Here is a 454011-nt window from a genome sequence, read left to right on the forward strand (position 1 = left end):
AGCGCAGGGGCCGTATGTGGGAGCGAGCCCTTTTTTGGTTACTTTTTTGGGGCGTTTGCCAAAAAAGTGACTCGCCGTAAGGGCGAAAGGGGCCCTAACAGCCACCACAGAAAACGGCCATTAGCTGTTCTCCACGAAAGGCTAACTAGTAATCATCATCTAAAAAACAAAACCTGATAAAAATCAGTATATTAGAGCATAAACCTAAGCCAGCATCTAAAGTCGAAAGATCACGACCCAAGCAACTCCGGAGTATTGAAATTCGACAACCTGGGATCCCCCACAGCACAGTCCAACCCACAGCACCCCCCAACCCCCACCAGAGCCCGCTGCAAACTCCGTTCCCCCTCCAGCCAAGCCCGCCGCAACAACGGCAACACCCGCCGAGGCAAAACCGCAAACATCGGCTGCCAATACCCCCCCTGACGCACCATCGCCGGCAAATCCTGCCCAACCGCAAGCTCAAGCAAATCCTCGATCAGGCGACGGTCAATCAACGGCGCATCACACCCCAACACCACCACCCAGTCATGCCGAGCCACCGCCAACCCCGCAATTACCCCAGCCAAGGGCCCCGGATAATCCGCCTCGGCATCAGCCACCAACTGATCAGCATACCCACGGTACAGCTGTTGATTTCGGTTACAGGAAATCACCACATCATCGGTCAACGGCCGCACCACCCGCTGCACATGCGCCACCAACGGCTCCCCACGCCACTCCAGCAACCCTTTATCGCGCCCGCCCATACGCGCCCCCCGGCCACCGGCAAGGATCAATACAGAACAGGCAGGCAATCGCGCAGACATAAAAAAGGGCTCCTGGCAGTCAAGCCAGAAACCCTCCCATGTCACACCCAGCTTGTCCAGTCAGCCGCGCTCGCTTGCCTCAACGCCAGCCTTGCGTCGCCCAGCCAAGCGCATCACTACCACGAAGAACACCGGCACAAACACCACCGCCAGCGTCGCGCTGAGCATGCCGCCAATCACCCCGGTACCGATCGCCTGCTGGCTCGCCGAACTCGCACCGCTGGCAATCGCCAACGGCACCACGCCGAGAATGAACGCCAGCGACGTCATCACGATCGGCCGCAGCCGCAGCCTTGCCGCCTGTACCGCGGCATCAACCGGATCATGGCCCTGATCGACCAGGCTCTTGGCGAACTCGATGATCAGAATGGCGTTCTTCGCCGACAAGCCAATCAAGGTGATCAAACCAACCTTGAAGAACACGTCATTGGGCATGCCGCGCAGCGTTACTGCCAGCACTGCACCGAGCACGCCTAGCGGTACCACCAGCAGCACCGCAGTCGGGATCGACCAGCTCTCGTACAGCGCCGCCAGGCACAGGAACACGATCAGCAGCGACAAGGCCAGCAACAGCGGTGCCTGGCTGCCGGACAAGCGCTCCTGCAGCGACAGCCCCGTCCACTCCAGCGCAGTGCCGGCGGGCAATTGATCGACCAGGCGCTGCATTTCGTCCATGGCGTCACCTGAGCTGTAACCAGGCGCTGGCTCGCCGCTGATGGAAACCGCCGGATAACCGTTATAGCGGGTCAATTGCACCGGCCCGGTGACCCACTTGGCCTGTACGAACGCTGCCAGTGGCACCATCTTGCCGCTGTCATTGCGCACGTGGATCTTCAGCAAGTCCTCGACCTGGCTGCGCTGATCGCCTTCGGCCTGGACCACTACCCGTTGCATGCGGCCCTGGTTGGGGAAGTCGTTGACGTAGCTTGAGCCCACCGCGGTATCCAGCACTGAACCGATATCAGCGAACGAGATGCCCAGCGCGTTGGCCTGACGCCGGTCGATTTCAAGCTGAATCTGCGGGCTTTCTGCCAGCGACGACTCACGCACGTTGACCAGCAGCTTGCTCTTGCCGGCCTCGGCCAGGAGTTGGTCACGGGCGGCCATCAGTTGCGCATGGCCAAGGCCGCCGCGGTCCTGCAGGCGCAGCTCGAAGCCGGTCGACTCGCCGAGGCCGTCGATGGGCGGCGGCAGCACCGAGAACGCCACGGCGTCCTTGATCTGGCTGAACGCCTGATTGGCCCGGTCCGCGATGGCTTGCGCGCTGTCGGCAGCACCGCGCTCGGACCAGTCCTTGAGCGTGGTGAACGCCAACGCGGCATTCTGCCCGCTGCCTGAGAAGCTGAAGCCAAGAATCAACGTGGTATTGCCAACTCCAGCCTCGCCGCTGTTATGCGCCTCGATCTGCGCCGCCACCTGTTCGGTGCGGGCGCGGCTGGCGCCCGGCGGCAGTTGGATGTCGGTGATGGTGTAGCCCTGGTCTTCGGTCGGCAGAAACGCCGTCGGCAACTGGCTGAAGCCATATCCCAGCACCGCCAGCAACACGCCATACAGCAGCAGATAGCGACCGCTGCGCTTGAGCGCGTGCACCACCCAGCGCTGGTAACCGTCGCTCATGCGCTCGAAACGGCGATTGAACCAGCCAAAGAAGCCCTTGCTGGCGTGCTCGCCACCTTTGGCTACCGGCTTGAGCAGGGTCGCGCACAGGGCAGGGGTCAAGCTCAGGGCAAGGAAGGCCGAGAACAGGATCGACACCGCCATCGACACCGAGAACTGCTGGTAGATCACCCCCACCGAGCCTTGCATGAAGGCCATCGGCAGAAACACCGCGACCAGCACCAGGGTGATGCCGACAATGGCGCCGCTGATCTGGCCCATCGCCTTGCGTGTTGCCTGCTTGGGCGGCAGGCCTTCCTCGGCCATGATCCGCTCGACGTTTTCCACCACCACGATGGCGTCGTCGACTAGGATGCCAATGGCCAGAACCATGCCGAACAAAGTCAGCACGTTGATCGAGAACCCCATCGCCATCATCACGGCAAAGGTCCCCATCAGCGCCACCGGCACCACCAGGGTCGGGATCAGCGTGTAGCGGATGTTCTGCAGGAACAGGAACATCACCGCAAACACCAGCAGCATCGCCTCGAACAGGGTCGTGATGACCTGCTGGATCGAGACCTTGACGAATGGCGAGGTGTCATACGGGATGTCGTACTTGACCCCGGCCGGGAACAGCGGCGCCAGTTGCTCCATCTTTTCGCGAACCAGGGTCGCGGTCTGCATGGCGTTGGCGCCGGGCGACAGCTGCACGGCAAAGGCCGTGGACGGTTTGCCGTTAAGGCGCGTGCCGAACTGGTAGTCCTGCGCGCCGATCTCGACCCGGGCGACATCGCCGACGGTCACGCTGGAACCGTCCGGGTTGGCCCGCAGGACGATGTCGGCGAATTCCTGCGGCGTGCTCAGTTGGCCCTTGACCACCACGTTGGCAGTGATTTCCTGGGTTGGCCTGCTCGGCAGATCGCCAATGCTGCCGGGTGCCACCTGAGCATTCTGCGCGGCGATGGCCACCGAGACGTCGTTGGGCGTGAGGTTGAAGCCGATCAGCTTGGCCGGGTCGATCCAGATCCGCATGGCCCGTTCCGAGCCGTACAGCTGCGCCTTGCCAACACCCTTGAGGCGGCGGATCTCGTTCATCACGTTGCGCGCAAGGATGTCGCTGAGGGCAGTTTCATCGAGGCTGCCGTCCTCGGAGGTGAGGGTGGCCAGCAACAGGAAACCGGTCGAGACTTTTTCGACTTGCAAACCTTGCTGGGTGACCGGCCGCGGCAAGCGCGACTCGACCACCTTGAGGCGGTTCTGCACATCGACTTGAGCCAGGTCCGGCTGAGTCCCCGGCTCGAAGGTGGCGGTGATGGTGGCGCTGCCCAGGCTGCTTTGCGAGTTGAAATAGAGCAGGTTGTCGGCGCCGTTGAGCTCCTGCTCGATCAGGCTGACCACGCTCTCGTCCATGGTTGCAGCGGAAGCACCCGGGTAGACGGCATAGATCTCGATCTGTGGCGGCGCCACGTTGGGATACTGCGCCACCGGCAGCTTGGGAATGCTCAGCGCCCCCGCAAGCAGGATGAACAGCGCTACGACCCAGGCGAAAATCGGCCGGTCAATGAAAAACTGCGGCATGAATCAGGCCCTCACTGGCCGTTGTGCTGGACGATGGGGTTGGCGTCAGCTTTTGGGTCAACCCGCACCTGATCGCCGGCCTTGATGTGTTGCAGGCCTTCGATTACCACGCGGTCGCCAGGCTGCAGGCCTTCATTGACGATCCAGCGATCGCCCTGGGCATTGCCCAGGACCACTTCGCGGGCAACGACCTGGTCCTGCTGATCGACCAGCATGACTTTGGCCACGCCTGCGCTGTCACGCAGGATGGCCCGCTGCGGCACGCTGATGCCCTTGGGTTGTACCGCCTGCTCCAGGCGCACGCGCACGTAGCTGCCGGGCAGCAGGTCGAGGTCCGGGTTGGGGAATTCGCTGCGCAGGGTGATCTGGTTGGTGCTCGGGTCGACACTGATGTCCGAGAACAGCAGCTTGCCCGGCAGCGGATAGGCACTGCTGTCATCCTGAATCAGGGTGGCCTTGGCTTGATCCTCGCCGACCTGGCTTAGCTCACCGGCCCGCAGCGCCCGGCGCAGGGCGGTCAGCTCGCGGGTCGACTGGGTGACGTCGGCGTGGATCGGGTTCAATTGCTGGATCGTCGCCAGCGGCGTGCTTTCGTTCTGGCCGACCAGCGCGCCCTCGGTGACCAGCGCGCGGCCAATGCGCCCGGCAATCGGCGCGGTGACGGTAGCATAACCCAGGCTCAGCCGGGCGCGATCGAGCGCGGCTTTGGCCTGGGCAACTTCGGCGTCGGCTTGCAGCAAGGCGGCGTGGGCGTTGTCGTATTCCTGGCGGCTGACGGCCTTGTCGGCCACCAGCTCGCCGTAGCGTTGATCCTGCAGGCGCGCTTGATAGCGGGTCGCCTCGGCGCGGGCCAGGGTGGCGCGGGCGCTGTCGAGGTCTGCCTTGAACGGCGCCGGGTCGATCAGGAACAACACATCACCCTGTTTGACGTCGCTGCCCTCGCGATAAACCCGCTTGAGCACCACGCCAGCCACCCGTGCACGCACTTCGGCGGTGCGCGGGGCAAGGATGCGACCGCTCAGTTCGCTGGTGATCGCCAGCGGCTGGACCTGCACGGTCTCAACCCGCACCTGCGCCGGAGGCGCTTTGTCGTCTGGCTTGGCAGCGCTGTCGCAGCCGGCGAGCAGTACACCGAGCAGCGCCAAAGGCGCCAGATGGCGCAGGGGGAGTGTTGGATAGTTAGACATACGCAGCTTTCCGATAATGACCGGCGCTATGCTAAAGCACCTGGCCACTAATAAGCTGTGAAGCACTGTAGGGCGTATGTGAAAAAGTGTAAGGAAAACGGCTGCGGCTGCGTAGGATCTATATCCTCATTGCTTACTTCCCTCAGCCAAGTTACTTATGCCGAACATTCTTCTGGTTGAAGACGACAGCGCGTTGTCCGAACTGATTGCCAGCTACCTGCAGCGCAACGATTTCCACGTCACCGTCATTGCTCGCGGCGATCAGGTGCTGGACGAATGCCGGCGGCAGCGGCCTGATCTGGTCATCCTCGACCTGATGCTGCCCGGCCTGGATGGTTTGCAGGTATGCCGTTTGCTGCGCCAGGAATCACAGTGCCTGCCGATTCTCATGCTGACTGCCCGCGACGATAGCCACGACCAGGTGCTGGGCCTGGAAATGGGCGCTGACGATTATGTCAGCAAGCCCTGCGAGCCGCGGGTGCTGCTGGCCCGAGTACGCACCTTGCTGCGTCGCAGCAGCGTCAATGAACCGCACCTGGAAAGCGATGTGATCCAGGTCGGCGGGTTGCTTATCAATCTGGCCGAGCGCACGGTGAATTGGCGCGGCGAGGCAGTCGAGCTGTCCAGCGGTGAGTACAACCTGCTGGTGGTGCTGGCGCGCAACGCCGGTGAAGTGCTCAGCCGCGACCGCATCCTGCAACAGTTGCGGGGCATCGAGTTCAACGGCACCGATCGCTCGGTGGACGTGGCGATCTCCAAGCTGCGGCGCAGGTTCGACGACAACGCCGGCGAAGCGCGCAAAATCAAGACCGTGTGGGGCAAGGGTTACCTGTTCAGCCGCGGCGAATGGGAGTACTGAAGGCACCATGCTGAAGATTCTGGTACGCCTTTACCTGCTGATCATCGTTGCCTACGCCGGCGCGTTGTTGTTGATCCCCGATGCCATCGTCGGTGCTTTCCATGAACGTTTCATGGCCTTCAATCAAGACCAGGCCAGGGGCGTGCAAACCCTGATCGTGCGCCAGTTCCAGCAGGCACCGGCTGAGCAATGGCCGGCTGTCGAGCGTGAAGTGGCGGATATTTTCCGCCCTTTGCAGGTGCAACTGCTGCGCTGGGATCAGGCTGCGCTAACGGCGCCCGAACGCGAGCGCCTGCAGGCAGGCTTGCATGTTGTGCGCCTGGGCGACTGGGGTTACTACCGAACGGCAATGGCGGCGCTGAACAGCGAGTGGCTGGTAAGCCTGCACAGCCCGCCCGATCCGGTGGACATCAACCTGCTGTCCTGGGGCGTGACCGTGCTGATCGGTGCCGCCTTGCTCGGCTGCCTGTTGGGCTGGGTGTGGCCACACTGGCGGGATCTGCAGCGGCTCAAGAAAACCGCGCGGCGTCTCGGCGAAGGGCAACTAACCGCGCGCACGCAGATATCTGCGCGCTCCAACATCGGTGAACTGGCCGGTGTGTTCGACACCATGGCCAGCGACCTGGAGCGGCACGTCAACGAACAACGTGAACTGCTCAATGCCGTCTCGCACGAACTGCGCACGCCGCTGACCCGGCTGGATTTTGGTCTGGTGTTGCTGTTTGACGAAGTGCCGCCAGCCAACCGCAAGCGCTTGCTGGAGCTGGTCGGCCACGTTCGCGAGCTGGATGAGCTGGTCCTTGAGTTGTTGTCCTACAGCCGGCTGCAAACCGCCGGGCAGGCCAACGAACGGGTGGAAGTGTCGCTGCTGGAGCTGGTCGACAGCGTCCTTGGCGGTTTTGCCGAGGAGCTTGATAGCCGTGGTGTTCAGTGGGAAGTCAAAGCTGACGCCAACCTGCCGCGCTTTGTCCTCGACCCGCGCCTGACCGCCCGCGCCGTGCAAAACCTAGTACGCAATGCCATGCGTTATTGCGACGAAAAGCTGCTGCTGCGCCTGCGCCTGGAGGACGGCGCTTGTCTGCTTACGGTTGAGGACGACGGCATCGGCATCCCGCAGGAGGAGCGCGAGCGGATCTTCCAGCCGTTCTATCGGCTGGACCGCAGCCGCGATCGCAATAGCGGCGGCTTTGGCCTGGGCCTGGCGATCAGCCGGCGGGCAATCGAGGGGCAGGGCGGCACACTTACGGTTGCCCAGTCGGCGCTCGGCGGGGCGCAGTTCCGCATACGCTTGCCGGCGGCTTGAACATCGCCGGCAAGCGGCGTACCGTTTGCGGGCCGTTTCTCCCAGGAGTCGTACATGCAAGGCAAGGCCCGCAAGATCGTTCAGGCCATCTGCTACGAAGTCATCGCCGTGGCCTGTGTAGCCCCCGCCCTGGCGCTGATGTTCGATGCCGGCATGGCCCACTCGACGGCGCTGTCGGTGCTTATGTCCGGGGTTGCGATGAGCTGGAACATGGCCTTCAACTGGGCGTTCGAGCGCTGGGAGGCGCGCCAGGCCAAACGCAAGCGCACTGTCCTGCGGCGCATCCTCCACGCACTGGGCTTTGAAGGCGGGCTGGTTGTGTTGTTGCTGCCACTGGTGGCGTACTGGCTGGATATCAGCCTGTGGGCGGCATTGCTCACCAACCTGGCGCTGTTCGCGTTTTTCTTCGTCTATGCGTTCGTGTTCCAGTGGGGCTTCGACAAGGTCTTCGATGTGCCGCTCTCGGCGCAGCAAGCCAAGTGTTGACGGCTTGTAGCGCAACAGGATAAGTTCCTTACCCATGAATACCTTCCCGCAGCGTCGCGCCCTGAACATTATTATTACCGCCATTATCGGATTGGCGGGCTAGCGCGTACGTGCACCTAACCCGCCCTGGAGGCGGGTTTGTTTTCTCTGACTCCTGGGCAATACCGCAACCACCAGGAGTCATCGATGACCAATCTCAACGTCAACCCGCGTCTCACGCCCGCGCAACTGCTAACCGAGCAAGTGCGGCGTATTCTTGCTGCGCCGGTGTATGACCTGGCCATTGAAACTCCACTGCAAGGCGCTGCGGCGCTGTCGGCCAGCCTTGGCAACCAAGTCCTGCTCAAGCGCGAAGACCTGCAACCGACGTTCTCCTTCAAGATCCGCGGCGCTTACACCCGCCTGTCGCGCCTGACCGCAGCCCAGCGCGAGCGCGGCGTGATCACCGCTTCTGCCGGCAACCATGCTCAGGGCGTCGCCCTGGCCGCTGCCCATCTGGGTTTGCAGGCAACTATCGTCATGCCCACCACCACGCCAACCCTGAAGATCGAGGGTGTGCGTTCGCGCGGCGGTAATGTGGTGTTGCATGGCGAAAGCTTCCCCCATGCGCTGGCCCACGCGCTGCGCTTGGCCGACGAGCATGGCGCGACCTTCGTGCCGCCGTTCGACGACCCTGATGTAATCGCCGGGCAAGGCACCGTAGCCATGGAAATCCTCCGCCAGCAGCCGGGCGCGCTGGATGCGATCTTCGTGCCGGTGGGTGGCGGTGGCCTGATCGCCGGCATTGCTGCCTACGTCAAATACCTGCGCCCCGAGATCAAGGTGATCGGCGTCGAACCGCACGATTCCAACTGCCTGCAAGCGGCACTGGCGGCGGGCGAACGGGTGATCCTGCCCCAGGTCGGCACCTTTGCCGATGGTGTGGCGGTGGCGCAGATCGGCGCGCACTGCTTTGAGCTATGCCGGCACTTTGTCGATGAAGTGATCACCGTCAGCAGCGACGAGCTGTGTGCGGCAATCAAGGACATCTATGACGACACCCGCTCGATCACCGAGCCATCCGGCGCGCTGGCCGTGGCCGGGATCAAGAAATACGTCGCCCGCGAGGGCGCAAAAGGGCAAACGCTGGTGGCGATCGACTCCGGCGCCAACGTCAACTTCGACCGCCTGCGCCATGTTGCCGAGCGGGCCGAGCTGGGTGAGCAGCGCGAGGCGATCATTGCCGTGACCATTCCCGAGCAGCCCGGCAGCTTCCGCGCCTTCTGCCAAGCGCTGGGCAAGCGCCAGATCACTGAGTTCAACTACCGCTTTTACCCAGGCAAGGAAGCCCGCCTGTTCGTGGGCGTGCAGACCCACCCGCTGACTGACCCTCGCGAGCAGTTGTTGGCCAGCTTGAGCGGGCAGGGCTATCAGGTGCTCGACCTGACCGACAACGAACTGGCCAAGCTGCATGTGCGCCATACCGTCGGCGGGCACGCTGCCCCAGGCAGCAATGAGCGGGTGCTGCGCTTCGAGTTCCCGGAGCGGCCAGGGGCGTTGATGGGCTTCCTCGAGCGCCTGGGCAAACGCTGGAACATCAGTCTGTTCCACTACCGCAACCATGGTGCCGCCGAAGCGCGGGTGTTCGCCGCGCTGGAAGTCCCCGACGAGGAGCTGGCAGGCCTGCCGGCTGCGCTGGATGAGATGGGTTACCGCTACTGGGACGAGACCGATAACCCTGCCTATCGGTTATTCCTCGGCTAGACCGATAGTCGGTCTGCCTGGCGGATTGATCGTTGCTATGGATCAACACTGTGGGCCGCGATTGGGCAGATTCTCAAGGTAGACAGACCTTGAGGATCCGCCCCCATGAGCAGCACCTTTTTCATCCCCGCCGTGAATATCATGGGCATTGATTGCCTGGACGAAGCGATGACTGCCATCGCTGGCTACGGCCTGCGCAAGGCATTGATCGTCACCGACCAGGGCCTGGCCCGGGCTGGCGTTGCCGAGCGCATTGCCGGCCTGCTCGCCATGCGTGATATCGATGCCGTGGTGTTTGACGGCGCGCGGCCCAACCCAACCATTGCCAACGTCGAAGCAGGCCTGGCCGTGTTGCAACGTGAACACTGCGACTGCATCGTCTCGCTGGGCGGCGGGTCGCCCCACGACTGCGCCAAGGGCATCGCCCTGTGCGCTACCAATGGTGGGCGGATCAGTGACTACGAAGGGGTTGACCGCTCGACCAAGCCGCAACTGCCGCTGATTGCGATCAACACCACCGCCGGCACCGCCAGCGAAATGACCCGTTTCTGCATCATCACCGACGAAGCCCGTCATGTGAAAATGGCCATTGTCGACCGCAATGTGACGCCGATCCTCTCGGTCAACGACCCGGCGCTGATGGTTGCCATGCCCAAGGGCCTGACTGCAGCCACCGGCATGGATGCCCTGACTCACGCCATCGAAGCCTACGTTTCCACCGCTGCCACGCCGATTACCGACGCCTGCGCGCTAAAAGCCATCAGCCTGATCAGCGACAACCTGCGCCAGGCCGTCGCCGATGGCAGCGACCTGCAGGCGCGGGAGAACATGGCCTACGCGCAGTTCCTGGCAGGCATGGCCTTCAACAATGCGTCGTTGGGGTTCGTGCATGCCATGGCGCACCAACTCGGCGGCTTGTATGACTTGCCCCATGGCGTGTGCAATGCGGTGCTGCTGCCGCACGTGCAGCGCTTCAACGCCAAGGTCAGCTCGCCGCGTTTGCGCGACGTCGCCAAGGCGATGGGGATCAAGGTGTGTGGGCTGGATGCAGAGCAAGGCGCTGGCGCAGCGATTTCGGCGATCGAGCACCTGGCCGTGGCGGTTGGCATTCCTGCAGGCCTGGCAGAACTCGGCGCGCGTATGCAGGACGTGCCGCTGCTGGCTGAAAATGCGTTGAAGGACGCCTGTGGCGTGACCAACCCGCGCACCGCCAGCCAGGCGGAAATCGAAGCAATCTTCCGCGCGGCGTTCTGAGCTGTTCCAGCGCGGCCTGGCCCCACGCGGGGCCAGGCCGTTTCAGCGCTCGCGCATGAAAAACCCGGCGACAAACTTGCGGAAGGTCTCCAGGCTTTTGAAGTCGGCGTAACGCTTGAAGTGCTCGGTGTCGGGCTCCGGCCCGACCGGCTGTTCCAGCAGTGACACTGACAACACCCGGTCCTGATCCGAGGTCAGCACCAGCTCATCCATCACCTGGCCTCCAATCACCGGGCGGCGCATCAGCACCTTGACCCCTTTGCTGGCCATCCAGTCGATCAGCGACACCAACGCCTTGAGCGGTTCACGTTCTTCGTCGCGGTACACCGGGAACAGATGCGCGCGTGACAGCACCGGCACGCTGGCAACGTGGATCAACTCATAGAAGTTGCTCCCGGCAGTGGCCGGCGAGTACAGCGCCAGGGCCAGCAGCGGACCGCTGGTGCGGTTGCCACCCCAGTACAGATGATGGCCCTGGAAGTCGAAGCCATCCTCACTGCGGGGATTGAACAGCTTGCGCCCCTTGATCTGGTCGACGCAGTCGAGCAGCAAGCCATGCCGACGGTGATTGCCGAACACCGTCGCCTCACGCAGGCGTGCTTTGAGCATCATCATGTGCTTCATGTCCAGCCGCGTTTCCAAATAGTTGCTGGCCGGCACGCGCTCGAGCAATGGGTAACGGCTGGCCACGCTGCGCAGCTCGGCGAACTGCGCGGTGAGGTCCTTTTTCAGGTGGCTGGCATAGACGTTGAGGCCGCTGATTTCGATCCAGGTCAGCAGCAGCGACAGTAGGTGCTGTTGTGCCCGGCGTTCGGCAGCCTCGTTGACCGGGCCGGCGGGGCCTTGCTCGCTGGCCTTGCGGAAGTCGCCAATCAGGCCCAGCGGCGTGTCCGGCGCTAGCCACGCGGGCGGCGGTGTGCTCTCGTGGCGGCTCTGTTCAGCCTCGCGCTCATCCTTGCTGAACGGGCAGCCAGGGGTATGTTCGGGGGTGTCCGGATTATTGCGCAGGACCAGCCTGCCAGTATCGCCATTGAGGGCAATGTTAAGCACTGGCAAGGCGTCCTTGCGACAGTCACAGGCCAGCCACTGGTTGGCGCTGCGCACCTTCATCAGCATCTGATTGGCCTGCAGCACCGCCGGCCCGGTCAGGCTGCCGGCAGCAAAGCCTGCCAGCAGTTCTTCCTCGGCCAGGGTCAGGCTTCGCACCAGGCTGGCGTTTTTTTCGATGATTCGCATGTGGAGCAGCTCCCAGCTACAAGCCCCAAGCTTCAAGCAAAGCGCGGCTGCTTTCAACTTGAAGCTGGAGGCCGACCCCTTGCAGGCGGCTAGAAGATGTAATCGGTGGTCAGGAAGCTCGACTGGCGATTACGGATGATCTCGCTGATCAGCTCCTTGTTGGCCTCCTGGAACTTGGTGGCTACCAAGGTACGGATCGAGAATACCCGCAGTGCGTCGTGCACCGACAAGGTGCCTTCAGCGCTGTTCTTGCGCCCGTTGAAAGGGTAGGTGTCCGGCCCGCGTTGGCACTGCGCATTGAGGTTGATCCGGCCAACCTGATTGGCGAAGGTATCGACCAGGCTGCCAATGGTGGCCGGGTCATTGCCGAACAGGCTGAGCTGTTGACCGTAGTCGGAGTCGAGCACGTACTCGATCACCGTCTCCAGGTCGCGGTACGGCACCACCGGTACAACCGGGCCAAACTGCTCTTCTTGATAGACGCGCATGTCGGCGCTGACCGGGTAGAGCAGGGCAGGGAAGAAGAACGAACCGCGGCTCTGGCCACCACCTTCATTGAGCACCCGTGCACCTTTGCCAGTGGCATCGGCAACTAGGGCGTTGAGGTAGTCGACCTTGCCGTGCTCGGGCAGCGGCGTCAGCGCCACACCCGGGGCCCACGGCATGCCAGGCTTGAGGGCAGCCAGTTTACGCTGGAACTTGTCGAGGAACGCGTCGACCACATCCTCGTGCACGAACAGGATCTTCAACGCGGTGCAACGCTGGCCGTTGAACGACAACGCGCCGGTGACGGCTTCGTCGACTGCATTGTCGAGGTCGACCTGGGGCAGCACGATGCCTGGGTTCTTGGCATCCAGGCCCAACGCTGCGCGCAGGCGGTGCGGGCGCGGGTGGAGTTTTTTCAGGTCGCTGGCGGCCTTGTGCGTACCGATAAAGGCGAACACATCGACCTTGCCGCTGGCCATCAACGCGCTGACGGTTTCTCGCCCGCGGCCGTAGATCACGTTGATCACCCCCGGCGGGAAGCTGTCGCGGAACGCTTCCAGCAGCGGCCTGATCAGAAGCACGCCGAACTTGGCCGGTTTGAACACCACGGTATTGCCCATGATCAACGCCGGGATCAGCGTGGTGAAGGTCTCGTTCAACGGGTAGTTGTAGGGCCCCATGCACAACGCTACGCCCAGCGGCGCGCGCCGGATCTGGCCGAGCGTGCCTTGCTCGAGCTCGAAGCGGCTGGAGCGTCGGTCGAGGTCTTTCAGGGCATTGATGGTATCGACGATGTAATCGCAGGTGCGGTCGAACTCCTTCTCGGAATCCTTGAGGTTCTTGCCGATTTCCCACATCAGCAGCTTGACCACCGCCGTGCGTTGCTCGCGCATCCGGTCAAGGAACGCCTGCACATGCTCGATCCGCTCGGCCACACGCATGGTCGGCCAGGCACCGCGGCCTTTGTCGTAAGCGTGGACTGCAGCGTCCAGCGCCGTCAGTGCAGTGTCGGCGTCCAGCAACGGTGCGCTGCCGAGGATGACTTGCTGCTCTTCATCGCCATGCTTGAGCCAGATCGGGCTGCGCACGGTGGCCAGCGGGCCAGGCCACTGGCGCAGTTCGCCATTGACCAGATAATCGCGTTGCTCCAGCGGCGGCCCGAGGCGCCAGGCCTCGGGGATGTCATCGGCGGTTGGAAACAACGAATCGAGCAGACTGTCCATGAATACTGCACCTCACGATTAGTGTATGGGTGAAACGCTTCAGCTGTCCGAGCATGCGCCCGCACGAGGAAAAACACCAGTCTGGCTCAACATTGCCCAACCTGCGCCGATACACAATCAATCGACCTGCGACCGCGCATTCATGATCAGTGCTTTCCTCGACCAAGATCCCTCAGTGCCCGCCGCCAACCCGGTGCGGCGCGGTATCAACCGCCTGTTGCCGGTAGGCTTTGCCTTGATCGGTATTGGTCTGTCAGTTTTGCTGGGCCGCATAGACATGCAGCGCCAGGAGCTCGAGCAGGTGGCGCATGTGGCTACACAATTATCGGGGGTGAGGGTCGCTCTTGAGGCGCAGTTGCGCGCTGCGTTTGGCGAGACCGAGGGCATCGCCCAGCTGATCACGGCCGATGGCGTGATCAGCGCCGAGCACTTTCGAGGCATGGCGCGTGAGGCGCTGGCCTCGGTGCCGTACATGCGCCATGTGGCCCTGGCCCCAGGCGATGTGATCAATGACGTGCACCCACGTGGGGGCAATCTGTCCGTCATTGGCCTGGACTACCATACCCTGCCTGACCAATACGCCATGCTCGAGCTCGCCCGGCAACGGCAACAGCCTGTACTGGCCGGCCCGGTCAAGCTCCACCAGGGCGGTGAAGCGCTGATTTACCGGCGCCCGGTGTTCGTCAACGGCAAGCGTGGGGTCAAATTCTACTGGGGCAATGTCTCTACCGTTGCCGATATCGACCGTTTGCTGCAGGCCGCCGGTATCGGCCCGGAACTGCCGATTGACCTGGCCGTGCGCGGCAGCGACGGTAAAGGTGCCGAAGGCGGCATGATCTGGGGCAATGCCGGGCTGTTCAAGGAGCCGCTGCTGACGCAGACCGTCGAGGTGCCGGGTGGCCGTTGGCAATTGGTCGCCGAACCTCGCGAAGGTTGGCCTGCGCTGGCCTTGTTCACTTCGCCGCTGTTCCTGTTCGCCCTGAGTTTTACCGGCTTGTTCAGCTTGTTCGTTGCTCAGCTCAACCGTAGCCGGCGTCTGCTGCAACGGCGTAACCGCGAGCTGCGCGAGTCGCAGGCGCAGCTTGTGCGGCTGGCCCACTACGACACCATTACCGGGCTGCCCAACCGAGTGTTGTTCCAGCAGCAGTTGGCCGCTGCCATCAATCAAGGCCATGGCCTGGCTGTATTGATGCTGGACATCGACGGCTTCAAGCAGGTCAACGACAGCCTCGGCCACGCGATGGGCGACCTGTTGTTGCAACAGGCTACGGCGCGGTTTCTGCAAGAGCTGAACAAAGGCGATCGGGTTTGCCGCATGGGCGGTGATGAGTTCGTGTTCATGCTGCAGGGCAGCCAGAGCCAGGTCAGCCAGCAGGTGCAGGGGATCCTGCGGGCGTTGCAGCGGCCCTTCGATCTCAACGGCAACGCGGCGCTGGTCACCGGTAGCATCGGCCTGGCCTGGTGCCCGCAGCAGGGCAATGATGTCGACAGCCTGCTGCGTCATGCCGACACCGCGATGTACGTCGCCAAGGAAAACGGCCGCAATGCCTGGCGCCCTTACCATCCGGACATGACTGCACGCCTGCAGCAGCGTCTGGAGATGGAGCGCAACCTGCGCCGCGCCTTGCAGGACAATGAATTCGAGTTGTGGTATCAGCCCAAGATCGATCTGTTCAGCGGCCGGGTAGAAGGCGTCGAAGCGCTGCTGCGCTGGCGTGATCCGGTGCATGGTCTGGTGGCGCCGGGCGAGTTCGTGCCTTTGGCCGAGCAGACCGGTTTGATCATCCCGCTGGGCGAGCGCGTGTTGGAACTGGCCTGCGCGCAGTTGGCCAGCTGGCGCAACACAGACTGCTTGCCAGGACCGCTGGCCATCAACGTTGCGGCGCTGCAGATCGAGCGCAGTGATTACGTCAGCAGCCTGGCCGGCGCTTTGGCCAGTCATGGGCTGCCAGCGCAGTTGCTGGAAGTGGAAATTACCGAAAGCCTGTTGATGGAGAGCCAACAACAGGCCTGCGCCGTGCTCGCGCAACTGCAGGCAATGGGCGTGGCGACTGCAGTCGATGACTTCGGTACCGGCTACTCATCCTTGGCCTATCTGCGCTCGCTGCCCATCGATCACCTGAAGATCGATCGTGCGTTCATCAAGGACCTGCCTGACGATGATGACGCGGTAGCCGTTGCCCGGGCAATTATCGACCTGGGCCATGCCTTGGGTTTCCGGATCACCGGTGAGGGGATCGAAACCCAGGCGCAGTACGACTTCCTGCGCAACGCAGGTTGCGATCAGGGGCAAGGGTATCTGATGGCGCGGCCGATGCCCGCAGCCGCCCTGCAGGCGTGGCTGGCAGCGCGTCAACGCAGCCCAGTCAGTACAACCTGAAAGATAAAATTTGACGCCATAAAAGCATGCGCCATGCTGTCAAAATGCCGCTTGCAAAGGGGCTACCTTGCATCTTTAATTGTTACCAATTATGAGTGCGAAGTCATACAGCTATTGCATTAACTTTCAATAAGTTAGGCGCGTTTTCCTGCGCGTTGATGATGACCCTGCGTTTTGCCTGGATGGCTTTTGCCAAGGACATTGAAGAAGACATGAAAGAGAACCTGCAGGCAGTTGCTCGAAAATTCATCTCTCCCTCAATGCGCTACGAGATGCGGCATGTCTCGAATCGGTTACGTGATGTGCTCAGCCGTGCCTGTGTCTGGCGCTGGGAAGTCAGCCGCTTTCGGCTCAAGCAAGAGAGCCCTTATCAGATCCTCTACATCGGCAGAAAGCAGCAGCGCGAAATGGCCAAGCTGTTGATTGCCGGCAAGGGCCAGGCCGCTGTCGCCGAAACGTACGCGGTGGCGCGGTCAGGTGGCGCCGATCAAACCGTGGTGATCAGCGAAATGCCCACCAGCGGCGCGTTGTCGGTGCCGCATTATCTGAGCGCCGTGGTGCCGCTGGGTCGTCCCCTGGAAGACATCACCGCCCGCTATGACAGCGAACTACGCCGCAGCATTCGCAAGCACCGGCCGCTGTACCAGATGCGCCAGACTCTCGACGATGCTGAGATCGCCATGGCTGACCGTGAGCTGTTGCGTCCGTACGCCACTGCTCGCCAGGGTATTCATGCTGCCCAGTTTGCCACTGAAGAGGTGTTTCGCATTGCCAAGGGTGTTGGCCGCCTGGACCTGATCACGCTGGGCGACGACGTGGTCGCCTGCCATCTTGGCTGCGAAATCACTCGCGGCGGCAAGCGCTACTGGAGCACCCTGCGCTTTGGTTACTGCGAAGCGATATTCAGCGATGCCAAGAAGCTGCGTGAGGTCAATTCCATCACCACCTACATGGCCCTCGAATGGGCGTTGGCCAATGGTTATGACTATTACGACATTGGCCTGTGCCTGGCGCGTCCAGATGATGGTCTGCTCAAGTGGAAGCGGCGGCGGGGCGGGGATGTCGATTCGCTGGGTAATCATGCCTATATGTTTGTGCGCTTGCCCAAGACGGGAGCCGCACAGTTTCTCTGGGATACGCCCCTGTTCGCGGTCGAGGGCAACAAATTGACGTTGCACCTGGGGCTGCCCGAAGGGCCCAGTGATGACGAGGTCGCCAGCCGCTACCACGAGATGGTGTTCGGCGGGCTGCACAAGATCTACCTGTACGGCGGCCACGGCCATGGCGAAGGGTTTTTGCAGACCCTGCGCAGCCGCTATGCCAGCTTGCAATCGCCCCCCACGATGGAGCGGGTTGTGTCCACCTAACGGCCGCTAGTCAGGACGAATTGGCGCACCAACCTGTGTTGAACCCGTCCTGTGGGAGGAGGCTTCATGCCAAGCAATATCTCGAATTTCAGTGGCCAGCCAGCCTCGCGCCAGCACACCTGGACGCTTGCCGCATATCGGAACATTGCCCGGCAAAAGTTGGCGCGGTCAGCTGCCAGATCCCTGCAGAGCCTTGCGCTAAAGAGCTGGGACATCGCCCCGGGTGAGCGCACCATCACGCCACCGGCAATTTGCCTGCCTGATCAAATGCAGCGGGTAACCGGCTGGGAGTCGCGTTTTTTCCCCTATGTGCATCCCGGCCCGACCATGGCCGGCGGCATCCAGGTCGAACATGGCCCCACCCGGGGCTATTTGCTCAAGGATGTCTGGCTTATCGATGGCGTTCTGTACAAGGACAACGCCAGCCTGTGGCTGTCGGCCAAGCCGCGCACCCTTCCCGGGATCACGGTGGAGCACGAGATCGAGCGCGCAGCGATCTACTGCACGCAGAATGGTAATTCGTGGTTTGGCACCTGGCTGATGGAAGACTGCGTGACCTATGCGCTGGCATGCGATGAGGGAGTGCCGGTAACGACTGCGCCCTCGGCACGCTTGCCGCTGTTCACTCAGGCGCCGCCCTATGAAGCCTGGTTGGGGATGAACCCGCTGCGCCTGCACACGGCCTTCTTCCGCGAGCTGGTCCTGTTCGATGACCAGAGCCACAACCGCAGCCGGCATGCACGCTATCGCGCCATGGGCGACAAGTTGCTATCCCATGTCAGCCATGCGCCGCATCCGGGTGTGTTCTTGCTGCGCGGCGGCGCTGGCGAGCTGCGCCTGCTGCGCAACGAACTGGCGATTGCCGAGCACCTGCGCACTCAGTATGGCTTTCGCGTCATTGACCCGCTGCGCAACGATGTGCCCACCATTGTGGCGGCGTGCGCGGGTGCCAGGATTGTTGCGGGTGTCGAAGGCAGCCAGCTCGTCCACGGCGTCAACGTATTGCGAGAGGGCGGAACCATCCTGACCCTGCAACCACCCAACCGTTTTGTCAGTTATTACAAATACTTGGCAGATCGCGATGGGCAACATTTCGCGTTTGTCGTCGGTCAGCCAGAAGGTGACGGCTTTATTATCGATAGGGATGAACTTGACCGAACTCTCGATCTGCTGCCAGCAGGCTAATACCCCGTTGCCTGGCAATTGTGCAAGTGGATGTCTATTTGGCACGTGTTAGATGCAATTGATTACATTGCCTTCTCGTTTATGAAACACCTGCAGAAAATATATATCGCCAAGCGGAATAACCGCGCCGCGTTTGCTAACCAGTTAAACTCTGAATTGCGCCTGCGCAATGGTCCATTGACGCGAAATGTTCGCGTTACAGCGGGCATCACGCCCCGCTTTTACCGCGGAGATTAGCGAACATAGGCGCTTTTGACCGTTGTTAGCTGATTAGGCAAAACAGCATATTTCAGTTGTCGTGTTTTTGACGAAAACAGTGCCCCCCGATTGAGTTTTATTATGGTGTCGGATCATTGACGTAATATCATTGTGCCCATAAGCTCATTTCAACACCCCATGCGATCTGCACCCAACTCATCTGTTCTTCCTCTTTCTGGAGGGGATTATGCGTTCGACCCTGTTTATCAAATCGATTTTCCTGCTGGTGCTGTTAAGCGGTGCTGCTCGTGCCGCTGATTCATATGTAAGCCAGAACAGCGTCATCCCGCTGACGACAGCGGCATGGTTGTTTGCGTTTGCAGTTGTGGGTTTTGTCGCCGTCGCCAATAGAAGAAAAATCTGATCGGCTTCAAGCGTTTGGCTGGTTTTCAATTGTGTGGGTGGGCGCCAGGTCTGATCGATCAAGATAGAGCAGCAGGGTTGGCTAGGAGCGGCTTGTCAATTCTCAAAGCCTAGCTATATTCCAGATGCCAGTGGCGCTAACGCCGGGTGATTGACAGGGCATTGCGGCAACGGCCGTAAAGCAGCGCAGAGCCGCTGCAGCGGTGGCAATGCAGCTTTGCAGTAGAGCGAGAGGTTGTGCGTAGTTCTCATTCAGTGCTCTTTTGACGGCCGCCTGGCCGGAGGGACCCCCATGGTGCGTTTGTTAGGTTCACTGGTCTGCGTACTTGCGGTCTGGTCCGGTACGGTCAGTGCCGATGAAAAGAGTTCGCCTTATCTGCTGAGTCCGGGCGACAAGGTCACTGTTTCGGTGTGGGGCGATAACAGCCTGCGCCAGGAAACCAAAGTGCTGCCCGACGGCAGCATCACTTTCCCGCTGGCAGGCCGAGTTGATGTCGCTGGGTTGGATGTCACCACGGCGGCAAGCCGTGTCGCCCGCCAACTCGAAAAGTACATGCCAGACCCCAACGTCAGCGTCGTGGTAACTGAGGTCAACGGCAACCTGGTCTATGTGCAAGGCAAGGTGATGAAGCCCGGCCCGGTACAGATGTCTGGGCCGACAGCGGTGCTGCAGGCCTTGAGCATGTCCGGCGGCCTGGACAAGTTCGCCGATGAAAGCGCGATCAAGGTGATCCGCCGTGTCGGCAATACCGAGCGGGTCTTGCCGGTGCGTTACAAGGATTTGGTTTCGGGGCGTGATCTGTCCACCAATATCCAACTTCAGGCTGGCGATACGCTGGTCGTCCCTTGAGCGGGCTGGTTAGCGCAAAATCGACCGTGCCGCTGCTTCGCGCAACAGGTGTTGTAACGGCAATCTGCATGTTGCCGTACTCGGCCTCGGTCCACGCTGCCGTCTGGCAGTCTTCGGCAACATTGCCCAGCACTGTCGAATACGACAGCAACCCGCTATTGCTCAGCTCCCAGGAGCAAAGCGTGGTGCGCACCATCATTGCGCCCAATTACAGCCTGGTTGGCAAATACGATCGCGATGAGCTGCGCTTCGGCCTGGGCCTGACGGTGCTGCGCTCATCCGACAAGTCGGTGGTCGATGACCGCGAAGACCCTAATCTGAGTATTGGCTGGCAGCGTGAGACCGAAACCGGTGGTTTTGGCTTGCATGGCCTGCACAGCGAAAGCTCGACACTTTCCGGCACAGTGCTTGAAACCGGTGTGGTCACCACTGACGGCACCCAGAAGCTGTATTCGCTGATCGGCAACTGGAACCGCGCGCTGACCGAGCGGACCACCCTGGAAAACGAAACCACCTACAACCGGGCCCGCTACGACATCAACACGCTTACCGGCTACGACGAACTGGCCAGCGAACTGACCCTGACCTACGCCTGGAGTGCGCAGACCCAGTTCTTCACCGGCATCACCGCCAGGCGCTACGAGCCTGACGATGACACCACCGCCAGCGCTTCCAACAGCTACGCGCCGGTGGTCGGGGTCAAGTACCAGTTCTCCGAGCGGCTCGAGGGCACCCTGCGCGTAGGCGTCAACCAGGTCTCTGGTGATGGCGGCGGGCGCCGCGGGGAAGGCGGTGCATCGCTGCGCTACAACGGCGAACGGCATGACGCCACGTTGACTGCCGAACGCAGCACGGTGGCCAGTGCCGAGGGCGGCTTTGCCGAAGTCGACGCCGTGCGCGGAAGCTGGAGTTATGCAGTCGATGAGCTGACCCGGGTCGGCGTCGACGCGGCCTGGCAAGACAGCAAGGGCCAGACCCCGAATACCTTGCAGACCTACGGCGTGTGGGCCAGCCGGGAGCTTTCGCAGTTCTGGGACGTGCGCTTGTCCTTGATGCACCGCGAGCGCAAGCAGAACGACCTGGGTGACGCCGTTGGCACCATTGTCGGCCTGACTCTCACTTACCGAATCCCCGACCTCTGACGTTCAGCCTGGTGGCCACTATGAAGTCTGAATACGAGCTTTCCCTCAAGGATTACATCGCCATCATCAAGGACCGTGCGCTGCTGCTCGGGGTGACCATCGTGGTCATTCTGGCCATCAGCGTGGCGATCGCGCTGAGCGTGCCACCGTTGTATCAGTCCACCGGCACCATTCTGGTCGAGTCGCAGCAGATCTCGCCCGAACTGGTCTCGGCCAACAACAGCAGCTTCGCCGATGAGCGCATCGAGGTGATTCGCCAGCGAGTGATGACCCGCGACAATCTGCTGCGGATCATCGACAAGTACCAATTGTTTGCCGACAAGGGCCGCCAGTTCAGCGAGTCGGACAAGATCGATCAGATGCGCAACACGATCGTGGTCAACACCCTCAGCACCTTCGTCAAAGGCCGCGGTGAAACCACTGTAGCCTTCAACGTCTCTTTCGAGCACAAGCGTCCCGAGGTGGCTCAGGAAGTCGCCAACGAGCTGGTCACGCTGTTCCTCAATGAAAACGTCAAGCAGCGCACCGAGCGCGCCACTGAAACCACCGAATTCCTTACCCAGGAGGCAAACAAGCTGGGCGCTGAACTGGCCACCCTGGAAAATCAGCTGGCTGACTTCAAACAGGCGCACGCCAACACCTTGCCTGAGAACCAGGCGTTGCGTATGAGCATGTTGTCCCGCGCCGAGCTTGAATTCCGCGAGATCGATCGTGACTACAAGGCAGCTCAGGAAGAGCTGCGCTACCTTGAAGTCGAGCTGTCTGCCGCCAACGCCGGTGTCACCAGCAAAGCCGATGGCAGCCGCGGCGGTGCAGCTGACTTGCCGCAGGATCTGCCCAGCCTCAAGGCTGAATACGCTCGCCTGCTGACCACGTACACCGAAGCCCACCCCGATGTGATTGCCGTCAAACGTAAGATCGATGCGCTGCAGGCGGCAGGTGGCGGTCCTAAAGCGTCTTCGGGCGTCAGCCTCGAGGTTGCCCGCGCCCGTACCAAAATCGGCGCCGCGCAGCAGCGCATCGCCTCGCTGGTTGAGCAAAAGCGTCAGCTCTCGGCCAAGATCGAAGGCTACGAGGCTGAGATTCTCGAGGCGCCGCAGGTCGAACGCGGCCTGGTCACGTTGATGCGCGACCACGACAACGCCCGCAAGAAGTACGAGGAAATCCGCGCCAAGGAAATGGGCGCAAAAATCACCGAAAGCCTGGAGCAGGAAAACAAGGCCGAGCGCTTCGTTCTGCTCGAGCCGCCGCTGTTGCCGGAAAAACCAGTCAAGCCCAATCGCAAGAAGATCGTCGCCCTCGGCGCGGTACTGGCACCGGCTGGCGGCGCGGCACTGGTGATGCTGATGGAAATGCTCAACCAGCGCGTGCGCGGTGTTGGCGCACTGGAAAGTGTGGTCGGCAAGCGGGTATTGGTTGCGGTGCCGTTCATCGCCACCCAGGCTGAACTGGCCAAACGCAGGCGCTGGCGAGTACTGGCGGTGCTTGCTGCACTGGCACTGGTGGCTATCATGTTACTCATGGTCCACCTGTTCTACATGCCATTGGACCTTCTGCTTTATAAAGCTATGGCTCGGTTTGAATAGGGAAAGCAGCGATGGACAGACGTACGCCGGCTACTGGAAGCAACCTTCATCCTGTAACAGCGAGTGCCGCGCAACCAGCACCGGTGCTGCAGCAGCCCGAGGCTTTGGGCCAGTTCGATTACGTCAACACCACAGTGGTGCCGCTGCGCGCGGAGCACCTGGAGCGGCATCGAATCGTCGCCTACAACAAGAACTCGAACATGAGTTGGGCCTTCGACCTGTTGCGCACGCAAGTGCTGCAAACCATGGAAGAGAACGGCTGGCGGACCTTGGCGATCACTTCGCCAACGCCTGAGGCCGGCAAGACCGTCCTGGCCATCAACCTGGCCATGAGCATCGCCCACCACACCACCAAGACTGCGCTGCTGGTTGATTTCGACCTGCGCCGGCCGCGGGTCGGCAGCAGCCTGGGCTTGCCGATGGGCAAGGCGCTCAACGAATACCTGAACAATCAGGCTGGGCTGGAGGAGGTGCTGGTCAACCCGACCCTGCCGCGCTTTGTCGTGCTGCCGACCCGTGAGCCGGTGCCATTGTCCACCGAGGTGCTGTCCTCGCCCAAGGTGAACAACCTGATCCATGACCTGCGCGAGCGTTACGAGTCACGCATCTGCATCTTCGACCTGCCGCCGTTGCTCAGCTCCGACGATGCAATCACCGTGCTGCCCAAGTTCGACTGCGTGCTGCTGGTGGTCGCCAACGGCAACAACAGCAAAAAGGAAATCGAAGACTGCCTGTACCACCTGGCCACCGCCAACCTTATTGGTGCCGTGCTGAACAAGGCCGAAGCGCAGACCCGCTCTTACTACTGAGTAGTGTTCAACCCTGACCAACCCTTGGTGTTTAGCGCCAGGGGTATTGCTGCTCCCAGTTCCAGGCATGGCCAAGGATGTCATCAAGCAGTGGGTACTGGGTGTGCCAGCCGAGGATCTGTCGTGCTTTACTCGCGTCGGCCACCAGGCTCGGCGGGTCGCCGGCGCGGCGTCCTGCCTCGATGACATTGATTGACCGCCCCGTGACACCGCGAGCGGCAGCTATCACCTGCTCCACGGAAAAGCCCTCGCCATTGCCCAGGTTGAACGCCGTACTGGCGCCACCGGCCTGCAGGTAGTCGATCGCCAAGGCGTGCGCCGAGGCGAGGTCGTTGACATGGATATAGTCGCGGATGCAGGTGCCATCCGAGGTACTGTAGTCGCGGCCAAACACGGTCACTGCCGGGCGCCGACCTGAGGCCGCCTGCAGGATCAATGGGATCAGATGAGTTTCCGGCTCATGACACTCGCCCAGCATGCCATCGGGGTCAGCCCCAGCCGCATTGAAGTAGCGCAGGCACACCGAGCGCAGCCCGTAGGCGCGATCGAAGTCTTCGAGCATCTGCTCGACCATCCATTTGCTGCGTCCATAGGGGTTGATCGGCGCCTTTGGATGGGCCTCGTCGATCGGCACATACTGGGGATCGCCGTACACTGCGGCGGTCGACGAGAACACCAGCTGCCTGACGTCTGCCTGCATCATCGCCTGGAGCAGGCAGAGCGTCGCGGCGACGTTGTTCTGATAATACTTGCCGGGGTCACTGACCGATTCGCCCACCTGGATGAACGAGGCGAAGTGAAACACCGCATCGAAGCGATGAGAGGTAAACAGCGCATCCAGTGCTAGCCGGTCGGCGATGTCCAGATTGACCCAGACGACCCCACTGTGGGCCGGCATGACGTCGGCGACCACAACTTGATGCCCCGCCAGCAGCAAGTGCTTGACCATATGTGAACCGATGTAGCCTGCGCCGCCGACAACCAGAAACTTCATCCAATTCTCCTGGAATCTGTAGTTGTTCCGTCCACTCCTGGGTGGGTCAAACAGGTGCATCTAAGGCGGGTCGAGCAAACGCGGACTAAAGCTGACTTCTGAGAGGGTAGGTGGCAAAAATGGCTATTTCAAGAACAGCCAATTACTCATGTGCTGGCCATCGAAAGTGATCACATAGCGCCCGTCCTCGTAGCTGACGGGTAACTGCTGCTGTTTGCCGGTATACAGCTTCAAACCAGGCCCAGCCTTGATGCTGACGCGACCTTGCAGCGGCTCGACGTGAAACGGCGTCATGTCATCCGGGCGCGGCACCGCGCGGGTGCCCAGCGAGATCAGCAGCTCGCGTGACTGGCTGAACGGTTTGCCATCCAGGCTTTGCACGGCCACGCTCGCGTATGGCGTTTGCAGGTCGAGACCCAGTTGCGCAAGGCTCATCGAACGCCCGCCCAACCAGCCGGTCGCCGCTTGGGTCAGCGGGGTGTCGATGGTATACACGCCTTGCTGCCAGTTGCGTTTGAGCTCGCCAGTGTCAGAGCTGGACTCGCTGGCATCGGCTGCCAGCAACGATTGGTCCGGGTCCTGCAGCACCTGCGCGCCCGCAGCGATGGGGCTGGGCCGCAGCCAGGGCAGCTCGGGGGAGGCCGGTAGGGCGATCTGCAACTGGCCTTTTTCCATTGCGCTGCGCAGCAGGACCGAGTTGGCCGGGGTGATCAGGCGGTTGAACAGGGTGGCGGGTGAGGGCGCAAAGACGTAGCGGGTCTGCGCGGGCTGCACATCACCGCGCCGGTAGAGCAGGGCGGCGGCGGGCATGGTCGCCATCAGGCCAGGGTCGTTGTAGGCGTTCCAGTTGTCGGCGCGGATCCACTGGGCAATGAAAGCCTGCTGGCTGTAGGCGTACTGCATCATCGCGTCCCAGCCCTGATGGCTGGCGGTGCCGGCAATGTACAACGGCAGCGAGTGACGATCGGGGCTGGGGAACGGCTGGGCGTTCCACTCGGTCACGCTCATCGGCAGGCCGGCAACCTGCGCCGCAGCCAGCCAGTTAACAAGGTTGTCGCTGGTCAGCGGGTTTTTTTCCAGCTGGCCGCTGGCACCGTAGCTGTGGGCATCGATCATATCGCCAGAGGTCAGCGCCGGTAGCGTACTCAGGCCATTGCCGCCCCAACTGCTGGTGGTGACGATTGGCACTTTCACGCCGAGCCCGCGCAGGTGCTCGATCAGGCTGACGTTGAACTGGTGCTCGAGGTCGTTGAGAAACAGCTTCGACGGGCCAGGTTCCCAGGCACGCCAGGTGCGGTCTGCCGGCAAGTCGTGGCGCTGGGCAAAGGCTTTGGCCAGCTCCATGTAGCGCTGACTGTGGCGCGGTACGCCCTTGTCCGGCAGCAGCGCGTTGCCATAGTGCTGGACGATGTCGTTTTCATTGGTCAGCAACAGCGCAGCAATCGCCGGATCATCCTTGTAGGCCATGCCGGTGTAGGCGTTGACATGGGTGACGTACTGCTCGGCAAAGCGCTTCATCGCTTGCTGGATCGAGGCGTTGACGTAGGCATAGCCTTTGAGGTCGATGTAGTTCTTGCCCTTGGCCAGCTCGGCGAAATCGCTGATCTGGTCGTTGATGGTCAGTACCCGTTCGACGTGCATGTCCAGCCAGATGTAGATGCCTTCGTCCTTCAGGCACTTGATCCACCAGTCGAGCTTGCGCAGCGATTCGGCATTGAGCTGTTGGGTATCGCGCAGTTTGCTGACATCGCCAAAGATATTCGGGCTGACCCAGGGCGAATCGTGATGGTGCAGGCGGATCAGGTTGAAGCCCAACGCTGACAGGCGCTTGGCCTGTTGCTTGATCTCGTCGTCGGGGGTGTTGTACAGCGCATAGGCAGACAGATTGGTCCCCCAGAAGCGCACAGGGGTGTTGTCGGCAAAGGCCAACTGCTCGCCGTCCGCCTTGACGAAGCCGCGCTTGCCGGCCGGTTTCTCACCGGCATTGAGAAATGACAGATCGACCGGAGCGGTGCGCCAGTCGAGCTGGTCATCCGGCCAACTGTTCGGGTCGGCCAGGCCAAAACGTTCTTCCGTGGTCTGGCCAATGTCGATATCGCCGCTGACCGTGAGCGTCGCCTTGATCTGCTGGCGACCGGGTACAATCGGGTCCTCATAGAAAAACGCACGTATTTCACTGGGGTCGCCGCGTTCCATGAACACTCTGGCCAAGGCGGGCTGGAAGCGCATCTCGATGCGTCGGCCATGGGCATCGTTGCCCCACGACCAGCCACTGTTGCCCGGCAGCAACACCGGCTTGCCCATCTCGCCGGCAATCAGCGCCGGGTCGAAGTTGAACACGATGCCGCCGCCCATGATGTCGGTTTTCCTGCTGTGGGCGTCAAGGGTGATGTCCCAGCTCAGGGTCTGTGCCTGCGGCTTGGCGATGCTCGCGGTCAGATCAAAGTCGAGGTCCTTGCTCTTGCCCATCAGGCTGTAGGCATAGGGCGCATTGACCTTGAGCGCGGTGTAGAAGCCTGTCCAGCTCCAGTCCGCGCCCCAGAAGTCGAAGCGTGACGCCATGACCGGGCCGCCGCCACGGGTCAGGCTCGGCAGGCCATTGCTTTGGTCGACGCTGACTGACCACTCTGCCGTCCACGCCGGCAGCGGCAGCAGCACCAGAGCGAGCAGGGCCGAGGCCCGCATGAGGGGGCGCATACGCAGTGAGGTCATTGTCATTACCTGGATTGAAGGCTGGCGAATGCGCTACCGGCTTCGGCCTGGCGGGCACGGCGCACCATCTGTATGTAAGCCACGCTTACCCCGGCAATCGACCAGTACACGACAGGGATCACGGTAATACTGCTGACGGTGAAGATGATCACCAAAATGCCCAGCAACGTCGCCAACAGGGCGCGGCCGAGCAGGCGACCTTCTTCGTTGCGGTCGGGGAAGGCGCGCAGCGCCTTGCGCAGGCCGAACAGGATGCTGACGAAGAAGCCGACAAACAACGTCAGCCCGACCAGCCCGACCCGCAGGGCCAGGTTGATATAGGTATTGACGATGTCGATGATGCCTTCGCCCTGGATCATCGACTGCATTTCCGGGGTATTGCGGAAGTCGAACGAGCCAAACAGCGGATTGCGCTGGATCACGACCCATGAATTGTCCAGCAGGCGCTCGCGGTAGGTGATGTTCTCTTTTTCCAGGTTGCCAATGAACGGCAGCAGGTCGAGCACCTTTTCCCCGCCAGGCATCACGCTCAGCAGCGGCAGCGCCAGCACGCTGGCCATGGCCAGCAGGCTCAGGCGCTTGACCGCGTTGCGCCCGGTGGCGATGAATACGCCGACAATGACCACCGCACCGATCCACGGCCCGCGTGACAGCGGCACGATCAGCCCGGCCGCCAGCAGCAATGCGCCGAGCAGGCACTGCAAACGGCTGCGTACATAGCTACTGAGGAACAGGAACAGGCCTATCGCCACGCTGATCACGTAGCCCAGCGCAATCGCCTGGCCGGTGGTAGCACTGGCCCGCAGCGAGCCGCCGCGGCTGAGGTAGCCGGACATGCCCCACTGGGTGCCCATGGCATCGGTCAGCGCGTTGTATAGCAGCCAGTGGCGGGAAAACTCGGCCACGGCAATCAACGACAGCAGAAACGCCGCCAGCACGAACGCCAGCAGCGCATCCTTGAAGTCGCTGATCTGCTTCAGGCCGCGGCTGGCAACGTAGTAGGGCAGAAACACATCCGTGTACAAATAGAAGCTCTGGCGCAAGGTATCGGTCAGGGTGGTTTCGCGCAGGTACAGCAGGCCCATCAGAATCAGGCTGGCCGCCAGCAGCTTGTCCGGCAGGGTGCGGCCGAAGGCCAGGGTGTCGCCTTGCCTGCTCAGGGCAAGTGCGGTGGGCAGCAGCAGGCACAGCGACAGCAGGCGGATGTGGTTCATCTCGAACAGGTAATTGACCACGCCGAAGCCGGGTATTTCCACCGACGCCGGCGGGATCAGGAACAGCAGGATGAAAAACAGTGCCAGCACATTGTGTTCACGGCGCCGCACCACATACAGGATCACTGCGGTGGCGGCGGCATATAGCCAGAAGCTGTAGGAAAAAAACGCCAGTAGGGTCAGGCCAAACCAGAGGTTGCGGCGGCGCTTGAAGTCCGCCGGCGGAATGATATCCAGTGCCGGTTTGCGCGCCATCACAAACACCACGCTGGCCACGAACAAAATAACGATCAGTGCACGAAAATGTTCTGGCATTGGCTAGGGCACCTATCCCTGGATTATTGAGACTCGCATCATGGCTAATTGAAACTATAGTGACTTCTAGCCATTCAGTCAGAGATTGAAGTCATGCCGTCGATTGAAGCGTCCGCTGCCGTGAGCCTGCGCTCCAGGGCAATCTGGGCCGGAGCCTGGAACCTGGTGTCACTGCTGGCTTCACAGGGCATGCGGCTGGGCGGCAACCTGATCATGGCGCGGCTGCTGTTGCCGGAAATGTTCGGTGTTATGGTCATTGCCGGCACGGTTTCGATGCTCCTGCATTTGCTGTCCGACGTCGGTCTGCGGCAAAACATCATCCAGAGCACGCGCGGCGACGATCCGCTGTTTCTCAATACCGCCTGGACCGTGCAGATCGTGCGCGGTTTCGTGCTGTTTGGTCTGACCCTGCTGTTGGCACTGGCCGCCTGGTATGCCCAGCGGGCTGACCTGTGGCCTGCCGAGTCGGCCTACGCTGCCCCCGAGCTGCCGATGGTGCTGGCTGCCACTGGCCTGTCGGCGATCATCTGGGGCTTTCAGTCGACCAAGATAGATGTGGCGGTGCGAACTTTCCAACAGAAGCGCGTGGTTTTGATCGAACTGGCGTCGCAGTTCATCGGATTGCTGGCGATGTTGCTGATTGGTTACTTCACCCGTTCGATCTGGTCGTTGGTGCTGGCCGGGTTGATTTCGGCGCTGGCAGGCACCTTGCTTGGCCACCTGGCGATGCATGGCCATGGCAACCGCCTGCAGTGGGACCGCGACGCACTGCAGGAGCTGATCGTGTTCGGCCGCTGGATCCTGTTGTCGTCGATGGTCGGTGTGCTGGCGATGTACGGCGACCGCATGTGGTTCGGCGCGAGCATGACGGTGGCGCAACTGGGGGTGTACTCGATTGCAGTGTTGATTCTGGGCGCGATCCAGACCGGGCTGTTGCGCCTGGGCGGCTCGGTGGCCTTGCCCGCGTTCAGCGAGGCAGTCCGGGAAGGCGACATGGAGCGGCTCAAGCGCCTGTATTACCGGTTCAAGCTGCTGGTCGACCTGGCCATGCTGTTTACCTGCGGCGTACTGCTGACTGCCAGCCCGTTGCTGATCGGCTGGATGTATGACGAGCGCTATGCCGAAGCCGGCCCGATGCTGGCGATTCTGTCGTTGTCGTTCTTCACCCTGCGTTACACCATGTCGCATCAGCTCTGGGTGGCCCTCGGCCTGACCAAGTATCAGGCCATGGACAACATCATCCGGCTGGTTTCGCTGTGGGCCTTGTTACCGCTGTTGCTGGCCCTGGGCGGCGTCGAATACGCGATCTGGGGGGTCGCGCTGCACACCTTGCCGACTTTGATCCTGGTGGTCTGCGTCAACTGCAAGCTGGGCATGTTCAGCCTCAAGCGCGAGCTGGTGGTGCTGCCCATGCTGGCGGTCGGGGCGTTGTTCGGCGTTGCGGTCACGCATTTTTTCGCCTGGCTCTGACGCTTGTCGGGCCAGCTACTAAGATGTCAATAATCCACGGGCACAGGTCTTGGAATTATGGGGAAGCTTGAATTTTGCAGTCGGCTGTCCGGTCGTAGAGGCTTTCTTCGGGGTTTTGTGGTGTTGGGGATCGGCGGGGCGATGTTTGGCGTGAGTGCCAGCGCGGTGGCAAAGCCTGCCGAGAAAAAGGCCGGGTTCGTGGTGATAAACGGCTGGGTATTGCCTGCTGACTATTTTCGGGACGGGCCGGCATGATCAAGGACTATCAGGCAGACAAAACGCTGCGCGATGATTACGACGTGTGCATCGTCGGTGCCGGCCCAGCCGGCATCACCCTGGCCCTGCGCCTGGCCGCCGGCGGTTGGCGGGTGGTGCTGCTCGAAGCGGGCGGTCATGAATACACCCCGCAGTCGCAGGCATTCTACAAATGCACCTCGACCGGCCTTGAGCTGTACGCTGAAGAAACCCGTCTGCGCTATCTGGGCGGCACCTCAAACCATTGGGCAGGGCGCTGCCGCCCCTTCACCGCATCGGACTTCTCTGTGGCACCACCCGGCGAAATGCCCGGCTGGCCAATCGCCTATGCGGAAATCGAGCAGTACCTTGCTGCTGCCATGGACATCGTCGATCTGCCCGCAGGCGCCGAATTTCACACCATGAATGCCGGGCTGAAGGGCGGCGAGTTCGAAGCAGACCGGTTTCTGCTCAGCCCGCCCACGCGCTTTGCGCAAAAATACGCAGCAGCGCTCAACGACACCCCTGGCCTGGACGTGTTCATCAACTGCAACTGCGTCGATATCGAATTCGCTCAGGATACTGGCCGCGTCGGGGCTGTACTGGTGTCCGACTACAACGGCCAGCGCGCGCGGTTGCAGGCCAGGCACTTCATCCTCGCCACTGGCGCGATCGAGAACGCCCGGCAGTTGCTCAACAGCGAGTCGCTGCGCGCCGCTGGCGTGGTCAGCAAGGACGGCCCGGTCGGACGCTGCTTCATGGAGCACCTGAATGTCGATATGGGCACCTTTATCCTCAAGGACGGCGAGGATACTGAGTCGCGCCAGTACTACACCACCGACGCCTTCGTTGCCGAGTACCAGGCAGGCAAGGGCAATGTTTCCACGGCGGTGCTGGCCGATGTACAGACCTACGGCAGAACTGCCGAGGTGAAGCACTTTCTGGAAAACCTCGCCTGTGAAATGGGCGTGGCCAGCAAGGTCGAGTTCATCGCCAAGTTCAGTTGTCCTGGCGACGGCATCATCGGCACCATGATCGAGCAGTTTCCCAACCGGCAAAGCCGTATTTCCTTGCTCGACGAGAAGGATGAGCTGGGCGTGGCCAAGGTCAATGTCAATTGGGTGGTGAGTGCAGACGACCGGCATACCATCAAGTGCATCGGCGCCGAGATGGCCAAGCAGTTCGCCGAAATGGGCCTGGGCTTCGTCAAGCTCAACGATTTTGTCTACGAGAGCAGCGTGCCACTGAAGATGGCCCCGCATGCGCATCACATGGGCACCACGCGCATGGCCGCTTCGCCTGAATTTGGCGTGGTGGATGCTGACTGCAAGGTGTTCGCGACCGACAATCTGTATGTCGCCGGCAGCAGTATTTTTGCCAAGGGCGGCGCCTCCAACCCGACCATGCCGCTGATCCAGTTTGCCCTGCGCCTGGCCGATCACCTCAACGCCAGGCTCCGGGCAGCAAGCGGTGCGGTTGTTTGAACGAGTAGTTGCTTCACTGCGGTTGATAACGGGTTGGGTGCGCAAACGGTCGCAAGGACAAAACGAGACCGCAGACGCCTCAGCAACAGTCCAGGGATTGCTTTATTGGCGAGGCAAGCAGCATGTATGGATGGATACGCAACACAATCACGTCGTTTGTGTACTCGACCGGGCGCGGTGGCGCAGCCTATAAAAAAATCTGCAACCCCAATGCCCGTGACTGGGGCGCGTACATGGCGCGCTGGGGCAAGTTTTATTCGGTCGGTACCAATATCCACATCAACCCAGGCTGCAACATCACCGACCCGGCGCTGTTGCGCCTGGGCAGCAATGTCGGCCTGTCCGACTGCACCCTGATCGGCCACGATGCCGTGGTGGCATTGATCGAGGTGTGCTATGGCAAACAGCTCGATTCGGTGGGCTTCATCGATATCAAGGACAACTGCTTTGTCGGTCACGGTGCCATCGTCATGCCGCGGGTGACCATCGGCCCCGACTCGGTAGTGGCGGCAGGCTCGGTGGTGACCAAAGACGTGCCACCCGGCACGGTGGTGGGTGGTAACCCGGCCAGGTTCATCTGCACCACTGCCGAGATGATCCAGCGCGTCGAGGAACGCTGTAATGCCTACCCCTGGATCGACCTGATCAAGAAGCGCGAGGGCGCCTACGACCCGGCACTGGAACCGATGCTGGCCGAGGTCAGGCGCCAGTACTTCTTTGGAGACAACAACAATGGCTAGCAAGCCGGTCGACGTCATGGTCGTCAACTTCAACACCGGCGCCTTGTTGCAGCCGATGTTCGATGCCCTGCGCCGCGCCGACAGCGAAACCCTGGCCAGCTATCTGGTGGTGGACAACGCCTCGGTCGACAACTCGCTGGAACGCCTGGCCGAGGTCTGTCCCGAGGCGCTGCTGGTCAGCAATCGCGACAACGTGGGTTTTGGCCGCGCCAACAATCAATTGCTCGAGCACCTGCAGGGCCGCTATGCGTTGCTGCTCAATACCGACGCCTTCGTCGCCAGCGACACCCTTGAAAAAACCATCGCCTACATGGACCAGCACCCGGACTGCGGCGTGCTCGGCGTGCGCCTGGAAGGACGCGAGGGCGACCTGCAGCCGTGCTGCCGCTACTTTCCCACGCCCTTGAACGTGTTCATTGCGCGTACCGGCCTCAAACGCCTGTTCCCGGGCGTGAAGATGGTCGATGAAATGAACTGGGACCATGATTCGGTCCGCGAATGTGACTGGCTGCCGGGCTGTTACTACCTGGTACGGCGGGAAGTGCTTGATCAGGTCGGCTTGTTCGATCCGCGTTACTTCCTCTATTACGAGGAAGTCGACCACTGCAAGCGGGTCAAGCAGGCTGGCTGGAAGGTGGTGTTCTATCCGCACACGACGGTGGTGCACATCGGCGGCGAGAGCTCCAAGTCAGTGGCCAAGCTCGAGGCTGCCAGCCGGCAGATCTCGGCTTATCAGATCGAAAGCGAACTGCTCTATTTTCGCAAGCACCACGGCGTCTTGGGGCTGATCCTGCATATGCTGCTGGTGTGCGTGGGCGATCTGGTCCTGGCCCTCAAGGCCTTGCTCAAAGGCCGCGGCTGGCCAGCGATCAAGGCGTGCTGGCAGCACAACGTGGCAACCTGGAAGCTGCTGCTTGCCACGCGCCTGGCCAGCCAACCGACACGCTAGGAGAGCCCATGTTCGACAATATTCGCGCTGACTTGCAGGCCTACGGCGGCGACTGGGGCGCCCAGGGCTTCTGGGTGATGCTGGTCTACCGTTTTGGCCGCTGGCGTTACGGCGTGCGCCCGGCGCTGCTACGCAAGTTGTTTTCGCTGATTTACAAAGTGCTGTTCAAGTTTGTCCAGATCATTACCGGCATCGAGCTGCCTTGCGAAGTCGTGGTCGGGCGCAATTTCGTCATCGATCACTTCGGCGGCATCGTCATCAGTGGCTATGCTCGATTTGGTGACGACTGCCGAATTCGCAACGGCGTGGTGGTTGGCCTGAAGAACGTCAGCGAGCCGATTGCGCCGATCATCGGTAACAACGTCGATATCGGTGCGGGTGCAAAAGTGCTGGGCAACATCCGCATTGGCAACAACGTGGTGATCGGTTGCAACGCTGTGGTGTTGATCGATGTGCCGGATGACGCCCTGGCGGTCGGAGTGCCAGCAACCGTCAAACTGAAAAAACCTGCATTGTTGGCGCAGGATTGATGACAGCAGAGTGAGCAGGTGCGCGCGGTTGCGCTCCGGTTTGGCGAGTGAGGCTCATGGTGACAGGTATCGGCGTAGTGGTGATTGGTCGGAACGAGGGCTTGCGACTGGAGCGTTGCCTGGCCTCGCTTGCAGGGTCAGCGGAGCAGGTGGTGTATGTCGATTCAGGCTCCAGCGACGGTTCGCTGCAACGCGCTGCTGATCATGGTGTGGCAGTGCTGGCGCTGGATCTATCCATACCGTTCACCGCGGCGCGAGCGCGCAACGAAGGTTTCGCCTGCTTGCAGCGGCTGATGCCCGGGATGCGCTACGTGCAGTTCGTTGACGGGGACTGTGAAGTGGCCCGTGGCTGGTTGCCCGCCGCGCAGGCTTTTCTCGATGCCCAGGGCGATGTCGCGGTGGTCTGCGGCCGGCGCCGTGAGCGCTTCCCTGAGCACTCGGTGTACAACCTGCTGTGTGACCTTGAGTGGGACACGCCGATCGGCCAGGCCAAGGCCTGCGGCGGCGATGCGTTGATGCGCGTCGAGGCATTTTTGTCGGTGTCGGGCTTTCGCCCGGAGCTGATTGCCGGCGAAGAGCCGGAGCTGTGCGTACGCCTGCGCAAGCGGGGCTGGAAGATATGGCGGCTGGACGCGGAAATGACCTTGCATGACGCGGCCATGACCCGTTTCAGCCAGTGGTGGCAGCGCACCTTGCGCGGCGGCTATGCCTTTGCCGAGGGCGCCTGGTTGCATGGCGCGGCGCCCGAGCGGCACTGGCGGCGCGAGTCTCGCCGAGCCTGGCTGTGGGGCCTGCTGATTCCGCTGTTGATCATCCTGCTCAGCCTGGTGCTTGGGCCAGTGTGGTTGCTGCTGCTGTTGATCTATCCACTACAAGCGCTGCGGCTGGCCCGTCGCGGCGCTCGCTCACCGCGCGAGAACTGGCTGCAGGCGGTGTTTCTGGTGCTGGCGAAATTCCCCGAGATGCTCGGCCAGGTCAAGTTTTTGCTGAACAGGTTTGCCGCCGGCAAGTCGGGTTTGATCGAGTACAAGTGAGATGCCGATGATGGTTAGATCGTTAGCGAAAAGCGTGCTCGTGTTGCAACCGGGCTACTCGCTGCGGGCACTGAACAACAAATTCAAGCTGGTACTGGCGATGGCCAGGCAGTGGCCTGAGCTGAGCGCCTTCATGCAGCGCACCTCGTCGGTGCTTGGCAAGCAGCGCATGGCCCGTCTCGGAGTGGACTGCATCGGTGTGGTGCAATGGCCCTACATCAGCAAGTCCTGGAAGGCGCCGCTGCGCTTGAGTGTGCTGGCCTCGCACTATGAGGTGGTCAGCCGCTACCTGCCCACCTTGTTGTTGCTGGGGCGCGACGAGTCGCTGCAACTGTGCGACCTGTCGGCCTATTCGCCGGGCTGCAGCTTGGTGCTGGACCGGCCGATCTGGTTCAAACGCGAAGGCGAACTGGTGCTCAACCTGTTCCAGGGGGATCTACGGGTCGCGTCGCTGGCATTCACTCTGTGCCATATGGACGGCCAGTTGAACCTGGTAATCGGCGCGGTGCAGGGCATCCACAAAGGCATCGACAGCGAACGCTCGCTGGCAATCTATCGCGACCTGACCAAGGACTTCGAAGGCATGCGCCCCAGAAGCTTCCTGATCGAAGCGCTCAAGAGCCTGGCACGCACCATTGGCGTGACGCGGATCTATGCCGTGGCCGACGCCTACCGGCATCACCGGCATGCCTATTTCGGGGCAGACAAAGGTGAAGACCTGGCCGCCAACTACGACGTCATCTGGCTCGAGCATGGCGCGGTAGCCTCCGCGCATCAGGACTTCTACAGCCTGCCTGTGGCCGCGGCGCGACGCTCGGCCGACGACATCGCTGCGAAGAAACGGGCCATGTATCGCCGCCGCCACGCGCTGCTGGATCAGGTCTTTGCCAGCATCGAGGCGGCCATTCCCGGCGGGGTTGGCCAGCGTCAGTTGCACAGCCACCGGCAGCGGCTTGGCTCTGCACTGAGGCTGCCTGAAGATGAGCCGGCGATCGGTTCTCGAACCTTCAGCACCAAGGTCGCCAAGTTGATCCGCCTGCTGACCACCGAGCCGCGCGCAGATCAGCGCTTGCGAGCTTACCTGCGCAAGGCGGGTGTCTACCCGACCTTGCGCAAGATCGTTCGCGAGCTGCTCAAGCAAGGGCCGCGGCTGCTCTGGAAGAGCCCGGCGGCGACCCGCACCAAAGTGCCGCTGGCCGCGCCGGCGGTGGCTGCCAGCGAGCTGTTCCCACGGGATGTTCTGCTGCTTAGCGAATTCAGCGCCGACCAGCAGCCGAAAAGCCGCCCGGCGCAGTTGCAACGCATGTTTCAAGACCTGGGTTATCACTGTGTTTCGCTTGACTGGCGCGATGCTGGCGCCTGTCAGATTGCTTTGCAAACCTGCTCGGTGGTGATCTTCCACCAGCTACCGGCCGCAGCCGAACTGGCCCCGCTGTTTGCCGAGGCCAAGCGGCTCCAGGCCAACTGTTGGTGGGACAGCGACGAGCTGATCTTCGACCCGGTGGCTTATGGCCAACGCGACGATGTTGTCGGGCATAGCGAAGACACCATCAACCGCCTGCTGGCCGCCGTAAACCAGCATCGCCAGGCCCTGTTGGCCTGTGACCAGGCGCTGGCGGCAAGCCCGCCGCTGGCCACGGCCATGCGCGAGGCAGGGGCGAGCCAGGTGTGTCTGGTAGAGACCGCAGAGCAGCTGGGGCAAGTGTTTGCCGCGCCGCCCAGCAAGAGTGTGCGCCGTCTGCTCTCGGCCAATATCTTTTTTGCGCCACGCAGCTTTGGTGGCGCCACGGTCATCGCCGAACAGATGTCGCGGCTGACTGGCGCTACCGGCCGTTGGCAGCAGTTCGTGTTCACGGCCATCCCCGATACCGACGTGCCACGCTATAGCCTGTATCGCTATGAGGCGCAGGGCGCGGCAGTGCTGGGTATGGGCTTGTCGGAACAGATATCCGACCGGGACATGTTCGAGAACCATTCCACCGTGCCGATCTTCGAGGCCGTACTCAAAAGCGTCGCCCCGGACCTGGTGCACCTGCATTCGATCCAGGGCCTCGGCGCGCAGCTGGCCGATTGCTGCGCACGCGCCGGCATCCCATTTGTGGTGACCTTGCATGACGCCTGGTGGATCTGCGGGCGCCAGTTCATGATCAACGATCAAGGCCGTTACTGCGGGCAGACCAGCATTGACCTGGCGGTGTGCGCCACTTGCGTCGACGACGCGGCGCTCAACCAACATCGGCAAAAGCTCCTGGCGGACACGCTCAAGCAAGCCAACCTGTTGCTTGCACCGAGCCGCTTCTGCAAGGACCTGTACGCTGCCAACGGCTTCGATCCGGAGCACATCCAGGTCAACCGCAACGGCATCATGGCGCCGGCGGCCGGCTACCAGAAGCAGCCGGGGCAGACCATTCGCTTTGGCTTTGTCGGCGGTGATTCGACGGTCAAGGGCATCGACGTGATCATCCGCGCCTTCAGCGGCCTGGACCGGTCCGACTACGAGTTGAAGGTGGTCGACAACCTGCTGAACATGGGCTTTCGCTCGTTCAACCGGCACAGCATCAAGATCCCCGGCACGGTGAGCATCATCCCTGGTTACACTCAGGCCACCATGGATGCGTTCTTCTCGGGCATCGATGTGCTGCTGTTCCCCACTCAATGCAAAGAAACCTTCGGCCTGGCAGTACGCGAGGCGCTGGTTCGCGACGTCTGGGTGATCAGTACTCACTCCGGCGGCACGGTCGAGGACATCATCGAGGGGGTCAACGGCACGATCATTCCCTTGAGCGGCGATGAGACCTACCTGCGCCAGGCAATCGTGGCGATTCTCGATGATCAGCCACGCTTCGATCGGCACCGCAATCCATTCAAGGACAACATCATTGTCTTCAGCGACCAGGCTAGCGAGTTGCTGGGCTTCTATGACGAGGTGCTCAGCGAGGCCGATGCGGCTGCCCGCGAGCCCTCGGCGTTAGGTAGCTGCCAGTAGCAGGCGCGGTTCATTTAATTATTCAGGGATTGATCGATTGCCTATGCGCATAGCTTATTTCATCAATCAGTACCCGAAGGTCAGCCACAGCTTCATTCGCCGCGAAATCCTCGCGCTGGAGCTCCAGGGCATTGAAGTACAGCGGATCGCCCTGCGTGGTTGGGACGGCGAGTTGCAGGACAACGACGATATCGCTGAACGGAGCAAGACCCGCTACGTCCTTGAGGACGGCGTCAAAGGGCTGCTCAAGCCATTGCTTGAAGTTCTGCGCGCTCAGCCGCGGCGGTTTTTCAGTGCGCTGTGGCTGGCCCTGGGCATGGGCCGACGGGCTGACCGCAGCTGGCCTTATCACCTGATCTACCTGGCCGAGGCGTGCCGCGTGGTGCAGTGGTTGCAGGCTTTCGGCGCCGAGCATGTGCACGCTCACTTCGGCACCAATTCGACCGAGGTGGTGATGCTCGCAAATGCCTTGGGCGGGCCGCACTACAGCTTCACCGTGCACGGCCCGGAGGAATTCGACAAACCGCAGTTTCTGCATATCGGTGAGAAGGTCCGCCGTGCGGCATTTGTCGCCGCCGTCAGCTCTTACGGCCGCAGCCAGCTGTATCGCTGGGTGGCGCACGCCCATTGGGACAAGGTCAAGGTCGTGCACTGCGGGCTGGAAGCGGCCTTCCATGCAGGCCCGCCGGTGCCGGTTCCGGCAGTGCCGCGGCTGGTGTGTGTCGGCCGCTTGTGCGAGCAGAAGGGCCAGTTGCTATTGCTTGAGGCGGCGCAAAAGTTGGCCGCGCAAGGCACGACGTTCGAGTTGGTGCTGGCCGGCGATGGCGAGATGCGCGCAGAGCTCGAGACCCTGATTGCCCGCCATGGGCTGCAGGGGCAGGTGCGTATTACTGGCTGGATCAGCAGCGGCCAGGTTCGCGAGGAGCTACTCGCCGCTCGCGCCCTGGTCTTGCCCAGCTTTGCCGAAGGCCTGCCAGTGGTGATCATGGAAGCCATGGCCTTGCGCCGCCCGGTGCTGACCACCTATGTGGCGGGCATCCCTGAACTGGTGCGTCCTGGCGAGAATGGCTGGCTGTTCCCAGCAGGGGCAGTACAGGAGCTGGCAGCGGCGATGGCCGACTGCCTTGGGCAACCGGACGAGGTGCTGCAACGTATGGGCGATGCGGCCCATCAGCGGGTGCTGGAGCGCCACGACATCGATACCGAAGCGGCCAAATTGGCCAGCTATTTCAGGGCGGGCGCATGATCACACTGACAAGTTGGTTGCTGGCGCTGTTGGCGCTGTTGATTCTGCTGCCGGTCCTGGTGCTGTTTGCCCAGGTCGTGCTGGCGTGCCTGCCGGCGCGGCCGGTGCCTTTGGCTGCCGGCCCCAGGCCGCGGGTGGCAGTGCTGGTGCCGGCGCACAATGAGTCAGGGGGTATCAGCGCCACCTTGGCCAGCATCCGTCAGCAATTGCTCGACAGTGATCGCCTGCTGGTAGTCGCCGACAATTGTACTGACAGCACCGCAGCACTCGCCCGCGCGGCCGGCGCCGAGGTGGTCGAGCGCGAGCATCAGCACCTGCGGGGGAAGGGCTATGCCCTGGACTACGGCGTGCGTCAGCTGGCCGCGGCGCCGCCGGAGGTGGTGATCATCATCGACGCCGACTGCCTGTTGAGTGCTGGCTCGATTGAAACTCTGGCGCGTTGCAGCCTCGCCACCGGCCGCCCGGTGCAGGCCCTTGACCTGATGTGCGCGCCTGCCGGGGCCGGGCTCAAGGTGCAAGTCGCCGAGTTCGCCTGGCGAGTAAAGAATCTGGTGCGGCCACGCGGCTGGGCCCGGATCGGGCTGCCATGCCAGTTGATGGGCACCGGCATGGCCTTCGCCTGGGCTGATCTGGCGAAGGTCAATCTGGCCACCGGTCACCTGGTCGAAGACCTGAAGCTGGGCCTGGATTTTTGCCGTGACGGCAAGCCGCCGTTGTTTTGCCCGCAGGCCCAGGTCACCAGCCTGTTCCCCACCAGCGACGACGGCCTCAGCAACCAGCGCACCCGCTGGGAACACGGCCATCTAGGCGTGTTGCTGGCAGAAGGGCCGAAGCTGCTGGGCGCCGCTTTGCTGCAACGCAACGGGCCGTTGTTGGCCATGGCGCTGGACCTGCTGGTGCCACCATTGGCCTTGTTGGTATTGGCCCTGATGGCCATCTTCGTCGTCAGTTGGCTGGCCTTCGCACTGCTCGGCGTGGCGTTTGCCGCAGCCATCGGCAGCCTTGCGCTGGTGCTGATGGGCGCAGCAGTGGTGCTGGCCTGGGCGCGCTTCTCACGCGAGCTGATACCGTTCTCGGTGTTGCTCTATGCGCCATTCTACGCAGCGAAAAAAATCCCCCTGTACGTGGGTTTTTTGCTCAAGCGTCAGGTGGAATGGGTGCGTTCGAAGCGGGATGACAGTCAATGAATGAGCGGCCATGGCAACAACGCTGGGACGCTATCCTCGGCAAGCTGCTGGTGGTTGTCGATGGGGCTGCCGAGCAACAGCTGATTGCGACCCTTGCGGCGCCCGACCAGGCAACGGTGCTGGGCTTCGTCAATGCTCATGCGCTGAATCTGGTGGCTGCCAGCGAGGGCTATTGTGCGTCGCTGAGCGCGGCTGACCTGCTGCTGCGCGATGGCGCCGGCATGGGCCTGCTGTATCGCCAATTGGCACTCGAGCCAGGCCTGAACATGAACGGGACCGACCTGATTCCCAAACTGATCGCGGCGTACCGGGGCAAACGGGTTGCGCTGTGGGGCACCGAGGAGCCATTCGTGAGCCAGACCGGTGCTCGCTGTCAGGCGCAGTTTGCAATCGAGCTGGTCTCGGTCGAGCACGGGTTTGCCAACGCTGAACATTACCTTGAGCTCGCCAGGCAGTATCAGCCGCAGTTGATTGTGCTGGGCATGGGCATGCCCAAACAGGAGGCTATCGCCGCGCAACTGGCTACGGTCACTGGACCATGTCTGATCATCTGCGGCGGCGCCATCCTGGATTTTCTCGGAGGCAAAGTCACCCGCGCGCCGCACTGGGTGCGCCGCTTGAAAGGGGAGTGGGCCTACCGCTTGCTGCGTGAGCCCAGGCGTCTGTTCAAGCGGTACGTGATCGGCAATCCGCTGTTCATGCTGCGTGCGTGGCGCTACCGAAAAGCTGCCGCGAGCGCGCTGCGCAGCGCGCCGAAGCGCATCTGAAACGACCTGCTGAGGGTGGTGCCGGATACTGCGAATCTGCCAAAAACCGTCGCCACGATGAATCGCCCCGTCGCCTCTCCGTGGTACTGCTACAGTGATATCAAATGCCCCATAACCCCCCCGGAACTACGCCGAATTCAATCGTCGGCGTGCGTGCAGCATTGGCTTGGCAGTGTGTTCAGTCAGTTGGTTTTAATACCAAAGTTGTAGGCAGTGATGTATCGCTGCGCTCACATCTGATGAGGTCTGATGATGGTTTTCGAGCCCCGAAGCAGTCGTTCCTTGCTCCAGCGCAGAAGTGGCGTGAGTAACGCCATTCAGGCTGGGCTTGACGGTATCGCGGTGACTGGCATCGCCTGGTACCTGATCGTTGATCAGTTCGGCTACATCACTTCCGACTACGTGATCATGCTGCTGTTGCTGATCGGTGCGCTGGCAGTGATCTATGACCACTACGGTATCTACCGCAGCAACGTCGGCCTGTCGATCAAGGCGTTTCGCTTGTTCAAGGCGTGGTCGGCGACGTTCTGTTTCTTGATGGTGATGGCGTTTCTGACCAAGCAGAGCGAAACCTACTCACGCTTGCTGGTGGGCAAACTGTTCGTCAGCGGCTATTTCCTGCAGCTGTTCCTGCACTACACAGTGCGCGAAGTGCAGAAGCGCTTCATGGCCAATGCGCTGCGTACCGACAATGCGCTGATCATCGGCACGGGCGATCTTGCCAACTTTCTTTACCTGAAGATCAGCAACAACCCCTGGTTTGGCGAGCGTGTGGTGGGCTGCGTGTGGATCGACAAGCCCGACGAGCAAAGCCGCGTCGCCGGTGACGGCAAACCGCCCGTGTTGGGGCACATCTCCGAGCTCGATGGGCTGGTAGCCAAGCATGCGATCCGCACGGTGTATCTGGTGACGCCGCTGGGCGGCTCGGAGGTCATCAACGACGTCTATCTGAAGCTGCTCGACAAGTGCATTGCGGTCAACTGGGTGCCCGATATCTTCTCGCTGCGGCTGATCAACCACAGCGTGCGGGAAATCGCCGGGATCCCGGTGCTGACTCTGTCGGAAACCCCGCTGACCGGCATGAGCCTGTTCCTCAAGAACCTGGAAGACCGCGTGCTGGCCGCGTTGATCTTGCTCTGTGCTTCGCCGGTGCTGCTGCTGATCGCCCTGGCGATCAAGATCGACAGCCCGGGGCCGGTGTTCTTCCGCCAGGAACGCATGGGCTGGACCGGCGAATCGTTCCGCATCTGGAAATTTCGCAGCATGCACATTCACCCGCTGGAAAACGGCGTGGTCAAGCAGGCGCAGAAAAACGACCCGCGGATTACCAAGGTCGGCGCCTTTATCCGGCGTACCAGCCTGGATGAGTTGCCACAGCTGTTCAATGTGCTGACTGGTGAAATGTCGCTGGTTGGCCCACGGCCGCATGCGCTGCATCACGACACGCTGTATTCGCAAGACATCGTCGATTACTTCGCCCGCCACAACATCAAGCCGGGGATGACCGGGCTGGCCCAGGTCCGTGGCTTCAGGGGCGAAACCAAGGACATCGGCCAGATGATCCAGCGGGTCGACTCGGACATCGAGTACATCAACAACTGGTCGTTGTGGCTGGACTTCGTGATTCTGGTGCGCACGCTCAATGCGTTCACCGGCAAACAGGCGTACTGAGCCGGCTCACACATCCAATGCCAGCGGGTGGAGCGCGCGAAACGCCTGCGCTTCTTCCACCAGCCAGTCATGCACGGCACGCGCGCCCGGCTGGTTCAAGCCGCCGGGCGGGTAATGCAGCACGTAGCGCTTGTGGTTGGCCAGCGCTACGCCGAACGGCACGATCAGCGCGCCGCGCTCGAGCTCATCATTGAGCAAGGTGCGCCGCGCTATCGCCACGCCAACCCCGGCAATGGCGGCTTCGATGGTCAGGTGATTGCGGTTGAAGGTGTGCCCGCGGCGCACATTCAACTCACCGGCACCAATGCCCTGCAGATAGAACTCCCACTCAGCGTACTCCGAGCTGCCGCGCCAGGCGGTCATGTCGTGCAGCAATGGGTAATGCACCAGGTCAGCCGGCCCGTGCAGCGGCGGCCGGCCACGGAGCAGGGCAGGTGAGCACACCGGGAATATCTGCTCGTCGAGCAGCGGCGTCGACAGCATGCCCGGATAGCTGCCGTCATTGAGGTCGATTGCCAGGTCGAAATCATCCGGGTGCAGGGCCTGGTTGCTGTCTTCGGCCACCAGCCGCAGCTCAAGGTCCGGGTAGCGCTGTTGAAAGCGCGGCAGGCGCGGGGTCAGCCACTTGGCCAGAAATGACGGGATAGAGCGCAGGCGCAAGGTGCCACGAATATCGCCGGCGTCCAGCCGCAGCAACTCCGCTTCGATGCTGCCGTAGGCTTCGGCGACCGTCAGCGCCAGGCGCTGGCCTTCGGCGCAAAGCTCGACACCACGGGCCTTGCGCAGGAACAAACGGTAGCCCAGATGCTCTTCGAGCTGGCGCATCTGTTGGCTGACCGCGCCGGGCGTGATGTGTAGTTCCTCGGCGCAGCGGGTGAACGACAAGTGCCGCGCCGCACAGGAAAACACATGCAGCCAGACATAGAACTGGCCAGTAATTTGCCTTCTCATCGTTTAGTCCTGCTAAAGGCTAGCTTAGAAACTTTCGTTGGTCATTGCCGTGGTGGCGCGGCAGTATCGCCCAACTTGGCAACACCGTTCAATTTTTCCAGAGAGCCGTGCGCAGGTGTTCAAGGCCGCCACGGTCAGGCATTAGCATGGCTATCAGTGTTTTCGACCTTTTCAAGATTGGCATCGGCCCCTCCAGCTCCCACACCGTAGGGCCGATGCGCGCCGCCGCAACCTTCGCCCAGGCGCTGCGCGAGCGCGGGCTACTGGCTCAGGTACAGCGGGTCGAGGTGCGCCTGTATGGTTCGCTGTCCGCCACCGGCGTCGGCCATGCCACTGATCGCGCCTGCCTGTTGGGGTTGATGGGGCAGTGGCCCGACCAGATCGATCCGCACAGCATCGAGCCGCGTATCGCCCAGCTGCTGCAGGAGCGCTGCCTGATGCTCGACGGCCGCCAGCCGGTCGACTTCGATTATGGCCGCGACATGCTCCTGCTGGACGAAAGCCTGGCCTACCACCCCAATGCCATGACGCTGAATGCCGAGGGCGAGCAGGGCTGCCTGTTCAGCCAGACCTATTACTCGGTCGGTGGCGGCTTCATCGTCGAGCAAGCCGAGATCGATGCGCCACAGAGCAGCGCCGAGCAGGTCAAGCTGCCTTACGAGTTTTCCAGTGCTGCCGAACTGCTCAGCCTGTGCAAACAGCACGGCCTCAGCGTCAGCCAACTGATGATGGCCAACGAGCGCGCCTGGCGCAGTGAAGATGACATCCGCGCTGGGCTGCTGAAAATCTGGGCCGCGATGCGCGAGTGCGTGGCCAACGGCATGCGCAATGACGGCATCCTGCCCGGTGGGCTCAACGTCAAGCGCCGTGCCGCGCGGCTGCACCGCAGCCTGCAGGAAGTCGGCAAGCCCAACGTGATCGGCTCGACCTTGAGCGCGATGGAGTGGGTCAATCTGTTTGCCCTGGCGGTCAATGAAGAAAACGCCGCTGGCGGGCGCATGGTCACCGCGCCTACCAACGGCGCCGCCGGCATCATCCCCGCCGTGTTGCACTACTACATGAAGTTCAACCCCAGCGCCTGCGACGACGATGTCGTGGCGTTTCTGCTGGCGGCGGCGGCAGTGGGCATTCTGTGCAAGAAAAACGCGTCTATTTCCGGCGCCGAAGTGGGCTGCCAGGGGGAGGTCGGTTCGGCCTGTTCAATGGCCGCCGCGGGCCTGGCCGAGGTGCTCGGCGCGACCGCACCGCAGCTGGAAAACGCCGCCGAAATTGCCCTTGAGCACAACCTCGGACTGACCTGCGACCCGGTCGGCGGGCTGGTGCAGATCCCCTGCATCGAGCGCAACGCGATTGCCGCCGTCAAGGCCATCAACGCTGTGCAGATGGCCCTGCGCGGCGACGGCGAGCACTTCATCTCCCTCGACCGGGTGATTCGCACCATGCGCGACACCGGCGCCGACATGCACGCCAACTACAAGGAAACCTCACGCGGCGGCCTCGCCGTTGCGTACGTCGAGTGCTGACCCGTACTCGACGGGGCTGAATGCGCATCTGCCAAGGCAGCGGGCATTCAGCTCCAAGGCACTACCCGCTGTATCAGCGACAAAAATAACTACAAGGCGATATCTGATGACCGATGTACATAGCACCACGACTGTTCGTGCGGATTCGGCCGTTGCGGCTGCGGCGGTGGATGCAACCCGCTGGAACCGCCATGACACCACCTGGGCCCTGGGCCTGTATGGCACGGCGATTGGCGCCGGGACGTTGTTCCTGCCAATCAACGCCGGGGTCGGCGGCTTCTGGCCGTTGATGATCCTCGCGCTGCTGGCGTTGCCGATGACCTTCTATGCACATCGGGCCTTGACCCGCTTTGTCCTGTCCGGTCGCAAGAGCGGCAACGAGGACATCACCGAGGTGGTCGAGGAGCACTTCGGCACCGGCGCCGGCAAGCTGATCACCTTGCTGTACTTTCTGGCGATTTTCCCGATCCTGCTGGTGTACAGCGTTGCCCTGACCAATACCCTGAGCAGTTTTCTCGAGCATCAGTTGCACGTGACGGCGCCGCCGCGGGTGCTGCTGTCGCTGCTGCTGATCTGCGGTCTGATGGTGATCGTGCGCTGCGGCCAACAGATGATCGTTAAGGCCATGAGCATCCTGGTCTATCCCTTCGTCGCCTCGCTGTTGCTGCTGGCCCTGAGCCTGATCCCGAACTGGAACGGCGCCTTCCTCGCCCAGGCCAGTGAAGGCATCAGCGTCAACAAATTGCTGCTGACGTTGTGGCTGGCGATCCCGGTCATGGTCTTCTCGTTCAACCACTCGCCGATCATCTCGGCCTTCGCCGTCGACCAAAAGCACCGTTATGGCGCCGACGCTGACCGCAAGAGCGGCCGCACGCTGGCAACCGCGCACGTGATGATGGTGCTGACGGTGATGTTCTTCTGCTTCAGTTGCGTGCTGGCGTTGAGCCCGGCCGACCTGGCGGCCGCCAAGGAGCAGAACATCTCGGTGTTGTCGTACCTGGCCAACCACTTCCAGACCCCGGTGATCGCGTTCGTGGCACCGCTGATTGCCCTGGTGGCAATCACCAAGTCGTTCCTCGGCCACTACATCGGCGCCAGCGAGGGCTTCCAGGGCATGATCGTCAAGAGCCTGCGCGGGCGCGGCAAAGCCTGGCCGGCCAAGCGTCTGGAGCGGGTTACCGCGCTGTTCATGGTGCTGACGTGCTGGGCGGTCGCCACCCTCAACCCGAGCATCCTGCGCCTGATCGAAAGCATGGGCGGCCCGGTGATTGCCTGCCTGCTGTTTCTGATGCCGATGTACGCCGTACGCAAGGTGCCGGCGCTGCGCAAGTACTCGGGCAAGCTGTCCAATGTGTTCGTTACCTTGATCGGTTTGATCACCTTGTCGGCGATCTTCTACAGCTTCTTCGCCTGACCCAGCTCAACCCCGCGCCGATTCGGCGCGGGCCTGCATCCGTGGGCTCAGCCCAGTACTTCGCGCAGCCGATGCCAGAGCATGCCCGCTGCCAGCAGCGGCGAGCGCAGGGCCTTGCCGCCCGGGAAGGTCAGGTGCGGCACCGCACTGAAAACATCCAGGCCCTGGCTGTGGCCGACGGCGATGCCTTCGGCCAGCAGCTTGGCCGTCCAGTGCGTCACGTTCAGGCCATGCCCCGAATAGCCCTGGGCATAGTAGACGTTGGGGTATTGGCTCAAGCGGCCCACCTGCGGGAAGCGGTTGGCGGTGATGCCGATCATGCCGCCCCATTGATAGTCGATGCGCACATCGGCCAGTTGCGGGAACACCTTGCGCACCTTGGGCAGCATGTAGGCGGCGATGTCTTTCGGATCGCGGCCCGAATAATGGCAGGCACCGCCAAACAGCAGGCGGTGGTCGGCGGTCAGGCGGTAGTAATCAAGGCCGACCTTCTGGTCACACAAAGCCATGTTCTGCGGAATCAACGCCTGTGCCACCTGTTCAGGCAGTCGCTCGGTCGCCACCACGTAGCTGCCAGCGGGCAGCACCTTGCCGCTCAGGCGCGGCTCGAGTTCGTCCAGGTGCGCATTGCAGCCAAGCACAAGGCTCTGCGCGCGCACCTTGCCGTGGGCGCAGTGCAGGGTCACGCTCGGGCCATGCTCGATGCGCAGCACCGGGCTTTGTTCAAAGATACGCACGCCCAACTTTGCCGCAGCGCGCGCTTCACCCTGGACCAGGTCGAGCGGGTGCAGATGGCCTGAACCCATGTCGATCAGCCCGCCTGCGTACTGCTCGCTGGCGACCACTTCACCGATGTGTGCCGCATCAACCAAGCGCGTGGCATGGCGGTAACCGAGCTCGGCCAGTTGCGCTTGCTCGTCCTTGAACGCGGCAAACTGGCCGCGCGTGTTGGCCAGCTCGCAGAAGCCCCAGCGCAGGTCACAGTCGATGGTGTACTGGGTAATGCGCTGGCGCACCAGCTCGACCGAGTCGATCCCGGCCTGTTGCAGATATCGCACGCCGTCCTGGCCGACATAGCGGGCAAAACCGCTGACATCATGGCCGATGCCGCGAATCAGCTGGCCACCGTTGCGCCCGCTCGCGCCCCAGCCGATGCGCCGGGCTTCGAGGAGGATCACCGACAAACCGCGCTCGGCCAGTTCCAGCGCAGTATTGACCCCGGTCAGGCCGCCACCGACCACGCAGACGTCGGCGCTCAGTTGTTCTTGCAGCGCAGGGTAGGGCGCGCTGCTGCGCGCCGTGGCGGCGTAGTACGAGGCAGCGTGTTGGCTCTCTAATGACATGGCACAGGCTCGGCTCAGCGGTTGGATTTGATCTTGCTCCAGGAACGGGTCATGACCCGCATGATTTTCGGGCTCGGTGTGCTCGATACATAGAGCTTGTCGAGCACCTCTTGCGGCGGGTAGATCTCGGGATTGTTGACCAGCGCCGGATCCATGTGCGCCTTGGCCGCGAGGTTGGCGTTGGCATAACCGACGGTGGTGCTGACTTTGGCGATTACCTCAGGGTCGAGCAGGTAATTGATGAAGGCCAGGGCCTGTTCAGGGTTGCTGGCGTCCTTGGGAATGGCCAGCAGGTCGAACCACAGATTGCTGCCTTCCTTGGGAATGCTGTAGGCGATTTTTACGTCGTTTTTCGCTTCAACAGCACGATTGGCCGCCTGGAACACGTCGCCCGAGTAACCGAAAGCGATGCAGACATCGCCATTGGCCAGGTCGGAAACGTACTTGGAAGAGTGGAAGTAGGTAATGTACGGCCGTATTTCCACCAGCTTGGCTTCGGCCTTCTTGTAATCGGCTTCGTTTTCGCTGCGCGGGTTCATGCCCAGGTAGTTGAGCATGGCCGGGAACAGTTCATCCGGCGAGTCCATGAAGGCTACGCCGCATTTTTGCAGTTTCTTCAGGTTTTCTGGCTCGAACAGCACTGCCCACGAATCGATCTTGTCGATGCCCAGCGCCGCCTTGACCTTGTCGACGTTGTAGCCGATGCCGTTGGTGCCCCACAGGTACGGCACTGCGTATTTATTGCCGGGGTCGTTCTGCTCCAGCTGCTTGAGCAGCTTGGGGTCGAGGTTGCTGAAGTTCGGCAGCTTGCTGCGGTCCAGCGGCAGGAAGGCGCCGGCCTTGGCCTGGCGGGCCAGGAAGTGGTTGGACGGCACCACCACGTCGTAGCCAGTGCGCCCGGCGAGCAACTTGCCCTCCAGGGTTTCGTTGGAGTCGAACACGTCATAGATCACTTTGATGCCGCTGCTGGCCTGGAAGTCGGCCAGGGTGGTTTCACCTATATAGTCGGTCCAGTTGTACACGCTGACGCTCGGCTGGGCCTGAGCGGCGGCGCCGAACATCAGGGCGAATGCTGCGGGGATCACGGACTGCAAATGACGCATGTCGACACCTCTCTGGTTTTATTCTGGGTCGTGATGTTGCGTAAGGCGGGGCGCTCGGCGCCCCGCAGATGATCAGACACTCATCATCAGGAACTCGCGCTCCCACGAACTGATCACCCGTTTGAAGTTCTCGTGCTCGGCGCGCTTCACCGCGACATAACCCTGGACGAACTGCTTGCCCAGGTAGTCCTGGATGATTTCGCATTCCTCCATGTGCTGCAGCGCGTCTTCGATGGTGATCGGCAGGCGCAGGCTGCGTCGCTCATAGGCGCGGCCTTGCACTGCAGCGCTCGGCTCGATCTTGCCAACCATGCCCAGGTAGCCGCAGAGCAAACTCGCAGCAATGGCCAGGTAAGGGTTGGCATCGGCGCCCGGCAGGCGGTTCTCGACGCGCATGGCCTCGGGGCTTGAGGTCGGTACGCGCAGTCCGGCGGTGCGGTTTTCTTCACCCCACTCGACGTTGACCGGGGCCGAGGTGTCCGGCAGGAAGCGGCGGAACGAGTTGACGTTCGGCGCGAACATCGGCAACACCTTGGGGATGTACTTCTGCAGGCCACCGATGTGGTGCAGGAACAGCTCGCTCATGCTGCCGTCGTCATTGGCGAAGATCGGCTTGCCGGTGGCGATATCGACCACGCTCTGGTGCAGGTGCATGGCGCTGCCGGGCTCATCGGTGATCGGCTTGGCCATGAACGTTGCGGCGACGTTGTGCTTGAGCGCGGCCTCGCGCATGGTCCGTTTGAACACGGTGATCTGGTCGGCCAGGTCCAGCGCGTCGCCGTGGCGGAAGTTGATCTCCATCTGCGCCGGGCCGTCTTCGTGGATCAGCGTGTCGAGGTCCAGGCACTGGATCTCGCACCAGTCGTAGACGTCCTCGAACAGCGGGTCGAATTCGTTGGCGGCATCGATCGAGAACGACTGACGGCCACTTTCAGCGCGCCCGGAGCGGCCCATCGGCACTTGCAGAGGCAAGTCCGGGTCTTCGCAGCGCTTGGTCAGGTAGAACTCCATCTCCGGCGCGACGATTGGCTGCCAGCCCTTGTCGGCGTAGAGCTTGAGGACTTTTTTGAGAACGTTGCGCGGCGACAGCTCGATCGGGTTGCCTTGTTTGTCGAAGGTGTCGTGGATGACGATGGCGGTGGGTTCGATGGCCCACGGGATCTGGTACACCGCCGACGGGTCGGGGCGGCAGATCATGTCGATGTCGGCCGGGTCGAGCAGGTCGTAGTAGATGTCGTCGTCGACATAGTCGCCGGTGACGGTCTGCAGCAGCACGCTTTCAGGCAGGCGCATGCCGCGCTCATGGAGGAACTTGGCCGTGGGTGCAATCTTGCCGCGGGCGATGCCGGTCAGGTCACTGATCACGCATTCGACTTCGGTGATGCGGTGTTCTTTCAGCCAGGTGGAAAGCTGATCGAAGGGGGCGTTCATACAGACCTCTTGGTTGGGTTTTGATCGCGCCACGCGAAGGGATCTTCCCAGTCGCTGCGCTGGAGGCTATCTTGGGCGCAGCCCGCAGGGTTGATCTATCCACTTCTTTCGCCAGCAAATGCACCAAAATAGTGCATACAGGATGCCGCGTGACCAGCGCCAACGGCTTGCAAGTTCAGGCTTTCCAGACCAGTGATGTCAGTGAACAGGTGCGCACAACGCCCGGCTGGCAGCAGCAATACCGGCAAATGTCGCCGGGGTTGTTCAATGGCCAACTGCGCAGCCTGGAGCTTGAGGGCGTCGAAGTCTACGAAGAACGCCTGAACACCCGCGTTGAGCAGTTTTTCAGCGCGCCCAGTGGGTCGTTGACGTTCTGTTTTGACCGCAGTGAGAACAGCCTGTACCTGCTCAATGAAGACAGCCGCAATATCTGGATCACGCCCGAGAACTATCAGGAAGTGGCGGTGGTGTTCAGCCGCGACTTTCTCCAGCGCCATGGGCTGGATGTCGCCCGCCTGGAAGGCTTGTTCATGACCCCGCTGGACTCGGTGCAGAACAACCTGTTCGGCAGCTGGCTGAGCGCGACCCTGACCCGGCTGGGCGAGGCTGATAGCCCATTGCAGGGCAGGGCGTTGGGCGAACAGCTGCTCGAGGATTGCCTGTTCATTCTCGACAATGCCAGCCAACGCCTGCAGGGCGATGCCCATGGCCGGCGTAGCGAGGCGCGCGCGGTCATGCGCCGGGTCAGCGACTGGGCCGCCGATTGCCCCGACGAAACACTCAACCTCGTCGAGCTGGCCGAAGTTGCCGGGGTGTCTGTGCGCCAGTTGCAGCAGATCTTCAAGGCCTTCACCGCCATGCCGCCGGCGCACTGGCTGCGCCTGCGCCGCTTGAACGGCGCCCGCCGTGACTTGTTGCGTGGCGCTGGGGCGACCGTGGCCGAGGTGGCCATGCAGTGGTCGTTCTGGCACCTGGGGCGCTTCTCGGAAAGTTACCGGCAACTGTTTGCCGAGCTGCCCAGCGAGACGCTGAAGCGGGCCAGGTAGCCCGGTACAGTTCTGCAGATCAGAGCCATTGCTGGTATCGTGCGCGGCAGTAATGTACCGAGGTCCTGATGTTTTATCTGCCCCTGACCAGCGAACAGGCCGACGGCCTGGCCAGTCAACACGCCAGCGAGTTCTTTGTGCAGGCCAGCCTGCTGGAAAGCGCTGCGGTGCTGTTTATCCAGAATGTGCCGCGCCAGCAGGGTGCGCCTTCGGTCGAAGCGCAGCAGCGGCGCTTTGCCGAGATCGTGCGGATTGCCGATGAGGTCGAAGCGGCGGCGCCTTCGCGCTTCCAGCAGCAGGTCGCCAGCCGTTTTGACCCAGAAGTGTTCGCCATGGGCCTGGGCATGCTCGGCGAGAACGGCATCGGCCTGCTGGCGGCCGAGCAGCCGGTCGATGTTGCCGACCTGCGCGACAGCGAAGGTGGCTGGAGCTTTACCTTTGCCGATGCCTATCGCGAGCAGGTAACGCCGTTGCGACCGGTCAGCTTGCCGTCGTTGCCGAGCAATCTGCGCCTGAGTGACCAGCAGAACCGCTTGCTGCGCGAGTTTCTCTCGGGGGTTGACGAGTCGGTGGCGGTGCAGGGGTTTGCCGGCACCGGCAAGACCTTCCTGATCAACCAGTTCGCCCGTTTGCTCGACCCGCAGCGGACCTTGCTGCTGGCCATGACCGAAGGCCAGCTACGCGCCCTGCAGGCGCGGATCAAGGACGCCTCGGCGTTTACCGCGCGCACTTTTGGCCAGTTGGCCGACGAGATTCTTGACCGCGATCTGACCAGCAACGGCTGGCGCCTGCGCGACGTCTACCGCAGCAAACTGTCGTGGCGCCCGCAGGAGGCGCAAGTCGTACAGTGGCTGGCAGTGCCGGACATCGGCCCGTTGGCGGCGCGCGAAGTGGTCGCCCTGTGCATCAAGGCGGTACGCAGCTTCTGCCGCAGCGCAGACACCGCCATCGAACTGCATCATTTGCCGTGGATGGGCCACGGCTTTTCGCCGTTGGATCAGGAGGTGCTGCTGGAAAAGGCGCGCCTGTACTGGCAACAGCTGATCCGCCCCTCGGCGCGCGAGATTCAGCTGCCGGTGCGCGATTATCACCGGGTCAAGCTGCTGTCGCTGACGCTGGAAGTGATCGACAGCCAGTTCAGCCATGTCATCGTCGATGAAGCCCACGAGCTGTCGGCGCCCATGCTCGCCGTGCTCGACCGCAGCCCGCAGGCAATCATTACCCTGGGCGACGACCTGCAGAACCTCAACGGCCTCAGCCCGCACCACGGCAAGTTCATCCGCCAGCGCTGCATCGATCACTCGCTGCGTGCCGGGCCAGCCATGGAGGGCGTGCTGAACCCGCTGATCCTGGCCCACCCGGCCGCAGTGCAGGCGGCCTTTACCGGCAGCGCCGAGCACTATACCCGGGTCAGTTTCTTCGACACGGTGACGGTGCCCGAGCAACCTACGGCGCTGCTGGTGGATGACGAATGGGGTCTGTTCGGCTGGTTCCAGCGCCTGACCCATCAGGGCGTACCGTTTGTTTTGCTCAAAGGTGCGCGCAAGGAGTTCGAGCTGTTTGTCGAAGACTGCATCGAGTTGTACCGCTACGGCACGCGCCCGCGGCACAATATGCTGTTCCGCTATGCCAGCTGGCAGGCGCTGGAACAGGACAAGGGCGACGACAAGGCCTTTGCTGCTGTGGCCAACCTGCTGCGCAGGGGCTACACGCCGGAAGATTTCGCCAAGGCCAAGAGCCGTTATCGCTGGGACAAGGCGCCCAAGTTGTTCCTGGCCAGGGTGCGCGACGTGAAGAACATGGAGTTCGCCCGGGTCATGGTCTCGCCAGAGCTGATGGTTGCGCCTGCCGCCGCCGGTAACCGCAATGAGCGAGCGCGCATGCTCGCGGGGCTGTACACCGCCTGTTCGCGGGCCAGGCATGAGCTGATTGTGCCGGGTGGCATGCTCGACTGGGTGCAGGACCAAGTGCGCGACAACTAACTGGCAAAAAAAGGGGCAAGCCGCACAAGCGACTTGCCCCTTTTGCTTACGCTGCTGTCAGTTGCGATCCAGCCACACCGTCTGCACGTTGCAGAACTCGCGCACACCGAAGTGCGACAGCTCACGGCCAAAGCCGCTCTTCTTCACGCCGCCGAACGCTACCCGCGGGTCAGAAGCGCAGTAGCCGTTGATGAACACCGCACCGGTATCCAACGCCGAGGTCATCCGCTCAGCCAGCTCGAGGTTGGCGGTGTAGATGGTCGAGGCCAGACCAAACTCGCTGTCGTTGGCCAGTTCTACGGCGTGGTCGGCGTCACGGGCGCTGATGATCGCTGCCACCGGGCCAAACAACTCCTGCTTGAACGCGGTCATTTGCGGGGTAACGCCGGCAAATACGGTCGGCTCGTAGAAGTTGCCGACGCCCTCAGCCTTCTTGCCACCCAGCAGCAGCACCGCGCCTTCAGCCAAGGTTGCCTGCACCTGGCCGTCAAGCTCGTCGCGCAGGTCATAGCGGGCCATCGGGCCGATGTAGGTGTCAGCCTCAAGCGGGTTGCCGACCTTGAGCTGACGCGTGGCTTCGACGAACTTCGCGGTAAACGCCTCGGCGATGCTTTCTTCGACGATCAGGCGCTTGGCTGCTGCACAGACCTGGCCGGTGTTCTGATAGCGGCCGATCACCGCTGCCTTGACCGCTGCATCGAGGTCGGCGTCCGCCAGTACGATGAACGGATCGGAACCGCCCAGTTCCAGTACGCATTTCTTCAGCGCAGCACCGGCTTGAGCACCAATCGCCATGCCGGCGCGGACACTGCCGGTCAGGGTCACGGCGGCAATACGCGGGTCATTGATCGCCCGGGTCACGCCGTCCGGGGTGACGTTGAGCACTTCGAAGATGCCTGCTGGCAGGCCAGCCTGGTTGATCACGTCGAGCAGCAGATAGGCGCTGCCCATGACGTTCGGGGCATGCTTGAGCACATAGGTATTGCCCGCCAGCAGTGCCGGGACCGCGCCGCGCAGCACTTGCCAGAGCGGGAAGTTCCACGGCATCACGGCCAGAATCGGCCCCAGTGGGCGGTATTCGATACGTGCCGTCGCAATTTGCGTAGGCTCGGCAGCCAGCATCGCCGGGCCGTGCTCGGCGTACCATTGGCACAGGCCAACGCACTTGGTCACTTCGCCACGTGCCTGGCTGATCGGCTTGCCAATTTCGCGGCTGATCATCACCGCCAATGCTTCGTGATTGGCCTGCAGAGCATCGGCCAGGGCGTTCAGATACTCGCTGCGCTGCCCCAGTGACACCTGGCGCCATTGGTTGAAGCCAACCTTGGCACGTTGCAGCGCCGCTTCCTGTGCGGCGTCGGTGTCGAACGGATAGTGGCCGATCTGCTCACCGCTGAACGGGTCGACAGAAATGGCGTGGGTCAGGCTGCTGATCTCGCTCATGGCGGAGGTCCTCGTTGTTATAAGTTGACGAAGCTCAGACTAGTGGCGTGCAACCGTATTGAAAACTGAATAATAATGAGCGCAACGTTCACGTTTGGAGAATGACTGTGGATCTGGTGCAACTGGAAATTTTCAAGGCAGTGGCAGAGCACGGCAGCATTAGCGCCGCTGCCCAGCAGATTCACCGCGTGCCGTCGAACCTCACCACGCGGATCAAGCAGCTTGAGGAAGACCTCGGTGTCGAGCTGTTCATCCGCGAGAAAAGCCGCCTGCGCCTGTCACCGGCGGGCTGGAATTTTCTCGAGTACACCCGGCGCATTCTCGACCTGGTCCACGAAGCGCGGCTGACCGTGGCCGGCGAAGATCCGCAGGGCACGTTCGCCCTGGGTTCGCTGGAAAGCACCGCCGCCGTGCGCATCCCGGCCTTGCTGGCCAGTTATAACCAGCGCTTTCCCAAGGTCGATCTGGACCTGTCGACCGGGCCCTCGGGGACCATGCTCGAAGGTGTGCTGTCCGGCCGACTGGTCGCAGCCTTCGTCGACGGCCCGGTCTTGCACCCAACCCTGGAAGGCATGGCCGTGTTCGATGAAGAGATGGTAGTGATTGCGCCACTCAACCATGCCGCAATCAGCCGCGCCCGCGACGTCAACGGCGAGAGCATCTACGCCTTTCGCGCCAACTGCTCGTACCGCCATCATTTCGAGAACTGGTTTGTCCAGGATCAGGCCGTGCCCGGCAAAATCCATGAGATGGAGTCCTATCACGGCATGCTTGCGTGCGTCAGTGCTGGTGCCGGCCTGGCGTTGATGCCGCGCAGCATGCTCGACAGCATGCCGGGCTTGAGCACGGTCAGCGTTTGGCCGTTGTCGGAAGACTTTCGGTACTTGCAGACCTGGCTGGTGTGGCGGCGCGGTACTGTGTCGCGCAGCTTGAGTATGTTTATCAAGCTGCTGGAGGAGCGGCGGGCTGCCTAGGGTCGCTTTCAGCCTTGAGATAGCCGGGGCCGCTGCGCGGCCCTTTCGCGACACAAGGCCGCTCCTACACCGACCGTGCCACGTAAGGACGACGCAGTGCCTGTAGGAGCGGCCTAGTGTCGAGAAAGGGCTGCAAAGCAGCCCCGACGTACTCGAACCACCCGCAGTCGCTCGGCAGCCTACTATTCATCCAGATCCGGCACATCACCCGGCCGGTCGATATCCAGCAACACTCCAGGATCGCCCAATTCAATATTGCGCACCGCCTGCGGATTGCCCAGCAGCACGCTGCGGGCGCCTTCATCGCCGGTCAGGGTGCACAACTGCGGCCACCAGGCGCGACCGAACAGCACCGGGTGGCCGGGCTTGCCTTGATACGTCGGGCGGATGATCAGGCGACGGTCCGCCTTGGCCAGCAGCGCGGCGAGGGTGGCGGGCTGGATGAACGGCATGTCACCCAGCATCACCAGCAAGCCCTGAGCATTGGACGCGGTACTGATCTGCGCGACGCTGCTAGCGATGCTGTGGCCAAGGCCAAGCCGGCTGCTGCTCGATTGCAGGATGCGCACGTTATCAGCCAGGCCGACCGGGGCAGGGTCGTCGTCACGCAGCGCCAGCCAGACTTCGCCCAACTGCGCGCACGGCAGTTGCAGGCTGGCCTGCAGCAGGGTCCGGCCGCTGCTCAGCAGGTGCTGGCGTTTGTCACTGCCAAACCGGCGGCTATGGCCGGCGGCGAGTACCAGAGCGGTTACGGTACATGGCATCCTGAGGGTGTCCCGTGGCAAATGAGGAATCGGTCTGGCCGCTAGACTACCTTAACCCCAGCATCACTGGCGCACGCAAGGCGGTACGCCATCACCCGGCAGGCTCGGGTATGATGCCAACCCCTATCGTTGCCAGAGGCCCGCCACCATGACCTTGAACGCTGAACAGATCGGCGAATACCGTGCATTTGCCGAGCAGTTGGCGCAGGCCGCTGCGGCTGCGATCCAGCCGTATTTTCGCGCCAACCTGGCGGTCGAGGACAAGGGCGGGCGCCTGTACGACCCGGTGACCGTGGCCGACAAGGCCGCCGAAGACGCCATGCGCTCGCTGATTCAGGAACGCTACCCAAGCCACGGCATCCTTGGTGAAGAGCAGGGCGTGGCGGTGGGCAGCAGCCCGCTGACCTGGGTGCTAGACCCGATCGATGGCACTCGCGCCTTCATCACCGGGCTGCCGCTGTGGGGCACGTTGATCGCGCTCAACGACGGCACCAAGCCGGTGGTCGGGGTGATGAACCAGCCGTTTACCGGCGAGCGCTTCATCGGTACCCCAGAGGGAGCCTGGCTCGGCAGCACGCCGCTGAAGACCCGTGCCTGCAGCGATTTGGCCTCAGCCACCCTGATGTGCACCACGCCGGACATGTTCGATAGCGAGGCGCGCAAGGCCGCCTTTGAAGCCGTTGCCGGCCAGGCGCGGCTGATGCGCTACGGCGGCGACTGCTACGCCTATTGCATGCTCGCCAGTGGCTTTGTCGATGTGATCGTCGAGGCCAGCCTGCAGCCGTATGACGTGCAGGCGTTGATGCCGATCATCGAAGGGGCGGGCGGGGTGATCACCGCCTGGGATGGCAGCTCGGCGCAGAACGGCGGCTGTGTGGTGGCCTGCGGTGACCCTGCGTTGCATGCGCAAATGATCGAGTTGCTGCGTCACGCCATGTGACCGGCTGAGCCCCTGCAATACCGTTGCGCAGGCCTGGCTGGCCTGCGCAACTGCACTTTTTCGCCATTTCGCGCTCTATGTCTGGTCAGGCAGAGCCGATCCCCGGCCCCGTCGTTGATCAAGACCCCGGTGCCGATGCTTGTCCCCGTACTGCGAACCTGCCCCCGCCTGCTGCTGGCCGGCGCCCTGACCCTGCTGTGCGCGTGCACCGAGCAACGGGGCCGCGATATTGTCAGCCAGTTCAGTGATGGCAAACCCAGCGAGCTGTTCCAGACCAGCGTCGACCGCATGGCCACCCTGGCGATGCGCGACAACCTGCAAAGCCTGTACCTGCTGATGAACAAGCTGTACGCACGCAATCCCAACCAGTGGAAGCAGTCCGGCTACCTTGACGCCGCTACCGCCGAGCGGCAGATCCGCCTGGCCATCGAGCAACGCCAGCCGCTGCCGCAGCTTGGTCAGCGGCGCGATCTGGCAGCCCTCAGCTACGCCTTGAGCCCGGAATTCCGCGGCGATCGGGTCGGCGCCTTCATCTATGCCATCGGCAGTATGCTGATCACCGCCCACGGCGGACGCAGCGAGTTCTACATGACCGATGCGATCGACCCGCTGTTCGTCAACAACGCCGCGCGCAACATCGAAAAAGCCACCTGGATGCTCAGCCAGCGTCAGGACGCCAATGGCGTGCTGTTGCTGTTCTCCAACGAGATTTCCGAAGAGGGCAGCAACCTCAGCTTCGCGGTCGAGTTCGGCAAGATCGTCGCCCGGCTCGACCTGTTGGCGCAGATGCTCGATGAACGCTACCGGCGGATTGGCTTGAACTACGCGCAGAGCTTGTTGCTGATGAACTTCCTGCCGGTGCAATAGGCCGCGCTAGAGCAGTGCCTTGATCGCCTGGCGATAACGCGGACCGGCCAGGCTCATGCTGTTGTTATGGCTGGCACCAGGCACCAGCAGCAGGGTCTTGGGCTGCTGCGCGGCCTCGTACAATTGCTGGCTGAAGCGTGGCGGCACGTAGCGGTCGTTCTGGCCGTGCACCAGCAGTACTGGCATGCCGACCTGGTCGATCTTGTCGATCGAATCGAATTTTTGCGACAGCAGCCAGCGCACTGGCAGGGCGGTATCGGCTACCACTGCCGCAACATCGCCGAGCGAAGTGAAGGTCGATTCCAGGATCAAGCCGCGCGCGACGCTCGGGCTGCCGTCTTTTTGCGCCTGGCGGCTCAGCTCGGCCGCAAGCTCCACAGCCACCGCGCCGCCGAGCGAGTGACCGAAGATCAGCCGCTTGTTGCGGTCCGGTTGCAGCTGGGCAAAGCGCTCCCAGGCCACCTGCGCATCTTCATAGACGGTCGCCTCGGACGGCAGGTCGCCGCGGCTCTGGCCGAAACCGCGGTAGTCCACGGCCAGCACCGAATAACCCATGGCATGCAGTTGCTCGATGCGAAACAGCTGGCCGGTGAGGTTCCAGCGCACGCCGTGCAGGTAGAGGATGGCCGGTGCGTCGGCGCGCTGGGCTGGCCACCACCAGGCATGCAGGCTCTGGTTGGCGGTGAAGCTGCGCGGGCGCAGGTCGAGTTCCTGCACACCTGCGGGCAAGCCACGGAACCAGCTGGCCTGGCCGGGCTCGATGCGAAACACCAGCTCGCGCTCCTTGTGTTGCAGTACGCTGCAGCCGGCCGGCAGGCCGATCAGGAGCACGGCCATGCACAGCCAGCTGAGCCAGCGACGTTTGAGGTGAAGCAAAAGAGAAGAGGGCATGCAGGCGTTTTTAGCAGAAGCGCCGATTGCGGTGTAAGGAAAGTAACCGAGCGGTGTAGTCGGATGATTGCAAGCTGTGTCAGTAAAAAGGGCTATCAACCCTAGGCGAAGACTGATCTAGAGCCTGCGCCTATCCCCTGCGTTCGATAATCGGACAAATGTTGGCCGCAAGAGCGCGCTGTTCGCCCGGCCGTTACTGAGGTCGCATTGCCTGGCAGCCCTTGCATTGCGTAGTGTGTAGCCAAGCCACCGGTTGTCGCTTGCCTGCTGTACCCGGCGACCGGCCCGATAGACTGAGCGTGTACGACCGCGACCACTCGCCGTTGAGGCAGTAGGAAGCGGCGACGATAACAAGAATGAGCCGAGTGCCTTGCCTATGGAAAACCGCCTGTTGAGCGAGCGTAGCAGTGTGTTTCACCACGCTGATCCGTATGCCGTCTCCGATTACGTCAACCGGCATGTAGGCCAGCACTGCATCGGCCTGTCGCGCACCACCCATCCGCAAGCCAGCCTCAGCCACCGCAAACTGGCCGAGCTGGACCTGTGCCGCATCAGTTATGGCGGCAGCGTGCGGGTTACTTCGCCAGCGCTTGAAACGATCTACCACCTGCAGGTGTTGCTGCACGGCAATTGCCTGTGGCGCGGGCCACAGCGCGAGCACCACCTGGTGCCGGGCGAATTGCTGTTGATCAACCCGGATGATCCGGTCGACCTGACCTACTCGGAAGACTGCGAAAAATTCATCCTCAAAGTGCCGACCCGGTTGCTCGAATCGATCTGCGACGAGCAGCGTTGGCAGCGGCCCAGCGGTGGCGTGCGGTTTTTGCGCAATCATTACCGGCTGGATGAGCTGGACGGCTTCGTCAACCTGCTGGGTATGGTCTGCCATGAGGCGGAGGTCAGTGACTCGTTGCCGCGGGTGCAGGGCCACTACAGCCAGATCGTCGCCAGCAAGCTGCTGACCTTGATGAGCACCAATGTCCAGCGGGAGAACCTCGGCGCGCCGGGCGCCAGCCTGGAGCGCATCCTCGATTACATCGAACGCAACCTCAAGCTTGAGCTGCCGGCGGAGGCGTTGGCCGAGCAGGCCTGCATGAGCCTGCGCTCGTTGTATGCGCTGTTCGATCGGCATCTGGGCACCACGCCCAAGCAGTATGTACGCCAGCGCAAGCTGCAGCGCCTGCACGAGTGTCTGGCTGACCCGAGCTGCTCGGTGCGCAGCGTAACCGAGCTGGCGATGGATTACGGCTTCATGCACCTGGGCCGCTTTGCCGAGAGCTACCGCCAGCAATTCGCCGAATTGCCTTCGGAAACCTTCAAGCGCCGCACCTGAACCTCCGCTGGCGCCGCCCTGGCGCCACATCCTCAGCCCCCTCCAGCAAGCCTGCAGAAAACGGATAGCACTCTGCACAATCCGGATATTGCCCCCGCCGCGCTCGTCCTAACCTGACCTGGCCTGAACAATAACAATGGAGACCCTGGCCATGTTCCTGGGATTCGACTACCTCAATGCCATGCTCGAGGACGACCGGGAATCGGGCGTCTACCGCTGTAAGCGGGAGATGTTCACCGACCCGCGCCTGTTTGACCTGGAGATGAAACACATCTTCGAAGGTAACTGGATCTACCTGGCCCACGAAAGCCAGATCCCTGAAAAGAACGACTTCCTGTCGCTGACCATGGGCCGCCAGCCGGTGTTCATCGCGCGCAACAAGGACGGCCAGTTGAACGCCTTCCTCAATGCCTGCAGCCACCGCGGGGCGATGCTCTGCCGGCACAAACGCGGTAACCGTGCCAGCTACACCTGCCCATTCCACGGCTGGACCTTCAATAACAGCGGCAAGCTGCTCAAAGTCAAAGACCCGAGTAATGCCGGTTACCCAGCCAGCTTCAATTGCGACGGCTCGCACGACCTGACCAAGGTGGCGCGCTTCGAGTCGTACCGCGGCTTCCTCTTCGGCAGCCTCAATGCCGATGTGAAACCGCTGCTCGAGCACTTGGGCGAATCGGCCAAGATCATCGACATGATCGTCGACCAGTCGCCCGAGGGCCTGGAAGTGCTGCGTGGCTCCAGCTCCTACATCTACGAAGGCAACTGGAAGCTCACCGCTGAAAACGGCGCCGACGGCTACCACGTGAGCTCGGTGCACTGGAACTACGCCGCTACCCAGAACCAGCGCAAGCAACGCGAAAGCGCTGCCGAGATCAAGACCATGAGCGCCGGTGCCTGGGCCAAACAGGGCGGCGGCTTCTACTCGTTCGACCATGGCCACCTGCTGCTGTGGACGCGCTGGGCCAACCCGGAAGACCGCCCAGCCTACGAGCGCCGCGAGCAAATGGCGGCAGATTTCGGCCAGGCCCGTGCCGACTGGATGATCGAGAACTCGCGCAACCTGTGCCTGTACCCGAACGTGTACCTGATGGACCAGTTCAGCTCGCAGATCCGCATCGCCCGGCCAATTTCGGTGAACAAGACCGAGATCACCATCTACTGCATCGCACCCAAGGGCGAGAGCAGCGAGGCCCGCGCCAAGCGCATCCGCCAGTACGAAGACTTCTTCAACGTCAGTGGCATGGCCACCCCGGATGACCTCGAAGAGTTCCGCTCGTGCCAGACCGGCTACGGCGGTGGCACTGGCTGGAACGATATGTCGCGCGGCGCCGAGCATTGGGTCGAAGGGGCCGACGAGGCCGCCCGCGAGATCGAGCTCAAGCCATTGCTGTCAGGCGTGCGCACCGAAGATGAAGGCCTGTTCGTGCTGCAGCACAAGTATTGGCAGGAAACCATGCTCAAGGCACTCGAGCAGGAGCCGCAGCTGATCCCAGTGGAGGCCGTGCGATGAGCGCTTTGTACGACACCGTGCGCGACTTCCTCTACCGCGAAGCGCGCTACCTCGACGATGGCCAGTGGGAGCAGTGGCTGGAGCTGTATGCCAGCGATGCGACCTTCTGGATGCCATCCTGGGATGACAACGACCAGCTCACCGAAGACCCGCAAAGCGAGATTTCCCTGATCTGGTACGGCAACCGAGGAGGGCTGGAGGACCGCGTGTTCCGCATCCAGACCGAGCGCTCAAGTGCCACAGTTCCGGATACCCGCACCTCGCACAACCTGAGCAATATCGAGATTGTCGAGCACAGTGGCGAGCAGTGTCAGGTGCGCTTCAACTGGCACACCCTGAGCTTTCGCTACAAGACCACCGACAGTTACTTCGGCAGCAGCTTCTACACCCTTGACCTGCGCGGCGCGCAGCCGCTGATCAAGGCCAAGAAAGTGGTGCTGAAGAACGACTACGTTCGCCAGGTCATCGACATCTACCACATCTGACTTCTGGTCAAGACGAGTACTGACCAGCGTGCCGCAGAGCGCGCTGCGGGCAGGCTCGTCCGCGAGGTGCAACATGAGCTTCCAGATCGCACTCAATTTCGAAGACGGAATCACCCGCTTCATCAATGCCGAAGGCCACGAAACCGTTGCCGATGCAGCCTATCGGCAAGGCATCAACATCCCCCTGGACTGCCGTGACGGCGCCTGCGGCACCTGCAAGTGCAAGGCCGAGGCGGGCAGCTATGCGCTGGGTGAGGACTTCATCGAAGACGCCCTTAGCGCAGAAGAAATCAGCCAGGGTTACGTGCTGACCTGCCAGATGCGCGCCGAATCCGACTGCGTGCTGCGCATCCCGGCATCCTCGCAGCTGTGCAAAGCCGAGCAGGGCAGTTTCCAGGCCGAGATCAGCGATGTGCGCCAGCTGTCGGCCAGCACCATTGCCCTGTCGATCAAGGGTGAAGCGCTGAGCAGCCTGGCCTTCTTGCCAGGCCAGTACGTCAACCTGCAGGTGCCGGGCAGCGGTCAGAGCCGCGCGTATTCGTTCAGTTCGTTGCCCAAGGATGGCGAGGTCAGCTTCCTCATCCGCAACGTTCCCGGCGGCCTGATGAGCAGCTTCCTTACCAGTCTGGCCAAGGCCGGCGACAGCATGAGCCTGGCCGGCCCGCTGGGTAGCTTCTACCTGCGCCCGATCCAGCGGCCGTTGTTGCTGCTGGCCGGCGGCACCGGCCTGGCACCGTTCACGGCGATGCTGGAAAAGATCGCCGAAGTCGGCAGCGCGCATCCGCTGCACCTGATCTACGGCGTGACCAACGATTTCGACCTGGTCGAGCTCGACCGCCTGCAGGCGCTGGCTGCGCGCATCAGCAACTTCACCTACAGCGCCTGCGTTGCCAACCCTGACAGTGAGTACCCGCAAAAGGGCTACGTCACCCAGCACATCGAACCGGCGCACCTGAACAACGGCGATGTCGACGTTTACCTGTGCGGCCCGCCGCCGATGGTCGAGGCGGTCAGCCAGTACATCCGCGAACAAGGCATCACCCCGGCCAACTTCTATTACGAGAAGTTCGCCGCCGCGGCCTGAGTTTCCTTGGGGGCTGGCCGCATCGTGCGGGTGCGGCTGGCCTCTTTTTTATTGCCAATGGCAGCAGCGTCGCCGCGTGCAGACGAAGGCGCCGCTGGGGAGAGCAGAGATGAGCAACAGATTCCAAGGCAAGGTCGCGCTGGTCACCGGCGCGGCCCAAGGCATTGGCCGCGGCGTGTGCTGGCGGCTCAAGGCCGAAGGCGCTCAAGTGGTAGCCGTAGACCGTTCCGAGCTGGTTCATGAACTGGCCGGCGAGGGCACGCTGACGCTGATTGCCGACCTCGAGCAGCACGCCGAGTGCGCCCGGGTCATGGCCAGCGCGGTCGAGCGCTTTGGCCGGATCGACATCCTCGTCAACAACGTCGGCGGGACCATTTGGGCCAAGCCGTTCGAGCACTATGAGCCGGAACAGATCGAGGCCGAAGTGCGCCGTTCGCTGTTTCCGACCCTGTGGTGCTGCCACGCAGCGCTGCCGTACATGCTCGAGCGTGGCGCCGGCGCCATCGTCAACGTGTCGTCGATTGCCACCCGCAGCATCAACCGCGTGCCCTATGGCGCAGCCAAGGGCGGCGTTAACGCACTCACCGCCTGCCTGGCCTTCGAGACCGCCGAGCGCGGCATTCGGGTCAACGCCACTGCGCCCGGCGGCACCGAAGCGCCACCCCGGCGGGTGCCGCGCAACAGCGATGCGCAGAGCGAGCAGGACAAGGCCTGGTACCAGCAGATCGTTGCCCAGACCTTGGACAGCAGCCTGATGAAGCGCTACGCGAGCATTGACGAACAGGTCAACGCGATCCTCTTTCTCGCCTCCGACGAGGCCTCTTACATCACCGGCGTGACCCTGCCGGTCGGCGGCGGCGACCTCGGCTGACAGTCGCCCAGCCTGCGTTTACCTCTCACAACAAAAACAACAGAGACCGATGCCATGCGAACCCTGGATGTTCACCCGATCATTGATAACGCGCGCTTTTCACCGTTCCACTGGATGGTCATGGCCTGGTGCGGCCTGCTGCTGGTATTCGACGGCTACGACCTGTTCATCTATGGCGTAGTGCTGCCGGTGATCATGAAGGAGTGGGGCCTGACCCCGCTGCAAGCCGGCGCGCTGGGCAGCTACGCGCTGTTCGGCATGATGTTCGGTGCGCTGCTGTTCGGTAGCCTGGCGGACCGGATCGGGCGCAAGAAGGGCATCGCCATCTGTTTCGCGTTGTTCTCCGGCGCGACCATCCTCAATGGCTTTGCCAGCAGCCCCAGCGAGTTCGGCATCTACCGCTTCATCGCCGGGCTCGGCTGCGGCGGCTTGATGCCCAATGCCGTGGCGTTGATGAACGAGTACGCACCCAAACGCCTGCGCAGCACGCTGGTGGCGATCATGTTCAGCGGTTACTCGCTGGGCGGCATGCTTTCGGCAGGTGTCGGCATCTTCTTGCTGCCGCGCTTTGGTTGGGAGTCGATGTTCTTTGCCGCAGCGCTGCCGTTGCTGCTGTTGCCGGTGATCCTCTACTACCTGCCCGAGTCGATTGGTTTTCTGGTGCGCCAGGGCCGTAGCGACGAAGCCCGTGCCCTGCTCAAACGGCTTGATCCGGACTGCGACGTGCAGGCCGACGATGTGTTGCAGACGAGCGAGCGCAAAGGCAAGGGCGCTTCGGTGCTGGAGCTGTTTCGTGACGGCCTGGCAGTGCGCACCCTGGCCCTGTGGCTGGCGTTTTTCTGCTGCCTGCTGATGGTCTACGCGCTCAGCTCGTGGCTGCCGAAACTGATGGCCAACGCCGGCTATAGCCTGGGTTCAAGCCTGTCGTTCCTGCTGGCACTGAACTTCGGCGGCATGGCCGGGGCAATTCTCGGCGGCTGGCTGGGTGATCGCTACAACCTGGTCAAGGTCAAGATCGCTTTCTTTGTCGCCGCGGCGCTGTCGATCAGCCTGCTTGGGGTGAACAGCCCGATGCCCGTGCTGTACCTGCTGATCTTCATTGCCGGCGCCACCACCATCGGCACACAAATCCTGCTGTATGCCGGCGCGGCCCAGCTCTATGGCCTGTCGATGCGCTCGACCGGCCTTGGTTGGGCCTCCGGTATCGGCCGCAACGGCGCCATCGTCGGCCCGCTGCTGGGCGGCGCGCTGATGGGCATCAACCTGCCGCTGCAACTCAACTTCATCGCCTTTGCCATCCCCGGCGCGGTTGCCGCGCTGGCCATGGCCGTGCACCTGGCCAGCAGCCGGCGCCACGGCCTGGCCGCGCTGGCGCAGGCGTAACCCTTTGACTGACGCAACTGGAGGCCTTGCATGACAAGCCCGACTATCGACCGGCTGGAGGCGATCATCGTCGACCTGCCGACCATTCGCCCGCACAAGCTGGCGATGCACACCATGCAGCAGCAGACCTTGGTGGTGCTGCGCCTGCGCTGCAGCGACGGCGTCGAAGGCATTGGCGAAGCGACCACCATCGGTGGCCTGGCCTACGGCTACGAGAGCCCGGAAGGGATCAAGGCCAACATCGACGCGCACCTGGCCCCGGCGCTGGTCGGCCTGCCAGCCGACAACATCAATGCCGCCATGCTCAAGCTGGACAAGCTGGCCAAGGGCAACACCTTCGCCAAGTCGGGCATCGAAAGTGCCTTGCTCGACGCGCAGGGCAAACGCCTGGGCCTGGCGGTCAGCGAGCTGCTCGGTGGCCGGGTGCGCGACAGCCTCGAAGTGGCCTGGACCCTCGCCAGTGGCGACACCGCCCGCGACATCGCTGAAGCCGAGCACATGCTGGAGATCCGCCGCCATCGGCTGTTCAAGCTGAAGATCGGCGCCAACCCGCTGGAGCAGGACCTGCGCCATGTGGTGGCAATCAAGCGTGAGCTGGGCGAGCGCGCCAGCGTGCGCGTCGACGTCAATCAGTACTGGGATGAGTCGCAAGCCTTGCGTGCCTGCCAGGTGCTTGGCGACAACGGCATCGACCTGATCGAGCAGCCAATAGCGCGGATCAACCGCAGCGGGCAAGTCCGTCTTAACCAGCGCAGCCCGGCGCCGATCATGGCCGACGAGTCGATCGAAAGCGTGGAAGACGCCTTCAGCCTCGCCGCCGACGGCGCTGCCAGCGTGTTCGCTTTGAAGATCGCCAAAAACGGCGGCCCCCGCGCCGTGCTGCGTACCGCGCAGATCGCCGAAGCCGCCGGTATCGCCCTGTACGGCGGCACCATGCTCGAAGGCGCGGTCGGCACCCTGGCCTCGGCCCACGCCTTTTTGACCCTGCGCCAGCTGACCTGGGGCACCGAGTTGTTCGGGCCGCTGCTGCTGACCGAAGACATCGTCGAGCAGCCGCTGCGCTACAGCGACTTCCAACTGCATGTACCACGCACGCCCGGATTGGGCCTGAACCTGGATGAAACCCGCCTGGCGCGTTTCGCCCGGCGCTGATTGCGACCTTACCCAAGGAGAAACCCATGCTGTTCCACGTGAAGATGACCGTGAACCTGCCCGTTGACATGGACCCGGCCCGGGCCGCCCAGCTCAAAACTGACGAAAAGCAGCTGGCCCAACGCCTGCAACGCGACGGCACTTGGCGTCACCTGTGGCGCATTGCCGGGCACTACGCCAACTACAGCGTGTTCGACGTGCCCAGTGTCGAGGCGCTGCACGACACCCTGATGCAGTTGCCGCTGTTCCCGTATATGGCCATCGAAGTGACCGGCCTGTGCCGGCATCCCTCGTCAGTCCACAGCGACGACCGTTGATCGAGCCTGACTCACCCAAGAACAATTATTAGAGGTAAGCAAACATGACCGTGAAAATTTCCCACACTGACGAACTGACCAAGTTCTTCGAACAAGCCGCAGGGTTTGGTAACGATGAAGGCAGCCCTCGGCTCAAGCAGATCATCCTGCGCGTCCTGCAGGACAGCGCGCGCCTGATCGAGGACCTTGAGATCAGCGAGAACGAGTTCTGGCACGCCGTTGACTACCTCAATCGCCTGGGCGGTCGTGGTGAGGCCGGGTTGCTGGTCGCGGGCCTGGGTATCGAGCACTTCCTCGACCTGTTGCAGGACGCCAAGGACACCGCCGTCGGCCTTGCCGGTGGCACTCCGCGCACCATCGAAGGGCCGTTGTATGTCGCCGGCGCGCCGATTGCCGCGGGCCAGGTGCGCATGGACGATGGCAGCGAGGAGGGCGTAGCCACGGTGATGTTCCTCGAAGGCCAGGTCCTCGATCCGGCTGGCCAGCCTGTGCCCGGCGCCACGGTTGACCTGTGGCATGCCAACACCCGTGGCACTTACTCGTTCTTCGACCAAAGCCAGTCCGAATACAACCTGCGTCGGCGCATCGTCACCGATGCCGAGGGCTATTACCGCGCGCGCTCGATCGTGCCATCGGGTTACGGCTGTGACCCGCAAGGCCCAACCCAGGAGTGCCTGGACCTGCTCGGCCGGCATGGCCAACGCCCGGCGCACATCCACTTCTTCATCTCGGCGCCGGGCTATCGGCACCTGACCACGCAGATCAACCTGGCTGGCGACAAGTACCTGTGGGACGACTTCGCCTACGCCACCCGTGACGGCCTGGTCGGCGAAGTGCAGATGCGCGAAGACGGCACGCGGGACGTGAGCGGGCGCTATGCCGAGCTGCGCTTCGACTTCCAGTTGCAGCGCGCGCCGGACAGCGAGGCCGAGCAACGCAGCGGTCGGCCGCGGGCATTGCAGCAGGCGTAATCGCCCTCACTTGATGTTGCTTGAACAACCCATGCCGGACATCCCGTCCGGCCCCGGTCTGGCCAGAGGTCCCATGAAAGACCTGATCAAGGATTGTTCGTTGTCTGCCATTGTCGCCGGCCTGCTGGCGACGATGATTTCCTACGCCGGCCCGCTGGTGATCATCTTCCATGCTGCCGAGGCTGCGGGCCTGTCCCACGGCCAGTTGTCGTCGTGGGTGTGGGCCGTGTCGATGGGCAGCGCCGTGCTTGGCGCGGTATTGACCCTGCGTTATCGGGTGCCGGTAGTTATCGCCTGGTCGATTCCAGGCTCGGCACTGCTGGTGACTGCGCTGCCGCAGATTGGTCTCGAGCAAGCGGTCGGCGCCTATCTGGTGGCCAATCTGATCTTGCTGTTGATTGGCCTGAGTGGTGCGTTCGACGGCTTGATCGCACGCCTGCCGGGCTCGATTGCGGCAGGCATGCAGGCCGGCATTCTGTTCAGCTTTGGCGTTGAAGTGTTTCGCGCCTTGCCGGTGCAACCGACGCTGGTCGTGGCGATGTTCATCACTTATGTGCTGATGCGGCGCTTGCAGCCCCGCTATGCGGTGGCGGCGGTGTTGGCCGTTGGCGCGTTGATCACAGTGCTCAGCGGCCAGCTGCGCAGTGAGGCGTTGGTCCTGGAGTTTGCTACCGCGCAGTTGATCACCCCGCAATTCAGCCTGTCGGCAGTGTTCAGCCTGGCCTTGCCGCTGGTGCTGGTGGCCCTGACCGGGCAGTTCATGCCGGGTATGGCCGTGCTGCGCAATGCGGGTTACCAGACGCCGGCAAGCCCGTTGATCAGTGCCAGTGCCCTGGGCGGCATGCTGTTGGCGCCGTTCGGCTGCCACGGACTCAACCTCGCCGCAGTGACGGCCAGCCTGTGCACCGGCCGCGAAGCTCACGAAGACCCGCGTCGACGCTACATCGCGGCATTGGCCGGCAGTGGCTTGTATCTGCTGCTGGGCATCGCCGGCGCGACCCTGATGTCGTTGTTTGCCGCTTTTCCTGCTGCATTGATTGCCGCCCTGGCGGGACTCGCCTTGTATGGCGCGATCAGCGAGGCACTGGCCCGCAGCCTGGCCGAACCGAGCGAGCGTGATGCCGGGTTGTTCACCTTTCTGGTGACGGCCTCCGGTGTTGCCTTTCTGGGCTTGTCGGCAGCGTTCTGGGGCTTGCTGTTCGGCCTCTGTGCGCATGCCTTGCTGCGTTTGCGGCGGCCGCAGGCGGGGGATGCCCTGCGCCGTAACCCCTGAAAATCCGTAGTGCAAAACCGTAGTAGCGATCCATTCATAAAAACAAGATCAAGAGAGCTTCGCGATGAAACCTAACGCCTGTGTCGCCCTGGGCATAACCTTGCTCAGCCAACCCCTGCTGGCTGCTGAAAGCAGCTTTTTCGAAGACGCCAAAGCCAGCCTCAGTGCTCGCAACTACTATTTCAGCCGGGATTTCTCTGACATCGTCGGCGCCAACCAGCAGTCCAAGGCCGAGGAGTGGGCCCAGGGCTTCATCCTCGATTTCAAGTCCGGCTACACCCCTGGCCCGATCGGTTTCGGCGTCGATGCACTGGGCTTGCTCGGGATTCGCCTCGATAGCAGTCCGGACCGGGTCAACAGCGGACTGTTGCCAGTGCATGGCGACGGGCGTGCGGCAAGCGATTACAGTCGCCTGGCTGGCACCTTCAAAGCACGCGTATCGCAAACCGAGCTGCGCGTGGGCGAGCTGCAGCCGAATCTGCCGGTGCTGACCTTCAGCGACATTCGCCTGCTGCCACCCACCTATCAGGGCGTCAGCCTCAACTCCGCCGAGATCAACGGGCTGACCGTGCAGGCTGGGCATTTGTCTTCGACGCACCTGCGCAACGAAGGCGGGGATGACAAGCTCAACGCCATGCTTGGCCATGTGCCGATGCGCCAGGTCGCGAGTGACGCGTTCAATTACCTGGGCGGTGACTATGCCTTCAACGACAAGCAGACCAGCGCCAGCCTGTGGTATGGCCAGCTCGAAGACATCTACCAGCAGGGCTTTGTCGGCCTCAAGCACAGCAAGCCGTTCGGCGACTGGGTGCTCAGCGCCAACCTGGGTTATTTCACTGCCCGCGAGGACGGCGATGCCTTGCTTGGCCAGATCGACAATCAGGCGTTCTTCTCGTTGCTGACAGCCCGGCATGGCGGACATAGCTTTCACGTCGGCTATCAGGGCATCTATGGCGAAAGCCCGTTTCCACGGGTATTCGCCAATATCACCCCGCTGGGCAACGAGGTGCCCACCTATGAGTTTGCCTACACCGATGAGCGCTCCTATCAAGCGCGCTATGACTACAACTTCGCCGCCATGGGCATCCCTGGCCTGACCGCGACGGTGCGCTACATAACCGGCAACAATGTCGATACCGGCCGCGGCTTCGAGGGCAAGGACCGCGAGCGCGATCTGGATATTGGTTATGCGGTGCAGAGCGGGGTGTTCAAGGGTTTGGGGATTCGTGTCAGAAACGCGGTGGCGCGCTCGAATTATCGCAGCGATATCGACGAAAACCGGGTGATTCTGGCCTACACCTGGCAGTTGCTGTGAGCCCCGCGCCGCTCACAGATGGCTGAGTTGCCAGCCCGCTGCAAACGCTGCGCTGCGGCGATAGCGTTTGCACAATAACCGGCGATGCAGGTAGGTTGCCAACAGACTTTTTTGTGGAAACCTGACCCTTGGACTCACTCACTCAAGCGGTGCTCGGCGCAGCGCTGCAAGGCACGGTGCTAGGCCGTATTCAAGGCCGCCGGGCATTGCTCTACGGCGCCGCCCTGGGCACCTTGCCAGACCTCGACGTGATCATCCGCTATGCCGATCCGGTGTCGCAGATGACCTTTCACCGTGGTTTCTCGCATTCACTGTTCGTGCTCACCGGCCTGGCCCTGTTGTTGGCCTGGTTGGTGACCTGGCTTGGCCATAAATACTGGCCGGAGCGCGGCTATCGCTGGCCAAGGCTGTTCGCCGCGTTCTGGCTGGTGCTGATCACGCATCCGGTACTCGATGCCTTCACCGTGTACGGCACCCAGTTGTTCTGGCCGTTGCAACTGATCCCGGAAAGTTGGGCGGCGGTGTTCATCATTGATCCGGTGTACACCTTGCCGCTGCTGTTTACTGTGCTGTTCGCGGCGATTCGCGGCATGCAGGGCAGGGCGATTGCGCTGATGACCGGCGCATTGCTGTTCAGTACGGCCTACCTCGGCTTTGGCCTGGGCGCGCGTATGCATGCCGAGCAGCGCTTTGCGGCTGCTCTGGATCAGCAAGGCGTAGCAGTGACCGAAGTGCGTGCCGTGCCTATCGCCTTTAACAGTCTGGTCTGGCGGGTGATGGCGAAAACCGCGGACGGCCATTACTTCGAGGGCGTCAGCAGCGTGTTCGATCGCGAGCCGCCGGAAATGCTGCGCCATTCGCGCAACCTCGAGGCAGCCAAGCGCCTTGGTGATGACCCACTGCACGCGCGTCTGCGCTGGTTCACGGGAGACTGGCTGCGTTACGACGAGGTCGGTGATGCGTTGGTGGTGACCGACCTGCGCATGGGCATTCCTGGCAACTACACGTTCCGCTTCCAGATGGCCAGCCGCGACAGCACTGGCCAGTGGAGCGTCGGCACGCCAACAGCCTGGTCGGGCACATCGGCCAACTCGATGTTCAACCTGGAAGACCTTGGTCTGATCTGGCGCCGCATCATTCATCAACAACCGCCGCTGCCGTTGGCGGCATGGACCGCCAAGTACCTGCAGCCAATGGTGAGCAGCGAGTCCGGGCAATAACCGTGCGCTCGGCCGGGCTGGATTTGGTCAAGTGGACGGCGATCGTGACCATGGTCGCCGACCACCTGCGTTACCTATGGCCAGCTGCCGACGGCTTGTTCGTCATCGGCCGGCTGGCATTTCCGTTGTTCTGCCTGGCGTTGGCAATCAACGTCGGGCGCAGCGACCCGGCTATGTGGCCCAGCCGCTGCGCGGCGCGCTATCTCGGTTGGCTGCTGGTATTTGGCGTGCTGTCCGAAGGCCCGTACCGCTGGCTGGACACCGGTTCGCAGACGCTAAACGTGATCCCGACCCTGACGCTCGGGTTGTTGCTGGCTTGGGCAATACACCATCGACAGGCGCTGGCCTGCCTGCTCGGCTTGAGCGCTGCGCTGACTGCAGCGCTGTTCAGTGATCACCTGATGTACGGCTTGCCTGGCGTCCTGCTCCCCGCCGCGATACTGATCGCCAGGCGCTACGGCGGCGCCGGCTGGCTGCTGCCGTGTGCGTTGGCGGTGGCGGGCAACGTGACCAACAGTTGGTTACGTGCGCATCCGTTGCAACCCATCGCTCTGGTCATCCTGAGTACAGCAGCAATGTCGTTGCCAATAGGCCTGTGGCTGGCGCGTCAGGAACGCTGGCAGGTACCGCGGGTCGGGCGCTGGGGTTATGCGTTCTATCCGCTGCATCTGGCGCTTATCGCCGGCCTGCAACGTCTGGCCGCAGCCCTTGGTATTTAGCGCGAGGGCCGCGTACAACCAATGCCACCCCGACCCCCTACCCAAGTAGCATTCGGCTGAGCCGCAGGCTTGCCTATCCTGCGGCCATGGCTGTATCTCTCTCGGAATTCGACTTATGAGCGAAGGCGTCTTCAGCGCACTGTCGCGGGCTACCTGTGCTACTCAGGCAGCCGGTGAGCTGGCTGATCAACTGCGGCATGCCGAGCTAGGCTTTGTGCTGTTTTTCTGCTCTGCCGAATACGATCTGCCGGCATTGGCGGCTGCGCTACAGGGGCAATTTCCGGCGGTGGGGCTGGCCGGCTGCACCAGCGCCGGCGAACTGACCCCGGAGGGCTATGCGCGCGGTTGTATCACCGCGGTCGGTTTCGACCGGCGCTACTTCTCCATCGCCGCTGGCCTGGTGGAAGCGGTACCCGGTTTCAGCCTGCTCGACGCGCAGGCGCTGGTTGCCCAGCTGGTCGAAGACTGCCGACGCAACAGCCTGGCACCGATCAAGGCGCACAGCTTTGCCTTGACCCTGTTCGACGGCCTGTCCAGCCGGGAAGAGGTGGTGCTGGCTGCCTTGGCAGCGGCGCTGGGCGATATCCCGCAGTTCGGCGGCTCGGCAGGTGATGACAATCACCTCAGCCGCACACATGTGTATTACAACGGTGCCTTCCACAGCGGTGCGGCGGTTTTGTTGCTGGTCAATACCTGGCTGGAGTTCGAGGTGTTCAGCGCCGATCACATTCAGCCGCGCAGCGAGAAACTGGTGGTGACCCGCGCCGACCGTCAGTTACGCCGGGTCTATGAGCTAAACGCCGAGCCCGCAGCCGCTGAATACGCCCAGTTGATCGGTGTACCCGTGGGTGCGCTCGATCATCGGCTGTTTGCGGCGCACCCACTGGCGCTGCGGATCAACCAGAACCACTACGTGCGGGCCATTCAGCAGGTACATGAGGATGGCAGCCTGAGCTTCTACTGCGCGGTGGAGAACGGCATCGTCCTCACCGCAATGCGCCCCGGTCCGCTGCTGGCCAACCTGCAATCGTTGTTCGAGGGCCTGCGCCAGCGCCTCGGGCCGTTGCTGCTGACCATCGGCTGCGACTGCGTACTGCGCCGCCTCGAGCTGGAGAGCGAGGGCGCTGCTGTGGCCGAGGTCAGCGCGTTGTTGCGCAGCCAGCAGGTGCTGGGCTTCAACACCTATGGGGAGCAGTTCAATGGCATGCATATCAACCAAACCTTCACCGGCGTTGCCATCGGACAGCCGCGCGAGCGCATCGCCGGCTGAGCAGATCAGCCAGCTGCAACGCGACAACCACAAGCTCAAGCGCATCAATGCAGCGTTGATCGAGCGGCTGGAGTCCGGTGCGGCGCGACCGGACGATGCCTTTGCCGCGTTCCAGCATTCGGTGGTGTTGGCCGAGCAGGTGCGCGAGCGCACTGATGCCTTGAACCAGGTATTGGTCGAACTCAAGGCCAGCCACCTGTTGCTCAGCGACGCGCATCAGCGCGCCGAAACTGCCCACCAGCGGCTGGTGGATGCCATCGAGAGTATTTCCGATGCGTTCGTGCTGTTCGATGCCGACCTGCGCGTGGTGCTGTTCAACCGGCGCTTCAAGGCGCTCTGGGCCAACAGCCGATTGCGCGGGGCCAGCGGTATGCAGCTGGTCGAGGTGAAACGGCTGATGCACAACCTGCTGCGCGAAGAACCCCGTGCCAGCAGCGACGAGCAACCGTTGTATCGGCTGCGCAACGAGCGCTGGTTACAGGTCAGCGAACGGCCGACCCGCGATGGTGGCCGGGTGATGCTTTTCACCGACGTCACCCGGGTCAAGCTGCGTGAGAACCACCGCCGCGAGCAGGCCCTGGCGCATAAGTCGTTCCTGCTGCAGCGGGCGGTCGACAACCTGTCGCAGGGCCTGGCCATGGTCAACGCCGAGGGCGTGCTGGAGCTGTGGAACCGACGCTTTCTCGAGGTCAGTGGCCTGGCACCGATTGCCAGCCATCGGCAGTTTGCCGACGTGATTGCCGACAGCGAGCTGGCCTTGCTGACGCCCGCCAGCCGCGACGACCACGACCAGCCGCTGCCGGAGTTGGAGCAGCGTCTGTTCGACGGGCGCATGCTGGAAATTCGTACGCATCCATTGCCCACAGGCGGTTTCGTCAACACCTTCACCGATATCACCGAGCGCTACGCCCATGCCGAAGCGCTGCATCAGGCCTATCAGCACCTGGAACTGCGCGTGCACGAGCGCACCGCCGAACTGACCAGCCTCAATCGCCAACTGCTGCGCGAGATTGACCAGCGCCGCCGTATGGAAGCCAGCCTGCGCGATGCCAAGGCCGATGCCGAGCAGGCCACGCTGTCGAAAACCAAATTTCTCGCCGCAGTCAGCCATGACCTGTTGCAGCCGCTGAATGCCGCCCGGCTGTTTACCAGTGCCTTGCTCGAACAGCCTGGCGCAGGCCCGTTGATCCACAACGTCAGCAACGCCCTGGATGGCGTCGAGAGCCTGCTCGGCACGCTGGTGGATATCTCCAAGCTCGACGCCGGGGTGATCCGCGCCGATGTCGCGAGTTTTGCCCTGAGCGACCTGCTCGACAACCTCGCGGCCGAGCACGCTACCGTAGCCGCCAGCGAAGGCCTGCGTCTTGACTACGTGCCGAGCCGCTTGCGCGTGCGCAGTGATATGCAGCTATTGGCGCGGATCCTGCGCAACCTGCTCAGCAACGCCGTGCGCTACACCCCCAGCGGGCGGATCGTGCTCGGTTGCAGGCGGCGCGGCGACAAGGTGTTGATCGAGGTGTGGGATACCGGCATCGGCATCGCAGCGGACAAGTGCCGCGAAGTGTTCCAGGAGTTCAAGCGCGGCGAGGCGCAGCGGCCGGACCAGGATCGCGGCCTGGGGCTGGGCCTGGCGATTGTCGACAAGATCGCCGGCATCCTCGGGCATCCCATCCAGCTGCGCTCGGTGCCCGGCAAAGGTTCGGTATTCTCGGTCGAAGTCCCGTGCTGCCAGCGTCCTGTGAGCAAAGGCTCAGCGTTGCAGCAGGACATGCCTCACCTGCAATCGCTGCAGGGCGCGCGGATCTGGGTGCTGGATAACGACGGGGCGATCTGCGCCGGCATGCGCAGCTTGCTCGAACAGTGGGGCTGCAAGGTCACCACGGCGGCCAGTGAAGCGGACCTGCAGCGTCAGGTCGCCCTGCCACGGGCGCGGGTCGACCTGTTGATCGCCGATTATCACCTGGACCATGACCGCACCGGCATCGAGGCGGTAGCGGCGATCAACGCCTGCCGCGACCGGGCCATACCGGTGCTGATGATCACCGCCAATTACAGCAACGAGCTCAAGCAGCAGGTGCGCCTGCTTGGCCACACCCTGATGCACAAACCGGTGCGGCCGATGAAGCTCAAGACCGCGATCAGCCACCTGCTTGGGTCGTCAAGCGGCATGTAGGAGCGGCCTTGTGTCGCGAAAGGCGCGCGCAGCGGGCCCGGCTATTTGCGGTGCTGCATAATCATGGGGCCGCTACGCAGCCCTTTCGCGACACAAGGCCGCTCCTACGGGGGACAGCGGCCAGTTAGCGGCTTTGTTAGCGTGCCAGGCGGCCGCTGACAAAGTGGGCTACATCGTTGAAGCCTGGAGTCGAGGCGTGGCCTGGGGTCACCAGCGCATCGATGAAGGCTTCATCTTCGGCGGTGATCTTCACCTGCAGTGCCCCGGCATAGGTGTCCCACTGCGCTTCGGTGCGCGGCCCGACGATGGCCGAGCTGACCAGCCGATTGTTCAGCACCCAGGCAATCGCGAACTCGACGATACCGACGCCTTTGCCCTCGCAGTAGGCCTGGATCTTGCGCGCGATGGTCAGTGACTCCTGACGCCACTCCACTTCCATGATGCGCTTGTCCTGGCGCCCGGCGCGGCTACCGGCGTCAGGCTCGGAACCCGGTGCGTACTTGCCGCTGAGCACGCCCCGCGCCAATGGGCTGAACGGCACCACGCCGAGCCCGTGATAACCCGCAGCAGTCAACTGCTCAGGTTCGGCCTGGCGGTTGACGATGTTGTACAGCGGTTGGCTCACAACCGGCTTGGCCACACCCAGGCGCTCGGCCACGTTGCAGATCTCGGCGATGCGCCAGCCGCGGAAATTGGACACGCCCCAGTAACGGATCTTGCCCTGTTGCAGCAGATCACCGATGGCCCGCACGGTTTCTTCCAGCGGCGCGCTATGGTCTTCGCGGTGCAGGTAGTAGACGTCCAGGTAATCGGTGCCCATGCGCGTCAGGCTGGCTTCGATGGCATTGAACAGATGTTTGCGCGACAGCCCGCTGCGGTTGGGCAAGCCGTCCACTGCACCGAATCCCGCTTTGGAGGCAACCACCCAGTCCTGCCGGTTGCGCGCCACCGCCTCGCCAACGATCTGCTCCGAGCGCCCGCCGTTGTAGACGTCGGCGGTATCGACAAAGTTGACGCCCTGATCCCAGGCCTTGTCGATGATCCGCAGCGAATCCTCGGCGCTGGTCTGCTCGCCGAACATCATGCTGCCCAGGGTCAGGGCTGAAACCTGCAGGCCGCTTTGGCCAAGAGGGCGATAGAGCATGGGGAAGGTCCTTGAGTGGGGAGGGGAATGACCTTTTTTACAGGCAAGCGGTGGGGTTTGAAAGGGCAAAACAGCGGGGTTGTTGCCTGATCCTGCCTGTAAATGTGCGCGGCATTGTGTCGCGCAGCGCCAACAGCATTTTCAAATACTCAACATGATGTTTATACGCAGCTGATAGTTAGCGAAATCCCTCACAACGCAATGGGATTTTTTTCCTGCCTGTGCTTATTGCCACGCGCCTAACGAGACTGTCCGCAATGGCATTTGCCTGCCACTTCTCTTTCATTGTCACGTCACCCTTGCTGTTCATGGATCTGCTGGGGATGACCGACTACGCCTTTTCACTGATATTCATTGCTTACGGTGCGGCTTATATCATTGGCGGCGTGGTCGCCAGTGCCTTGAACAAACGCATCGAGGTGAGTGCACAGATCAGACTGGGGCTGCTTTTGATCGGCGTCGCCGGGTTGTCGCTGTTTCTCTGGCTGTACGTGCTGAATCCGACCGTCACCGCAATCATGCTGTCGATGGTGGTCTGCAGTGCCGGTACAACGATTGTGCGCCCGGCCGCGACTACCTGGGCGTTGAGCCTACACCCTGAGATTGCAGGGACGGCAGCCGCTCTGAATAACACGCTGGTATTTACCGTTGGCGGCTTGTGCAGCGCAGGGGTCGCGTTGGCAGAAGGGGACTTGCTGCGCGCATTAGCGATGGCATTCGTCCTTGCAGCGCTGATCGGGAGTCTGTTGCTGAGACGTCTTCGCAGCCTACCATCGAAGCTTCTCTCGGGCTGAAACACCTGTTCCATTCCTGCGCCACGTGTGCCGAAACTGCGGCGACTCTTAAGCTCGCCGGCTTACGATCGACAGTGGATAAAGCTCTCTACGACGGGGCTTTCAGTGGTATCTCTGGCGCTGGCACAGCCGTTGCTCCTGTTCTTCACGACACATTCCCTGGGTGTCGCCAATAACAAGAACGGAGATTCCCCGATGACCCAATCAGGTCCGCACCGCCGGCCCATGCCGGGTGCCTTGATGAGAACCGCACGTTGCGCCGTCCTGGCGTTGGCTTGCCTGGCCCCGGCGTTTGCCGCCGAGGTCGATGGCAAGCGCATCATCGACGCCGACAAAGAGCCCGGCAACTGGATGAGCCATGGCCGTACCTACGATGAACAGCGCTACAGCCCGCTGAACACCATCAATGACCGCAACGTCAATCAACTGGGCCTGGCCTGGAGCTACAAGCTCGATCTGGACCGCGGCGTCGAGGCCACGCCTATCGTGGTCGACGGCGTGATGTACACCACCGGGCCATTTTCGGTTGTGTATGCCCTGGACGCACGCAACGGCAAGCTGCTGTGGAAGTACGATCCGCAGTCCGATCGCCATCGGGCCGGTGAAGCCTGCTGCGATGCGGTCAACCGTGGCGTAGCCGTGTGGCAGGGCAAGGTCTATGTCGGCGTGCTCGATGGCCGCCTGGAGGCCATCGATGCCAAGACCGGCAAGCGCGTATGGTCGGTCGACACCCGCAGCGACGACAAACGCAGCTACACCATTACCGGCGCGCCGCGTGTGGTCAATGGCAAGGTGGTGATCGGCAACGGCGGCGCCGAGTTTGGCGTGCGTGGCTACGTCACCGCCTATGATGCCGAAACCGGCAAGCAGGCCTGGCGCTTCTTCACCGTGCCTGGCGACCCCAAGCTGCCGCCTGAAGACAAGGCGATGGAAATCGCCAGCAAGACCTGGCATGGCGATGCCTTTGTCGAGCAGGGCGGCGGTGGCACGGCGTGGGATTCGTTCGCCTATGACCCAGAACTGAACCTGCTCTATATCGGCGTCGGCAACGGCTCGCTGTGGGATCCGAAATGGCGCAGCCAGGCCAAGGGCGACAACCTGTTCCTGTCGTCTATCGTGGCGGTCAATGCCGATACCGGCGAGTACGCCTGGCACTACCAGACCACGCCGGGCGATGCCTGGGACTTCACGGCCACCCAGCACATGATCCTCGCCGAACTGCCGATCAACGGCAAACAGCGCAAGGTATTGATGCAGGCGCCGAAAAATGGCTTCTTCTATGTACTCGACCGCGCCACCGGCGAGTTGCTCTCGGCGAAGAACATTGTGCCGGTCAACTGGGCCAAGGGCATCGACATGAAGACTGGCCGGCCAATCGTCGATGATGAGGCAGCTGCCTACTGGAAGGACGGCAAGCGCAAGCTGGTGACCCCGGCATTTTGGGGCGCACATGACTGGCACCCGATGTCCTACAACCCCAACACCGGGCTGGTGTACATCCCGGCGCACATCATGTCGGCCTACTACGAGCACATCCCGGAAGCGCCCAAGCGTCACCCGTTCAAGAGCGTGTACCAGCTCGGCCTGCGCACCGGGATGATGCCCGAAGGCCCGGAAGGCCTGCTGGAAATGGCCAAAACCTGGTCAGGCAAGTTGATCGCCTGGGACCCGGTCAAGCAGGCACCTGCCTGGGAAGTGCCGTATATCACCATCTTCAACGGCGGCACCCTGAGCACGGCGGGCAACCTGGTGTTCGAGGGCAGTGCCGATGGCCGGGTGATCGCCTACGCCGCCGACGATGGCAAAAAGCTCTGGGAATCACCGGCTGCCAGCGGCGTGATGGCTGCGCCGATCACGTATTCGGTAGATGGCGAGCAATACGTGACCTTCATGGCCGGCTGGGGCGGGGCGTTCTCGACCTTTGCCGGGGCCTTGTCGCTGCGCGCCGGCGTGCAGCCGTTCGCCCAGGTGCTGACTTACAAGATCGGCGGCAACGCCACCCTGCGTGAGCCCCCACCGCCGGCCGACACGCCGAAACCGCCAGCGCTCACTGCTGACGAAAAAACCGTAGCCGCCGGTGCTGCGCTTTACGACGGCAACTGCTCGCAGTGCCATGGCATCCATGCGGTCAGCGGCGGCGTGCTGCCGGACCTGCGCAAGCTCACCGCGGAAAAACACCAGATGTTCCTCGGCATTCTCTATGGCGGGCGCATCCCGGACGGTATGCCTTCGTTCGCCGAAGCGCTCAAGCCTGAGCAGGTCGAACAGGTGCACCAATACCTGATCAAGCGCGCCCACGACCTGCAAAGCGAAGGCAGTGTCTGGCAGCGTTTCAGCGCCAAGCCCGCAGCCGCCACGCCGCTTGCCGACAATACCTCCAAGGAGTGACATGACGATGCCCGATAATCTGTACCAGAACTATATCGACAACGCTTTTGTAGCCAGCGAACAACTGATCGAGGTGTTCAACCCGGCCAACGGCGAGCTGTTGGGGGCGGTGCCGGAGTCACCCGTTGAGCAGGTCGAACGCGCGATTGACGCAGCGCGCCGTGCGCAGAAAGGCTGGGCGGCAAAACCTGCCATCGAGCGCGCCGGTTACTTGCGCCAGATTGCCAGCAAGGTGCGGGCCAATGCCGAGCGCCTGGCGCGCATCGTCACCCAGGAGCAGGGCAAGGTGCCGGCGTTGGCCCTGGTGGAGGTCAACTTCACTGCCGACTACCTCGACTACATGGCCGAATGGGCGCGCCGCCTGGAGGGCGAGGTGCTGAGCAGTGATCGCGCCAACGAGCACATCTTCCTGCTGCGCAAACCCCTGGGCGTGGTGGCGGGGGTGCTGCCGTGGAATTTCCCGTTCTTCCTGATTGCGCGCAAGATGGCGCCGGCGCTGCTGACCGGCAACACCATCGTGATCAAACCCAGCGAAGAGACACCGATCAACTGCTACGAGTTTGCCCGGCTGGTGGCCGAAACCGATCTACCGCCAGGGGTGTTCAACGTGGTCGGCGGCAAAGGTGCGAGTGTCGGCCACAGCCTCACCAGTCATGCCGGCATTGACCTGGTCAGCTTCACTGGCAGTGTCGCCACCGGGGCGCGGATCATGGCTGCGGCAGCGCCAAACATCACCAAGCTCAACCTCGAACTGGGCGGCAAGGCGCCCGCTATCGTGCTGGCCGACGCCGACTTGGACCTGGCCGTGCGCGCGATCGTTGCCTCGCGGGTGATCAACACCGGGCAGGTGTGCAACTGCGCCGAGCGAGTGTATGTGCAGCGCGCGGTGGCGGATGCCTTCATCGACAAGGTCGCGCAGACGATGGCCGCCACGCGCTATGGCGACCCGTCGCTGCAGGCTGACCTGGACATGGGCCCATTGATCAATCAGGCCGGGCTGGACAAGGTCGCGCAGATGGTGCGCACGGCAGTCGGGCAAGGCGCTCAGGTAATTACCGGCGGGCAGGTGGCTGATCTTGGTGCGGGCTTCCACTATCAACCGACGGTGCTGGCCGGCTGTTCGGCGGACATGGAGATCATGCGCAAGGAGATCTTCGGCCCGGTCCTGCCGATCCAGATCATTGACGACCTGGATGAAGCGATTGTCTTGGCCAACGACAGCGAATACGGCCTGACCTCGTCGCTATATACCCGCGACCTGAACGCCGCACTTAAAGCCAGCCGCGAAATCGATTTTGGCGAAACCTACATCAACCGCGAGAACTTCGAGGCCATGCAGGGTTTCCACGCCGGAGCACGCAAGTCTGGGGTGGGCGGGGCGGATGGCAAGCATGGGCTGTATGAGTACACGCGCACACAAGTGGTGTATATCCAGGGCTGAGTAACATGGGGGGGCAGCACTGGCCGGCACGCTCGTGCAGCGGCCAGTGCTGCGCTCAGTCAGCCTGATTCGGCGGCACGATTGCGTGTCGTTTCATCTTGCGGTACAGAGTCGATCGGGAGATTCCCGCCGCGTCTGCTGCCGCGCTGATATTCCACCGCTCGCGCCGCAGTACATCGAGCAAATGCCGGGCTTCGGCATCCTCGACCTGAGCCTCCAGGCGCAGTGGCTGTGCAAGGACCGGCGTCCGCGGCGCACTCGCCAGCAGCTCCTCCGGCAGACAATTCAGGCTTATCACCCCATTCTCCGCCAGCGCGGCTGCGTAGCGCAGCGCGTTCAGCAATTGGCGCACGTTGCCAGGCCAAGGGTGGCCCAGCAGGCAGCGGTGAGCCTCGGCGTCCAGCTGCAGCCCTTGCGCTTCGGGCAGCCGTCGCAGCAGGTGCTCGATCAACTCGGCGCGATCGCTGCGCTGGCGTAGCGCCGGCAGGCTCATGCGCATGCCGCACAAACGGTAAAAGAGGTCTTCACGGAAGCGTTTGTCAGCAATCATGCTGGCCAGATCCTGGTGAGTCGCCGACACCACCTGAATATCCAACGCCACTGGCGCTTCGGCCCCCAGGGGTTGCAGCTCACGCTCGGCCAGCACCCGCAGCAAGCGGGTTTGCAGGTGTGCAGGCATGTCGCCGATCTCATCGAGGAACAGCGTGCCGCCATTGGCCAGTTCCAGCTTGCCCTTCATGCCTTTGCGATTGGCGCCGGTGAAGCTGCCGCTGCGGTAGCCAAACAGCTCGCTTTCAATCAACGACTCGGGGATCGCCGCGCAATTGAGTGCAACGAACGGCCCGGCCTGACGGCGACTGGCCTGGTGCACGGCGCGGGCAAAGGCCTCTTTGCCGGTGCCGGTTTCACCGGTGATGAGGATACAGATGTCCTTGTCCAGCACCTTGCGCAGACGCTGCACGCTTTGCTGCAACTGGCTGTCGCCGCCGGCAAGTTGCTCAAGTGTCGGGTGGCGGGCTGTAGTTGGGGCCGGCGCCACAGGCTTGGCGCGCAGCCCGTAACCGGCCGGCACACGCAAACCGACTTCGATGATCAGCTCGCTGCCAGGCTCGCGCAGTTGGGTGCCGCAAGCGCCGCCACGGGTGAGCATCAGCAGCTCATCGATAGTCGCGGGCAGCAACTGCTCGATGCGCAAGCCCAGCAGGCCGCCAGGCTGGGCCATGAATGCAGCCCGGTTGGCGCCGATCACCCGGCCGCCTTCATCCAGCGCCAATAGCTGCTCATTGGCCAGATCGGTGATGTCGTCGCGAGGCTTGAGGGCCAGGGTCAGACGGTCGCGGTAACGTTGGCGGAAATGGGTGTTCTCGATCAGCCGCGCGTACAGCGTAACCAGGTGCAGGGTCAGGTGCTGCGCCTGTTTTGGCCCATCGTTGAACAGGCAGGTTGCGTTGAGGCAGCCAAGCAACTGATTCTGCGCATCGAAGATCGGTGACACCGAGCAGCTCAGGCGGGCGTTGGCGGCAAGAAAATGCTCCTGGCGGTGGATGGTCAGCGCCTGCCCCGACGCCAGCGCGGTGCCGATGCCATTGGTGCCAGCGATCGATTCGTCCCAGCGCGCGCCGACAATCAGCCCAGCGCGTGAATAACGGTCGTGATCGGCTGGCAGGCGCGCATCCAGAGTAATGCCGTCGGCATCGCTGAGCAGCACGGCAAAGCCCGCATCGACCACCCTTCGGGCCAGGCCGTTGACGCCTTGCCCGGCGATGCTCAGGTAGGCCTCGTGCTGAGCCTGATGCTGGCGAATCTCGGCGGCGCTGAGGATATTGTCGACATGGCGCAGGCCTGGGTCGAGGTGGTGCTGGTTGATGCTGCGAAACCACGATTCGGCGATCACCGCTTCCGGCGCGAGGCCGCGCTCGGCGAAGTGGCAGTCGATAAACGCAGCCAGTTCCCTGGCGCGGGTGTCGGTGGCAGGCGCGGTCATGGGCGCTCCCCGTGCTGTTATTGTCGTGGGCCGGTTCGAAGTGCCGGTCAGACTGCAACCATAGCGCAAAAGCCTGAGGCAGTGAGCGCCTGCTTGAAATGGAACGCCTGACGGCATTCAAGCTTCTCAACAGAATACAAGCCTGTGAGGGGCAGATCATGGACCAGCAGCAATCTATCGCGCCGCGGCCGGTTGAGCCGCGCCAGCTACGTTTCGCCGACGACGGCTCGACGCCAAACAGCGTGTTGCCAGTGTTGCTTTATGCGATGCAGTGGCCGCACGGCACGGACCGAGCGGCGGCCTTTGAGGCGCTGTTCGAGGTGCACGGGTGGCCTGCGTTATGGCGAGATGGGGTGTTTCCCTATCACCACTTCCATCCCAACGCCCACGAGGTGCTTGGCGTAGCGCAGGGTGAAGCGCGGCTGACCCTGGGTGGTACCGCCGGGCAGACCATCAGCGTCAAAGCGGGAGACGTGCTGGTGCTGCCGGCGGGCACCGGCCATCGCTGCATGACCTGCAGTGAGGACTTTGTCGTGGTTGGTGGTTACCCGCGGGGGCAGGAAGACTACGAGGTCGAGCGGCCCAACGCCCGTGGCCACGCGCAGGCGGTAGCGCGGATTGCCAAGGTGGCGTTGCCGAAGCTGGACCCGGTGCTGGGCAAGGAGGGCGGGGTAGTAAAGTTGTGGCGGTGAGGTGTTGCCGGGCGCCAGGCCCGGCAACTGTCAGCCGTTTCAATCGGCGCGGGCGCTGCTCAAGGCGCCTGCACGGGTGACGCGCAGGGCCACCAGGCTGCCGATCACGATCAGCCCGGCCAGCGAGTACAGTGCAGCATCGGTGGAACCAGTCTGATCCTTGATGAAGCCCACCAGATACGGGCTGAGGAAGCCCGCCATCTGCCCGACCGAGTTGATGATCGCCAGGCCAGCCACCGCAGTGGCAGCACTGAGCAAGGCAGTCGGCATCGGCCAGAACATCGGCAAACCAGTGAGGGCGCCCATGGTCGCGATCGACAGACCAAGAATGGCAATCGGCGGATGGCCGGCAAAGTTGACCGCGATCAGCAGGCCGATCGCGCCCATCAGCATCGGCACCACAAGGTGCCAGCGGCGCTCGTTGCGCAGGTCAGCCGAACGGCCTACCAGAATCATGAACACGCCGGCCAACAGGTACGGGATCGCGCTCAACCAGCCAATCAGCAGTGGGTTGTCAAAGCCCATGCTCTTGATGATCGACGGCAGCCAGAAGTTGATCGCGTACACGCCGCTCTGGATGCAGAAGTAGATGAAGCCAAAGGTCCAGATCAGCGGATTGGTCAGCACCGACAGCACGCTGTCACCGCTGGTGACCGGCTTGCGTGCTGCATCGGCGGTAAGGTCGGTTTCGATGATCTGCCGCTCGGCCGGGCTGAGCCACGGCGCTTTCTGGTAACCGTCGCTGAGCAGTTTGATCGCCAGCATGCCCAGCACCACCGTCGGCAGGCCCTGGATCAGGAACATCCACTGCCAGCCGGCCAAACCGTGCTGGCCAGCGGCAAAGTGCTGCAGAATCCAGCCCGAAAATGGTCCGCCAAGCAGCCCCGAGACCGGAATCGCCGACATGAACAGGGCCATGATCCGCCCGCGTCGATCCGCGGGGAACCAGCGCGAGAGGTACAGCACCACGCCCGGGAAGAAGCCGGCTTCGGCGGCGCCGGTGAGCAGGCGCAGAGCGTAGAACTCGGTCGGCGTGGTGACGAACATCAAGCAGGTCGACAGGCTGCCCCAGGCGATCATCATCAAGGCGATCCAGCGCCGTGGCCCGAAGCGGTTCAGCGCCAGGTTGCTGGGCAGGCCGCAGAGCACGTAGCCGATGAAGAAAATCCCGGCGCCGAGGCCATAGACGGTTTCGCTGAACTTCAGTGCATCGAGCATCTGCAGCTTGGCAAAACCAACGTTGACGCGGTCGAGGTAGTTGAACAGGTAGCAGATGAAAATGAATGGAATCAGCCGCAGTGTGATGCGCCGGTACAGCGCATTGCGGGTGCTATCGTGGCCTTGGTCAGGGGCAGAGCTGTGTGCCATGATCGGGATCTCTGTTGTTATGATTGTTACCGCGTCGCCTGTTTCGGCGCTCGCCTGACGAGTCTCGGCGAGCGCAGCGCGGCTGTCTTTGTGCTTATGCACTGGTGTCAGCGCTGGCCGCTGTGCTGCGGCCCAAATCCTATCACTGCAAGGACCGTTGAATGTTCGAACTGGACCATGACCTGGCGCAGGATATCGTCGACCGGGCGATGGCCATCCTGCCGTGCAACGTCAACGTCATGGACAGCCAGGGCCTGATCCTCGGCAGCGGTGAAGCAGAGCGCATCAACACCCGCCATGAAGGTGCCCAGTTGGTATTGGCCAATGGCCGGATCGTCGAGCTCGATAATGACGCGGCCAAGTGCCTCAAGGGCGTGCAGCCCGGCGTCAACCTGCCGCTGATGCTCGATGGCCGCTTGATCGGCGTGCTCGGCCTGACCGGTGATCCGCAGCAATTGCGCACCTACGGCGAGCTGGTGCGGATGACCGCCGAAATGCTCCTGGCCCAGCGTCACCTGCAAGTCGAGCAACAATGGCGACGCCAGCGCTGTGATGACTTGCTGGCATTGTTGCTGGGCAGTAGTGGTGATTCGACGCGTTTGCTCGACGAGGCCCAGCAACTTGGCCTCAAGCCTCAATTGGCACGGGTGCCGTACCTGTTCGAGCTGGAGTCCGGACCGCCCGCAGAAGCCTTGGCCACCTGGCTGATGAGCCGTTACCCGGATGGCTGGTGCGTCAGCCCGGCCCGTCAGTCGCTGTTGTGGTGTCGGCCGGCAGCGGTCGCGCTGGATGAACAGCGTCTGCTCGAACGGTTGCAGCGCCATGGCTGGCACGTCCAGCGCCTGGCCGTGGGCCCGGCAGCGCAAAGCCTTGAGCAATTGCGACGCGGCTACCGGCGGGTGCGTGATTTGCTTGCCTACGGGCGCGAAGTGCTGCCTGCCGAGCGCTTGCTGAACCTGACCCGCTACCGCTTGCCAGCACTGCTGTGGCGTCACCGCAACGACGACGCGCTGGATGAATTGCTCGAGCCCTTGCTGCGCATTCGTAGCAAGGACGCCAGCGGCCAGTTGCTGAATACCTTGCGCGCCTGGTGCGCCCATGATGGCCAGAGCCAGGCCTGTGCCGATGCCTTGGGCATCCACCGCAACAGCCTGCGCTATCGCCTGGAACGTATCGCCGAGCTGGGCGAAGTCGACCCACAGCGGCTGGACGGCATGTTGACCCTGTATCTGGGCTTGCAGCTGTTGCCCGCCGACTGAGCTGAGTGGCAAAGGCGTTTGCCCAAACAACGGCGCCGGGCTTTTGTGCATCTGACCGAGGCCTGCGGATGACGCAACTGTCAGCATCGCTGCAACAGGATCAGGAGAATCCCCATGAAAATTGTCATCGCCCCCGATTCGTTCAAGGACAGCCTCGACGCTGCTGCCGTCGCCCAGGCCATTGCGCGCGGGGTGGCCGAGGTGTGGACGGAGGCCGAACTGGTTGAGTGTCCGATGGCCGATGGCGGCGAAGGCACGCTGCAGGCGATTGTCGCGGCCAGCCACGGTGAGCTGCGCCGGCAAGCGGTGCGCGGGCCGCTGGGGCAGACGGTCGAGGCCCGTTGGGGCTGGCTCGCCGAGAGCCACACGGCAATCATCGAAATGGCCGAAGCCAGCGGCTTGCAGTTGGTCGCCGGCGAGCAGCGCGACGCCTGTCGCAGCAGCACCTGGGGCACCGGCGAATTGATCGGCGCGGCATTGACCGCGGGGGCCCAACGCATCGTCCTGGCGATTGGCGGCAGTGCCACCAACGACGGCGGCAGCGGCATGCTCCGCGCCCTTGGCTTGCGTTTGCTCGACGCCGATGGCCAGGCGCTGGCCGAAGGCGGCCTGGCCTTGGCGCAACTGGCCCGGATCGACGCCAGTGAGCTTGATCCGCGCCTGGCGCAGGTGCAGGTCGAAGTCGCTGCAGACGTCGACAACCCACTGTGTGGTCCGAATGGCGCCTCGGCGATTTTTGGTCCGCAAAAAGGCGCCAGCCCTGAGCAGGTGACAGCGCTGGATCTCGCCCTTGGCCATTTTGCCGACCACTGCGCGCAACTGCTGGGTAATGACCTCAGGGAGTCGCCCGGTAGCGGCGCTGCCGGCGGCATGGGCTTTGCGGCCAAGGCATTCATGGACGCGCGTTTCCGCGCGGGAGTGGAGGTGGTCGCCGAGCTGGCCGGGCTGGATGCACTGGTGCAGGGCGCCGATCTGGTCATCACTGGCGAAGGCCGCTTTGACGCGCAGACCTTGCGCGGCAAAACGCCCATGGGCGTGGCCAGGGTTGCCAAACGTCATGGTGTGCCGGTGGTGGTGCTGGCCGGCACCCTGGGCGAGGGTTACCAGCAACTGTACGCCCATGGCATCGATGCCGCGTTTGCGCTGGCCAGTGGGCCGATGACCTTGGCTCAGGCGTGCAGCGAGGCGCCGGCACTGCTGCAGGCGCGCGCCAGCGATGTTGCCCGGCTGTGGCAGTGCGCCAAGGCTCAGCGCTGAGTTTCAGCTTCATAGGGCACATCGGCAGGCGTCTGGCTGAGTAGCACAGCAATTGCCAACAGCCCGGCGCCAACGCCTGCCAGCGGCAACCACGCCAGGCCGAGCTGACCGATCAAAAGGCCACCGAGCCCGCCGCCGAGCGCTGTGCCGAGGTTGAACGCAGCAATGTTCAACCCCGAGGCCACGCCGCTGGCGTGCGGCGCCACGCTTTTGGCCAGGTTGAGCAGGCGCAACGTGGACAGTGTGACGATGGCGAAGAACACTGCCCCCAGCACCCCGACCAGGCCGAGCACGGCCCATGGCGACTGCCTGAACACATACAGCAGCATCAGTGTGACCACCAGCATGAGCAGGGCCAGCAACAGGCTGCGGTTTATCGCAAAGCGGTCGCCGGCATATCCGCCAACCAGATTGCCAGCAATCGTGCACGCGCCAAACAGCAGCATGCCCGCACTCAACAAGCGTGGCCCGGCCTGGCTCACCTCCAGCAGGTACGGCGACACGTAACTGAAAAAGCTGAACACCGCGACGCTGACCAGCATGGACACCGCGGCAACGGACAACAACGGCCGCAGTAGCACGGCCCGCAGGCCGCTCAGCCCCGCGCCAGGCTGAGCATCCGCCGCACCGGCCTGAACCGGCATCCAACGCAGCAAGCCGATCAAGCTCAAACAACCGAGCAGCGCCAGCGCGACAAATATCACCCGCCACGACCAGAAGCTGCCCAGCAGCGTGCCCAGCGGTACCCCGAGTGCCAACGACACCGTCAAGCCCATCCATACCACCGACAATGCCCGCCCAGCCTGTGCGGGTGCTACCAGCTTGACTGCGACACTGGCCGCTAGCGCCATGAACACGCCGTGGGCGAGGCCAATCCCAAAGCGCACCAGGTGCAAGGTCAACACCTGCTCAACGCTTGCCAGCAGCAGGCTGCCCACCCCCAGCACTGCTACCGTCAGCAGCATCAGCGAGCGGTCACGCCAGCTCGCCAGCGCCGCAGTCAGCAACGGTGCGCCGATGGCGGCACCCAACGCATACGCCGCAATCGCCGCGCCCACCGCAGCGACTGAACTGCTCAGATCGCCCGCCATTGCCGAAACCAGACCGGCGACCACGAACTCAGACAAGCCGAAGGCAAAGGTGCACAGCGAAAACACGTATATGGCTAACGGCATGGCGGCATCCGGCTCAAGTGCTGGGCCAAGGCCAACGCCTGTTCGCCATTCAGGCGTGGATCCACCTTGCTCAGATAGCAGCGGTGCAGATCCGCCGGCTGCAGGTGGCCTGGGCCGCCGAGGCACTCGGTCACGGGTTCAGCGGTCAGTTCCAGGTGCAGCCCGCCGAGGACCGAGCCATGCCAGGCATGCACGGCGAAGGCCGTCTCTATTTCCGCCAGGATGTCATCGAAGGCGCGGGTCTTGGTGCCGCAGGGCAGGGTGCGGGTATTGCCGTGCATGGGGTCGCACAGCCACAACACCCGTGCGCCAGCGTGCTCTACTGCGTCGATCAGCGGCCCGAGGTGCTGTTCCAGCAGCGCCGCCCCCATGCGGTGGATCAGCGTCAGCCGGCCCGGCTGGTTGTGCGGGTTAAGCTGTTCGATCAGCTGCAGCAGTGCGCTGGCCGAGGTTTCGGCGCCGACCTTGACCGCCACCGGGTTGCTCACCCCACGCAGGTATTCGACATGGGCGCCGTCGGGCTGGGCGGTGCGCAGGCCAATCCACGGCAGGTGGGTGGACTGGTTGAACCAGCAGCCATCGTCCTGTTGCCGGGTCAACGCCTGCTCGTATTCCAGCAGCAAGGCTTCGTGGGAGATGAACAGCGCCTGATCGCAAAGGCCATCGCTGTCCATGAAACCCTGCAGGGTGCGGATGTCGCGCAAGGTCGCGGCCGAGTGAGCATAGGCTGCAAGCAAGCGCTGCGGATCTGCCCGCCGCGCTGCTGCGCGGAACTCGGCCTGGTTGACGATATCGCCGCGATACACTGGCAGACTCAGGCCATCACGGGTTTCGATATCACTGGAACGTGGCTTGGCGTATTGCCCGGCCAGGCGGCCGATCTTGATCACTGGCCGCTGTACACCCCGCGTCAGCAGCTGGCTCATCTGCTGCATCAGCTGCAGAAAGCGATTCAGCGCGGCCTGATCGGTCTGGGTGAAGTCTTCGGCGCAATCACCGCCTTGCAAGACAAACGCACGGCCCTGCTGGGCCTGGGCCAGCAAGCCCGTAAGCAGGCTGATCGACTGCCGACTGACCAGCACGGGGGCCTGGCGCAAGCTCGCCAGCGCCTGCTCAAGGGCAGGTTGGTCGTGATACAGCGGTTGCTGCGCAGCGCTGCGGTCGCGCCAGGAATTGAGGCTCCAGGCCAGTGGGCCGTCGAGCACGTTGGCGGCTTGGGTCAGCATGATCGGTGTCGCTCCCTGAGTGTCGTCGTTCGCCCTGCACCTGCTGCAAGGAGCGGCGATAGTGCGCAGCGACGACAGCTCGGGGGAAATACAATAAAGGTCTCAATCTGATATGCGCAGTTGCCCCAGAGCGTACGGGGACGGGGAGCAGGCGGTAGCCCTTGATATGGGCTAAATCGTTGTATTTCCAAGGCTATTAATACTTGCGACCTATCACCGCCGGTTCGCCAAAAGTATTTTACTCAAGGTCTGCACTCGCCAATTCTCGGCGCAACTTATTCGAGAGGGGCGGGGCGATGTTGGTTCACAAGGAAAACGACCATTCAGTCGTAGCGGCAGCCGAGGGCGAGCTTCGCCAGTTCGGCAGAAATATGCCTTGTCAGAATTTTTACACCGGCAAATTGCAGGCCGCCTGGGAACGAGCTCGCAACAGCCGCTATTACGCGGATATCGGCCCGTTCAGCAGCGCAGCCTTCGCCCTGTTGCCGGTCACGCCCAAGGCCAGCCTCAAGGCCACTCCGCTGGATTTTTGCACGGTCGGCCTGAGTGATGCAGCGCGCTATTACGCTACCACCGGCACCACCGGCGAACCGACGCCAACCCCGCGCCTGAAGCAAGACATCATCTGGAATGCCATCAGCGTCGCCAGCCAATGGCGCGCGGTGCTCAGACCAGGCTCCAGGGTCGCCAACCTTATGCCGTCGGATATCGTCCCGGTCGGCGATCTGATTGCCAACGTCTGCGACTACCTGGACGTCTCCCACGTGCGCCTGTACCCGTTTACCACCGGTATCACCGACTGGGAGCGGGTGTGCAAGACCTTCGCCACCTACCAGCCGAGCGTGCTGTTCATTGCCCCTGGCGTGCTGGTCCAGCTGACTCGCTACCTTAAACAGCGGGAGATGCTCGACGGCTTCGCCCTGTCGGTGCAGACGATCATGCTGCTGGGCGAGGTCAACACCCAGCCATTCCGCCAGCGCCTGGCGCGCTGGTGGCAGTGCGAGGTATTCGATGCCAGTTACGGCAGTACCGAGACCGGCACCCTGGCGACAGTTGGCGAAGATCAACAGATGCGTCTGGCCTGCACCACCAACTACTTCGAACTGCTGCTGGAGGACGGCCAACTGGTGCCGCTGGCGCAAGGTCTCAGCGGGCGTCTGGTGGTAACGCCGCTGAACCTGTATGCGCGGCCCTTGCTGCGCCTGGATACCGGTGACAGCGTGACCATCAGCGGCGCCTGCGAGGCCGGCCAGCTCAGCCCGAGCCTGCTGATCAATGGCCGCGACAACGATGCCGTGGTAGTCGGCGGCGTGGCGTTGGATATTCGCGCCGTCGAGGAAGTCGTTTACGGCAACTGCGACGCCACGGGCTACATGATCGAAGTCGACCGCGACAAGGACAGCGCCGCGCTGATCCTGGAGCGCGATGTGCTCTGGGACACTGGTCAGGAGGCGGCGATCGAGGCGCGCTTGCAGGCCCATTCGCAAGCTCACATGCGCCTGCGCTGGAGCCGCATCCTGTTCATCAACAACCTGTCGGTGTTGAGCAAGAGCGGCGCTTCGCAAAAGAGCTGGAAAAAGACCAATCTGCGCTTTGTTGGCGGTGCGCAATGAGCGCGGTGTTGCCGAAATTTCCGCAAGGGCAGGGCCTGGCCAATCATCAGGCTGACCTCTGGTGCACCTACGCTGCGATCCGCAGCCTGGCCTGGGTCGAGCGCCTGGGCAGTGCCGATGTGCCGCAGCTGCAGGCGTATATCCAGTCACGGCGCAACCGTGATGGCGGCTATGCCTGGAGCAAGGGTATGCCGTCCGATGCCTGGGCCACGTTCTATTGCACCGAAACCCTCAAGGATCTGGCGGCGCCAGTCAGCGACACAGACGCCACTGCCGCATGGCTGCACACCTTGTTCGATGGCGACGCCTACGCCATGTGCCCGGGCCAGACGGCAGATGCCTGGGCCACGCATTACACATTGCGCACCTTGCTCGAAGTCTGCCACGGCGAGGTCCAGCAGCGTGAACCGCTGTACCGCTGGCTTGAGGGTCTGCAATGCGCCAATGGTGGCCTGAGCTGGTCGGCTGAGTTTGCCGAGCGCGATGTCGCCGATACCCGCGCCTGCTTTTATGGCGTGATGGCCGCCCGCGCACTGCAACGAGCCGGGCTGCCGGCGCCTGCGTGGGACCGCACGCGTTTGATCGCCTGGTTGCAGGCGCAGCAGCTGGCTGACGGCGGCTTTCGCTTCAGCGAGTCGGCCGAGTCGGCGTGCCTGTGGGCAACCTACCGGGCCACTGCAAGCCTGGCAGAGTTGCACGCACTACCTTTGGACGCACAGCGTTGCAGCGACTGGATCGTTGCCCGGCGCAGCAGCGCAGGCGGTTTTGTCCGCTGGCAGGGATATGACGGCGAGGATGTCTGGGCGGTGTTCTGCGCAGTGGGCTCACTCAAGGCACTCGGGCAGCCAGTCGCCTGGCTGGCCGATGAAGTCGCTGACTATATCGCCAGCCTGGCCACACCGGGTGGCGGCTATACCTACCGCGAAGCGAGCACGGCGGCGGATGTTCTGACCAGCGCCGCCGGGATCCTCGGCGGCAGCCTCGACAGCGGCCAGCGTGATGCAGCGTTGCGCTGGATCGAAGGCTGCCAGATGCCCAACGAGGCCGGGATCATGTACATGCCCGGGCGCGGTGCCGAGGTGCGCTGCACGGCCTGGGGACTGGCAGCCGGGGCGTTTGCCGGACAGCCGCAGGCCCGTCAGGCAATCGGCCAATGGCTGGCCTCGTTGCAAAATCCGGACGGCGGCTTTGGCTTCTGGGAAGGCCGCGGCTCGGATATGGTCTCGACCGCAGCTGCGGTGGCCATCCTGCAGTCGCTGGGAGACAACAGCGGTGTGGCGCTGGATGGCCTGCAGCGGTTTGTCGGCACCTGTCAGCATGAAGACAGCGGGCGGCTGACCTACAGCGCCTATCCGCGGGGCGCGTCATCGCTGCGCGCCGGTTTGCAGGCGCTCAGTTGCCTTGCCTATCTCGGCCACCCCGTGCAGCAGGCTGCGGCAGTGCTGCTGGCGGCGCACAAGGTTCGTCAGGGTGGCTTCGCCAATCACGGTCAACGTATCCCCGACCTGCTCAGCACCTATCAGGCGGTGGCCATGGCGTTGGCATTCGAGCTGCCGGTGGACATCGCTCACCTGCGCTTCTTCCTCGACAAGGTGAGCACCGCGCAAGGCTTTGCCTGGTCGCCGCTGTATCTGGAGGGTAGTGATGCGCTGTCGACCTGCCTGGGCCGTCTGCTGCAGGCATTCGTCGACGGCAGCCGCCGCCATTTGCCCAACCTGCAACTGTCATAAGGACACCAAGCATGCCGACCATTACCGTCGCCTGCGCGCCGCTGCCGCTGATCGAGCGCAAGCGCATTGCACTGGGTTTTACCCGCGTTCTCAAGAGCCTGGGCGCCGACCCCGCGCACTGCATGGTGTTCTTCGCGCCGCTGCCGCTGGACTGCGTGTTCAGCGCCGGCATGCCTTTGCCCAGCCAGGACCGTGACGGCCAGCCCGCGCAGTTTCATGTGCGCATCACACTCTCCAGCGAGCGCGACATGCTCGCGCAGCAGACCCTGGCCGACGGCCTGTATGCGGGGCTGCGCAGCCGCTACAGCACAGCTTTCATCTATCTGCAATTCGACCCGATCGCGCCTGAACAGGTGTTCTACAGCGCGGGCGCGGCATTGATCAACGCAAGCACTCAACAAGGAAGCACCGGCTCGTGAATACCCCCTCCATCGAACTCCAGATCCGCCAGACTCTTGCCCAACTGCTCGGCCCCGAGGTCCTCGGCATCGACAGCCAGGCCAGCTTTCGCGACTTTCTCGGTGAGCGCTTCGACAGCCTGATGGCAGTTGAGGTGATTACTGCCGTCGAGGACCGCTTCAGCATCGAGGTGGACTACCTCAGCGACGATGTGCGCTTCTGGTTCGAGACTCTGGACAAGATGCAGCGCTTCGTTGCGCAGAAGGTCGAAGACCAGCTCACCCTGCAGGCCGCCGAGTGAGCGCCGAGCAGGTGTTCCAAACTTCTGGTTCCAGCGGCGCGCCGCGCCAATGGCTGCGCAGCCGCGCGCAAATGGAGCAAGAGGCGCGGCTGATCTATCAGCGCTGGGCGCCGCAGGTCAGCGAGATCATCAGCTTTGCGCCGGTCAGCCACAGCTACGGGCAGATCCTCGGCGAAACCGGTGCGCGCGTACATGGGGCGGCGCTACAGCTGTGCTCGTTCGAACAACAACAACTGCCAACGCTGGCTGGCCACGGCCAGTGCGTGATCCTGGCCATTGCCAGTACCTGGAAACTGCTGCCAGCGCTGCTCAAGCGCCTGGCTGGCCAGCGCCCGCTGTTGATCGTGCACAGTGCATCGATGTTGCCACCCGGCGCACTGGCTGTGGCCCAGCAGTTTGCCGGTGCGCAGGTGCGTTTCATCGAGGTGCTCGGCTCGACCGAAACCGGCGCGATTGCCGTCCGCGAACTGGATGCCAGTAGCACGCCGGAGCAGCCGTGGACCTTGCTTGACGACGTTCAGCTACTGACGCCCGCTGGCCAGCCCGCGCCCCTGGAAATCGCCAGCCCACGCATTGCCCGTGAGCAGGGCCAGGCCTGCGCAGCGCCAAGCCACCGTTGTGACGACCTGGTGCAGGTCCTCGACCCGCGCCGGGTGCAGTGGTTGGGCCGGGTCAGCAGCCTGATCAAGGTCAATGGCGTTCGCCTCGACCTGGCCCGGCTAGGCGCCGAACTGGGCACGCTGCTGGGCTGCGCAAGCCTGGCCTGTGTGCCGCTACGCGACGGTTTGCGTGGCGAGGCCTACACCATAGTGCTGGGCGATTCGTCAGTCAGCAGCGGGGCTGTGCTGGCTGCGTTTTCTCAGCTCACGCCCGGCACGCCGCGGCCGCTGCATATCCATCACGTCGATCACTTACCGCTGTCTGCCACAGGCAAGCCACAAGCCTGGGCGGCGGCATCAACTGTCAAGGAATACACCGATGTCATACGTTAAAACCGACAATGCTATCGACGCCTACCTGGCCAACTGCGGTCCCGCAGCAGTTGGCCAACAGGTGCCCAATTACCTGGCCCTGACCCTGCGTGAGCGCTATGCGCAACTGCAGGCCAATCCAGCACTGGCCGCCGATTGGGCAGCGCAGTATGAGCAATGGGCGGTGCATGCCGACGGCCACTACCGTTGCCTGGTCAGCACCCGCCCGGCCGAGTCGCCGTGGTTCCGCCTGGGCGTCAAGGACACCGTTGACGTTGCGGGTTTGCCGACCCGACTGGGCCTGCGCAGCTACCGTCACTATCCAGCGCGCAGCGCCGAAGCACTGACCTGGCTGGACCCACGGGTGGCCTTGACCTGCAAGGTGACCACCACCGAACTGAACATCGCCTTTGGTGGCGGTTGCCGCAACCCGCTTTACCCGAGCATCGACCCTTCGGGCTCGAGCACAGGTTCCGCGGTGTCGGTGGCGGCTGGGCTGTGTGATATCTCGCTGGGCACCGATGTGCTCGGCTCGGTCCGCTGGCCTGCGTCGCACTGCGGCATGGTCGGCTTGCGCATGACGCACAAGGCCGGGAATCTGGCCGGCGTATTCCCCCTGTCTCCGCGCATGGACGCCCTTGGCTGGGTCGCCCGCAGCGCCGATGACCTCGACCTGCTGCTACCGATGCTTGGCATCGATGGTCTGCTCGGCGAGCAACTGCCGCTCAAGCAGCAGTACCGGGTCGGTTTCCTCAGCCATGTGCATGAGCCGGGCCTGACCAGCGCGCAGATGCTCGCCATGCTGGCTCAGGCGCGCAGCGCCGTGGTGCAGCTTGAAATGGCCGACAGTGATGTCGACATGCCTGAACTGTGGGCGTGCCGCGGCGACGCCTGGCAACTCTGTGCCCGTGATGCGTGGCTGGCCTCTGCGGCGTGGCAGCAGGTGTTCGACTGCGAGCTGCACTGGTCGACGCAGAGCGCGCTGGCCGTCGGTGCCGGTGTCAGCGAGGAAGAGTACAACGCCATCCAGCAACGTATGGACAGCGTTCGCGCAGGCATCGACAGCTGGTTCGATAACGCCCAGGTGGACTTCGTGGTATTCCCGATGGACCCCAATCGGCCGTTCGACCGGCGTGATCCGCAGCCCGGCGACTCGACCATCCCATCACCTGCTGACACCGACTACTCACAGAAGATCAGCTTCACCCCGCTGGCCAGCTTTAGCGGCCTGCCGGCTATCACCGTGCCGATCTGCCTGAGCCCGGATGGCAAAGCAGCGCTGTCGGTGCAGATCATGGGCCGACGCGACAGCGAGCGGCAGTTGCTGGACATCGCCAAGCGCCTACAAGCGCTGGTCGGGCGGGTGCCGGCCGCTGAGGCTGGTCAATAAGGAGCGGCAACCATGTGTGGAATTACAGGCTGGGTCGACTTCAGTCGCGACCTGGAGCAACACGCGCCGCTGCTGGCGGCCATGACCGACACCCTGGCCCTGCGCGGCCCGGACGCCAGCGGCAGCTGGCGCCACCGGCATGCCTTGCTCGGCCACCGGCGGTTGGCGATCATCGACCTTGCTGGCGGCGTACAACCGATGACTTACCGCTTCGGCAATGGCCAGCAAGTGGCGCTGGTGTATACCGGCGAGGTCTACAACCACAACGAATTGCGCGAGCGGCTGCGTCTGGCCGGGCATCAGTTCCAGACCCGCAGCGACACCGAAGTGGTGCTGCATGCGTACCTGGAATGGGGCGAGCATTGCAGCGAGCAGCTGTCGGGAATGTTCGCCTTTGCCGTGTTCGACGAGCGGGACGGGCACTTCCTGCTGGTACGCGATCGCCTCGGGGTCAAGCCGCTGTACTACGCCGAACATGGCCAGGGCCTGCTGTTCGGCTCGGAGATCAAGGCGATTCTGGCCCATCCGGATTTCAGCAAACAGCTCGACGTGGTGGGGCTGGTCGATGCCCTGAGCTTGTCGCGGGGCACCTCGCGCACGGCGCTGCGCGGCATTCGCGAGCTGCCACCGGGGCATCGGCTATCGTGGCGGCCGAACGGCCAGGTCAAGCTCAAGCGCTATTGGCAGTTACAACGACGTGAGCATCAGGACGACCTGCAAAGCACCATTGAGCGCACCCGCGAACTGTTGGGTAAAGCGCTGGGCGAGCAGCTGTATGCCGACGTACCGGTATGCTCGTTGCTGTCCGGCGGGCTTGACTCGACCATTCTCACAGCGATGGCCCAGCGCAAGTTGCAGGCCGAACAGGGCGGTACGGTCAATTCGTTCTCGGTGGATTTTGTCGGCCAGGCCGAGCAGTTCCAGGCCGATGCCTTCCGCCCGGAGCGCGACGAGCCGTATGCCTTGGCCGCCGCCGCGCATATCGGCAGCCAGCACCAGACCATCCTTATCGATAACCGCGAGCTGGTTGCCGATCAGGCCAGGCAGGCGGTGTACCTGGCCAATGATTCAGCGGCGACCTTTGGCGATGTCGATACCTCTCTGTATCTGCTGTTCAAAGCCATCCGTGGCCACTCGACGGTGGCGATCTCAGGCGAGGCCGCGGACGAGGTGTTTGGCGGTTATGCCTGGTGTCGCGATCCGCAGGCCATCGCTGCGGCGCGGATGCCGTGGCTGTCACGGATGCAACTGCTGCAGGCAGAACTGATCAACCCGGACTTCAACCGCCACTGCGATTTTGCCGGCTATCAGGACAGCGCCTATCGCCAGGCACTGGATCAAGTGCAGCATCTGCCGGGCGACGACGCTGTCGAGCGGCGCATGCGCGAGATCAGCCACCTGCACCTGCACCACTGGCTGCCGATCCTGCTCGACCGCAAGGACCGCCTGAGCATGGCCGCCAGCCTTGAGGTGCGTGTGCCGTATACCGATCATGAGCTGGTCGAGTACGTGCACAACGTGCCGTGGTCGATAAAAGGTAGAGGAGGCGAGGAAAAGTGGCTGCTCAAACAGGCGACGGCTGATCTACTGCCACCGGCAGTGCTGGCGCGCAAGAAAAGCCCTTATCCGACCTCGGCAAACCTCGCCTACGAGCGCTTCCTGCGCGAGCGCACCCGGCAGCTGCTGGCAACGGCTGACAGTCCGGCGTTCGCGGTCATCGATCGAGCTCAGCTAATCACGCAACTGGATCACGCCGAGGGCTATTTCAACTCGCAGCTGCGCCGTAACAACCTGGAAACAGCACTGGCACTGGATGCCTGGCTGCGCCATAACCAGCTATCGGTGTAGATCGCGCTTGAGGATGCTCTCCTGGGCCGCGAGGTCGAGGAGGGTGTCGCTGAAACACTTCGGTGCGCCAAGGTCCAGCATCGAGATGAAACTGCCCAGCGCCGGCGAAGCGTTCTGGTTGTTCCAGTTCATGTACAGGCCCATGCTGGCGTTGGGCTGATCACCAACAGGCTTGATCGGGCGGAACAGGACCCGATCGCGCAGCGTCGAGTTGGCGATCGATTCCGGCACCAGGGCTACACCGAAGCCACAGGCGACCAAACCGATCAAGGTGTGAATCTGCGACGCTTCCTGCACCACCTTGGGATAGAAGCCTGCCGACTCGCACAGCGCCATCAGCTGGCTGTAGTAGCCATTACCCAATGCCTGCGGAGTGAACACGAAGTCTTCTTCGGCGAATTCGCGCAGGTCGACGTTGGCGTGGCGGGCCTTTTCGTGATGGGCCGGCAAGGCCATCACGATCTGTTCATTGAGAATCAGGCGTGATTCGATGATATCCGGCGGCAGTGGCAGCTTGCGCATGAAGGCGATGTCGGCTTCGCCGGCCAACAAGGCGGCGGCCTGGGCCGCCGACGGCATTTCACGGATGGTCAGGCGCACGTTCGGGTAGCTTTCGCGAAAGCGCCGCAGCGAGTTCAGCAGCGACTCGTAGTAGGCAATCGAAATGGCCGTGATGGTCAGCTTGCCGCACACGCCCTCGGAGACATTGCGGGCGTACTCGATGCCTTGCTCGAGTTCCTTGAGGGTGCGATAAGCGGTTTCCAGAAATGCCATGCCAGCGGCGGTCAGCTTGACCCCGCGCTTGTTGCGCAGAAACAGGCTGAAGCCGAGTTTGTCCTCGAGGCGGTTGATCGCTTGGCTCAAAGGCGGCTGCGCCATGTGCAGACGAATAGCTGCCTTGTGAAAGTGCAACTCCTCGGCCACGGCGATGAACTGCCTGAGCAAACGGGTCTCGATCATTCTACTTTCCTTCATCGAGGCGAACTGGTGCAGGGGCGTGTGCTCACAGGACTTCTGCAGGCGCGCCATCATAATGTGTGCTTGGGCGGCGCAGAAGCCTGCTCGCCCGGGCTGTTGCTATCTATATGAGTAACCCGGTGGGGCTCGGTCATCCGCTTGCGGGGTTTCGGTGATATCTATTAGATATCAAGTTTGCATGCTTTTAGTATTAAGTCATTGATTTTTTTATTGTTATTGTCTGTGAATGAGAATCGGGGGGATTCGTCGATGCCATTCACAAATAAAGTCGCGATTATTACCGGTGCAGGCCAGGGGCTTGGCCTGGATTACGCCAAGGCACTGCTGGCTCAGGGCGCACGGGTAGTGATCAGTGACCTGGGCACCGATCGCGCTGGCGAAGGCGAAGATCAGGCACTGGTAACTGAAGCGTTGCAGGCTCTCAAGGCCCAGGGTGGCGAGGTGGTTGCCCACATTGGTCGGCTGGACGATGAGGCGGGTTGCCAGCAATTGATCGAGCTTGCCATCGAGCAGTTCGGCCAGCTCGACATCCTCATTCACAATGCCGGCTGGGTCGGCTATCAGGACATCGAAGACCAGCAGGAGGCATTTCTCGAACGCGCTCTGGGCATCAGCGTGCATGCGCCGGTGTGGTTGGCCAAGCATGCCTGGAAGCACCTCAAGCGCTCGGCGGCGCCGCGAGTCGTACTGACCACCTCTGACCGCGCCATGTACCAGCGCTATGCCCAGCCAGGGCTGGTAGCTTATGCCGCAGGCAAGATGGCCCAGGTCGGGATCATGAATGCACTGAGCATGGAAGGCCTGGCCCACGGCATCCTGGTCAATGCGATTTCGCCTGTGGCCAAGACCCGCATGTGGGGGGTGAGCCAGCCCAGTGAGGACCTCAAGCCTGAATGGGTGACCCCAGGCCTGCTCTACCTGGCCAGTGAACTGTGCCGCGACACCGGCTACATCCTGCGCGCCAGCAACGGCCAGTTCACCGCTACACGTTTCTGCGAGAACAGCGGCGTCAGCTATCCTCGCGATCTGGCCCGGGTAGAAGCCGCCAGCCTCAGCGAAGTCGCCGAGCGCTGGAGTAGCATCAAGGAATGCCATTACGCGCCAGTCAAAGTCGCCCGTACCCGTGCCGATCTTGGTGAAAGCCCGGTCTGGGATGCGCACAGCGGCGTCCTCTATTTCGTCGATATTTCCGGCGGACGCATCAACCGCCTGACGCCGCAGGGCGATGTCGAACGGGTTTACGAATCCGCTGCGAAAATTGGCGCTCTGGCCCTGACCGACCAAGGCAATCTGATCTTCACCGAGGATGCCAGTGCTGCGCTGCTGGACCTTGGCGAAGGCAAGGTGCGTCAGTATTCGGCGCCCGTGCATCACCGCTCCAGTTACCGCTTCAACGACGGCGCCTGTGATCCACAGGGCCACTTTGTCACCGGCCTGATGGATGAAGGCCCCAGCGGCAAGACCGGCGCACTGTACCGCTTCGATCACGAAATGCATGCCGAAGTGATCCATCGCGAGATGTCCTTGCCCAACGGTTTGGCGTGGTCGCAAGACGGCCAGACGCTATTCTTCGTCGATTCGGTGGCGCGCTCGATCTACCGTGCTGATTATCTCGCCGGTGGCGTGCTGGGCGAGATCAGCCTGTTTGCCGAAACCCCGGCCGAGCTGGGTCGCCCGGATGGCATTGCGCTAGATAAGGAAGGCGGCATCTGGGTGTGCCAGTTCAACGGCAGTTGCCTGCTGCGCTACGACCGCCACGGTCACCTCAGCGACCAGGTGGTAATGCCGGTGCCGCGGCCGACCAGCTGCTGCTTTGGCGGCCCGGAGCTGGACACGCTGTACATCACCACCGCCCGCTTTGGCATGACCCCGGCGCAGCTGCTCGACTATCCGGATGCAGGTGACCTGTACATGATCCGCCCGGAAGTGGCGGGGATTGCCCGCCACCCGTTCAAGGAATGAGCAAGCGCTCCTGCGCCGCGGGCAACACCGCCAGATCGCCAAAGCGCTGCGCTGCATCGATGTAGCGCAGCGCGGATTTGGCGTCCTTCCAGCCGATATAGCTCATCAACGACTTCAACTCCCAGCCATTGGCTGTGGCCCAGGTGGCGAAACCGCGTCGCAGTGAGTGGCCGCTATACAGTGAGGCGGGCACCCCGGCGCGTTCGAGCATGCCACGCAGCACGGCAATCAGGCTGTTGCTGTTGAGTGGCGCCTGGCCCAGGTTGCCCCAGCGATCGAGCTTGCGAAACACCGGGCCATGGGCAATGCCCGCCACTTCCAGCCATTGCAGGTAAGCCGTCACCGGGCACAACGCTTTCAGCGCCGGGGTGCGGTGCTGTACGCCAAGTGCCTCGCGGTCGCCTTTGCTGCGCGGCAGGTACAGGGTAAGGCCGACACCGGCCTGGGCCTGAATATGCTCGACGCGCAGGCGTGCCAGCTCATCGCCGCGCAAGCCACGCCAAAAACCGAGCAGTAGCAAGGCCGCATCCCGGCGCGCACGTAACAAGCCGGGCATGTCATTTCGTTCACGCGCCAGCTGCGCTTCTTGTTCAAAGCGTGCGACGGCGGTCTGCAGATGTTGCAGCAACAGCGGCGCGGCCTGTTTGGCCGGCGCCGGGTGCAAGGAGCGTATGCCGCGCAGGACCTGCCGCACCAAGGGTGCCTTGGTCGGATCGGGAAAGCCCTGGCTGATATGCCATTGGCTCAGGGCCGCCAGGCGTTGGCGCAGCGTACTGACCGCGTGCTGTTCAGCGTGCTCGACCAGGTAGCGGGCGATACTGTCGGCGGTGGCCGGCAGAAAACCGCCCCAACGCACCTCGAAATGCTCGACGGCGGCCTGGTAACTGCGCCGGGTATTGTCACGCGTGGCGGCGCGGACGTAGCGCTCGATGTCGGTCATGGGGGGCAGGATTGTGGTGAACTGAAGCCCACACAATAAACCAGCCGCAGGCTGCTGACCAACGTGGGGGCTGGTCAAGCGGCAGTACAGCCTCAGTGCTCCAGGCAGAGCTGCTCTTCGATGGCCTTGAAGGGCGCATACTCGTGAAGTTGCGTAGGCGATAACGGCCGACTGAAGTGGTAGCCCTGGGCGATGTCGCAGCCGGCGAGCTTCAGGCAGACCACCTGTTCGCGGGTTTCGACACCCTCGGCAACCACCTCCAGGCCCAGGCGTTTGGCCAGGATGATGGTCGAGGATACGATCGGACTGTCATCGTAGCTGTTGCACAGCGGCGCGATCAGTGCCCGGTCAATCTTCAACTTGCTCAGGGGCAGCGCGTGCAGATGGGCGAAGCCGGCGTAACCACTGCCAAAGTCGTCCAGGCTGATGCCGATACCCGCAGCGCGCAGGCGCTGCAAGTGATCAACCGCAGTGCCTTCCGGATCGAGCACGGTGGTCTCGGTAATCTCCAGTTCCAGGCGCTGCGCGGCGACGCCGAGCTGGTCCAGCTCATTCAACAATCGCTCGCTGAAATCGGCCTGGCGCAGCTGCAGCGCCGAGACGTTGACGGCGATCCGTGTGTGCGGATCGCGTGCGGTCCAGCTGGCCAGTTCCTCACAGGCCATGCGCAGCACCTCCCAACCCAGCGCGACGATGAAGCCGCTGCGCTCGGCGAGGCCAATGAAGCGGTCAGGGTAGAGCAGGCCGAATTCTGGGTGATCCCAGCGCACCAGGGCCTCGTAACCCACCACCTGCAGGTTGTCGAGCCGGATCTGCGGCTGGAAATGCAAAACGAACTGACGCTCGGCCAGGGCACTGCCAAACGCCTGCTCAAGGTTGAACGCATGAAGGTCGCTGACATTCAGCGACGGGTCGAAAAAGCGATATTGCGCGCGCCCGGCCTGCTTGGCCGAGTACATGGCGGCGTCGGCGTTGCGGATCAGCGCGTCGATGTCCTGGCCGTCGCGCGGGCAGATGCTGACGCCGACGCTGGGGCTGGTGTTGACCTCCTGGCCATCCAGCGCGTAGGTGGCCGAGAGCTTTTCGACCAGAGCGCGCACCCAGTTGTCGAGCTGGTCTTCACTGCGCTCGCCAGCGAGCAGCACGACGAACTCGTCACCGCCGAAGCGCGAAGCCTCATCGCCGTCTTCCAGCATGCGCTGAATGCGCCCGGCGACGGCCTGCAACAGCAGGTCGCCGATGCGGTGGCCGAGCGAGTCGTTGATCGACTTGAAGCGGTCCATGTCAATGAACAGGATCGCCATCAAGCGGCGCTTGCCGCGCTGGCGGGTCAGCGTCTTGCTGGCGACTTCGACGAACTGGCGACGGTTATGCAGGCCGCTGAGGTGATCGGTTGCTGCTGCGTGGCTGCTGCGCCGATGAGCCTCTTCGAGGCGCTCGATCAGTTCCTGGTTGACCTGCTGCGCCTGCTCCAGGGCGCTGAACGCCTCCTGGCGCTTGCTCAGTAAACGCAGGCTCCAGGCCAGGCTGGCGAGGATCATGATGGTCATGCACAGGTTCAGCCAGAACTGGCGGGCGAAGTTGGCTGTGCTCGGTTTGAGGATTTCTTCGTGGCGTTGACTGACGACAACGCTGAAACCACGATCTGCGGCTCGTCGATACAGGCTCTGATAGGTGCCATCCGCGGCGAATTGAGTGAGGCTGCCGGCGTCTGCGCCACTGGCTGGCGGCACCGGTAGCAGCGCCTCACCGGTCACCACCACGCCGCTGCCGTCGATACGCAGGCGCTCCTGGCCGTCATCCTGAAGCAAGCGCATGAAGCCACTGGCGCCAAGATCGATGTGCTGGAACAGCAGGGCGAGGTAGCCGATGTCCAGTTGCACCAACAGTACGCTGTCGATCTGGCGGCCAGGCAGGTTGGACAGGGGCACTAGAAACGGCACGCGTCGCTCCGACGTGTCGCTGGCATTGGGCAGCGCATGCGCCAGAAAGGGTTTGAAGCCGTAGCGCGCGACATGGGTTTTCAGTTGGTCCAGCCACTCACTGGGCAGGCGTTGCGGTTCGTCAGCATCACTGGAAAAGACCCGTGCGCCGTTGCTGTCGTAAAGGCTCATGCGTTTGAGCAGCGGGTCTGAGGCCAGGATCTTCACCAGGCTGAGGCGATCCTGAGCCGGCTTCGTCACGTCTTGCAGCGTGCTGCGACCCACAGCCTGAGCACGATCAACCACCTGGCGCAGGCTCTGTGCGACGACGCTGGCCAGGTTCAGATGTTCGGCGGCCTTGGCCGCAAGCGCCTGTTGGCGCGCAGCATTCTTCTGGGTTGCATGCAGCCCCCAGAGAAAGGCGAGAGTGACTGCGCACAGCATCAGTAGAAGCAGCGGCAGGAGCTTTGCGGAGGAGGGGGTTAGGCGGATCACTGCTGTTCGTTTCCCGGCCTTGAGTAGTCCCCTGAAAATACGACAGTTGAATGACAGCCTTATGACTAGTGGCGATTTGCTATTCACGGCTGTACGCCCTGCAAAACTGCGATTTCGACTATTTGTACAGCTCGGCTGCGTCCGCTCACGGAGCAGCGCAGGTTAAAGGTCCTCACATGCGATAAGCCGTGATTATTGAATGTTAGCAACGGCTTGTTAAAGCCCGTCGCTAGGCAGATAATCGGTACGTAATTACATAGTACGTACCACATTACGAAATCGTAGGAGCAGACATGGCCCGGGGCGGAATAAACAAGGCGGTAGTGCAGCAGGCGCGGCAGGCCTTGATTGCCCGAGGCGAGCGCCCGAGCATTGATGCGGTACGTATCGAAATGGGTAATACCGGCTCCAAGACCACCATTCACCGTTATTTGAAGGAACTTGAGAGCCAGCATCCTGCGGCCACCCAATTGGCGGCCGGTAACCTGAGTGAGCCTTTGGCGCGGCTGGTCGAACAACTGGCGGATCAGTTGCGAGAGGAGGGCGATGCTCGCATCGAAGCAGCTGAAAGCGAGTTCACCGAGCAGCGTGATCAGCTCCAGGCTCAGCTGAGCATCGCCCAGCAGGCACTCGCTGCGGCGCAGCAGCAAATCCAGATTCAGGCCAATGCCCTGCAGGCCGAGTCGGAAAAGCTCGCGTCCACCCAGAGCACGTTGCAAACCGAACAGTTGCGCAGCGCCAGCCTCAATCAGGCGCTCGGCGAGCAGCAGTTACGCCTGGCCGACAAGGATGAACAGATCACTTCGCTCGAGGACAAGCATCGTCACGCCCGCGACGCACTTGAGCACTACCGCACCGCCAGCCGCGAGCAGCGTGAGCAGGAGCAGCGCCGGCACGAGGGGCAGGTACAGCAGTTGCAGGTAGAGCTGCGCCAGTTGCAGCAGAGCTTGATCGTCAGGCAGGAAGAGGCCACTCGCCTGCATCGCGACAACGAGCGGCTGCAGGCCGAGGCTCGCCAGGCCGCCGCTGAACTCAAGGTCATCAATGATCAGTTGGAGCAGCGCGACGCCCAGGTGCAGGGTTTGCGCACGATTCTGGCACAGGCGCAGGGGGCCAGTGACGAAGTGCGTCGCCAGCTGGAAGGGCAGACGCAGCAACTGGAGCAGAAGCGCGAACTTTGCGCCGAGCAGGCCCGCCAGCTCGATTTCCTAAAGGCAGAGCTGGTCAGCCGCAGCGATGCTCTGGCCAGTTTGCAGCGCGGTGATGTGGGCGCGGATTAAAGTAATAAATCAAACTTTACCGCTGTGCAGGGTTCTTCCATAGACATTCATGGGAGATCTGCGCATGTCCAACGAGAAAAGCCACGAGCACGAGCAACCGAATAAGGGCCCGCACTCTTCAGATGAGGCCACTGAAAATAACGACCTGGGTTTTGATCCGGACTCGCCGGACCTGGACGATCCGCAGGTAGACCCACAGGGCCCAGCAGTTCCGCCGCGCGATATCGAGAAGAAGCACTAAGGCAGGAATTCGAGAAGGGAAGCTCGCGCCTTGGCGGCGCGAGCTGCTCCTGCACCAAGTGCAGGAGCAGACGAGTCGATTAGGCTTCGACCCGTTTGGCGGCTTCGACGCCGGCGCTGGACAGTTTGATCGGATACTGCACGCTGATCTGATGCTCGGCATCAACCTCAACGCTACCATCATGGATCAAGCCGTCGTCCTGCAGCGTCTTGAGCATGCCGGCCACGACTTTTTCGCCGCGATAGTTATCCAGCACTTCCTTGCCCAGGCCTTGCGGGTGCGCGTGCAAAAGACGGGTCAGAACTTCGTCACGAAGTGGGTCGTTACTCATAAATACTTAGCCTCGCCAATTCGGGTTACTTGTCGTATTTAGCCTGCAGCTGCTTGGCATGCTCCAGGTGCTTCTCCAGTGCCGGCAGGGTCTCGCCAGCGAAGGCTTTCAGGTCTGGCTTGTCGCCTGAAGCAGCCTCTTTCTTGAACAGCTCGACGGCTTTTTCGTGCGCAGCGACCTGGTTGTTCACATACGACTTGTCGAACGACTCGTCACGCCATTCAAGGATGACTTTCTTGACCTTGTCGGTCATCGCGGCCTCGTCAGGCACGCTGATGTCATGCTTTTTGGCGATGTCGCCGAGCTTCTGATTAGCCTTGGTATGGTCTGCGACCATCTGCTGGGCAAAGGTCTTGATGTCGGCGCTCTGGGTTTTTTCCAAGGCCAGATTGCTGGTCACGACTTCAGCGATGCCAGACTCGGCAGCTGCGTCAACGAAGTCGTCGGAGCTTGCCGCCATTGCATGCAAAGAGGCCATGCCCAGGGCGACGGACAGTCCGATTCGTTTCAGGAACAGATTGTTCATTTCTCACACCTTTGCGTTGGCGCGACGTCAATGTCGCCTAAGGTTGAGCATTGGCATGCAGCAAAGGTTTAATTTTTTTGTTGTCGTTGTGCCGCTGGCGCACTAATGGGAACGATGCGCGGCGAGCAGGGTTCAGACATTCAAAGGTTCAGGCAGGAGTAAACGAATGAGCATTGAACGCAGCATTCCCGAACTGGCGGCCTGGTACGCGCAATATGATGACGTCAGCTACCGGCGCGAGTCGCCCGACGCCTATCACCACGAGTTGATCCGCACGGCTGAAGCCTTGCGCGATGACGGCGGGCTGGACTGGGACGACTGGTTGGCGCTGAAACAACTGGCCGACGAAGCCCATGTCAACGCCCTGCAGGAAGCTGTGCAGGCCCACGTCAACGACCCTGACACATGAAAGCGCTGAAGATCGCCACCTTCAATATCAACGGCATCCGCAGCCGTTTGCCGGCATTGCTCGCCTGGCTTGAGCGGGAGCAGCCGGACATTGCCTGCTTGCAAGAGCTGAAGGCGCCAGATCAGACGTTTCCGTTGCAGGCCATTGAAGCTGCAGGTTACAGCTGCCTGTTTCAGGGCCAGCCGTCGTGGAACGGCGTGGCGATTCTGGCCCGCGGCGCCGAGCCGCTGGAGGTGCGCCGCGGCTTGCCAGGCATGGAGCATGATCCGCAGAGCCGATACCTCGAGGCCGCTGTTCACGGCGTGCTGGTGGCGTGCCTGTATCTGCCCAATGGCAATCCGCAGCCGGGGCCGAAGTTCGATTACAAACTGGAGTGGTTCGAGCGTCTGATCGAACATGCCCAGGGGCTGTTCGACAGCGGCCACCCGACTGTGCTCGCCGGCGACTTCAACGTGGTGCCAACTGACCAGGACATTTACGACCCGCGCTCATGGCGCAAGGATGCCTTGCTCCAGCCCGAATCGCGGGACTGCTACCAACACCTGCTGAACCAAGGCTGGACAGATGCGCTGCGGCATCTATACCCCGATGAGCAGGTGTTTACCTTCTGGGATTACTTTCGCAAGCATTGGGAACGCAATGCCGGGCTGCGCATCGACCACCTGTTGCTCAATGCCGAGCTGGCGCCGTACCTTAAAAACGCGGGCGTCGATGCCTGGGTCCGTAATGAGCCCAAGGCCAGTGACCATGCGCCGACCTGGATCGAACTGAGTACGCGCAAACATCGCTGATCTATAGTCAAAGGCCAAGCGAGCGAAAGGGATTTGCATGCCTTTTACCCATAAGCCTGATGAGCACGGCCTTTTCGCGGCCAACGGTGAAGGCCGCGCCGCGGCGATGTTTCGCCTGGTGCTGGCGTTCATGGCCGTGGTCATGCTGGTATTCGTCGCGACCGAGGCCTGGCGGTTCTGGCGGGACTATCGCGCAGCCTTCACCGTTGCTGAAAACTCGGTGGTCAACCTCGCCAGAGCCAGTGCCCAGCACGCCGAGGACTCGATCCGGCAGGTCGATGCGATTACCGCGGCATTGGCTGAACGCCTCGAGGGTGATGGCTTCGCCAACCTCGATCGGCCGCGGCTGCACGCGCTCTTGCGCCAACAAGTACAGATAATGCCGCAGTTGCATGGCCTGTTCGTGTACGGCGCGGATGGCACCTGGCTGGCAACCGATCACACCGTCACAGCGCCGAAGGCCAACAATGCCGACCGCGACTACTTCATCTATCACCGTGAGCATACGGGCCGGCAGATCAGGATCGGCTCGGTGGTCAAGAGCCGCTCTACCGAAGAGTTGATCATCCCCATTTCGCGCCGACTGAATTTTCCCGATGGCAGCTTTGCCGGCGTGCTGTTGGGCACGATCAAGGTCGACTGGTTCGTACGTTACTACGGCGACTTCCAAATCGACCAGAGCGGCGCGCTGGTGCTGGCCAAGCGCGACGGTACGATCCTGGTGCGCAGGCCGTTTGTCGAGCAGGTGCTGGGCAGCAGCCTGGCGGACAGCGAAGTGTTTCGCGACTACCTGCCGTATGCCAACGAGGGCGTGGTCGAGACTGTAGCGGTGGTTGACGGCACACCCAGGCTGTATGCCTACCGTGCGCTGACCAGTTACCCGTTGGTGGTGCAGGCCGGCCTGTCGCGCGATGCGATCCTGGCGGCATGGCGCCAGGATGTGATCAAGTCGATCGGCGTCTTGTTGGTGTTGCTGCTCGGGCTTTCGCTGTTCGGTTGGGTGGTGCTGCGTCAGCTACGTGAGCGTATTGTCATCGAGCGCGCCTTGCACCAGGCGCACCAGACGCTCAAGGACCTGGCGCTGACCGACAGCCTGACCGGGCTGGGCAACCGGCGCCGGCTCGATGCCGTATTGGATGTCGAGATCGCCAGGGCGCGGCGGCAAGGCTATCCGGTGGCGCTGGTGATGATGGATCTGGACTTCTTCAAGGCTTATAACGACCGATATGGCCACCTGGCAGGTGACCAATGTTTGCGGCGGGTCGCGGAAGTACTGGGGCAGGCGCTGAAGCGTCCGGCTGATCTCGCTGTGCGTTATGGCGGTGAAGAGTTCACCCTGCTGCTGCCTGACACCGATGGCCAAGGGGCCGGCCTGATCGTACAGGAGACATTGCAGCAGTTGCGCCGGTTGGCTATCGAGCACGCCGGCAGCCCGTTTGGCGTAGTGTCGGCCAGCGCCGGTATCGCGGTGGCTCATCCGGCGCAGCAACCGATCAGTTCACAAGCGCTTGTAGCTGAAGCCGACGCCGCGCTTTACGAAGCCAAGCGCCAGGGCCGGGACCGCTATTGCATGGCCCAGGCACAGGGCTGATCAGCGTTCAGTCAGCTGCCGACTCGCGAACTTGCCAGCGCACCGCGCTCACGCCTTTTTCCAGACTCACCCGGCTGACCAGACGTTCCAGCTGGGCAGCGGCCTGAGCGTTGCCCAGTAACTGCGCGCGTACTTCCAGGCGTACCGAGTCGGGCAGGTCTTCACTGTGCAGCGACTGCAGGCGCAGCCCTGGGTCGCTCAGGCTGTGCAGCATCAGGCTGCGCACTTGTATCTCATCTTCTCCGCGGCAGACGATGCGCACCTCGAAGCGTTGCTCTACCTCACTGGCCGGCAGTACTTCCTGATGGTCCAGGCGCTGGGCGATATCGCGCAGAAGGATGTTGGCGCACAGCACCACCAGGCTGCCCAGCGTCGCCTCGAGCAACAGCCCAACGCTGCACAGCACGCCGATTGCTGCCGTGCACCATAGCGTTGCTGCGGTATTGAGCCCGCGCACGTTGAAGCCGTCGCGCATGATCACACCGCCGCCGAGAAAGCCGATCCCGGACACCACATAGGCCGCAATCCGCGAGGCATCGGTGGCGGCCATACCGGGTACTGCCTGGGTCATAAGGACAAACAGACAGGCGCCAGTACTGACCAGCGCGTTGGTGCGCAGGCCGGTTAGACGTTGGCGCAGTTGGCGTTCTGCACCGATCAGTGCACCGAGTACCAGTGCCACGCTGACGCGCAGCAAGAATATTTTCCAATCCATAGCAAACCTCTTTCTACGGGCAGCATGCCCGTATCAGCGTCGTACCTTGACGACGCGAACGAAAAACAGAATGCGCAGGGCCACCGGACCTTCGCCGTGGGCGAGGGCGGAAAAAGCAAAAGGGAGAACATCGTCCCGAGCGGGACCGATGAACCACCGTCTGGCGTTAACGGCGAGACAGTGGCAAAAGCACTGCCGGACTAGCTCGCCGTGTGGACCTGTCGCAATCGACTGGGGCTACTGTCCAATGCAGGACTCCTGTAAGGGTGCGAAATTGCGCTGCGGACCTTACGCCACACCTCGGCGAGGGTCAATGGCAGAAACATGACAATGGCTTCATAACGACGTTTCTCTGCGTCTGGCGGGCTGAAGCCTACAGCGGGCAATGGTAACCTTGCTGCTTTGCCCACTCACTGCGGATTCTCCCATGCTGTTCAATCTGGCCGTCCTGCTCGGCACCCTGGTGACCATGGAGGGCGTCGGCACGCTCGCGCATAAATACATCATGCATGGCTGGGGCTGGTGGTTGCACCGCTCGCACCATCAGCCGCAGTTGGGCGTGCTGGAAACCAATGATGTCTACCTTGCGGCCCTTGCGTTGATTGCCGCAGCACTGGTAGCGCTGGGCAAGGCCGGGCATGCGCCGCTGCAGTGGGTTGGCGCGGGTGTGGCAGGTTACGGCCTGCTGTATGTAGTGGCCCATGACGGGCTGTTTCACCGGCACTGGCCGCGCCGGCTGCGGCCGGTCAACCGCTACCTGAAACGGCTGCACCGCGCGCATCGGTTGCATCACGCAGTCAAGGGGCGCGAGGGCTGCGTGTCGTTTGGCTTCTTTTATGCGCCGCCCCTGCGCGTGCTCAGGCGTCAATTGCGTGAGCGCAGCAAAACTGCGCTCAAATAACCGTCTCAATCACCGACCGTTTCGCGCCGTCCTTCGCTAATCCCTTCAGCCTGGTGACCACGGCTGACCCACCAGCCAAAGCCCGCGGCGGTAAAGAACATGATCAGGCTGTAGATTGCCGCCGGCACCGCCATGGTGGGGTTGTTCAGCAGTGACGGGCTCAGCGCCAAGGCAATCGCCAGGGTGCCGTTGTGGATGCCGATTTCCATGCCGATCGCTATCGCCTGGCGCTTGGGGATGTTCAGCAAGCGCGGCAGGTAGTAGCCGACACCCAGGCTCAGCAGGTTGAACAGCAACGCCGCCGCACCCACTACCGGCGCGTACTCGAGCACCGTCTGCCAATCCTTGGTCAGCGCGAGAACGATGGTGAAGGCCAGGAACAACGCCGCCACCAATTTCATCGGCTTCTCCATGCGCCCGGCAAAGGTTGGCGCCCAGCGCCGGATCATCATCCCCAGCGCTACCGGCAGCAGGACGATGGCAAACACCTGCATGACCTTGGCAAATTGCAGCGGAATGACCTGATCGGAGGCCATGAACCAGCTCAGCGACAAGTTGACCAGCAGCGGCATGGTCAGGATTGCGATGAGTGAGTTGACCGCGGTGAGGGTGATATTCAGCGCGACATCACCGTGTGCCAGGTGGCTGAACAGGTTGGCGGTAGTACCGCCCGGCGAGGCTGCCAGCAGCATCAAGCCCACCGCCAGTGCCGACTCCAGGCCAAAGCCATTGGCAATCATGAAGCACACCAATGGCAGCAGCAGGATCTGGCACGCCAGGCCGATGACCACCGGTTTGGGGTACTTGGCTACCCGAGCAAAGTCAGCGAGGGTCAGCGACAGGCCAAGGCCGAGCATGATGATCCCCAAGGCGATCGGCAGCATGGCGGTGAGCAAGGGTGAGGCGGTCATGGCGGCAGTCTCGAACAATGGATTGCGAGCAGTGTAGGTGGGCTTTCGATGAGAGGTAATCGCAATACGCCATGCCTTGGTAAAGTTTTGTTAACGGATCCATGGCAATCAGCCTGCGCTGTGCGATCTGGCCGCGTTGCGGTCGAGCCATCAGCGCAGTAGGATTCGCGCTTTTGCCGAGGATTCGCCCGTCATGCCGTTCCAGCAAGGTCTGCTTGCCACCCCGGTGCCGGTTCATGCCCGTCACCTGTTTTTTACCCTGCACAGCGCACAAGCCCTGCCTGGCGTACTGGATGCGCTGCTCGCCGAAGTCGACGGGCGCAGCCTGATTGCTGGCGTCGGCCTGCCAATGGCGACTGCGCTGGGCCGGGCAATTCCGGGTTTGCAGGCGTTCCCTGAGCTCGATGCGGTGGTACACAACCCAAGCACCCAGCACGCGCTGTGGCTGTGGCTGCGTGGCGAAGAACGTGGTGACCTGTATCTGCGCAGCCAGGCACTGATCGCGCAGCTGGCGCCGGCGCTGCAACTGGTCGACAGCATCGACGGCTTCCTGCACCAGGGCGGTCGAGACCTTACCGGTTACGAAGACGGCACTGAAAATCCAAGTGACGACGCTGCGGTCGAAGCTGCCATCGTCGCCGACGCTGAGCCCGGCCTGGCGGGTTCGAGCTACGCAGCGTTCCAGTTGTGGAAGCATGACCTGAGCTACTTCAAGTCGCTGCCTCAGACCGAACAGGACGACATAATTGGCCGCCGTCTAGAAGACAACGAAGAGCTCGACGATGCGCCGGAATCGGCTCACGTCAAACGTACCGCCCAGGAAAGCTACGCGCCGGAAGCGTTCATGGTGCGTCGTTCGGTGTCGTGGGCTGACGACCGCGGCGCAGGCCTGGCGTTTGTAGCGCTTGACCGTTCGTTCGACGCTTTCGATGTCCAGCTGCGGCGCATGAGCGGCCTGGAAGACGGCGTGGTGGATGCCCTCTATCGCTTCAGCCGGCCGTTGACTGGTGGTTATTACTGGTGCCCGCCGATGACTGAACAGGGGCTGGACGTGCGTCTGCTGCTCGGCTGACCCTGGCCAAGCGGCCAAACATCCAGATACAGAATGCACCGACAGCTCGCGCCATCACGGCTAGCCTTGAAAGTTTCCGGCTTATGACAGGGGCTTTTCCATGTATGCGCGTCGTGATGTCCTACGCACTGGTGCAGCATTGGGCTTGCTGGCCAGCAGCCCCTGGTTGCTGGCTGCTCCCGCCGACAGCTTGCTGACCCGCAAGGTGCCCGGTACTGGCGAGGCGCTGCCGGTGATTGGCGCCGGCACCTCTGGCAGCTTCGAAGTGGAAACAGGGAGTGCCGAGTATCAGCGGCTCCAGCAGGTTCTGCAGGCGTTCTTTGCTGGCGGCGGGCGCATCATCGATACCTCGCCTAATTACGGCGGTGCCGATGCCATTCTTGGCCAGTTACTGGAGGAGGGCGGCTGGCATCGCCAGTGCTTCCTTGCCACCAAAATTGCCGCTGACAGCAAGGCCGCTGCCGAGGCGCAGTGGGCGGGCACCTTGCGCAGCCTGCGCACCGATCGGGTCGACCTGCTGCAGATCCACAACCTGCGCGACTGGCAGCGGCAGCTGCCTTATGCCCGTGAACTGAAGGCGCAGGGCAAGACCCGCTATGTCGGCATCACCCATTACCTGTCCAGCAGCCATGAACAGGTCGCGCAGATCGTGCGCAAGGAGCCACTGGATTTTGTCCAGATCAATTACTCGGTAAATGCGCCCGAGGCCGCTCGCGCATTGTTGCCGTTGTGCCAGGACAAGGGCGTTGCGGTGCTGATCAATCGTGCCTTTGACGATGGCCGCCTGTTTGCCCGGGTCAAGGACATGGCCTTGCCAGACTGGGCGGCACAGGTAGGCGCAAGCAGTTGGGCGCAGCTGTTTCTGAAGTTCGCCATCAGCCACCCGGCCGTGACGGCGGTGATCCCCGCCACCGGCCGCCCCGATCGCCAGATCGACCAGCTCAAAGCCGGTCATGGTCAGTTGCTGAGCGAGGCGCAACAGCGCGCGCTGATAGAACTGTTTGGCTAGGCTCATGAGCCGTTGGCGTGAGCGGCTGGGCAACAGCCTGAACCTGCAACCTGGCGAAGGGCCGGCAGTGGCCGCCGGCCTGGTGATGTTCTTTCTGCTGTTTACCGGCTATTTCATGCTGCGCCCGGTGCGCGAAACCATGGGCATCGCCGGCGGCATCGACAATCTGCAGTGGCTGTTCACCGGCACCTTCATCGCCACGCTGGTCTGCCTGCCGCTGTTCGGCTGGCTGGCATCGCGAGTCAAACGCAAGCGCATTCTGCCGTGGACCTACGGCTTCTTTGTCAGCAATCTGGTGTTGTTTGCGGGGCTGTTTGCCGTTGACCAACAGGCGCTGTGGACGGCCCGTGCGTTCTACATCTGGTTGTCTGTGTTCAATCTGCTGGCGATTTCCCTGGCCTGGAGCGTGCTGGCGGACCTGTTTTCCACAGAGCAGGGCAAGCGCCTGTTCGGTTTGCTTGCTGCCGGAGCCAGCGCAGGGGGTCTGGCTGGGCCAGTGCTGGGAACCTTGCTGGTCGCACCCTTGGGCCACAGCGGATTGCTGTTATTGGCCAGCCTGCTGCTGCTTGGCAGCATTGCCGCGAGCGCTTACCTGCAGCACTGGCGTTCGCAGCATCCTCTGGAGCTGACTGCTGAACTGCCGCCGAACAAGCCGCTGGGTGGCAATCCGTTTGCCGGGGCGACGGCAGTATTGCGTTCGCCTTATCTACTGGGCATTGCCCTGTTCGTGGTGCTGCTTGCCAGTGTCAGCACCTTTTTGTACTTCGAACAGGCCCGCATTGTTAGTGAAACCTTCACTGATCGGACTCAGCAGACGCAGGTGTTCGGTCTGATCGACAGCGTGGTGCAGGCGCTGGCGATTCTCACCCAGCTGTTTATCACTGGCAGGCTCGCCCGGCGGTTGGGTGTCGGCGTGCTGCTGGTTGGCGTACCGCTGCTGATGGCCCTGGGCTTTGTCTGGCTGGCCCTGGCGCCGACCTTTGCCGTGTTTGTAGGGGGGATGGTCGTACGCCGTGCTGGCGAGTACGCACTGGTGCGGCCCGGTCGCGAGATGCTTTTTACGGTGCTACCGGCCGAAGCCAAGTACAAGGCCAAGAGCTTTATCGACACGGTGGTCTATCGCGGAGGAGACGCCTTGAGTGGTTGGCTCAAGCGCGGCCTGGACCTCCTCGGCGAGCATCCGCAGCTGGCGATGCTGATCGGCGCAGCTCTTGCCTTGAGCTGGGCCGGGGTCGGCGGCTGGCTAGGGCGTCGGCAACGCCAGCTCGAGCAACCTGCTCAAGCGTTGCGCGCTAAATAACGCCTCATCGGGCTTTTAATGCCATTGGTCCGAACCTTTCGGAAATAAAGCGAATCCGCTGTTATCGCTGTACTCCCAGCTATGTGCGGCTCATCACCGTGCATCCCAGTAGCTACGAGAGGTTACGCACCATGGACAAGAAAGACACCAACAAGACCGGCAGCCAGGGTGGAACGAAAAACCCGGGCAACTTCGCTAATGATCGCGAAAAGGCTTCTGAAGCCGGCCGTAAGGGCGGACAGAAGTCAGGTGGTGGTGAGTCCAGTGATTCCGGCCGCAAGGGCGGACGTTCGTAAGTGAAATGACGCAGCGCCGGTCCCGCCGGCGCTGCGTTGCTGAAGGAGACAGATCATGCGCCCACGGTCTATAGCACCTACCGTTTGCCTGCTCGGCAGCCTGGCGGTACTGACCGGCTGTTTCGACCGCGACGACAGCCACCCAGCCAAAGATGCCGATGAAAGCAAGCCCTCACTGCAGATGCAGCAGCACCAGACACCCGCTCCACAACCCGCGCCGGGGCCAGAGCCCATGCCGCAAGGCAACAAAAACCAATAAGTGCACGAGGAATGAGTCATGACGGTGATGACCCGCAAGGCCGCCCCCATGGTTCCGGCCTTGACCACAGAAGACAGCTTCGAACAGCGCTACCAGGCACTCCTGCACGGCCACAGCGTCGACAGCGCGCAATGGCTTGCCCGGCAGCTCAAGCGCGCCGAGCAACTGGAGGATGATCTGCCAGCTTCGCCGGCTCAGCTCAGCGACTGGGCGGTGCGCCACAGTGCTCAGGTGGCTGCGGAGTTCGCGACTTACCTGACCCAGCGCCGCGAAGGCGGGTCACGCCGTTATTTTGCCAACCGCGCCCAGGCACTGTGGTACATCCAGCAAGTGGCTCCGACCAAAGCGGTCGATGGTGCCTGGCTGCATGGCTTTTTGCAGCACTGGCAGGACCCACGCTATCACGGCCTTATCCGCACCTTTTTAGAAGAGTTGGGTGATGGTGATCCGCGTTGCAACCACGTCCTGATCTATCAGCGCCTGCTCAGCCGCCTTGGCTGCCTGGAGCTGCTGCCACTTGTCGATGAGCGTTACCTGCAGGGTACCGTTCAACTGGCCCTGGGCGCGCACGGCGATGCCTTCGAGGCGGAGGCTATTGGCTACAACCTGGGCTATGAGCAACCACCGCTGCACCTGTTGATCACCACCTATGAACTGGCAGAGCTGGGCATCGACGGTCACTACTTCCAGCTGCACGTCACCATCGACAATGCTGCAACCGGCCACGCGCACAAATCGATTCAGGCACTGCTGCAGTTGTTGCCGGAAAGCGACGCCGGGGCCTACTACCAACGGGTTCGTCAGGGTTATCGGCTGAACGAGCTCGGTGAATCTGCCACCGCGCTTATCGCCAGTTTCGATCTTGAACAGGAACTGATCAGCTCGCTGGAACGCAAGCGCCTGTTCGGCCAGTTCATGCATTCCGACCATTGCCGCCTGCAGGGCCGCACCATCAATCAGTGGCTGGCTGAACCAGACGGCATGGCCGGCTTCCTCGATGCGCTGCAAGCGCAAAAATGGGTTGTGCGCGGACAGGACCCGGCCGAGAGCCGCTTCTGGCGCGTCATGGAGGGCCCCACTGCACCTATGTTCGGCGTGTTCAGTGCCTATGAAAAGCAGCTGTGGTACGACTGGATCAGCGCGGACTGGCAAGGCCCGAGGATCCGCCGCGTTGCCCCCGGAAGCTGGGAGACTGGGCTGCAGCTCGACGCGCCAAGCAGTATGCGGAAGCCTTCGACCGCACCGTTGGAAACGCTCATCGCCCGTATGGCAGGTAACCGGCATGCCTTGCCGGCGGGGTTGGAAGCTACCCGCGCGTACATTCGCGCTACCGGTCTTATCCAGGAGAACGCTCATTGATTGCAGCCAGCGAAGAACAGACTCAGGCTGACGAGGCCTTGTTGCAATTAGGCAAGCACCTGCGTGCTGACGGCTATCGGTTTACCTGCGTCAGCCCAGCGACTCATGCGCGTAACAATGCGCGACCTGAGGCCCAGCGCGCTTGCACACTGCGCGACGTTTTTGGCTGGAGCAGGCCATTTGCTGCGGGGCTTTTTTCGGCGGACCAACTGCAGCAGCTGGCCGAAGCCCAGGTATTGGACGAGCACGGCGAGTCGCTGCGCAGCAAGGTGCGCTGGTCGACTCTGGAAGATCTGCTCCTGGTGCATTCTGCCTATCCGACCGAGGCCAGCGATGCAGTATTCTTTGGCCCGGACAGTTACCGATTTGCCCTGGTCATCCACGAGCATCTGCAGCGCTGCACAACGCCCGTGCAGCATGCAGTAGATATTGGCTGCGGCAGCGGAATTGGCGCGCTGTTGATCGCCAGGGCTGCCCAGCACGCTCAGGTCAGTGCGGTGGACATCAACCCGCTGGCGCTGCGTTACACCACCGTTAATGCCGCCCTGGCAGGTTTGACCAATGTTTCAGTCCAGCGCAGCAATATTCTCGACGGTGTCACTGGCACGTTCGACCTGATCGTCGCCAATCCCCCTTACATGCTCGACACCCAGCAGCGCCAGTATCGCCACGGCGGCGGCTCACTCGGCGCGCAGTTGTCGTTACAGATCATCGAACAAGGCTGTGAGCGCCTCAGCCCCGGGGGCACGCTGCTGCTGTATACCGGAGTGGCCATGATCGCGGGCCGTGACCCATTGCTTGAAGCGGCACGCGCACTTTTGGCCGGGCCACGCTGGAGTTGGGTCTACCGCGAGCTTGATCCGGATGTGTTCGGCGAACAGTTGAGTGAGCCAGGTTATGAGCAGGTCGAGCGGATTGCAGCAGTTGCGTTAAGCGTTACCCGAATCGGATGAGCGTATGTTCAAGCCTTGTACCTTCGGCATCGAAGAAGAGTACCTGCTGGTAGAAACAGCCACCGGCAAGGTGCTGGCTACACCTTCCCCAGTGGTGGGTAATCTCTGCCGCGAAGTCATGGGGCAGTATTTCGCCGAAGAAATGTTCCGCTGCCAGATCGAAGTCGCCTCGCCGGTATTCGATCACGTGCGCCAGGCCCAGCAGTTTTTCGGTGATAGCCGCCAGCGCCTGAACGAGGCGTTGGGCGAGGAGGGCGCTGCCCTCTATTGTGCCGGCAGTCACCCCAGCGCGCAGTGGCAACGCCAGCGTCCGAGGACCACCCCGCGATACTGGCAACTATTCGATGATTACCAGCACGTGGCGCGGCGTAGTCTGCTCTCGGGACTGCATGTGCATGTCGGCGTGCCACCTGGCTGCGATCGCATTCAGCTGATCAACCAAGTGGTGTACTGGTTGCCGATGTTCCTGCTGCTGAGCAGTTCTTCACCACTGTGGAGCGGGGAGAACACCGGTTACATGAGCTACCGCCGGGCGATTTGCGGCGAGTGGCCACATATGGGCCTGCCAGAGCCGCTGGCAGACTGGACTGCGTATCAACGCTATCGCGGGTTGCTGCAGCGGACAGGCTCGCTGGCTGTCGATGGCGCATTCTGGTGGGCGCTGCGGCCATCCCAGCGCTTTGCCACTGTAGAACTGCGTATCAGTGATGGTTGCCCCGGGCTGGAAGATGCGCTGTGCATTGCGGGTTTGTTTCGCCATCTGGTGGAGTGTTGCGTCATGCCTCATTACCCTCCGGCGCCGGCCAGTCGCGAAACTCACTGGATTGCCCAAGAGAACTACTGGCGGGCCATGCGTTATGGTCGCCATGGGCAGTTCATCGGGCTTGAACAGCAACAGGCGGTATCCGCCTTGGTTTGGCTGGCGCAGCTACGCGGGCAGCACCCGCCTGACTCGGTCGATGCCGAACGGGCATTCATGCAGGCGCAGCGCATTTTGACTGAAGGCACCAGTGCTGATCGGCAGCTGGAATGCCTCGAACATGCGAGATTGGCCGGGCGAGATAAACGCCAGGGGCTGCGCGAGGTGGTTGAAATGGTCGTTGCAGAAGGTCAAGGCGCCTGGCCGGTCAGCAAGCTCAACCTCACTCAGCCCTGAGCCGATCTGGATCAAGCCCGTTCGCCGCGCAACCAGCGTTGGTGGTAATGGCTCAAGCGTGTCAATCCATACAGCGCACCCTGTTGCAGTACCTCGGTGCGAATTCCGAAAAAGCGCTGGGTTCGGGTGAAAACCGCCAGCGGCTCGCCGGCGAAGGCCCAGGCAAAACACAATGTTCCCGGCGCTATACCGTCGGCACTTTCTGGCCCGGCAACTCCGGTGGTGGCGATTGCAACGGTAGCGGTGCTGTCGCGCAGGGCGCCCATCGCCATTTCCCAAGCTACCGCCTCACTGGTCAATCCATAGCGCTCGATGGTGATATCGCTCACCCCCAGCAGGCGTTTTTTCGCTTCAGGCGAGTACACCACATAGCCGCTCTCGAGCACCTCGCCGGTGCCTGGGCTTTCGGCCAGTAGTGCAACCATGCGCCCTGCGGTGCACGACTCGGCAGTGGTCAGCAGCAGGTGTTGCTGCTTCAGATAATCGAGTACAGCCTGGACTTGAGCTTGCGGCATGACGGGGCACCTTGAGTGTCTTTTGCGATTGACGCTTGGTCCTGATGATTGGTTCAGAGCGCTTGGGCCAGGCCGTGCGGCATCTCGATCAAACCTTCATCTCGCCATGCAGTCATTCATATTAAGGGCCTGAAGTGGTTCAGGCTGTGGAGGTGGCTGATGAAGTTTTACTGCCTGCTGCGGGGCTGCCAATGGCGGACCCTGATCAATCACCGACAAGCCGGGTTGGAATGTCAATGTTGCGAGCGCTGCGGTGCGCTGCGCTCATTCCAGCCTGGGCAACCCTAGCAATTTCAGGAGCTGACCATGGCCCGGGCAATCTGGAAAGGCGCGATCAGTTTTGGCCTCGTGCACATCCCCGTTTCACTCAATACCGCCGTGCGTACCGAGCGGGTCGATTTCGACTGGCTCGACAAACGCAGCATGGAGCCGGTGGGCTACAAGCGCATCAACAAGGTCACCGGCAAGGAAATCGACAAGGACAACATCGTCAAAGGCGTGGAGTACCAGAAAGGCCAATATGTAGTGATCAGTGAAGACGAGATCCGCAAGGCGCGCCCTGAGGCCACCCAAACGATCGATATCTTCTCGTTTGTCGAGGCCGGCGATATTCCCCTGCAGCACTTTGATACGCCGTACTACCTGAGCCCGGACAAGCGCGGTGGCAAGGTTTATGCGCTGCTGCGCGAAACCCTGGAAAGCACCGGCAAGGTGGCGTTGGCCACGGTGGTCTTGCATACCCGCCAGCACCTGGCGCTGTTGCGCCCGCTGGATGATGCACTGGTGATGATCACCCTGCGCTGGCCAGAAGAAGTGCGCGGCCTTGATACGCTGGAGCTGGACAAGAGCGTAACCGATATCAAGGTCGACAAGCGTGAACTGGACATGGCCAAGCGCCTGGTCGAAGACATGAGCGGGCCGTGGACGCCGGACCAATATCATGATGCGTTCCGGCAGACGATCATGGATCTGGTCGAAGAGAAGGCGAGCAAGGGCAAGATCGCCGTGGTGGAGAAGGCCGAGGGCGGCAAGGGCGAGAAAAGCGCAGATATCATCGACCTTACCGAGTTGCTCAAACGCAGCCTCGGGGGCAAGCCCGGTGCAGCCAAGAAGAAAGCGCCCGAACCTGCCAAGACTACGGAAAAGAAACCCACCAAGCGCACACGCAAAGCCTCCTGAGGGGCATGGGCGAGGGGTACGGTCAGTGACTCATTTCGGCCTGCAGGTTTTTCTTCCAGCCGCGCAGGTTCATCGCGCCCAGGCAGAACTGCAGTGCAATCAACGCCCAGGCCTCGATCGACCAGCCCCAGATCACCCACAACAGATTACTGCTGATAAAGCAGCAGAAACCCATCCGCCGCCGATGGGGTCGGCGTGAACCGATGCACCAGGCGGCAATTACGGTAAGCAGCATGGCCGGCCACTGCAGAAGGTCGATCCAGTCCACCATCACTTGAGCCCCATCTTTTTGCGCATGCCAGCGGTAATTGACTGGCGCGTCTTGGCCATATCGGCCCATGGATCTTCAACCTCAGCCAAACGCTCGTGCAGGTTATTGATCGTCCATTGGTTGGCACCTTTGAGCTCGGTCAGCTCCTCACGCCAGATCGGTACCGACACCGGCAGGCCTTCGCGTGCGCGCAGGCTGTAGGCGCAGGCAGTGGTGGCGCCTTTGCCATTGCGCAGGTAGTCGATAAAGATCCGCCCGACGCGGTTCTTTGGCCCGGACACGGCGCTCAGGCGCTCGGGGAACAGCTTGGCCAGGTAATTGACCAGGGCATGGCTGAAGTCTTTGACCTCGTCCCATCCGGCGCGGCGGGTCAGCGGCACCACCACGTGGATGCCCTTGCCGCCGCTGGTCTTGAGAAATACTTTGAGACCCAGCTCATCAAGCAGGGTCAAGGTCAGCTGGGTGGCTTCCAACATGGCTTTCCAAGGCAGCGCAGGATCAGGATCGAGGTCGAGCACGAAGCGGTCTGGCTTGTCGAAATCCTTGTCGGTGGCGTTCCAGGTGTGCAGCTCGAGCGTGTTCATCTGTACCGCGCCAAGCAAGGTCTCAGGCCTGTTGATGACCATGGCCGCCTGACCAGCCTCGGCCTTGTCGTAGCCAAGCACGCCGGGTAGGTGCAGCTGGCCGGCGTTTTTCTGGAAGAACAGTTCGCCTTCCAGCCCATCCGGTGCGCGTACCAGTGCCACTGGGCGGTCCTTGAGTTGCGGCATGAGCCAGTCGGCGACCGCGGCATAGTACTCGGCGACCTGCCGCTTGGTGGCGCCGCTGCTGGCGTCGATCACCCGGTCGGGGTGAGTCAGGCGCAGTTCACCGAGGTTTTCTTCATCGCTGGATTTGTTAGGGGATTTCTCAGCAACGGCGGCTTTTGGCATTGCACGCTCCAGGTCGATGGCCTTGGCCGGTTTGTCGTCACGCAGACCGTGGAAAACCGCATGGCGCACACTGCCGTCGCGGGTGATCTGTGCGTAGGCGATTTCGGCCAGCAGTTTCGGTTTGAGCCAATGCACGCCACGCGCATCTGCGCCCGTTGGAGGTTTGGCGAGCGCCGGCTTGGCGACTTCGAGAGGTTTCAGGCGTGCATGGATGCTGGCCAACGTCGTTGCAGTAAAGCCGGTGCCCACCTTGCCGGCATAGCGCAGCTCACCGCTGGGCTTGTCGTGCAGGGCCAGCAGCAAGGCGCCAAACCCGCTGCGGCTGCCTTTGGGATCGGTATAGCCGACGATCACGAACTCCTGGCGCAGCTGGCATTTGAGCTTGATCCAGTCATTGCTGCGTCGGCCCGAGTAGACGCTGTCGGCTCGCTTGCCGATCAGCCCTTCAAGTTCCAGCTTGCAGGCACTCTGCAGCAGCGATTCGACCGGCTCGTCGAAGTCGGCCGAGTACTTGAGACAGTCCCGCTTATTGTGCTCAAGCAGCTGGCGCAACGCCTCACGGCGATCTTGCAGCGGCACCTGACGCAGGTCTTCGCCACCCAGGAACAGCAGGTCGAACAGGTAATAGGTAATCTGCTCGTCGTTCTGCGTATCGAAGGCATTCTGCAATGCCTGAAAGTCTGCAGCGCCCTGTTCGTTGGCCACCACCATTTCACCATCGAGCCAGGCTTGCTTCAGCTTGAGCGTGCGCAGCGCCTCGACCTGGTGGGGCATCTTCGCGCTCCAGTCGTGGCCATTGCGAGTAAACAGGCGGACATCATCGCCGTCGATCCGGGCGAGGATCCGGTAGCCGTCGAACTTGACCTCGTAGCGCCAATCGCCGGCAGGCGCGGCATCGACAAGAGTGGCCAGCTGAGGCTGCAGTTTTTCAGGTAGCTCGGCTTTGGTTTTACTGGCGCCGCGCTTGGCAGCAGGCGGTGCTTTCCTGGCCGTTTTGGCGGGAGACTTTGCTGCTTTGCGCGGCACCAGTGTGCGGTCACTGATCACGCTGTCAGGCAGAGCCTCGACGATGCTGTATTCGTCTTCACTACGGGCATCGCCGTCATGCGATTTGACCAGCATCCATTGTTCTTTCTTGCCTACCAGACGAGTACGAAACAGATTCCACACGCCTGAGAGTTTTTCGCCCTGCAGGCGGAAGCGCAGCTTGCCCTTGGCGTAGGCAGCGTGTGCGTCACCTTCGGGCTCCCACACACCACGGTCCCAGACAATCACGTCGCCGGCGCCATAGTGGCCGTCGGGGATATTGCCTTCGAACTCGGCGTAATCCAGCGGATGGTCTTCGACATGCACAGCGAGCCGGCGCACTTTTGGGTCCAGTGAAGGGCCTTTGGGAATTGCCCAGCTCTTCAGGGTGCCGTCCAGTTCCAGGCGGAAATCGTAGTGCAGGTGGCTGGCATCGTGTTTCTGGATGCAGTACTGCAATGCCTGTGGCTTTTTGCTGCGCCGTGACTTTCCGGCGGGTTCGGGGGTAGCGTTGAAATCACGTTTGCGTTGATATTCCTGCAGGGGTTGGCTCATCTCGGGCTCCTGTTCAAATCCCAGGCTCTCTGAAGTTGGGAGGCGAGGGCGGCGCAGGGAGTTCCATCTGTGACGGGCGGGGGGATATCAACGGCTGCGAGGATTTGGTCTGCACCTCATAAACAAATTTGAGTCATCTGCGAACCGGGGTGGTCGACTTTATGAACCCACCTGATGGAGAGCGCACATGGCTCAGCCTAACGACCCGAAAACCCGCACGCCTGCCGAGATCGACGATATTCAGGATCGGATGGGCAGTGTGCACGAGCTGGACTTCAGCGACCGCGACGATGAGCGCCAGGGCAGGGCCGGCGACGAGCGCTCACTGGCTGAAGTAGAACATGACTTCCCGCCAGAGCGTGTGGCCGAAAGCGGCATGACCGGTGGCGAGGCTCTGACCGAGAGCCTGCACGAAGACAACGTGACCTTGGACGACCTGAGCCCAGACACCTTGTTCGATCAGACCGGCGCTCGCGACCCGCACGAGCCAGGTGATGGTGGAGACCCGGCCGACCAAGTCTTGCGTGAAGTAGACGCCGAGGAAATCGGCGGCGGCTTTGGCCTCGACGAAGCAGAGCTGGCGCGCTCAGCGCCGCTGGATGGCGAGCCATGGACCGATGAGGTCTCACCTGTAGACGATGAAGCATCCAACCGGAGCCGCAAATCATGACCGAACTACGCTGTGCATGCCTTGACTGCGCTTGCACGATCAACGCCAATACCCTGCTGCAAGACGGCAAGGGCTACTGCTGCGAAGCCTGCGCCAGCGGTCACCGCAATGGCGAGCCTTGTCGCATGGGCGATTGCAAATGCGGCGAGACTGCGCAACCGAATGAGAGCAATGTCGACAACGCCCTTGATGAGACTTTCCCGGCCAGCGATCCCATCTCGCCCTGAGCCGTACTGAAATCGGCCCCGGTGTGGCTCGAGGCTGCTGCAGGTTGAGCAGCTTCGAGCCAGGCTGGGGCCGACCTGTGTCCGGCAGCCTCTAGTGGGTCTGCCAGATGCCGTTGCTGCGTTCGCAATCCGTGCGCGCCTGGCCCAGGCTTGGCGTGTCGTAGTAGTAAGTGATCACCCGGGCCTCCTTGCCGATCGCTGGCCGCGTGGCGGGTTCATCGCGGCCCATCGACTTGGGATTGGCCAGGGTTTCCTGGGTCAACTGGGCAATACAGCTACCGACACTGCCTTCGGCGCATTTGGCGACTTTGCGCTTGTCGGTGCTGAGCATCTCCTTGCTCTCGTTGCTGCACGACCAGTCGATGGCCTCGGCGGGCATGTTGCTGTAGCTGTAGCAGGTGTGGCCTTCGACAGGCTTGACTGCCTCGCTGGAGGAGCGGGTCACGACGTCGCAGGCCTCAGCCAGCACATGACTGCTGGCCAGGCATGCACCGAGTAAAAGCAAGGCACGGATACACATGGTTTGTCTCCCGGGCCTTGGCCTTTACGGTCGGCCGCTTTTGTTGACGCTCAGGTTTTGTGCAATTGCGCCTTGTCCTGCTGGCGCAGGGCCTTGGCGCGTTTCTCCAGAATCAGATAAGCGATCACCGCCAGCACCAGCGGTATCAGGTAGTACAGGGTGCGATAGCCGAGTAGTCCGGCGACCAGGCTGCCCTGGCTGAGCTGGCCTTGCAGCAGGGCCAGGAACACCGTTTCCAGCACTCCGAGCCCGGCCGGGATGTGCGCCACCACGCCCGCCACACAGCTGATCAGCAATACACCGAGAATGGACGGATAGAACTGATCACCCGGCAGCAGCCAGTAGATCAGCACCGCCATCAGCGCCCAGTTGCTGGCGCCCAAGGCAACCTGACACAGCGCCAGGCGCAGCGAGGGCAGGGTGATCTCGTGCTTGCGGATATGCCAGGTGCGGCGTTTGGCGTAACCGCAGGCCAGCACGTAGCCGACCGATACGGCGATCATCAGCACACCGATGAGCTGCAGCCCGGTGGCGCCCACCGACCAGCTCTCAGGCAGCTTGACCAGGCGCATGGCAAACACGCTGCCGGCCAGCAGCATGTAGCCCATCCAGTTGGTCAGCAAACCCAAGGTGAGGATGCGCGTGATGGTGGCGTTATCCAGCCCCAGCCGCCCGTACAGGCGGTAGCGCAGAGCAACGCCGCCGACCCAGGTGGTGAAGTTGAGGTTGAACGCATAGCAGACGAAGGCCACCGGCAGCACCTGCCGAGCAGGCAGCTTGTGGCCGGTGTAGGCGCGCCCGAGCAGATCGTAGCTGGCGAACACCAGATAACTGCACAGGGCCAGGCCCAAACCGACGATCAACGTGCCAGGCTTGTAGGCCAGCAGCGACTGACGGACTTCATTCCAGTCGAGGTTGCGCGCCAGGTAGTACAGCAATACCGGGATCATCAGCATGAACAGCAGGGTAAACAGGCGCTTGCCCCAAGTGAGCCAGGTTTTCCGTTCCATCAGGTATTGCCCTCACGCAGTTCACCTTGGGTACTGACTTCAGGTTGCAGCGATTTCAGGCGTTGCCGATGGGCTGGCAGCACCCCGGCAATCCGCGGGAAGTATCGGGTCAGGTGGAAGCCGGCAAAAATCAATGGGGCTCGCCACCAGTAGCCACGAATCATCCGCTCAAGGGTGACGGCCTTGCAGTGATTGCCGGCCAGCTGGCTGAGGTGCTCGTACAGTTGCTGGTTAAACGCACGATCCTTGATCAGCAGGTTGGCTTCCAGATTGAACGCAAGGCTCAGCGGGTCCAGGTTGCTGGAACCGACTGTCGACCATTCGTCATCGACCAGGGCAACCTTGCCGTGCAATGGGCGCTGGCAGTATTCGTGAATCCGCACGTTGTCGCGCAGCAGGTAGTTGTAGAGCAGTCGCGACAGCGCGCGCACCCAGCGCATGTCTGGTTGCCCTTGCAGAATGAGCGTTACCTCGATGCCACGGCGAGACGCATTGCGTAGCTCGCGCAACAGCCTGTAGCCGGGGAAGAAATACGCATTGGCGATGAGGATGCGCTTGCGCGCACCGCGTATGGCCTGCAGATACTGCTCTTCGATATCGTTGCGGTGCTTGCGGTTGTCACGCTCGACCAGCACCGCGCGCACCGACCCCGCCGGCTCGGTCACCGGCTTGACCCGCTTGGGTTCGGCCAGCACCGGCTTCATCAGCCTGATACTCGAGGCGTGCACCTGGGCGACCACGGGACCGGTGACTTCAACCGCGTAATCCTGCTTGGCCATCGGCCCGAAGTCGCCCAGGTGATCGGCGCTGTAATTGATCCCGCCAATGAACGCCCGCTCAGCGTCGATCACCACGATCTTGCGGTGTAGGCGATGGAACAGGTTGGTGCGCATGCCAGCCACTTTCGGCTGCGGATCGAAGGCGTGGAAGCGCACACCCGCTTCGGTCATCGCTGCGATGAACGCATCGGGCAGCTCGCCGGTGCCGTAGCCGTCAGCCACCAGTTCGACACGCACACCGCGCTGGGCAGCCTCGATCAGCACCCGCTGCAGCTGCTGGCCAACCTTGTCATCGAAGATGATGAACGTCTCGAGCAGGATTTCCTCCTGCGCTTGGCCCATTGCCTCGAAGACACGGGGGTAAAACTCCTCGCCATTGATCAGCAACTGCACAGTGTTGCCTTCAGTCCAGGATAACGTCATAGGCTGATCTCCGCGGCCAGGGGGGCATGGTCGGACAGATGCGACCATGGGTATTTGGATAGCACCTGCGCCGAGCGTGGCAGGGCATTGCGTAGGTAGATGCGGTCCAGCCGCAGCAGCGGCAGGCGTGCCGGGAAGCTGCGTGCCGGTATGCCGAAGCGGTCGCCAAAGGCCTCGACCAGGTGCTCGCTGAGCACGCTGTCGGCCTTGAGGCGCCAGTCGTTGAAGTCGCCGGCGACGATCACCGGCGCTTTGGCCGGCAAGCTGTCGAGCAATTCCAGCAACAGCTGCACCTGGCGTTGGCGGTGAGCCTCACGCAGGCCCAGATGAACACACACCGCATGCACCTGATCATGGCCAGGCACCTGCAGGCGGCAGTGGAGCAGGCCGCGCTCTTCATTACCGTCAATCGAGACGTCCAGATTTCGGTGCTCGACGATGGGGAATTTGGACAGCAACGCGTTGCCGTGGTCGCCATGGGGATACACCGCATTGCGCCCGTAGGCGAACTGCGACCACATGCTGTCGGCAAGAAACTCGTATTGTGGCGTGGTTGGCCAGGTCGGATGGCGCTCGGCATGTTGCAGATGAGTGCCATGTACTTCTTGCAGAAACACCAGATCGGCGCCGGTGCTGCGCACCGCTTCGCGCAGCTCGGGCAAGATGAAGCGCCGATTGAAGAAGGTAAAACCTTTGTGCACGTTGATCGTCAGCACGTTAAGGCCATGTACGGCAGTAACGCTGCCGACGCTGCAGCGCGCTTCGTGTAGCGGTTGGTTCATAGATCCACCTGCGGTTCGACGCCCGGCTCGGTGACCAGTTCGCCATCGAGCTTGAGCTTGGATAACAGACGCCGTGCGTCATAAGGGGCATGGACTTTCTGGTCGTTGTCGAAGTAGCAGTAGACGTCGCGCTGGGCGCGCTTGCGCGGTGCGCCGGGCACCACCAGACGAGCGTCTTGCGCCTGGCCACCTTGGCTCCAGGCTTCGATGCGCTGGCGCCAACGGCGCAGGGCGCGTGCGGTATAGCCGCTGCTGTACAGCTCGACATCGCCATGCAGGCGCATATAGACAAAATCTGCGGTCACGTCTTCGACATAGGGCCATTTGCCGGCGCTGTCGGCGACAACCAGGGCAATGTTGTGTTTGCGCAGCAGTTTGATGAAGGCGGCGCAGAGGAAGCTCTCGTGACGGATCTCGATGGCGTAACGCAAGGGGACATTACCGGTGATGGCGGTCGCGCCATTGCCGCGCAGGCGTTCGGCGCACTGCTCGGCACAGCGGCAGGCGGCCCGGCGATCGCGCGGGAGCTGCTCGAAGAAAGCCTTGAAGCGTTCTTCATCGAACTTCATCGTGGCCGGGAACTGCCACAGCATCGGACCAAGCTTGTCACCAAGCATCAGTGGACCGGAGGCGAAGAAATTCGCCAGCGGCTCTTCGATATCCTTGAGCCGGCGGGTATGGGTGATATAGCGCGGGGCCTTGACCGAGAAGATGAAGTCGTCTGGTGTTTCATCGCGCCATTGCGCATATCGTGCTGGGGTTTGCAGCGCGTAGAAAGAGCCGTTGATTTCAATGCTGTTGACTGCTCGTGACGCAAACGCGAGTTCATCCTTCTGGCGCAGGCCTTCCGGGTAGAAGTCCTTGCGCCAGGGGCCATAACGCCATCCGGATATGCCGATGCGAATGTCGCTCACGGTGGAGTCCTTGTGCAGAATCGGTCTTTTACTGCGACCTCTGCGTGAGCGTCAGGGTTCAGCGTGGGTTGACCAGTGGGCGCCTTGGTACGCAGCGCCACCAGCAATTTTGAACTTTGCCGCGCTTGACGATTCCACCTTGATATATGCACCGGCATCCAATGCCCGCCACCTCCGGAGGCACGCATGGCCCGTCACATCATTCACTTCACCGGCCCGATCACATCTTCGACCTGCGGTAACCTGATCAATACCTGTTCGCGAGCCCTCAACCAAGGCGCGCAAACACTTCAGTTGAACATCGCCACCATGGGCGGTGACTGCAGTTACGGTTTCACGCTGTACAACTTTCTACGCTCGTTGCCGGTACTGGTGCATACGCACAACCTCGGCACGGTCGAATCGATGGGCAATATTCTGTTTCTGGCGGGTGAACAGCGCACGGCCTGTCGCATGAGCAAGTTTCTGTTTCACCCATTCCACTGGACGCTGCACGGCTCAGTCGACCACGCACGTATGTCCGAGTACGCCATGAGCCTTGATTACGACTTGCAGTTCTACGCGCAAATAGTTGCGGAGCGCACGGCTGGCGCTGAGCAACCATTGGATATAGAGCACTATTTGCTGGCCAAACCACGCATCTTGAGTGCTGAGGAGGCAATAGCGGGCGGCCTGATCCACACTATCGATGAGCTGCCGATCAGTATCGACTCGGTTCAATGGAGCGTTCACGCCTGAAATCTTGCAGGGCGGTATTTGGCGCCGCTGGTCAGTCGCAGCGAATGTTGATGGAGCCGATCCCATTTGGGCCGGCTCGTAACTACTAAGCAGCTGCACTTGGAGGCGACAAATATGCGCGCATTGACCTTTCACGGCGCTGGAGATGTCCGGGTTGATACTGTGGCTGACCCTGGCATTCAAGAGAAGGACGACATTCTGCTGCGAGTAACCGCCACTGCCATCTGTGGCTCCGATCTGCACCTGTATCACGGCAGGATACCTGCGCTCGAAGAGGGCGATATTCTCGGCCATGAGTTCATGGGGATTGTTGAAGACGTTGGCAGCGAAGTCACCGCGGTTCAGCGTGGAGATCGTGTTGTCATCCCGTTCGTGATTGCCTGCGGCAGCTGCTTCTTTTGCCAAAATGACCTGTTTGCCGCTTGTGAGACGACCAATACCGGACGCGGGGCGATCCTCAACAAGAAGTTGATCCCCTCCGGTGCGGCGTTGTTTGGCTATAGCCACCTGTATGGCGGCATTCCCGGCGGCCAGGCCGAGTATGTACGGGTGCCGAAGGCCAATGTCGGTCCTTTCAAGGTGCCAGGCACGCTGAGCGATGACAAAGTACTGTTCCTGTCAGACATTCTGCCCACCGCCTGGCAGGCAGTGACCAATGCGGGAGTTGGCCAGGGTTCTTCCCTGGCTATTTATGGGGCAGGTCCGGTAGGACTGCTGAGTGCTGCGTGCGCACGCATGCTTGGGGTCGAGCAGATTTTCATGGTCGACAAACATGCCTATCGACTTGACTACGCCAAGCGCGCCTACGGCGTGATTCCGATCGATTTTGATCATGACGACGATCCTGCTGACACCATCATTCGCCAGACCGCAGGCATGCGCGGCGTTGACGCGGCCATTGATGCAGTGGGTTTTGAGGCCAAGGGCAGTACTGCTGAATCGGTACTGACGGCGCTGAAGCTTGAAGGGAGCAACGGCAAGGCGCTGCGCCAGTGCATGGCAGCAGTGCGCCGTGGTGGCGTAGTCAGTGTGCCCGGCGTATATGCCGGCTTCATCCATGGCTTCTTGTTCGGTGATGCATTCGACAAAGGCCTGACCTTCAAGATGGGCCAAACCCACGTACAACGTTTCCTGCCTGAACTGCTCGAACATATCGAAGCAGGACGGCTCAATCCCGAAGCAATCATCACCCATCGCCTCAGCCTGGAAGATGCAGTGCGCGGCTATGAGATGTTCGACGAACAGCAAGAACGCTGCCGCAAGGTCGTATTGACCCCAGGTGTTGCCACAGACCCGGTAACCAATGGGCGGCTTGGACCCGCTGCGAGCAGCTGAGAGGAGTAGTAATGACGGAACGCATCATCACATCGGTCACCAGCGAGGATCTTGTTCCGCCGCCGCAGGGGGTAACATTCGAAACCCCCCGCGAGCGGTTGGAGTTCTACCGCCGAGAAATCCAGTTCGAGACCACGATTCTTGCCAACCGCACAGATGCTTATCTGTCGGCCCAGTCTTTTCTGGTAATTGCCTATGCGTCCTGCATGGCCAACGGCAATCCCAGCTGGGGCAGGCTTTTTACTCTGGTTGTGCCCGCGTTTTTGGCATTGCTGGGCATCATCAGCTCACTCAACGCCTGGCCTGGAATTCGCGCCTCGTACGGCATCATCGACCACTGGCATTTCAAGCAAAGTCACCTGTTGCACAACGAGCCAAGCATGGGCTTTGCATACGATGATTGGCCGTTGTTCAGCGAGTCTGAGTCAACCCATCGTGGTTACCGCAAATCGCTGATGTTTTCGATCCGTACGCCGTGGTTGTTCCTGATTTTCTGGGTCTTGCTGGGTGGATTCGGCCTGCTGCTGCAGCTCGACCCTGCTGGTGCCTGAACGCATGCGGGGTCGCCGCAAACCGTTTATGTGCTTTGTTCGACAAAATTTTGAATCTTCGTGATCCCACCGGTTCCACTAGTTGTCATCCATGGAGAAGAGGAGGCCCCCTGCGATGCCTACCCCAGAGCTTTATATCGTCGATTACAAGCTGCACGGTAAAACGCGCAGCTTCATCATCCGGCTGGATCGGATGGATAACGCCGAGGCTTGGCACTGGGCTAGTTGTGACGCCGGTATTGGCATTATTCCCAAGTTTGGTCGTGAAAAGATTCGCAAGGTCAGCAGGCCCATGGCCGAACGATACGGGATCAGTGAAGTGAGCTGGAGGCCATCGGGTGGCAAACCTGCCTCCAGTGCCGGTGCCAACCAGTCGATGCTGCCTACTGCCTGAACAAGCGGTAGCCAGCAGTTACTGTCGGGCTGTCTGAGCAAAGCCGCTCCTGATTGGGAGCGGCTTTGTTTTGTCTGCTGGAAGTCTACGGCCAGGTCAGGCGCCTGATTCAGGATCACTGGCGGGGACGCCAGGGCGCTCGTCCGGGTCAGTCAGGTTAGGGTCAGCATCTGGGTCGTCTGCTTGCCCATCGGGGCGGTCCGGGACCAATTCTGGCCAATCGTCTTCAACACTGCCGCCACCCATTATCATTTGCTCGCGCATGATCATTCCCTCGGCTGAATAAAAAAGGCCTGCCAGCAGGCAGGCCAAGCACAGGAGTGAGGGGTGACGCCGTTGCACCACCCTCAGTAGTTATGAGCGCTGTGGGCGGGTAGCAGTCGTTTGCAAAGGGCGGTTCCCCGACCAATGGCGGTTACTGCTCCTGACCCTGGCGCAGGCGCATGCTGAGCAGCGCAGCCAGAACCAGCATCGAAGCAATGATCCACAAGCCATTGCGGGTGCTGCCGGTTGCTTGCTCGATCAAGCCCATCACCGATGGCCCAACAAAGCCCCCGAGCAAACCGCAGGTCGTGACAAATGCCAGCCCGGCAGCCAGCGCATTGCCGCTCAAGCGACTGGAGGGGAAGACGAAGATGACCGACTGCACCACGAACAGCATCAATGCCGTCAGCGAGAACCCGATCAGGCCAATGAACGAGTTGGCTACCGAAGCCAGCAGCAGCCCGGCGGCCATGGTCAGCAGGCCGAAGAACAGCAGCGTGCGGCAACGGTTTGGTGAAGTGGCAAGGCGTGGCAGGGTTGCCGCGCCAATTGCAGCAGCGATCCACGGCACTGACGTGAGCAGGCCAATCTGCAAGGGCGACAGTGCGCCGTAAGTGCCGATGATCCCGGGCAGGAAGAAGATCACGGTGTAGATAGTGATCTGATGCACAAAGTACACGGCGATCGCCAGCCAGATCTGCTTGTCGCGAAACATCTGCGACAGCTTGCTCTGCTGCGGTGCAGCGGCACGTTCAGCCGTCAGCCGGCGCTCGATGTCCTGCGCATCAGCGGCCGATAACCACGGCGCCGAACTCGGCCCATCGGGCAGCTTTTTCCAGACGACATACGCCAGCGCTACGGCGGGCAAGCCTTCAAGCACGAACAACCACTGCCAACCATGCCAGCCGAGCACGCCGTCCATTTCCAGCAAGGCACCGCCCAGCGGCCCGCTGAGGATGTTGGCCAGGCACACGCCGAGCAGGAAATAGCCCGTGGCGCGGGCGCGTTGCTCGCGGTCGAACCAGTAGGTCAGGTAGAGCATGACGCCGGGAAACAGCCCCGCCTCGGCGACGCCCAGCAGCAGGCGCATGACGTAGAACGAAGTCTCACCCTCGACGAAAGCCATGCCGGCAGACAGCAGGCCCCAGGTGATCATGATGCGTGTAATCCAGAAGCGCGCGCCGACCCGTTGCATGATCAGGTTGCTCGGCACCTCGGCCAAGGCGTAGGTCAGGAAGAACAGACCCGCGCCCAGCCCATACGCAGCAGCCGACAAGCCGAGGTCAACGCCCATGCTGGCCTTGGCCAAGGCGATGTTGGTACGGTCGAGAAAACTCATTACATAGACGATGACCAGCAGTGGCATCAGTTTGCGCAAAAGCAGGCTGTTCAGGCGCTGATCAGCCGCAACAGCAGGCGCGGCAGCCGCTGTCGGTTGTGTGAGGATTGTCATTGTTTTTTCCCCGAAAGCTATAAGTAACAGCGCGCCGCGGTGGTGCGTCGCGCTGCGGTAGGTCAATCAACCACGCTGGATGTCCAGCCAGACTGCGCCGTCGGGATATTGGTAACGTTCCAGGGTCTCGGCGTGCATTTCAATGCTGTAGCCCGGGCGCTGCGGCGGCATGTAGCGGCCGCGGCGGATCACCACGGGGTCGATGAAGTGTTCATGCAGATGGTCGACGTACTCCAGCACCCGGTTGTGCAGCGAGGCGGAAACGGCGATGTAGTCGAACAGCGCGATGTTCTGCACATACTCGCACAGGCCAACACCGCCGCCGTGCGGGCACACCGGCACGTCGTACTTGGCAGCCATCAGCAGCACGATCAGCACCTCGTTGAGGCCGCCCAGGCGTGCTGCATCGAGCTGACAGAAGTCCAGCGCGCCGGCCTGGAACATCTGCTTGAACATCACCCGGTTGTGGCAATGCTCGCCGGTGGCGACACCAATCGGCGCGATGCGCTGGCGGATCGTGGCATGGCCAAGAATGTCATCGGGGCTGGTTGGTTCTTCGATCCACAGCGGGGCAAAGGCTGCCAGCCGGCGCATGTTGCTGACAGACTCCTCGACGCCCCAGACCTGGTTGGCGTCCATCATCAAGGTCCGCTCCCAGCCGATCTCGTCACGCAGGATGCTGGCGCGGCGAATGTCTTCTTCCAGGTCGGCGCCGATCTTCTGCTTGATATGGGTCCAGCCGTCCTCGACCGCTTCACGTGCCAGGCGGCGCATCTTCTCTTCGCTGTAGCCGAGCCAGCCGGGCGCGGTGGTGTAGCCGGGGTAACCTTCGCGAAGCATCTGCGCCTCGCGTTGGGCCTTGCCCGGCACCTGGCGGCGGAGCAGGGCGATGGCTTCTTCCGGGGTGAGCACGTCGGTGACGTAGCTGAAGTCCAGGCACGCGACCAGTTGCTCGGGGCTCATGTCGGCCAGCAGCTTCCACACTGGCTTGCCTTCATGTTTGGCCCACAAGTCCCACACGGCGTTGACGATGGCGGCAGTGGCCAGGTGGATGACGCCTTTTTCCGGCCCCAGCCAGCGCAGTTGGCTGTCACCCACGGTGAAGCGGTGCCAGAAACCACCCATGTCTGCGGTGATCTCTTCCAGGGTCTGGCCGACGATCAGCGGCGCCAACGACTGCACGGCAGCGGCGCAGATCTCGTTGCCGCGGCCAATGGTGAAGGTCAAGCCGTGGCCTTCGAGCTCGCCGGCATCGGTGTGCAGCACGACGTAGGCGGCCGAGTAGTCAGGCGCGCTATTCATGGCATCGGAGCCGTCCAGTGACAGCGAAGTCGGGAAGCGAATGTCGCGAACGCTCAGGTGGGTAATGCGTATGCTCATGGCGGTCTCTTGTTCTGGGTTACCTCTGGAGACCTGACTGTAGGTTGCCGAGCGATACAGGCATAATCGCCAATTCCTAACTATGGATATCAGAATTGATATGCCTCAGACCCCAGCAGACACCTCGCAGGCGCCGCGCAGTCTTGGCCCGCTGAAGATCTCCAGCCGTCAGATAACCCTGCTCAACGCTTTGGGCGAGTTCGGTAACCTGCGCCGCGCTGCTGCGGCCATGCACACCACCCAGCCTGCTGCGAGCCTGCTGCTGCAACAGCTCGAGGAGCGCCTTGAAGTGCGCCTGTTCGAGCGCCTGCCGCGTGGCATGCAGCCAACCCTGTACGGCGAGGTGATGATTCGCTACGCGCAAAGTGCGCTGCACGAGTTCGAGCACGCCCAGGCGCAGATCGCCGAGCTTGCGCGTGGCGCCGCCGGGCTGGTGCGGGTCGGCAGCGTAATGGGGCCGGTGCCGGGCTTGCTGACCAAGGCCGTGCTGGCCTACAAGCGCGACCACCCCAAGGTGCGCATCTCGCTTGAAGTGGGTACCAGCGATACCTTGCTGCCGGCGTTGCTGCGTGGTGACTTCGACCTGGTGGTGGGGCGCTTGCCGGATCAGAGCGACAGCCAGGACCTCAATATCGAGTTGTTCGAGGGCGGTGAGCAGATGCGCGTGATCGCCCGCGCTGGCCACCCGATGGCGGCAGCGAGCACATTGCAGCTGGCTGATCTGGTCGCGTTGACGTGGATCCTGCACCCGATCGGCAGCCCGATGCGGCGGCGGGTCGAAAGTGCGCTGCAGGCCGGGGGGATGGTGCAATCGCTGGACATCGTCGAGACTGCGTCGATTCTGGCGACCACCGCCATGCTGGAGGCGTCCGACATGATCGCCGTGGTGCCCAACGATGTCGCCGCGCATTACGCCCAGTACGGGATGGTCGCGATCCTGCCGGTGGAGCTGCCGATCAGCCTGGCCAACCTGGGCCTGCTGACGCTGCGTTCACGGCCGCGCTCGGTGGCACTGGAAACGTTGCTGCAGTACCTGCGAGCCCCACAATAGCCATGTTTGTCTACCTGCCTGAGGCCGTTTTCTGATGCCGTCCGACATCATCCACTCCAGCTTTTGCAACTGGCTGCGCTTCAAGCACCTGGTGCTGATCGACAGCCTGGCCCGTACCCGCAACATGCACGCTACCGCCAACCTGATGAATCTGAGCCAGCCGGCGTTGAGCAAGATGCTGCGCGATCTCGAGGAGCAGTTTGGCTTTGCTCTGTTCGAGCGCCTGCCGCGCAGCATGCCGCCGACCGAGCTTGGCGAATACGTGGTCAAGTACGCCCAGGGCGCATTGGCCGAGTCGCAGCAGTTTGTCGACCAGCTCAACCGCCTGCGCAAGGGCGGCCATGGGTTTATCCGGGTGGGCGGGATTTTTGCCTCGACGCCGCGGGTGCTGCCGCAGGCCATTGCTGCGATCAAAGCACGTAGCCCGTTGCTGTCGATCGAGGTGGTGGAGCATTCCAGTGACCACCTGCTGACGATGCTCGAGCAGAACAAGCTCGACATCATGATCGGCCGTTTCACCGAGGAGCGCTTCAGCCAGGTGTTCGACTTTCAGCCGTTGGAACCTGAACCGTTTGCCTTGGTGGTCAACAGCAGTCACCCGCTCAATCAGCTGGCCAGCACGCCGCTCGAGGCGCTCGCGGACTGGCCGTGGGTGCTGTACCCGCTGGGTACGCCGCTGCGCGGGCGGCTTGAGCAGGCCTTCAAGGTGGCCGGCATTGCCACACCCGCCGATAGCGTTGAGACCATTTCAATGCCGATGTTCCTGCAATTGCTGCAGTCGGCACCGATGATCGCCATGCTGCCGCGCTCGATGGTTGCCGCGCAGCTGAGCAGCGGCCTGTTCAAGGAACTGCAGAGCCCGCTGCATCTATCGCCGCTGGAGTACGGCGTGATCACCCGTAAGGATCAGCCGCCAACCGGCTCTGCGCGGGAATTCATCGATATCCTGCTGGAGTTTGCCCAGCAGCGGCGCATGGAGGTGGGCAGCGGTCGCGATTTCTAAACGAGGGTCGATTTGACGCATTGATAACCCCCGGTTATCGGCTGATCGGTTCATCTCATTGGGAATTATCGGTAAGGCTTCATACAGTGGTGGCAGATTCGCCCGGCAGCAAACGGGCGACGCCATAACAAGAAGTCAGCCGTACCCTGAGAGGTCCCATGGAACTGATTGCCCGCTGCGCCGACCCTGCGGTCATCCGCCTCAACCCGCTGGACAACGTCCTGATTGCACGCCAGGCGCTGCCTGAAGGCCTTGAGCTGGACGGCGAAGCGATCACCGTGCGCCAACCCATCCCGTCGGGGCACAAAGTCGCTACCGAGCGTTTGGAGCAGGGCCAGCCACTGCGCCGTTACGGCCAGATCATCGGTTTCGCCTCGCAAACCATCGAACCTGGCGATCACGTCCATGTGCACAACGTGCAGATGGGCGACTTCTCCCGCGACTATGCCTTTGGCGTCGATGCACGCAGCCTGGCTGCCACTGAAGCAGTGTTTCAGGGGATTGTGCGCGGCGACGGCCGCGTCGCCACACGCAACTACATTGGCATCCTTACCTCGGTGAATTGCTCGGCAACCGTCGCCCGGGCAGTGGCTGATCATTTCCGCCGCGATATCCACCCCGAGGCGCTGGCCGAGTACCCGAATATCGACGGTGTGGTCGCCCTGACCCACGGTGCCGGTTGCGCAGTGGACCCCAGTGGCGAAGCGCTGGGTCTGTTGCGCCGTACCTTGGCAGGCTATGCGATACACCCCAATTTCGCCGCTGTGCTGATCATTGGTCTGGGCTGTGAAACCAACCAGATCGAGAGTCTGCTGGAAACCCAGGGCCTGAAAGCCAGCGAGCAACTGCGCACCTTCACTATCCAGGGCATCGGCGGCACCTCCAAGACCATCGCCGCCGGCATCGAGCAGGTCAAGACGCTGCTGGCCGACGCCAATCGGGTCAAACGTGAGCCAGTCAGTGCGCGGCACCTGGTCGTTGGCCTGCAATGCGGCGGTTCCGATGGTTACTCCGGGATCACCGCCAACCCGGCACTGGGTAATGCCGTTGACCGCCTGGTCGCGGCCGGCGGCACCGCGATCCTGTCGGAAACACCGGAGATCTATGGCGCCGAGCACCTGCTGACGCGCCGGGCGGTGAGCCGTGAGGTCGGCGAGAAGCTGATCGCACGCATTCATTGGTGGGAAGACTACTGCCAGCGCATGAACGCCGAGCTCAACAACAACCCTTCGGCGGGTAACAAAGCAGGAGGGCTGACCACCATTCTGGAGAAATCCCTCGGCGCGGTGGCCAAGGCCGGCTCGAGCAATCTGGTCGACGTCTATCAATACGCCGAGGCGGTGCGCGCTCAAGGCCTGGTGTTCATGGACACCCCAGGTTATGACCCGGTCTCCGCCACCGGCCAGGTCGCCGGCGGCGCCAACCTGATTGCCTTCACCACCGGCCGGGGCTCGGCCTACGGCTGCGCGCCTGCGCCGTCGATCAAGCTGGCCACCAACAACCGGGTGTTCGAGCACCAGGAAGAGGACATGGACGTTAACTGCGGCGGCATCGCCGACGGCTCCACCAGCATCGAAGAACGCGGTGCCTACATCTTTCAACAGATGCTGCGCATCGCCTCGGGTGAGCGCAGCAAGAGCGAACAGCACGGCTACGGGCAGAACGAGTTCGTGCCCTGGCAGATCGGTGCCGTGACCTGACTGCCAGCCCCCTTCATCTTTCGAGGCGACTTTTTATGCACGTTAACGGATTCAACTTCATCGGCGGCCAGCGCAGCGCACTTGGCGACACCCTGGTCTACAGCATCGACGCCCATACCGGCGAGCAGCTAGCGGGCGGCTTTCATCAAGCGACCTTGACCGAGGTCGACAACGCCGTGGCAGCGGCCAGTGCCGCGTTCCCACCGTTTCGCAATTTACCGGCAGTACGCCGCGCAGAGTTTCTTGAGGCGATCGCCGACGAACTCGATGCCCTCGGTGAAGACTTCGTCAATCTGACCTGCCAGGAAACCGCACTGCCCAGCGCGCGAATCCAAGGCGAACGGGGTCGCACCAGCGGCCAGATGCGTCTGTTTGCCAAGGTCCTGCGCCGTGGCGATTTCTATGGCGCTCGTATTGATCAAGCGCTGCCAGCGCGCACGCCGCTGCCACGCCCCGACCTGCGTCAATACCGCATCGGCGTTGGCCCGGTGGCGGTGTTCGGTGCCAGCAACTTCCCGCTGGCGTTCTCCACCGCGGGAGGCGATACCGCTGCGGCATTGGCCGCCGGCTGCCCGGTCGTGTTCAAAGCCCACAGCGGCCATATGGCAACCGCCGAGCGCGTTGCCGAAGCGTTGATCCGCGCTGCCGAGCGCACTGGCATGCCGGCGGGCGTGTTCAACATGATCTTCGGCAGCGGCGTGGGTGAGGCACTGGTCAAACACCCGGGTATCCAGGCGGTGGGCTTTACCGGTTCGCTCAAAGGCGGCCGGGCGTTGTGCGATATGGCGGCAGCGCGACCGCAGCCGATCCCGGTATTTGCCGAGATGTCGAGCATAAACCCGGTGCTGGCACTGCCGAAGGCACTGGCAAATCGCGGTGCCCAGCTAGCCAAGGACCTGACCGCATCGGTGGTACAGGGCTGTGGGCAATTCTGCACCAATCCGGGCTTGGTACTAGGCATTCGCTCGCCGGCCTTCACCGCTTTTATCGAGCAGTTGCGCGGGCACATGGCTGATCAGCCGGCGCAGACCATGCTCAACCCCGGCACCCTGCGCAGCTACGACAAAGGCCTGCAGAGGTTGCTCGCGCACCCTGGTATCGAGCACCTGAGCGGTGCCCGGCAACAGGGCAATCAGGCCCAGCCGCAGCTGTTCGAGGCAGATGTCAGCCTGCTGCTGGAGCAGGACGAGCTGCTGCAGGAAGAGGTGTTTGGTCCGTGCACTGTGGTGGTTCGGGTCGATGATGCCGAGCAACTGCTGCAAGCCGTGAACGCTCTGCGCGGTCAGCTGACAGCAACCTTGCTGGCGGATGAGCAAGACCTGGCTGACCACGGCTCGCTGCTTGGCGCACTGGAAGTGAAAGTGGGCCGAGTGTTGCTCAACGGCTACCCGACCGGCGTCGAAGTCTGCGATGCGATGGTGCATGGCGGCCCGTATCCGGCGACCTCCGATGCCCGTGGCACCTCGGTTGGCACCCTGGCCATCGACCGCTTCCTGCGCCCGGTGTGCTACCAGAACATCCCTGACGCCATGCTGCCGCCGGCCTTGCAGAACGCCAACCCGCTGGGCATTCAGCGCCTTGTGGATGGTCAGCCGAGCACGGCAGCGCTCAACCAAACCGGGAACTGAGCGTATGAGCGAAGCCATCCGCTATGAAGTGAACGCGCTCAGCACCTTTGTCGAGCGCCTGTTTGAAAACGCCGGCGCCGACGCGGAGGTCGCCCAAGTGGTAACCCGAGTGCTGCTCGAAGGCGAGTTGCTCGGCCATCGCACCCATGGCCTGAATCTGGTCAGTCGCTACATTGGCGGCATGTTGAGTGGCCAGGTCAAGGCTCAGGCGGCAGCGCTGGAGCAGATCTCCGACAGCGGTGTTGCCAGCCTGTTCGACGGCAACTATGTACTCGGCCCGTACTGCGTCAGCCGTGCGTTGGACTGTGCGGCCAGCGGGGCCAGCGCGCAGGGCATCGGCATCGCCGTGGTCCGCCGCGCTGCGCATATTGGCTGCCTGGCGGCCTACTTGAAGCCATACACCGACCGTGGCTTGGTCGCGATGGTGTATTCCTCCGATCCGTCGGTAGGGTTGGTCTGTGCCCATGGCGGAGTTGACCCGATCTACACACCGAACCCAATTGCGGCCGGTATCCCCGCCGGCGGCGAACCGATCCTGCTGGATGTGAGCATGTCCACCGTGACCATGGCCATGGTCAGCCAATGCCGGGATAACGGCAGCAAACTGGCGCACCCGGTGCTGATGAGCAACGAAGGCAAGGCGAGTGATGACCCTGCGGACTTCTTCACCCGCCCGCAGGGCAGCATCTTGCCGCTGGGTGGCCAGGCCTTCGGCCACAAGGGCTTCGCTCTGGCGATTCTGGTCGAAGCACTGACCTCGGGCCTGGCCGGCCATGGCCGCAAGGACTGCCCTGATCAATGGGGCGCGTCGGCCACTGCGGTAGTTATTGATCCGCGCTTCTTTGGCGGCCTACAGGCGTTTACTGACGAAACCAGCTTCCTCGGCCAACTGATCCTCGCCAGCCGCCCAGTAGATCCGGAGCGCCCGGTGCGCCTGCCTGGGCAAGCCGGCCTGGCCCTGCGCAGCAAGGCTCTGGCCCAGGGCGTAAGCCTGGCGCCGACTCTGGTCGCAGACCTCAACCAGCTCGCCGCCCAATTGCAAGTGGCCGCGCTTGGTCACTAATAGACAACTACAAAAAAGGTAGAGACATGACAGATCAATCGAACAGCAAGCCTTCGTTGCCGTTGAGCCACAATGCCGCCGTCTGTAACAGTGGCAGCTGGATAGGGCGGGTATGGCTGCCCGAGCAAGGCCCGGCAGTAGTATTGGTGAAGGAGGGCGCAGTGCATGACATCAGCGCCCACGTCGCCACGGTTTCGGCGCTGCTCGAAGTGGCTGACCCGGTGGCTTACCTGCGTTCGCTGCCGTTGGCCGATGCGCTGACCGAGCTGCCGGCGCTGCTTGCCAACAGCGATCCACGCCAACGTGACATCAGCAAACCCTGGCTGCTGGCACCGATCGATCTGCAGGCCGTCAAGGCTGCCGGCGTGACCTTTGCCGCCAGCCTGCTGGAACGCGTGGTCGAGGAGCAAGCCAAGGGCGACCCGGCCAAGGCTGATGCGATCCGCGACACGCTGGCCAGCCGGATCGGTGCCGACCTGTCACAGATCGTCCCAGGTTCGGCCCAGGCCGAGGCGTTGCGCGCCGTGCTGGTGGAGCAGGGCTTGTGGTCGCAGTATCTGGAGGTCGGCATCGGCCCGGATGCCGAAGTCTTCACCAAGGCCCAGCCGCTGTCGGCAGTGGGCCACGGCGCCGACATCGGCATCCATCCCAAATCAAGCTGGAACAACCCGGAACCGGAAGTGGTACTGGCAGTGTCCAGCGACGGCAGCATCAAGGGCGCCATGCTTGGTAACGACGTCAACCTGCGTGACTTCGAAGGGCGCAGTGCCTTGCTGCTGTCCAAAGCCAAGGACAACAACGCCTCGACCTCGCTGGGCCCGCTGCTGCGTCTGTTCGACGAAGGTTTCAGCCTCGATGACGTGCGTAACGCCGAAGTCGACCTGCGGGTTGAAGGGGAGGAGGGCTTCATCCTCTCGGGCCGCAGCTCGATGCAGCAGATCAGCCGCGACCCGCTCGACCTGGTGCAGCAGACCCTCAACGAAAATCACCAGTACCCGGACGGCCTGGTGCTGTTTCTCGGTACCCTGTTCGCCCCCAAGCAAGACCGCGACCAACCGGGCAATGGCTTCACTCACAAGCCTGGCGACGTAGTCACCATCAGCAGCGCGCAGCTGGGCGCCTTGAGCAACCGGGTGACCACCAGCGACCAGGCGCCGCAGTGGAACTTCGGCCTGCGCTCGCTGATTGACAGCCTCAGCCGCCGCGGCCTGCTCGACGCGGCAGTGACCGCGCGGCAACCCTGATCCAACCGTAACCGACCATGGATGAACGCGACAGCAATGACGGATCGCCTAGGCGCTGAACGCGCTGCAACAATAATAATAAAGGCCACGCAATGAACAAACTGAAGAAGTACCAGAGCATCACGGTGGTGTTCCTGCTGTTGATCGGTGTCGTCAACTACCTGGACCGCAGTGCGCTGTCGATCGCCAACACCTCGATCCAGAAAGACATGATGATCAGCCCCTCGCAGATGGGCATCCTGCTGTCGGCGTTCTCCATTGCCTATGCCTTCGCCCAGTTACCGATGGGCATGATCATCGACCGCCTGGGCAGCAAGATCGCCCTCGGCGCATCGTTGCTGGCCTGGTCGGTCGCCCAGACCACCTTCGGCCTGGTCAACAGCTTCGCCGGCTTCATGGGCCTGCGCGTGCTGCTGGGGATCGGCGAGGCGCCGATGTTCCCGTCTGCAGCCAAGGCGCTGTCGGAATGGTTCGATGCCAACGAACGCGGCACACCTACCGGCATCGTCTGGTCGTCGACCTGCCTCGGGCCTTGCCTGGCACCTCCACTGTTGACGCTGTTGATGGTCAACTACGGCTGGCGCGGCATGTTCATCATCACTGGGTTGCTGGGCGTAGTGCTGGCGGTGTGCTGGCTGACCTTCTACAAAAGCAAGGCGCAGTACCTGGCCGAGCTGGCGGCCGAAGGCAAACCGCTGCCCACCGAGCACGTGGCACCTGCCGCCGCCCCGCAAGCACCCAAGGTGTCGTACTTTGCCGGCTGGCTCGACCTGTTCAAGCATCGCAGCACCTGGGGCGCAGTGCTGGGTTTCATGGGCGTGATCTACATGCTCTGGCTGCACCTGACCTGGCTACCCGGTTACTTTGAGCGCGAGCATGGCCTGGACTTGTACAAGACTGCCTGGGTGGTGTCGTTGGCCTATGGCTTTGGTGCGGTAGGGACCATCGTCGCCGGCCGCTTCTGTGATCGGCTGGTGAAGCGGGGCATGAGCATTCTCGGCAGCCGCAAGTTCAGCGTGATCACCGGCCTGGTGCTGGCAGCGCTGTTTACCTTGCCGCTGTCGTACGTCACCGGGCTTACCGGGTGTGTGATTCTACTGTGCCTGGCGTTGTTCAGCATCAACATGGCCAGTGCCACGGCGTGGATGATCGTCAACACCATCGTCGACAGCCCGCGGGTGGCCTCGTTTGGTTCGATCCAGAACTTTGGTGGGTATATTGCCGGGTCGGTCGCGCCGATCGTTACGGGCTTTAGCATTCAGTACTCGGGGTCGTTCAATACGGCGTTCATGATCAGCGCGGTGGTGGCGTTGTGTTCGGCGGTGGCGTACTTCCTGCTGCTGAAGGCGCCGATTGGTGGGGCGGTGGTCAAGGACGAGGTGTTGCGGGAGGTGACGCAGTGAAAGGCGTGCAGGCCTGGTGAAAGCAACGGACTATTTGGCGCTCATCTGCGAAGGACTTGCCGACAAGGAGTTAGCAGTTACCTTGGTGTCAGAGGTTGAAAACTGTACCTCGAATGCTGAGCGCCTAATGGCGGGATGTGCCGGCCATGGCTGTGTCAAATCGTTCCGAGCGTTCCGACTGATGTATCAGATCAAAAATGCAAGCCATACCGTGCCAAGAATGATGAACTGAGCCGGAATGAGGTGGCGAGCGAACAAAGAACCGCCGCTGCTCCAAGCCAGTACGCATTTGGTTATGGTATTCCCTGTGAGCGCCATCATTGCCGGTAGCGTCAGGTCGGCACTGTTCAGCTGGCCTGCAGCAACGAGCGAAGCGATCGAAGCAGTTGCGGCATGCGCATCGCCCAAGCCACTGATAAAGGCAGCAATGCTGAGCCCCTTGTGACCAAGGTGCTCGAGCAGAAACGCCGAGAACAATGCAATGCAGGTAATCGCTAGCGTGATGAGCAGTGCTGTGAGCAGGCTGAAAGCACCGCTGCCGGGCTTGGTCGTGGGGCAGACTGGCACAGGGCGCCAAGGCGCCAGCAACAGCACGCCGTAAATGAGCGTGACCAGCATACCGAGACCTATAGATGGCCAGAAAGGGCGCAGCAAGCGCACGTCGACAACGCCAATCACCAAACCAAACTGGACAAGGGTGGCGAGGTTGGACAGCACCGCTGCAGCGGCGAACGCGCGCATGAACGTGTCCTGCCTTCGTGCTTGATGGCCAAGCATGGCAATGGTCGCTGAGCCAGAGGCAAACCCGGATGCGATCGCACTCAGGGCCAGGCCATAGCGTGGCCCCAGCAGGCGCATGGCGATATGCCCTAGCGCACCGACGGCCATCAGTAACACGACCAGTGTGCAGATCACCCGCGGGTTCAGTACCCCGTAGGGGCCAATGAACCGGTCCGGCGTCAACGGCAGCACAACCAGCGCTACTGTAAGGAGCAACAAGCCATCGCGCAGTTCGCCCTCGCTCAGTTGCTGCAGCACGAAACGATGAAGCTCACGCCTCAGGGCCAGCAGTATGGTGAGTACGATACCGATGGCGGTTGCCAGCTCGGGGTGTTCGACTGTCAGGCCTCCCAATACCAACACCAGCAGCAAGGCAATTGCGCTGGTAATGTCCGAATCTTCGTCGGGTTTTGTGCGGTGGTAAATGGCCAACAGCAGCGCTATGCCCACCAATGCAACGCCGACCAGAGCCGGGCCAGCCAGTACATGGCAGACATACCCCATCAGGGCGGTGATTGCGAAGGTTCTCAAACCCGCTGCGGCGGGAGCCTCACTGTTGACCTTCTTGCGCTCCCGTTCAAGGCCAACCAGCATGCCGATGCCCAATGCCACGGCCCCGTGAGCCAAGTTCACTAGGTCGAGCATCAGGCCTTTACCGGGGCGATGGCAAAGCTGGCCGGGGAGCCCAGTTCGATCGCGATCAGCGCTGGCATGTCGAGGATCTCCACCTGCCGGCCGTGCAGGTTGACGATACCCAGACCGCGTAAGTGAGCGACTGAGCGGCATATGGTTTCCAGGCGCAGCCCGAGGTAGGAGCCGATGTCTTCGCGAGACATGCGCAACATGAAACCGTGGGGTGAATAGCCGCGGCTGACGAAGCGGCGGGAAAGGCTCAGTAAAAAACTGGCAAGCCGCTGCTCGGCAGAGAGGTTGCAGAGCATCAGCACGCGCTCATGCTCGCGGATAATCTCCCTGCTCATCAGGCGGTTCAAGCTCTGTTGCAGCATGGGGAAATTACGCGCCAGGGCTTGCAGGCGATGATAGGGCAGAGGGCACACTTCGCTGTCTTCCAGGGCGATGGCATCACAGACATGAAGCTCGGTCGCTACGGCATCGAGCCCCAGTACGTCCCCTGTCATCCAGAAGTTGATGATCACACCCTGGCCTTCGGCGTTGTTCAGGTTCGTCTTGAAGCTGCCTGAGTGCACCGCATACAGGCTACTCAAGGGTACATTTGCGCTGAACAGCGCAGCCCCCTTGCTGACCCGGATACGAGGGCCGATCAGTGTGCCGAAATAACTGTTGCAGTGCATGGGCAAACCCGCGGGCAAACACAAGCCGTTGACCCGGCACTCACTGCACCGGCATGTCAGTGGTTTGAAATGAATGGGCGGTGGTTTGCACTTTGGCGCAGGCTGCCCGAGCAGCTGAAAGTCGGTCAGCCCCGACATTTCATGCCTCCTTCGCAGGTCTGAGAGCGACGGTGGCGATCTTGTTCAGTGAATGAGGCGCGTTGAGGCGGGCGGTCAGCACGCCTACGAACTGCTCGGCTTCTATGGATGTGCTGAAACTCACCCGCCACTCGTCCATGTGTACCCAACAGCGATTGCCGTTGGCGCTTTTCTCAACGTAGACGTTCATTGGAACCTCCAGTGCATGCATGAGCAAGGGACTGCCTATCGATAGGGGGCAATGGCGTCCTTGCCGACGGCGTGGCGAGGTTCAGGGCGTGATCGCCACCTTCATTACGCCGTCGCGCTGGTTGGCGAACAATTCGTAGGCGGCTTCGATATCATCGAGCCGGAAACGGTGGGTGACCAAGGGGGAAACGTCTACGCGGCCACTGGCAACCACCGCCATCAACCGGCGCATCCGCTCTTTGCCGCCAGGGCACAGTGTGGTCACGATGCGGTAATCGCCAAGGCCGGCAGCGTATGCATCCAAAGGGATGCGCAGGTCGGCGCTGTACACGCCCAGGCTGGACAGTGTGCCGCCGGGGCGCAGCACCCGCAGTGCCCATTCGAAGGTGGCCTGGGTGCCCAGCGCTTCGATGGCTACATCTACGCCACGGCCATCGGTCAGCGCCATGATCTGCGCCACCACGTTGCCTTGCTTGAAGTCGACCACGTGTGAAGCACCCATTTCGCGTGCCACGCTGATGCGCGCCGCCACGGTGTCCACGCCGATGATGGTGGTGGCGCCTAGCATTTTGGCGCCGGCGACGGCGCACAGGCCGATCGGGCCCAGGGCGAACACGGCGACGGTATCGCCGATTGTCACGCCCCCGCGTTCTGCACCAGAAAAACCGGTGGACATGATATCGGGGCACATCAGCACGTGTTCGTCGCAGAGACTGTCGGGAATGGGCGAAAGGTTGGACATTGCGTCCGGCACTCGAACGTATTCCGCTTGGCAACCGTCGATGACATTGCCGAACTTCCAGCCACCCATGGCCTTGAAACCATGCGCCGTACCGGCGCCGTCTTGGGCGCCACAACCACACAGACAGGCATTGCTGTGGCCGCTTGGGGTGATGGCGCCAGCGATGACGCGTTGCCCTTCGTGGAACCCGCGAACCTCTGAGCCCAGTTTTTCGATGACACCCACTGGCTCGTGGCCGACGGTCAGCCCTTTGGCCACTGGATACTCGCCACGCAGGATATGCACATCGGTGCCACAGATCGTCGTTGTGCTGATGCGCATCAGCGCATCTAGCGGGCCGATCTCAGGGATGGGCTTGTCTTCCAGCACGATGCGGTTCTTTTCGACATAAATGGCCGCTTTCATGAGTGCCATGGCATGCCTCCGGGGCATCGCTGATTTTTGTTGGCAACTACAGCGTGCGCTAAAAAAGCCGGTAAGTCTTGATCCGAGTCAATTTTGCGTCGAGCGGTGGCAGGGGTTGGTGAGTGGCGCCTGACTCTTGATAAACATCAAACCGCACAGGTGCTGCTGGCAGATCATCGAGGTACTCATCGAGCCCGTAGAGGTGTGCCATGACCAATCCGCAAAGACTTCTTCTGATCGCATCGCCCTTGATGCGCCGCACGCCGGTCTATGACCGTGCGGCGGCGCTGGCCAAAGCCAAGGGCATGCCATTGCACATCGTCGCCTTTGACTACCTTGAGGGCCTGGTCACTGCCGGCCTGGTCAACGACCAGGCGTTGGCGGTCATGCGGGAGGGCTATGTGCAGCAACACCGTGAATGGCTGGAAACCCAGACATTGTCGATGCGCCGCAGCGGCGTGACGGTGACCACCGAGGTGGTGTGGGTGCAGCATCCGCTGGACGAGATCCAGGCGCATCTGCGTGAGCAGCCGTTCGCCATGCTGATCAAGGGGCTCGAGCATGAACCGTGGTGGATGCACGCCATGTTCACCTCGCTCGACGTCCAGTTGTTACGCGACACTCGTATCCCGTTGCACCTGGTTCACAACGCCAGCAATGCTTTGCCGCGCCGGATACTTGCAGCAGTTGATCTGTCGCGCCCAGAGGATCAGTTCGAAGGGTTCAACGACCAGATCATCAGCGAAGCGCTCAAGCTGGCCTTGCAATGCAACGCCCAGATCGAACTGCTGTACGCCTACGATATGGGTTCCATGTACCTGGACGCCGACGACGCCCGGGCACATTCGTTCCTGTTCGATTCGAACCTGTCACGAACACTTCACGAGGCCCAGGCCGATGCCTTCCAGGCATTGGCCGAACGCAACGGGATCCCCGCCGAGCACCGCCACCTGCGGGTGGGGGACCCGACCAAGGTGCTGACGCTGTTCATGGACAACAATGACATCGATGTGCTGGTGATGGGGAGCTACCACCATCATGGAATCGGCTGGTTCATCGGCAGTACGGCCGAGCGGATTCTGCATCGGCTCAGCTGCAGTGTTCTGGTGATCTCGCCCGAGCATTCGCAAGGTTGAAGTGCAAGGCCCGCAAGGGCCTTTTTTTTCAGGCGTGGAGGTCAAGCTCATGGAGAATTTCGCTGACATCGCCGCCCAGGTAGCGTACCGAGAGGCGTCGGTACGGTTCTGACATTGATCAAGTTGGTGCGCAGGTGATGACTTTCTGATCCGCATCAAGCGCTGATGGGTAGGGCGCTCGAAGATCGATGCTACTTGCCATCGCCGCGTGCGGCCGGAGGTTTCCCATGGGTCGGTATCGACAACTGCTGGTGCTGCTCACAGACATAGACCCGCACTCGGCAGTGCACGTGATTCGGGAGCAGGTGGCGGCCCTAGATATCGACGTGGTGGTCCTGGGGGTAGTGCAGCCCAAGGGTTTGAGCAAGCTTCTGGGCGACACCACAGAACGTATGGTGAGCGATCCACCGTGCAGCGTACTGTCCGTTCATCCCTGCGTGATCGACACCTGGGAGCCAACGCCATGCAACTGACCTTTTTCGGCGGTACGGGCACGGTGACGGGCAGCAAGTTCCTGCTGACGCGTGATTCGACACGGGTGCTGATCGACTGCGGGCTTTTCCAGGGCTACAAGCAACTGCGCTTGCGTAACTGGGAGCCACTGCCGGCAGTACTGCGGGCGGTGGATGCGGTGGTGCTCACGCATGCGCACCTGGACCACAGCGGGTACCTGCCGGTGCTGGCGCGCGAGGGCTTCAGCGGCCCCGTATATGCCACCCCGGCGACCTGTGCCTTGGCTGAAATTCTGTTGCTCGACAGCGCCCGATTGCAGGAGGAACAAGCCGAGCATGCGAACCGTCATGGCTATTCCAGGCATTCGCCGGCTCGCCCTTTGTACACCGAACTGGATGCCAAACGGGCACTGCGCCTGTTCAGGCCTGTCGCGCTGCACCACCGCACCCAGGTCGCGCCCGGTATCGAACTGTTGCTGCGCAGTGCCGGGCACATTCTCGGCGCGGCGACCGTACAACTGACGGTGGATGGCCAGACGATGGTGTCATCAGGCGATCTGGGACGGCCCCACGACCCCGTGATGCGTGCGCCCGAGCTGATCGGTGCGGCCGATGCGCTGCTGGTGGAATCGACCTATGGCGACCGATCGCACCCTGCTCAGGCTCCGGAGCGTTACCTCGCGGATGTGATCAACCAGACCCTGCTGCGCCATGGCATCACGCTGGTACCGTCATTTGCCATTGGCCGTGCGCAACTGTTGATGTACTACCTGTACACGCTCAAGCGCGACGGACTGATACCCGACATACCTGTGTATCTCAACAGCCCGATGGCGATGGATGCCACGGCCCTGTACCAGCAGTTCAAAGGTGAGCACCGCTTGACGGCGCTTGAATGTGCGCAGATGTGCAAAGGCACGCACATCATCCGCACGGTCGATGAATCCAGGCGCCTGGATCAGTTGCACGAACCTGCAGTCATCATCGCCGCCAGCGGTATGGCGACGGGGGGGCGGGTGTTGCACCACCTCAAGGCGCTGGCGCCCAATCCGTACAACAGCATCCTGTTCTCTGGCTTTCAGGCGGGCGGTACCCGGGGTGCCGATATTGTGGCCGGGGCGCGCAGCGTGCGCCTGCATGGCGAAGACGTGCCGATTCGGGCGCAGGTGTTTGCCATGGACAACCTCTCGGCGCATGCGGATGCGGACGAAATCATGGAGTGGTTACGCGGTTTCACCCGGCCACCGCGGCAAACCTACGTCATTCATGGCGAACCGCATGCTGCGGACACCTTGCGCCGACGGATAAGCCTTGAGCTCGGCTGGCCGGTGTGCGTGCCCGATTACCTGGAAACGGTTGCCATAGGCCCTGTGCGCTAGCACGGCACTGGAGGTTTTCATGAACATGCAAGCGAGGGCAAGGCTCAGGGGCTGGGCAAAAAGGCCCGGGGGAGGGGTGACCGCAGCCGATCGGCGGCAGTGCCAGAGGCACCTCGACCTGGTGCCGGAGGCCACCGCCGCGGTATTGCCTCAGGCCAGCGAAAGCCGGTGAATCAGCTGGCTTGGGTCATCCGGGTCTCTGACGCTGGTAAACCCTGCTGCCTGAGCCAGGTCGCGCATCGCTGCATTGGCCGCAGCGTCCATGGAATACATGTGCCGCAGGCCCTGGGCACGTGCGTGGTCGATCAGGTGCTGGAGCAGCAATGTGCCTAAACCGTGACGCTGCCAGCTATCGAGGACGGTGACGGCGCACTCGCATTCTTCACTACCCGATTGGGTCGCGTAACGGGAAATACCGACCTCCTGCAGTTCACCGTCGACATGGGCGAGGGCCAAATAGGCCATGTGCTGGTCGTGATCAACGACCATCAGTTGATCCAGCATGGCTTCACCAGGCTCCTTGAGCTGGCACAGGAAGCGGAAGTGGCGCGACTGTGGCGACAGGCGTTCGATAAAGCTCTTCTCGCGCTGGCGGTCTTTGGGCTGCAAAGGCCTGATCAGCACATGGGTGCCGTTGTCGAGCGCTTCGATCCAGTGTTCGCCGGCGGTGGCAGGAAATGACGCTGCGGCGTGAGTGCGGGGTGTTTCGGCGGATTCCATGGCAAGCCTCCTTACTTTGTGGGGTGTACAAAGGAGGTTTAGTTTCAACGCGTTATCTTGTGCGCGCTTGACAGTTGTCAATTACCGGGCTGGTAAGGTCACGCTTCGCTACTTGGTCTTCCAGTACTTCTGCATTTCCAGAAACAGAAAGGAGGCCGTCCAGGTGATCATCACCAGGCCCGTCAGCGCCTGCAGGCCTGTCAGGTATTTGAGGTCGCCACTTGGCACGATATCGCCAAAGCCGATGGTGGTGTAAGTGGTGAATGAAAAGTACACGCAGTCCATGAACGTGCCGTCGAAGTTGCCGCTCAGCGTGCCCCAGCCTTTGGCATTGGCCATCAGGTAATAGGCCAGGGCAAAGCACCAGACTTCCAGTGCGTGGGCCGCCAACGCGCCGAACACCCCGATGACGATGCGAAACCGGCTCCAGAGCTTGAGCCGCGGTAGCCAGTCGTTCAGGCGTAACAGGCATTCGTAATGAATCACCACCACCAACATCACGACCAGCGCGTTGATCAGCGTGACAGTAAACATTGACGGTTCCCCTGTGGCCCTGGCATCAGTCTGGCCGGTAATGGCCATCGTGTCGGTTCTACGCTTGAACAGCACTGGGTGATTGATAAAGGTCAGTCAGCGGCCGCCGTTATCGCGTTGGCTTCGACCTCCACCGGTCAGTACCCGGACTGCGACCAAGGTCGAATCCGTGACTTCAGATTCCCTTCAGATTGAGCACTGATACTCACCCCATCAAGCCCAAACCGGGGGAGTTTCATGACTCAGTCTCAGTGGAGCAGCCTGCTCCCATTGCCTATCGGCAGCCACGTCGATCATCACGCCCACTTGTCGCTTCATTTGCACAAGGACCCTGGCCGCGATGAGCTTGAGCACTTCATTCATCAGTGTTTTGCCAACGTGCATCATGCTGATGTGCACCATTACCTGCCAGAACTCCTGGCGCTGCACGACAGCCATGGCCGGCTGATTGCTGCCGCAGGCTTGCGCCTTGCCGACAGCGGGCCGCTGTTTCTCGAACACTATCTGGATGAGCCGCTGGAAGCTGCAGTTTCACGCGTGGCGGGCTCCCCCCTTGGGCGTGAGTGCATGGTCGAAGTGGGCAACCTGGCCTCGCTCAGTGCCGGCAGCGCGCGAATCATGATCATAGCGGTGACCTGGTTTCTGGCCACACGCGGCCTGAAGTGGGTGGCGTTCACCGGTGCAACGACACTGATAAACAGTTTCCAGCGCCTGGGGTTGGTACCGTCGGTACTGGCGTCGGCTGACCCGGCTCGGCTGAATGGGCAGTTGGACCAATGGGGTACCTACTACGCTCAGCATCCGCAAGTCTTTGCCGGCAGCATCGGTCATGGCTTCGATGCCTTGAGCAAGGCCGGGGTGTTCCAGCGCCTGGGGTTGCCTACGGCCTTTCGGGAGACTGGCCATGCCGCATGAACTGGAGCGTTTGCATCAACTGCTGGTGACGTTCGCCCGCGATCACGCTGACGCAATTGCCGTGCAAGGGGCGACCGAGTGCTTCACCTTCAGGCAATTGCTGGCCGAAGTGGGGTTGCGCACCCATAGCTTGCGCGGGCGCTCGTCCGGCCCGCTGGTACTGGCCCTGGATAATGGCCCGCAGCTACTGCTCTGGGACCTGGCGGCGCTGTTTGCCGAGCGTCCTTGTGTAATCGTGCCGTCGTTCTTCAGTGTTGCCCAATTCAGCCATTGCATCGAGCAGAGTGGTGCCTGCCATGTGCTGTGCGACCCGCAATGGCACGGTACGCTCGCCGAGCTGGGGTTCGCTCAGCAGGACGTGTTCTGGGTTCGCGAGGCACAGCCCGCTGCCGCGCTGCCAGCCGGTACCGCCAAGATCACCTACACCTCCGGCAGCACGGGCAAGCCCAAAGGCGTGTGCCTGTCTGTAGAGGCTCTGTTGCGAGTCGCCCAGGAGTTGGAGGTGGCCAGCCGACCCAGTGAACCTCAGCGTTACCTGGCGGTGCTGCCGCTGGGTGTGCTGCTGGAAAACCTGGGTGTCTACGCCGCCTTGATGGCCGGAGCGAGTGTGCTGCTATACCCCCAGGCGCAACTGGGCATGGGCGGTGCCAGCCAGGTCGATTTCAAGCGTTTGCTGGGGGCCATCGCCCTGAGCGGCGCGCAGAGCCTGATTCTGGTGCCGCAGCTGTTGATGGGGTTGATCACCGCCATCGAGCGCGGGCTGATGCGGGTGGGGGCGCTACGGTTCGTTGCGGTCGGCGGTGCCCGGGTGGCGCCCAGCTTGCTGGCCCGCGCCGAAGTGATTGGTCTACCGGTGTTCGAGGGCTATGGCTTGTCCGAGTGCGCTTCGGTGGTGGCGTTGAACCGCCCGGGCGCAACCCGCCGCGGCAGTGTCGGCAAACCGCTGCCCCATGTGCAGGTGCGTATCGCCGAGGACGGGGAGGTACTGGTGGCGGGCTCGGTGCTGCTCGGCTATCTGGAGGAACCACCCGTCTGCGATAGCTGGTGGGCCACCGGCGACCTTGGTCATTTCGACGAGGAGGGCTACCTGTACCTCGATGGCCGCAAGAAACACCAGTTCATCACTAGCTTCGGGCGCAACGTCAACCCGGAGTGGGTGGAGGCCGAACTGACCCAGAGCGGCGTGATTGCCCAGGCGTTCGTGCATGGCGAGGCCCTGCCAAAGAACCTGGCATTGCTCTGGCCGCTGGACCCCGCTACCCCTGACACACTCATCGACCAGGCCGTGCAACAGTGCAATGCCTTGCTGCCGGGCTACGCCAGGGTCCATGCCTGGCGTCGCCTGCCGTGCCCCTTGTCGAGTACCGACGACACACTGACCGCCAATGGCCGCCCGCGCCGCGAGGCCATCCTGCGGCGTTACCACTCCCTGTTATCCGACATCCCGTTGTGAGGTCTGCCATGTCCTTTTTTGATACCCTGCAAATGCAAACCACCCAGGAGCGTCAGGCCCTGTTTGCCGTACCGGTCATACGCGATGCGCTGGCAGGGCACGTCAGCCTCGACAGCTACGTGGCCTTCCTGACCCAGGCATATCACCATGTACGCCACACCGTGCCACTGATGATGGCGTGCGGGGCGCGGCTGCCTTCACGTTTGGAATGGCTGCGTGGCGCCGTGTGCGAATACATCGACGAGGAGTATGGCCACGAGCAGTGGGTCCTCAATGACATCAATGCCTGCGGTGGCGACTGGGAGGCGGTGCGTGACGGTCGCCCGGCACTGCCGATCGAGCTGATGGTCGCCTACCTATACGACTTGATTGCCCGTGGCAACCCGGTCGGGCTGTTTGGCATGGTCAATGTGCTCGAAGGCACCAGCATTGCCCTGGCCACCCAGGCGGCCGGCACGATCCAGAGCACGCTGGCGTTGCCTGACAGGGCCTTCAGCTACCTCAGCTCCCATGGTGCGCTGGACCAGGACCACATGGTCACCTACCGGCAGTTGATGGACCGCCTTGATGATGCTGACGACCAGCGTGCTGTAATTCATGCGGCCAAAGTGGTTTACCGCCTGTACACCGACATGTTCCACGCGCTGCCGCGTGCGGGCCGGCAAGAGGTGCGTCATGCGCTTGCCTGAGTGTGTAGTGATACTCACCGGCGCCAGCGGAGGCATCGGCCTGGAGCTGGCCGAGCAGCTGTGTGCAGCCGGTGCCCGGGTACTGGCGGTGAGCCGGCAGATGGGCAAACTCGCCAGTTTGATGAACCGTTATCACGACAGGCTGCTCTGGCAATCGGCCGACCTGCGCAGCCATGGCGGGCGTGAGCAGGTGCTCGCCCGTGCCCGGGAGATGGGCGGGGTCAATGTCCTGATCAATGCCGCAGGCGTGAACCGTTTTGCCCTGTTCGACCAGATCGACGAACAGGCGCTGGACGAGTTGCTGGACATCAACCTCAAAGCCGCCTTGCAACTGACGCGTGTGTGCCTGCCGCTGCTGCGCGCACAACCCAGGGCACTGGTGGTCAACGTCGGATCCACCTACGGCTCGATCGGCTACCCCGGTTATGCCACCTACTGCGCCAGCAAGTTTGCCCTGCGCGGCTTCTCAGAGGCGCTGCGCCGCGAGCTGGCGGATACCCAGGTGAATGTCATGTACGCCGCCCCCCGGGCAACCCGTACTGCGATGAACAGCACCGCCGCCACGGCGCTCAACCAGGCGCTGAAGGTCGGCATGGACGACCCGGCAGATGTGGCCCGTGCTGTGCTCAAGGCCGTGCAGTCAGAACGCAGCGAGCTTTACCTGGGTTGGCCAGAAAAGCTCTTTGTACGCATCAACGGCATGTTGCCCGGGGTGGTCGACCGCGCACTGCGCAAGCAATTGCCGGTGATCCGCCGCTACCTTGCTAGCCATTCCAAGGAGTCGATCAAATGAAATGTCTGTTCATCGCTGGCCTGTTGGCGTTTGCACCGCTCACCTGGGCGCTGGACCAGGCCGGCAGTCAACAATTGGCTAACTTGCAGCAGCGCTGGGCGCAGATCCAGTACCAGACGCCTAAAGACAAACGCGCCGAGGCGTTCGAGAAACTGGCAGCCGACGCTTCTACGCTGGTCCACCAGCACCCAGGCTCGGCCGAACCCTTGATCTGGGAGGGCATCATCAACAGCAGTTGGGCGGGTGCCACCGGCGGCCTGGGGGCGCTGGGCAAGGTCAAGTCGGCCAAGGCCAGCCTCGAAGAGGCGATGAAACTCGACCCCAATGCCCTACAGGGCTCGGCGTATACCAGCCTGGGCACCTTGTACGACCAGGTGCCGGGCTGGCCCATCGGGTTCGGTGACAGCGACAAGGCAGATACCTTGTTGCGCAAGGCGCTGCAAGTAAACCCCAACGGTATCGACAGCAACTACTTCTGGGCCGATCATCTGTTCCGGCAAAAACGCTACGCTGAAGCCACCGCTGCCCTGGAAAAAGCACGCCAGGCGCCGCCACGGCCAGGCCGCGAACTGGCCGATCAGGGCCGGCGTGGCGATATCGATGCTTTACTCAAGGCCATCAAGGACAAACAGGACTGAACATGCGGCTGCTGCTGGTTGAGGATGATACCGCCCTGGGCGAGGGGATCTGCGACGGGTTACGCCAAGAGGGCTACACCCTCGACTGGCTGCGCGATGGCCTGAGCGGGCTGCATGCCCTGCAACATGAAGTGTTCGACCTGGTGATCCTCGACCTCGGGCTGCCGCGGTTGGGAGGCATCGAGCTGCTGCGACGGGTGAGGGCAGGGGGCAACAGCTTGCCGGTACTGATTCTCACCGCGCGCGATGCGACCGAGGACCGTATCTCTGGCCTGGATGCCGGTGCCGACGACTACCTGGTCAAACCTTTCGACCTCAATGAGCTCAAGGCCCGCCTGCGCGCCTTGCTCAGGCGCAGCGCCGGGCGGGCAAAGGTGCTGATCGAGCACGCTGGTGTAAGCCTGGACCCTGCCACCCAGCAGGTGCACTACAACGGCGTGCCTGTGATACTGACGCCCAAGGAGTATCGCCTGCTGCACGAGTTGCTGGCACAACCGGGCAAGGTGTTCACCCGTGAGCGGTTGACCCAGCTGCTGTATGGCTGGGACGAGGAGCCTGAGAGCAACACGCTGGAGGTGAACATCTATCAGCTGCGCAGGAAACTGTTCAACGGCCTGATCCGCACGGTGCGCGGTATCGGTTATCTGGTCGAGGCCAAGCTGTGAGCTCGTTGCGCCAGCGTACATTGTGGCGGGTGATGGCGCTGATGCTGCTCGGCACCAGCTTGTTGGCGTTGTACAACTATCACGACAGCCGACGCGAGATCAATGAAGTCTACGATGCTCACATGGCTCAGAATGCCCGGCTGTTGCAGGGGGTAATGAACCTGCCGGTGCAGGATGGCAACCGCGAAAAACTGTATCAGGCATTTAACGAGGCGCTGGGCAAGGCCGGGCGCCACCGTGTGGGCCACCCCTATGAGAGCAAGCTGGCGTTTCAGGTGTGGGGGGAGGGAGCACGGTTGCTGGTGCACACACCCAGTGCGCCGACACTCGACGCACCGCCTGCGGCGGCGGGCTTCTACGACTTTGCCAGTGGGGGCGAACAGTGGCGCGGCTTTGTATTACCGGTGCCCGAAAAACAATGGGTAATCTGGGTGGGCGAGCGCGACGATGTGCGTTACGACCTGATCGACCGCATCGTACGCCATACCCTGTTCCCGTTCCTGCTTGGCAGCCTGGGCCTGGCACTGTTGGTCTGGGCGGCCATCGGCTGGGGCTTGCGCCCTTTGCAGAACATGGCCGATGTAATTCGTGGGCGCCATGCCGACTCCCTCGAACCCCTGCAACTGGTGCCGTTGCCGACCGAGCTTGAGCCTATGCAAGCCGCCATCAACCGCCTGCTGGCGCAGATCGATGACCTGCTGCGGCGTGAGCATCGCTTCATTGCCGACGCCGCCCATGAGATGCGCACGCCGCTGGCGATCCTGCGCCTGCATGCGCAGAACGCACAGGCCGCCAGTACCGATGCCGAGCGCCAGAAAGCCCTGGGTTTTCTGATTGGCGGCGTGGACCGGCTGACCCGGGTGGTCAACCAGTTGCTGACCCTCGCCCGGGTCGAGCCGCGCCTTGGTCGGCGCGCCACCACCCGTGTCGACCTGGGCGACGTGGTCACCGATGTGCTGGCGGATCTCACCCCCTGGATACTGGATCGCGGCCTGGAGCCCTCGCTGGATCTCAGCGAAGGTGACCATGGCCTGATGATCGATGCCGGAGCGTTGGGCATCGCCTTGCAGAACCTGGTTTCCAATGCGGTGGAGCATTCACCGCCTGGCGGGCGTATCACGGTATCACTGAAGCGCCTGGCCAATCGCATCGAACTGGTTGTCGAAGATGAAGGCCCAGGTATAGACGAGGCGAATCTTGTGCGGGTATTCGAGCGCTTCTATAGCCGCAATAGTCCCAATGGCGCAGGGCTGGGGTTATCCATCGTGGCCACTATTGTCGAGCGGCTGGGTGGGGAGGTGCGCCTGGAGAACAGGGCCACTGGTGGGCTGGCTGCCATCGTGTCGCTTCCCTTGCAGTGAGCTGGCCGATACTGTCTCAAGGGTCTCTAGAAGGTGCTGCTCAGCAGCCAACCGAACACGCCGCAGCCCAAGACAACCAACCATGCAGGCCACTTCCAGAACATCAGGGCCATCAAGGCGATCAGCGCCCACGCCAAGTCTACTGGCTTGGCTATGGCGCTCGTCCACACCGGTTGGTACAAGGCAGCCAGCAGAAGCCCGACCACGCCGGCGTTTACCCCGGCAAGCGCTGACTGGCTGCGGGCGCTGCGCCGCAGTGCTTCCCAGAAGGGAACTACCCCGATCACCAACAGGAAGGAGGGGGTGAAAATGGCGAGAATGCAAACGCTCGCGCCCACCCAGCCGGACGGCTGCACGCTCATGGATGCACCCAGGAAGGCTGCAAACGTGAAGAGTGGGCCCGGTATGGCCTGCGCCAGGCCATAACCTGCGAGAAAAGTGTCATTTGCGACCCAGCCATTGGCCACTGTGGCCGACTCAAGCAACGGTAGAACCACATGCCCGCCGCCGAATACCAGCGAGCCTGCGCTATAAAAGGCGTTGACCATTGCCAATGCTTGCGAGGGCCAGATGCGGGTCAATAGCGGCAAGCCCACCAACAAGGCAAAGAACAATACCAGCGCAGCCAGCCCGGCCTTTTGGCTGACTGAAAACGGCAGCTCTTCTCCTGCCGGGGAATCCGGAGGCTTTAGCAGGATCAAGCCTGTGATGGCCGACCCTGTGATCACGGCTATCTGCCCGATCGCGTTGGGCCACAGTAGCGCGGTACAGGCAGCGAACAGGGCGATGGTTACCCGCGTAACATCGGTGCAAAGGCTACGTGCCATGCCCCACACCGCCTGGGCCACCACGGCGACTGCGACGATTTTCAGGCCGTGCAACAGGCCACTTGGGGCGCCACCTCCCCATGCCCCCAGGCCCTGAGCACACAGCGTCAGCAGGAGGGCCGATGGCAATGTGAACCCTGCCCACGCGGCGACGGCGCCCGCGAACCCCGCCCGTGACAGGCCCAGAGTGATGCCGACCTGGCTGCTGGCGGGGCCGGGAAGCAGTTGGCACACGGCGACCAGCTCGGCATAACTGCGTTCACTAAGCCATTGGCGGCGCGCTACAAATGCTTCACGAAAGTAACCCAGGTGCGCAGTGGGGCCACCGAAAGACGTCAGCCCCAGGCGCAAGAACACCAGAAACACCGACCAGGCAGAGTCGCTGGGCTTCACGCCGCAGTGAGTGCGTTCTGACAAGGCAGGCTCCTTGGGTGAGTGATGCTGCAGTTTTTGGCGGGTAACAGCTAGCCTCGAGGATTGTTGTGGCGAGTAGGCCCAGCGCCGCGCGCGCGCCGCTCGGTTTCACAGGCACTGAAAATCCTCCGAAAAGCCCCCAAAACCCATACTCATCGTGCAAAGTTTGCTGTTCGCCGCCTACGCTGTCCAGAGTCTTGGTCAGCAGGAGGCACCATGAGCAATTTCCCTATCGTTGCTACCGTCCTATCCATGGTTTTGGGCCTTTCTGTGACACGCCTGCTTCTAGGGGCGCTGACCGTCTTCCGAATCCGTCGCAACGCTGCTCCAGATTGGGTGGCTCTGGTCTGGGCGGTCATGCTCTTCACCACCCAGATGGATTTCTGGTGGGCGGTCAATTCGCTGCCGCAAGTCAGGGCGACCTTCTCGTTCCAGGAGTTTTTGCTGTTGGTGCTGCTGGCACTTGCGCTGTTCGTTTCCTCGGCGCTGATCTTGCCCAGCCGCAGCGAGGACGAGCGCGAAGGGCTTCGCGTGTACTTCGAGCAGGATGGCCGCTACGCGCTGTTATTCTTGTCGGGCTATTACCTGCTTGGGTTCATCGTCAACATTCTGTTGTTCGGCGTTTCGCCCATGGCGCTTTGGGGCGCGTTTGACGTGGTCATGATCATGTTTCCGCTGTGTGTGTTTGCCGCCAGATCGCGCAAGGCCTATGCGCTGCTGACCGTGGCATTCGCGCCTCTCAATATTGCAGACCTGGTGATATCGCTAGTGACGTGACCGAGGTCTGGCGCTGCGCGGGATTGAAGAGGCATTGGTTAATTCAGCCGCGAAATCGCCGACCCGGTCTTTGCCAGGATGATTGATGGGCCGGCACTGGAGGGGATCCGTCAGTTGCTCACACTCTGCGGCACTGGTGATAAAAGATCGCGTGCCCGCTGGCCTTGGTAGGCGAGGGGAAGGCCGACGGGATCAGTTGGGCGCTTTGAACGTGGGGTTCATGGAGCGCTTACGGTCGTTCAATTTGGATGCAGAGCTGAACGCCATGAGCAGGCGGGTAGGGGATGTGTAATCTCCAACCCACACGTGTTCACAACTGACCGGCATCAGGCGAAGATTATCAAAGGCTTCCAGGTTCAGTATCAGCAATATTATTCGAAGGCAATGAACGGAGTGCCGCCGATCAATACCACGTCGCTTACGTCTCGCGTGCTTTCGGGGTTCGGCAGGAATGTTGCTTTGGGAGGTGTATATTCGGACACCGATAGCACTGTGGTTCGCAACGTGCCGTTTTTGGACAGATTCCGGGGCTGAAATGGTTGTTCAACAGCACGTCGACTGTGAAGTCTGAAACCGAGCTAGTTTTGTTGCTTACGCCGCGATTGGTAGATACCCCAATATAACTACACTAAATGACTATTTAGCATAGTTATATTATTTAGCTATTAGAGTGGAGTAGGGCAGACCTAAACTTAAGAGGATTTTCCGGCCTTTAAGAGAGCCTGGAAAGCTTCTGCAGTGGGTTGTTCCGCCTCTTTGATTTGGTTGAGAACCGCCATAAGGTGCTGGGAAATTTCTTCTTCTAACGCCGAGCCTGGTAGATCAGCTAGCAGGCTGGACATCTTTTTAGACGGTTCACTTGTGAGAATGCATTCGCAAGCCTGTTGTTGACTGTCTCGCTGAAGATGTCAGCTTTATCTAAGAATTGAGATGGTAGACCGATGGTGATTTTCGACGCTTGAGCAGCCAAATCTTTTCGGGCGCTTTCATCATTTAGCACGTCCAGTAAGTATGTTTGGTCGCTATCAGAAGGCACCACATAGCATCTGAATTTTGCGATTTCTATCTGGGTAGCTCCAACCGGTGTTGTCATGATCTGAGCTAGGAGCTTCGCGCTTGCGGCCCGTTCACGTTATCTTTAAGCCTTGTTAAAGCTCCAGATAATAAGTGCGATGATTGCAGCAGCAGCCGTTGCGACAGCAGCCACAGCGTCCCAGTCGATTTTCCATTCTGTGCAAAGCCACATGCAATTTCTCCGTCAATTGGTGAGGCAACGTTTGTCGGGCGGCATTCAAGCACGCAGTGATCAGCATCGCCAAGCTGAAAGCTGGAGGCGCCGTCAGGCTTCAAATCTGACCACCAGAGCCCCCCAACTCCGTATAGGAAGGTTCGCATAATGTATATTATGTTAAATAGAGTATTGTTTTCCGCGCTGCGGGTATTGTGTCCACTTCCACTAATCCCCGGTCGGTTTTGCACAAAACCCCGGACGATGAAAAATCAGCCTCTTCCGTTACCATCCTCACATCCTTCCTTAGGTTTATCTGTCACGAATATCCGTTTCTACACCTGGCGCGCTGAAAACTGGCTAGCACCAGGTACGTCTGCTAAACGTAGATACACCACTCAGAGATCTTAGCGCGCGGGTTCACCAATATTGAAAGTGGGTACCGACCACAGGCTACCTGACCGGGCAGCAAGCTCAACGAGACATTAGCCAGTACCTGATGGGCCACTACAACTGGATCCGGCCCCATCAATTCAACCATGGACTGGCTCCGGGCAAAGCTGAAGAAAATATCAAAACTGTGTCCGGGATGAGTTGACCACTACAGATGACTGCTTTGGGTTTTTGCCACTCAGGGCGCCGCCCCAATCTCACGAGCACTCATGGTTACGTAACGGCTCTCTTAAAATCACTGAGCGCCTGGTTGACCTTGTATTGAAGCATCAGCGATGCAGAAAGCTTAACCATAGCTTCGAACGATACATGCCCTGATTCGATCTCACACTGACCAACGCAATGCGCCGCGTATTCGCCAGGTTCGTATGCGTAAACTGTGTAGTAAACCCTACCAGCCTTTCGGTTCAATCCCGCAGTGATATGTGTGACCGCCCCTTCCCTCACACCTGATTCCGGATCTGAAAACTCCAAGACGTCTTCAAACGGAATGAACATCGCCGATGCGGACATCACAAAGAGACTCGCGATATCCAACGCTTCTTCAACGCTTCCAATCTCAGGAGTTATGTACTCATGCTCAAGAACATTTCGCATATCTACGACTTTTCGCAACAGACTCGGCGCGAGTAGTCCCAAAGCCCTAAGACGTTCAATCTTCTTCGGCACGTTCCATCTGAATGACGGATAGCCAAAAGAGGTCAATAATTGATCTAGCTGGCTGACAATGGCACGCTTTGCGTTGGCTGTAGCGTTGATTAGTGCCGCCAGTCCGCCCCGCTCAAAATCGTCCTCCGCCAGCGATAAAAACTCGACCGGTGAGGTCACAAGGTCAGCCAATCCAAAACTACCACCGCCTGGCATGACCGAACACTTTCTCATATCAAATTTGTGAGCGAGGCAAAATTCTCTGATATCCATTTCACTCCAACCGATTGGCAATTGTCAGAACAAAAGCAGTGTATCAGCGAGAACGCTCTATGAATTCCACCGACGCACAAGAGCAGTGCCAAACCACGTGGTTTTCGAAACGCACAAGACTGAGAGCCTGCCTGCCACTCGCAGCTCTCTCAACTTAATGCCGCCTCGGTGTGCCTAGCCATTGCAAATGTACTACGTGTTGGATAGCCATCACGGTATTCGCCACGACCATCACCCTCGAAATACCCTCCTCCAAAGCTGCGAAAGACCGAGTTTGCTGTTGAGGGTTCACACCGCCCCCTGTGAGCCCTTCCCTATCGCCAATTCCCGCGTCAGCCACTCAAGATACCCGGCAATCATCACCTCATTACGCTTGCAGTAAGACCACTTGTGCCTCTTCGCCACCGTTACAAACCCGGCCTGCACAAGAATCTCCAAATGCCGGCTTGCAGTCGGCTGAGCGACACCCAGCGCCTTGGCAATAAGCGTCATGCAAACGCCGAGTTCAGCAGGATCTGCCGACCACTGATCTGCAAAATGTTCATGAGGCTTCGCAAGCAATCGAAGTATCGTTACCCGAACCTCGCTGCTCATCGCTTTCATCTGTATTGATCTGTCCATGCCGGCATCATATAGTCATTTAGCTAAATGACAATATGAGGTGAGCCATGCTGGATCTACCCTACACGTCAATCATCGAAGGCAACGCCGTCAGATGGGGAAAGATGGGATCAGGCGCCCCCTTGGTAGCCATCCACGGAACGCCTTTTTCCTCCCAGGTATGGAGGCGCATCGTTCCCCTGCTAGCTGGCCATCGCACCGTGTACTACTTCGATCTGGTCGGGTACGGCCAGTCTGAGATGAGGGCGGGTCAGGACGTTTCGCTGGCCGTCCAGAACAATGTGCTCACTGCGCTCTTCAAAGAATGGGGCTTGAACCGGCCAGACGTGCTCGCACATGACTTCGGCGGTGCTACTGCGCTGCGAGCTTACTACCTGAACGGCCTGCGCTACGCGTCTCTTACCCTGTTCGACGCAGTCGCTTTGGCTCCGTGGGGCTCGCCGTTCGTCCAGCATGTCCGCCAACACGAGGCAGCATTTGCTGGAATGCCGGATTACATGCACCGCGCGCTGCTGGCTGCTTACCTGCAAACCTCAGCAGCGACCCCGTTGAGTGAAGAAGCCATGCGCATCTACAGTGCCCCTTGGGTGGGTGAAGTTGGTCAGCCTGCGTTCTATCGGCAGATCGCGCAGATGGATCAAGCGTTCACTGACGAGATTCAGCCGCTGTACACAAGACTTGATTGCCCGGTGTCGGTTTTGTGGGGCGCTGAAGACGCCTGGATTCCGTATGCGCAGGGCGAACGTCTTGCCGAGCTGATCGCCCAGCAGCCCTGTATTCGAGTCGAGCATTGCGGTCATCTCATGCAAGAAGACCGGCCCGAGGCCATTGTGGCGGCGCTGATGAAACAAATCGGCGCAGGCTGAAAAGTCGCTCCCACTGGATGCCGGCATGCCTGGAAGGCCGCCGAATACGATAAGCATTGTTAGTCCTTTACAGTGTTTCAGTGCGACATTGAGCGTGGTCAGCCCTGTGGCAGTAGCTGCCACTGCTCACCCGGTGCGCTTCCTAAAGCGGCATGACACGGCTATCCGGACGATGCTGAGTACGGTGACAATTCAGGCACCAGACAACACCTGTAACCAGCAGCGCCATTGCTGCAATTTCGTATGGATCAGGAAGCCGATGCGCCCATAGAAAGCCAATAAGCAGCGCCGCCAATGTCTCTATCACGAGCACTTGCCCACTCAGTGCCAAGGGCAGGAGCCGGCTCGCCTGGTTCCAGCACGCGCCGCCCACCACGGAAGACAGAAAAGCTACCCCGCCAGCTACCAGAAGAAAATCAAGCCATTCAGTGTTGCCGTACGTTCCGGCCTGCCACCCCAGCACAGGTAGCGCCAAGAGCAATGATTGAGCGCCCGTCATGACTCCTGTCAGCAGTGCCCAGTCATTGGAGGAAACGCTGGCGACCTGAACCAGACGCCGAGCGTTACTCACCGCGAACCAGCTCCAGGTCACTAACGCGCCCGCCGCGCACAGAATCCCTGCGATGTTGGTGAGGATATCGGTCCGGTCGCCGTTGGTAATTGCATGCCAACTGATGAGCGTTACCCCGCCCACTGCACAGCACAGCGAAGGAACGAGCTTGCGCAGCGGAACGGCATTTTCGTCATGCCGACCTGCCAGTGTGATGAGCACCGGAATCAGCCCGACAATCAGCGATGTTGTAGCTATGCCAACCAACTGCACGCCGGTGCCCACCAGCGTGTAGTAGATGAGATTTCCTATCAGGCTGAGCCAGAACAGCGACTTCCAGTCGGCCTTGCTGAGCTTGGCGCACACGCGCTTCCAGCGAGGTGCGAGCAGCGCCCCGGAAATCACGCCATAGCAAAGAAACCTCAGCACGGCGAATTGCAGGCCGCTCAGTTCGGGGGTCAGTTGCGGGCCGAGGAAGATCACCCCCCAGCACACACCCGCACACACCCCGTAGAAGATACCTTTCAGCAATAATCGATCTGCACCCATTTCACCCGCGCTCCAAAACCTGATGAGCGAAGTCTGGAGCAGCTGTTTCGGTGCGTATTGTCGGTAACTACGGAATGCTTTACCCAGGCTGTTGCTGCGCACGACGGTAGGCCGCCGGGGTCGTGGCTTTCAGGCGCTGCATGGTGCGTGTCAGCGATGCCTGGTCGCTGAAGCCCGCACGCAAGGCTATGTCAGCAATGGGCAAGGCAGTTCCACGTAACCATCGCTGCGCTTCCTGCACACGCAACTCGGTCAACCAGGCCTGCGGGCTCATGTTGAACACTTGCCGGAATCGCTGATGCAACTGGCTCACGCTCATGTTGGCAAACCGAGCCATGGCTTCATTGTTCCAATGGGCTCCAGGGTTGCTCCGAAGACGACCAATCAACCGCTCCATAGGGTCGGTAAAACAGGTCGCGTCCGGGCTCAGGGAGGACAACAGCAAGGGCCCCAGCTGGCACGTCGCGATGGAGAGTTGTGCATGACCTATCAACTCGGCGAACTCGATGAGCCGACGCGTTGCGGGGGGGATTGGCACATAGATGTTTCGAGCCAGGCGCTCGATGTGGAGCGTTTCCAGCGTGGAAGGCGCGCAGTCCAGGACCAGAAAGCGGCTATCGATGTCGCAGTGTTGCGAGTGCTCTGAGCCAGGTTCCACAAGTGCCGCCAATGACTGATCAATACATCCGCCGCGACCGTTTACGTCTATGTCCATTCGGCCGCGAATCGGCAGGACCAATTGAGCGTGATCGTGGTGATGGTGAGGGGTGTCCCGCTCATAGCTGCGCACTTCGAGGCTTAAAAACATTACTGCACCTTCCGCTCCGGCAGGTTATCCGACGTGTGTGTTACTGCCCTACTCCACAGCCGTTAACACTGTCAGCGCGAGCGGCCTTGGAACTCACCGGATCATATCCCTTTTGCTCATGGCCTGCTTTCCAGGAGGACAGAAGATTCCTCGCGGTGTGCTAACGGATAGTCCAGGGAGATGCGGAAACAATTGAGCCTCCAGCTAATCAGACGGAGGCCCAACAGTAGTAAAGTTTGTGTTTAATGCTGGAGCTCGCAGAAGCTCAAGCAATGCCTCTCGCGTTCAACGGCTAACCGGGACAATTACTAGAGGTTCCTGCCTGGACTCAGCGGCGCAGAACGCGATCCAGCACCAACAGGGCAATCGCGCCAATAGCCATCGCAGTCACTGGCTTTTCTTTGACGAAGGTGGACACGCTGTTCATTGCATCGCCGTAGGCCTGGGTCACTTGACCGCATGCCTGGCGGCCCGCACCTTCTGCCTCGAGGCTGGAATCACCAAACAGTTTCCCGACAGCGCTCTGGGCTTTACCGGCAACTTGTTCTACTACGCCTTCAACCTGTTCACTCTTCATGTTCGTCAAACCTTCGTGTGTCAGTGGGGAGGCTCAGGGTCTGCCTGAGCCGGTAGATAGCTGCACAAGGTTAGGGTGACAGGCGTCATGAATAGTTCAACGTCGATGCGCACCGGTCATATCGCCAAACGACTAGCTACGTCGACACCTGCTCAAGGAAGATCAGCTGCAATGGCTCAGCCAGCAGATCATCAGCGATGCCAGCAAAGTGCTGGAAATACGGCATGGCGAAATGCGCATCGAGCGCGGCCTGATCTGCGAAGGCCTCGCGCATGTAGAACGTGCCACGCTCATCACGCAGCTCGAACAATACGTAGTCCAGGTTGCCCGGCTCCGCACGGGTCGGTTCGACCAACGACAGCAGTGCATCCTTCAAGGCTTTTCGTTGACCAGGCTTGGCCTTGAGTACGGCAATTGATACCAACGCTTTGGCGGACGCATCCATCCTAAGTTCTCCAGAACAATGAGTTTGAGGACCACCGTGGTCCGTGGCGATGATATTCACCTGGCAAGCTCTGCAGAAAAACCCTCGCATTCCGGCAACACTTTCGCTTTAACGGTGAAAATGAAGCCGTAAGGTATCCGGGTTATCGCGTTCCTCAACGGGAAGGCGTCAAGTTCGGCACGCACGTGCCGATATCCCTCAGAGCGACTGTCCAAGCGCCATCCTGGCCCCTATCAGCGCCCTGCTCTATCTACCAGCTCTGAGGCTGTAGTGAGTATTCACGGCAAGACACGGGCGTTATCCGTTTCGCCAGCTACCAATAACTGCTTGATAAAAGCCTAAGCACCGGGTGATGAATGCGCCGTATATCGTTGGGCCAGTGGCTGCGCGCTGGGGTGGCCGTGGCCGCATTGACCGTATTCAACACCGCTCCAGCGTTCGCGCTATCAAATGGCTGTACGGCCATCAACAGCTTGTCCGGCTCAGTTTCACTGGCATTTGGTACGAACAAATATCCCGCCTCGGACTTTCTCCCGGGAGATGCGCTGACGCTGACGTTCAGTGACAGCGGGGCGGCGTACCAGGGCAATCCCACCGCTGCTGACAGCCTTAGTCTCGCTCGCTACAGCCTTGCCGGTTTTCAGACCTACAACGCAGCGAACAGCACCACCAATACGCCGCACACGGTCAGCATGACCGTCCCCGCAGGCAGCCTGGAGGCCAATGGTGCAGCCATTCGGGCTACGACCTCCAATGGCCAGATCAGCAACCTGGTGTTCAGCTGCACCAGCCTCAGTGCAGTATCCACGGATGCCACCCTATCCAGCCTAACGCTCTCGACAGGCAGCCTGACGCCAGCTTTCAGCACGGCCACTACCAGCTACAGCGCTTCGGTCGGCAACGCTACGACCACCCTCTCCCTTACACCGACCACCACAGACAACAACAGCACGGTCACCGTAAATGGCACACCGGTAAACTCAGGCAGCGCTTCCCCACCCATCGGCCTCGCCGTGGGTTCGAACGTCTTCACGCTGCTGATCACAGCTGCGGATGGAGTCACTACCAAGTCTTACACCATCACCGTCGACAGGGCCCAAGCCGCGCCGCAGGCCAGTGCGGTTACGGCCAACGTGAGTGCCAACAGCACGAACAACCCGATCAGCCTGGCCATTACCGGCACCGCCAGCTCGGTCGCCGTCGCTACTGCAGCCAGCCATGGCACAGCCACGGCGAGCGGAACCAGCATCAGTTACACGCCTGTCGCGGGCTATTCAGGCAGCGACACCTTCACCTATACCGCGACTAACAGTTCAGGCACTTCTGCGCCGGCGACGGCCACTGTGACCGTCTCGCAACCAACACTGATCATCACTCCGTCTGCCGGTGCATTGCCCGCAGGCCAGCTCGGCAGCAGTTACAGCCAGACCTTCAGCAGTGCTGGGGGCACAGCGCCCTATGGCTACGCAACCAGCGGACTGCCAGCTGGACTGTCGCTGAATGCCACTTCCGGCGTGCTCAGCGGGACGCCCACCACCGCCGGCAGCTACACGCCATCGGTCATCGTCACCGATGCCTATGGCGCGACCGCCACCACCAACTACACCCTCTCGATCGTGGCGCAGGCGCCGGTGGCGAGCGCCGTATCGGCAAGCGTTGCCGCCAACAGCACAGGCAACGCGCTCACCCTCAACCTGTCCGGCGGCCCTGCCGACAGCGCGGCGATCGCCAGCCAGCCCCAGCATGGCACCGCCACGGCCTCTGGCCTTGCCCTGCGCTACACGCCTGCAACGGGCTTCGCCGGGGTCGACAGCTTCAGTTATACCGTCACCAACGAGGCCGGCACTTCTGCGCCGGCGACTGTAACCATTACCGTCACGGCGGTGACGCTTGCACTCAGCCCGGCCAGCGGCCCGCTCCCCGGCGGCACGGTCGCGTCCAGTTACAGCACCTCGCTGCTGGCATCCGGCGGCACTGCGCCTTATCACTATGCCGCGACCGGCTTGCCGAGCGGCTTGACCCTCGACACCAGCAGCGGAGTGATCAGCGGCACACCTACCCTGGCCGGCGCCTATAGCGTTGCAGTCACGGCCACGGATAATGTTGGCAATGCCGGCACTACCAACTACACGCTGGCCATTGGCACTGCCTTGCCCACGGTCGCGGCAGTATCCGCAGTGGTCGCCGCCAACTCGTCGAACAACCTCATTGCCTTGGGGCTCTCGGGTGGCGCTGCTACCACCGTGACCGTCACATCGTTGCCGTTGCATGGCACGGCGGTCGCCAGTGGCACCAGCATTCGCTACACGCCCCAAGCAGGTTTCTCGGGCAGTGACAGCTTCAGCTACAGTGCCAGCAATGCCAGTGGCACATCGGCTGCTGCCAGCGCTTCCATCACGGTCAGCCCTGCTACCCTGGTGCTGGCTCCGGCAGCCGGCGCGTTGCCCGCTGCCACCGTGGGCAGCGTCTACCGACAGAATGTGAGTGCCAGCGGCGGCGTCAGCCCCTATCGCTTCAGTGCGGCCGGGCTGCCGGCCGGGCTGACGCTGGACCCGGTATCCGGCAGCCTGTTCGGCACGCCGACTGCTACCGGCAGTGGCTCATTTTCGATCAGCGTGACCGATGCCAACGGCACCCAGATGACGGCCAATTACTCGCTGCTCAGCAACGGCGTCACGCCCGAGGCAGCCGATGTCAGTGCGTCGGTTGCGGCCGGCCAGAGTGTCGCCCTGAACCTGACTGCGGGCGCGACCGGTGGCCCGTTCACCTCTGCAACCCTGCTCGACACACCGTCGCAGGCGTTGGGCAGCGTACGCCTGAAGCAGACCGCCCTTGAATTCACGGCAGCGGCCAGGGCCAGTGGCACCGTCACTTTGCGCTTCACCTTGGCAAACGCCTGGGGTGTCTCGCAGGTTGCAACACTGACCCTGCAGATCAATGCACGGCCCGATCCGGGCAAGGACACCGAAGTGATCGGCGTGCTCAATGCGCAGACCCAAAGTGCTCAGCAGTTCGCCCGGGCGCAGGTCACCAACTTCACTGACCGTCTTGAGCAACTGCATAGCCCGGACGGGCACCGCAACGCCTTCAATCTGCGCTTCAACCCCACGCAGGCACACCCACGGAACAAGCCAGGCCAGGCGGCCGACTGCGAGCAGACCGATCTCGATCTGCTCGCAGCCACACAGATGCTGGCCAGCGACCAGCCGCAACTGATGCATGCAGATCCAGCCGACCATGACCCCACTGCGCCTGCCAGCGGCAATGTATCGGTATGGACAGGGGGCTATGTTGATTTCGGCAATACCGAGCGCGGCGGCAGCAAGGTCAGCAGCACCCTGATTGGCGTCAGCAGCGGGATCGACTTTCGCTTGAGCCGTGCGCTGACAGCCGGAGTGGGGGTTGGCTATGGTAGCGACAAGAGTGATATCGGCTCTGCCGGCAGCACTAACCGCGGCAAGTCCTACAGCGTGGCTGCCTATGCCAGTTATCACCCGAGCGCGGTATTTGTCGATGCACTGCTCGGCTACAGCCGTCTGCAATTCGACAGTGAGCGCTTCGTGACTGATTCCGGCGGCTACGCCAATGGCAGCCGTGAAGGCGATCAGCTGTTCGCCTCGCTAAGCTCTGGCTACGAGCTGAAAAGCCGGAACTGGCTGGTATCGCCCTATGGCCGCTTGGATACCTCTACGACCTGGCTGCACGGCTATCAGGAGTCGAATGCAGATGCCAACAACCTCGATTATGCCCAGCAGCGTTTTTCACTGGTGTCGGGCGTGGCTGGCCTGCGTGGGCAGTACGGGATTGCGCTGAGTTGGGCCTATCTGACGTTGCGCTCGCGCCTGGAGTTCAGCCACACCTTCAACTCCGAATCCAGCGCCCGCCTTGGCTATGCCGATGTTGGCAATTCAACCTACACGATCACCACCGAAGGCTTCGGTGACGACACCCTTGCTGCGTCGCTCGGGATGGATCTGCTGTGGGCATCGGGGCTGAGCACCGGGATTGGCTATCAAGGCACGCGGGCACTGGGGCAGCAGTCGCGCTCGGATGCGCTGTCGCTGCGTGCCGCCTATCGCTTTTAACATCCCCCGCGGCCTGGTTGCCCGTCAGCCCTCGGGCAAGCTGACGCCGCAGATGAAATCGCTTGAGCCGATGCGGTGCGAGCCGAACTCCACGACGTAACTGTCGCCGCGGCGTTCGGCTTCTATTCTGGCGGTAGTCTGGTCGGCATATACATCGACCAGATGCCACGGATGGCGGTCGCGCAGCACGCCCCAGCCCAGCACCCAGCCTGGTCTGGCAGGGTCCGCCGGCAAGTTTTTCACGAGGCTGCGTATGCTCATCGGCTGCTCCCAGGACGCTTTGTCTCCTTACCCCCGCAGCCGCTCTAGGCGAGCGCGACCGGCTTCGGTAATGGCGTTCTCCCCTTCATCACTGATGCGATAACGACCGGAAGCCATCCTGGCAATCGAAAACCTCACCAGGTCAGTTTTGGCCAACGCTTCGCCAACTTCGTAACTCATGGCGCGCTCCAGGTCGAAAATCCTGATCGCTCCCATCTTATAACGAGCAAAGACGATCAGCGCCTCATCAATCGCCGCTTGGTTTACCGCTTGAACACGTTCCATGCTGACATCCTAGTTCGTGAGTGGCCCGATCCGTGGGCAGACAGGCAACGGACCGTGGCAGTTCGTCGAATGCGCAACGCTACTATGTACACGCCAGGTGGGGTACTGGCTTTGCATCCATGCTGGATGATTGGACAGGCCAAGGATTCGCAATCATTGACTCTAATCGGGGCCAGCCCGCGGGTATTACCGCTCCAGCAACTCTTCCCGGAGCCACGCGAGCAGCGCCTGCACTTCAGCCCGATCAGCCGCGCCTTGTGCTGTGTAAACAGAAAGGGCATCGGGCAGAGGAATGGATTCAGCGCACACTTGAATTAAAGCGCCCTCCTCGATCAGTTTTCCCGCACTGTGGCGCCATCCAAGAGCCACGCCGTGCCCCGCTACTGCTGCCTGCAGCATCAGCGGGTAGCTATCAAACACCTTACCAGGCGTATCTTGCGCTATCGCCCTGCCAAAAGCGCTTAACCAGTCTGACCAGTCAATGAAGTCCTGTGGTGTAGAGCGATAGTGCAAGAGCGTATGCAGGCGGAGCTCTTCAAGGCTCAACAACGTGTCAGCCGCCAGGTAACTGGTGCTGCACACCGGGAACACTTCATCGGCTGCCGTAAAGCACACTGCGTGCGGCCCGCTCGCGCGTCCGGTAGTTTGCAAGGCTACATCGAAGTGGTCAGTGAATTCGCCAAGAGGTCGCGTCGAGGTGATCACCTGAACCTCAAGGTGCGGGTATTGCTCGTGGAACCTGGCAAGACGGGGCATCAACCAGTAAAAGGCTTCGCATAGCTGGCACAGGAAGACCACCCGGTCGTTGCCATGGGTTTGCCGTAGTGCCACGGCCTGATTACTGATGCTTCGCAATGCTGTGCTTACCGCCTCTGCCAGCGCTCGCCCCGCATCCGTCAAGAACACTGCTCGATTGCGGCGGACAAAGAGCTTCACACCCAGGTCTTGTTCCAGCGCCCTTATCTGCCGGCTGATGGCCGCCTGAGTGATGTGCAACTCGTCAGCAGCCTTGGAGAAGCTCTCCAACCGTGCGGCCGCCTCGAACGGCAACAAACTGGTCAGCGGAGGTAATGTGTTCCTGAGCATATTCATAATCAGCTGTTATGAATCCAAGCCTGAAAAGTCGTTTTTAACATACTTGCCGCGCGCGCAACATTGGCTGAACCCTTGATGGATTTCAGTTGATGACAACCTCACCTTCAACGCTTATCGCTGGAGTACTGTTCGCCGTCATGGCGACCCTGGCCTGGGCCCTCAACTTCATAGCGCCTTATGTCACTGGCCCCTACAGCATCTACGACCTGATGGTCATACGCTATTTGATAGCGGGTGCTCTGGGCGTGCTGGGCGTCATGCTGTGCCGCGCCCAAATGCGGTCGTTGCGGTTCTCTCAGCAGGTGCTCGCTGCAGGCCTGGGCGTAATAGGTTATCTAGGCTACGGCAGCTGTATTGCCGCAGGCGTAATTTTCGCCGGCCCGGTACTGGCGGCGGCGTTTGTGGGCCTCGTGCCGGTCTTGCTTGCCTTGCTCGGCAATGCCAAAGAAAAGACAGTGCAGTGGCGTCGCCTTGGATTTCCACTGCTGTTCATTGTGCTTGGGCTCGTCCTTTCCAATATCAGCAGCGTGGCGCTGCCGCACGCGGATAGCGCCAGTTGGCTGGCGGGCGTTTTCTTCTCCGTCCTGGCAGTGGCACTGTGGTTGACCTTCAGCCTGCTCAATCAACGCGCTATGGGAAAGATCGCCCCTGCCGCCACACGCGCTTGGACGGGTTTGATGATGGCCGGCGCCGGCATAGCTACACTGTGCGTCCTGCCGTTACTTCATTCGCTGGGCCTGCTTGAACTGACGAGTGCGAGTTTCGGTTTCACCACTGCGGCACGCTTTTATGCCTGGGGCTTGGTCCTCGCTGTTGTGTCTTCGGTGATTGGCGCCTGGGCCTGGAACGCTGCGACACGGCGGCTACCGATGGTGCTCTCAGGTCAACTGATCTCACTGGAGTCTTTGTTTGCCGCCCTGCTCGGCTTACTCTTCAACGCCAGGCTGCCAACGTTCATAGAGACGTCAGGGCTTATCGCCGTGATCACAGGCGCCGGGTTGGCGGTGCACAGCATTCTCACGCAGAAGCACAGCAATGGATGCACTTACCCGAACGCTCAAAGCGACAATTGAGGCCGCTGATCACGCGATCACCGCCGAAGATTTCGACGAGTTAATGAAGTTTTATGCCGACGACGCAACGCTGGTGGTCAAACCGGGTTTGACGGTCACCGGCAAAGACAGCATCCGCCGCGCATTTGTCGCCATCGCGGAGCATTTCAATCACAGCATTGTTGTCACGCAAGGCGAGATGCAGGTTATTCCGGGGGCTGATGTCGCGCTCGTCGTCATGGAAACCCTGTTGCAGGCTACTGACAAGGCAGGTGACAAAATCGAGATTTCGCGCAAAGCAACTTACGTATTTCGATTCATCGCGAACCAATGGCTATGCGCCGTCGACAACTCCTACGGAACGACACTGCTGGACAACATCGTCGAGCCGTAGGACTCAAGTCAGGACTGCCGGCAAACTATGTATCAGCCTGCTGCCGGCGCTTCTCCATGCGAATATCGCCTTCAGGCAACTGCTCCACGCAGCGCCAGCCGAGCTTGCGATAAAAACCGCTGGCGCGACTGGCCTCTGCGGTTTCCAGCCATATCGTCTCATGCTGCTGAAAAAGGAAGCACTCTGCGCGTTCCATAAGGCAGCGACCCAGGCCCAGCCCCTCGAACTGGGGCAGTACGAATGCCGCGAACACACAAGCATCACCGCTATCAGCCATTGAAAAGCCTGCCGGGACACCGTCGACCTCAGCAATCCAGATACACGGTGCCTCGATAAGTGCTTGTTCAATGGCTTCGGGGGTGATGCCCATGTCCGTCAGTTGCTCACGCGACAGGTGGTTTTCCTTAACGCTTGTGCGGATATGGAAAATTGCATCGATATCAGCGGCGTTGGCCAGCCTGATTGTTTTCTGCATGACGAGTCCCTTCAGCTACTTTCAGACGCCGGTGCTTCATGGCGCCAGCGGAAGGTCCTTTTACCAGCTGTGGCGGATCAAAGCACTACGCTGACTTCAGATATGCCGAGTAAAGCCGCCTGCTCGAGAACTTCGGCAGGAGTGGCATCGGCGTCAGGCATGACCAGGCTGTTCTCACCATCACCATGGTGCAACATGATCAAGTGCAGCGCGGCCTCATGGGTAGCAAGGTGATCCTGCTTGAGCTCGAACTGGTGAGTGCGGCGCTCGCCGTTGAAGAGGTATTCCAAGGTAAAGGTATGCATGGTCAGACTCTTATGTGGTGGACTAGACCCTTATCCTGACCAGCGAGACAGCTTTTTGGTTCGATTGGCTTCCAACAACTCTGCGCAAAACCAGACCGGCGCGGTCGCTGGTCTGGTTTCACAGCGCGAGTTAACGTCTCAGAAATGCCCGCTGCTGTTGACGATCCGCAGCGACAGCGCTTCATAGGGTTCCAGGTTGATCATCAAGCGCCCGTCCTCGCTGAGGTCGCCCTCGACCGTTTCATTGATCATGTCGACCACGGTGCCCGGAGTGAACCCGGCCAGTGTCAATTCCTCGCTGATGACTTCAGCACTGAAGTTGAGCGCGCTGATCTGAATACCCTTGCCGGCAGGCAGTTCATGCACCATGACCAGCAAGCCGGGGCTGCTGACTTCTGGCACCAGAATTTGCTTGCTGCTGGCAATGCCATAGGCCTGGCGCACAGCGAGGATCTTTTTCACCATGCTGGCAAACGAATCGCTGCGTTGCAGCTGGCTGTCCAGGCTGCCGTACAAGTCGCGGGCCTTGGGGATGCCACGTACGGATGCTTGCTCTTCAGGCGCCAGCCCAGCCAGATCATAGCCACCGCGGTGAATCCAGCGCGTGTCGCCATCGAGCATGCGCTCGGCGACAGCCTCGGCCGGCAGTGGCAGTGCGCCGACCATGTCCCAGCCCGACAGCGCGAACACGCCGGGTTGCATGGCGTTGTACATCACCAGCAGCAGGTGGATCTTCTGGATCTGGGCGATATCGTCCTCGGTGATCAGCTCCAGGTCACGAATCCCCAGCGTGGCAGTGATCAGGCTCGCGGTGGTGCAGGAGATGCCGTTGGTGACGAAACGCAGGTTGTACGGCGCATGCTCGCCAGACAAGCGCTCATGCATCTCTTCACGGATATGCTCGCGCAGGATGCTGCCGGGGATGGTCTGGCCCTTGTACATGAACATGTCATGGGCATGCAGGGTCCAGAAATGCACCAGCTCAGTGGTTAACTCGTCATGGTTCTGCAGGGCATGGATCAGCGAGGCAGGGTCAATCTTGAACGCATGCATCTGCTGCAGCATCAAGCGCAGGAACTCGGTATCGCCGGTCAGCAGTGCGTGCTGGTAGGCCGGCCGAGTAACGAAGTCGTAGGATAGGTCGGCACCGCCCTTGGACATCTGGGCGATGTCATCCAGGGTCAGGTTCAGTTCCTGGAAGCTGAAGCCGCCGGCCTTGCGGATCATCCCGCCGAGGATCTGGTTGCCGGTGATCGATAACGGATGGCTCTCGGACCAGGCCGGGCCTTCGGCGCGGGCTTCGACGCCGAGGAAGCCGTTGGCGTCCAGGCGGATACCGCGTGCGCCATGGCAGTCGAGGGCATACAGCGCATCACCGAGGATCATCTGCTGGGCGGTAAACGATGGGTCGAGCCAGTTCAGCGACGGCTGTCCTTCCTTGAAATAATGCAGATAGACCCAGCGCCGTTCGATGCCGTCGACGCCGGTAATCGCGGGTGTTGCACTCCAGTCGGTGTCCTTGACGCCCGGCTCGAAGAAGATCACCCGTTGCAACTGGCCGACAATGTAATGCCGCGCCTTCAACTCGTCGCATACCGCTGGTGACAGGTTGACGGCGTCGCGGCCCGCGGGCACGTCTGGCAGCAGATGCCAGTCTTCCTGACGAATCTCGACCATGTGATACAAGCCCGGATACAAGCCATAGGCCCGCTCGGCCAGCCTGAAGTCCGCGCCCTTGCCGGTATGTGCGGGGATCAGGTCATCGATGGTCACCGCGTTGTGCGCGGCGGCGATCCTGCTCATGCGCACCAATTCTTCTTCGGTACCGAACAGCGGGTCGACGTCAAAACTGATGCGGTCGAAGTTACCGTCCACGCTTGGCGTGAACTGATCACCACTGATCCCACCGGCCTGCTTGATCGGACCGGTGTGAATGCCTTGGATGCCAATCTCGGACAACTGCTTCCACAGCGCTTCATGGCCCAGCGCCTGGAGCACCGAAGACCCTTCAGGCGAGACGATCGCGTCGGGGTACACCGTCAACCACACCGAGGATATTTCAATTGCCCGGCGCGGTTGCGACTCGGCATAGGCGTTCATCCACAGCCGCGACTGGCCGCCGTAGAGCTTGGCCCGGTCCTGGGAAATCTTGAGCATGGAACGCGCTTCGAGCCATTTAATGTAGTCGTCCTGATCTGTCATAAGCTCCCCACAAGGCAAAAGTGAATGTACGCAGGCTTTAGGGTATGACGCATGGCAGCAATGAACGTTCGCCTGGAGCGCTTTGCGCGGCGCTGGCGCAATGACACAATGCCGCACCCGTATCCAGAGCTGCGGCCTCACGCCATGAACGCCCCCGACCTTCGCCCCGAGATCACCCAGCACGTCAGGACCGATCGGCTCAAGCAGCTGTTCGTGCAATCGGCGCCGGCGGTGCTGGGCAGCTACCTGGCTGCAGCGATGCTGTGCTGGATGGGCTGGGAGCGCTTTGATCACAAAGCGGTGCTCATCTGGATGAGCGTGCTGACCGCGACCACGCTGCTGCGTACCGAGATGTTCATCACCTACCGCCGCGCCGCGCCCAACCAGCGCTCGCCGCAACAGTGGGAGCGCCGCTACTGGCTGACCTTGGCATTGTCGGCAGGCACCTGGGGCCTCGGCGCGCTTGCGGTGATGCCGATCGGTGATCTGGTCGGGCAGACGCTGATCATGCTGTTTGCAGTAGGCATGTCGGTCAGCGCGGTGTCGTGTTACTCGTCCTTTCGCAATATGACCCTGGTGTCCGTTGCTCTGGTGCTGCTGCCTTGCACGATCTGGTTGTTACTGCAGCCTTCTGCCTTGCAACAAGGCATAGCCCTGGCGGTGCTGGTGTTTGCCTCGTTTGTTGTCAATGCCACCCGCAGTCTGTCGTCCGCACTGGAGACTGCTTGGCGCCTGAAGCATGAAATGGAACATGCCCACCGGCTGGCCATGATTGCCTCCTGCACAGACGGGCTGACCGGTTTGAACAATCGCCGGGCGTTCTTCGATCATGCCTCGGCCCAGCATGCGTTGTGCGAGCAGCAGAGCGGGCTGGTCGCTGTGCTGATGCTGGACGTCGACTTTTTCAAACAGATCAATGACACCTTCGGCCATGCGGCGGGGGATCGGGTCCTGCAACGCATTGGCACGGTCATCAGTGCCTGCCTGCGCGACGATGACATCGCCGGCAGGCTCGGCGGTGAAGAGTTCGCACTGTTGCTGCCCAACACGCCCCAGGCCGAGGCCGTCGAGATTGCCGAGCGCCTGCGGGCATTGATCGCCCAACTCAACGTGAGCAGCGAGCACGGCGTGACGGCAAGCATCGGCCTGGTCTATGCCACAACTGCCGAAAGTGATCTGGACGCATTGCTGGTCTGCGCCGACAAGGCCATGTACCGCGCCAAGGCCGCCGGCCGCAACCGGGTTGAACTGGTCGAGCACGCCCGCCCCACCGCCTGAGCGCCCCCGTTTGGGGCAACTTCGGCAAAGCCTGGCAACATGCACCTGTTTGACGCACGACGCCTTCCCGCCGTTGACGGGGATTGAGCGTAAAAGCCGTTGGCGCGTCGTTTTTCTGATGTTAAACAGCGCGCATTCGCAAGTTCTGCATCAGTTAGAGACTTCACTACACTGCCCTGCCCGTTTCGGCACCTTCATTGCAACGCTGATCAGGTATGCGACAACGCTGCTGACGATGCGTAGCAAGGAGTGGGTATGTCCCGGGCTTTTTTCGATGAAATGTATGAGGCAAACGGAAGTTGCCGCTCCCACTACCAGGCTTTTTCGCGCTGGTTGGCCAATACACCGCTGGAATTGCTGGAACAACGTCGACGCGAGGCCGACCTGCTGTTCCACCGCGCTGGCATCACCTTTACCCTCTATGGTGACGCGCAGGACACCGAGCGCCTGATCCCCTTCGACATCATCCCACGCAGCATCCGCGCCAGCGAATGGCGTATTGTCGAGCGCGGCTGTATTCAGCGGGTGCAGGCGCTGAACCTGTTTCTGCACGACATCTACCACGACCAACGCATTCTCAAGGCCGGCATCATTCCGCCAGAACAGGTATTGGCCAACGAGGGCTATCAGGTCGCAATGCAGGGCTTGAACCTGCACCGTGGGCTGTACGCGCACATCGCCGGGGTCGACCTGGTGCGCGACAGCGATGGCACTTATTACGTGCTCGAAGACAACCTGCGCACCCCAAGCGGCGTCAGCTACATGCTTGAAGACCGCAAGATGATGATGCGCCTGTTCCCCGAGCTGTTCGCCGCGCAGCGCATCGCCCCGATCGACCACTACCCGAACATGCTGCTGGACACACTCAAGAGCGCCAGCCCGCTGGACAACCCGACCGCCGTAGTGCTCACCCCCGGGCGCTTCAACAGTGCCTATTTCGAGCATGCGTTTCTCGCCCGCGAGATGGGCATCGAACTGGTCGAAGGCGCCGACCTGTTCGTGCGTGACGAGCATCTTTATATGCGCACCACCGCCGGGCCGCAGCGGGTCGACGTGATCTACCGACGCCTGGATGACGACTACCTCGACCCGTTGTCTTTCAACCCGGACTCGACCCTTGGCGTGCCCGGCCTGATCTCGGTGTACCGCGCCGGCAATGTGGTGCTGGCCAATGCCGTCGGCACCGGCGTGGCCGACGACAAGTCGATCTACCCCTATGTGGGCGACATGATCCGCTTTTACCTCAGCGAAGAGCCCATCCTCAAGAACGTCCCCACCTGGCAATGCCGCAAGCCTGCCGACTTGTCCCACGTGCTGGCCAACCTGCCCGAGCTGGTGGTCAAGGAGACCCAAGGCTCCGGCGGTTACGGCATGTTGGTCGGGCCGGCGGCAACGGCAGCGCAGATCGAGGACTTCCGCGCGCGCATCAAAGCCCGCCCGCATGCCTATATCGCCCAGCCGACCCTGTGCCTGTCGACCTGCCCGACCTTTGTCGAACAAGGCATCGCCCCGCGCCACATCGACCTGCGCCCGTTCGTTTTGTCCGGCAGCGAGACCCGCCTGGTGCCTGGCGGCCTGACCCGCGTGGCGTTGCAGGAAGGCTCGCTGGTGGTGAACTCGTCGCAGGGCGGCGGTACCAAGGACACCTGGGTGGTGGAGGACTGACCGATGCTCTCAAGAACCGCTTCCGATCTGTACTGGATGTCGCGTTACCTGGAGCGCGCCGAAAACCTCGCGCGCATGCTTGAAGTCAGCTACTCGCTGTCGTTGATGCCCCAGGCCGGCCGCTCCGATGGCCACGCTGAACTGGCCATGTCGCTGCTGGCCTCGGGCACCCTTGACGACTACCTGCGCAAGCACACCGAGCTCGACTCCGAGCGCATGCTGCACTTTTTCGCCCTCGATGCGGAAAACCCCAGCAGCATCTATTGCTGCCTGCAGGCAGCGCGGACCAATGCCCACGCCGTGCGCGGGCGTATCACCGCCGACATGTGGGAGAACATCAACGCCACCTGGATCGAGATGCGCAATATCGCCAGCAACGGTCTCGGCCGCTATGGCATCAGCCAGTTCTGCGACTGGGTCAAGGAGCGCTCGCATCTGTTCCGCGGCGCCACCTCCGGGACCATCATGCGAAACGATGCTTACAGCTTCATCCGCCTGGGAACCTTTCTCGAGCGTGCCGACAACACCCTGCGCCTGCTCGATGCGCGCTATGAAATGTTCGGCGAAACCTCCGAAGAAGTCAGCGACGACTCGGCCCGCGGCTATTACCAGTGGAGCGCCCTGCTGCGCGCCCTGACCTCTTATGAGGCGTTCAACGAGATCTACCGTAACGCGCCCAGCGCGCGGCCGGTGTCGGAGCTGTTGTTGTTGCGGGTCGACGTACCGCGCTCGCTGCATTCCTGCATCGACGAGCTGGACCAGATCCTCGCCGGCTTGCCGGGCAACACCGGTCGCGCCGCCCAGCGCATGGCCGCCGAACTCAATGCGCGCCTGCGCTACACCGGCATCGACGAAATTCTCGACGCCGGCCTGCACCTGTGGCTGACCGACTTCATCGGCCGTATCCACCAGCTGGGCCAGAGCGTGCACAATTCCTACCTGGAGGTCGTATGAAACTGTCTATCCGTCACGACACCACCTACAGCTACGCCAGCGATGTCAGCAACAGCATCCAGCTGCTGCGCCTGACCCCGCGCAGCAGCGATCGCCAGCGTATCCTCGACTGGCAGCTGGAGCTGCCGCGCAAGGTCAACAGCCAGATCGATCCCTACGGCAACATCCTGCATGTGCTGACGTTGGACAAACCCCACGGGCACCTGGCCCTGACCGCCAGCGGCCAGGTCGAAATCGACTCCGAATGCGAGCAGGAAGCCGGCGAGCAGTCGCCCCTGCCGTTTCTGCGTTCCAGCCACCTGACCCAGGCCGATGACACGCTCAAGGCCTTTGCCATTCAGCATTGCGGCGCGCACCGTGACCGCGCAGCGCTGACCGCATTGATGCAGGGCCTCGCCGACCAGATGCCGTACAGCCCGGGAACCACCTCGGTAGTCACTACCGCCATCGAAGCCTTCAACGGCGGTGCCGGTGTATGCCAGGACCACACCCACGCCTTTCTCGCCTGCGCCCGCAGTTTGGGCGTTCCGGCGCGCTATGTGTCCGGCTATCTGTGCACCGAGGATGAAACCCACCTGGCCAGCCACGCCTGGGCCGAAGCCTGGATCGATGACGCCTGGTACAGCTTCGATGTGACCAACCGCATCACCCGCCCCGAGCGCCACCTGAAACTGGCAGTCGGCCTCGACTACCTGGATGCCTGCCCGGTCCGCGGTGTACGCCGCGGTGGCGGCACCGAGTCGATGCAGGCCAGCGTTCACGTCCATCGCCAGTAGCAACAAAGCCCCGTCAGGTTCGCCAGGACGGGGCCTCTATTCCCACAGCACAAGGTAACCAGCATGACCTATTGCGTCGCCATGCACGTGGCAGACGGACTGGTGTTCATCTGCGACTCACGCACCAACGCAGGCATCGACCAGATCTCCACTTTTCGCAAGTTGTTCGTCTTCAGCGCGCCAGGTGAACGCCTGATCGTGTTGCAGACCGCAGGCAACCTGGCCACTTCGCAATCGGTGGTCAGCCTGCTCGAACAGCGCAGCCGCGGCAGCGGCACCCACTTGCTGAATGTCACCTCGCTGTACGACGCCACGGTGCTGGTTGCCGATACGCTGCGCGAAGTCATTAGCCGCGACCGCAGCAAGCTGACCGCACAGATCGACCTGAGCTGCACGATCATAGTCGGCGGCCAGATCGCCGGCGCTGAGATGGGCATCTATAACGTCTACGCCCAGGGCAACTTCTTCCAGGCCACCCAGGACACGCCGTTTCTGCAGCTTGGCGAGAGCAAGTACGGCCGGCCGATTCTCGATCGCAACCTGACCTACCACACCCCTTTGGACGAGGCGCTGCGCTGCGGCCTGATTTCGTTCGACTCGACCATCCGCAGCAATCTGTCAGTGGGCATGCCGCTGGATCTGCTGGTGTATGCCAAGGACAGCTTTGCCGCCAAGGCGCCGGTGCGCATCCATCAGGATGACCCGTACTACAGCCATATTCGCCGGCAATGGAGCGATGGTTTGAAGAATCTGCTGGCTGATCTGCAGCCGCCGCCGCGTGAGTTCATGGCCGATTGATCCGGCTCAGGGTTCGACGATGCGCAATAGCCTGGCGTCAGGCCCGTCGGTGAGGACGTAGATTGAACCGTCCGGCGCAACCTTCACATCGCGCATCCGCTCCTTCAGGTCTGCCAGCAGCAGTTGCTGCCCGACCACTTGGCGGCCGTTGCGCAATACTCGACGCACCGCCCGTTCCTTGAGCGCAGGTACCAGCAAATTGCCGCGCCAGTCCGGGAACATCGTGCCGCGATAGACGGCAAGGCCGGCCGGTGCGATCGAGGGTGTCCACTGCACGACTGGATCTTCATAGCCCGCCAGCTGACGTAGTGGTGTTACCTGCGCAAACGGATAGTCAACTCCGCCGGTAACGATGGGCCAGCCATAGTTGCCGCCCGGCACTATCTGATTGATCTCGTCACCACCGCGGGGGCCGTGTTCGCTGAGCAGCAAATCGCCGGTTGCAGGATCGACCGCGATGCCCTGCGGGTTGCGATGGCCCAGGCTGTAGAGCTCGGCAGCGGTGCCTGCCTGATCGATGAAAGGATTGTCCGCCGGTGGCCGGCCATCGCGGTCGAGCCTGACCACGCTGCCCAGCGAATTGGCCCGGTTTTGCGCCTCTTCGCGGCGCGTGCTGCCATCGCCTACGGTCAGCACCAGGGTCTCATCGGCGAGAAATGCCAGGCGCCCGCCGTTGTTGCCGGCGCTGGGCTTGAGTGTCGATTTGAACAGCACGCGGACGTCAGTCAACGCATTGCCAACCAGTCTGCCCCGCACCAGCTGCGTGCCATTGGCGCCTGCCTTGCCATAACCCATGGTTAGATAAAGCAGGCCGTTGTGCTCGAACTGCGGGTCCAGCACGACATCCATCAAACCAGTGACAGCACCTTGCTGGAACAGCGCCGGAAGCCCATCGAGGTTTATCTGTGCAGTTGAGCCGTCGCTGCTGATAGCCAGCAGGCGCCCTGCCATCTCGGTCACCAATGCGCGTCCATCCGGCAGTAGTGCAACCGACCATGGCTGTCTCAAGCCAGTGGCCACTGTCTGGACTTTGTATCTACTCGCGTCAACGACGGCAGGCCGCTCGACGCCAGCCGGTGCGCAAATAAAGAACAGGATGGCCGGGATACCAGCCAGCGCGACCGCCAATAGCGCCTTGGCCCGGTCCTGACTGCTTACAACTGCGAGGGTTGGTGAGGTCAGCTGTGCATACAGCAAACCCGCGACAATCCCCGTCGAAGCCATCAACACCTGGCCGAGCAAGTCTCTGGTGCCGGGGATCGCCGGCATGGGAATGACCGAGCGCATCAGCCAGAACACCGTCCAAAGCCCACACATGCCAGCACCCGCACATAATGCCATGCGTGGCACTGAAACCTTGTTGGCCAGCCAATGCGCCAGCAGCAACGCCGGGGCGAGCGTCGCAACTGCAATAGCCATCATGATCGGCGCGAAGGTCATCAGATCCGTCACGGTCGAGTGCATGCGGATCGATGCCGTGATCGGCGCCCCCAGCCCGATCAACTCACTGAGTATCAGTTGCGTCTGGATGATGCTGGCGAGCAGCGCCGTGACCAAGCTGGCTGCGAGTACACCGAGGATGTGGCGCATGGGTGCCTGCATCGGGTTATTTCCTGCACTAGGGTGGCTGACATCACTTCATATTGGCAAACCAACAACCAGGCTTTGAACTTCAGCCACAATCTGCTTCGTCGCGTCTTCAACGCTACCCTCATTGCGACACAATACCCAGCCATGCTCGGCAACCGCACGTTCAAACGTTTCGCTCGAAGCGACATGCTCTTGCAGCGTGTGCATCACGGTACTGTTCAAACCACGCGAGCGTGCCGCTGCCCTGGCCCATGAAATGTGCGGGGCGGTGACGACGCCAACGTGCAGGTCGGGCACCTGCACGTCACATTCAAGGTTCAGCTGAAGGATCTGCGCAAACGGCACCAGACGGCGAAAGGCTGCATCGGAGGGATACCAGCGGTCGATCAGGATGATGCTGTCGGCGGGCTGTTTGGGCAGTACCTGCTGTGAGATCCAGGCGCGACTGTCTGCCAGGCGTTGGCAGATTTGCAACTCCAGGTCTGCACAAGGGGTTCGCGCTACCTGGTTGACCAGGGCCATGGTCTCGCCACGAAACGGATCGCTCTTTTTCTCGCAAAGGCGGACAACCTTGTTGCCCTCGGCGCGCAGAGCCTGAGTCACGGCTTCCAGAAGCGTGGTTTTACCGGTGCCTTTAGGGCCGTCGAAGGCGACGAACAACGGACGATTCACAGGGCCTGCAGTCAGCAAAATCACTACCTTCAATGCGCTCATGGCGAGCCGCATTCTACCCTGCTTAACGGGTGACGGTGGGGGCGCTCTGCGCCCCTTTCGCGACACAAGGCCGCTCCTGCAGATGTACGCGCTGGCCTGCCGGATGCGGTCAATCTGTAGGAGCGGCCTTGCCGGGGCGCCGGGCCGGTCGGAAAGGATTGCGATGCAGCCCCGACGTTCTCGACCCAAACACAAGTTTCAGAAGTGCTGACCGTACACTCAGCCAAGCCGGCTGGCTATCGCCCGCAACGCCAGCAGGTACCCTTCAACCCCAAGGCCAGCAATCACACCATTGGCCACTGTCGAGGTAATCGAATGGCGATGCAGTTCATCGCGTGCATGGATGTTGGAAATGTGCACCTCCAGCAACGGCGCCTTGATCAACTTCATCGCATCCAGCACCGGGATGGAATGGAACGAAAAGCCGGCGGGGTTGATGATCACTGCCGCCTCGCGCTCGAAGGCTTCCTGCAACCAGTCAACCATGACCCCTTCATGATTGGTCTGGCGAAACTCACACACCAGGTCCAGTTCGGCGGCCAACTGCTGGCAATCGTGTTTCACCTCGGCCAGTGTCGTCGTGCCATAGATTTCGGGTTCGCGGCGGCCCAGCATGTTCAGGTTGGGGCCGTTGAGGATAAAGACTGAACGATTCATGGTCGGACTCTGCATTTATTTGAGGTACTGGGGTGACGCGCTGGCCTGCACAGTGGCGTCGCCGTCGGCTTGGTCGAGATCGATGCCGCGGGTTTCCGGGCCGATCAGAATCATCGCCAGCGAGACCAGATTGATCGCGGCGCAAATAGCCACCAGCAGCCAGGGTGAATTGCCGGTCTGGCTCATCAGCCACACGGCGAGGATAGGCATCGGCCCGCCGATCAGCAGGTTGGCACCGGTGTAGGCCAGGGCCGAGCCGCTGTAACGCACGTTGGTCGGGAACGCTTCGGCAAAGGCGACGGGCTGGATGCCGCTCTGGAACTGGGTGAAACCGAGGAACAGCCCCATCGCCGCCATGATCATTGCCGGTTGCTGGGTATTGAGCATCGGGAAGTAGACCATCAGGATCGCCAGGGTCATGCAGGAGCCAAACGCCAAGGCCTTCTTGCGCCCCCAACGGTCGCTCAGGTAGCCGCCGGCCAGCGCACCGAAGATGGCGCAGACGTTGGCCACCATCAGTGACATGAAGCCCATGGACTGGCCCATGCCTAGGTTTTTGACCAGATAGCTCAAGCTGAAGATGACGATTAGGTAGAACAGCGCGGCCGGCGAGCAGAAGAACAGCATCAAACGCAGAATGGTCCGCGAGTGCGTCTTCAGCACATCTTTCAACGGGCTGCCTGCATGGGGCGCCTGGGTCTTCTGCAAGGCAACGAAGGCAGGCGTTTCACTGACCTTGAGGCGAATAAAGATCGCCACCACCACCAGCACGAAACTCATCAGGAAGGGTATGCGCCAGCCAAACGACTCGAACTGCTCGGCACTGAGCAACGCGGCCAGGCCAAGCAATGCGCCGTTGGCAAGTATCTGACTGAGTGGCGAGCACAGGCCGAGAAGCCCTGAATAGAACCCGCGCCGATCCGAGCGTGCATGTTCCAGGGCCATCAGCTGCGCGCCAGTCGACTCGCCGCCCAGCGCGAAGCCCTGAATGATCCGCAGGATCACCAACATGATCGGCGCCCAGATCCCCACCTGCGCGTAGGTCGGCAGCAGCCCCATCAGCACCGAGGCCAGGCCCATCAAGCTGACTGTCGCGAGCATCAGGTTGCGCCGGCCGAGTTTGTCACCCAGATAGCCGCAGGTGATCGCGCCCAGTGGCCGCGCCGCCAGTCCTACGCCAAAGGTCGCCAGTGACGCGAGCAAGCCGGAGGTGGGCTCCATGGCCGGGAAGAACAGCTTGGGCAGGACCGTTGCAGCTACCGCGCCGTAAAGGGTGAAGTCGAACCACTCCAGCGCGGTACCGATGGTGGCGGCGGTGACCGCCTTTCTGGACATCTGACTGTCTGCAGCAGAGGCATCTGTCGTATTCATGAGTGTCTCAATCATTATTGTTATCGAGCGCCCGTAGCGGACGGTTGTGCATCTGAGTCGACTCTAGGCGCTTTCACCTGCAAGATAATTATCGAAAACCGGATAAATTCATAAGCTAGCCTTATACAGGTCGAATCATGGAGCTACGTCATCTGCGCGCGTTCGTCTGCGCCGCCGAGTTTCAGCACTTCAGCAAGGCTGCCGAGCATTTGCAGGTTGCCCAACCTGCGTTGAGTCAGCTGATCAAGACTCTGGAGAGCGAGCTGGCCGTCACGCTGTTTCGCCGGGCCAATCGCGGCGTCGAACTGACCGCCGCTGGCGCGGCGTTTCTACCGCATGCGCGGGACGCCCTGCATTCCAGTGAGCTGGCCGTGGCCGCCGCCAAGCGCGCTCGGCGCGGAGAGATCGGTGAAATTACCATCGGCTACCACTCGGCACTGCTCGAGGCCAATCTGCCACAGTTGATTCGGCACTATTTCAGCAGCTATCCGGAAGTCAAGGTGACCCTGCTCGATGCGCGCATTCAGGCTCAGTTCGACAAACTGCTGGAAGGCACGCTCGACATCGGCTTTGCCCGGATCTTCAAGGACCATTTGCCCGCCCGCCTGCGCACCCACTGCTTCAGTACCTCCAGGCTGGTCCTGCTGATGCCTGACAACCATCCCCTGGCAGATACCTTCAACGGCGATCTGGCGAGCCTGCGCCAGGAGAAGTTCATCTTCCTCGAGGACCCGCTCGGCATCGGCCTGACCTCACACATACTGCAGCTGTGCCGGCAGTATCAGTTGCACCCTGCCAACGTCATGCAAGTGCCTTCGTTGATGAGCATTCCTGGCCTGATTGCAGCAGGTATCGGCATCAGCATTCTCCCGCAAACCCTCACTCAACTGAGCATGCCGGGCATCCGTACGCTTGAACTCGAGCAGGCCGACATGCACAGCGAGCTGTCGTTGATCACCCGCGTGGATGAGCGCTCACGGGCAGTCATGCATTTTCTGGAAGAGGCGCAAGGCTGGTTGAGCTGAGCTTTTTCGACGCGGAGTACATCTGTACTCCGCATGCATCTACAGCATTAGCTGGCCAAGTGATGAACCGCCTCGACGGAGCGTGTTCACATCCATAAACTGCTCAGTTAAACGTTTCAGCGTATTTCAACAAGGATCCCGATGTCAGTTCACCAAGCCCCTCCCCCAACCGCCTCCAAAGCCACAGTGGCGAAAATGGAGGCCGCCATGGCCCTGGGCAGCTTCGCCATCGGCACTGGCGAGTTCGCGATCATGGGCCTGATGCCCGACATTGCCAGCAACCTGCACCTGAGCGAGCCTCAAGTCGGCCACGCGATCAGTGCCTACGCCCTGGGCGTGGTGGTCGGTGCACCGGCGCTGGCGATTCTCGGCGCCAAGCTGCTGCGCAAGCACATGCTGCTGTTGCTGATGGCGCTGTATGCCGCGGGCAACCTGGCGACCGCTTTTGCCCCATCATTCGGCGGCCTGGTGGCGTTCCGCTTTATCAGCGGCCTGCCCCATGGCGCCTATTTTGGTATCGCGGCGGTGGTGGCCTCGAGCATGGTCGCGAGTAACCAGCGGGCCGGGGCGGTGGCGCGAGTGATGCTCGGGCTGACCCTGGCCATGCTGCTGGGCAATCCCGTGGCAACCCTGCTGGGGCAGTACTTTGGCTGGCGGTCGGCATTCTTGCTGGTGGGCGTGATCGCGCTATGCACCATTGCCCTGGTCTGGCGTTACGTGCCGCAGCGTGACGATGAAGCACGCAGCGATCCGCGCAAGGAGTTGCAGGCGTTCCGCTTGCCGCAAGTGTGGATGGCGCTGGGCATTGCCGCCGTGGGCTTTGCCGGGATGTTCTGCGTGTTCAGCTATCTGGCGCCCACCATGCTCGAGGTGACCGGCACTTCGGCACAGATGATCCCCTTTGCCCTGGCGGCATTTGGCGCCGGCGGCATCATCGGCAACATTGCCGGCGGCAAGCTGTTTGATCGGCTGCAGTTCCGTGCGGTAGGCCTGGTGTTGCTCTGGTCGATCGGCGTGCTGCTGTTCTTCACCTACGCCGCTCATGCACTGTGGTCAGTCATGCTCGGCATCGCTTTGGTCGGCAGCATGATCGCCCTGGCAGCGCCGCTGCAGATTCGCTTGATGGACATCGCCCACGAGGCGCCGAGCCTGGCGGCGGCATCCAACCACGCAGCGTTCAACCTGGCCAATGCGCTGGGGCCGTGGCTGGGCGGCATGGCGATTACTGCTGGACTGGGCTGGACCAGCACCGGTTACATCGGCGCGGCGACCGCGTTGGTCGGCCTGGGCCTGTATCTGCTGGCGCGCCGCATGAAGGGCGGCCACTAAGCAAACACGTGGGCGCAACAGTCCTGACTGTTGCGCCCTGCTTCAATCAGGCATACGGCCTTGGCGCGGGCGTGCGGACATTGAGTAGTGGCCGCGCCAGGCTTATCAGGCCCAGTCCGGCCAGCGCCGCGCCAACCCACAGCGGCGCACGCAGGCCAAAGCCCGCATCGATCGCCTCGCCCCCCGCCCAACTGCCAAAGGCCAAACCAGCGGTGATGACCGAGGTGTGCAGGGTATTGACCAACGCGCCCGGCTCGGCGGCCTTCATCACCCGCGCGACCATCGCTGGGTTGAGCGCCACGCCGGTAAAACCGATCAGGATAAAGCACAGCAAATTCAACCAGCGATGCTCGCCGCCCAGCGCAAAGCCGGCCATGGCCAGCACCAGCAGCGCCAGACCCCAACCCAAGGCGCGGAAGGTGTGCCGCTCGGCGATACGTCCGATGAACAGGTTGCCAAGCACGTTGGCGACGCCGTACAGCGCCAGCAGCGGTGCGACGTAAGCGGGCAATACGCCGACTTCGTTGATCAAGATCGGTGTGATGTAGCTGAATGCGGCAAAGGTCGCTCCGATGATCAGCCCGCTGGTGACATAGGCACCCCACAGGCTGCGGCTTTTCAGGTCGTCCAGTTGCCGACGCAGGCTGGGCTGCTGGCCGGTGACGTCCTGCGGCAGCTGGCGTGCGACCAGCAAGGTGCACAGCAGCGCCAGGGCAACGATCATCCAGGCACTGGCGCGCCAGCCGGCGACCTGCTCGATCACCGTGGTCAGCGGCACGCCGGCCACCGGCGACAGCATCAGCCCCGCCAGCACCACCGCGATCGCCCTGCCCCGCGCGGCCAACGGCACCAGCCCGGCACACAGAGTCATGCACAGGCCGATGCAGGCTGCACTGGCCACACCCATGATCACCCGCGCCGTCAGCAGGATGGTGTAGCTCGGCGCCACGGCGGACACCCCGGCGGCCAGTAAATAGACGAACAACAAGGCGATCAACGCCCGTTTGTTACCGATGCCGCGAGAAATCAACAGCACTGTGAGCGGCGGCCCACCGAGGGCCATGCCCAATGCATAGAAGGCAATCAGGTTGCCGACCTGGGCCAGGCTGACGGAGAAGGCATCAGCCAATGCCGGCATCATCCCGGCGACCATGAACTCGGCGGTGACCAGGGTGAAGATGGTCAAACCCAGCAGGTAGACGGTTGCTGGCAGCTTGTACGGGGTAGTCATAACACGCTCAGACAGAAAAACAGAGCGGGCTACCCTAGGCAGATTTGACTCATCGGTCAAACTTTCATGAGCGCAATCGATAGTCGGCAGGCACCCTCCAGACGCCCTCGAGACGCCCTCAAGACCCTGCGAATGCGCGCAGATAAGGCTCGATATCGACGTCGTCAAGCTGGTCACTGCGCAGAAAACGCTCGCCGTACTCGCGGTACACACCGCTGCTTAAAAACAGGCGGAACAGCCCTGGGTCGATGTGCTGGTCGCGGGCCATGAAGCCGAGAATCTTGACTGACTCCGACAACGTCTTGGCTGCCTTATAGGGCCGGTCAGCGGCACTCAGAGCCTCGAAGATATCGGCAATCGCCATCACTCGTTCGGCGATGCTCATGTCGTCTTTCTTCAAACCACGCGGGTAGCCGCTGCCGTCCATCTTTTCGTGATGGTTGCCGGCAATCTGCGGTACGCGCTTGAGGTGGCTGGGCAACGGCAAGGTGTTGAGCATGATGATGGTCTGCACGATGTGCTCATTGATCTTGAAGCGCTCTTCGTCAGTCAGGGTGCCGCGACGGATACTCAGGTTGTGCAGTTCACCATAGTTGTAGGCATGGGTCGGCAGGCGCATGTCGAAGCCCCAGGTATTGCGTGGGTCGTGCTTGTCGACTGGCGGCTTGCGCTCACCCCATGGCACCAGGTGGTCGACACGGTCAGCCAATAATTGCTCAGGCGCCGGCAGCAATGCCGAGGCCACCGGCGCCAGGCGTTCTGCCTCGTCACGGGACAAGCCCAGGCGGTTATCGAAATTGCGCAGCCACGGCCGCGAACCAATGGTACGCAAGCGCTCGATATCGGCATCGGACATGAACTCGCCGCCGATGTTGGCATTGGCGATAAAGGCGAACTCTTCCTGCAACTGCGCCCGGGTATTCTCCAGCGCTACTTGCAGCGCCTGCTGCTCGCCACCCTCAGCCAGGCGCTGCCAATAGAGCAACTCGGCATCGCGCCAGAGCACTTCGAAGCGGGTGCGGATCTCGTGGATGCGGTTGTTCAAGGTCTCCAGCTTGGTCGCCTTGTCGACTACGTACTCTGGGCTGGTGACCTTGCCGCAGTCATGCAGCCACGCCGCGATCCTGAACTCATAGCGCTCCAGCGCGCTCATGTGAAACTGCGCGTAAGGCCCACTGTTTGCGGCAATGACACTGTCCATGAGCATTTGCGCCAGCACCGGCACACGCTGGCAGTGACCTCCGGTATAGGGGCTTTTGGCATCGGTGGCATCCGCGAGCAGCTGGATGATGCCGTCGAGCAGGCGTCGCTGGGCCTCGATCAACTGGCGTGTCTCTATGGCCACTGCGGCCGCCCCGGACAGCTCCTCGACAAACTGGCGAAATGCCGGTGCAATGCCGCCCGAGTGCAGCTGCGCCGGGCCCAGTTGCAACACCAACAGCCCAAGGCGCTGCCCGCTGCGGTCATTCAGCGCCACGGCCATGGTCGGTGTCTGGCCAGGCATCGCCTGCTCCACTGCGCTATTGAGTTGATGCGGCTCGTGCACGCCAAGCTGCAGGTCAGCGGGATAGCGCTCATCGCGATAGTGTGCAGCCAGGCGTAATACCTCGCTGTCTTCGCCGGCCAGATAGACAGCACCGCTGGTTACGGCAGTCGCCTCCACCAGTTCACCCAGCACCTGGCGAAGCATATCTTCCAGATTGGTTTCCCGGCTCAGGCTGAGGGTGATCGCCTGGAAGTTGTGAATGGTGCGCGACATGCCGCCGAGCACCTCGCTCAGCGCGCTGACCTCGCTGATCCGCGACTCGACCCCGACGCGCCGGCTGAAGTCGAAACTGGCCAGAGCCTGTACTTGCTCGGTCAGCGCCTGCAGCGGCTGGCCAATGCGCCGCGCCAGGGCCCAGCCGACCAGCAGCAGGACCCCGATCAGAACAATCGCCCAGCGCGCTTCGGCCATCAGCATCTGCCGCGCGCCGCCCAGTAGCTCAGCCGCGGGTACTGCGATCAGCAGGCGGATGTCGTGCTGGGTGAATGACGAAAGCGGAACCTGCACGCCGTACCAGTCCTGGCCGGCCGCCTGATAGTGGACCGGGTCTGCGCTCTGGTAATTGTTGACGAACAGCCAGCTGAGGCTGTCGACCGCCAGCTCGTCCAGGCGCGACAAACGCAGCGCCGCACCGTCCTGGACCACTACCCGCTGCAGGTCTGGGTAAAACACTACCTCGCCGTCACTGCCCACCACCGCCATCTGCGTGCCGGGGGTCGTGCGCAGGTCAGCAACTTCGCCGCCCAGGTCGTTGACCGAGGCGTCCATGCCCAGCACTGCGTGCCCAGTGATGCTGCGTTGGGCAACCGTCAGGCCGATCTCCTTGGTGGTGAAAAAGACATAGGGCTTGGTCAACTGGGTAGTCGCGCTGGCCAGGCCCTCGACAAACCACGGCCGCGTACGCGGGTCAAAGTGGTAGTCCGGTTTGGCCAGCGTTTGCAGCAGCGTCAGCCCTCTGTCGTAAAAGCGCCACTCACCGAGCATCTGCCCACTGCCGTCCAGGCTGATGCTTTGCAACAGGTACGCGGCACCTGCGGGCGCATGCACGCTCTGGCTATCGGCCTTGTCGCGCAGCGCCCGTAACAGCACGAACTCGCCATTGGCATAGCCCACATACACCGCGCTGAGCATGCTGTTGGCGTCCAGGCTGGCCGCGAGCAAGGGCAAACGATCAAGCCGTTGCTGCAGCGTGACGGCCTCGGCAAGCGAGTCATGGGCAAGCAGACGGATCGAGCTGAGCACCGGGTTGATCAAGCGCTGCGCCCGCTCGTTGATGGTGCGCGCCAGCTGGCGACTGGTGTCGGCCGACGCAGCCAGCAAGGTGTGCTCGATGCTGCGGTAGCCCTGGTAGGCCAGCACTGCCCCAAGCGTCAGCGTACTGAACATGATTGCCAGGCCAATCAGCACTTGCAGGGAGAAGCCGCGGCGTGAGGTGTTCAAGGGTCTGGACCTTCTTTGGCATTCGTTGTAATCCGCAGCTCGAATGCCCGCCGCGCCTGTTCCAGCTAATCCTAGCCCAACTCTTTACTTACGCATGGCTGGACTATGCTGATTGACGGTTGCCCAGGTGTGCCAAGTAACAGCGCTGTCATGTACTGGACTCGGCTGCGCTCATTACATGAGCAAAGCGGGCCACAGGGCAACTCGCGTCACCCTGTTTGACACCAATCGCAACGCTGCAGCTGGATAGTGTGAAAGGCCGCGCGACGTGGCGATTCCCCCTCGGCAGTGTGATCTCGTCCGAGATCGGTCCACAAGGAGCAACAACATGAAGTCAAAGTTACTGCTGACCGCGTTGTGCGTGGCAACACTTGCAGTGTCTGGCTGTGCCAGCAAGTACGTCGAGTCCAACCAGTATTCTGGATTCCTCAAGGATTACAGTTTGCTCAAGCAGGAGACTTCACCTTCCGGTGCGCCGGTGATGCGCTGGGTCGATCCGAAGCTCGATGCACGCCGCTACACCAAGGTCTATATCGAACCGAGCCAGCTGTATCCAAAGCCGCAGCCCACGGCCAAGATCCCCGCCAGCACCCTGCAAGGCATCACCCAGTATTACGATCAGGCCCTGCAGCGGGAAATGGCCAAGGTCATGCCGTTGGCCAAGGGACCAGGCCCGGGGGTGTTGATCGTGCGGCCGGCGATTACTGGGGTGAGTGCGAGCACCAAGAGCCTGCAAGCCTATGAAGTGATCCCGATTGCCTTGATCGCAGCCGGCGTGAGCACCGCGACCGGCATCCGTGATCAGGACACCAGCCTCGCCACTGAAGCGGCCTTCATCGACGCGGCCGACAACAAAGTGGTGGCGCAGGTGGTGCGCAAAGGTGCGGGCGCCGAACTGGATAACGCCGACCAGGTCATGCAGACCAAGGATGTGAAAGCGGTACTCGATGGCTGGGCCAGAGACATGGCCAAGTCGTTCGAGCAGGTCAAAGACAAATAGTCCAAGGTTACAACCGCAACAGGGCTGCTCTGGCCTGCAACGTCAGCTAGAGCAGCCCAGTGTGGACTCAAACTACCTGTCGGCGTCCATGCGCTTCAGCCTTGGGGACCTTGCGCTCATGCCCTTGACGCAGGCGCAGGGCAGCCAGCGCGGCGAGCACCAGGATCACCGCGATGATTTTCATCCCGTCCATGGCGTTACCTGTCGTCTGCTCGATCAGGCCCATCACCGACGGGCCGACAAAGCCGCCCAACAGCCCACACGAGTTGACGAAGCCCAGCCCACCGGCCAGTGCAGCGCCTTTGAGGCGTGACGCCGGGTACAGGAAGATGATCGACTGCACCACAAAGAACATCAGCGCCGACAGGCAGAAGCCCAGCAGGCTCAGCACCGGCCCTGCCAGCGAGGCGATACCCAGCCCGGCGGCCATGGTCAGCAACCCGCACACCAGCATCATCCGCGCCCGCTGCGGGGTCGTGGCAAAACGCGGCAGCGCCATGGCACCCACGGCTGCGGCGATCCACGGCAGCGAGGTCAGCAAGCCGATCTGCAGCGTGGTCAACTCGCCGTATTTGCCGATGATCCCCGGCAGGAAGAAGATCACCGTATACACCGTGATCTGATGGCAGAAGTACACCAGGATCGCCAGGAAGATCTGCGGCGTCAGGCACTGCTTGAGCGAATGGCCGCCCTGCCCTGCACCTTCCTCCTGCTCAGCCGCCAGGCCGCGTTCGATCTGCTCGGCTTCAGCCGGGCTCAGCCACGGCGCCTTGCTCGGCCGGTCCGGCAGCTTCGTCCACACGACATAGGCGAAGAACACCGCCGGCAGGCCTTCGAGCATGAACATCCACTGCCAACCACGCCAGCCCCAGACACCGTCCAGCTGCATCAGCAGCGCGCCCAGCGGGCCGCCGATGATATTGGCGAAGCACACACCCAGGAGGAAGTAGCCAATCGCCCGCGCACGTTGCTCGCGGCCGAACCAATAGGTCAGATAGAGCATCACGCCGGGGAACAGCCCCGCCTCGGCGACGCCCAGCAGCAGACGCAGGATGTAAAACGAGGTTTCGCCCTGAACAAACGCCATCGCTGCCGAAATCAGGCCCCAGGTCACCATGATGCGGGCGATCCAGAAGCGCGCGCCGACCTTGTGCATGATCAGGTTGCTGGGTACTTCCGACAGCGCATAGGTCAGAAAGAACAAGCCGGCGCCCAGCCCATAGGCCGCCGCCGAAATGCCCAGATCCACATCCAGCTGATGCTTGGCCAAAGCGATGTTGGTGCGGTCGAGAAAGCTCAGGATGTACGCCGCAATCAGCAACGGCATCAGCTTGATGAAGATGACCTTGTTCAGCGTGGCTGAATCACGGGGTGTGGCAGCGCTATCGATGTTTCTTGTAATTGTCATCGCACAAACCTCATGGCTTGAGTAGCCGGTGAATGCTGAAGGTGCCGGCAGCCGGGCCCAACGCCCCGCTGCACAGAATCCGCGAGGTGACGCCGGGGCTAGAAGTCGACCTTGTCCTGGCCTTTGAGGTCGAGCATTTCCCGGGCTTCATCCGGCGTTGCTACTCGCGCGCCGAGCGCTTCGATCACTGTCCGGATGCGTTTGACCTGGTCGGCATTGGATGCGGCCAGTTGGCCCGGGCCGTCCCACAACGAATCCTCCAGGCCAACCCGTACGTGGCTGCCCATTGCCAGGCCCATGGTACCCAGCGGGATCTGATTGCGCCCGGCGCCCAGGATCGACCACTGATAAGCGTCGCCAAACAGCCGATCAGCCGTACGGCGCATGTGCGCAAGGTCTTCCGGGTGGCCACCGATACCGCCGCGCAGGCCAAACACCGACTGGATGAATATCGGTGCCTTGAGCAGGCCGCGCTGGAGGAAATGCGCGGCGGTATACAGGTGGCCGATGTCGTAGCACTCGATTTCGAAGCGGGTGCGGTTCTCGGCACAGGCGTTGAGTATGTGCGCGATGTCGCGGAAGGTATTGCGGAAGATCCGGTCGTCACTTTCTGCCAGATATGGCCGCTCCCAGTCATGCTTGAACTCGGTGAAGCGCTCGAGCATTTCGTACAGGCCAAAGTTCATCGAGCCCATGTTCAGTGAAGCCAGCTCCGGCTTGAGCTGAGCCACCGGCTGCAGGCGCTCTTCAACGCCCATGGTTGGCGCACCGCCGGTGGTGATGTTGATGACGACGTCGCTCTTGGCCTTGATCTGCGGCAAGAACTGGCGGAACAGGTCGACGTCCTGGCTGGGCCGGCCATCGATCGGGTCACGTGCATGCAGGTGGACGATGGCAGCGCCGGCTTCGGCGGCACCAATGGCGGCATCGGCAATTTGCTGCGGGGTGATCGGCAGATGCGGCGACATCGACGGCGTGTGAATAGCGCCAGTGACCGCGCAGGTAATGATGATCGGGCGTTTTCTGGACATGCGAATTTCTCCATTCTTGTTCTTGGTGAGAAAGTGAATACGTCAGCAGCAGGGCTGCAGCCCCGCCGTTACTGCATGAGGGGTCGAGCCGTTACAGGTACTCGACGTTGCCATCCACGCTGATGGCCTGGCCGGTCACGTTGCGTGCCGCCGGTGAACACAGGAACAGCGCCATGGCAGCGACGTCTTCGGCGGTGACCATGCGCTTGAGCGAGATCTTCTGCAGGTATTCGTCACGCATCGCCGCTTCAGGCACGTTCAACTGCTCGGCCCGGGCGCGAATCACGCCGTCCATGCGTGGCCCTTCGACGATGCCCGGGAGCAAGGCGTTGACGCGGATATCGCTCTCGCCCAGCTCGCTGGCCAGGGACTTCATCAGCCCAACGATCGCCCATTTGGTTGCGGCATAAGGCGTACGCCAGGCATAGCCAAGGCGCCCCGCCACCGAGGCGATGTGAATCAGGTGGGCATTCGGCGAGGCTTTGAGCAGCGGCACCGCATGGTGGGCGAAGCGGTATTGCCCGGTCAGGTTGATATCGACGGTGCGCTGCCATTCTTCGTCGGTGACGGCGTCTATGCCCGCCGTCGGCCCGGCGATCCCGGCGTTGTTGATCAGCACATCGAGGCCGCCGAACTGCTCGCGCTGAACCTTGAACACGGCTTCGATCTGCGCTGGGTCGCCGACATCGGCCTTGGTTGCCAGGCTATTCGGGTAGCGATCACGAAACGCCGCCAGGGCCGCTTCGCTGACATCGCAGACATGCACCTTGGCGCCGGCCTCCATGTACGCCGCAGCCAGCACCTCGCCGATGCCGGCGGCGCCGCCAGAGATCAATACGCGCAGGCCGCTGTAGGGAATCAGTCGGTTGAGAACGCTCATGCTTTTTTAACTCCTGAAGCAGGCGACCTGGAACGGTCGCTCTTGACGATCAGGCGTGCCAGCGAGTCGGCCGCCTGCATGATGTCGTCGGTGACCGCCGCCCGCGCAGCGGCGCCATCACCGGCCTGCAAGGCTTCGACGATGCGGTTGTGCGCCTCCATCGAGCGTTGCAGGTGGGCCTTGTCCGGCGCGACCAGGGCAAAGCATGGGCCCATGTGCAGCCAGAAGTTCTCCACCGCGGCGACGGTCAACTCGGCGTTGGCCACAGCGTAGATGCGCCGGTGAAAGGCAAAGTTGGTCCACAGATAACGCGCCACATCGACGTTGTCGGCGGCGTGCTGCATCTGTTCGCAGAGTTGGGTGATCTCGCTCAGGTCGCGCTGGGTCAGCAGCACCACGGCTTTCTCGGCCAGCAAGCCTTCCAGCGCTACCCGCGCGTCGCGGATTTCGCGCAGACGCTCAGGCGTCATCATGCGCACCCGCAGGCGGGCTGTTTCGGTGACTTCAAAGGCGTTTTCGGCACTCAGGCGGTTAAGCGCCTCTCGTACGGGCATCGGGCTTGAACCCAAGGCTTCGGCCAGGCCGCGGATGGTCAGCTTCTGGCCGGGCTGAAAGCGGCCGCTCATCAGCGCTTCACGGATCTGGCGGTAGACCTGGTCCTGCAGTGTGTCGCGCGACACCGGGCGCATTACCGGCAGGAGGGTTGGGCGATCAGTCATGGGCAGACTCACATATTGGCGTTGTTATGGCTTCAATATGTGATCACAAATAACATATGTCAATTGGTTTCAGCACGACAGTGGGTTTGGCCCTAGAACGTCGGGGCGCTTTGCGCCCCCAGCAATGCCGGCTAGCGCATTGCCCAAACCTGCGGATTGACCAGATTCTGTGGGCGCTGGTCAGCCAACGCACAGAGCAAATTGTCTACCGCGCAGCGGGCCATGGCCTGGCGAGTTTCGTGGGTCGCCGAGCCGATGTGCGGCGTCGCCACCACGTTGTCCAGTTGCAGCAAGGGCGAATCCGCCGCCAACGGCTCTTTGACGAACACATCCAGCCCGGCCCCGCGAATGCGCTGCTCACGTAGCGCTTCGATCAGCGCGGTTTCATCCACCACCCGGCCACGGGAAATGTTGATGAGGATGGCCTCGGGTTTCATCAGGCTGAGTTCCCGCGCGCCGATCAAACCCTCGGTCGCGGCACTCAACGGCACCGTCAGGCAGACAAAATCCGATTCCTGCAGCAGCCCGTCGAGGCTGCGACAAGCGGCGCCATAAAGGGCCTCGACGGCAGGCTTGGGCTGACGGCTGTGATACACCACGCGCATGCCAAACCCCGCAGCCGCACGCTTGGCCAGTGCTTCACCGATGCGGCCCATACCAACGATGCCCAAGGTCTTGCCGTGCACATCGGTGCCGAAGTGAGCCGGCCCCAGGTTGGCCTGCCAGTGCCCTGCCCGCACCCAACTGGCAAGTTCGACCACCCTGCGCGCCGTCGCCAGGATCAAGGCAAAGCCAGTATCGGCGGTGGTTTCGGTAAGCACATCGGGGGTATTGGTGAGGACGATGCCGCGCTGGGTCAGGTCAGCAATGTCGTAGTTGTCGACCCCCACCGAGACGCTGGCCACCGCTTCCAGCTGCGGCGCCAGGTCCAGCAGGCTGCTGTCCAGGCGCAGGCTGGCCCCGAGCAGGCCATGGGCGTGGGGCAAAGCATCGCGCAGACGGGCCAGGCCATCCGCCTGCGCGGTGTCGACGAAGATCACTTCGGCCTGCTCGCGCAGACGGCCGAGCAAATCATCGGACAAGCGCTTGTAGAGGACTATGGTCTTTTTCATGGCAATTCCTTAATGATTCAGTGCCAGGCCGCCAGCGCGACGCTTGGGCTGAGCCTGGGGTGTACGCAGTGCGACCGTGAGGGCAACCGCCGTCAGCAGCGCACCGCACATGAACAGGTAAGAGGCGCCTGGCCCGCCGGTGGCGCCATTCAGGTAGCCCACCAGCCACGAGCCACCGAACGAGCCCAGTGCGCCCATGCTGTTGATCAAGGCCATGGCCCCGCCTGCGACGTTGCTCGGCAGAATCTCCGGCACGATCGCGAAAAACGGCCCGTATGGCGCATACATGCAGGCTCCGGCCAGGACCAGCAGAGCGTACGACCACCAGAAGTGCTCGCTGCCCAGCGCATACGAGCCGTAGAACGACAGCGCGGCGATCAGCAGCGGTGGCCAGACAAAACGCTTGCGCTTCTGCAGCCGGTCCGAGGCCCACGACACGCCGACCATGGCCAGCACTGCCGCCAGATACGGCACCGATGACAACCAGCCCGCCGTGACGATATCGACATTGGCGGCCTGCTTGAGGATCGACGGCAGCCACAGCACAAAGCCGTACACGCCGATGCTCCAGCAGAAGTACTGCAACGACAGCACGATGACCTGCGGCGAGCGGAACGCCTCGCGATAATTCTTCACCGGTTTGATGCCCTGCTGCTCAGTCGCCAGCGCCGCTTGCAACTGGTCCTTCTCGTGCTGGCTGAGCCAGCTCACCTGGGCCGGTTTGTCCGCCGCCAGGCGCCACCAGATAAACGCCCAGAGCACCGCCGGCAGGCCTTCGATGATGAACATCCAGCGCCAGTCGTAATGCTTGATCAGGTAGCCCGACACCACCGACATCCACAGGATCGTCACCGGGTTGCCGAGCATCAGGAAGGTGTTGGCCCGCGAGCGTTCGGCGCGGGTAAACCAATGGCACAGGTAGATCAGCATCGCCGGCATCACTGCCGCCTCGACCACCCCGAGGAGGAAGCGGATGGCGATCAGAAAGTACACATTGCTGATCATCCCAGTCAGCGTCGCCAGCCCACCCCAGAGGATCAGGCTGACGAAGATCAGCTTCTTGACGCTGCGTTTTTCCGCATAGATCGCCCCGGGCACCTGAAAGAAGAAGTAGCCGAGAAAGAACAACGCACCGAGCAAGGACGACAAGGCCGGGGTGATCTTGAGGTCGTCGGCCATGCCGGAGGCTGCGGCAAAGCCGTAATTGGCGCGGTCCAGATAGGCCAGGCTGTAGGTAATGAACACGATCGGGATGATGTACCACCACCGGCGACGCGCGAGGCTGGTCGTTTGCATGAGGTGTGCTCCTGAGCTTGGTTGTTTTTGTTGCACCAGGTGCCGGCTAACCGGCGATCAGCGTTTCAGGCGCAGCTGCGCCGGTTGTACAGTTCCAGTTCACTGCGCAGCGGCAGGCCTTCCATATCCCCGCGCGACTGCACCGCGCGGCTGCCGCACCAATTGCCGCGGGCAACCGCTTCACCCAGTGGGTAGCCTTCGAGCAGGCCACTGAGCACGCCCACTGCAAAGGCATCGCCCGCGCCGACGGTGTCGACTACCTGCGCAACAGCGAATGCCGGCACCCAGCCCTCAGCCTCTGCGCTGCAGAAATAAGCGCCCTCGCCGCCCAGCTTGATCACCACAAGCTCGACGCCTTGCTGCAGATAAAACGCGGCGATGTCAGCAGGGCTTTGTCGACCGGTGAGCAAACGGCCCTCTTCAAGGCCTGGCAGCACCCAGTTGGCTTTGACTGCCAGCGCGTTGACCTCGCGGATCATGCTGGCCTGGTCAGGCCATAACGATGGGCGCAGATTGGGGTCGAACGAGATGCTCCGGCCAGCGCTGCGCATGGCGTCCACCAGGCCATGCGACAACGCCCGGCAGCCGGCCGACAGCGCCAGCGGAATGCCGGTGGCATGCAGATGCTCGGCGCTGGTCAACTGTGCGTTCAGCAGCTGCGGCGACATATGACTGGCAGCCGAGTTGCGGCGGAAATATTCGACGGCGGGGTCGCTGCCATCATCGCAGCGGGCCTTGAGCTGAAAGCCGGTGGCATGCTCAGGGTCGACTTGCACCGCCGAGCAATCCAGGCCCTCCTTGAGCAGGCTGTCCAGCACGAAGCGGCCCAACGAGTCATTGCCGACCCGGCTCAGCCAACGCACCTTGAAGCCCAGCCGCGACAAACCGATCGCAACATTGCTGTCGGCACCGGCAATGCGTTTGCCGAACTGGCCGACCTGCGCCAGTTCACCGGTTTGTTCGGCGACGAACATGGCCATGGTCTCGCCAAAGCACAACACGTCATGGTCAGGCATGGCTCACCTCCGCCGTCAGCGCAAGCCGAGCCAGGTTGTTGACCTGGGCACGAGTTACCGCCAGCAGGTCGTCACCGACCAGAGGAAACTCGACCGCGCGCACCACTGCCGGGCTGAACTCGCTGAACATCTGCTCCCAGGCCAGCAGATCGGCTGCGCGTGGCGGCACTGCGACCAGGCGGCCATTGGCCTGGCGCTCGACCGCCTTGCAGTGCACATAGCGCACCCAGCGGCCCAGCTCGTGAGCGGCTTGAACCGCCGACTCACCCTGCCAGCGCCAGTTGCCAATATCGAAAGTCATGCCCAGCGCCAGTGCGATGGATTCACAGCGCAGAAGAAACTGCAGCATCGGTTCGATCCGCCCGCCGTGCGCAGTCTGGTCGTTTTCAACCAGCAGCATTGGGCCATCCGCCGAGAGTTGCGCAGCCAGCGCCGTCAGGTCACAGCCCGGCTGATAGTGACCAAGGGAAACCTTGAGTGCCACCGCGCCCACGGCCCTGGCGGTCTGTAGCTTGGCAGGCAACGCCGGGTTCAATTGGCCGTCCTCCAGCCACAGCTCCAGCGGCGAGGAATACAGGCATTCCATGCCTGAGGTGCGGATTGCGGCAGACAGCTGTGGGCAGTCCGGCGGGCTGGCGAACAGTTCTTCGCGCAGCTCCACTCGACTGACGCCGGCCGCAGCCAGCAACGGCACGAAACTGGCCTGGCCACGCTGGCGGACCAAATCGGCGCCGTAGCTGGAAAGGCTGATGGAAACGGGGTTCGAGCGCATTGTTATTGTCCTTATGAAACCGGTTTCATTTCGATGCAACGCAAACGGACGTTAGTCCGTTGTTCAAATACGAGGGTTGGTCGATCCGCGAATGATCAATTCGGCCTTGAGGTCGATGCGCTGCGCAGCAGCGTTACCGCCACGCAACCGCTCAAGCAGGCAGTTGAAAGCCAACGCGCCGATGCGTTCGGTAGGTTGCGCCAGCGCGGTAATGCCGCTGCCAACCAATGGGTGCCAGTCGAGTTCGTCGAGGGCGATCAGGCCGACATCCTCGAACAATCTGCAGCCGCGCTCGTGCAAGGCGCGAGTGACGGCCAGGGTGGCCACGCCGTTGAAGGTGAAAATCGCTTGCGGGCCATGCCCGCTGGCACCGAGGAAATTGCCCAGACATGCGGGCAAATCAGCCGCACACTCGAGGATCTGCTGGCGCATGCCGGGGCGGCGATTGATCGATGCGGTAAAGGCCTGCACCCGTTCCAGTCGCGAGCTGGTGCCATCCAGCGGCTCGCTGACTGCCAGAATGTCGCGGTAGCCGCGAGCCTGCAGGTGGTCCAGCGCCTGCTCGACTGCGTCGGCGTTATCCAGCCCGACCATGTCGGCATTGAGCTGCGGCACCTGACGGTCGACCAGCACCATGGGGATATCCCGGTGCAACGCCAGCAGCTCGCCCTGGTGGTGGCCGAGGGTGTTCACGATCAGCCCTTCGACGTTGTAGGACTGCAGCACGCGCAGGTGATGGCTCTCTTGCTCGTCATCGCGGTTGGTGTTGCACAGCACCAGGCTGTAGCCGTGCTCGCGACAGGCAGTTTCAACGCCGCGCATCACGGCCACTGAATAGGGGTTGAGAATGTCGGCGACCAGCATGCCGATCAGGCGCGTCTGGCCGCGCTTGAGGCCCCTGGCCATCTGGTTTGGCCGGTAGCCAAGACGCTCGATGACCTCGGCCAGATGCTGCGCAGTGGCATCGGCGAGCAACTGACGGTCGCCACCGATATAACGCGACACGGTCGCCTTGGATACGCCGGCGACCCGTGCAACCTGGCTGATGGTGACCCGCTCACGCGGGCTGGACGGTGTATCGGTCATCTGAGGTCTCTTGTGATTATTGTTTGAGACGGGTTATGAAACCGGTTTCAATACATCAAAAGTCGAGATCTAAGTCACCTACCGTTCGTCGGATCTGCTCTGCACATCACGCTACCCTGTCGCCAAACCAGCGCAGGGCAGCGCGCTGCGGTTAGCCCAGATCGTTGATGCACACCACTTTCGGCTGGGTCATATCTTCATAAGCGAAGCGCACCCCTTCCCGACCGAGGCTGCCGTACTTGAAGCCGCCAAAGGGCATGGCATCGAAGCGATAGTCCGACGAATCATTGATCATCACCCCACCCGCTTCGATCTGCCTGGCAAGCTTCAACGCCTTGGCCAGGTCACGGGTGAACACTCCGGCGTGCAGGCTGTATTCCGGAGCGTTGGCCAGCGCCACTGCTTCATCCAGCTGGTCGAACGGCTCAAGAATCACCACCGGCGCAAACACCTCTTGCTGCCAGATCTGGCTGGCATGACTGACCTGCTCCAGCACCGTTGGCGCGTAACTGGCGCCCTTGCGCTGGTGACCGCAGAGCAGCTGCGCACCCTCGCTGAGCGCCTCGTTGACCAACTGTTCAGTGCGGCGCGCAGCCTGTTCGGTCACCATCGGCCCGACATCGGTTTCACGCAGGGCCGGGTCTCCCAGCACCAAGGCCCGTGCCTGGGCGACAAAGCGTGCGCGGAACACTTCATAGATCGGCCGTTGCACCAAGATCCGCTGGGTGCCGATGCAGTTCTGCCCCGCCGCCCAGAACGCCCCGGAGACACACGACTCGACCGTGGGTTCCAGGTCGCAATCTTCCAACACCAGCACCGGCGCGTTGCCGCCCAGGTCCATCGCCAGCTTTTTCAGGCCAGCACTGCGGGCAATTGACTCGCCGGTAACAAAGCCGCCGGTGAACGACACCATGCGCACCTCGCGCAGTTCGACCAGCGCCTTGCCCAACTCGACACCACCGGTCACGGCAGTGACCACCGAGTCCGGTAAACCCGCCTGCAGCAGGCATTCGACCAGTTTCAGGGCCGACAGCGGCGCCAGTTCGGACGGTTTCAGGATCAACCCATTGCCACCGGCAATCGCTGGCCCGAGCTTGTGTGCGACCAGATTGAGCGGGTCGTTGTACGGCGTGATCGCGACGATTAACCCCAACGGCTCTCGGCTGAACCAGCCCTGGCGCGATTCAGAGCCCTCATAGGCCTCGAACGGCACCACCTCACCGGCATTGCGCCGCGCCTCTTCAGCCGACAGTTTGAGGGTGTTGATGCAGCGTTTGACCTCTTTCTCGGCCTGGCGCAAGGTCTTGCCGGCCTCGGCGACGATCAATTCGGCAAACGCCTGGGCTTGCTCCTGCACCCGCCGCGCCGCCTCCTCCAACACACGTGCGCGCTGATGGCGCGGCATTGCCGCGGCCTGGCGCACACCTTGGCGGGCACGCTCGAGGATGGCCGGCACCGCACTGGCATCCTGGCACGGCACGCTGCCGATCAGGCGGCCGTCGTAAGGGCTGAACACATCGATCTGCTGCGCTTCGACCAGTTGCACATTGACCTTGCTGGCTACGCTCATGGCTGCTCTCCGCTTACTGCTGCTGGCTGGTGTGGATGGCGACGATGTCCGAGAGCAAGGCAAAGGCGGTTTCGATCTTGCCTGCACCCGGGCCGGACACCGTGACTGCACCGACCAGCTCAGTGGTGAACGAGACCGCATTGGTTGCCCCGCTGATACCGGCCAGTGGGTGGCTGAGCGGCAACAAACGTGCAGCGACGCTGGCTTGCACCGAGCCATCGGCCTGGCACTGGGCCGCACCGATCAGCTTCCAGCACTGGCCATTGCGGCTGGCGGTGGCGATGTCTTCAGCGCTGATGTTGCTGATACCCGAGCAGGCGACGTCGCTGATCTGCAGCTTGGCGTTGAGCAGTTCGTTGGCGAGGATCACCACTTTCAAGCGCACGTCATAGCCTTCGACGTCGGCGCTTGGGTCAGCTTCGGCGTAGCCCAGTTGCTGCGCCTGTGCGACCGCCGCAGCAAAGCTCAGGCCTTCCTGCATGCGCGTCAGAACATAGTTGGAGGTGCCGTTGAGGATGCCTTCGAAACCTTGCACTTCAGCGCCGGCCAGCGCTTGCCTGGCCAGGCGAATCACCGGCGTACCGCTCATGACCGAGCCTTCGTACTCGAAAGCGACGTTGTTGCGCTGCGCCAGCGCCTTGAGCTCACTGCCGTGCAGGGCAATCGGGCCCTTGTTGGTGGTGACCACATGAATGCCGCTTTCCAACGCCCAGCGGCAGAAGGTGGTGGCGGGCTCGCCGTCGACAGGATTGGTGAAAGTCGCCTCCGCGATGATGTCAGCGCCGGATTGCTTGATCACTGTCTCGGTGAAAGCTTCGGCGGTGCCACCGTGCAGCTTGGCAAAGGCGCCTTTCTCGGCTGGCAGGGCCACCAGCTGGGCGGCATCGAGACCGTCGCGGTTGACGATCGAGCCAAGGAAGATATCGCTGACGCCAACGATCTTCAGGGTGAACCCCAAACTTGCCTGCCAGCAGGCATTACGTTCGGCAACCAGTTGCGCCAGACCACGGTTGACCCCACCAAAACCCACCAATGCAATTTTATATTCAGTCATGTCTGCGTTGCTCTCAGGCGTTGTTTGATGGAGTCAGCCTAAGGCTTCACCGCAGTCAGTTGAATTGGTCAGAATGCTGCATTTGTTGGTCGTTTTGCTCGCCTCAGTGCTCGGCCGAGAGCACGAACGAGGTCACTGTGTTTTCCACCCCGGACATGCCGGCGATCTCTTTCCAGACCATGTGCACACGCTCGGGCGAGGCGGCATTGACCCGCAGCATCAGGTCGAACTCACCGCTGAGCACTTCGCATTGGACCACCTCGGGAATGCCGCGCAAGCCGGCCAGCACATCGGCGCCGCGCATGCGGTCATAGCGGTAGACAAAGATCACCGCGCTGATCAATGACGAGGCCCGCCGCGAGTCGCCGTGGCGGATGGTATAGCCCTGGATCGCGCCATCGCGCTCCAGCCGCTCGATCCGCTGGCGCACCGCGTTACGCGACAGATTGACCTTGGCGCCCAGCTCGGCGTGGCCGATACGCGCATTGGCGGTCAGCTCGGCCAGGATATGTTCGTCCAGTGGATCAAGAATGCGCTTCATGGCCGCGCCTGCGTTGCTTGGCGCAACGCCTGGATCAAGCTGGCCAGATCGCCCGTTTGCAGGCCTGTGCGCACCTCGTCCGGTTCGGCCAGGGCGGCAACCGGGCCAGGCCACACCCCAAGCTCGGCCAGCAGGCCAGCCGATTTGCTCGGCGCGATTTGCCCGAGGGTGACCATCGGCGCGCCCAGGCTGCGTCGCTGAATCCGCCCAGAAAACGCGCCCACGGCAGTATGTGGATCAACCGCCGCGCCGGTCTCGGCAAACAAGCGCAGGACCTCTTCGCGAATCTGCAGCTCCTCAACCGCATGTGAGTCGAACAGCACCCGCGCCCGTAACCATTGCTGATTGCCGATGCTCAGCTCACCGCACGCCTCGAAGTGCTCCATCAACGCCCTCACCGCATGGCCATCATGGTCGTACAGCTCCCAGATAAACCGCTCGAGGTTTGAGTACAGCGAGAAGTCCATCGCCGGCGACGAGGTGCGGCTGCTTTGCCGGGTCGAGTAGCGGTTGCGCTGGATGAAGTGATGCAGGGCGTCGTTGCTGTTGGTCGAAACGATCACCTGGTTGATCGGCAAGCCCATCTTCTGCGCGATGTAGCCTGCGTAGATTTCGGCAAAGCTCGCCGCGGGTACGCTGAAGGCCACCGGCCGCGTGCCGCCGCCAAGCTGCAGCGCGGCGTGAAAGTAATAGACGATCTGCGCCAGCACCCCGACCCAGTTGGTCGAGTTGAAGCAGATCGGCGTCACCTCAGGCAACGGCCACTGGCGCAGCAGGCGCGACACCAGGGTCTGACAGTCGTCAAAACTGCCCGCTACCGGGATCAGCGCGACCTGTTGCGGGTTTGCCTGGTGCAAGGCCGCCAACTGCGCCGGCGGCACACCCTGCTCGGGGTACAACACGGCCAGTTGAGCGTTGGCGCAGCCAGCAAAGGCCTCGATCGCGGCCAGCCCGGTCTCGCCGTTGGTGGCACCGATCACCAGCGCCCTGCCCTGTTGTTGCGGCAGAAAGTGCGCAACCAGGCGCGCCTGCAACTGCGCAGCAAAGTCCTTGGACGACTGCGTCGGGCCATGGAACAGCTCCAGAATCCATTCGTTATGGCCGATCTGCCTTAACGGCGTGATCGCCCGATGATCGAAGTCGCGGTAGCTGTCACTGAGCAGCGCGCGCAACGCAGCTTCGTCCATTGCTCCGCCCACGTAGGGCGAGACCACCCGCCAGACCAGCTCGTCGAACGGCAGCCACGACCAGCTGCCGATCTGCTCTGGAGTGTATTGCGGCACGGCCTGGGGCACGAACAAGCCGCCATCGTCGGCAAGCCCGGAGAGCACTACCCGGCGAAAATCGGCCAGCCCAGCTGCGCCGCGGGTGCTTACGTAATGCATGGTGACTCCTGATAAGAGCTACGCGATAAGGTCTACAAATGGCGATGGGCCTGTGCCACCAGCCAGGTGGAAAATGCGGCGGCCTCGGCGCTCAGGGTTTCGCCCTGGGCGCGGACCAGATAGAACGATTCGCTGGCTTCGATACGCTGGCTGAACGGCGCGACCAGCGCGCCAGACGCGAGCAGATCCTCGACGATGGATGAGCGCGCCAAGGCCACGCCCTGGCCCAGCTCGGCCATGCGCAAGGTCGAAACCATGGTGTCGAACTGCAAACCGCGCGAGTAATCCACGGCATCGGCACCGACTCGCTTGAGCCAATAGCCCCAGCCCTCTTCATAACCCAGCACATGCAGCAGTGCATGCCGGGCCAGGTCGCGCGGGTGTTGCAGGGGAGCGGCGGCGAGCAGCGCCGGCGAACAGACCGGTTGCAGCACATCCCAGGTCAAGCGCTGCGACACCAGCCCCGGCCAGCTGCCGGCACCCCAGCGGATCTCCAGGTCATCTTCACCGTCAGGCTCTTTCACCCACAGGTTGCTGATGAACCGGATGTCGATCAGCGGGTGCTCTCGGCAGAAATCCGCCAGCCGCGGTGCCAGCCAGTACTGCAGAAAACTCAAGCTGCCACGCACCTTCACCGGGCGGCGCTGGTTGTGGCCGAAGATCTCGTTGGTGCCTACCGCCAACCGGCTGATGGCGTCCTGCACCACCGGCAGGTAGGACTGGCCTTCTTCGGTCAGGCCCAGCCCGCGTGGCAGGCGCTTGAACAACGCGACCCCAAGGTGGCTCTCCAGCTGGCGGATCTGCTGGCTGACCGCGCCTTGGGTCAGGCACAGCTCCTCGGCCGCGTGGGTGAAGTTGAGGTAACGCGCCGACACTTCGAACGCCCGCAGCCAATTCAGCGGCGGTAGGGTTTTTTGATTCATCGGCGCAACCTCTTCGGCAATTGACTGCGTGCACTATCGCTTGTGCGGCTCAGGCGGCGCTAGCCGGACGCTGCACGCCAGCCTCGGCGCGCAGGCGTTGCGCACGTTTGTTGCGGGTCACCCAGTAGACGAAGTAGCACCAGGCTATGAACGGCAGACCGAAGTACAGCGCTACCCGTTGCGCCGGGTCAAAGGCGATGCCGATACAGGCCAGCAGGCAGCAAGCGATCGCGCCCAGGGGCACCCAAGGATAGCCACGCACGCGAAAGTGCAGATCTTCGACCCTGCCGCCGTTGGCTACGTAGTGGCGGCGGAAGGCAATCTGGCTGGCGGCAATGCTCATCCACACCACCACCACGGCCAGCCCCGAAATCGACACCAGTGCCAGGTACACGGTATCCGGCGCCAACACACTGCTGAGCAACGAGGCCACGGCGCCGGCCATGCTCAGGACGATTGCGTTGACCGGCGTGCCGCGGCGCGACAGGCGTGCATAGCACTTGGGCATATGGCCCTGATCGCTGAGGGTCCAGAGCATCCGCGAGGCGGCATACAGGCCGGAGTTGGCCGCCGACAGCAGCGCGGTGAGAATCACGAAGTTCATGATATCGGCCGAGTACGGAATGCCGATCAGCTCGAACACCAGCACGAACGGGCTTTCGACCAGGCCGGCCTGTTCGCGCGGCAGCAAGGTGGCGAGCACGAAGATGGTGCCGACGAAGAACAGCGCCAGACGCACGATGGTGGTGCGGATCGCCTTCGGCACACTGGTCTGCGGGTCGGCCGCTTCACCTGCGGCAATGCCGATCAGCTCGGTCCCGGAGAACGCGAACGACACCGCCAGCAAGGTCATGGCGATCGGCAGGAAGCCGGTCGGGAACAACCCTTCACGGGTAAAGTTGCTCAGCCCCGCGCCCTGCGCATGCTGCACATCGAACAGCCCGCAGATCGCGCCACCGCCGATGGCGATGAACACCACCACGGTCAGGACCTTGATCAGCGACAGCCAGAATTCGGTTTCGGCAAACAGCCGCACCGACACCACATTGCTGATGAACACCGCCAACGCAAACAGCGCGCTCCAGATCCACACCGGCGTTTCCGGGAACCAGCGCACCATCAGGATGCCGGCTGCGGTGAACTCCGAGCCGATGGCCACCGCCCAGGTCAGCCAGTACAGCCAGGCTACGGTGTAGCCGGTGCCGGGGCCCAGGTAGCGGGTGGCGTAGCTGCTGAACGAGCCGGTTTCCGGCATCTGCACGGCAAGCTCGCCCAGGCAGACCATGACCAGATAGACCATCACCGCGCCAATCATGTAGGCGATCACTGCGCCCAGCGGGCCGGCCTGGTTGACGGTGTAGCCGGAAGTGAGGAACAGGCCGGTGCCGATCACACCGCCCAACGCCAGCATGACGATGTGGCGGGTTTGCATGTCTTTGTTGAACGCAGGGCCGCTGCCGGCCTGTGCGTCATTGTGCTCAGAGTGCATGGTTTTAATCTCATGAAAGTGATGGCGAACACGTCCCGCCGCGATGACGCCACGGTGAGTTCGGCAGCCAGCAGTTGTTGTTATTGTCGGTTTTCATGAAGCGACCTGGCGACGTTTTTTATCGCCAGGCCTTGAGTTCACGCTAGGCGTGCATTGCAGTGCACTGAGGTTGCGTACGCTGTCGCTCGCGCAAAACGGCGCAGGCATCACGCAGGTCCGCGAGCAGGTCGGCGGTGTCTTCGATACCGACCGAGATGCGCACCAGGCCTTCGGAAATGCCCAGTGCCTGACGCTCTTCCAGGGTGTTTTCAACATGGCTGGTGGTGCGCGCCGGGCCATAGATGGTTTCGACCGCCCCCAGGTTGCCGGCACGGTGGGCGTATTTGAGCAGCGGCAGCAACTGCGCTACATCGCGCATGCCACCTTTGAGCACGAAGCTGACGATCGCGCCAAAGCCACGCATCTGCGCGCGGGCAATGGCATGCCCAGGGTGCTGGGCCAGGCCCGGGTAGTTGACTGCTTCGACCAAAGGCTCGGTGCACAGGTACTCCGCCAGCGCCTGGGCACTCGCTTGCTGCTGACGCAGGCGCAGGGCCAGCGTCTTGATCCCGCGAATGATCAGGTAGGCCGAGAACGGGTCCAGCGCGGCGCCATTGATTTCGCGGTAGTGGCGCACCTTGCTCATCAGTGCTTCAGCGCCGCAGGCAATACCGCCCAGCACATCGCCGTGGCCGGAGAGGAACTTGGTTGCGCTGTGCACCACCACGTCGACGCCAAGCGCCAGCGGGTTCTGGTTCAACGGCGTGGCGAAGGTATTGTCCGCCACCACCAGCGCCCCTACCCGCTTGGCGGCTGCGACCAGGCGGCGGATGTCCAGCACCTTCAGGGTCGGATTGGTGGGGGTTTCCAGGTACACCACGTTGCAGCCACGGGCGATCTCTCGCTCGATGGCCTCGGTGTCGTAGGTGTCGCACAGGGTTACCTCAACGCCCATTCGCGGCAGGAACTCTTCGAAGATCTTGTTGGTGCCGCCATAGCTGTCGCGGGTCGACACCACCCGTTGGCCACAGGCCAGCAGGCTGTGCAGCACGCCACTGATGGCGGCCATGCCAGAGCTGAAGGCGACTGCGGACTCGGCGGCCTCCAGCGCGCACAGCTTGTCTTCAAGCACGGCAACGGTGGGGTTGCTCATGCGGCTGTAGATAAACCCAGGCTGATTGCCCAGCGCCACGTCATACCAGGTATCGATATCGTCGTAGCCATAGGCGGCGCTGGCCACGATCGGTGTCTGGGTAGCGTTGTAAGGGTGGCTGACCTGCTCGCCGCCCCACACTACGCGGGTGCCGGCGCCGACCTTGGCGTCGAGGGTTTTCTTGTTGTTCATAGCCAGTCTCGCATCAAGGGAGCACGTCGGTGCTCCGTTTGGGTATGCGAGGACTATAGGGAAGGCCAGCAGCGCTGAAAAACGATGTAATGCTGGCCTGAGGGCGGTTTATTTTAATGGCTGAGGTGTTTCACAGCTGAAAGCGTTTCATCATCCCGTTCAAACCAATCGACAGGTTGGCCAGTTCCTGGCTGGCTGTGCTGATCTGGTCGGCGCCTTCCGAGGTCTGCAGGGCCAGATCGCGGATGTTCAGCAGGTTGCGATCAACCTCGCGCGCGACTTGCGCCTGCTCTTCGGTGGCGCTGGCCACTACCAGGTTGCGCTCGTGGATGCTCGAGGCGCCGCTGGTGATCTCATCCAGCGCCTCGCCGGCCAACTCCGCCACCTCGAGGGTATGCGCAACCTGCTGACTGTTGCTGAGCATCGAGTCGACTACCCGCGCGGTGCCGGTGCGGATGGCATTGACCATTTCCTCGATTTCCAGCGTCGAGCTTTGGGTACGCGCCGCGAGCGCTCTAACTTCATCGGCCACGACCGCAAAGCCTCGGCCAGCCTCACCGGCCCGTGCGGCTTCGATGGCCGCATTGAGCGCCAGCAGGTTGGTTTGCCCGGCAATCGCACCGATCACATCCAGCACCTTGCCCACCTCCTGCGACTGCACCGACAACGCCTCGATCTGCGCCGAGGCCTCCTGCACGTCATGGCGCATCTTGCCAATCGAGCGAATGGCTTCGGCTACACGCTCGCGCCCGCGCTGGGCCGCTTCTTCGGACTCGCGTGAAATGCTCGAGGTGCTGACGGTGTTGCGCGCCACCTCTTCCACCGCCACGCTCATCTCGGTGACTGCCGTAGCGGCTTGCTGGATCTCGTCGGTTTGCCGGCTGAGGTCATTGGAGGTCTGCCGAGTGATCGCCGACATCTGTTCACTGGCTGCTGCCAGTTGCTGGGACGAGTCACCGATCAGGCGCAGCGCATCCTTGAGGCTGGCCTGCATGGCCGCCAATGCACGCATCAACTGGCTGGCTTCATCGTTGCCGCTAGCCACCACCGCCTGCGACAGGTCACCGGCGGCGATGTCCTGGGCCACGGCAATCGCCGCACGTAGCGGGCTGACAATGCTGCGGGTGAGCAGCCAGGCCAGGCTGATTGTCAGGAGCAGCACCAGGCCGACCACGCTCGCAGTCAGCCACAAGGCGCGCTGATAGTCCTCGCGGGCCTCGGCGGTATGTGCGGCGGCCGCCTCGCTGCTGAGCTTGACCAGGCTGTCATACAGCTCTCCGGTGCGGGTGGAGATATCCTGCATGGTGCCGCTGAGCATGCCCTGCATCGGCTCCAGCCGATTCTGATCGGACAAGCCCTTGTACTGGTCGAGCAGTACCCGATATTGGCTGATCAATTGCTGCATCTCGGCAAACACCGGCTTGGCCTGCGCCGGCATCACCGCGCTGTAGCCCTGCAGGCCCTTGTCCAACAGGCCTTTGAGCTCCTCCAGGCGCGCCAGGGTGGGCGCCAGTTGTGCAGGCTGACGGGCGATGGCCATGCGCATGGTGATGATACGCAGCCCCAGCATGTGGCTGCGCACTTCGCCAAGGTAGCGCGTGCCGACGTTGGTCACCTGTTCGGTGTACACCACCGCTTCGCGCATGGTGGAGATCTTGTTGATGGAAAACACGCCGAGGATCACCACCAGTGCGGCGATCAGGCTGAAACTCAAGTAAGAGCGAGTGGCAATATTCAAGTGGCGCAAGGACATGGCTAGACTTCCGAATGCGAAGGGTGAGCTGCACTACCCATTACGTTCGGCGCCTTTTGGCCAAAATTGAGCGCGCAAAAGCGGATCATGCTCGATAATCGAACAGTTCCAGCGTGGCGCTCAGCAATCCGCCTGAGTGTCCTCGCCCGGAGCGCTGCGCCGCGCTCGGCGGCAGCGCTCAGAGCAATATCTCACCTCATCCCAGCACCGCTCCCAGCGCTTGCGCCAGCTGAACGGCAAGCCGCAGACCGGGCAGACCTTTTGCGGCAGATGGTTTTTTTTCAAAGCGTTTCTCCTGCGTCGAGCCTGGCCAGCAGCGTCTCACCACGCTGCCACAGCGCTTCTCGGCGTTGCGGGTCCATCCCGGCCAGGCCGCGATAGACCTGCGCCAGCCGCGGGTTGAGCGCCAGTTGCTGTTCATGGCGCATGAGGAAGTGCCAATACAGCGCGTTGAACGGACAAGCCTGCTCGCCCAGCGAATGCTCGACCTGATAAACGCAGTTGCCACAGTGGTCGGACATCCGCTGGATATAGCGGCCGCTGGCGCAATAGGGTTTGGAGCCCAGGTAGCCGCCGTCGGCATGCATGACCATGCCCAGCGTGTTGGGCAACTCGACCCACTCGAAGGCATCCAGATATACCGCCAGGTACCACTCGCAGATCTGCGCCGGGGCGATGCCGGCGAGCAAGGCAAAGTTGCCGGTGATCATCAGCCGTTGAATATGGTGTGCGTAGCCCAGCTCGAGAGTCTGCCCGATCGCCTGAGCCATGCAGCGCATGCCGGTGTTACCGGTCCAATAGAACTCGGGCAGCGGACGCTGGTTGCCAAAGGTATTGAGCTCGGCGTACTCCGGCATGCGCAGCCAATAGATGCCATGCACGTACTCGCGCCAGCCGATCAGTTGGCGGATGTAGCCTTCGGCCGCGTTCAGCGGCACGCGGCCCTGGCGGTAAGCGGTTTCGACATCGCTGCACAGCTGGCGCAAATCCAGCAGGCCGATGTTCAGCGCCGCGCTGATGCGTGAATGGAACAGAAACGGCTCACCTTCAGCCATGGCGTCCTGATAATCACCGAAGGCGGCCAGGCCGAAGTCGAGAAAGTGCTGCCAGAGCCCCTGCGCCTGGGCATGATCGACTGGGTAGTCGAAGCCGTCGACCTTGCCGTAGTGGCTGGCAAAGCGCTCGCGCACCAGCGCCACCACCGCTTGGGTGATCGCGTCCTGGCTGAACCGCGCCGGGAACGCCCCGCGCAGAGTGCGTGGCAGGCTCTTGCGGTTGTCGCGGTCAAAGTTCCAGGCGCCGCCCAGCGGGCTGCCATCGTCTTCGAGCAGCAGCCGGCAGCGCTTGCGCATCGACCGATAGAATTGCTCCATTCGCAGCTGCTCGCGGCCTGCCGCCCAGCGGGCGAAGGCCTGGCGCGAGCAGAGAAAGCGCCGGTCAGGGTGCCACACCTGAGCTACCGGGCAACTACGTAACGCTTGCTCGAGGCGCCACTCGCCGCATTCGGTGAAGTGCACTTCGCTTGCACCAAGCTCGGCCTGCCAGCGTTGGACTTCGCCGGTCAGGCTATGGGTATTGCCGGATGCATCGAGTTCAACATAAATCACTTGCCAACCATGCTCACGTAAAGCTTTAGCAAAGTGGCGCATCGCACTGAAAACCATGATTATTTTTTGCGGATGATGCGGCACGTAGCGCGCCTCGTCCTGCACTTCAGCCAGCAGCAGGATGTCACGCTGCGGGTCCAGTGCCTGGATCGAACTCAGGTCGAATGACAGCTGGTCACCGAGTATCAGGCCCAGTCGCGGAGTACTTGCGGCTACCACGTCTGCTCCAGTGACAATGGCAGGCGCAATGGCTCGATCTGGCCTTCGCGCTGGCCGCACATCTCATCGTGGACCACATGCTGGACGAGCACGCAGCGCATTGCCGGGAAGCCCGCGAGCAAACTGCGCAAGTGCGTCGACGAGCGCAGATGCATCGGCCTGCCGCCCTCACCGGCCAAAGTCTGCAGGCCTGTTGCGGTACGCACCCTGAGCAGGTAAATGCCGCCCTCCAGGGACAGCAGCTCAAGCTCGTCGACTGAATCCGCATCAGCAAGACTGCGCAACTGCTGCAAGGTGATCGAGGTAGTACGGGTAGCGTCGGTCATGTGGGAGCTCCCTGTGACAAAATGGCGATTCTTGTACAATTCGCAATGCGTGTATAAGTCTATAGCCTAGACGCAAAGATATCAGCAGCCACCGCGCACGGAGCTCTCATGAACAGGTTCAACCCCCGCAAACTGGCGCTGTCGAAATGGACAGCACGCGCGCCGCAAAACCGCGAGAAGCACTTCATCGTCACCCAATTGCTGTGTGATGACGAAGGCACGCCGCTGCAAGTCGAGCTGCAGGCGGTGCTGACCGGGCGCAGTGAAGTGTTCGACTGGCAGGAACTGCGCGACTCCACCCGGTGGCTGCTGGGCTGGAAGTGAGCCTGACCGCGAACGGGACACTTAAGTTCTCATACTTGTACAACAATAAATATTTGTACAATTATTGGCGGTAGTGGCTTAATGGCACCTCCTGTGTGGGCACCGTGCCAACACGCAGATTTTGTCCCCGAGGCCCGCCGCCATGTTTATCCGCGCCAGCACCCACCAGCAGTTGTTGCATGCGGAACACACCCGTCAAGCCGCGCTCGAGGCCGAAGTGGCTGCGCTGCGCAAGACGGTCGCCACGCTTCAGTACGAGCATGGTGTAGCCCAGCAGCACGCCCAGGGACAGGCCAGCTTCATCAACGCCATTGAACGTTCGATGGCCGTCATCGAGTTTGCTCTCGACGGGCGCGTGATCAATGCCAACGCCAACTTCCTCAAGGTCATGGGCTATCGCCTGGATCAGATACGCGGTCAGCATCACCAGATGTTCTGCTCTGTCAGCGAAGCGAAAAGTGACGCCTATCGCGAGTTCTGGGCAGCGCTGAATCGTGGCACGTTCAAGGCAGGCCAGTTCCCGCGCCTGGACAGTCGCGGCGCCACGGTCTGGCTGCAGGCTACCTACAACCCGCTGTATGACGAGCACGGCAAGCTCTATGGCGTCGTCAAGTTTGCCAGTGATATCACCTCTGAGATCGAGCAGCGCGAGGCCGAATCGCAAGCTGCACTGGTGGCCTTCGAGACGTCGCAGCACACCGATGAGTGTACCCAGCAGGGTTCTGCAGTGGTGCAACAGACCGTAAACATGGTGCAGAGCATTGCCGACGAGCTCACGCAGATGGGCCAGGCGATCAGTGCGCTGAGTGAGCAGTCCGAGCAGATCGGCACCATTGTCGATGCTATCCGCAGCATCGCCGAGCAGACCAACCTGCTGGCCCTCAACGCGGCAATCGAAGCCGCCCGCGCCGGCGACCAAGGCCGCGGCTTTGCCGTGGTCGCCGATGAGGTGCGCAACCTGGCGCAACGCACCAGCAAGGCCACCGTGGCGATCAGTGAAGTGGTCGGCAAGAACCGCGAACTGGCCCGCCAGGCTGTGGCGAGCATGCAGGCGAGTACGCTGAAGACCGAGCAAGGTGTTGAGCTGGCGCACAAGGCTGGCGCGGTGATCGAGGATATTCAGCACGGTGCGCAGCGGGTGGTTGAAGTGATTGGCCAGTTCGCCCAGCGTCTGGAGCAACGCCAGCAACGCTGATCTTGGGGCCGCCAAGTGATCTCTCATTGCCAAACGAGCGAAACCAGCGGCCTGAATCGTCATGCCTCTTATAGGCAGCGCCTAGCCCTATCTGCTCACTCCAGCGCTCGATCAGAACGCTGTTCATCGTCAGACCATCCCTGTAGTTTGCCCGACAGTTCTCCAGTGAAGTGCCCTCCATGGACCCCAAGACTTTGCGCGATGCGTTCTCCGGCCTGAGTGTGTTCTTTGCCGTCGCGCACGCGCGCAGTTTCACCAAAGCGGCAGCGCGGCTGGGTGTGTCACAGACAGCCGTCAGCCACGCCGTACGCGCCCTGGAAGCCCGCCTGGGCGTCAGCCTGCTGTCACGCAACTCGCGCAACGTGACGGTGACAGAGGCCGGCGAGCAACTGCTGGCGAACGTCGCACCGCAATTCGAGGCCATCGATATGCAGTTGCAGGCGCTGACCGAGTTGAGCAACAGCCCTACCGGCACGATCCGCATCACCGCCTCCGATCACGCCGTGCGGGCGGTGCTGATGAGCAAGCTCAAGCTGTTTTTGCCGGCACATCCGGGGATCAAGGTCGAGCTGTCGACCAACAGCGGCTTTGTCGACATTGTTGCCGAACGTTTCGATGCCGGGGTCAGGCTCGGCGAGGCAGTGGCGCAGGATATGATCGCCGTGCGCATCGCTGCGGATGCGCCCTATGCAGTTGTCGCTACCCCGGCTTACCTGCAGCATCACGGTATGGCGCAGACGCCAAGCGACCTGTTGCAGCACAACTGCATCAACCTGCGCCTGCCGACGCGGGGCAATTTATGGGCGTGGGAGTTTGCAGTCGATGGCCGCGAAGTCAATCTGCGTGTGGACGGGCAACTGGTCTTCAACAACACCTCCGACGCCGTGGAAGCCGTACTGGCCGGGCTTGGCGTCGCCTATCTGCCTGCGGAACTGGTCGAGCAGCATGTGCAGTCCGGGCAGCTGCTGCAGATGCTCGAAGACTTCAGCCCGGTGTGGCCCGGTTTGCACCTTTATTACCCGAGCCGACGGCAACCGTCAGGGGCGATGGCCCTGCTGATCGCGGCACTGCGCGTCTAGTCAATTACCCCGCCCGGCTCGCCAAACATGCTACAGCCACGCACGCTGCACCAGTATTTATCAACCAAGCTCATAGCTGCATGCAGTTTATGCAGGTTTCTAGTGCCGCCCATCCCGCCTACAGTGTCGTCTCTGCGCCAATTATTAGCGCACGCCACTGGATTTCAGGACTGCTGCAATGGCCAGAGAGCACTACAGCCAACTTCAGGCGTTGATCGTTGTTGCCCGCGAGCGCAGCTTCACCCGCGCCGCAGCACAGCTGGCCATGTCGCAATCGATGATCAGCCACACCATCCGCGACCTGGAAACGCGCCTCGGTGTGCGCCTGCTGACGCGCACAACGCGCAGCGTCTCGGTTACCGAGGCAGGCGAACGCTTGATCGCCGAGGTGGCACCGCGCCTTGAGCTGATCGAAGCACAACTGCACGCGGTCGTCGAACTCGGCGACATGCCCAGCGGCACCGTGCGCATCACCGCCAGCGACCATGCCATCGACAGCTTGCTCTGGCCAAAATTGCAAAGCCTGCTGGCGCGCTACCCGCGCTTGAACCTGGAGCTGCACAGCGATTACGCCTTCTCCGATATCGTCCAGGGCCGGTTTGACTTTGGCGTACGCCTGGGGGACAGCCTGGGCAAGGACATCCGCTCGGTGTGCATCACCGGACATGCGCCTGGCAATCATCGCTGCGCCCGCTTATTTCGCCGAACGGCATATGCCAGAAACCCCGGAGCAACTCAGCCAACACGCCTGCATCAACCTGCGCCTGCCAACCCAGGGCAACCTGTATGCCTGGGAGCTCAAGCACGGCGAGCGCGAAATCAGCGTGCGGGTCGAGGGCCGGCTGGTGTTCAACGGCATCTACCAAGTGCTCAATGCCGCCCTCGACGGCCATGGCCTGGCCTATGTCCCACACGATCTGGCTGCCGCCCATCTGGCGGCTGGCCGGGCTGTGCCCGTGCTTGAAACGTGGTGGCGCAGCTTTCCTGGCTACCACTTGTATTACTCGGCGCAGCGCGAGACCTCACGCGCCATGCAGGTCGTGATCGAAACACTGCGTCTGAACTGAATCAAATGAGCAACACCGCCGACCGCTTGAGCAGCCGCGGGCTGCGCCTTGACCACCTTGTGCTAGTTTTTCCGCATGGGGTGCGCAGGGCCTGGGGCATTGGCGGCCTGATAAAAACTAAAGATCCATCCAACCGACTGATTACGGGTGAGCCATGCAGCTTCGAATCAACCAAAAGACCTACGAGGTCGATGCCGACGCGGATACTCCACTGCTGTGGGTAATCCGTGATGACCTGGGCATGACCGGCACCAAATACGGCTGCGGCCTGGCCCAATGCGGCGCCTGTTCAGTGCTGGTCGACGGCAATGTGGTGCGCGCCTGCGTGACGCCGATTGCCGGCGTGGTCGGGCGTGAGGTCACCACCATCGAAGCCATCGAGGCCGACGCTGTCGGCAAGCGCGTGGTCGCTGCCTGGGTCGACAAACAGGTCGCACAGTGCGGCTACTGCCAGTCCGGCCAGGTCATGGCCGCCACTGCCCTGCTCAAGCACACCCCCAAGCCCAGCGATGAGCAGATTTCTGCGGCGATGATCAACCTCTGCCGCTGCGGTACCTACAACGCGATCCATGACGCCGTGCATGCACTGGCCAAGCAGGAGGACGTGGTATGACCAAGCCTGTCGTCTACCCCGCCGATCTGCTCGCGCTCGATCAACCGGTCAACCTGTCGCGCCGGCGCTTTCTCGCCGGCAGCGCCATTGGCGCTCTGGTGCTGGGTTTTGGCCTGCCGCTAGGCACTTCGCGGGTACAAGCCTCTGCTGCGGCAACCCCAGCGCTGGGCACTCAGGTGCCGGCGTTCCTGGAAATCCGCCCGGACAACAGCATCCGCCTGCTCAGCCCGTTCATGGAAGGCGGCCAAGGCACCTTCACGGCGATGGCGCAGATTGTCGGCGAGGAGCTGGATGCCGATCCTGCCACCTTCCTGGTCGAAGCCGCGCCGCCCGGTGAAGCTTACGTGGTGCTGGAAAACGGCATGCGCATTACCGGCGGGAGCATGTCGGTGCGCCTGAGCTACCCGGTCATGCGGCGCCTGGGCGCCCTCGGCCGGGCCATGCTGGTACAGGCCGCCAGCACCAAGCTGGGCGTACCGGTCAGTGAGCTGAGCACCGAGCCGGGTCGGGTCATTCACGCCAGCTCCGGCCGTTCGCTGAGCTACGGTGAGCTGGCCAGCGCGGCCATGGACCTGCCGGTGCCCGATCCGGACAGCATTACCTTGCGCGACCCGAGCCAGTTCCGCTGGATCGGCAAGCCGGTCAAGCGTGTCGACGCCTACGACAAATCCACCGGCAAGGCGGTCTACGCCATCGACCTGAAAGTCGACGGCATGCTCCACGCCGCCGTGCAGCACGCGCCACGCCTGGGCATGACCGTAGCTGGTGTGCGCAACGAGGCGCAGGTCAAGGCCATGAAGGGCGTGCACTCGGTGCATCAGCTGCCGGGCGCAGTGGCAGTGGTTGCCGAGCGCTGGTGGCACGCCAAGCGCGCTGCCGAAGCGCTGCAGGTGCAATGGCAGGAGCCGACTGCGGACTCCAAGGTGCGGCCGATGCCGGCAGACTTCTCCAGCGACGGCTTCCGCGAGCACCTGGCGGCGCAGACCGGGCCGCAGCGCGAAGAAGAGCTTGAAGGCGATTTCAGTAAAGCCCTGGACGGCGCCAAGACCAAGGTCGAGGCCACTTACCACAATCAGTTCGTCAACCACGCGCAGCTGGAGCCACCTTCTGCACTGGCTCGCTACAACGACGATGGCTCGCTCGAAGTCTGGCTGCCGAACCAGGCACCCGACATGTTCCGCGCCGACATCGCCAAGCGCACCGGCCTCGATCTTGCGCAGATCACCCTGCACTCGCCGCTGCTCGGAGGGTTCTTTGGCCGGCATTTCCTTTACGACAGCGCCAACCCCTATCCGCAAGCGATCGCCCTGGCCAAGGCCGTCGGCCGCCCGATCAAATTGATCTGGAGCCGCGAAGAAGAATTTGTCCGCGACGTGCTACGGCCGATGGCGGTGGTCAAGTTCCGTGCCGGGCTGGACGCCAACGGCATGCCGGTGGCAATCGAAGCTGTCAGCGCTACCGAAGGCCCGACCGAAGCAATCGCCGGCAGCCCAGCGGAAAAAGGCGACCCGACGGCACTCGAAGGTTTGTCCGGCAAGTCGTACGCGATCGCCAACCGTCGCGTCGCGCAGATCTACGTCAAGGGCCCGGCAATGCTCGGCTACTGGCGTTCGGTGGGCAACTCGATGAACGACTTCTTCTATGAAGCGTTCCTCGACGAACTGGCCGACAAAGGCGGCCAGGACCCCTATGCCCTGCGCATGCACCTGCTGCAGGGTAACCAGCGCCTGAGCACCCTGCTCAAGGCGGTGGCCGATCTGTCTGGTGGCTGGAAACGGGGCCCGTTCACCGCCGAAGACGGCAGCAAGCGTGCCCGCGGCGTAGCCATGGCCTCACCGTTTGGCTCGCATGCAGCAGTAATCGCTGAAGTCTCGATCGAGAACGGCCAGGTCAAAGTGCATGACATCTGGCAGGCCATCGACCCTGGCAGCATCGTCAACCCAGCCATCGTCGAGGCTCAGGTCAACGGCGCGGTCTCGCTGGGGCTGTCGCAAGCCTTGCTCGAAGAAGCGGTGTATGTCGATGGCAAGCCCCGCGCGCGCAATTACGACCTGTATCCGATTCTGCCAGCGGCGCGCATGGCCAGAGTGCATGTACGCATCGTCGAAAGTGGCGAGAAGATGGGCGGCATCGGCGAACCACCCTTGCCTGCGGTCGCCCCGGCAGTCGCCAATGCGGTAGCGCAGCTGACCGGCCAGCGCATCCGCAGCATGCCACTGTCACGCTATACCTTCAGCTAAGCTGGCCCAGGACGACCTGCACATGACTCGAAAAAGCCTTGCAAGACCCTTGGCCCTGTTCGCCGTGCCGTGCCTGATAGCGGCCGGCCTGCTGGTCTGGTACGTCACCCGTGAACCGGCCTCGCCGTTTACCGCTACAACCCAGAGCAACACCGATCCGGCCTTGGTCCAGCGCGGGGAGTACGTCGCCCGCCTCAGCGACTGCGTGGCCTGCCACAGCCTGCCGGACGCCGCGCCGTTTGCCGGCGGGCTGAAGATGGCGACGCCGCTAGGGGCGATTTACGCCACCAACATCACTCCCGATCCTGATCATGGCATTGGCAAATACAGTCTGGCCGAGTTTGACCAGGCCGTGCGCCACGGCGTTGCGCCCGGCGGGCGCCGGTTGTACCCAGCCATGCCATACCCGTCCTATTCCAAGCTCAGCGACGAAGACGTGCAGGCGCTGTACGCCTTCTTCATGCAGGGCGTGCAAGCAGCCAACCAGCCCAACAAGCCCGGGGAAATCCCCTGGCCGTTGAGCCTGCGCTGGCCAATTGCACTGTGGAACGGCCTGTTCACCGAGGCCGAACCCTACGCCGCCAAGCCTGAGCAGAATGCCCAGTGGAACCGTGGCGCCTACCTGGTGCAGGGCCCCGGCCATTGCGGCAGTTGCCATACCCCACGCGGCATCGCCTTTGATGAAAAAGCCCTGAGCGAGCGCGGCGCTACCTTCGTCTCCGGGGCCTTGCTCGACGGCTGGTACGCGCCGAGCCTGCGCAATGACCACAACACCGGCCTGGGCCGCTGGAGCGAAGCCGACATTGCCCGCTTCCTCAAGACCGGGCGCAACCAGCATGCGGTGGTCTACGGCTCGATGACCGAGGCCTTCAACAACTCGACGCAGTTCATGAGCGATGAAGACCTGGCAGCGATCGCCCACTACCTCAAGTCGTTGCCGGGCGACCCGAAACGCGATGGCCCGCCTTGGCAATACCAAGCCGTATCGGCAGCGCAGCAGCTGGACAAACCTGGTGCGCACACCTACGTCACCGCCTGCGCCAGTTGCCACGGGCTGGATGGCCGCGGCCAGGCTGAATGGATGCCGCCACTGGCCGGAGCGACCTCTGCGCTGGCCGAGCACAACGCCTCGGCCATCAACATCACCCTCAACGGTGCCCAACGGGTGGTTGCCGCCGGCGTACCGGATGCCTACCGCATGCCGTCATTCCGCGAGCAGCTGAGCGATCAGCAAATTGCCGAGGTACTGAGCTTTGTCCGCAGCAGTTGGGGCAACACCGGCACTGCAGTGCCCGCCAAGGACGTGGCCAAGCTGCGCGAGCACACCGACCCGGCCAGCAGCAGCCCGATCATCCTGCAGATGCGTTGAAAGGAACCTCAAGCATGCTGCGATGCTCAGTAAGACAGGAGTGCTCGCGGGGCGATTACCGTCAGCGAGCATGACTGCATAGTGCACAAACAGATCAAGGAACACCGATGGAAAGCATTGACCTGATGGTCCTGCGCACCGCCCGCGACTGGTTGGCGGCTGGCGAGCAGGTGCTGCTGGCGACCGTTGCCCGCACCTGGGGCTCGTCGCCACGCCCGGTCGGCTCGATGATGGCCCTGCGCGAGGACGGCCGGGTGATCGGCAGTGTTTCCGGCGGCTGCATCGAAGATGACCTGGTCCACCGCTACACCCGCGCCTACGGTGGCAGCGGTGTGAGCGACGGTTTGCCGCAGGTGGTGTGCTACGGCGTCAGCGCCGATGAAGCCCACCGCTTTGGCCTGCCCTGCGGCGGCACCCTGGAGTTGGTGCTCGAATTCAACCCCTGTCATCAAGCCCTTGGCCTGCTGCTGGAGCGGCTGGATGCAGGCGGCCTGGCCCGACGCAGCCTGGATCTGGCCAGCGGCACGGCGACTCTGGAACACACGTCGACCCCAGAGCAATTCAGCTTCGACGGCGCGCGCATGGTCAGCACCCTTGGCCCTGGCTACCGGATGTTGCTGATCGGCGCCGGCGCTTTGGCCGAGTATGTGGCTACCATGGCCCAGTTCAATGGTTTCAAGGTCACCGTGTGCGATCCGCGACCGGAACACATGGCGGGCTGGAGTGTTGCCGGTGTCGAGCAGGTGGTGGGCATGCCGGATGACGTGGTGCGGGCGTTCGTGCCGGACCTGCGCACCTGCATTCTGGCCCTGAGCCACGACCCCAAGCTGGATGACCTGGCCCTGCTCGAAGCCCTGCACGGCCCGGCATTCTATATCGGCGCGATCGGCTCGCGGCGCAATAGCCAGCAACGACGTGAGCGGTTGATCGAGCACTTTGGCGAAACCGAGGCGTCACTCAAGCGGTTACACGGCCCCATCGGCATCTATATTGGCAGCAAGACCCCAGCCGAGATCGCCGTGAGCGTAATGGCCGAGATTCTCGCGTGCAAAAACAATGTCGAACTGCCGGGCGAGCTGTCGGTCACCGAAGCCAAACGCGCGCAAGAGCTTGAGTTGCTGGCCAGTTGAGCAGCACTAAAATTGCAGCAGCAGCTTCACCCGCTTGACCGATCTGACGTACAGTTTCGCAAGTAGACCAAGGCCAAGCCCTTCCGATGGACAAGTACGCCCCACGCCAGTGGCTCCCCCACGAAAAGCCGACGATTCCCGGCTCGCCGTCGACCCCGCTGCATCCACCTCTGACTCGCCTCGCCTACGGCGCGGTGGGCCTGCTGGTGGCTATCACCGGCGGCCTGGGCAATGCTCTGGTGACCGCCAACCTGACCTTTTTGCAAGGCGCGCTCGGTGCCACCAGCGCCGAAATGGCCTGGCTGCCGGCGGCGTTCGTGATGACCAACGTGTCGATGAACCTGCTGCTGGTGAAGTTTCGCCAGCAGTTTGGCCTGCGCGCGTTCACCGAAGTGTTCCTGGTGCTGTATGCACTGGTCACCTTCGCCCACTTGTTCGTCAACGACATCAACTCAGCCATCGCCGTGCGCGCAGCCCACGGTATGGTCGGCGCAGCGCTGAGCTCACTGGGCCTGTACTACATGATTCAGGCCTTCCCCGAGCGTTGGCGACTCAAAGCCATGGTGCTCGGCCTGGGTGCGTCGCAGCTGGCGATACCGCTGGCGCGGATCTTCTCCGAAGACCTGCTGCAGATTGCCGAATGGCGCGGTTTGTACATGTTCGAATTGGGCCTGGCGCTGACCGCGCTGGGCTGCGTATTACTGCTGAAGTTGCCGCCCGGCGACCGTTTCAAGACCTTCGAGCCGCTGGATTTTCTCACTTTCGGCCTGATGGCCAGCGGCACCGCGCTGCTCTGCGCCGCGCTGTCGCTGGGGCGCATCGAATGGTGGCTGGACACGCCGTGGATCGGCATGGCGCTGGCGGCCTCGATCGGTTTGATCTGCGCCGGGCTGGCGATCGAGCACAACCGCAGCAACCCGTTGTTGATGACCCGCTGGCTGAGCAGCGCCGCGGTGATCCGCCTGGCCCTGTGTGTGATCCTGATCCGCATGGTCGCCTCCGAGCAATCGACCGGCGCGGTGGGCTTTCTGCAAACGCTCAACCTGGGCACCGAGCAGCTGCGCAGCCTGTATGGGGTGATGCTGCTGGGCGCCGTGGCCGGGCTGGTCACCAGTGCCCTGACCATCAACCCCAAGCACCTGGTGCTGCCGCTGTTCGGCTCGCTGGCGCTGATGGCTGTCGGCGCCTACATGGACAGCAGCTCGAGCAACCTGACCCGGCCAGCGCAGATGTACCTGAGCCAGTTCATGCTGGCGTTTGGCAGCACCTTCTTCCTCGGCCCATCGATGGCGTTGGGCATCGGCCACGTGCGCGCCAACCCGCGCAACCTGGTCAGCTTTTCGGTGCTGTTCGGGATCTGCAACAACCTCGGCGGCTTGCTTGGCGCGGCCTTGCTCGGCACCTTCCAGACCGTGCGCGAGAAATTCCACTCGAGCAACCTCAGCGAACAGCTGAGCCGCCTCGAACCCCTGGTCAACGCTCGGGTCCAAAGCGGTGGCGGCAGCTATGCTGGAGTCATTGCCGACCCGGCCCTGCGCACTGAAGTCGGCACCCGCTTGTTGGCCAATGCCGCCACCCGCGAAGCCAACGTGCTGGCTTACAACGATGTATTCCTGCTGATCGCCGGGATTGCCATACTGACCATGCTCTGGATTTCGCTGCGCAGCCTGTGGGTCTGGCACACGACCCGCCAGGCGGCCCTTTCCGACTCAACCCGCGGCGCTTCGAATCAATGAATGAAGAAACACCGATCACCTCTACCAACGCCATTGCCGAAACTCCGGAAGGTCAGACCCCGCCCACGCAGCCGAGCAACCCCGGCGGCTCGCGACGAGTGCGGGTATTGTCTGTGCTGACCTTTGCCGGCGTGGCCCTGGCCGGCATCCTGCTGGTGCTGTATGCCTGGCAACTGCCGCCATTTGGCAGCGATATCGAGAGCACCGAAAACGCGCTGGTGCGTGGCCAGGTCACGCTGATCGGCCCGCAGCTGTCCGGCTATGTCGTCGAAGTGCCGGTGCAGGACTTCCAGTACGTCAAGGCCGGCGACCTGCTGGTGCGCCTTGATGACCGCATCTACACCCAGCGCCTGGCCCAGGCCATTGCGCAATTACAGCAACAGCAGGCCGCGCTGGCCAACAACCTGCAGCAGCGCAAGAGCGCCGAGGCGACCATCGTCCAGCGCCAGGCGGCGATCACCGATGCTGCCGCCCAGGCCGACAAGAGCCAGGCTGACCTGCGCCGCAATCAGGCGCTGGTCAGCGACGGTTCGGTATCGCGCCGGGAGCTGGATGTCAGCCGCGCCAATCATGCAGCATCAGTGGCGAGCCTGGCCCAGGCCAAGGCCGCGCTGGAGATCGCGCGCCAGGACGTACAGACAGTGATCGTCAACCGCGCCTCGCTGGAAGCCTCGGTAGAAAACGCCAAGGCCGCGGTCGAGCTGGCCCGCATCGACCTGGACAACACCCGGGTCACCGCACCGCGCGATGGCCAGCTCGGCCAGATCGGCACGCGCCTGGGGGCTTATGTCAATTCAGGTGCGCAGTTGATGCCGCTGGTCCCGGACAACCACTGGATCATCGCCAACATGAAGGAAACCCAGATGGCCAAGGTACGCATTGGCCAGCCGGTGACCTTCAGCGTCGATGCGCTCGATCACTTGAAACTGCGCGGCCACGTGCAGCAGATCTCACCCGCGACCGGCTCGGAGTTCGCCTTGCTGCAAGCCGACAACGCCACCGGCAACTTCGTCAAGATCGCGCAACGGATCCCGGTGCGGATCACCGTCGACCCGGACCAGCCCGACGCCAAGCGTCTGCGCCCGGGGATGTCGGTGGTGGTCGGCATCGATACCCGCGCCGAGCATTCAAGCGACTAGGCTGCGGGTTACAGCCACCAGGCCAGCACCAGCGGCAACCAGACGAACGACAGAATCGTCGAGCACATCACCAGGTTGGCGACCTCTTCAGGTGAGCGCTTGGCGCGCACGGCCAGCAGGTAGTTGAACACTGCCACCGGCATCGACGATTGCAACACCAGGATGGCCTTGGCCATGGTTTCCAGGTCAAGCAGCTCACCCACTGCCCAGCCAACCGCGCCACCCAGGACGATCCGCAGGCCGCCCAGCAGCATGCCCTTGCCGACCTGCTGCAGGCGGATGCTGGCCAGCGACACACCGAGGGTCAGCAGCATCAACGGGATGGTCATGCCGCCCAGCAGATTGACAGTATTGGCCAGCCACTTGGGCAATTCCCATTGCAGAAAGATGATCGGCATGGCCCCCGCCAGGCTGATCACGATCGGGTTGCGCAGCAGCGCCTTGAACGAGCTGGCGCCGCCAGCCACGGCAATGCCCACGGTAAACTGGAAGATCGACAAGGTCAGAAAGAACGCCACCGCCAGCGCCAGGCCATGCTCGCCAAAGGCGTACAGGCTGATTGGCAGGCCCATGTTGCCGGTGTTGGGATACATGAACGCCGGCAACAAGACGCGCCAGTGCAGGCCAGACAAGCGACTGACCAGCAGCCCGACCAAGGCCATGCCAGCCATGCACAGCACGCAGGCCAACGCCATATTGGTAAAGGCCGACTGGTCCAGTTTGGTCCGACTCAAGGTCGACAGCACCAAGGCTGGGGTGCCGATGTTCATCACCAGCCGGGCGATGAATTCGGTGGGGTAGTCGATACCGCTGCGGGCCCAGCCGTAGCCAATGCCCGCGACGATAAACACCGGTGCCAGAACAGCGAACAACGAAGCCAGCATGCCTTGCCCTCAACGGCGATCAGTGCCGATCGCCTGGAAAAGATCCCAGTATGCCCCAGCTGCCCCGCGCCCGGCGTTCTGGCGTTGATAAAAGCGCTAGCAGGTCAGCGTCAATCAGAGCATGCCCATCGCCGCACGCAGGGCCAGCAGATAGGTGTCTACACCAAATCCACAGATCTGCCCGCGCACCACTTCGGCGAATACCGAGTGATGCCGGAACGCCTCGCGGGCATGGATGTTCGACATGTGCACTTCCACCACCGGCACTTCCAGAATCGCCAGCGCATCGCGAATGCCGTAGCTGTAGTGGGTCCAGGCCCCGGCATTGATCAGCACCGCATCGACCCGCTCTTCGTAGGCCTGGTGAATACGCTCGCACATCGCCCCTTCGTAGTTGCTCTGGAAGCTCTCGATGCGCGCGCCGAGTTCCTCACCCAGCGCCTGCAAGGCCTGATCGATGTCTGCCAGCGTGGCCGTGCCGTACTGGCGTGGGTCACGTTTGCCGAACATGTTGTGGTTGATGCCGTGCAGCATCAGGATATTGACGCTCATGGCGCTACTCGAGGGGGATGGTCAGTTGGTTGATCACAGCGCGCGTCTCAGGCCGCACCCCGCGCCACCAGGCAAACGCCTCTGCCGCCTGCTCGACCAGCATACCGACGCCGTCCGCCAGGTTCGGCACGCCCTGCTCGCGGGCCAGCCGCAGGAATGGCGTGAGGCCTTTGCCGTAGGCCAGCTCGTAGGCCAGCTGGGCACCGTTCAATACGTCAGCAGGCACCGGCGGCAGCTCGCCGCTGAGGCTGGCCGAGGTGGCATTGATTACGATATCGAAGGTCTCGCCCTGCAGCTCTTCGTAACGGCTGATGCGCAGCAGCGGGTGGTCGACTTCGTTGCGCAGCGCCACGGCCTTGGACATATCGCGGTTGACGATGACCAGCTCCAACGGCGTTGCCTGCAGAAACGGCAGCAGCGCACCACGCACCGCACCACCGGCGCCGAGCAACAGCACGCGGCGGTTGCGCAGCGGCTGGCCAAGGTTGCTTTCGATGTCGCGCAGCAAGCCGATGCCATCGAAGTTTTCCGCAACGATGCGCCCGTCTTCGAACTTCAGCGCGTTGGCGGCACCGGCCAACTGGGCGCGCTCGCTGCGCCGGTCGGCCAGCTCGAACGCGCGCAGCTTGAACGGCGCGGTGATGTTCATGCCCAACCCGCCCGACTCGCGAAAGCCCAGTACCTGCGCTTCGAAGCCGTCGAGTTCGCCTTCGATGGCGCCGTATTCAAGTACCTGCTCGCTGACCTGGGCAAACAGGCCGTGAATCAGCGGCGACTTGGTGTGATTGATCGGCCGCCCGATCACTGCATAGCGGTCAGTCATGCTGCATCTCCGTGGCTGAACAAGACCCCATCTGCCTGCATCGCAGCGATCTGTTCAGGGCTGAAACCAAGCCCGGCGGCGATTTCGGCGTTGTGCTGGCCGAGGTCCGGGGCGACCTGGTGAATGGTGGTATCGCAGTCCGAAAAGCGGAACGGCAGGTTGGGCAGGCGCAAGGTGCCGTAGCGCGGGTGCTCCTGCTCGATGACCATGTTGCGGGCTTTGATCTGCGGGTCGGCGAGCACCTCGTCGATGCGCTGGACCTTGGCGCTGGGGATGTCGATGCTGTCGAGCAAGGCGAGGATATCCGCCACCTGCCGCGCGCCGACCCACTCGCGCACCACCGCCAGAATGTCCTCGCGATTAGCGTTGCGCCCGTTCAGGCTGTGGAAGCGGCTGTCACTGCCAAAGCCGCTCGGGCCGCCGTTGGCTTCGAGCATGGCGGCGAAGCGCTGCCAGGCGTCGTCCACCTGCGCGGCGATCACCAGGTCACCATCGGCGGCACGGAACACCCCGTACAGGGTCGACGTCGGCATGTCATGCCCGGTCTGCTCGGGCAGCACGGTGCCGTCGGACAGCGTGTAGCACTGCACGGCGTATTCGTGCATCGACACCAGCGTGTCGTAGAGGGCCATGTCGATATGCTGGCCGCGGCCACTGCTGACCCGGCCCAACAACGCCGCGTTGATTGCAGCTACGGCATGAATGCCGGTGTACATGTCACCCAGCGAAATACGCAGCAACGGCGGCGCCTCGCCGGGTACGCCGACCATCTGCATGATGCCGCTCTTGGCTTCGGCAATCAGGCCGAAGCCTGCGCGGTGCGCATCAGGCCCGGTGTGGCCATAGGCCGAGATCGAGCAATAGACCAGCCGCGGGTTGCGCGCCGACAGCTCGCTGTAGCCCAGACCGAGCTTTTCCAGTGCACCGGGCCGGTAGTTTTCGATGAAGACGTCGGCCGAGTCGGTCAGGCGCTGCATGAAGGCCTTGCTGCGCGGGTCGCGCATGTTGACGCTGACGCCCTGCTTGCCCATGTTCAGCTGCAGAAAGTAACCGCTCTGCTGCTCGTCCAGGGTGAAGGCATGCTGGCGGCCCGCGTCACCTGTGCCTGGGCGCTCGACCTTGATCACTTCGGCGCCCAGCGCAGCCAGGCAGCGGCCAACGTAAGGGCCGGCGAGAAAGTGGCTGTAATCGATGACGCGAATGCCCGCGAGTGGTAATGCCTGACTCATGCCTGCGCCCTCCTTGGGACCATCAACCGGTGCTCGCCACGCTGCACCACTTCGCCGTGCTGGTTGATCAGCTCCGACGGCAAGACCACGATGCCCCAGCCTGGGCGGCTCTTGCTTGCGCGCATCGAGCCGACGCGCATGCGCACGTGGAGCACGTCGTTGACCTTGATCGGCAGGAGGAAGTCCCAGGTCCAGCCCAGCGACATGCCGGGCACGAAGCGGTATTCGCATTGGGTCTTGAGGCCGTCGGCAATCGACAGGCCGAACAAGCCATGGGCAACCAGGCAGCCAAAGTGGCTGGCGTTGGCGTAAGCCTCGTCGACATGGACCGGGGTGTGATCACCGGTAAGGTCGGCATAGGCCAGAATGCGCTCGCGGGTCACGGTATAGCTTGGGCTGATGCACTCGTCGCCTTCACGGGCATCGTCCCAGAATTTTTCCACTATGTTCATGCTTGCTCCTGTGCACGTGGGTCAATCGCCAATGCCTGGGCTACGCAGCTGACCGGCCGGGCCTGAATCAGCTCGATCGCCAGGCCATCCGGCAGGCGGAACCAGTTGAAGCCTTGCGGCAATGGCGTGACGCCGAAGCGCTGCGCAGCAGCCAGGCTGGCCTCGAGGTCTTCGCACATGATGCCCAGGTGGGCCATGCGCCCTTCCGGGCCGGCAAAATCCGGCTGATGGATGAACTGCAAACCGCCCAGGGTCCAGTACTGCGCAGGCTGCTCGAGGCTGCCCTGGACTTCACGCATGGTCATGCCGCACACCTCGCTGAAAAAGCCGATGTGCCAGTGGATGTCCTTGACGAAGAATGCAACGTGTTCGAGGTAGGCTTTGGCAGTCACTTGAAGTCCCTCTTTTGATAGTCGGCCATGGCGCGTTCGATGCCTTTGATGCAGGCCACCAGGGTCGCGTTGACCGGCGTGGGCACGCCATGGCGCTGGCCCCAGCGCACGACGGAGCCGTTGATGAAGTCGATTTCGGTGATCGAGCCTTTTTCCAGGCTCTGCAGCATCGAGGTGCGAAAACTCGCCGGCAGGCCTTCGGCAGCCAGTTGCCAGGCAGCTTCTGGGCTGGTCAGGCTGAGGCGGATACCGGCCCGCTCGGCGACCGTGATGGCTTCGGCCACCGCTGCCTTGGCCGTGCTCTCGAGCAGCGGTTCGCTGTACAGCTGGCCATAGCTCAGCATGGTGATGCCGCTGAGCGCGCCGGTGGCGACGTTGACCAACAGCTTGTCCCACATGGTGCCGAGGATGTTGTCGCTGACACTGGTGGCCAGCCCGGCGCCGTTGAAGGCGTCGGCAATGGCTTGCACCCGTGGCGTCAACTGGCCATCGAGCTCGCCGATAAAGGTCTGCTTGCCGGCTACCCCGGCGCGGATCGAGCCGGGCGCCAGCAGCACGCCACCGACGTAGGTCTTGCCGGCCAATACCCGCTCGCGACCGACCGCCTCGGCCAGAATGTCCTCGTGACCCAGGCCGTTCTGCAGTGACAGCACCAGCGTCTGCGGGCCGATCAAGGCAGTGGCGCCGGCAATCGCTTCAGCGGTATGGAACGACTTGACCAGCACCACCACCAGATCGGCCGCGCCGATCTCTTCGGCATCGACGCTGGCGTTGACCCGCACGTGGCGCTCGCCACGCTCATCGTTGACGTGCAGGCCGTGCTGGTTGATCGCAGCGACATGCGCCTGGCCGCGGTTCAACAACCAGGTTTCATGCCCCGCCTCGCTCAAGGCAGCGCCAATGGCGCAACCGAGGGCGCCGGCTCCAAGAATGCAGATTTTCACGTCGCAAGCCTCCTGTGCTTTGCGACTACATTAGGCAGGCGGGCTTATTTGGGCTATACAATGGCCTCAATAGCACTATTGAGAATTACAATAATGACCCCGTTGGATGCCCTGCCAGATCCCAAGCTGCTGCGCCTGTTCGATGTCCTCTACAACTGCCGCAGCGTGACCCGCGCCGCCGAGCAACTGGGCCAGAGCCAGCCGACCATCAGCATCTGGCTGGCACGCCTGCGCGAGCAACTGAACGACCCCTTATTTGTACGCACCCCCGGCGGCATGGCGCCCACGCCGCGGGCCGACCAGTTGATCGGGCCGTGCCGCGAGGTGCTCGAATCGCTGCGCCGACTGACTGCCTCGGAGCCACAATTCATCGCCGCGACCGCGCAGCGGCGTTTTCGCTTATGCGTCAGCGATGCCAGCCACATCACCTTGCTGCCGCGCATCCTCAATCATCTGCGCTCGCACGCGCCGGGCATCCGCCTGGAAGCGGCACGCATCGACGGCAATACCGAAAGCGCGCTGGAATCAGGCGAGGCCGACCTGGCCATTGGTTTTGTGCCCTGGCTGGGCGGCGGCATGTACCAGCAGGTGTTGTTCGAGCAGGACTGGGTGTGCCTGAGCAACCCCAAACATGCCACTGACGGCGAGCCCATGAGCATCACCCGCTACCGGACCGAGGGACACGTGCAAGTCAGTGCCGGCACCGGCCAGAAACTGCTCGAGGCGGCTCTGACCCGGGCCGGCATCGAGCGCCGGGTGATGCTTGAGCTGCCCGGTTTTCTCGGGCTGGGCATGGTGGTCGGCTCGACCGACCTGATCGCGACGCTCCCTCGGCATATCGGCCAGACACTGGCCGCCATGCATGGCCTGCAGATGACCGATTGCCCGCTTGCGGTCGACGGCTTCACGGTCAAGCAGCACTGGCACGCACGCTACCACCAGGATAGCGGCAATCGCTGGTTGCGCGAGTTGATTCGGCAGTTGTTTCAGCCGCCACGGCTGGCGGATGGCCACGCCTGATAGCGCGGGCTGCTGCATCAACACGCCGACCGTTGATCCTGCGGCGGATGGTCGCAGGGCCAGCCCCCTTGGCAAATCCAGGATAACGCTTAAAATCGCGCCTCCTTTTCGCCAGTCACCCTGCTACAGGCACCCTCGCTACCGGTCCGCAATGGCCCGGCCCAGCCTGCGCGGCAAAAAGGCACACATCTGCTGATTTCTTCTTGAGGTATGTATGTCTCCGCGTTTGCTGGCCATGGCGCTGGCGCCCCTGCTTGGGCTGTTCATCATGGCCCTGGGCAATGGTTTCATGTCTTCGTTGACCACACTGCAACTGGGTACGGCGGGCGAATCGGCGACGATGATCGGTATCGTCTCTTCGGCCTACTTCATCGGCCTGACCCTGGGCGCCCTGTTCAATGACCGGCTGATCCTGCGCATCGGCCACATCCGTGCCTACAGCAGCTTCGCCGCGCTGATCGCCGCCACCAGCCTGATGCAGGGTCTGTTCTACGACACCACCTGGTGGATGGCCATGCGCCTGATCAACGGCTGGGCTGCCGTCGGCGTGTTTCTGGTGATTGAAAGCTGGTTGCTGATGGCCGGCGACGCGAAGATCCGCGGGCGCCTGCTGGCCCTTTACATGATCGCCTTCTACGGTGCTGGCGTGCTGGCCCAGGCTGCGTTGGGCGAGATCACTGGCCTGGGCGCCAGCGCGCCATACATGGTCGCCGGCATGCTGGCAGCGCTGTCGGTGCTGCCGATCGTGATCCTGCCGCAGGTATCGCCGGTGCTCGATCAGGTCGAGCCGCTCAAACCCCGGCAACTGCTGGGCGTGGCCCCCACCGGGCTGGTCGGCTGCTTTGGTTCGGGCGTGGCAATCGCTGCGGTGTATACCTTGCTGCCGCTGTACTTGCAGCGCATCGGTCTGGCGGTGGGTGAAGTCGGCACCATGATGGCCTGGGTGATTCTCGGCGCCATGCTGCTGCAGTATCCGGTGGGGCGCTGGTCGGACCGCAAGGACCGCCAGGATGTGCTGATCACGCTGGCCGCGCTGTGCACCGTGCTGTCGCTGGTGATCGGCCTGCTGCCGGCCAACTCGGTGCTGTTGCCGGCAATGCTGTTCCTGCTCGGCGGCTGTGTGTTCGCGGTGTACCCGGTGTCGGTCAGCAGCGCTGCCGACCGCGCCCCGGCGGATGCGCTGGTGCCGATGATCCAGGGCCTGCTGCTGATCAACTCGCTGGGCTCGGCAATGGCGCCGCTGGCGATTTCGCCGGTGATGACCTCGTACGGTGAAGTCGGCCTGTTCTGGGCCTTTGCCGTGATCAACCTGGCCATGGTCAGCTTCTTCCTCTGGCGCCGTGGCAAGCGCCCGGCACCGGAGCATCCCGCGCCGTTTGCTGCGAGCACCACGTTCTCGCCGAGTGGTGCCGAACTGCGGGTGACCGAAGAACTGCGCCATGCCGTGCAGGAGCACCCGTCGATGGCTGAAACCCAGGCGCCGGCGCCTGCTGCAGAACACGCCTGACCCGCGCCGGGGGCATGACCGCTCGTCGCCCGACGGGCACCCTGCCCCCGCTGGCGTGGCCGAACACATGACGATCATCCTTACAGGAGATTCACCATGGTTCGCTTCCGCCCGCTTCCGTTAGTTCTTGCCCTGTCGTTGGGCCTTGCTTCTACCGTCAGCATTGCTGCCACAGACATGAACAGCGGCAAGTCCACCACTGAACAGTCCTCTGGCGACCAACCGCGTGGCAGCACCGCCGGTGATGGCAGCAGCGTCAACAGCCCAGGCGGCAGCCCGGATAACGACAGCAGCGATACCGGAACCGACTCCGATGGCGCAGATGGCAAGACCCCTGGGCCAAGCGACTCGAGCAGTGCCGAACAAGACGATCATTGATTGCAGGGGCGCTGTGGGGAAACCTGCAGCGCCGCGCTTCAGTTCAATCAGCGCCAGTGGCGCTGTTCTTCGACTACCTGTTCATGCGCCTGGAACATCAGCGGCAGTTGCTCCTTGAGCATGTCCAGCCAGGTCCGCACCTTGGCATCCAGATAGTGCCGGGACGGATAGATCGCATAAATCTCCCGCTGCCGCAGACGATGTGGCGCCAATACCCGGCATAGCCGTCCCTGCTCGATGGCCCTGGTCGCGGAAAAATACGGAATCAAGCCAATCCCCATACCCAGCTCGGTAGCCTGCAACATGGCATCCGCGACGTTGGTCAGGAAGGTCTGCTGCGGTTGAATCACGCAGCTCTCGGCCGCTTGTTCAAATACCCAGTCCTCTTCGAACAATGGGTCGCCCATGCGCATGCACACATGCTGCTGCAGGTCCTCTGGTCGCTCGGGCACGCCGTGACGCGCCAGATAGTCAGGTGAGGCACAAAGGATGCTGTAGATGCCGCCCAGGGGGATGGCAATCAGCTGCGAATCCGGCAAGCCGCGGCCGATGGTGATGACCACGTCGTGGCCCTCATCGAGCGGATCGGGGTTGCGCTGCGACAGGGTCAGCTCCATCACCACTTCCGGGCAGGCCGCCTGATAGGCCGCCACCAGCGGCATCATCAGCAGGCCCAAGCCATGGGTGGAGTGCACCCGCAGCCGCCCGCGCGGGGTAAGGTGCGCGCCGCGCGCTTCGTCCATGGCCTCTTCACTGAGCAACAGGATCTGCCGCGCCCGCTCAAGGAAACGCTCGCCCGCCTCGCTCATGCGCAGGCGCCGGGTGGTGCGGTGCAGCAGGCGGGTCTGCAACTGGTTTTCAAGCTCGGCGACGATGCGTGAGACCTGGGCGGCAGAGATATCGAGGGCATTGGCGGCGCCCGCGAAACTGCCGCAATCGACTACCCGGGTGAAAGTCCGCATGGCATGCAGCATGTCCATGGAAGCGCGCTCCTGAAATTTAATTCGTACATCAAGAGCAGCAATCTATCACGTAGCAGGCCATTTATTGTGAATCGCCAAGCAATGCATCATGGCTCATACGTAAGAGGAGCTCATCATGAAAGCCGTTATCACAATTTTTGCCCTTCTCAGCTCAGTGGCTACCACCGTTGCCTACGCCGACCAGGGCAATCAACAACCAGTACCCGCAGCGGTTGAGCAATACCACTACGGCATGCCGTTGGACGTTGCCAAGGTGATTTCCATTACCCCGGCAAGCGACATCGAAGACTGCAAGGTGGGCACCGCGCGGATGGCCTATCTGGACCAGCAAGGCCAGCGCCACGACATCAGCTTCCGCGAGATGGGTAACTGCTCGCAGATGTAATCGATCAGGCCCCGGCCAGCAGTTGAGTAATCCACTCGACCTGCTTGCTGAACAGCCGGGCCTTGGCCTGCGGCACCTCTTGCGCATGCTCGAAGTGCGCCAGGGTCTGCTGGCGCTGACGCAGCACGCGGCGCCACTTGCCCAGAAACGCCTCGCTGCGCTGCTCCATCAAGCGCGGGCCAAACAATAGCTGCTGCGGCGTGTAGGCCACGTCAGCAGCCGGCACGGCAACGATGATCTCGTAGTCGAAGCGGTTCTCGCGCAGGACCTCTTCATGCTCGATGCGGTAACCGTTGTTCATCAGCCAGGTGCGCAGCTCCTGCTCGCCACCGTTGGGCTGCATGATCAACCGCTCGCTGCCAGCCAGGTGATTCTTGCCGCGCTCGAATATCTCGCACATGGTCTCGCCGCCCATACCGCACAAGCTGACCACATCGATCCGGTCACCCGCTTCGATCGCTGCCAGGCCATCCGCCAGGCGCACGGCGATACGCTGCTCCAGGCCATTTTTACGCACCTTGCGCTGCGCCGAGTGAAACGGCGTCTGCGCCACTTCGCCAGCCACGGCAAACTCGATCGCCCCGCGCAGCATCAACGCCACCGGCAGGTAACCGTGGTCCGAGCCAATATCCGCCAGCCGCGCTGATGCCGGCACGTTCGCCGCGACCCGTTCCAGGCGTTGCGACAGTGTGTGTTCGTTCAAGCCCTGTTCCTTCTGCATAACCGAGGCTGTGCGCTCGGCCAAATGGCCGCGATTCTGACCGGCAATGCCTACTATTTCAATTTCAATGGCCCAGCGGCGGCTCGACCGGCCCGGCTCGCTCACGTAGGCTTGCGCCTTTCCTCCCGTGCTAGGCATCTATTCCCATGGCAAATGCAGACATTACCTTCATTCCAGACCCAGACCCGGAGTCGATCTCGTCCGACGTGACCGGCTTCGGCAATTTGCTGGTGAGCACGCAGATCCCGACCCGGGCAGACGGCAGCCTGGAGCTGGGCGGGATTGTCGAGCAAAGCGAATGCACTCTGCAGGCGCTGAAAACTGCCCTGGAGCGCGCTGGCAGTTCCATGGACCGTGTGCTGCACTTGACCATCTACCTCACCGACATGGCTGACCGGCCTGCATTCAACGAGGTCTACCAGCGCTTCTTCAGCCAGCCATGGCCGGTCCGGGCCGCCGTTGGCGTGGCCGCACTGGCAGTTGAAGGCAAGCGCGTAGAAGTAACCGCAATGGCCGCCAAAGCCTGACGCGATCCCCCTGTAGGAGCGGCCTTGTGTCGCGAAAGGGGCGCGTAGCGGCCCCGGCGATTTTGCGGCGTGGCGCAGATCCTGGGGCCGCTACGCAGCCCTTTCGCGACACAAGGCCGCTCCTACGGAGACCGCGTAAGCCGCACTTTTATCACCGTTTCAAGCTGCAGGAAGCCCCATGCGTCGCCATTTCACCGTTCTACTGCCAACCCTCGGCCTGTGCAGCCTGGCCCATGCCGAGCCTGCAACCACCTTCAACCTGCTCGACCCGGTGGTAGTCACGGGCACCTATGCACCCAACCAGAGCTTCGACCTGCCCTACTCCATCGACACAGTGGAACGCGCGCAGATCGCTGATGGCCAGTTGGGGGTCAATTTGTCCGAGGCGCTCAATCGCGTGCCCGGGCTGGTGGTGCAGAACCGTCAGAACTACGCCCAGGACCTGCAGATATCTTCTCGCGGGTATGGCGCTCGATCGGCATTTGGCATTCGCGGGATCAAGCTGCTCAGCGATGGAATCCCGGCAAGTACGCCCGATGGCCAGGGCCAGGCAGCCTCGCTCAACCTCGATGTGGCCGAGCGCATCGAAGTGCTGCGCGGCCCTGCGTCGGCGATCTACGGCAGCAATGCCGGCGGCGTGATCCAGATGTTCTCCCGCGATGGCGCCGGGGCGCCCAAAGTCGGCGTCGACACCACCTTTGGCAGCGATGGCTTCAACAAGAACCATGTCTACGGCGAGGGTGGCAATGACTATGCCGGGTTCGTCCTCGATGCTTCTCGCTTGGACACCGATGGCTACCGCGACCACAGTGCGGCCCGGCGCGACCAGACCTTTGCCAAGGTGCATGTACGCCCCGATGAAGACAGCCGCCTGGCACTGATCATCAGCACTTTGGAGCAGAACGGCACGCAGGACCCGCTGGGGCAGACCTGGCAAGGTTACAAGGCTGATCCGCGCTCAGTGAGCAGCCGCGCCGAAGAATACAACACGCGCAAAAGCATCCATCACCAGCAAGTGGGGATGAATTACGAGCGTTATTTCGGTGACGCGACCTTGCAGTTCAATCTGTATGCGGGCAAGCGCAGTGTGATTCAGTATCTGTCGATCCCCCGAGGCACAGCGCCCAACAACCGCGGCGGTGGCGTGGTCGATTTCGACCGGGAGTTCCACGGTGGCACCTTGCGCTGGATTCAACCGGTCGAAGTCGCCTACGGTGCCCTGACTCTCACTGCCGGCGCCGATTACGACCGCAGCACGGACGACCGCCGCGGCTTCCAGAACTTCAGCGGCGCCACCCTGGGCGTCAAAGGTGAACTGCGTCGCGACGAGAAGGACACCGCCACCAGCCTCGACCCTTATCTACAAGCCCACTGGGAACTCGACCGCTGGACCGTGGACGCTGGCGTGCGCCGCAGCAGCATGGAAATGGAGGTCAACGACAAGTACCTGGCCAATGGCGATTCCAGCGGCTCGAAAAAGTATCAACGCACCACGCCGACACTGTCGGTGATGTACGCCTTCACCCCTGAGCTGCACGGCTACGTCAGCGCTGGCAAGGCGTTCGAGACCCCGACGCAGGCCGAGATGGCCTATGCGCCAGGTGCCGTGGAAGGCTTCAACTTCGGCCTCAAACCCGCGACCAGCACCCAGTACGAGATCGGCCTTAAAGCCCGTCCAGACGACCGCACCCGGATCAACCTGGCGCTGTTCGAGATTCAGACCGAAGACGAAGTGGTGGTATTTGCTTCAAGCAACGGTCGCACCAGTTACCAAAACGCCGGCCAGACACTGCGACGCGGCCTGGAGCTTGGTGTGCAACGGGAGCTGAGCGAACAATGGCAGGCAAACGTCGCCTACACGCTGCTTGATGCAACCTATGACGAATCCGTCAGCCAAGGCAGCAGCACCATCGAGAAAGGCAACAATTTGCCTGGCGTACCGCGCAGCAGTCTATTTGCCGAGCTCGTGTGGAAACCGCATCCAGGGATCAGCATGGGCCTTGAGGGCCAATATCGCAGCAAAGTCTACGTTGAGGACAGCAATCAACAGACCGCTGCGCCGGCCTATACCGTATTCAACTGGCGCACGCGCTTCGAGCAGAACCTTGGCCCATGGACCTTCCATCAACTGCTGCGGTTGGACAACCTGACCGATCGCCAATACGTCGGTTCGGTGATTGTCGGCGATGGTAACCAGCGCTACTACGAAGCAGCCCCCGGTCGCTCCTGGTACGCCGGCGCCGGCATGGAATACCAGTTCTGACCCCTGCCCCGGCTGCAGCAGCCTCGATCCAGGCCGCGGCAGCCGGAGTCAGCCTCAACCAAGCACTCGATCGATAGTCAACGGGAACTCACGCATCCGCTTGCCAGTGGCGTGATACACCGCATTGGCCACCGCCGACGGCACCCCGACGATACCGATCTCACCGACGCCCTTGGAGCCGAGGGCGTTGACGATCTCGTCCGGTTCGTCCACGAACAGCACGTCGATGTCGGCGAAATCCGCCTGTACCGGAATGTGGTACTCCGCCAGGTTGTGGTTCATGTAGCGGCCCAGCTCATGGTCGATCAAGGTCTCTTCATGCAGCGCCATGCTGACACCCCAGACCACCCCACCGAGAATCTGGCTGCGGGCCATCTTCGGATTGATCACCCGCCCCGCTGCAATCGCGCTGACCACCCGGCCAAGACGCACCGTACCGAGCTCTTCATCGACCCGCACCTCAACGAATACCGCTGAGTGCGTTGCCGTTGCATAGCCGTCACGGCGGGCATCGGGCTCGCACACCACCTTCGCCTCCAGGCCACTGCGCGGCAGTATTTCGCCCAGCGGATAACGGCGGCGACCAACATGCAGTTCACCCTCACTGATAACCATGTCCTCAGCCGGATGACCGGACAGCTCCGGGTAGCAGCTGCGCGCTGCCATCAGCAGTTTGCCGCGCAGCACTTCACAGGCCTGGCGCACCGCTGAACCGACCGACGACACGGTGAACGAGCCCCCCTGCAACGGTGCGGTCGGCAGCGCCGAATCCCCCAGCAGAAAGGTCACCTCAGCCGGCGCCATGCCCATCGCGTCGGCGGCGATCTGGGTCATCACGGTATAGGTGCCGGTGCCGATATCGGTGGTCGCGCTGCTCACCACCAACTGGCCGTGGGCATCGAGGCGCGCACGGGCGCTGGCTTTCATCTGCATCGCTTCCCAGACCCCGCCGGCCATGCCCCAGCCGATCAGCTCATGGCCTTCGCGCATGCTGCGTGGCTGCGGATTGCGCGCGGCCCAGCCAAAGCGTTCGGCACCTTGGCTATAGCAGTCCAGCAGAGCTTTGCTGGAATACGGTTTACCTTCGTTGCCGTTGCTCTCGGCAAAGTTCTGCCGGCGTAACTCGACCGGGTCCATGCCCAGTTCCACCGCCAGCTCGTCCATCGCACATTCCAGGCCAATCAAGCCCAGCGCCGCGCCAGGCGCACGCATGTCCAGCGGCGTGTAGACATCCAGCGGCACCAGGCGGTAGTCCATGGCCACGTTGTCACACTGGTAGAGCATGCCGCTCCACTCGACCACGTGCTCGCTGAAGTCTTCGAAGCGCGAGGTCTGGCCGGTAGCGGCGTGATGGATCGCCTGCAGCTTGCCCTGCGCGTCAGCGGCCAGGCGCAACTGCTGCACAGTGCGTGGGCGGTAGCCGAAGGTGAACATTTGCTGGCGCGTCAGAGTGACGCGCACTGAGCGCTGCAGTTGCAGCGCCGCCATCACGGCCAGTGGCAACTGATACTGCGGGCGCAAACCAGAGCCGAACGCGCCGCCGACATAGGCCGCGAATACTCGCAGTTTCTCCTTGGGCAGGCCGAACACGCTGTGCAGATAATCACGGCAATTCTGCGTGCCTTGGGTCTTGTCGTGGACTTCCAGATTGCCGCCTGGGTGGTAGATGACCGTGGACGCGTGCGGCTCCATCGGGTTGTGATGCTCGATCGGGGTACTGTAAGTAGCATCGACCCGCACCTGTGCAGCGTCATAGGCTTGCTGGAAGTCGCCGCGGGGTTTGGGAAGCTCAGCCGGCGCGGGATGGGCCTGCCCGGCGAGCAGATCGGTCTGATGGGCCTCGGTTTCGTATTCGATGCGCACCAGCGTGCCGGCATGCCGGGCCAGTTCGAGGTTGTCGGCGACGACCAGTGCCAGCGGCTGACCGCTGTAGAGCACACGGTCGTTGTATAGCGGGCGAAACGGCGAGCCATCGGCCGAATCAGCGTCTTCGTACTGCTCGTCTTCGCCCGCCAGCTTTGGCCGGTTCTGATGGTGCAGCACCGCCACCACGCCTGGCAGGCGCAATGCTGCCTCGCAGTCGATATGACGCACGCGGCCGCGGGCGATGGTGCTCGAGACCACGCTGCCGTGGAGCAAATCAGGGGTGGGGTATTCGGCCGCGTAACGGGCCTGACCGGTGACCTTGGCCGGGCCGTCGACGCGGTCCATGGGCTGGCCGCTAACGGGTTTCAAGGTATTCATCAGGCAACTCCTGTTGCGGCAGCTTCGGTGAAGGCGCGGACGATGGCCGCGTGGGCCAGCTTGATCTTGAAGGCGTTGTGCGCCAGTGGCTGGGCATCGGCCAGGAGCATGTCCGCCGCAGCGGCGAAGCTCTCGCCGGTGGCAGCGCGGCCCTGCAGCATCTGCTCCACCGCTGGGTTGCGCCAAGGCTTGTGGGCGACGCCGCCAAGCGCCAGCCGGGCGCTGACGATCTTGTCGCCGTCCAGTTCCAGCGCGGCAGCAACCGAGACCAGCGCAAACGCATAGGAGGCCCGATCACGCACCTTGAGGTAGTGGCTGTGCAGGCTGAACTGCGGCGCCGGCAGCTCGATGGCGGTGATCAGTTCATCGTCGGCCAGTTGGTTGTCGCGCTGCGGGCTGTCACCCGGCAGGCGGTGGAAGTCGGCAAAGTCGATCTGGCGCACGCCAGCCTTGCCCTGCACATGTACCCGCGCCTCAAGCGCTGCCAGCGCCACACACATGTCCGAGGGGTGCACCGCAACGCAGCTGTCACTGGCGCCGAGAATCGCATGGATGCGGTTGAGGCCATCACGGGCTGGGCAGCCCGAGCCAGGTTCGCGCTTGTTGCACGGCGTGCCGGCGTCATAGAAGTAGTAGCAACGGGTGCGCTGCAGCAGGTTGCCACCAGTGCTGGCCATGTTGCGCAGCTGCGGCGAAGCACCGGCCAGGATCGCCTGGCTGAGCAGCGGATAGGCCTGTTCGACGAGGGGATGCCAGGCCAGGTCGGCGTTGCTTACCAGCGCACCGACCAGCAGCCCGCCCGCCTCGGTTTCGCTGATCTGGTCCAGCGGCAGGCCGGTGATGTCGATCAGATGTTCGGGCTGGTCGAGGTTTTCTTTCATCAGGTCGAGCAGGTTGGTGCCGCCAGCGATAAACCGCGCCTGTGGGCCGGTCAGGGCCAAAGCGGCGTCGATGCTGGTGGGCTTGCTGTACTGGAACGGAGTCATGGCCGCGGCCCTCCATGAATCAACGGCAAGGTCGCTTCCACGGCATCGAGAATATTGCTGTAGGCACCGCAGCGGCACAGGTTGCCACTCATGGCTTCCTTGATATCGTCACGGCTGCGCACGCGGCCTTCGTTGGCCATGCCCAGCGCCGAGCAGATCTGCCCGGGGGTGCAGTAGCCGCACTGGAAGGCATCATGCTCGATGAAGGCTTGTTGCAGCGGGTGCAGGCTGTCGCCGTCTGCGACCCCTTCGATGGTGGTCAGCTGGTCGCCATCGCACATGATCGCCAGGGTCAGGCAGGCGTTGACCCGGCGGCCATTGCGCAGCACCGTGCAGGCACCGCACTGGCCGTGGTCGCAGCCTTTCTTGGTACCGGTCAGGTCGAGCTGCTCGCGCAGCAGGTCAAGCAAGGTGGTCCAGGGCTGCACCTGCAGCTGCCGGGGCGTTCCGTTCAAGGTCAGGCTGATGGCCTGGCCGCTAGGGTCGGTCGGGGTGTCGCTCATGGTCGGGGCCTCATCACGGTCGGTCGGGCTATGTTTTCAGGTACGACCGGGTGGCAAGCGCAGGCGTTCAAGCTAATTGACCAGTACCGACTCACCATCGGGCAGTGCGCAGGTGCCGCGTGAGCGTTTCACCGTTACAATGCCCGCCTAAACCGTGACAGCCCGAAAAAATAAAGCCATGTCCTTGCCCAAGAATCACCTGGAACTGCTCAGCCCTGCCCGCGACGTGGCGATTGCCCGCGAAGCCATCCTGCACGGCGCTGACGCCATCTATATCGGCGGCCCGAGCTTCGGCGCGCGGCACAACGCCTGCAATGAAGTCAGCGAGATCGCCGAACTGGTCGAGTTCGCCCGGCGCTACCACGCGCGGGTGTTCACCACCATCAACACCATCCTCCATGACAACGAGCTGGAGCCAGCGCGCAAGCTGATCCATCAGCTGTACGATGCCGGCGTCGATGCGTTGATCGTGCAGGACCTTGGGGTGATGGAGCTGGACATCCCGCCGATCGAGCTGCACGCCAGCACCCAGACCGACATCCGCACCCTGGCTCGGGCGCGTTTCCTCGATCAGGCCGGCTTCTCCCAGCTGGTGCTGGCGCGTGAACTCAACCTGCAAGAGATCCGCGCGATTGCCAGCGAAACCGATGCGGCCATCGAGTTCTTCATCCATGGCGCGCTGTGCGTGGCGTTCTCCGGCCAGTGCAATATCTCCCAGGCGCAGACCGGGCGCAGTGCCAACCGTGGCGACTGCTCGCAGGCCTGCCGCCTGCCGTACACGCTCAAGGATGATCAGGGCCGAGTAGTAGCGTTCGAGAAGCACCTGCTGTCGATGAAAGACAACAACCAGACCGCCAACCTCAGCGATCTGGTCGATGCCGGCGTGCGCTCGTTCAAGATCGAGGGCCGCTACAAGGACATGGGCTATGTGAAGAACATCACTGCCCATTACCGCAAAGAGCTCGATGCGATTCTGGAGAACCGCCCCGAGCTGGCGCGAGCTTCCAGTGGCCGCACCGAACACTTCTTCATGCCCGACCCGGACAAGACCTTCCACCGCGGCAGCACTGACTACTTCGTCAGCGACCGCAAGATCGACATCGGCGCGTTCGACTCGCCCACCTTCACCGGCCTGCCGGTAGGCGTGGTGGAAAAGGTCGGCAAGCGTGACATGCAGGTCGTCACCGAGGTGCCATTGAGCAACGGTGACGGCCTCAACGTGCTGGTCAAGCGCGAAGTGGTGGGTTTCCGCGCCAACATCGCCGAGCTCAAGGGCGAGTTCGAGGAAGACGGTGCACCGCGCTACCGTTACCGGGTCGAGCCCAACGAGATGCCGGATGGCATGTACCGGCTCAAGCCGAACCATCCGCTGTCGCGCAACCTCGATCACAACTGGCAGCAGGCCTTGCAGCGCACCTCCGCGGAGCGCCGGGTCGGCGTGGCCTGGCAGGCGCAACTGAGCGAGCAGCGTCTGCAGCTGACCGCCACCAGTGAAGAAGGCATCAGCGTCAGCGTCGCCCTCGACGGCCCGTTTGGCCCAGCCAACAAGCCGCAACAGGCGCTCGATCAACTGCATGACCTGCTCGGCCAACTGGGCACCACCCAGTACCACGCCAGCGCTATCGAGCTGGATGCACCGCAGGCGTTCTTCATCCCCAACTCGCAGCTCAAGGCTCTGCGCCGTGAGGCCATCGAGGCGCTGACCGCAGCACGGATCGCTGCCCACCCACGCGGTGCACGCAAGGCCGAAAGCAGTCCGCCGCCGGTGTATCCGGAATCGCACCTGTCGTTCCTGGCCAACGTCTACAACGAGAAGGCCCGGGCGTTTTATCACCGCCACGGTGTGCAGTTGATCGACGCCGCCTACGAGGCTCACGAAGAGCTGGGCGAAGTGCCGGTGATGATCACCAAGCACTGTTTGCGGTTCTCGTTCAACCTGTGCCCGAAACAGGCCAAAGGCGTGACCGGCGTACGCACCAAGGTCGCACCGATGCAATTGATCCAGGGCGACGAAGTGCTGACCTTGAAGTTCGATTGCAAGCCGTGTGAGATGCATGTTGTCGGCAAGATGCGCTCGCACATCATCGACCTGCCTTCGCCAGGCAGTGGCGGCGTGCAGCAGGTGGTTGGGCATATCAGCCCGGAAGACCTGCTCAAGACGATCATCCGCGCTCCGCACTGATCGGCCTGCCGCAGCGCTTTGTCAGCGCTGCGGCTCGCTGGGCAATCACCCCAGCGATTGCAGCCAAAACCTGGTACGTTAGTACGCAAAATATTCCTGTAAACGAGAATTGTTTCCAGATATGATCCCGCGCATCTTCCCCCTGCCAGGATCGTATCGTCCATGCGTCGTGCGTTCGTTTCCCTTTGTCTGCTCAATGTTATCTCCCCTGTGGCTTTGGCTGATGCCGACCCGGCCCAAACGGTCGAGCTGCAAGCCGTCAACATCGATGCCGCCAGCGAGCGCGAACGCGCCGATGGCCCTGTGATCGGCTACCGCGCCACCCGCTCGGCCAGCGCTACCCGCACCGACACCGCCCTGCACGAGACTCCGCAGTCAGTCAGCGTGGTGCCCAAGGACGTGCTTGAAGACACTGGCGCAACCCGCCTGCAGGACGCGCTGGATTACGCCGGCGGAGTGGGCCGGGCCAACAACTTCGGCGGCCAGGGCCTGACCACCGTCACCGTGCGCGGTTTCACCACGGGCGAGTACTATCGCAACGGCTTCCCGATCAACCGCGGCTACCCCAACGCGCCGGACGCCAACACCGTCGAGCGCCTGGAAGTACTGCGCGGCCCGGCCAGCAGCCTGTATGGCCGAGGCGATCCCGGCGGCACCTTCAACGTTGTCAGCAAACAGCCGTTGCCCGAATCCAAGGTGACCTTGGGCAGCCAGTTCGATGACCAGGGCATGCACCGGGCAACGCTCGACGCCACCGGCCCGCTCAGCGAAGACGGCAGCCTGGCCTATCGCCTGAACGTATTGGGCGAAGGCGGCGAGAGCTTCCGCGATGACGTTGACAGCGAACGCTATGACGTCGCCCCGGTACTCAGCTGGCAGGCCAACGACAGCACCAAGATCGTCTTCGAAGGCGATTTCATGCGCAACAACCACCCGCTCGACCGTGGTTTGACCCGCTATGACACCCAGCGCGGCAGCGCCTCGCGTGACACCAACGTCTGGGAGAAAGGCAGCGACAACCTGCTGCACAACGACAACAACATGGCCCAGCTGCGCTTTGAGCATCTGCTCAATGACAATTGGACCCTGGCTGGCGGTATGCAGTGGCTGGATGGGAGTTTGAAAGGGAATGCGGTTGAAGCCAATGGACCGCCTGCCGATGGACGCACCCTGCAGCGCAACTTCAACTACCGCAAGCTGGAGTGGACTGATCGTGACTACCAGCTCAATCTGACCGGCCACTTCGAAACCGCAGGCTTCGCTCACACCTTGCTGACAGGTGTTGAGTATGAGGACTATGACTACAAGTCGATTATTCAGCGGTCTTCAGCGGCGTACCCGATCGACATTTATAATCCGGTGCTCGGTCAGCCACGCCCTGCCATTAATCGCACCACAACCCATGACAAAGAGAATCTGAAGACTTGGTCGGCCTTCGTCCAAGATCAAGTCGCTTTGACCGAGCGCTTCAAAGTGCTGGCCGGGGTGCGTCTGGAACGCTTCGAGCACGAGTATGAAGATTACCTGAGCACCACTCGTGATTTCAGCAAGGCGGAAAACGCTGCCACTCCACGCCTGGGTGCGATCTACGACCTGACCGATACCGTAGCGGTCTACGCCAACACTGCCCGCTCGTTCAAGCCTAATAGCGGAGCAAGCCTCCAAGGTGGGGGTTTTGATCCAGAGAAGGGCAAATCCTACGAACTGGGCGTCAAGTGGGAGCCACTGGATCGTCAACTGAGCGTGGATGCGGCGATCTATCACATCGTTAAAGAGAACGTACTGGCCCGCGATCCCGCCGACCCCACTGGCACCTTCAGCATTGCCGCCGGGGAAGTACGCAGCCGTGGCCTGGACATCAACGTGGCCGGCAACCTGACGCCTGAGTGGCGGGTAATCGGCGGCTACGCCTACGTCGACGCTGAAGTCACCAAGGACACAACCCTGCCTACCGGCACCCGTCTGGCAAACATCCCGCGCAACAGCTTCAGCCTGCTCAACACCTACGAATTCCAGGACGGCCTGGCGAAAGGTTTCGGCATGGGCATGGGCGTCAAATACGTGGATGACCGCCAGGGTCAGACGGCCGCCAGCACCTACACCATGGAGCAATACACCGTGGTCGACCTGCTGAGCTTCTATCAATTGAACGAGCATGTGCGGCTGAATCTGGATGTGCGCAACGTGTTCAATAAAGGCTATGACGAAGGCGCGTTCAACCGCTACGCCTACCCAGGTGAGCCACGCACTGTGCAGGCCGGGGTTGCCTACACCTTCTGACGTTGATCAACCGCGCCCTGGCAGGCGCGGTGCCAAGCGTCCCTTTCAAGGTGTTCTAGAACCGCACTTGTCGTTGGATCGTCGGGGGCGCTACGCGCCCCTTTCGCGACACAAGGCCGCTCCTACATGGGCGGCGCCGTGAAAAGCTTTTCGCGCATAGACCAAAAATCATGGTGTACGCCGTCCTGTAGGAGCGGCCTTGTGTCGCGAAAGGGCTGCGCAGCGGCCCCAGCGATTTCAAATCAGAGAAAAATGCAGAAACCTTGAAAGGGATTGCACTTACAAACCCTTCTCCCGCGCCTCACGCAGGCGCCGCTCGATTTCTGCGGTCTGCTCATCCAGTTCCTTGATCGAAGTGGGCGTAATCACCTTGTCGATCGTTTCGGTGTCCGGGTCCGGCCGCTCCAGCGGTTTGCCCTCTACGCGCTGGCCTTGCTGGGCCTGCTCGGAGGACAGTGGACGTGGCACCTTGTCGCCGGTGTGTTGCGGGTCGTGGTCGGTCATGACGTGCTCCTTGAGATATCTACCTGTACTTCAGCAGATCGCACGCTGGCGCAAAAGTTTGATTGGGCCAAGGGTGAACGCACATTGGCGAACACTGCACGAAGCAGGCAACCAATCGGTTGCTCGGCAAGAAACACCTGCTCCAGGCACTGCTCGGCAGCCTCAAGGTGGCTGTGCAGGCGATGGCGTGTCTGGGTTTCGCCGCACAAGGCAAACAGTGTCGACTTGCCGGCGTCCTTGCCCAGGTCCTTGCCGGTGTCCGGGTCACAATCGCGCAGATCATCCTGCAGCTGGAACGCCTGGCCCAGCTCGCTGGCAAAGCGCTGCAAAGGCTGCCGCACGCCTTCATGGGCATGGCCGAGCAGGCAGGCCATGTCCATGATCGCGGCAAACAGCACGCCGGTCTTGAGCTGATTGGTCTCGGTGATCTGCTCGGCACTGCGCACTGTTGCACCGTCACGCAGGTCTTGCAGTTGGCCTTTGACCAGGCCGTGGGCACCGATGGTTTGCGACATGATCGCGATCAGGCGATTGCGCTGCTCCGGCTCGATCGTGTGTAGCGCCGCCACCACGCCAAAGGCGCGCGACAGCAAGGCAATGGCGGCAAGGATGGCCACGTCCTCGCCAAACGCCAGGTGCAGCGTGGGCCGGCCACGGCGCAGCGCGGCGTTGTCCATGCACGGCAAGTCATCGAGCACCAGCGAGGCGGCGTGCACCATCTCGATCGCACAGCCCAGATCCAGCGCTGCCGCTTTACAACCACCTAAGCTCTCGGCAGTCAGCAGCAACAGCAACGGGCGCAGGCGTTTGCCCGGCGCCAGGGCGCTTTCGCGCATGGCGGCGGCGAGCAGATCGCGTTCGTGACCGACCTCTGGCAGCAGCGCGCTGAGGCGGCTGTCCAGCTCTGCCCGCATGCGTGCAAGGTAAACGGCGAAGTCGGCGTCAGTGGCCGAGGTTGTGCGTGCGATAGTGGTCATCCTGGCCTCTTCGGTGGTGCGGTCTAGGCCGCGAGTTGACGGAACGACTATCAGGGGCCGTTGCCAGAACTGTACTGTTTCCCAGCATAGCTGTACAAAGCTACTAGCGTTGTACAAGGTAAGGCCATGATTTTCACCCAATGATTCACTGGCAGCGGAGCCGGAATGAAAAAAAGCGTGTTGAGCCAGCGCAAGGACGATCATCTTGACATCGTATTGGGCGCGGATAAAACCATCGCGCATGCCGATGCCGGCTGGGCCGCTGTCCGTTTCGAGCACTGCGCCCTGCCTGAACTGTGCCTCGACAGCATCGACCTGAGCAGCTCTTTGCTGGGTATGCCATTACGTGCGCCGCTGCTGATCAGCTCGATGACCGGTGGCGCCGAGCGCGCCACACGCATCAACCGCCATCTGGCCGAGGCTGCGCAGGCGCTGGGGATTGCCATGGGTGTCGGCTCGCAGCGGGTCAGCCTGCGCAGCGCCGACGACCAGGGCCTGACCCGCGAGCTACGCCGGCTGGCCCCTGATATCCCGCTGCTGGCCAACCTTGGCGCGGCGCAACTGCGCGAAGCCGACGGCCTGGATCTGGCCCGGCGCGCCGTCGAAATGCTCGAAGCCAGCGCCTTGATCATCCACCTCAACCCGCTGCAGGAAGCAGTGCAGCCCGAAGGTGACCGCGACTGGCGCGGCGTGCTGGCGCAGATTTCGGCGCTGACTGCAGCGCTGCCTGTGCCGGTGATCATCAAGGAAGTCGGCGCGGGGATCTCGCCAAGCGTGGCCCGCGACCTGCTCGAAGCCGGTGTGCAGGTGATCGACGTGGCCGGCACCGGCGGCACCAGCTGGGCAGCGGTTGAAGCCGAGCGTGCCAGCACCCACGCCGATCGCGCTGTGGCCATGGCTTTCGCGGACTGGGGCATTCCGACGCCGCTGTGTCTGCAGACATTGCGCCGGGCCTTGCCCAACAGCGTTCTGATTGCCTCCGGCGGTATTCGTGACGGCATCGATGCGGCCAAGGCGATCCGCCTCGGCGCTGATCTGGTCGGTCAGGCAGCCGGCGTGTTGCAGGCTGCCACCGAGTCCACCGAGGCGGTGGTCGAGCACTTCGAGATCATCATTCGTCAGCTGCGGGTCGCGTGCTTCTGCACCGGCTCGCGTGACCTGGCAGCGCTGCGTCGGGCGCGCTTGCTGGCGGCCGGGCTGGACCTGTCATGAGTCACTTTGCGGTGGTCGCCCCGCCCTACCCCAGCCATTTCCAGGCCTTGCAGGCGCTGGCCGGGGAGCTGGTCGAGCGCGGCCACCGCGTGAGTTTTTTTCACCAACCTGCCGCGCAGCGCTGGCTCAGCGACCCACGCATCGGCTTTGTCGCGGTAGGCCACGGGCGGCTTGCCAACGACCATCTTGAGCAGACCTTGCGCCTGGCCGCCATCCCCAGTGGGCCGATGCATCTGCGCCGTTTGATCGACCAGTTGGCGAGCACCAGCGCGATGCTCTGCGCCTGCCTGCCCGAGGCGCTCGCTGCGCAGCAGGTGGATGCCATGCTGTGTGACCAGATGGAACCGGCCGGGGCGCTGGCGGCGGAAGTGGCGGGTATTCCCTGGATATCCATCGCCTGCGCGCTGCCGATCAACCGCGAACCTGGCATACCCTTGCCGGTGATGCCGTTCGACTACGGCCAAAGCCGCTTCAAGCGGCGCCTGTACCGCGGCAGCACCGAGGTCTTCGACTGGTTGATGCAGCCACTGGGGCGCGTGCTGCGCCAGGCCTGCCGCGAACATGGCCTGGTCGAGCGTGAGGGTTTGCATGACTGGCTGTCGCCGCTGGCGCAAATCAGCCAGACCGTGCCCAGCTTTGATTTTCCGCGCCAGGCGTTGCCGGCGCACTTTCATGCAGTCGGGCCGCTGCGGGTGGCGGCGCAGCAGGACGCCGCCGACTGGCCCCTGGACCCGGCGCGGCCACTGGTGTTTGCCAGCCTGGGCACCCTGCAGGGCCATCGCTTCGACTTGTTCAGCAAGATCAGCCAGGCCTGCCAGGCGCTGGATGTGCAGCTGCTGATCGCCCACTGCGGCGGCCTCGATCACGCTCAGCAAGCGCAGCTGCTGCAACAGGGCGCTACCTTCGTAACCGACTTCGCGCCCCAGCAATGGGCGGTGCGCCGTGCCGACGTGGTCATCAGCCATGGCGGCCTGAATACCGTGCTGGATGCCATTGCCGCAGCCACGCCGCTGTTGGTCATGCCGATTGCATTCGATCAACCGGGCGTGGCGGCGCGGGTTGCCTATCATCGTCTGGGCGTGGCGCTGTCGCGGCGGGCCAGTGTCAGTGCCATCCGCAGCGCCCTCGCCCACCTGCTGCGCGAACCGCTGCCCAGGTTGACTGCGCTGCAACGCGAACTGGCCACGGCCGGTGGCGCGGCCAAGGCAGCGGACATCGTCGAGGCAGCGTTGCGCAGCCACCAACCGGTACTGGCAGAGAACCCACCATGCATTACGACCTGATCCTCGCCGGTGGCGGCCTGGCCAATGGCCTGATCGCCTGGCGCCTGAGCCAACTACGGCCTGAGCTGAAACTGCTTTGCCTGGAGCGTGATGCCAACCCTGGCGGCAACCATACCTGGTCGTTCCATGATGCCGACCTCACGCCCACCCAGCAGCGTTGGCTGGAGCCGTTGGTGGTCAAGCGCTGGCCGGCCTACCACGTGCACTTTCCGCACTTGTCGCGGCGCCTGGCCAGTGGCTATGCGAGCATCACCAGCGAGCGCTTTGCCGAGGTCATCACCCAGGCCCTGGGGCCGGCCCTGCGTACCGGCTGCGAGATCACCTCGCTTGCGCCGGAGCAGGTCACCCTGGCCAGCGGCGAAGTGCTGCAGGCGCGGGTCACCATCGATGGCCGTGGCGCCGAGGCCAGCCCGCACCGGGTGCTTGGCCGCCAGGCGTTTCTCGGCCAGGTGCTGCGGCTTGAGCAGCCCCACGGCTTGCAAGCACCGATCCTGATGGATGCCCGAGTCGCCCAGGGCAACGGCTACCGCTTTGTCTACGTGTTGCCGTTCAGCGCCGATACCCTGCTGATCGAGGACACCCACTACGTCGACCACAGCCCGCCGGTTGCAGCGCAGTTGCGCAGCAATATCGATGATTACGTGCTTCAGCACGGCTGGCAGGTCGCCGAGTGCCTGCGCGAAGAGCAAGGCGACTTGCCGATCACCCTGGCAGAAGACTTTCCGGCCTGGTGGGCGCAGCAGCATGGGCAGGTCTCATCAGGGCTGCGCGCCGGGCTGTGCCACTGTACGACCGGCTATTCGCTGCCGGAGGCCGTGCGCCTAGCGGACTGGCTCGCAACGCAGCCGTTCGACAGCAGCGCGCAGCTGCACCGGGCCATGGGCAGCTATCTGGCGCAGCGCTGGCGCGGCCAGGGCTTTTATCGGCTGCTCAATCGCATGCTGTTCCTGGCTGGTAGCGCGCAACAGCGCTGGCAGGTCATGCAGCGCTTCTACCGCTTGCCGGAAGGCTTGATCGCACGTTTTTATGCAGGCCAAAGCTCTGCGGCTGATCGTCTGCGCATTCTTTCGGGCAAACCGCCAGTCCCCGTCGGCCAGGCGCTACGGGCGGCGTTGCGCCATTCTCCACAGCATTTCAAGGAGCAGTCATGACCCAAGGCAAAACCGCGCTGGTGATTGGTGCCGGCCTCGGCGGCCTGGCATTGGCCATTCGCCTGCAAGCGGCCGGGATTCACACCACGTTGCTGGAGCGTCGCGACTTGCCGGGCGGGCGTGCCTACGTCTACCACGACCAGGGCTTTACCTTTGACGCCGGCCCCACAGTGATCACCGACCCGACCGCGATCGAAGCGCTGTTCGAGCTGGCCGGCAAGCCGATGGCCGACTACGTCGAGCTGCTACCGGTCGCGCCGTTCTACCGGCTGTGCTGGGAAGACGGCACGCAGTTCGACTACAGCAACGATCAAGCCGAGCTCGAGCAGCAGATCCACGCCATGGAGCCGGCCGATGTCGCCGGCTATCAGAGCTTTTTGAAGTACTCCCGAGCAGTCCTCGAAGAGGGCTATATCAAGCTTGGTGCGGTGCCGTTCCTGACCTTCCGCGACATGCTCCATGCCGGCCCGCAGCTGGCACGTTTGCAGGCCTGGCGCAGTGTCTACAGCATGGTCGGACAGTACATCCGCAACCCGCAGTTGCGCCAGGTGTTCTCCTTCCACGCCCTGCTGGTGGGCGGCAATCCATTCGCCACTTCGGCCATCTACACCTTGATCCACGCCCTGGAGCGTGAGTGGGGCGTGTGGTTTGCCAAAGGCGGCACCGGCGCGCTGGTCGAGGGCATGGCGCGGCTGTTCACCGACCTCGGTGGCACCCTCGAGCTGAACGCCGACGTGGTCAGCTTCGATACCCAGGGCGACCGCCTGATCGGTGCGCGCAGCCGCGACGGCCGCCACTGGACGGCTGATGCGATCGCCTCCAACGCCGACGTGGTGCATACCTACGCCGACCTGCTCGGCGCGCACCGGCGCGGCCAGTCCGAAGCACGCCGATTGAAAAGCAAGCGCTTCAGCAACTCGTTGTTCGTTGTGCATTTCGGCCTCAAGCGCCGGCAGCCGCAACTGCGTCACCATACTGTGTGCTTCGGCCCGCGCTACCGTGAGCTGGTGCAGGAAATCTTCAACGGCCCCAATCTGCCTGAAGACTTCTCGCTGTATCTGCACTCGCCCTGCGCGACCGACCCGGACATGGCGCCGGACGGTTGCTCCAGCCATTACGTGCTCGCGCCAGTGCCGCATTTGGGCAATGCGCCGGTCGACTGGGCGGTCGAAGGCCCACGCTATCAGGAGAAAATCCTCGATTACCTCGAGCGCTATTACATCCCCGGGCTGCGCGAAGACCTGGTCACCTGCCGCAGCTTCACTCCGATAGATTTTCGTGACGAACTCAACGCCCACCTGGGCTCGGCGTTCTCGCTGGAGCCGGTGTTGACCCAAAGTGCCTGGTTCCGCCCGCATAACCGTGATGCGCAGGTGAGCAACCTCTACCTGGTCGGCGCCGGCACCCACCCAGGCGCTGGCGTGCCGGGCGTGATCGGCTCGGCCAAGGCCACCGCAGGCTTGATGCTCGAGGATCTGCAGCGATGAATGGCGACGAGCAACTGCTCGCCCACGCCGAACACAGCATCGCCGTCGGCTCGAAAAGCTTCGCCGCAGCCTCGCGCCTGTTCGATCCGGTCACCCGCCGCAGCGCAGTGCTGTTGTACGCCTGGTGCCGCCACTGCGACGACGTGATCGACGGCCAGCAAGCCGGCCATCAAGCTAGCGTGCTGGAGACTGAGGAGGCCCGCCAGCGTTTGGCCGGCCTGTATCAGCAAACCGCAGCTGCCTGCGCCGATCAGCCGGTCACCGACCCCGCCTTTGCTGCACTGCGCGAAGTTGCCCGGCGCCATGGCGTACCGCAGGCAGAGGCGTTCGACCTGCTGGCGGGGTTTGAGCAGGACGTTGCCGGCCAGCGCTACCAGACGCTAGAGCAAACACTGGGTTATTGCTACCACGTGGCCGGCGTGGTCGGCCTGATGATGGCGCGGGTCATGGGCGTACGCGATGACGCCGTGCTCGATCGCGCCTGCGACCTTGGCTTGGCCATGCAACTGACCAATATTGCCCGGGATATCGTCGATGATGCCAAGGTTGGCCGCTGCTATCTGCCGCAAGCCTGGCTGGACGAGTTTGCGATCACTGCCGAACAGCTTGCCGAACCACGCCACCGTACTGCCGTGGCGCGCATGGGCACACGTCTGGTGCAGCAGGCAGAGCCCTACTATGCCAGCGCCCAGGCCGGTTTGAGTGCCCTGCCCTGGCGTTCAGCCTGGGCTGTGGCAACAGCGGGTTCGGTGTATCGGCGCATCGGCCTGAAGATTCTGGCGGCGGGTGATGCCGCCTGGGACGGGCGCCTGTCGACCAGCAAGGGGGAGAAACTCGCCGCCGTTGCCAGTGGCCTGTGGCAGGCCCTCAGCCGCGGCTGGCGTCGCTATCCGCCACGGGCGCTGCAGCTTTGGCAGCGTCCACTCGCTGCTCGCGCAACGGTCCACCGTGACGCGCACGCAGCTGCGCCTTCAACTGCTCAACCGTAGGCGAGTAGAGAAAACCAAACGACACGCAGCCGTCCTTGCCCTGCACCGCATGGTGCATCAGGTGAGCCTGGTACAGGCGCTTGAGGTAGCCATGGCGCGGCACGATCCGCAGCGGCCAGCGCCGGTGCACCAGGCCGTCATGGGCGATGAAGTAGAGCAGGCCATAGCCGGTCATGCCGGCACCGATCCACTGCAGTGGATACCAGCCGGCAGTGCCCAACGCGATCAGGGTGATGGCCAACCCGGCAAACACTACGGCGTACAGGTCGTTCTTTTCGAACACACCGTGGCGTGGCTCGTGATGCGAGCGGTGCCAGCCCCAGCCAAAGCCATGCATGATGTACTTGTGGGCCAGATAGGCAACGCCTTCCATGGCGGCAAGGGTGATCAGAAACGTCAGCAGACTGGTGAACATGGCGCGGCATCTCCTGGCAATGCCTGTGAGCATACAGCAAATGCCCCAGCGGATTGCAGCGGCATGCCGCCGCGCCAGCCGCCCGCTTACCAGGTCAGCACAGCCCCCAGGGCCAAGGTATCGGTGTCCTCGTTTTGCGCATTGCCGTCATGGCCATCGATGTCGAACTGGTTGTATTCGGCGACCAGTTTCAAGTTGGCATTGATCTCGCGAAACAGGGCAATGCCGCGGGTTTCATAGTCGGCGCCAGTGTTCACTGCACCGTTGCCGTCATCCTTGGTCTTGCCATACGACAGCGCCAGGCGGTTTTTGCCGAAGGTGTACGAGCCCTGCACCAGATAACCCTGGCTGTCGACCTCACGCAGGGTCGCCTCGCCAGCATTGTTGGTGAAGAACGGGTTGATGCCCTTGGCGCTGAAGCCCGAGCCTGTCAGCGAGAACGCACCCATCTTGGCTTGTACGCCGTAGCCAAGACCTTTGGAGGTCACCGAGTCAACGTTGCTGTCGGTGTTGTCGGAGGTCTGGTAACTGCCGTTGAGCCAGCTGTAGATCTTCGCGCCGCCCAGATCGAACTGGTAGGTGATCTCGCTCTCGGTGCGCGGATTCTCCTGATAGGCCTTGCCGACCGCGCTGTCGTCGTTGGTGTCGACCGGGTCCATTATCCCCACGGCCACGCGCAGGCCGTCCATTACCGGTGTGCGGTAGGTGATCTGCGAGGTCGGGAAAGGATAGGGATAGCCGCTGCCGATGTTGCCGAACGAGACCCCGCCGCCGTCAACCAGGCCAAGTGTGTCGCTGACCTGGCCGTAGCCAGTGAGCAGTTCATCGAGGAGGATGTTGGAGCGGGCAAACAAACCGAAGTCTTTGCCGATCAACACCTCGCCCCACTCCGGGTTGGCCACCGTGCCGTAGAACTGGCGGACATCGATGGCGGTGTCGGTGCCGTTGGTTTCACTGTCGTTGATGCTGACCCAGAACGAGGCACGCCCACCCAGCTTGAGATCGTCGATCTGGCGCGTCATGTTGAAACCAAGGGTATTGGGCAGAAAGCCCATTTTCACCCGTGACTGGCGCCGATCATATTGCTCGCCGGCGCGGTCGATATCGCTGTTGACGTAGAAGGCGTTGATGTAGCCGTCGGTGGAAAAGGTGGTCTGGTCCTTGTCGTAGAGCATGATCTCGGCCCCCGCCAACGGGGCCAAAGCCAGGCTGGCAAGGCCGCCAAGCAGCGGCAGGATACGGCGGTGGGAGTTGTTATTGTTGTTGTGCATGACGCGCTCCGCAATCGGTTGGACAGGTGTCCAGGCGATTATCGAAAGCGCACGCACGCGGCCCTACGCTGCCTTGGCGGCGATTGGCCAGTTCCTTGGCCGGTGCCGGGCGGCTTGCGCCTGCAAGCACTACGACCCGCTCCTTGGGGCGCACTCGGCTAAAGTGGCAGTAACTCATTCGCAAGGCGGGGTGCACAAAGCGGGTACATGGCACATTCATGCAGTCAGCTGCTGCAGATATGTCGATTGTGCAGGACATATTTGCATGGCAGGATCTTTTGATCCTCCAGTGCACTCCAGACTTCACTTGGAAAATCAATAACAAAGCAGGGAGATCGCGATGACCGCGCACGCTCGAATTTCATCCACCGATCATGTGCTGGCTGAAGTCCGCAATCAGATTGGCCACCTCACCTTGAATCGCCCGGCCGGGCTCAACGCGCTGACCCTGGACATGGTGCGCAGCCTGCAGCAGGCGCTCGACGCCTGGGCAGTCGACCCGCAGGTGCAGGCTGTGGTCCTGCGCGGTGAAGGGCCAAAAGGCTTCTGCGCCGGCGGTGATATCCGCTCGCTGTACGACAGCTTCAAGGCCGGCAGCAGCCTGCATGAAGAGTTCTTCGTCGAGGAGTACGCCCTCGACCTGCGCATCCATCACTACCCCAAACCGACCCTGGTGTTGATGGACGGCTTCACGCTGGGCGGCGGCATGGGCCTGGCCCAAGGCGCCGACCTGCGCGTGGTTACCGAGCGCAGCCGGCTGGGCATGCCGGAAACCGCCATCGGTTACTTCCCGGACGTCGGCGGCAGCTACTTCCTGTCCCGCGTGCCGGGCGAACTGGGCACCTACCTGGGCGTCAGCGGCTGCCAGATCCAGGCGGCCGATGCCTTGTATTGCGGCCTGGCCAACTGGTACCTGAGCAGCGACAAGCTTGCTCAGCTCGATCAGGCCCTGGACCAGCTCAGTTTCGGTCAGCATCCGCTCAAGGACCTGCAGGGCGCGCTGGCCCGCCTCGGCACCCAGGTACTGGCCGACGCGCCGCTGGCCAAGCTGCGCCCGGTGATCGACCACTACTTCGCCCAGGCCGACCTTGCCAGCATCATCGAACAACTGCGCACGGTGCGGATCGGCGACAGCCAGGCCTGGGCGCTGGCCACCGCCGACCTGCTGCAAAGCCGCTCGCCGCTGGCCATGGCCGTGACCCTGGAGATGCTCAGGCGCGGGCGCAAACTCGGCCTGGAGGCGTGCTTTGCCATGGAGCTGCACCTGGACCGGCAGTGGTTCGCCCATGGCGACATCATCGAGGGCGTGCGCGCCCTGATCATCGACAAGGACAAGCAGCCACGCTGGAACCCGCCGACCCTGGCAGAGCTGGCGCAGGCGCGGGTCGACCAATTCTTCGAAGGGCTGTGAGCCTGGGAGTACGCAGATGCAAGACCTGGAACTGAACGAAGAACAGATCATGATCCGCGACATGGCGCGCGATTTTGCCCGCGGCGAAATCGCCCCGCATGCCCAGGCCTGGGAAAAAGCCGCCTGGATCGACGACGGGGTGGTACGCAAGATGGGTGAGCTGGGCTTGCTTGGCATGGTCGTGCCGGAGCAGTTTGGCGGCAGTTTCACCGACTACGTGGCCTATGCCCTGGCGGTCGAGGAAATCTCGGCTGGCGACGGCGCGACCGGCGCCTTGATGAGTATTCACAACTCGGTAGGCTGCGGCCCGCTGCTGGCCTACGGTACGCCTGAGCAACAGCAGGCCTGGCTACCTCGGCTGGCCAGTGGCGAGGTCATCGGCTGTTTCTGCCTGACCGAACCTCAGGCCGGCTCAGAGGCGCACAACCTGCGCACCCGCGCCGAGCAAGTGGACGGTGAGTGGGTGCTCAACGGCGCCAAGCAGTTCGTCAGCAACGCCCGTCGCGCCGGGTTGGCGATCGTTTTTGCGGTGACCGATCCGGAGCTCGGCAAAAAAGGCCTGTCGGCGTTTCTGGTGCCGACCGACAATCCTGGTTTCAAGGTTGATCGCAGCGAGCACAAGATGGGTATCCGTGCTTCGGACACCTGCGCCGTGAGCCTGGACAACTGCCGCATCCCGGCCGCCAATATGCTCGGTGAGCGCGGCAAGGGCCTGGCCATTGCCCTGTCCAACCTCGAAGGCGGCCGCATCGGCATCGCCGCCCAGGCGCTGGGGATTGCCCGCGCCGCGTTCGAGGCCGCGCTGGTCTACTCGCGAGATCGCATCCAGTTCGGCAAGCCGATCAACGAGCACCAGAGCATCGCCAACCTGCTGGCCGACATGCAGGTCCAGGTCAACGCCACGCGCTTGTTGATCCTGCACGCCGCGCGTTTGCGCAGTGCGGGCAAGCCATGCCTTTCGGAGGCGTCACAGGCCAAGCTGTTCGCGTCGGAGATGGCCGAACGGGTGTGCTCGATGGCGATTCAGGTGCATGGCGGCTACGGCTACCTGGAAGACTATCCGGTGGAGCGCTATTACCGTGACGCACGCATCACGCAGATCTATGAAGGCTCCAGCGAGATTCAGCGGATGCTGATCGCGCGCGAGCTCAAGCACTATCCGCTGTAGCCCCGGCCCTCCTCCCGGACCTGCCTGAATGCAGGCCGCGACAGACCTCCACAGGCGCCGATTGAGGCGCCTGTTTTGTTAATAGCGAAATTTCCTACGCATCTATCAGACCACGTCTGATACAGCGTGCTGTTTCCTTGCCGACATGTCAGGTGTCTGGGCCTGAGCACTTTTTCTCACCCCGGATATCGAGTGGCGCCGCTTATTCAGGGGGCGTTGAAAGCACTAGGAGGAAAGTACATGTATCGGCTAAAGATCGCTGCAGTGATCCTGACAGTAGTAGCGCCCATGGCGAATGCCTGGAGCAACACCGTCGTGAGTGTGACGGTGAAGAATGAGACAACTTCCATTGCCACGTTTACCTACCAATATGCGTTTGGTTCCCTCGACCCTGCTCCGGGACCTATCAGCGAAAAATCTTCAACTCAATTCAAATTGAACAGTGCGTCCTCTTCTGCCTCTGGCCTGCGTTTTACCTATAAATCAGGTCGCAAAGAGTGCAAATTCGAAACATCTCACGTCTCATTACCTCTGGTGAAATGGGACAAAAAGGCAACGTCTGTCGGATCAACCCGGGCCACGTGCGAGGCCAAGACAACCCGCATCAACAGTTCGCCGCCCTATGACTACAGCGTGACTTTCACGATCAAATAGTCGCTCATCAATGCGGGAGGAGTGCACGCCTGTGCAACCCTCCCGGTCAAGGGACTCTACGCATGATAGACACGACATTAAAGGGCGTGCCTCGCCCTGTTTTGGCAACGGCGACATCGCGATCCGCGCCGGTGACTGCCAACGTTGCCAGCAAGCCGGAAGCCGGTAGTGAAGTACAACTGTCTGCTGAAGGCATGGCGCTCAGCGCCAAGGCCACACTCACGCAAAAACAACTGGAAGAAAAATTTCAGCGCGTCTATGGCCCAGACAGTTTCATATTCAAGGTCAACGCCGAGATAAAGCGTTTGGGTAATGCGTCTGTGGCACTAAATGAGATTCCTGCAGAGGCTTCACCCGAACGGCTCAAGCAGAGTCAACAGGCCGCGAAGTACATCGCGGGGGTGGTACGGGGGCAGCGTGACACTGCCAACCCCTTTGCTCATCTCTCGCGCGAAGAGGTTGTCGTCATCCTCGAAGACGAAAGTGGCGCCTATACCAGCGTAGAGCGGTACGCCGCCTGGGAAGCTCGACAGGACATGGACAATGCATGGGTCCAGCAAAACGCACTGTTGCGCGACCACGAGTCTGACGGGCGTCTGGATGTACGTAGAACGCTTGAATTCATAGACAACCTGGGCGAACTCGAACTGATGCGCTACCCGCCAGGGCACCGGGACTCGATCGAAGGACTGCTCAAGCAGTCCCAAACCCCTGGTGGCGACTTCGAACAGCCAAAGATCCCTTCGCTGGTAGACATCCTGAGACAAATGGACGAGTCGCAGAAGGCGCAAGAACCGTCCATTCAGCCACCCGACTGAGCGCTGATGCCCCAGGCCGCCCTGCGGCCCTGGCTCCCTCCCCGCGGCCTGCGCATCACAGCAGTACAGGTCGCGGTTCACTCGGTGACATGCACACTGTCCAGATACGTACGCACCGCCCACAGCGCCTCCTGGCTGAGAAAGTCGGCCATCTTCGGCATGTACACCCGCCCGTCGCGCACCGCGCCGTTGCGCACCCGCTCGACAAACCACTCATCACCGACGGCGCCTTCATCGAGCATGCGCAGATCAGGAGCGATGCCACCGGACTTGGCCTCGAGGCCATGGCACGCGGCGCAGTTCTGGTTATAGGCCGAGGCGCCGATCGACAGCGCTTTGTCATGGTCCTTGCTGTTGCGGTAGGGGTTTTCGCTACGCCATTCACTGCCCAAGGGCTCCAGCCCATCGGTATTGACCGCCGATGGCGTTACGTTGCCGTGGGCGAAGCTGCCACCGGCGGCGCACAGGCCAGCCAGCAACAGGGAAAGGTGCCAGGCGCTTTTAGGGGTTGTCATTGTTCTGCCCTCGACTGCTGAAGTTGCACGCTGCGCCTCTCGAACGGAGGCGGCCCGACCATCCTAGAAAGCCAGTGCCAGCGGCCACATGCTGCTTTGGGGGTCGCACCCTTATCCCTTGGTAGTAGCGCTTGCGGCGCAGTGCCAAATCATGTCCGGACTGGGAAGATTTCCCGAGGTGACCGGGACTTTTTCCGTATCTCGATCAGCGGCGGCGTTCCAGGCTAACCAGGCACAACCTCACTGGGAACTCCACCATGACAACAAGAACATCACCCGCCCTGCTTTCGCCTCTTTCTGCCGCCCTGCTCCTGGCCAGCCTGGCCTGCGGCGGCGCTGCCCAGGCCAAGCCGGTTACCTGGGAAGATATCGCCGACGACCACAAGACCACCGGTAACGTGCTGCAATACGGCATGGGCACCAACGCCCAGCGCTGGAGCCCACTGGCGCTGGTCAATGACCAGAACGTATTCAAACTGACCCCGGCCTGGTCGTTTTCTTTCGGTGACGAAAAGCAACGCGGCCAGGAATCCCAGGCCATCATCAATGACGGCGTGATCTACGTCACCGGCTCCTACTCGCGGGTATTTGCCCTCGACGCCAAGACCGGCAAGCGCCTGTGGACCTACAACCACCGCCTGCCGGACGACATTCGCCCCTGCTGTGACGTGGTCAACCGCGGCGCGGCCATCTACGGCGACAAGATCTTCTTCGGCACCCTCGATGCACGGGTGGTGGCGCTGAACAAGGACACCGGCAAGGTGGTCTGGAACAAGAAGTTCGGCGACCACAGCGCCGGCTACACCATGACCGGCGCGCCAACCCTGATCAAAGACCAGAAGAGCGGCAAGGTACTGCTGATTCACGGCAGCTCGGGCGATGAGTTCGGCGTGGTGGGTCAGCTGTATGCACGTGACCCGGACACCGGCGAAGAAGTCTGGATGCGACCGTTTGTCGAAGGCCACATGGGCCGCCTGAACGGCAAGGACAGCACCCCGACCGGCGACGTCAAAGCGCCGTCCTGGCCGGATGATCCAAGCTCGCCAACCGGCAAGGTCGAGGCCTGGAGCCACGGCGGCGGCGCTCCTTGGCAGAGCGCCAGCTTCGATGCCGAAACCAATACCATCATTGTTGGCGCCGGCAACCCTGGCCCGTGGAACACCTGGGCGCGCACCTCCAAGGACGGCAACCCGCACGACTACGACAGCCTGTACACCTCCGGCCAGGTCGGCGTCGACCCCACCACCGGTGAGGTCAAGTGGTTCTACCAGCACACGCCGAACGATGCCTGGGACTTCTCCGGCAACAACGAACTGGTTCTGTTCGATTACAAGGACAAGGACGGCAAGCAGTTCAAAGCCACCGCGCATGCTGACCGCAACGGCTTCTTCTACGTAGTCGACCGCACCAACGGCAAGTTGAAGAACGCCTTCCCGTTCGCCGACAACATCACCTGGGCCAGCCACATCGACCTCAAGACTGGGCGCCCGGTTGAAAACGAAGGGCAGCGTCCGGCCAAGCCTGAACCAGGCCAGACCAAGGGCAAGCCAGTCGAAGTTTCGCCGCCGTTCCTCGGTGGCAAGAACTGGAACCCGATGGCCTACAGCCAGGACACCGGGCTGTTCTACGTGCCGGCCAACCAGTGGAAAGAGGAATACTGGACCGAAGAGGTCAACTACAAGAAGGGCTCGGCGTACCTGGGCATGGGCTTCCGCATCAAACGCATGTATGACGACCACGTCGGCACCCTGCGCGCGATGGACCCAACCACCGGCAAGATGGTCTGGGAGCACAAGGAGCGCCTGCCGCTCTGGGCTGGCGTGCTGGCAACCAAAGGCAACCTGGTGTTCACCGGTACCGGCGACGGTTACTTCAAGGCGTTCAACGCCAAGACCGGCGAGGAGCTGTGGAAATTCCAGACCGGCAGCGGCATCGTCTCGCCGCCGATCACCTGGGACCAGGACGGTGAGCAGTACATCGGCGTAACCGTCGGCTACGGTGGCGCGGTACCGCTGTGGGGTGGCGACATGGCCGAGCTGACCAAACCTGTGGCACAGGGCGGCTCGTTCTGGGTGTTCAAGATCCCGGCCTGGGACAACAAGACAGCCCAGCGCTGAGTTGCCTGGCTGCGGCCCCACCAGCGCCTCGTACGCTGGTTGTGGCTGCGGCCAAGCGCCGTGAACGAGGGCCTTGCCCTCCTCTGAGGAGCCACCATGAACTACTTTCCCTTCGCGTTGATTCTGGCGCTCAGCCCGGTTGTTGCCGATGAACTGGGCGATGCCCCACTGACCATCAATGGCTGCGTGATCGCCGCCGAAAGCAAGTGCGCCAACGCCAACCTGCGCGGCGCCGACCTGAGCAATCAGGACCTGCGCAAGATCGACCTGTCTGGCGCCGACCTGCGCGAGGCCAACCTGCGCCATGCCCGGCTGGATCTGGCCAACCTGGAAAAAGCCGACCTGCGCGGCGCCAACCTGACCCGTGCCAGCCTGCAGCAAAGCAACCTGCGCCTGGCGCAACTGCAGAACGCAACACTGGTCGCGGTACAGGCCTGGGGCATGTACGGGCAAGGCGCCAATTTTGAGAATGCCGATTTGTCAGCGGCCTATCTGGAGTTCGCACGCCTGTCCGGGGCCAAACTGCACGGCGCCAAGCTGCAGGCGGCTGACCTTGAGATGACCTGGCTGAGCAAAGCCGACTTGAAGGGCGCAAGCCTGGCCGATGCCAACCTGCAGGAAGCCAAGCTTGGCGAAAGCAATCTGGAAAATGCTGATTTGCGCGGCACCCGTCAGCACTATGCGAATTTCCAGGACAGCAACATGGAAGGCTGCCAAGGCTGCCCGCAGACCTGGAAGTAAACCGGCCTGCTCAGGCGACCGCTTTGAGCAACCCTGCCTGCAGCGCCAGGTGGACCAGCTCCGCTTGGCTGCTGACGCGCAACTTGCTCTTGAGCAGGGTCAGGTGATTGGACACGGTCTTGCTGCTGATACACAGCTGGCTGGCAATGCTGCGCAACGCCGTGCCCTTGGCCAGCAGCAGGAAAATCTCGGCCTCGCGCGGCGTCAGGCCATGCAGACAGTCGGTCTCAGCCTGCGCGGGCTGACAGGCCAACGCGGTCGCCAAGCCCTGCTCGATATAGGCATGTCCGCTAAGGGCCTTGCGCACCGCCTCGACCAGTACCTCAGGGGTGACCTGCTTGGACAGAAAGCCGCAAGCCCCAGCCGCCAATGCCTGGCGCACCAGGCTCAGTTGCGCATGTTCACTGAGGAACAGCACGCGTAGCTGTGGCAAACGCTGGCGCAGACGGCGGGTGGTTTCCAGGCCACTGATGCCCGGCAGGTCGAAATCCATGATCACCAGCCCCGGCACCTGCGCCTGCACCATGGCCAGCGCCTGCTCGCCATCGCTGGCCTGCAGCAAGGGCATCTGCGGCAACGCCTGGGCCAGGGTCGCGGTAATGCCGGCGCGCAGCAACGGGTGGTCGTCTACCAGCAAAATGGCCATGCCTTGTGCCTCCTGTACAGTGCAGGCCTCCATGCTAGAAGCCCTGCCGCTGCCCAGACCTACTACTTTGGTACTGCTTCGCATGGCGATGGTCGCATTCACAAAGCCTTGCTACCGGCTCTTAATAGCGGCATAACGAGGGCTGCTGCCAAGCGAACTGCCCCTGCGTGCGAGCACACATACAACAATAAGGTGCACAGCCATGTACAAGATTCTCATCGCCGACGATCACCCGTTGTTCCGCGAGGCCATGCACAACGTGATTGCCGATGGATTTCCAGGCAGCGAGGTAATGGAAACCGCCGACCTCAACAGCGCTTTGGCGATGACCTGCGAAAACGACGACCTCGACCTGATCCTGCTCGACCTGAACATGCCCGGCATGCACGGTCTGGGCGGTTTGATGAACCTGCGCAACGAGGCACCGACCATTCCGGTGGTAATCGTCTCGGCCGAGCAGGACAAGCAGGTGGTGCTCCAGGCCATTACCTATGGCGCGGTCGGCTTCATCACCAAGTCCTCGCCGCGGGCGCAGATGACCGACGCCATCGAGCAGATTCTCAACGGCAATGTCTACTTGCCACCGGACATCATCCGCACGCAGAAGCCCGGCACCCGCCGCGCGGTCAGCGAAGCGCAGAGCTTCGCCCCGGAGCTGCTGCAGGCGCTGACCCGCAAGCAACTGCTGGTACTTGAGCGGATGACCAAGGGCGAATCGAACAAGCAGATTGCCTACCACCTGGACATTGCCGAGACCACGGTCAAGGCTCACGTGTCGGCGATCCTGCGCAAGCTGAATGTGCACAACCGGGTGCAGGCGATCCTCAGCGCCGGCGATATCGACTTCACCGCCTACCTGCGGCGCTGAAATAAAAAAGCGCATTCAGCCATTGAATGCGCCGTTGCAGGTGCAGTAAGCTCGGACTCAATCACTGGAGTGCAACATGACCCACAGCCACCACCACACTGCCACCTGCACCGCACGCACTGCGCGCCGGCTGCTGGCTGTCGTGCCTGGTTCGGTCGTCTCCACCGTTTATTTTGGGTATTGGTTTAGCCACTAGGCGCCGCTGATACCCAACGGCGCCCACTCTTCGAGGGGCCGCCGAACATGAGAATACTCAACCCCCGGTCGGCTTCCCGACCGGGGGTTTTGCGTTTCCAGGCCTTTGAAAAACACCAAACATATCGAGGATTTCAACATGAACTACCGCACTTCCTACCGCGCAGCCACCTATACCTGGCGATTTAGCCAATCCCGTTCGGGCCAGCCTGCCGCCTCCGTTCGGTCGATTTCCGGTGGCGATGCCGCACAAGAACCGCATTTGACGATTTGTCGAACACCTCGATAGGGCCGACCACGCGGGCCTGAACCCGCTGTCCGCCCAGGGAAACAGAACTATGCAAGCCGCTACCCTCGCCCTGCCCCTGACCCAACCTGTTGCTGCCAACTCCGCTGTCAGCCAGCGCCTGCCCAGCCCGCACCTGCTCAAGCAGCAAATGCCACTCACGCCTGAACTTGCCCAGCAAGTGGAGCAGCACCGCCAGGCCGTCCGCGCCATTCTCGAAGGCCGCGACTCGCGCCTGCTGGTGATTGTTGGCCCGTGCTCGATTCATGACCCACGCTCAGCGCTGGAATACGCCGACCGCCTCGCTGCACTCAGCCGCAAGGTCGACGACAAGCTGCTGCTGGTGATGCGCGCCTATGTCGAAAAGCCGCGTACTACAGTCGGCTGGAAGGGCCTGGCCTACGACCCGCATCTGGACGGCAGCGACGACATGCACGCCGGTATCGCCCTGTCCCGTGGCTTGATGCTGAGCATGCTTGAACGCGGCTTGCCGATCGCCACCGAATTGCTCCAGCCGATGGCTGCCGGCTACTTCGATGACCTGCTCAGTTGGGCAGCGATTGGTGCACGCACCACCGAGTCGCAGATTCACCGCGAGATGGTCAGCGGTCTGCGGCTGCCGGTGGGGTTCAAGAACGGCACCGACGGCGGTATCACGGTTGCGACCGATGCCATGCGCAGCGCCGCCCATCCGCATCGGCACTTTGGCATGGACGCTCAGGGTCATCCGGCGATCATCGATACGCTGGGCAACGCAGACACCCACCTGGTCCTGCGCGGCGGCCATGATGGGCCTAACTACGATGCGCAGAGCATCGCTCGTGCGCGTCAGAGCCTGGCCAAGGCGGGGCTCGCTGCGCGCATCGTGGTCGACTGCAGCCATGCCAACAGCGGCAAGGACCCAGCTCGGCAGCCAGCCGTGTTCGACGATGTGCTGGCGCAGCGGCTGGCGGGGGATCAATCAGTGGTCGGCATGATGCTTGAGGGGCATCTGTACGATGGCTGCCAGGCCCTGGGTAAAGGCGACCTCGCCTATGGGGTATCGATCACCGACGGATGCCTTGGCTGGGAGACCAGCGAGCGACTGTTGCAACGCTGCGCCATGCGCCTGCGTCAGTAGTACCCGGCGCAGACACGGCGCGCAGCAGCGGCAGTTGCGGCGCCCTGCAAACGGTGTTGGCTGCCAGCGACAGCAACCATGGCAGACAACCGCGTGTGGTTTGCGCTAGGCTTGCGGACTCATTCAAAAGGAGCATTTCCCATGGCCAAAGCCACCGCCCGCCACATCCTGGTCAGCAGCGAAGACAAGTGCAACGAGCTCAAAGCTCAGATCCAGGGCGGCGCTGATTTCGCTGAAGTCGCCAAGGCCAACTCCAGCTGCCCATCCAGCCGCCAAGGCGGTGATCTGGGTTCGTTTGGCCCAGGCCAGATGGTCAAGGAGTTCGACACCGTGGTCTTCAGCGCGCCGCTGAATGAAGTTCAAGGTCCGGTCAAGACCCAGTTCGGCTACCACCTGCTGGAAGTGACCAGCCGTCAGGACTGATCCAGTCTTGCCTGCCCGTCTCTGCAGTTTCGCTGCGGCGCCGGGCCTGGCTCGCGATGGCGACCGACCTGGCGCATGCCGGGGAGGCGCTATCGCGCGTATTGGGCGCTTTTGTCGTCCGGTGACAATGCTACTTACCGGTTGCCTTGTCACCTTCGCCCAGGCGGAGCCCAGGCACGCCCTTACGGTCTATGACGAAGCACCACGCTACCCCGACACCTTCCAGCATTTCGACTACGTCAACCCTGACGCCCCCAAAGGCGGCAGCCTGCGCCGCTCGGCGATGGAGATTGGCCAGTTCGACCATGTCCTGCCCTATATCGACCAAGGCACCGGCGTCAGCGAAGTCGACGGTTGGCTGTATGCGCCACTGGCAGTACGTTCGTTCGACGAGCCCTACACGGTCTACGGCCTGATTGCTCGGCGTATGGAACGCGGGCCGGACGACGCCTGGTTGCGCTTCGAGATCGATCCCCGCGCGACGTTCGCCGACGGCAAACCCGTCCGCGCAGAAGACGTGCACTTTACCTATGAGCTGTTGTTGAGCAAAGGCAGCCTGAAGTTTCGCACGCAGTTTGCCGAGGTTGCGGCGGTTGTCATAGAGGGCCCGCGGACTGTCCGCTTCGACTTCAAACAACCCCATGGGCGCACCTTGGCGCTGGACCTGGCCACGTTGCCGGTACTGCCGGAGCACGACTGGCAGCAGCGCGACTTCGCCACGGGTGCCGGCTTCGGCAAACCGCTGGGCAGCGGCCCGTACCGCATCGGCAAGATCGACAATGGCCGCAGCATCACCTTCGAGCGCGACCCGAACTGGTGGGCGAAGGACCTGCCGGTCAACCGTGGCCGCTACAATTTCGAACGCATGCGCATCGAGTTCTTTGGCGATACCGAGGTCGCCCGGCAGGTGCTGCGTGGTGGCGGTTTTGACTATAACCGCGAGTTCTCGGCCACCGCCTACACCCTCGGTTACAACGGCGCGCAGCTGGACGACGGTCGTTTGCAGCGCGCGCACCTGGGCCCAGCCAAGCCGCAGGTGGCCCAAGGTTTTGTATTCAACCTCGACCAGTCGATGTTCAAGGATCGCCGTACACGCCAGGCGCTGGCCATGCTCTGGGATTTCGAGTGGAGCAACCGGCAGATGATGCGCGGCATGTACATCCGCCAGCAGAGCATCTTCGCCAACACGCCGCTGGCTGCCCGGGAGTTGCCGGATGCGCAAGAGTTGGAGTTGCTTGAGCCGCTACGCGGTCGCGTGCCGGACGAGGTCTTTACGCAGGTGTTCACCGCGCCGGTGACCGATGCTTCAGGGATCATCCGCCAGCAACAACTTCAGGCACTGGCACTGCTACAAGCTGCCGGCTGGCGGCCGCTTGGTGACCGCCTGGTCAACGCCGAGGGCCAGCCGTTCGAGTTCACCTTTCTCAACGGCCAGGCAGGGCTTGAGCGCATGCTGCTGCCGTGGAAGCGCAACCTGGCGCAAATCGGCGTCACCTTGAACATTCGCAACGTCGACGCGGCGCAATACGTCAACCGGCTGATGGCGCGCGACTACGACATGATCGTCACCGGCTATCCGGTGACCCTCTCGCCCGGCAGCGAACTGTTCAACTACTTCGGCTCGGCGGCCGCCAACGACCCAGGTTCGAACAACCTGATGGTGCTCAAGGACCCCGCCGTGGATAGCCTGCTGGCTGGGCTGGTGCAGGCCGACAGCCAGGTCAGCATGCGCCGTTACGCGCATGCACTGGACCGGGTGATGCAATGGAATTACTACTGGATCCCCAACTACTACCCGCCCGGCAGCTCCACGGTATGGTGGAACCGCTTTGGCCGGCCCAAGGTCCAGGCCGCCTATGATGAAGGCCTGGATACCTGGTGGGAGATCAGCCCGACCGCACTGACCAATGAGCAGATGGCCGAACGGCTGAAGGCTTCGCCATGACCGCTTATATCCTGCGCCGCTTGATGCTGATCATCCCAACCCTGCTGGCCATTCTGCTGGTCAACTTCGCCATCGTTCAGGCCGCGCCTGGCGGGCCGGTCGAACAGGCGGTAGCGCGCTTGCAGGGTATCGGCGGTGGCAGTACGCCAGGCGCCGGCAGCGAAGTGGTTCATGCACAGTCCCGGGCCACCCGTGGCCTGGATCCGAAACTGATCGAGGAGATCAAGCGCCAGTACGGCTTCGACAAGACTGCCCCCGAGCGGCTTTGGCTGATGCTGGGTCAGTACGCCCGGCTGGATTTTGGCAACAGTTTCTTTCGCGGGGCAAAGGTTACCGATCTGATCGTGGAGAAGCTGCCGGTGACCTTGTCGCTGGGCTTCTGGGCGACCTTGATCACTTACCTGGTGTCGATCCCCCTGGGCATCCGCAAGGCCGTGCGCCACGGTAGCCGCTTCGATGCCTGGAGCAGCGCGCTGATCGTGATCGGCTACGCCCTGCCCTCATTCTTGTTCGCCTTGCTGTTGATCGTGTTGTTTGCCGGTGGCACCTCGTTGAACTGGTTCCCGGTGCGCGGGCTGGTTTCCGAGGACTTCGATCAGTTGAGTGTGCTGGGCAAGGTCGCCGACTACTTCTGGCATCTGGTATTGCCTGTAGGCGCCTTGGTGATCGGCGGTTTCGCCACGCTTACCCTGCTGACCAAGAATGCGTTTCTCGAAGAAATCTCTCGTCAATACGTGGTGACTGCTCGCGCCAAAGGCCTGAGCGAGCGGCGGGTGCTCTACGGGCATGTGCTGCGCAATGCCATGCTGCTGGTAGTGGCTGGCATACCCCAGGCGCTGATCACGGTGTTTTTCGCCGGATCCCTGCTGATCGAAGTGATCTTCTCGCTCGATGGCCTGGGCCGCATGAGTTATGAAGCAGCGGTCTCGCGGGATTATCCGGTGGTGTTCGGCACGCTGTTCATCTTCACCCTGGCCGGGCTGCTGATTCGCCTGATCGGAGACCTCTGCTACACCGTACTGGACCCGCGGATCGACTTCGACGGGAGGGCGCACTGATGCTCTCGCCCGTCACCCTGCGCCGCCTGCAACGCTTTCGCCGCAACCGCCGCGGCTGGCTTGCCCTGTGGCTGTTTGCCGGCCTGCTGGTGCTGACCCTGGGCGCCGAGCTGGTCGCCAACGACAAGCCGCTGCTGCTCGGCTACAAGGGCGAGTTGTATGTACCGGCCCTCAAGCGCTACACCGAGCAGCAGTTTGGCGGTCAGTTACCGTTCCAGCCAGACTATCGCAGCCAATATGTGCGTCAGCTGATCGAGGATCAGGGCGGCTGGATGCTGTTTGCGCCGATCCCGTTCAGTGCCGACACCCCCAACTACGATCTGCAGGTACCCACCCCCAGCCCACCCTCCGCGAGCAATTGGCTGGGTACCGATGATCAAGGCCGGGACGTGCTCGCGCGGGTGCTGTACGGCACTCGCGTGTCACTGCTGTTCGCGTTCGCCTTGACCGCCATCAGCGTGCTGATTGGCGTATCTGCCGGCGCTTTGCAGGGCTATTACGGCGGCTGGGTCGATTTGCTTGGCCAGCGCCTGCTGGAAGTCTGGTCCGGCCTGCCGGTGCTGTACCTGTTGATCATTCTCAGCGGTTTCGTCGAACCGGATTTCTGGTGGTTGCTGGGGATCATGGCGCTGTTTTCCTGGCTGGCGCTGGTCGACGTGGTGCGTGCCGAGTTTCTCCGCGGGCGCAACCTTGAATACGTCAAGGCGGCACGTGCGCTCGGCCTGACGGACATGCAGGTGATGCTGCGCCATGTTCTGCCCAATGCCATGAATGCGACCCTGACCTACGTCCCGTTCATGCTCACCGGGGCGATCACCACCCTGACGGCACTGGACTTCCTCGGTTTCGGCATGCCTGCCGGCAGCGCGTCGCTGGGTGAACTGGTGACCCAGGGCAAGCAGCATCTGCAAGCGCCATGGTTGGGCTTTACCGCATTTTTTGCCTTGGCATTGATCCTGTCGTTGCTGGTATTCATCGGCGATGCGCTGCGCGAGGCATTTGACCCGCGTGCTTAAGCCCGGCACAACTGTCCGCGCCGCGAATCGATTGAACTCTGGACTGCTCCGCCCTCTCCCACTCTAGAGACTTGTCGATTGTCCTGGAGCCATCATGGAGAAGCCCCTGCAGGCGTGCCTGCGTACGGAAACTGCTGGCCAGCCGCAACATCAGTTACCGCCACTGCTGCAGGCATTCGCCGAGCGACCGCTACAGGTGATTGTGGACACTCACCTGCCCGAGCTGATGCACACACTGCAAGCGGCACAGCTCGACCAACTGCCATTGCCCGGTCATGGCCAGACGCTTCAACGTTGGCGGATGCTGGCGCAGATTGGCGGCTGCGATCTGACCCTGGCCAAACTTTATGAAGGCCATACCGATGCCCTGGCGATTTTGGCTGAATGCGGTGCTGCGCGGCTTGCCGGCAATGGCATATGGGCGGTATGGGCTGCAGAGCCACCGGATGCCCGCGCGCTGATCAATTCGCGCAGCGGCGAGCAGGTGCGCCTCGCGGGCCGCAAAGCCTGGTGCTCCGGCGCGCTGCAGGTCGACCATGCCCTGCTCACTGCCTGGGCCGACGATGACCAGCCGCAACTGGTAGCCATCGATCTGCGCCAGCCTGGCCTGCGGATTGAGCCGGAAAAGTGGCAGGCGGTCGGCATGGCTGCCACAGCCAGCGCCGACATCGTCTTCGACGGAGCTATTGGCGTTGCCGTCGGCAAGCCTGGGCAATACCTCGCCCGCCCTGGCTTCTGGCAGGGCGGTGGCGGCATTGCCGCTTGTTGGTATGGCGCCGCCGAAGCGCTGGCGGGGTATCTACACCAGCAGCGGCGCAAGCCACGCCCGGACCCCCACGGTGATGCCCATCTCGGCGCCGTTGACGCGGCGTTGTGCGCCGCCCGGGCCGCGCTGCACGAGTGCGCCGCCTGGATTGATCAACATCCGCAGGCAGACGCCAGTTTGCCGGTGCGCCGCGTACGTGCCCAGGTCGAGCAGGCAGCAGAGTGCGTCATTCATCATGTGGGCCGTGCCCTTGGTGCGACGCCGTTCTGCCGTGAGAGCCACTTCGCCCGGCTCAGCGCCGACTTGCCCGTTTACCTGCGCCAGAGCCACGCCGAGCGGGACCTGGCAACCCTTGGACAACAGCTGGCACAACAGCCAGCAGGAGCCTGGCAGCTATGACCGAAAACTTGATCCAGGCCAGCACCGGCACCGCCTGGGCAGACTGGCAGCACTCTGCGCACCTGGCCCGCAGCAAGTGGATCGACGCTGACACGCTGTGCCCGCCCGGTCGCCGGTTGGTCCTGCTGGCGCCGCACCCAGACGACGAAATCCTCATGGCCGGAGGGCTGCTGGCCGGCTTTCAAGGCCGTGAGGAGGATCTGGTGCTGGTATCGGTAACCGATGGCGAGGGCAGCCATCCGGACTCCGCCCAGTGGAGTGAGCACCGGCTGCGCCGGCAGCGGCCGCTTGAAAGCCGCCACGCCTTGCAGCAGCTGGATCTGGACCTGAACAAACTGGACTGGCGCCGGTTGAATCTGAAAGACGGTGCCGTGCGCCGCGACGAGGCATTTCTGGTCAACCATCTCAATCAATTGCTCAAGCCGGGTGACCTGCTCATGGCCACCTGGCGCAACGACGGCCACTGCGACCACGAAGCCGTAGGCCGCGCCGCCGCGCAGGCGGCTCAGGCGCGCAGCGCGCAATTGGCTGAGGTGCCGGTATGGGCCTGGCACTGGGCTGAACCGGATGATCCACGCCTACCGTGGTCACGCGCGCACCGCTACCCGCTCGACGACTTGCGCCAAACCCGCAAGCGCAAAGCCATCGGCGCCCATTCAAGCCAACTGGAGGCCGATGACGGCCAGCCGCCGGTGCTGCCGCAACATTTGCTCGACTGCCTGCTGCAACCTTTCGAATTGGTGTTTCTATGAGCGTTGATTCGCAGTATTTCGCCGACCTGTACGCCGGTAATGATGACCCATGGGCATTCCGCAGCCGCTGGTATGAACGGCGCAAGCGCGAGCTGCTGGTCGCCAGCCTGCCGCGCCAGCGCTATGAGCGCGCATTCGAACCTGCCTGCGCCAACGGCGAGCTGAGTGTGCTGCTGGCTGAGCGCTGCGCGGAGCTGGTGTGCCAGGACCTTGATCCGACCGCCGTCGAGTTGGCCCGCCAGCGCACAGCCGATATGGCCCATGTCAGCGTCGAGCGCGGGCGCTTGCCGGGTGACTGGCCAGCTGAGCGTTTCGATCTGATTGTCCTGAGCGAGGTTGGCTACTACCTGGACCCTACCGACTGGTTGCAGGTGCTTGAACAAGCGGTAGCCAGCCTGGACGATGACGGTGGCCTGATCCTTTGCCACTGGCTACACCCGATTGCCGGATGCCCGCAGAACGGCCGCCAGGTGCACGCGATGCTCGCCAGGCATCTACCGTTATACGCCCAGTTTCGCCATGAGGAGGCTGACTTCCTGCTCGAGTACTGGTCATGTCAGCCCCGCGTGGTCGATGTCGACGAGAGGTGCGCATGATTGCCGTGATCATCCCCGCCCATAACGAGGCGCGCCGCCTTGGCCGCTGCCTGAAGTCAGTCAATGCCGCCGCCGCGCTGGCACGCGAGGCCGGGCATCAGGTAGAAGTGCTGGTGGTGCTGGATCGCTGCACCGACAGCAGCGCAGCCATTGCCCGCCGTCATCAGGTGGAGACGCTGAGCGTCGGCGCGGGCAGCGTCGGTGCCGCGCGCCAGGCGGGCGCGGCACTGATGCTGGAGCGCGGCGCAACCTGGCTGGCGTGCACTGACGCCGACAGCCGCGTGCCCGGCCACTGGCTGTTGTCGCAACTGGCCTGCGAAGCGCAGGCAGTCTGCGGCACGGTGCATATCGAGCGCTGGCAGCCGTGGCAGACGGCAGCGCTGCGCAAGTTGTACCTCAGCCGCTATGAAGCTCGTGAGGGCCACCGGCATATTCATGGGGCCAACCTTGGCATCTGCGCGAGAGCCTATACCCTGGCTGGCGGCTTCGCTCCGCTGGCCGCCCATGAAGACGTGCACCTGGTGCGGGCGCTTGAGGCTCAAGGCGCACAGATAGTCTGGACCGCCAGGCACAGCGTAGCCACCAGCAGCCGCCGTGACAGCCGTGCACGCGAGGGTTTTGGCGATTATCTAGCCGGGCTGGAAAGCGTAACTGGCTAGTGCGGGGCAGGCATCTGCAGAGGCGGAAGTGCTACCCTCAAATTCCTCGCCGAGGCGCCCTCCACAAACGCCAGCACTCCAGGAGCTTTGCATGTCTCTACAAGGTAAAACTGCACTGGTCACCGGTTCCACCAGCGGCATCGGCCTGGGCATTGCCAAGGTGCTGGCCGGCGCAGGTGCCAATATCGTTCTCAACGGTTTTGGCGATGCAAGCGCTGCCCTTGCCGAAATCAATCAGCACGGCGTGCAAGTCGCCCATCATCCGGCTGACCTCTCTGACATCGCCCAGCTCGAAGAGCTGTTCGCGTTTGCCGAGCGCTTTGGCGGCGTCGACATTCTCGTCAACAATGCCGGCATCCAGCATGTCGCCCAGGTCGAGCAGTTCCCCGCCGAGAGCTGGGACAAGATCATCGCCTTGAACCTCTCCGCAGTGTTCCATGGCACCCGCCTGGTGTTGCCGGGCATGCGTGAGCGCAACTGGGGGCGGATCATCAATATCGCCTCGGTGCATGGCCTGGTGGGCTCGGTCGGCAAATCGGCCTACGTGGCAGCCAAGCACGGGGTGATCGGCCTGACCAAGGTGGTTGGCCTGGAAACCGCCGCCAGCAACGTCACCTGCAATGCCATCTGCCCAGGCTTCGTGCTCACCCCACTGGTGCAAAAGCAGATTGACGATCGCATCGCGGCAGGTGTCGATCCGACGCAGGCACAGCACGATCTGCTGGCCGAGAAGCAGCCCTCAGGCGCGTTCGTCACCCCTGCGCATCTGGGTGAGCTGGTGGTGTTCCTGTGCAGCGAGGCCGGCAGCCAGGTCCGTGGCGCTGCGTGGAACGTGGATGGCGGCTGGCTCGCCCAGTAACCGTCGAGCGGCCTGCCGTGCGCGCCGCGATCAGGCATAATGGCCGCCTTTTTTTCCCGGTACGCAGGTGTCCCATGAAAGCTCAAGCCCGCCATATTCTGGTCAAGACCGCCGCTGAAGCCGAGCAGCTCAAGCAGCGTATCGCCAAGGGCGAGGCGTTTGACGTGCTGGCCAAGAAGTTTTCAACCTGCCCCTCTGCCAAGCGTGGCGGCGACCTGGGCGAAGTGCGCCCCGGGCAGATGGTCGGCGCGATTGACCAGGTGATCTTCAAGAAAGCCGTGCGCGAAATCCACGGCCCGATCAAATCCAAGTTTGGTTATCACCTGGTCCAGGTGGTCTACCGCGACTGAGATCAGAGGGCGCTGGCGCCGCTAGCGTCGTGCTGCCAACAATCCCAGGCCGGCGCAGCCCAGCAGCGAGGCACTGATCCGGTTGAACAAGCGCCGAGGCCGCGGCTGATTGAACCAGCGCTGCAGATAGGCACCGAGTGCGCCATAGATGGCGATGGCTGCCCATTCCAGCAACAGGAACCACACGCCCAACCAAAGGAACTGCTCGCCTACCGGCGTGGGACTGTCGGTGTTGACGAATTGCGGCAAAAACGCGGTGAACAGCAATATGGCTTTAGGATTGCCCGCCGCCACCCAGAACTCCTGCCGGGCCAGCCGCCAGATCCCGCGAGGCTCGCCGCTTCCCAAAGCAGCCTCACCCACCGGCGCCCGCCACAGCTGCCAGGCGATATAGAACAGGTAGCCCGCCCCGATCAACTTGATGGTCAGAAACAGCCAAGCGCTGGTATGCAGCACCACAGCGAGGCCCATCGCCGCCAGGGCGATCATGCCGCTGAACGCCAGAATTCGGCCGGCCCCGGCCAGGCAAGCAGTATGCAGGCCATAACGGCTGGCATTATGCAGTGACAGCAGGTTGTTCGGTCCAGGCGCCATGTTCAGGGCAAAGCAGGCGGGGACGAATAGCAGCAGGCTCGACATGTCCATTGTTGTTCTCCTCGAATACCTGCGAAGGGTCGCCCCGCTCTGGAACCGGGTCAAGCACAGTCACGCGGTAAATGGCCGACACAGTACCGAGCAGGTAGACTCGCAGGTCTGCACAGCAACTCAGACAGGCCACTGATGCACACCGCAAGCAGCGAAATCTGGCACGACCCGGCGTTGCCCTTCGTCGAGAGCAGACGCGCCTGTCATAGCCGTGCCTGTTACAAGGCACACAGCCATCCGACCTTCTCGATTGGCGCGGTCGATGCCGGTTTCAGCCGCTTCAGCGGTGCCGGTGCAGGCCAGCAACGCTTGAGCCCGGGCGCTCTGGTACTGGTGCCCGCGCAGCGGGTGCATGCGTGCAACCCTGAATCCGGGCAGGCCTGGAGTTATCAGATGGTGCACATCGATGCGCAGTGGCTAAGTCAGTTGCGCGCAGAATCCGGCGTCGTCGCAGGCGACCGTGGCGGACCGGCAAGAATCAGCCGCTGCCCGCAGGCCTATCGACAGTTTTGTCAGTTGAATACGCTGCTGTTCTCCGCCGCCGCGCCGCTGCAAAAAGAGGCTGCGCTGGTGCAATTCATGGCCGAGCACGACTTCTCAGCGTATGCGCCCTCTCCGACAGCCCCTGCACCGTCCTTGAGCGGTGCCGCCCTTGTCGACGTTATCGCGGCTATCGACCAGGCCGAGTTGGCTGAGCTCAGTCTGGCCTCTCTCGCAGCCCTAGCCGGGCTTGGACGTTATCAGCTGATCCGCGCATTCCAGGCGGCCACCGGCCTGACCCCGCACGCCTACCTGCTCAATGCGCGGGTCAATCGGGCACGGCAGTGCCTACGCCAAGGCCTGCCGTTGGCAGAAGTCGCCTATAAACTGGGCTTTGCCGACCAGAGCCATTTTCAGCGAGTATTCAAGGCGCATGCCGGCACAACGCCGGGGCGCTATCGCCTGATGCGCTGACTGCAATATTGTTCAATACGCTGTCCCGGGCGGGCCGCAGAATTGCGCCTCCAATGCCTGAGTAGTGCCGCCCCATGGAGCAATTTCTGATAGTCGCCAGCGCCCACTTCCTCGCGCTGCTGTCACCCGGCCCTGACTTCTTTCTGGTTGCGCGCAGCTCGATCAAAGCCGGCTGGCGGGTAGCCAGCGGCGCCTGCCTGGGTATCGCCCTGGCCAACGGCGTGTTTATCGGTGCAGCGTTTACCGGGGTATCGGTGCTCAAGGACGGCAGTGCACTGTTTATTGCGCTGCAAATCGCAGGCTGCGCCTACTTGCTGTACATCGGCGGACTGTTCCTGCGCCATGCCGGCGAAAGCAGCTTTGGTGAGGTCGAAAGCGAACCCGTGCAGGCCGCGCAAGACTGGTTGAGGTGCCTGCTGATGGGCTTTGCTTCGGCCATTCTCAACCCGAAAAACGCACTGTTCTACGTAAGCCTGGCAAGCATGCTCGCCAGTACCAGCACCGCGTGGAAACTTGCCTATGCCAGCTGGATGTTCGGTGTGGTGTTGCTGTGGGACCTGCTGGTCGCCTGCGCCATTGGCAACCGCCGCGTGCTTAGCCGCTTCATCCACGCCTTGCCATGGCTGGAACGTGCCTCAGGGGCACTGCTGATTCTGCTCGCCAGCGCCGTGCTCATTCACTTGTGGCGGGGCTGAGCAGGACCAACCGCTGCATATCCAGCAGGCTGAAATGGCCCTTGCTCCAGCCGCCGGTATCCAGGTGCCAGACATTGCCCAGCTGTTTTACCTGCAGCACCGAGGTATGCCCCACCAGTAGCGCTCTCAAGCCCTCTACCGTATGCGTATCGCCCTCGCGCAAACGCCGCCGCGACCATTGGCAGATCTCGCGGACGCGCGGGTCATCCTCGCCCAACAGGCTGGTACGTAACTGTGACCATTCATTGAATGGGCTATCGGCATGCACCAGGCCGATCTGCCCGTCTACGGTGGCCACCTGCAGGGCCAGCGGCAGGGTAACGAAAACACTGGCATAGCGCTGCTGCTCAGCACTGGGCAAATCGAGAAACCAGCCGCCGCCTGCCGCGCGGTACATATCCAGATCCAGCGGGTCGCCGCACAGGTAACTCACCGCCAGCGCTTCGTGGTTGCCCTGCACTGCATGGAACCAAGGCTGCGCCAGCCACTCCAGGGCCTCTTCACTGTGCGGTCCACGATCAACCAGATCGCCGACGCTGAACAGGCGATCAACCTGCGGATCGAACGCCACCTCGTCCAGGCACTGCTGCAAACGCGGAAAATGACCGTGGATATCGCCAACTGCCAAGTCCCTCCCCAGCTCATTGGCAGCTATCTGCTGGAAACGCTGCATTGCAACTACCCCTTTCGCAAACGACGCAAGGCAATCGGTGCTATCAGCCGGTGAAACGGCGCCACGGGCAACATATACAGACGTCCCAACAGGTTGTGGGTTCGCACCACGGTGCTAACCAGTACCTCACACTGCCCGGGCTGTGCTGACGGTCGACGCAACAAGGCTACATGCACATCCAGATGGCGATCGCTGTCGACCAGCAGCACCTCATCATCAGTATTGGCCAGTAGCGTAAAAATGCCCACCCGCTGCCCCGCTTCATAGCTGCCCGGAGAGCGCTGCGAATTGACTGCCCTGAGCCGGCCCAGATCCTTGAGCCCCACCAGGCGGACCAGCCAATTGCGCAGCACCATCAAATTGTCGATCCAGCGCGGCATGCCGCGCATCATCTGCAGGTAATGCGCCATCGCCGGCAGCCCATGGTCCACGAGCGTGATCGACTGACAATGACTAAAGCTGGCCTGCTGGGCGCTGGGCCAGATCAGTGAATCAGGTGGAATAGCTGCGTGCTGGCTCATCTCGTCTCCGTCCGTGGATCCCACTGGCGTGGGTGATTGCTCCGATAGTATCCTCGGTGGTTCAGCGGCGTCATCCAGGGATTGGTCATGAAACTGTGTGCAGTACAACTGGCAGCGCTCAAGGGTGACCTGGCTGGCAACCTGCGTCGACACCTGTACTGCATCGAGCAGGCGGCACGTGCCGGCGCGCAATTAGTGGTGTTTCCGGAGTTATCCCTGAGCGGCTACGAGCCCGCCCTCGCCCAAGCGCTGGCGCAAACCGCAGACTCGGTCTGGCTAGAGCCGGTGCAAACGCTGTGTGACCAGCTTGGAGTAAGCGTGGCCTTGGGCTTGCCGCTGCAGGCCGCAAGTGGCGTGCAGATCGGTATGCCGATTCTGCGCCCTGCGAAACCTGCACTGGTGTACGCGAAACAGCGCTTGCATGCCGACGAGATGGAGTTCTTTACTGCAGGGGACCTTCCGTTGGTGTTCACTGCAGGTGAGCTGCGGGTCGCTCCGGCGATCTGCTATGAGTCGATGTTTGTTGAGCATGCGATGCAGGCTCGCGAAGACGGCGCAGAGGTATATCTGGTCAGCGTAGCCAAATCAGCCAAAGGCATCCGTGAAGGTTTTGCCCATTATCCCGCCGTTGCCAGCCGGCTGAGCATGCCTGTATTGCTGGCCAACTGCGTGGGCCCGGCGGACAACTTTACTGGCGCCGGCTGCTCGGCAGCCTGGGACAGCCAGGGCCGGCTGCTGGCAGCGCTGGATGAGCACAGCGAAGGCCTGATCATGCTCGACACCACAAGTGCCAGCGCCGCGGTAATTGAGTTGGCTGAGCTGTCTGGCGGCCGTTAAAAATCCAGCACCAGGCTCTGGCGCCCTTCCAGGGCCAGCAAAAACTGCTTGGCCTGCAAGCCGCCGGCAAACCCGGTCAGACTACCCGAGGCGCCAATCACCCGGTGGCACGGCGCGATGATCGACAGGGGATTGCGCCCATTGGCCGCGCCGACTGCGCGCACCGCACTCGGCTTGCCGATCTGTCGGGCAATGTCGCCGTAGCTGCGGGTTTCGCCAAACGGGATGGTCAGCAACGCCGCCCACACCTCACGCTGAAACGCGGTACCGGCAAAGTCCAGCTCAAGCTCGAAGTGGCGCCGCTGACCGGCGAAATACTCACCCAACTGCAGCGCGGTCTGCTGCAGCAGCGGATGCTTGTCATCACGCAGCAGCTCACCCAAACGCACCCGGTTTGCGCGCTCCTGCTCCCACAGTACAGCAGCCAGGCGGTCATCGCGGGCGACCAGGGTGAGCACGCCAACGGGCGACGGCATGAGCGTGAATGAACTGGGCATAAGGCGGACCATGAGCAAAGAATCAACAGCTTACTGCAATCGATGTCGAGCAAATCAAATTGAATTGTTGCGCGGGTGTGCCAGTCGATAATCATGAGCAAAGTAATCTGAAGAGGTAACAGCGATGACTATCGAAGCAGAGACACTCACCCAGCTCACCGATGTCCTGGCCCAGCAGGGGCTGACCCGTCTGGTCCAGGTTCGGTTTACACGCACCCCCTACCGGTGCAATCACAAGTGGGTCTGCGAAGTGCGCTGACGGCCTTTGCTACCCGCTGGTTTGGAGCGCATAGCTCGCGCTGAGGAGGGTCAGGTCGTGCGAAGGGCGATTGGTGAACCCTTGTGGCAACCCTCACGATCTAATCTTCTTCGGCTATTTCGCATATGCCATTCGCCCCGCCTTTGCCGGTATAGGACATACTCGGCGTACCATCAGGACTGATCGATAACGATACGGTCACACCGCCGCCTTTGGCCTCGAAGTAATTGTCATTGATCTTCTTCAACTTGGCTTCTTTGCCATTGATGAACAACGGCCCGCCTTCATCGGTGTGAACCTCGAGGTTGCCCGGGCAGATAGCGTCCACCATCGGGATCTCTGCGTTGGCGACGCCGGCCAGCGATACCAATGCGATGATGCTCAATACTCGTTTCATCGTTTACCTCCAAGCGCGGCCTCACCGCCAGTTCATCAGCAATAGCCCAGTTTGGCCTGAACTGCCAGCGCCGGATCAAGGCGCAGACTTGGCCGGCCTTGACTCCATGTAAGCTTGCACGCACATGGCTTTGGCTTTTTGCACGAAGTCTTCCAGGTCCTTGCGTCGCTCTTGCTCGGTATCGCGCACAGGATAAGCCAACACTTGCCTGGACAGGATGTCGCGCAGGGTATAAGTCGCGGCTGTCGGCGGTCGATACTCATCAGTGCCGTAGTAAGGCGGCTCGTTCGACTGCCGTCCGAGCATGATTGCCCCTGCGTCCATGGCGTAGTCATCGCAATGGCTGATTTCTTCGCGTTGGAAGACGATTTTGTCACCGTCTTTGGTCCAGGCTTGAGCAGACCCGCTCCCCAGCAGACAGGTACAGCTCAACATGGCGGCCAGCAGCTTGTCGATCATGGTGATCCTTCACACAAAACCAGTAGGTTATCAGTTGCCCAAGCCCGTTTGCAGACGTCTTGGCGTTGTCTGGCAGGAGCTCCGCCGAGCGGACCAGCGCGACATGGCGCGCACCCTGCCGTTAGTATGGGTTGCATCGCTAGGTACACCTGAACCCAAATCACCGACGCCAAGCCTTAGCCAGATGATCCAGTCCGACCTCGACCTGTTCGGCCCATCCCCGCAGCGCCTGGCTGCGCAGACGGTCCTGCTTCCAGGTTTTGTCCTGCCTCAGGTCGAAACCCTGCTGGACGACCTGCGGCCAATCCTGCGCGCAGCCCCGTTTCGGCACATGCGCACCCCAGGTGGCCAGGCCATGGCCGTCGCGCTCACCAATTGCGGCTCGCTTGGCTGGGTCAGCGACCAGCAAGGCTACCGCTACAGCCCGCACGACCCGCTCACCCAACAGCCCTGGCCAGCCCTGCCTGAGAGCTTCTTGCAGGTCGCCCGTAACGCGGCTGAAACCGCTGGCTTCGATGATTTCACCCCCGATGCCTGCCTGATCAACCACTACCTTGCCGACACCAAGCTGAGCCTGCACCAGGACCACGACGAAAACGACTTCGCCCATCCGATCGTGTCCATCTCGCTAGGGTTGCCGGCGGTGTTTCTGTTCGGCGGGATGCAACGCAAGGACCCGACCCAGCGCATCGCCCTCAATCACGGTGACGTACTGGTATGGGGCGGCGAAGACCGCCTGCGCTTTCACGGGGTAATGCCGGTCAAGCCCGGCACCCACCCACGGATGGGCGCACGCCGGATAAACCTCACCCTGCGCCGGGCGGGTTAACTGGCCCAGTTCAATGTCCAAGGGCAGCAGGAAAGCAATTGCACGTCCCAATCAACGGATCTGGTGTTTGTGCAAGAGTCGATAGAAGGTGGGTCGAGAGATGCCCAGCACCTTGGCGGCGATACTCAGATTGTCCGAATGCCGGTTGAGCACATCGCACAAGGCCTGGCGCTCAGCACGGTGCTTGTAATCCTCCAGCGTCGCCAGCGGCTGCTCCTCGGGGACCAGCACCTGCAAACCCAGATCCTGCGCCTCGATCTGCCGGCCCTCGGCCAACACCAGCCCACGCCTGACCCGATTGGCCAGCTCGCGCACGTTGCCCGGCCACTCATGCCGGCCCATCGCAGCCAGCGCACTGTCGCTGAACGAGCGCGGCCTGCGCCCGGTCTCCAGGCTGTAAAACTGGGCAAAATGGCTGGCCAGCATCGACAGATCACCGTGCCGATCGCGCAGCGGCGCAGTGACCACCTGCAGCACGTTGAGCCGGTAATACAGGTCTTCGCGAAACTTGCCGCGCTCGATGGCTTGCTCAAGGTCCACATGGGTAGCAGCCAATACCCGCACATCAACGGGGATCAGTTGATCGCCGCCAACGCGCTCGATGTGCTTTTCCTGCAGAAAACGCAGCAGATTGGCCTGCAGCTCAAGCGGCAGATCGCCAATTTCATCGAGGAACAGGGTCCCACCGTTGGCTGCCTCAATGCGCCCGACTTTACGCTGGTGCGCGCCGGTGAATGCACCCTTCTCGTGGCCAAACAGCTCGGACTGGATCAGATGTTCAGGAATCGCCCCGCAGTTGATCGCGATAAACGGCTTATCGTGCCGCTGCGACTGACGGTGCAGAGTCCGCGCGACAAGCTCCTTGCCGGTACCGCTCTCGCCGCGGATGAGTACTGGCGACTCGGTCGGTGCCAGCTTGCCGAGCAGCTTGCGCAGCTCGCGTATCGGCCGGCTGTCACCCAGCAGTTCATGCTCGGGCTTGTTCACCTGCACTGCGCCCTTGCCACGCAGGCGGGCCATGCCGAAGGCGCGGCCGAGGGTTACCTGCACGCGGGAAACGTCGAACGGCAAGGTATGAAAGTCAAAAAACCACTCGCAGACAAAGTCGCCAACGTTCTGCGCACGCAGTTGCTCGGCATTGAGCACGGCGATCCATTCGGTATTGCTGCGCTTGATCATGTCCTTGACCGCATCAGGCGCCTGCAGGTGCGACGCTTGCAGGCGCAGTACGCCAACATCGCAAGGATGCTCAAGCGCCGCCGCCAGGGTGCAGCTGTGCACGTCCCAACCGGCACCGCGCAGGCCCGGTAACAGACGGTGGCAGTCGTCGCACGGGTCGACGATCAACAGGCGACGTTGCGCTGCAGCTTCGAGCATGACCGTTCCTTGGCGCCAATTGTTGGTTTTTTAAGTAGAAACAATACGTTGCAGCGCCCGAATTAACAGTAGCAACGAACTCCAACTTACCCAGTACCGTTGGTCTGCCGGATGACCGCTGCCAACTCCGCTACACGCGGGCTTTTACAAAGTGTTGCCGTCTGAGCCGGGCAGCTGAGCGGATTTGACTATTTGCAAAAAAAATTCATCAAGGCTGTGACTTCATCCTACCCAGCGAGCATCAGTATCCATAACCCCGCGCTATTTACCTTGGCACCTTTGATACAGCGCGGACTTACTTTCGCTGTTTGGGACCATAGAGAGACCGAACCATGAATGCCCCGCTCCGTGTCAACGAAGCACTGCTGATTGCCGACCACGCCTTCGAACCCTTCCAGTGCGTTGCCTGGGATGCACCCAACGGTACTGGTGAACTGAGCCTGGCAGTGATCGACCGGACCAACACCCGTATCGGCAGCAAGCAAGTCTCCTCGCGTATTTATTCAGACCCGGCGCAATGGGCCAGCCTGATCGAGGAAGTGCGCGCCGAACTGTGTCAGAAGGGTTATGACTTGCAACCTTGGTCGATGCCCAAGTAAGCATTTGTTGATGCTAAAAGTGCGTGCCTGGCGCGCACTTTTAGCAACTCGTACTGTGCCTTGATGGCAACTCTCTCGTTAGCGCGACACCCTGTCGCAGCCGCCATTTGTGACGTCTGGATATATATCAGCGCAGCTGCTTGAAGTGCTGGATATGCTGATACTCGGCCTGCAATTGCTGCGCTAGCAATCTGCCTTTACCGACCCGCACTGGCGCCAATTCCATGTCGATCAACCAGGTCGTGCAGGGCATCGGCTGCAGCGCGCCCCAGCGTTGCAGGCGACCATCGGTAAACACCAGGCAACGCTGGACCTCCTGCGGATGCCGCTGGTGTCGTGCCTGCAGCCATTGCCGAGCTTGCTCCAAGGCGCTGATCAGCGGCGTGCCGCCACCCGCGCCGAGGGCCTGCAACCAGGGCTGCAGCGCCGCCGAAGCTTTCAGCCCATGCCGCTGCCACTGGGCCGAACGACCACTGGCGGTCAGCAGAGCCAGACGTGCGCGTTGGCGATAGGCTTGATCGAACAGCCCGGCAAGCACGCCCTTGGTCTGGGCAAGCGCCTGATGTCGGCGGGTTGACGCCGAGGCATCGACAATCACCAGCCACAGCTCTGCCGGTTGCCCCTGACGCTGCTGCCAGCACAAATCGCCACGCTGCTTTGGCCGCCCCTTGAGCAGGGTCGCCGGCCAGGCGACACGCCCGGCAGCGGCCTTGCGCGCCTGTCCACGCGCAGCACCGCGCAAGCTGCCTGGCCGGGGCTTGGCATCCGCCGCGGACAAACCTTGCTGACGGATGCTCAGGGCTTTTTTGCCCAGTTTGGTACCTCACGCCGCGGCCCCGCTGCAACCGGTTGGGCTGGCAGTGCACCACTGTCGCCGCCCTGCCCCGCGCTGGCATTGCTGCTGGCTGGCGACTGCGCCGGCGCTGGGCTTGGCGGTTGCTGGGCTGGGGCTTCGCGGCGGCGATGGCGCAAGGCAAACTCGGCTACGGCGGTGACGTCCTCTTCATCGATGTGCTCGCTGCCGCGCCAGGCAGCGTGAGCACGTGCAGCTCGCAGCCAGACCAGATCTGCGCGCAGGCCATCGACCCCGGCAGCAAAACAGCGTTCGGTGATCCATGCCAGGGCCTGGTCATCCAGCGCAATCTGTTCCAGGCGCGCGCGCGCTGCCTGGCAACGCTCGCGCAGGTCCTGCTGGGCACCGGCCCACTCGGCGCAGAAGCCTTGCGGATCGCTGTCGAAGGCCAAGCGCCGGCGGATGATCTGCTGGCGTGCCTGCGGCTCGGGCAACTCGTCCAGCGACACGTTCAGGCCGAAGCGATCAAGCAGTTGCGGGCGCAGCTCGCCCTCCTCCGGGTTCATCGTGCCGATCAAGACAAACCGCGCCGAATGACGATGGGAGATGCCGTCGCGTTCTATGCGGTTGGTGCCGCTGGCAGCAACGTCCAGCAGCAAGTCAACCAGCGGATCGGGCAGCAGGTTGACTTCGTCGACATACAGCACGCCGCCATCGGCGTGGGCCAGCACTCCAGGGGAAAACTGCGCTTTGCCCTGGCCCAGCGCTGCGTCGAGGTCCAGCGTGCCGACCAGGCGCTCTTCGGTCGCGCCCAGCGGCAAGGTGACAAAGGGTGGCTGCTGCTCGGCGCTGCCGAGCAGGTCTGCCAGGCCACGGGCCAGGGTGCTCTTGGCCATGCCGCGCGGGCCTTCGATCAGCACGCCGCCGATCTTTGGGTCGATTGCGGTCAGGCACAATGCCAGCTTGAGCGCCTCGGCGCCGACCACGGCGGCCAGCGGAAACTGCATCGGTTCAGTCATTTCAGTGGTCTTCCTCACCTTCGAGCAACTGCTCCTCAAGTGCTTCACGGTAACTGCCGGGTTCCTCCCAGAGGCCGCGTTGCTGGGCCTCCAGCAAACGCTCGGTCAGGTCGCGCAGGGCCTCGGGGTTGTGCTCGCGCATGAATTCACGGGTCGCCGGGTCAAGCACATAGGCCTCGGCCAGCGCCTGATAATGATGGTCGTCGATCAGGTGCGTGGTGGCGTCGAAGGCGAACAGGTTGTCGACCGTCGCTGCCAGCTCGAACGCGCCTTTGTAGCCGTGGCGCTTGGCGCCGTCGATCCACTTTGGGTTCAGCGCCCGAGCACGGATAACCCGGTTGAGCTCTTCCTTGAGAGTGCGGATGCGTGGTCGGTCGACCTGGCTGTGATCGCCGTGGTAACTCGCTACCGCCTCGCCGTGCAAGGTTTCGGCAGCGGCCAGCATGCCGCCCTGGAACTGGTAATAATCGTTGGAATCGAGCAGGTCGTGCTCGTGGTTGTCCTGATTCTGCAGCACTGCCTGCACCTGGCCCAGCCGCGTGGCGAACTGGGCACGGGCGGGCGTGCCCTCGTCACTGGCGCCGTAAGCGTAGCTGCCGTAGTTGAGGTAAACCTCCGCCAGGTCCTTGCGGTCCTGCCACAGACGGCCGTCGATGGCGTTCTGCACCCCGGCTCCATAGGCACCGGGCTTGGCGCCGAACACCCGCCAACCAGCCTGGCGCGCAGCCTGCTCGGCTTCGATGCCTGTCTCGATCAGGGCCTGGCGCTCAGCCCGCACGCGGGCCGCCAGCGGGTTGAGGTGATCTGGCTCGTCCAGTGCCGCCACTGCCTGCACGGCGGCGTCGAACAGGCGGATCAGGTTACCGAACGCATCACGGAAGAAGCCTGACACACGCAGGGTGACGTCGACCCGTGGCCGGTCGAGCAAGCTCACCGGCAGGATCTCGAAGTCGTCGACGCGCTGGCTGCCGGTGGCCCACACCGGGCGTACGCCCATCAAGGCCATGGCTTGGGCAATGTCGTCGCCACCGGTACGCATGGTCGCGGTGCCCCAGACCGAAAGGCCGAGTTGGCGTAAATGATCGCCATGGTCCTGCAGGTGCCGCTCAAGAATCAGGTTGGCCGAGGCGAAGCCCAGTCGCCACGCAGTGGTAGTGGGTAAGTTGCGCACATCGACGGTGTAGAAATTGCGCCCAGTCGGCAGCACATCAAGCCGGCCGCGGCTCGGTGCGCCACTGGGGCCTGCCGCGACGAAGCGCCCAGCCAGTGCCGCGAGCAGGCCCTCGAGCTCGGCGCCGCCACAGCTGTCGAGGTTTGGCGCGACAACCGAGAGCAGCTCTCCAAGTACCTCTGCCACGCCCTGCCATTGCTCTTCGGTGGGCAGCTTCAGGTTGCCGGCCAGCGCTTGTTCAATCAACGTCAACGCCAGTTGTTCAAGGCGCTCGCGCGTATCACCGTGGGTGCGCCAGGCCGCGTCGTCCAGTGCCTGCAACATGGCCGGCCGTGGCCCTTGCCAAGGCTGACCGAGGTCGCAGTCGAGCGGATCGAAACCGAGCTCGAAGGCTTTGCCCAGAGCACGAATCAGGCTGGCGTTGCCGCCTTTGCCGTCACCGCGCTCGACCCGCAGCAACGCCAGCAGCGTATCGCTGCGCAGGCGGCCTTGCGGCGATTGGCCGAACACGTGCAAACCATCGCGAATCTGCGACTCTTTCAAGTCGCACAAGTAGGTATCCAGGCGCGGCAGCCACACGGCAGCATCATCCAGCTGACCTTCAAGCTGCAGCTCTCGGTCGATATGGTTGGCCTTGACCAGCGCCAGGATGTCGCGCTGCAGCTCCTGCGCACGGCGCGGATCAAGCAGCTGGGCTTCGTAGTATTCGTCGGCCAGCTGTTCGAGGTCGCGCAGCGGGCCGTAACTCTCGGCGCGGGTCAGCGGCGGCATCAGGTGGTCGATGATCACCGCCTGGGTGCGGCGTTTGGCCTGGGCGCCCTCGCCCGGGTCGTTGACGATAAACGGGTAGATGTTCGGCATCGGCCCCAGCAGCGCGTCGGGCCAGCACTGCGCCGACAGACCGACGCCCTTGCCTGGCAACCACTCGAGGTTGCCATGCTTGCCGACATGAATGACGGCGTCCGCTGCATAAGCGTGGCGCAGCCAGAAGTGAAAGGCCAGGTAGCCATGCGGCGGAACCAGATCCGGGTCGTGGTACACCGCACTGTGGTCAACCTGATAACCGCGCGCCGGTTGGATGCCGACGAAGGTCTGCCCAAAGCGCAGGCCCGCTACCATCATGCGGCCGCTGCGGCACATGGGGTCTGTTTCAGGGGCTCCCCAACGGGCGAGCACGGCCGCCTGGTTTTCTGCCGGCAGCTGAGCGAACGCGGCCTGGTAGTCGGCCAGGCTCAGGCTCTGCGCGCATGGGCGCTGATCGAGGTTGTCGAGGTCGTTGGTCACGCCGCCGAGCAAGTGCTGGATCAGCGCGGTGCCGGTGGCCGGCAGCTCGTCCAGCGGATAACCCGCAGCGCGCATCGCCTCAAGGATGTTCAAGGCCGCACCCGGCGTGTCCAGGCCGACGCCGTTACCAATCCGGCCATCGCGGGTCGGGTAGTTGGCGAGGATCAGCGCGACACGCTTTTGCCCGTTCGGCAAGCGCGCCAGCGCGACCCAGCGTCGGCCCAGCTCGGCGACGAAGTCCATGCGTTCCGGGTGGGCGCGATAGCACACCACATCCGCCTGGCTGCGTTCACTGCGCCAGGCCAGGTCCTTGAAGCTGACCGGCCGGGTGATGATCCGCCCGTCCAGCTCCGGCAACACGATGTGCATGGCCAGATCGCGGCCGCCGAGGCCCTGCTCGCTGGTTTCCCAGCCCAATTGATTGTCCTGCGCGCAGATCGCCTGCAACACCGGTACATCCCGGCGCAGCGGCCGCGCGTTGGGGCGCTCGGGGCTGGACAAGGCAAAGCCAGTGGTGTTGATCACCACCTCGGCCTGGACCTCATCCATCCACGCTTCAACCTGATCGAGACAGGCCCGCTCTTTGAGGCTGGCTACAGCGATCGGCAACGGGTTGAGCCCCGCCATCTGCAGCCGCTGACAGAACACGTCGATGAACGCGGTGTTGGCCGCCTGCAGGTGCGAGCGGTAGAACAGCAGCGGCGCCACCGGCAGCGCAGGATCCCAGTCGGCGTACCAGTCCGGCAACTGCGCACTGGCCTTGGCTGGGTGGTAGACCACGGTACGGGCCAGCGCTTCCGGCTCCTGCCAGGCATAGTCGCGCTGGAACCACAGGTTGCCCACGCAGTTGAACAGATTCAGCGCGTTGGCCTTGCCGCCCTGGCGCAGGTAGTGCCACAGGCGCTCGGCCTGGTCGCTGCTGACCGTGCTCAAACCGGTGAGCTCGGGGTCAGGCCGATCATCGCCCGGGACCAGGATCACCTGAACACCGCGCGCCGCCAGCTCGACCAACTGCTCGATGCCGTAGCGCCAGTAGCCAACGCCGCCGTGCAGTGATACCAGGATCAACTTTGCATGGCGCAGCACCTGGTCGACATACAGGTCGACCGAGGCATGGTTTTGCACCTGCATGGGATTGGCCAGGCGCACGCTGGGGTAGTCGCCAGGCAGCTGTTCCGCGGTTTCGGCCAGCAGCGCCAGGTGCGAGTCACCGCTGCACAGAATGACCAGTTCGGCGGCAGTCTGGCCGAGGTCGGCAATACTGTCGTCCGGGACAAAACCACCGGGCTGGGTGCGCAACAGGTGCATGGATCAGGCTTCCAGAGCCTGACGCAGACGGGCTTCGAGCTGAATGGCGTCAAGCTCCTGGCCAATCAGTACCAGGCGCGTGATGCGCGCCTCGTCAGCGCCCCAGGCCCGGTCGAAATGCTTGTCGAAGCGGGTCCCTACGCCCTGGATCAGCAGACGCATCGGCTTGCCCGGGATGGCTGCAAAGCCTTTCACGCGCAGGATGCCAAACTCCACTACCAATTGGTTGAGGGCCGCCAGCAGCAAGCGCTCATCGGCCTCTGGCAAATCCAGCGAGATCGAGTCGAAGGCATCATGGTCGTGATCGTCATGATCATCGTCGTCATGGTGGCTGTCATGATGAGTTCGGCGCCCATCAATGTGCGCTTCCGATTCGGCACCCAGGCCCAGCAGCACATCCAGCGGCAGGCGGCCACTGCTGGCTTCGATGACCTTGACCGCCGGCGGCAGCTCTTCGGAGACTTCGGCGCGAACCTTGGCCAGGCCTTCGGCGTCGATCAGGTCGGCCTTGTTCAGCACCACCAGGTCAGCGCTGGCCAGCTGGTCGGCAAACAGTTCGTGCAGCGGCGACTCATGATCAAGGTTCGGGTCGAGCTTGCGCTGGGCATCGACCTGGTCTGGGAACGCTGCGAAGGTACCGGCAGCCACTGCCGGGCTGTCGACCACGGTGATCACCGCATCGACCGTGCAGGCGTTGCGGATTTCTGGCCACTGGAAGGCTTGCACCAGCGGTTTGGGCAAGGCCAGGCCGCTGGTTTCGATCAGGATGTGGTCCAGATCGCCGCGACGTGCCACCAGCTCACGCATGACCGGGAAGAACTCTTCCTGCACGGTGCAGCACAGGCAGCCGTTGGCCAGCTCGAAGACACGCCCGTAGGCTTCTTCTTCGGTGCAGCCGATGGTGCATTGTTTGAGGATTTCGCCGTCGATACCGAGCTCGCCGAACTCGTTGACGATCACCGCGATGCGCCTGCCCTGGGCGTTGTCGAGCATGTGCCGCAGCAACGTGGTTTTGCCCGAGCCGAGGAAGCCGGTGACGATGGTGACGGGGAGTTTGGCCAGTGTTTTCATGGATGCGTGTGCCCTTGGCAGAATGGCGCGGGCATGCAGGACGAGCGCCGCAGGCTGTCACAGCCGGGCTTGTTCGCCTCCGGATCACCCCGCCCGGATTAAAGTCGAAATCGTCTCGAGGCAGGTCTCCTGGCTTGCACCGCACCGGCGCCGGGCCGGTTGGATGACGCCTTCCCGCGCAAGGCGCAGTGGCTGTGTCGATCCTGATCAGTGCTTACAGTTGCGGGGGCAGCCGCGGCTTGACCGCGTTCCCGTCTTAGCTCCGGCCACGCCGGAGAACCTCGAAGCAGACAAGGCTACGCACCCCGGCGGCAAGCTGCAAGCGGCTTTAGGGGCTGTCATCTGCCATATATAGGCGGCTGAATGCACGCTGGCGTGCAACTTGTCACTTGCAGCGCGCCGCTGCGGCATGGTTTGCTAGCGCCTTGCGTTCAGGTGCCCCCTATGGGGTGAAACGGGAAACCGGTGCGTCGCTGGCCTCAATGGAGAGCCCGACTACTCCGGTGCTGCCCCCGCAACGGTAAGCGAGCGAAGTGTCTTGACCACTGTGCCAGGCTGTAGGGCATGGGAAGGTGACGCTTTTCAAGGAGCCCTGCTCCTCCTCGTGAGCCCGGAGACCGGCCTGCGTAGTCGAATATCAACACCCCGCGGTGGGCGGGCGCTGTCGCATTGCCCTGGGCCATCCATGCCCGGGGCCGGTGCGCTTGCCCCCTGCCTATAACAAGCAGAGGATTGCGTCATGCCCATCACCAGTGCCAAACACAGCATCGCCACCCCCGTCAGCCTCAGTCAACGCCTGGTCATCGCCGTCGGCGCCAGCCTGGTTGGCCTGTGCCTGGTGTACTTCGCCGGTTTCTCGCACATCGAGGCGGTGCACAACGCAGCCCACGATACGCGCCACAGCGCTGCCTTCCCCTGCCACTGAGTAGACTCGCATGATCACGCGCATTGCCCGTACTGCAGGGTTCAGCGGCCTGCTCGCCGCCCTGCTGCTGACCCTGCTGCAAAGCTTCTGGATCAGCCCGTTGATCCTCGAAGCGGAAACCTTCGAGAGCCCAGCGCCGGCTGCCCAGCATGAGCATGGCGACAGCGCCGTTGCTGCCCACGAGCACAGTGCCGAAGCCTGGGCGCCTGAAGACGGCTGGCAGCGCGTGCTGGCCACCACCGGCGGCAACCTGGTGGTTGCAGTCGGCTTTGCCTTGATGCTGGCAGCGCTGTACAGCCTGCGCGAACCCAACCGGGTCGCCACCGGAGCGCTGTGGGGCCTGGCCGGTTTTGCCGTGTTCTGCCTGGCGCCAACGCTGGGCTTGCCGGCAGAGCTGCCGGGCACGGCGGCAGCCGACCTTGGCCAGCGCCAGACCTGGTGGATCGGCACTGCGGCCGCAACTGCGGTCGGCCTGGGCCTGATTGTGTTTGCCCAGCATTGGCTGCTGAAGGTAGTCGGCGTACTGCTGTTGGCGCTGCCACACGTGATCGGCGCGCCGCAGCCGAGCGTGCATGAAAGTCTTGCGCCTGAAGCCCTGGCAACCCAGTTCAAGATCGCCTCGTGGCTGACCAATGCCGCCTTCTGGATTGCCCTGGGCTTGCTCAGTGCGTGGTTGTTCCGCCGCTCGCGGCAGACTTGATGTCTGAGCCGCTGCCCGCCGTGTATGTCGGCGTTGGCTGCCGCAAGGGCTGCCCCGCCGACCTGCTTGAAGCGCTGCTGCTACAAAGTCTTGCCAGCCTTGGCTTAACCCTGCATGCAGTGCAGGGCATCGCCAGTATCGAGCTGAAAGTCAGCGAGGCTGGCCTGCATCAACTGGCCGATCGCCTGCAACTGGCGCTGCAGTTTTTTCCCGCTGAACAGTTGCAGCGTTTTGCCCCACAGCTCAGCCAGCACTCCGCTACAGCCTTCGCCCACAGCGGCTGCTGGGGCGTAGCCGAAAGCACCGCCCTGGCCTTGGCCGCGCGTGCTCACGGCAGCGCGCGGCTGGTGCTCACCCGGCAAACGTTGGCGGGCGCTACCCTCGCCCTCGCCAGTGCTGGATAATCGCCTCCATTTTATTTGCAAGGATTTGCCATGACGGTCTACTTCATCGGCGCCGGCCCGGGCGATCCGGAACTGATCACGGTCAAAGGCCAGCGCCTGATCCGGCAGTGCCCGGTGATCATCTACGCGGGCTCGCTGGTCCCCGCCGCAGTGCTCGAGGGCCACAGCGCCGAAACTGTCATCAACAGCGCCGAACTGCACCTTGAGCAGATCATCGACGCCATGCACAGCGCGCATGCGCTAGGCCACGATGTGGCGCGGGTGCACAGCGGTGACCCGAGCCTGTATGGCGCCATCGGCGAGCAGATCCGTCACTTGCGCGAGTTGGGCATCGACTACCAGATCATCCCTGGGGTAACGGCAACGGCGGCCAGCGCCGCGCTGCTGGGTTGTGAACTGACCCTGCCGGGCATCGCCCAAACGGTGATCCTCACTCGTTACGGCGACAGCTCGCCGATGCCCGCCGGCGAGCAACTCGGCGATCTGGCCCGGCATGGCAGCACCCTGGCGATCCACCTCGGCGTCAAGCACCTGCCACGGATCGTCGCAGAGCTGCTGCCGCATTACGGCGCTGACTGCCCGGTTGCGGTCATCCATCGCGCCACCTGGCCGGATCAGGACTGGGTCAAAGGCACGCTGGCGGACATCGTCGAACTCACCAGTACACGGGATTTTCGGCGAACTGCGCTGATCCTCGTCGGTCACGTACTTGGGGATACACCGTTCGCCGAATCAGCCCTGTATCGCGCCGGCCATGCTCACCTGTATCGCCCCGGCAACGGCTGATTGCCAGCGCCGCCAGCGCGGAGCAGACTCGACCTACCTTGTTGCTATCGGAGCCACGCCCATGCTGGAACTACGCCCCAACTGTGAATGCTGCGCCGTCGAACTGCCCGGCGACAGCCCGGATGCAATGATCTGCTCGTTCGAATGCACGTATTGCCGTAGCTGTGCCGAACAACGTCTGCACGGACGCTGCCCGAACTGCGCTGGTCAGCTGCAAAGCCGGCCGACCCGCGTTGGTAACGCACTGAGCAACAACCCCGCCTCAACTAAGCGCGTCATCAAAGACCACGCGCCCTGCGCCTGATTCCTACCGCCGGCAGGCCGGAAGGCCTGCCGCATCCTGATTGTTACCGTATTTTTTGTAGGAATTTTCCTCAGAATCACCTGGTTTGTTCATCACGCATATACTCGGCATTATCATGGACTGAGAATCGACGTATCTTGCGCGCTGCCTGAGGTTTGCGGATCAACCCTCAGCTACGTTCCTGTGTGATTCAGGCAACGGACCCTCTTCACCACAGGAGCTAGCAATGACAACCGTGATGCTGGTCGATGACCACCCAATCGTTCTAACGGCTGTACGCATGCTGCTTGAGCGCGAACGTTTTCGAGTCATTGGCACCGCCGAAGATGGTAAGGAAGCCGTGGAACTGGCCCGCAAACTCTCACCCCAGGTAGTGATCGTTGACATCGGCCTGCCCGAGCTGGACGGCATGGAGGTGATCAAGCGCCTGCAGCTGCTGGACCCACCACCCAAGATCATGGCCCTGACCGGGCAGCCTGCCGACCTCTACGTCAGGCGTTGCCTGGACGCCGGGATTGGCGCTTTCGTCAACAAGAACGAAGACATCGAGTCGGTGGTATTCGCCCTCAAGGCACTGATCAAGGGCTACTCGACCTTTCCGCAAATGTCGGTCAACAGCAATTCGCTGGAGTCTGAAAACGCCCGACTGGACAGTTTGTCCAACCGTGAAATGGAGGTACTGCGCAGGCTGGCTCGGGGCGAAAACAACAAGGCCATTGGCGAGTCCATGAACCTTAGCGCCAAGACCATCAGCACCTACCGCGGACGCATCATGGAGAAGCTCAAGTCGGAGTCGCTGGTGGAAATGATCGATCTGGCCAAGCGCAACAGCGTCAACTGAAGCTTTACGCCATGACCGGTCTGCGCACACTGCTACTCCTGATCAGCCTTAGCGGCGCGTCTGCGGCCGTGCTCGCTGACAGTCAGCCACGGCAGTTGCTGGCACGCTCGAGCAGCGCTGCTGCCCCACTGGACCTTGCCGTCGATGACCGCGAGTGGCTGAACCAGCACAAGGTACTGGTACTCGGCAGCTCGGGGCCGGATTACCTGCCTTTTGAAATCAATATCACCCCAGCCGATCATGAAGGGCTCAATGCTGACTATGCCGGCTTGATCAGCGAGCAGTTGGGCATAGCCGTTCAAGTGCAGCGCTTTGACAGCCGCGAACAGGCCATCAAAGCCTTGCAGGACGGGCAAATCGATCTGCTGGGCAGTTCCAACGCAACCGAAGCCAGCAATGCCGAGCTTACCTTGAGCCAGGCATATGCAGACGACCTGCCGGTGATCGTCGCTCGACAGGACCAGGACAAGGCCGTGCGCCACGGCGATGACCTGGCCGGGCTGCGGCTGGCGATGGTCGACCATTACCTGCCGGCCAGTACGGTCAAGGCCCAGTATCCGCAGGCACAGCTGCAACTTTATCGCTCGACCTTGAGCGGCTTGTCTGCGGTCGCCATGGGCGACGCCGACGTCTACCTGGGCGACGCCATCAGCACCGACTACCTGATCGGCAAGAGCTACCAAGGCCAGGTGCGCATCGACCATTTTTCGGCGCTGCCCGGTGGCTCGTTCGCCTTCGCCACGCGCCGCGACAACTCGCGCCTGCTCAGGTTGCTCAACCAGGCCCTGAGCCGCATCAGCGACAGCGAGCGGCTGAACATTCTGCGGCGCTGGAGCAGCGGCAATACCAGCCTCCTGCTCCAGCGCCTGAACACCCCGCTGACCCCTGCCGAACAACACTGGATCGAACATAACCGCAGCGTCAAGGTGCTGGTCACGCCGTCCCTGGCGCCGCTGACCTTCAACGACGCCGAGCAACGCCCGAGCGGGATCGCCCCCGATCTGCTCAAGCAGATCAGCTTGCGCACCGGGCTGGATTTTCAGATCAGCGAAGTGGATGCCGTCCAGGAAATGGTTGACCAACTGCTGCGGGGCGAGGCGCAAATGATCGGCGCGATCGGTTACGGCAGCGAGCGCGCGGCACGCTTGCGCTTCACTCGCCCCTACCTGGTCAGTCCGCGGGTGCTGGTAACCCGCGCCGGCAACCCCGCCAGCACTCCGGCGGCATTGATCGACAACCGCCGGATCGCAGTAGTACGTGGCTCTCCGCAGGGTGCACTGGTGCAGCGCCAACATCCACAGGCGAAGCTGGTGGAAGTCGATTCACCACTGGGGCTGATGGAAGCGGTGGCCAACGGTGAAGCAGAAGTCGCCTTGAGCAACCATATCAATGCGCGCTATTACATAGATCATGTGTTCAATCATCGCCTGCGCATTGCCGCCTTGTTTGGCGAGGAACCGGCGATGGCTGCCTTCGCCATGGCTGCCAATCAGCCTGAGCTGCATGCGATTGTCGACAAGGCGCTGCTGAGCATACCGCCCGACGAATTGGATCAACTGGTCAACCGATGGCGCAACACCACCCTGGTCAGTGACAGCCCGTGGCGCAATTATCGCAGCCTGGCCCTGCAGGTGCTGGTTCTCGGCGGCGTGCTGCTGGCCGGTGTCGTGTTCTGGAACACCTATCTGCGCAAGCTGATCCAGCAGCGCACCGAGGCCCAACGGGCGTTGCAGGCGCAACTGCTCCTCAGTCGGGGCCTGCTTGAGCAGCTACGCCAGGCCAAGGACGCTGCCGAGCAGGCCAGTCAGGCTAAAAGCACCTTCCTGGCCACCATGAGCCACGAGATTCGCACGCCAATGAACGCGGTTATCGGCTTGCTGGAGCTGGCCCTGGAAGATGGCGCTCGCAGCGACCCATTGACCTTGCAGACTGCCCACGATTCCGCGATTGGTCTGCTTGAGCTGATTGGCGACATCCTCGACATCTCGCGCATCGAAGCTGGCCACATGACCCTGACACCGGTGCCGACCGATCTGATCGAACTGGTCCGTGCCAGCTTGCGCGTATTTGACGGCAATGCCCGGATCAAACGCCTGCAACTGCGCAGCGAGCTGCCTGAGCAGCCACTCTGGGTGCTGATCGATCCGCTGCGTTTCAAGCAGGTCCTGGCCAATCTTCTGAGCAATGCGATCAAGTTCACCGACCGCGGCGAGATCCTCGTCAGCCTCACCTGCGCGCCGGCCTCGGCAGAGCTGCTGCAACTGACCTTATGCGTGCAAGACAGTGGCGTGGGTATCAACCCCGTCAACCAGGCGCGCCTGTTCAACAGCTTTGCCCAGGTCGACGGCCCACGCGCCCAGCAAGGTGCAGGGCTGGGTCTGGTGATCAGTCGCAGCCTGGCCCAACTGATGGGCGGCACGCTGCAGCTGCAAAGCGTCGAGGGCCTTGGCACGCGCGTCGAGGTCAGACTGGCGCTGCCCAGCGCAACGCCTGCATCGCAGCCGCAGATCAGCGAGGCCACCCAGCAGCAACCCGGCCAACCTCTGCGCATTCTGGTGGTCGACGACTACCCGGCCAACCTGCTGTTGCTCGACAAACAACTGAACAGCCTCGGTCATCAGGTGACGTTGGCTGAAAACGGCCAACTGGCCCTGACCAGCTGGCAAGCGGGCGAGTTCGATCTGGTTATCACCGACTGCAGCATGCCGGTCATGGATGGTCATGAGCTCAGCCGCAGCATTCGTGCGCTGGAACGCGCAAGTGGCCAGCCAGCCTGCACCATCATCGGCGTTACCGCCAACGCGCAGGCCGAGGAGCGCGTCCGCTGCCTGGACAGCGGCATGAACGACTGTCTGTTCAAACCGATCGGGCTGCATACCCTCAAGGCGCACTTGCCGCGCTGCGCATCGAATCCGCCAACTCCGCGCCCAAGCGGATTCGACATCGATCAGTTGCGTAATTTGACCCAAGGTGACGAGCAACTGATCAGACGTCTGCTCGAGCAACTGGCACGCAGTGCCGCCGAAGACCTGGCCGCCCTGCACGCATTGGGAGCAAACCCGCCGAGCGCTGCGCTACGCGACCTTGCGCATCGCATCAAGGGCGGCGCGAAAATGCTCAAGGTGCGCGGGGTCGTACGCGACTGCGAGACACTCGAGCAGGCCTTGGCCTCGGACCAACCCAGCGCAGCCGCCCGGGAGCAATTGCAGGCAAGCCTGCACACCCTGCTAGGTGAACTGCGCGCTGGGCTCAATGCAATTGCAGAGTCGAACTGATCTGACCGATCGCATCGACAACGTGCCGCGAGCCTTGCTGAATCTCCAGAATGACCGTGCCCGCCTCGTTGACCAACTGCACGCCGCGCCCTGTGTGCGACAAGCTCGATTGCATGCTGGCGACCGCAGTCAGTGACAAGTCGTGGTTCTGCCTGACCACATCGACGATCTCCAGGGTGGCCTTGCTGGTGCGTGCAGCCAGATTACGTACTTCATCGGCTACCACAGCAAAACCACGGCCATGCTCACCGGCGCGCGCCGCTTCGATTGCGGCGTTTAGTGCCAGCAGGTTGGTCTGGTCGGCAATGCCGCGAATGGTCAATACAATCTGGCCGATGATCTCCGACTGCTTGCTGACAGCGTCGATGGTCCGCGCAGCGTCGCTCAGCTCCTGAGAGATTTGTTCGATCACCTGCACGGTCTGCTGCACCACCTCGCTGCCTTTTCGCGCGCAGGCGTCAGTCTGCACGGAGCTGGCGTGGGCGGCATCGGCGGCGCTTTGCTGAGTGCTGACTTGGGCGGTGATGTCGCTGGCGAACTTGACCACTTTGACCAACCGGCCCTTGTTATCGAAGATCGGGTTGTATGAAGCCTCCAGATAGACAACCTGCCCTTGCTTGTTGATTCGCTCGAAACGGTGCGAATGGTACTCGCCGCGGTTAAGCGACGCCCAGAACTCGCGGTATTCGGCCGACTCACGCTCATGGGCGAGGCAAAACAGTCCATGATGACGGCCCACCACTTCTTCGAGGCGGTAGCCCATGGTTCGCAAGAAGTTGGCATTGGCAGTCAGCACCCGCCCCTCTGGTGTGAATTCGATCACTGCCATGGATCGCCCGATCGCCTGCAGCAGGGCTTCGCTTTCGTGCTCGTCGTGGATTCGCTGAGTGATGTCAGAGGCGACCTTGATCACACTGGTGACGCGCTGTTGCTCATCCAGCACGGGCATGTAACTGGCTTGCAGCCAGACCTCGCGGCCAGCCTTGTCGACGCGCTCGAAGGTACCGCTGATGGCCTCGCCTCTGCCCAGCGCTTGCCACAATTGCTGGTAGGCCGGGCTTTTGACGTACTCCGGATCACAGAACAGGCGATGATGCTTGCCCGCGATCTCCTGGGCGCTATAGCCCAATGCCTGGCAGAATTTATCGTTGGCGGCAATGATGGTGCCGTCGGCGGTGAACTCGATCATGGCCATCGACCGACTGATCGCGGCCAGTCTGGCCTCCATCCCCACCAAGGCCTGATGACAGCGCTGGATTTCGACGATATCGGATTTGCGATGGTAATCGAACATGACGCCGGGCTCCTTGCATGGACGGGGTGCCCTCAGCATAGATCGCCGGCGAAACGGCGCAAGGCCGCTGATATCACCTTGCAATTAGCCGCTTCAGGTGCTTTCCCGAACCATCAGCTCAAAGCCCAGATCCTGACGCGTGGCGCTCACCCGCTTGCCATCGAGCATCGCCAGCAGCGCTTGCGCCGCGGCCCGACCAACGGCAGCACGCGGGGTCCGGATCGAGGTCAACGGCGGCACCATGTGGGCAGAACCTGGCAGGTCGTTGAAGCCGACCATGGCCACTCGTTGCGGCACTGCGATGCCTTGGCGCAGGGCCTGCAGGACTGCGCCCTGCGCAAGGTCATCGTTACAGAAGAACACCCCGTCGACCTCCGGCGCCTGTGCCATCAAGCGGCTGAACAGTTCGCCGCCAAGACCAATTGACGAGGGCTGTGCGGCCAGCAGCTCCAGTTCGGGCGCTTGCAATCCGGCCTCAAGCAACGCTTGGCGAAAGCCTGCGGCGCGCTGCATTACCCGCGGGTCGAGCTGCGCGGCAATGAACGCCAGCCGCCGTCGACCCCGCTCGATCAAATGGCGGGCGGCAGCGTAGCCTGCCTGCTGCTGAGAGAACCCTACAGACACCGCATCTGCCTGCTCACCCAGCTCCATCATGTGCACACAGGGCACTCGGCTGGCAGCCAGCAAATGGCGCGAACCTTCGGTGCGATCAAAGCCGGTCAACAGCACACCACAGGGCTGATAGGCGAGGTAGTTGCGGATCAGGTTCTCTTCTTCATCAACGTCGTAGTGATAGTTGCCGATGAGCACTTCGAGACCGCGCGGCCGCATCACTGCGTGGATCGCTTCGAGGGTATCGATGAACAGCTGGTTGGACAGCGATGGGATCAATACCACCACCGAATGGCTGCGCGCCGAGGCCAGCGCGCGGGCTGCCGGGTTGGCGATGTAACCCAGGGTGGCCGCTGCAGCGAGGACCTTTTCGGCCAGTTCAGGGGCAACGGTGGCTACCCCGCGCAACGCCCGCGAGGCCGTGATCGGTGAAACGCCGGAGAGCCTGGCGACTTCTGCCAGGGTGGGACGACCAGTAGTGCGGGAGCCGGTGCGTGACATGGGTGTTGTAATTTTACTACTTGCCAAGGGTGGGGAACGGCCACTAAGGTAGCGCTGTCCCAGGACACAGGCAATGTAATCTTTATCAATTGCCCTGCGTCGAGCGACCATACTGCGTTAGACAAGACCAATAACATCCGGGAGGGTGGCGCCCACACATCGACGTCCATGTCGAGACAGCGCTATCTTACCTGCAGGAGGTACTGATGAACTCTCCCCTGTCCGCGATCGTGGTGATGGGTGTAGCAGGCTGCGGCAAGAGCTGCATCGGCGCTGCCATTGCCGCCCGCAGTGGCGGTCGGCTGATCGAAGGCGATGCTTTCCACCCCGCTGCCAATATCGAAAAAATGAGCGCTGGCGTGCCGCTCGATGATGCCGACCGTGCCGGTTGGCTGGTGCTGCTCGGCCAGGAGCTACAGGCCACGCTCAAGGCCGGCGAACGACCAATCCTGACCTGCTCTGCCTTGAAGCGCCGCTATCGCGACGCATTGCGTGAAGCGGTGCCTGAGCTGGGCTTCGTGTTCCTCGAGCTGACCCCTGCCGAGGCCGAGAAGCGCGTGCTGGCCCGTCCTGGCCACTTCATGCCTGCCAGCCTTATCGAAAGCCAGTTTGCCGCCCTCGAATCCCCTCGTGGCGAGCCACTGACCCTGGCGCTGGACGCTACCCGGCCGGTGGCCGCGCTGGCCGAAAGCGTACATGACTGGTTAAAGCCCTGCGGTGAGCGGGCACTGGCGCGAATCGCCTGAGCGGCGGTTTACCAGCTCACCAAAGACAGCGCTGTCTCGACGTTAAAAAGCACCAGAAGTTCCATAACGCTACGCCTAACAACAAAGACAAAACCGAGGCTCATTAATCATGTTCGGACTGGCTACCGATACGTTCCTGCTACTCGATGCCCTGGTGACCATCATCGGGCTCATCCTGCTGATCACCCACTTCAAGGTGCATCCTTTTGTTGCGCTGACGCTGGCTGCGGGCTTTCTCGGCCTGACCTCGGGCATGCCCGTGGCCAAGGTCATGAAGTCGTTTCAGGACGGCTTTGGCGGCGTGCTTGGCTTTGTCGGCATCGTGCTTGCACTGGGCACCATGCTCGGCAAGCTGATGGCTGACTCCGGCGGCGCTGACCAGATCGCGCAGACTCTGATCCGCGCCTTCGGCAAACAGAAGGTGCACTGGGCCATGATGTTCGCCGCATTTCTGGTGGGCATCCCGCTATTCTTCGAAATCGGCTTTGTGCTGCTGATCCCGCTGGTGTTCATCGTAGCCCGACGCACCGGGGTATCCTTGGTCAAGATCGGTATTCCGCTGCTGGCAGGCCTGTCCGTCGTGCATGGGCTGGTGCCGCCGCATCCAGGCCCGCTGCTGGCGATCGGCATTTTCAATGCCGACATCGGCAAGACCATCTTCTACGGTTTGCTGGTAGCGCTGCCGACGGCAATCATCGCCGGCCCGCTGTACGGCAATTTCATCTCGCGTTACATCCCGGGCAACCCATCACAAGAGCTGATGGACCAGATTGCTCGCGAGTCCGACCAGCGCAACCTGCCAAGCTTCAGCATCACCCTGATCACCGTGCTGTTGCCGGTAGTGCTGATGCTGCTGAAGACGTTTGCTGATGTGGTGCTGCCCGCTGAAAACATCGTGCGCCAGTGGATGGACCTGATCGGCCACCCGATCACCGCCCTGCTCGCGGCGCTGCTGCTGGCGTTCTACACCTTCGGCGCGGCGCGCGGCTTCAACCGTCAGCAGATCATGAAGATGCTTGACCAGAGCCTGGCCCCCACCGCCGCCATCGTGTTGATTGTCGGCGCTGGCGGCGGCTTCAAGCAGATGCTGGTGGACACTGGTGTGGGCAACGTCATCGGCCAGATGGCGGTGCAAGCGCAGATATCGCCAATCATGCTGGCCTGGTTGGTGGCGGCGGTCATCCGGATCGCCACAGGCTCGGCAACGGTAGCGACCATCACCGGCGCTGGTATCGTTGCACCGGTGATCGCGCTGGTGCCCGGGGTCAACCGTGAGCTGCTGGTGCTGGCCACCGGCGCCGGTTCGCTGATTCTGTCCCACGTCAACGACGCCGGTTTCTGGCTGGTCAAGCAGTACTTCAACATGACCGTAGCAGAAACGTTCAAGACCTGGAGCATGATGGAGACCATCCTGTCGGTGGTCGGCATCATCTTCATCATGTTGCTGGCGCAGTTCGTCTGACCGTTGGTCGGGATACTGGCACCTAGGGTGGGGTGTAAGGCTCAAGTGAGATGAGGGCCTTGCCGCGTGATCAACGTCTGTTCCGCGGCAAGGCTGGCACTTTATCCACGCAAAGGAGCTTGCCCATGAAACGCTTCCTGCTGCTTGCCGTCGTGCTCGCAACGCCTTTGGCCATGGCCGCCGGTACAGGCCCGACCTACCCCGACGACCCGCATAACAGCGCGCCCAAGCCTGGCGCGGACAGCACGCTCAACCCTATCGAAACACCCATGCCACGCAACACTGACCCTCGCCTGAACGGCAATGATCCAGACAGCCCTCCTGCCAGCCAGAGCAACGATCACAAACTACCGGGCATGGGTACTCCCGACGCTCCCGTGGGCACTGGCCAGGGATCTGGCAGCAGTAACCCTCAGCCTTGAAATGACGCTTACCCGACGATGGCTCGCGGCGAATGCTGGCCAGATCGTAGGCAACTGATGACCCTCGCCTGGTAACGCTTGGCCTCAAGCGTTACCCCTCCTCCGCCCTCTAGGGCACGTCTGCGCGCTTGAGCTTCCTCACTTAACTCAGCGCTCAACTCCAAGTAGAGCCTTTCCTGCTTATCCGCAGATGGCGCCCGGGGCTTAATCCCGGCACCACCTGAGGACCACCGTCGCGCTTGTTTGCAGCAGTCCGTGACGGGTGTTCAAGGGACTTCGTAGCGAGGTGCCCAATGAAAATCACTTTCCGAATGTGCCACAGGTTGCACTCATCGCTTGCTCAGCCGTGCGTGCTGCTCGCGCTGTGTGCGGTGCTTTACGGCAACGCAGCCCATGCCAGCCTCGAACCCGTGTTGGAGGCACGCATGACTGTCTGCACGGCACACCTGCAAAGCGTGGAAGAGCTGATGATTAGCCGTATTCAGCACATCGAAAACAGTGTCGGTGGTGAGCTCAGGCGCCTGCCTGAGCTGGAGGCCGCACGCGGGCGTCTGCAGCGACAGCTGCAACAGGAACGCCAGCGCTACCAATCCCTACCGTGGCGACCTGAACACGACCAGGCTCTGCGCGGCATCAGTAACGAGATAGCGGCTGTCCAATACTGCATTGCCATCGGCCGCTCGGCCGAGCGCCAGATCGCAGCAGTCAAGTCGCTGTTGGCCTCGTCACGCGAAACCAGACAGAGCATTACCCACGACGTTGACGATTTCCTGTTTGCCGGCGACGAGTGCGCAGCAAACACGGCCAATCCGCGCAAATGCCAAGCCGATGCCCTTGCCCTGCTTGAGCCGCCTGCTCAAGCCAACCTGATCGCCGGCCGGCGTCTTCTGGAAAAAGCCTGGTCGCCTTTACGCGACCAAGGCGTGCGCTTCCCGACCTCCTGGGAAGTGGACTGCAGCCCCGATAACCCACCAAAAAGGCCATTCCCATGAGCGAAGTCATTCCATTCATCAGCCGCAATGCTCGTATCGATAGCGCTATAAGCAGCCATATCGAAGCGCTGAGCACCGCCACACCGCTGCGCTTACCTGTCGAGCAGACTGCGCTGGTCGCCAACTATGTCGAGAAGATCGAAGGCACCTATGACACCAGTCGGGCCAAGCACGATACCGACCATGCCATCGACCTGCTCTACATCGCCTACAACACCACGCCCCAGGAGCAGGGAGACATCCGCGTCAGGATCGGCTCGATCATGAATGACTTGATCACCGCTCAGCAGGAGAGTGAGCGAAGCATCAAGAGCGCTATTCGCGTCGCCAATAGAATCGGCACTACCTTGCGCAACTGCCTACCCGACTGGCTGGACGTGAAGGAAGGCGGTGACCCGGAGCAAATCAAGGAATTCGTCACCGCTGATTTGCTGGCCATGGCCAACGAAATCACCCAAGCGGCAATTACCGTGCGCGACAGCCTTACCACGATCGCAGACAGATACGATGTCATCATCCGTAACACCGCCGAAGCGACCGCACGCAGCGAAGTCGCGCTAAGCGATACCATTCAGGCAGATAGCAAGCTGCAGAGCGAACTCGTCATCGCTAATGCTCGGCGCGAGATGCTCGAGGGTCTGGTCACCGACTTGCAGCAACAGGTTGCCCGCTATGAAAAGCTGGCGCAAGAATACGGATCACAGGCGAAGACCGCCGAGCAAAAATCGTTCTGGGCGTCGCTTTTGAAGACCGGCGCACAGATGCTGGGGGGGCTGCTGCCCATGATAGCCATGGGAGCTACCGGCGGCGCATCGGCCGTGATTGGCGGCGCCTCGATGGCGGCCGCAGCGGGGCTTGGCCAGCAGAACCAGGCCGATGGCCTGCACAAAGATATCCAGATGAAAAAAGCGCGCTCCGAGCTGCGTGCGGAGCAAACGCTGCTCAACGAGCAGTGTGACAAGTTGAAGTCAAACCTGGATGACTTGAGCAAGCGCAACGCCGACGCCGCTGATCCGGCCAAGGGTACCCTCGATGGCCGTATCAGCGATGTCCAGGCCGACCTTGAAAAGGTAGCCGCACGGCAAGGCGAACTCAGCCAGGAGCTGTCACGACTGGAGGAGGCGCTCAAAGCCATCGGCGAACATGCCGCATCGCTGAGTGATGAGCAACGCAAACAAGCAGGCAATTTGCGCGACATGCAGATGCAGATGCTCGTTAAAGCCGAGGAGTACGAAAATACCCGCCGTGAGCAAGCTTCCGAGCTGGTAAACCTCACTGCCCTGCTTGCCGGCCAGCGGAACGAGAAACAGAACATCGAACTTGCCGTTCGATCGTTGAACCTGAGCGTGAGCGCACTCAAGCGGACCAAAGAGATCGTTGAAGAAATGGCGTTTTTCTTCAAATCATTTTCCGACTTCATGCAGATCATCCTTGACCAGGCGACGGACCAGGTTTCCAGCTATGAGAGTGCCGGCAATAGCGCACGGCTGCGTGCCAATCGCCTGGCCCAGTTGGTCCGCTCTACCGACGAATTCTTTATCAGCCAGGCAGGACAGTGGCTGGCGGTTGGCGTGGTATCGGACCGATTTGCCCAGACCTTCAAGGATGGCTGGAGCAAACTCAACAAGCTGTCAGGCACGTACATTACTGGCCAGGAGCTGCCAGCGTATCTGGACCAGGCTTCTTTCACCCTGAAAATGATCATCGACGATCGTGAGAAGGCCAGTCATCAGCGCTTGGTCTACCTGGCCAGCTACCGCGACGAATTGAGCGCTTGATCCCGCAGCGCTGATAGCCCGCTGGTAACCAACCCTACTGGTCGGCCCCTCGAGAGCCGACCAGTTGCTGCAGCCATGACTGATGGCGCTTGTGCCTTACGCCCTGACACCAAGCATGCCGCGCTCGACGATAAAGTCGATCACCGCTTGCAGCCCTTCGCCCTTTTTCAAGTTGCTGAACGTCCAGGGCCGCTCTGGACGCATGCGATTGGTATCACGTTCCATGACCTCAAGCGATGCGCCGACATAGGGCGCCAGGTCAGTCTTGTTGATCACCAACAAATCCGACTTGGTAATCCCTGGGCCGCCCTTGCGCGGAATCTTCTCGCCCTCGGCAACATCGATGACGTAAATGGTCAGGTCGGCCAGCTCGGGGCTGAAGGTAGCGCTGAGGTTGTCACCGCCGCTCTCGACGAAGATAACCTCAAGGTTACCGAACTTGCGCGCCAGTGCCTCCACCGCAGCCAGGTTCATAGAGGCGTCTTCGCGGATCGCCGTATGCGGACAGCCGCCGGTCTCCACGCCGACAATCCGCTCGGGCTCCAGGGCGCCGGCTTCGGTAAGAATGCGTTGATCTTCCTTGGTATAGATGTCATTGGTGACCACGGCGATCTGGTAGTGATCACGCATGGCCTTGCACAGGGCCTCGAGCAGCGCAGTCTTGCCGGAGCCGACCGGGCCACCGACACCGATGCGCAGGGGTTGCTGATAGCTTTGCATGTTGGCAGTCCTCAAGAACGGAACAAACGGGTGTATTGGGTTTCGTGACGCGACGAGGCGATGGCCAGCAGCGGCAGGCCGCCGCCCAACTGCTCGTCGTCCAGCTCCAGCGCCATGTCCAGCACCGCCGGCAGTTCGGCGGCCAGGTCGCGCAGTACGGTCTGCGCCGCCTGCTGGCCAAACGGCACCAGCTTGACGCCGGCCATGACCGCGCCTTCCAGCCAGGCAAAGCCGAGTCCCAGCGCCAGCTGGCGTAAAGGAATTGCCCAGTGCACGGCGAGCCATGCCATCGCGCCTAGCTGGGTGAGTTCAAGCTGCGGCCGCCAGGCAAGGTCTTGCCCAAGCTGCCAGCCGTCAAGAATGCGCGCCAGCGCGTAACCCCGCTGGCGCTCTTCAAGGCGCAGCTCGGCGGTCTCGCGATTGGCCAGGAGAAACTGACTCCAGTGCCCGAAAGCCTCGACGTCAGCACGCTCGCACGCGCGGTACAGGCGGGCCAGCAGCGGCCAGTCGAGATAACCGAGGGTGTCGTGCAACTGCTCACGCTGCCAGTTGCAGAAACCTTCGGTGGTGCTTACCCAGCCGGCCTCGACCGCCCACTCCAGCCCTTGCGAGTAGGTGAAGCCACCCACCGGCAAGCCCGGGCTGGCCAGCTGCAGTAAACGCAGCAACGCCAGGTCGCTGCTCATCAGCCGACCAGCATGACAGCGGCCGACGCCAGCAGGCCGCCGCCACAGGCTTTCTGCAGCTTGGCGTGGCGGCGTAGTAGGCAACCGACGGTAAAGCCCGCGGCGAGCAACAAACCGCTGACGGTAACGAACCCGGCACTGAACAGCCAGAAGGCGCTTGGGGTTGCTTCAACGCCATGTGCCCAGCCGTGGAACAGCGCGAACAGCGGCATTGCCAAGGCCAGTAACACTTGCCGGCCAGGTACCAGCAACGCCGCTGCTGCCACCAATAGCGAGCCGACGATCATGCTTTCCATGCCCAGCACCCCACCGAACAGATGGCCAAACACAGCACCGGCAAACATCGCTGCCAGGGTTGCCAGCGGCAACAGCAGGTTGCGCCGGGTCAAGGCCGCCAGCACGCCGGTACCGAGCAACATCAGCAAGTGATCAAGGCCGGTCAACGGATGCAGCAGGCCATCGTGCAGCGGGCTGCTGTCATGACCGGGGTGCGCGAAGGCCGGTACGGCCACCAACAGCAGGGCAAGGGCGAGTGTCTTTTTCATCTGGGTTCCTTATTAGTGGGCAGCGGGCATACGCACGAAGGGGTGATCATTGCCGTGGGCATGGCTGTGTGGCGCACTCTGGTAAGCGCCGGCTTCAGGCTCGAACGGTGCCTGCTCGACCGTGACCTGCAGGCCAAGGCCACGGACCATGTCGTCCAGCACATAGTCATGCTGATAACGCAGCAGGCCCGCATCGATCTGCAACGGCACGTGGCGGTTGCCCAGATGATAGGCCGCCCGCGCCAGCAGCAACGGGTCGCTGCAGCGCACGGTCGAGACCGACTCGGCAGCAGCCAGCACGCGCACCAGGTGCACGCCGTCGGCATCGCCGAGTAGCTCGCCGCCACGCAGCAGGTGGCCACGCTCAAGCATCAGGCCGGCATCACGGCCATCGTCCAGAGTCACCCGCAGGCGGCTCTTGATCCGGCTATCGACACTCAGGGTCACCGTGCCGGTAATCGTCTGCTCGGCACTGTCGGCGGCACTGATGCGCCGGTTGAGAACAATCATGGGTGCTCCTTCAAAACAGAAAATAGCGCTGCGCCAACGGCAGTTCGCTGGCTGGCTCACACACCAGCAGCTCACCGTCGGCACGCACCTGATAGGTTTGTGCATCGACTTCGATCTGCGGTTGCAGCGTGTTCAGGACCATGTCGCGCTTGCGCACCTGGCGGCAGCCCTTGGCCACGCCGATCAGGCTCTGCAGGTTGAGCTGCTCGACCACGCCCTGATCGAGCGCTGCCTGCGACACGAAAGTCATGCGTGTGGCATGGCGAGCGGCGCCCAGTGCGCCGAACATCGGCCGGTAGTGCACAGGCTGCGGCGTTGGAATCGAGCCGTTGATATCGCCCATCGGCGCGGTGACGATCATCCCGCCCTTGATCACCAAGGCCGGTTTGACCGCGAAGAACGCAGGTTTCCAAAGCACCAGGTCAGCCAGCTTGCCGACTTCCAGCGAGCCGACTTCATGGGCGATGCCGTGGGTCACTGCCGGGTTGATGGTGTACTTGGCGATGTAGCGCTTGACCCGGAAGTTGTCACTGTAGTCGCTGTCGGGTGCCAGCGGGCCGCGGCGCAGCTTCATCTGATGGGCTACTTGCCAGGTGCGAATCACCACTTCGCCAACTCGGCCCATGGCCTGCGAATCGGACGAGGTCATGGCAAATGCGCCCATGTCATGGAGGATGTCCTCGGCGGCAATCGTCTCACGGCGAATGCGCGACTCGGCAAACGCTACGTCTTCGGCAATGCTTGGGTCGAGGTGATGGCAAACCATCAGCATGTCGAGGTGTTCGTCGACGGTATTGACGGTGTACGGCAAGGTCGGGTTGGTCGACGAAGGCAGCACGTTGGCCTGCCCTGCTGCGCGGATGATGTCCGGGGCATGGCCGCCGCCGGCGCCTTCGGTGTGGAAGGTATGAATGGTGCGGTCGCCGATGGCGGCAAGAGTGTCTTCGATACAGCCCGATTCATTGAGTGTGTCGGTGTGGATCGCGACCTGGATGTCCATCTCTTCGGCCACGCTCAGGCAGCAGTCGATCGCAGCCGGAGTCGATCCCCAGTCTTCATGCAGCTTGAGCCCGACTGCGCCAGCAGCGATCTGCTCGCGCAGCGCTTCAGGGCGCGAGGCATTGCCCTTGCCGAGCAGGCCGATATTGATCGGCAGGCTGTCGGCCGCTTGCAGCATGCGCGCCATGTACCAAGGGCCAGGTGTGCAGGTAGTGGCGTTGGTGCCGGTGGCCGGCCCGGTCCCGCCGCCGATAAACGTGGTTACGCCACTGGTGAGGGCCTCTTCGACCTGCTGCGGGCAGATGAAGTGGATATGCGAGTCGATGCCGCCAGCGGTGACGATCTTTCCCTCGGCGGCGATGACCTCGGTGCCAGGGCCGACCGGTACGGTGACGCCAGGCTGCACATCCGGGTTGCCGGCCTTGCCGATCATGGCAATCCGCCCGTGTTTGATGCCGATGTCTGCCTTGACGATGCCCCAGTGGTCGATGATCAGTGCGTTGGTCAGGACCAGGTCCATCGCCTCGGCCGCCAGCATCTGGCCCTGACCCATGCCGTCACGGATGACCTTGCCGCCGCCGAACTTGACCTCTTCACCATAGATGGTGAAGTCTTTCTCGACCTCGACCCACAGCGCCGTGTCCGCCAGGCGTACCCGGTCGCCCACGGTCGGGCCGAACATGTCGGCATAGGCGCGACGCGACAGCCGGCTCATGCCCTGCCCTCCAATGGGCCCATCACCTGGCCCTGAAAACCATATATCTCGCGCTTGCCGGCGTAGGCCACCAACTGCACGGTACGCGCCTGGCCGGGTTCGAAGCGCACCGCGGTGCCGGCCGGGATATCCAGGCGAAAGCCCAAGGTCGGCTCACGCTCGAACACCAGTGCGTCGTTGACTTCATAGAAGTGGTAATGCGAGCCGACCTGAACCGGCCGGTCACCGTGATTGGCAACCTTGACGCTGACCGTTGCCCGGCCCACGTTGAGCTCGATGTCGCCAGCGGCGACTTGGATTTCACCCGGAATCATGCCGGCCTCCTCAGACGATAGGGTCATGAACGGTCACCAATTTGGTGCCGTCAGGAAAGGTTGCCTCGACCTGCACGTCATGGATCATTTCCGGTACGCCGGGCATGACCTGATCGCGCCGCAGCACCTCACGGCCAAGACTCATCAGTTCGGCGACGGTACGGCCATCGCGGGCCCCCTCCATCACCGCGGCGCTGATCAACGCCAGGGCTTCCGGGTAGTTGAGCTTCAGGCCACGGCCCAGGCGGCGCTCGGCCAGCAATGCGGCAGTGAACAGCAGCAGCTTGTCTTTCTCTCTGGGGGTCAGTTCCACGGCGTCTCTCTCAGGTAGCCCAGATGCGCGGCGGGCATGGCGCCAGGCCGAGAACGGCCGGGCGCAGCACATGCCAAAGGCGCTGCAGGGTGTGTTGCAGATGTTGGTTGTCGTGATCGAGTAGGCGGATCACCAGCAGCTCGCCCAGCAGAGTTGCCCCGACCGGGTTGCCAAGGCTGTCGAGCAGCTCGCGGACCTGCTCCAGCAACGCCTGGTCAGCGGGCGCGGCGCAAAAGGTCGCCAGCAGTGGATGCCCGCCGACCTTGTCCAGGCGCCCGCCCTCGATGCGCAGGCGCTCGTGCAGGCCCGGATCACCCGGCAGCTCGACGCGCAGGCGGCTGTCCAGCGCGCCTTGCTCGAAGCGCTCGTTCATTACCGGACGGCCCAGGCATAGCGTTTCCCAGGCGAGCAAACGCGCGCCAGGCTCCAGGGTGAAGCGGCTGTCCAGGCTCGCCCTGGCGCCGGAAAAGAAGATGCTGTCCTGAGGCAGCCATTCCAGGGTGCTCCCGGCCTGCAGGTGAAAGTGCTGATGCAAGCGCGCGGTCGGGCCGATGCTGCGGTAGAACTTGCTCGCACCGGGCATGGTCAGCAGCGCGTGGCTGCCGGCTTCCAGCTGGATGTCCAGCTCAAGCCGGTCGCCGGCGACGATGCCGCCTGGCGGGTGCAGGATGTACACGTGGCATGGGCTGCCTTCCGGATAAAACGGTCGTTGCACCAAAAGAGGTCCGAAATGCTTGCGCGCACCAAGGCGGGTCACGCCGTCGCGTTGCACAAAGCGCAGTTGCAGGTAGGCGCTCCACCCGCTGTCGTCGTCTTGCTGCTCGATCTGTTGCGCCAAAGACATCCTGGCCCCCTGAAAATCCCGGCCCTGCGGCCTTGAGCCGATCAGCATGGCGCCGTTGCGCGCCGCGTCTGACCAGTCGATCAATTTTGCTTGGGGGATGCTTTGCAGATTGCGGGCCAACTTTGCCCTGGCGCGAGGCACAAACCGCTCTGGCAAGAGGCACCGGGGCGCATGCCGCACACTTAGAGGGCGTCGCCCGGCCCCGTTTCAGTGCTGCCAGGTTGGTGCTGGAGGACGCGAAGCGGGTTACAGTAGCGCCTTCAGCTGACCAAGGAAGTCACCATGCAATTAGCCCCTGCCATCCCGATCCTGCGGATCTTCTCGGTCGACAAGGCCAAAGAGTTCTATCTCGATTTTCTCGGGTTCACGCTCGATTGGGAGCACCGGTTCAGCCCGGATCTGCCGCTGTACGCACAAATCCGTCGCGATGGGCTGATCCTGCATCTGTCGGAACACCACGGTGACGCCTCGCCCGGCTCGACCATCTTTGCCCGCATCGACGACCTGCGCGCGCTGGAGCGTGAACTGCAGGACAAACAGTACGGCTATGCCCGCCCCGAGGCCGAAACCGTCGATTGGGGCCTGCAGATGCAGATCTGGGATCCGTTCGGCAACCGCCTGCGCTTCTGCCAGCAGAGCGAAGACTAACTGTTGCCCTCGGCCAGCCGGCCTGGCCGGGTCAGGCTTTACCCATGCCAGGGTATCCGCTAGGCTTGGCCTTCATCCCTTCAAACAGGTATTGGTCCAATGCGCCATTGATGCCGCCGTCACCTCGACGGCCAGCCTTCAGCCCTCAGCTCTCGCCTGGGGATGTCGCGGCATGAGTGGAGTTGTGCATGACCAATACCTCGATCCTGACGCTGGACGGCGTCACCCTGGCCTTGCCCAATGGCAGGCAGCTGTTTGCCCCTATCAGTGAATCCTTCGACCAACGCCGCACCGGCCTGGTCGGTGTCAATGGCGTCGGCAAGAGCCTGCTCGGGCAGATCCTCGCCGGCTCGCTGGCACCCAGCGAGGGTCGCTGCCTGCGCAGCGGCCGGGTGCATTACCTTCATCAACATTTTGTAAGCCAGTGCAGCACAGTGGCAGAGCTGGCGCAGGTGGGTTCGGTCGTTGCTGCGCTGCAGCGCATAGAAGCAGGCAGCGCTGACCCGGCAGATTTCGACGTAGTGGCTGAACGTTGGGATATCCGCGAGCGAGTGCAAGCCCAGCTGGACCGCCATGGGCTCGGCCAGCTTGAGCTGGAGCGCGATGCAGCGAGCTTGAGCGGGGGCCAGGCGATGCGTGTGGCGCTGATCGGCGCGCTGGTTGGCCAGGCCGATTATCTGATCCTTGATGAGCCGAGCAACCACCTCGACGTGGATGCTCGCGAGCAACTGCACCAGATGCTGCTGGGCTGGGTCAAAGGCCTGCTGGTAATCAGCCACGATCGCACCCTGCTTGGGCACATGCAGCGGATTGTCGAGCTGACCCCGCAAGGCCTGCGCAGCTACTCCGGTGACTACCGGCACTATGAGCACGCCAAAGCGCATGAACAGGCGTGTGCCCTGCACACCCTTGATCGCCTCAAGCACGAACGGCGCCGTCAGACGCAGGTGCTGCAACAGCAACGCGAGAGCCTCGAGCGACGGCAAGCCGACGCGGGGCGCCAGGCCAGACAGGCCAATCAAGCAAAAATCCTTATCGGCCGTCAGCAGCAGCGCAGCCAGGCCACTGCCGGTAGACAGCAGCGCGAACACCAGGCAGCCGAGGCCAAGCTGCACGCGCAACTGCGCCAGGCCAACAAGCAGGTAGAACGCAACAGCCCCATCGTCATGCACGCGCCGGACGCTGGCCGCAGCCAAGGCAAATCGGTGCTGAGCGTCAGCGGCTTGCAGTTGCCCCGGGGCAGCCAGGCGCCGCTCGATCTACATCTGCGCAGCGGCGAGCACATGGCTGTGATCGGTGCCAACGGGACCGGCAAATCGACACTGTTGAAGGTGCTGGCGGGCCAGCTCCAGGCCAGCGCAGGTAGCTTTCAGGTATACGGTGAGGTCGCCCTGCTCGACCAACATTACAGCCTGCTGCCCGCCGAACTGAGCGCCCTCGCCTTCCTGCGCCTGGCCAACCCAGGGCTGGCCCACAGCGAGGTGCGGACCCGCCTGGCGCAATTGGGCCTGGACGCGGCAAGGGTGGAGATGCCCACTGCCCTGCTCAGCGGTGGCGAACGGCTCAAGGCCGCTCTGGCCGGGCTACTCTACCGCCAGCGGCCGGTCGACCTGCTGCTGTTGGACGAACCGAGCAACCACCTCGACCTGCCGTCGCTGCTGGCGCTGGAACGGATGCTCGATCAGTTCTGCGGTGGCCTACTGGTAGCCTGCCATGACCAGGCCTTTTTACAACGCCTGCAACTGCACGATTCGCTGCGGCTTGGATGAATCTGAGACTGGACGTTTCCGATCTGCGGCGGATGTATTATCGTGGCGTGGTGCGCAAATAACAGCAGCCCGAGTGATCGGGCATCTGCAAGACAATCGAGGGTGTCATGAGTAACGAGAGCATTAACTGGGACAAGCTGGGCTTCGACTACATCAAGACTGACAAGCGCTTCCTGTCCGTGTTCCGCGATGGCGAGTGGGACAAGGGCACCCTGACCGATGACAACGTGCTGCACATCAGCGAAGGCTCGACCGCCCTGCACTACGGCCAGCAGTGTTTTGAAGGCCTCAAGGCCTATCGCTGCAAGGATGGCACCGTCAACCTGTTCCGTCCGGATCAGAACGCCCTGCGTATGCAGCGCAGCTGCGACCGCCTGCTGATGCCGCGGGTGCCGACCGAGCAGTTCATCGAAGCCTGCAAACAGGTAGTCAAGGCCAACGAGCGGTTCGTGCCGCCACACGGCAAGGGCGCTCTGTACCTGCGTCCGTTCGTGATCGGTACCGGTGACAATATCGGCGTGCGTACCGCACCTGAGTTTATTTTCTCGGTATTCGCGATCCCGGTCGGTTCGTACTTCAAGGGCGGCATGACCCCGCACAAGTTCCTGATCTCCGATTTCGACCGCGCCGCGCCGCAGGGCACCGGTGCCGCCAAAGTCGGTGGCAACTACGCGGCAAGCCTACAGCCGGGCTATGAGGCGAAGAAAGCCGGCTTCGCCGATTGCATCTACCTCGACCCGCTGACCCACTCGAAGATCGAAGAAGTCGGTTCGGCCAACTTCTTTGGCATCACTGCCAACAACGAGTTCGTCACGCCGAAGTCGGCTTCGGTACTGCCGGGCATCACCCGCCTGTCGCTGATGGAGCTGGCCGAATCGCGTCTGGGCCTGAAGGTCATCGAAGGCGACGTACAGATCAACAACCTCGAGCGCTTCGTCGAGGCCGGTGCCTGTGGCACCGCGGCAGTGATCACGCCAATTGGTGGCATCCAGTACAACGGCAAGCTGCATGTGTTCCACAGTGAAACCGAAGTCGGCCCGGTCACCACCAAGCTGTACAACGAGCTGACCGGCATCCAGAGCGGCGACGTCGAAGCGCCGGCTGGCTGGATCGTCAAAGTCGCGTAAGCGCTAACGCCATGCCCTTGCGGGGCAAGTCTGCTCTCACTTACCGCGTGCGGTTGGGTGAGAGTGGGCTTGCCCCGTAGTGCTTTTTAGCCAGATGAATTTTTCTTAAATCGCCGTTTGGCTATTCTTTGGCACAATCGAACCTCAATTCGCCGCCCAGGAACCAGCATGCCCCGCGTACTGACCATCGAAGACGACGCCGTCACCGGCCAGGAAATCGTCGCTGAACTGACCAGCCACGGCCTGGATGTAGAGTGGGCAGACAATGGCCGCGAAGGCCTGGCCAAGGCCATTGCCGGTGGCTACGACCTGATCACCGTGGACCGCATGTTGCCCGAAGTCGATGGCCTGACCATCGTCACCACCCTGCGCAGCCTGAAGATTGCCACGCCGATCCTGATGATCAGCGCCCTTTCCGACGTTGACGAACGCGTGCGCGGCTTGCGTGCCGGCGGCGACGATTACCTGACCAAGCCGTTTGCCTCCGACGAAATGGCTGCCAGGGTCGAAGTGCTGCTGCGCCGTAACAGCGTACCGATGACCCAGACCCGCCTGCAGGTGGCGGACCTCGAGCTGGACCTGATCAGCCATGAAGCCCGTCGCGGCGAGCAAACGCTGAACCTGCTGCCCACCGAATACAAGCTGCTCGAATACCTGATGCGCCACGCCGGCCAGGTAATCACCCGGATGATGATTTTCGAGGAGGTGTGGGGCTATCACTTCGACCCAGGCACCAACCTGATCGACGTGCACATCGGCCGCTTGCGCAAGAAGATCGACGCTCCCGGCCAGTGCGCACTGATTCGAACCGTGCGGGGCTCGGGCTATGCCATTGCTGAACCCGTCTAAAGGCTGGAGCTCGTCCACCAGTCGCCTGCTGGCGCTGTACAGCTTTCTCTTCGTGGCCTGGAGCAGCATCCTCATGGGGGTGCTGTATTTCGAGGTTTCTAGCTACCTGAACAAGCTCACCCGTCATTCCATGCTGCAGCGTCAGCATCTGTTTGCGCACATGAGCGGCAAGCAGCTGGACGACGCCCTGATCGCCAGCCAGGCTTTCGAAGAGCGCAGTTTCGACGCCTATGGCCTGTTCGACGCACAGCTCAATCCACTGGGCGGGCGTATCCGCGCCATCCCCAAGGAGCTGCGCCTGGACGGCAAGGTGCATGAGCTCAAGCACTGCCTGGACAGCGCCGACCCGGGCATGATCCACGAGACCTGCGACGCGGTTGCGATCAAGGTGCAGGACGGTCGCTGGCTGGTACTGTTTCGCGACAACGGCTCGTTGTTCGTGGTCACGCGGATCATCCTGGATGCATTGCTGTGGGGCATCTCCCTGACCCTGATACCAGGCTTTGCCGGTTGGTACCTGCTGCGCAGGCGGCCGCTCAAGCGGATCCGCGCGGTGCAGGCCAGCGCCGAACTGATCGTGGCCGGCGACCTGACCCACCGTCTGCCATTGTCGGCTCGGCGCGATGAGCTGGACATGCTGGCGGCGATCGTCAACGCCATGCTCGACCGCATCGAGCGGCTGATGCATGAAGTCAAGGGCGTCTGCGACAACATTGCCCATGACCTGCGCACGCCCCTGACGCGGCTACGTGCGCAGCTGTATCGGATTCGCCAGCAGAGCGGCGAGGATTCTGCCCAGGCCGAGGCGCTGGATCAGGCCATCGGCGAGACTGACACGTTAATGGCGCGGTTTCGCGGATTGTTGCGCATCAGTGAACTGGAGGACCGCCAGCGCCGCGCCGGCTTCGTCCAGCTTGATCCACAGGCACTGCTGGTCGAGCTGCATGACTTCTACCTGCCGCTGGCCGAGGACCGCACTATCGAGCTGCAACTGGAGCAGCCAGCGCAGTTGTCGGCGCTGCACGGCGATCGCGAGCTGCTGTTCGAGGCGCTGGCCAATTTGGTCGGCAACGCGATCAAGTTCACCCCTGAAGGTGGCCAGGTGCGCATTGCTGCCAGTCAGGATGCCAGCGGCGTGCATGTAGCGATCGAAGACAGCGGGCCAGGCATCCCGGAACAGGAACGCACCGCCGTACTCAAGCGTTTCTATCGGAGTGAGGAAGGTCATCGCCACCCTGGCTTCGGCCTCGGGCTGTCGATAGTTGCAGCGATCGTTGACTTGCACGGCTTCACCCTTGAAATCGGTGAAAGCCAATGGGGCGGCGCCAGGCTGGCCCTGCACTGCCCGCTCGCCAGCTGAACACCGGGGCCGCATTGCGCGGCCCCGGCACTGCGGTCAGTCAGCCAGGCGCCAGGTGGTGGCGCCTTTGCTGTCCTCAAGCACCACACCCATCGCCGTGAGCTGATCACGGATACGGTCGGACTCGGCCCAGTTCTTGTCAGTCCGAGCCTGCAGACGCGCCTGAATCAGCGCCTCCACTTCAGCGGCGTCGACCTTGCCCTCGGCGCCGGCCCGCAGGAAGTCATCAGCCTCCAGTTGCAGCACACCGAGCACCTCACCCAACTCGCGCAGGCGCCCAGCCAGGCCAGCGGCAGCCTCGACGTCCGTGTCGCGTAGGCGGTTGATCTCGCGTACCAGATCGAATAGCACGGCGCAGGCTTCGGGGGTGCCGAAGTCATCGTTCATGGCCACACTGAAGCGCTCGACAAATGCCTCACCGCCCGCAGGAGCGACCCGTGGCAGGCCGCGCAGTGCGTGGTAAAAGCGCTCAAGCGCACCTTTGGCGTCGCGCAGGCTGTCTTCCGAGTAGTTGATCGCGCTGCGGTAGTGGCTAGCCACCAACAGGTAGCGGACCACTTCCGGGTGATACTTTTCCAGCACGTCACGGATGGTGAAGAAGTTGTTCAACGACTTCGACATCTTCTCGCCATTGATGCGGATCATGCCGCAGTGCATCCAGGCATTGGCGTACTGCTTGCCAGTGGCCGCTTCGCTTTGCGCGATCTCGTTCTCGTGGTGCGGGAACTCGAGGTCGCTGCCGCCGCCGTGAATGTCGAAGCTCTCGCCCAGGCAGCAGGTGGACATCACCGAGCACTCGATGTGCCAGCCCGGACGGCCCGGGCCCCATGGCGAATCCCAGCTTGGTTCGCCCGGCTTGACGCCCTTCCACAGGACAAAGTCGAGTGGATCCTGCTTGGCCTCGTCAACTTCGATACGGGCGCCGATGCGCAGGTCTTCGATCTTCTTGCGCGACAGCTTGCCGTAACCGACGAACTTGCCCACCCGGTAGTACACATCGCCATTACCCGGTGCGTAGGCATAACCCTTGTCGATCAGGGTCTGGATCATCGCGTGCATGCCAGCGATGTGCTCGGTGGCACGCGGCTCCTGATCCGGCGGCAAGATGTTCAGGCGGCGCTCGTCTTCGTGCATTGCATCGATCATGCGTGCGGTCAGCGCATCGAAGGTCTCGCCGTTTTCATTGGCCCGGTTGATGATCTTGTCATCGATGTCGGTAATGTTGCGCACGTAAGTCAGATCAAAGCCGCTCTTGCGCAGCCAGCGAGTGACCAGGTCGAAGGCCACCATGCTGCGGCCGTGGCCGAGGTGGCAGTAGTCGTACACGGTCATGCCGCAGACATACATGCGCACCTTGTTGCCATCCAGCGGCTTGAAGGCTTCCTTGGTCTTGCTCAGCGTGTTGTAGATGTTAAGCACGGCGATTCCTTAGCTGCCCCAGGAGTCACGCAGGGTGACAGTGCGGTTGAACACCGGGCGGCCCGGCTGGGTGTCTTTCAGGTCGGCGCAGAAGTAACCCTCGCGCTCGAACTGGAAACGGTCTTCAGGCTGGGCGTTGGCCAGCGAAGGTTCCGCACGGCAGCCGCTCAGCACCTGCAGCGAATCGGGGTTGATGTTGTCCAGGAAGCTGCCGCCCTCTTCGGTTTTCTCCGGGTTCGGCGAACGGAACAGGCGGTCGTACAGGCGTACTTCGCACTCGACGCTGGCCGCTGCCGGGACCCAGTGAATAACGCCCTTGACTTTGCGCCCCTCAGGGTTCTTGCCAAGGGTGTCCGGATCGTACGAGCAGCGCAGTTCGACGATGTTGCCATCGGCGTCCTTGATCGCTTCGTCGGCACGGATCACGTAGCTGCCGCGCAGACGCACTTCGCCGTTCGGCTCCAGGCGCTTGTAGCCTTTTGGCGGCTCTTCCATGAAATCGTCACGGTCGATGTACAGCTCACGGGCGAAGGGCAACGCGCGCACGCCCATGTCTTCTTTCGGGTGGCGTGGCAGCTCGAGGTTTTCGACCTGGCCTTCCGGATAGTTGGTGATCACTACCTTCAACGGCCGCAGTACACACATGGCGCGCGGCGCGGTGCGGTCGAGGTCATCGCGGATGCTGAACTCGAGCATGTTCATGTCGACCACTCCGTCCGAGCGGTTGGTGCCGATCATGTCGCAGAAATTGCGGATCGAGGCCGGGGTGTAACCACGACGACGGAAGCCCGACAGGGTCGACATGCGCGGGTCATCCCAACCCTGCACGTGTTTCTCGTCAACCAGCTGCTTGAGCTTGCGCTTGGAGGTGATGGTGTAGTTCAGGTTGAGCCGGCTGAACTCGTACTGACGCGGGTGCGCCGGCACTGGCAGGTTGTCGAGGAACCACTCGTACAACGGGCGATGACCTTCGAACTCCAGGGTGCAGATCGAGTGGGTAATGCCCTCGATCGCGTCCGACTGGCCGTGGGTGAAGTCGTAGTTGGGGTAGATGCACCACTTGTCACCGGTCTGGTGATGGTGGGCATGGCGGATCCGGTAGAGGATCGGGTCACGCAGGTTCATGTTCGGCGAGGCCATGTCGATCTTGGCCCGCAGCACGCGCTCGCCATCAGCGAACTCGCCGGCTTTCATGCGCGCGAACAGGTCGAGGTTTTCTTCGACGCTGCGCTCCCGGAACGGGCTGTTCTTGCCAGGCTCGGTGAGGTTGCCGCGGTATTCCTTGGCTTGCTCCGGAGTCAGGTCGCAGACATAGGCGTTACCCGACTTGATCAGCTCGACCGCCCAGTCGTGCAACTGGTCGAAGTACTGCGAGGCATAGCGCACGGGACCTGTCCAGTTGAAGCCCAGCCACTTGACGTCGCTCTGGATCGCGTCGATGTACTCCTGGTCTTCCTTGGCCGGGTTGGTGTCGTCGAAGCGCAGGTGACAGGCACCGCCGAACTCTTCGGCCAGGCCGAAGTTGACGCAGATCGACTTGGCGTGGCCAATGTGCAGGTAACCGTTGGGCTCCGGCGGGAAGCGGGTGACTATCTGCGTGTGCTTGCCCGAGTCCAGGTCAGCCTGAACGATCGGCCGCAGGAAGTTTGCAGGGACGGCGGGAGCGCCTTTGGCAGCGGCGTTGGGCGCGTTGTCGGCAGTGGGCTTGCTCATAGGATCCTTGAATGCTGGTGTTCAGCCCGGGTAGGCCGATTGAATCAAAGGGCCTATCATAGCCGAAGCAGTCAAGCTGCTGACAGCCGGGCGCCGACAAAGTGGCGCGATTTATCGCAACCCGGGCAAAATGGCGCCGCGCGCGCTGTGTCGCGGCAAGCCAATCCTGCGTCAGCTGATGTACGCGTGCTGCGCGCAGCCAATTTCTGTATGCCTTGAAGAGTGAATTTGAGCATGTCCCAAGTCAAACTGACCACCAACCACGGCGACATCGTCCTGGAACTGAACGCCGAGAAGGCGCCGCTGACCGTTGCAAACTTCCTCGCCTACGTCGAAGCCGGTCACTACAGCAATACCGTTTTCCACCGTGTGATCAAAGGTTTCATGATCCAGGGCGGCGGTTTTGAACCCGGCATGAGCGAGAAGAAAGACAAGCGCCCAAGCATTCAGAACGAAGCCGACAACGGCCTGAAGAACGACAGGTACACCATCGCCATGGCCCGCACCATGGAACCGCACTCGGCCTCGGCGCAGTTCTTCATCAACGCCTCCGACAACGGTTTCCTTAATCACAGCGGCAAGAACACCCAAGGCTGGGGCTACGCGGTATTTGGCGAAGTCATCGAAGGCAAGGACGTGGTCGACAAGATCGAAGCCGTTGCCACCGGTTCCAAAGCCGGCCACCAGGACGTGCCGAAAGAAGACGTGATCATCGAGAAAGCCGAGATCATTGGGTGATTCTGCTGATCTCTGATCTGCACCTGCAAGAAGAACGCCCGGAGATTACCCGGGCGTTTGTTGACCTGCTCGAAGGTCGCGCACGCCACGCCAGAGCGCTGTACATCCTCGGTGACTTTTTCGAGGCATGGATCGGCGATGACGCGATGACCCCGTATCAGCGGTCGATCTGCCAGGCATTGCGTAACTTGAGCGACAGCGGTACCGCTATTTACCTGATGCACGGCAACCGCGATTTTCTCCTCGGCGAGGATTTCTGTGCTGCCGCTGGCTGCACCTTGCTCGCCGATCCCAGTGTGGTCGATCTGGGCGGCGAGCCGGTACTGCTGATGCACGGCGACACGTTGTGCACCCGCGACGTCGGCTACATGAAGCTGCGCCGCTATCTGCGTAGCCCGCTGACGCTGTGGGTGCTGCGCCACCTGCCACTGTCCATGCGGCTCAAGCTGGCACGCAAGCTGCGCAGCGAAAGCAAGACCCAGACCCGCATGAAAAACACCGAGATTGTCGATGTCACGCCCGATGAAGTCCCGCGGGTGATGGCGGCGCACGGCGTGCGCACGCTGGTCCACGGGCACACCCACCGGCCGGCGATCCACAAGTTGCTGGTCGATGGCAGCCCGGCGCGCAGGATTGTTCTGGGCGACTGGGACCGTCGCGGCTGGGCTTTGCAGGTAGATGATCAGGGTTTCCAGCTGGCGCCGTTCGACTTCACCTGAGTCGTCGACATCGGCTGCTGCACTCACCAAGGCCGCTGTTGCAGATATCTGCGACAGCGGCCTTGTCTATCCCATCGCTTAATCTGCGCTGCTGACCGGCGCAGCCTTGTCGTGCTCACTGATGACCGACCGCCGATACTGCGGGTCAGCCTTGATCTGCGCTTCAGTGAACGCAAGCGGTGCCAGCTGCTTGGCAGCAAACGCGCGAGTCTGGTCGGCATGGTGCGCCGAGGCCGCTTCGCTGGACTGCGAAAACGCCAGCAAGCCCTGAGCCTGCGGCCCTTGCTCGGTGAAGCTGACGATTTGCAGGTAACTGGTGCCGCTGACGACCAGACGCTTGCCCTGCCCCACTGGCACACTGTACATGGCGTTGTAGACGCCCAGCTCCTGCGGTCCGCCTGGCACCGGGGTGCCGTCCGCCGCCTGTTGGATTTGCCCCCAGCGGCTGTCTGCGCTTATCCCGGATTGGTTTACCTGGTCTTGCGCGGCCAGCGCCGCCTGGTGCAGCAGCTTGCGTACAGCGGCCTGCTCGACGGCCAACCCACGCGGTGTGTGCTCTGGGTCGGCCGGATCATAGGCCACGCGCCAGCTCTGCGGATGCTCGGCCATCGCATCGGCGATCTGCTCGAAATACAGCAGACCCACGCCAGCATCCAGGTCAGCCTTGCCATTCCAGGCCTTGAGGCCTTGGCACAGCTGGGCAACGTCAGCCCCGCCCCCCTTGCACCAATCAAGCAGCTCCGGCAGCAGCAGGCTGGCCAGATAGACCTCATCATCAAACACCATGCCTTGCAGTTCAGCGACGCCGAGCTTGCCACGGCCCTGCAGCCGCTGCAGGGCGAAGCGGCCGCGCATGCTCAGGGGCTGATCATCGCGACTGACCAGCGGCGAAAAGCCCAGCAACGGCTGCGCCGGATTGCTCATCCGCGCTGGGTCATTGGAGTTCTGCACAAAGTCGCGCCGTTCAAGGCTCGGCAACAGTCGCGCCGGAACGATACCTGGCTGCGCCGCCTGTGGGTCGCTTTGCCACTGGCACGTACTGCGCGAGCCATCCAGTACCACCAGCTTGGTGCCGGCTGCCGGGTCGCTGCACTGCGCCAGCGTCTGCTGATCGACATAGGGTACAACCGATTGATTGAGGTACAACGACCGCCCGCCGGCATCGACTGCCAGCGTGTTGACCCAAGGAATCCCTTGCAGCTCAGCAACAGAGCCCCTCAGGGCGTCAAGGCTGTCGGCGCGGTTGATCCGATACCACTGCTGCAGCACTCGGCTGTTGTCCAGATTGGCATCGCGCAGGCTGTAGGCGTAGCGGTTGTCCCAGTCAAGCTTGCCTGGCCACTGCACAACCGGGCCGAACTTCGATGTGTAGACCTGCCGCTCGACCTCGCGCAGTGAGCCATCCTCGCCCTTGACCGTAACCCGCAGGGATTGCCGCGCCAGTGGCAGCGACTTGCCATCGAGCAAATAACGGGTTGCATCCTTAGGGTCCAGCTGCAGCCGGTAGAGCGTGAAGTGCTTGGAGGTATCGACCGTATGCGTCCAGGCCAGATGTTGATTGAAGCCGATATTGATCAGCGGCAGGCCCGGCAGCGCCGCCCCCATCACATTCAACCGACCTGGAATGGTCAGCTGCATCTGATAAAAACGCATACCGCCCATCCACGGGAAATGCGGATTGGCCAGCAGCAGCCCGCGACCATTGCTGGAGCGCTCCGAGCCCACCGCTACCGCGTTACTGCCACGCTGCATGGCGAACAGTGCCTGGCGCTCGAGCGCCAGCCTGAAGTCAGCGGCCTGACGCTGCGCAGCGAGCTTGGGCGGTGATGCGCCAACCAGCGCTTCGACGAACTGCCCGGCGCCGCCCTCGGCCAACAAGCGCCGGGTCAGCTTGACCAGATCCAGGCTGGTCAACGGTCGCACCCACTCACCCCCGCCGCACTCCGCCGGCAAGCCTTGCGCCCGCCGCTCGCCAAGCGCGCGATTGAAGCCGCTGGCATAGCCTTCGAGCAGGTTGTGCACCTCCACCGGCTGAGCCTGCAGAAAAGCACTGACTGCAGCGGGCGTGTTGAGCCAGGTGAAGAACAGATCACTGTCGAGGTTGTTGCGCTGCTCAACGGTTTTGCCCTGGCCGCCGAAATAACGCGAGCGTTCGCCGTTGACCGTCAGCACCTCATTGGCCAGCAGGCACAGGTTGTCCTGCGCATAGGCGTAGCCGATACCGTAGCCAAGCCCTCGCTCGTCGCTGGCCAGGATGTGCGGCACGCCAAAGCTGGTGCGGCGGATTTCGGCGCTGGCAGCAGCAGCGCTTTCACGGGGCTGGGCCAGCAGGCCGAATACCGCCAACGCAACAGCCACGCTCAACTGAGCGGGGCGGCGCAAATATAGCTTCACGGGCGTTCCTTGAGTATCTGAGATCATCCCGTTGAGACGAATAGCTGGACGAAAATTTTACGCATGCAGCCGTGCTGACACGTCTTGAACAGAATCAGCCGTTTATTTTTCCGGCAAAACTGCAGTTTTTCCAATCTCGTTCGTCTTTATCAATGAGGAACCATGATTTCGGGACAGCCCACGAAAAGGAGCATTCACATGTATCAGCCACAACAGGCCCCAGCCAAGCCGAACGGCGCAGCCAATGCCGGCGCTGGGCAACTTGCCGATAGTGAAGAGCGGATTGGCAATGAGCTGATTCGCGAGCTGCTGCGCACATATGGCCTGCGCACCAGCCTGATCCGACTGAAGGTGATCGATGCCTTGCATGCCGCTGATCGTAACGGTCGCAGTGTCGGTGTGCGCGGCATCCATGCGCAGCTTGAACAGCTCGACATCCCGTTGTCATTTCTGAGCGTGCGCGAAGTGCTCAAGCGACTTTGCGCCGAGGGCGTGATCAGCCTGGGCGGCGACAAGTGCTATAGCCTCAACCCAGAGGCACGCGTCGTACTCGAGTCGGCTCAAATGCGCTGAGCCGCCGGCCGGCCAGGATGGCCGGCCCGCTGGATTCAGGGTTTGACCTTGCGCCGCAACAAACCGTTGATCACCACTACGATCACTGCAATGGCAATGGCGCAGTACTGGAACGTCTGCTCGGTGATCGTTCCCTGCTTTTGCAGGTAGGAAAGCCCCAGCATCATGCCCAGTACCACTAGGATGATCAGGATCGAGTATTTCAGGCGCTGCACGTGTGTCATCGGGAGTTCCTTGCGACATCAGAGACATTGGGCTCACATGGAGCCGAGGCAATGATACAACGGCATCAGGCGCAGGCGTGTATTTCCTGCTGAGCCACATCCGCGTCTGCTGAAAGCATAGGGGTTCTACCCAGCCCATAGGTGGCCCCATGCTGAATACTTGTCTACGCATCCTCACTCTCTGGTTTGCCGCAGCGTCGGCCCTGGCCGTCGAGCGGCCAGCGCTGTCCGATGATCACCTGCATCAACTGGGTAGCCAACTCGCCCAAAGTGCCGGCTCAAGCCAGTGGCAACAACTGTGGCAACGCGTGCGCAACGCCGGTTACCTGAACCCCGAGGCTGACCAGCTGCACTTTCTCGTGGAGCAGCGCGAGCTTCCCCGCCTCGCCCGGGAAACGCTGGCCCACGCCGACCAGGCAGGTCTGCGCGGACACGCGCAAGCGTTGTACCGAAAAGACTTTGCGCCGACTGTGACAGGACGCATCAACGATCATCCAATGACCGCCCTGTGTTTGCTGGTCGACTACCGAGCACTCCCAGCAAGCATGGTCGACGCGCCCCACGCCTACCTAGCTGGCGTGAGCCTGCTGAGTAGCTATCCCTGTGACTGAGGGCAACCCTACCCATGGCAACTGTTCTGGCAGCGGAGCAAGAAGTTTCAAGGCGTACAGGCGGGCCCTGTCGCATAGTCCTACACCCCAATCTCTCGATCCCTGCGTCAAGCGCACCCAGGAACTACACACCTCGGTTCGCTTGACGCCTAGGACTGCCTGCACGGGTCATCGACAATCGAATCACGCCACGGGGCAAAAACCCCCGGCACGCTCTATCCAGTCATGGTCACGCACAGCGCAATCCATTACCCCCACGAGGGAGCCACACATGCAAATGCCAGACTTCAGCCGTATCGATATCGCCTTGCTGCCGCATTCACTACAGTCGCTCATTGAGTGTATCGGCATCGAAAATGCCTACAACCTGACCTGCGCCTATGGTGGGCGCCCCAAGTACATTCCCAAGCACCGCGACCGCACCAAGCTTGCAGAAGTGCTTCCAGCCGCAGCCCTGGACGCGCTGATAAAGCGTTTCGCCGGGGTTGCCCTGGAGATTCCCAAGGCCGACCACTTCCTGCGCCAACTGCGCAACTTGCAGATTCAGCAAGAGAGCGCCGATGGCCTCTCGCGCAGCCTGCTGGCCGACAAGTACGGGTTGAGCTTGCGCCAAATCGGCAACATTCGCCGTCAGGAAACCACGCCCGCTGAGCACCCCTAGTGCTAGCCAAGGAGCTGGATAATGTCTATTGATCCCACACTGGTCGGCTCGGTCATCAACGCCCTGCCCATGGACCGCATGATTTCCGCGCCATTACAGGCGCTGATCCAGGCCCAGATCAGCGCCAGCAAAGCCTACGCAGACTTCCTGATGGGTGTATGCATCCAGAATGGCAAGGCGGTCGCGATCCAGATCGACTACGACGAAACGCTGATCGGCGCAGACGGTGAATACCAGGGCGTAGTGCAAAAGAGCCTGAAAGTGCCGTTGCTGGCCGCCGTCACCCACCCCAACATCGCTATCGAAGAAGGTCGGGTAGAGTTCGAGATCACCATCAGCCAGATGGCTGAACTGAGCACCTCCACCGAGCCCGACGCCAGCCTCACTGGTAGCCTCGGTTGGGGCCCGTTCAAGCTTGAAGTCAAAGGCAGCGTCAGCCAAAAGTCGACTCAGGTACGCAAGACCGATACCCGCGCCCGCTACGCGTTCAACACAACCGTCCGCCGTCAGGATCCGCCGGAGGCGATGATGCGGGTAATCGACTTTTTGACCGAAGCAGCTACCAGGCCGAGCCTTCTGCCTTCGGCAAACGCACGCAACCCTGGCGACATCTCCCAGGACGACACCCTGCCGCCTGTCGAGCAGGCATGACTGCAACGCCCTGCCGTGAATCCAGAGCCCGGCCTTGATGGCGGGCTTGCCGCCTAGAGGAGCGATGAACTTGGATGACACCCCTACCCCGCCCGCGCCCATGCTCTGCAGTGACCTGCGCGACATCACCCGCGGCCTGCAGGAAGCCGCTGCCGCCACCAACAGCTTGATCGCCCAGCAGTACATCACCCTGTTCGATCAGTTTTTCGATCATGACCCCGACGCCCTCGGCGCACCGATGAAAGCCAAAATGGTCGAGGTGGCCATGGATGGTCAGCACATGATCAGGGTGCCGCTGATTACCTTGGTGGCGCCCAAGGGCCTGGCCCTGGAGCGTATGCAGGTAGACCTTTCGGTCCGGGTAAGGAGCACAGAGATAAAAACTGCGCTGGCCGAAGCGGCCGATGCGCATGCGTGCGCTCGCTTCAAGGTCAGCATCGGAGCACAAGCACGCCGCGGCGATGGCCGCGACCCGGACGAAGTGCAGATCCGCATGCAGTTCCAGGCATGCGAGCCGCCTGAGGCGCTCAATCGCCTGATCGAGCAATACACCAACCTCATGGTGCCCACGCCGCGCGGCAACCCGCAGCCACCTGGAGCAGACAGCAACGAGGATGTCGAAGCGGCCAGCGTACGCTGACCCTCTCGATCAGAAGTCGCGCTTGTAGAAGATATCCAACGAGCTGGCCAAGCCACTGGCCGCCTCCAGATATACCTTCTTGCTCAGCTTGTAACGCAGAGCGATGGTGTTGGCCGGCTCGAATACACCCACCCCATAACGCAGGCTCAGGCGCTCGGTCAGATTCCCACTGGCGACCACGCTGGTGGTGTTGCCCGAGCCTTCGGTATCGAGCTGGAAGTCCTCGATGCCCAGATTGGACGCCATGCTGCCAGTGAGCCCGGCGCTGCCGGCAAGGCCCAGACCCAGGGCTGCTTCGGCAAGCATATTGTTGTCTTCGCCGGAGCCACCCAGCGGCCGCCCCAGTACCAGATAAGACAATGCCTGCTCCTGACTCATCGCTGGCTCGGCGAACACCTGGGTGGTCGGCTGCTCAGCGCTGCCACTCAGACGAATACCGGCAATCACATCGTCAACCTGGCGAATCGCTTCGATATCCAGGTAGGGCTGATCGATGGGACCTGCGAACAACAACCGTGCACGGCGGATTGTCAGGCGCTGGCCGTAGGCGCGATACCGGCCATCGGCCAGGCTCAGTTCGCCACGGGTATCCATGTTGTCACCAATGTGCACGTGCCCGCGCAAGTTGGCGGTCAGACCAAAACCATTGAACGACAGTTTGTCCTGGCCGACCTCGACATTGACGTCCATGGCGATGGCCATTGGCGGCGTGCCCTGTTCGGTCTGATTACCGATAATGACAGTATCGTCGGACACTTTGACCGTGGAGGGTGGCAGCTCACGTACGGTGATTGCACCCTTGGGTACCAATACCTTGCCCTTGACCGCAAGCTGTTCGCCTTCAAGGCTTATGGTCAGGTCAGGGGCTACTTCCAACGTGGCATAAGGCTCGACCGTGACTGGCAGTTGCTGACCCTGCAAGCGCAGTTGCATCGCCAGCGCCTGGCCCCAGGTCAGGTTGCCGCTGAGCTGAGCGCGACCGGCTGTACCGCTGCGCCAGCCGCCTTGCAACTGAACCTGTTCCCCTGCAATAAGCGCCTGCACCGACAGATCCTGCAGGCTGACCGGCAGCTGCGCACCGCTGACTTCGCCGCCAGTGAGGGCCAGGGTGCCATTGACTTGCGGTGCAAGCAGAGAGCCAGACAAGCGGCCGCTGCCGTTGAGCTGCCCGGCAAGGCGCTCGACCATTGGCACGAATGGCCGCGCGATCGCCAGGTCGAGCCCGCTCAGACGAAAGTCGCCAGACAGCGGCTTGTCCTTACCCAACGGGTCGAGACGGGTTGTCAGCGCGAGCTCGCCAAGGCGCTCGCCGCGGAAGTTCAGCACCGTGTCGATACGGCGCGGATTGAGCGTGCTGTCCAGGCGCAGGACCTGGTACGGGAAATCCAGCCAGCGCTGACCATCGCGCACGCGCAAGGTGCCGCCACTGGCATCCACGCGTATCGTGCCTTTGGGTCCGGCGGCAGGAATATCCAGATTGATGTCGGCATTGAGCTGCCCCTGCCAGGCGAAGTCCTTGGGCATCCACTGTGCCAGGCTCTCGATCGGAAACTGCTTGAGGTGGTAACGCAGCCGCGGCTCCGGCGCCAGGCGCTGGTCTTCGCCACACAGACTGGCCTGGCCCGAGCGCCAGCAATGGGCACCGAAATCCAGCTGACCGTTGGCCAAGCGCTGCAAACGGGCCGGCGCCTGCAACTGCCAGTCCTGCCCGCCAGCTTGAATCCGACCACTGGCAAGACGACCACGCCAGTCACCCTTGGCCAGTTGACCGTCGGCAGCCAGGTCGAGCTTGAGCTGCGGCCCCGCCAGCGCCAGCGTCACGGCCTGCTGGCGAATATCGCCTTTGCCGGCCATGTTCAGATCGCCAAGCGAAGTCTCGCCCAGGCGAATATTGCCCGCTTTGAGGGTGAGTTGGCCGCGCTGGGCGCTGTCCAGGCGGGCATCGAGATCAAGTCGTTGCACACGGTTGTCTGCCTGAGCCAGTTGCTGCCCCTGCACACTCAAAGTGCCCTGCGGCGCTTGCAGGGTGCCGGCGAGGTCGAGGCGACCTTTGACCTGGCCCTGCAAGCGGGGCCACAGCTGGCCAAGGCGCGGCATATCCAGATCGATCCGGCCGGCCAGGCGCTGCTGCAGGCTACCGCTGCCGTTGATGCGGTTGTCGCCCAACTGGATGGCCAAGGCGCCAAGTGTCCAGCTGTCGCCAGCCCCCTCGGCCTCGGCCTTGAGCACTGCTGGTTGACCGCGCAAGCGGCCTTTGAGGTCGAGCAAGGCGCTCAGTTGCAGGCGCTCGTTGTGCAGTTCGCCCTTGCTGCGCAGCGGCCCGGCGAGCGTGCCTGGCAGCTCGGCAAGCCAGTAGGCTGGATCGAGCGCTGAAAGCTGCAGGTCGACGTCCCAACTGATCTTCTCGGCAAAACCGACGATGACGCTGCCGGCAGCTTTGCCCTGCCCTGCGCTGAGCAGTAATTGCGGCAGGCGTACGTGGCTCAAGTCACCCTCGAACGGGCTACTCAAATTGAATGCACCGGCCGGGCCGTCCAGATCACCCTTGAACGAACCTTGATAGTTGCCATCGCGGTACTGTACATCCGCAGTCAACCGTTTGAGCACCACTTGCGGCGCTTCTTCAAGCGGATACAGACGCAGCCACGGGAAGTCCTGCCAATCGACTTTGGCGTCGGCAATCAGCCCCTGCTGCCAGTCGGCAGTGGCTTGCAGCTTGAGCCGTTGGCTGTCGCTGGCGTTCAGGTCCAAAGCATCCAGTCGGGCGCCTTTGGCGTCGACCTTGCCCGCCAACAGCAGACCTATAGGCCCCTGCTCGGCCGGCAGATTGGCCGAGCCGGAGAGCTGGTAGCCCTTGTCCAGATCGCCCACGGCATCCAGCTTGAGTTGCTCGAGCTGCAAGGTATCCGGCAGCGTCGCAACCGGCTTGAAGGCGGCCGACTCAAGCCGCAGTCTGGCTGGCAGGTGCTCCGCCAAAGCCTGCAGTTCACCGGTAAGGCGGGCGCTCAGGTAGCCGGTGCTGGTTGCGTCCAGATTGAGTGTCTTCTGCAGCTCGCCGGTGGCATTCAGCGCCAGCTGCCAGCCCTGCCCCTCTACCGGCGGCAGCTGCACGCTGCCAGTCAGTTGCACTGGCCAGTCGCCCTCGGGCTGCACGTCGCCCTGCACGCTCACATGCAGGTCATCGCGTTGCAACTGCAAGGTATCGATGCGCAGGCCATTGTTGCTCCAGTGCGCCGCAAGCTGCAGGTCACCCAGCAGGTCACTGCCATCCAGGCGCAGTTGGCCAAGTTTCACTTCGCCCAGTTCGATAGCCACTGGCAGGCGCAGCGTCGGCAACTGCAGCGGGTTGCTGTCGGCTACGGTTTCACTGGCGGCAAATGCCATGTCGATGCGCTCAGCCTGCAGGCGCTCGATACACAGGGTGGCCCGCAGCAGGCACAGCGGCGACCAGCTCAACTGCGGTGCCTGCACCTCGACCCGGCTGGCGCCGTCGTCCCAACTCAAGCGACGGGCCTGCCAGTTACTGCCAAGCTGGCCCTGGAAGTCGTCGACCGTCAGCCCTGGCACCAGGCCCAGCGCCCAGCGGCTACCGGCTTGCGTGCCCAATAGCAGGCTCAGACTCAGTGCGATCAGCAGCGCAAAGCCCAGCAGACTGATTAATATGTACTTCAAAGCACGCGTCACAGCTCAGGCCCCATCGAGAAGTGCAGGCGGATGCCGCCGTCGTCGTCCAGTGCCTTGGCCAGGTCCAGGCGCAATGGCCCGACCGGCGACACCCAACGTACGCCGACACCGACGCCGGTTTTCAGGCTGGGCAGATCCAGCGAGTTGAACGAGTTGCCTTGATCGACAAAGGTCGCGATACGCCACTTCTCGGCCACCGAATACTGGTATTCGGCGCTACCGGCCACCATGTAGCGGCCACCAATACGGTCGCCGTCGCTGTTTTTCGGAGACAGGGTCTGGTAGTCGTAACCACGCACGCTTTGGTCGCCACCGGCGAAGAAGCGCAACGAGGGCGGAATCTTGCTCTGATAGCTGTTGGTGGCGCTGCCACCGAATTGCAGCCGGCCGAGCAGCCGGTGATTCTGGCCCAGGGTAGTCAGGCCCTTGAGCAGGACGTTGCCGTGTAGCAGGTTGGTGTCAGACATCAGCCCTTCCTTGGCCACCTGCACATCGAACTGCAGACGGTAGCCATTGTGCGGGTCGATGCGGTTGTCACTGCGCAGGTACGAGTAACTTACCCCAGGCATCAGCAGCTTGCTCAAACCGGAGTCATCCCCCAGCTTGTACTCTTCGCGCTGATACTTGAGCGACACCACCCGCTGCCAGCCGCTGGGCAGCTTGCTGTGCCATTCAGGGCCAACGGTGAGCAGCTTGCTGACGGTATCGGTGCCTGCGATCTCTTCATTCTGGTAGCCACCGGCGAAGCGCAGTTTGTCGGTCAGTGGCGGATCCAGCGGTATGTCATACCACAGGCCGACATTCTGCCGCGGCGCCGACAGTTCGGTTTCCCAACCATAGCTGTGACCCTGCGGGTTGACCCAATGGCGTGTCCAGTTGGCCTTGCCGCGCGGGCCAACGTCGGTCGAGAAGCCCAGGCCCAGGCCCATGGTGCGTGGTTTGCGGGTTTCCAGGCTGACGTCGACCGGGATCTGTTCGCCCACCGCAGCGGTGGGCGCCGCATCGACCCGCACGCCTTCGAAATAGCCGCTCGACTGCAGGTCGTTGTTGAGTTCGGCGATGAGCTCGGAATCATAGGGCGTACCGGCCTTGAACGGCACCATGCGCTGCAGCAGGTCCTGGTCCAGCGGCGTGTCGCCGGCAAAGTGCACGGCGCCAAGCTGAAAGCGTGGCCCGCTTTGATACACCAGTTCGATGTCGGCAACGCCGGCCTGCGGATCTACAGCCAGGCGCTGGCTGGTAAAGCGCCCTTTGAAAAAGCCGTAACGCGAAGCCTGATTCTGGATCAGACGCTTGGCGTCTTCATACAGACCATGATTGAGGCGTTCGCCGGGGCGCAGCGCGGCGCTATCAGGTACACGAAAACTCTTCAGCTCGGTGGCCGGGCCCTCGATGCGCACAGTGACATTGCGCAAGCGCACCGGCTCACCGGGGTCAATGCGAATGATCAATTGCGGATGCTGGTCAGGCCCGGCCGGCGCCTTGACCTCGGTGTCGATCTGGGCCTGATAGTAGCCAAGTGCCTGTGCGGCTTTGCGCGCCTGCTCTTCGGCGCCGCGACTGAAACGCAGTAATGCGTCCTCGTCACGGTCTCCCAGGCTGCCAATATAGCCTTCGACATTCGCTTTGAGCGCCTTGTTGGCGGGTTTGACCCGCACCAGCAGTTCGCTCTGGGCCCATACTGTGCTGCTGGCGGCCAGGATGATCAGGCCCCAGGTCAATCTTCCTGAATACGTCATGCTGCGCATGCTACCAGAGCTTGGCGCGCAAAGGAGCCGTCTACCTCGCAGGTCACGCTGTTACTGACCTGGATGACAAAGGATTGGCATGAAAGAACACCCGCTCAGTCACTGGACCTATGGCAATTTCGCCAATCTCCTGATACCCCTGAAGCTTGTAGAACGCCAGATAACGCGCATTGCCGGTATCCAGCACCACGCCATGGCTGCCTGGCTCCTCGGCGCACCAGTCATGAACAGCCTGTAACAATTGCTCAGCGTGCTGCTGACTCCTGAAGTCAGGGTGCACGCCCAGCAGTGGCAGCATATGTACCTGATCTGACGGCAAGCTCCCTACCAACGCTGCCTGATAATCCAGGTAGCGGCGGGTGCAGCGCAGGCCCGTGCCGATGATCATGCGCAAGCGCCACATCCAACTGTCAGCCACGCCAAGGCGCCGCAGCGGCGGCACGATCAGCGCCACCCCGGCCAGACGGTCTTCGACCATCAGGCCCACTGCCGGTAGCTGCAGGTAGAAGTGCTGGCGGACCCATGCCCGAATCATGGCGCGCAGGCGCCGTTCATAGCCAGGGCGCTGCGCCTCGAACAGATAGGCAACGGTCGGCTCTTGCCGATAGACTTCGTACAGCACAGCGCGCACCTCGCGGCGGTAGCCCTTGTCGAGCAAACAGGTGCGAGCGGTTGCGCGGATATCGTCGGGCATTGCAGTTAAACCTTCATGGAGTGAACGTACCCCTTGGAGGCGAGGCAGCGCGGGTTGGTTCACCGCTGCGCGCAGGCAGCGCCGCCATGCTGGCGATGAGCGCCGATGTTCGATAGCATCCGCAGTTTTACCGGGGTTGCCTCGCCATGAAGATCGTCTCGTTCAACATCAACGGCCTGCGCGCCCGTCCGCATCAGCTGGCGGCGCTGATCGAGAAGCATCAGCCAGACGTTATCGGCCTGCAGGAAACCAAAGTCAGTGACGAGCAGTTCCCCTTGGCTGACGTGCAAGCCTTGGGCTACCACGTGCATTACCACGGCCAGAAGGGCCACTATGGCGTCGCCTTGCTCTCACGCCAGGCGCCGCTGGCACTGCACAGAGGGTTTGCCACTGACGAAGAGGACGCCCAACGGCGCTTCATCTGGGGCACCTTCGCCGACGCCAACGGCACCCCGATCACCATCATGAACGGTTACTTCCCGCAGGGAGAAAGCCGCGACCATCCGACCAAGTTTCCCGCCAAGCAGCGTTTCTACAGCGACCTGCAGGTGCTGCTCGAAGGCCAGTTCGACAATCAGCAGCCGCTGATCGTGATGGGCGACGTCAACATCTCGCCAGAAGATTGCGACATCGGCATCGGCGCTGACAACGCCAAGCGCTGGCTGAAGACTGGCAAATGCAGTTTCCTGCCAGAGGAGCGTGAGTGGATGCAGCGTCTCAAGGACTGGGGCCTGGTCGACAGCTTTCGCTACCTGAACCCGCAGGTCAGCGACCGTTTCAGCTGGTTCGACTACCGCAGCCGCGGCTTTGAAGACCAGCCCAAGCGCGGTCTGCGCATTGATCTGATCATGGCTTCGAGTGGCTTGCTGCCACGACTCAAGGACGCTGGTGTTGACTATGACCTGCGCGGTATGGAAAAACCTTCCGATCACGCGCCGATCTGGCTGGAGCTGGCCTGATAAATCAGCGCTGCGGACGCTGATTAGCGTCCGCAGATAGGCAAAGCTGACGAAATATCGCGTATCTGATAGTCATTCGCCATTATCTCGGTTCTCGGGACCCCCTTGGCAGGGGTAGAATGCGCAAAACCGGGAGCCGTAATGAATCAGGACCGTTTGACCCCCAACCAGGACGATGCCATCACCGACGCTGCGGCGCATTGGTGCATGCGCCTGCATGCCGATGACTGCACGGCGGCCGAGCGCGAGGCATTTGATCTGTGGCTGGCGGCCGACCCGCGGCACTTTGCTGAATACCGCGCGATGCAGGAAATCTGGCAGACCGCTGACCTGTTGCCACGCCGCACGGCTGTCGTCGAGATTGGCGCCCGCCCAGTACGCAAGGCGCAGCCACGCCACTGGCGGCCATTCGCTTCGGCTGCAGCCATTGCCCTGCTGGCCCTGCCGCTGGCTGGCTGGGTCGGTTGGGAGCAAGGCTGGCTACCCAATCACTACCAGCATTTCGAAGCTACCGATCAGGTGCGCCAGGTGCAACTGAGCGATGGCAGCCAGGTCGAGCTCAACCTGCACAGCGAACTGCGCTTCTTCAATTACAAAGATCAACGCCAGGTCACGCTTACCCGCGGCGAAGCGTTTTTCAAGGTTACCCACGACACCGCCCACCCGTTCATCGTGCGCGCCGGCAACGGCCAGACGCGGGTAACCGGGACCCAGTTCAACGTCTGGAAGTACAACGACGAGGTCAAGGTGACGCTGGTTGAAGGCTCGGTACTGGTCAGCAGCCACGGTGACGATGGCGGCTATCGACTGGGCCCGGGCATGCAAGCCAGTTATCACGCCGGCGATTTCGAGCCGACTCTGGCGCAGAATGATGACGCCGACAACAGCCTGGCCTGGCGCAGTGGCAAGCTGGTGCTGGACAACCTCAGCCTGGCCCAGGCCCTGCCGGTGATCAACCGCTACCTGGAGCGCCCGCTGCTGTTGGCCGATGACAGTACCGGCGCAATCCGCGTCAGCGGCGTGTACAACACCCGCGAAGTCAAGCGCATGGTCGATAACCTGCCCAAGGTGCTGCCGGTCTACCTGACCCGCAGCAAGGACGGCAGCACCGTCCTCAACCGCATCACACCGTTGACCAACAAGGGCTGACGCAGGGCATCAGAGCACCATCGCCGCAAGCCAGCCAAAGGCCAGCAGTGGCAGGTTGTAATGGAGGAAGGTCGGCACCACCGTGTCCCAGATGTGGTGATGCTGGCCGTCCACATTCAAGCCCGAAGTCGGCCCCAGGGTCGAATCCGATGCTGGCGACCCGGCGTCACCCAACGCACCCGCTGTGCCGACGATGCACACTGTAGCCACTGGATCGAAGCCCAGTTGCACACACAGCGGCACGAAGATCGCGGCTAGAATGGGAACGGTAGAGAACGACGAGCCGATGCCCATAGTCACCAGCAAGCCCACCAGCAACATCAGCAAGGCACCAACGCCCTTACTGTGGTTGATCCACTGCGCAGAGGCCTGGACCAGGCTGTTGACCTCGCCGGTTGCCTTCATCACGTCGGCAAAGCCCGAGGCGGCAATCATGATGAAGCCGATCATGGCCATCATCTTCATGCCTTCGGTAAACAGATCATCAGTGTCTTTCCAGCGCACGATGCCCGACAGCGAAAAGATCAGAAAACCGACCATGGCGCCGATGATCATCGAATCCAGCCACAGCTGAATGATGAACGCTGCTGCGATCGCCAGGCCAGCGACCATCAGCGTCAAGGGGTTGTAGCTGACACTGACCTGCTCGACCTGCTCGATTTTCGCCAGGTCATAGTCGCGTTTCTTGCGGTAGCTGACGAACACTGCCAGGAGCAGCCCGGCGAGCATGCCGGCCGCAGGAATGGCCATCGCCTGGGTAACGTTGACCGCGCTGACGTCGACCCCGGCGCGGCTGACATTGGCCAGCAGGATTTGATTGAGGAAGATGTTGCCAAAGCCAACCGGCAGGAACATGTACGGCGTGATCAGGCCAAAGGTGATCACGCAGGCAATCAGCCGCCGATCGATGCGCAGTCGGGTCAGCACATACAACAGCGGCGGCACCAACAGGGGGATGAAGGCAATGTGAATGGGCAGTATGTTCTGCGACGACACGGCCACCACCAGCATCAGGCCGATCAGCAACCATTTGACCTTGCCACCTTCGCTATGGCCCTGGCGCTCGATCATATTCAAGGCCCGATCTGCCAGCGCGTGAGCCAGGCCCGATTTGGCAATGGCTACGGCAAATGCGCCAAGCAGCGCGTAGGACAACGCGACCGTGGCGCCGCCGCCCAGCCCACCATTGAAGGCCTTCAACGTGCCCTCGATACCCAGGCCGCCGACCAGGCCGCCGGTCAGCGCACCGATGATCAATGCGATCACCACATGCACGCGGGACAGGCTCAATATCAGCATGATGCCGACCGCGGCAATGACTGCATTCATGGTGTGGACTACCTCGTTACGACAGACGGAAAGCATTGGCACCGGCGTCAGGCTGCACACAGGCAGCGGCCGGTCCAGAGGGGTGCAATGCGAAGGGCGCACACTCTGAAGGGCGAGTCGACAGATGTCAAATCGGCCAAGGCCGAATTCAATTGAACGTTTGAATAAAGAAAATCCTGTGGTCGCCGACACAGAGTGCAGACCTAATACAAGGGACTTTCCCAAAATGCCTCTGCGACAACTGTCTATCCAGTGGAAGATCACCCTGCTCGCCGGCTTGTGCCTGGCCGCCATCGTCACGCTACTGGTCGGTCTGTCCCTGTACCGCATGGACCACAGCTCCGATTTGGTAAAGGCTAGCAGCATGAAGATGCTCTCCGACTCAGCTCAAGCCCGCATCGAATCGCAGGGTGAAGTACAGGCGCTGAACATTCGCCGCCAGTTCATGGACGCCTACCAGTACGGCGCAGGTTTTGCTCGGCAGGTGCTGTTTTTGCGCGAGCAGGCGGAAAAACGCTATCTGGACGCCTTTGACCTGCGCGAAGACATGACCGCACAAGTGCGCAGCGCCCTGCTGGCCAACCCTGAGCTGCTAGGCCTGTCGCTGGTGTTCGAGCCTGACGCGCTGGATGGCAAGGACAGCCTGTTCACCAATCAGCACGAGTTGGGCAGCAACGAAACTGGCCGTTTTGCCTTGTATTGGTCGCAACCGCAGGCCGGCAAACTGACCTCCATGGCCTTGCCTGAACTGGACATGGCCAACATCGAAACCGGCCCCAGCGGGCAACCGGCCAACACCTGGTGGGTATGCCCGCGCAGCACCGGCAAGGTCTGCGTAGTCGAGCCGTATTTCTATGCCATCGACGGCCAGCAGGTGTTGATGACGAGCATCGTCTTCCCGCTATCGGTCAAGGGCAAGGTGATTGCCACGCTGTCGGTCGACATCAACCTGAGCAGCTTGCAGGCCATGAGCGAAGAGGCCAGCCGCGGCCTTTATCAAGGCCAGACCACGGTCGGCATCCTCAGCCCGGTCGGCCTGCTCGCAGGCTACAGCGCCGACTCAAGCAAGCTGGCCCAGCGTTTCGACCAGGTCGATACCGCGCAAGGCGCCGAGTTGGTGCGCAAGCTGGCGGACGGCAAATTGCAGATTGTTCACGCTGAACAGCGTTTGAAAGTGCTGGCAGCGTTTCAGCCGATTCCCGGCAGCAAGCCGTGGGGCGTATTGCTCGACGTGCCGCAAAGCGCCCTGACCGGCCCTGCCGAAGCGCTGAAGAACGAGCTCGACGCACTCAATACCAGCGGCACCTTGCTTGAGCTGGGGCTGGGCCTGGGCGCCGCCTTGGCCGGCTTGCTCTTGGTCTGGCTAATGGCGCGAGGCGTCACCCGGCCGATCCTGGGCGTGGCAGCGATGCTCAAGGACATCGCCAGTGGTGAAGGCGACCTGACCCGTCGCCTGCAGTACGACAAGCGTGATGAACTCGGTGAACTGGCTGGTTGGTTCAACCGCTTCCTCGACAAGCTGCAGCCCACCATCGCTGACGTCAAACGCTCGGTGCAGGCCGCCCGCGGTACAGCTGACCAGTCTGCTGCGATTGCCAGCCAGACCAGCGCCGGTATGGAGCAGCAGTACCGCCAGGTCGACCAGGCCGCCACGGCCTCGCATGAGATGAGTGCTACCGCGCAGGACGTCGCGCGCAGCGCAGCGCAAGCTGCTCAGGCCGCCCGCGAAGCTGACCTGGCCACCCGTGAAGGCCTGGCCGTGATCGGCCAGACTACCGACAGCATCGACAGCCTGGCGGCCAACATGAGCAGTGCCATGGCCCAGGTCGAAGGGCTGGCCGGCAACAGCGAAAAAATCGGCTCGGTGCTCGAGGTGATTCGTTCGATCGCCGAACAGACCAACTTGCTCGCCCTAAACGCGGCGATCGAAGCAGCCCGCGCCGGCGAAGCCGGGCGCGGCTTCGCCGTCGTCGCTGATGAAGTGCGCAATCTGGCCCGGCGCACACAGGAATCGGTCGAAGAAACTCGCCAGGTGATCGAGGCGCTGCAAGCTGGCACGCGTGAAGTAGTCGACGCCATGGACAGCAGCCACCGCCAGGCCCAGGGCGGCGTCGAGCAAGTCGGTCAGGCGGTCACTGCGCTGCAACGGATCGGTCAGGCAGTCACGGTGATCACCGACATGAACCTGCAGATTGCATCCGCTGCCGAAGAGCAGAGCGCAGTGGCGGAAGAGATAAACAGTAACGTCGCGACCATTCGCGATGTAACCGAGTCGCTGTCAAGCCAGGCCAACGAGTCGGCGCGGGTCAGCCAGTCGCTCAATCAACTGGCCAACCAGCAGCAAGCATTGATGGACCAGTTCAGAGTCTGACTGCTGCGTCTGGCCCATCACCCAGCCCGGACCATAGCTGATCCGAACCGCTACAGCTCGTCGTGGGCGCGGAAACTGCCGCCGCCGAGCAGGCGGTCGAGCAACGCCAACGCGGCTTCCACGTTCGGCCTACTGCCCATCGGTAGGACGTCGGTCAGAGGCAAGGTCGCGTCTTGATAACCTGTCGCCATCACCAGCAAATGCATCTGGTCGGCATTCAGATAAACATGATGCTGGCGCATGGCGTAGGACTGAATCAGGCTCAGGGCACCCGCCACCAAAGGGGTTGCGCTGGAGGTGCCACCGTAGCTGTTGGTGTAGTCTCGGTCATCACCTTTTTTGTCCTGTAGGTTGCCGTAGCCCAGTGTGGCGACACTATCACCCCACGCGTTGAGCATTCGATAGCGGTAGCCGTAATTGGAGTACTGATGAGGCTTGCCGTCCCACGACTGGCAGGCCCCTACCAAAATGGTCGAGGCATCGCCATGGTCGTCGAAGTAAGGCCATTGGCCTAGATCGACACCGTGCCCCCACGTCGTACCCTTGTCCGCCAGGGACTGATTGCTGCCATTGGCGGCGGCATTGACCACGACCGCGCCGCGCGCGGTCAGCGCCTCGCACACATCCCACCAGTCGCGCTCGTGCAGCGACGGCAAATATGTGCTGAGTACATGGATGCTGGCGCTTTGCCTGTTGATGGCGACGATGTCGCCTGCGCGTACCTGGCGCAGCAGGTCCGCGGGCGTGCGGGGGTATTTGCGGTGGTCGATGGCCCGATTGTCGTACAGGTATAGCTCACAATCATGGCAGATCCCGTTCATGCCGAACGAATTGGCCTGGGCAAACAGCAGGCCCACCGATGCGGTACCGTGGGCCGGGTCGGCGTTGGGTTGGTCGCTGATCACGTGTAGCCGTTCAGTCCCGCGCAGGTCCTCATGCCTGGCGAACAAGCCCGCATCGGAAAAGTGCACGCGGGTGCCCTTGCCGGTCACCTGTTTGCTCCAGACGTTGCGGATGTTCATCCCTTTGTGCGAGGCGGTCGGTGCATCCAGGTAAGTCTGCAGCGCATCGAAGTCCGGCGTCGGTTGCGAATCGTCGTGAGCGTCATCACCCGCTACCACCGCCGCACCCGTGATCAGTGTCGCCACTAGCGCAGCGAGCGCAGCGGCAATGAGGTTGCCGGGTTCCTGCTCGGCGGGCGGGAAGGATAGCGACTCGACGTAGTCCAGCGCCGCCAGGGTTCGTAGCAGCGCGATGAAGGTATCGCTGAACATGCTTGCTGGCTGTGCGAGCAGGTAGTAATCGCGCAGCACTGCAAGCGCGTCGTCGTCATGCTCTTCAGCGCTCAGCACCGGCTGCAGCTGGATGACCTGCTTGAGGTTCGGCCACAGACGGACCAGCCTCGAGCGGCTGTCCGGCTCAAGATCGGCAACGAAGGAGGCAAAACCGTCCTTGCCGAACTTGACCAGCAGCACCGGCAGAGCCTTGTCGGCAGCGCCGTCGGGCAGTCCGCTGAACACGGGCAGCAGTGGGTCGTAAACAGGCCTGGGCCCAGATTCAGGCGACGCTGCAGAACGTTTGACGCGTAACGAGGCTCCCGTCAGCGGGACCCGATCCAGGATACGCCGTTCGGTTTCTTCGGGCTGGATCTCGATGACCATTGTTGGCCAAGTGATGGTGGCATCAGCATCGGAGGGCAGGTCAAGCTGGATGATCTGCTCGTCGGTCAGGATGATGCTTGCGGTTATCTCGAAGCGGCCGTGCCTCAGATCGGTGCCTAGAATGGCCGGACAGCCATGGTCAACCAGCAGCCCGCTGTCAACCTGGGAGCTTGAGGTGGAGGAGTCCAGTCGCTTGGGCCCTCGCGCGTTGATCACGCGTAGCACGTAACGAATACGCTTGATCTTGTGCAGGTCTGGACCGATACAGCGCAAGTGAAACTTGCCATCGAAATTGAAGTTTCGGTAGTAGAGGATTTCGATATTGATGCTCATCAGGCGGCTTCCCTTCAAGTGCAGCCGACTCCTTCGCGAGCGGCCGAACAACAATGATTGCGCCGCATCCCGCCGCCTCCCAGCACGAAGCGGTTCCTCTCCAGCCCGCAGCTCAGGTTGCGGCAGCCCAACGCAGCGGCAGCTAGACTGACCTCCAGCACCCACCTGCGAGGCTCGTCATGCGCGCGTCAGCGATCATTTTTGCTTTGTTCATGGCCCTGCTCGCAGGCCCCACCCTTGCCGCCGATGCACCCACCGCCGCGGTCGCCGAAGACAAGGCCGAAGCGCTCGAGAAGAAGGTCGTCAACGACGCACCGCCGCCGAAAAAAAACGAGGCACTGACTTCAGGCGAGGTCATGGCGGTCGATCCCAGTGGCCAGGCGCCGATGGACGACAGCATCACCTGCCTGGCCCGCACCATCTACTGGGAGGCCAAACAGGCCGATGCCAAGGACATGAGCGCAGTCGCCAGCGTGGTGCTCAATCGCCTCGGCCAGGACGGTTTCCCTGACACCATCTGCGGCGTGGTCAAGCAGGGGGTCGAAAGCAAGAGTTGCCAGTTTTCCTGGTGGTGCGACGGGCGTCCTGACCAGGTCGAGGAAAAGGACCGCTACGACATTGCCAAGGAAATCGCCCGCAAGGCGCTCAACCAGCAGCTCAAGGACCCTACCAATGGCGCCCTGTATTTCCACGACCGCTCGGCGCGGCCAGCCTGGGCCAGGGCTTACCGCAAGACTGCCGAGACCAGGCTGTTCCTTTTTTACAAGCCTAACCCAGCACTGGCGCGCTGAGCTTTATACCGCGAGGCGGCGCACCCACAGTGGCTGCGCAGGTGGCAACGTCGGCACCGCATCCAGCAGCGCCCGGGTATAGGCATGGCGCGGCTGGCCCAACACCTGAGCAGCGCTACCCTGCTCAACCACCCTGCCCGCTTGCATCACCAGCACATGATCGCTGACCTGCTCGACCACACCCAGATCATGGGAAATGAACAGGCAGGCCAGGTTCAGCTCGGCCTTGAGTTCAGCCAGCAAGGCGAGGATGCGAGCCTGTACCGACACATCCAGCGCCGACACCGGTTCGTCGCAGATCAACAGGCGCGGCTTCATTGCCAGTGCACGGGCAATGGCAATGCGCTGACGCTGGCCTCCGGACAGCTCCAGCGGGCGCCGATCAAGCACGCTGGCAGGCAACTGCACGCGCTCCAGCAACGCCACCGCCTCGGCCCGCTGCAAGGAGCGCGGCACCCCGGCCAGCGCCAGCGCTTCGCTGAGTACGCGCAGCACGCTGTAGCGAGGGTCGAACGAAGCCAGCGGGTCCTGGAACACTACCTGGATGCCCTGCCGTGCCCGCCGCTTCTGCTCGGCGCCGAGCGCCAACCAGTCGCTACCGGCGAACTCGACCCGGCCCTGGTCGGGTTGTTCCAGGCCGAGCAAGATGCGCCCCAGGGTGCTTTTGCCAGAACCGGACTCACCGACCACACCCAGGGTTTGCCCGGCGCGCAGCTGCAACGACACCTCGTTCAACACCTGGCGGACGCTGCCGTCGGGGCCGGCAAAGGATTTGCCCAGCCCGCTTGCAGCAAGCAATACCGGCTGTTCAATGCTGCTCGCACTGGGCTCAACCAACGCCAGCGCAGGCTGCGTTGGGCGCTGCAAGTGGACGGCACGCGCGGCGCTGAGCAGGCGCTGGGTGTAAGGGTCTTGCGGGTCCTGCAGAATCTGTTCGGCACTGCCCTGCTCCACTATATGTCCGCCGCGCATCACCACCACCCAATCGGCCAACCGTGCCACCACTGCCAGATCATGGCTGACCATCAACAAGCTGTTCTGCTCATCGCGCAGTTGTTCAAGCAGGCGCAGAATCTGTGCCTGCACGGTCGCGTCAAGCGCCGTGGTCGGCTCATCAGCGATCAGCAGGCGCGGCCGGCAGGCCATCGCCGAGGCGATCAACGCGCGCTGACGCAGGCCACCCGACAACTGCCACGAATACTGCTGAGCGCGCACCTGCGGCTCAGGCACGCCGACCTCGGCGAGCAACTGCAGCACCCGCAAACGACGTGCCTCCGCGCCCAGGTCAGAGTGCAGCAGTAGTGCCTCTTCGATTTCGCCACCCACCCGCCGCAACGGGTCGAGCGAACCCAGTGCGTCCTGCATGATGAAACCGATCTGCGCGCCGCGCAGGCGTTGATAGTCAGCCTGGTCGAATACACGCAGGTCGCGCCCGGCAAACTCCAGCCGTTGCGCCTGCACCTGCGCGCCGGGGCCCGCCAGGCCGACCAGGCTGCGGGCGGTGACGCTCTTGCCCGAGCCCGACTCGCCAACCAACGCCACGCACTGCCCCGCGCGCACCTGCAGATCGACTCCGTGTACCACCGCTACACCGTTGAAGCTCACTCGCAGGTCGCGGATGTCGACCAGTGCCGACGCCGTATTCAAGCCACTCATAGGCCTTTGCCCTCACTGCGCCGTAGCCAGTCTCGGCCGATGGCGCTGATGGAAATCACAGTCAAGGTAATTGCCAGCGCCGGCCAGGCCATCAGCCAGGGCGCGTTGGCCATGAAATTGCGTGCCACTGCCATACTTGCGCCCCACTCGGGTGCCGGTGGCGGAGCGCCAAAACCGAGAAAACTCAGCGCGGCAGCGGCGGTGATAGCCCCGCCAAGGCCGATGCAGGCGAGGATCAGGACCGGTTGCACCGCATTGGGCAGGACATGGGCAAACACCACAGCCAGCGGCCGCCGACCCAGGGTCAGTGCCGCCTCGACGAAGCTGGCATGGCGGATGCTCATGGTCTGCGCGCGCACCAGCCGGGCATAGCGCGGCACTGCGGCGATGCCGACGGCAATGATCAAGTTGGTCGTGCCCTGACCAAACAGCGTGATCACCACCAGCGCCAGCAGCAGGTCGGGAAATGCCAGCAGCACATCCACCGCGCGCATCAGCAGGTTATCCAGCCAGCGCGGTGCGAGGCCGGCAAGCAATCCTAGCAAGGTGCCCAGGCCCAGCCCGAGCAGGGTTGCGGTGAAACCGATAAGCAGGGATGCACGCGCCCCGTGAATAACACGGCTAAGCACGTCTCGACCATTCTCATCGGTACCCAGCCAGAACTGGCTGCTGGGCGGTTGATAAGCCAGTCGCGCATCAGCCAGCAAAGGATCGGCCGGCGCCAGCCAACCAGGCAGTGCCACCGCCAGCAACAGCAAGCCGATGGTCGCCCAGGCCAGGCACAACCCTGGCCGCGCAGGGCGCCAGCGCGACAGTCGCGCACTGGTTGCCAGCGTCGGCACCTGGGCAGCGGGAATGATCGCGTTCATGCAACCTCCTGGCTCAAGGCGCCGGATTTGGCGTACACCGATGCACAGCCTGAATCTCGGCCAGCAGTTCGTCATCCAGTTGCAGCTCCAGCGCACCGAGGTTGTCGTGCAACTGCGCCAGGCTGGTCTGGCCAGTAATGGCACTGGCTACGAACGGCTGACGGATGACGAAGGCCAGCGCCAGCTGCGCTGGGCTCAAACCTCGCTTGGCGGCGATCTGCACATAGCTGGCGATGGCGCTGTTGGCTTCACTGCTGTCGTAGCGGTTGAAGGTGCGGTACACCGACGACAGGCGAGCGCCTTCGGGGCGTGCGCCATCGAGGTATTTGCCGGTCAGCGTGCCGAACGCCAGCGGTGAATACGCCAGCAAGCTCACGCCGTCACGGTGGCTGAACTCCGACAAGCCGTTCTCATACAGGCGGTTGAGCAAGCTGTACGGGTTCTGGATGCTGGCAATGCGCGGCAAATCGCGTTGTTCGCTGTGCCGCAGGAACTGCGCCACGCCCCACGGCGTTTCGTTGGAAACGCCGATATGGCGGACCTTTCCGGCTTTGACCTGTTCGTCGAGCACCGCCAGGGTTTCAGCGATTGCAGCGCTGTCTGGGTGGTCATCCACGTAGGGGTATTCACGCGCGCCGAAGAAGTTGGTGGTGCGGTCCGGCCAGTGCAACTGATACAGGTCCAGATAGTCGGTGCGCAGGCGTTTGAGACTGCCATCCAGCGCGGCAACGATATTGCGCCGATCATGGTGCGAGAGGCCGTCACGAATGTGCGTCTGCCCGGCAGGATCACGCGACGGCCCGGCAATCTTGCTTGCCAGCACCAGTTTGTCGCGGTTACCGCTTGCAGCAAGCCAACTGCCGATGAAGCGCTCCGTGGTGGTCCAGGTTTCGGCCCGGGTCGGCGTTGGGTACATCTCGGCGGTATCGATCAGATTGATCCCGGCGGCGATGGCGGCGTCCAGTTGCTGGTGGGCATCCTGCTCGGTGTTCTGGTGGCCCCAGGTCATCGAGCCAAGGCTGAGCAGGCTGACGTTGAGGTCGGTATGGCCCAGGCGGCGATACTGCATGATGTGATCCTTTTCGATAAATGACTGAAGGCGATGGTCTCAGGCCAGCCGCGCGAGGCCCGCGCTATTAGCCTGGGTGTACTGGTTGACGGCCTTGGGCAAGCCGAGGTGATCGCGCAAGGTGCGGCCCTGGTATTCGCGGCGGAACAAACCACGCTTCTGCAGTAGCGGAACTACCTCTTCGACGAACACCTGCGCGCCTGACGGGAACATGTCCGGCATGATGTTGAAGCCGTCGCCGGCGCCAGCCAGGAACCATTCGGCCAAGGTGTCGGCAACCTGCTCGGGCGTGCCGACGGCCAACCGGTGGCCCACCAGAATCCGCCGCGACAGCTGGCGGATGGTCAGGTTCTCGCGCCGGGCCAGGTTCAGTTGCGCCTCGAGAAACCCATGCGAGCCGCGCTCGAAGTCCGCTACAGCGCCGATTTGCGCCCAGGGCAGCGGCGCGTCCGGGTCCAGTTCGCGGGCATCAATGCCGATCCGCCCGGCCACCTGCTGCAGCAAGCCGTGCTCACCGTGCCAGGCGTTGAGCTGGTCGAAGCGCGCGTGGGCCTCGGCCTCGGTGCTGCCGATTACCGTCGACAGCCCGGGCATGATCTTCAAGTGCTGCGGGTCGCGGCCCCAGGCTTGGGCGCGTTGTTTCATCTCGCGATAAAAGACCAGGCCGTCGGGCAAGGTGGTCTGGGTGGTGAAGATCGCATCGGCGTAACGTGAGCCAAGCGCTTTGCCGCCTTCGGACGAACCGGCCTGGACCAGCACTGGCCGGCCTTGCGGCGAGCGTGGCAGGTTGAGCGGGCCCTTGACCTGGAAGTGCTCGCCCTTGAAGTCCACCGTGTGCACTTTGCTCGGGTCGGCAAAGCGGCCTGTGGCGCGGTCGCCGATGATCGCGTCGTCCTCCCAGCTATCCCACAGCTTGAGGGTTACATCGACGAACTCCTCGGCACGGCCATAGCGGTCGACATGCAGCGGCGCGCCGCTGAGGCCGAAGTTTTGCGCGGCGGCATCGCCGGCGTTGGTGACCACGTTCCAAGCGGCACGGCCGCCGCTGATGTGATCCAGCGAGGCGATCCGCCGGGCCAGGTTGAACGGCTCGTTGTAGGTACTGGAACAGGTGGCGATGACGCCAATATGTTCGGTGGCCGCCGCCACGGCGGTAAGCAGCAGGGTCGGCTCCAGGCGCCCGCCCGGGTGGCTGGCGACATCCGGTGGCAATGCCGGGCCATCGGCGAGAAAGATCGCGTCAAGGCAGCCACGTTCGGAGATGCGCGCGATGTTGCGGTAATAGTCGACGTCGATATAGGCATTCAGCGCAGCCTCGCCCTGACGCCAGGCGCCGGAGTGTGAGCCAAAGCCGAGAATGTTCATGCCCAGGCTCATCTGTTTTGCTTGCGTCATGGGGTTGCTCCTGTTCAGACAGCGCTGGCTTCATCGAAGGTGGGCTGCACGTCACTGGCTGCCGACTGTTTGGCCCGCCAGGCGGCAGCCGGGCTGATGCCGTTGAGGTAGTAGTTGCCCAGCGCCTGCTCGCGATAGATCGCTGGATTGTGCGATGCCAGGGTGCGCGCGTTGCGCCAGTGGCGGTCGAGCCGACGCTGGTTGCTGGTGGCCGAAGCGCCGCCGACTTCGAACAGCAAGCTGGTCGCCTCAAGTACTTGCGGCAAAACGATCTGTTGCGCCTGGAAGGCGTGCACTTCGGCATCGGTGTAGAGCTGCTCCGGCACCGCGCCGAGCTGGCCGGCTGCAGATGCAGCCTGCAGGCTCTGGGCAACCGCGCCAACCTGCGCCTCGGCACTGAAGGCCAGGCTCGACAGGCGCCCGACCACTTGCTGCACCAGTGGGTCGTCAGCCGGTCGCGACTGGCCGGGCAAGCCGAACGCGCGGGTGCGGCCCTGTACAAAGCCCACGGCATCCGCCAGGACAGCCCGGGCGATGCCTGCCAGGGTGGCCAGGTGAACGGCCTGGTAGAACGCCGTCAGGTACGATTCGGCGCGCAGTTCGCGCTTGGCAAAACGACGCAGAATGTGCCGTTCGGGGACGGCAACCTGGTTGAAGCGGGTGGTGCCGCTGCCGGTCAGGCGCTGGCCAAAGCCGTCCCAGTCATCGACCACTTCAACCCCGGCCGCGCGGGTCGGCACCGCCAGGCTGACGAAGTCGTCGCCATGGTTGGCCACGGCTGCAACCCAGTCCGCGTAGAGCGTGCCGGTGCAGTAATACTTTTCGCCATCGAGGCGATAGCCGCCCTCCCCGCTGTCGCTCAATTGCACCGTGTTGCTGGTGCTGTCAGTGCGCTCGGCCATGGCCGCACCCCACAGCTCACCGGCGGCAACGCGGGCAAACCAGTACTGCTGCGAATCAGCATCGGCTGCCGACAGGCGACCTTCGACGAAGCCAAAGTGCGCGCGAAAGATCTGCGGCAGATTCGAATCAGCCTGTCCCAGGCGCACCAGCTGGCGCAGCAACTGCGGCAGCGAGGCGCCCAGCCCGCCGTGGACGTGCGGGACCCTGAGCGCGCCAAACCCCGCTGCGCGCAACCAGGCCACTGGCTCATGGGCAAGGGCTCGTTGCTGCTCGCGTTCAACAGCGCCGGCGCCGATGCGGGTGTAGATCGGGGCGAACCGCGCGTCCAGTTCGGCATCGGTGATTGCAGTGTTCGATGGGTGACTCATGACGGTTCCTTTCGCAGATTCAATGGTGGGCAGTGCGCGGGTCGATGGCCTGGGTCAACAGGTCCACCAGCAGATTGACCAGCACGTAGATGGCAGCAGCCAGCAAGGTCACGCCGAGCACCAGCGGTACGTCCTTGTTGGCAGTCGCGTCGAGCATCAAGCGGCCGATGCCCTGGCGGCCAAACAGCAGCTCGAGCACCACCGCCCCGCCGAGCAGGCTGGCGAATACATATCCGGCCAGCGTCACCAACGGCACCAGCGCGTGGCGCAAGGCATGGCGCAGGCGCACGCCGGTATCGGACATACCGCGGGCGCGTGCCTGAGTGATGAAGGGTTGCTCGAGCACCTGTTCCAGTGACTGGCGCAGCACCTGCGCCAGCAGCGCAGCGATGGGCAGACCCAGCGCCAGACTGGGCAGCAGCAGCGACTGCCAGCCGGCCGAGCCGGACGGCGGCAGCAAGTGGAAATAGAAACTAAAGGCCAGCAGCAGCACCGTCCCGATGACGAAATTGGGTACCGCCGAGAGCACCAGCTCGACCCCCGATACCAGCGCCCGCAAGCGCCGCCCGCGGTTGGCGGTGAGCAGCGCCGACGCCAGAGCCAGCACTACCGCCAGCAACGCGGCAGTGCTGGCCAGGGCCAAGGTCGCACCGAGTTGCTCGCCGATCGCCTGCACCACCGGGATACGCAAGCGGTACGACTCGCCAAGATCACCCTGAGCAAGGCGTCCCAGGTAGCTCAGGTACTGCCGCCACAGCGGCTGATCAAGGCCGTACTCGGCGCGCACCTGGGCCAGCAGCTCGGCGCTGGGCATTGCATCCGGGCCGCCGACAATCGCCAGCGCGGTATCACCGCCACTGTGCTGCATGCCCAGAAAAGTCAGGCTGGCTGCCGCCCACAGCACAATCACACCATCGCGCAGGCGGCGCAGTACCGTCGCCACTAACTTCATGGTTGCTCCTTGGCCAGCCACACGCTGGTGAACAGAGGGACATTGTGCGAGCCGTCGAACAGCACGCCGGCGACGGCCTTGCGGTAGGCCAGCAGCATCTGGCTTTCTACCGACGGCACTGCCGGCACGGTCTCGCCGAGCCGTTGCTGGGCCAGCCGATAGAGCTCGCGACGCCGCTGCGGGTCGGTGCTGCGGCGCGCCTCGCCCAGGTATTGGTCCAGTTGCGCATCACGAAAATGGCCAACGTTCTGACCAATCAAACGCGCGCTGGGAATGGCATTGCTGTGGTAGAGGATGTACAGGCCGTCAGCCGTATTGGTGTGCCAGTAGCCGCCACCGATGGCATCGAACTCACCGGCGTAGCGCAGCTGCATGACACGCGTCAGCGGCAGTACTTCGATGGCCATGGCAAAGCCGATCTTGCGCAAATCGGCTTGTACCGCCACTGCAACGTTGGCCGGAAACGCCGGGTTGTCATAGGTGAGCAAGGTCGCTTGCAGGCGCTGGCCGTTGCGCATGCGTACGCCATCGGCAGCGCGCTCGGTCCAGCCGGCCGCATCCAGCAGGCGATTGGCTGCGGCCGGATCGAACGCCAGTGCGTCCTGCGCGACCGGGTCGTAGCCTGGGGTATTCACGGCGAGATAGTCGCCCTTGGCGAGAAATTCGCCAAAGCCCGATATCCATGCCAGGCCGTCGCGGTCGATGGCTTTGGCCATGGCCTGGCGCACCCGCACATCGTCAAACGGCACCCGCTCGACATTGAAGGTGATGCTGCGCGCAGGATTGCCTTTGCGGATCCGGCTGCGCAGGGTCAATTGCGGGTTGGCGCGGATCGCAGCGGCGTTCTGCGGCGGTGCGTCGAGGGCCATGTCGCTGTCGCCGGCTTCCAGTGCGGTGTAGCGGATCATCGCCTCGGGCACATAGCTCAGTTCGAGCCGATCCAGATAAGCCTCGCCCTGATGTTTGATGGCCGCCGGCGACCAATCATAGCCAGCGCGACGGCTGAACACCGCGCCTTGATCGCGCACGTAGCTGTCGAGCACGAACGGCCCGCTGCCGATCGGCCGGCTCGCGATGCTACGAGGCGCCTCCAGGATCTGCTTCGGCGAAATCATGCCCAGCCATGCCTGCGAGAGCACGTCGAGGAACGGCGCGTAAGGCTCGCGCAGGGTCGCCTCGAAGGTGAACTCGTCGATCACCCGGCCCTTGAGGTAAGGCGCAATATAAGCGGCCGCCAGTGGAGATTTGGTCGCCGGGTCACGCATGTGCTCAAGGTTCAGCCGCACCGTCTCGGCATCGAACCGCGCGCCGTCGCTGAAGGTGACGTCATCGCGCAGGTGAAAGGTATAGGTCAGGCCATCGGCACTGATATCCCAGCCTTTCGCCAGCCAGGGCGTCAGCGTGCCGTCTTCGGCCTGATAGACCAGGCAATCGAACAGGATCCGCCCCAACCACTGCATGTTGCCGTGGGACAAGCCGTGGATGTCGAAGCTGCCCGAATCGGTGGCGGCAGACACGCGCAAGGTGCCACCGCGCAGGCCCTCACGCTGCTCGACAAAATCACTCGCCGGGTAGCGCATGATGCCGTTGACGGCGGTCACCGCCTCGCCTTTGAGGCTGCTTGCCGTGTGCGGCGGCGCGGGTGGCGAGCAGCCGCCGAACAGCAGCGCGCTGGCCAGCAGCATCGGCGTCAGCACGTGCCTTTGGGCAGCCGCCATCAGAAGCGCACCGCTACGCCGGTGGTGACTGAGAACGCATCACCCGGATAAAAATTGGCAGAATCGCGACCGTTGGCGTTGTAGGCGGTGTTGGCCGCACTGGCGTAGCGCTGGTCGGTGAGGTTGCGCAGGTCAGCAAACACTTCCCACTTGCGGCTCGGCGCCTGGAAGCCGACCTTGGCCCCCCACAGCAGGTACGACGGCGCCTGCCAGGTGTTGGCGTAATCGATGTAATAGCTGGAGGCTGCGCGCAGGTTGAGCGAGGCGTAGAAACCGCTGGCCTGGCGGTAGGCCAGTTCAGCCTGGTAAACCTGGCGCGGCAGGCTTGGCAGTTCGTTGCCGCCGAAGGTGTCGTCGTCGCGGTACTTGAAGTCGTTGAGGGTGTAAGCCTGGCGCAGGTCGAGGGTGTCGCCGCTGGCACCGGTCCAGAGCAGCGCATTGAGGCCGGCTTCGATGCCTTGGTGAATCGTCGGGCTGGCGTTCGAGGTCGCCGTCAGTTGGTCCTGGGTGGCGCTGGCCTGGCGCACCACCACAGTCAGCAGCTCATCCTGCACCCACGAGCGGTACAGGGTCAGGCTGCCATCGAAGATGCCATGACTGCCGCGCACACCGACTTCGAAGGTGGTGGCTTTCTGTGGCCGCACATCATAGAGAAACGGGTTGCCAGTACTGCCCAACTGCCAGGTCACCGGCGGGTCGATGCTGCGGCTGACATTACCGAACAGCTGCAATTCGGGGTTGATCTGATAGCGCAGGCCGAGCCGCGGCGCCAGGTCATTTTCGACATATTCAACGCGGGTCGGCAGGTTGCTGGGGTTGGCCGTGGTCAGCGTGGTGCCTTCGATCTCGGCCTTGCGGCGGATATTGACGAACGACAAGCCCGAGGACAGCCACAGCGCATCGGTCAATTGCAGCTCGTTGCCGAACGTCAGCACCGTGTCCCGCGAGCCGGTATAGTTGGTCTCCTGGATTTTCGCGCCGGTACTGCGATTGTGCGACTTGACGTCAGCCAGCGAAGCCCGGGTGTTGCTGAAGATGATGCTGCTGTCGCTGGGCAGGCCGAACAGGCGATCGCCGGTACGGAAATAGCGCAGGGTCAGGTTGATGTCCTTGGAGCGCCAGTCCTGCGGCGTGGGTGAGTAGCGCCAGCCGTTGAGCAAGGGGTAGTTGTTGTATGAAGCGCCGACTTCGAGTTTGTTGCCATCGTCGAAGGTGTAGGTGGTCTTGTTGCCGATGAAGGTGGTGCCGTCCTTGCGCCGCCCGGTCGGGGCGTTATTGCTGCGCGGGTCGTGCTTGAGCTGTTGGCGGGTCAGCGTGTTGCCGTTGGTGAGTTGCTCCTCGCGGTATTTGACGAACAGCCGGGTTTCCAGCTTGGGGCTGAACACATGACCGAAGTTGGCCGCCAGGCCGCGGCCTTCGTTGTTGGCCTGGTCCTGGTAGCCGTCGCGCTCGTTGTGCAGCACGTTGATGTAATAGTCGCTGTCGCCGACTACGCCACCGGTGCTCAGCTGTTGCTTGCGGTAACCGTAGCTGCCCACCTCGAAGCGGGCGTAATTACCCGGGTCGGTGCGCCCGGTCTTACTGACGAAATTGATCGCACCGCCCAGCGACAGCGCTGCGTACTCAGAGGCGTTGCCGCCGTACAAGACCTCGGTGTGGTCGATGCCCTGCATGTCGAGGAAGTCTTCCTGGGTGCCGCCGGGACCGGTGATCGGCAGGCCGTCGAAAAGAAACTTGGTGCCCAGCACGTAGCCTTGATAGAAGGTATTGAGCCCGGAACCGCGGATCGAAATCTTGTTCGCGGCGGTGCCGCTGGTGCCTTGGGCGAACACCCCCGGCTGCAGGGCGAGCACGTCTTCGGCATTGGCAGCACGGCCCTGCTCGACCTGACGGTTGTCGATCACTGCAGTATTGCCGGCAACCTTCTGCAGGCGCTTCTGATCCTTCTGAGCGCCACTGGCTGCGGCGCCGGTGACGGTAACTGTGCCGAGGGTGGACTCCCCGGCAGCAAATACCGAGGGGCTGAGCAGCGCCATCAGCACTGCCACACTGGCGGCGTTGCCTAGCGGGTGACCGGTAAGTCGAACTTTCGCACGCAATGCTGATACTCCCTTTATATATATCACCGCCGCACCTCGCTGTTTCGAGGGCCACCGTTGAATGCTTGTAAAGTGAGTACTGCAGGTGTCGTGCCAGCTATTAAAGTACCTGTTTACTGGCCTTCAGGCGCCTTGCCTAGTTGTGCTCCAGCACAAACTGTTGCCGCTCTGTTGCTCAGCCAACAGTTGCCGGCATCTTTCCAATAAGCGCTCAAGCACGGCCATCAGAGCAGTTTCGCAAAGACCACATCACCCCTTGATTCGAGTAATTAACATATAACCTTGAGTGTTTGAATGCCGACAGCCGAGCAACAATTAAGGTGCTTTTCACTCACGCATCGAAGACTGTGTGACGGCGCGCCCCGCCCCGCAGTGTCTTTCCCAAGCTGGCATAAAACCTGCTCTGCAATTTGTGACAGGCCTGACTATGCCCATAGAACGCCGAGGCAACTAACTAATGAACTTCAAGGATTACCCCAATGCCCGTGCTGCAACCCAATCAACTGCGTGTGGCTGTCCGCCACGCCACCCTGGCCACAGCCCTTAGCGCCACCCTGGCCAGCCCACTGTATGCTGCAGAGACCGAACGGACCCTGGGTACCGTCACCGTCCAAGGGGCAAAGCAGACTGCTGCGCAAGCGGCCAGTAGCCAACTGGCAGAGGTCCCTGGTGGCACCAGCGTGGTCGACAGCGAAGAAGTCGCCAAAGGCCGCACCGGTAACCTGCAGGACACCCTTGGCTATCAGCCGGGGGTATTCGTGCAGTCCACCGGCGGCAACGATGCGGCCAAGATCTCCATTCGAGGCTCGGGCGCAAACACCTCGCCGGGCTACTTTCGGGAAGGCATCAAGTTTCTCTTCGATGGCCTGCCGCTGACCGGTCCGGGCGGTACGCCGTATGAGTTCCTCAACGCCGCAGGGGTCAACTACACCGAGATCCTGCGCGGCGCCAACGCCTTCCAGTACGGTGCCTTGACCCTCGGCGGCGCGGTCAACTTCGTCAATCACAGTGGCTATACCGCGCCCGGCCTGCGCCTGCGTGGCGAGGCCGGCAGCTACGGTTACCAGAAGCAGAGCATCAGTTATGGCGGGGTCGAGGGCGACCTGGATTACTACCTGCAAGCCGACAACTACCGCAACGACGGCTACCGCGACTATAGCCTGTCGCGCAGTTCAGGCATCGTTGCCAATGCCGGCTACCGCTTCAGCCCCAAACTTGAAACGCGGGTATTGCTGCGTTACCGCGACGAATTCCACAATGACCCAAGCGCGACGACCCTCGCCGCGGCCAAGCACAACCCACGCCGGGCCAGTGCGACCGCCGAAAGCAGCGGTGCTGGTGCGCGCCGCCCCGGCAGCATCTGGCTGGGCAGCAAGACCACCTACACCTTCGACGACGATGCCCGGCTGACCGTCGGTTTTTCCTACCACGACTACCGCCACACCAATAACCCGCGCAGCCCGACCAACCCCAGCTATTGGGACTGGCACGACCTCGGCCTGCTGCTCGGCTATGACCGCATCGACACCTTGTTCGGCCATGAAAGCCGCAGCAGCATTGCCTTCACCTCGACCCAACACCTGCGCGGTGGGGTCAATTCGACCAATGACGACAAGGTCAGCTTGAAGAAGGTCGACTATCAGAATTCGTTCGACCGGGTGATCGCCCTGGGCAATGACCTCAACCTGGTCGATGGCCTGTGGCTGACCAGCGGTGTGTCGTTCGTCAACGTGCGACGCAAGGCCGACATCGACTACGCGGTGAACCCCAACCGCACCGACTTCCCGCAGCATGTCGACTACGACAACTGGAGCGTCGCCCCGCGGGTCGGTTTGCGCTATGAGTTCAGCCCCAACCTGCAGGTATTCACCAACCTCAGCCGCAGTATCGACCCGCCGGCATCCTGGGAATACTCAGGCTCCGGCCCGACCCTGCCGTACATTCGCCCGCTGGTGGAACAGAAAGGCAACACCTTCGAGGTCGGCATCAAAGGCTCGCACGGGATCTTCGACGGCAGCCTGGCGCTGTACCGCTCGTGGATTCACAACGAGTTGCTCAACGTGCAGATCATCCCGGCCAGCAATGGCGCGGCGGCGGTCACCGGCGCATTCAATGCCACGCCGACCATTCACCAGGGCATCGAAGCAGGCCTGAACACCCGCCTGTGGGAAAACCCGCAAGGCGATCAGGTGCGCCTGCGCCAGGTTTACACCCTGAACGACTTCTACTACCGCAACGACGATACCTTCGGCGACAACCAGCTGCCAGGCATCCCCAAGCATGTCTATCAAGGCGAGTTGCAATACCAGCACCACAGCGGCTGGTACAGCGGCGTCAACGTGCAGTCAGCATCGCGCACGGCAGTGGACTACGCCAACACGCTGTATGCGCCTTCGTACACGATCTGGGGCGCGAAAGTGGGTTACGAGGCGCCCAAGGGCAATTGGAAAGTCTCGCTGGACGTGAAAAACCTGGCCAACAAAGCTTATGTTTCGGCCATTACCCCCGTCTACAACGTGCGCGGGCAGGATTCGGCGTCGTTCTGGCCGGGCGACGGCATCGGCGCCTATGTTGGGCTCGAGCTGCGCTACTGACGGCAAACCGGCGTTGCCCCGCGCAAGCGGAGCAACGCCGACGGCTCAGAGGTTCGAGGCGCGCGGCATCAGTTCATAGGGCAACTTGAAGCCGGGCATAGCCTTGATCCGCTGTTTCCAGGCTTCGATATGAGGGAAATCACTCAGCTGCATGCCGGTGTCTTCAGGCATGTACACGTAGCCGGCCAGCGATAGGTCAGCGATGGTCAAGCGCCCGCCGACCATATAGGGCGTGCTGCTCAGGTGCTGGTCGACCACGCGATAGGCCGCTTTTGCTCGATCGCGGAAGAACGTCGTGACTTCGGTTTCACCGGTCTTTTTCAAACCGTAGAGAAAACGCAGGGTCGCGTAATAGCTGGTGAATTTGTGGTTATCGAACAACATCCAGCGCCAGATCTCGCGGCGCTCGTCTTCACTGTGCCAGCCAAACTTGCCCGTCTGCTCGGCCAGGTACTCGAGAATCAGCGCCGACTGGGTCAAAGTTTTGCCGTTGTGTTCAAGCACTGGCACTTCGCCCTGCTGATTGACCTGGCTGCGCCAGTCTTCATCTCGGGTCTGGCCATTGAAGAAGTCGACCGGCACCGCTTGCCAATCGCAACCGGTCAATTCAAGCATCAGCGCAACCTTGTAGGCGTTGCCGGATTCACCAAAGCAGTGCAGCGTGTATTCAGACATGGTCGACCTTCAGCTTGGGTTGAATGAAACAGCTCGCCCAGCAGTAGAGCATGGCTCGGGTACGTCGACCACTGCGCGCGCGCAGCCAATTGAACTAGTTTCAGTCATTGCCGCTCTTATTATCATGCAGACATTCCCCTAGGCTTCACCCTTCTGGAGGTTTCGCCATGCGTCGTTTGATTGTTGTTTCTTCGCTGTTGGTTCTGCTGCCTGTTGGCTCGGCAATGGCCCGTGTCGATGGCCGTGATATCGCTACTTCGGCGGGTGTATCCGCTTCCCTGTACTCGACCTTCAAGGATGACAAACGGATCATCCCGGCGCGTGACGAGCTGTCGGCATTCGTGGCCAGCGGCGGTGCCATCCGTGGCGCTTACGTTGAATCGGCGCTGGAGCAGGCGCGTCAAAGCAACCCTGGCCTGCAGGTCAGTGACGAAGAGCTGGCTCAGGCGATCCTGTCGCAAGACAACTGATCGCTGCTGTATGCGACAAACACTGGACCACGTCTACGCCCCGCGTAACGTGGTCTTTTGCTGTGCGGCTTTGATAATCATCCGTCATTTTCAATAAATCGACGAAACAGTCTCGGCACGCCACGCCTTGGTGCCCTCACTGCCAGCCGCTATGGTTGCTGCACTTCTTCACAACCCAGCGGAACAGCCTCCATGAAAGCCATTGTCTTTACCCAGCACGGCCTGCCGATCAGCGATCCTGCGGCATTGTTCGACACCGAGCTTGAGCAGCCCACCCCTGGGCCCCGCGATCTGCTGGTCGAAGTGCAGGCCATCTCGGTCAACCCGGTCGATACCAAGGTCCGCGCCGGCAGCGGCAGCACCGCGCAGCCGAAAGTACTCGGTTGGGACGCCGTGGGTATCGTCCGGGAGGTCGGCAGCGACGTCAGCTTGTTCCAGCCAGGCGATGAGGTCTTCTACGCCGGCGCCATCGACCGCCCCGGCAGCTACAGCCAGTTTCACTTGGTGGATGAGCGCATTGTCGGGCACAAACCGCGCAGCCTCGACGCCGCCAGTGCCGCAGCGCTGCCGCTGACGTCGATCACCGCCTGGGAGCTGTTGTTCGACCGCCTGGGCGTTGCCGAAGGTGGCGGCCAGGGGCAGACCCTGCTGATCGTCGGTGCTGGCGGTGGGGTGGGCTCAATCCTTACCCAACTGGCCCGCAAACTGACCGACCTGACCGTGATCGGCACTGCCTCACGCGCCGAAACCCAGCGATGGGTCAAGGACCTGGGCGCGCATCATGTGGTCGATCACAGCCAGCCGCTGCCCGCACAGATTGCTCAGATCGGCGATGGCCAGGTCGATATGGTCATCAGCCTGACCCACACCGACCGCCACTTCGCTCAGCTGATCGAAGTCCTGCGTCCACAAGGTCGGCTGGCGCTGATCGACGACCCGGCAACCCTTGACGTCGTGCCGCTCAAGCGCAAATCGTTGTCGCTGCACTGGGAGCTGATGTTCACCCGCTCGCTGTACCAGACCGCCGACATGATCAAGCAGCACCAATTGCTGGATCGAGTTGCGGCACTGGTTGACGAAGGGGTGTTACGCACCACCTTGGGTGAGCACTTCGGTGCGATCAATGCACAGAACCTGCGCCGGGCTCACGCCCTGATCGAGAGCGGCAAGGCCAAGGGCAAGATCGTCCTTGAAGGATTCGACGCCTAGGCTTGCTCAGCCAGCGGCTGTACCTGGATCAATCGCCCAGGGCCTGCAGCCGCTGTAACAGGAATGCGCGCAATTGCTGCACCACCGGCGTCAATGACTGCCGGTGGGCACACACCAGGTGCAACGGCGTCGGCTGCCCCCAGGCCCGCGGGAACAGCTCGACCAGGCGCCCGGCCTCGAGGTCGGCGCGCACATCCAGCTGCGACTTGAACACCACACCCAGCCCCGCCACCGCCCAGCGCCGCACCACATCGGCATCATCACTGGTGCGATCGCCGGCGACCATCACCGCCTTGACGCCGTGCTCGGTATGAAAGCTCCAGCGTTCATGGGTCAGGTCGCCCATCATGTAGCGCAGGCAGTTGTGCTGGGTGAGATCTTCTGGGGTGCGCGGCGCACCATGCCGGGCGATGTAGGCAGGTGCTGCGCAGAGGATGCGCCGGTTGTTCGCCGCCAGCGGCAGCGCCACCAGGCTGGAGTCGGCCAACTGCCCATAACGAATCCCCGCATCCAGTCGGTCACTGAAAAAGTCCGCAACCTGGTCGCTCAGCCTTAGCTGCAGTTCGATCCGTGGGTGCGCCGCCTGAAACTCATCCAGCCACGGCAACAGCAGGTTACGGCCCAGATCGGAAGGCATCGACAGGCGCAGCGCCCCGGCAATTTCCTCGCGCCCGTCAGCCAGTGCCAACTCACCCTCGCTGAGTGCTTCCAGCACCTGACGAGCATGCGGCAGGTAGCGCTGGCCATCGTCGGACAGGCGCAGTTTGCGCGTCGAACGCACGAACAAACGGATACCCAGGCTGCGCTCCAGGCGCTGCACCGCACCGCTGGCCAAGGCCGGGGAAATATCCAGTTGCCGCGCCGCCGCCGAGAAGCTGCCGGCCTCGACGGTGGTGACGAATACCTGCAGATCGTCCATGCGCACCAGTTTCTTGATCAACCGCCAATCCTCACCTATTCAAGCCAAAGCCTTGCCGTAGAGCGCTGAGGGTCTAGGCTGACAGTTCAAGCCAATAAAAAGAGACCAACAATGCCGATGCCCCGCCCACCCTTTGCCGCCGCCCTCGCCCTGTGCCTGGCCTGCTCCCAGGCCATTGCCGCCGAACCGACCCCACAGGACCTGCTCAAGCAAGCCCAAGCCGAGCAAGCACATTACCTCGACACCCTCAAAAGCCTGGTCTCGGTCGACACCGGTACCGGCACCGAAGCAGGCCTTAGCCAGGTCAGCGCGGAACTGGTCAAGCGCCTCAAGGCGCTCGGTGCCCAGGTTGAAACCCATCCCGCCACACCTTCTGTTGGCGACAACATCGTCGGTACCTTCAAGGGCACCGGCAGTAAAGACTTCATGCTGATGGTCCACTACGACACCGTGTTCGGCCCCGGCACGGTGGCCAAGCGGCCGTTTCGTATCGAAGGCGAACGCGCCTACGGCCCCGGTGTTGCCGATGCCAAAGGCGGCGTGGCGATGATCCTGCACGCGCTCAAGCTGCTGCAGGACCAGCAATTCAAAGGCTACCGGACCCTCACAATACTGTTCAATCCAGATGAAGAAATGGGCTCCGCCGGCTCCAAAAAGATCATCGCCGAGCTGGCCCGCAAGCATGATTACGTATTCTCCTACGAGCCGCCAGACAAGGACGCCGTCACTGTCGCCACCAACGGTATCAACCGCCTCAAACTCGAAGTCAAAGGCCGCTCCTCGCACGCTGGTTCTGCACCTGAAGAAGGCCGCAACGCACTGACTGAATTGTCCCATCAGATCCTCCAGTTGAAGGACCTGGGCGATGCCAACAAAGGCACCACGGTCAACTGGACCCTGGCAAAAGCCGGCGAAAAGGCCAACATCATTCCTGCCCTGGCCACGGCCGAAGCCGACATGCGCTATTCGGACTTGAGCGAAAGCGATCGCGTCGCGGCCGATGCCAAACGCATCGCACAAAAGCAGCTGATCGCCGACACCCAGACCAGCGTCACCCTCGAGAAAGGCCGCCCACCCCTGGCGCGCAATGAAGGCTCAAGCGCTCTGGCCACAACCGCCGGCCAGCTGTATGGCCAGATCGATCGCACGCTTGAGCCGATTGCGATGCGCTTTGGCACCGACGCCGGATATGCCTACGTGCCGGGCAGCGCGAAGCCTGCAGTGCTGGAAACCATGGGTGTGGTCGGTGCCGGGCTGCATGGTGATGACGAGTACATCGAGCTGGCCAGTGTCGCACCGCGCTTGTACCTGACGGTGGCGATGATCAGGAAGCTGGCGCAGTAAGCCTTGCAGTCGTGAGGGAGCGTGATGAACATTCTCTACGATGAACGCGTCGATGGCCGGCTGCCGGCCATCGACCAGGCCGAGGTGCTGGGGGCGCTGCGCAGCGCCCTGCCCGACCTGGAGATTCTGCACCGCAGCGAGGACCTCAAGCCGTATGAGTGCGATGGCCTCTCGGTCTATCGCACCCTGCCGTTGCTGGTGGTACTGCCAGTGCGGCTGGAGCAGGTGCAGACGCTGCTCAGGATTTGCCACCAGCGCGGGGTGCCGGTGGTTGCGCGCGGCGCAGGCACTGGTTTGTCCGGCGGCGCCTTGCCGTTGAGCAAGGGCATCCTGCTGGTGATGGCGCGCTTCAACCAGATCCTTGAGGTCAACCCGCAGGGGCGTTATGCCAGGGTGCAACCTGGCGTACGCAACCTGGCCATCTCTCAGGCCGCAGCGCCGTACGGCCTCTACTACGCACCTGATCCGTCGTCGCAGATCGCCTGTTCGATTGGCGGCAACGTGGCTGAAAACGCCGGCGGTGTGCATTGCCTGAAATACGGCCTTACCGTGCACAACCTGCTCAAAGTCGACATCCTCACCATCGAAGGCGAGCACCTGAGTCTGGGCAGTGATGCTCTGGACAGCCCGGGCTTTGACTTGCTGGCACTGTTTACCGGCTCCGAAGGCATGCTCGGCATTGTCACCGAAGTCACCGTCAAATTGCTGGCCAAGCCGCAGGTGGCGCGGGTGCTGTTGGCCAGCTTCAACAGCGTCGAGGACGCTGGCCGCGCGGTTGCCGAAATCATCGGCGCGGGGGTCATCCCCGCGGGCCTGGAGATGATGGACAACCTCGCTATCCGCGCCGCTGAAGACTTCATCCATGCCGGCTACCCGGTGGACGCAGCGGCGATTCTGCTGTGTGAACTGGATGGCGTCGAAGCCGATGTAACAGCGGACTGCGCGCGGGTGCAGGCCGTGCTGGAGCAGGCTGGGGCGAGCCAGGTGCAACTGGCCTGCGACGAGGCGCAGCGGGTGCGTTTCTGGGCCGGGCGCAAGAACGCCTTCCCTGCCGTGGGGCGGATTTCAGCGGACTACTACTGCATGGACGGCACGATTCCCCGCCGCCAGCTGGCGCGGGTGCTCAGTGCGATCGCTGAGTTGTCCGCCGAATATGGGTTGCGCGTGGCCAATGTGTTTCATGCCGGCGATGGCAATATGCACCCGCTGATCCTGTTTGACGCCAATGTGCCGGGCGAGCTGGAGCGGGCTGAAGCCATCGGCGGCAAGATCCTCGAGCTGTGCGTGGCGGTGGGTGGCAGCATTACCGGCGAGCATGGCGTCGGCCGGGAAAAGATCAATCAGATGTGCGCGCAGTTCAACAGCGACGAAATCACCCTGTTTCACGCAGTCAAGGCAGCGTTTGACTCGCGGGGGCTGCTCAACCCCGGCAAGAACATTCCGACCCTGCAGCGCTGCGCCGAATTTGGCGCCCTGCATGTACACCATGGCCAACTGCCCTTCCCTGACCTGGAGCGCTTCTGATGAGCCTTGCCGGTGATCTGAGCCAGGATCTGCTTGATCAGGTCAAGCAGGCGCTGGCTGCAAATACGCCACTGCGCATCCAGGGTAGCAACAGCAAGGCCATGCTCGGCAACCCCGTTGCAGGCGAGCTCATCGACACCCGCGGCCATAGCGGCATCGTCAGCTACGACCCTGCCGAGCTGGTCCTGACCGCGCGCGCCGGGACGCCACTGGCTGAAATCGAAGCCGTATTGGCTGAAGCTGGGCAGATGCTGCCCTGGGAACCGCCGCATCTGGGGCCGGCAGCAACAGTGGGCGGCACGGTTGCGGCGGGGCTTTCCGGCCCACGCAGGCCCTGGGCGGGGGCGGTGCGCGACCATGTTCTCGGCAGCCGCGTCATCACCGGCCACGGCAAGTTGCTGCGGTTCGGCGGCGAAGTGATGAAGAACGTTGCCGGCTACGACCTGTCACGCCTGCTCACCGGCAGCTTCGGCTGCCTTGGGCTGCTCAGCGAAGTCTCGCTCAAAGTGCTGCCGCGACCGCGCCAATGCCTCAGCCTGCGCTTGCACATGCCTGCGCATCTGGCACTCAGTGCGCTCGCTGAATGGGGTCAACAGCCGCTGCCGGTCAGCGCAGCCTGCCATGACGGCGAGGCACTCTGCCTGCGCCTGGAAGGTGGCGAAGGGTCGGTACAGTCGGCATTTCAGCGCCTCGGCGGCGAGCTGATCGACAGCCGCTTCTGGGACGATCTGCGCGAGCAGCGGCTGGCGTTCTTTGCCGATTCGCAGCCGCTCTGGCGCCTGTCGCTGCCAATTGCCTCAGGCCCCACCGGCCTGCCTGGGCGCGAGCTGATCGACTGGAGCGGCGCCCAGCGCTGGCTGAAGTCCACAGCACCCGCTGCGCAGATCCGCAGCCAGGCCGCTGCCCTCGGAGGGCACGCCACGGCCTATTCAGCAGTTGCTGACAGCTTTACCCCATTGCCCGCAGCGCTGCTGCGCTACCACCGAGCTCTCAAACAGCAGCTCGACCCCCAGGGCATCTTCAATCCCGGGCGTATGTATGCAGACTTGTGAGGGCAGATCATGCAGACCAATCTGAGCGAAGCAGCACAAGGCCTGGCCCGCGGCGCAGAAGCCGAGCGCATTCTGCGCTCCTGCGTGCACTGTGGTTTCTGCACCGCCACCTGCCCCACCTACCAACTCCTGGGCGACGAGCTGGATGGGCCACGTGGCCGGATCTACCTGATCAAGCAAGTGCTGGAAGGCGCGCCGGTCACCGCCAGCACCCAACTGCATCTGGACCGCTGCCTGACATGCCGCAACTGCGAAAGTACTTGCCCCTCAGGCGTGCAATACCACGACCTGCTGGACATCGGCCGCGCCGTGGTCGAGGCACAGGTACCCCGCCCGCTCGGTCAACGCCTGCTACGTGGCGCGCTGCGCGCCGTGGTGCCACGGCCAACCCTGTTCCAGGCGCTGACTCGCAGCGGCCAGGTACTGCGCCCGCTGCTACCGGCGGGTCTAAAAACCAAATTGCCTGCAAGCGTGACAGCGCCAGGCCTGCGCCCGGCACCGCGGCACAACCGTCGCGTGCTCTTGCTTGAAGGCTGCGTACAAGCAGCATTCTCACCCAACACCAACAGCGCCACCGCACGCGTGCTCGATCGCCTCGGCATCAGTGTCGAGCCAAGCCCGGCGGCGGGCTGCTGCGGTTCGGTGGAGTATCACTTGAACGCCCAAGAGCAGGGTTTGCAACGCGCCCGGAACAACATCGATGCCTGGTGGCCGGCGGTTGAGGCCGGCGCTGAAGCCATTGTGCAGACCGCCAGCGGCTGCGGCGCGTTTATCCATGAGTACGGCCACTTGCTTGCCCACGACCCGCTGTACGCCGGCAAAGCCGCCCGCATCAGCGCCCTCGCCCGTGACCTGGTGGAGGTTGTGCGCGACGAGCCGCTGGAGCAGCTCGGCCTGTGCCGCGAACAACGGCTGGCGTTCCACTGCCCCTGCACGCTGCAACATGCGCTCAAACTCGGCGGTGCGGTGGAAGCCGTGTTGACACGGCTGGGCTTCAGCCTCACCAGCGTGCCGGACGGGCACCTGTGCTGTGGCTCGGCAGGTACCTACTCGCTGACCCAGCCCGAGTTGGCCCGGCAACTACGCGATAATCGCCTGGACGCGCTGGAAAGCGGCAAACCGCAGATCATCGCCACTGCCAATATCGGCTGTCAGACCCATCTCGACGGCGCGGGCCGCACGCCTGTGCGGCACTGGATCGAAATCGTCGAGCAAGCGTTGACCGCGCAGGGCTGATCAACTCGCTTGATCTGTTTTCAAGAGTGGCGCAAAAACGCTCTGGAAACGTACCCTGCAGCCGTAATACCAAAGTGCCATGCGTCGGTTTTCGCCACGCGCGTCCACTGTTTTTGCATACCATGCGCACATTGATGCAGTCATACCGTATATCGGAGTTGTCTACCTCAGGAAGAGGCCCGCACGTTCAAGCCATTTCTGCCTCTGGCGAGATGTTGATACCCAGCCATCAAGAGGCACCCGCAATGAACATTTCCAGCACCGGCGAAACCCCTTCCCCTGGGTGCCGCCACTGTCGTGACAGCGAACCGCTGCCGTTTGCCATCAGCATGGCATTCCAGCCGATCATCGACGCGTCAAGTTCGGCCGTATTCGCCTACGAGTCCTTGGTCCGCGGCACCGATGGCAGCGGTGCCAAGAGCATCCTCGACCAGGTCACTCAGGCCAATCGCTACAAGTTCGACCAGTCGTGCCGAGTCAAGGCGGTGGAGCTGGCCACCAAGCTCGCGCTGCCGACCTACCTGAGCATCAACTTCCTGCCCAACGCGGTGTATCAGCCAGCCGCGTGTATCCGCGCCACGCTCGATGCTGCTCAGCGCTTCAACTTCCCTACCAATCGGATCATCTTCGAATTCACTGAAAACGAAAGCATGGTCGACAAGCAGCACCTGCGCGGCATTGTGCTCGAGTACCAGAAGCTTGGCTTCAAGACCGCGATCGACGACTTCGGAGCTGGCTATTCAGGGCTGGGTCTGCTGGCAGAGTTTCAGCCAGACATCATCAAGATCGACATGGAGCTGATCCGCGATATTCACCAGAGCCGCGCACGCTGCGCGATTGTCGACGGCATCGTCGGTATCTGCCGCAAGCTCGACATCACGGTGATCGCCGAAGGTATCGAGCGCGTCGAGGAGTACCTGACACTGCGCAGCCTGGGCGTCAATCTGTTCCAGGGCTATCTGTTTGCCCGCCCTGGCTTCGAGACACTGCCGGACGTGCATTGGCCTGGCCGCGAAACTGTCTGCTAGAGCAGGTATCCTGAGCATTCAGACGCGCTCGGGAACGCTCCATGGAACTGCACATTCGCCTCGAAGGGGGCAAAGGCCTTGCCGATCAGCTCTATCAGCAGCTGCGCGCCGGTATCGACAGCGGCCACCTTGCGGCGGGTAGCCAACTGCCGCCAACGCGCTTGCTGGCCGAGCAATTGGGCGTGTCGCGCAAGACCGTTGCCGAGGCCTATTCGCGCCTGACCTACGACAACCTGCTCAACGCCGTGGTTGGCCGCGGCACATTCATCAGCCAGCGGCGCGCGCCTCAGGCAACCCCTACGGCGGTGGTCGAACTGGCGGCCAGCGCGTCGCTGCAACGCTGGCAGCAACGGGCAACGGTGCTCGCCAGGCCCGGTTTGGACAGCCCGTCGCGCTATGACTTCATCGGTGGCGCTTCGACCAAGGCACAGTTCCCGTTCGACCAATGGCGCAGCTGCATGCAGTACGCCCTGCGCCGCAGCCAGCGCCACCCCGAACGGCAATTCCATGCCCAGGGCCTGGCGGAGCTGCGCGAAGCCATCGCCCATCACATTGCCTACGCCCGCGGCGTGCATTGCAGCGCGGCTGATATCCTGGTCTGCAACGGCGCCCAGCAAGCGCTGGACCTGATCGCCCGGGTGCTGATCGAACCGGGCTGTCGAGTGGCCATGGAAGACCCCGGCTATTCGCCGGCGCGCCAGCTGTTTCTCGCTTTGGGCGCTCAACTGCAATCGGTGCCGGTGGATGAGCAAGGCCTGTGCATTGAACAGATCGAGCGTGGCACGCGGCTGATCTATGTGACGCCATCGCATCAATTTCCGCTGGGCATGCCGATGAGCGAAGCACGCCGCCAGGCCTTGCTGGACAAGGCCGCTGAGCTGGGCGCGCTGATCATCGAAGACGACTATGACTGTGAGTTCCGCTATCAGGGACCAACCAGCGACGCCCTGCAGCGGCTAGACCGGCACGGCCTGGTGGCGTATGTCGGGACCTTTTCCAAGACCTTGCTGCCGGAATTGCGCCTCGGCTATGCGGTGCTGCCGCCCGCGGTACTGAGCGCCGCCTGCGTGGCCAAGCACCTGAGCGATCTGCACAGCCCGGCCCTGCAACAGTGGGCACTGGCGCGGTTTATCAACGAGGGCTACCTGAGCAAGCACATCCGCCGTTGCCACGAAATATACAGCGCCCGCCGCGGGCGGATCCTGCAGCGTTTGCAGGGGGACCTGGCGCCATGGTTCAGTGCGGTGCCGGCCAATGCTGGCTTCCACATGAGCGCGCTGGCCAGCCCCACTGTCGATGTCGAGTTGCTGATCAAGCTGGTGCGCAAGGTCGAGGTCGGCCTGTATTCGCTGGCGCCGTTCTTCAGCGAGGTGCCCGTACGCCCTGGCCTGCTACTGGGCTTCGGCGCCATCGAGCTACTGGATATCGACCCGGCGCTGGACCGGGTCGCCGATACCCTGCGCCAGATCAGCTGAGCGGCTGCACCTCGGCACCACGTGCTGGCCGGGCCATCGCGCCAGCGTAGCCCTGCGGGACGAACCGAGCGGTGACCAGCAACATGGCCACTACCGTCAGCGTGAGCAAGGTCCATGAGGCCTCAAAGTCGCCGGTGACATCGCGCAGCCAGCCGGTGATGTACGGCACGATGCCGGTAATGATAAAGCCGATACCTTGCACGAAAGCCGCCAGGCTTCCCGCCTCTGCCGGAGTTTTCAGATGCTCCAGAGTCAAGGTCAGGCTCAGGCTGAAACATGAGCCCAGACCAAAACCGATCAAGCCGACCCACAACCCCATCGCGCTGTTGGGTGCCAGCAGCAGCCCGCTGAAGCCGCACAGTTGCACCAGCAACGCCAGCCACAGGCCAGGCCGGCGATCCACCAGATGGCGCAACAGCCATGGCATCCCCAGCGCGCCGATGACCTGGAACACGGTCATCAAACCGACCAGGTCACCCCCGCCCTGAGCGGTGCCGCCGTGCTCCAGGTGATAGGCCGGCAGCCACGCCACCATGCTCGTATAACCGCCGTTGATCAGGCCGAAGTACAGTGCGAGCAACCACGCCCGGCGATTGCCGAACCAGTGCCCGCGCGCCGCGCCCGGTGCCTGTGCAGGCGCCTGGCGTGGACGCAACACGCCCCAGGCAAGCATTGCCAGCAGCGCCGGCACTGCCCAGATGCCAAGGCCGACCTGCCAGCGCTGAAAGTACTCGCTGATGTGCGGGCCAAGCACCGCCGCCAGGCCGCCGCCGGTCATCAACGCCGCTGAATAAAGGCCCATGCTGGTTGCCAGCCGCTGCGGGAACCAGCGGTTGACCAACCCCGGCATCATGCCTTGCACCAGCGCCACGCCGATCCCGGCCAGCAAAGCACTGACGATAAGCGCCCAGGCGCTGGCCACCTGCAAACGCCACAGGCATGCCGCAGCGATGGCGCCCAAGCCGAACAGCATGCCGCCATGCTCACTCAGCCAGCGTCGCAGCCAGGGCTGGGTCAAGGGCACCAGGCCCATGCACAGCACCGGCAACGCAGTCAGCAGCGCCGCTTGCTGATAGCCAAGGCCGGTACTGGCGCGCATCGCTTCAAGCAACGGCCCGATGCTGGTCAGGATCGGCCGCAGATTAAGCGCCAGGAGCATGATCAGCAGCAGGTTCAATGCACCTCTCATACCTGCTGGGCCTGCTGCCATTGTTGATACAGGCCAGCCTCGCCCTGCGGCTTGAGTGGCCGCAAAGGCAGGCTTTGCTGTTGCGCCGGCTTGGCCATTTCAGCGTATACGGCAGCGGTCGACAGGCCGAAGGCAGCGCCCTCGTCGTTGTCGTAGGCAAACCATGCACGCTCGATGCCGCACAGGTGCATGGCCGCCAGACACATCGGGCACGGGTGACCGCTGGCGTAGACCTCTGCGCCGTCCAGGCGCGCGGTGCCGAGCACCTGCGACGCCTGGCGGATAGCCTGCATTTCGGCATGGGCAGTTGGGTCCTGGCTGCTGTGGATCTCATTGACGGCACGCGCCACTACCCGACCTTGATAGACCAGCACAGCCCCGAACGGACGGCCGCCGGCCTGAATATTCTCTCGGGCCAGATCCAGCGCTTCGCGCATATGGCTTGGGTTGGACATGAATGAATCTCCGGTAAGCGATGCGCTGATTATCCCGACTCCAGGGTCAAGGCTGAAATGAAGAGATTGGATGCCTGTCAGTGGCCACCTGAATAGCGCCATTGGCCTCCTGGCAAAGCCGGGGATTGGCTATCGGGCGCCACGCTGCACGGCGCTAAGCTTTGCGCAACAGCCCGCCAGCCGGCGGCCTCTAGCACCTACCGGAGCCAAACCATGCACAGTCGCCTTGAATGGGCCAAACACGCGCCCGAAGCCTACAAAGCCATGCTCAGCCTGGAGCAGGCGCTGGCCAACAGTGGCCTGGAAACCTCGCTGCTCGAGCTGATCCGCCTGCGCGCCTCGCAGATCAACGGCTGCGCCTACTGCGTCAACCTGCACAGCAATGATGCGCGCAAGGCCGGCGAAACCGAGGCCCGTTTACAAACCTTGCTGGTCTGGCAGGAAACCCACTACTTCACCCCTCGCGAGCGGGCGGCGCTGGCCTGGGTCGAGAGCCTGACCAAGTTGCCTGAACACGGTGCGCCGCAAGCCCAGTATCAAGCGCTGCAGGAGCATTTCGAGCCTGCCGAAGTGGTCAACCTGACGCTGGCAATTGCCACCATCAACGCCTGGAATCGTTTCGGCGTAGGGTTCGCCATGATCCCGGCCTGAGCTGCGGTTACTCGCGTCCGAGCAGCCGCGAGCGGTAGCTACCAGGGCTGTGCCCGGTCCATTTCTTGAACGCGCGGTGAAACGCGCTGGGCTCCTGGAAACCGGTCTGCTCGGCGATTTCAGCAACGCTCAAGCGGCCCTCGCGCAGGCGTTCGAAGGCCATCGCCCGACGTACTTCGTCCTTGATCTGCTGGTATGAGCGCCCTTCGCGCTGCAACTGCCGGCGAAAGCTGCTGGCGCTCAAACCCTGCTGCTCTGCCAGGCCGACCAGCGTCGGCCACTCGCCATAATCGCGGGCCTTGAGGTGGCGATAAACCTTCGCCACCAGGCCGTTCTGATTGCGAAAGCGAATGACCAGTCCTTGCGGCGCAGTGCGCAAAAAAGTCTTCAGGGCGGCCAGGTCCTGCACTACGGGCAGGCGCAGGTCGGCACTGTTGAACTCCACCTCGGTACGGCCACTGCCCAGGCGCAGGTCAGCGCCCCACAGCAGCGTGTCGTCTTCCAGTGGCGGACGTGCAATGGCCAGCTCGGTGCGTTCGATCTGCAACCGGCGCCCGCCCAACCAGCACAGCAGACCGACCACCAGCACCAGATAGGTTTCCTCGGCATACCCCCGGGTCAGTGGATCGGCAATGCTCGACTGCACGCTGATCACTGTGCGCGAGCCACGTACGCTGATCGAGCCACGCAGGTCGCGCAGAAACAGGCCGAAATTGCCCAGGCACTGACGCAGTGCCTTGTCCAGGCTGGGCTCCTGGATCAACCCCCGGCAGATCAAGGCAAAGCTGCCCAGCGGCATGCCATGGCTGTCGAGGCGGAAAAATTCGTCGTCCAGCACCTGAATCAAACTTAACCAGAGCTGGGCAAAGGCCTTGGCCGGCACCCGTGCCTCCGGGTCTTCAAGCAGCTCAGGGGGTATGCCGACGGCGCGCAACTGTGCATCGCGCAACTGCGGCTGATCAGCCAGGGCATGCAGCATGGCCTGGAGAAAATACACCGCGACCGAATCGCTATCGCGCATGGCTGGGGTTCGCTTGTCTATGCTGAGTGGCAAAAAACGCCAGGTTGAATGAGCAGATCCGACATAGGCCGCCAGGCAGGCATTGCCTAGACTCGGGCCATCCACAGATGGCGGCCATTCTCGCAGAGCCTGGCCCCGTCCCGCTACGCCTTCGCAACTGGAGCCCGCCATGAGCAGTACAGAAATCTACGTAGTCAGTGCCGTCCGTTCCGCCATCGGAGGCTTTGGCGGTGCCCTCAAGGACCTGCCGCTGGCCGACCTCGCCACGGCGCTGGCCCGTGCCGCCATCGAGCGCTCCGGCGTGGCTGCCGAGCAGATTGGTCATGTGGTGATGGGCAACGTCATCCCCACCGAAGCCCGCGATGCCTATCTGGGCCGAGTGGCGGCGATGAATGCCGGCATTCCCAAGGAAACCCCGGCCTTCAACGTCAACCGCCTGTGCGGTTCGGGCCTGCAAGCGATCGTCTCGGCCGCGCAAAGCTTGCTGCTGGGCGACACCGATATCGCCCTGGCGGCCGGCGCCGAGTCGATGAGCCGCGCGCCGTACCTGCTGCCACAGGCGCGCTGGGGCGCACGCATGGGGGATCTGCAAGGCATCGATTATCTGGTCGGTGTGCTGCAGGACCCGTTCGAGCATTTCCACATGGGCATCACCGCCGAGAACGTCGCGGCCAAGCACGGCATCACCCGGCAGATGCAGGACGAGCTGGCGCTGACCAGCCAGCAACGCGCCGCCCGGGCGATTGCCGAAGGCCGTTTTGACAGCCAGATCGTGCCGCTGGAACTGAAAACCCGCAAAGGCCCAGTGCAGTTCGCCGTCGACGAGCATGTGCGCGGCGATGTCAGCGCCGAGCAGTTGGCTGCGATGAAGACTGTGTTCAAGGAGGACGGTACGGTCACCGCAGGCAATGCCAGCGGTATCAACGACGGCGCCGCCGGCCTGGTGCTGGCCACCGGTGAAGCGGTACGCCGGCTGGGCCTCAAGCCGCTGGCGCGGTTGGTAGCCTACGCACACGCCGGCGTCGAGCCGGCGCTGATGGGCCTGGGACCGATTCCGGCTACGCAAAAAGCGCTGCAAAAGGCCGGCCTGACGGTCAATGACCTGGATGTGATCGAGTCCAACGAGGCGTTTGCCGCGCAAGCCTGCGCAGTGGCTCGCGCGCTGGACTTCGACCCAGAGAAGGTCAACCCGAACGGCTCGGGCATCTCGCTCGGTCACCCGGTCGGCGCCACCGGTGCAATCATTGCTACCAAAGCCATCCATGAACTGCAGCGGGTGCAAGGCCGTTATGCCCTGGCGACCATGTGCATCGGCGGCGGTCAAGGCATCGCTGTCGTCTTTGAACGCGTATAAGGAGCGGCTTTGTGAGCATTGAACGGATTGCAGTGATTGGCGCCGGGACCATGGGTAACGGCATTGCCCAGGTGTGCGCAGTGGCGGGCTATCAAGTGCTGCTGATCGACGTCAGCGATGCTGCGCTGGAGCGCGGTATGGCGACCTTGAGCAAGAACCTTGAACGCCAGGTCAGCAAGGGCACGCTGGAGGCCGAAAAGGCTGCTGCGGCTAGTGGCCGGATTCGTACCAGCACCGATTATGCAGACCTGCGCGAGGTGCAGTTGTTGATTGAGGCTGCGACCGAAAACCTCGAGTTGAAGCAGCGCATCCTGCAACAGGCCGCGGCCAACGTCAGTAGCGCTTGCCTGATCGCGACCAACACCTCATCGCTGTCGGTAACCCAGCTGGCCGCCAGCATCGAGCACCCCGAGCGTTTTATCGGCGTGCACTTCTTCAACCCGGTGCCAATGATGGCGCTGGTGGAAATCATCCGTGGTTTGCAGACAGACGACAGCACCTACGCCCAGGCTCTGGTGGTGACCGAAAAGCTCGGCAAGACGCCGATCACAGCTGGCAACCGTCCGGGCTTTGTGGTCAACCGGATCCTGCTGCCGATGATCAACGAAGCGATCTTCGTGCGCCAGGAAGGCCTGGCCAGCGCTGAGGACATCGACACCGGCATGCGTCTGGGCTGCAACCAGCCTATCGGCCCGCTGGCGTTAGCCGACCTGATCGGCCTGGACACCGTGCTGGCGATCATGGAGGCATTCGTCGACGGCTTCAACGACAGCAAGTACCGCCCTGCTCCGCTGCTGCGGGAAATGGTCGCGGCCGGTTACCTTGGCCGCAAAAGCGGTCGCGGCTTCTTCACCTACTGAGGAGCGCCTGCCATGTCGGCCAATGCCGCCCTGCGCTGCAGCAATTTTGACGAGCGTCGCGACAAGGCCATGGCACTGTTCGCCGCCAAGGGCTTTGGCCAGGTCAGCATGCGTGAGCTGGCGGCGCATGTTGGCCTGACTGCAGGCTCGTTGTATCACCATTTTCCGAGCAAGCAGGATTTGCTCTATGACCTGATCGAAGAGCTGTACGAGGAGCTGCAGGCGACCCTCGACCAGGGCCGCAAGGCCTTGGCCCGAGGCAAGCCGGCGCTGCCTGCGGTGATCGCAGCGCACTGGCAACTGCACGCCGAGCGCGGCTTGCAGTTTCGCCTGGCCGAACGCGACCTGTGTTGCCTGAGCGATGAACAGCAGGCGCGGCTGGCGCTGGTTCGCCTGCGTTATCAGGCGGGCTTGCTGAAGTTGGTGGCACCACAGACACGCCTCAGTGGTCCGGCGCTGGCGGCCACCGGGCAAGCGCTCGGTACCCTGCTCAATCAACTGCCTGGCTGGCTACAGGGCCGCGGGTTGCCCGAGGATGAGGGCCTGCGCTTGATGCAGAGCCTGCTGCTGGGCGGTATCGAGCGCACCCTCAAAGATGCGGTCATATAGCCGCAACAGAGTCTTATATTCCCAATAAGTCGTTTATTTAGATTTTTTAGTGCGCTTCAATCTAACGAATTCTGTTGGACTGGAGCCGCAACTTGAGCATTTCGCCGCACCCGGGAGCTGATCCCAAACCTTTGCTGTTTGCCCTGTATGAACAAGCCAGTGTCGGCTGTGGCGGTGCGCCGAGCCTGTGGACCCACCCGGCCGACGAACGCCTGGGCATCAACTCGTTGAGCTATTGGTCGAACCTGGCGCGAATCGCCGATCAGGCCAACCTCGACATGCTGTTCTTTGCCGATGTGCTGGGCTTCTACGATGGCTATGGCGGCACAGCCGACGCGGCCCTCAAGTGGGCCGTCGAAGCGCCTGCCAATGATCCGCTGATGATCATCCCGGCGTTGGCTGCAGTGACTGAAAACCTCGCCTTCGGGGTCACCGTCAGCACCAGCTACGAACATCCCTTCACCCATGCCCGGCGCTTCAGCACGCTGGATCACCTGAGCAATGGCCGGGTTGGCTGGAACATCGTCACCTCTTACCTGAACAGTGCCGCGCGCAACTTCGGCCTGGAACAGATGATCAAGCACAATGACCGCTACGAGCGTGCCGAAGAATTCCTTGATGTGGTCTACAAGCTGTGGGAAGGCAGCTGGGCGCAGGACGCGGTGGTCGCCGACAAGTCCCGCCAACTCTATGCCCAGGGTGAACGCGTGCGGCCGATCAACCATGTTGGCGAACACTACCGCGTCGCCGGCCCGCACCTCAGCTCACCGTCGCCGCAACGAACCCCGCTGCTGATCCAGGCCGGCTGGTCCGGGCGCGGGCGCGAGTTTGCCGCCAAGCACGCCGAGCTGATCTTCATCGCCAAATCCAACCCGCTGGAAATCCGTCAGGGTCTGGATGAAATATGGGCTCAAGCGCAGGCCCGTGGTCGCCAGGCCGACGATGTAAAGTCGCTGACGGTGCTGCGGATCGTCACCGCCAAGACTGAAATCGAGGCGCAGCGCAAATACGAGCAACTGCAGAGCAACTACCACCTGCAAGCGCAACTGGTGAGCTATGCCGGCGACACGGGCATCGACATCAGCCGCTATGCCGACAACGAACCCCTGGCGACCCACACCGAAGGCCTGACCTCGTACATGATGCGCCCTGACGGCAGCGGCAAGCCGCTGACCGCTGGCGATGTCAAACAGCGCTTTGCCAGCGTCACCCGAGGCACCGACCTGATCCTGGTCGGCACGCCTGAGCAGGTAGCGCAGCGCATCGAGGAGCACGCAGCAATCTCCGGCACCAGCGGCTACATGATCAACCCGCTGATCAGCCCAGGCAGCCTGGAAGACTTTGTCGAACTGGTGATCCCGGCCTTGCAGAAACGTGGCCTGTACCGCACCCAGCCACAAAGCGGCACCTTGCGTTCACGCCTGCGCAATGACGGCTCCAGCTACCTGCCGGCTTCGGCCCATGGCGCGTCGTTCCGTTTTGCCTGATCAGCAGTAGGAGCATGGTGCGCATAGCTGTAGGATGGCGGCTCGTTGAATCATCTGTGGTCTTTGCAATGAACAAATTGATCCTGCCTGTCGCCATCTTTTTCAGCGTCATCCTTGCCGGCAAGGTGGCCGAGCACTACGCCGTCGAGGGCAGCTGGCGCATCGGCTTGCTGTGCCTGGTTGCAGTAGTCGTGCAGATCGTGGTCAGCCGCATCCAGCGCGCCCGTCGCGAGAACGCCGCGTCGTAATGCCATTGGTCAGTGGCAGAGTCGACAGCGCGAAGACGCGTGCGCAACGCGCCAACATCAAGCTACCGCCGGCTGAGGCGTGGCTAATCGCCGTCGAGCGCGGCGAACACCGCTGCGCTCAACTGTTGGACTGACCACGGTTTCATCAGAAAACGCTGGTCAGCGCCCAGATCGCTACTCCGAAGGGCATGCCCGGAAGTAACCAGAACAGGCGTGGCGGGCCAGCGCTGGCGCACCATCGCCGCCAATTCCAGCCCTTTGATATCTCCCGGCAAGGAGTGGTCGACAATCACCAGCGAGTATTGATCCTGACGCTTGAGCAATGCCATCAGGCCATCCTCGGCGTTGGCGAACGCCGAACATTGCGCCCCCAGTTCGCTGAGGATTGCGCACATCAACTCCTGCAACAGGGGCTCATCCTCGATCACCAGTATCGACTTGCCGGCCAGCACCGCACCTTCGGACGTGAATTTCACCGGGATTCCTCGATCTCGCTGCTCCCTGACGGCTGTTCGAGAGCAGCTGCCGGGCCTGCCCCTGCGAGCCGCCAGCGCACGTTCTCCAACCCGTAGCGTTCAGCCATGGGCCGGCTGACATGTTTTATATTGTGCTGACCGAAGCGCGGGATGAGCGCAATCCCGGCATCACAGCCCGCCCAGTGCCACGCCAAGGCATTGTCCATCCGCTCCAGTCGGATAACGAAGTTGCGCTCGGCGCCGCGAAGTGTGTATTCAACGATGTATAACTTTTGACCCAACATTGTGCAGTCCTCCCCTAAGTATTTAGGACTGCCTGGCAATTCTGAAAATTCACTAATTTACAGTTTCATTTACATTCTCCAGCGTGCGCGGCGCTTTCTTGTACATAATAAATATATTGTACAAATAACAGGCCCAATTCGTTTCATAAGGGCAGCCCTGGCGTTTGATGAACTGCGCCATGCCAGTCGCGGTCAATCCTAGCGAAGACAATCGAAATCGAGGTCATGGATGGAGTCGTTCGAGTTGCAACGCATGCTGCTGGGCGACCTGCCCTGGACGTTTCTGCTGGAAGTCGCCTGCCGTGTACTGGCCGCGTTTCTAGCGGTGTTCTTGTTCCTCAAGTTCAGTGGCCGACGTGGGATCAAGCAACTCTCGCGTTTTGAGTTGGTGGTGATTCTGACCTTGGGTTCCGCTGCGGGTGATGTCACATTTTATGAAGATGTGCCACTACTGCCTGTTGCGCTGGTATTTGTGACACTGCTACTGCTCTATCGGGTAACCATCTACATCATGACGCGTAGTAAAACCTGTGAAGCCTGGATCGATGGTGTACCCATTACCGTAGTGAAAGACGGCATCTATGAAATCCACTCACTGCGCAACTTGAATATCTCGTCCAAAGAATTGTTCATGGAGTTGCGCCAGCAAGGCGTCGAACATCTGGGCCAGGTCAGGCTTGGACTTCTGGAAACGGACGGCGATGTCAGTCTGTACTTCTACACCGCCGAAGAAACCCGGCCCGGCCTGTCGGTTCTGCCTGATGAGCATCGCCCGGAGTACAAGGTACCACCCGGCCCTGGGCTGTACTGCTGTGTAAGCTGCGGCCTGAGCGTATTCCACGACAGCGCCGAACAGCGCTCATGCGCGCGCTGCGGGCATGGCGTGTGGTCACCCGCCCTGACTACCGTGCGCAACCTTTGATGGGCGGGGTGTCGGCCTTGCGTTAGGCGATGAAAATACGCACGCAAAGCCCGCCGCCCTGGCGGTTGCTCAAGAGCAGGCTGCCCTGATGATTTTCTGCGATGCGCTTGGCGATGCTCAGCCCCAGCCCGTAACCGCCGGACTGGCAATTACGCGAGTGATCACCGCGCACGAAGGGCTGAGTGATGACCTGCAGCTGGCTGTCGGCAATGCCCGGGCCGCGGTCGTCGACCTGGATCAGCACGCCCTGCTCGGTCCGTTCCAGTCGCACCTCGACCTGCTGAGCATAACGCAGGGCATTGACCAGTACGTTCTGGATGCAGCGCAGCAACAGCACCTCATTGGCATAGACCGCGCCAGCATGGCCGCTGATGGGCAGGCGCTCTTCAGCACTGCACAGCTCGGCGCAGGCGCTGCGCACCAGCCGGTCGACATCGATGATCTGGCAGGTGTGCTGCTTGGCACTTTCCAAGTAGTCCAGCACCTGGGCGATCATCTGGTCCATCTGCTGGATATTGAGCTTCAGGCGCTGGCTGTCCGGGCTGTCGCCCATGCGCTCTACGCGCAGGCGCATGCGGGTCAAGGGCGTGCGTAAGTCGTGGGATACCGCGGCCAGGAAAAAGCTCTGGTCATTGACCATGGCGATAATCCGCTGCTGCATGGCATTGAACGTATGCGCCGCCTGGCGCACCTCTGAAGGCCCTTCTACCCGCAGCGGCGGTTGCTCCAGGCTCTCGCCCAGCGCCCGCGCAGCGTCGCTCATCCTGCGCAGCGGTTGCAGGCACAACCGCACCGCCAGCCAGCACACGGCGAGCACTGCGAGGATGCGCAGGACGTACACCCTGATTACGTAATCGGCTATCAGCGCCCAGGCCGACTCACCACTCCAGCCCTGCAGCTCTTGGCCGCTGACCTGCAGCCAGTGGCCGTCGGCCAAGGCCACGGCAAAGCGCACATGGGCCATGGCCGTCTGCAAACCGAACAGGCTCGGCCAGGTAACCGGCTGCCCTTGCGGGTCGGTGAGCTCGACACTCAGCACCCGCACCCTCTGCTCACGGCCAAGCTCGTACGCCAGGGCCTGCTCGAGCAACAGACCGGTTCGGCGCAGGCCCTTGTGCCGCTCAGCTGTGCTGGGGGACTGCACGCAGCTGGCCTGATAATGCGCCGGTGCCTGAATGGTCACCACGGGGTCACAGCCGGCCGTGTCCAGCAGCGGCGCAGTGCGGCTGGCGATCAGCCGCACCGGCGCCTCGAGCACTTGGGCAAAGCGCACGTCAAACCAGATGCTGCTCGACAGCAGCTGAATCGCCACCGTGCCGCTGACCATGATCAGGGTCAGCTGGCCAAACAGCGATTTCGGCCAAAGCCGCTGGAGTGATGTGCGCAGGCGTGTGCGCGGGTGTTCAGTGTCGCGCATCTGCAGCGCCGAGGCTCAAAAGGTAGCCCTCGTTACGTACAGTCAGTATCTGCACTTCGCCTTGGGGCGCAGCCTTAAGCAGTTGGCGAAGACGGCTGATGCACATGTCGATGGAGCGATCATCTGCGGTGTAATCGCGACCCATCGCACTGCGCGTCAGATGCTCGCGGGTCAGCACCTGGTCGGGCGCAGCCAGCAGTTCGCGCAGGACCCGGAAGTCCGAGCGCGGCAAGGTGCAGGCCGTACCATCGGCGGCCGTGAGCAGACGTTTGACAGGATCAAGGCGATAGCCGGCAAAGCGCTGTGGCAGATCCGGCCGTTGCTCGGCTGCAGCGTCGGCGCGCGCTGAACGGCGCAGCACGGCCTTGATCCGGGCGAGCAATTCGCGCGGTTCGAACGGCTTGGCCAGGTAATCGTCGGCGCCTACCTCAAGGCCAATGATGCGGTCGAACGCCGTGCCCTTGGCCGACAGCATGATCACGCTCAAGCCAGGTTTGGCCTGGAGTTGCCGGCACAGGCTCAAGCCATCTTCGCCAGGCAGCATCACGTCGAGCACCACCAGGTCCACCGGTTCCCGTGCCAACTGCTGCCACATCTCGCTGCCACTGGCGGCGGCCAGTACCCGATCGCCGCTTTCGCTCAAGTAATCGCAGAGCAGTTCGCGGATCTCGTCATCGTCATCGACCACCAGAAACGTTCTCGCCGACGCAAGCCGGGCGACCTCCGCACGGCCGATAAAACCTTCATTACATTCCATTACATACCCATACAAGCCGCTGATAGAGCGCGCAGAAGCGATGCATAAAATGCTAGCAAAAATCATCTGCGAATACGATGAATTACCAATTGCACAGCAGGGCATCATGACCAGTCATTCCGCGCATACACCGCTTGCGATCGCAAGCAAACACCCACGTCTGTACTGCCGCCGCTCGCCATTGCCCCTGGCAATCGGCCTGGCCCTAGGCAGCCTAAGCCTGCACGCCAACGCCGAGAGGGTCGTCGAACTGGATGCGGTCAACGTCGATGGCCAGATGCCGGTTGAGAACAGCACCGAACAGTTGGGCTATACCGTCAACAGCACCACCAGCTCCACCGGGCTGAAGCTCAAACCCCGCGAGACGCCGCAGTCAGTCACGACGATCACCCAGGCGCAAATGGCGGATCGACAGATCACCAACATCGAGCAGGCGCTGGATACCACGCCCGGCGTCAGCATGAGCAAAATGGAAGTTGGCGGCCGTACCGAGTACCGCGCGCGTGGTTACCCGATCACCAACTGGAAGGCAGACGGCTTGCAGTTCCCCGGCGGCTCGGACTTCAGCGGCGCAGGCACGGCGCTGAACATGGACATGTATGAACGCATCGATATCGTCCGGGGCGCCAACGGCCTGATGGGCGGCACCGGTGACCCATCGGCCACCGTCAACCTGATTCGCAAGCGTCCAGGCAAGGAATTTGGCGGTAGTGCCTACATCACTTACGGCAGCTGGGACAAACGCCGCTTGGGCGCCGACCTGAACCTGCCGGTGACGGAAGACGGCAGGCTGCGCTCGCGGCTGGTGATGACCCAGCAGGATGCCAACTCGTTCCGCGACAATCAGTCCGAGCGTTCGCGCGCGGCACTGGCCAGCTTCGAGTTCGACTTGAGTGATGCCACCACCCTGGGCGCTGGTTACCAGTACGAATACAGCAAGATTGTTGGCGGTGGCTGGGGCGCGAACATTCCGATCTGGTACGGCGACGGCAGCAAGACCAAGCTGCCGCGCAGCAGCAACCTGGTGCCCAGCTGGAGCTTTGGCGAGTACGAAACGCGCACCACCTTCGGCTCGCTGGAGCATCACTTCGACAACGACTGGAGCCTGAACCTGAAGGCGGCGCAGAGCACCACCGACGCGCTCAACCACCGCGGCCTGGCCAAGGTCAACTCGGTCGGCCGCGGCGTATATGGCGGCTACTGGAACCAGGACGGCAGCGGCGCGGTGCTCAACGGCCTGCACAGCTCGACCGACACGACCCAGCAATCGGCGCAGATCGATGTCAGCGGCCCGTTCGAACTGCTTGGTCGCAGCCATCAAGCCATGCTCGGCTACAGCGACAGCCGCACGGTTGCCTGGTCGCCGCAGTACACCTGCAACATGGTCAGCGCCGACCGCACCAGCGCCAACACCCTCGGCTGCCAGTTCCGCGCCAACAACGGCTTCCCGATCAGCAACTGGCATGATGGCGTGGACGACGATTACGCCATCAATGCCTACAAGACCGGCCTGCACAGCAAGACCACCACCCGTCTGCAGGGCATGTACGCGGCGACACGCCTGAGCATTACCGACCCGCTGTCGGTGATTGTCGGCGCCCGCGTCAGCAATTACAGCAGCACTACCCGCAGTACCGCAGGCGTGCGCAGTAACCAGGAAGAAAACGGCATCGTCACGCCGTACCTGGGAGCAGTCTATGACCTCAACGACAATTACTCGCTGTACGCCAGCTACACCGATATTTTCACCCCGCAGAGCGAAGAAAGCGTCAGCGGCAGCAAGATCGAGCCAATTCGTGGCCAAAGCTATGAAAGCGGCATCAAGGGCGAATGGCTGGGAGGCCTGGTCAACGCCCAGGCGGCGTACTTCCTGACCCGTCAGGAAAACAAGGCCGTCACCGACAGCGACAATCTGACGCCAACCGGCGCCCAGGCCTACAAGGCCGGTTCAGGGGTGGAAACCGACGGTATCGATCTGGAAGTTTCGGGTGCCCTTACTCCGGACTGGAACCTTTATGCCGGCTACACCTATCTGCATTTGCGCAGGCTCGATGCGGACGGTCGCAGCGACCCGTCGCACCTGTTCAAGGCCTCGACCACCTATCGCCTGTCTGGCCCACTCGATCGTTTGACCGTCGGAACCGGCGTTACCGCGCAGACCAACATCCGCGCCAACTCCACCCCCGCTGGCCAGCCCAGCAACGGCGTAAGCCGCGCTGCCACGGACGTCAACTGGTCGGGTTATGCGATCTGGAGTGCGATGGCCAAATACGACATCAATGACGATGTCTCGCTGACGCTCAATGCCAACAACCTGTTCGACAAGCATTACTACACCCGCTACGGGTTCTATGCCGGTGCCATCTATGGTGACCCGCGCAGCCTGTCGTTGACGTTGAAGACGGCTTTTTAGGGATAACCCGCTCAGACGCCTTTGGCCATGTCAGCTCACAGACTTCTCGGGGCGCAAAGTGCACGTTTATCGACTGGCTTTATTCAGCCTTGGATTCGACGTCGACGGCCTCACCGATCGCATAGAAGTGGCCGCCAGCGACATAGTGCAGGCTGCGCAAGTTGGGATCAGCAGTCTCGAAGTGCCAGTGCCCGTCACGAAACACCCGCGTATCGGCCCAGGCCGCTACGACCTCGGCAATGAACAGATCGTAGCGATCCTGGTTGTGCGGCTCCGGGATCAGGCGGCAGGCAAGCCAGGCTGAACACCCCGCAACCAATGGCAGATCGTGGCCGGGCACAGCAAACAGCTCGACCGCGCTGCGCGCCAGTTTGTCCGGTTGCTCGAGCAAGCTACGGTGGCCGACCTGGAAGGTAAGCTCAGCCTGCGCTACGGTCGGAATCTGGATCACGAACTGGCCACTCTGCTCGACCAGCTCACGAGTCTTGGCGATTTTATCCAGCACCACCGTCAACTTGGGCGGCGAGAAGTCCAGCGCACACGCCCAGGCCGCAGCCATCACGTTGTCCACGCCAGCATGGCGAGCAGAGACCAGGACCGTCGGGCCGTGGTTGAGCAGCCTGTAGGCTTTTTCCAGCGCGACTGCTGCAATGTGTTCATTCATGGGTACATGCTCCAGCTGTCCGAGCGCATCGACTGCGCGCCCGGAGCATTGATTCAAGCCGAAGGCTGGCTCTCGAAATGTGCCAGCAGGCTGTCATGGCCAGCTACGATCAATTCGCGGATAGCCTCGACCTGCTGGCCTTGCGGGTCCAGCCCGCGATGATCGGAGCTGGCAGACCATTGGATCACAGTCTTGCTCTCGGTGCAGAGAGCAGATTCAGGGCGCTACATGGGTGTGGTAAATCTTGCTGATCACTTTCCATTCACCTTCGACTTTCAGCAGATTGAAAAATCGGTGAAGCAGAAACCGGAAATACCATTGGTATCGATCCGCACGCTGGCGGCAGTACCCACAATATCAACATTGACAATCACACCTTGGGCTTCGGGCGAAGGTCGGAAAGATGGTTTGTCGATGGTGTCGAACAACTCCTGAATGGCGCCCCCGACCAACTTGTTGTTGCCATCAAGCCCAAAAATAGTGGCCTGATCGCTGAAGGCCGGCTGCATGATACGGCTGCCCGCTTGCTTGCCGCCTTCGTTGTATTTGTTCAGCACTGCAACGATGGCGCTATATTCAACGACGAAGTTAGATTTGCTCACGGTTATTCAGTATGAGACGGGTCGAAAGCGCTGAAAAAGTCAGTTCAAGAGGTGTTGGCTGTTTGTCATTGCTACATCAAAAGGCTGTTCCGAATGGGTAACCTTGACCAGCAACGACACCTAGCCAAAGCTGATAAATACCTTCAGCCAGGACCGTTGGCGGCGAAGCCGCGCTGATCGAGCCATCCGCCTGGCCTTGCTCGACCATGCTGGTGATTCTCTGCATGCGTCAGTGAATCGACGCGCCCCAGGTATTCGCTGAAGTATTCCTCGAGCAGCGCCTGACCGAACTCCTCCTTGGAGCGGAAGTAGTGGTAGAACGAGCCTTTCGGCACTCCAGCCGTAGCCAGCAGTTCGCTGAGGCCGACCGCGGTGTAACCTTTTTGGATCATCAGCGACCTGGCGACATCGATGATGTGTTGACGCGTGTCTGATTGGGATTCTTCATAGGGCGCAGACGCTACCAAAAATGGCAGTCTTCGTCAGGGCCCACTGCCGCGCCGCCCTACGCAGCTAGGCGACACGTTTGCCGAGCCGCTGCTCCTTGATCAAATGCCGTGCTCGCCCTCCCCCCCAGGCCAATGCGTGCGTCATTGATTCTCCAGGACGAGAATCGTAAGCCTCCTCGTGCAGCGACATTCCGCTCGCGGCATAGATCCCGATGAACAACTGCGTCTGGCCAGTGCGTGCCAAGCGCACCTGAACGTCGATCATGACGCCACTCTCGAGCTTTTCGTCATGACCTCGATGGTGCAGCGCGGGGTCGGCCCAACTCCAGAACACATCACCGCGAATTCGCATGGCATCCTCCTGCGACTTTAATCCTATCGTTACCCAACATAGCGCTTCAGGTTGTCGAATCAACTACATCAGTGCAAACAGGGTAACGTTCTGATAAACGGCAAAAAAACTTATACAAAACGAAGAGTTTTGCATAACGCCGGATATCTAATTGATTCACCGTTGCATGCAGTGCAACTCCCGCATAAATATTTCCAACGCCTTGGGACCGATACCGTCGAAGCTGAGCAACTATTGACTCAGGCGAGCTGCATCCACTTTGACGTTAAGGTCCAAATAGTTAACCATTGCCCACGACCAGCGCGTGATACGCCGCAAGTGCCACCGACTAACGAATCCGTTTACCAACGAGGAAGCTCGCCAGCAGCCACTTGTACAAGCCGGCATAGTCGTGGCTCAGATCGATGCCCAGGCTTGCGGAGCCGACCTCCATCACTCCTCGCCGCTGACAGCACTTTGAACCGGCCGAATTTGCCATCGTCCAGTTCCGTTGCCTGCCAGGTTCAGCGACACAACAATTGCGGTACAGGGCGCGAATGCCTCAGTCCAGGGCATGCCGCATATCGCACCATGACCATTCGCACTGAACTCCACGAGCAAGCATGGCCTCTCCTGCGTAATCACGCGTGATCCGACCGGGTCTGCATGGCAACTTTCAGCTCAGGGACAGCTCATGGAACATCGACCAACACTTCGAACTGAACGCGCCGGGCCGCCGCTGTCCGCGACAGGTAGCAGTAGCACCGTGCATGACAGCGAGTTGCGCTTCCGCGCACAGGTCAGTGCCAGCAGTACCACCCTCTACCGCATGAGTCCCGACTGGACTCAGATGCATGAGTTGACCGGCCAGGGCTTTCTCGAAGAGACCGCTCAGCCATGCCAGGGCTGGATCGAGAAATACATTCCAGACGCAGACCGCACCCAGGTGTTGGCGGCGGTCGAGCAAGCGATCCGCACCCAATCCGTGTTCGAACTGGAGCATCGAGTGTTACTCGCCGACGGCAGTTTTGGATGGACCCACTCCAGAGCGGTGCCTATTTTTGACCAGTCCGGCGAGCTCATCGAGTGGTTTGGTGCAGCCAGCGACCTGACCGAGCGCCACCGCAGCCAGGCACGGCTCGATGAGAGCGAAGCGGCCTTCGAGCTTCTGGCCAACACCATGCCGCAGCTGGCGTGGGTATGCGATGCCCTAGGCAGTGTGGTGTTCGTCAACAACCGCTGGCAGGAATATTTCGGCGCGGCGGTCGATGGTGCGGGTAACGGGCTGATGACGCATGCTGGTGTTCACCCTGAGGACGTTGGCAAAACAGTGCAAGATTTCGCACTGGCCCGGGCGAGCGGGCAGGACTTCACGACCGAACATCGCCTCTGCGGGCAAAACGGCACCTACCGCTGGTTCATGGTCCGCGCTACGCCCTATCGAGAGCCGCATTCAGGGCAGATCCTGCGCTGGTACGGCACTTCCATCGACGTGCATGACCGGCATGACGCAGAAGACCAACTGCGTAACTTCAACGAACAGCTGGAAGTTGAGGTGCAAGCGCGCTCACGCGACCTGCTCGCCGCCGAGGCGCAACTGCGGCAAATGCAGAAGCTTGAAGCCATCGGCCAGCTCACCGGTGGCGTGGCCCATGACTTCAACAACATTCTAACCATCATCCGCAACGCAGCAGAGTTGCTGCGGCGCAATCCCGGCGCGGGCGACAAGCAACACCGTTTCATCGACCTGATCCTGGAAACTGCTGACCGAGCGACCAAACTCACCGGGCAACTGCTGGCCTTCGCCCGCCGCCAGACATTGAAGCCAGAAACCTTTCTGGCGGCGCAGCGCGTGCAGCAAATTGCCGAGATGCTGCGCAGCATGGTCGGGGCGAACATTCGTATCGAGCTGTCACTTCCAGAGCAGGACCACTACGTCAACACCGATCCAAATCAATTCGAGACGGCGCTGGTCAATCTGGTAATCAATGCCCGCGATGCAATGCAGGGCGCGGGCGACATAACGCTGGCAGTGAGTGCCGCACCTGCGCTTTCTTCGCCAGCCAGTGCACCGACTGTGATCATCAGCGTTACTGACCAAGGGCATGGCATCGATGCGGCCAACCTTGAACGGGTGTTCGAACCCTTCTTCACCACCAAAGCCGTCGGCAAGGGCACTGGCCTGGGGCTGTCCCAGGTGTATGGTTTCGTCAATCAGTCCGGTGGCCAGGTCAGCGTCGAGAGCGAGCTGGGAACGGGCACGACGATGAGGATCGCGCTGCCCGCAGCAACCCCGCCTCCCCCTTCGCAACAAGAGATTGCAGTGCCATTGGCAGTAAACGACGCTCAGGTGCTGCTGGTGGAAGACAACGCACAGGTTGGCGAAATTACCGTCAGCCTGCTCCAGGAACTTGGCTACAAGACCCAGTTGGTGAGCAGCGCAGCAGCCGCTATCGAGCTGCTGCAAGGCCGACACCCGCCAGTTGACGTGGTGCTCTCCGACGTAGTGATGCCGGGCATGACCGGGCTGGAACTGGCTGATGTGATCAGCGAGCGCTGGCCGGGATTGCCGGTGGTGCTTGCCAGTGGTTACAGCAGCGCCCTTTCCCAGGGTTCCCAGCGCCACCCTCAGCTACTGAAAAAACCTTACGCGATCGACGACCTGCTCAAGGCCCTGAACCACGCGTTGCAGCGCTGAACGAGCCATGCCAGCGCTGTGCGCTGAACTGGTGCGCCCTGCCCTCCCGTGCAAATTCTGAGTGCAACGTAAGTGAACAGCGTCCAATAGAGTTACTCGCCAGCGCGAGTCGGGCGGGTGCTGGGCGAGTTATGGCCCGCTGTTTGCTAGTTCACCTGCGCAGTCAACGAAGACTGCACCTAATACGACAAAGGCGCCGTGTAGACCCCGTTTCGACGGGAGGTCTCATGGCGCCTTTTTTGTTTCTGGGCCGCTGCGGCGGGCAGAGATCAAGGGGCGAAGATGACAAGCAAAACTGTACGCAGCGTGTGTCCCTACTGTGGCGTGGGCTGCGGCATCGTCATGCAGGTCGAGCACAACCGCGTGGTCAAGGTCAGCGGCGACAAGGCGCACCCGAGCAACTTCGGCAGGCTCTGCACCAAGGGCACCACCTGTGGCCAGGCCATCGCTGATTCTGGCCGGATGGAAAACGCCTACCTGCGCCAGCAGCGCAATCAGGACCCGGTGCGGATCGCGATGGACACCGCCATCAGCGAGACCGCCCGGCGCCTGCGCGCCATCCTTGAACAGCACGGCCCCGATGCACTGGCGTTCTATGTCTCCGGGCAGATGTCGCTGGAGGCGCAGTATCTGGTCAACAAGCTGGCCAAGGGTTTTGTCCGCACCAGCAACCTGGAGTCCAACTCGCGCCTGTGCATGGCCAGCGCCGGCAGCGGCTACAAGTTATCGCTTGGCGCGGACGGGCCGCCGGGCTCGTATCAGGACTTCGACAAGGCCGAGCTGTTTTTCGTGATCGGCGCCAACATGGCTGACTGCCATCCGATTCTGTTCCTGCGCATGATGGATCGGGTCAAGGCCGGAGCCAGGCTGATCGTCGTCGACCCTCGCCGCACTGCCACGGCAGACAAAGCCGGGTTGTTTTTACAAATCAAGCCCGGCACCGACCTGGCCCTGCTCAACGGCCTGCTGCACCTGCTGGTGAAAAACGGCCACACCGATCCGGCGTTCATCGCGGCGTTCACCGCGGGCTGGGAGGCCATGCCGGCGTTTCTCGAAGACTACCCGCCAGACCAGGTCGCGCGCATCACGGGTATCCCTGAGGCCGACCTTCATCAGGCTGCAGCCTGGATCGGTGAAGCCGGCGAATGGATGAGCTGCTGGACCATGGGTCTCAACCAGAGCACCCACGGCACCTGGAACACCAACGCGCTGTGCAACCTGCATCTGGCCACCGGCGCCATCTGCCGCCCGGGCAGCGGGCCGTTCTCCCTGACCGGGCAACCGAATGCCATGGGGGGGCGCGAGATGGGTTACATGGGCCCCGGCCTGCCCGGCCAACGCTCGGTGCTGGTCGAGGCCGACCGGCAGTTCATCGAAGACCTGTGGGCGATCCCGCGCGGCAGCCTGCGGCAGGACGTAGGCGGCGGCACTGTGGCGATGTTCGAGCAGATGCGCAGCGGCCTGATCAAGGCCTGCTGGATCATCTGCACCAACCCGGTGGCATCGGTGCCCAACCGCCAGCAGGTCATCGACGGCTTGCAACAGGCTGAGCTGGTGATCACTCAGGACGCCTTCCTCGACACCGAGACCAATCGCTACGCCGATATCCTCCTTCCCGGCGCGCTATGGGCTGAGGCTGAAGGGGTAATGATCAACTCCGAACGCAACCTGACCCTGATGCAGCAAGCCGTGCAGGCACCCGGTGAAACCCTGCCCGACTGGCAGATCATTGCCAGGGTGGCCTGCGAGATGGGTTTTGCCAATGCCTTTAGCTACAGCAGCGCAGCCGAGATATTTGAAGAGATCAAGCGCGCCTGGAATCCCAAGACCGGCTATGACATTCGCGGGGCGACCTACGCCCGTCTACGCGAACAGCCGCTGCAGTGGCCGTGCGCTGTGGACCCTGGCCAGACGCGCAATCCGATCCGCTACCTCAACGACGGCGTCAGCCAGTCGCTTGCACTGGCAGAAGACGGCAGCCGACCTGCCATCGTCTTCCCGACCGAGCATGGCAAGGGCGTGTTTCTGCCGCGCCCGCATTTACCACCCGCTGAAATGCCCGACCAACACTTCCCATTGCTGCTCAACACCGGACGCGTGCAGCACCAATGGCACACCCTGACCAAGACCGGCAAGGTGGCCACGCTGAACAAGCTCAATCCTGGGCCGTTTATCGAGATCCACCCGCAGGATGCAGCCATGCTTGGCATCAAGGCCAAAGACGCCGTGGAAATACGCTCGCGACGCGGTCGCGCCGTATTGCCAGCGGTGATCACCGAACGGGTCCTGCCGGGTAATTGCTTTGCACCTTTTCACTGGAACGATGTGTTTGGCGACAACCTGGCGATCAATGCCGTGACCAACGACGCTGTCGACCCGATTTCGCTGCAACCCGAATTCAAGTGCTGTGCGATTGCGCTGCAACGGGTCGAGCTGATCGACCACCAATGGCTGGATACGGCGAGCGCTCCCGCACTCACCGCCAGCCCTGCTCACGAAGACCTCGCCATGGGGGCCGAGGAAGACGCTGCCTTGCCAGGCCACGTGACGCTGCTGTGGGCTTCGCAGACCGGCAATGCCGAAGCCCTGGCTGAGCGCTACGCCAAGCGCTTGCGCGACGCAGGGGTCAGCGTGCAGCTGTGTGCGATGGCGGACTTTCCCGCGAGCAAGCTGGCCAGCACGCAGACCCTGGCCTTGATCAGCAGTACCTTCGGTGACGGCGACCCACCCGACAACGGCGAGCGCTTCTGGAGCGCATTGAATGCGCAGCAGATGCAGCTTGAGTCACTGCGCTATGCCGTGCTGGCGCTGGGTGACGCCAGTTATGAGCAGTTCTGTAACCACGGCAAGAGACTCGATCATCGCCTGCAAGCCTTGGGCGCGACCCGCCTGATTGAGCGAGTCGACTGCGATAGCGACTACGAGGTGCAGGCCGAGCACTGGCTGGCGCAGTTGCAGCAGGCACTCGATCTTGCGCCGACAGCGCTGATTGAGGACCCAGCAACCAGCGCGACGCCGAGCAAAGCCAAGCCTTATGCCTCACGCCTGTTGAGCAATGTTCGCTTGAATCAGCCGGGTGCGAGCAAGGATACCCGCTTGTTTTCCTTCGCCCTGGAAGATTCAGGCCTGGCCTATGAGGCGGGAGACGCACTGGGCGTGTGGCCACGCAACTGCCCGGAACTTGTCGGCGAAGTGCTCGAACTGACCGGCCTGGCTGCGGACACGCCGGTCAGCCTCGACAAGCTTGGTGACGTTCCGTTAGGCCAGGCACTGAGCGAACACTTCGAAATCGCCCGCCCCAGCCGCGAAGCGCTGGCATTGATCGCCGAACGCAGCGGTAACCCGGAACTCAAGCAGTTGCTCAGCAGCGAGCGCAAAGCGCAGCTGAATGAGTGGCTGTGGGGCCGCCAGCTGGCAGACGTGCTCCATGCCTACCCGATCGACTGCGGCGCCAGCGAGTTGCTTGGCACACTCAAACGCCTGCAACCGCGCCTGTACTCGATCGCCTCCAGCCCCAAGGCCAATCCCCGTGCAGTCGATCTCACGGTTGCAGCCGTGCGCTACGGCAAGCGCAAGGGCGTGTCTTCGACCTTTCTTGCCGACCGCGCAGAACACGCCGAGGTGCCGGTTTTCCTCCAGCAATCGAAGCACTTTCGCCCACCGGCCGATGGCTCGCTGCCGATGATCATGATCGGCCCGGGCACTGGCGTGGCGCCATTCCGGGGCTTTTTGCAGGAGCGCCAGGCGCGGGGTGATCCAGGCCGCAACTGGTTGTTCTTCGGCGAGCAGCACGCGGCCAGTGATTTTTATTACCGCGAAGAGCTGCAAGCCATGCAGCGCGATGGCCTGCTCACCCATTTGAGCCTGGCATTTTCCCGCGACCAGGCGCAGAAAATCTATGTTCAGGACCGCATTCTGGAGCAAGGCGCCGAGCTCTGGCGCTGGCTGCAAGAAGGCGCGCAGTTGTATATCTGTGGCGATGCCAGCCGCATGGCCAAGGACGTCGATTATGCCCTGCGCCAGGTTGCGCAATGTCATGGTGGCCTGGAATCCGACGCTGCCGCTGATTACTGGCGCCAGTTGAGCGAGCAAAGACGCTACCTGCGCGATGTCTACTGATCCGCCGGCCCCACGCCCTGCCCCGGCTCGCAAGCGGGCGCAGTGCAGAGCTCAAGAAACCGCGCCGCCACCCGCGACGGCGTGTCGGCATGCGGCATCAGGATCGAGAAGCGCCGGGTCAACGCTTCCGGGGCAACCCGCAGGCGCCGCAGCGCTGCGTCCTCATGGCGCATCGACATCGACGAGACAAAACCGACGCCCATCCCTGCCCGCACTGCTTCCTTGACCCCTTCCACACCGGCAATCTCCAGGCCCACCCGCATCGCCACCCCGCTGCGAGCAAATGCTCGCTCGACCAACTGGCGTACGCCCGAACCGCTTTCGCGCAGAACCAGTGGATAGGCGCCCAACGCTTGCAGGGTCTGCCCGTGCTCAACTGCGGCAAGCAGGTGTTGGCTGGGCACGATGGCAACAATTTCGTCCTCGCGCCACGGTGTAACCCCTGTGCCTGCCGGCAAGTCGGGGCCGGGCGGACCTTCGATCAGGGCTATATCCAACGATCCCAGGGCGGCGACGATGTCAGCCGTGTTGCCATTGATGGTCGTCACCAGCACTTGGGGGTAGCGCTGGCGAAAATCGGCAATCAGGTACGGCAGCAGATAGCTCGCTGGGGTCGTGCTGGCGCCGATGCGCAAGGTGCCGCGTTCCAGCCCGCGCAGCGCGTCCTTCAGCGCTTTGGCCTGGACGAAGGTATCGCGCAGCCGTTTCGCGTGGCCGAGCAATTGCTCGCCCGCTGCAGTCAAGCGCACGCCACGGCCGGCACGCTGATAAAGCGGCTCGCCGAATTCTTCTTGCAGCAGCTTTAACTGCCCGGATACGGCAGGCTGCGACAGGTGCAGGGCCAGCGCCGCGTGGCTGATGTTGCCGTGTTCAGCAACGGTAGCGAAAGTTATAAGCTGTTCAGGGGTCATCTGCACAAAGTATCAGCTAGACGGATATTTTCCATCCTGAATCACGATTTTTTATAAGCTTATAACTGAATTAACGTGGACCTATCAAAACGCTACCTCGACCGGAGGACGCATGATGGCTACGGCTCCCGTTACACACTCGCATACGCCTACTCACGACATCCGTGGGCGGCTCAACGGTATCTTGTTTGTCGCCCTGTTCGCCCTGGCAGTGACGCAATTGGCAGCACTGCCCGCCTTTGCCCGCCTGGGCATCAGCCCGCTGATTGTCGGCATCCTTGCCGGCGCGTTGTACGGCAACTTGCTGCGCCAGGGCATACCCGCCGGCTGGGCCAGCGGTATCAACTTCAGTGCACGCAATCTGCTACGCATCGCCGTGGCCTTGTTCGGCCTGCGGGTCAGTCTGCAGGAGATCGCCCAGGTCGGCTGGTCAGGCCTGACCGTGTCGCTGGCAATCGTGGTGAGCACCTTGCTGCTCGGCCTGTGGGTCGGCATCAAGTTATTCAAGCTGGACCGCGACACCGCTCTGCTGACCGCCGCCGGCAGCGCCATCTGCGGTGCAGCCGCAGTGCTGGCGTTTGAATCGGCCTTGCGCTCGCAGCCGCACAAGAGCGCCATGGCGGTTGGCAGCGTGGTGCTGTTCGGCACGCTGTCGATGCTGCTCTACCCAGTGCTGGTCAACAGCGGCTGGCTGGGCCTGGACACGCTCGGCGTTGGCCTGTTTTTCGGCGGCACCCTGCATGAGGTCGCCCAGGTGGTCGGCGCAGCGAGCAACGTCAGCCCGGAAGTCACGCATATCGCCACCATCGTCAAGATGACCCGGGTCATGCTGCTGGTGCCGGTGTTGCTGGTGGTGGGCCTGTGGATCAGCCGTTCGCGCCAGGCTGGTCAGGCGCAGGGCAACGGCAGGATCAACGTGCCGTGGTTTGCCTTTGGCTTCCTCGCACTGGTGCTGGTCAACTCGCTGCAGGTGCTGCCCGCTGGCATGGTGAGCGCGGTCAATCAGTTCGATACCTTCGCCTTGACCATGGCCATGACCGCCTTGGGCATGGAGACCAAATTCAGCCAGATTCGCCAGGCCGGCCCAAGGGCGCTGGCAACCGGGGCGATTCTCAACCTGTGGCTGGTATTCGGCGGCCTGGGCATCACCTTGGCCGTGCAACGGCTGTTCGGCTGAGCAGCGAACGAGGGATTTTCAACAGCCCCCTCGTTGCGGCGCACATTTGTCGGTATGGTGGTGTCCAAGTAGGAGTTTTACATGCACAGGAAAGACTTAGATGCCCCAACGCAATGTAATCAATGCATCCGTCAGCCCCAAAGGCAGCCTCGAAACGCTGTCGCAACGTGAAGTTCAGCAACTGAGCGAAGCCGGTAGCGGCAGCCTTTACACCCTGTTCCGTCAATGCGCCCTGGCGATCCTCAACACCGGCGCCCATGTCGACAACGCCAAGACCATTCTCGAAGCCTACAAGGACTTCGAAGTACGCATCCATCAGCAGGACCGCGGCGTACGCCTCGAACTGCTGAACGCCCCGGCCGATGCCTTCGTCGATGGCGAGATGATCGCCAGCACCCGCGAGATGCTGTTCAGCGCCCTGCGCGACATCGTCTACACCGAGAGCGAACTGGCCAGCCAGCGCATCGACCTGGAAAGCTCCCAGGGCATCACCGATTACGTCTTCCACTTGCTGCGCAACGCGCGCACCTTGCGCCCGGGCGTCGAGCCGAAGATGGTCGTGTGCTGGGGCGGCCACTCGATCAGCAGCGAGGAATACCAGTACACCAAGAAGGTCGGCCACGAGCTGGGCCTGCGCAAGCTGGATATCTGCACCGGCTGCGGCCCGGGCGTAATGAAGGGGCCGATGAAGGGCGCCACCATCGCCCACGCCAAACAGCGTATGCACGGTAGCCGCTATCTCGGCCTGACCGAGCCGGGCATCATCGCCGCCGAGGCGCCGAACCCGATCGTCAACGAGCTGGTGATCCTGCCCGACATCGAGAAGCGCCTGGAAGCCTTCGTCCGGGTTGGTCACGGCATCATCATCTTCCCAGGTGGCGCCGGCACGGCCGAAGAGTTCCTGTACCTGCTCGGCATTCTGATGCACCCGGACAACGAAGGCCTGCCGTTCCCGGTGGTGCTGACCGGGCCGCGCAGCGCCGAAGCTTATCTGCAGCAGTTGCATGCGTTTGTCGGCGCCACCCTGGGTGAAGCGGCGCAAGCGCATTACCAGATCATCATCGATGATCCGGCCGAGGTCGCGCGGCAGATGGTCGAGGGGCTCAAGGCGGTCAAGCAGTTCCGCCGCGAGCGCAACGATGCCTTCCACTTCAACTGGCTGCTGAAGATTGAAGAGGGCTTCCAGCGCCCGTTCGACCCGACCCACGCCAATATGGCCAACCTTGAACTGCGCCGCGATCTGCCGCCGCACGAACTGGCGGCCAACCTGCGCCGAGCGTTTTCCGGGATTGTCGCGGGCAACGTCAAGGACAATGGCATCCGCCTGATCGAGCAACACGGCCCGTATCAGATCCGCGGTGACAGCGCTGTGCTCGACCCGCTGGGACGCTTGCTGCAGGCCTTCGTTGACCAGCACCGGATGAAGCTACCTGGCGGCGCAGCCTATGTGCCGTGCTACCAGGTCGTGACCTGAAAGCGTGATTGAACGAGCTGGCTCGATGGCATTTTCATGCAATCGGGCCAGTACGCCTGCCATCATCAGCCCTGAACAATTCCGCAACACTTAGCTGACATTTCCCACGCCAGGTGGTGAACCTGCTGACAAAAAAACGGTCTTTGGCTGACGGTCAAGTCACCGACCCGTTCATCGGCCCAGTCATCGGGCCTACTTTTGTCCAGTAGCAGCGAAGATCATCATGCCCGATTCCAGCCCCGCCCTGCCCGTCCGTCCTGCCCTGCGTGGCAGCCTGCTAGCTTGCCTGATCGCCCTCGCCGCGCCGGTTCAGGCCGAACAGCCGAGTAGCGATGCGCGCTGGGTCAGTGACAGCCTGAGCACTTATGTGCGCAGCGGCCCGACCAATGGCCACCGCATCGTTGGCAGCCTCAAGGCTGGCGAGAAGGTCAGCCTGGTCGACACCCAGGGCAACTACAGCCAGATCCGCGGCCAGAACGGCGACCTGGTGTGGATCCTCAACAGCGACCTGCAGGCAGTACCGGGTCAGGCCGAACGCCTGCCAGAGCTGGACGGTAAGGTCACGCAACTGTCCGAGCAGCTGAAAACCATCGACGACAGCTGGAAGGCCCGCGTGCAGGGCATGCAGGAGACCCTCGACTCGCGCAAGACGCTGGCTGACGAACTGGAAGTGCGCAACAAAGACCTGACCCAGCAACTCGACCAAGCCCAGTCCGCCCTGCGCGATGCCCAGGCGCAACTGGGGGACGAGAACAAGCAGGTGATGATGCGCTATATGGTTTACGGCGGCAGCATTGCCGGTGCCGGCCTGCTGTTGGGGCTGATCCTGCCGGCACTGACCCGCGGTCGCAAACGCAACGACCGCTGGTTCTGAGGTTCACAGCGGCTGATTGGTAATGCCGAACGGTACGTGCACTGACGGCGCAACAGTGCGCGTACTGTTGAGGTGGCCAGACTGGTCATCGAAGAAGATATGCGGCTTGAGCACCTGCAGCACCCGGCGCTTTTCGATACCGCCAAGAAAGAACGCGTCGTTGGCCATCACCCCCCAGCTCTTCAGGGTATTCAGCGCGCGTTCATGGGAAGGCGCATTGCGCGCGGTGACAATCGATACGCGCAGGCGGTTCTCGTAACCGGGATGCGCCAGCTTGTAACGCTCTTCGGCGGCCTGGATGCTGGCAATGCGCACGAAGAACTCCTTCAACGGCCCGGGGTTGTGCGGCTGGGTCACGTTGCTGACCTCATGGGCATGAAAACCGGTCAGGCCATCGCGCTGCATCACCGTCTCCGATTCGTCCCCTGCCAGCACCCCATCGAAGTCGAACGCAATGCGCAGGCCATCATCGTCCTCGTCATCGTCGAACTGTGAATCGAGCACCTGCCCGGCCGGGTAACCTGCCTTGATCGCCGCATCAACGTGGGCCTTGTCGGCCGACAAGAACAGGGCGATGTTCAGCGCAGGGATGTACTCATAAGGCGAGCGCCCCTGCATGAAGATCGCCCGTGTCATGTTCAGGCCGTAGTGCTCGATGGTCTTCATCACGCGCAGGCCGGTATCCGGATCGTTCTGTGACAGCAAGACCACCTCGACCAGCGGATCCTGCGGGTCATCACACAGGTCATTGAGCGCCAGCAAGCGCTTGATGAACGGGTAGGCAATCCCCCGCGCCAGCGGCGCGTGCAGGTGCTGCTGCTGATATTCGCGGTACTGCGCCTCGCCTTCGCGGCGAAACACCGCGTCTGATTCACTCAGGTCAAACACCGCGCTCGATGCCACGCCGATGACCAGGCGATCGTCCACTTCATAAGCCATTGCCGATCTTTGCCCCTTCTACGCCCAGTGAAAGCCTGACGGTGGCGTTGCCCACGCTGCTTTGCAAGAGATTTCGGCAGCGCCGCCAGTTGAAGGTATTTTTCACATTTGCTTCACCCGACCCCAACAGCCCGACACCTAAATTGCCACCATTGAAAACGTCGGGAGCATCGAACGTGCAACAAGCGGTCTTCAAGCAGTACTCCAGTTCAGCCGGTTTGACCCGGCGCCTGCCGCGCATGGCCTCGGTCGTCGGCGTTGTCGCAGCCACTGCCTTGGCCTTCGGTGCGCTCGGTTGGTTTGCGCTGAGCAACCACGTGCCTACTATCAGCAGCGAGCAGCAGATGCGCAGCAGCGGGTTGTCTGCGGCCTGGGCCGAGGGCTCGGTGCTGGTCCTTATCCGCCATGCCGAGCGCTGTGACCGCTCCAGCAACGTCTGCTTGAACGACCCAACAGGTATCACGGTGGCCGGCAGCCAGGCAGCTGGCCGCGTCGGTGAAGGCCTGCAGAGGCTGGGCCTGGCCAACACCGCATTGCTCAGCAGCACGGAGCTGCGCACGCGGCAAACGGCGCAGTTCATCTTCGACAAGCCGCTCGCCACGCAGCAGTGGCTCAATGACTGTGATGGCCACTTCGCCGATGTGGCGCTGAGCCACAAGCAGCCGGGCCAGAATCTGGCCCTCGTTACCCACAGTGGCTGCATCGATCAGCTCGAGCGGCAACTGCATGTGCCTGGCGGGCAGCGTTCCAGTGCCTATGCCAGCGCGCTGTTCGTGGCTGTCGACGGCCACGGCAAACCCCACATTCTCGGCCAGACCAACGCCGAGCAATGGCCCAGGTTGATTGCCAAGAGAGGTAGTTGAGCCATGCAGCCGTCACCGCGCACCAGTTTCTATCTGATCAATCTGGGCCTGCCACTGTTGCTGGGGGCGCTGGTCTTTGTGCTGTTCGACCTGACCAGCCTCGATCAGTCGATCAGCAACCTGTTGCTTGATCCGGTCAGCGGGCAGTTCCCGTTGCTGCACGATCAGTGGTTCGAGAAGGTCAGCCACAAGTGGCCGCGCATTCTTCCGGACTGGACCGGCGAGGCGGCGATTGTTGGCTTGCTGCTGTCGTTCATCTGGCCACGCCTCACGGCCAACCCCAAGCGCCTGCTGGACGCCATCGGCGCGGCGCCGCTGCTGCGCTTTACCCGCGACCACCGGCAGGACTTGCTGTTCGTGGTCGTCGCATTCGCACTGAGCACGACGGTCATCCACTACCTCAAGAGTCACACCGGGGTGTATTGCCCGGTAGAAACTACGCTTTACGGTGGTACGCACCTGCGCCAGGAGTGGTTCAGCAACTTCAACTGGACCGAGAAGACTGCCGGCGGCCGCTGCTGGCCCGGGGGCCATGCCTCAAGCGGCTTCACCCTGCTGGCGCTGTACTTTGTCGCGCTGCGCCATCAATGGCGCCACGCACGGCTGCTGTTGGTGGGGATTGTCTTGCTAGGTTTGGTCTATGGCACCACCCGGGTACTGCAAGGCTGGCACTTCATGTCACATACGTTCTGGGCCGGCATCTTTGTCTGGTTGACGACCTGGCTGACGGCCCTGTTCTGCTATGGCCGGCCAGCCTTGCAGGGCTTGCCCGTACTGACTCCGACGCCGAGGCTTGCACGTTTGCCCGCTTTGAGCGGTTGGCATAAGGCTTCAAGAGTTATCGACACGCGGTTGATGCGCTTCAAACACAAGGGACAGCAATGAGAATTCTGGTTATCGAGGACCACCGCGATATTCACGACAATCTGGTCGAGTTTCTCCAGCTCAGGGGCCACGAGGTCACCGGCGCGCTGGACGGCCTGACCGGCCTGCATCTGGCGGCGTCGAACAACTTTGACGCCATCATCCTCGACATCATGTTGCCAGGCATCGACGGCAATCAGATCTGCCACAGCCTGCGCGAGCATTCGCGCTCGCAGGTGGCGATTGTCATGCTCAGCGCACGCGATGAGCTGAGCGATCGCCTGACCGGGTTCAAGGTCGGTGCCGACGATTACATCGTCAAGCCGTTCGCCATGTCCGAAGTGCTGGCCAGGGTGCAGTCAGTGGTCGCCCGGCGCCAGCAGCGCGCCAGTCGCAAGCTGGTAGTAGCCGACCTGCAGTTCGACCTCGACACCCTCGAGGTGACCCGAGCCGGCACGGTGCTAAAGCTCAAGCCAACCAGCCGCAAACTGCTCGAGGTGCTCATGCAAAAGAGCCCCAACCTGGTCCGTCGCAGCGAGCTCGAAGAAACCATCTGGGGACGTGACGCACCGCAGGGCGACAACCTGCGCAGCAACATCCATATCCTGCGCAGCATCATCGACAAACAGTTCGACAGCCCGTTACTGCACACGGTGCATGGGCTGGGGTATCAGCTGTGCGAGAAGTACTGAAAGGGCCGCCCGCAGCATACGCACTCTGTAGGAGCGGCCTTGCCGGGGCGCTCCTACAGACACCATGTGCGCTTCAAATCACTGCCGCAACCCTTGCAACGCCGCCAGCACATAGCCGGTGGCGCGCTCCATCTCACCAACCCTGCAAGCAATCCCCAGTTGCCGCCACAACCCCGGCCGCAGCGGCCGCCGACTCACTCGCGGATCCAGCGCCGCCACCTGGCCCTCCTGCGGCAACAGCGTCGCACCATACCCAGCACCGACCAGGCTCTTGATCGCATCATTGAAATTCAGCTCGATGCGCGGCTCAGGAAACAACCCCGCCGCCCCAAACCACTGCGCAATCACCCGCGACAACTGAGTACTGCTGTCGTTGAGAATCAACGCCCGCTGAGCCAGCCACGCCGGCGTCACCCGCGCAGGTGGGCGCCATTCACTGGGCACATAGGCCATGATCGGATCCCGCCGCCAAGGCGTAATCTGCACGCCTTTGCCAGCCACCTGCGGCAGTGCCACCAGAGCAATATCCAACCGCCCCTCGCGCAGACCCGCCAACGAAGCCTGCGAAGTCAACACCTGCACCTGCACATCAATCCCCGGATGCTCGACCCGCAGCATCTCCAGCGCCTGCGGCAACAGATGGGCGATGGCACCAGTCGACGCGCCCAGCCGCACCCGCCCAGTCAAGCCCTGCACCTGTCGACGCACCTCCTCCAGTGCCAGCTCGGCGTCTGCCAGCAGCTTTCGCGACCGCACCAGCAGCGTCTCGCCGATGGCCGTCGGGCGCACCTGACCGCGGGTCCGGCTGAGCAGCGGCGCACCTACCCGGGCCTCCAACTCGGCGACGTGCAGGCTGATGGTCGGCGGCGCCAGGTTGAGCTGGCGGGCAGCTTCAGCGAACGAGCCAAGGTCGGCAATCACCACCAGAGTGCGCAAACGGTCGAGGCTGATTTCACGCATGGGCTGGATGCAAATGGACTGACACGGAAGCGCTCCCTGATTCAGGATTTCTGAACGCGACCATCATGAAATGCAAATTTCCATTCGTCCAGTCGTGAGCGAGCATAGGCCATCTTCCTTATTACACGGACATCGCCCCATGCGTACTCCTCTGGTCTTTATCGACGGCGACCAAGGCACCACCGGCCTGCAGATCCACGCCCGCCTGCACGGGCGCAACGATTTGCGCCTGCTGACCCTGGCCGAAGCCGAGCGCAAGGATCCACAGCGCCGCGCAGAGGCGATCAACAGCGCCGATATCGCCCTGCTGTGCCTGCCGGATGCCGCCGCGATCGAAGCGGTAGCGGCGATCAACAACCCGGCGGTGCGGGTCATCGACGCCAGCTCCGCCCACCGCACTGCACCAGGTTGGGTGTATGGCTTGCCGGAACTGGATGCGCAGCAGCCTGAGCGCATCGCCCAGGCCAAGCGGGTGAGCAACCCTGGCTGCTACCCAACCGGGGCCATTGCCCTGTTGCGGCCACTGATCGAGGCCGGGCTGCTGCCCACCGACTATCCACTGACAGTACATGCGATCTCAGGCTACTCCGGCGGCGGCCGGGCCGCGGTCGAGCGGCATGAACAGCCACGCGCAGAACGCTTGCCTACGCTGCAGCTGTACGGCCTTGATCTGGCCCACAAGCATGTCCCGGAAATACAGCAGCATGCCGGCCTCAGCGCGCGGCCAGTATTTCTCCCAGGCTATGGCGATTACCGCCAGGGCATCGTGCTGAGCATCCCGCTGCAATTGCGGCTGTTGCCTGCTGGGGTGAATGCCGAGCATCTGCAAGCTTGCCTGCAGGAGCATTATCAAAACGCCCGTCACGTCCAGTTGATGCCATTGCACCAGCACGGGCCAGCCGCAGCACTGGACCCAGAGGCGCTCAACGACAGCAATGATCTGCGCCTGGCGCTGTTCGCCAACCCGGAGCACGGCCAGGTTGTGCTCACTGCGGTATTCGACAACCTGGGCAAAGGCGCCTCGGGCGCGGCGGTACAAAACCTTGACCTGATGCTGGCGGCGTTCGCCGAGCACAGCTGAACCGGCAAAACCGGGTAGACTGTCACCCCGCGTTGCCGTTGACGCGGGGTGTTTTTGCCAGCCGGAGCTTTGCCTGCAATGTTCATTCTCAGCCGCCTCGACAGCGTGCCGCCCGAATCCTTCCAGAACCAGATCCGCCAGTTGGTGATCGACCATGTCGGCGAGCTGAGTAGTGTCGCCATCAGCAGTGACAACCCGCTCTACCCGCTCTATCAATACGGTGTCGGCCTTGAGGTGCACCAGTACCTGCAAGCCATGGACGGCACACGTGGGCTGGCCGTGCAGTTGTTGCTCGCGCTGGATGCCGACGCGCCTGATCAACTACTGGGTTTCGCGCTCACTCTGCCCGCTCAGGACGATCCGCAGGCCTGCTCGCTGGCGTTCATGGTGGTGCTGCGCAGCCACCGTCGCCAGGGCATCGCTCGCGCACTGCTGGCTGACCTGCAGTCACGCTACAGCTGTGTCGAACTGAATGCCTTCGCAGGGCTGGTGCCCTGGTTTGAAGAGATGGGCATGCAGGTGGTCGCGGCACGTGGCCCGCAAGTGCTGATGAGCAGCACCGGCCACGCCAGCGGCGCGCTGGTCGGCACTCTGGATATCGCCCCGATCTATGAAACGCTGGAAGTGCGCCAGATCCATGCCTACCTGCTCAAGCAGCAAGGCGAAGACGCCATGATCGACGCCGAACAGCGCCGCGATGAGCGTCTTGACGAACTGGCGCTACAGGCCCAGGCCTGCGTCAGGCAGCGCCAAGCGGTGCATTGACCGCCCCGCTCAAACCTCGGTCAAAGGGATGTCGCCGGCGCTGCCCTTGCCCTCGCGGCGATCGCTCATCCAGTCGTTGAGCTGTTCGCCAAACTGCGCCGGCGCCTTGCGCCCGAAGCGCTGCCCCAGATCAAGGATGCTCTGCTGGGCCAGGGTCTCTTCCATGCGTTTCTGCGCGCTGATCATCACCGCGTGGATTGCGCAGGTGCCCTCGGTCGCCCAGCTCGGCGCCGAGCCCTCGAACAGCACACAGCGCTCGCGGATTTCGCGGCAATCGAAAATCTTCTTCGCCCCGTCAATTGCAGTGGCGATGTCCAACACGCTGATCTCGGCCGCCGGCCGCGCCAGGCGAAACCCGCCGCGCACGCCTTCGGTGGCCGCCACCAGGCCGGCGCGAGCCAGTTTGGTAAAGACCTTGGCCAGGTATTCCTGAGGCACCCCCTGCAGCTCGGCCAGATCACGCACGCTGGCTTCGCGGCTCTCACCCTGCTCATCGAGCAACAGCAGCAGGCAATGGATGCCGTATTCAACCCCGGCGCTGTAAAGCGACATATCAATCTCCGACTGGATTAGTCGCAAATGGTACGCCTGTGGCCGCCTGTAGGCAAAGACCTGCTGGTTCGACGCTGATCGCAATCAACAAAACGCTTGTGATTTATAACTACGACCAATATAGTCGTAGTTATTCGAGCGACAACAGGATTGTGCTCGATGGTGTCTCGTCCCTCTCAATCACCCGGAGCAATCCCATGAAAACCGACATCCTGATCATCGGCGCAGGCTTCGCTGGCGTGTGGAGCGCACTCAGCGCTGCGCGCTTGCTCGACCAGGCGCAACGCGGCGAGTTGAGCATCAGCGTTCTCGCCCCTCAGCCGCAGATGCGCATCCGCCCACGCCTTTACGAGGCCCAGGCACATACCCTGCAGGCGCCTCTGACCGCCTTGTTCGATGCGGTTGGGGTGAAGTTCATCGAGGGTCACGCCCGGGAGATCGACCCGGATGGACGCCAGGTCAGCTATGAAGACGGCGCTGGCAACAACCAACGGATCAGCTATCGACGCCTGATCCTCGCCGCCGGCAGCCAAGTGGCGCGCCCGAACATTGCCGGCCTGGCTGAGCACACCTTTGATGTCGACCAACTGGAATCGGCCGTGCGCCTTGAACAGCATCTGCACGCGCTCGCCGCGCTGCCGGGATCCCCTGCGCGCAACACCGTGGTGGTGTGCGGCGGCGGTTTCACCGGCATCGAAACGGCAACCGAAATGCCCGAGCGTTTGCGTGCAATGCTCGGCGCCGACACCCGCTTGCGCGTAGTGGTGGTCGACCGCGGCGCACAGATCGGCGCGGCACTAGGCGCCGGGATCACTCCCTCAATCGTCGCCGCCTGCAAACAAGCCGGCGTGGAATGGTTGCCCGGCACCTCGGTGGTGGCAGTCGACAGTGGCGGCGTCACGCTGGACAACGGCGACTACATCGCCAGCAAGACAGTGATCTGGACCGTCGGCGTGCAGGCCAGCCCATTGACGGCACAAATACCCGGCGAGCGCGACGGCCAGGGTCGGCTGCGGGTAGACGAGCATCTCAAGGTCAAAGGTCAGGAACACATCTATGCCACCGGCGACGTTGCCTGGGCGGCCGTCGATGACCTCGGCAACCATGCCCTGATGACCTGCCAGCACGCCATCCCTATGGGCCGCCATGCGGGCAACAACGCCGCAGCAGATCTGCTCGCGCTAACGCCCGTGGTCTATCGCCAGCCCAAATATGTCACCTGCCTCGACCTCGGCGCGTGGGGCGCGACCTTCAGCGAAGGTTGGGAGCGCGAGCTGAAACTGCAAGGTGAGGAAGGCAAGGCAGTCAAACGGCAAATCAACACGCAATGGATCTACCCGCCAGCCGCAGACAGGGCCACGGCGCTGGCTGCCGCCGACCCCGCGATTGCTATCGTCTGAGCGCAATAAAGCTGACAGTTTCGTCAGAAAATGACGGAACTGTCGTAAGTTGCAGTTACATTGAATGAGTGGTCAATAATAGTGGCACTGTGGCATCATCGAAAAAAACAATCAGCACGATTGAGGAACAACCTCACCCTTTCGCAGCGCATCGAGAGCCCGGCGCCTACCAGGTGACGCGGCTTCGCCGAACCAGCTCTTGACGCCTGCCAGCCATCGTCAAGGAGCTTCCCATGCAATTACGGAATATGAAGATCGGCACTCGCGCCGCCAGTGTGTTTACCCTGCTGGGCGTGCTGGTACTGGTCATGGGCTTACTCTCACTGTACGAAACCCGCCAGATGGACCGCTCCACCGATGAGATCCGCGATACCTGGATCCCGGCCATGGTTGCCTTGAGCGACGTCGGCACCAATCTGGGCCGCGCCCGCGCCATTACCCTGCGCACCGCACTGGAAACACAGGCAAGTGCCCGCCAGAGCAGCATGGCCCTGGTCGACAGCATCAACCAGCAACTGGCCAGCGGTATCAAGGCCTATGAAGCAACCATCGTCGCTGCTGATGATCGCGCCCTGTTCAATACCTTCGCCGCCGCCGAGCGCCAGTATCTGGATCAGCAGAAGCAGGTACTCGGCTTGATAGTGGCTGGCAAGGCTGACGAGGCCAATGCGTTATTGACTGGCGCCATGGCGCAGTCCGCCGATGTGATGATGAAAGCCCTGGGCGCTCTGCTCGTTTACAACAGCAATGGCGCCGAGGCGGCCTCCCAGCGCAGCAGCGACGTGGCCGATGAGGCGTTTTCGGTGATCGTCGTGTCGCTGTTGATCATCCTCGGTGCACTGGTGGCCATCGCGATTCTGCTCACCCGCAGCATCGTCGTGCCCTTGGCTGATGCCGTCGCAGTGGCAGAACGCGTCGCCACCAACGATCTGACCCAGGACATCCGTGTACAAGGCCAGGACGAGCCAGCCCTGCTGCTCGCTGCCCTGGCGCGGATGCAGAGCAGCCTGCGCGACACCCTGCGCAAGATCTCTGCCTCATCCGACCAGTTGGCCTCGGCCTCCGAAGAGCTGCACAGCGTGACCGAAGACACCAGCCGCGGCCTGCATCAGCAAAGCGCCGAAATTGACCAGGCAGCCACTGCGGTCAACCAGATGACTGCCGCCGTCGAAGAAGTCGCGAACAACGCCGTGACCACTGCCGATGCATCCAAAGGCGCCGACCAGAGCACCCGTGACGGTCGCGATCAGGTCAATCAGGCACTCAGCTCGATCCAGCATCTGGTCAACGACGTCAGCGGCACTTCAACTGAAATCGAACAACTGGCCACCAGTGCCAACGAAATAAGCCGCGTGCTGGACGTGATCGGCGCCATCGCCGGGCAGACCAACCTGCTGGCCCTCAATGCGGCAATCGAAGCCGCCCGCGCTGGCGAAGCTGGCCGCGGTTTTGCCGTGGTCGCCGACGAGGTGCGCGCCCTCGCCCACCGCACTCAGGAGTCCACCGCTGAAATCGAACAGATGATTGCCGGTATCCAGAACGGCACCGAACGCGCCGTGACAGCCATGCACAGCAGCCGCAGCCGCGCCAACGGCACCTTGGAAGTGGCCCAGTCAGCCGGCGAAGCGTTGGAGGTAATTGCTGAAGCGATTGCCTCGATCAACCAGCGCAACCTGGTCATCGCCAGCGCCTCCGAAGAACAGGCGCAGGTGGCGCGAGAGGTGGACCGCAACCTGGTCAACATCCGCGATCTGTCGATGCAGACCTCGGCGGGCGCCAACCAGACCAGCGCTGCGGCGCAGGATCTGTCGCGCCTGGCAGTGGACCTGAACGGGATGGTGGCGCAGTTCAAGCTTTGACAGTAAAAGGGGGCTGCCGGGCAGCCCCCGCTGTCTATCAGGGGTTGATGCGTAGCGGCTTGCCAGCCCGCTGGGTCTGGCCACGTGTGGCCAGGCAGTAATACAGCGGGCAGGTCACCAACAAGCCAAACAACCACGACAAATCTGCGCCCTCGACCAGATTCGAGTACGGCCCGACATACAGCGCAGTATTGGCAAACGGCAGCTGCACCAGAATGCCGCAGGCGTAGGCAATGATCGCGTGGTGGTTGAAGCGCCCGTAGATGCCGCCATCGGCGCTGAAGATCGAGGCGATGTCGTACACGCCTTTCTTGATCAGGTAGAAATCGATGAGGTTGATCGACGCCCACGGCACCAGCACCAGCAGCAGTGCCAGGATCAACCCGATGAACTGGCCGATGAAGTCAGCCGACGCGTTCAGCGCAACCATCCCACAACCGAGCAGAATCACTGCAGCGAGGATCACCCGCACCTTGATGCTGGGAGTCCACTGCGCCGCGAAGGTCTGAATCGCGGTCACGATCGACAGCACCGCGCCGTACAGATTGAGGGCGTTGTGGCTGATGATATTGAGCAGGAACAGCACCATCAGGATCGGCCCCAACCAGCCAGTGGCTTGTTCCACCGCCGCCATGGCATCAGTGCCTTCCGGCACGCACAGCACCGCAATCGCGCCAAAACTGAAGCACAGGATGGTGCCCAGGGTGGCACCGAAATAGGTCGCCCAGAACGGCTTGGCGATGCCGATTTCGCGCGGCAGATAGCGCGAGTAATCAGAGGTGTAGGGCGAGAAGCTGATCTGCCAGATGGTGCCCAGCGACACAGTGGCGATGAAGCCGGACAAGTTGAAGCTGCCGCGGCTGAAGAAGTCGGCGGGCAGGTCCTGGACGAACATCATGATGAAACCGGCCAGCAGCGCCGAACCCATGACCCAGGTGCCGATGCGGTTGAGGCTATGAATGAAGCGGTAGCCGATCACGCCGATCGCCGTGGCGCTGAGAGCGCCGATCACGATTGCCGTCGGCATCGGTACGCTGGGGGCAATGCCATGGATCGATTTGCCGGCCAGCACGATGTTGGAGATGAAGAAGCCAACATAGATAAGCGCGGTGAAGAACACGATCAGCAGAGCGCCATAGCGGCCGAACTGGCCACGGCTCTGGACCATTTGCGGAATGCCCAATTGCGGCCCCTGCGCCGAGGCCAGGGCAATCACCACCCCGCCGAGCAAGTGCCCTAGAGCGATGGCGATCAACCCCCACAGCAGATTCAGATGAAACACCTGAACCACCATGGCGCCGGTGACGATGGGCAGTGGCGCGATGTTGGTGCTGAACCAGAGGGTGAACAGGTCGCGCGCCTTCCCGTGGCGCTCTGCAGGTGGCACGTAATCGACCGTGTGATTCTCGACAAACTGGTGCTGCGACGACGATTGGGACATAGGAATTCAGCTCGAAAGGGTCGTTTTTATCGTTGTAGGAAACCGCTCATGGCGGCCTCTCAGCTGCGGACCATATTATGGTATTCCAAACTTTTGACAACACTGAGCCGCCCTAAAAATCAGTAACTGATCCGGTTCAGCAACTTTCCAAGCCAATCTAAATTGACGGCAAGACCGCGTATTCAAAGGGTTGGCGCCTTTCATCGTGTTTTTTCCAGATGCGTAATTAGCGCTTGCAAAACGAGTATTACGGTATACCATCAGACACATCAACGATAAAAAGCGGACCACCGCTCCCCTGCGAAGAGGATCACTTCATGATCGACGCAACCGTCTACAAGAACGTCCTGGGCTCCTTCCCGTCCGGCGTTACCGTCATCACCACCCTGGATGACGACGGCCAGATCGTCGGCCTTACCGCCAGCGCGTTTTCCTCGCTGTCGATGGACCCGCCGCTGGTGCTGTTCTGCCCTAATTACAGCTCCGACTCCTACCCTGTCCTGATCGCCAAAAAGCGCTTTGCCATTCACCTGCTCTCCGGCGAGCAGCAGGCCGAGGCTTACGCCTTCGCGAAAAAGGGCAAGGACAAGGCCGCTGGCATCGAGTGGACCTTGAGCGAGCTGGGCAATCCCCTGCTGGCCAACGCCACCGCAATCATCGAGTGCGAACTGTGGCGTGAATATGAAGGTGGCGACCACGCCATCATGGTCGGCAAGGTGCAGAACCTGATCGTGCCTGAGCAAGCGCCACAGCCGATGATCTACTGCCGCGGCAAGATGGCCAGCCTGCCTGCCTTCGCCTGAGCACTGCCTATTCTGTCTACGGATGCCAGGCGCGTCCGTTGTGATCACTGACGCCTGCCCTGCCAGGCGCGACATTCAAGCGTTGAGGAATGCCCCATGAAATTTTCGTTGTTCGTGCACATGGAACGTTGGGATGAACAGGTCAGCCACCGCCAGTTGTTCGAAGACCTCACCGAACTGACCCTGATGGCCGAGGACGGCGGTTTCAGCACCGTGTGGATCGGCGAACACCACGCCATGGAATACACCATCTCGCCCAGCCCGATGCCGCTGCTGGCCTACCTGGCCGCACGCACCGAGAAGATTCGCCTGGGCGCCGGCACCATCATCGCGCCGTTTTGGAACCCGATCCGGGTAGCCGGCGAATGCGCCCTGCTCGACGTGATCAGCAACGGGCGAATGGAAGTGGGCCTGGCGCGCGGCGCCTACCAATTCGAATTCGACCGCATGGCCAATGGCATGCCCGCCACTGAAGGCGGCAAGGCTCTGCGTGAGATGGTCCCGGCGGTCCGCGAATTGTGGAAAGGCGATTACGCCTTCGAAGGCGAGGTGTACAAATTCCCTACTTCGACCAGCGTACCCAAGCCAGTCCAAAGCGGCATGCCGCCGATGTGGATTGCCGCACGTGACCCAGACTCGCACAACTTTGCCGTGAAGAACGGCTGCAACGTGATGGTCACCCCGTTGATGAAGGGTGACGAAGAAGTGCTCGACCTGAAAAACAAATTCCAGGCCGCACTGGACAACAACCCAGAGGTACCGCGCCCGCAACTGATGGTGCTGCGCCACACCCACGTGCACAGCGCTGCCGAGCCAGATGGCTGGAAGGTCGGCGCCAAGGCGATTGCGCGCTTCTACCGCACATTCGATGCCTGGTTCGGCAACAAGACCGTTCCGGTCAATGGCTTCCTCGAGCCGAGCCCGGAGTCGAAGTTTGCCGAAGTGCCCGCCTTCGAGCTGGACAACATTCGCAAGAACACCATGATCGGCACGCCTGAAGAAATCATTGCGCGCATCAAGTACTACCAGGAGCTCGGCGTCGACGAGTTCAGCTTCTGGTGTGACAACAGCTTGCCGCATGCCGAAAAGAAGAAGTCGCTGGAGCTGTTCATCAAGGAAGTCGTGCCGGCTTTCAACTGAATTCCCATTACCTGAATTCATTGCGGGAACAGCCCGCTCCTGCGGGCTTGATCGCCTGCGAGAGCGGGCATTTTTTTGCCGATCATCTACCCCCCGCACCTGCATCACTGGATTGCCCGGCCTTTCGTCTTCTCGCCGGAGAAATTTCAATCAAGCTATTGCAGAACAAATATTATGGTATACCATCAGACAACAAGACCAGATACCTTTGACAGGAGCCACCCATGAGTTTCGAAATCCGCAAGATCGTCACCTACTCCGAAGAAACCCGCATCGAAGGCGGCAAGGCCACCGACAAACCGGTGACCATGGTCGGCCTGGCTGTGGTGATCAAGAACCCATGGGCGGGTCGCGGTTTCGTTGATGATCTGAAACCGGAAATCCGTGCCAATTGCTCCGACCTCGGCGCGTTGATGGTCGAGCGTCTGATTGCTGCCATCGGCGGCGCGGACAAGATCGAGGCCTACGGCAAAGCGGCGGTCGTCGGTGCTGATGGCGAGATCGAACACGCTTCGGCGGTGATCCACACCCTGCGCTTTGGCAACCATTACCGCGAAGCGGTGCAAGCCAAGAGCTACCTGAGCTTCACCAACAAGCGTGGCGGCCCAGGCACCTCGATCCAGATCCCGATGATGCAGAAGGATGACGAAGGCCTGCGTTCGCACTACATCACCCTGGAAATGCAGATCGAAGATGCACCACGTGCCGACGAGATCGTGGTGGTACTGGGCGCCGCTGACGGCGGCCGCCTGCACCCGCGCATCGGCAACCGCTACATCGACCTCGAAGAACTGGCAGCCGAAAAAGCTCAATAACAATTAGATCAACGGGCCGGGGCGTGCGCACAGCGCCACGCCTCACGCTCAAGGAGCGCCCTCGATGATTCAGCCTGTTGCTGAACGCACACCCGCCGGCACCAGCTACCTGGTGACTGGCCAAGGCCAGCCTGTGGTACTGATCCACGGCGTCGGCCTGAACAAGGAAATGTGGGGCGGCCAGATCGTCGGCCTCGCCACTGACCACAAGGTCATAGCCTACGACATGCTCGGCCACGGCCAGAGCCAGTTGCCTGCCGCCGATACCCCACTTGAGGGTTACGCCGCGCAACTGGCCGAGCTGCTCGACCATCTGCAGATCGCCCAGGCCACGGTTATCGGCTTCTCGATGGGCGGCTTGGTGGCACGGGCCTTTGCCCTGAATTATCCGCAGCGGTTGACGGCCCTGGTGGTGCTCAACAGCGTGTTCAACCGCTCGCCCGAGCAGAGCGCCGGGGTCATCGCCCGCGCGGCACAAGCGGCCGAACTGGGCCCGGACGCCAACGTCGACGCCGCCCTGGAGCGCTGGTTCAGCCGCGAGTACAAGGCCGCCAACCCGGCTCAGGTCGCCGCGATCAAGCAGATCCTGGCCAGCAATGACCCGCAGGGCTACCACACTACCTATTCGCTGTTCGCCACCCAGGACATGTACCGCGAAAGCGATCTGGGCAGCATTCAGGCACCAACCCTGATCGCCACCGGCGAACTCGACTCCGGCTCCACTCCGGCCATGACCCGCCAGCTCGCCGCACGCATCCCCGGCGCACATTGCGTGGTCCTCGCCGAACAACGGCATATGATGGCAGTAGAAGCGCCGCGTGAAGTCAACAAGATGCTGCTGGACTTCCTCAGTCAAGCGCGCACCCTCACCGAATCCGCCAAGGGGATAGTTGCATGACCCTCGTTCGTTTCCAGATGTGCATCGATGGCCAATGGTGCGATGCCCAGAACGGCAAGACTTTCGACAGCCTCGACCCGGCCACCGCGCAGGTCTGGGCGCAACTGCCCGACGCCGACGAAGCTGATGTCGAGCAGGCCGTGCAGTCGGCCCAGCGCGCCTTCGATAGCAAGGCCTGGCGCGGCCTCACCGCGACTGCGCGGGGCAAACTGCTGCGCCGGCTTGGCGACCTGATTGCCGAGAATAAAGAACACCTGGCCCAGCTGGAAAGCCGCGACAACGGCAAGCTGATCCGCGAAACCCGCGGCCAGGTCGGTTACCTGCCAGAGTTTTTCCATTACACCGCGGGCCTGGCCGACAAGCTCGAAGGCGGCACCCTGCCGCTGGACAAGCCTGATCTGTTCGCCTACACCGTGCATGAGCCGATGGGTGTAGTGGCCGGCATCATCCCCTGGAACAGCCCGCTGTACCTGACCGCAATCAAGCTGGCACCGGCGCTGGCCGCGGGTAACACTATCGTCCTCAAGCCGTCCGAGCACGCTTCGGCGACCATTCTCGAGCTGGCCCGCCTGGCCCTTGAGGCTGGTTTCCCACCTGGCGTGGTCAACGTAGTCACCGGTTACGGCCCAAGCACTGGCGCTGCCCTCACCCGTCATCCGCTGATCCGCAAGATCGCCTTCACCGGCGGCGCTGCGACTGCCCGCCATGTAGTGCGCAGTAGCGCCGAGAACTTCGCCAAACTGTCGCTGGAACTGGGTGGCAAATCGCCCAACATCATCTTCGCCGACGCCGACCTGGACAGCGCCATCAATGGTGCAGTGGCCGGTATCTATGCGGCCTCTGGGCAGAGCTGCGTGGCCGGCTCGCGGCTGCTGGTGCAGGACGAAATCTACGACGAGTTCGTTGCACGGCTGGTCGAGCGGGCCAAACGCATCCGCATCGGTAACCCGCAGGATGAGCAGAGCGAAATGGGCCCGATGGCCACCGCACAGCAGCTGGCAGTGGTCGAAGGCCTGGTCGCCGCAGCCTGCGCCGAGGGGGCTAAACTGCGCATGGGTGGCAAGCGTGCCGAGGTCGAGGGCGATGGCTGGTTCTACGAGCCGACCCTGTTCGAGTGCGACAGCAACTCGCTGAAGATCATGCAGGAAGAAGTATTCGGCCCGGTCGCGGCGGTCATTCGTTTCAAGACCGAAGAAGAGGCCCTGGCGATCGCCAACGACTCGCAGTTCGGCCTGGCGGCAGGTATCTGGACCCGCGACCTGGGCCGCGCCCACCGGCTGGCCCGTGACGTGCGCTCGGGGATCATCTGGGTCAACACCTACCGTGCAGTCTCGGCCATGGCCCCGATCGGCGGCTTCAAGAACAGCGGCTACGGCCGTGAAAGTGGCATCGATTCGGTGCTGGCCTATACCGAGCTGAAGACCGTGTGGATCAACCTGTCCACCGCGCCCATGCCCGACCCCTTCGTGATGCGCTAAGGAGCACTGCCAAGATGATCGAACCTGGCATCTACAAAGACGTGATGGGCTCGTTTCCCTCGGGCGTCACGGTCGTTACCACGTTGGACGCCGACGGCGGCATCGTCGGCATCACTGCCAGCGCCTTCAGTGCGCTGTCGATCGAGCCGGCGCTGGTGCTGTTCTGCCCCAACTACGCCTCGGACACCTACCCGATCCTGCGAGACAGCAAGCAGTTTGCCATTCACCTGCTGTCGGCCGGGCAGACCGCCGAAGCCTATGCCTTTGCCGGCAAGGGCAAAGACAAGGCCAAGGGCATCGAGTGGCAGCTCAGCGAGCTGGGCAACCCGCTGTTGACCAAGGCCACCGCGATCATCGAGTGCGAGTTGTGGCGCGAATACGACGGCGGCGATCACGCGATCATCGTCGGTGCGGTGAAAAACCTGGTGCTGCCGGCCGAGCCGGTGACGCCGATGGTCTACCATCGTGGCAAGCTCGGCGCCCTGCCATCGCTGGGCTGACCTGAGTGCCACCGCGCTGCTTGGCGCAGCGCTGACTTTTTGGGGGCCGCGGCGAACCTCACCCTTGTTCGCGGCCCCTGTTTTATTGCGGAGCACTGCCATGAGCAACGACAAGTATCAAAAGGGCCTGGAGATCCGCACGCAAGTGTTGGGCGAAGAGTACGTCAACCGCTCTCTGCAGAACGCCGATGAATTCACCAAGCCGCTGCAGGACCTGGTCACCGAGTACTGCTGGGGGCATGTCTGGGGCCGTGATGGTTTGTCGCTCAAAGAGCGCAGCATGATAAACTTGGCAATGATTTCCGCGCTCAATCGGCCCCATGAGCTTAAGCTGCACATCCGCGGCGCCTTGCGTAATGGCCTGAGCCGTGAACAGATTCGCGAGATCCTGCTCCAGGTCGGCATTTATTGCGGCGTGCCGGCGGCGGTAGACAGCTTCCGGCTGGCCCGCGAGGCATTTGCCGAAGCCGACGCGGAGTCAACCCGTTAACAGCGGGCTGTTCGAACCACTGCAAGGAGCGCCCCGGTTCGTGGTGCTTCGCGAGGTTGGCGCAACAGCCTCATAAAGAGCGCACCTGATGAAACGCCAGCCACTCGACGACAGCTTCAAGGTCAACCGCAACCCCGTTACCCTGCGCGAGATCGTGCTCGACAAGCTGCGCAACGCGATCATGAACTTTCACCTGTTACCCGGTGACCGCCTGGTCGAACGCGACTTGTGCGACCGCCTCGGCGTCAGCCGTACTTCGGTCCGCGAAGCGCTACGCCACCTCGAATCCGAAGGCCTGGTCGAATTTGCCGACGCCAAGGGCCCGCGGGTCGCGATCATCACCCTGGAAGATGCCCGTGACATCTACGAGCTGCGCTGTGTACTCGAGGGCCTGATCGTCCAGCTGTTCACCCTTAACGCCAAGGCCAAGGACATCCGCGCCCTCGAGCGCGCGCTCGAAGTCAACCGCGAAGCGCTTGAAGATGGCGAGTTGCAACAGGTGATCGACTCGGTGCAAGGCTTCTACGACGTGCTCCTGGAAGGCTCCGGCAACCATGTCGCGGCAACCCAGTTGCGTCAGTTGCAGGCACGCATCAGCTACCTGCGAGCGACCTCGGTGTCGCAACAGAACCGCCGTGGCGCCAGCAACAAGGAAATGGAAAAGATCGTTGCGGCGATCAAGAGTGGCGACCCGCTGGCCGCACACCAGGCCTCGGTCGATCACGTACGCGCTGCCGCTGCAGTGGCGCTGGACTACCTGCGCCAGAAGCAGGACGACAATACCAAGGTGCGCGAGATCGTTGCGCCCCTGGCCCTGAAGGACCCTCGCATAGGCCGCTGACCATGCCCAACGCCCCGCGCTATTGCCCGTACTGCACTACCGAGCTTGCCCGGGGCGTACCTTCCGGTGATACCCATGAGCGCCTGTACTGCGGCGCTTGTGGCTACATCCATTACATCAACCCGAAAATCATCGCCGGCTGCATCATCGAGCGCGATGGCAAGTACCTGTTGTGCCAGCGCGCGATCCCCCCGCGCCCTGGCACCTGGACGCTACCGGCAGGTTTCATGGAAGCCGGCGAAACCACCGAACAGGCGGCGCTGCGTGAAGTCTGGGAAGAAACCGGCGTACAGGCCGAAATCGTCTCGCCCTACTCGATCTTCAGCGTGGCCAAAATCAGCGAGGTGTATATCGTCTTCCGCGCCATCGCCACCGCTGAAACCGGCGGGTTCGGTGCCGAGACCCTCGCCTACAAGTTTTTCGAGCCTGACCAGATCCCCTGGGACGAGATCTACTACCCGGCCATCCGACAGATTCTCGAGCGTTATATCCTGGAGCGTCAGGCGGGTGTGTACGGGATCTACATGGGCAATGACGACACCGGCAAGGTGCATTTCATTCGCTGACTGCGGTGTTGTCTAGCGACGCCCACGCGCCCTCCCGCATTGCATTTAGGCGGCGGCTGGCCCAAGCTCAGTGCTACCTGACCACCGGACCTGCCAATGCCCAGACACCGCCTGTACCTGATCGCCGTGTTCGCTCTGATCCTGGTATCGGCCACCCTCGGCTACTGCTCGCGTGATGTCGAAATTAGCGTCCCGGCAGTCGCGCCGCACAGTTATGGCAAAGCGCTGCGCCAGGCCCACGACGGCCTGCCAGGAGCTGCGCGGGTGCTCTATCAACAGTTGCAGCGTGACGACCTGACGCCCATCCGGCGCGCAGCACTGTATGCCGAGTTGCCCAACTATCCCTCGCCAAAAGCGCTGGAGCTGGCCAGGCTTGACCTGCAACACGATGACCCGATGGTACGTCGCGCAGCCATCGAGAGTATTCGCCGCCTGTTGCCTGCCGGCCAACGCAGCCTGGCGCTTGGGCCTATGCTTGATGATGACGAGCCAAGTGTGCGCTTCGCGGCAGTAGATGCTCTGCTCGGCCTCGACGCGGACGCCATCGGCTTGTATTTCGGGCCGCTGCAACAAGCCCTCGAAGCCTACCAACGAGCCCTTCTGGCGCAACCGGAAGACAGTGCCGCGCAAGTGCATCTGGCCCGGTTGTATCTGCATGAGGATGATTACGCACATGCCGCTTTGGCCCTGCAGCGCAGTCTGCAGCTGAGCCCGCAAAACCTGGATGCCCTCGCCGTCCAGGTACGCCTGCTCGAACGCCAAGGCTTGCACGACGAGTCTCGCCAGGTTTTGGCCAAAGCGCTGGCGCTGCAGCCAGACTCGGCCTTTCTGCAGCACGATCTCGGCCTGTGGCTCAATCGCCATCAGCAAACCGAATATGCCTTGCTGGCGTTTGCCCGCGCGGTTGAACTGGAGCCGGAAAACACTGATTACCGCTACATGCTGGCGGTCACCTTGCATCAGCTCGAGCAGGTTGAAGCCGCCCAGAAGCAGCTGCAAACCATCCTCGACCGGCAACCTGCCAATCGCAATGCGCGGCTTTTGTTGATCCAGTACTGGAAGGAGACCGGGCAACTGCAGAATGTGCAAGTGCTGCTGGCCGAGCTAGAGCGCCAGAACCCGGACGATCCGATTCTGCAACAAGGCTTGTAGCACCTGGCAACCAATTGCACGCTGTCCGAGGCTTCAGGACTGGGGTTAGAGGCGACGCGGACTGTACAAACTGTTAGCCAAGGCCTGCTCGATCGGGTGATCGCTGTAGCCGGTTATGAACAGGATCTTCTGCTGCGGTTGCAGCCGCAGCATCGCCTGCGCCACCTGGCGACCACTGGATCCGCCAGGCAGGCCAATGTCGGTGATGGAATGGTCACTGTGCCCGCAAGATTGCAGGCCTCACGGGCATTCGATGTCACTGCCCACCACGGTCACAAACTCAGTCAGCTCACGCCACTCGCCCGGCGGTTCGACGCTGGCTGTGGCGTTGATGACGGTATGCAGAAAACCCGCGACGCGTGCCTGCTCGTCTCTGATCGGCGTATAACCCAGGGCGCACCAGACATTGCCGGCTTCGGTGCTAATGCGCATGATCTGCTGGAAGTTGATCCACTGCAACGCCGGATTTGCGAGGCAAGCAGGAGACCTCTGACCCCGCTTTGCTCCGAGCTCCCACAGCGTAGCTGGTGTTTCCCCAAAGCTGAATCGACATAAGCCTACATCTGCGGTGTCGCGCCCTACGTAATCTGATCTGCCAGTTGTCCAAACGCGGACAGCACCAGAGGGAAGGATGTTGCCGATGTCAAAACTCATGCACACAGGGCGTAGTTTGCTGGAGCTGCTGTTAGTCTCGGCGGTCGGGCTGATACCGATCGTTTCCGGGCTGACCGTGATGTACTACCAGCTGGAGCGCAAGTTAGACGAAAACGCGCGCATATCGGCCCATGAGGCTTTGTTCGCGATCGATCGACGCTTGGACAGTCTGTTGCTCACGGCCAGTACCGCCAGCCAGTTCAGCGGCCAGGCGTGTGACAACGTGATCGAACAACTGCGAGCGATGACCGCCAGCGACCCGCGAATCCACTCACTGGAGCTGACCAAAGATGATCTGGCGTACTGCAGCACCTTGCCAACGATCATTCCGCATCACATCGACATCACCGCCGGACGCACGGTCAGGCTGAATTTCGACTCGCCGACAACGCCCAATGGCGTGATGGTCGAATACCGGTTGAGCAACGATGGCCCAGGCATCATTGCGACGAGCTATGGCATTGAGCTGCGCAGAGAACTGCAGGGTTTTCAGGATGGGCTTGTGTTGGTACTGGAGTTCGAGGACGCTTATCTCTGGAGTCAAGGCGATAGCCGCGATCAGCAACAACCTTCACAGAGCGAATTCTTCCGCAGTACGCCGTCGACTCGGCATGACTATCGGGTGAACGTGGGCTATCCAGCGGGGTACACGCTGTCAGAGGCGCGTATGCTGATGGTTCAGGTCTTGCCCTCGCTGACGCTGGTAGGTCTGCTGACTGCCGCCATTACCTACTGGGGCATACTCCGCGCTCGGCGCAAGCGAGAGCGCACCACTGCCTGAACCACAAGCAGGGTGCGCCAGCCGTCATTGCACGTCGAGAACGCCGCGACGCACCTGATCCCGCTCGATCGATTCGAACAAGGCCTTGAAGTTGCCTTCACCGAAACCGTCATCACCCTTGCGCTGGATGAATTCAAAGAACACTGGTCCCAACAAGGTCTCCGAGAAGATCTGCAGAAGCAGGCGCTTGTCACCTGATTCAGCCGCGCCGTCGAGGAGAATGCCGCGCGGCTGCAGCTGGTCCACCGGCTCGCCGTGGCCTGGCAGCCGCTCTTCAAGCATCTCGTAGTAGGTCTGTGGTGGCGGGGTCATGAAGCGCATCCCCAGAGCTTTGAGCGCGTCCCAGGTCTTGAGCAGATCATCGGTAAGGAAGGCGACATGCTGGATGCCCTCGCCATTGAACTGCATCAGGAACTCTTCGATCTGGCCGGCGCCCTTGGACGACTCTTCATTCAGCGGAATACGGATCATGCCATCCGGCGCAGTCATGGCCTTGGAGGTGAGGCCGGTATATTCACCCTTGATGTCGAAATAGCGAATTTCGCGGAAGTTGAACAGCTTCTCGTAGAAGTTGGCCCAATACGACATGCGCCCACGGTAGACGTTGTGGGTCAGGTGGTCGATGATCTTCAGCCCCGCACCGACCGGATTGCGCTCGACGCCTTCGATGAACTTGAAGTCGATGTCGTAGATCGAGCTGCCTTCTTCGTGACGGTCGATCAGGTACAGCGGCGCACCACCAATGCCCTTGATGGCGGGCAGTCGCAGCTCCATCGGGCCGGTTTCGATCTCCACCGGCTGCGCGCCCAGCTCGAGTGCACGCGCATAGGCTTCATGGGCGTTGCGCACCTTGAAGGCCATGCCACACACCGACGGACCATGCTCGGCAGCAAAGTACGAGGCAATGCTTTTGGGCTCGTTGTTGAGGATCAGGTTGATGTCGCCCTGGCGGTACAAGTGGACATCTTTGGAGCGGTGCGAAGCGACCTTGGTGAAGCCCAGTATCTGAAATACAGGTTCCAGCACGCCCGGCGTCGGCGATGCCAGTTCAATGAACTCAAAGCCCATCAGGCCCATCGGGTTTTCGAAGATATCAGCCATGTTCGTGTCCTCATCTACTGCGTAATAACGATTATTCAGTTGCGTTCGATGGCGGACAGCCGGGGTGGCGAGCAGGGGATGCCACGCACGCTGCGGGCGAGGAAAGTACCAATGATCAATTTGAACCCATGGTGTGGCATAGGGGCACATTCTCGGCGGCTTGGCCCTCAGCATGAGAGGACTTTATTGTTTTATTCGTAATTGGATTCTATAGGGCGTAAATGGGTTTGTCGCGCTTTTAGTTGTCCGCTCAGCCCGACCAGCGGCTATCCTAGGCAGGTCATCGTCACATTCAGGTCCACATGCCCCTTTCAAACAAACATCCCGGCCGCCGCCGTTGGCATGCCCTGCTCCCGTGGCTGGTGGGCCTTCTGCCTGTGTTGTGCGGGGTTGGTGTAATGGCTTGGCAAAGCCAGCGTGACATGTATCAGGCCAGCGAGAAAACCAGCCGTCTGGTCGTTGCCCATGTCGAGCACATTCTTGACAGCCTGGCAACGGCAGCCCAGGCCCTGCTGCCACTGGCAGGGCAGCCGTGCGCGCAGCTTGCGGTCGCGCTGCGCAGTGAGGTCACGCGCAATCCTTTTGTGCGCTCAGCCAATCTGGTCAGCGACAACATCCTCTACTGTACGTCATTGTTTGGCGAGCATCAGGAGGATGTCAGCCCCATTCATTATACTGACGACCGTCTGTGGCTGATGGATGGCAACTCTGTCACGCCAGGGCATGCCTTGCTGGTCTATCGTGCAGGCAACGCACAACGCGCGGCGCTCACCATTGTCGACAGTGACCATCTGCTCACTGCCTTGCGGCTCATTGGCAGCGGTCAGCAACTGTACCTGCGCGTCGGCGGCAATTGGATGGGCCAAGATGGCATAGTTCATCAAGGCACTCCGCCTGCATCGCCCAGCGCCGCAGTAGAGCAGGCCTCGACGCGTTATCCGTTCAGTGTCCATGGCGGTTTTGCCGCAGGCGAGCAGGTCGAACTGATCAGTCAGCAGTACCCTGCGGTGATGGCCCTGTTACTGCTGCTGGGCGTCGCGGCCGCAGGTGTCTGCCGCTGGCAACTGCGCCGTGCATCGTCCCCACGCGCGGAGCTGGATCGGGCGTTACAGGCCAACGAATTCGTACCATACTTCCAACCTGTAGTACGCAAGGATGATTACCACTGGGCCGGGGCCGAGGTGCTGATGCGCTGGAACCATCCGCGCGAAGGTCTGGTGCGCCCTGACCTGTTCATCCCCTATGCAGAACACAGCGGGCAGATCGTCGCGATGACCCGCGCCCTCATGCTGCACACCGCTCAAAGCCTCGCGCCCTACGCCGCCCTGTTGGAAGACGGCTTTCACATTGGCATCAACATCACTGCCGACCACTGCCAGGATCTGAGCTTGCTGGAAGATTGCCGGACGTTCCTGCAGCACTTTCCTCCTGGGCGAGTTGCCTTGACCCTGGAGCTCACCGAACGCAAGTTGCTTGAGGCCACCCCGGTTGCGCTCGAGCTGTTTGCCAAACTGCATGACATGGGCGTGATGATCGCCCTCGACGACTTTGGCACCGGCCAGTCAAGCCTTAATTACCTGCGTCAGTTCAAGGTCGATTACCTCAAGATCGATCAGAGCTTTGTCGCCATGATCGGCGGTGACGCGCTGTCGCAGCACATCCTCGAGAGCATCATCGAACTGTCGGCCAAGCTGGGCCTGGGCATTGTCGCCGAAGGTGTCGAAACAGCCACGCAGCGCGATTATCTGCAAGGTCACGGCGTGGACTTTCAGCAAGGTTACCTGTTTGCCCGGCCGATGCCGCTGGAGGACTTTCTGCAGGCGTTGGCGGCTCGTCCGCAGTTGCCCAAGGAGGTTCGCCCTGAGATCATGCGCAGCTGACCAAACCGTTCATTCACTGTAATTGAGGCATTCGTGTCAAAAGGAATTGTTACATCGGTCACGGCGTCCTGCTTGTTCGCCGTGATGTACTTCTACAGCTCGCTGCTGGCGCCGCTCGACGGCGAAGAGATTTTTGGCTGGCGGACCCTGCTGACCCTACCCTGCCTGACCTTTTTCATGCTGCTGAGCAAGGACTGGCAGCGTGTCGCCGAGCTGTTTGCCCGAGTGCGCCGCAGCCCGGCGCTGCTACTGGGCATGCTCGGCACTTCCTGGTTGATGGGTGTGCAGCTGTGGCTGTTCCTCTGGGCACCGTTGCACGGGCGCAGCCTAGAGGTGTCGATGGGCTATTTCCTGTTGCCGCTGGCGATGGTCATGACCGGGCGGCTGGTCTACGGCGAACGGCTTTCACGCCTGCAAAAAGTGGCAGTGGCGTGCGCAGCGCTGGGGGTAGGCCACGAGCTGTACCAGCATGGCAGCTTCGCCTGGGAAACCCTGGTGGTGATGATCGGCTACCCGATCTACTTCGTGCTGCGCAGGCGCTGCCGCACCGATCACCTGGGCGGTCTGTGGTGCGACATGTTCCTGCTGTTGCCGTGGGCGCTGTACTTCGTGTTCCACGGCCCACTGTCGGCCGCCGACCTGCGTGCACACCCCGGGCTCTACGGCTTGATTCCGCTGCTCGGGGCAATCAGCGCCGGTGCACTGATTGCCTATGTACTCGCCAGTCGGCTGTTGCCGTTCGGCCTGTTTGGCCTGCTCAGCTATGTCGAACCGGTGCTGCTGGTCGGCGTCGCCCTGCTGCTGGGCGAAACCATTGGTCGTGACCAGTGGTTGACTTACCTGCCTATCTGGGCGGCAGTACTGGTGCTGGTGCTCGAGGGCATCAAGCACCTGCTCCGTCAACGCCGCCGCTCTGTGTAAGGCGCACCTGGCGCACGCGCCGCTCCTCCACCGCAATCACGGTCATGGTCCAGCCGTTCCAGGCCAGACAATCACCGACCCGCGGCAAGCGGTCCAGCAAGCTCATCACCAGGCCCGCGAGGGTCTGGTAGTCCTCGGTAGCGCGGGCACTGAAGCCGGTCCGCGCCTGCACCTGGCTAAGGTTCAAGGCACCGCTGACCACAAAGCCGTCAGCCTCCTCGACAATGGCCGGGCCTTCGACCTCACTGGCGTCTGGCAACTCACCGGCAATCGACTCAAGAATATCGGTCATGGTCAGCAAACCGGTGAAGTCACCGAATTCGTTGACCACAAAGGCGATATGGGTCGACTGGCCGCGCATCTGCTCCAGCGCATTGAGGATGCTGAAGCTCTCCAGCAGATTCAGGGGCGCCCGCACCATCGCCTCAAGGTCAGGTCTGTTGCCCTCGAGGTACTCCTTGAGCAGCTCCTTCTTGTGCACGAAACCAAGCGGCTCCTCGATACGCCCGTTACGAATCAGTGGTAGGCGCGAGTATGGCGAGTTGGCCAAGGCCAAGGTTATGCTCTCGGCAGGCAGTGCCAGGTCCAGCGCATCGACTTCGGTACGCACCGTCATCACCGTGCGGATCGGCCGTTCGGCAAGGTTCAGCACACCGCTGATCATGACCCGCTCGCGGCGATCGAACAGCACCTGCTCCTGACCACCCTCAACCAGATCGGCAATCTCTTCACCAACTTCGTCCGCTTCTACCCGGCGACCGCCCATCAGGCGCAATACCGCATGCGCAGTGCGCTCACGCAGTGGGCGATGCTGTTGCAGGCTGCGCTTGCGACGAGCCCGGGCGAGCTGGTTGAACAGCTCGATCAGGATCGAGAAACCAATCGCCGCGTACAGGTAGCCTTTCGGGATATGGAAGCCCAGGCCCTCTGCGGTCAGGCTGAAGCCGATCATCATCAAGAAGCCCAGACACAGCATGATCACGGTCGGATGGGCGTTGACGAAGCGGGTCAGCGGCTTGCTGGCAACAATCATGATACCGATCGAGAAGATCACCGCGATCATCATGATCGACAGGTGTTCGACCATACCCACTGCAGTGATCACCGCGTCCAGCGAGAACACCGCATCGAGCACCACGATCTGCGCAACGATCGGCCAGAACGCCGAATGGCGGACGCTGCCGCTGGACTGCGCAACATGCCCTTCCAGTCGTTCGTGCAGTTCCATGGTGGCCTTGAACAGCAGGAACACACCACCAAACAGCATGATCAGGTCACGGCCCGAGAACGTCTTGCCGAAGAGCTCGACCAGCGGCTCGGTCAGGGTGACCATCCACGAGATACTCGCCAGCAGGCCCAGGCGCATGATCAGCGCCAGGCTCAAGCCGATCACCCGCGCGCGGTCGCGCTGATGCGGGGGCAGCTTGTCAGCCAGGATGGCGATGAACACCAGGTTGTCGATACCCAGCACCAGCTCGAGGACGATAAGCGTCAACAGGCCTAGCCAGGCCGTGGGGTCGGCAAGCCATTCCATTAGCGGGTACTCACAAGGGATGTGTTACGGGAGGGGGTGCAAGATGGCCGGGACGACCAGGAACTGGGGGGCTCCGAGAAGGTGTTCATAGATACCTGAATGGGAAATTGGGATGGAGATCCTACAATTACAGTCGTATTTTCTGACAGCGGGAAACTATTACAAAACCTGTAACAGGTGTCTCCGAGGCAAACCGCAGGGGACTTTGGTTCAATACGCAGGCCGGGTGGGCGCGCACCATCAGCGCACCTCAACTCTGGAATCCTGCTCATGAGCCTGTCCTTGTCCATGGCTGCCTTTGCCCTGGCAGCCTCGATTTCACCCGGCCCCGTCAATATCGTAGCCCTGGCCAGCGGCGCCCGCCACGGCCTGCGGGCGAGCCTTGGCCATGTCGCAGGTGCGACGCTGGGTTTCTGTTTGCTACTGCTGCTGTGCGGTTTGGGTGTGCACCAGCTGTTGCTGCGCTGGCCAGCGCTGGGCCAGTTGCTGTTGTGGGGCGGTGTGTTGTTCCTGCTGTACATGGCTTGGCAACTGGCCCGCGACAACGGCGAACTGGCGGCTGAACAACAGCTGCAGGCACCCTCAGCCTGGCAAGGCGCGGCCATGCAGTGGCTGAGCCCGAAGGCGTGGCTGGCGGCTGTTGCCGGCGTGGGCGCCTATACCGGCGGAGATCAGCCACTGCTGTGGCTGTTCAGCGCAATCTACGCGCCGATCTGCTTTGGCTCGATCGCCAGCTGGGCGTGGGCCGGCAGTGTGATCAGCCACTACCTGGACAAGCCGAAGCGCTTGCGCTTGTTCAATCGCCTGCTGGCGGCATTACTCGTGGCCAGCGCTGTGGTGCTGCTGCGCGCCTGAGGCGTTACGGTAGTGCCCGGGGGTTGCCGCCAGGTGCCGCTTGAACGCGCGCTGCAAATGCGCCTGATCAGCAAAGCCTGCGTCCACCGCCACCTCGGCGATGGGCCGGCCCAGGCGCAGTTGGCTGCGCGCATATTGCACGCGCTGGTCCAGCAGATAACCATGCGGGGTCAACCCAAAGCGCTGGCGGAAGGCGCGAATCAGGTAGGCCCGCGACAATCCGGCAGCGGCGCAGATATCGGCGAGGGTCAACGGGTCCTGCCGGTGCGTGCGGATGAACGCTGCGCCAGCGTCCAATTGCGCATGCTCATCATTGGGCGTCGCTGCCTCAGGCTGCAGATAGCCGGGCAAGTCCCGAAAAAATGCAGCCAGCAAGCCTTCGCGCTCGGCCGTCGCTTTATCGAACAAGTCAGCGAATAACTCCAGCACACGGCTGTACAGTGCCGGAGAATGGCTCAAGGTTACCTCTGGCAACTGCACGCCTTGCGCACTCAGCCACGGCATATCGACAAACAGCATCAGGTACGACCACGCCTCGCCAGCGACCGGGTTGCAACTGTGCACCACGCTCGGTTTGATCAACACCGTGCTGCCCGCAGTCACCTCATGACTGACCGCTCCGGTCATGTAGCTGCTGCGCCCACCCGTAATCACTCCAAGCGAGAAGCTCTCATGGGAGTGTGCCGCGTAACACACCTGGCGGCCGTCACCCACGCGGCGCGCTTCAACAAAAGGCAATGCCGGATCGCGCCAGAACCGTGAGACCTCGATCATCGCCCCGCCCCCTTACTCGCCGCCCTGCACGACCACCAGCAACTGCGCCTGCTGCGGGCCAATCGAGCGCAGCCGGTGGGGAGTCTGGGCGTTGAAATGCAAGGCATCGCCCTGCCCCAGGAGCACACGCTCGGTCATGAAATCGACCTCAACCTGGCCACTATGGACGAACAGAAACTCTTCGCCCTGGTGCTCCTTGAAGGTCGGATCGATGAACTCAATTTCAATCGGATAGACATGAATTTCGGTATTCCCAAGAAACGCTGCTGCTTATGACACTTTGTGTCACATAGGCTATCTAGTGTCATAGATTGCGTCGTCGAGCTCGGACCACACCACACAGCCGAGCACAGAACGCTGACCTTCATCATTCGCCGCAGAGGATAGTCGCCCATGGCCACAACCCTGTCACACAGCAAACAGCAACTGGTGCGCCAGGCGCTGACCCAGATGCAAAGTTCGCTCGCCGATAATACGTGGACCGTGCGCGAAAAGCTGGCACTGACCTGCCGAATTCTGTTCGACCACGGCCATGACTACGGCCTGGCTGGGCAAATCAGTCTCTCGCACCACGGCCAGCTGTCGACCGGTGCCAGCGTCGAGCAAGCCTGCCTTGTTTGCGGGGCCTTGCACCATGACTACACAATCCACGGCATCATCGGCTACACCGTTACCCCGTTCAGCCATGCCGGCGACAGCTTGACCTGCCCGCACTCGGCCAGTGCATCGAGCGCCTGATCGACAGTGGCGTCAACGTGATCGCGCCGCTGGGCAGCACCGGTGAAGGCGCCTACCTGAGCGACAGTGAATGGCAACAGGTCGCCGAGTACAGCCTGGCCGGCATTGCCAAGCGCGTGCCGAGCATCGTCATTGTCTCTGACCTGACCACTACCGGGGTGGTCCGCCGTGCCCGTTTTTGCCCAGAAACTGCAGGAACTGTTGGCGCAACTGCGCTGAGCGGTTTGAGCGGGTAGCCACACCCTGCACACGCGCCTGCCTGAACCTCAACAGAGGTCAGCCAGGCGTTGTTGATTCAGCGCACCAGCAAACAGCCAGTCATCAGCACTCGATGCCGACGATCCACTGGGTTTTCGCAGCGTTGCTCTTGTCCAGATCCGGTCGACGCGCCACGGGCTGGGTGCAGCCACGTGTTTCGATGTACGGCTGTGCGACAGCTGCCGCCTCGGCGATGGTCAGCGGTTTGCCGTCATCGCGCTGGACGCTGATGAAGTATGGCTGGTTGAACGGGATGATGTAGCTGTCGAGGGTATAACGCGCGCCGTTCGCTTCAAGGTTGGCGTGGTTCTCATCGACCTTGGTCAGTCGGCTGGTGTCGAGGTGGTCATTGCCGGCGCAGCCCGCCAGCCCGGCCAACAGTGCGGCGCCGAGACACAGAGAAATCTTCTTCATTACAGCTCCTGAGTAAATATGTGCCCGGCTGTGACCGCGTTTAACCGTTTAAGTGCCCGCACCCGCTCACGGCATCACCGGTGGCGTGTACTGCAAGGTCGAGCCGAGTGCCCACAGCAGCACTAGCACCAACGGCGCATGCACCAGCAGCTGCACGAACGAGAAGCCGATCAGGTCCCGCGCCTTGAGCCCAAGCACCCCAAGCAGCGGCAGCATGTAGAACGGGTTGATCAGGTTGGGCAAGGCTTCGGCCGCGTTGTAGATCTGTACCGCCCAGCCGAGGTGATACTGCAGGTCGTTGGCCACCAGCATCACGTACGGCGCTTCAATGATCCACTTGCCGCCACCCGAGGGGATGAAGAAGCCCAGCACCGCCGAGTACACGCCCATCAGCAAGGCATAGGTGTCGTGCGTGGCGATCTGCACGAAGAAGGTCGAGATATGGTGAGCCAGAGTCTGCTCATCGATGCCCTTGACCTGAGTCAGCACCGCGGCGATCGAGCCATACAGGGGAAACTGGATCAGCACCCCGGTGGTGGTCGGCACTGCGCGGGTCACGGCATCGAGAAAGCTGCGCGGCCGCCAGTGCAGCAGAGCGCCGAGCATGATGAACAGGAAGTTGTAGGTGTTGAGCCCGGAAATCGCGGTAATCGCCGGTTTGCTGGCGAACTCCTGGTACAGCCAGCCTGCAGCCAATGCCACCAGCAACAAGGTCAGCACCGGGCTGTGTTCCAGCCATTCGCCGGGACGGGTACGCTGCGCCGGCGGCGGCGCGGTGAAGCTGGGGTCGATACCGCATTGCTCGGCAGTACGCGCGCTGCTGGCGCCGGGTGCTGTGGCATAGGCCACGATCAGCGAGACGATCACCAGCGCCGCCAGCAGGACGCCGGACTGCCAGAGGAAGATGGTCTCGGTGAAGGGAATCACGCCGGTAATCGACAGGATCGACGGTGGCAGGCTGGCCGGGTTGGCCTGCAGCTGCGCCGCCGACGACGACAAGCCCAGCGCCCATACCGCGCCCAAGCCAAGGTAGGCCGCTGCGCCTGCAGCGCGATAGTCCATTTTCAGGTCGGTGCGGCGGGCCAATGCCCTTACCAGTAAGCCGCCGAACACCAGCGACAGGCCCCAGTTGAGCAACGAAGCCACCATCGAGATCAGCGCCACCCAGCAGACTGCAGAACGGCCGTTTTTCGGGATCCGTGCCAGCCGATCGATCAGCCGTGCCGCCGGCGGTGAGCTGGCGACCACATAACCGCCGATGACCACAAAGGCCATCTGCATGGTGAACGGGATCAGGCTCCAGAAACCATCGCCAAAGGCCTTGGCAGTGTCGGTCGGCTTGGCGCCCATGGCCATTGCGGCCACGCACACCAGCACCACCGCCAAGGCGGCAAATACCCACGAGTCGGGGAACCAACGCTCGGCCCAGTTGGAGCAGCGCAGAGCGAACCGGGCGGAGCGGCTATCCTGAATTTCAGCGGCCACGGTAGTTTTCCTTTTATTGGTCTTGTCAGGGGATTTCAAGGCACACGCAAAAAACCTGCAGTAACGGGCCTGCTCGGCAAAGGGGGTCAGCCTTTGCAGAGCAAGCCCACCACTACAGGGGGGCTGGGGTAAACCAGTGGCGATCAGAAGGTCATTTCTTGCACATCATCGGCAACGATCAGCTTGCCGGCGGTTTTGGCGATCACTTCTTCGACAGTCACGCCCGGCGCGGTTTCGCGCAGGATGAACGCCCCGTTTTCGATTTCCAGATAGGCCAGGTCGGTCAGCACCTTGCGAATGCAGCCAGCACCGGTCAACGGCAGGCTGCAGCGCGACAGCAGCTTGGACTCGCCGTCCTTGGATGCATGGGTCATGGTGACGATGATGTTGTCGGCGCCTGCGACCAGGTCCATGGCGCCGCCCATGCCTTTGACCAGCTTGCCGGGGATCATCCACGAGGCAATGTTGCCTTCCACATCCACTTCAAAGGCGCCGAGTACGGTCAGGTCGACATGGCCGCCGCGGATCATCGCGAACGATTGTGCCGAATCGAAAATCGAAGCGCCGCGGCGGGCGGTGACGGTTTGTTTGCCGGCGTTGATCATGTCGGCATCGATAGTGCTCTCGGTGGGAAACTCGCCCATGCCGAGCAGACCGTTTTCCGATTGCAGCATCACGTCCATGTCGGCGGGGACATAGTTGGCCACCAGGGTCGGGATACCGATGCCGAGGTTGACGTAGAAGCCGTCCTGCAGTTCACGGGCGACGCGTTGGGCCATCTGTTCGCGGGTCAGTGCCATGGTCTGGATCTCTTTGTTGTTCTATGGGCGGCGTTCAGGCCTTGACGGTGCGCTTTTCGATGCGCTTCTCGAAGGTACCGACGATCACACGATCGACGAAGATCCCTGGGGTATGGATCTCGCTTGGCAGCAACACGCCGGGTTCGACGATCTCCTCGACCTCGACCACGGTGATCTTGCCGGCGGTTGCGGCCAGCGGGTTGAAGTTCTGCGCCGTGTTGCGATACACCACGTTGCCGTAGTGGTCGGCCTTCCAGCCTTTGACGATGGCGAAATCGCCGGTGATGGCTTCTTCGAGGATGTACTTGCGGCCATTGAACTCACGCACCTCCTTGCCTTCGGCAACCGGGGTGCCGTAGCCGGTGGCGGTGAAGAACGCCGGTATGCCAGCGCCGCCCGCGCGCATTTTTTCTGCCAGAGTGCCTTGGGGGGTCAGTACCACTTCAAGTTCGCCGCTGAGCAACTGACGCTCGAACTCGGCGTTTTCGCCGACATAGGACGCGATCATCTTGGCGATCTGCCGTTCTTCGAGGAGGATGCCCAGGCCGAACCCATCGACGCCGCAGTTGTTCGAGACCACGGTCAGGCCCTTGACCCCGCTGCGCTTGATCTGGGCGATGAGATTTTCCGGGATGCCGCAGAGGCCGAAGCCGCCGGCCAGTACGGTCATGTTGTCGGTCAGGCCTGCCAGGGCCTCTTCGTAGGTTGCAACGCGCTTGTCCAGTCCGGCCATGCTGATTCGCCTTTATAGTTGTTTGTGCGTGCAGCCATCTTCACCGCTGCCGACTGATTTGTTAATTTTGTTTTAGTCATCGATTGATAATTTTTCTAAAACAAAAGGCCCACCCCCGCATGAACGTCAAGCAGTTGCGTGCCTTTGTCACCGTAGCCAAGTACCTGAGCTTTGCCCAGGCGGGCGAGCATCTGCATGTGTCGCAGCCGGCCTTGAGCCTGACCATCAAGGCGTTGGAGGACAACCTCGGCGGCGCCCTGCTCGCCCGCACCACCCGCAGCGTCAGCCTGACCCCCGAAGGCGAGGTGCTGCTGCCGTTGGCGCGGCGGCTGCTGGCCGACTGGGACGACACCGAAGAGATGCTGCGCCAGCGCTTTACCTTGCAACTGGGGCGGGTCTCGGTGGCGGCGATGCCGGCCTTTGCCGGCAACCTGCTGCCGCAGGCATTGAAGGTGTTTCGCCAGCGTTATCCGCGGGTCAACGTCACCGTGCATGACGTGATCAATGAACAGGTGCAGGAACTGGTGCGCCATCGCCGCGTCGAACTAGGCATTGGTTTCGAGCCGGACAACCTCGACGGCCTGCGCTTTGTGCCGCTGTACATGGACCGCTTCGTGGCGGTGGTGCCAGCAGACTCACCGCTGGCGCTGCAGCATGAGGTGAGCTGGCAGGCATTGCTGGCCGAAGATTTCATCGCCCTGCAACGACCGTCTGCGGTGCGCCTGCTGCTGGAACAAAACGTCGCCGCCGGCCACGGCAAGTTGACCGTGGCATTCGAAAGCCATCAGTTGACCACCATCGGCCGCATGGTCGCCAATGGCCTTGGCGTCAGCGCTGTGCCGGCCCTGTGCATCAAGCAGATGCAGGAGCTTGGCGCCCGCTGCGTCGCCTTGGTTGAACCCAGCGTCGAGCGGCGTATTGGCGTTATTTCGCTGAGTGAACACAAGCTTTCAACCGCAGCCGAGGCGCTGCTGGATGTAGTCATTGCCCACACCCCGCCACAGGAGTTGACATGCGCACAGTAGAACTTGCAGACCGCCGCGTTGCCGCCATAGGCCAAGGCACTTGGTACATGGGCGAAGACCCGGCGCGCAAGGCCGCCGAGGTGGCGGCCTTGCAGCAAGGCATCGAGCTTGGCATGAGCCTGATCGACACCGCCGAGATGTATGCCGAAGGTGGCGCCGAGGAAGTGGTCGGCGCCGCCATGGCTGGTCGCCGTGACCAGGTGTTTCTGGTCAGCAAGGTCTACCCGCACAACGCTAGCCAGCGCGGCGTGCCGCAAGCCTGCGAGCGCAGCCTGCGCCGGCTGGGCACCGATTGCATTGACCTGTACCTGCTGCACTGGCGTGGCCAGTATCCGCTGGAAGAAACCGTCGAAGCCTTCGAGCGTTTGCGCGAACAAGGCAAGATTCGTCGCTGGGGTGTTTCCAACTTCGATCTGGACGACATGATCGAGCTTGATAACGCGGCCTGTGCAGCCAACCAGGTGCTGTACAACCCGGCCCAACGCGGCATCGAGTTCGACCTGTTGCCCTGGAGCCAGGCGCAGCAGATGCCGATCATGGCCTACTGCCCGCTGGCCCAGGCAGGTCAGCTACTGCAGCATCCGCTGATAGCCGAAATCGCCGAGCGCCATAACGCCACCCCAGCGCAGGTCAGCCTGGCCTGGGTTACCCGCCATGCGGGAGTGATTGCCATCCCCAAGGCCGTCGACCCAAGGCATGTGCAGCTCAATGCCGCGGCAGGCGAGCTGTGCTTGAGCGCTGCCGACCTGCAAGCGATTGATCAGGCCTTTGCCCCGCCTACGCGCAAGCAGCACCTGGCGATGGTCTAGGCGGGCCTCAGTGAAAGTCGCGGCTGCGCACGTCCAGCCCTTGCAATAGCGGGCTGACGTCTTCCAGGCGCCGGGCAATCAAGTGCCTGACGCCCTTCTCGTGTTCCAGTCGGCCACTGACCTTGAGCAACTGGGCGCCAACCAGCGCCCGCCGCTGACGCTCGGCCAGGTCGCGCCAGACCACAACGTTGACCATGCCCGCCTCGTCTTCCAGGGTGACAAACGTCACCCCGCTGGCCGTGCCAGGACGCTGCCGGCCAACCACCAGACCGGTCACAGCAATTGCATCGCCATGCTCGACGCTGTCCAGCTCCGCCGAACTGCGACAACCCAGCGCGCGCAGACGGGGGCGCAACAGACTCAACGGGTGCGGCCCAAGGGTGGTGCCAAGGGTGGCGTAATCGGCTACCAGGTCCTGCGCCACGGTTGGCCTTGGCAACGCCACGGCCTGCTCGCCTGCGCTGCCGATATCGGCGAACAAGGGCAGTTGCGCCTGCACGGCAGCCACCTGCCAGCGGGCCTGATGACGATCGCTGGCCAACCCGCGCAACGCCCCGGCATCTGCCAGGCGCGCGCGGGCACGGCTGTCGAGTTCGGCGCGCAGGCACAGGTCTTCGACATCGCGCCAAGGTCGTTGCTGCCTGGCCTGTGCCAGGCGCAAGGCATCGGCTTGGGTAAACCCGCGGATCTGGCGCAAGCCCAGGCGGATCGCCAAGGCGCCGCCGGCCAACGGCTCAAGGGTGCAGTCCCACTCGCTGTAAAAGACGTCCACCGGGCGCACTTCGATCCCTTGGCGCCTGGCGTCCTGGAGCAACTGGTCAGGGCTGTAGAAGCCCATTGGCCAGCTGTTGACCAAGGCACAGGTGAAGATCGCCGGCTCGTGGCACTTGAGCCAGCTGCTGGCGTAACACAACAAGGCAAAGCTGGCAGCGTGCGACTCAGGGAAGCCATAACTGCCAAAGCCCTTGATCTGCTCGAAGATGCGCTCGGCAAAGGCCAGCTCGTAGCCGTTACGCAGCATGCCCTCGAGCAAGCGCACGCGATGCGGTTCAAGGCCGCCGTGCCGCTTCCAGGCGGCCATGCTGCGGCGCAACTGATCGGCTTCGCCAGGGCTGTAGTCGGCGGCAACCATCGCTAACTCCATGACCTGTTCCTGGAACAACGGCACACCCAGCGTGCGTTTGAACACGGCCTCGAGCGCTGGCGACGGATACGTCACCTCTTCCTGCTTTAGCCGCCGGCGCAGATACGGGTGGACCATGTCGCCCTGAATCGGGCCCGGGCGGACGATCGCCACTTCGATTACCAGGTCATAAAACGTCTTGGGTTTGAGCCGCGGCAGCATGGCCATCTGCGCGCGTGATTCGATCTGAAACACACCGATGGTCTCGGCGCGGCTGATCATGGCGTAGGTCGCAGGGTCTTCGCTGGGAATGGTAGCCAGGGTCAAATGGCGCCCACGGTGCTGCGCGAGCAGATCGAAACAACGGCGAAGCGCGCTGAGCATCCCCAGCGCCAGCACGTCGACCTTGAGCAGGCCGACCATATCGAGGTCGTCCTTGTCCCACTGGATCACCGTGCGCTCGGCCATCGCCGCGTTTTCCACCGGCACCAGCTGGTCCAGCGGTTGCTCGGAAATGACAAAGCCCCCAGGGTGCTGCGACAGGTGCCGGGGGAAACCGATCAGGTCGCCGGCCAGCACCAGAATCCGCCGCAACGACGGGCTTTGCGCCTCGAAGCCCGCCTCGGCCAGGCGCTGCGCATCGGGGATGCGATCCGTCCAGCGGCCGCAGCACTTGGCCAGCGCATCGACCTGATCGGCCGGCAGCCCGAGCACCCGCGCCACATCGCGCACCGCGCCAGCCGCGTGATAGGTACTGACCACGGCGGTCAGTGCCGCACGGTGGCGACCATAGCGGCGGAACACGTACTGAATGACCTCTTCGCGGCGGTTGTGCTCGAAGTCCACATCAATGTCGGGTGGCTCGTTGCGCTCGCGTGAGAGAAACCGTTCGAACAGCAGATGATGCTGCATCGGATCAAGCTCGGTGATGCCGAGCACAAAACACGCCACCGAGTTGGCCGCCGAACCGCGGCCCTGACAGAGAATGCCTTGCTTGCGGGCGAAATCGACGATGTCGTGCACGGTGAGAAAGTAGCTCTCGTAGTGCAGCTCTTCGATCAGCGCCAGCTCCTTGTCGAGGACCTGGCGCACCTCGGCACTGGCGCCGTCCGGCCAACGCCGGGGCAGGCCCTGTTCACACAGGTGGCGCAGCCAACTGGCCGGGGTTTGCCCTGGCGGCACTACTTCGCGTGGGTACTGGTATTTCAGTTCACTCAGGTCGAAGTGACAGCGCTCGGCGATCAACTGGCTTTGTTCGAGCAAGTCTGCAGGGTACAGCTCGTTGAGCTGAGCCAGGCTGCGCAGGTGGCGTTCGCCGTTGGCGAACAGGTAACGCCCGGCGCTGGTAATCGTGCAGTGATGGCGCACGGCGGTCATGCAATCCTGCAGGGCGCGCCGTCCACGGCTGTGCATGTGCACATCACCACAGGCCACAGCGCGAATGTCTAACTGGGCAGCCAGCGTGCGCAAACGAGCCAGGCGCGTAGTGTCGTCAGCGCCACGATGCAGGTGCACGGCCAGGTACAGCCGTTCGCCAAACAGCTCACGCAGCCACTGAGCGGCGTGCGCATCGTCAGCCGCATCCGGTATCCATAGCGCCAGCAAGCCCTCGCAATTGGCCTCAAGGTCCGCAGCAAACAACTGATACTCACCTTTGCCCACCCGCCGCCGGGCGCGGGTGATCAAGCCACACAGGCTCTGATAGCCGCGCAGATTCTCGACCAGCAAAACCAGTTTCGGCCCGTCCTGCAAGCGTACTTCGCTGCCGACGATCAGCCGCAGTTGGTGCGCTTTGGCGGCTTGCCAGCCGCGTACGATACCGGCCAGGGTGCACTCATCGGTGATCGCCAGCGCCGTATAGCCTTGCTCGCGGGCACGTTTGAACAACTCGTCGGCACTGGAAGCGCCACGCTGGAAGCTGAAGTTCGACAGGCAATGCAGCTCGGCATAGCCGCCGGCGCTCATGCGAACCACCCCTGCAACCACAGCGGACCAGGCTCGGCGAGGTCTTGATAGGCCCAGCCGCGCAAGCCTTCACGGGTTTCGATGCGGTAGTAGTCACGGCGCACATCGCCGCCATCCCACCAGCCCGATTCGATCCGTTCGGCTCGCCCCAACAGCTGCACATCGGCCTCGCTCAAGCGCAAAGGGGCCGCCAACAACCAACCCGGGCGGCTATCTACAGCAGCCTGCAGCGGCCCGGACGCACCTTGGCTGGCAAGTTGCCAAGCGCACTCGGGGCGATGATCGGCTTCGGCACGCAGGCCCTGCACCGCTTCATCACCCAGCCGCGCGCGCAGCCGTTCGCGCAGTTGCTCCCACGGCTGCGCCTGTTGCGCGCGCGGGTCGAACAGCGCTTGATGCTGCGGCACAAAGGCCGGCAGGTCTGCTGCCAGCAAACGCAGGTTGCGCACCGGCGCAGTGATGCGCAGCGGCTCGAGGCGCCCGCGGGCCAGCTCGAACAGCAGGGTCGCATCACGTTCGGCGGCCAACAACCCGACCTTGAGCACGGTGTCCGGGCCCTCAACATGCTCAAGGTGCAGCTCGAAGCGCTGCACGCCACAGTCGCGCCCGGCCAGAAACGCCGCCAGGTCGTTGATCATCCGCCGCAACGGGAACAGCAAGGCCTGATGCGATTCAACGTCGAAGTTGAGCTCTAGACGCGTCTCGAAGCGGTCCGGCGGCAGGTAGAACTCAAGACCCAGACTGCGCAGCCCCAGCAGTTGATCCAGATGCAGCTGCACCCCGGCGGCAAAGCGCCGGGCCAGCGCATCACGCGGCAGGCCAAGCACCTCACCGAGCTGACGCAGGCCCATCCGCATAAAGGCCTCGCTCGCCTCGGTGGGCAGCCCGACCTTGCTGATCGGCAACTTGGCCAGGGCCGCGCGGGTGTCGTCGGCGTCGCTCAGGGCAAGGCCGTCATGACAGTTGGCAAGCATGCGAGCAGCCACCGGGTTGCTCGCCAGCACAATGCGTTGGCGCAGCCCCAGAGCATCCAGCTCTTCGCGCAGGCGCGCCTGGAGCACAGGCCATGGCCCGAACAACTGCAGGCTGGAACCGACCTCGAGCAGCAAGGCCCGCGGATAATGCAGGCTTACCTGCGCGCTGTAGCGGTAGGCCCAGGCAGCCAGCAACTGCTGAACCTGCTCGACCTGGGCCGGGTCGGCTTCAACGCAGGTGAAACCATCGGCCAATGCGCGGGCGGCCGTCAGCGTCTGCCCAGCGCACAAGCCGAGCCTGGCAGCAGCCGGGTTGACTGCTTGCAGCACCCGGCGCTGAGTCGGCCCGCCGATCAATACCAGCGGCGTATCCGGGTCATCGCGTTCACGCAGGACGCTGTCGAGCGTCAGCTGCGGCAATAAAATGCAGGCCCACAACATGCTGCATCAACCCTGCCCGCGACTGGCAATGGGCACAGCAGGCGGCATGCCGCCGCGGCACTTTAGCACCCGCCATTGTGCGGGCCGGGTATCAACAGCAATACGCAGCGCCGCCGGTGACGGGTTGTGCGCCGCGTGCTGCGGGCGGCAGGCAAACGCCAGCGCCTGGCCGGTTTCGGCAGCCACCTGCAAGCGGCGCAAGGCGCGATCATCGGCCCGTTCAGGCCAGCACAGCACCGCTGCACAACTGCCCGAGCGCAAGCACTGCTCGGCAGCCCACAAGGCATCGGTAGGCGCAGCCTCGACCTGGGTCAGCCAGCGCAGATCAACCCCGGCTGCCTGCCACGCCGGCGCAAAAGGGATAAACGGCGGTGCAATCAGCACCACCCGCCCGGACTCTGCGGTGAGCCGGGCCAGGCTCGGCCATAACAATTGCAATTCACCACAGCCTGGACTGGCCAACAGCAGCTCACTCAGCGCAGCGGCAGGCCAACCGCCGTCGGGCAGGCGCTCATCGAGCTGGGCATGGCCGGTTGGCTGCAGGCCGAGCGGGCGCGCCTGGGTTTGCCGGCCACGCCAAATTCGGCGCTGGTCGAGCAGGCCGTCCAGATCGACCACGGCGCCCATCAGTCGCGCCTCAGCAGGCCGCAGAAGACCCCTTCGATACAGAAGTCGCGCTCAGGGCCAACCTCGATCGGCGCATAGGCCGGGTTGCGCGGCAGCAAACGAAAGCCGCCGGGGATGCGCTGCAGACGCTTGATAGTGACCTCGCCATCCAGCCGGGCGACCACGATCTGGCCGTCGTCGGCTTCGCCTTGCTGGCGGATGCCGACCAGGTCACCGTCAAATATGCCGTCGTCGATCATCGACTCGCCGCGCACCTTGAGCAGGTAGTCGGGCGTGCGCCGGAACAGGCTTGGGTCGAGCAGCAACTGCTCGTGGATATCCAGGTCAGGCCCGATCGGCGCACCAGCAGCGACTTGGCCAAGGACCGGCAGCTCGAGGATTTCTGGCCGGCGCAAAGGCTCGGCCAGGCGGATACCGCGGGCCTGATTGGGCGTGACGTCGATGTAGCCGCCCTGGCACAGCGCACTGATGTGCTTGCGGGCAACGCTACGCGAGGCAAAACCAAAGCGCTCGGCGATATCGGCGAGGCTCGGAGGCTGGCTGTGATCGGTAATGCGCTCGCGGATAAAAGCCAGAATCGCGCGGCGTTTGGGGGTCATATTGTCCATGGAGCACATTTGTACTCTTTTCTGCTAAAACTGAACAGCCCCCTTCGTCGTGCGCATTGGTTATGATTCCCCGCACGATGTTCAAGCTTATGGATAACCGATGCTGACCGCCCTGCTGTTTGACCTCGATGGCACCCTGACCGATACCGACACGCTGCACCTGCAAGCCTTCCGCCAACTGCTGCACGAGCAGGACGGCCGCGAGCTGACTCAGGCCCAGTTCGATGAACAGATCAGCGGTCAGGCCAACGGTGAGCTATTCGCCAGGCTGTTCCCAGATCAGAGCCCGGCGCAGCGCCAGGCGCTGGCGGAGCGCAAGGAAGCGCTGTTTCGCGAGCTCGCCCCTGAACTGCAACCGTTGCCTGGGTTACTGCGTTTGCTCGATTACGCCCAGGCAGAGGCCATCGGCATGTGTGTGGTGACCAATGCGCCGCGCTTGAATGCCGAACACATGCTTGGCGCAATGGGCCTGACCCAGCGTTTCACGCAGGTGCTGGTAGCCGACGAACTGGCGCGGGCCAAGCCCGATCCGCTGCCCTACCTGACCGGCCTGGAGCGGCTGCAGGCGAATGCCGAGCATGCGCTGGCGTTTGAAGACTCACTGCCCGGCGTAACCGCTGCCAGCGCTGCCGGGATCTTCACCGTGGCCATAGCCACCACCCAGACGGCCGAACGCTTGCAGCAAGCCGGCGCGCAACTGGTTATCGATGATTTCAACGACCCGCGCTTGTGGCACCTGATCGAACAGATGCGCGGCTGACAGCAACCGCTACAGGCTGACGCCAAGGACTTCACGCAGCGACTCGCTGCGCTGATCGTCAGCGTCGCTGACCAACGCGAAGTTGTAGGCGCCATGCGACCAGTAGCGCGCTTCCAGCTGGCCATCGGTGCGTTGACCGGTCGGCATCTTGGCAAAGTGCTCGCCGGGCAGGCGCATGAACAGGCTGACCCGCTCGCCCTGCTTGTCTTCGAACACCACCAGCGCCGCCGGCCCTTGCTCGTTGCTCAGCAGGCGCGCACCCACTGGCTGAAAGCCCAAGCCGGCCAGGTCGGGCAATTGGCCGACCCGATTGAAATGGCTGCCCAGCCAGGCGCGCAGCTGGCCAGGGTCGCTGGCCTGAATATCCAAAGCGCTGCTGCCGACAAACAACCGATGGGCCTGCAGCGCATCGGCCATGGGCAATTCGATTGATGCCATGCTCATTTGCCGCGCCTGCCAGCCGCCCATGCCGCCGACGCCCAGGCTCAACAGCAACGCCGCAGCCGTCGCCAGCCGGCGTACATGCCGTTGACGCAGACGCCGTTGCAACTGGCCAAGCTCCAGCTGCGGGCCAGGGGCCAGTTCGCCAAAGCCGGCCAGAGCCGCGCGCAGGCGCCGGGCGTCGTTGCGCCAGGCCTCGATACGCGCAGCCTCCTGCGGATTGGCGGCCAGCCACGCGTGGACTTCAGCGCGGCGCACAGGGTCGAGGCGCTCGTCGATATAGGCGTGCAACTCGTGCTCGGTGGGGGTCAGGCGTGTCATTTCAATCTCCGCAAGGCCGGGGACGCTGGGCTGCCCTCGGTCAGTTGGCGCAATGCTGCACGGGCCCGCGACAAACGCGACATCACCGTGCCGATAGGGATAGCCAAGGCCTCGGCGGCCTCCTTGTAACTCAAGCCCTCGACGCTGACCAGCAACAGCAGCGCGCGCTGCTCGGCCGACAACTGGGCAAATGCCTGCAAGTCGGCCTGGGCGAAGATGATGTCTTCGGTATTGTCGCCGATCGGCTCGCTGATCTCCTGGCCGCCGCTGAACCAGGCCAGCCAGCGCCGGTGCAGCCGGTCGCGGCGCTTGCTGTCGAGAAACAGCCGATAGAGGATGCTGAACAGCCACGCCCGCAGCGCCTCGGCCTCGCGCTGCTGGCCACTACGGCTCAAGGCGCGTTCGATGGTGGCCTGGACCAGGTCGTCGGCACTGCCCGGCTCGCGCGTCAGCCACACGGCAAAGCGGCGCAGGCGCTGCAGCAGTTCGCGCCATTGCGAGTCGTCGAGATCGTGCATGCTGTGATTCCGGCCCATGGGCAGTCAGTGTAAGGGGCAGACGCAGCGCCACGAAATTTATTCCCGGGCGGCTGGAATAAGTTGCACCGCGCCCCGTCGTACTCGCATCTTCACTGATCCGGATGTTGCCTATGAACACCCCCGTGCACGGCCCCGCCAAGCTTTGGCGGCTGACGGCCATTGCCGCCGGCCTGCTCGTCGCCGGCTGCGCGTTTGCCTACACCGCTGGCTGGATCGGCGGCCCCAAACTCAGCCCGCAACGCATCATCGACACCTTCGAAGCCCAGGCCGGGCACCACCCCGGGTATCGCAAGAACCACGCCAAAGGCCTTTGCGTCACCGGCTACTTCGAGAGCAGCGGGCTGGCCGCGCCGTTGTCCAGCGCGCGGGTCTTCGAGCAGGCGCGGGTGCCAGTGATCGGCCGCTTCGCCATTGGCGGCGCCAACCCGGCCACGCCTGACACCGGTGTGCCCGTGCGAAGCATGGCGTTGCAATTTGCCACCGACGACGGCCAGCTCTGGCGCACCGGCATGAACAACCCGCCGGTACTGGCAATCGGCACCCCAGAGGCGTTCTACCAACAGGTGCTGGCCATGACCCCGGATCCTGCCACCGGCAAGCCGGACCCGGCGCGTATGCAGGCGTTTTTTGCCGAGCACCCGGAAAGTGCGGCGTTTCGCCAATGGGCGGCCTCATACAAGCCCAGCGACAGCTTCGCCAGCACCCAATACCACAGCATCAACGCCTTCCGCCTGATCGACCGCCAGGGCAAAGAGCAGCCGGTGCGCTGGCAGGTCGAGCCGCAAACACCCTATAGCGCCCTCCCCGCACAGGTCAGCGACACGCTGTTCTTGCAGCACGACCTCGCCCAACGGCTGAGCCAGGGCCCACTGCGCTGGACCTTGCGCCTGGTGCTGGCCGAGCCGGGCGACCCGCTGGAAGACCCGTCCAAACCGTGGCCGGCGCAACGGCGCAGCATCGATGCCGGCACGCTGGTGATCAATGCCGTCGATGCCCCCGAGCAAGGCGCCTGCCGTGACCTCAACTTCGACCCGCTGATTCTGCCGAGCGGCATTCAGGCCACTGCCGATCCGATCCTGGCAGCACGCTCGGCGGCCTACTCGGAGTCCTTCAATCGGCGTAGCCGCGAGTCTCTCAACACTGGAGTACGGCCATGAAACCTGCTGCCTTTCACCCCTTCGCGCGGTTGCTGCACTGGCTGATGGCGGTGCTGATCCTGGCCATGCTGTTTATCGGCGTGGGCATGGTCAGCGACCTGTCGACCCGCCATCCGTTGCTGGTGGAACTGCACAAGGCAACCGGCCTGTTGCTGTTGCTGCTGGTGCTGGTGCGCATCGCTGTACGCCTGACAGTTCCCCATCCACCGCTGCCGGCAGACCTGCCCGCGCTGCAGCGGCTAGCCGCCAAGGCCTCGCACATTGCCCTGTATGGCCTGATGCTGAGCATGCCGCTGCTGGGCTGGGCGATGCTCTCGGCCGGTGGTTATCCACGCCCCTTGCAGTTGCCGGCCATTGCCCCGCACGACCTGCAGCTGTATGCGCTGCTGCGAGGCGCACACAGCTGGGCTGGCTATCTGCTGTTTGCCACGGTGCTGGTGCATCTGGGTGCGGCATTGATGCACGCCTGGGTCCGCCGCGATGCTGTGTTCAAAAGCATGTGGCCGGGGCCGCTGCGCGACGGCAAATAAGCTGCAGCAGGCGCTGGCCGTGACTCAAGCCACCACGACCAGCGCCGTTTAGATGCGCAGCGCGTTGCTGACAAGAGTGTGTTTTAATGCGTCGCTTATTATTTTTTACACCACTCATCAGTACAGACAAGGCGGCTAATGGACACGGGGACACGACTCAAACTGGTGCGTGAACGCAACGGCCTCTCGCAACGAGAACTGGCTCGCCGCAGCGGCCTGACCAATTCGACCATCTCGCAGATCGAGCAAAACCGCGTCAGCCCCTCTGTCAGTTCCTTGAAAAAGCTGCTTGAAGGCATCCCCATGTCCCTGGCGGAGTTCTTCAGTTTCGATACCCCGGTGCGCGAAGAGCGCTTTGTCTTCCGCGGCGGCGACCAGCCCGACCTGGGCCGCAACGGCCTGCGCATGCTGCTGGTCGGTGCCAGCGTCGAAGGCCGGCAGATGCGTATGCTGCGTGAGTTGTATGCGCCTGGCGCCGATTCCGGCGAGCCGATCGTGCATGCCGAAGGCGAAGAATGCGGCCTGGTTACCCGCGGCACCATTGAGCTGTGGGTAGACGGCCAGGTCAGCGTGCTCAATGCCGGCGATGGTTACTACATTCCCACTACCCTGGCCCACAGCTTCAAGAACATCGGCCAGGACGAGGCTGAGATCATCAGCGCCAACACCCCGGCCAACTTCTGATCGACAGCATGCGCGCGCCCAGCAGCCGTGAGGTATACCAATGCCTGCGTGATGTTGCGATGGGGGTGGAGCCGTTGCAGGTCTGTGCGCGCCCGCGCCCAGACCTGATCGAAGTCAGCAGCGGCGGCTGGCAACTGAGTTTGATCATCGATCCCGAAGGCCTCGCCCACTGCGCCAGCTGCTGCAACCCGCAAGGTGTCAGCAGCAACGGTGACAGCTGGCAGCGCTACGGCACCAACCCGGTCGAGCTGCTAAGCATCTGGGAGCGCCGACAGATTGAGCTACTGCTAGGCCTGGATAGCTAGCGCAAGGCCTGTTCGACAAAGTCCAACCGGTCCTGACCAAAGAACATCTGCCCCTCGACAAAACAGGTCGGCGCGCCAAATACGCCGCGCGTAACTGCTTCCTCGGTTGCCGCTTTCAATGCCTGTTTGACCTCGACTTGCGCTGCCAGCTCGGCGAACTGCTGTGGATCGAAACCGCCAGCAGCCAACGTCTGCTCCAACACCTGCGCATCGCCCAGTGCGCGTTGCTCTGCCCAAAGTGCGTTGAACAGCAAAGCAAGCAAGGCCTCAAAGCGCTCAGGTGCCTGCAATTGCATGCCCGTCACCCCGCGCATCAACCCCAGGGTATTGAGCGGAAAGCCAGCTGGCAGCCCGAATGCCACGCCATAGCGCTGCGCGAACCGCTGCAGGTCGAGCATCATGTAGCGGCCCTTGGCCGGGACCATGACTGGCGATGCGTTGCCGGTCGCCTGGAACACGCCCCCCAACAGCATCGGCCGATAGACCAGTTGCACAGCATGGCGCGCACATAGCTCGGGCAGTTGCGTCCAGGCCAGATAACTGGCTGGGCTGCCGAGGTCGAAGAAAAACTCCACGGATTTACTCATCGCTCGATCCTTTGCAGGGCAGTTTTACCAGCGTTCGATCCACGGCCGCAGGTCCAGCTCGAAGGTCCAGGCATCCCGGGGCTGGGCATGCAAAAACCAGTAACTGTCGGCAATGTGCGCAGGGTCGAGGATGCCGTCCTGGTCTTTTTGCGCATACCGTTCAGGGAAGTTGTCGCGAATGAACGCGGTGTCGATGGCCCCATCGACCACTGCATGGGCAACATGGATATTACGCGGCCCCAGCTCCCGCGCCATGCTCTGCGCCAGCGCCCGCAGGCCATGCTTGGCGGTGGCGAACGCGGCAAACCCCGCCGCGCCACGGGTGCCGGCGGTGGCGCCGGTAAAGATGATGCTGCCGCGCTCGCGAGTGACCATGCGCCTGGCTACTGCCTGAGCGGTCAGAAAACCAGCAAAGCAAGCCATCTCCCAAATCTTGTAGAACTTGCGCGGGGTTTCATCGAGGATGCTGCACGGCACATTGGCGCCGATATTGAACACGAAAGCTTCGATCGGGCCGATATCGCGCTCGATGGTTTCGATCAGTCTGGCGACGTCCTCCTCGCTGCGCGCATCGGAGCCAAAGCCATGCGCCCGGCCACCCTCGGCATTGATCTCGCCCAGCAACGGCTGCAGCTTGGCCGCGTCGCGACGGGTCACACAGGCGATATAACCCTCGCGGGCAAAGCGCTTGGCAATGGCTCCGCCGGTCGCATCGCCGGCACCAATCACCAGCACCACCTTGTCTTGTTCCGCCACGGCCACCTCCATTGGTGAACGATCATTCAGTAAACGAACGCTATGTTATGATCCGACCACCGTCAAGCCCGGGCGCGGAGATCATCTGGATGCGCTACTCCACTGAACACAAACTGCAGACCCGCGAAAAACTCATCGCCAGCAGCGGCGCACTGGCCAAGCGCGGCGGCTTCGCCAGCACCGGCGTGGCTGATTTGATGAAAGCTATTGGCCTCACCGGCGGCGCGTTCTACAACCACTTCCCGTGCAAGGACGACCTGTTCAGCGAGATCGTTCGCCGTGAGCTGAGCAACAGCCCCCTCGCCCGCCTGGCCGCGCGCGGCGCCGAACGCCAGCGTCTGGCCCGCTGCCTGGAGCAGTACCTGAGCCTGGCCCATCTGCATAACGCCGAACAAGGCTGCCCGCTGCCGCCACTGGCGGTGGAGATCGCCCGCGCCGACCAAACCGTACGCCAGGAGACAGAGCACTGGTTGGTCGTATTGCATGCAGCCTGGAGCGAGACCCTGGATGATCCTGAACTGGCCTGGGCCTTGATCAGCCAATGTGTCGGCGCGGTGGTGGTCGGGCGCATGCTGGCCAGCGAAACCGTGCAAAGCGAACTGCTGCAGGCCAGCCGCAGCCTGGTCGCCAAGGTGCTCGCTTGAGGCCTGCCCTGCTGCTGTGGCTCACCCTGGCCCTGGCCCGACCTGCAGCTGCCGCAGACACCTGCCCGGCGGGCCAGTATCAAGTGTGCTTGATGGGTTGTTTCTGCACCCCCTTCGACCCCGGCCAGGCTGGGCAGATCCTGCAGGACGTCGAACACATGGCCTCAAGCAGCCTGGTCTTCGCCCTGCAACAAGCTCAGGCCGACGCCACCGCACTCGGCACCGAGCCGATCCCGCTGCATATCCGCGTTCAGTTAGACGCCTGGTACGACTTTGCCGTGCTCGACGCCGTGCGCTACCGGGTCGGTGACCAACAGCAGGTCAGCGCCGCCAATGCCCTGCTGCAAAACCCCGATGTGAACGCGGTGACCTTGATCGACACGGTGATCTTTCGCCATGCCAGCGATGCCGAGAACAATGTCGCGCTGTGGGCCCATGAGCTCAAGCATGTACAGCAGTATCAAGAGCTGGGCGTCAGCGAGTTCGCCCGGCGCTACACGCGCAACTACAACGAGCTGGAAGCCCCGGCCTACGCGATCGAGGCCGAGGTGGCGGCTGCCTTGCGTAAAAAACAATCTGGGCAGGCACACTGATTGCGTCAGCCCCGCCTGAAAGGGCTCCGGGCCAGCGCCGATTACCAGTCGTAGCTCAGGCTGGCAATCACGTTGCGCCGGTTGCCGTAAAGCACCGAGTCTTCGTAAAAGCCTGGCTGGAAGTAGTGCTTGTCGAACAGGTTGCCGGCCGTAACCGACCCCCTCATACCGTCCAGCCCGATACCCGCCAGGTCGTAACGCAAGGTGACGTCGGTCAGCAGGTAATGGGGCGTCTTCACGGTGTGCTGCACGTTATATGACGAGCCAACATAGCGCTGTCCAAGCCCCATACCTACGCCTTTGAGCGCACCGTCTGCGATCGTGTAGTCGAGCCAGAGGCTGGCGGTATTGCGCGCAGTCGCCCGCGGCGCGTTGCCCTCGAACCTGTTGTCCTGGGTGATCTCGGCGTCCAGGTAAGCGTAGGACGCCAGCACGTTCAGCTCATGGCTGAGGCTGGCCTTGCCTTCCAGCTCGATGCCACGTGAACGCACTTCGCCGCTCTGCACCGAGAAACCGGGATTGACCGGATCGGTGGTGGAGACATTCGTCTGCACCAGATCAAACGCCGAAACGGTGATGAAAGCGTCATAACCGGGCGGCTGGTACTTAACGCCAATCTCGTACTGGCGGCCTTCAGTCGGCTCGAACAGCGTGCCGTCACGGTAGGCTTCCGGGTTGGGCTGAAACGAAGTGCTGTAGCTGGCATAGGGTGCGATGCCATTGTCGAACAGGTAGGCAAGGCCCACGCGGCCGGTGAATTTGCGGTCACGCTGCACGGTATCGACCTGCTCTGTACCGAAGTACAAGCCCTCCTCCCAGGCGGTGGACCAATCCTGACGGCCACCCAGGGTCAGCGCCCAGCGGTCGAGCTTGATCTGATCCTGCAGGTACAGCCCGACCTGTTGCAAACGGGTTTCGGTAGAGCGCTGCAAAGGGTCGTACCAGATGGCCCCACCACCGTAGACCGGGCGATACAGATCGATCATCTCGACCTCAGGATCGGGGTCGCCGTTACGGCGCGTTTCGCGGGCCTTGTAGTGCGAATAATCCAGACCGGCCAGCAAGATATGCTGCAACGGACCCGTGTCGACCAGCCCCTGCAGATGATTGTCAATGAGGAAGGTATCGCTGTTTTTGGGCCGCAGTTGCAAACCGATGTCCTGGGTACGGCCGTCGGCGTTGAGTACCACATCAGGACCACTGGACAGGTAACCAACATTGGAATGCATGTAGCGCAGGTTTTGCTGCAGCTTCCAGCCATTGTCGAACTGATGCTCGTACTGCACGCCGATGACCGTGTTTTCGCTGTGGTAATAGCTGCCCTTCCAGCCCAGGTCGGTGTCTGAATCAATATGGCCATAGGGGCTTTTGCGCACGGTACCAATCAACGGAAAACTCTGCTCCGAGCCACCCGTACGGCTCTTGCTGTAACTGCCAAGCAGCGTCAGCGTATTGGCATCGTCGGGTTTCCAGGTGAGGGACGGCGCTACATAAGTGCGGTCATCTGGGGCGTGCCTGACCTGGGTGTCGCTCTCGCGCTGTAGCAGGACCAGCCGACCGAACAGGGTGCCGTCGTTATCGAGCTGATCACCGACATCAAGACCCAGCTGGCGCCGGTCGAAGCTGCCGTACTGCACTTCGAGATGACGAATCGGCGTTTCCTGCGGGCGTTTACTGGTCATGTTGACCACCCCGCCCGGCGCCATCTGCCCGAACAGCACCGAAGCGGGACCTTTGACCACATCGACTCGCTCCAGGCCAAAGGTTTCAAAGTTGGTGTCGTACTGGTTGAAGCCGGTGCGCAGGCCATCCTGATACAGACCGAACAGGTTGAAGGCACGAAAACCGCGCAAGAAGATATCCGGGGCGCCTTGCCCGCCTGCGTAGTCCAACGCGCGAATCCCGGGGGTATAGGCCACAGCGGCATTGAAATCCTGTACACCACGCTGGTCCATTTCATCGCGGGTAATCACCGAAATGCTTTGCGGGATTTCATTGATTGGCGTGTCGGTCTTGGTGCCGACCGTGGTGCGTTTGGCCACATAACCCGGCACTGGTCCGTCGCCAATGGTGCTGCTGAAGCGGGTGTCGACGACCTGCGTGGCGTCGAGTTCCAGCGCTGCGTCCGTTTGGAGGATCGGCGCCAGTACGTACACGCCGTTGCCGTGATCAACCGCCCGCAAACCGCTACCGGCCAGTACGCGTAAAAAGCCCGCCTGCAGCGCAAATTCACCTTGCAGGCCGGCACTCTGGCGTCCGTCTACCAGCGCCGGTTCGATGGCGAGATTGATGCCCGAACGTGCGGCAAAGCTCGACAGCACCTGGCCCAGCGGCCCTGGCGAGATGGTGTAGTGCAGGTTGCTGGCGGCAAACAACGAGGGACTGGCGCTAAGGCTCACAGCCAGAGCTGTGACCTGCACGGCGCAGGCAATTGGTGAGCAACGAAATGACAAAGGCATGCAGACTCCGAATCGAAAAGATCTGTGTGCCTGGAGGACACGCGAGCGCTGGCAAAGCGGACAGGCGTTGCAGACTTTTTTTCAGACGGTTCGCGCCTGCAAACTCACCCAATACCGCGTGCGATACACCACCTGCACTGGCAGCGCCCGGGACACTGCGCTGAGGATCAGGTCGGTGTCGCGCAACAGGAACGCGCCGCTGATCAGCAATTGCCCGACCTGTGCATCGCATCGCACCCAGCCGGGTCGGTAGCGGTTCAGTTCTTCGACGAAAAGGTTGAGGGGCATCCGCTCGACGCGCAGCACACCGCTGGCCCACTCGCCAGCGCCGGTAAGCAATGGCGCTGGGCTCGACACCTGACGGCGGTCGAAATGGGCGCTCTGCCCAGCGCTCAGGTGTAAGTCGCTGCCGCCCTGCACAGGCTGAATGGCGACGGCGCCGGCGAACACGCTGACCTGGCTGTCGTTGCCCTCCTGACGCACGCTGAAGCGCGTGCCCAGTGCACGGATGATGCCTTGCTCGGTCTGCACCGATAGCGGTCGGCTCAGGCTGTCCGGGTGCGTGATAACGAGGATCTCCCCGCCACGCAAGCGCAGCAGCCGCTGGCTGGCATCGAAAACGATGTCCACGCCAGTTTGGGTATTGAGGGCCAGGCGCGTACCGTCGATCAGGGTCAGCTCGCGTTGCTCGCCAATCGCTGTACGTTCATCGGCCAGCCAATCGGTCTGCCGCCAGGCCACCAGCGCAGCAGGAGCGGCGGTCATCAGCACCATCAGCGCCTTGAGGCCAGCACGACGGCTGAGCCCATCGGCTCGTTCCAGGGTGGGTAACGCGACGCCCTCGGGAACGCCTTGCCACTGCTCACTTACCCGCTGCGCCAACTGCCAGGCGCGCGCGTGATCCGGGTGCTGATCGCGCCAGCGCTCGAATCGGAGTTGTAGTGCAGGACTATGCTCGGCGCCGTTCAAGCGTATGTACCAGCGCGCGGCCTCGCGAACGATGTGTCGCTCCAGCGGCCGTTCGCTCACCGCTCATCGGCCATGGCGAGCAGCATGCAATGCTCCATCGCCTGGGTCAGATAACGCCGCACGCTGCGCACCGTTACCCCCAGTGCCATGGCAATTTCCGCATGGCTGTGGCCTTCGAGCTGCGACAGCAGAAACGCCCGGCGCACCACCGAAGGCAGGCCGTGCAGCAGCGAATCTATCAGTTGCAGGGCTTCCTGGATCAGATACTGCTCTTCGGCCGACGCAGCCCACTGCTCAGGCATCTGTTGCAGGGTATGCAACCAGGCTTGCTCAACCGAGCGGCGACGGTACAGGTTGAGCATCAAACGGCGCGCAACAGTGGCCAGGTAAGCACGCGGCTGGCGCAGGTCGGATGCGCGGGGCGCAACAACCGCAGGAAGGTGTCCTGAGTAAGGTCGGCGGCATCGCTGCGGCAGCCCATCCGCTGCCACAGCCAGCGCTTGAGCCAGGCGTGGTGCTCGACATACAGGCCGTGGATGTCGCCATGGGCGGATAAGTCGCGGGAAGAAGCCGAGCCCATAACGCTGGAGTCCTGTGAGCGATGCAATCGCATTTGAGAATTGATCGCACTATACCGGGACGGCCTTGACAGGGCAATTACCCTGCTATCACCCAGGGTTACTGCATCGCTACAGAGTCTGAAACCTTTTGATGATCAAGAAAACTCGCGATCCGCGGTGCTGCCGCTGCCGGATCTTCCTGCATGAAACAATGTCCTCCCGCCACCGCCTGGCTGCTCACCTGCGGATTGAGCGCAGCCAGCCGCTGCACCGACGCCACTACAAACGGGTACGTCTGCTCACCATAGAGAATGCACGTAGGCGTGCTGATCCTGGCCAGATTCGACCACAACCGCTGCGGCGACGAACTGAAAATATCGACCTCACGCGCAGGCCGGCATTTGAGCACCACCCCCTCGCCGCAATCACCGATCGCATGCTCGACATAGGCCCGCAGCGCAGAGTCGTGCCAGCCTTTGAAAATCCCCCTGCCCTGCAACGCAGCGAAAGCCGCCTCGCGGTCAGGCCAGTGGCTGCGCCGGGTGGCCGCCTTGCGCGCCAGTCCATGACTGCGGTGCAGGGCAAACAGCCGGGCAGCGCCCATGGTGACGAGCATGCGCTGGCTGAAGATAACCGGGTCGAGCAGCACGGCGCGCTCGAACAATTGCGGATAATTAGCCACGATCAGCCCAGTCAGCACGCCACCAAAGCTGTGCCCCAGCGCATAGCGCGGCACCGCGCCGTACTCGCCGCGGCCGGCCTCGAATGCTTCCACCGCCAACTCAGCCGAGCGGTTCCAGCCGCGAAACACTCCACCGTGGTCACTGTCGCCGTGGCCCTGCACATCGCTCAGCCACAGGTCGAAGTGATCACCCAGGCGCATCAGCAGGGGTTGATAGGTCAGGCTGCAAAAGCCATTGCCATGCAGAAAGTGTAACAACGGCTTGCCGCTGGCCGGCGTGCGCCAGCCGCGCAGGGTAAAGCCTTCGGAGCAGTCGTGAGACCAGGGGATCAATTGCATCGCTTGGCTGTACTCGCCGGTTCAGGAAAACGCCGATTGTACAAACAGCAGCGGGTAAAGCGATATCACCAGCAGCACGGCCATCAGGACATTGAACAGCATCAGCCAGCGCGGATTCTGCAGCAGGTTGCGCAAGGCACTGCCGAACATTACCCAGATCCCGACGCTAGGCAGGTTGACCAGGGCGAATACGGCGGCAATCACGATCACGTTGACCACGTAGCCTTGCGCTGGGGTGTAGGTGGTAATGGCGCCAACAGCCATGACCCAGGCTTTCGGGTTGACCCACTGAAACGCCGCAGCGCCGAGAAAGGTCATCGGTTTGGCCGTGCTTTTGCCGTTGGCGGAGATCGGCCCGGAGGTAGCGATCTTGTACGCCAGGTACAGCAGATAGGCAGCGCCGACATAGCGCAATACCGTGTACAGCACAGGCCAGGCCTTGAACACTTCACCCAGACCAAAGCCCACTCCCAGCACCATCAGCATGAAGCCGATACTGACCCCCAGCGCGTGGGGAATGGTCCGCAGCGCGCCGAAGTTGACCCCTGAGGCCAGCAACATGGTGTTGTTGGGCCCCGGAGTGATGGAGGATACGAAGGCGAACAGTACGAACGCCATCAGCAGGTCGAAGGAGGCAAACATGAGCAAGTGTCCCGAGCGGGTAGATGTTGTGCACCCACAGTAGCCCAGCGCCCTCGCCCGCCCACCTATACAGTTAGCCTCAAATAAGCAGATACACATTTTGTACTGCTGCGGGCCAGATCACGGTCGCCGCCACACTGCCGGCGCAATTTGCACCTGCCTGGGCAGCAAGCGGTTGTCGAAAAACAACTGTGCCGTGCGCTGCTGCGCGGCGATGATTTCGTCACTGACGGCAAGCACTGGCGACGCCGGACGATGACTGAAACTGCGCCGCACGACCTCTTCGGGCATGCCCATGAAGTCCGCCAATGTGCGGATACTGCCGGCCTCGTCACTGCGGGTCAGCGCCTCGGCCTGGCTTATCTGCTCAAGCAACTGGCCGACGAATTCGGGGTTGGCTTCGACATAGCCCCGCGCGCCGAGCATGAACGGGCCGATCAGGCCCAAGCCCTGCCCGTCCGCCAGTACCCGCGCTTTGCCTTCGACGTCGATAGCCGAATAGAACGGGTCCCAGATCGCCCAGGCATCGACACTGCCGCGCTCGAACGCCGCGCGGGCATCGGCCGGGGCCAGGTACACCGGTTGCACGTCGCGGATGCTCAAGCCGGCCTTGGCCAGGCTGCGCAACAGCAGGTTGTGCGCGCTGGAGCCTTTCTGCAGGGCGATGCGCTTGCCCTTGAGCTCGGCAACGCTGGCCAGCGTGCTGGCGTTGGGCACCAGGATCACTTCTGCTCGCGGTTTGGCCGGCTCGGCGCCGATGTAGAGCAGATCGGCAGCGGCCGCCTGGGCGAAGATCGGTGGGATATCGCCGGTCGAGCCGATATCCAGGCTGCCGATGTTGAGCGCCTCGAGCATCTGCGGCCCGGCCGGAAACTCGATCCATTGCACCTTGGTATTGGCAAAGCGCTGCTCGAGAAAACCGTGCTGTTTGGCCAGCACCAGGCTGATCG

General features: G+C 62.4%; 414 protein-coding genes, 16 pseudogenes and 2 riboswitches (1 of these 432 only partly in view). Of the genes and pseudogenes, 247 read left to right on the forward strand and 183 right to left on the reverse strand.

What is annotated here, in order from left to right:
* Positions 1-230 precede the first annotated feature (230 nt).
* From mobA to ACIOAU_RS04250, 3 genes are read right to left on the reverse strand one after another with little or no spacing between them, the layout of a single operon-like run.
* Entirely contained in the window at positions 231-809 is a 579-nt protein-coding gene (mobA, locus tag ACIOAU_RS04240) for a molybdenum cofactor guanylyltransferase MobA (protein ID WP_401180188.1), read from the reverse strand.
* Positions 810-869: 60 nt separating this feature from the next.
* On the reverse strand, positions 870-3986 hold the full coding sequence (locus ACIOAU_RS04245; RefSeq protein WP_101319623.1) for an efflux RND transporter permease subunit: 3117 nt from the start codon (positions 3984-3986) through the stop codon (positions 870-872).
* A gap of 11 nt (positions 3987-3997) precedes the next feature.
* Positions 3998-5173: an efflux RND transporter periplasmic adaptor subunit gene (locus tag ACIOAU_RS04250; protein WP_401180191.1), complete on the reverse strand. Its 1176-nt coding sequence runs from the start codon at positions 5171-5173 to the stop codon at positions 3998-4000.
* Positions 5174-5330: 157 nt separating this feature from the next.
* Here ACIOAU_RS04250 and ACIOAU_RS04255 point away from each other — a divergent pair, with 157 nt between their 5' ends.
* The 5 genes from ACIOAU_RS04255 (at position 5331) to yiaY (ending at position 10818) form a co-directional block, all read left to right on the forward strand.
* The gene (locus tag ACIOAU_RS04255; protein WP_101319619.1) at positions 5331-6032 is read left to right on the forward strand and encodes a response regulator transcription factor; all 702 of its coding nucleotides are present in this window, start codon (positions 5331-5333) and stop codon (positions 6030-6032) included.
* Positions 6033-6039: 7 nt separating this feature from the next.
* Positions 6040-7335, forward strand: coding sequence for an ATP-binding protein (locus ACIOAU_RS04260; protein ID WP_401180195.1), 1296 nt, complete (start codon positions 6040-6042; stop codon positions 7333-7335).
* Between the two features lie 54 nt (positions 7336-7389).
* Positions 7390-7821, forward strand: coding sequence for a PACE efflux transporter (locus tag ACIOAU_RS04265; protein ID WP_103437398.1), 432 nt, complete (start codon positions 7390-7392; stop codon positions 7819-7821).
* Positions 7822-8007: 186 nt separating this feature from the next.
* Positions 8008-9564 carry a threonine ammonia-lyase, biosynthetic gene (ilvA, locus tag ACIOAU_RS04270; protein WP_401180199.1) on the forward strand — a complete coding sequence of 519 codons (1557 nt, stop codon included), beginning with the start codon at positions 8008-8010 and terminating at the stop codon, positions 9562-9564.
* 105 nt (positions 9565-9669) lie between these two features.
* Positions 9670-10818 (forward strand): L-threonine dehydrogenase, encoded by a 1149-nt coding sequence (gene yiaY, locus ACIOAU_RS04275; protein ID WP_150569198.1) that lies wholly within the window; start codon positions 9670-9672, stop codon positions 10816-10818.
* Between the two features lie 42 nt (positions 10819-10860).
* Here yiaY and ACIOAU_RS04280 read toward each other — a convergent pair whose 3' ends face one another.
* Positions 10861-12054 carry a hypothetical protein gene (locus ACIOAU_RS04280; RefSeq protein WP_101319609.1) on the reverse strand — a complete coding sequence of 398 codons (1194 nt, stop codon included), beginning with the start codon at positions 12052-12054 and terminating at the stop codon, positions 10861-10863.
* A gap of 89 nt (positions 12055-12143) precedes the next feature.
* Entirely contained in the window at positions 12144-13763 is a 1620-nt protein-coding gene (locus tag ACIOAU_RS04285; protein ID WP_401180204.1) for an NADP-dependent glyceraldehyde-3-phosphate dehydrogenase, read from the reverse strand.
* A gap of 175 nt (positions 13764-13938) precedes the next feature.
* On the opposite strand from ACIOAU_RS04285, the gene ACIOAU_RS04290 reads away from it, so the two are divergent.
* The 8 genes from ACIOAU_RS04290 to ACIOAU_RS04325 all read left to right on the forward strand — a co-directional run bounded on the left by ACIOAU_RS04290 (position 13939) and on the right by ACIOAU_RS04325 (position 23703).
* Positions 13939-16143, forward strand: a complete 2205-nt coding sequence (locus tag ACIOAU_RS04290; protein WP_401180207.1) for a putative bifunctional diguanylate cyclase/phosphodiesterase — start codon at positions 13939-13941, stop codon at positions 16141-16143.
* Positions 16144-16355: 212 nt separating this feature from the next.
* Positions 16356-17510, forward strand: a complete 1155-nt coding sequence (locus ACIOAU_RS04295) for a hypothetical protein (RefSeq protein ID WP_401181074.1) — start codon at positions 16356-16358, stop codon at positions 17508-17510.
* Positions 17511-17576: 66 nt separating this feature from the next.
* Entirely contained in the window at positions 17577-18695 is a 1119-nt protein-coding gene (locus ACIOAU_RS04300) for a glycosyltransferase family 61 protein (RefSeq protein WP_401180210.1), read from the forward strand.
* 445 nt (positions 18696-19140) lie between these two features.
* Positions 19141-19317, forward strand: coding sequence for an EPS-associated small membrane protein EppA (gene eppA, locus ACIOAU_RS04305; protein ID WP_178080767.1), 177 nt, complete (start codon positions 19141-19143; stop codon positions 19315-19317).
* A 291-nt stretch (positions 19318-19608) separates the two neighbouring features.
* Entirely contained in the window at positions 19609-20166 is a 558-nt protein-coding gene (locus tag ACIOAU_RS04310; RefSeq protein WP_101319602.1) for a polysaccharide biosynthesis/export family protein, read from the forward strand.
* A 26-nt stretch (positions 20167-20192) separates the two neighbouring features.
* Positions 20193-21308, forward strand: coding sequence for a hypothetical protein (locus tag ACIOAU_RS04315; protein ID WP_401180214.1), 1116 nt, complete (start codon positions 20193-20195; stop codon positions 21306-21308).
* A gap of 20 nt (positions 21309-21328) precedes the next feature.
* The gene (locus ACIOAU_RS04320; protein WP_220633653.1) at positions 21329-22894 is read left to right on the forward strand and encodes a Wzz/FepE/Etk N-terminal domain-containing protein; all 1566 of its coding nucleotides are present in this window, start codon (positions 21329-21331) and stop codon (positions 22892-22894) included.
* 11 nt (positions 22895-22905) lie between these two features.
* A complete protein-coding gene (locus tag ACIOAU_RS04325; RefSeq protein ID WP_101319595.1) occupies positions 22906-23703 on the forward strand; it encodes a CpsD/CapB family tyrosine-protein kinase in 798 nt (265 codons plus the stop codon).
* 31 nt (positions 23704-23734) lie between these two features.
* Here ACIOAU_RS04325 and galE read toward each other — a convergent pair whose 3' ends face one another.
* From galE to ACIOAU_RS04340, 3 genes are all read right to left on the reverse strand, one after another.
* Positions 23735-24697: a UDP-glucose 4-epimerase GalE gene (galE, locus tag ACIOAU_RS04330; RefSeq protein ID WP_401180218.1), complete on the reverse strand. Its 963-nt coding sequence runs from the start codon at positions 24695-24697 to the stop codon at positions 23735-23737.
* A 123-nt stretch (positions 24698-24820) separates the two neighbouring features.
* The gene (locus ACIOAU_RS04335) at positions 24821-27409 is read right to left on the reverse strand and encodes a cellulase family glycosylhydrolase (RefSeq protein WP_401180221.1); all 2589 of its coding nucleotides are present in this window, start codon (positions 27407-27409) and stop codon (positions 24821-24823) included.
* 5 nt (positions 27410-27414) lie between these two features.
* On the reverse strand, positions 27415-28938 hold the full coding sequence (locus tag ACIOAU_RS04340; protein ID WP_401180224.1) for an O-antigen ligase family protein: 1524 nt from the start codon (positions 28936-28938) through the stop codon (positions 27415-27417).
* Between the two features lie 93 nt (positions 28939-29031).
* Here ACIOAU_RS04340 and ACIOAU_RS04345 point away from each other — a divergent pair, with 93 nt between their 5' ends.
* From ACIOAU_RS04345 to ACIOAU_RS04400, 12 genes and pseudogenes are all read left to right on the forward strand, one after another.
* Positions 29032-30408 carry an oligosaccharide flippase family protein gene (locus tag ACIOAU_RS04345; RefSeq protein ID WP_101319586.1) on the forward strand — a complete coding sequence of 459 codons (1377 nt, stop codon included), beginning with the start codon at positions 29032-29034 and terminating at the stop codon, positions 30406-30408.
* A gap of 251 nt (positions 30409-30659) precedes the next feature.
* Entirely contained in the window at positions 30660-32126 is a 1467-nt protein-coding gene (locus ACIOAU_RS04350) for an FAD-dependent oxidoreductase (RefSeq protein WP_150571685.1), read from the forward strand.
* Positions 32127-32248: 122 nt separating this feature from the next.
* Positions 32249-32866: an acyltransferase gene (locus ACIOAU_RS04355; protein ID WP_101319580.1), complete on the forward strand. Its 618-nt coding sequence runs from the start codon at positions 32249-32251 to the stop codon at positions 32864-32866.
* The gene (locus tag ACIOAU_RS04360) at positions 32859-33815 is read left to right on the forward strand and encodes a glycosyltransferase family 2 protein (protein WP_188035972.1); all 957 of its coding nucleotides are present in this window, start codon (positions 32859-32861) and stop codon (positions 33813-33815) included. The genes ACIOAU_RS04355 and ACIOAU_RS04360 overlap by 8 nt, the downstream gene beginning before the upstream one ends.
* 8 nt (positions 33816-33823) lie before the next feature.
* A complete protein-coding gene (locus ACIOAU_RS04365; RefSeq protein WP_150571683.1) occupies positions 33824-34345 on the forward strand; it encodes a serine O-acetyltransferase in 522 nt (173 codons plus the stop codon).
* A 56-nt stretch (positions 34346-34401) separates the two neighbouring features.
* The gene (locus ACIOAU_RS04370; protein ID WP_101319574.1) at positions 34402-35379 is read left to right on the forward strand and encodes a glycosyltransferase; all 978 of its coding nucleotides are present in this window, start codon (positions 34402-34404) and stop codon (positions 35377-35379) included.
* 7 nt (positions 35380-35386) lie between these two features.
* Positions 35387-36289: pseudogene (locus ACIOAU_RS04375) on the forward strand (DUF535 family protein); the annotation flags it as partial.
* A gap of 732 nt (positions 36290-37021) precedes the next feature.
* On the forward strand, positions 37022-38365 hold the full coding sequence (locus ACIOAU_RS04380) for a glycosyltransferase family 4 protein (protein ID WP_401181077.1): 1344 nt from the start codon (positions 37022-37024) through the stop codon (positions 38363-38365).
* A gap of 43 nt (positions 38366-38408) precedes the next feature.
* Entirely contained in the window at positions 38409-39611 is a 1203-nt protein-coding gene (locus ACIOAU_RS04385) for a glycosyltransferase family 4 protein (RefSeq protein WP_401180230.1), read from the forward strand.
* A complete protein-coding gene (locus tag ACIOAU_RS04390) occupies positions 39608-40798 on the forward strand; it encodes a glycosyltransferase family 2 protein (protein WP_401180233.1) in 1191 nt (396 codons plus the stop codon). The genes ACIOAU_RS04385 and ACIOAU_RS04390 overlap by 4 nt, the downstream gene beginning before the upstream one ends.
* Complete coding sequence (locus ACIOAU_RS04395; protein ID WP_401180236.1) at positions 40795-41565, forward strand: WecB/TagA/CpsF family glycosyltransferase; 771 nt, start codon at positions 40795-40797, stop codon at positions 41563-41565. Before ACIOAU_RS04390 ends, ACIOAU_RS04395 begins: the two co-directional genes overlap by 4 nt.
* Positions 41566-41817: 252 nt before the next feature.
* On the forward strand, positions 41818-43236 hold the full coding sequence (locus tag ACIOAU_RS04400) for an undecaprenyl-phosphate glucose phosphotransferase (protein WP_103438780.1): 1419 nt from the start codon (positions 41818-41820) through the stop codon (positions 43234-43236).
* 6 nt (positions 43237-43242) lie between these two features.
* Here ACIOAU_RS04400 and ACIOAU_RS04405 read toward each other — a convergent pair whose 3' ends face one another.
* A complete protein-coding gene (locus ACIOAU_RS04405) occupies positions 43243-44187 on the reverse strand; it encodes a LysR substrate-binding domain-containing protein (protein ID WP_101319567.1) in 945 nt (314 codons plus the stop codon).
* 146 nt (positions 44188-44333) lie between these two features.
* Here ACIOAU_RS04405 and ACIOAU_RS04410 point away from each other — a divergent pair, with 146 nt between their 5' ends.
* Positions 44334-45710, forward strand: coding sequence for an L-serine ammonia-lyase (locus tag ACIOAU_RS04410; RefSeq protein WP_150571677.1), 1377 nt, complete (start codon positions 44334-44336; stop codon positions 45708-45710).
* A 106-nt stretch (positions 45711-45816) separates the two neighbouring features.
* Positions 45817-47124: a serine/threonine transporter gene (locus ACIOAU_RS04415; RefSeq protein WP_401180242.1), complete on the forward strand. Its 1308-nt coding sequence runs from the start codon at positions 45817-45819 to the stop codon at positions 47122-47124.
* A 47-nt stretch (positions 47125-47171) separates the two neighbouring features.
* Here ACIOAU_RS04415 and ACIOAU_RS04420 read toward each other — a convergent pair whose 3' ends face one another.
* The 3 genes from ACIOAU_RS04420 to ACIOAU_RS04430 all read right to left on the reverse strand — a co-directional run bounded on the left by ACIOAU_RS04420 (position 47172) and on the right by ACIOAU_RS04430 (position 51001).
* Positions 47172-48467 carry an NAD(P)/FAD-dependent oxidoreductase gene (locus ACIOAU_RS04420; protein WP_401180245.1) on the reverse strand — a complete coding sequence of 432 codons (1296 nt, stop codon included), beginning with the start codon at positions 48465-48467 and terminating at the stop codon, positions 47172-47174.
* A gap of 14 nt (positions 48468-48481) precedes the next feature.
* A complete protein-coding gene (locus ACIOAU_RS04425) occupies positions 48482-49570 on the reverse strand; it encodes a polyamine ABC transporter substrate-binding protein (RefSeq protein ID WP_150569215.1) in 1089 nt (362 codons plus the stop codon).
* Positions 49571-49642: 72 nt separating this feature from the next.
* Positions 49643-51001, reverse strand: coding sequence for a glutamine synthetase family protein (locus ACIOAU_RS04430; protein WP_101319556.1), 1359 nt, complete (start codon positions 50999-51001; stop codon positions 49643-49645).
* Positions 51002-51150: 149 nt separating this feature from the next.
* Between ACIOAU_RS04430 and ACIOAU_RS04435 the strand changes: the two genes are divergently transcribed.
* Both ACIOAU_RS04435 and ACIOAU_RS04440 read left to right on the forward strand, forming a co-directional pair.
* A complete protein-coding gene (locus ACIOAU_RS04435) occupies positions 51151-52047 on the forward strand; it encodes a helix-turn-helix domain-containing protein (RefSeq protein ID WP_150569216.1) in 897 nt (298 codons plus the stop codon).
* Between the two features lie 68 nt (positions 52048-52115).
* Positions 52116-54029 carry an AAA family ATPase gene (locus ACIOAU_RS04440; protein WP_150569217.1) on the forward strand — a complete coding sequence of 638 codons (1914 nt, stop codon included), beginning with the start codon at positions 52116-52118 and terminating at the stop codon, positions 54027-54029.
* A gap of 57 nt (positions 54030-54086) precedes the next feature.
* Here ACIOAU_RS04440 and ACIOAU_RS04445 read toward each other — a convergent pair whose 3' ends face one another.
* The gene (locus ACIOAU_RS04445; RefSeq protein WP_150569218.1) at positions 54087-55472 is read right to left on the reverse strand and encodes an aldehyde dehydrogenase family protein; all 1386 of its coding nucleotides are present in this window, start codon (positions 55470-55472) and stop codon (positions 54087-54089) included.
* 107 nt (positions 55473-55579) lie between these two features.
* On the opposite strand from ACIOAU_RS04445, the gene ACIOAU_RS04450 reads away from it, so the two are divergent.
* Positions 55580-56446 (forward strand): putrescine utilization regulator PtrR, encoded by an 867-nt coding sequence (locus ACIOAU_RS04450; RefSeq protein WP_101323028.1) that lies wholly within the window; start codon positions 55580-55582, stop codon positions 56444-56446.
* A gap of 182 nt (positions 56447-56628) precedes the next feature.
* Here ACIOAU_RS04450 and ACIOAU_RS04455 read toward each other — a convergent pair whose 3' ends face one another.
* Positions 56629-57210, reverse strand: coding sequence for an NTP transferase domain-containing protein (locus ACIOAU_RS04455; protein WP_401180251.1), 582 nt, complete (start codon positions 57208-57210; stop codon positions 56629-56631).
* Between the two features lie 148 nt (positions 57211-57358).
* Here ACIOAU_RS04455 and hisN point away from each other — a divergent pair, with 148 nt between their 5' ends.
* Positions 57359-58150: a histidinol-phosphatase gene (gene hisN, locus ACIOAU_RS04460; RefSeq protein WP_101319544.1), complete on the forward strand. Its 792-nt coding sequence runs from the start codon at positions 57359-57361 to the stop codon at positions 58148-58150.
* Positions 58151-58285: 135 nt separating this feature from the next.
* Positions 58286-59017: a hypothetical protein gene (locus tag ACIOAU_RS04465; protein ID WP_401180255.1), complete on the forward strand. Its 732-nt coding sequence runs from the start codon at positions 58286-58288 to the stop codon at positions 59015-59017.
* A gap of 6 nt (positions 59018-59023) precedes the next feature.
* Here the strand turns inward: ACIOAU_RS04465 and ACIOAU_RS04470 are convergent, their stop codons facing one another.
* Positions 59024-59908 (reverse strand): alpha/beta hydrolase, encoded by an 885-nt coding sequence (locus ACIOAU_RS04470; RefSeq protein WP_401180257.1) that lies wholly within the window; start codon positions 59906-59908, stop codon positions 59024-59026.
* Between the two features lie 376 nt (positions 59909-60284).
* On the opposite strand from ACIOAU_RS04470, the gene ACIOAU_RS04475 reads away from it, so the two are divergent.
* From ACIOAU_RS04475 to ACIOAU_RS04545, 15 genes are all read left to right on the forward strand, one after another.
* Positions 60285-61241, forward strand: coding sequence for an AraC family transcriptional regulator (locus tag ACIOAU_RS04475; protein ID WP_101319540.1), 957 nt, complete (start codon positions 60285-60287; stop codon positions 61239-61241).
* Positions 61242-61392: 151 nt separating this feature from the next.
* A complete protein-coding gene (benA, locus tag ACIOAU_RS04480; protein WP_401180260.1) occupies positions 61393-62751 on the forward strand; it encodes a benzoate 1,2-dioxygenase large subunit in 1359 nt (452 codons plus the stop codon).
* Positions 62748-63236, forward strand: a complete 489-nt coding sequence (benB, locus tag ACIOAU_RS04485; RefSeq protein WP_101319538.1) for a benzoate 1,2-dioxygenase small subunit — start codon at positions 62748-62750, stop codon at positions 63234-63236. The genes benA and benB overlap by 4 nt, the downstream gene beginning before the upstream one ends.
* Before the next feature lie 73 nt (positions 63237-63309).
* Positions 63310-64320, forward strand: a complete 1011-nt coding sequence (gene benC / locus ACIOAU_RS04490) for a benzoate 1,2-dioxygenase electron transfer component BenC (protein WP_220633641.1) — start codon at positions 63310-63312, stop codon at positions 64318-64320.
* Positions 64321-64429: 109 nt separating this feature from the next.
* Positions 64430-65191: a 1,6-dihydroxycyclohexa-2,4-diene-1-carboxylate dehydrogenase gene (locus tag ACIOAU_RS04495; RefSeq protein WP_101319534.1), complete on the forward strand. Its 762-nt coding sequence runs from the start codon at positions 64430-64432 to the stop codon at positions 65189-65191.
* A gap of 54 nt (positions 65192-65245) precedes the next feature.
* Positions 65246-66574: an MFS transporter gene (locus ACIOAU_RS04500; protein WP_401180264.1), complete on the forward strand. Its 1329-nt coding sequence runs from the start codon at positions 65246-65248 to the stop codon at positions 66572-66574.
* A 30-nt stretch (positions 66575-66604) separates the two neighbouring features.
* Positions 66605-67726 (forward strand): muconate cycloisomerase family protein, encoded by a 1122-nt coding sequence (locus ACIOAU_RS04505; RefSeq protein ID WP_186698013.1) that lies wholly within the window; start codon positions 66605-66607, stop codon positions 67724-67726.
* 26 nt (positions 67727-67752) lie between these two features.
* On the forward strand, positions 67753-68043 hold the full coding sequence (gene catC, locus ACIOAU_RS04510) for a muconolactone Delta-isomerase (RefSeq protein WP_259073574.1): 291 nt from the start codon (positions 67753-67755) through the stop codon (positions 68041-68043).
* 44 nt (positions 68044-68087) lie between these two features.
* Complete coding sequence (gene catA, locus ACIOAU_RS04515; RefSeq protein WP_401180267.1) at positions 68088-69014, forward strand: catechol 1,2-dioxygenase; 927 nt, start codon at positions 68088-68090, stop codon at positions 69012-69014.
* 73 nt (positions 69015-69087) lie between these two features.
* Positions 69088-70287 carry a benzoate/H(+) symporter BenE family transporter gene (locus ACIOAU_RS04520; RefSeq protein WP_150569225.1) on the forward strand — a complete coding sequence of 400 codons (1200 nt, stop codon included), beginning with the start codon at positions 69088-69090 and terminating at the stop codon, positions 70285-70287.
* Positions 70288-70351: 64 nt separating this feature from the next.
* Entirely contained in the window at positions 70352-71602 is a 1251-nt protein-coding gene (locus ACIOAU_RS04525; protein ID WP_401180270.1) for an OprD family porin, read from the forward strand.
* A 128-nt stretch (positions 71603-71730) separates the two neighbouring features.
* The gene (locus ACIOAU_RS04530) at positions 71731-72822 is read left to right on the forward strand and encodes a metal-dependent hydrolase (protein WP_401180273.1); all 1092 of its coding nucleotides are present in this window, start codon (positions 71731-71733) and stop codon (positions 72820-72822) included.
* On the forward strand, positions 72771-73541 hold the full coding sequence (locus tag ACIOAU_RS04535) for a TraX family protein (protein WP_401180276.1): 771 nt from the start codon (positions 72771-72773) through the stop codon (positions 73539-73541). The genes ACIOAU_RS04530 and ACIOAU_RS04535 overlap by 52 nt, the downstream gene beginning before the upstream one ends.
* Before the next feature lie 115 nt (positions 73542-73656).
* Positions 73657-74811 carry a nitric oxide-sensing protein NosP gene (nosP, locus tag ACIOAU_RS04540; protein WP_401180279.1) on the forward strand — a complete coding sequence of 385 codons (1155 nt, stop codon included), beginning with the start codon at positions 73657-73659 and terminating at the stop codon, positions 74809-74811.
* Entirely contained in the window at positions 74741-76984 is a 2244-nt protein-coding gene (locus tag ACIOAU_RS04545) for a NahK/ErcS family hybrid sensor histidine kinase/response regulator (RefSeq protein WP_401180282.1), read from the forward strand. The genes nosP and ACIOAU_RS04545 overlap by 71 nt, the downstream gene beginning before the upstream one ends.
* Positions 76985-77120: 136 nt before the next feature.
* On the opposite strand, the gene ACIOAU_RS04550 is transcribed toward ACIOAU_RS04545, so the two are convergent.
* Positions 77121-78128 (reverse strand): aldo/keto reductase, encoded by a 1008-nt coding sequence (locus ACIOAU_RS04550; protein WP_259073590.1) that lies wholly within the window; start codon positions 78126-78128, stop codon positions 77121-77123.
* 221 nt (positions 78129-78349) lie between these two features.
* On the opposite strand from ACIOAU_RS04550, the gene ACIOAU_RS04555 reads away from it, so the two are divergent.
* The 3 genes from ACIOAU_RS04555 to aldA all read left to right on the forward strand — a co-directional run bounded on the left by ACIOAU_RS04555 (position 78350) and on the right by aldA (position 82751).
* Complete coding sequence (locus ACIOAU_RS04555) at positions 78350-78922, forward strand: MFS transporter (protein WP_259073593.1); 573 nt, start codon at positions 78350-78352, stop codon at positions 78920-78922.
* Between the two features lie 240 nt (positions 78923-79162).
* Positions 79163-81310 carry a PQQ-dependent dehydrogenase, methanol/ethanol family gene (locus ACIOAU_RS04560; RefSeq protein WP_401180285.1) on the forward strand — a complete coding sequence of 716 codons (2148 nt, stop codon included), beginning with the start codon at positions 79163-79165 and terminating at the stop codon, positions 81308-81310.
* Between the two features lie 7 nt (positions 81311-81317).
* Positions 81318-82751, forward strand: coding sequence for an aldehyde dehydrogenase (gene aldA / locus ACIOAU_RS04565; RefSeq protein WP_401181080.1), 1434 nt, complete (start codon positions 81318-81320; stop codon positions 82749-82751).
* Positions 82752-82806: 55 nt separating this feature from the next.
* On the opposite strand, the gene ACIOAU_RS04570 is transcribed toward aldA, so the two are convergent.
* Entirely contained in the window at positions 82807-84735 is a 1929-nt protein-coding gene (locus ACIOAU_RS04570; protein WP_401180288.1) for a sigma-54-dependent Fis family transcriptional regulator, read from the reverse strand.
* 158 nt (positions 84736-84893) lie between these two features.
* Here ACIOAU_RS04570 and ACIOAU_RS04575 point away from each other — a divergent pair, with 158 nt between their 5' ends.
* Positions 84894-85427, forward strand: a complete 534-nt coding sequence (locus ACIOAU_RS04575) for a cupin domain-containing protein (RefSeq protein ID WP_181106235.1) — start codon at positions 84894-84896, stop codon at positions 85425-85427.
* A 39-nt stretch (positions 85428-85466) separates the two neighbouring features.
* On the opposite strand, the gene ACIOAU_RS04580 is transcribed toward ACIOAU_RS04575, so the two are convergent.
* On the reverse strand, positions 85467-86795 hold the full coding sequence (locus tag ACIOAU_RS04580) for an MFS transporter (protein ID WP_401180291.1): 1329 nt from the start codon (positions 86793-86795) through the stop codon (positions 85467-85469).
* 161 nt (positions 86796-86956) lie between these two features.
* On the opposite strand from ACIOAU_RS04580, the gene ACIOAU_RS04585 reads away from it, so the two are divergent.
* Both ACIOAU_RS04585 and ACIOAU_RS04590 read left to right on the forward strand, forming a co-directional pair.
* The gene (locus tag ACIOAU_RS04585) at positions 86957-88054 is read left to right on the forward strand and encodes a sugar diacid recognition domain-containing protein (RefSeq protein WP_401180294.1); all 1098 of its coding nucleotides are present in this window, start codon (positions 86957-86959) and stop codon (positions 88052-88054) included.
* 114 nt (positions 88055-88168) lie between these two features.
* Complete coding sequence (locus ACIOAU_RS04590) at positions 88169-89311, forward strand: glycerate kinase (RefSeq protein ID WP_401180296.1); 1143 nt, start codon at positions 88169-88171, stop codon at positions 89309-89311.
* Here the strand turns inward: ACIOAU_RS04590 and ACIOAU_RS04595 are convergent.
* The gene (locus ACIOAU_RS04595) at positions 89302-90486 is read right to left on the reverse strand and encodes an MFS transporter (RefSeq protein WP_150569235.1); all 1185 of its coding nucleotides are present in this window, start codon (positions 90484-90486) and stop codon (positions 89302-89304) included. The genes ACIOAU_RS04590 and ACIOAU_RS04595 overlap by 10 nt on opposite strands.
* A complete protein-coding gene (locus ACIOAU_RS04600) occupies positions 90477-91712 on the reverse strand; it encodes a 3-deoxy-7-phosphoheptulonate synthase (protein WP_401180299.1) in 1236 nt (411 codons plus the stop codon). Before ACIOAU_RS04600 ends, ACIOAU_RS04595 begins: the two co-directional genes overlap by 10 nt.
* A 371-nt stretch (positions 91713-92083) precedes the next feature.
* On the opposite strand from ACIOAU_RS04600, the gene ACIOAU_RS04605 reads away from it, so the two are divergent.
* The 7 genes from ACIOAU_RS04605 to asnB are packed head-to-tail and all read left to right on the forward strand — an operon-like array spanning position 92084 to position 99964.
* Positions 92084-93325 carry a phenylacetate--CoA ligase family protein gene (locus tag ACIOAU_RS04605; RefSeq protein ID WP_259407037.1) on the forward strand — a complete coding sequence of 414 codons (1242 nt, stop codon included), beginning with the start codon at positions 92084-92086 and terminating at the stop codon, positions 93323-93325.
* A complete protein-coding gene (locus ACIOAU_RS04610) occupies positions 93322-95055 on the forward strand; it encodes a prenyltransferase/squalene oxidase repeat-containing protein (protein WP_401180300.1) in 1734 nt (577 codons plus the stop codon). The genes ACIOAU_RS04605 and ACIOAU_RS04610 overlap by 4 nt, the downstream gene beginning before the upstream one ends.
* Before the next feature lie 11 nt (positions 95056-95066).
* Entirely contained in the window at positions 95067-95474 is a 408-nt protein-coding gene (locus ACIOAU_RS04615; RefSeq protein WP_150569239.1) for a hypothetical protein, read from the forward strand.
* Positions 95471-95755 carry an acyl carrier protein gene (locus tag ACIOAU_RS04620; protein ID WP_103437340.1) on the forward strand — a complete coding sequence of 95 codons (285 nt, stop codon included), beginning with the start codon at positions 95471-95473 and terminating at the stop codon, positions 95753-95755. The genes ACIOAU_RS04615 and ACIOAU_RS04620 overlap by 4 nt, the downstream gene beginning before the upstream one ends.
* Positions 95756-95766: 11 nt before the next feature.
* Positions 95767-96747 (forward strand): AMP-binding protein, encoded by a 981-nt coding sequence (locus ACIOAU_RS04625; RefSeq protein WP_401180303.1) that lies wholly within the window; start codon positions 95767-95769, stop codon positions 96745-96747.
* A complete protein-coding gene (locus ACIOAU_RS04630; RefSeq protein ID WP_401180306.1) occupies positions 96734-98116 on the forward strand; it encodes an amidase family protein in 1383 nt (460 codons plus the stop codon). Before ACIOAU_RS04625 ends, ACIOAU_RS04630 begins: the two co-directional genes overlap by 14 nt.
* A gap of 12 nt (positions 98117-98128) precedes the next feature.
* Positions 98129-99964: an asparagine synthase (glutamine-hydrolyzing) gene (gene asnB / locus ACIOAU_RS04635; protein WP_401180309.1), complete on the forward strand. Its 1836-nt coding sequence runs from the start codon at positions 98129-98131 to the stop codon at positions 99962-99964.
* On the opposite strand, the gene ACIOAU_RS04640 is transcribed toward asnB, so the two are convergent.
* A complete protein-coding gene (locus tag ACIOAU_RS04640) occupies positions 99953-100924 on the reverse strand; it encodes a LysR substrate-binding domain-containing protein (protein WP_101319480.1) in 972 nt (323 codons plus the stop codon). The genes asnB and ACIOAU_RS04640 overlap by 12 nt on opposite strands.
* A gap of 267 nt (positions 100925-101191) precedes the next feature.
* Here ACIOAU_RS04640 and ACIOAU_RS04645 point away from each other — a divergent pair.
* Positions 101192-101794, forward strand: a pseudogene (locus ACIOAU_RS04645) (SDR family NAD(P)-dependent oxidoreductase); the annotation flags it as partial.
* 57 nt (positions 101795-101851) lie between these two features.
* Positions 101852-102904 carry an SMP-30/gluconolactonase/LRE family protein gene (locus tag ACIOAU_RS04650; RefSeq protein ID WP_256585772.1) on the forward strand — a complete coding sequence of 351 codons (1053 nt, stop codon included), beginning with the start codon at positions 101852-101854 and terminating at the stop codon, positions 102902-102904.
* Here ACIOAU_RS04650 and ACIOAU_RS04655 read toward each other — a convergent pair.
* Entirely contained in the window at positions 102894-103844 is a 951-nt protein-coding gene (locus tag ACIOAU_RS04655) for a site-specific integrase (RefSeq protein WP_401180313.1), read from the reverse strand. The genes ACIOAU_RS04650 and ACIOAU_RS04655 overlap by 11 nt on opposite strands.
* A 92-nt stretch (positions 103845-103936) precedes the next feature.
* Positions 103937-106261 (reverse strand): putative bifunctional diguanylate cyclase/phosphodiesterase, encoded by a 2325-nt coding sequence (locus tag ACIOAU_RS04660; protein WP_401180316.1) that lies wholly within the window; start codon positions 106259-106261, stop codon positions 103937-103939.
* Between the two features lie 293 nt (positions 106262-106554).
* On the opposite strand from ACIOAU_RS04660, the gene ACIOAU_RS04665 reads away from it, so the two are divergent.
* Both ACIOAU_RS04665 and ACIOAU_RS04670 read left to right on the forward strand, forming a co-directional pair.
* Positions 106555-107541, forward strand: coding sequence for a DNA-binding protein (locus ACIOAU_RS04665; protein ID WP_150569245.1), 987 nt, complete (start codon positions 106555-106557; stop codon positions 107539-107541).
* 64 nt (positions 107542-107605) lie between these two features.
* The gene (locus ACIOAU_RS04670; RefSeq protein ID WP_178080766.1) at positions 107606-107782 is read left to right on the forward strand and encodes a DUF6021 family protein; all 177 of its coding nucleotides are present in this window, start codon (positions 107606-107608) and stop codon (positions 107780-107782) included.
* Between the two features lie 79 nt (positions 107783-107861).
* Here the strand turns inward: ACIOAU_RS04670 and ACIOAU_RS04675 are convergent, their stop codons facing one another.
* Both ACIOAU_RS04675 and ACIOAU_RS04680 read right to left on the reverse strand, forming a co-directional pair.
* Positions 107862-108113: a hypothetical protein gene (locus ACIOAU_RS04675; RefSeq protein WP_101319470.1), complete on the reverse strand. Its 252-nt coding sequence runs from the start codon at positions 108111-108113 to the stop codon at positions 107862-107864.
* A 25-nt stretch (positions 108114-108138) separates the two neighbouring features.
* A complete protein-coding gene (locus ACIOAU_RS04680) occupies positions 108139-108639 on the reverse strand; it encodes a DUF4142 domain-containing protein (RefSeq protein ID WP_101319468.1) in 501 nt (166 codons plus the stop codon).
* A 166-nt stretch (positions 108640-108805) separates the two neighbouring features.
* On the opposite strand from ACIOAU_RS04680, the gene ACIOAU_RS04685 reads away from it, so the two are divergent.
* From ACIOAU_RS04685 to ACIOAU_RS04695, 3 genes are read left to right on the forward strand one after another with little or no spacing between them, the layout of a single operon-like run.
* Positions 108806-109048 (forward strand): hypothetical protein, encoded by a 243-nt coding sequence (locus ACIOAU_RS04685; protein ID WP_101319466.1) that lies wholly within the window; start codon positions 108806-108808, stop codon positions 109046-109048.
* Positions 109045-109839 (forward strand): exodeoxyribonuclease III, encoded by a 795-nt coding sequence (gene xth / locus ACIOAU_RS04690; protein ID WP_150569247.1) that lies wholly within the window; start codon positions 109045-109047, stop codon positions 109837-109839. The genes ACIOAU_RS04685 and xth overlap by 4 nt, the downstream gene beginning before the upstream one ends.
* A gap of 37 nt (positions 109840-109876) precedes the next feature.
* The gene (locus ACIOAU_RS04695) at positions 109877-111430 is read left to right on the forward strand and encodes a sensor domain-containing diguanylate cyclase (RefSeq protein ID WP_150569248.1); all 1554 of its coding nucleotides are present in this window, start codon (positions 109877-109879) and stop codon (positions 111428-111430) included.
* 7 nt (positions 111431-111437) lie between these two features.
* On the opposite strand, the gene ACIOAU_RS04700 is transcribed toward ACIOAU_RS04695, so the two are convergent.
* On the reverse strand, positions 111438-112145 hold the full coding sequence (locus ACIOAU_RS04700; protein ID WP_101319459.1) for an MgtC/SapB family protein: 708 nt from the start codon (positions 112143-112145) through the stop codon (positions 111438-111440).
* 427 nt (positions 112146-112572) lie between these two features.
* Here ACIOAU_RS04700 and ACIOAU_RS04705 point away from each other — a divergent pair, with 427 nt between their 5' ends.
* On the forward strand, positions 112573-113046 hold the full coding sequence (locus tag ACIOAU_RS04705; protein WP_150569249.1) for a sterol desaturase family protein: 474 nt from the start codon (positions 112573-112575) through the stop codon (positions 113044-113046).
* 5 nt (positions 113047-113051) lie between these two features.
* Here ACIOAU_RS04705 and ACIOAU_RS04710 read toward each other — a convergent pair whose 3' ends face one another.
* On the reverse strand, positions 113052-113957 hold the full coding sequence (locus ACIOAU_RS04710; RefSeq protein WP_101319455.1) for a bile acid:sodium symporter family protein: 906 nt from the start codon (positions 113955-113957) through the stop codon (positions 113052-113054).
* Positions 113958-114150: 193 nt separating this feature from the next.
* Between ACIOAU_RS04710 and ACIOAU_RS04715 the strand changes: the two genes are divergently transcribed.
* From ACIOAU_RS04715 to ACIOAU_RS04750, 8 genes and pseudogenes are all read left to right on the forward strand, one after another.
* The gene (locus tag ACIOAU_RS04715; protein ID WP_401180324.1) at positions 114151-115029 is read left to right on the forward strand and encodes a Dyp-type peroxidase; all 879 of its coding nucleotides are present in this window, start codon (positions 114151-114153) and stop codon (positions 115027-115029) included.
* A 100-nt stretch (positions 115030-115129) separates the two neighbouring features.
* Entirely contained in the window at positions 115130-116038 is a 909-nt protein-coding gene (locus ACIOAU_RS04720) for an aldo/keto reductase (protein WP_101319451.1), read from the forward strand.
* Positions 116039-116042: 4 nt separating this feature from the next.
* Positions 116043-117338 (forward strand): NTP/NDP exchange transporter, encoded by a 1296-nt coding sequence (locus tag ACIOAU_RS04725; RefSeq protein ID WP_401180328.1) that lies wholly within the window; start codon positions 116043-116045, stop codon positions 117336-117338.
* Positions 117339-117514: 176 nt separating this feature from the next.
* Positions 117515-117634 (forward strand): annotated as a pseudogene (locus ACIOAU_RS04730) (KGG domain-containing protein); the annotation flags it as partial.
* 55 nt (positions 117635-117689) lie between these two features.
* Positions 117690-117893, forward strand: a complete 204-nt coding sequence (locus tag ACIOAU_RS04735) for a hypothetical protein (protein ID WP_401180331.1) — start codon at positions 117690-117692, stop codon at positions 117891-117893.
* A gap of 18 nt (positions 117894-117911) precedes the next feature.
* Positions 117912-119252 (forward strand): iron-containing redox enzyme family protein, encoded by a 1341-nt coding sequence (locus ACIOAU_RS04740; RefSeq protein WP_401180334.1) that lies wholly within the window; start codon positions 117912-117914, stop codon positions 119250-119252.
* Entirely contained in the window at positions 119252-120205 is a 954-nt protein-coding gene (locus ACIOAU_RS04745) for a methyltransferase (RefSeq protein WP_401181083.1), read from the forward strand. The genes ACIOAU_RS04740 and ACIOAU_RS04745 overlap by 1 nt, the downstream gene beginning before the upstream one ends.
* A 4-nt stretch (positions 120206-120209) precedes the next feature.
* Positions 120210-121361, forward strand: coding sequence for a carboxylate-amine ligase (locus ACIOAU_RS04750; RefSeq protein ID WP_401180337.1), 1152 nt, complete (start codon positions 120210-120212; stop codon positions 121359-121361).
* A gap of 11 nt (positions 121362-121372) precedes the next feature.
* Here ACIOAU_RS04750 and ACIOAU_RS04755 read toward each other — a convergent pair whose 3' ends face one another.
* On the reverse strand, positions 121373-121876 hold the full coding sequence (locus ACIOAU_RS04755) for a CinA family protein (protein WP_101319439.1): 504 nt from the start codon (positions 121874-121876) through the stop codon (positions 121373-121375).
* A gap of 159 nt (positions 121877-122035) precedes the next feature.
* On the opposite strand from ACIOAU_RS04755, the gene ACIOAU_RS04760 reads away from it, so the two are divergent.
* Both ACIOAU_RS04760 and ACIOAU_RS04765 read left to right on the forward strand, forming a co-directional pair.
* A complete protein-coding gene (locus ACIOAU_RS04760) occupies positions 122036-122164 on the forward strand; it encodes a PSPA7_2676 family Cys-rich small protein (RefSeq protein WP_308812229.1) in 129 nt (42 codons plus the stop codon).
* An 18-nt stretch (positions 122165-122182) separates the two neighbouring features.
* Positions 122183-123055: a Ku protein gene (locus ACIOAU_RS04765; protein WP_150569254.1), complete on the forward strand. Its 873-nt coding sequence runs from the start codon at positions 122183-122185 to the stop codon at positions 123053-123055.
* Between the two features lie 22 nt (positions 123056-123077).
* On the opposite strand, the gene ACIOAU_RS04770 is transcribed toward ACIOAU_RS04765, so the two are convergent.
* Together ACIOAU_RS04770 and ligD are read right to left on the reverse strand one after the other, a co-directional pair.
* Positions 123078-123326 carry a hypothetical protein gene (locus ACIOAU_RS04770; protein WP_101319435.1) on the reverse strand — a complete coding sequence of 83 codons (249 nt, stop codon included), beginning with the start codon at positions 123324-123326 and terminating at the stop codon, positions 123078-123080.
* A complete protein-coding gene (gene ligD / locus ACIOAU_RS04775) occupies positions 123326-125839 on the reverse strand; it encodes a DNA ligase D (RefSeq protein ID WP_401180343.1) in 2514 nt (837 codons plus the stop codon). Before ligD ends, ACIOAU_RS04770 begins: the two co-directional genes overlap by 1 nt.
* Positions 125840-126026: 187 nt before the next feature.
* On the opposite strand from ligD, the gene ACIOAU_RS04780 reads away from it, so the two are divergent.
* Together ACIOAU_RS04780 and ACIOAU_RS04785 are read left to right on the forward strand one after the other, a co-directional pair.
* Positions 126027-126509: a phosphotransferase system, HPr-related protein gene (locus ACIOAU_RS04780; protein WP_401180346.1), complete on the forward strand. Its 483-nt coding sequence runs from the start codon at positions 126027-126029 to the stop codon at positions 126507-126509.
* Positions 126506-126736, forward strand: coding sequence for a metallothionein (locus tag ACIOAU_RS04785; protein ID WP_103437316.1), 231 nt, complete (start codon positions 126506-126508; stop codon positions 126734-126736). The genes ACIOAU_RS04780 and ACIOAU_RS04785 overlap by 4 nt, the downstream gene beginning before the upstream one ends.
* 91 nt (positions 126737-126827) lie before the next feature.
* Here the strand turns inward: ACIOAU_RS04785 and ACIOAU_RS04790 are convergent, their stop codons facing one another.
* Genes ACIOAU_RS04790 through ACIOAU_RS04810 form a run of 5 tightly spaced genes read right to left on the reverse strand, consistent with a single transcriptional unit; the run spans position 126828 to position 131164 of the window.
* Entirely contained in the window at positions 126828-127256 is a 429-nt protein-coding gene (locus ACIOAU_RS04790; protein WP_150569257.1) for a hypothetical protein, read from the reverse strand.
* A gap of 50 nt (positions 127257-127306) precedes the next feature.
* Positions 127307-128266 (reverse strand): lysylphosphatidylglycerol synthase domain-containing protein, encoded by a 960-nt coding sequence (locus tag ACIOAU_RS04795; protein WP_401180350.1) that lies wholly within the window; start codon positions 128264-128266, stop codon positions 127307-127309.
* Entirely contained in the window at positions 128266-129468 is a 1203-nt protein-coding gene (gene clsB, locus ACIOAU_RS04800; RefSeq protein WP_150569258.1) for a cardiolipin synthase ClsB, read from the reverse strand. The genes ACIOAU_RS04795 and clsB overlap by 1 nt, the downstream gene beginning before the upstream one ends.
* A complete protein-coding gene (locus ACIOAU_RS04805; RefSeq protein WP_150571631.1) occupies positions 129465-130250 on the reverse strand; it encodes an endonuclease/exonuclease/phosphatase family protein in 786 nt (261 codons plus the stop codon). Before ACIOAU_RS04805 ends, clsB begins: the two co-directional genes overlap by 4 nt.
* Entirely contained in the window at positions 130247-131164 is a 918-nt protein-coding gene (locus tag ACIOAU_RS04810) for a DUF72 domain-containing protein (protein WP_401180353.1), read from the reverse strand. The genes ACIOAU_RS04805 and ACIOAU_RS04810 overlap by 4 nt, the downstream gene beginning before the upstream one ends.
* Before the next feature lie 186 nt (positions 131165-131350).
* On the opposite strand from ACIOAU_RS04810, the gene ACIOAU_RS04815 reads away from it, so the two are divergent.
* The 4 genes from ACIOAU_RS04815 (at position 131351) to ACIOAU_RS04830 (ending at position 134182) form a co-directional block, all read left to right on the forward strand.
* Positions 131351-131902 carry an ATP-dependent Clp protease proteolytic subunit gene (locus ACIOAU_RS04815; protein ID WP_101319416.1) on the forward strand — a complete coding sequence of 184 codons (552 nt, stop codon included), beginning with the start codon at positions 131351-131353 and terminating at the stop codon, positions 131900-131902.
* Positions 131903-132016: 114 nt separating this feature from the next.
* The gene (locus ACIOAU_RS04820) at positions 132017-133237 is read left to right on the forward strand and encodes a zinc-dependent alcohol dehydrogenase (protein ID WP_101319414.1); all 1221 of its coding nucleotides are present in this window, start codon (positions 132017-132019) and stop codon (positions 133235-133237) included.
* An 11-nt stretch (positions 133238-133248) separates the two neighbouring features.
* On the forward strand, positions 133249-133788 hold the full coding sequence (locus ACIOAU_RS04825; RefSeq protein ID WP_101319412.1) for a hypothetical protein: 540 nt from the start codon (positions 133249-133251) through the stop codon (positions 133786-133788).
* Positions 133789-133903: 115 nt separating this feature from the next.
* Complete coding sequence (locus ACIOAU_RS04830; protein WP_101319410.1) at positions 133904-134182, forward strand: DUF6555 family protein; 279 nt, start codon at positions 133904-133906, stop codon at positions 134180-134182.
* A gap of 415 nt (positions 134183-134597) precedes the next feature.
* Here the strand turns inward: ACIOAU_RS04830 and ACIOAU_RS04835 are convergent, their stop codons facing one another.
* Together ACIOAU_RS04835 and ACIOAU_RS04840 are read right to left on the reverse strand one after the other, a co-directional pair.
* Positions 134598-135899, reverse strand: a complete 1302-nt coding sequence (locus ACIOAU_RS04835) for an MFS transporter (protein ID WP_150571629.1) — start codon at positions 135897-135899, stop codon at positions 134598-134600.
* 66 nt (positions 135900-135965) lie between these two features.
* Positions 135966-137279 carry an L-fuconate dehydratase gene (locus ACIOAU_RS04840; protein ID WP_150569265.1) on the reverse strand — a complete coding sequence of 438 codons (1314 nt, stop codon included), beginning with the start codon at positions 137277-137279 and terminating at the stop codon, positions 135966-135968.
* A 100-nt stretch (positions 137280-137379) separates the two neighbouring features.
* On the opposite strand from ACIOAU_RS04840, the gene ACIOAU_RS04845 reads away from it, so the two are divergent.
* From ACIOAU_RS04845 to ACIOAU_RS04875, 7 genes are all read left to right on the forward strand, one after another.
* Positions 137380-138330: a LysR family transcriptional regulator gene (locus ACIOAU_RS04845; protein WP_103437304.1), complete on the forward strand. Its 951-nt coding sequence runs from the start codon at positions 137380-137382 to the stop codon at positions 138328-138330.
* Positions 138331-138364: 34 nt separating this feature from the next.
* On the forward strand, positions 138365-139333 hold the full coding sequence (locus ACIOAU_RS04850) for a LysR family transcriptional regulator (RefSeq protein ID WP_401180359.1): 969 nt from the start codon (positions 138365-138367) through the stop codon (positions 139331-139333).
* Positions 139334-139491: 158 nt separating this feature from the next.
* Positions 139492-141033 carry a UxaA family hydrolase gene (locus tag ACIOAU_RS04855; RefSeq protein WP_401180362.1) on the forward strand — a complete coding sequence of 514 codons (1542 nt, stop codon included), beginning with the start codon at positions 139492-139494 and terminating at the stop codon, positions 141031-141033.
* A 35-nt stretch (positions 141034-141068) separates the two neighbouring features.
* Positions 141069-142661 carry an aldehyde dehydrogenase (NADP(+)) gene (locus ACIOAU_RS04860; protein WP_259073637.1) on the forward strand — a complete coding sequence of 531 codons (1593 nt, stop codon included), beginning with the start codon at positions 141069-141071 and terminating at the stop codon, positions 142659-142661.
* 4 nt (positions 142662-142665) lie between these two features.
* Positions 142666-143724, forward strand: a complete 1059-nt coding sequence (locus ACIOAU_RS04865) for an Ldh family oxidoreductase (protein ID WP_259073638.1) — start codon at positions 142666-142668, stop codon at positions 143722-143724.
* Between the two features lie 26 nt (positions 143725-143750).
* Complete coding sequence (locus ACIOAU_RS04870; RefSeq protein ID WP_150569269.1) at positions 143751-144968, forward strand: fumarylacetoacetate hydrolase family protein; 1218 nt, start codon at positions 143751-143753, stop codon at positions 144966-144968.
* Positions 144969-145060: 92 nt separating this feature from the next.
* Positions 145061-146371, forward strand: coding sequence for an MFS transporter (locus tag ACIOAU_RS04875; RefSeq protein ID WP_401180367.1), 1311 nt, complete (start codon positions 145061-145063; stop codon positions 146369-146371).
* A gap of 186 nt (positions 146372-146557) precedes the next feature.
* Here ACIOAU_RS04875 and ACIOAU_RS04880 read toward each other — a convergent pair whose 3' ends face one another.
* The 4 genes from ACIOAU_RS04880 to ACIOAU_RS04895 all read right to left on the reverse strand — a co-directional run bounded on the left by ACIOAU_RS04880 (position 146558) and on the right by ACIOAU_RS04895 (position 149947).
* Entirely contained in the window at positions 146558-147796 is a 1239-nt protein-coding gene (locus tag ACIOAU_RS04880) for an MgtC/SapB family protein (protein WP_401180370.1), read from the reverse strand.
* The gene (locus tag ACIOAU_RS04885) at positions 147796-148602 is read right to left on the reverse strand and encodes a helix-turn-helix domain-containing protein (protein WP_401180373.1); all 807 of its coding nucleotides are present in this window, start codon (positions 148600-148602) and stop codon (positions 147796-147798) included. Before ACIOAU_RS04885 ends, ACIOAU_RS04880 begins: the two co-directional genes overlap by 1 nt.
* Position 148603: 1 nt before the next feature.
* On the reverse strand, positions 148604-148792 hold the full coding sequence (locus tag ACIOAU_RS04890; RefSeq protein ID WP_101319385.1) for a hypothetical protein: 189 nt from the start codon (positions 148790-148792) through the stop codon (positions 148604-148606).
* A gap of 81 nt (positions 148793-148873) precedes the next feature.
* On the reverse strand, positions 148874-149947 hold the full coding sequence (locus ACIOAU_RS04895; protein ID WP_401180376.1) for an NAD(P)-dependent alcohol dehydrogenase: 1074 nt from the start codon (positions 149945-149947) through the stop codon (positions 148874-148876).
* Positions 149948-150147: 200 nt separating this feature from the next.
* On the opposite strand from ACIOAU_RS04895, the gene ACIOAU_RS04900 reads away from it, so the two are divergent.
* From ACIOAU_RS04900 to ACIOAU_RS04910, 3 genes and pseudogenes are all read left to right on the forward strand, one after another.
* The gene (locus ACIOAU_RS04900; protein ID WP_401180378.1) at positions 150148-151074 is read left to right on the forward strand and encodes a universal stress protein; all 927 of its coding nucleotides are present in this window, start codon (positions 150148-150150) and stop codon (positions 151072-151074) included.
* 284 nt (positions 151075-151358) lie between these two features.
* Positions 151359-151547, forward strand: a pseudogene (locus tag ACIOAU_RS04905) (universal stress protein); the annotation flags it as partial.
* Positions 151538-152905 carry an MBL fold metallo-hydrolase RNA specificity domain-containing protein gene (locus ACIOAU_RS04910; protein ID WP_401180380.1) on the forward strand — a complete coding sequence of 456 codons (1368 nt, stop codon included), beginning with the start codon at positions 151538-151540 and terminating at the stop codon, positions 152903-152905. The pseudogene ACIOAU_RS04905 and the gene ACIOAU_RS04910, both read left to right, overlap by 10 nt.
* Positions 152906-153055: 150 nt before the next feature.
* Here the strand turns inward: ACIOAU_RS04910 and ACIOAU_RS04915 are convergent, their stop codons facing one another.
* Both ACIOAU_RS04915 and ACIOAU_RS04920 read right to left on the reverse strand, forming a co-directional pair.
* The gene (locus ACIOAU_RS04915) at positions 153056-153625 is read right to left on the reverse strand and encodes a GNAT family N-acetyltransferase (RefSeq protein WP_401180383.1); all 570 of its coding nucleotides are present in this window, start codon (positions 153623-153625) and stop codon (positions 153056-153058) included.
* Positions 153626-153733: 108 nt separating this feature from the next.
* Positions 153734-154159, reverse strand: coding sequence for a potassium channel family protein (locus ACIOAU_RS04920; RefSeq protein ID WP_101319375.1), 426 nt, complete (start codon positions 154157-154159; stop codon positions 153734-153736).
* A gap of 237 nt (positions 154160-154396) precedes the next feature.
* On the opposite strand from ACIOAU_RS04920, the gene ACIOAU_RS04925 reads away from it, so the two are divergent.
* From ACIOAU_RS04925 to ACIOAU_RS04955, 7 genes are read left to right on the forward strand one after another with little or no spacing between them, the layout of a single operon-like run.
* A complete protein-coding gene (locus ACIOAU_RS04925; RefSeq protein ID WP_188035913.1) occupies positions 154397-155074 on the forward strand; it encodes a thermostable hemolysin in 678 nt (225 codons plus the stop codon).
* Positions 155064-156527, forward strand: coding sequence for an AMP-binding protein (locus ACIOAU_RS04930; protein WP_401180387.1), 1464 nt, complete (start codon positions 155064-155066; stop codon positions 156525-156527). Before ACIOAU_RS04925 ends, ACIOAU_RS04930 begins: the two co-directional genes overlap by 11 nt.
* Positions 156528-156535: 8 nt before the next feature.
* Positions 156536-157216: an iron-containing redox enzyme family protein gene (locus ACIOAU_RS04935; RefSeq protein WP_312387929.1), complete on the forward strand. Its 681-nt coding sequence runs from the start codon at positions 156536-156538 to the stop codon at positions 157214-157216.
* Positions 157203-158009, forward strand: a complete 807-nt coding sequence (locus ACIOAU_RS04940; protein ID WP_101319368.1) for an SDR family oxidoreductase — start codon at positions 157203-157205, stop codon at positions 158007-158009. The genes ACIOAU_RS04935 and ACIOAU_RS04940 overlap by 14 nt, the downstream gene beginning before the upstream one ends.
* A complete protein-coding gene (locus ACIOAU_RS04945) occupies positions 158006-158647 on the forward strand; it encodes a hypothetical protein (protein ID WP_401180390.1) in 642 nt (213 codons plus the stop codon). The genes ACIOAU_RS04940 and ACIOAU_RS04945 overlap by 4 nt, the downstream gene beginning before the upstream one ends.
* A gap of 2 nt (positions 158648-158649) precedes the next feature.
* A complete protein-coding gene (locus tag ACIOAU_RS04950) occupies positions 158650-159312 on the forward strand; it encodes a response regulator (protein WP_150571613.1) in 663 nt (220 codons plus the stop codon).
* Positions 159309-160673 (forward strand): sensor histidine kinase, encoded by a 1365-nt coding sequence (locus tag ACIOAU_RS04955; RefSeq protein ID WP_401180394.1) that lies wholly within the window; start codon positions 159309-159311, stop codon positions 160671-160673. The genes ACIOAU_RS04950 and ACIOAU_RS04955 overlap by 4 nt, the downstream gene beginning before the upstream one ends.
* Before the next feature lie 26 nt (positions 160674-160699).
* On the opposite strand, the gene chrA is transcribed toward ACIOAU_RS04955, so the two are convergent.
* Entirely contained in the window at positions 160700-161917 is a 1218-nt protein-coding gene (gene chrA, locus ACIOAU_RS04960; RefSeq protein WP_401180397.1) for a chromate efflux transporter, read from the reverse strand.
* Positions 161918-162130: 213 nt separating this feature from the next.
* Between chrA and ACIOAU_RS04965 the strand changes: the two genes are divergently transcribed.
* The 3 genes and pseudogenes from ACIOAU_RS04965 to ACIOAU_RS04975 form a co-directional block, all read left to right on the forward strand.
* A complete protein-coding gene (locus ACIOAU_RS04965) occupies positions 162131-162691 on the forward strand; it encodes a hypothetical protein (RefSeq protein ID WP_150571610.1) in 561 nt (186 codons plus the stop codon).
* 521 nt (positions 162692-163212) lie between these two features.
* Positions 163213-163314, forward strand: a complete 102-nt coding sequence (locus ACIOAU_RS04970; RefSeq protein WP_401181086.1) for a hypothetical protein — start codon at positions 163213-163215, stop codon at positions 163312-163314.
* A 1038-nt stretch (positions 163315-164352) separates the two neighbouring features.
* Positions 164353-164517: pseudogene (locus ACIOAU_RS04975) on the forward strand (IS3 family transposase); the annotation flags it as partial.
* Between the two features lie 68 nt (positions 164518-164585).
* Here ACIOAU_RS04975 and ACIOAU_RS04980 read toward each other — a convergent pair.
* Both ACIOAU_RS04980 and ACIOAU_RS04985 read right to left on the reverse strand, forming a co-directional pair.
* On the reverse strand, positions 164586-165293 hold the full coding sequence (locus ACIOAU_RS04980) for a hypothetical protein (protein WP_401180401.1): 708 nt from the start codon (positions 165291-165293) through the stop codon (positions 164586-164588).
* Positions 165294-165581: 288 nt separating this feature from the next.
* Positions 165582-165896: a helix-turn-helix transcriptional regulator gene (locus ACIOAU_RS04985; protein ID WP_224786355.1), complete on the reverse strand. Its 315-nt coding sequence runs from the start codon at positions 165894-165896 to the stop codon at positions 165582-165584.
* A gap of 65 nt (positions 165897-165961) precedes the next feature.
* Here ACIOAU_RS04985 and ACIOAU_RS04990 point away from each other — a divergent pair, with 65 nt between their 5' ends.
* Complete coding sequence (locus tag ACIOAU_RS04990) at positions 165962-166780, forward strand: alpha/beta fold hydrolase (RefSeq protein ID WP_401180405.1); 819 nt, start codon at positions 165962-165964, stop codon at positions 166778-166780.
* 142 nt (positions 166781-166922) lie between these two features.
* Here ACIOAU_RS04990 and ACIOAU_RS04995 read toward each other — a convergent pair whose 3' ends face one another.
* The 4 genes from ACIOAU_RS04995 to ACIOAU_RS05010 all read right to left on the reverse strand — a co-directional run bounded on the left by ACIOAU_RS04995 (position 166923) and on the right by ACIOAU_RS05010 (position 169709).
* Positions 166923-167879: a DMT family transporter gene (locus tag ACIOAU_RS04995; protein WP_401181089.1), complete on the reverse strand. Its 957-nt coding sequence runs from the start codon at positions 167877-167879 to the stop codon at positions 166923-166925.
* A 79-nt stretch (positions 167880-167958) separates the two neighbouring features.
* A complete protein-coding gene (locus ACIOAU_RS05000) occupies positions 167959-168687 on the reverse strand; it encodes an AraC family transcriptional regulator (RefSeq protein WP_401180408.1) in 729 nt (242 codons plus the stop codon).
* Positions 168688-169015: 328 nt separating this feature from the next.
* Complete coding sequence (locus tag ACIOAU_RS05005) at positions 169016-169264, reverse strand: CsbD family protein (protein ID WP_101319281.1); 249 nt, start codon at positions 169262-169264, stop codon at positions 169016-169018.
* A 136-nt stretch (positions 169265-169400) separates the two neighbouring features.
* Complete coding sequence (locus ACIOAU_RS05010) at positions 169401-169709, reverse strand: putative quinol monooxygenase (RefSeq protein WP_401180412.1); 309 nt, start codon at positions 169707-169709, stop codon at positions 169401-169403.
* 356 nt (positions 169710-170065) lie between these two features.
* Here ACIOAU_RS05010 and ACIOAU_RS05015 point away from each other — a divergent pair, with 356 nt between their 5' ends.
* A complete protein-coding gene (locus tag ACIOAU_RS05015; protein ID WP_401180415.1) occupies positions 170066-173794 on the forward strand; it encodes an autotransporter domain-containing protein in 3729 nt (1242 codons plus the stop codon).
* 24 nt (positions 173795-173818) lie between these two features.
* Here the strand turns inward: ACIOAU_RS05015 and ACIOAU_RS05020 are convergent, their stop codons facing one another.
* The 3 genes from ACIOAU_RS05020 to ACIOAU_RS05030 form a co-directional block, all read right to left on the reverse strand.
* Positions 173819-174055, reverse strand: coding sequence for a hypothetical protein (locus ACIOAU_RS05020; RefSeq protein WP_150571603.1), 237 nt, complete (start codon positions 174053-174055; stop codon positions 173819-173821).
* 27 nt (positions 174056-174082) lie between these two features.
* Complete coding sequence (locus ACIOAU_RS05025; protein WP_101319275.1) at positions 174083-174340, reverse strand: hypothetical protein; 258 nt, start codon at positions 174338-174340, stop codon at positions 174083-174085.
* Between the two features lie 186 nt (positions 174341-174526).
* A complete protein-coding gene (locus tag ACIOAU_RS05030; RefSeq protein ID WP_401180419.1) occupies positions 174527-175432 on the reverse strand; it encodes a LysR substrate-binding domain-containing protein in 906 nt (301 codons plus the stop codon).
* A gap of 92 nt (positions 175433-175524) precedes the next feature.
* Between ACIOAU_RS05030 and ACIOAU_RS05035 the strand changes: the two genes are divergently transcribed.
* Complete coding sequence (locus ACIOAU_RS05035; protein ID WP_401180422.1) at positions 175525-176508, forward strand: EamA/RhaT family transporter; 984 nt, start codon at positions 175525-175527, stop codon at positions 176506-176508.
* Positions 176471-176881, forward strand: coding sequence for a YybH family protein (locus ACIOAU_RS05040; protein ID WP_401180425.1), 411 nt, complete (start codon positions 176471-176473; stop codon positions 176879-176881). The genes ACIOAU_RS05035 and ACIOAU_RS05040 overlap by 38 nt, the downstream gene beginning before the upstream one ends.
* A gap of 25 nt (positions 176882-176906) precedes the next feature.
* On the opposite strand, the gene ACIOAU_RS05045 is transcribed toward ACIOAU_RS05040, so the two are convergent.
* The 3 genes from ACIOAU_RS05045 to treS form a co-directional block, all read right to left on the reverse strand.
* Positions 176907-177356, reverse strand: coding sequence for a GNAT family N-acetyltransferase (locus tag ACIOAU_RS05045; RefSeq protein WP_188035894.1), 450 nt, complete (start codon positions 177354-177356; stop codon positions 176907-176909).
* A gap of 77 nt (positions 177357-177433) precedes the next feature.
* Positions 177434-177661, reverse strand: coding sequence for a hypothetical protein (locus ACIOAU_RS05050; RefSeq protein WP_401180428.1), 228 nt, complete (start codon positions 177659-177661; stop codon positions 177434-177436).
* Between the two features lie 138 nt (positions 177662-177799).
* Complete coding sequence (gene treS, locus ACIOAU_RS05055; RefSeq protein WP_101319267.1) at positions 177800-179863, reverse strand: maltose alpha-D-glucosyltransferase; 2064 nt, start codon at positions 179861-179863, stop codon at positions 177800-177802.
* A gap of 231 nt (positions 179864-180094) precedes the next feature.
* On the opposite strand from treS, the gene ACIOAU_RS05060 reads away from it, so the two are divergent.
* The 5 genes from ACIOAU_RS05060 (at position 180095) to ACIOAU_RS05080 (ending at position 185334) form a co-directional block, all read left to right on the forward strand.
* Complete coding sequence (locus tag ACIOAU_RS05060; RefSeq protein WP_401181092.1) at positions 180095-181141, forward strand: diguanylate cyclase; 1047 nt, start codon at positions 180095-180097, stop codon at positions 181139-181141.
* 255 nt (positions 181142-181396) lie between these two features.
* A complete protein-coding gene (locus ACIOAU_RS05065) occupies positions 181397-182806 on the forward strand; it encodes a circularly permuted type 2 ATP-grasp protein (RefSeq protein WP_101319265.1) in 1410 nt (469 codons plus the stop codon).
* Positions 182807-182809: 3 nt separating this feature from the next.
* Entirely contained in the window at positions 182810-183760 is a 951-nt protein-coding gene (locus ACIOAU_RS05070) for an alpha-E domain-containing protein (protein ID WP_101319263.1), read from the forward strand.
* The gene (locus tag ACIOAU_RS05075; RefSeq protein ID WP_401180432.1) at positions 183757-184536 is read left to right on the forward strand and encodes a transglutaminase N-terminal domain-containing protein; all 780 of its coding nucleotides are present in this window, start codon (positions 183757-183759) and stop codon (positions 184534-184536) included. Before ACIOAU_RS05070 ends, ACIOAU_RS05075 begins: the two co-directional genes overlap by 4 nt.
* A gap of 63 nt (positions 184537-184599) precedes the next feature.
* Entirely contained in the window at positions 184600-185334 is a 735-nt protein-coding gene (locus ACIOAU_RS05080; RefSeq protein WP_401180435.1) for a peptidase, read from the forward strand.
* A gap of 6 nt (positions 185335-185340) precedes the next feature.
* Here ACIOAU_RS05080 and ACIOAU_RS05085 read toward each other — a convergent pair whose 3' ends face one another.
* The 4 genes from ACIOAU_RS05085 to ACIOAU_RS05100 all read right to left on the reverse strand — a co-directional run bounded on the left by ACIOAU_RS05085 (position 185341) and on the right by ACIOAU_RS05100 (position 189666).
* Positions 185341-186936: a PQQ-dependent sugar dehydrogenase gene (locus ACIOAU_RS05085; protein ID WP_401180438.1), complete on the reverse strand. Its 1596-nt coding sequence runs from the start codon at positions 186934-186936 to the stop codon at positions 185341-185343.
* Between the two features lie 36 nt (positions 186937-186972).
* Positions 186973-187596, reverse strand: a complete 624-nt coding sequence (locus tag ACIOAU_RS05090; RefSeq protein ID WP_401181095.1) for a dTMP kinase — start codon at positions 187594-187596, stop codon at positions 186973-186975.
* A gap of 261 nt (positions 187597-187857) precedes the next feature.
* Positions 187858-188295, reverse strand: a complete 438-nt coding sequence (gene aroQ / locus ACIOAU_RS05095) for a type II 3-dehydroquinate dehydratase (RefSeq protein ID WP_401180441.1) — start codon at positions 188293-188295, stop codon at positions 187858-187860.
* 15 nt (positions 188296-188310) lie between these two features.
* Positions 188311-189666: an MFS transporter gene (locus ACIOAU_RS05100; protein ID WP_401180444.1), complete on the reverse strand. Its 1356-nt coding sequence runs from the start codon at positions 189664-189666 to the stop codon at positions 188311-188313.
* Between the two features lie 137 nt (positions 189667-189803).
* Here ACIOAU_RS05100 and ACIOAU_RS05105 point away from each other — a divergent pair, with 137 nt between their 5' ends.
* Together ACIOAU_RS05105 and ACIOAU_RS05110 are read left to right on the forward strand one after the other, a co-directional pair.
* Positions 189804-190691: a LysR family transcriptional regulator gene (locus tag ACIOAU_RS05105; RefSeq protein ID WP_101319251.1), complete on the forward strand. Its 888-nt coding sequence runs from the start codon at positions 189804-189806 to the stop codon at positions 190689-190691.
* A gap of 141 nt (positions 190692-190832) precedes the next feature.
* Positions 190833-192020: an MFS transporter gene (locus ACIOAU_RS05110; protein WP_178080764.1), complete on the forward strand. Its 1188-nt coding sequence runs from the start codon at positions 190833-190835 to the stop codon at positions 192018-192020.
* A 46-nt stretch (positions 192021-192066) separates the two neighbouring features.
* On the opposite strand, the gene ACIOAU_RS05115 is transcribed toward ACIOAU_RS05110, so the two are convergent.
* A complete protein-coding gene (locus tag ACIOAU_RS05115) occupies positions 192067-193251 on the reverse strand; it encodes an MFS transporter (protein ID WP_401180448.1) in 1185 nt (394 codons plus the stop codon).
* A 118-nt stretch (positions 193252-193369) separates the two neighbouring features.
* Complete coding sequence (locus tag ACIOAU_RS05120; RefSeq protein ID WP_401180451.1) at positions 193370-196237, reverse strand: HD domain-containing phosphohydrolase; 2868 nt, start codon at positions 196235-196237, stop codon at positions 193370-193372.
* A gap of 328 nt (positions 196238-196565) precedes the next feature.
* On the opposite strand from ACIOAU_RS05120, the gene ACIOAU_RS05125 reads away from it, so the two are divergent.
* The gene (locus ACIOAU_RS05125; RefSeq protein ID WP_181087887.1) at positions 196566-197237 is read left to right on the forward strand and encodes a DUF3313 domain-containing protein; all 672 of its coding nucleotides are present in this window, start codon (positions 196566-196568) and stop codon (positions 197235-197237) included.
* A 67-nt stretch (positions 197238-197304) separates the two neighbouring features.
* Here ACIOAU_RS05125 and ACIOAU_RS05130 read toward each other — a convergent pair whose 3' ends face one another.
* The 20 genes from ACIOAU_RS05130 to ACIOAU_RS05225 all read right to left on the reverse strand — a co-directional run bounded on the left by ACIOAU_RS05130 (position 197305) and on the right by ACIOAU_RS05225 (position 218781).
* Complete coding sequence (locus ACIOAU_RS05130) at positions 197305-198645, reverse strand: MFS transporter (RefSeq protein ID WP_101319243.1); 1341 nt, start codon at positions 198643-198645, stop codon at positions 197305-197307.
* Between the two features lie 98 nt (positions 198646-198743).
* Positions 198744-199676 carry a 3-keto-5-aminohexanoate cleavage protein gene (locus ACIOAU_RS05135; protein WP_101319241.1) on the reverse strand — a complete coding sequence of 311 codons (933 nt, stop codon included), beginning with the start codon at positions 199674-199676 and terminating at the stop codon, positions 198744-198746.
* A 91-nt stretch (positions 199677-199767) separates the two neighbouring features.
* Positions 199768-200556 (reverse strand): SDR family oxidoreductase, encoded by a 789-nt coding sequence (locus ACIOAU_RS05140; RefSeq protein ID WP_101319239.1) that lies wholly within the window; start codon positions 200554-200556, stop codon positions 199768-199770.
* A complete protein-coding gene (locus tag ACIOAU_RS05145; RefSeq protein ID WP_101319237.1) occupies positions 200553-201275 on the reverse strand; it encodes a GntR family transcriptional regulator in 723 nt (240 codons plus the stop codon). The genes ACIOAU_RS05140 and ACIOAU_RS05145 overlap by 4 nt, the downstream gene beginning before the upstream one ends.
* A 131-nt stretch (positions 201276-201406) precedes the next feature.
* Positions 201407-202387, reverse strand: coding sequence for a D-glycerate dehydrogenase (locus ACIOAU_RS05150; protein ID WP_101319235.1), 981 nt, complete (start codon positions 202385-202387; stop codon positions 201407-201409).
* 9 nt (positions 202388-202396) lie between these two features.
* Complete coding sequence (locus ACIOAU_RS05155; RefSeq protein WP_188035885.1) at positions 202397-203683, reverse strand: MFS transporter; 1287 nt, start codon at positions 203681-203683, stop codon at positions 202397-202399.
* Positions 203684-203748: 65 nt separating this feature from the next.
* Positions 203749-204699: a sugar kinase gene (locus ACIOAU_RS05160; RefSeq protein ID WP_401180457.1), complete on the reverse strand. Its 951-nt coding sequence runs from the start codon at positions 204697-204699 to the stop codon at positions 203749-203751.
* Entirely contained in the window at positions 204692-205471 is a 780-nt protein-coding gene (locus ACIOAU_RS05165) for a sugar phosphate isomerase/epimerase (RefSeq protein ID WP_188035884.1), read from the reverse strand. Before ACIOAU_RS05165 ends, ACIOAU_RS05160 begins: the two co-directional genes overlap by 8 nt.
* A 63-nt stretch (positions 205472-205534) precedes the next feature.
* A complete protein-coding gene (locus ACIOAU_RS05170) occupies positions 205535-206557 on the reverse strand; it encodes a LacI family DNA-binding transcriptional regulator (protein ID WP_101319227.1) in 1023 nt (340 codons plus the stop codon).
* Positions 206558-206708: 151 nt separating this feature from the next.
* Positions 206709-208127 (reverse strand): aldehyde dehydrogenase family protein, encoded by a 1419-nt coding sequence (locus ACIOAU_RS05175; protein ID WP_401180461.1) that lies wholly within the window; start codon positions 208125-208127, stop codon positions 206709-206711.
* A 13-nt stretch (positions 208128-208140) separates the two neighbouring features.
* Positions 208141-209181 carry a homoserine dehydrogenase gene (locus ACIOAU_RS05180; protein WP_401180464.1) on the reverse strand — a complete coding sequence of 347 codons (1041 nt, stop codon included), beginning with the start codon at positions 209179-209181 and terminating at the stop codon, positions 208141-208143.
* A 103-nt stretch (positions 209182-209284) separates the two neighbouring features.
* A complete protein-coding gene (locus ACIOAU_RS05185; protein WP_401180467.1) occupies positions 209285-209722 on the reverse strand; it encodes an Lrp/AsnC family transcriptional regulator in 438 nt (145 codons plus the stop codon).
* Positions 209719-211107 carry a threonine synthase gene (gene thrC, locus ACIOAU_RS05190; RefSeq protein WP_401180470.1) on the reverse strand — a complete coding sequence of 463 codons (1389 nt, stop codon included), beginning with the start codon at positions 211105-211107 and terminating at the stop codon, positions 209719-209721. The genes ACIOAU_RS05185 and thrC overlap by 4 nt, the downstream gene beginning before the upstream one ends.
* Positions 211108-211139: 32 nt before the next feature.
* On the reverse strand, positions 211140-212030 hold the full coding sequence (locus ACIOAU_RS05195; RefSeq protein WP_101319216.1) for a LysR substrate-binding domain-containing protein: 891 nt from the start codon (positions 212028-212030) through the stop codon (positions 211140-211142).
* Positions 212031-212079: 49 nt separating this feature from the next.
* A complete protein-coding gene (locus ACIOAU_RS05200; protein WP_150572615.1) occupies positions 212080-213519 on the reverse strand; it encodes an amino acid permease in 1440 nt (479 codons plus the stop codon).
* Between the two features lie 142 nt (positions 213520-213661).
* Positions 213662-214903, reverse strand: coding sequence for a cystathionine gamma-synthase family protein (locus tag ACIOAU_RS05205; protein WP_312390325.1), 1242 nt, complete (start codon positions 214901-214903; stop codon positions 213662-213664).
* Positions 214904-215033: 130 nt separating this feature from the next.
* Positions 215034-216656, reverse strand: coding sequence for a methyl-accepting chemotaxis protein (locus tag ACIOAU_RS05210; RefSeq protein ID WP_312390326.1), 1623 nt, complete (start codon positions 216654-216656; stop codon positions 215034-215036).
* A 120-nt stretch (positions 216657-216776) separates the two neighbouring features.
* Complete coding sequence (locus tag ACIOAU_RS05215) at positions 216777-216941, reverse strand: DUF2256 domain-containing protein (protein ID WP_401180475.1); 165 nt, start codon at positions 216939-216941, stop codon at positions 216777-216779.
* Entirely contained in the window at positions 216938-218482 is a 1545-nt protein-coding gene (locus ACIOAU_RS05220) for a cryptochrome/photolyase family protein (RefSeq protein ID WP_401180478.1), read from the reverse strand. The genes ACIOAU_RS05215 and ACIOAU_RS05220 overlap by 4 nt, the downstream gene beginning before the upstream one ends.
* Positions 218476-218781, reverse strand: a complete 306-nt coding sequence (locus ACIOAU_RS05225) for a DUF6482 family protein (RefSeq protein WP_101323011.1) — start codon at positions 218779-218781, stop codon at positions 218476-218478. Before ACIOAU_RS05225 ends, ACIOAU_RS05220 begins: the two co-directional genes overlap by 7 nt.
* Before the next feature lie 135 nt (positions 218782-218916).
* Between ACIOAU_RS05225 and ACIOAU_RS05230 the strand changes: the two genes are divergently transcribed.
* The 11 genes and pseudogenes from ACIOAU_RS05230 to ACIOAU_RS05280 all read left to right on the forward strand — a co-directional run bounded on the left by ACIOAU_RS05230 (position 218917) and on the right by ACIOAU_RS05280 (position 230700).
* Complete coding sequence (locus tag ACIOAU_RS05230) at positions 218917-219132, forward strand: TIGR02450 family Trp-rich protein (protein ID WP_101319202.1); 216 nt, start codon at positions 218917-218919, stop codon at positions 219130-219132.
* Positions 219133-219274: 142 nt separating this feature from the next.
* Positions 219275-219775, forward strand: a pseudogene (locus tag ACIOAU_RS05235) (PAS domain-containing protein); the annotation flags it as partial.
* Positions 219776-219880: 105 nt separating this feature from the next.
* Positions 219881-220327 (forward strand): annotated as a pseudogene (locus tag ACIOAU_RS05240) (methyl-accepting chemotaxis protein); the annotation flags it as partial.
* A gap of 179 nt (positions 220328-220506) precedes the next feature.
* On the forward strand, positions 220507-221406 hold the full coding sequence (locus ACIOAU_RS05245; RefSeq protein WP_401180481.1) for a LysR family transcriptional regulator: 900 nt from the start codon (positions 220507-220509) through the stop codon (positions 221404-221406).
* 178 nt (positions 221407-221584) lie between these two features.
* A pseudogene (locus tag ACIOAU_RS05250) lies at positions 221585-222473 on the forward strand (LysR family transcriptional regulator).
* Between the two features lie 154 nt (positions 222474-222627).
* Positions 222628-223086 carry a (2Fe-2S)-binding protein gene (locus ACIOAU_RS05255; RefSeq protein ID WP_150572621.1) on the forward strand — a complete coding sequence of 153 codons (459 nt, stop codon included), beginning with the start codon at positions 222628-222630 and terminating at the stop codon, positions 223084-223086.
* On the forward strand, positions 223083-225326 hold the full coding sequence (locus ACIOAU_RS05260) for a molybdopterin cofactor-binding domain-containing protein (protein WP_401180484.1): 2244 nt from the start codon (positions 223083-223085) through the stop codon (positions 225324-225326). The genes ACIOAU_RS05255 and ACIOAU_RS05260 overlap by 4 nt, the downstream gene beginning before the upstream one ends.
* A gap of 22 nt (positions 225327-225348) precedes the next feature.
* The gene (locus ACIOAU_RS05265) at positions 225349-226695 is read left to right on the forward strand and encodes a c-type cytochrome (RefSeq protein ID WP_401180487.1); all 1347 of its coding nucleotides are present in this window, start codon (positions 225349-225351) and stop codon (positions 226693-226695) included.
* Positions 226696-226802: 107 nt separating this feature from the next.
* Complete coding sequence (locus ACIOAU_RS05270) at positions 226803-227825, forward strand: XdhC family protein (RefSeq protein WP_401180490.1); 1023 nt, start codon at positions 226803-226805, stop codon at positions 227823-227825.
* An 86-nt stretch (positions 227826-227911) separates the two neighbouring features.
* Complete coding sequence (locus ACIOAU_RS05275; protein ID WP_401180493.1) at positions 227912-229561, forward strand: MFS transporter; 1650 nt, start codon at positions 227912-227914, stop codon at positions 229559-229561.
* Positions 229558-230700 carry an HlyD family secretion protein gene (locus ACIOAU_RS05280; RefSeq protein ID WP_150572626.1) on the forward strand — a complete coding sequence of 381 codons (1143 nt, stop codon included), beginning with the start codon at positions 229558-229560 and terminating at the stop codon, positions 230698-230700. The genes ACIOAU_RS05275 and ACIOAU_RS05280 overlap by 4 nt, the downstream gene beginning before the upstream one ends.
* Before the next feature lie 8 nt (positions 230701-230708).
* Here the strand turns inward: ACIOAU_RS05280 and ACIOAU_RS05285 are convergent, their stop codons facing one another.
* The 7 genes from ACIOAU_RS05285 to ACIOAU_RS05315 all read right to left on the reverse strand — a co-directional run bounded on the left by ACIOAU_RS05285 (position 230709) and on the right by ACIOAU_RS05315 (position 235976).
* A complete protein-coding gene (locus ACIOAU_RS05285; RefSeq protein WP_101319181.1) occupies positions 230709-231584 on the reverse strand; it encodes an AEC family transporter in 876 nt (291 codons plus the stop codon).
* A 114-nt stretch (positions 231585-231698) separates the two neighbouring features.
* Entirely contained in the window at positions 231699-232136 is a 438-nt protein-coding gene (gene aroQ, locus ACIOAU_RS05290; protein ID WP_101319179.1) for a type II 3-dehydroquinate dehydratase, read from the reverse strand.
* 4 nt (positions 232137-232140) lie between these two features.
* The gene (aroE, locus tag ACIOAU_RS05295; protein ID WP_401180497.1) at positions 232141-232959 is read right to left on the reverse strand and encodes a shikimate dehydrogenase; all 819 of its coding nucleotides are present in this window, start codon (positions 232957-232959) and stop codon (positions 232141-232143) included.
* Positions 232956-234188 carry a CaiB/BaiF CoA transferase family protein gene (locus tag ACIOAU_RS05300; protein ID WP_401180500.1) on the reverse strand — a complete coding sequence of 411 codons (1233 nt, stop codon included), beginning with the start codon at positions 234186-234188 and terminating at the stop codon, positions 232956-232958. The genes aroE and ACIOAU_RS05300 overlap by 4 nt, the downstream gene beginning before the upstream one ends.
* Entirely contained in the window at positions 234185-234640 is a 456-nt protein-coding gene (locus ACIOAU_RS05305; RefSeq protein WP_401180503.1) for a MaoC family dehydratase, read from the reverse strand. The genes ACIOAU_RS05300 and ACIOAU_RS05305 overlap by 4 nt, the downstream gene beginning before the upstream one ends.
* Positions 234637-235032 (reverse strand): VOC family protein, encoded by a 396-nt coding sequence (locus tag ACIOAU_RS05310; protein ID WP_101319171.1) that lies wholly within the window; start codon positions 235030-235032, stop codon positions 234637-234639. The genes ACIOAU_RS05305 and ACIOAU_RS05310 overlap by 4 nt, the downstream gene beginning before the upstream one ends.
* Positions 235029-235976: a ketopantoate reductase family protein gene (locus ACIOAU_RS05315; protein WP_401180506.1), complete on the reverse strand. Its 948-nt coding sequence runs from the start codon at positions 235974-235976 to the stop codon at positions 235029-235031. The genes ACIOAU_RS05310 and ACIOAU_RS05315 overlap by 4 nt, the downstream gene beginning before the upstream one ends.
* 93 nt (positions 235977-236069) lie before the next feature.
* Between ACIOAU_RS05315 and ACIOAU_RS05320 the strand changes: the two genes are divergently transcribed.
* The 3 genes from ACIOAU_RS05320 (at position 236070) to ACIOAU_RS05330 (ending at position 238881) form a co-directional block, all read left to right on the forward strand.
* Positions 236070-236996 (forward strand): LysR family transcriptional regulator, encoded by a 927-nt coding sequence (locus ACIOAU_RS05320; protein WP_101319168.1) that lies wholly within the window; start codon positions 236070-236072, stop codon positions 236994-236996.
* 214 nt (positions 236997-237210) lie between these two features.
* Positions 237211-238503 carry an MFS transporter gene (locus ACIOAU_RS05325; protein ID WP_101319166.1) on the forward strand — a complete coding sequence of 431 codons (1293 nt, stop codon included), beginning with the start codon at positions 237211-237213 and terminating at the stop codon, positions 238501-238503.
* Positions 238504-238599: 96 nt separating this feature from the next.
* Positions 238600-238881, forward strand: coding sequence for a hypothetical protein (locus tag ACIOAU_RS05330; RefSeq protein ID WP_150569329.1), 282 nt, complete (start codon positions 238600-238602; stop codon positions 238879-238881).
* A 47-nt stretch (positions 238882-238928) separates the two neighbouring features.
* On the opposite strand, the gene ACIOAU_RS05335 is transcribed toward ACIOAU_RS05330, so the two are convergent.
* Positions 238929-239861, reverse strand: a complete 933-nt coding sequence (locus ACIOAU_RS05335; RefSeq protein WP_101319162.1) for a LysR family transcriptional regulator — start codon at positions 239859-239861, stop codon at positions 238929-238931.
* A gap of 118 nt (positions 239862-239979) precedes the next feature.
* On the opposite strand from ACIOAU_RS05335, the gene ACIOAU_RS05340 reads away from it, so the two are divergent.
* Positions 239980-240249 (forward strand): DUF2790 domain-containing protein, encoded by a 270-nt coding sequence (locus ACIOAU_RS05340; RefSeq protein WP_101319160.1) that lies wholly within the window; start codon positions 239980-239982, stop codon positions 240247-240249.
* Positions 240250-240253: 4 nt separating this feature from the next.
* Here the strand turns inward: ACIOAU_RS05340 and ACIOAU_RS05345 are convergent, their stop codons facing one another.
* Positions 240254-240952 carry a tRNA (adenine(22)-N(1))-methyltransferase gene (locus tag ACIOAU_RS05345; RefSeq protein WP_401180511.1) on the reverse strand — a complete coding sequence of 233 codons (699 nt, stop codon included), beginning with the start codon at positions 240950-240952 and terminating at the stop codon, positions 240254-240256.
* A 164-nt stretch (positions 240953-241116) separates the two neighbouring features.
* Here ACIOAU_RS05345 and ACIOAU_RS05350 point away from each other — a divergent pair, with 164 nt between their 5' ends.
* Together ACIOAU_RS05350 and ACIOAU_RS05355 are read left to right on the forward strand one after the other, a co-directional pair.
* Positions 241117-241497, forward strand: a complete 381-nt coding sequence (locus tag ACIOAU_RS05350; protein ID WP_401180514.1) for a RidA family protein — start codon at positions 241117-241119, stop codon at positions 241495-241497.
* A gap of 178 nt (positions 241498-241675) precedes the next feature.
* Positions 241676-243760 (forward strand): TonB-dependent receptor family protein, encoded by a 2085-nt coding sequence (locus tag ACIOAU_RS05355; RefSeq protein WP_401180517.1) that lies wholly within the window; start codon positions 241676-241678, stop codon positions 243758-243760.
* A gap of 54 nt (positions 243761-243814) precedes the next feature.
* On the opposite strand, the gene ACIOAU_RS05360 is transcribed toward ACIOAU_RS05355, so the two are convergent.
* The 3 genes from ACIOAU_RS05360 to ACIOAU_RS05370 are packed head-to-tail and all read right to left on the reverse strand — an operon-like array spanning position 243815 to position 247493.
* Positions 243815-246004, reverse strand: coding sequence for a xanthine dehydrogenase family protein molybdopterin-binding subunit (locus ACIOAU_RS05360; protein ID WP_401180520.1), 2190 nt, complete (start codon positions 246002-246004; stop codon positions 243815-243817).
* Positions 246004-246990, reverse strand: a complete 987-nt coding sequence (locus ACIOAU_RS05365; RefSeq protein ID WP_401180523.1) for an FAD binding domain-containing protein — start codon at positions 246988-246990, stop codon at positions 246004-246006. The genes ACIOAU_RS05360 and ACIOAU_RS05365 overlap by 1 nt, the downstream gene beginning before the upstream one ends.
* Positions 246987-247493 (reverse strand): (2Fe-2S)-binding protein, encoded by a 507-nt coding sequence (locus ACIOAU_RS05370; protein ID WP_150569336.1) that lies wholly within the window; start codon positions 247491-247493, stop codon positions 246987-246989. Before ACIOAU_RS05370 ends, ACIOAU_RS05365 begins: the two co-directional genes overlap by 4 nt.
* A gap of 178 nt (positions 247494-247671) precedes the next feature.
* On the opposite strand from ACIOAU_RS05370, the gene ACIOAU_RS05375 reads away from it, so the two are divergent.
* On the forward strand, positions 247672-249675 hold the full coding sequence (locus ACIOAU_RS05375; protein WP_101319148.1) for a U32 family peptidase: 2004 nt from the start codon (positions 247672-247674) through the stop codon (positions 249673-249675).
* Between the two features lie 162 nt (positions 249676-249837).
* Positions 249838-251955 (forward strand): TonB-dependent siderophore receptor, encoded by a 2118-nt coding sequence (locus ACIOAU_RS05380; protein ID WP_181106453.1) that lies wholly within the window; start codon positions 249838-249840, stop codon positions 251953-251955.
* Positions 251956-252234: 279 nt separating this feature from the next.
* Here the strand turns inward: ACIOAU_RS05380 and ACIOAU_RS05385 are convergent, their stop codons facing one another.
* Positions 252235-252459, reverse strand: a complete 225-nt coding sequence (locus ACIOAU_RS05385; RefSeq protein ID WP_101319144.1) for a hypothetical protein — start codon at positions 252457-252459, stop codon at positions 252235-252237.
* Positions 252456-253436, reverse strand: coding sequence for a polyprenyl synthetase family protein (locus ACIOAU_RS05390; protein WP_401180529.1), 981 nt, complete (start codon positions 253434-253436; stop codon positions 252456-252458). Before ACIOAU_RS05390 ends, ACIOAU_RS05385 begins: the two co-directional genes overlap by 4 nt.
* Positions 253437-253601: 165 nt before the next feature.
* On the opposite strand from ACIOAU_RS05390, the gene fni reads away from it, so the two are divergent.
* The 5 genes and pseudogenes from fni to ACIOAU_RS05415 form a co-directional block, all read left to right on the forward strand.
* Entirely contained in the window at positions 253602-254648 is a 1047-nt protein-coding gene (fni, locus tag ACIOAU_RS05395) for a type 2 isopentenyl-diphosphate Delta-isomerase (RefSeq protein WP_312388839.1), read from the forward strand.
* Entirely contained in the window at positions 254645-255931 is a 1287-nt protein-coding gene (locus ACIOAU_RS05400) for a glycosyltransferase (RefSeq protein ID WP_401180532.1), read from the forward strand. Before fni ends, ACIOAU_RS05400 begins: the two co-directional genes overlap by 4 nt.
* Positions 255916-257082 (forward strand): lycopene beta-cyclase CrtY, encoded by a 1167-nt coding sequence (gene crtY, locus ACIOAU_RS05405; RefSeq protein WP_401180534.1) that lies wholly within the window; start codon positions 255916-255918, stop codon positions 257080-257082. The genes ACIOAU_RS05400 and crtY overlap by 16 nt, the downstream gene beginning before the upstream one ends.
* The gene (locus ACIOAU_RS05410; protein ID WP_220633553.1) at positions 257079-258569 is read left to right on the forward strand and encodes a phytoene desaturase; all 1491 of its coding nucleotides are present in this window, start codon (positions 257079-257081) and stop codon (positions 258567-258569) included. The genes crtY and ACIOAU_RS05410 overlap by 4 nt, the downstream gene beginning before the upstream one ends.
* Positions 258566-259492, forward strand: a pseudogene (locus ACIOAU_RS05415) (phytoene/squalene synthase family protein); the annotation flags it as partial. The gene ACIOAU_RS05410 and the pseudogene ACIOAU_RS05415, both read left to right, overlap by 4 nt.
* Here the strand turns inward: ACIOAU_RS05415 and ACIOAU_RS05420 are convergent.
* Together ACIOAU_RS05420 and ACIOAU_RS05425 are read right to left on the reverse strand one after the other, a co-directional pair.
* Positions 259437-259973, reverse strand: a complete 537-nt coding sequence (locus ACIOAU_RS05420) for a sterol desaturase family protein (protein WP_101319132.1) — start codon at positions 259971-259973, stop codon at positions 259437-259439. The pseudogene ACIOAU_RS05415 and the gene ACIOAU_RS05420 sit on opposite strands and share 56 nt — an antisense overlap.
* A gap of 86 nt (positions 259974-260059) precedes the next feature.
* On the reverse strand, positions 260060-261244 hold the full coding sequence (locus ACIOAU_RS05425; RefSeq protein WP_401180538.1) for a porin: 1185 nt from the start codon (positions 261242-261244) through the stop codon (positions 260060-260062).
* Positions 261245-261584: 340 nt separating this feature from the next.
* Here ACIOAU_RS05425 and ACIOAU_RS05430 point away from each other — a divergent pair, with 340 nt between their 5' ends.
* The 4 genes from ACIOAU_RS05430 to ACIOAU_RS05445 all read left to right on the forward strand — a co-directional run bounded on the left by ACIOAU_RS05430 (position 261585) and on the right by ACIOAU_RS05445 (position 265295).
* Positions 261585-262655 carry an enoyl-CoA hydratase/isomerase family protein gene (locus ACIOAU_RS05430; RefSeq protein WP_101319128.1) on the forward strand — a complete coding sequence of 357 codons (1071 nt, stop codon included), beginning with the start codon at positions 261585-261587 and terminating at the stop codon, positions 262653-262655.
* A gap of 16 nt (positions 262656-262671) precedes the next feature.
* Positions 262672-263823 carry an acyl-CoA dehydrogenase family protein gene (locus ACIOAU_RS05435; RefSeq protein ID WP_103437224.1) on the forward strand — a complete coding sequence of 384 codons (1152 nt, stop codon included), beginning with the start codon at positions 262672-262674 and terminating at the stop codon, positions 263821-263823.
* Positions 263824-264015: 192 nt separating this feature from the next.
* Positions 264016-264477 carry a hypothetical protein gene (locus tag ACIOAU_RS05440; protein ID WP_188035863.1) on the forward strand — a complete coding sequence of 154 codons (462 nt, stop codon included), beginning with the start codon at positions 264016-264018 and terminating at the stop codon, positions 264475-264477.
* Between the two features lie 62 nt (positions 264478-264539).
* The gene (locus ACIOAU_RS05445) at positions 264540-265295 is read left to right on the forward strand and encodes a hypothetical protein (protein ID WP_188035862.1); all 756 of its coding nucleotides are present in this window, start codon (positions 264540-264542) and stop codon (positions 265293-265295) included.
* A 77-nt stretch (positions 265296-265372) separates the two neighbouring features.
* On the opposite strand, the gene pedF is transcribed toward ACIOAU_RS05445, so the two are convergent.
* A complete protein-coding gene (gene pedF / locus ACIOAU_RS05450) occupies positions 265373-265810 on the reverse strand; it encodes a cytochrome c-550 PedF (RefSeq protein ID WP_101319122.1) in 438 nt (145 codons plus the stop codon).
* 257 nt (positions 265811-266067) lie between these two features.
* Here pedF and exaA point away from each other — a divergent pair, with 257 nt between their 5' ends.
* Positions 266068-267927 (forward strand): quinoprotein ethanol dehydrogenase, encoded by a 1860-nt coding sequence (gene exaA / locus ACIOAU_RS05455; RefSeq protein WP_150569346.1) that lies wholly within the window; start codon positions 266068-266070, stop codon positions 267925-267927.
* 96 nt (positions 267928-268023) lie between these two features.
* Complete coding sequence (locus ACIOAU_RS05460) at positions 268024-268668, forward strand: pentapeptide repeat-containing protein (RefSeq protein WP_150569347.1); 645 nt, start codon at positions 268024-268026, stop codon at positions 268666-268668.
* A gap of 10 nt (positions 268669-268678) precedes the next feature.
* Here ACIOAU_RS05460 and ACIOAU_RS05465 read toward each other — a convergent pair whose 3' ends face one another.
* Positions 268679-269314, reverse strand: coding sequence for a response regulator transcription factor (locus ACIOAU_RS05465; protein ID WP_150569348.1), 636 nt, complete (start codon positions 269312-269314; stop codon positions 268679-268681).
* A 202-nt stretch (positions 269315-269516) separates the two neighbouring features.
* Between ACIOAU_RS05465 and ACIOAU_RS05470 the strand changes: the two genes are divergently transcribed.
* The 12 genes from ACIOAU_RS05470 to ACIOAU_RS05525 all read left to right on the forward strand — a co-directional run bounded on the left by ACIOAU_RS05470 (position 269517) and on the right by ACIOAU_RS05525 (position 280606).
* On the forward strand, positions 269517-270182 hold the full coding sequence (locus tag ACIOAU_RS05470; protein ID WP_401180546.1) for a response regulator: 666 nt from the start codon (positions 269517-269519) through the stop codon (positions 270180-270182).
* A gap of 533 nt (positions 270183-270715) precedes the next feature.
* Positions 270716-271783: a 3-deoxy-7-phosphoheptulonate synthase gene (locus ACIOAU_RS05475; RefSeq protein WP_150569349.1), complete on the forward strand. Its 1068-nt coding sequence runs from the start codon at positions 270716-270718 to the stop codon at positions 271781-271783.
* 141 nt (positions 271784-271924) lie between these two features.
* The gene (locus ACIOAU_RS05480; RefSeq protein WP_101319110.1) at positions 271925-272206 is read left to right on the forward strand and encodes a peptidylprolyl isomerase; all 282 of its coding nucleotides are present in this window, start codon (positions 271925-271927) and stop codon (positions 272204-272206) included.
* Positions 272207-272333: 127 nt separating this feature from the next.
* On the forward strand, positions 272334-274151 hold the full coding sequence (locus tag ACIOAU_RS05485) for an extracellular solute-binding protein (protein WP_401180550.1): 1818 nt from the start codon (positions 272334-272336) through the stop codon (positions 274149-274151).
* Positions 274148-275209 (forward strand): microcin C ABC transporter permease YejB, encoded by a 1062-nt coding sequence (locus ACIOAU_RS05490; RefSeq protein ID WP_150569351.1) that lies wholly within the window; start codon positions 274148-274150, stop codon positions 275207-275209. The genes ACIOAU_RS05485 and ACIOAU_RS05490 overlap by 4 nt, the downstream gene beginning before the upstream one ends.
* Positions 275209-276225, forward strand: a complete 1017-nt coding sequence (locus tag ACIOAU_RS05495; RefSeq protein ID WP_101319104.1) for an ABC transporter permease — start codon at positions 275209-275211, stop codon at positions 276223-276225. Before ACIOAU_RS05490 ends, ACIOAU_RS05495 begins: the two co-directional genes overlap by 1 nt.
* Before the next feature lie 94 nt (positions 276226-276319).
* On the forward strand, positions 276320-277390 hold the full coding sequence (locus ACIOAU_RS05500) for an acyl-CoA dehydrogenase (RefSeq protein WP_401180554.1): 1071 nt from the start codon (positions 276320-276322) through the stop codon (positions 277388-277390).
* Positions 277387-278142: a PIG-L deacetylase family protein gene (locus ACIOAU_RS05505; protein WP_181087843.1), complete on the forward strand. Its 756-nt coding sequence runs from the start codon at positions 277387-277389 to the stop codon at positions 278140-278142. The genes ACIOAU_RS05500 and ACIOAU_RS05505 overlap by 4 nt, the downstream gene beginning before the upstream one ends.
* Positions 278139-278738, forward strand: a complete 600-nt coding sequence (locus ACIOAU_RS05510; protein ID WP_101319100.1) for a bifunctional 2-polyprenyl-6-hydroxyphenol methylase/3-demethylubiquinol 3-O-methyltransferase UbiG — start codon at positions 278139-278141, stop codon at positions 278736-278738. The genes ACIOAU_RS05505 and ACIOAU_RS05510 overlap by 4 nt, the downstream gene beginning before the upstream one ends.
* A complete protein-coding gene (locus ACIOAU_RS05515; protein WP_181087841.1) occupies positions 278735-279397 on the forward strand; it encodes a glycosyltransferase family 2 protein in 663 nt (220 codons plus the stop codon). Before ACIOAU_RS05510 ends, ACIOAU_RS05515 begins: the two co-directional genes overlap by 4 nt.
* A gap of 91 nt (positions 279398-279488) precedes the next feature.
* Entirely contained in the window at positions 279489-280256 is a 768-nt protein-coding gene (gene hbdH, locus ACIOAU_RS05520) for a 3-hydroxybutyrate dehydrogenase (protein ID WP_181087840.1), read from the forward strand.
* Between the two features lie 74 nt (positions 280257-280330).
* The gene (locus ACIOAU_RS05525) at positions 280331-280606 is read left to right on the forward strand and encodes a peptidylprolyl isomerase (RefSeq protein ID WP_101319093.1); all 276 of its coding nucleotides are present in this window, start codon (positions 280331-280333) and stop codon (positions 280604-280606) included.
* Between the two features lie 21 nt (positions 280607-280627).
* On the opposite strand, the gene ACIOAU_RS05530 is transcribed toward ACIOAU_RS05525, so the two are convergent.
* Positions 280628-281251: a LysE family translocator gene (locus ACIOAU_RS05530; protein ID WP_312391368.1), complete on the reverse strand. Its 624-nt coding sequence runs from the start codon at positions 281249-281251 to the stop codon at positions 280628-280630.
* A 135-nt stretch (positions 281252-281386) separates the two neighbouring features.
* On the opposite strand from ACIOAU_RS05530, the gene ACIOAU_RS05535 reads away from it, so the two are divergent.
* Both ACIOAU_RS05535 and ACIOAU_RS05540 read left to right on the forward strand, forming a co-directional pair.
* A complete protein-coding gene (locus ACIOAU_RS05535) occupies positions 281387-282205 on the forward strand; it encodes an AraC family transcriptional regulator (protein WP_401180560.1) in 819 nt (272 codons plus the stop codon).
* A 74-nt stretch (positions 282206-282279) separates the two neighbouring features.
* Positions 282280-282900 carry a LysE family translocator gene (locus ACIOAU_RS05540; RefSeq protein ID WP_150571963.1) on the forward strand — a complete coding sequence of 207 codons (621 nt, stop codon included), beginning with the start codon at positions 282280-282282 and terminating at the stop codon, positions 282898-282900.
* Here the strand turns inward: ACIOAU_RS05540 and ACIOAU_RS05545 are convergent.
* Entirely contained in the window at positions 282878-283573 is a 696-nt protein-coding gene (locus ACIOAU_RS05545) for a metallophosphoesterase (RefSeq protein WP_401180563.1), read from the reverse strand. The genes ACIOAU_RS05540 and ACIOAU_RS05545 overlap by 23 nt on opposite strands.
* 5 nt (positions 283574-283578) lie before the next feature.
* Positions 283579-284094, reverse strand: a complete 516-nt coding sequence (locus ACIOAU_RS05550) for a DUF2867 domain-containing protein (protein ID WP_188035853.1) — start codon at positions 284092-284094, stop codon at positions 283579-283581.
* 87 nt (positions 284095-284181) lie between these two features.
* On the opposite strand from ACIOAU_RS05550, the gene ACIOAU_RS05555 reads away from it, so the two are divergent.
* A complete protein-coding gene (locus tag ACIOAU_RS05555) occupies positions 284182-284931 on the forward strand; it encodes a carbon-nitrogen hydrolase family protein (RefSeq protein ID WP_150571960.1) in 750 nt (249 codons plus the stop codon).
* Here ACIOAU_RS05555 and ACIOAU_RS05560 read toward each other — a convergent pair.
* The gene (locus ACIOAU_RS05560) at positions 284928-285428 is read right to left on the reverse strand and encodes a methylated-DNA--[protein]-cysteine S-methyltransferase (protein ID WP_312391362.1); all 501 of its coding nucleotides are present in this window, start codon (positions 285426-285428) and stop codon (positions 284928-284930) included. The two genes, ACIOAU_RS05555 and ACIOAU_RS05560, sit on opposite strands and share 4 nt — an antisense overlap.
* A 124-nt stretch (positions 285429-285552) precedes the next feature.
* Here ACIOAU_RS05560 and ACIOAU_RS05565 point away from each other — a divergent pair, with 124 nt between their 5' ends.
* On the forward strand, positions 285553-285687 hold the full coding sequence (locus ACIOAU_RS05565; RefSeq protein ID WP_256585737.1) for a hypothetical protein: 135 nt from the start codon (positions 285553-285555) through the stop codon (positions 285685-285687).
* Positions 285688-285787: 100 nt separating this feature from the next.
* On the opposite strand, the gene ACIOAU_RS05570 is transcribed toward ACIOAU_RS05565, so the two are convergent.
* Positions 285788-286084 carry a hypothetical protein gene (locus ACIOAU_RS05570; RefSeq protein WP_401180568.1) on the reverse strand — a complete coding sequence of 99 codons (297 nt, stop codon included), beginning with the start codon at positions 286082-286084 and terminating at the stop codon, positions 285788-285790.
* 75 nt (positions 286085-286159) lie between these two features.
* Entirely contained in the window at positions 286160-286543 is a 384-nt protein-coding gene (locus ACIOAU_RS05575; RefSeq protein WP_188035850.1) for a hypothetical protein, read from the reverse strand.
* Positions 286544-286727: 184 nt separating this feature from the next.
* Here ACIOAU_RS05575 and alkB point away from each other — a divergent pair, with 184 nt between their 5' ends.
* The gene (gene alkB, locus ACIOAU_RS05580) at positions 286728-287372 is read left to right on the forward strand and encodes a DNA oxidative demethylase AlkB (protein ID WP_401180571.1); all 645 of its coding nucleotides are present in this window, start codon (positions 286728-286730) and stop codon (positions 287370-287372) included.
* A 51-nt stretch (positions 287373-287423) separates the two neighbouring features.
* On the opposite strand, the gene ACIOAU_RS05585 is transcribed toward alkB, so the two are convergent.
* The gene (locus ACIOAU_RS05585) at positions 287424-288749 is read right to left on the reverse strand and encodes a sigma-54 dependent transcriptional regulator (protein WP_188035849.1); all 1326 of its coding nucleotides are present in this window, start codon (positions 288747-288749) and stop codon (positions 287424-287426) included.
* Between the two features lie 332 nt (positions 288750-289081).
* On the opposite strand from ACIOAU_RS05585, the gene ACIOAU_RS05590 reads away from it, so the two are divergent.
* The gene (locus ACIOAU_RS05590) at positions 289082-289348 is read left to right on the forward strand and encodes a hypothetical protein (RefSeq protein ID WP_101319072.1); all 267 of its coding nucleotides are present in this window, start codon (positions 289082-289084) and stop codon (positions 289346-289348) included.
* 127 nt (positions 289349-289475) lie between these two features.
* On the opposite strand, the gene ACIOAU_RS05595 is transcribed toward ACIOAU_RS05590, so the two are convergent.
* Genes ACIOAU_RS05595 through cobW form a run of 4 tightly spaced genes read right to left on the reverse strand, consistent with a single transcriptional unit; the run spans position 289476 to position 295994 of the window.
* The gene (locus ACIOAU_RS05595; protein ID WP_401180575.1) at positions 289476-290090 is read right to left on the reverse strand and encodes a VWA domain-containing protein; all 615 of its coding nucleotides are present in this window, start codon (positions 290088-290090) and stop codon (positions 289476-289478) included.
* Between the two features lie 53 nt (positions 290091-290143).
* On the reverse strand, positions 290144-291160 hold the full coding sequence (locus ACIOAU_RS05600) for an ATP-binding protein (RefSeq protein ID WP_401180577.1): 1017 nt from the start codon (positions 291158-291160) through the stop codon (positions 290144-290146).
* A gap of 1 nt (position 291161) precedes the next feature.
* Positions 291162-294923 (reverse strand): cobaltochelatase subunit CobN, encoded by a 3762-nt coding sequence (gene cobN, locus ACIOAU_RS05605; protein WP_401180579.1) that lies wholly within the window; start codon positions 294921-294923, stop codon positions 291162-291164.
* Between the two features lie 3 nt (positions 294924-294926).
* Entirely contained in the window at positions 294927-295994 is a 1068-nt protein-coding gene (cobW, locus tag ACIOAU_RS05610) for a cobalamin biosynthesis protein CobW (protein WP_188035845.1), read from the reverse strand.
* Positions 295995-296095: 101 nt separating this feature from the next.
* A riboswitch (cobalamin riboswitch) is annotated at positions 296096-296293 on the reverse strand.
* Between the two features lie 117 nt (positions 296294-296410).
* A riboswitch (cobalamin riboswitch) is annotated at positions 296411-296635 on the forward strand.
* Between the two features lie 98 nt (positions 296636-296733).
* Here cobW and ACIOAU_RS05615 point away from each other — a divergent pair.
* The 7 genes from ACIOAU_RS05615 (at position 296734) to ACIOAU_RS05645 (ending at position 303229) form a co-directional block, all read left to right on the forward strand.
* On the forward strand, positions 296734-296919 hold the full coding sequence (locus tag ACIOAU_RS05615) for a CbtB-domain containing protein (RefSeq protein ID WP_101319064.1): 186 nt from the start codon (positions 296734-296736) through the stop codon (positions 296917-296919).
* Between the two features lie 10 nt (positions 296920-296929).
* Entirely contained in the window at positions 296930-297619 is a 690-nt protein-coding gene (locus ACIOAU_RS05620) for a CbtA family protein (RefSeq protein WP_150569371.1), read from the forward strand.
* Positions 297620-297630: 11 nt separating this feature from the next.
* Positions 297631-298023, forward strand: a complete 393-nt coding sequence (locus tag ACIOAU_RS05625; protein ID WP_401181099.1) for a cobalamin biosynthesis protein — start codon at positions 297631-297633, stop codon at positions 298021-298023.
* 30 nt (positions 298024-298053) lie between these two features.
* Positions 298054-298809: a precorrin-4 C(11)-methyltransferase gene (cobM, locus tag ACIOAU_RS05630; RefSeq protein ID WP_101319057.1), complete on the forward strand. Its 756-nt coding sequence runs from the start codon at positions 298054-298056 to the stop codon at positions 298807-298809.
* Positions 298810-298870: 61 nt separating this feature from the next.
* Positions 298871-299113 (forward strand): DUF1272 domain-containing protein, encoded by a 243-nt coding sequence (locus tag ACIOAU_RS05635; protein WP_150571954.1) that lies wholly within the window; start codon positions 298871-298873, stop codon positions 299111-299113.
* Between the two features lie 226 nt (positions 299114-299339).
* Positions 299340-299954: a response regulator transcription factor gene (locus ACIOAU_RS05640; protein WP_150569375.1), complete on the forward strand. Its 615-nt coding sequence runs from the start codon at positions 299340-299342 to the stop codon at positions 299952-299954.
* 11 nt (positions 299955-299965) lie between these two features.
* Entirely contained in the window at positions 299966-303229 is a 3264-nt protein-coding gene (locus tag ACIOAU_RS05645) for a transporter substrate-binding domain-containing protein (RefSeq protein WP_401180586.1), read from the forward strand.
* On the opposite strand, the gene ACIOAU_RS05650 is transcribed toward ACIOAU_RS05645, so the two are convergent.
* The 3 genes and pseudogenes from ACIOAU_RS05650 to ACIOAU_RS05660 all read right to left on the reverse strand — a co-directional run bounded on the left by ACIOAU_RS05650 (position 303204) and on the right by ACIOAU_RS05660 (position 305636).
* Positions 303204-303698 carry a methyl-accepting chemotaxis protein gene (locus ACIOAU_RS05650; RefSeq protein WP_375140285.1) on the reverse strand — a complete coding sequence of 165 codons (495 nt, stop codon included), beginning with the start codon at positions 303696-303698 and terminating at the stop codon, positions 303204-303206. The two genes, ACIOAU_RS05645 and ACIOAU_RS05650, sit on opposite strands and share 26 nt — an antisense overlap.
* 42 nt (positions 303699-303740) lie before the next feature.
* Positions 303741-304562 (reverse strand): annotated as a pseudogene (locus ACIOAU_RS05655) (PAS domain-containing protein); the annotation flags it as partial.
* Between the two features lie 54 nt (positions 304563-304616).
* Positions 304617-305636 carry a LacI family DNA-binding transcriptional regulator gene (locus ACIOAU_RS05660; protein WP_101319046.1) on the reverse strand — a complete coding sequence of 340 codons (1020 nt, stop codon included), beginning with the start codon at positions 305634-305636 and terminating at the stop codon, positions 304617-304619.
* 206 nt (positions 305637-305842) lie between these two features.
* Between ACIOAU_RS05660 and ACIOAU_RS05665 the strand changes: the two genes are divergently transcribed.
* The 5 genes from ACIOAU_RS05665 to ACIOAU_RS05685 all read left to right on the forward strand — a co-directional run bounded on the left by ACIOAU_RS05665 (position 305843) and on the right by ACIOAU_RS05685 (position 311036).
* Positions 305843-306382 carry a gluconokinase gene (locus ACIOAU_RS05665; RefSeq protein ID WP_150569379.1) on the forward strand — a complete coding sequence of 180 codons (540 nt, stop codon included), beginning with the start codon at positions 305843-305845 and terminating at the stop codon, positions 306380-306382.
* A 109-nt stretch (positions 306383-306491) separates the two neighbouring features.
* Positions 306492-307844, forward strand: a complete 1353-nt coding sequence (locus ACIOAU_RS05670; RefSeq protein ID WP_103437193.1) for a GntP family permease — start codon at positions 306492-306494, stop codon at positions 307842-307844.
* Positions 307845-307969: 125 nt separating this feature from the next.
* A complete protein-coding gene (locus ACIOAU_RS05675) occupies positions 307970-308266 on the forward strand; it encodes a hypothetical protein (RefSeq protein WP_188035840.1) in 297 nt (98 codons plus the stop codon).
* Positions 308267-308691: 425 nt separating this feature from the next.
* The gene (locus ACIOAU_RS05680) at positions 308692-309258 is read left to right on the forward strand and encodes a hypothetical protein (protein ID WP_188035839.1); all 567 of its coding nucleotides are present in this window, start codon (positions 308692-308694) and stop codon (positions 309256-309258) included.
* Positions 309255-311036 (forward strand): hypothetical protein, encoded by a 1782-nt coding sequence (locus ACIOAU_RS05685; protein WP_401180593.1) that lies wholly within the window; start codon positions 309255-309257, stop codon positions 311034-311036. The genes ACIOAU_RS05680 and ACIOAU_RS05685 overlap by 4 nt, the downstream gene beginning before the upstream one ends.
* Before the next feature lie 96 nt (positions 311037-311132).
* Here the strand turns inward: ACIOAU_RS05685 and ureG are convergent, their stop codons facing one another.
* From ureG to ACIOAU_RS05725, 8 genes are read right to left on the reverse strand one after another with little or no spacing between them, the layout of a single operon-like run.
* Positions 311133-311756, reverse strand: a complete 624-nt coding sequence (gene ureG, locus ACIOAU_RS05690; protein WP_101319033.1) for an urease accessory protein UreG — start codon at positions 311754-311756, stop codon at positions 311133-311135.
* Positions 311757-311767: 11 nt separating this feature from the next.
* Positions 311768-312442: an urease accessory protein UreF gene (locus ACIOAU_RS05695; protein WP_150569382.1), complete on the reverse strand. Its 675-nt coding sequence runs from the start codon at positions 312440-312442 to the stop codon at positions 311768-311770.
* Complete coding sequence (locus tag ACIOAU_RS05700; RefSeq protein WP_101319029.1) at positions 312442-312987, reverse strand: HupE/UreJ family protein; 546 nt, start codon at positions 312985-312987, stop codon at positions 312442-312444. Before ACIOAU_RS05700 ends, ACIOAU_RS05695 begins: the two co-directional genes overlap by 1 nt.
* Before the next feature lie 12 nt (positions 312988-312999).
* On the reverse strand, positions 313000-313497 hold the full coding sequence (ureE, locus tag ACIOAU_RS05705) for an urease accessory protein UreE (RefSeq protein ID WP_150571947.1): 498 nt from the start codon (positions 313495-313497) through the stop codon (positions 313000-313002).
* A gap of 10 nt (positions 313498-313507) precedes the next feature.
* On the reverse strand, positions 313508-315211 hold the full coding sequence (ureC, locus tag ACIOAU_RS05710; protein ID WP_150569384.1) for an urease subunit alpha: 1704 nt from the start codon (positions 315209-315211) through the stop codon (positions 313508-313510).
* Positions 315208-315525 (reverse strand): urease subunit beta, encoded by a 318-nt coding sequence (locus ACIOAU_RS05715; protein WP_188036360.1) that lies wholly within the window; start codon positions 315523-315525, stop codon positions 315208-315210. The genes ureC and ACIOAU_RS05715 overlap by 4 nt, the downstream gene beginning before the upstream one ends.
* Before the next feature lie 10 nt (positions 315526-315535).
* Positions 315536-315838 (reverse strand): urease subunit gamma, encoded by a 303-nt coding sequence (locus ACIOAU_RS05720; protein ID WP_101319021.1) that lies wholly within the window; start codon positions 315836-315838, stop codon positions 315536-315538.
* A 10-nt stretch (positions 315839-315848) separates the two neighbouring features.
* Entirely contained in the window at positions 315849-316682 is an 834-nt protein-coding gene (locus ACIOAU_RS05725; protein WP_181107165.1) for an urease accessory protein UreD, read from the reverse strand.
* A gap of 282 nt (positions 316683-316964) precedes the next feature.
* Between ACIOAU_RS05725 and ACIOAU_RS05730 the strand changes: the two genes are divergently transcribed.
* The 5 genes from ACIOAU_RS05730 (at position 316965) to ACIOAU_RS05750 (ending at position 322435) form a co-directional block, all read left to right on the forward strand.
* Positions 316965-317330 (forward strand): glyoxalase superfamily protein, encoded by a 366-nt coding sequence (locus ACIOAU_RS05730; protein ID WP_101319019.1) that lies wholly within the window; start codon positions 316965-316967, stop codon positions 317328-317330.
* Between the two features lie 188 nt (positions 317331-317518).
* A complete protein-coding gene (locus tag ACIOAU_RS05735; RefSeq protein ID WP_188035837.1) occupies positions 317519-319099 on the forward strand; it encodes an ABC-F family ATP-binding cassette domain-containing protein in 1581 nt (526 codons plus the stop codon).
* A gap of 107 nt (positions 319100-319206) precedes the next feature.
* Positions 319207-320226, forward strand: coding sequence for a branched-chain amino acid aminotransferase (locus ACIOAU_RS05740; protein ID WP_150569387.1), 1020 nt, complete (start codon positions 319207-319209; stop codon positions 320224-320226).
* Positions 320227-320394: 168 nt separating this feature from the next.
* On the forward strand, positions 320395-321075 hold the full coding sequence (locus ACIOAU_RS05745; protein ID WP_101319013.1) for a response regulator transcription factor: 681 nt from the start codon (positions 320395-320397) through the stop codon (positions 321073-321075).
* Positions 321053-322435: a sensor histidine kinase gene (locus ACIOAU_RS05750; RefSeq protein ID WP_401180603.1), complete on the forward strand. Its 1383-nt coding sequence runs from the start codon at positions 321053-321055 to the stop codon at positions 322433-322435. The genes ACIOAU_RS05745 and ACIOAU_RS05750 overlap by 23 nt, the downstream gene beginning before the upstream one ends.
* Positions 322436-322471: 36 nt before the next feature.
* Here ACIOAU_RS05750 and cysS read toward each other — a convergent pair whose 3' ends face one another.
* Entirely contained in the window at positions 322472-323854 is a 1383-nt protein-coding gene (gene cysS, locus ACIOAU_RS05755; RefSeq protein ID WP_150571941.1) for a cysteine--tRNA ligase, read from the reverse strand.
* Between the two features lie 9 nt (positions 323855-323863).
* Positions 323864-325567 carry a glutamine--tRNA ligase/YqeY domain fusion protein gene (locus tag ACIOAU_RS05760; RefSeq protein ID WP_101319007.1) on the reverse strand — a complete coding sequence of 568 codons (1704 nt, stop codon included), beginning with the start codon at positions 325565-325567 and terminating at the stop codon, positions 323864-323866.
* A 234-nt stretch (positions 325568-325801) separates the two neighbouring features.
* Between ACIOAU_RS05760 and ACIOAU_RS05765 the strand changes: the two genes are divergently transcribed.
* Both ACIOAU_RS05765 and ACIOAU_RS05770 read left to right on the forward strand, forming a co-directional pair.
* The gene (locus tag ACIOAU_RS05765; RefSeq protein WP_101319005.1) at positions 325802-326305 is read left to right on the forward strand and encodes a peptidylprolyl isomerase; all 504 of its coding nucleotides are present in this window, start codon (positions 325802-325804) and stop codon (positions 326303-326305) included.
* Positions 326302-327024 carry a UDP-2,3-diacylglucosamine diphosphatase gene (locus ACIOAU_RS05770; protein WP_101319003.1) on the forward strand — a complete coding sequence of 241 codons (723 nt, stop codon included), beginning with the start codon at positions 326302-326304 and terminating at the stop codon, positions 327022-327024. The genes ACIOAU_RS05765 and ACIOAU_RS05770 overlap by 4 nt, the downstream gene beginning before the upstream one ends.
* A 78-nt stretch (positions 327025-327102) precedes the next feature.
* On the opposite strand, the gene ACIOAU_RS05775 is transcribed toward ACIOAU_RS05770, so the two are convergent.
* On the reverse strand, positions 327103-329418 hold the full coding sequence (locus ACIOAU_RS05775) for an acylase (RefSeq protein ID WP_401180608.1): 2316 nt from the start codon (positions 329416-329418) through the stop codon (positions 327103-327105).
* Between the two features lie 198 nt (positions 329419-329616).
* Here ACIOAU_RS05775 and ACIOAU_RS05780 point away from each other — a divergent pair, with 198 nt between their 5' ends.
* Positions 329617-329991 carry a fe2+ zn2+ uptake regulation protein gene (locus tag ACIOAU_RS05780; protein WP_401180611.1) on the forward strand — a complete coding sequence of 125 codons (375 nt, stop codon included), beginning with the start codon at positions 329617-329619 and terminating at the stop codon, positions 329989-329991.
* A gap of 35 nt (positions 329992-330026) precedes the next feature.
* On the opposite strand, the gene ACIOAU_RS05785 is transcribed toward ACIOAU_RS05780, so the two are convergent.
* Positions 330027-330215, reverse strand: a complete 189-nt coding sequence (locus ACIOAU_RS05785) for a hypothetical protein (RefSeq protein WP_101318997.1) — start codon at positions 330213-330215, stop codon at positions 330027-330029.
* 149 nt (positions 330216-330364) lie between these two features.
* Here ACIOAU_RS05785 and ACIOAU_RS05790 point away from each other — a divergent pair, with 149 nt between their 5' ends.
* From ACIOAU_RS05790 to ACIOAU_RS05805, 4 genes are all read left to right on the forward strand, one after another.
* Positions 330365-330826 carry a hypothetical protein gene (locus tag ACIOAU_RS05790; RefSeq protein ID WP_224785507.1) on the forward strand — a complete coding sequence of 154 codons (462 nt, stop codon included), beginning with the start codon at positions 330365-330367 and terminating at the stop codon, positions 330824-330826.
* A 271-nt stretch (positions 330827-331097) separates the two neighbouring features.
* Positions 331098-331487 (forward strand): Mor transcription activator family protein, encoded by a 390-nt coding sequence (locus tag ACIOAU_RS05795; protein WP_101318993.1) that lies wholly within the window; start codon positions 331098-331100, stop codon positions 331485-331487.
* 21 nt (positions 331488-331508) lie between these two features.
* The gene (locus tag ACIOAU_RS05800) at positions 331509-332138 is read left to right on the forward strand and encodes a DUF2589 domain-containing protein (protein WP_181087807.1); all 630 of its coding nucleotides are present in this window, start codon (positions 331509-331511) and stop codon (positions 332136-332138) included.
* Positions 332139-332238: 100 nt separating this feature from the next.
* Positions 332239-332778, forward strand: a complete 540-nt coding sequence (locus ACIOAU_RS05805; RefSeq protein ID WP_150569626.1) for a DUF2589 domain-containing protein — start codon at positions 332239-332241, stop codon at positions 332776-332778.
* A gap of 9 nt (positions 332779-332787) precedes the next feature.
* Here ACIOAU_RS05805 and ACIOAU_RS05810 read toward each other — a convergent pair whose 3' ends face one another.
* The 3 genes from ACIOAU_RS05810 to ACIOAU_RS05820 are packed head-to-tail and all read right to left on the reverse strand — an operon-like array spanning position 332788 to position 338904.
* Positions 332788-336462 carry a translocation/assembly module TamB domain-containing protein gene (locus tag ACIOAU_RS05810; protein ID WP_188035833.1) on the reverse strand — a complete coding sequence of 1225 codons (3675 nt, stop codon included), beginning with the start codon at positions 336460-336462 and terminating at the stop codon, positions 332788-332790.
* Positions 336459-338201 carry an autotransporter assembly complex family protein gene (locus ACIOAU_RS05815; RefSeq protein WP_150569395.1) on the reverse strand — a complete coding sequence of 581 codons (1743 nt, stop codon included), beginning with the start codon at positions 338199-338201 and terminating at the stop codon, positions 336459-336461. The genes ACIOAU_RS05810 and ACIOAU_RS05815 overlap by 4 nt, the downstream gene beginning before the upstream one ends.
* A 52-nt stretch (positions 338202-338253) precedes the next feature.
* Complete coding sequence (locus tag ACIOAU_RS05820) at positions 338254-338904, reverse strand: N-acetyltransferase (protein ID WP_150569396.1); 651 nt, start codon at positions 338902-338904, stop codon at positions 338254-338256.
* A 146-nt stretch (positions 338905-339050) separates the two neighbouring features.
* Between ACIOAU_RS05820 and xthA the strand changes: the two genes are divergently transcribed.
* Positions 339051-339863: an exodeoxyribonuclease III gene (gene xthA / locus ACIOAU_RS05825; RefSeq protein ID WP_101318983.1), complete on the forward strand. Its 813-nt coding sequence runs from the start codon at positions 339051-339053 to the stop codon at positions 339861-339863.
* 141 nt (positions 339864-340004) lie between these two features.
* Positions 340005-341012 (forward strand): FecR family protein, encoded by a 1008-nt coding sequence (locus ACIOAU_RS05830; RefSeq protein ID WP_150571937.1) that lies wholly within the window; start codon positions 340005-340007, stop codon positions 341010-341012.
* Positions 341013-341021: 9 nt separating this feature from the next.
* On the opposite strand, the gene ACIOAU_RS05835 is transcribed toward ACIOAU_RS05830, so the two are convergent.
* On the reverse strand, positions 341022-342341 hold the full coding sequence (locus ACIOAU_RS05835) for a Na+/H+ antiporter family protein (protein WP_101318979.1): 1320 nt from the start codon (positions 342339-342341) through the stop codon (positions 341022-341024).
* A 547-nt stretch (positions 342342-342888) separates the two neighbouring features.
* On the opposite strand from ACIOAU_RS05835, the pseudogene ACIOAU_RS05840 reads away from it, so the two are divergent.
* Positions 342889-343854: pseudogene (locus tag ACIOAU_RS05840) on the forward strand (HAMP domain-containing protein); the annotation flags it as partial.
* A 102-nt stretch (positions 343855-343956) separates the two neighbouring features.
* Positions 343957-344712: a methyl-accepting chemotaxis protein gene (locus ACIOAU_RS05845; protein ID WP_371411609.1), complete on the forward strand. Its 756-nt coding sequence runs from the start codon at positions 343957-343959 to the stop codon at positions 344710-344712.
* A gap of 50 nt (positions 344713-344762) precedes the next feature.
* On the opposite strand, the gene ACIOAU_RS05850 is transcribed toward ACIOAU_RS05845, so the two are convergent.
* Positions 344763-346706 (reverse strand): S8 family serine peptidase, encoded by a 1944-nt coding sequence (locus ACIOAU_RS05850; RefSeq protein ID WP_188035832.1) that lies wholly within the window; start codon positions 346704-346706, stop codon positions 344763-344765.
* A 179-nt stretch (positions 346707-346885) separates the two neighbouring features.
* Between ACIOAU_RS05850 and ACIOAU_RS05855 the strand changes: the two genes are divergently transcribed.
* On the forward strand, positions 346886-347497 hold the full coding sequence (locus ACIOAU_RS05855) for a cell wall hydrolase (RefSeq protein ID WP_101318973.1): 612 nt from the start codon (positions 346886-346888) through the stop codon (positions 347495-347497).
* Between the two features lie 3 nt (positions 347498-347500).
* On the opposite strand, the gene ACIOAU_RS05860 is transcribed toward ACIOAU_RS05855, so the two are convergent.
* From ACIOAU_RS05860 to ACIOAU_RS05895, 8 genes are read right to left on the reverse strand one after another with little or no spacing between them, the layout of a single operon-like run.
* On the reverse strand, positions 347501-349153 hold the full coding sequence (locus ACIOAU_RS05860) for a dipeptide ABC transporter ATP-binding protein (RefSeq protein ID WP_401180621.1): 1653 nt from the start codon (positions 349151-349153) through the stop codon (positions 347501-347503).
* Positions 349150-350022: an ABC transporter permease gene (locus ACIOAU_RS05865; RefSeq protein WP_150569403.1), complete on the reverse strand. Its 873-nt coding sequence runs from the start codon at positions 350020-350022 to the stop codon at positions 349150-349152. Before ACIOAU_RS05865 ends, ACIOAU_RS05860 begins: the two co-directional genes overlap by 4 nt.
* A gap of 13 nt (positions 350023-350035) precedes the next feature.
* Positions 350036-351091 (reverse strand): NADP(H)-dependent aldo-keto reductase, encoded by a 1056-nt coding sequence (locus tag ACIOAU_RS05870; protein ID WP_401180625.1) that lies wholly within the window; start codon positions 351089-351091, stop codon positions 350036-350038.
* 39 nt (positions 351092-351130) lie between these two features.
* A complete protein-coding gene (locus tag ACIOAU_RS05875) occupies positions 351131-352486 on the reverse strand; it encodes an LLM class flavin-dependent oxidoreductase (RefSeq protein ID WP_188035830.1) in 1356 nt (451 codons plus the stop codon).
* A gap of 14 nt (positions 352487-352500) precedes the next feature.
* Positions 352501-353757 carry an acyl-CoA dehydrogenase family protein gene (locus tag ACIOAU_RS05880; protein ID WP_188035829.1) on the reverse strand — a complete coding sequence of 419 codons (1257 nt, stop codon included), beginning with the start codon at positions 353755-353757 and terminating at the stop codon, positions 352501-352503.
* A gap of 19 nt (positions 353758-353776) precedes the next feature.
* A complete protein-coding gene (locus ACIOAU_RS05885) occupies positions 353777-354709 on the reverse strand; it encodes an ABC transporter permease (RefSeq protein WP_103437160.1) in 933 nt (310 codons plus the stop codon).
* Positions 354706-356427 carry an ABC transporter substrate-binding protein gene (locus ACIOAU_RS05890; protein ID WP_224785506.1) on the reverse strand — a complete coding sequence of 574 codons (1722 nt, stop codon included), beginning with the start codon at positions 356425-356427 and terminating at the stop codon, positions 354706-354708. Before ACIOAU_RS05890 ends, ACIOAU_RS05885 begins: the two co-directional genes overlap by 4 nt.
* Positions 356427-358526 carry a TonB-dependent receptor domain-containing protein gene (locus ACIOAU_RS05895; RefSeq protein ID WP_262500052.1) on the reverse strand — a complete coding sequence of 700 codons (2100 nt, stop codon included), beginning with the start codon at positions 358524-358526 and terminating at the stop codon, positions 356427-356429. The genes ACIOAU_RS05890 and ACIOAU_RS05895 overlap by 1 nt, the downstream gene beginning before the upstream one ends.
* Positions 358527-359005: 479 nt before the next feature.
* On the opposite strand from ACIOAU_RS05895, the gene ACIOAU_RS05900 reads away from it, so the two are divergent.
* Positions 359006-361120 carry a TonB-dependent receptor domain-containing protein gene (locus tag ACIOAU_RS05900; protein ID WP_188035828.1) on the forward strand — a complete coding sequence of 705 codons (2115 nt, stop codon included), beginning with the start codon at positions 359006-359008 and terminating at the stop codon, positions 361118-361120.
* Between the two features lie 45 nt (positions 361121-361165).
* Here the strand turns inward: ACIOAU_RS05900 and ACIOAU_RS05905 are convergent, their stop codons facing one another.
* Positions 361166-361795, reverse strand: a complete 630-nt coding sequence (locus ACIOAU_RS05905) for a glutathione S-transferase family protein (protein ID WP_101318957.1) — start codon at positions 361793-361795, stop codon at positions 361166-361168.
* A 167-nt stretch (positions 361796-361962) separates the two neighbouring features.
* Between ACIOAU_RS05905 and ACIOAU_RS05910 the strand changes: the two genes are divergently transcribed.
* Positions 361963-362265 (forward strand): DUF2388 domain-containing protein, encoded by a 303-nt coding sequence (locus tag ACIOAU_RS05910; RefSeq protein WP_101318955.1) that lies wholly within the window; start codon positions 361963-361965, stop codon positions 362263-362265.
* Positions 362266-362457: 192 nt separating this feature from the next.
* Entirely contained in the window at positions 362458-363474 is a 1017-nt protein-coding gene (locus ACIOAU_RS05915) for a zinc-binding alcohol dehydrogenase family protein (RefSeq protein WP_188035827.1), read from the forward strand.
* A 28-nt stretch (positions 363475-363502) separates the two neighbouring features.
* Here ACIOAU_RS05915 and ACIOAU_RS05920 read toward each other — a convergent pair whose 3' ends face one another.
* Complete coding sequence (locus ACIOAU_RS05920) at positions 363503-364402, reverse strand: LysR family transcriptional regulator (RefSeq protein ID WP_150569629.1); 900 nt, start codon at positions 364400-364402, stop codon at positions 363503-363505.
* Positions 364403-364504: 102 nt separating this feature from the next.
* Between ACIOAU_RS05920 and ACIOAU_RS05925 the strand changes: the two genes are divergently transcribed.
* From ACIOAU_RS05925 to ACIOAU_RS05950, 6 genes are all read left to right on the forward strand, one after another.
* On the forward strand, positions 364505-365737 hold the full coding sequence (locus ACIOAU_RS05925) for a M20/M25/M40 family metallo-hydrolase (RefSeq protein ID WP_150569410.1): 1233 nt from the start codon (positions 364505-364507) through the stop codon (positions 365735-365737).
* 24 nt (positions 365738-365761) lie between these two features.
* Positions 365762-367261: a glycolate oxidase subunit GlcD gene (gene glcD, locus ACIOAU_RS05930; protein WP_150569411.1), complete on the forward strand. Its 1500-nt coding sequence runs from the start codon at positions 365762-365764 to the stop codon at positions 367259-367261.
* Positions 367261-368313 carry a glycolate oxidase subunit GlcE gene (gene glcE / locus ACIOAU_RS05935; protein WP_150569412.1) on the forward strand — a complete coding sequence of 351 codons (1053 nt, stop codon included), beginning with the start codon at positions 367261-367263 and terminating at the stop codon, positions 368311-368313. Before glcD ends, glcE begins: the two co-directional genes overlap by 1 nt.
* A gap of 9 nt (positions 368314-368322) precedes the next feature.
* Complete coding sequence (glcF, locus tag ACIOAU_RS05940; RefSeq protein ID WP_150569413.1) at positions 368323-369549, forward strand: glycolate oxidase subunit GlcF; 1227 nt, start codon at positions 368323-368325, stop codon at positions 369547-369549.
* 245 nt (positions 369550-369794) lie between these two features.
* Positions 369795-370577, forward strand: coding sequence for an EAL domain-containing protein (locus ACIOAU_RS05945; RefSeq protein ID WP_188035826.1), 783 nt, complete (start codon positions 369795-369797; stop codon positions 370575-370577).
* Between the two features lie 41 nt (positions 370578-370618).
* On the forward strand, positions 370619-372052 hold the full coding sequence (locus ACIOAU_RS05950) for a PLP-dependent aminotransferase family protein (protein WP_150569414.1): 1434 nt from the start codon (positions 370619-370621) through the stop codon (positions 372050-372052).
* Here the strand turns inward: ACIOAU_RS05950 and ACIOAU_RS05955 are convergent.
* Both ACIOAU_RS05955 and ACIOAU_RS05960 read right to left on the reverse strand, forming a co-directional pair.
* Entirely contained in the window at positions 372045-373241 is a 1197-nt protein-coding gene (locus ACIOAU_RS05955; protein WP_150569415.1) for a CynX/NimT family MFS transporter, read from the reverse strand. The genes ACIOAU_RS05950 and ACIOAU_RS05955 overlap by 8 nt on opposite strands.
* Positions 373238-373696 carry a nucleoside deaminase gene (locus tag ACIOAU_RS05960; RefSeq protein ID WP_150569416.1) on the reverse strand — a complete coding sequence of 153 codons (459 nt, stop codon included), beginning with the start codon at positions 373694-373696 and terminating at the stop codon, positions 373238-373240. Before ACIOAU_RS05960 ends, ACIOAU_RS05955 begins: the two co-directional genes overlap by 4 nt.
* A gap of 213 nt (positions 373697-373909) precedes the next feature.
* Between ACIOAU_RS05960 and ACIOAU_RS05965 the strand changes: the two genes are divergently transcribed.
* On the forward strand, positions 373910-374347 hold the full coding sequence (locus ACIOAU_RS05965; protein ID WP_150569417.1) for a carboxymuconolactone decarboxylase family protein: 438 nt from the start codon (positions 373910-373912) through the stop codon (positions 374345-374347).
* 7 nt (positions 374348-374354) lie between these two features.
* On the opposite strand, the gene ACIOAU_RS05970 is transcribed toward ACIOAU_RS05965, so the two are convergent.
* Positions 374355-375368 carry an AraC family transcriptional regulator gene (locus tag ACIOAU_RS05970; RefSeq protein ID WP_101318934.1) on the reverse strand — a complete coding sequence of 338 codons (1014 nt, stop codon included), beginning with the start codon at positions 375366-375368 and terminating at the stop codon, positions 374355-374357.
* 169 nt (positions 375369-375537) lie between these two features.
* Between ACIOAU_RS05970 and ACIOAU_RS05975 the strand changes: the two genes are divergently transcribed.
* From ACIOAU_RS05975 to ACIOAU_RS05995, 5 genes are all read left to right on the forward strand, one after another.
* A complete protein-coding gene (locus ACIOAU_RS05975) occupies positions 375538-376722 on the forward strand; it encodes an acetyl-CoA C-acyltransferase family protein (protein ID WP_150569418.1) in 1185 nt (394 codons plus the stop codon).
* A gap of 11 nt (positions 376723-376733) precedes the next feature.
* Entirely contained in the window at positions 376734-377582 is an 849-nt protein-coding gene (locus ACIOAU_RS05980) for a 3-hydroxybutyryl-CoA dehydrogenase (protein WP_150569419.1), read from the forward strand.
* Positions 377583-377594: 12 nt separating this feature from the next.
* The gene (locus tag ACIOAU_RS05985; protein ID WP_150569420.1) at positions 377595-378191 is read left to right on the forward strand and encodes a TetR/AcrR family transcriptional regulator; all 597 of its coding nucleotides are present in this window, start codon (positions 377595-377597) and stop codon (positions 378189-378191) included.
* Between the two features lie 98 nt (positions 378192-378289).
* A complete protein-coding gene (locus ACIOAU_RS05990) occupies positions 378290-379678 on the forward strand; it encodes an LLM class flavin-dependent oxidoreductase (protein WP_150569631.1) in 1389 nt (462 codons plus the stop codon).
* A 68-nt stretch (positions 379679-379746) separates the two neighbouring features.
* Entirely contained in the window at positions 379747-379926 is a 180-nt protein-coding gene (locus ACIOAU_RS05995; protein WP_150569421.1) for a hypothetical protein, read from the forward strand.
* An 83-nt stretch (positions 379927-380009) separates the two neighbouring features.
* Here the strand turns inward: ACIOAU_RS05995 and ACIOAU_RS06000 are convergent, their stop codons facing one another.
* Both ACIOAU_RS06000 and ACIOAU_RS06005 read right to left on the reverse strand, forming a co-directional pair.
* Positions 380010-380402 carry a response regulator gene (locus ACIOAU_RS06000; RefSeq protein WP_150569422.1) on the reverse strand — a complete coding sequence of 131 codons (393 nt, stop codon included), beginning with the start codon at positions 380400-380402 and terminating at the stop codon, positions 380010-380012.
* Positions 380399-380686, reverse strand: a complete 288-nt coding sequence (locus ACIOAU_RS06005; RefSeq protein WP_150569423.1) for a DUF6555 family protein — start codon at positions 380684-380686, stop codon at positions 380399-380401. Before ACIOAU_RS06005 ends, ACIOAU_RS06000 begins: the two co-directional genes overlap by 4 nt.
* A 229-nt stretch (positions 380687-380915) precedes the next feature.
* On the opposite strand from ACIOAU_RS06005, the gene ACIOAU_RS06010 reads away from it, so the two are divergent.
* A complete protein-coding gene (locus ACIOAU_RS06010; protein WP_150569424.1) occupies positions 380916-381608 on the forward strand; it encodes a DUF421 domain-containing protein in 693 nt (230 codons plus the stop codon).
* A gap of 22 nt (positions 381609-381630) precedes the next feature.
* Here ACIOAU_RS06010 and ACIOAU_RS06015 read toward each other — a convergent pair whose 3' ends face one another.
* Both ACIOAU_RS06015 and ACIOAU_RS06020 read right to left on the reverse strand, forming a co-directional pair.
* The gene (locus ACIOAU_RS06015; RefSeq protein WP_150569425.1) at positions 381631-383025 is read right to left on the reverse strand and encodes an ATP-binding protein; all 1395 of its coding nucleotides are present in this window, start codon (positions 383023-383025) and stop codon (positions 381631-381633) included.
* Positions 383012-383782 (reverse strand): response regulator, encoded by a 771-nt coding sequence (locus ACIOAU_RS06020; protein WP_150569426.1) that lies wholly within the window; start codon positions 383780-383782, stop codon positions 383012-383014. The genes ACIOAU_RS06015 and ACIOAU_RS06020 overlap by 14 nt, the downstream gene beginning before the upstream one ends.
* Before the next feature lie 106 nt (positions 383783-383888).
* Here ACIOAU_RS06020 and ACIOAU_RS06025 point away from each other — a divergent pair, with 106 nt between their 5' ends.
* A complete protein-coding gene (locus ACIOAU_RS06025; RefSeq protein ID WP_188035820.1) occupies positions 383889-386195 on the forward strand; it encodes a TonB-dependent siderophore receptor in 2307 nt (768 codons plus the stop codon).
* 79 nt (positions 386196-386274) lie between these two features.
* Here ACIOAU_RS06025 and ACIOAU_RS06030 read toward each other — a convergent pair whose 3' ends face one another.
* From ACIOAU_RS06030 to ACIOAU_RS06050, 5 genes and pseudogenes are all read right to left on the reverse strand, one after another.
* Entirely contained in the window at positions 386275-386859 is a 585-nt protein-coding gene (locus tag ACIOAU_RS06030) for a flavin reductase family protein (protein ID WP_188035819.1), read from the reverse strand.
* Between the two features lie 53 nt (positions 386860-386912).
* A complete protein-coding gene (locus ACIOAU_RS06035) occupies positions 386913-387047 on the reverse strand; it encodes a hypothetical protein (protein ID WP_259074005.1) in 135 nt (44 codons plus the stop codon).
* A 28-nt stretch (positions 387048-387075) separates the two neighbouring features.
* Positions 387076-387461, reverse strand: a pseudogene (locus ACIOAU_RS06040) (nuclear transport factor 2 family protein).
* 39 nt (positions 387462-387500) lie between these two features.
* Positions 387501-387853, reverse strand: a pseudogene (locus ACIOAU_RS06045) (TetR family transcriptional regulator).
* A 121-nt stretch (positions 387854-387974) separates the two neighbouring features.
* Entirely contained in the window at positions 387975-388262 is a 288-nt protein-coding gene (locus ACIOAU_RS06050; RefSeq protein ID WP_401180646.1) for a hypothetical protein, read from the reverse strand.
* 745 nt (positions 388263-389007) lie between these two features.
* Between ACIOAU_RS06050 and ACIOAU_RS06055 the strand changes: the two genes are divergently transcribed.
* Together ACIOAU_RS06055 and ACIOAU_RS06060 are read left to right on the forward strand one after the other, a co-directional pair.
* The gene (locus tag ACIOAU_RS06055) at positions 389008-390939 is read left to right on the forward strand and encodes a PAS domain-containing protein (protein WP_401180649.1); all 1932 of its coding nucleotides are present in this window, start codon (positions 389008-389010) and stop codon (positions 390937-390939) included.
* Between the two features lie 282 nt (positions 390940-391221).
* The gene (locus ACIOAU_RS06060) at positions 391222-395058 is read left to right on the forward strand and encodes a molybdopterin-dependent oxidoreductase (RefSeq protein WP_401180652.1); all 3837 of its coding nucleotides are present in this window, start codon (positions 391222-391224) and stop codon (positions 395056-395058) included.
* Here the strand turns inward: ACIOAU_RS06060 and ACIOAU_RS06065 are convergent.
* On the reverse strand, positions 395052-395969 hold the full coding sequence (locus ACIOAU_RS06065) for a LysR substrate-binding domain-containing protein (protein WP_150569431.1): 918 nt from the start codon (positions 395967-395969) through the stop codon (positions 395052-395054). The two genes, ACIOAU_RS06060 and ACIOAU_RS06065, sit on opposite strands and share 7 nt — an antisense overlap.
* Positions 395970-396084: 115 nt before the next feature.
* Here ACIOAU_RS06065 and ACIOAU_RS06070 point away from each other — a divergent pair, with 115 nt between their 5' ends.
* The 3 genes from ACIOAU_RS06070 to ACIOAU_RS06080 all read left to right on the forward strand — a co-directional run bounded on the left by ACIOAU_RS06070 (position 396085) and on the right by ACIOAU_RS06080 (position 399494).
* The gene (locus tag ACIOAU_RS06070; protein ID WP_401180657.1) at positions 396085-397146 is read left to right on the forward strand and encodes a YeiH family protein; all 1062 of its coding nucleotides are present in this window, start codon (positions 396085-396087) and stop codon (positions 397144-397146) included.
* Positions 397147-397246: 100 nt separating this feature from the next.
* On the forward strand, positions 397247-398620 hold the full coding sequence (ppnN, locus tag ACIOAU_RS06075) for a nucleotide 5'-monophosphate nucleosidase PpnN (RefSeq protein ID WP_101318899.1): 1374 nt from the start codon (positions 397247-397249) through the stop codon (positions 398618-398620).
* A 223-nt stretch (positions 398621-398843) separates the two neighbouring features.
* Positions 398844-399494, forward strand: a complete 651-nt coding sequence (locus ACIOAU_RS06080) for a TIGR04211 family SH3 domain-containing protein (RefSeq protein ID WP_150571909.1) — start codon at positions 398844-398846, stop codon at positions 399492-399494.
* 3 nt (positions 399495-399497) lie between these two features.
* Here ACIOAU_RS06080 and ACIOAU_RS06085 read toward each other — a convergent pair whose 3' ends face one another.
* Positions 399498-400433, reverse strand: coding sequence for a 5'-nucleotidase (locus ACIOAU_RS06085; RefSeq protein ID WP_181107210.1), 936 nt, complete (start codon positions 400431-400433; stop codon positions 399498-399500).
* Entirely contained in the window at positions 400423-400629 is a 207-nt protein-coding gene (locus ACIOAU_RS06090; protein WP_188035816.1) for a hypothetical protein, read from the reverse strand. Before ACIOAU_RS06090 ends, ACIOAU_RS06085 begins: the two co-directional genes overlap by 11 nt.
* Positions 400630-400672: 43 nt before the next feature.
* Between ACIOAU_RS06090 and ACIOAU_RS06095 the strand changes: the two genes are divergently transcribed.
* The 3 genes from ACIOAU_RS06095 to ACIOAU_RS06105 are packed head-to-tail and all read left to right on the forward strand — an operon-like array spanning position 400673 to position 402852.
* A complete protein-coding gene (locus ACIOAU_RS06095; RefSeq protein ID WP_401181105.1) occupies positions 400673-401296 on the forward strand; it encodes a histidine phosphatase family protein in 624 nt (207 codons plus the stop codon).
* 3 nt (positions 401297-401299) lie between these two features.
* Complete coding sequence (locus ACIOAU_RS06100; RefSeq protein ID WP_401180663.1) at positions 401300-402181, forward strand: phosphatase PAP2 family protein; 882 nt, start codon at positions 401300-401302, stop codon at positions 402179-402181.
* On the forward strand, positions 402178-402852 hold the full coding sequence (locus ACIOAU_RS06105) for a response regulator transcription factor (protein ID WP_101318893.1): 675 nt from the start codon (positions 402178-402180) through the stop codon (positions 402850-402852). The genes ACIOAU_RS06100 and ACIOAU_RS06105 overlap by 4 nt, the downstream gene beginning before the upstream one ends.
* Positions 402853-402930: 78 nt before the next feature.
* Here the strand turns inward: ACIOAU_RS06105 and ACIOAU_RS06110 are convergent, their stop codons facing one another.
* The gene (locus tag ACIOAU_RS06110) at positions 402931-403812 is read right to left on the reverse strand and encodes a LysR family transcriptional regulator (protein ID WP_401180666.1); all 882 of its coding nucleotides are present in this window, start codon (positions 403810-403812) and stop codon (positions 402931-402933) included.
* 139 nt (positions 403813-403951) lie between these two features.
* Here ACIOAU_RS06110 and argC point away from each other — a divergent pair, with 139 nt between their 5' ends.
* Both argC and ACIOAU_RS06120 read left to right on the forward strand, forming a co-directional pair.
* The gene (gene argC / locus ACIOAU_RS06115) at positions 403952-404893 is read left to right on the forward strand and encodes an N-acetyl-gamma-glutamyl-phosphate reductase (protein WP_150569436.1); all 942 of its coding nucleotides are present in this window, start codon (positions 403952-403954) and stop codon (positions 404891-404893) included.
* A gap of 78 nt (positions 404894-404971) precedes the next feature.
* Positions 404972-405658, forward strand: coding sequence for a GNAT family N-acetyltransferase (locus ACIOAU_RS06120; RefSeq protein WP_401180670.1), 687 nt, complete (start codon positions 404972-404974; stop codon positions 405656-405658).
* 9 nt (positions 405659-405667) lie between these two features.
* Here the strand turns inward: ACIOAU_RS06120 and ACIOAU_RS06125 are convergent, their stop codons facing one another.
* Positions 405668-406210: an Rrf2 family transcriptional regulator gene (locus tag ACIOAU_RS06125; RefSeq protein WP_101318885.1), complete on the reverse strand. Its 543-nt coding sequence runs from the start codon at positions 406208-406210 to the stop codon at positions 405668-405670.
* Between the two features lie 197 nt (positions 406211-406407).
* Here ACIOAU_RS06125 and ACIOAU_RS06130 point away from each other — a divergent pair, with 197 nt between their 5' ends.
* Together ACIOAU_RS06130 and ACIOAU_RS06135 are read left to right on the forward strand one after the other, a co-directional pair.
* A complete protein-coding gene (locus ACIOAU_RS06130; RefSeq protein ID WP_401180673.1) occupies positions 406408-407610 on the forward strand; it encodes an NAD(P)/FAD-dependent oxidoreductase in 1203 nt (400 codons plus the stop codon).
* A 248-nt stretch (positions 407611-407858) separates the two neighbouring features.
* Positions 407859-409469: a methyl-accepting chemotaxis protein gene (locus ACIOAU_RS06135; RefSeq protein ID WP_401181108.1), complete on the forward strand. Its 1611-nt coding sequence runs from the start codon at positions 407859-407861 to the stop codon at positions 409467-409469.
* Between the two features lie 37 nt (positions 409470-409506).
* On the opposite strand, the gene ACIOAU_RS06140 is transcribed toward ACIOAU_RS06135, so the two are convergent.
* On the reverse strand, positions 409507-410910 hold the full coding sequence (locus ACIOAU_RS06140; protein WP_101318879.1) for a cytosine permease: 1404 nt from the start codon (positions 410908-410910) through the stop codon (positions 409507-409509).
* Between the two features lie 317 nt (positions 410911-411227).
* On the opposite strand from ACIOAU_RS06140, the gene ACIOAU_RS06145 reads away from it, so the two are divergent.
* The 10 genes from ACIOAU_RS06145 to ACIOAU_RS06190 all read left to right on the forward strand — a co-directional run bounded on the left by ACIOAU_RS06145 (position 411228) and on the right by ACIOAU_RS06190 (position 419593).
* A complete protein-coding gene (locus ACIOAU_RS06145; RefSeq protein WP_101318877.1) occupies positions 411228-411713 on the forward strand; it encodes a flavin reductase family protein in 486 nt (161 codons plus the stop codon).
* A gap of 96 nt (positions 411714-411809) precedes the next feature.
* Positions 411810-412853, forward strand: coding sequence for an LLM class flavin-dependent oxidoreductase (locus ACIOAU_RS06150; RefSeq protein WP_181107220.1), 1044 nt, complete (start codon positions 411810-411812; stop codon positions 412851-412853).
* Positions 412854-413077: 224 nt separating this feature from the next.
* Positions 413078-413668, forward strand: coding sequence for an amino acid synthesis family protein (locus ACIOAU_RS06155; RefSeq protein ID WP_101318873.1), 591 nt, complete (start codon positions 413078-413080; stop codon positions 413666-413668).
* A gap of 64 nt (positions 413669-413732) precedes the next feature.
* Positions 413733-414566 (forward strand): alpha/beta fold hydrolase, encoded by an 834-nt coding sequence (locus tag ACIOAU_RS06160; RefSeq protein WP_401180678.1) that lies wholly within the window; start codon positions 413733-413735, stop codon positions 414564-414566.
* Complete coding sequence (locus ACIOAU_RS06165) at positions 414563-416044, forward strand: aldehyde dehydrogenase (RefSeq protein WP_101318869.1); 1482 nt, start codon at positions 414563-414565, stop codon at positions 416042-416044. Before ACIOAU_RS06160 ends, ACIOAU_RS06165 begins: the two co-directional genes overlap by 4 nt.
* 14 nt (positions 416045-416058) lie before the next feature.
* Complete coding sequence (locus tag ACIOAU_RS06170; protein WP_103437117.1) at positions 416059-416544, forward strand: flavin reductase family protein; 486 nt, start codon at positions 416059-416061, stop codon at positions 416542-416544.
* A 100-nt stretch (positions 416545-416644) separates the two neighbouring features.
* A complete protein-coding gene (locus ACIOAU_RS06175; protein ID WP_101318865.1) occupies positions 416645-417034 on the forward strand; it encodes a carboxymuconolactone decarboxylase family protein in 390 nt (129 codons plus the stop codon).
* Between the two features lie 88 nt (positions 417035-417122).
* Positions 417123-417875 carry a GntR family transcriptional regulator gene (locus ACIOAU_RS06180; RefSeq protein ID WP_101318863.1) on the forward strand — a complete coding sequence of 251 codons (753 nt, stop codon included), beginning with the start codon at positions 417123-417125 and terminating at the stop codon, positions 417873-417875.
* A 2-nt stretch (positions 417876-417877) separates the two neighbouring features.
* Entirely contained in the window at positions 417878-418441 is a 564-nt protein-coding gene (locus tag ACIOAU_RS06185; RefSeq protein ID WP_401180684.1) for an NUDIX hydrolase, read from the forward strand.
* Between the two features lie 96 nt (positions 418442-418537).
* The gene (locus ACIOAU_RS06190) at positions 418538-419593 is read left to right on the forward strand and encodes a HEAT repeat domain-containing protein (protein WP_188035808.1); all 1056 of its coding nucleotides are present in this window, start codon (positions 418538-418540) and stop codon (positions 419591-419593) included.
* Between the two features lie 240 nt (positions 419594-419833).
* On the opposite strand, the gene ACIOAU_RS06195 is transcribed toward ACIOAU_RS06190, so the two are convergent.
* The gene (locus ACIOAU_RS06195; RefSeq protein WP_150569441.1) at positions 419834-420025 is read right to left on the reverse strand and encodes a hypothetical protein; all 192 of its coding nucleotides are present in this window, start codon (positions 420023-420025) and stop codon (positions 419834-419836) included.
* 208 nt (positions 420026-420233) lie between these two features.
* Here ACIOAU_RS06195 and ACIOAU_RS06200 point away from each other — a divergent pair, with 208 nt between their 5' ends.
* Complete coding sequence (locus ACIOAU_RS06200) at positions 420234-421028, forward strand: CSS-motif domain-containing protein (protein ID WP_188035807.1); 795 nt, start codon at positions 420234-420236, stop codon at positions 421026-421028.
* 24 nt (positions 421029-421052) lie between these two features.
* Here the strand turns inward: ACIOAU_RS06200 and hppD are convergent, their stop codons facing one another.
* A complete protein-coding gene (gene hppD, locus ACIOAU_RS06205; RefSeq protein WP_101318855.1) occupies positions 421053-422129 on the reverse strand; it encodes a 4-hydroxyphenylpyruvate dioxygenase in 1077 nt (358 codons plus the stop codon).
* A gap of 302 nt (positions 422130-422431) precedes the next feature.
* Here hppD and ACIOAU_RS06210 point away from each other — a divergent pair, with 302 nt between their 5' ends.
* Both ACIOAU_RS06210 and rarD read left to right on the forward strand, forming a co-directional pair.
* Complete coding sequence (locus ACIOAU_RS06210; RefSeq protein WP_401180689.1) at positions 422432-424009, forward strand: EAL domain-containing protein; 1578 nt, start codon at positions 422432-422434, stop codon at positions 424007-424009.
* A gap of 33 nt (positions 424010-424042) precedes the next feature.
* Positions 424043-424930: an EamA family transporter RarD gene (rarD, locus tag ACIOAU_RS06215; RefSeq protein WP_101318851.1), complete on the forward strand. Its 888-nt coding sequence runs from the start codon at positions 424043-424045 to the stop codon at positions 424928-424930.
* Here rarD and ACIOAU_RS06220 read toward each other — a convergent pair.
* Positions 424893-426464 (reverse strand): TerC family protein, encoded by a 1572-nt coding sequence (locus ACIOAU_RS06220; protein WP_101318849.1) that lies wholly within the window; start codon positions 426462-426464, stop codon positions 424893-424895. The genes rarD and ACIOAU_RS06220 overlap by 38 nt on opposite strands.
* 270 nt (positions 426465-426734) lie before the next feature.
* Here ACIOAU_RS06220 and ACIOAU_RS06225 point away from each other — a divergent pair, with 270 nt between their 5' ends.
* A complete protein-coding gene (locus tag ACIOAU_RS06225) occupies positions 426735-427319 on the forward strand; it encodes a LysE family translocator (RefSeq protein ID WP_150569444.1) in 585 nt (194 codons plus the stop codon).
* Here the strand turns inward: ACIOAU_RS06225 and ACIOAU_RS06230 are convergent.
* Together ACIOAU_RS06230 and ACIOAU_RS06235 are read right to left on the reverse strand one after the other, a co-directional pair.
* The gene (locus tag ACIOAU_RS06230) at positions 427281-428093 is read right to left on the reverse strand and encodes an AraC family transcriptional regulator (RefSeq protein ID WP_150569445.1); all 813 of its coding nucleotides are present in this window, start codon (positions 428091-428093) and stop codon (positions 427281-427283) included. The two genes, ACIOAU_RS06225 and ACIOAU_RS06230, sit on opposite strands and share 39 nt — an antisense overlap.
* A 12-nt stretch (positions 428094-428105) precedes the next feature.
* A pseudogene (locus tag ACIOAU_RS06235) lies at positions 428106-428330 on the reverse strand (cupin domain-containing protein); the annotation flags it as partial.
* A gap of 156 nt (positions 428331-428486) precedes the next feature.
* On the opposite strand from ACIOAU_RS06235, the pseudogene ACIOAU_RS06240 reads away from it, so the two are divergent.
* Both ACIOAU_RS06240 and ACIOAU_RS06245 read left to right on the forward strand, forming a co-directional pair.
* Positions 428487-428654: pseudogene (locus ACIOAU_RS06240) on the forward strand (aldolase); the annotation flags it as partial.
* 66 nt (positions 428655-428720) lie between these two features.
* Positions 428721-429010 (forward strand): annotated as a pseudogene (locus tag ACIOAU_RS06245) (dihydrodipicolinate synthase family protein); the annotation flags it as partial.
* A 142-nt stretch (positions 429011-429152) separates the two neighbouring features.
* Here ACIOAU_RS06245 and ACIOAU_RS06250 read toward each other — a convergent pair.
* The 4 genes from ACIOAU_RS06250 to ACIOAU_RS06265 form a co-directional block, all read right to left on the reverse strand.
* Positions 429153-429503: a hypothetical protein gene (locus ACIOAU_RS06250; RefSeq protein ID WP_150569449.1), complete on the reverse strand. Its 351-nt coding sequence runs from the start codon at positions 429501-429503 to the stop codon at positions 429153-429155.
* Positions 429504-429569: 66 nt separating this feature from the next.
* Positions 429570-430988: a short-chain fatty acid transporter gene (locus ACIOAU_RS06255; RefSeq protein WP_101318841.1), complete on the reverse strand. Its 1419-nt coding sequence runs from the start codon at positions 430986-430988 to the stop codon at positions 429570-429572.
* A 143-nt stretch (positions 430989-431131) separates the two neighbouring features.
* A complete protein-coding gene (locus ACIOAU_RS06260) occupies positions 431132-431788 on the reverse strand; it encodes a CoA transferase subunit B (RefSeq protein WP_101318839.1) in 657 nt (218 codons plus the stop codon).
* A gap of 34 nt (positions 431789-431822) precedes the next feature.
* On the reverse strand, positions 431823-432521 hold the full coding sequence (locus tag ACIOAU_RS06265) for a CoA transferase subunit A (protein ID WP_101318837.1): 699 nt from the start codon (positions 432519-432521) through the stop codon (positions 431823-431825).
* A gap of 119 nt (positions 432522-432640) precedes the next feature.
* On the opposite strand from ACIOAU_RS06265, the gene ACIOAU_RS06270 reads away from it, so the two are divergent.
* Together ACIOAU_RS06270 and ACIOAU_RS06275 are read left to right on the forward strand one after the other, a co-directional pair.
* A complete protein-coding gene (locus ACIOAU_RS06270) occupies positions 432641-433546 on the forward strand; it encodes a LysR family transcriptional regulator (protein WP_101318835.1) in 906 nt (301 codons plus the stop codon).
* Complete coding sequence (locus ACIOAU_RS06275; protein ID WP_101318833.1) at positions 433534-434355, forward strand: aldo/keto reductase; 822 nt, start codon at positions 433534-433536, stop codon at positions 434353-434355. Before ACIOAU_RS06270 ends, ACIOAU_RS06275 begins: the two co-directional genes overlap by 13 nt.
* A 7-nt stretch (positions 434356-434362) precedes the next feature.
* Here ACIOAU_RS06275 and ACIOAU_RS06280 read toward each other — a convergent pair whose 3' ends face one another.
* The 4 genes from ACIOAU_RS06280 to lexA are packed head-to-tail and all read right to left on the reverse strand — an operon-like array spanning position 434363 to position 440102.
* On the reverse strand, positions 434363-437443 hold the full coding sequence (locus ACIOAU_RS06280; RefSeq protein WP_401180697.1) for an error-prone DNA polymerase: 3081 nt from the start codon (positions 437441-437443) through the stop codon (positions 434363-434365).
* On the reverse strand, positions 437440-438858 hold the full coding sequence (locus ACIOAU_RS06285) for a Y-family DNA polymerase (RefSeq protein ID WP_401180700.1): 1419 nt from the start codon (positions 438856-438858) through the stop codon (positions 437440-437442). Before ACIOAU_RS06285 ends, ACIOAU_RS06280 begins: the two co-directional genes overlap by 4 nt.
* Before the next feature lie 6 nt (positions 438859-438864).
* The gene (gene imuA, locus ACIOAU_RS06290; RefSeq protein WP_220633474.1) at positions 438865-439485 is read right to left on the reverse strand and encodes a translesion DNA synthesis-associated protein ImuA; all 621 of its coding nucleotides are present in this window, start codon (positions 439483-439485) and stop codon (positions 438865-438867) included.
* A complete protein-coding gene (gene lexA / locus ACIOAU_RS06295) occupies positions 439485-440102 on the reverse strand; it encodes a transcriptional repressor LexA (RefSeq protein WP_178080761.1) in 618 nt (205 codons plus the stop codon). The genes imuA and lexA overlap by 1 nt, the downstream gene beginning before the upstream one ends.
* 91 nt (positions 440103-440193) lie before the next feature.
* Between lexA and ACIOAU_RS06300 the strand changes: the two genes are divergently transcribed.
* Positions 440194-440853, forward strand: coding sequence for an HAD family phosphatase (locus tag ACIOAU_RS06300; protein WP_150569454.1), 660 nt, complete (start codon positions 440194-440196; stop codon positions 440851-440853).
* A gap of 9 nt (positions 440854-440862) precedes the next feature.
* On the opposite strand, the gene ACIOAU_RS06305 is transcribed toward ACIOAU_RS06300, so the two are convergent.
* Both ACIOAU_RS06305 and ACIOAU_RS06310 read right to left on the reverse strand, forming a co-directional pair.
* Complete coding sequence (locus tag ACIOAU_RS06305) at positions 440863-441615, reverse strand: anti-sigma factor (protein WP_259074025.1); 753 nt, start codon at positions 441613-441615, stop codon at positions 440863-440865.
* Positions 441612-442133, reverse strand: a complete 522-nt coding sequence (locus ACIOAU_RS06310) for a sigma-70 family RNA polymerase sigma factor (protein WP_150569456.1) — start codon at positions 442131-442133, stop codon at positions 441612-441614. The genes ACIOAU_RS06305 and ACIOAU_RS06310 overlap by 4 nt, the downstream gene beginning before the upstream one ends.
* 125 nt (positions 442134-442258) lie before the next feature.
* On the opposite strand from ACIOAU_RS06310, the gene ACIOAU_RS06315 reads away from it, so the two are divergent.
* The 4 genes from ACIOAU_RS06315 to ACIOAU_RS06330 all read left to right on the forward strand — a co-directional run bounded on the left by ACIOAU_RS06315 (position 442259) and on the right by ACIOAU_RS06330 (position 444830).
* The gene (locus ACIOAU_RS06315; RefSeq protein WP_101322997.1) at positions 442259-443311 is read left to right on the forward strand and encodes a catalase family peroxidase; all 1053 of its coding nucleotides are present in this window, start codon (positions 442259-442261) and stop codon (positions 443309-443311) included.
* Positions 443308-443841 carry a cytochrome b gene (locus ACIOAU_RS06320; RefSeq protein ID WP_101318820.1) on the forward strand — a complete coding sequence of 178 codons (534 nt, stop codon included), beginning with the start codon at positions 443308-443310 and terminating at the stop codon, positions 443839-443841. The genes ACIOAU_RS06315 and ACIOAU_RS06320 overlap by 4 nt, the downstream gene beginning before the upstream one ends.
* Before the next feature lie 138 nt (positions 443842-443979).
* Positions 443980-444525 (forward strand): cupin domain-containing protein, encoded by a 546-nt coding sequence (locus tag ACIOAU_RS06325; RefSeq protein ID WP_101318818.1) that lies wholly within the window; start codon positions 443980-443982, stop codon positions 444523-444525.
* Between the two features lie 8 nt (positions 444526-444533).
* Positions 444534-444830 (forward strand): hypothetical protein, encoded by a 297-nt coding sequence (locus ACIOAU_RS06330; RefSeq protein WP_401180706.1) that lies wholly within the window; start codon positions 444534-444536, stop codon positions 444828-444830.
* On the opposite strand, the gene ACIOAU_RS06335 is transcribed toward ACIOAU_RS06330, so the two are convergent.
* Both ACIOAU_RS06335 and ACIOAU_RS06340 read right to left on the reverse strand, forming a co-directional pair.
* Positions 444827-445417 carry a 2-hydroxychromene-2-carboxylate isomerase gene (locus ACIOAU_RS06335; protein ID WP_150569458.1) on the reverse strand — a complete coding sequence of 197 codons (591 nt, stop codon included), beginning with the start codon at positions 445415-445417 and terminating at the stop codon, positions 444827-444829. The genes ACIOAU_RS06330 and ACIOAU_RS06335 overlap by 4 nt on opposite strands.
* 24 nt (positions 445418-445441) lie before the next feature.
* Positions 445442-446173: an SDR family oxidoreductase gene (locus tag ACIOAU_RS06340; protein ID WP_401180709.1), complete on the reverse strand. Its 732-nt coding sequence runs from the start codon at positions 446171-446173 to the stop codon at positions 445442-445444.
* An 89-nt stretch (positions 446174-446262) separates the two neighbouring features.
* Between ACIOAU_RS06340 and ACIOAU_RS06345 the strand changes: the two genes are divergently transcribed.
* Positions 446263-446817: a TetR/AcrR family transcriptional regulator gene (locus tag ACIOAU_RS06345; protein ID WP_401180712.1), complete on the forward strand. Its 555-nt coding sequence runs from the start codon at positions 446263-446265 to the stop codon at positions 446815-446817.
* Positions 446814-447410 carry a DUF4157 domain-containing protein gene (locus ACIOAU_RS06350; RefSeq protein WP_401180715.1) on the forward strand — a complete coding sequence of 199 codons (597 nt, stop codon included), beginning with the start codon at positions 446814-446816 and terminating at the stop codon, positions 447408-447410. Before ACIOAU_RS06345 ends, ACIOAU_RS06350 begins: the two co-directional genes overlap by 4 nt.
* A gap of 41 nt (positions 447411-447451) precedes the next feature.
* On the opposite strand, the gene ACIOAU_RS06355 is transcribed toward ACIOAU_RS06350, so the two are convergent.
* From ACIOAU_RS06355 to ACIOAU_RS06385, 7 genes are all read right to left on the reverse strand, one after another.
* The gene (locus ACIOAU_RS06355) at positions 447452-449869 is read right to left on the reverse strand and encodes a TonB-dependent siderophore receptor (protein ID WP_401180717.1); all 2418 of its coding nucleotides are present in this window, start codon (positions 449867-449869) and stop codon (positions 447452-447454) included.
* Between the two features lie 81 nt (positions 449870-449950).
* Complete coding sequence (locus ACIOAU_RS06360; RefSeq protein ID WP_101318806.1) at positions 449951-450898, reverse strand: FecR domain-containing protein; 948 nt, start codon at positions 450896-450898, stop codon at positions 449951-449953.
* Positions 450895-451200 carry a sigma factor-like helix-turn-helix DNA-binding protein gene (locus ACIOAU_RS06365; RefSeq protein ID WP_401180720.1) on the reverse strand — a complete coding sequence of 102 codons (306 nt, stop codon included), beginning with the start codon at positions 451198-451200 and terminating at the stop codon, positions 450895-450897. Before ACIOAU_RS06365 ends, ACIOAU_RS06360 begins: the two co-directional genes overlap by 4 nt.
* Positions 451200-451418 carry a sigma factor gene (locus tag ACIOAU_RS06370; RefSeq protein ID WP_401180723.1) on the reverse strand — a complete coding sequence of 73 codons (219 nt, stop codon included), beginning with the start codon at positions 451416-451418 and terminating at the stop codon, positions 451200-451202. The genes ACIOAU_RS06365 and ACIOAU_RS06370 overlap by 1 nt, the downstream gene beginning before the upstream one ends.
* 98 nt (positions 451419-451516) lie before the next feature.
* Entirely contained in the window at positions 451517-452419 is a 903-nt protein-coding gene (locus ACIOAU_RS06375) for an alpha/beta fold hydrolase (RefSeq protein WP_401180726.1), read from the reverse strand.
* Between the two features lie 21 nt (positions 452420-452440).
* The gene (locus ACIOAU_RS06380) at positions 452441-453061 is read right to left on the reverse strand and encodes a LysE family translocator (protein WP_103437089.1); all 621 of its coding nucleotides are present in this window, start codon (positions 453059-453061) and stop codon (positions 452441-452443) included.
* A 120-nt stretch (positions 453062-453181) separates the two neighbouring features.
* On the reverse strand, positions 453182-454011 hold the 3' portion of the coding sequence (locus ACIOAU_RS06385) for an aliphatic sulfonate ABC transporter substrate-binding protein (protein WP_401180728.1). 100 nt of this gene lie beyond the right edge of the window; the window shows 830 of its 930 coding nt (coding positions 101-930); the start codon falls outside the window, past its right edge — the gene reads right to left on this strand; it ends in the stop codon at positions 453182-453184.

Origin of the sequence: Pseudomonas sp. NPDC088322 (assembly GCF_044740745.1) — a bacterium.
Lineage (GTDB): Bacteria > Pseudomonadota > Gammaproteobacteria > Pseudomonadales > Pseudomonadaceae > Aquipseudomonas > Aquipseudomonas shirazensis.

Excerpts from the sequence above, each read along its gene's own strand:
- mobA (WP_401180188.1), bottom strand. The coding sequence starts at position 809 with ATGTCTGCGCGATTGCCTGCCTGTTCTGTATTGATCCTTGCCGGTGGC.
- ACIOAU_RS04245 (WP_101319623.1), bottom strand. The coding sequence starts at position 3,986 with ATGCCGCAGTTTTTCATTGACCGGCCGATTTTCGCCTGGGTCGTAGCG.
- ACIOAU_RS04250 (WP_401180191.1), bottom strand. The coding sequence starts at position 5,173 with ATGTCTAACTATCCAACACTCCCCCTGCGCCATCTGGCGCCTTTGGCG.
- ACIOAU_RS04255 (WP_101319619.1), top strand. The coding sequence starts at position 5,331 with ATGCCGAACATTCTTCTGGTTGAAGACGACAGCGCGTTGTCCGAACTG.
- ACIOAU_RS04260 (WP_401180195.1), top strand. The coding sequence starts at position 6,040 with ATGCTGAAGATTCTGGTACGCCTTTACCTGCTGATCATCGTTGCCTAC.
- ACIOAU_RS04265 (WP_103437398.1), top strand. The coding sequence starts at position 7,390 with ATGCAAGGCAAGGCCCGCAAGATCGTTCAGGCCATCTGCTACGAAGTC.
- ilvA (WP_401180199.1), top strand. The coding sequence starts at position 8,008 with ATGACCAATCTCAACGTCAACCCGCGTCTCACGCCCGCGCAACTGCTA.
- yiaY (WP_150569198.1), top strand. The coding sequence starts at position 9,670 with ATGAGCAGCACCTTTTTCATCCCCGCCGTGAATATCATGGGCATTGAT.
- ACIOAU_RS04280 (WP_101319609.1), bottom strand. The coding sequence starts at position 12,054 with ATGCGAATCATCGAAAAAAACGCCAGCCTGGTGCGAAGCCTGACCCTG.
- ACIOAU_RS04285 (WP_401180204.1), bottom strand. The coding sequence starts at position 13,763 with ATGGACAGTCTGCTCGATTCGTTGTTTCCAACCGCCGATGACATCCCC.
- ACIOAU_RS04295 (WP_401181074.1), top strand. The coding sequence starts at position 16,356 with ATGAAAGAGAACCTGCAGGCAGTTGCTCGAAAATTCATCTCTCCCTCA.
- ACIOAU_RS04300 (WP_401180210.1), top strand. The coding sequence starts at position 17,577 with ATGCCAAGCAATATCTCGAATTTCAGTGGCCAGCCAGCCTCGCGCCAG.
- eppA (WP_178080767.1), top strand. The coding sequence starts at position 19,141 with ATGCGTTCGACCCTGTTTATCAAATCGATTTTCCTGCTGGTGCTGTTA.
- ACIOAU_RS04310 (WP_101319602.1), top strand. The coding sequence starts at position 19,609 with ATGGTGCGTTTGTTAGGTTCACTGGTCTGCGTACTTGCGGTCTGGTCC.
- ACIOAU_RS04320 (WP_220633653.1), top strand. The coding sequence starts at position 21,329 with ATGAAGTCTGAATACGAGCTTTCCCTCAAGGATTACATCGCCATCATC.
- ACIOAU_RS04325 (WP_101319595.1), top strand. The coding sequence starts at position 22,906 with ATGGACAGACGTACGCCGGCTACTGGAAGCAACCTTCATCCTGTAACA.
- galE (WP_401180218.1), bottom strand. The coding sequence starts at position 24,697 with ATGAAGTTTCTGGTTGTCGGCGGCGCAGGCTACATCGGTTCACATATG.
- ACIOAU_RS04335 (WP_401180221.1), bottom strand. The coding sequence starts at position 27,409 with ATGACCTCACTGCGTATGCGCCCCCTCATGCGGGCCTCGGCCCTGCTC.
- ACIOAU_RS04340 (WP_401180224.1), bottom strand. The coding sequence starts at position 28,938 with ATGCCAGAACATTTTCGTGCACTGATCGTTATTTTGTTCGTGGCCAGC.
- ACIOAU_RS04345 (WP_101319586.1), top strand. The coding sequence starts at position 29,032 with ATGCCGTCGATTGAAGCGTCCGCTGCCGTGAGCCTGCGCTCCAGGGCA.
- ACIOAU_RS04350 (WP_150571685.1), top strand. The coding sequence starts at position 30,660 with ATGATCAAGGACTATCAGGCAGACAAAACGCTGCGCGATGATTACGAC.
- ACIOAU_RS04355 (WP_101319580.1), top strand. The coding sequence starts at position 32,249 with ATGTATGGATGGATACGCAACACAATCACGTCGTTTGTGTACTCGACC.
- ACIOAU_RS04360 (WP_188035972.1), top strand. The coding sequence starts at position 32,859 with ATGGCTAGCAAGCCGGTCGACGTCATGGTCGTCAACTTCAACACCGGC.
- ACIOAU_RS04365 (WP_150571683.1), top strand. The coding sequence starts at position 33,824 with ATGTTCGACAATATTCGCGCTGACTTGCAGGCCTACGGCGGCGACTGG.
- ACIOAU_RS04370 (WP_101319574.1), top strand. The coding sequence starts at position 34,402 with ATGGTGACAGGTATCGGCGTAGTGGTGATTGGTCGGAACGAGGGCTTG.
- ACIOAU_RS04380 (WP_401181077.1), top strand. The coding sequence starts at position 37,022 with ATGCGCGAGGCAGGGGCGAGCCAGGTGTGTCTGGTAGAGACCGCAGAG.
- ACIOAU_RS04385 (WP_401180230.1), top strand. The coding sequence starts at position 38,409 with ATGCGCATAGCTTATTTCATCAATCAGTACCCGAAGGTCAGCCACAGC.
- ACIOAU_RS04390 (WP_401180233.1), top strand. The coding sequence starts at position 39,608 with ATGATCACACTGACAAGTTGGTTGCTGGCGCTGTTGGCGCTGTTGATT.
- ACIOAU_RS04395 (WP_401180236.1), top strand. The coding sequence starts at position 40,795 with ATGAATGAGCGGCCATGGCAACAACGCTGGGACGCTATCCTCGGCAAG.
- ACIOAU_RS04400 (WP_103438780.1), top strand. The coding sequence starts at position 41,818 with ATGGTTTTCGAGCCCCGAAGCAGTCGTTCCTTGCTCCAGCGCAGAAGT.
- ACIOAU_RS04405 (WP_101319567.1), bottom strand. The coding sequence starts at position 44,187 with ATGAGAAGGCAAATTACTGGCCAGTTCTATGTCTGGCTGCATGTGTTT.
- ACIOAU_RS04410 (WP_150571677.1), top strand. The coding sequence starts at position 44,334 with ATGGCTATCAGTGTTTTCGACCTTTTCAAGATTGGCATCGGCCCCTCC.
- ACIOAU_RS04415 (WP_401180242.1), top strand. The coding sequence starts at position 45,817 with ATGACCGATGTACATAGCACCACGACTGTTCGTGCGGATTCGGCCGTT.
- ACIOAU_RS04420 (WP_401180245.1), bottom strand. The coding sequence starts at position 48,467 with ATGTCATTAGAGAGCCAACACGCTGCCTCGTACTACGCCGCCACGGCG.
- ACIOAU_RS04425 (WP_150569215.1), bottom strand. The coding sequence starts at position 49,570 with ATGCGTCATTTGCAGTCCGTGATCCCCGCAGCATTCGCCCTGATGTTC.
- ACIOAU_RS04430 (WP_101319556.1), bottom strand. The coding sequence starts at position 51,001 with ATGAACGCCCCCTTCGATCAGCTTTCCACCTGGCTGAAAGAACACCGC.
- ACIOAU_RS04440 (WP_150569217.1), top strand. The coding sequence starts at position 52,116 with ATGTTTTATCTGCCCCTGACCAGCGAACAGGCCGACGGCCTGGCCAGT.
- ACIOAU_RS04445 (WP_150569218.1), bottom strand. The coding sequence starts at position 55,472 with ATGAGCGAGATCAGCAGCCTGACCCACGCCATTTCTGTCGACCCGTTC.
- ACIOAU_RS04455 (WP_401180251.1), bottom strand. The coding sequence starts at position 57,210 with ATGCCATGTACCGTAACCGCTCTGGTACTCGCCGCCGGCCATAGCCGC.
- hisN (WP_101319544.1), top strand. The coding sequence starts at position 57,359 with ATGACCTTGAACGCTGAACAGATCGGCGAATACCGTGCATTTGCCGAG.
- ACIOAU_RS04465 (WP_401180255.1), top strand. The coding sequence starts at position 58,286 with ATGCTTGTCCCCGTACTGCGAACCTGCCCCCGCCTGCTGCTGGCCGGC.
- ACIOAU_RS04470 (WP_401180257.1), bottom strand. The coding sequence starts at position 59,908 with ATGCCCTCTTCTCTTTTGCTTCACCTCAAACGTCGCTGGCTCAGCTGG.
- ACIOAU_RS04475 (WP_101319540.1), top strand. The coding sequence starts at position 60,285 with ATGGAAAACCGCCTGTTGAGCGAGCGTAGCAGTGTGTTTCACCACGCT.
- benA (WP_401180260.1), top strand. The coding sequence starts at position 61,393 with ATGTTCCTGGGATTCGACTACCTCAATGCCATGCTCGAGGACGACCGG.
- benB (WP_101319538.1), top strand. The coding sequence starts at position 62,748 with ATGAGCGCTTTGTACGACACCGTGCGCGACTTCCTCTACCGCGAAGCG.
- benC (WP_220633641.1), top strand. The coding sequence starts at position 63,310 with ATGAGCTTCCAGATCGCACTCAATTTCGAAGACGGAATCACCCGCTTC.
- ACIOAU_RS04495 (WP_101319534.1), top strand. The coding sequence starts at position 64,430 with ATGAGCAACAGATTCCAAGGCAAGGTCGCGCTGGTCACCGGCGCGGCC.
- ACIOAU_RS04500 (WP_401180264.1), top strand. The coding sequence starts at position 65,246 with ATGCGAACCCTGGATGTTCACCCGATCATTGATAACGCGCGCTTTTCA.
- ACIOAU_RS04505 (WP_186698013.1), top strand. The coding sequence starts at position 66,605 with ATGACAAGCCCGACTATCGACCGGCTGGAGGCGATCATCGTCGACCTG.
- catC (WP_259073574.1), top strand. The coding sequence starts at position 67,753 with ATGCTGTTCCACGTGAAGATGACCGTGAACCTGCCCGTTGACATGGAC.
- catA (WP_401180267.1), top strand. The coding sequence starts at position 68,088 with ATGACCGTGAAAATTTCCCACACTGACGAACTGACCAAGTTCTTCGAA.
- ACIOAU_RS04520 (WP_150569225.1), top strand. The coding sequence starts at position 69,088 with ATGAAAGACCTGATCAAGGATTGTTCGTTGTCTGCCATTGTCGCCGGC.
- ACIOAU_RS04525 (WP_401180270.1), top strand. The coding sequence starts at position 70,352 with ATGAAACCTAACGCCTGTGTCGCCCTGGGCATAACCTTGCTCAGCCAA.
- ACIOAU_RS04535 (WP_401180276.1), top strand. The coding sequence starts at position 72,771 with ATGGACCGCCAAGTACCTGCAGCCAATGGTGAGCAGCGAGTCCGGGCA.
- nosP (WP_401180279.1), top strand. The coding sequence starts at position 73,657 with ATGAGCGAAGGCGTCTTCAGCGCACTGTCGCGGGCTACCTGTGCTACT.
- ACIOAU_RS04545 (WP_401180282.1), top strand. The coding sequence starts at position 74,741 with ATGGCATGCATATCAACCAAACCTTCACCGGCGTTGCCATCGGACAGC.
- ACIOAU_RS04550 (WP_259073590.1), bottom strand. The coding sequence starts at position 78,128 with ATGCTCTATCGCCCTCTTGGCCAAAGCGGCCTGCAGGTTTCAGCCCTG.
- ACIOAU_RS04560 (WP_401180285.1), top strand. The coding sequence starts at position 79,163 with ATGAGAACCGCACGTTGCGCCGTCCTGGCGTTGGCTTGCCTGGCCCCG.
- aldA (WP_401181080.1), top strand. The coding sequence starts at position 81,318 with ATGCCCGATAATCTGTACCAGAACTATATCGACAACGCTTTTGTAGCC.
- ACIOAU_RS04570 (WP_401180288.1), bottom strand. The coding sequence starts at position 84,735 with ATGACCGCGCCTGCCACCGACACCCGCGCCAGGGAACTGGCTGCGTTT.
- ACIOAU_RS04575 (WP_181106235.1), top strand. The coding sequence starts at position 84,894 with ATGGACCAGCAGCAATCTATCGCGCCGCGGCCGGTTGAGCCGCGCCAG.
- ACIOAU_RS04580 (WP_401180291.1), bottom strand. The coding sequence starts at position 86,795 with ATGGCACACAGCTCTGCCCCTGACCAAGGCCACGATAGCACCCGCAAT.
- ACIOAU_RS04585 (WP_401180294.1), top strand. The coding sequence starts at position 86,957 with ATGTTCGAACTGGACCATGACCTGGCGCAGGATATCGTCGACCGGGCG.
- ACIOAU_RS04590 (WP_401180296.1), top strand. The coding sequence starts at position 88,169 with ATGAAAATTGTCATCGCCCCCGATTCGTTCAAGGACAGCCTCGACGCT.
- ACIOAU_RS04595 (WP_150569235.1), bottom strand. The coding sequence starts at position 90,486 with ATGCCGTTAGCCATATACGTGTTTTCGCTGTGCACCTTTGCCTTCGGC.
- ACIOAU_RS04600 (WP_401180299.1), bottom strand. The coding sequence starts at position 91,712 with ATGCTGACCCAAGCCGCCAACGTGCTCGACGGCCCACTGGCCTGGAGC.
- ACIOAU_RS04605 (WP_259407037.1), top strand. The coding sequence starts at position 92,084 with ATGCCTTGTCAGAATTTTTACACCGGCAAATTGCAGGCCGCCTGGGAA.
- ACIOAU_RS04610 (WP_401180300.1), top strand. The coding sequence starts at position 93,322 with ATGAGCGCGGTGTTGCCGAAATTTCCGCAAGGGCAGGGCCTGGCCAAT.
- ACIOAU_RS04615 (WP_150569239.1), top strand. The coding sequence starts at position 95,067 with ATGCCGACCATTACCGTCGCCTGCGCGCCGCTGCCGCTGATCGAGCGC.
- ACIOAU_RS04630 (WP_401180306.1), top strand. The coding sequence starts at position 96,734 with ATGTCATACGTTAAAACCGACAATGCTATCGACGCCTACCTGGCCAAC.
- asnB (WP_401180309.1), top strand. The coding sequence starts at position 98,129 with ATGTGTGGAATTACAGGCTGGGTCGACTTCAGTCGCGACCTGGAGCAA.
- ACIOAU_RS04640 (WP_101319480.1), bottom strand. The coding sequence starts at position 100,924 with ATGATCGAGACCCGTTTGCTCAGGCAGTTCATCGCCGTGGCCGAGGAG.
- ACIOAU_RS04655 (WP_401180313.1), bottom strand. The coding sequence starts at position 103,844 with ATGACCGACATCGAGCGCTACGTCCGCGCCGCCACGCGTGACAATACC.
- ACIOAU_RS04665 (WP_150569245.1), top strand. The coding sequence starts at position 106,555 with ATGGCCCGGGGCGGAATAAACAAGGCGGTAGTGCAGCAGGCGCGGCAG.
- ACIOAU_RS04670 (WP_178080766.1), top strand. The coding sequence starts at position 107,606 with ATGTCCAACGAGAAAAGCCACGAGCACGAGCAACCGAATAAGGGCCCG.
- ACIOAU_RS04675 (WP_101319470.1), bottom strand. The coding sequence starts at position 108,113 with ATGAGTAACGACCCACTTCGTGACGAAGTTCTGACCCGTCTTTTGCAC.
- ACIOAU_RS04680 (WP_101319468.1), bottom strand. The coding sequence starts at position 108,639 with ATGAACAATCTGTTCCTGAAACGAATCGGACTGTCCGTCGCCCTGGGC.
- ACIOAU_RS04685 (WP_101319466.1), top strand. The coding sequence starts at position 108,806 with ATGAGCATTGAACGCAGCATTCCCGAACTGGCGGCCTGGTACGCGCAA.
- xth (WP_150569247.1), top strand. The coding sequence starts at position 109,045 with ATGAAAGCGCTGAAGATCGCCACCTTCAATATCAACGGCATCCGCAGC.
- ACIOAU_RS04695 (WP_150569248.1), top strand. The coding sequence starts at position 109,877 with ATGCCTTTTACCCATAAGCCTGATGAGCACGGCCTTTTCGCGGCCAAC.
- ACIOAU_RS04700 (WP_101319459.1), bottom strand. The coding sequence starts at position 112,145 with ATGGATTGGAAAATATTCTTGCTGCGCGTCAGCGTGGCACTGGTACTC.
- ACIOAU_RS04705 (WP_150569249.1), top strand. The coding sequence starts at position 112,573 with ATGCTGTTCAATCTGGCCGTCCTGCTCGGCACCCTGGTGACCATGGAG.
- ACIOAU_RS04710 (WP_101319455.1), bottom strand. The coding sequence starts at position 113,957 with ATGACCGCCTCACCCTTGCTCACCGCCATGCTGCCGATCGCCTTGGGG.
- ACIOAU_RS04715 (WP_401180324.1), top strand. The coding sequence starts at position 114,151 with ATGCCGTTCCAGCAAGGTCTGCTTGCCACCCCGGTGCCGGTTCATGCC.
- ACIOAU_RS04720 (WP_101319451.1), top strand. The coding sequence starts at position 115,130 with ATGTATGCGCGTCGTGATGTCCTACGCACTGGTGCAGCATTGGGCTTG.
- ACIOAU_RS04725 (WP_401180328.1), top strand. The coding sequence starts at position 116,043 with ATGAGCCGTTGGCGTGAGCGGCTGGGCAACAGCCTGAACCTGCAACCT.
- ACIOAU_RS04735 (WP_401180331.1), top strand. The coding sequence starts at position 117,690 with ATGCGCCCACGGTCTATAGCACCTACCGTTTGCCTGCTCGGCAGCCTG.
- ACIOAU_RS04740 (WP_401180334.1), top strand. The coding sequence starts at position 117,912 with ATGACGGTGATGACCCGCAAGGCCGCCCCCATGGTTCCGGCCTTGACC.
- ACIOAU_RS04750 (WP_401180337.1), top strand. The coding sequence starts at position 120,210 with ATGTTCAAGCCTTGTACCTTCGGCATCGAAGAAGAGTACCTGCTGGTA.
- ACIOAU_RS04755 (WP_101319439.1), bottom strand. The coding sequence starts at position 121,876 with ATGCCGCAAGCTCAAGTCCAGGCTGTACTCGATTATCTGAAGCAGCAA.
- ACIOAU_RS04760 (WP_308812229.1), top strand. The coding sequence starts at position 122,036 with ATGAAGTTTTACTGCCTGCTGCGGGGCTGCCAATGGCGGACCCTGATC.
- ACIOAU_RS04765 (WP_150569254.1), top strand. The coding sequence starts at position 122,183 with ATGGCCCGGGCAATCTGGAAAGGCGCGATCAGTTTTGGCCTCGTGCAC.
- ACIOAU_RS04770 (WP_101319435.1), bottom strand. The coding sequence starts at position 123,326 with ATGGTGGACTGGATCGACCTTCTGCAGTGGCCGGCCATGCTGCTTACC.
- ligD (WP_401180343.1), bottom strand. The coding sequence starts at position 125,839 with ATGAGCCAACCCCTGCAGGAATATCAACGCAAACGTGATTTCAACGCT.
- ACIOAU_RS04780 (WP_401180346.1), top strand. The coding sequence starts at position 126,027 with ATGGCTCAGCCTAACGACCCGAAAACCCGCACGCCTGCCGAGATCGAC.
- ACIOAU_RS04785 (WP_103437316.1), top strand. The coding sequence starts at position 126,506 with ATGACCGAACTACGCTGTGCATGCCTTGACTGCGCTTGCACGATCAAC.
- ACIOAU_RS04790 (WP_150569257.1), bottom strand. The coding sequence starts at position 127,256 with ATGTGTATCCGTGCCTTGCTTTTACTCGGTGCATGCCTGGCCAGCAGT.
- ACIOAU_RS04795 (WP_401180350.1), bottom strand. The coding sequence starts at position 128,266 with ATGGAACGGAAAACCTGGCTCACTTGGGGCAAGCGCCTGTTTACCCTG.
- clsB (WP_150569258.1), bottom strand. The coding sequence starts at position 129,468 with ATGACGTTATCCTGGACTGAAGGCAACACTGTGCAGTTGCTGATCAAT.
- ACIOAU_RS04805 (WP_150571631.1), bottom strand. The coding sequence starts at position 130,250 with ATGAACCAACCGCTACACGAAGCGCGCTGCAGCGTCGGCAGCGTTACT.
- ACIOAU_RS04815 (WP_101319416.1), top strand. The coding sequence starts at position 131,351 with ATGGCCCGTCACATCATTCACTTCACCGGCCCGATCACATCTTCGACC.
- ACIOAU_RS04820 (WP_101319414.1), top strand. The coding sequence starts at position 132,017 with ATGCGCGCATTGACCTTTCACGGCGCTGGAGATGTCCGGGTTGATACT.
- ACIOAU_RS04825 (WP_101319412.1), top strand. The coding sequence starts at position 133,249 with ATGACGGAACGCATCATCACATCGGTCACCAGCGAGGATCTTGTTCCG.
- ACIOAU_RS04830 (WP_101319410.1), top strand. The coding sequence starts at position 133,904 with ATGCCTACCCCAGAGCTTTATATCGTCGATTACAAGCTGCACGGTAAA.
- ACIOAU_RS04835 (WP_150571629.1), bottom strand. The coding sequence starts at position 135,899 with ATGACAATCCTCACACAACCGACAGCGGCTGCCGCGCCTGCTGTTGCG.
- ACIOAU_RS04840 (WP_150569265.1), bottom strand. The coding sequence starts at position 137,279 with ATGAGCATACGCATTACCCACCTGAGCGTTCGCGACATTCGCTTCCCG.
- ACIOAU_RS04845 (WP_103437304.1), top strand. The coding sequence starts at position 137,380 with ATGCCTCAGACCCCAGCAGACACCTCGCAGGCGCCGCGCAGTCTTGGC.
- ACIOAU_RS04850 (WP_401180359.1), top strand. The coding sequence starts at position 138,365 with ATGCCGTCCGACATCATCCACTCCAGCTTTTGCAACTGGCTGCGCTTC.
- ACIOAU_RS04855 (WP_401180362.1), top strand. The coding sequence starts at position 139,492 with ATGGAACTGATTGCCCGCTGCGCCGACCCTGCGGTCATCCGCCTCAAC.
- ACIOAU_RS04860 (WP_259073637.1), top strand. The coding sequence starts at position 141,069 with ATGCACGTTAACGGATTCAACTTCATCGGCGGCCAGCGCAGCGCACTT.
- ACIOAU_RS04865 (WP_259073638.1), top strand. The coding sequence starts at position 142,666 with ATGAGCGAAGCCATCCGCTATGAAGTGAACGCGCTCAGCACCTTTGTC.
- ACIOAU_RS04870 (WP_150569269.1), top strand. The coding sequence starts at position 143,751 with ATGACAGATCAATCGAACAGCAAGCCTTCGTTGCCGTTGAGCCACAAT.
- ACIOAU_RS04875 (WP_401180367.1), top strand. The coding sequence starts at position 145,061 with ATGAACAAACTGAAGAAGTACCAGAGCATCACGGTGGTGTTCCTGCTG.
- ACIOAU_RS04880 (WP_401180370.1), bottom strand. The coding sequence starts at position 147,796 with ATGCTCGACCTAGTGAACTTGGCTCACGGGGCCGTGGCATTGGGCATC.
- ACIOAU_RS04885 (WP_401180373.1), bottom strand. The coding sequence starts at position 148,602 with ATGTCGGGGCTGACCGACTTTCAGCTGCTCGGGCAGCCTGCGCCAAAG.
- ACIOAU_RS04890 (WP_101319385.1), bottom strand. The coding sequence starts at position 148,792 with ATGAACGTCTACGTTGAGAAAAGCGCCAACGGCAATCGCTGTTGGGTA.
- ACIOAU_RS04895 (WP_401180376.1), bottom strand. The coding sequence starts at position 149,947 with ATGGCACTCATGAAAGCGGCCATTTATGTCGAAAAGAACCGCATCGTG.
- ACIOAU_RS04900 (WP_401180378.1), top strand. The coding sequence starts at position 150,148 with ATGACCAATCCGCAAAGACTTCTTCTGATCGCATCGCCCTTGATGCGC.
- ACIOAU_RS04910 (WP_401180380.1), top strand. The coding sequence starts at position 151,538 with ATGCAACTGACCTTTTTCGGCGGTACGGGCACGGTGACGGGCAGCAAG.
- ACIOAU_RS04915 (WP_401180383.1), bottom strand. The coding sequence starts at position 153,625 with ATGGAATCCGCCGAAACACCCCGCACTCACGCCGCAGCGTCATTTCCT.
- ACIOAU_RS04920 (WP_101319375.1), bottom strand. The coding sequence starts at position 154,159 with ATGTTTACTGTCACGCTGATCAACGCGCTGGTCGTGATGTTGGTGGTG.
- ACIOAU_RS04925 (WP_188035913.1), top strand. The coding sequence starts at position 154,397 with ATGACTCAGTCTCAGTGGAGCAGCCTGCTCCCATTGCCTATCGGCAGC.
- ACIOAU_RS04930 (WP_401180387.1), top strand. The coding sequence starts at position 155,064 with ATGCCGCATGAACTGGAGCGTTTGCATCAACTGCTGGTGACGTTCGCC.
- ACIOAU_RS04935 (WP_312387929.1), top strand. The coding sequence starts at position 156,536 with ATGTCCTTTTTTGATACCCTGCAAATGCAAACCACCCAGGAGCGTCAG.
- ACIOAU_RS04940 (WP_101319368.1), top strand. The coding sequence starts at position 157,203 with ATGCGCTTGCCTGAGTGTGTAGTGATACTCACCGGCGCCAGCGGAGGC.
- ACIOAU_RS04945 (WP_401180390.1), top strand. The coding sequence starts at position 158,006 with ATGAAATGTCTGTTCATCGCTGGCCTGTTGGCGTTTGCACCGCTCACC.
- ACIOAU_RS04950 (WP_150571613.1), top strand. The coding sequence starts at position 158,650 with ATGCGGCTGCTGCTGGTTGAGGATGATACCGCCCTGGGCGAGGGGATC.
- ACIOAU_RS04965 (WP_150571610.1), top strand. The coding sequence starts at position 162,131 with ATGAGCAATTTCCCTATCGTTGCTACCGTCCTATCCATGGTTTTGGGC.
- ACIOAU_RS04980 (WP_401180401.1), bottom strand. The coding sequence starts at position 165,293 with ATGGATATCAGAGAATTTTGCCTCGCTCACAAATTTGATATGAGAAAG.
- ACIOAU_RS04985 (WP_224786355.1), bottom strand. The coding sequence starts at position 165,896 with ATGAAAGCGATGAGCAGCGAGGTTCGGGTAACGATACTTCGATTGCTT.
- ACIOAU_RS04990 (WP_401180405.1), top strand. The coding sequence starts at position 165,962 with ATGCTGGATCTACCCTACACGTCAATCATCGAAGGCAACGCCGTCAGA.
- ACIOAU_RS04995 (WP_401181089.1), bottom strand. The coding sequence starts at position 167,879 with ATGGGTGCAGATCGATTATTGCTGAAAGGTATCTTCTACGGGGTGTGT.
- ACIOAU_RS05000 (WP_401180408.1), bottom strand. The coding sequence starts at position 168,687 with ATGTTTTTAAGCCTCGAAGTGCGCAGCTATGAGCGGGACACCCCTCAC.
- ACIOAU_RS05005 (WP_101319281.1), bottom strand. The coding sequence starts at position 169,264 with ATGAAGAGTGAACAGGTTGAAGGCGTAGTAGAACAAGTTGCCGGTAAA.
- ACIOAU_RS05010 (WP_401180412.1), bottom strand. The coding sequence starts at position 169,709 with ATGGATGCGTCCGCCAAAGCGTTGGTATCAATTGCCGTACTCAAGGCC.
- ACIOAU_RS05015 (WP_401180415.1), top strand. The coding sequence starts at position 170,066 with ATGCGCCGTATATCGTTGGGCCAGTGGCTGCGCGCTGGGGTGGCCGTG.
- ACIOAU_RS05020 (WP_150571603.1), bottom strand. The coding sequence starts at position 174,055 with ATGAGCATACGCAGCCTCGTGAAAAACTTGCCGGCGGACCCTGCCAGA.
- ACIOAU_RS05025 (WP_101319275.1), bottom strand. The coding sequence starts at position 174,340 with ATGGAACGTGTTCAAGCGGTAAACCAAGCGGCGATTGATGAGGCGCTG.
- ACIOAU_RS05030 (WP_401180419.1), bottom strand. The coding sequence starts at position 175,432 with ATGAATATGCTCAGGAACACATTACCTCCGCTGACCAGTTTGTTGCCG.
- ACIOAU_RS05035 (WP_401180422.1), top strand. The coding sequence starts at position 175,525 with ATGACAACCTCACCTTCAACGCTTATCGCTGGAGTACTGTTCGCCGTC.
- ACIOAU_RS05040 (WP_401180425.1), top strand. The coding sequence starts at position 176,471 with ATGGATGCACTTACCCGAACGCTCAAAGCGACAATTGAGGCCGCTGAT.
- ACIOAU_RS05045 (WP_188035894.1), bottom strand. The coding sequence starts at position 177,356 with ATGCAGAAAACAATCAGGCTGGCCAACGCCGCTGATATCGATGCAATT.
- ACIOAU_RS05050 (WP_401180428.1), bottom strand. The coding sequence starts at position 177,661 with ATGCATACCTTTACCTTGGAATACCTCTTCAACGGCGAGCGCCGCACT.
- treS (WP_101319267.1), bottom strand. The coding sequence starts at position 179,863 with ATGACAGATCAGGACGACTACATTAAATGGCTCGAAGCGCGTTCCATG.
- ACIOAU_RS05065 (WP_101319265.1), top strand. The coding sequence starts at position 181,397 with ATGTCCCGGGCTTTTTTCGATGAAATGTATGAGGCAAACGGAAGTTGC.
- ACIOAU_RS05070 (WP_101319263.1), top strand. The coding sequence starts at position 182,810 with ATGCTCTCAAGAACCGCTTCCGATCTGTACTGGATGTCGCGTTACCTG.
- ACIOAU_RS05075 (WP_401180432.1), top strand. The coding sequence starts at position 183,757 with ATGAAACTGTCTATCCGTCACGACACCACCTACAGCTACGCCAGCGAT.
- ACIOAU_RS05080 (WP_401180435.1), top strand. The coding sequence starts at position 184,600 with ATGACCTATTGCGTCGCCATGCACGTGGCAGACGGACTGGTGTTCATC.
- ACIOAU_RS05085 (WP_401180438.1), bottom strand. The coding sequence starts at position 186,936 with ATGCAGGCACCCATGCGCCACATCCTCGGTGTACTCGCAGCCAGCTTG.
- aroQ (WP_401180441.1), bottom strand. The coding sequence starts at position 188,295 with ATGAATCGTTCAGTCTTTATCCTCAACGGCCCCAACCTGAACATGCTG.
- ACIOAU_RS05100 (WP_401180444.1), bottom strand. The coding sequence starts at position 189,666 with ATGAATACGACAGATGCCTCTGCTGCAGACAGTCAGATGTCCAGAAAG.
- ACIOAU_RS05105 (WP_101319251.1), top strand. The coding sequence starts at position 189,804 with ATGGAGCTACGTCATCTGCGCGCGTTCGTCTGCGCCGCCGAGTTTCAG.
- ACIOAU_RS05110 (WP_178080764.1), top strand. The coding sequence starts at position 190,833 with ATGTCAGTTCACCAAGCCCCTCCCCCAACCGCCTCCAAAGCCACAGTG.
- ACIOAU_RS05115 (WP_401180448.1), bottom strand. The coding sequence starts at position 193,251 with ATGACTACCCCGTACAAGCTGCCAGCAACCGTCTACCTGCTGGGTTTG.
- ACIOAU_RS05125 (WP_181087887.1), top strand. The coding sequence starts at position 196,566 with ATGAAGTCAAAGTTACTGCTGACCGCGTTGTGCGTGGCAACACTTGCA.
- ACIOAU_RS05130 (WP_101319243.1), bottom strand. The coding sequence starts at position 198,645 with ATGACAATTACAAGAAACATCGATAGCGCTGCCACACCCCGTGATTCA.
- ACIOAU_RS05135 (WP_101319241.1), bottom strand. The coding sequence starts at position 199,676 with ATGTCCAGAAAACGCCCGATCATCATTACCTGCGCGGTCACTGGCGCT.
- ACIOAU_RS05140 (WP_101319239.1), bottom strand. The coding sequence starts at position 200,556 with ATGAGCGTTCTCAACCGACTGATTCCCTACAGCGGCCTGCGCGTATTG.
- ACIOAU_RS05145 (WP_101319237.1), bottom strand. The coding sequence starts at position 201,275 with ATGACTGATCGCCCAACCCTCCTGCCGGTAATGCGCCCGGTGTCGCGC.
- ACIOAU_RS05150 (WP_101319235.1), bottom strand. The coding sequence starts at position 202,387 with ATGAAAAAGACCATAGTCCTCTACAAGCGCTTGTCCGATGATTTGCTC.
- ACIOAU_RS05155 (WP_188035885.1), bottom strand. The coding sequence starts at position 203,683 with ATGCAAACGACCAGCCTCGCGCGTCGCCGGTGGTGGTACATCATCCCG.
- ACIOAU_RS05160 (WP_401180457.1), bottom strand. The coding sequence starts at position 204,699 with ATGCCTGACCATGACGTGTTGTGCTTTGGCGAGACCATGGCCATGTTC.
- ACIOAU_RS05165 (WP_188035884.1), bottom strand. The coding sequence starts at position 205,471 with ATGCGCTCGAACCCCGTTTCCATCAGCCTTTCCAGCTACGGCGCCGAT.
- ACIOAU_RS05170 (WP_101319227.1), bottom strand. The coding sequence starts at position 206,557 with ATGACCGATACACCGTCCAGCCCGCGTGAGCGGGTCACCATCAGCCAG.
- ACIOAU_RS05175 (WP_401180461.1), bottom strand. The coding sequence starts at position 208,127 with ATGAGCGTAGCCAGCAAGGTCAATGTGCAACTGGTCGAAGCGCAGCAG.
- ACIOAU_RS05180 (WP_401180464.1), bottom strand. The coding sequence starts at position 209,181 with ATGACTGAATATAAAATTGCATTGGTGGGTTTTGGTGGGGTCAACCGT.
- ACIOAU_RS05185 (WP_401180467.1), bottom strand. The coding sequence starts at position 209,722 with ATGAAGCGCATTCTTGATCCACTGGACGAACATATCCTGGCCGAGCTG.
- thrC (WP_401180470.1), bottom strand. The coding sequence starts at position 211,107 with ATGCATTACGTAAGCACCCGCGGCGCAGCTGGGCTGGCCGATTTTCGC.
- ACIOAU_RS05195 (WP_101319216.1), bottom strand. The coding sequence starts at position 212,030 with ATGAATCAAAAAACCCTACCGCCGCTGAATTGGCTGCGGGCGTTCGAA.
- ACIOAU_RS05200 (WP_150572615.1), bottom strand. The coding sequence starts at position 213,519 with ATGCACTCTGAGCACAATGACGCACAGGCCGGCAGCGGCCCTGCGTTC.
- ACIOAU_RS05205 (WP_312390325.1), bottom strand. The coding sequence starts at position 214,903 with ATGAACAACAAGAAAACCCTCGACGCCAAGGTCGGCGCCGGCACCCGC.
- ACIOAU_RS05210 (WP_312390326.1), bottom strand. The coding sequence starts at position 216,656 with ATGTCCTTGCGCCACTTGAATATTGCCACTCGCTCTTACTTGAGTTTC.
- ACIOAU_RS05230 (WP_101319202.1), top strand. The coding sequence starts at position 218,917 with ATGAACAGGTTCAACCCCCGCAAACTGGCGCTGTCGAAATGGACAGCA.
- ACIOAU_RS05245 (WP_401180481.1), top strand. The coding sequence starts at position 220,507 with ATGGACCCCAAGACTTTGCGCGATGCGTTCTCCGGCCTGAGTGTGTTC.
- ACIOAU_RS05255 (WP_150572621.1), top strand. The coding sequence starts at position 222,628 with ATGCAGCTTCGAATCAACCAAAAGACCTACGAGGTCGATGCCGACGCG.
- ACIOAU_RS05260 (WP_401180484.1), top strand. The coding sequence starts at position 223,083 with ATGACCAAGCCTGTCGTCTACCCCGCCGATCTGCTCGCGCTCGATCAA.
- ACIOAU_RS05265 (WP_401180487.1), top strand. The coding sequence starts at position 225,349 with ATGACTCGAAAAAGCCTTGCAAGACCCTTGGCCCTGTTCGCCGTGCCG.
- ACIOAU_RS05270 (WP_401180490.1), top strand. The coding sequence starts at position 226,803 with ATGGAAAGCATTGACCTGATGGTCCTGCGCACCGCCCGCGACTGGTTG.
- ACIOAU_RS05275 (WP_401180493.1), top strand. The coding sequence starts at position 227,912 with ATGGACAAGTACGCCCCACGCCAGTGGCTCCCCCACGAAAAGCCGACG.
- ACIOAU_RS05280 (WP_150572626.1), top strand. The coding sequence starts at position 229,558 with ATGAATGAAGAAACACCGATCACCTCTACCAACGCCATTGCCGAAACT.
- ACIOAU_RS05285 (WP_101319181.1), bottom strand. The coding sequence starts at position 231,584 with ATGCTGGCTTCGTTGTTCGCTGTTCTGGCACCGGTGTTTATCGTCGCG.
- aroQ (WP_101319179.1), bottom strand. The coding sequence starts at position 232,136 with ATGAGCGTCAATATCCTGATGCTGCACGGCATCAACCACAACATGTTC.
- aroE (WP_401180497.1), bottom strand. The coding sequence starts at position 232,959 with ATGACTGACCGCTATGCAGTGATCGGGCGGCCGATCAATCACACCAAG.
- ACIOAU_RS05300 (WP_401180500.1), bottom strand. The coding sequence starts at position 234,188 with ATGAGTCAGGCATTACCACTCGCGGGCATTCGCGTCATCGATTACAGC.
- ACIOAU_RS05305 (WP_401180503.1), bottom strand. The coding sequence starts at position 234,640 with ATGAACATAGTGGAAAAATTCTGGGACGATGCCCGTGAAGGCGACGAG.
- ACIOAU_RS05320 (WP_101319168.1), top strand. The coding sequence starts at position 236,070 with ATGACCCCGTTGGATGCCCTGCCAGATCCCAAGCTGCTGCGCCTGTTC.
- ACIOAU_RS05325 (WP_101319166.1), top strand. The coding sequence starts at position 237,211 with ATGTCTCCGCGTTTGCTGGCCATGGCGCTGGCGCCCCTGCTTGGGCTG.
- ACIOAU_RS05330 (WP_150569329.1), top strand. The coding sequence starts at position 238,600 with ATGGTTCGCTTCCGCCCGCTTCCGTTAGTTCTTGCCCTGTCGTTGGGC.
- ACIOAU_RS05335 (WP_101319162.1), bottom strand. The coding sequence starts at position 239,861 with ATGGACATGCTGCATGCCATGCGGACTTTCACCCGGGTAGTCGATTGC.
- ACIOAU_RS05340 (WP_101319160.1), top strand. The coding sequence starts at position 239,980 with ATGAAAGCCGTTATCACAATTTTTGCCCTTCTCAGCTCAGTGGCTACC.
- ACIOAU_RS05350 (WP_401180514.1), top strand. The coding sequence starts at position 241,117 with ATGGCAAATGCAGACATTACCTTCATTCCAGACCCAGACCCGGAGTCG.
- ACIOAU_RS05355 (WP_401180517.1), top strand. The coding sequence starts at position 241,676 with ATGCGTCGCCATTTCACCGTTCTACTGCCAACCCTCGGCCTGTGCAGC.
- ACIOAU_RS05360 (WP_401180520.1), bottom strand. The coding sequence starts at position 246,004 with ATGAATACCTTGAAACCCGTTAGCGGCCAGCCCATGGACCGCGTCGAC.
- ACIOAU_RS05365 (WP_401180523.1), bottom strand. The coding sequence starts at position 246,990 with ATGACTCCGTTCCAGTACAGCAAGCCCACCAGCATCGACGCCGCTTTG.
- ACIOAU_RS05370 (WP_150569336.1), bottom strand. The coding sequence starts at position 247,493 with ATGAGCGACACCCCGACCGACCCTAGCGGCCAGGCCATCAGCCTGACC.
- ACIOAU_RS05375 (WP_101319148.1), top strand. The coding sequence starts at position 247,672 with ATGTCCTTGCCCAAGAATCACCTGGAACTGCTCAGCCCTGCCCGCGAC.
- ACIOAU_RS05380 (WP_181106453.1), top strand. The coding sequence starts at position 249,838 with ATGCGTCGTGCGTTCGTTTCCCTTTGTCTGCTCAATGTTATCTCCCCT.
- ACIOAU_RS05385 (WP_101319144.1), bottom strand. The coding sequence starts at position 252,459 with ATGACCGACCACGACCCGCAACACACCGGCGACAAGGTGCCACGTCCA.
- ACIOAU_RS05390 (WP_401180529.1), bottom strand. The coding sequence starts at position 253,436 with ATGACCACTATCGCACGCACAACCTCGGCCACTGACGCCGACTTCGCC.
- fni (WP_312388839.1), top strand. The coding sequence starts at position 253,602 with ATGAAAAAAAGCGTGTTGAGCCAGCGCAAGGACGATCATCTTGACATC.
- ACIOAU_RS05400 (WP_401180532.1), top strand. The coding sequence starts at position 254,645 with ATGAGTCACTTTGCGGTGGTCGCCCCGCCCTACCCCAGCCATTTCCAG.
- crtY (WP_401180534.1), top strand. The coding sequence starts at position 255,916 with ATGCATTACGACCTGATCCTCGCCGGTGGCGGCCTGGCCAATGGCCTG.
- ACIOAU_RS05410 (WP_220633553.1), top strand. The coding sequence starts at position 257,079 with ATGACCCAAGGCAAAACCGCGCTGGTGATTGGTGCCGGCCTCGGCGGC.
- ACIOAU_RS05420 (WP_101319132.1), bottom strand. The coding sequence starts at position 259,973 with ATGTTCACCAGTCTGCTGACGTTTCTGATCACCCTTGCCGCCATGGAA.
- ACIOAU_RS05425 (WP_401180538.1), bottom strand. The coding sequence starts at position 261,244 with ATGCACAACAACAATAACAACTCCCACCGCCGTATCCTGCCGCTGCTT.
- ACIOAU_RS05430 (WP_101319128.1), top strand. The coding sequence starts at position 261,585 with ATGACCGCGCACGCTCGAATTTCATCCACCGATCATGTGCTGGCTGAA.
- ACIOAU_RS05435 (WP_103437224.1), top strand. The coding sequence starts at position 262,672 with ATGCAAGACCTGGAACTGAACGAAGAACAGATCATGATCCGCGACATG.
- ACIOAU_RS05445 (WP_188035862.1), top strand. The coding sequence starts at position 264,540 with ATGATAGACACGACATTAAAGGGCGTGCCTCGCCCTGTTTTGGCAACG.
- pedF (WP_101319122.1), bottom strand. The coding sequence starts at position 265,810 with ATGACAACCCCTAAAAGCGCCTGGCACCTTTCCCTGTTGCTGGCTGGC.
- exaA (WP_150569346.1), top strand. The coding sequence starts at position 266,068 with ATGACAACAAGAACATCACCCGCCCTGCTTTCGCCTCTTTCTGCCGCC.
- ACIOAU_RS05460 (WP_150569347.1), top strand. The coding sequence starts at position 268,024 with ATGAACTACTTTCCCTTCGCGTTGATTCTGGCGCTCAGCCCGGTTGTT.
- ACIOAU_RS05465 (WP_150569348.1), bottom strand. The coding sequence starts at position 269,314 with ATGGCCATTTTGCTGGTAGACGACCACCCGTTGCTGCGCGCCGGCATT.
- ACIOAU_RS05470 (WP_401180546.1), top strand. The coding sequence starts at position 269,517 with ATGTACAAGATTCTCATCGCCGACGATCACCCGTTGTTCCGCGAGGCC.
- ACIOAU_RS05475 (WP_150569349.1), top strand. The coding sequence starts at position 270,716 with ATGCAAGCCGCTACCCTCGCCCTGCCCCTGACCCAACCTGTTGCTGCC.
- ACIOAU_RS05480 (WP_101319110.1), top strand. The coding sequence starts at position 271,925 with ATGGCCAAAGCCACCGCCCGCCACATCCTGGTCAGCAGCGAAGACAAG.
- ACIOAU_RS05485 (WP_401180550.1), top strand. The coding sequence starts at position 272,334 with ATGCTACTTACCGGTTGCCTTGTCACCTTCGCCCAGGCGGAGCCCAGG.
- ACIOAU_RS05490 (WP_150569351.1), top strand. The coding sequence starts at position 274,148 with ATGACCGCTTATATCCTGCGCCGCTTGATGCTGATCATCCCAACCCTG.
- ACIOAU_RS05495 (WP_101319104.1), top strand. The coding sequence starts at position 275,209 with ATGCTCTCGCCCGTCACCCTGCGCCGCCTGCAACGCTTTCGCCGCAAC.
- ACIOAU_RS05500 (WP_401180554.1), top strand. The coding sequence starts at position 276,320 with ATGGAGAAGCCCCTGCAGGCGTGCCTGCGTACGGAAACTGCTGGCCAG.
- ACIOAU_RS05505 (WP_181087843.1), top strand. The coding sequence starts at position 277,387 with ATGACCGAAAACTTGATCCAGGCCAGCACCGGCACCGCCTGGGCAGAC.
- ACIOAU_RS05510 (WP_101319100.1), top strand. The coding sequence starts at position 278,139 with ATGAGCGTTGATTCGCAGTATTTCGCCGACCTGTACGCCGGTAATGAT.
- ACIOAU_RS05515 (WP_181087841.1), top strand. The coding sequence starts at position 278,735 with ATGATTGCCGTGATCATCCCCGCCCATAACGAGGCGCGCCGCCTTGGC.
- hbdH (WP_181087840.1), top strand. The coding sequence starts at position 279,489 with ATGTCTCTACAAGGTAAAACTGCACTGGTCACCGGTTCCACCAGCGGC.
- ACIOAU_RS05525 (WP_101319093.1), top strand. The coding sequence starts at position 280,331 with ATGAAAGCTCAAGCCCGCCATATTCTGGTCAAGACCGCCGCTGAAGCC.
- ACIOAU_RS05530 (WP_312391368.1), bottom strand. The coding sequence starts at position 281,251 with ATGGACATGTCGAGCCTGCTGCTATTCGTCCCCGCCTGCTTTGCCCTG.
- ACIOAU_RS05535 (WP_401180560.1), top strand. The coding sequence starts at position 281,387 with ATGCACACCGCAAGCAGCGAAATCTGGCACGACCCGGCGTTGCCCTTC.
- ACIOAU_RS05540 (WP_150571963.1), top strand. The coding sequence starts at position 282,280 with ATGGAGCAATTTCTGATAGTCGCCAGCGCCCACTTCCTCGCGCTGCTG.
- ACIOAU_RS05545 (WP_401180563.1), bottom strand. The coding sequence starts at position 283,573 with ATGCAGCGTTTCCAGCAGATAGCTGCCAATGAGCTGGGGAGGGACTTG.
- ACIOAU_RS05550 (WP_188035853.1), bottom strand. The coding sequence starts at position 284,094 with ATGAGCCAGCACGCAGCTATTCCACCTGATTCACTGATCTGGCCCAGC.
- ACIOAU_RS05555 (WP_150571960.1), top strand. The coding sequence starts at position 284,182 with ATGAAACTGTGTGCAGTACAACTGGCAGCGCTCAAGGGTGACCTGGCT.
- ACIOAU_RS05560 (WP_312391362.1), bottom strand. The coding sequence starts at position 285,428 with ATGCCCAGTTCATTCACGCTCATGCCGTCGCCCGTTGGCGTGCTCACC.
- ACIOAU_RS05565 (WP_256585737.1), top strand. The coding sequence starts at position 285,553 with ATGACTATCGAAGCAGAGACACTCACCCAGCTCACCGATGTCCTGGCC.
- ACIOAU_RS05570 (WP_401180568.1), bottom strand. The coding sequence starts at position 286,084 with ATGAAACGAGTATTGAGCATCATCGCATTGGTATCGCTGGCCGGCGTC.
- ACIOAU_RS05575 (WP_188035850.1), bottom strand. The coding sequence starts at position 286,543 with ATGATCGACAAGCTGCTGGCCGCCATGTTGAGCTGTACCTGTCTGCTG.
- alkB (WP_401180571.1), top strand. The coding sequence starts at position 286,728 with ATGATCCAGTCCGACCTCGACCTGTTCGGCCCATCCCCGCAGCGCCTG.
- ACIOAU_RS05585 (WP_188035849.1), bottom strand. The coding sequence starts at position 288,749 with ATGCTCGAAGCTGCAGCGCAACGTCGCCTGTTGATCGTCGACCCGTGC.
- ACIOAU_RS05590 (WP_101319072.1), top strand. The coding sequence starts at position 289,082 with ATGAATGCCCCGCTCCGTGTCAACGAAGCACTGCTGATTGCCGACCAC.
- ACIOAU_RS05600 (WP_401180577.1), bottom strand. The coding sequence starts at position 291,160 with ATGACTGAACCGATGCAGTTTCCGCTGGCCGCCGTGGTCGGCGCCGAG.
- cobN (WP_401180579.1), bottom strand. The coding sequence starts at position 294,923 with ATGCACCTGTTGCGCACCCAGCCCGGTGGTTTTGTCCCGGACGACAGT.
- cobW (WP_188035845.1), bottom strand. The coding sequence starts at position 295,994 with ATGAAAACACTGGCCAAACTCCCCGTCACCATCGTCACCGGCTTCCTC.
- ACIOAU_RS05615 (WP_101319064.1), top strand. The coding sequence starts at position 296,734 with ATGCCCATCACCAGTGCCAAACACAGCATCGCCACCCCCGTCAGCCTC.
- ACIOAU_RS05620 (WP_150569371.1), top strand. The coding sequence starts at position 296,930 with ATGATCACGCGCATTGCCCGTACTGCAGGGTTCAGCGGCCTGCTCGCC.
- cobM (WP_101319057.1), top strand. The coding sequence starts at position 298,054 with ATGACGGTCTACTTCATCGGCGCCGGCCCGGGCGATCCGGAACTGATC.
- ACIOAU_RS05635 (WP_150571954.1), top strand. The coding sequence starts at position 298,871 with ATGCTGGAACTACGCCCCAACTGTGAATGCTGCGCCGTCGAACTGCCC.
- ACIOAU_RS05640 (WP_150569375.1), top strand. The coding sequence starts at position 299,340 with ATGACAACCGTGATGCTGGTCGATGACCACCCAATCGTTCTAACGGCT.
- ACIOAU_RS05645 (WP_401180586.1), top strand. The coding sequence starts at position 299,966 with ATGACCGGTCTGCGCACACTGCTACTCCTGATCAGCCTTAGCGGCGCG.
- ACIOAU_RS05660 (WP_101319046.1), bottom strand. The coding sequence starts at position 305,636 with ATGTCACGCACCGGCTCCCGCACTACTGGTCGTCCCACCCTGGCAGAA.
- ACIOAU_RS05665 (WP_150569379.1), top strand. The coding sequence starts at position 305,843 with ATGAACTCTCCCCTGTCCGCGATCGTGGTGATGGGTGTAGCAGGCTGC.
- ACIOAU_RS05670 (WP_103437193.1), top strand. The coding sequence starts at position 306,492 with ATGTTCGGACTGGCTACCGATACGTTCCTGCTACTCGATGCCCTGGTG.
- ACIOAU_RS05675 (WP_188035840.1), top strand. The coding sequence starts at position 307,970 with ATGAAACGCTTCCTGCTGCTTGCCGTCGTGCTCGCAACGCCTTTGGCC.
- ACIOAU_RS05680 (WP_188035839.1), top strand. The coding sequence starts at position 308,692 with ATGACTGTCTGCACGGCACACCTGCAAAGCGTGGAAGAGCTGATGATT.
- ACIOAU_RS05685 (WP_401180593.1), top strand. The coding sequence starts at position 309,255 with ATGAGCGAAGTCATTCCATTCATCAGCCGCAATGCTCGTATCGATAGC.
- ureG (WP_101319033.1), bottom strand. The coding sequence starts at position 311,756 with ATGCAAAGCTATCAGCAACCCCTGCGCATCGGTGTCGGTGGCCCGGTC.
- ACIOAU_RS05695 (WP_150569382.1), bottom strand. The coding sequence starts at position 312,442 with ATGAGCAGCGACCTGGCGTTGCTGCGTTTACTGCAGCTGGCCAGCCCG.
- ACIOAU_RS05700 (WP_101319029.1), bottom strand. The coding sequence starts at position 312,987 with ATGAAAAAGACACTCGCCCTTGCCCTGCTGTTGGTGGCCGTACCGGCC.
- ureE (WP_150571947.1), bottom strand. The coding sequence starts at position 313,497 with ATGATTGTTCTCAACCGGCGCATCAGTGCCGCCGACAGTGCCGAGCAG.
- ureC (WP_150569384.1), bottom strand. The coding sequence starts at position 315,211 with ATGAGCCGGCTGTCGCGTCGCGCCTATGCCGACATGTTCGGCCCGACC.
- ACIOAU_RS05715 (WP_188036360.1), bottom strand. The coding sequence starts at position 315,525 with ATGATTCCGGGTGAAATCCAAGTCGCCGCTGGCGACATCGAGCTCAAC.
- ACIOAU_RS05725 (WP_181107165.1), bottom strand. The coding sequence starts at position 316,682 with ATGTCTTTGGCGCAACAGATCGAGCAGCAAGACGACGACAGCGGGTGG.
- ACIOAU_RS05730 (WP_101319019.1), top strand. The coding sequence starts at position 316,965 with ATGCAATTAGCCCCTGCCATCCCGATCCTGCGGATCTTCTCGGTCGAC.
- ACIOAU_RS05735 (WP_188035837.1), top strand. The coding sequence starts at position 317,519 with ATGACCAATACCTCGATCCTGACGCTGGACGGCGTCACCCTGGCCTTG.
- ACIOAU_RS05740 (WP_150569387.1), top strand. The coding sequence starts at position 319,207 with ATGAGTAACGAGAGCATTAACTGGGACAAGCTGGGCTTCGACTACATC.
- ACIOAU_RS05745 (WP_101319013.1), top strand. The coding sequence starts at position 320,395 with ATGCCCCGCGTACTGACCATCGAAGACGACGCCGTCACCGGCCAGGAA.
- ACIOAU_RS05750 (WP_401180603.1), top strand. The coding sequence starts at position 321,053 with ATGCCATTGCTGAACCCGTCTAAAGGCTGGAGCTCGTCCACCAGTCGC.
- ACIOAU_RS05760 (WP_101319007.1), bottom strand. The coding sequence starts at position 325,567 with ATGAGCAAGCCCACTGCCGACAACGCGCCCAACGCCGCTGCCAAAGGC.
- ACIOAU_RS05765 (WP_101319005.1), top strand. The coding sequence starts at position 325,802 with ATGTCCCAAGTCAAACTGACCACCAACCACGGCGACATCGTCCTGGAA.
- ACIOAU_RS05780 (WP_401180611.1), top strand. The coding sequence starts at position 329,617 with ATGTATCAGCCACAACAGGCCCCAGCCAAGCCGAACGGCGCAGCCAAT.
- ACIOAU_RS05785 (WP_101318997.1), bottom strand. The coding sequence starts at position 330,215 with ATGACACACGTGCAGCGCCTGAAATACTCGATCCTGATCATCCTAGTG.
- ACIOAU_RS05790 (WP_224785507.1), top strand. The coding sequence starts at position 330,365 with ATGCTGAATACTTGTCTACGCATCCTCACTCTCTGGTTTGCCGCAGCG.
- ACIOAU_RS05795 (WP_101318993.1), top strand. The coding sequence starts at position 331,098 with ATGCAAATGCCAGACTTCAGCCGTATCGATATCGCCTTGCTGCCGCAT.
- ACIOAU_RS05800 (WP_181087807.1), top strand. The coding sequence starts at position 331,509 with ATGTCTATTGATCCCACACTGGTCGGCTCGGTCATCAACGCCCTGCCC.
- ACIOAU_RS05805 (WP_150569626.1), top strand. The coding sequence starts at position 332,239 with ATGCTCTGCAGTGACCTGCGCGACATCACCCGCGGCCTGCAGGAAGCC.
- ACIOAU_RS05815 (WP_150569395.1), bottom strand. The coding sequence starts at position 338,201 with ATGACGTATTCAGGAAGATTGACCTGGGGCCTGATCATCCTGGCCGCC.
- ACIOAU_RS05820 (WP_150569396.1), bottom strand. The coding sequence starts at position 338,904 with ATGCCCGACGATATCCGCGCAACCGCTCGCACCTGTTTGCTCGACAAG.
- xthA (WP_101318983.1), top strand. The coding sequence starts at position 339,051 with ATGAAGATCGTCTCGTTCAACATCAACGGCCTGCGCGCCCGTCCGCAT.
- ACIOAU_RS05830 (WP_150571937.1), top strand. The coding sequence starts at position 340,005 with ATGAATCAGGACCGTTTGACCCCCAACCAGGACGATGCCATCACCGAC.
- ACIOAU_RS05835 (WP_101318979.1), bottom strand. The coding sequence starts at position 342,341 with ATGAATGCAGTCATTGCCGCGGTCGGCATCATGCTGATATTGAGCCTG.
- ACIOAU_RS05845 (WP_371411609.1), top strand. The coding sequence starts at position 343,957 with ATGGAGCAGCAGTACCGCCAGGTCGACCAGGCCGCCACGGCCTCGCAT.
- ACIOAU_RS05850 (WP_188035832.1), bottom strand. The coding sequence starts at position 346,706 with ATGAGCATCAATATCGAAATCCTCTACTACCGAAACTTCAATTTCGAT.
- ACIOAU_RS05855 (WP_101318973.1), top strand. The coding sequence starts at position 346,886 with ATGCGCGCGTCAGCGATCATTTTTGCTTTGTTCATGGCCCTGCTCGCA.
- ACIOAU_RS05860 (WP_401180621.1), bottom strand. The coding sequence starts at position 349,153 with ATGAGTGGCTTGAATACGGCGTCGGCACTGGTCGACATCCGCGACCTG.
- ACIOAU_RS05865 (WP_150569403.1), bottom strand. The coding sequence starts at position 350,022 with ATGAACGCGATCATTCCCGCTGCCCAGGTGCCGACGCTGGCAACCAGT.
- ACIOAU_RS05870 (WP_401180625.1), bottom strand. The coding sequence starts at position 351,091 with ATGCAGTATCGCCGCCTGGGCCATACCGACCTCAACGTCAGCCTGCTC.
- ACIOAU_RS05875 (WP_188035830.1), bottom strand. The coding sequence starts at position 352,486 with ATGACGCAAGCAAAACAGATGAGCCTGGGCATGAACATTCTCGGCTTT.
- ACIOAU_RS05880 (WP_188035829.1), bottom strand. The coding sequence starts at position 353,757 with ATGAGTCACCCATCGAACACTGCAATCACCGATGCCGAACTGGACGCG.
- ACIOAU_RS05885 (WP_103437160.1), bottom strand. The coding sequence starts at position 354,709 with ATGAAGTTAGTGGCGACGGTACTGCGCCGCCTGCGCGATGGTGTGATT.
- ACIOAU_RS05890 (WP_224785506.1), bottom strand. The coding sequence starts at position 356,427 with ATGGCGGCTGCCCAAAGGCACGTGCTGACGCCGATGCTGCTGGCCAGC.
- ACIOAU_RS05900 (WP_188035828.1), top strand. The coding sequence starts at position 359,006 with ATGCCCGTGCTGCAACCCAATCAACTGCGTGTGGCTGTCCGCCACGCC.
- ACIOAU_RS05905 (WP_101318957.1), bottom strand. The coding sequence starts at position 361,795 with ATGTCTGAATACACGCTGCACTGCTTTGGTGAATCCGGCAACGCCTAC.
- ACIOAU_RS05910 (WP_101318955.1), top strand. The coding sequence starts at position 361,963 with ATGCGTCGTTTGATTGTTGTTTCTTCGCTGTTGGTTCTGCTGCCTGTT.
- ACIOAU_RS05915 (WP_188035827.1), top strand. The coding sequence starts at position 362,458 with ATGAAAGCCATTGTCTTTACCCAGCACGGCCTGCCGATCAGCGATCCT.
- ACIOAU_RS05925 (WP_150569410.1), top strand. The coding sequence starts at position 364,505 with ATGCCGATGCCCCGCCCACCCTTTGCCGCCGCCCTCGCCCTGTGCCTG.
- glcD (WP_150569411.1), top strand. The coding sequence starts at position 365,762 with ATGAACATTCTCTACGATGAACGCGTCGATGGCCGGCTGCCGGCCATC.
- glcE (WP_150569412.1), top strand. The coding sequence starts at position 367,261 with ATGAGCCTTGCCGGTGATCTGAGCCAGGATCTGCTTGATCAGGTCAAG.
- glcF (WP_150569413.1), top strand. The coding sequence starts at position 368,323 with ATGCAGACCAATCTGAGCGAAGCAGCACAAGGCCTGGCCCGCGGCGCA.
- ACIOAU_RS05945 (WP_188035826.1), top strand. The coding sequence starts at position 369,795 with ATGAACATTTCCAGCACCGGCGAAACCCCTTCCCCTGGGTGCCGCCAC.
- ACIOAU_RS05950 (WP_150569414.1), top strand. The coding sequence starts at position 370,619 with ATGGAACTGCACATTCGCCTCGAAGGGGGCAAAGGCCTTGCCGATCAG.
- ACIOAU_RS05955 (WP_150569415.1), bottom strand. The coding sequence starts at position 373,241 with ATGAGAGGTGCATTGAACCTGCTGCTGATCATGCTCCTGGCGCTTAAT.
- ACIOAU_RS05960 (WP_150569416.1), bottom strand. The coding sequence starts at position 373,696 with ATGTCCAACCCAAGCCATATGCGCGAAGCGCTGGATCTGGCCCGAGAG.
- ACIOAU_RS05965 (WP_150569417.1), top strand. The coding sequence starts at position 373,910 with ATGCACAGTCGCCTTGAATGGGCCAAACACGCGCCCGAAGCCTACAAA.
- ACIOAU_RS05970 (WP_101318934.1), bottom strand. The coding sequence starts at position 375,368 with ATGCGCGATAGCGATTCGGTCGCGGTGTATTTTCTCCAGGCCATGCTG.
- ACIOAU_RS05975 (WP_150569418.1), top strand. The coding sequence starts at position 375,538 with ATGAGCAGTACAGAAATCTACGTAGTCAGTGCCGTCCGTTCCGCCATC.
- ACIOAU_RS05985 (WP_150569420.1), top strand. The coding sequence starts at position 377,595 with ATGTCGGCCAATGCCGCCCTGCGCTGCAGCAATTTTGACGAGCGTCGC.
- ACIOAU_RS05995 (WP_150569421.1), top strand. The coding sequence starts at position 379,747 with ATGAACAAATTGATCCTGCCTGTCGCCATCTTTTTCAGCGTCATCCTT.
- ACIOAU_RS06005 (WP_150569423.1), bottom strand. The coding sequence starts at position 380,686 with ATGTTGGGTCAAAAGTTATACATCGTTGAATACACACTTCGCGGCGCC.
- ACIOAU_RS06010 (WP_150569424.1), top strand. The coding sequence starts at position 380,916 with ATGGAGTCGTTCGAGTTGCAACGCATGCTGCTGGGCGACCTGCCCTGG.
- ACIOAU_RS06015 (WP_150569425.1), bottom strand. The coding sequence starts at position 383,025 with ATGCGCGACACTGAACACCCGCGCACACGCCTGCGCACATCACTCCAG.
- ACIOAU_RS06020 (WP_150569426.1), bottom strand. The coding sequence starts at position 383,782 with ATGGAATGTAATGAAGGTTTTATCGGCCGTGCGGAGGTCGCCCGGCTT.
- ACIOAU_RS06025 (WP_188035820.1), top strand. The coding sequence starts at position 383,889 with ATGACCAGTCATTCCGCGCATACACCGCTTGCGATCGCAAGCAAACAC.
- ACIOAU_RS06030 (WP_188035819.1), bottom strand. The coding sequence starts at position 386,859 with ATGAATGAACACATTGCAGCAGTCGCGCTGGAAAAAGCCTACAGGCTG.
- ACIOAU_RS06050 (WP_401180646.1), bottom strand. The coding sequence starts at position 388,262 with ATGCGAATTCGCGGTGATGTGTTCTGGAGTTGGGCCGACCCCGCGCTG.
- ACIOAU_RS06060 (WP_401180652.1), top strand. The coding sequence starts at position 391,222 with ATGACAAGCAAAACTGTACGCAGCGTGTGTCCCTACTGTGGCGTGGGC.
- ACIOAU_RS06065 (WP_150569431.1), bottom strand. The coding sequence starts at position 395,969 with ATGACCCCTGAACAGCTTATAACTTTCGCTACCGTTGCTGAACACGGC.
- ACIOAU_RS06070 (WP_401180657.1), top strand. The coding sequence starts at position 396,085 with ATGGCTACGGCTCCCGTTACACACTCGCATACGCCTACTCACGACATC.
- ppnN (WP_101318899.1), top strand. The coding sequence starts at position 397,247 with ATGCCCCAACGCAATGTAATCAATGCATCCGTCAGCCCCAAAGGCAGC.
- ACIOAU_RS06080 (WP_150571909.1), top strand. The coding sequence starts at position 398,844 with ATGCCCGATTCCAGCCCCGCCCTGCCCGTCCGTCCTGCCCTGCGTGGC.
- ACIOAU_RS06085 (WP_181107210.1), bottom strand. The coding sequence starts at position 400,433 with ATGGCTTATGAAGTGGACGATCGCCTGGTCATCGGCGTGGCATCGAGC.
- ACIOAU_RS06095 (WP_401181105.1), top strand. The coding sequence starts at position 400,673 with ATGGCCTCGGTCGTCGGCGTTGTCGCAGCCACTGCCTTGGCCTTCGGT.
- ACIOAU_RS06100 (WP_401180663.1), top strand. The coding sequence starts at position 401,300 with ATGCAGCCGTCACCGCGCACCAGTTTCTATCTGATCAATCTGGGCCTG.
- ACIOAU_RS06105 (WP_101318893.1), top strand. The coding sequence starts at position 402,178 with ATGAGAATTCTGGTTATCGAGGACCACCGCGATATTCACGACAATCTG.
- ACIOAU_RS06110 (WP_401180666.1), bottom strand. The coding sequence starts at position 403,812 with ATGCGTGAAATCAGCCTCGACCGTTTGCGCACTCTGGTGGTGATTGCC.
- argC (WP_150569436.1), top strand. The coding sequence starts at position 403,952 with ATGCGTACTCCTCTGGTCTTTATCGACGGCGACCAAGGCACCACCGGC.
- ACIOAU_RS06120 (WP_401180670.1), top strand. The coding sequence starts at position 404,972 with ATGTTCATTCTCAGCCGCCTCGACAGCGTGCCGCCCGAATCCTTCCAG.
- ACIOAU_RS06125 (WP_101318885.1), bottom strand. The coding sequence starts at position 406,210 with ATGTCGCTTTACAGCGCCGGGGTTGAATACGGCATCCATTGCCTGCTG.
- ACIOAU_RS06130 (WP_401180673.1), top strand. The coding sequence starts at position 406,408 with ATGAAAACCGACATCCTGATCATCGGCGCAGGCTTCGCTGGCGTGTGG.
- ACIOAU_RS06135 (WP_401181108.1), top strand. The coding sequence starts at position 407,859 with ATGAAGATCGGCACTCGCGCCGCCAGTGTGTTTACCCTGCTGGGCGTG.
- ACIOAU_RS06140 (WP_101318879.1), bottom strand. The coding sequence starts at position 410,910 with ATGTCCCAATCGTCGTCGCAGCACCAGTTTGTCGAGAATCACACGGTC.
- ACIOAU_RS06145 (WP_101318877.1), top strand. The coding sequence starts at position 411,228 with ATGATCGACGCAACCGTCTACAAGAACGTCCTGGGCTCCTTCCCGTCC.
- ACIOAU_RS06150 (WP_181107220.1), top strand. The coding sequence starts at position 411,810 with ATGAAATTTTCGTTGTTCGTGCACATGGAACGTTGGGATGAACAGGTC.
- ACIOAU_RS06155 (WP_101318873.1), top strand. The coding sequence starts at position 413,078 with ATGAGTTTCGAAATCCGCAAGATCGTCACCTACTCCGAAGAAACCCGC.
- ACIOAU_RS06160 (WP_401180678.1), top strand. The coding sequence starts at position 413,733 with ATGATTCAGCCTGTTGCTGAACGCACACCCGCCGGCACCAGCTACCTG.
- ACIOAU_RS06165 (WP_101318869.1), top strand. The coding sequence starts at position 414,563 with ATGACCCTCGTTCGTTTCCAGATGTGCATCGATGGCCAATGGTGCGAT.
- ACIOAU_RS06170 (WP_103437117.1), top strand. The coding sequence starts at position 416,059 with ATGATCGAACCTGGCATCTACAAAGACGTGATGGGCTCGTTTCCCTCG.
- ACIOAU_RS06175 (WP_101318865.1), top strand. The coding sequence starts at position 416,645 with ATGAGCAACGACAAGTATCAAAAGGGCCTGGAGATCCGCACGCAAGTG.
- ACIOAU_RS06180 (WP_101318863.1), top strand. The coding sequence starts at position 417,123 with ATGAAACGCCAGCCACTCGACGACAGCTTCAAGGTCAACCGCAACCCC.
- ACIOAU_RS06185 (WP_401180684.1), top strand. The coding sequence starts at position 417,878 with ATGCCCAACGCCCCGCGCTATTGCCCGTACTGCACTACCGAGCTTGCC.
- ACIOAU_RS06190 (WP_188035808.1), top strand. The coding sequence starts at position 418,538 with ATGCCCAGACACCGCCTGTACCTGATCGCCGTGTTCGCTCTGATCCTG.
- ACIOAU_RS06195 (WP_150569441.1), bottom strand. The coding sequence starts at position 420,025 with ATGCGCATTAGCACCGAAGCCGGCAATGTCTGGTGCGCCCTGGGTTAT.
- ACIOAU_RS06200 (WP_188035807.1), top strand. The coding sequence starts at position 420,234 with ATGTCAAAACTCATGCACACAGGGCGTAGTTTGCTGGAGCTGCTGTTA.
- hppD (WP_101318855.1), bottom strand. The coding sequence starts at position 422,129 with ATGGCTGATATCTTCGAAAACCCGATGGGCCTGATGGGCTTTGAGTTC.
- ACIOAU_RS06210 (WP_401180689.1), top strand. The coding sequence starts at position 422,432 with ATGCCCCTTTCAAACAAACATCCCGGCCGCCGCCGTTGGCATGCCCTG.
- ACIOAU_RS06220 (WP_101318849.1), bottom strand. The coding sequence starts at position 426,464 with ATGGAATGGCTTGCCGACCCCACGGCCTGGCTAGGCCTGTTGACGCTT.
- ACIOAU_RS06225 (WP_150569444.1), top strand. The coding sequence starts at position 426,735 with ATGAGCCTGTCCTTGTCCATGGCTGCCTTTGCCCTGGCAGCCTCGATT.
- ACIOAU_RS06230 (WP_150569445.1), bottom strand. The coding sequence starts at position 428,093 with ATGATCGAGGTCTCACGGTTCTGGCGCGATCCGGCATTGCCTTTTGTT.
- ACIOAU_RS06250 (WP_150569449.1), bottom strand. The coding sequence starts at position 429,503 with ATGAAGAAGATTTCTCTGTGTCTCGGCGCCGCACTGTTGGCCGGGCTG.
- ACIOAU_RS06260 (WP_101318839.1), bottom strand. The coding sequence starts at position 431,788 with ATGGCACTGACCCGCGAACAGATGGCCCAACGCGTCGCCCGTGAACTG.
- ACIOAU_RS06265 (WP_101318837.1), bottom strand. The coding sequence starts at position 432,521 with ATGGCCGGACTGGACAAGCGCGTTGCAACCTACGAAGAGGCCCTGGCA.
- ACIOAU_RS06270 (WP_101318835.1), top strand. The coding sequence starts at position 432,641 with ATGAACGTCAAGCAGTTGCGTGCCTTTGTCACCGTAGCCAAGTACCTG.
- ACIOAU_RS06275 (WP_101318833.1), top strand. The coding sequence starts at position 433,534 with ATGCGCACAGTAGAACTTGCAGACCGCCGCGTTGCCGCCATAGGCCAA.
- ACIOAU_RS06280 (WP_401180697.1), bottom strand. The coding sequence starts at position 437,443 with ATGAGCGCCGGCGGCTATGCCGAGCTGCATTGCCTGTCGAACTTCAGC.
- ACIOAU_RS06285 (WP_401180700.1), bottom strand. The coding sequence starts at position 438,858 with ATGTTGTGGGCCTGCATTTTATTGCCGCAGCTGACGCTCGACAGCGTC.
- imuA (WP_220633474.1), bottom strand. The coding sequence starts at position 439,485 with ATGGGCGCCGTGGTCGATCTGGACGGCCTGCTCGACCAGCGCCGAATT.
- lexA (WP_178080761.1), bottom strand. The coding sequence starts at position 440,102 with ATGTGCTCCATGGACAATATGACCCCCAAACGCCGCGCGATTCTGGCT.
- ACIOAU_RS06300 (WP_150569454.1), top strand. The coding sequence starts at position 440,194 with ATGCTGACCGCCCTGCTGTTTGACCTCGATGGCACCCTGACCGATACC.
- ACIOAU_RS06305 (WP_259074025.1), bottom strand. The coding sequence starts at position 441,615 with ATGACACGCCTGACCCCCACCGAGCACGAGTTGCACGCCTATATCGAC.
- ACIOAU_RS06310 (WP_150569456.1), bottom strand. The coding sequence starts at position 442,133 with ATGCACGATCTCGACGACTCGCAATGGCGCGAACTGCTGCAGCGCCTG.
- ACIOAU_RS06320 (WP_101318820.1), top strand. The coding sequence starts at position 443,308 with ATGAAACCTGCTGCCTTTCACCCCTTCGCGCGGTTGCTGCACTGGCTG.
- ACIOAU_RS06325 (WP_101318818.1), top strand. The coding sequence starts at position 443,980 with ATGGACACGGGGACACGACTCAAACTGGTGCGTGAACGCAACGGCCTC.
- ACIOAU_RS06330 (WP_401180706.1), top strand. The coding sequence starts at position 444,534 with ATGCGCGCGCCCAGCAGCCGTGAGGTATACCAATGCCTGCGTGATGTT.
- ACIOAU_RS06335 (WP_150569458.1), bottom strand. The coding sequence starts at position 445,417 with ATGAGTAAATCCGTGGAGTTTTTCTTCGACCTCGGCAGCCCAGCCAGT.
- ACIOAU_RS06345 (WP_401180712.1), top strand. The coding sequence starts at position 446,263 with ATGCGCTACTCCACTGAACACAAACTGCAGACCCGCGAAAAACTCATC.
- ACIOAU_RS06355 (WP_401180717.1), bottom strand. The coding sequence starts at position 449,869 with ATGCCTTTGTCATTTCGTTGCTCACCAATTGCCTGCGCCGTGCAGGTC.
- ACIOAU_RS06365 (WP_401180720.1), bottom strand. The coding sequence starts at position 451,200 with ATGCTCAACCTGTACCGTCGCCGCTCGGTTGAGCAAGCCTGGTTGCAT.
- ACIOAU_RS06370 (WP_401180723.1), bottom strand. The coding sequence starts at position 451,418 with ATGGGCTCGGCTTCTTCCCGCGACTTATCCGCCCATGGCGACATCCAC.
- ACIOAU_RS06375 (WP_401180726.1), bottom strand. The coding sequence starts at position 452,419 with ATGCAATTGATCCCCTGGTCTCACGACTGCTCCGAAGGCTTTACCCTG.
- ACIOAU_RS06380 (WP_103437089.1), bottom strand. The coding sequence starts at position 453,061 with ATGTTTGCCTCCTTCGACCTGCTGATGGCGTTCGTACTGTTCGCCTTC.